This is a genomic window from Mycobacterium sp. BMJ-28, from assembly GCF_054404835.1.
Genome location: NZ_CM136783.1, coordinates 2,896,815 through 3,346,489, shown reverse-complemented (window position 1 = coordinate 3,346,489; position 449,675 = coordinate 2,896,815). Strand labels below are relative to the sequence as shown.

Below are 449,675 nucleotides of genomic sequence, written 5' to 3'. Positions count from 1 at the left end.
AGACCCGGCGCCGATACACCGCGTCCGGAATTTCTCGACGGCTTGAAGGCGCGGTTGGCGGCCGAGTCATCCGGGACGTCGGCGCCGGCACCGCCTGTCCGGTCGGCGACCCGCAGGCAGGTCATCGTCGGCACCACCGCTGCCGCCACGGCTGCCGTCGCCGCGGTTTCGGTGGACCGGTTGCTCCTGCACCCCGAGACGGCTCCGGCCACAGAGGGCGGTGACGTAGTGCCGACCGACGGGCAGTGGCGGCAGGTCGCCGATGGCGCGGACCTGTCCGAAGGCGAGGTGCGTCCCTTCGACCTGGGCTCGGTGAGCGGTTTCGTCCGCCGGACACAGGGCCGGGCGGAAGCGGTGTCCGGGGTGTGCACCCATCAAGGCTGCAAGTTGTGGTTCGATCGGCCCGCCGATCAGCTTCGTTGCCCATGCCACCTCACCGCCTTCTCACCGGCCGGACAGGTGCTCACCCATGCGCTTCCGGTCGCACCAAAGCCATTGCCGCACTTCGAGGTACGCGAGCGGGACGGAATGATCGAGGTGCTGGCACCTGCGCCGCCGAACGAACCGGCCTGAGGGTCGGCCGCGTGCAGTTGTCGTCGCAGGCCGTGGTTTAGTGATTCGGTGAGTACACGGGGTTGGCTGCTGTTCGCCGCGATGAGCGTGATCTGGGGCATTCCCTACCTACTGATCAAGATTGCGCTGGAAGGTCTCTCGGTTCCGGTGCTGGTGCTGGCCCGCACGCTCATCGGCGCGGTCATCCTGGTTCCCCTTGCGCTCTCGCGCACCAACATCCGCAGCGTCGCCGCGCATTGGAAACCGCTGCTGGCCTTTGCGTTCTTCGAGATCATCGCGGCCTGGCTGCTGTTGTCCAACGCCGAACGCCACCTCACCAGCTCGACGACCGGCTTGCTCATCGCGGCCTCACCGATCATTGCCGTGGTGTTGGACCGAGCCACCGGCGGCACCCATCGTCTCGGTGCCCTGCGGTTGACCGGGCTGACGGTCGGGCTCGCCGGTGTAGCGGTGCTGGCCGGGCCCGGCCTGTCCGGCGGGGGAGCCTGGCCCATCGCCCAGGTGCTGCTGGTGGCGTTGTGCTATGCCATCGCCCCGCTCATCGCCGCGCGGCATCTGACCGAGGTGCCATCGCTGCCGTTGACCGCGAGCTGCCTCGCCTTCGCGGCGCTGGTGTACGCCGTGCCGGCGGCACTGCAATGGCCCACAACGGTTCCCAGCACACGAGTGTTGATCGCAACTGCGCTGCTCGCTGTGGTGTGCACGGCGCTCGCCTTCATCGTGTTTTTCGCGCTGATACGTGAGGTAGGGCCCACCCGCGCGCTGGTGTTCACCTATGTCAATCCGGCGGTGGCGTTGGTGGCCGGTGTGGTCATCCTTGCCGAGCCGCTCACGGCGTTCAACGTGGCCGGCCTGGCGCTGATCCTGGCCGGCTCGGTGCTGGCCACGCGGCACTCCGACACGGAACCGACTGGCGCGGAGGGAGATTCAGCGAGATAGTAAGACCGGTTCCCGGCCGAATTGCTCATGATCGGGGCCGAGAAACCGATTCGGCAGGGCAAGTGCAAAATTCGTACGCAACGTGCGTAGATACTGGCGGCCAAGCGGACCGGTCGTGTAGGGCAGGCCAAACCGCGCACACACCAACTGAACCCGTCGGGAAATCTGCCTGTAACGATTGCTCGGGAGATCGGGAAACAGGTGGTGTTCGATCTGGTAGCAGAGGTTTCCGCTGAGGAACGCCAGCACCGGACCAGCCTGGAAGTTCGCCGTGCCCAGCATCTGCCGCAGATACCATTCGGACCTGCTCTCATCTGCAAGGACCTCGGGGGCGAATTTGCGCGCGTGGTCATCGAAATGGCCACAGCAGATCACCGCATACGCCCACATGTTGCGCAGCAAGTTGGCGGCCGCGTTCGCGGCGAGAGTGCGGCGCCACCGGTTGCGGCTCAGCGCCGGAAAGATCAGATAGTCTTTACCGGCCTGCCGAGCGATCTTACTTACCAGAGCCCTGGTGAGAGCGGACTTGCCTTGACGAGTCGCTGTGCTCTTGAGCTGACTCTCCCAGCCCTGAAGTGCGACCCCCCACTCGAACAAGACGGCCAGCACTATGTTGCGCAGCGGCTGCAACAGATTGCCCGCCCGCCACTGTTGGTCACGGGTAACCCGCATGATGCCGTATCCCAAGTCGTCGTCCATACCGATGACATTGGTGAACACGTGATGGCGGTAGTTGTGGGCGTACTGCCACTGGGCCGAGACGCCGGCCATGTCCCACTCCCAAGTACTGGAATGGATTTCGGGGTCGTTCATCCAATCCCATTGACCGTGGCAGATGTTGTGACCGAGTTCCATGTTCTCGATGCTCTTGGCCGCGGCCAGGGTGGCCGCCCCTAGCGCACATCCGCTATTCCCGCGGCTGAGCGCTATCATCACCCGGGCGGTGAGATCCAGGCACCGCTGAAACGCTATGGCCCGCTCGATGTATGCGCGGTCTTGCGCACCGCGGGAATCCTCGATTTCGTGACGGATTGCCTCCAGGGCGGCTCCCAGCGCTTCGAGGTCCGCCGGACTCAGATGGGCATACTCGGCGACGTGTGTGATAGCCATCGTCGTCACATCCGTTCGTGGTGCTGTGCGTGGTGCGGGGTCAAGTCGGTGTGCGCGACACACTGCCGGGTAGCCCGAGTCGGCCGGCCAGTCCGCTGAGCAGAATGTCGAGTCCACGGTCCAATTCGGCCAGCCCGTCGTACGAGGCCCAGGTGGGCGCAAGATCACGGATGTTGGGGAACTGGCCGATCGGCAGTCGGTGCAGCCCGAGTCGCAAGACGTGATCGGTTTCCTCGGGACGTTCGACGATCTCTTGCAGTTCGGTCAGTACGTGCCCGTAGAGGAACCCGAACAACGCCCGGTAGACATGCAATGCGTCCGCTCCGGCGAATCCCGCCCCCGCCAGCAGGGCGAGAACCTCCTCGAGGTGCCGCAGGATCCCGGGTGGGCGCATCCCGAGCGGTGTGGCCAGTGGCCGGGTAACCAGCAGGGGCACCACATTGGGATGGCTGCGCGCCAGGTCGCGAAAGTCGTGGCCGAGTTTGCGAAGTGCCGCAATCCAATCCGTGGCCGCGACATCCAGGGACAGTTGCTCGAACACCAGCTCGACGACCCCGTCCAAGACCGCCGCCTTGTTCGGAACGTGTCGATAGAGCACCATCGGGTCGCGCCCAACCGCCTCGCCGAGGCGACGCATCGACAACGCGTCGACACCTTCCCGGTCGATGATGTCCAGAGCCTTGACCAGGACGGCGGTGCGGGTGATCGGCCCGTCCTCGCCGTCCTTGGGGAGGTCCGGACCGGAAGGACCCACCGGTGGTTGGGTCATGAATGAACACCGCCCTCACATTGTGGTTGATACGCACTGACCTGCCATTACCTGACGCTACAGCATATATCTACATCGTAGACTTACAGCGTTGACAACGCCCGCCGAGAAGAGTTGACTGGACTTCTAGTGCGGATAGAGGCGTTGCCATGATCGTCATCGTTGGATTGGTCGTTCTACTCGCCGCGGTGATCGTGGGGTTCACCGGCGTGCTGACCAATTCAGGACCGGACCACCTTCTTCCTGAAAACGTCAATGTGCTCGGCTATCACGTGACCGGATCTACCGGCACACTCTTCCTGTTCGGGATGATGGTCGGAGCTATCGCCATGCTGGGATTGAGTGTCTTGCTGGCCGGAACTCGGCGCACCGCGGCACGCGGGCGAGACGCCCGGCACGAACTCGACAGATCCCGTCGCGAGACTGCGTTCTTGAATCTGGAACGCGACCAGCGGCTCGCACATGGCCAGAACGCAGCTGACGCGGATAGCACCGGACCCATCGCAACCCGGGCAAGACAGACCCTGTTCGGCCGCTGGACGGGCGGCCGACATCCGCGGGCCGACGCGCACGGCGACATGTCCAGTCGGACGTCGGCAGTGGTCACCGCCCGGCGGTCGCCGGAACACGAACAACGAAAGCAAGGAGTCCACGATGAGCGTCGGTAAAAAGATCGCCCACAAGGTCGAAGCAACAACGGGCAGCGTGAAGAAGGTCTTCGGCCGCCTCACCGGTAACACCCGACTGCGTGCGGAGGGGCGCGTCGGTCAGATCAAGGGCAACACGAAACTAGCCGCCGACAACGTCACCGACGCCTTCGGCCACTGACACCGCTGCCCACCACTCACCTCGAAATCAGGTAAACAATCATGATCGTCTTCGGAATCATCCTCATCGTTTTGGGCCTGCTGCTGCCCAGCCTTGTCCCCACATTCGCTTTCGCCCACGTCGTTCTGGTGGTCGGGGTCATCCTTCTGGTCGTCGGTCTACTGCTGATGCTCATGGGACGGACGGGGCACGCCATCGGCGGGCGTCGCCACTATTACTAGACCTGCCGCCGGGGTGAACAGATATGTGGCCACCCTGTCCGGCTAGTCAGCTAGTCAATTACCCACTGCCGCAACTGTATTCATCTTGTTCGCGGTAGGGCGAGGTCGCGTCTGACACGTACCGAACCACCGAACAACCAAATTGAAGGAGCCGATATGGCCAACACCAGCATCCTCTTGATCATCCTTGTCGCGTGTGCTGCGATTCTCCTCATCGCAGCCATCGCATGGGTGGCCAGGGACAAACGAAATGCACGTCGCCACGTCGCCGCTGAAGAGATACGGGAGGCGGCCAAGGAGGAGGCGCGCGACGTTGGCCAGCGCGAAGCCTGGGCGGACGAAACCGCGGCCCGGGCCCGTGCCGCTCAGGCCGAATCCGACGTCAAGGCAGCGCAAGCCAATGGTCTGCTACAGCGGGCCGCCGCCCACCGAAGCGACGCCTCGGACTCGCGCGAGAAGCTCGACGAGCAGTGGAAGCGCGCCGACAGTGTGGACCCTGCCGTCGACTCAGCCGAAGCGGACGCCGCCAGGCACAGGGAACACCCAGTCCGATAAGGGCCGGTACACGGCCAAGATGGGAACATAGCCATGACAGTGCAAGAGACCCGCAAGAACGCGCAGGGCTCCACCGTTCCTGCGCGCACACCACGGTTGCGACTAAAGGCCAAGGGGCCACGCAGCGGTTACGTCGACGGAGCGTGGTGGCCACACTCCGACGATCTGACCTCGGAGCTGCCAGCGCTGCTGGCAGTCCTTTCGGTGCGACTCGGCCGCGTCGACCGCGTGTTGTATGACCTGAATGCATGGGCCAGAGCGCCAAGGAAGTTCGTCTCCGGAGAGATGACGGTGCATCTTGACGGGTACCGACTTCAACCGGAAGACACCATCGAAATTATCGGACTCGATGGGGATCGGATCACGCTGCTGGTGCTTCCGCCACACACCGACGCCGACGACGCTCACACCGCGATGATGGCCGCGGCGCAATCCGCAGACGCTAGCACCGTCACGAAACTGCTTATGACCAGCGCGCACGAACGGGGCCGGCGCACAATGGCATTCAGCGCTCAGGAGCGCTGGGAATCAGAAGGCGGAACGACGACCCTGCAGGATCCAGTACAGATGCGCAGCTGAATCGATTTGGACCCAGGGGAGACGCTGAGGCGAAGCTCGACATTCGTCTGACCTAGCGCCGTGCCGTCCGACCGGCACGGCGTCACCGAGAAAAGCAAAGTTCTTTGCGTATGCTTGTGGGCATGATCGACGACGTAGCCGCGAACCGCCCTGCAGGACGGACCAGTCGGATATTGGCCGCGATCTACACGTCGGTCGGCCAACTGGTGGGGGAGGGCGCCACCAAGATCAGCTTCCCCGTCATCGCCGAACGGGCTGGGGTCAACCCGACGACGTTGTACCGACGCTGGGACGACGTCAATGCGCTCCTCGAAGAAGTCGCGGTCGCCGCTCTGACGCGGGAAGGCGAATCGGTGCCCGACACCGGATCTCTCGAGGACGATCTGATGACGTGGGCGAACGTCATTGCCTCCGACATCACCCGCCCTGAGCGGACCCGCTATCTGCGCGCGATGGTGTCAGCACGCGTGGAGATCGTGACCAGTTGCCCAGTCATGGAGACACGGCACGAGCAGGCCGCGGAGATAGTCCGCCGCGCCCGCGAACGCGGAGAGCCGACACCGACGGTCCAGCAGATCCTCGACCACGTCATCGCGCCGCTATATCACCGCGTCGCCTTCGCCTTGGAAGTCGATCACGACTACCCACCGCGGATGGTTCGCGACGTGCTGGCCATGGCGCGCTGACCGATCGCCCCGCGGCGCGGCGCCGGGACAGCCCGTATCGCACATAAGCAAAGAACTTTGCTTTTTCTTGGCGACGGCGTACCTTCAAAAGCAAAGATCATTGCTTTTTGAATGGGAGTCCCATGCTTGCCCGCACAGCCTCGCCGTTGATCTCGCGCACGTTCAGCACGCCTCGTCACACCACCCACTACCTCGAGTGCGGACAGTCCGACGGACCGTTGATGATCTTCCTCCACGGCTGGCCAAGCATCAGCCTGCTATGGCGCGCCCAGATGAACGCGTTCGCCGACGACGGTTGGCACTGTGTCGCACCCGATCTGCGCGGTTATGGCCGATCCTCCATCCCGGCCGCCAACCACGCCTACACGATCGAAGAAGTCGTCGCTGACATGGCCGAGCTTCACGACCACCTTGGCGGCGAGCCCGCGATCTGGGTTGGCCACGACTGGGGCAGCGTCGTCGCCGGCGACGTTGCCGCACACGAGCCCGACCGCAGCCGTGGCGTCGTGCTGACGTCCTTGGCTTACCACCCCGCGGGTCATGCCGTGCAGACGGTCGTCCCGCTTGTCGACCGAACGATCTATCCGGCCGATGAATATCCGGATGGCCAATGGGACTACTACCGCTATTACACAACGCATTTCGAATCAGCAGTCGCCGACCTCGATGCGGACCTGGCTGCATCGCTGGCGTCGATCTACCGACCGGGCAACCCCGCAGGAGTCGGCGAGGCGTCGCCGAACGCGGTGGTTTCCCGCAATGGCGGGCGGTTCGGCGCCGCGCATCACGCCCCGCCGACTGAACCGGACCCGGATCTCTGGCCACCAGCAGACTTCGAGGCGCTTCTGCAAGCGTTTCAGGCTCATGGCTTCGGTCCAGGCTGCGCGTGGTACCTCAACGACGACGCCAACATCGACTACGCGCGTAGGGCGCCCGACGGCGGCCGGCTGTCGCAGCCGGTGCTGTTCGTCAACGGTGACTTCGATCAGATCTGCAGCATCACCGGAAACCGTCAAGGCGACCCGATGCGCGCGGCCTGCGCCGATCTCACCGAGACATCCATGCCCGCTGGACACTGGCTGCCGCTGGAACGCAAAGAAGACCACATTTCGGCTATCCGTACCTGGCTTCAGGAGAAGAATCTCTAGTGCGGCCGCCGCCGTCCCTTCGACTCGCTCGCGGGTGGTCTCGGCGCGGCGGAGCGGAATAGTCTTGGGCGCGTTGGCCGCCCCGGTCTCGGTTGCCGTCGGTGCACCATCGGTGGCCCTGCCGTCGGTGTCCTCGGCGTTGGGCGTGTCGTTTTCGGCCACCGAGTGGATCATCTCGGTGTGGTCACTGGGCGCAGCGGTGGCGATGTCGCTGGGTGGACGCCTTGCACAACGGTGGGGACTGCGCGCCACACTGGGATTCGCCGTGGTGGCGATGGCGGCGGGATCGATCATCGCCGCCGCTGCACCGATACTCCCCGTCGTCGTGGCAGGTCGCCTGCTCGGCGGCCTCGGCGCCGGCTGCATGGTCATCTGCGTCTACGGGTGCATCGATCAGACCCAGGATCGACGAGGCCGCGTCACCGCCCTGGCGGCGGTGGCAGTATGCCAGGCCACCGCGTCGGGCAGCGGCAGCCTGATCGGCGGTCTGCTCACCGCCTGTCTCGGTTGGCGGGCATCGATGGCCATACCGGCGGTGGCGTTGGTGATGCTCGTTCCCGCACTGCGGCTCACTCCCGGTGACGCCGATCGCAACCAGCACCTGGACGCCACCGGAGCCGTCCTGCTGTCGGTGCTGGCCGCAGCGACCATCGCCCTGCTGCACAGCGCGTCGGCTGACCTGGGCACACCCGTTCTGCTCGTGATCGCCGGGGTGGCGATCTGTGCAGCAGCTGCGCTCGTACACCACGTACGCCGTCATCCAGATGGATTCGTTCCCCGCAGCGTCGTGACCGCACCGGGGCTGCTGTCGGGGGCCGTGGTGGGTCTGACACTCTTCGCCGGCTACTACGGAGTGTTGAGCACGGCGCCAGAACTGCTTGCTCGCCAACACGTCTCGCCGCTGCAGACCGGCCTGCTCCTGCTGCCCGCGGCGATGTGCGGGATCCTGACCGGGCCCGCCCTCGCCGCACTGTGGCGCCGCCGTCAACCACTGTGGCAGACCACCGCGCTACTCGGGGTGCTCACGGCGATTGCAGCCCTGCTGGCCGGGTGGCAACCGCTGCCGATCTTCGTCGCCGCCGGAGTCGCGCTGGCCACCATCGGCTTCGCCGCAGCGCAAGTCATCCTCGTGGGCCGCGTCCACGACCTGGTCGCACCCGGCGATCGTCCCGCGGCCGCAGGGTTGTTCAACTTCATGCTCTACGGCGGAAGCTCGATCGGCCCCGCCCTCGCGGGTGGCCTGTCGGTGGTGTCGATGCCGCTGGCGTTGAGCGCCGTGGCCGCGGTGGCACTGGCCGGAGCCGCCACGAGCGTCCTTACCCGACTGCGTAGCGGCGCCGACGCGCCGACAGCGACCACAGCGCCGGCGAAATCATGAGCAAAGGGAAACCCACCTCTTCCATGGTGGATGGTGTGGTTACAGGGTGGGCCGGCAGAGAAGGCCGCCTGTGTCGAGGCCGTAAAGCGTCGCCGCGTTGGTGAAGGAGAACTTCTGTCGGTCCTCGTCGGAGGCGAAGTGTCCGAGGAACGAATCGATTTCGTGTTGCGTCGGGTGTTGGAACGGGTAGTCGGTGGAGAACATCAGCCGATCAACGGAGGTCACCGACAGCACGTGATGGAGAAGCGCCGGGTTGAGCATTCCGGAAGCGGTGACGTGGACATTCGTCCGGATGTAGTCGGAGACAAGCCGTTGCAGACCGGCGACGCGGGAGAGGCCATCGGCGCGGTCGAGCCAAAAGAGCAGCATCTCGCCCCAATGGCCGAGCACGATCTGCAGTTCGGGGTGTCGGTCGAAGGTCCCACGGAGGATCAGGCGTAGTGCAGCGAGTGCGGCGTCGAGGTGCCATCCCCACCCGAAGGTGCCCAGCGCGAGATCGGTCAGGTCCCCGAGGCCGCGGTAGGACGCGTCGCGTGTGGCGTCGGAGGGGATCTGCGGGTGGATGAAGATTGGCTGATTGAGTTCTGCTGCGGCGGCGAAGAATTCGTCGTACTCGGGGTCGTCGAGGAAGCGGTCGCCGGAACGGCCGTAGACCATGGCGCCGACGTGGCCCAGGTCCTTGGCGCGCACGAGTTCGTCGACGACGTGTTTGGGGGAGGACATGGGCAGGGTCGAGAGGGCGCGGAATCGAGTCGGGTGCTTGCTGATCGCTGCGATGGCGGTGTCGTTCGCAGCGCTGCTGAGGAGCCTGGCCTGGTCGGGGGCGAGCGATTGGGTTCCGGGCGGGGTCAGGGCGAGGATCGAGATGTCGATGCCTTGGGCGTCCATCGCCGCGATCCGGCGCTCGTCGAGGTCTTCGAGACGCTGCTGGTGGTTGCCCATGTCGTTGAAGGCGAGGCTTTCGTCTGGCTTGGGCAGGCATTTCAGCGCAGCGGTGACGCCAGGGGGCATCCAGTGTTCTTCGATGGCGATCAACAAGCGGGCGCTCCTTGCCTTTCACTCATCATGCGTTGAGTCAACCGTACCCCAAGCGAACGCTTCGCTCAACGCGCATAGAGTGAAGCCATGGACGAAGGCGCCGCGGTCTCCAAGCCCACGACGAGCCGGGCGGCCCGTCGCGCATCAACGCAGGCCCGAATTCTCGAGGCGGCGCGACTGGAGTTCGGCGACCAGGGTTTCGAGGCCACCACGGTGCGAGGCATTGCCCGCCGGGCCGGCGTCGACCCGTCGTTGGTCCTGCAGCATTACGGATCCAAGTCGGCGCTATTTACCGCTGCAATCCAACTCCCGCCCGGCGAACCGGAGGAAGCCGCAGATCATCTCGTTGACGTGCTCACCGTGCGCGCCGCCGCATTGCCCCCCGAGATGCGGGCGCTCGTCCGATCGATGTTGACCGCGCCGCAGGCTTCCGAAGCGGTCCGGCTCCACCTCGACGAGCGAATCGGCAACCTGGCCGCAGGCATCGGCGGCCCGGACGCCGAGCTTCGCGCCGCCATCGTCGTCAGCAGCATCCTCGGCCTCACGGTCGCCCGGCACTTCCTCCAATTGCGCGCAGTGTCGAGCGCCTCCGACGACGACCTCGTGCGGGTGACTGGCCAACTCCTCGCCTCGGGCCTGGGAGCGGAAACCACTCGCTAGCCCTCGCAGGTGCACGGCAACTCCAGCTCAGTTGCGCTTGCATGAGATCAATCGGTCTACTAGCCTGAAGTAGATCAATCGGTCTACCCACTTGCGCCCAGCCATGCATTCCGGCGCCGCTGAGAGAGGGATGCCTTGCTGGCCAGAACGCCGGGCTCCGTCTGCCGCCTCACCCTCGACTCCCCGCCACGGGGTCAAAGAGGACGCCAGTTCACCGGACCGCACCGCTCACCCAGGCAACCTCTGCTTCCCATTCATCGAATTCGACTGTGCGCGAGCACTACTCGATCCGACGTCGCACCGTTGCGTTCCACACTGCTCAAAACGACGCCGATCGATCTCGGTTTCTGCCTTCACCCACACCAAGAACTGAGCAGCAGACTGCTGTAGCCGCCAGCTAAAAGGAGAGTTTCATCCCATGCCCATCTACCAGTGCGTCACCCGACCGGAGCTCCTGACCGCCGACAAGCGTGCCGAGATAGCCAAAGAGATCACCCGCATCCACTGCGAGACCACTGGCGCGCCAGCGGCATTCGTCAACGTGCTGTTCCTCGACGCGCCCGAGGGGCGGCTGTTCACCGCCGGGCAACCGTCTTCACACTCGGTGATCGGCGGCGACATCCGACATGGGCGCGACGTCGAGACCCGCCAAGAATTGCTGCGCGCGCTCTCTACGATGTGGACGGCCATCACCGGGCAACCCGAAGCCGAACTGATCCTGGGATTGCGCGAGGTCCCATCCGAAAATGCCATGGAAGCCGGCCTGATCTTCCCGGCACCAGGTCAGGAAGAGGCCTGGTTCAACGCCAATCACGAACGCCTCACCGAACTGGGTCTCAACTAGACCGACCACGCATCTGAGGGCGCTAGGAGACGCTTGCGGTTGTCAACTGTGGTCCGATGAGACGTTCTTTCGGTGGGTCATCTCGTCGAGTCCTGCGGTCAGGGTGACCCGCGGCCGGTAGCCGAGATCGGTGCGCGCGGCAGTGATGTCGTAGGAACGGTCCCGGGCCATGATGCTGACCAGCCAGTTGGTCAATGGCGGCGGCGTGCGCCGACGGAGCATGCGAGCGGTGGCGTCCATCATCGCTGCCACCGGTGCGGCGAGACCCGCCGGGACACTGCGGCTGCCCGACACGTCGGTTCCCTGGGTTGCCAGCAGGGGAGTGAAGAAGTCGCGGATAGGGATGGGCGTGCCGTCGGTGACGTAGTACTGCGCACCGTGGCGACCGTTGGCGAGGGCGAGCACGACGGCGTCGGCGAGGTTGTCGACGTGGACGAAGTCCGTGGTGTGACGGCCCTTGTCGATCCACATCCACTGGCCCTTGTGGACCAGCTCGGCCATTTCGTTGATCGTGGTCATGCCGGCGCCCCAAATGAACGGCGGGCGCAGGACGACCAGGGTCATCGCTGGGGTTGCGGTCTTGCGCAACGCGTTTTCAGTGGCTAGCTTGACCCGGCTGTAAGCGATGTTGGGTTTGCCGTTGTCGGTCTTCTCGTCCACGATGGCGGCGCGCTGGCTACCCGTGGACACACTGGCTGCGCTGATGAGGACGAACCGGGACACTCCGGCGGCGGCCGCAGCCGCGTGCAACGCGACCGTCGGCTCCTGGTTGTCGGCGCGGAAACCGGCGTCGGTTCCCCAGAACGCCATGCGCGCCGCGGCGTGTACGACGGCGTCGACCTCGTTCAGATTCTTCAACCATGCCGGGGGAGCCGCAGAGTCTTCGCGGCCCGAGAGGTCGGCCAAGTCACCGGGCAAGGGCTCGGCGCCCGCGTCGGCGGCCGTGCGCGCACTGGCAGCGGAGCGGGTCAAGGCGAGCACGGTGTGCCCTTGTGCGCGCAGGCTCTGGATTAGGTGTTGTCCAACGAAGCCACTGCCGCCGGTCAGGAAGACTCGCATGAAATACTCCTCGTCAGTTTGGATACATCGCCCCCAATGTATCTAGATCGATGTATTGATGTCAATGCATCGACATGGATGCATAATGCATGTCAAGATCGAGCGTGTAAGGAGTCAACGTGGCAGCAGATGGACCTGGTGGCGGCGCAGGACCCTCGGCAGAGGAACTCGCCGATGCGTTCAGCAGGGCCGGCAAGGTGCTGACTCGCAAGTTCGACGAACACCTTGGTGAAGGCGGGGTATCGACCCCGCGGTCGCGAGTGTTGGTCGAGGTCGCACGTCTGGGTCCGGTCCGCGTCACCGATGTCGCGTCAGCGGTCGGCATTGCCCAGGGCACGGCCTCGACGCTGCTCGAGGCGCTGGTCCGCGAAGGTCTTGTCACACGCTCAGAAGACCCCAGCGATCGGCGGGTGACCCGAGTGATCGCCACCCCGAAGGGGATTCAGCAATCGCAGTCGTGGCTGCGGGCCTATCGGGCCGCCGCCGACGAACTCTTCTCCGTCTTACCGCGTTCTCGCTGGCCCGACCTGATCGACATGATGTCAATCCTCAGCGGCCAGGACTAGGTCATTGCTACGCCGCAGCACCGGGCAGTAAACGTCGAGCGAATTCACGGCGGATATTGACACTGGTTGTCGCATTGACGAGTTGGGGGTTTCAGACCAGGGTTCACTTGCGCCCCAGGTCCATTGCCGTGTGGCCTTGCACAACACATTCCAGGTGGGTCAACAGCGCCGGATCGACGCGGCTTCGTGATCGGTGGCGAACGCGGCGAAAGCTCCGCGCATCGAATCACGAGTTACGTCAACTGGGTCCAGTCGATCGGGTTGACCGTTGGCAAGCAAACTGGCGATAGCGACGAAATCTCGCCGATAGGCCTTATCGTGTGCGCCGATCACAGCTAGGCGTCTAGCATCAATGACTTCCGTTCAATGAACGTGGATCCGATAAGGTGGAGCATCACCTGCGCGCCAGGCGAGTTGCCGCAGGGCCTGCCGGAAGGTTCCGATGCCGAATCAGCGAAGTGGCACGACTCGTGCGGCGCAGGCCGCCGAGACGCGACAGAGGCTTATCGACACCGCCATCGAGATGTTCTCGGACCGCCACTACGACGACGTCGCGGTGACCGACATCGCCAAGGGTGCAGGGGTAGCGCACGGCCTGTTGTTCCACTATTTCGGAAACAAGCGCGGCATCTATCTGGCCGCCATGCGCGAGGTTGCCATCCAGTTGGATGCTGCATTCATCGTTGATCCCACGCTGGCGCCGGCTGAACAGTTGCGGCACGCTTTTTCGGCACACCTGCGGTATCTCGCTACTCACCGTGGGCTGGCGCTGCGTCGCGTCCTCGGAGGTGGCAGTGGCGATCCTGAGGTCTACGAGGTGTTTCAGTCCGCACGATCGCGGGCTCTCGACGGTGCTGCCGGCGTACTCGGAATTGATCCCTCGACCCCGGCGTGGACGATGATGGGACGTGCCGCGGTGGCCGCGATCGACGAGGCCGCGGTCTACTGGCTCAACCACGAGGACCACTTCGATGTAGACACCATGGTCGAGTGCTTCATCACTATCGCCGTGTCGGCGCTCAAAGGTGCGCAAACATTGGATGCGAACCTCAATGTCGGTGCGGCTATCGACTCCCTCGAAGAGAGCAGGCCTCGGCCGAGTGCGGTGAAGAAGCGGGTTTCGGCTAAGCGGGTTCGGCGGGCCTGACCGGTTCCGATGGAGGTGCAGGGCGGGATGTCGGTCCAGCTCGCTACTGAGGATTAGCCGCGCAAGGCGGATGGCCACTTCGGCGTGCCGGCCGAACGGCGGACCGATATACGTGAATTACACTGTGCCAGTATACTTTCCAACATAACACCGCATCGGGTGTGATCGAGCTCGCCGGTGATCGCGTTCACAGGGTTTTCCATGTGATGGTTCGCTTATTGGACCGCTGCTTGGTCCCTGGGCGGGTGCCGGCGCCTCGTCGGAGGAGTTCGGCTTCCTCGGCGCCCGCACGTAATCGCTCCAACAGGTAGTCCGGGTCTGTGTTGACGCCGATAGGGTTGTCGGCGAACTCTTGGGTGTTGAAGTAGTCAGCCGTTTCCCGAGCGGTGGGAAAGTTCTCTACCTGGAATTCCAGCCGAATACCTTCGGGATCTTCATAGTACAGGCTGGTGGTCGGACCATGGTTGATCGACCAGACGGGCGTGATGTCAACGCCCTTCAATCGTTCGTAAGTCAGCAGAAGATGGCTCAGCGAGGGAAAGGTGAACGCTAGATGGTCGATTCCGTAGGTCTTGCGCCGTAGTCGGGCCAATGCGAAGACATGGCGCAGGAGCGAAGGTAGCTTCACCAGCGCGAGTCGGTGACTCTCGTGATCCCACGTGAGAAAAGCAATTCGGTTGTCTTCGTGGACGACACGGGCACCGAAGACTTGCCCGTACCAATCGATCATCTCCCTGCTGCGGGCGGACTTGACCACCCAGTGAGCGATGAACGCGGGCACCACCCGGTCGGACAACGGGTCCAGGTCGGGAGTTGACATCTTCTCGTCGGTTGCCTCGGGGGTCGACGGTTGCAGCGGGCTGGGGGTGGCGCTCATCGAGCAGTTCCTCTCTAGGCGGACGGTGCGATGATGGTGGTCCGTTGAGTACCGAGATCGATTGAGCCACTTGAGTTGCGGATCGATGCGTTGATTACATCACCAGGCTTTAGATACGGCTTGCGTTTGTTCATCCTGATGAAGGATGCCCAGAGCTTGTCTTCGGGCAGCAGTGCGGTGCCCAGCCGGCGGACCAGGGCCGGCGGCGAGGTGGCAACACACCCGTGCGGGGTACCTGTGAGCAGTAGGTCACCGGGGCTCAAGTTGCAGAACTGGGTCAGCTCCGTGAGGGTTTCGGCGGGCCGGTAGATCATATTGGCGGTGTTATCGTACTGGCGCGGTGAGCCGTTGACGTCCAGTCGCAGATCGAGGTCGTCGAGCAACGGAAACTCGTTGGGGTTGAGCACGGCAAGCACCGGTCCGGTGGGGCAGAAACCGCGGTAACTCTTTCCTTTGAGGAACTGCCCTTGTGGTAGCTGCACGTCGCGTGCAGACAGGTCGTTGGCGATGGTGACGCCGAAGATGTACTCGGGCAGGTCTTCGACCGTGATCGTGGTGGGTGTGCTGACCTGTCGGCGCATCACCAGAGCAAGTTCGATCTCATAGTCGAGCAGTGCGACGTGGGCCGGGCGGGTGACCGCCTGATGCGGCCCGGTGACGGAGGCATCCGTCTTGTCGAAGAACAAATTGAACGCCCGCTCGTCGGGATTCATACCGGATTCGATGGCGTGCTGACGGAAGTTGGCTCCCTGACACATCACGCGGCACGGCGTCGTGACTGGGGAGAGCGGTTGCACCTCCGTGTAGGGGAGGTGACCGGGCTTTGCTGCGGCGGAGTTCCAGTCCGATTCGCCATGCTCGATCAGGTCTGCCGTCCGTTCGTAGTCCCCGTCGAGGGGCGATATGGCGCCGCCGGCGAGAACGCCCCATGCGACGCGTTGGTCGTTCCGGTACCGAACGAGGTGGACGACCATGTGTTCTCCTTCGGGTTGGTGGAGCTTGCTGGCGACCTGTCGACACTTCGGCCGAAGACGCTCTGAGCGGCGTGGTCTCATATCTCGAAGATGACGCGCAAGCTTGGCAGGGGAGACTTACACCATCTGCGCGATGTTGCCCAAAGACGCATCGAGTTCGGCGACGAGGCTCTTTTCGATGCGCTTGCCCATGGGGCCGAACAGCAGTGCACCGGCGACCTCGACCTTGATGCTGGCGACGGCCTTGTTGTCATCCTCACGCTTCACCGAGAACGTCAACGACACTTTCATTCCACCGGTGCCCTTACCCTCCAAGGTGACGTGATGCGGAGGCTCGAAGGCCACGGCCGTGAAGGTAACGGTGTTGGGAATTTTCATGATCGACACCACTTCGGTGACTACAGAGCCCATCGCCAACTCGATCGGTGCATCTCCCTCCCATCGGGTGTGCAATGTGTTCCACTTCTCGAATTTGCGGGGGTCGGCTACGACGTCCCAGACATGCGCTTGCGACGCGTCGATGGTCTTCGAGGTCTCGATGCTGGCCATGGTTGTCAGAACTCCAAAAGTAGGGTCGGTAAGGAGGTTTCGTTGACGCTGGTCTACTGCTCAGAGAATCTGGGTGATGTGGTCGTCGATGCCCAATAAGGCCTTTCCGTACGTCTCCATCGACACCTGCGGGAGAATGACGGCATGGCGAGCGGCGACGTTGGAGTCGCGCCAGATCCTCTGCATGACATTGACTTCGGCGAAACTACCGGACCCGTTGGCATCGAGCAGAGTGTTGAGGGCCTCGTTCACGTTTCGCAGTGCTACCGCCGCGTCGGCGCGGATTCGGGCGCGGATGGCGATCTCCGGGAAGACGCCTTCTGTCGCGTAGCGCTGGACATCCTCGGCGGCACGGTAGGCATGCAGATGCGCGGTTTCGATCTTCATCGCCGCTTCGGCGATCAGCAATTGGAACGCAACCGAATCAGCCTGCCGCTCGAACGTCGAGTAGGCCAACGACTTGTTCGGAGCCTTTCTGATGACGAGGTCCAATGCGGCACGGGCCAATCCGAGCTGCGGGCCTACCAACACCATCACCAGCATCGGCCCGATGGCTGACCGATAGAACGCCGAGTTGGGATGATCGTCGAGGTAGGTCCCCATCATGACTGGTAGCAGCGAGCCATATCGGTGTTCGGGCACGAACACGTCCTCGGCGATGACGGTGTTGCTGCCGGATGACCGCATTCCGGCGACGTACCAAGTGTCCTCGATGCGGTAGTCGCCTCGAGGGAGGGACACCATGCCTTGATCGATGACCTCCCCATCGTCGTCGAGAAGGTACACGCCGCCGCCGGCCCAGTCGGCCTGCAGACTGGCCGAGGAATACGCCCACGTCCCGCTGACCTGGTAGCCGCCGGGGACGGCGCGGGCGGTCCCCGACGGGGCTACGACAGCGGCGATGATGGTGTCGGGGCTGCTGGCCCACATTTCGTCGGCGGCTTTGCCGCCATTCATCCCGCCCACCCAGGCATTGATGTTCGACAAGGTCGCCACCCAGGCTGCGCCTCCGTCCGACTCAGCGATGAGCGCTGACACGTCGATCATGTCGCGCAGGCTGGTCTCGAGGCCGCCGTGGCTGCGGGGGGTGGCGATCCTAAAAGCGCCCGCTGCCTTGAGCGCATCGATCGTCTCCTCTGAAACACGCCGTTGCACTTCAGATTCGGTGGCATTGGCCTTGATCAGCGGGGCGATATCCCGGATCGCGGCCTTGACGTCCTCGACGGTCTCGATGTTGCGAAGATTGAGGGTGCTCACTGCGTGTATCCCATCGATTGGTGGTGTCGGTGGACGGTGGTCCATGTCGTACGGGTGACTGTGTGGCGGGGAGGCCGGAGATGGTCTGTGCGATCGCACTGACAGCAACTTTCGCCAAATGTAGCGGCTCGTTGACTTTGAGTCAACGAAATGGGTGTGGTGCAGTAGTCGCGAAAACCTGCGGCTCGGCAGTGGGCACTTGAGCGCCGTCCAGCTTTCACGCCTCACGTCAACTCATTGACCAAAAGTCAACGAACTTGTATAGTCCTGGAACAACGAGGACAAGCAGCCGCATTCGTAGCTCGCAACCTGCCGTGGCGCAAACGATTCGGCGTTCGTCACGCGGTTCACTGGGCACGTGAGAGAAATGCTGCGACGCCACTCGTAAGGTCGAATCCGACGTCGCACACAGAATGATCAATGACCCGGCGGGACATAACAATTTGCCACTGGGATGTTCTTGCGAGTGGCCGAACATCACGGTGACGAATCAATCGGCTGGGCTAGTGGCGTTGCAGTTGGTAGTCGTCCCGCGAGTCATCCACCATCAACGAAGTCGCTTCAAGGAATGGGGCGCGGGGCAGACACGGGATGATTCGTCACTGTGACGTTTCGAGAGTGGGCCGCCCTGAAGGGGCACTGGGCCGGCGAAGGAACCTGCCGACCGTGGATGCGGGCGGGACACGACCGCTGACAAATCACGGTCGTGTGTCCGGCGTTGCGGACCGGCCGGACCGGCGGCACTGTCGGCCCGTCGTGGATTCCGCCGCCGCGCCTGTCCGATTCAGGACTGGTTGACAGTAGGAGAGCTCGCTGACCTGGGTGCTCTCAGCAGGTCGTGGACTGAGGCGTGGCTATCTACCCGCAACAAACTGAGAGTGACGGACAGAGTCCAGAAAAACATGAGAGCGCCGGGCCGCCAACTGAACGGAGAGTCGTCGGTTCGGTGCAGTCACCGTGGAAATGGTGCGTCTCTAGCTCGGTGAAACGAATACTCCGTGACTGCCGACATTGTGGCGATTACAGCTCTGCGAACAAGTCCTGACGGGTCCGCAGTACGGCGGATCGCCCCGTGTGACTACGACTTGTGTCGACAGTCCTCCGTGAAAGCTCATCTCGCCGACACGAGCACCCAGCGGCTGGCCTCAGAGTGCCCTGAACTGGGGGTGGGTGCGGTTTCGGCCAATGTCTTTGCCTGGTGGACGCAGTTGGGGAGAGACTGCGGTCACCCCAGATCTTCCGCGGTTAGCAGATCGAAATGCCCTCCGATCAGAGACTGATTCACCGCATTGACCGCCTTGGTCACATCCTTCGCGAAGAGGACCACCGCCAAGGACTGTCTCGCTCTGGAGACGCATACATAGAACAGTCGGCGAGTCCGTTCTATCGCGGAATCTCTTCCTTCGGCCTGATTGTCAACATCGGTTTGCGATAGTGGCTTTATGCCGAGGAGCTTGTCGTATGAGTACTGGTGGAACTTGCCTTCCTCGTCGTCGAGCACGACCAGAACCCTGTCGAACTCCGAGCCTTTGGTTCCGTGTTGCGTTGAGTAGGGCGATTCCTGGTTTACGTAGGTGTAGTAGCCAGCGAGTTCGTCAAATCGACACTGGGACATCGCATCCAAGACCTTCCTGGTGCTCTCGCCGAGTACCACGTCGTTGTGAGTTCCGTCCGGATACAAGTACGCGGCCAGTCGAGGGTCGAGTTCAAGCAGTTGGTGATCCCCGACGAGCCTGAGCAGCTGACCCAGGGTTGCGTCCCCGCCGGGTCGCGTGGCATCTCGGAGCTCTTCGACCGCAGATCGACACGCGGCCAATGCGGATCGGACTTGCCGTTGTTCTCGGCCGGCCGCCAACAGCGGGCTTTGGTCTTTCAGTATCGCCAAGACGAAAGCCGCCGTCGTTGTCCCGGTGTTCTGGCACAGTGGAATGATTGCGTCGCGAAATGGCGTGAGTGGCCATGCGTTACCTTCTGCGAATGCCTCTCCGAGGCTGGCGGACCCGTTGTCGCTAAACGCCGCGAACAGGGCGTCGAACCTGAGGCGGCGGGCGGCCATCCGGTGAACGATCATGAGAATTTTCGAGCCGCCGTCGGAGGCGCTACGCGTCCAGTTACCCGCGGCGCTGCGTTGGTCTAACCATTCGCGCACACGCTCGAGTGCCTCGGTACGGTTGTCGTCGGCCGGCAGCACGACGCAGAAGGCGTGTCCTTCAGATTGGGAGCTTCCGAGGCCGGTGACTTGCTGGACGGCGTCACCTTGAGCGCGAACGGCGTTGACGCAGGCCAGCACTCGCCGTGATGAGCGAAAATTCTCGGGCTTGTCGATGTTGTGCCATCCGGGTTCCAATGACACAGGCCCCACACCCTGTGGATAGATCTGCTGCATGGGGTCGCCAAAAAATCCCAGACACATCTTTCCGTCGGCTAAGGCGCAGATTTGTTTGAGGCAGTCCACGACCTCGGAGTTGGTGTCCTGGCTCTCGTCGACGAAGACAAACGGAAAGTGCTGGGCGACAAGATGTGCGAGGAGGTCGTGTTCGAGGATCATCGCGGGAACCATCTTCAGAATGTCTGTGTGGCCGAGTTGGCCCCGCGAGTAATCGCCTCCGATGCCGTAGTTCCAGCGACGCACTGTCGGGACTGCGACGAGTTGGCGTTGCCGCTTCTCCATGTCCGCAGCGATGTTCGCCTTGGTCGTCTCGCGTGTACGAGACGTGAAGTTCTCTTGCTGGTGCTCAAGGTCGGCGATTTGATCCTTGATGTGTGCGACCACCCAGGCTGCGATGTCCTTCTGGAACGGTCTAGCCAGTGACCACAGGAAACTGTGAATGGTTGACACGGAGGCCAGGGGATCGTTCCCGATTTCTTCGTGGATTTCTCGTGCAGCGACCTCGGTGTAGGTGATGCAGGCGATCTGTTGACTCTTTGCCGAGAGGGTGGGGCCACGGGTCTTGGTGACGTGCGCCAGTGCCTTGACCAGCGAGGTTGTCTTTCCTGAGCCGGCACCCGCGACGACCCGGAATCCGATTAGTCGGTCCTGATCGAGGATCGATCGCAGTTTGAGGTCGGCGTCGGTGTCTGGGGCAAGAATTCTCGCTGTCATACCGTGGCCTCGGCTTGTGTAGCACCGTTGATGGCCTGGAGCTCAAGAGGTTTGAGCTTGTCGACTAGCCAGGTGAGCCCCTCGACGATGTACGCAGGACACTCCCATTGCTGTTCCACCGCACTGATCACACCCAGCGCGAACTGAGTCTTGTCAAAATTCTTCACTCGCGTGTAGAGCGCGTCGTGTAGCTCGCTGACCGACTTACCGGTTGCTTTGTCGATCCGCAGTCCGAGATGTTTACCCTCCGCCGACTGCGTCCATTCCAGGTTCTGCAGCGCGAATGCCTCTTCCAATGTCCGGCCGGCGCGCTCTTCTGACGAACCCTGCCAGCTGACGGTCTCTTTGGTCTGGTAGGCGACGCGAATCTGCCCCGCGGCGTTTGAGGAGGTCTTTGACTGCGGATCCTTGTCGAGAAGGTCGGCGATGCTGCTCGCCTTCGGAAGCCATTGCCTCAGAGTCTGATTCGATGTCATCGCACCGTCGGTGTGCACCGGGCATGACGCTTTAGCCTTTGCACCTTCGTCTGTGTCCGCTTCGTCGATGTCGTCTTCGTCCGTGTCGGCTTGGCCAGGTGACGTCGCCTTGACGCTGTCCAGGTCGGTAATCACCAGTGCGACAAGCCCTAGGAATGCGAGCAGCTTGTCAAATTTGTGCGCGAAAGCTCCGCCAACTTCGAGAATGGTCAGGTGGCATGATTTCAATTCCGGCACGAATCGTTCGATGATCAGCGGAAGAAGCAGCCGCTCGACGTTGCCCTCGACCAACACAGCGGCGTCGGCGAAGAATAGGTCGCAATGCGTCAGCTTGATGTATTGCTGGAGGAATTCACGTGTTGTCTTCTCTTCGCATTCGTAGAACTTGGAGAGGTTCTTGACCTCGGTGAGAGGTAAGCCGGCTGATGATGTCGATCGGCAGAAGTACCGTATCGGGGTGAAGTCGCTTTCATAGATGATGTGCGGAGAATGCGTTGTGACTAGCAGCTGAGTTTGGAATTCAGGTTCGGGTTCTGGCAGTACTTGCAAGATTTTCCGGATAAACACCTGCTGAAGTTGTGCGTGGAGGTGAACCTCCGGCTCTTCGATGACGACGAGATGGATCGGCGGGCGATTTCGCTCGATATCGGTCCACCTCTGGTGGAAATCGAGCACTTCGACAACCATGTATATGAGGTTTTTGAATCCGAGGCCGTTGTACTGATCGGGCAGCATGTGCTCGCTCGGCCCTTCGCCGTTGGCTGTCACCGGAATCGAATAATGAATCTTCGCGCTGGTGCTGAGTATTCCGTAAGGGTTGAAGGAGGCCTTTACTACGAGGCGCGGATTGGCTACTCCGGGGTAGCCAATCTGACCAAGCCGGTCGAGGGTAGGTCCGAAGACGGTGGCGAAATGGTCGTTGAGCCGCGCCTCGGAGTCTGTGATGACTTCGAGCGCCTCGGGGTCGATGTCGAGTTTCTGCAGATTTCGGTCATAGAACCGGCTGAGCCGTTTGGACAGGTCTTCGCTTCTGCCACGCGAGTCTGCGTCCGTGAGGTGTCGTTGCGCACTAAGGAAATCCACTCTGATGATGGAGTCGATCAGCTTTGAGCCACCGCTGCTTTGGTTTCCGAGTGGAAACGGGGTGTAGTCCTCCCTCGGTTGCAGATCTTCGTTGCATTGGTTGGCCTCCAGCAGAAAGTATTTGATCTCGTACTCTTGCTGCAAGCGCTTGCTCAGATATTCCGACAGAGACTGCGGCCATGGGCGGAAGGATCCTTGCCTGTCTCCAGCTTCACGCTCGGCCTTTGCGCGCGCTTCGGCGTAGTTGGCGACGAGTTGTGAGCCATCGCGGACGCAGTAGACCATCCGGAGGCCGACGGGTTCGCCGTTCCAGTCGAGGTTGGGTAGGAGGTCAACAACCCTGTGCAGGTTGTCATCGTCAACATGGAACCATAGGTCAAAAATAATCTTGGGGAGCTCTGCGTCGGGATTTCCGGTCTCAGGGTTGAAAGAGTCAAACAATGCCCAGCAGTCTGCGGTGAAGTCGTAAATCTGAAATGGCGTCCGCTGCTCAGCATCGAGAAACATCTGAAACAGATGTGTGGCCGATGTCTTGCCGCTGTTGTTGGCGCCAACGAAGATCGTGCGCTCGTCCTCCAGGTACACTAGTGCGTTTTTCAACCGCCGAAAGTTCTGAACGCGAAAACACTTGATATGCATCTGATTATCTCCCCGAAGCGATCGCAGACCCTTTGACTGCAAAGCCGGACTGCAGCCTACATAGTCACGTGAACCTGTAGCGCAATTTCGGGGTGGCGATTCGATAGTGTGTGCCGTGCCGCGGGAGGCGGTGCATGATAGGTCGATGATGGGATGAGGTTCGGAAATCCTCAAGCCCGCACTTAGCCGACCTCACGTCGACGGTTGGGCAAGTCGCTGATTGTCAGCTTCTCTGGTCGTAGACCCGCCTCGAGCAGCAGATCGGTGAGAACAACACCGGCGTGACGCTGCCGCGCATCAGCGGTGTCCACTCGGGCAGGTACCTTGTGGTCGAGCCGACGGTCCGGACGGCAACCTGGCACGCGGTCGGCGTCGACATCTTCGACGGTGAGAAAGTCATCGAGCGCTCAGCTCATTTTGATGTCATGGCCCTTATGTACCAGCTCTCGGTGTCACCAGCATTCCCATTACCGCCGACGCCACACTTCCGGAATCGTCAGTTCGCTGAAGGAACCGGCTGGATCCGGCGAGGACCGGGGTTGCCGCAGCATCCTCCAGGGAGGGATCCGGGGCTGTGTTCGAGCGCGCTCGAACGCCGAAGGGAGGCGTGCGGTGGTCTCCGCCGAGACGTCACAGACGTTGTCGGGGTACGAGGGCATCATGACAGAACGCAGGGATGCGGCAATCCGATGGCGTTTGATCGTGGGGCGGGAGGAACACATCATGAGGCGAATGAGGCTCGGTTGCGCTGGGAGGGGCGGTCACACCGCACGACCGCTTGGGGGCATGCCGTCCCAGGAGGTACCCGCATGAGCCATCCCACTCCGTCGCCGCAGTCCCATGATCCCAACTGCGAGAAAGCTTCTCAACCCGGCTGCGTGTGTCCATGTCTCAGCTTGATCCATCAGTGCGATGTGCTCGATGCAATGCTGGAACCACGACTCACCAGCGCCGACGCAGCGCGTGAACTCGAGAAGATGTTCGGATCGGCGTTTTGCGACTTCGGTGACCCATCGTCCGGGCAGAACGTGCGACGCGGGAACTGGCAGCCGTGGACCACGGCACCGGCGTCCGCGCAGGAGAACACCCAGCGTGAGCAGCGGATCGTTGATGTCACGTTACGCGACGTGCTCGCAGGCGTGCATCGGGCCGCCCGGACTGGTCCCTGGCTGACGTTGGGTGATCACCTACGGGCGCGTGACGACTGGTGGACGGTCGCGGGCGCCCTTGAAACTGCGCTGACCGCGGCCGCCGCTGTCACCGATCATAGGACCCGCGGCTACTTCTGGTCATCGATGCTGGCGGCCGCGTCGGTGTGTATGAGGAACACGGCCGCGCCGACGGCGGCGCAGATCGCGGCGATCGCCGTCGCACCGCCTCGTCGGGTGCTGGCGACTGCCGACCCTCGTCCGGATGTTGGGATGTTTGGCCGTGTGCTCTATCCGCGCCAGGGCATGCCGAACGTCATTGTGGAGATGGCGGTACCTGCCGCGGTGAGTCTGGCATCCGACCAGATCGCGGCAGCATTGGCGGCGACGTCGCTGCCGCCGAACGAAGCTCGCCTGGTTCTACAGTGTGTGGGTATCACCATCTGCCCGGATTTGTGGCGGCATCCTGCGGCGGTGAAGTTCCTGCTGATTCCGGCGGTGCGGACCTTGCGCCGAGAGTACGGAGCCATTTTCAGCCTGGACGGTAATCCACGTGGGACCTTGTTGGAGGCCCTCATTCAGGCCGAACTCGGCGACAAGTGGGTCAAGTGGCGAGGGCGTGGAGGATGCTGGTGAGCGGGTGCAGGACGCCTTGGATTTGGAGCCGGGCTGCCTGCGCCACGCCGCCGTCGACGACTCGCGCGACGCTTTCGATGCGGTTGCCCGCCAGTTTGGTGTTGCTGGTCCGCGCAGCATCGGTGAGGACCCGTTGTCGATCGGCGGCCCCGCGTGATGTGCCTCGTCCCTGCGTACTACGAGTACAGAGATTCCTTACTAGTGAGGTGTCCGCGATGACAATCAGCGCAAGCCAAGCGCGGCAGCAAATGTTGGCGCTCATCAAGCAGGTCAACACCGACCACGAACCGGTACGCATCACGTCCAAAGCCGGTGATGCCGTGCTGATGTCGGCCGACGACTATGACTCGTGGCTGGAAACGGTCTACCTGCTGCGATCGCTGGAAAATGCGCGCGGGCTCATGGAAGCGGTCGCCCGGGACAAAGCTGGTCTGCTGGTATCGGGCCGATACGGCAAGTCCTTCTCCGAGCCCCCGAAGATGGCCGACGGCTCGGAGTGAGGAGGATTCACTTCGCCCGGATGCATGCAGGAGGACTTCCCGTTCGGCTGGACGTTGATCGAAGGATGGCCCGTCCTTTGATTCAATGATCGGCATCAGCTACACCGCCGATGAACGCTTGACTGTGGCTTTGTGGTGAATGGGCAACAGTTTCACGCAATGCTTGCCAGATCGAGCATTGCTAGACAAGATGGTGTAGTGGTGCGCAATGAATCCTTGGACGAGCCCGGCGTTGATGGTGTAGCGACCGTGGGCCTGGGTGCTTATTTGCGCGAGATCCGTCGGGCGTTGGGCATGACATTACGAGCGGTGGAGGCTGCCACTGATCGAGCGGTCAGCAATGGCTATCTCAGTCAGATCGAGTCTGGTGTGGTCGAGCGCCCGTCGGCGCACGTGCTTTTTCATCTCGCGAACGTCTATGGCATCAAGTACGAGGATCTGATGGCCAGAGCCGGTAACCGGTTACCTGCCTCTTCGGAAGCAACCGTCGCACGTCAGATGGTGGCCGGTGTTCCGTTGCGCGCGTTGGAAGAACTCGATGAGCAGGATCAGCAGTTGCTGCGCGAGTACCTTGCGTTTCTGCAGTCCCGGAAGAAGCACCGCACATGAGCGCGATCGTGGTGGCCTCGATGGCAGACGTGCGCAAGTACGCCCGGGGGGCATTGAGTGTAGCGGGGGCGCTCGACACGCTGCCTGTTCCGTTGGCGGACGTGGAAGCTGCCATCGGATTGAGTCCTGCCGAGAATCTCTATGAAGCCGGCGATGTCGTCCCGCAGAGGTTCGCCTCACTGCTGAACAGAATCCGATCCAACAGTGCACGTGTACTTGGAGTCCTGGGCTTCGGGCAGAACACCATCTTTCTGGATCCGGAGCTGCCTGAACATCGTCGGCGGTTCACTCATGGCCATGAACTCGGCCATCGTGCGTTGCCGTGGCATGAAGGCGCCTACGTCGATGACGATTCGACGCTTCATCCAGCGGCACGTGAAGAACTCGAGCAAGAGGCGAACGCGTTCTCCGCGCAGCTGCTTTTCGGCATCGACCGGTTCACGAACATGGCCGATTCGCGTCCACCGTCGCTAGCCGTACCGCTCGACCTCAGTACCAGATTCGCTGCATCCGGGCACGCCGCGATACGGCAGTACGTCGCCCAGTCCAATCGCGCGATGGCGTTGTTGGCGCTCGGCAAATTCAACACCCAGCGCGGCGGCCGGACCGGGTTGCCGCTCTTCGCGGCCCACTGCGTCGAGTCACAATCCTTCCGTGACCGGTTCGGTGAAGTGACCGACCTGTTTCCCAGCCACGTGACCCCCGCGGCGTTTCACTTCGTCGCAACGGCCATGGATCTCTCGAGCGGACTGGATCAGACCGAGATCGAGTTCGCGCTCGACACCCAGCGGGGCCGCACGAATTTCGTGGCGCAATGCGCCACGTTGCGACTGCGGTGGGTGTTGATTCGGCCGGTATCGCGCCTGCACATCCGCAGTCCGCAAGTTCGAGTCGTGCACTCGCACGGCTGATTTGGCGACCCGCTAACCGGGCCGAGGAGTTAACCGCCGGTGATTTCGAGGTGATCGTGGTGATCGTGGCGGCGGGGCTGACCGGAGTGCAATTGAGCGCGCGCGGCGGCGGGCAGGGTGTGCGGGCACCGGTTGGCGTGAATCGAGCCGCGCAGCTGCAAGGTTTCCTCGAAGCACAGCCTCCAATGGTTGTGCCGCCCGGTGGTCAGGGGGTGGTCTGGCGAGATCTGTTGCAGCGCAATGGCAAGCATGAGTCCTGCGGCCGCGGACAGAAAGGGCAGAGCCGCATCTGCGGAGGTTGATGCCGTACCGGTGGGGCCCGAGGAGCAGGCGAACGCGGGGGTGTCGAGGTCAGGGATCCTGCATGCCGGGCAGTCGTCCGCACGTGCGAGGTGGCGATGCAATTCCGCAGTCCAGCTGGCAGATGTGGTGGCATGCAACAAGATCGGTTCCCCGAGTGCTGCGGCGTGAGCTCGCACACCACGTTCATTGGCCAGAACGAGGGTGAGATCGGCACGTGGGGGATTGGTGGCGGCCCACTGATCGAACCAGAGCGGCTCTGAGCCGCCGGTGAGGGAGGCTGCCAGGGCGTCAGCCTTGGCCACGGGTGCGGCGGTGGGTAGACCTGCGGGCCAACCCGCCTGTGCCGCCGTCATGCACACGCACCGATTGGTGTTGGTCAAGTCAGCGTGATCACCGTCGATCACGGTCCAGGTGCCGTTGGAGCCGAGCTCGCGCACCCAATATGCCAGCCCGTGTGATACCGCACCGGCACCGATGAGGTGCACGTCGCCGACGTCGATGACACCACCAACGGTGTTCGTCGTGACACCCAGGACGGGGTGGTCGGGATCGATGGATCCTGGTTCGGCCACCGCCGCGGACGCCCGATCGACGAGGTTGAGCACCATGGGCGTCATGCGCCGGCCGTGGGTGAGGTGAAACAGTGCGGCGACCCCTACACAGGCCGCGGTTGCCGCGCCGAGGATGTCGGTGTCGGATGAGCCGCAGACGGTGGGTTGGGTGCTCAGGTGCGCTCGGCCACCAGACCAGCCCACCCACATGTGACACCGTCGGGAAACGACCGGGCCCAAGCCGAGGCCGACGACAGGTTCGGGGTGGACCGGCGTCAGATCGTTCGTGTCGCGGCGAACCCCGTTGACGATGAGTACCGCGGCAGGGTTGATCGCCAGGACAGTGCCGATGACCGCCTGTTCGATCGTGTCGGCGGCGATCAGCGCGGCGCTCTTCAATGGCGCGGGCGTCAGGTCGACGCTGATGGTCCGGTGGGTGCGCGCCACCATGTTGACCGCGGCGAGCAAGGCCAGCTGCCCGCAGCGGGTCGAGCTGATCTGCAGGGCGGTGAGCAGCACGTGGGTGTCAAGGGCGTGTTCTTGGGCACCGTACTGCCGAGTACGGCCGTCACGGGCAGCGTAGAACCGTGCGGCCTGCTCGGCGTTCACCGCCGACCCTGCGTCCCGGGCAGCGCGCAGACCGCCGTGGCGCCCACCACCCGCATCGCGTCGTCGTCAACGACGCATCTCCAGATGCCGTCTTGGTATTGGTGCAGGCCCGCGCCGCCGGCCGGGAGCAGTGGGCCATCCCCGTAGCGGGCCACCACCAGCGAGAACATGTTCTCGAACGGCATCAGGACCAGCTGGTCATCACCATCGGAATGGCGAGTGTCAGACCCGGGGTGACTGTGCACTTGGGCGATCACCCCGAGGCCCATGCCGCGGGCGGCACGGGCGGCACCGGCCACCGCGGCCTCATCGAGGAACACGTAGTCCGGCCCCGTTCGCGCGGCGGGAGTGATCATCGCCATCACCATGGAGGTGTTGGCGCACTGCCGGCCCAACCACAACACCAGCCCTTCGTGGCGCCCTGCTTGTCCTGAACTGGCCTGCAGCGCCGCCAGCGTCGGGGCCACCACCTGTTCGGCGACCAGGAGCTGCCCCCTTACGGCAGCCGTGGGTAACGGCGTGCGCCGGTGCACGTTCATGCGGCCACCCCCGGGCTCGCTGAGAGGTGCATGGCCAGCGACGACAGCATGTCGGGCAGCGTGTGCGCCTGAGTCGGGTCGCCGGTGACCGTCTTCCACGTGGTCAACTCCCAATCGCTGTGTGGTCCGCCATCGGTGCCGTAGGCCAACCGGCTCCACGGTGCGCAGATCAACTGATTGGGATGAAAGATCGACCCGTTGACCCCGGGCCGGCTGCCCGGCAAGGGAAAGGCGGCAGCGGACACCACGTCCTCAGAAGTTCGGCACGTCCATCGCGGTGGGGTGACCGGATACCCGGTGAGGTCGGCGTGGAAGGCGATCGGCACGCCGGCGACCGGGTGCTGGATGCGGGCAGTCAGCACGAGTTGGGTGTGGTCGATGTCGATGTCCCAACCGTGTCGCGCCGCCCACACCTTGATCGCGGGTTCCTCGGCCGCCAGTACTGCCCGCGCCACCTCGATCGATCCCACCACTAGACACCCCCGCCGACGTCGACGAGTTCGAGCAGCTGTTGGTTGTGCACGTGAGCGGCCGCCAAGGTGAGCGACCGGTCCAGCACTTCGTCGTCGCGGGTCTGGAAGGTGTGGTTGCCAGCCGCGTAGCCGAAGGCCTCGGCGACGGACTTCGCGGCGTCGCCCACCGTGGCTGAGCACTCGAACACGAACACCCGCTCCTCGGGGTCGCGCGGCGCGAACACCTTGATCTCGACCCAATGTTGGCCGTGGTGGCCACCGTCGTGGCCGTGCTGCCCCTGGGAAGTGTGCTTGTCGTCGTGGATCGTCACCGGATTGGTCCCTTCGTATGTTGGTCGAGGTCTGTGCCCCGGTGGGGTGCTCCACCCCACGCTTGACATACTAAGCATCGCTTCGGGCTGAGCGCAAGCGCTGCTTGAAATATCCAGCGAGGCGTGCGTCGCCGTGACGTGTAGTGCATAAATCGGGATCCGAGTGCACTAAGCGGGAACTATTTGCCCTATATTCGGGACAAACAGTGCTTTATCCGGAACAGTTCAGGTGGGCCGGCAGGAACAGGAGCGCAATGGAGCACCTATCAGAGGTGGTGAAGATACTCGACGCGGCCCTGATGCACGACCCGAGCAAAGCCGGTGCCTACGGTCAATTGCTGGCGGCCAAGCTCGAGGAGGACGGACAGGGCCGTCAAGCCCGTGCGGTCCGCTCAGTGCTGTCGAAGGTGCCCGCGTCGGGGATGAGCGCCTCCTATGTCAACGCCAAGCCCCCCGTCGACGCCGAGAACGCGCTGGCCATCGTCGACGTCACCGCCCCGGAGGACTTGCCCTCCACCGCTTTGGCGCTGCATCCCTATGTGCGCAGTCGCGTCGATGAGTTTCTCGAGCTGGTTCGCTTGCACGATCAGTGGGCCGCCGACGGCGTGGCCGGGGCCAACCGGCTGCTCATCTTCGGCCCGCCGGGGACGGGAAAGACCAGCATTGCCGCGTTGATCGCCAGGGAACTCAAGCTGCCCTTGGTGACTAGCCGCAGCGACGCCTTGATGTCCTCGTTGCTGGGTCAGACCAGCCGCAACCTTCGCAGTGTGTTCGACTACGCCGCGGCCCGGCCATGTGTGTTGTTCCTTGACGAGTTCGATGCGTTGGCCAAGTCGCGCAACGACTCCCGCGAGATCGGCGAACTGCAGCGGGTGGTGATCGCCTTGTTGCAGAACATCGACGCGCTCGATCCCTCGACGATCGTGATCGCCGCGACCAATCACTCCCAGCTTCTCGATCCGGCCGTGTGGCGGCGCTTTGAGTTCACCGTGCGGGTGGACCTGCCCGGCGACGGCGAGCGCGCCGAGATCTGGCGCGTGCACCTGGGATCCCATGTCCCCGGTGACGCGGATTTGGCCCGGCTGGTGCAGCTCTCGCAGGGACTGTCCGGTGCGGCAATCGAACTGGCCGCCAAGGACATCTGCCGGACCGCGATCAGGGACGCCACCGCGGAGGTGGCCTTGCCGGTCATGCTGCGCCGACTTGCGCGTATCCGTTGGTTCGAGTCGTACTCACGATTTCAAGACGTTGCCTCCGAGATCGCGGCGCTGCGGGCGTGGTCCCCGGAGGTGTTCACCGTGCGTGCCCTGGCCGAGATGTTCTCGGTAAGCAAGCGCCAGGTCACCAACGCGATCGCCCAGGCGCACGCCGATGCCTGACCTGGAACCGATCGTCGTACTGCCGGCACAGGTGGGGGAGTACTCCCGCAAGCCCGGAGGTGGCAGTACGCCGAAACCGCTGGTGCCCGTCGATCAGGCCTTGCGCTCGGGGTTGGTGGCCCAGTTGGCGGCCGTCAGGCAGATCGTCGCGGACGACCGGTTCGGGGTAGCTCAGGGTGCCCCGTTGGCGATCACCGTGCGCGATGAGGCGCTGGCCAAGACCCGGCGACCCTATGGGCTTCTTGCCGAAGCGGATCTGACCCCAGTCGCTGGCGAGTCCCGTGGCCAGATGATCAGCCGGGCGACACCGCAAAACACCCGTGCGCTCGCGGAGCTGATCGCCACGCGCACCAGCAATCGTGACGTGTTCGCCATTTCTACCTTCGAGTCGTTTCGCATCTTCGATCCAGTACGCGACGCCATTGCCGCCGAGGAAGCGGACTCCCCGGAACAGCTTCTGGCCCTCGCCCGCCAGACCCACCGGCCACTGCGGGTGGAGCTGTTCCCGTGGTTGTCGTCTCGGTCACCGTGGAATGACCGACAAACACTACGCGACTACTTATATGAGGTCGGCCTTCCCATTATTTCGGTGGCCGGGTCGCGCACCCGCACGGCGCTCTACCTGGAAGTCACCGAGCAGGCCAGAGCGGAAGCGCTGCACACCTTGACCGGCATCCGCAGCGCGGTGTTGGCACCCACCTACAGTGCACCTGGCCCGATCGGCCCGCAGAGCATTCGCGTGGTCGGCGGCGCCGGATCGGCGGTTCTAGCCAGCCCGGATGGCATCCAGGCCGTGGTCGGGGTGTTCGACAGTGGCGTGGAGCCTGGATCACTGGATCCCTGGATCCAGCGGCGATGGCAGTACGACGTCGGAGCCGACCGCGACACCACACACGGCACGTTCGTCGCCGGCCTGGTGGCGAACAGTCACGGATTCAACAGTGGCAGCGACGATTTCCCCCGCGATCCCGCCCTGCTGATGGATGCCCAAGTGCTCTCTGTCGGATCGATCAGCGAACATATCTTGATCGACCGCATCACCGAGGTGCTCAACCAGGCCGGCCCCACCGGACCGCGGGTGTGGAACTGCTCGTTCAACCGGCAGACTCACATGAATCCGATGGCCTACAGCATGTTTAGCCACGAACTGGATTTGTTGTCTGACACTCACGGGGTGCTGATCGTGCAATCGGCAGGAAACTACGACACCCTGCGCACGACATGGCCGCCCGACGGTTCTGCGGGGCTGGCCGACGGGATCGCCACTCCCGCCGAGGGCATCAGAAGTCTGACGGTGGGATCGGTGTCGCATCGGGGCGGCATGGCCCCACGCGGTGCACCAGCCTCCTACAGCCGGCGCGGACCCAGCTTCGGCGGTCAGCAGAAACCCGAGGTCGCCTACTGGTCCGGGGACCTGGCCACCGACCGCAGTCTTGGCGGCTTCGGCATCCAGTCGCTGGGCGCGGGTGACTTCACCCTGGAAAGCGTGGGCACCAGCTTCGCCACACCCATCGTCAGCTCGATCGCCGCCAACATCTGGACCGACCTGTTGGCAAGTGGTGCGGTGCAATCGTTGCGGCCCGAGCTGGTTAAGGCCTTGGTGGTGCACAGCGCGACGGTGGCCAACATGGCCATCGACGATGAGCACCGCCTCTACTACGGTGCTGGCGTGCCGCGCGGGGATTCGCGGGCCTTGTTCGATCAGACGCAGTCCTTCACCACCATTCATGAAGTGCAGCTGCGCACCGGCGTCAACTGGGAGAAACGGCCCTTCCCCATGCCCGCATGCTTGATCGGCCCCCACGGCAAGATGAAAGCCGCTGCGGCACTGACGGTGTCCTATGCGCCGCTGATCGATCCGGCATTCGGCGAGGAGTGCGTGCGGACCTGTGTGGAACCGTCTTTCGGGCACTACGTCGTCAAAGAGGGCGAAGAGAAATTCGAGGGGAAGATGGTTGGCAGCCACACCTGGGAGCGAAACTTGATCGACCGTGGGAAGTGGAGCCCGATCAAGACCTACCACCGCAGCTGGTCCAATATCGATGCCACCGGCGACTGGGCGCTCAAACTGCGGCTCACGGCACGAGACAGCTCCATTGAGCCGCTGAGCCAACGGGCCTATGTGATCCTCACCCTGGAAAGCCCGGATCCGACGCTGCCGGTGCACAACGACGGCCTGGCCGCCATCGCGCGGTTGCGCTACCCGCATTCCCTGGCCGTGGACGCCGGCAGGCTCCGTGTGCAGAGCTAGCCGCTCACCGTCGCCGACCACGTCGCAGTCCATCGGAATCATCGTTGGGGTGCACCGTGAACTACCGAGGGTGCGGTGATGGCCACCGAATCCCTCAACCGAGGTCTGTGGCCGCATCAACGACACGCGGTGAGCCAGATGGCGGCCTATCTGGACGCCAACGGCCATCCCTGTGATGTAGCCGCACTGGTGAGCATGCCTACCGGCACCGGTAAGACGGCGGTGATGGCGGCAATCATCGACCGCGCCAGACCCGACGGCCACTGGCTAGTGCTCGTGCCACGACGATCCTTGGCCACCCAGCTGCGTCGTGCTCTGGATCACGCGGTGTGGTCCCAGCTGGGTATATCCAGGCCGCGGCGGTTTCCCCAGATCCGTAGGCTGCCCACCTCCGGCCGGATCGACGAGCTGGCCGAGGTCAGCACTGCCACGGTGTTCATCGACACCATTCAAAAACTCGTCAAGATCGATGCCGAACTCGGCGACGACGCGGCCCGACGCGCACAGGCATTCGCCGGATTTCGGGGCGTTCTCATCGATGAGGGACACTACGAGCCCTCACCCACGTGGTCAGGGGCGGTGCGCTCTCTGAGACTGCCCGCCGTGTTGTTCACCGCCACGCCCTACCGCAATGACGAGCTGCACTTTCTCATCGACGCCGACCATCGTTACACCTACCACCATCATCAGGCCCTGGCCGACGGCCGGCTGCGCCAGCCTCGTTTTGTCACCGTCGCCGACGGCAGCACCACCCAATTCATCGACGACACCGTGGATTTCGTGGCCCGCAAACGCCTGCACGCCGCCCGGGTCATCATTCGTTGCGCGTCGCCACAGGCCATCCGCGAGTGCGTGGACCTCCTGCTCCGAGGCGGGCACACCGCGATCGGTGTCCACCACACCTTCGCTGGCAGTGGACACCACCATCTGCTCGCCGAGGTGCCGGCCCCCGGCGACGTCGGCGCCCAGTACTGGGTGCATCAGTACATGCTCGCCGAAGGGATCGATGACCCCGCTTTCCGTGTGGTGGCATTCCACGGTGCCATGAACAACGACCGCTCGGTGATCCAACAGATCGGTCGTGCGTTACGCCGCCCGACGCCCGGCCCCAAAACTGCTTGGGTGCTCTCGCGCCAAGGATGCGACGTCGCCCGGGTGTGGGAGCGGTATCTGCACTTCGACAGGTACGGTGGCACGTCCACCGCGACGGCACCGAAATTCACCCAATGTCTGCTGGAGGCCCAGCCTGCCGCCGCGTACTACGACAAGCAGTTCCGCGCGCCGGTGCAATTGCACAGCCCGCAGTTGTGGACACAGTTGGCCTACCAGCCAGCGGCCTACATCCTTCGGGTGCGGCCAGATCAGAACGTCTCACCGGCCGAACTGGCAGCCGATATCGTTGCCGAGTACGACACGATGGGCCTTGCCGTTCAGCCACCGATGTACCCCGATGCTGCGACGGTGGTCATCGGGTACGTGAACATCGCCAACTCCGACGCGCTGCTGGACGGGCTGTTTCTGGAAGGGTCGTTGGGGTTCACCGTGATACGCGTCCTGGGCCGTCGCGTCTTCGTCTTCGATACTCACAAGTTGCTGGCCAAGGCCATCCGCACACGGGTGCGCCCTGAACCGCGCGTCACGCTGTCCAAGCTGCTCGACGCTGGCACCCGCATCACCAAAGTGTCCTTGGACAACACCGATATCAGCAGGCAAGCACCGAGACGACGTACGACGAGCGCGGCATCGATCGACGACATCGCCCCAGCACTCACCGATTACGCGTTCGTGTGCAATCTCGCCGAGGGCTACACCTCACGGTCGGCGCTGGGTGCAGACACCATGCGCTACCTCGGCCTGACCCGCGCGCGAGTACGCGACGGGCGCCGGGTCCGGTTGACGTTCCACCAATTCCGCGAATGGGTCGACGAGGTGAACGCCTTACTCGACGACGCAGCAATCACCCCCACCCACACCCTGGGTCGCTATGCCGATGCCGTCGATCCTCCCGCTGAGCCCGCCCCGCGCCACGTCCTCGTCGACGTCGACCCCGGTGACTACGTGCGCCTTGACGACGCCGGCATCCTGCACTCCCTCGAACTCGACTGGCTGGCAAGTCACGTCACCGACAACCACACGACGGTCACCGTCGGCCAGCGATCGGTGGGCGTATCGCTGGAGTGGGATACCGCCGCGGCACGCTACCGCTTCGAATCACCGGCGCTGCGAGCCATGGGCTTTCGCAACAACGCCGGCGACGGTGAGGAACTCACAGCTGCGATCAACACCGAGCAACTGCTGCGTGTGGTGCCTACCTCACCTGGACGTGTGTACGTGCACGGTCAGTTCATCGCCGTGCCCGACCCTCATACCCACCGCGCCGGCCGGCGGCTGCTCGATCGCATCGTCGCGGTGCCCGCATTAAAGGATGCCCGCGAAGAGAAGGGCAAACCCGTCGACAACCGCTGGCAGACGCGAAGCGTATTCGGGGTCATCGACAAGATGGCAACGGCCGCCCGATCCGATATTCCCGAAATGTCGCGGTACTTCGAGCATCTGGACACACTGGTGTGTACCGATCTGGGCACCGAACCGTGTGATTTCATCGCCATGCAACCGGACCGCATCGCATTCATCCACGCAAAACACGGACGCGGCGCTCAGCGATCAGCCACCGTGTTCCACGACGTGGTCGCCCAGGCGATCAAGAATCTGGTATATCTGCAACCGTCTACCCAGGCTGCACCGCCCACCGGTCTTTGGAGCCGCCGCTGGCCCGCCGAGGACAGTCCTACCGGCACCGTGGACCGGCTTCGTGCTGGGTCGGCACAAAGCCCGCAAGAGATCTGGGACCATGCTCGCGCACTCCTGGAAAACGGTGACGTATACAGGGAGATATGGATCGTACTGGGTCAGGGGATGTCGATGGCCAGCGTGCGCGCCGAACTGCAATCACCGCACCCCGCCGAGGAGATGATCCAGATCTTTTGCCTGCTCCAGTCCGCCGAGAGCATCATGGCCGACTGCGGTGTTCAGCTGCGCGTCTTTTGTTCGCCGTGAGCCGGTGCGACAACGCACACGATGGTGTCGAGCTGAGTTGCGTGCTGGGCCGGGCGTGTCCACAGACCTTGGTCTGCCGTGCGGTTCGTCGATCCGGGGCCGTGTTCGGTTGACTGGCTAGATCACTGGTCGAGCACGTCATGAGACCAATGGTGACTTTAGAGCGACCGACACTGTCTGCCCCGTGGCGTTGTCCGTGTGGTGGGGGATCGGCGACGTCGTTGCACGGTCAGCGATCACATCGCAGCGCCGGGAGACTGCCGGGCAGAACAGGACGATCAGCCACGTAACCATCGATCGAGCTGATCGGCCGCGTTCGCGAGTAGCTGGGCGGCGGCGCGAGCCTGCGAGGGGGTCAAGCCATGGTCGTCGAAAACTTGCACGCTGATGACTGGGGGCTCGCCTTCGACGTCGATTCGGCCGTCTTGATACTGGATTGCGCTGGTCTGCACGGTGAGACGATGGCCGTCGAGTGCTCGTTCGTGGCCGTACACCACTCGGGATGGAAGCGGGTCGTCGATATCCCATTCGGTGTTGCCGACGGCGCCCACGGGCCGCGGCGGCCATGTCTCATCATCGGTGATCATTGGTTTCTCCTTGCATTTCTCATGGCACCGCGTGAGGAGCGGCTGAAAGGACAGAGGTACCCATGTGGTGGCAGGGGCGAGGACTACGAGCGGGGCGTGGATCGATCGCTGCGCGGGGATTCGACTTCGGCGTCTGATTCTGCGAAGTCGGCAAAGATGGCCTGACGGAACGGATCTGAAGCCCCACTCGGGTGAAGCTCCGGAATTACCTCCCGCAGGCGGCGAACGCCATCGGCGAGCAGATGGGCAGTCGCCGAATCTGCCGAGAAGGTGTGCCGGCGTAGTGACGCGATGATCTCGGTCACGGCTACCGCGTTGGGGTACCACGCGGCTACTTCGGTCGGCTGCAACGGTTTTGATTCGTCGGTAACCGCGAGGCGCGCCCAGCGCCCTCTGATGTCGGGTGCCCGTATCACGGCCGGCCATCTGGCCCAGGTGGACAGGCACACCACGGCACTGCTGAAACCGGTGCGGACGGGGCCGCGCCCATACTGCCTGATCAGACGTCGATGTCTGAAGTTGGCGGCAAGGATGTCGGGGCATAGCTGCAGCGAAAACTGTTGCTTCGCACTACATCTGAGCTCGCGGCTACCGATCCAACGATGGTGGGTGTGGCAGATGAGCTGTTCGTGGCTGGCGAACATCGTCACCACCGCCCGGCGCTGATCGGTGCGGGAGACTGCACAGTGCATGCATGCTGGGCGTATGCCGGCGTTCGCCGACACCTGTCCGCCCAGGTGTGGCCACTTCTGGAGTACGGTTTCGCCCCGCAGCTCTGGAAGTGCAGAAACGAGGCTGCGTTCGGACCGTCCCGTCAGCGCGACTAAAGCGGCGGTGAAGGACCGGCGGTGCGCCATGGTTGACAGCCATAGTGGGCGTAGCAGGTTTTGATCGGTCAGTCGCTGCAGGTAGCTGCTCAACGTCTCAGCGCTCAGCGGCGCAACCGAATGGGGCAGACGCTGGTAGGGCAGCGACTCAGACATGTGATCGTCGTGCTCGCCCTGGGCGTTTCGTCTAGGCGACATCGGGTGCTCCGGGGTCCACATCGTCGACGGCCACCGAATCGAGGAGCTTGAGTGTGACGGCCTCGACCCCGAGGTCGATGGCGTCGGTCGCTGCGTCGATGATCAAATCACTCAGGGTGGCGATCGAACCTGCGGTGCGATGGAACAGGTAGTCGGCGTTTCGTTCCAGTAGGCCCTGTTCATGCAGGGGCAACGGGAGGATCCGTTCGAATGACGCGACGAGCCGGATCCACTCAAGATGGTCTGTCTCGTTGGAGATGGAGTAGTTGGCCAGGTTGACCGCTCGTGTGCGTTTGCGCCACTGTTCGCCATTTTGACCGCTGAACAGCGGCGCGGTGTCCAGTGAGATACCCGCGAAGAGCATCGTGGCGTCGAGGTTTTCGGCGAAGGTCTTGATGTTGTCGGCGACCTCGGCTCCGGCGGCGCGGTCGGTGTTGAGGCGCTGCACGTCGTCAAGGATGACGAACTTGGTTCCCAGGCTTTTGAGCAGGCGTGCGAGGTCGACCAGGCGCTCGTCGGCGTTGCTGCCGCGAAGTTCGCGTGCACCGACGAAGTCGGCGAGCCTGACCCAGAGTTTGTTGGTCGTGGTCGCGGTGGCGATGGTGGTGTAGACCACCGGTAGATAGGACCGGTCGTTTTCCCGTCCATAAGCTTGGCGCAGTTCGGCGTCTAGGCGTTTACCGGCGGCCATGACGTCGGTGGTCTTTCCTGTCCGGGGGTCTCCGGATACCCGGATACCGGGGCGCGCAACGAATTTCTTGACCCGTGAGCGGCGCAGGAGACGCCGGGCGTGGGTCAGAATCCGGTTCAGGTCTCGGGTGGGAAAGACGCGTTCCTCGTTGAGGTAGTCGATACGGCGTTCGTTGTAGGTTGCCCTGTCGACCGGAGTGAGGGCTTTGATGTCCTCGATGCCCAGGGCGGGGCGTTGCGAGTCGGGCGTGGGTTCGTGGGTGCAGTATTCACGCCATTCTTCTCGGGTCGTCGGCGATGCCACGTGTTCACCAGCCTTCGGATAACCGCAGGGGACGCATCGGTTCCACTCGCGCGGCGGGTGCCGGCGCGGTCGTGTCACTGGTGGGCGCAGCCCCAGATCGCTCAGGTTGTGGCGTGTGGTCGGCGGGTGGGCCGCTACGGAGTTCCTGCCGGGCGAGGTTGGCGCGGCCGGCGACGGTTTCGCTACGGGTCAGAGGTCGGCGTTTGGGCTGCGCAGGGCCACCGAGCAACTGGCGGTGGATGTGTTCGGTGCGTTCCAGTACTTGCTTGTCGCTGACATTCCTACCGAGGTCAGCTTTGATGGCGTGCAGGATATCGATGCCGAAGGGGATTGTGGCGTAGTTTGCGAGCACCCAACGGCATTCGATCCAACCGTTGTCTTTGAAGATCGGCCGGTCGGATTCGTCGTAGTCCAGTGATTCATCGCGTACCCAGATCTGCAGCAGGTTAGTGGGGTCATAGCGCACCTCCCATTTGCCGTTCTGTTTCTTGTTGGGGGACTTGCGTCGTCGAAGGCGGTGAAACTGCGGTGTTTCGCTGTCGTAGACGAGGTTGAACAGGTTGATGCCGTAACGGTTGATGCGTCGGAATTGGAGCGGGTGCAGGCCGATCCATTCGTCCAAGCTCAGTGTCCGAATCGGGGTGGGCGCAGTTTGGGACAGTGCCCGGTAGATCGCGTTGGGGGAGAGCTTCATTCGTGGTGCGGTGCCGATCTGCAGGCCAGAGTGCGCACGGTTTTGATAGACGGTGATGGTCCATTCGTCCAGGAGTGCCTGAAGCAAGGGCAGCGGCCAAACGGCGTCCTTGTCAGGACGTCGTCCGCGGTGGTTGACCGAGCGTCCCTTGTATCCCGGGATCCACTTGACGAAGTCGTCGGCGATGGTTTTCAGGAGTCTTTCAACGTGTGGTTTGGCTGTCGGTGTGTAGGGGGGTGCCAGTCGGTAGTTGACACCGCGGGTTTCGGTGGCGCGGATGAAGGCGTCCGATACGAAGATCTTGCCGCGATCGACGACCAGACCGCGGACGTCGATGATTGGCTTGTTGGCCAGCGCGGCGTCCAGATCCTCTTGCGATGTCATGGTGTCGGGTAGGTAGCTGCGGGCGATCGCCATGTTGTCTTTCCACCCGGGCAGCATCTGCTGGGGAATTGCAGAGTTCGCCCAGATCTCCAACGCGTCCACTGTTTTACAGGCATTGGGTCGCAGAATCGGTGAAATGAGTGTGCCGGTGGCGACGTCGATTCCGGCGGCGAGGTCGATGGTGGCGGGCTGTCCGTCGGCCATGAGTGCCATGGCGTCCAGTGGTGTGGAATCCAACTGGACTTCTTCCCCGGGGAACAGGGCGACGATCTTGCGGAAGGCGCGGTCGGGGCTATTGGCGTGACTGCGACGTGAGGTTGCGTCGCCGGTGATGTGCTCGCCGCGGTCGAGTTTGTCGAGCAGCTCGTACATCGAGGTCTTTCCGGGCATAGGAACGTTGTCGTCGGTGAGTCGGTGTTTGGCCATTTCGATGATCTGTTTCTTTGTCGGGGTTGACTTGTCGATGAAGTGGTTCCTGACCGCATCTAGGGCTTTCTCGATGCGCTGATCGATGTGGGACAGGCGCACGTGTCCGGGCAATCCGCGCAGATCAGCGCAGCCCATGACGCCTCGCTGATTGAAACCGCGCCACTTGCGCCACATCGTCGACATGGAGACTTGATGGCCTGCGCTCATCAGCTCGCGGCGCTTGTCTGCGAGCCGGGAGGCGACCGTCGAGGTCGGATGGACTGGCTCGATGATGCCGCGGTCCCGCAGCGCCACTCCGTGCTTCACTTCGTACATGTGCGCATACCAGAACTCAGCGTCTCGCCGGCGTTGTGGTGAGGTGAGATCGAGCATGCGTTGGTCGGCCACACTCGGACTGGTGTCCTCGGGTCCGACGAACGTCTCATCGAAGATCACCACGCCAATCGGAACGGTGAGTTCGCCGCCGTCATCAAGGCATACCAGCTGTAGCGTGGTGGCATCAGAGTCACGGACTTGCCATGTGAGGCATCGGAATTCAATGATGTCACCTAGGCGGATCTCGGTCATGCCCGCACCACGGTCTTCCACGTCAGAGGATAGTTCAGATCGGCGTGAAGCTGTGCGCACCACAGCATGTGATAGAGGATGCAGACCACGGCGCCGTCGGACAGGCCGGTCAGAACGGCTGCTTTGTCGACCAATTCGGACAGGGGCAGCCCTGGTGCACCGGCTGTATGCACCAGCTCGGTGACGCGAGCCCGGCAGTGCTCCGGTGGAGCGAACCGCGGGTGATGGTATCCCGAGAGCAGTCGCAGGTTGCGTTCGACGACGGCGTCTAGCGCGGTGAACTCCTCATAGTCCCAACCTAGTTCGGTACATACCCCGCGCGTACGGGCATGCTGTACGCGGTCGTCGGCGGTCACACGTGCGGCAGGCTTGACATCGACGACGAGCACTGAACCATCGCGGCGCCGAGCGAAGAAGTCCGGTGCGTGGCGCATCGGCTTGCTTCCCTTGGGCCATAACAGCCAGAACGGATTCGAACTGACCGCCGTCGTCTCGCCGCGAAAGTCCAGCACCATGAGCGCTGTCATCTCGAATCGAGATTCGAACTGCACGTGCGACTGCGATCGCGAAAACCAGTAGCGGCCTTGGTGTGAGCGCCTGCCGCGGTAGGCCGGGAACGTACGGATGGGCGCCGATGATTCAAACCCGAGTCGCCCGATCCCGGCGTCGATCCGAGACCGCACGCGACGACCGGTGACCGGATCCTGGTACAGGATCGTGGTGTACGGCGCGTCGTTCACCGGCAATGTGGCTGGGCCGCCCGACGGTGGGCTGGTCACGAAGTGTGCGGTTTCGGCGGACCCGCTGGCCCGCGATTTCCGGCGGGTGGACGACGTGTCGGTCGAAGGGGGGTTGACATCGCGTGCAGGGCACGGTGAAATAGCCATGTGTCCTCCTGAATGGGGGAGTGGATATGAACGCGGCGGTCACGCCGCACCGAAAAGCTGGGCGGCCACCCAGCTTTTTCGGCGTCTAGGGCCAAATCGTCGATAGGCCAAACGACAGTTGAGTCGTGCGGTTGGTTGCTCCTCACCTCCATCGTGGGACTGTGCGATTTGCTGGAACCCCGGCAGATCACTTCTGCGGCCTATGCCGGCCAATCGGGTGACGCTAGTTCAGCACATGCCTGCCGCGGACCACAAGGACTTCAGCAATCTTGATCCCCAGGACGGACACCAGCACTGGTGACCTCAGCCTCATCGATTTCAGGCAGCGGCCCAGTGTGCACCACACGCTGGAGATCGTTGGGGATTAGGCCCGGACGTGTCGACGACGTCACTGAAGTAATTGGGCCACAAATACTTTGGTCTGTGACGCCACATCCGCTGTCAACGTTGCGGGAACGGACAGGACGTGTCGAGACGCACAGAAACGGCCAACGCGCCACGTGAGCGGGCTAGCGGGCGACGAGCAGGGAACCACGAGGCAGCAAACACTGCCGCTTGGATCACATTACCAGTTACTAGGTAGAACGGTAGCGCCGCGGCGAAGCAGCTGTCAATGGGTGACGGTGGGTAGCGCCGAGGAGGCCTCTAACCTGACATCGGAGTGGAAGGATTGTGGCCGTGACGAGAAACGTTCGTCAGGAGCGCGGCTTCGACGGGTCTCGCCTCAGGGCGGCCCGGGAACACCTCGGTATGACCCGCGCCGACTTGGCCCGACGCCTACAGACGGGGCAGGATGTTGTCCTGCAGTGGGAGAGCGGCGAATGTCAACCGCGACCGCGCAGCATGCCCGCGATTGCCGCAGCTGTGGGCGTTGAGGTTACCGACCTGTACCGCAGCGACGGCGGCGCCGCGACGCTGGCTGAGCGACGCGTCGCGTTAGGGCTCAATCAAGCCGATATCGCGAAAGCACTCGGGGTCACCCGGGCGACAATCTCACAGTGGGAGCGAGGATCGCGCCCTGTGCCCGCTCGACACCGCCCCGCTTATGCTGACCTGCTGGGGTTGGGTAACGATGATCCGGCATGGTGGGCGCGCAGCACCGTGGCCACGTCCAGTTCGGTGCAGCCGGTGCCCACACGCCGCCCACGCCGAACCACCCGTGGACCCGCGGCGCGAGTGGCACATCTCATCGTCATCACTGATCTGGAATTCTCCGGCGGTACGTTTCTTAGTGGTGATCACCCCACACCGTGGCGTGTGTATTCCCCGCAAGGAACAGAGGTGCACAAGACAAGCGGGCTGAGTAACGAAGAACTCCTGGAACAAGGGGCTGTGCACCTGAGTCGGCTGGGCTACCGACAGCTGTGCCTGCATCACGAGCAACGCATCGTCATCGATGACGAACCGGTCCGCGTTGTTCGTTATCAGACGAGCCCACCCAGTGAGAGCAGGCAGCATCTGGCTCGATCGTTCCTCTCACAGTTCACCCCCGAGTTCTATGTGGCAGACGTGGGTGAGGACATTGGCGAGAAGGCAAGAATCAGAAGCGAATTCGAACATCTCTTCCCCCAGTCGGTAACAGACGAGATGCTGTTCGTGGTGGCCGAACCGACCGACTGTTATGGGTGGCTTGCAGACCAGACGTTGCCATATATCCCATACACCATCGTTTCCTACCTACCCGCTGCGAAACGGCCCTTCCTTGCTGCCGTCCATCACGACCACACCAGCGTGAAGACAAACGAAGGCCTCATACCCTTTGACGGCCTGGGGATCTACCGAGACACGACGATCTCTCAAATCGCAGACAAGCTGACGCAGTATACATTACGACAACCTTGCCGCAGCAACCAATGATCGACCCCCGTTACCGCGCATCGGTATGACCGAACTGCGCCGACATTTCGGCGCAGTCATCGATGCGGTGCAACGAGGGCAGACTTTCGTCATCACCCGGCGCGGGCGCCCCGTTGCGGTGCTGGCCCCGTGGCCTGCGGACCGTCGCTAGACGGCGCGACGATGATCGCGACCGCCTTTCGCGCACTCCGGCCTCATGGGTCAGCCCGCATCGGCCGTGCGATCACGCCGTCGGCCAGCATTCCGAATTGCAGATCACGATTGCACGTCACGGCCCGTACCCGACGGCTGGGACCGCCCAGTTGCAGATAAATCGAGCCGGGAAGCGTTGCAATCAAATCGGTTCCGGTGAATCAGCTCAGCGCCTAGGTGTACGCAGCGCCACTCGTGGATAGCACGCGACAACCCCGCCATGGTCGAGGCGAGGCCGGTCAATCGGGCCATGAAAGGGGTGGCTTCGCGGCCACGTCCTCCCCAAAGGCCGCATATTTAGCCTCGGCCGGAATGGTGCAGACGCCGAACAGGGCCGCAACGTCGACCGACAGCTTTGACAACCCCTGACCAGATCTGGGGTCTGGTTGCGACTGTTGTCCGACCCGACCTGGGCGAACCGGTAGGGTTGCGCCGCTAGGCGAGGGCCGACGTTCTGGGTCGTTTCGCTGGTGCCCATGATCCTCATCTTGTGGCTGCATTGTTTCGAAACTCGTTGTAGGAGTCAAATATCCGAGTCGTGGCGATCGACTGCAGCGGTGCGGGTGAGTGTCGCGGCCCGACGCATGGCCTGCTGGTATTCGGATTCGATCCGGTCGACAATGGCGGCCACGGATTCGATGGCGCGAATCGTTTGCAGTCCCTGTCCGGCGGCCCACACGTCTTTCCAACGGGCGATTGCATTGTCTCCAGCGGTGTAGTTCTTGTGCTTCGCCAGCGGTGGTAGGTGTTCAGGGTCAAGTCCATTGGCGACCAGGCTGGGTCTCAGCCAGGAGGCTGGCGTTCCGGTGATGGCCGAGCTGATCACGAGATCGTCGGGTCCGCTGTCGACGATCATCTGTTTGTAGTCGGGCTGGGCCATGCTTTCGGCGGCGGCGAGGAATCGGGTTCCCATGTAGATCAGGTCGGCGCCTGCGGTGACTGCGCCGGCGACTCCGTGTCCGTCGCTGATCCCGCCACCGAGGATGAGCGTGCCGTGAAAGAACTCCCGGACTGCTGAGGTGAACGCGAAGGGGGAGAGGTGCCCGGTGTGGCCACCGGCGCCGGCTGACACGCATGCCAAACCATCGACGCCGACGGCGGCGGCCTTTCGTGCCAGCTTCATGTTCACCACGTCGGCGATCACGGTGCCGCCGTATCCCTTGACCACCTCCATCACTGGTCCGGGCGAGCCGAGGGCGGTGATGACGAGTTCCGGCTTGTAGGTTGCGATCAGTCGAAGGTCTTCACCGAGTCGGGCGTTGCTGCTGTGGGTGACGATGTTGGCCGCCCACGGCGCCGCAGTGCTCGATGACGGCGTCGCGAGATCGTCGGTGATCGATCCCATCCAGCGGTCGAGATCCTCGACTGTGCGGCAGTTTTGGGTGGGGAAGGAGCCGATGACTCCGGCGCGGCACGCTGCGGTAACCAGTTCTGGCCCCGATACGAGGAACATGGGGGCGGCGATCACGGGCAGCCGCAGGCGGCTTTGCAGCGGTTCGGTCACAGTGCGTCCTGAGGCTTCTCGGTGAGGCACGGCACACTCAATAATGCTGCGTCAGAGGGTGTTCGGTCGTAGGCGGCGAGTAGTAGCGTTGCTTGAGTGCGGTCGACTTTGCCCATCGCGGTCAGCGGTAGCGATACCAGGCGGTGAACCGCCTTGGGACGCTTGAAGTCAGAGAGGCGTTGGCGACTGCGCGCGAGGACTTGATCGTCGGTGACGGTGGCATCCGGCGCTACGGTGAACCCGACGACGATCCGCTGTCCCCAAAGCGAATCCGGCAGCCCGACGACAACCACGTCGGCCACCCCCTCGATGCCCGCGATTGCTTCCTCGACCTCGCGGGGGTACACGTTGTAGCCGCCGGTGATGATCATGTCCTTGTTGCGGCCGGTGAGGTAGATGTAACCGTCCAGTGAGCGGAAGCCGAGATCACCTGACCGTAACTGACCGCCGATGTGTGTCTTGGCGAGGTCTTCGCGGCCATCCGGATTGTGGTAGCCGGCGCTTACGGCAGGCCCGGAAACCACGAGTTCACCGATCGCGCCATCGGGTACGGGTCCGTGGTCATCGTGAAACTCGATGTGGACGCCGTCACAGGGTGTGCCAGCAGATGCGAGGAGCTCGGGCTTCTCGGTGATTCCGCGACGGTGAGCGGCGGCGTCGAGCACGGTCAACGGCGGGATGGCTTCGACCATTCCGTAGTACTGCACCAAATTTGGGGTGATCCGGCGGTGTGCCTGGCGGATGTGCTCGGCCGGCATCGGGGCACCGGCGTAGGCGAGCATCCGCAACCCACGCAGCGGAGCCAGGGTGTGATCATCGAAGTCAAGTAGGCGCGCGACAACAGTTGGTACCAGCGCTGTATGGGTGGCGCCGGTGGTGCTGACCGCGTCGATGATCTGCGTCGGCCGGGGATGATCCAGGAGCACCTGGCGCCCGCCTAGCTCCAGGATGGGCAAGACGAACAGGCCGCTTGTGTGGATGACGGGTCCCGCGTGCAGAAATACCGCGGGTTGGGTGGGGTCGAGAGTGGGAGCCAGGACGTGCCGACGCATCGCGTGCAGCGACGACAACCGGTTCGCGTGGGTGCGTTGTGCGCCCTTGGGCGTACCGGTCGTGCCCGACGAGTAATGCAACGCGCACAACGATTCTGGGTGGGGAGTCGGCAATGCCGGTCCGGATCCCGTTGTGGCGGTGATGAGGTCCTCAAGCGAGCATCTCCCGGAATCGGGGTGCACGCTTGCTGGGGCCGAGACGTAAGTCGGCGCTGCAGTACGACGGACCAACTCCGGGGCTCCCTCAATTCGGGGGTCGACGATCAGCGCCGCTGCTTGGCAGTCCAGCCTGATCGCGTTCCATTCGTCGGGGCCCAGACGGGGATTCAGTGCGACCCGAACCAGTCCGGCCACCGCCAGCGCAAGGTCGACTTCGATGGCGGCCACCGAATTGGGCAGCAACACCAGCACCGGGCTTCCCGGTGTCAGGGCCTGGTCGCGCAGTCCACGCGCCAACCTCTGAACGCGGTCGGCGAGATCGGCGTAGGTGAGTGCACCGTCGGCATCTTCGACGGCGATCGCCGCCCCGAAGCGGTCCGCGGCGGACGCCAGGACCTCGTTGAGTGACTTCACACCGCTCCCTTCAGGCTACACTTATTGAAGTAAACAGGGCTGGGTTCGCTATTGGCAAATTGCGCCTCGCGATCGGCAGAGAGAGGCAGGAACGGCGTCATGGCGCAATCCATCATTGAGTCCGATGACCGAACCGCCTGGATCGTTGACGCGGTGCGGACGCCGTTCGGGGCGGCGCGGGGTGCGTTGTCGGGGGTTCGTGCCGATGACCTCGCGGCCATGCCGATCACCGAACTGGTTGGCCGCCATCGTTGGTTGGATCCTGCCCACATCGACGAGGTGGTCTGGGGAAACGCCAACGGCGCGGGCGAGGATAACCGCAACATTGCTCGGATGGCAGCGCTGTTGGCTGGATTGCCGGTCACTGTGCCGGGAGTGACGGTCAACCGACTCTGCGGGTCGGGCGCCGAAGCGATGGTGTCGGCGGCACACCGCGTCGTGGCCGGCGACGCCGACGTGGTGATCGCGGGTGGCTCGGAGAGCATGAGCCGAGCACCGTTCGTTGTTCCGCCCGTGGACAGGGCTTTTCCGCGGGCGCTGGAGTTGGTGTCGACCACGGTCGGCTGGAGAATGGTCAATCCCCGCTTCCCCGCCCCTTGGGTCCAGACTCTTGGCCGCTCAGCCGAGCTGATCGCGCAGGAGAAGGGCATCGGGCGATCCCGGCAAGACGAATGGGCGCTGCGGTCCCACCACCTTTCAGGCAAGGCGTGGGCCAACGGCGACCACGACGGATTCGTGCTGGTCCGGGATGGTTTGCCCCGCGACGAGTCGATCCGCGATCCCGACTCCGAGGCGATGGCGGCCCTGCGGCCGGCGTTCTCCGACACGGGAACCGTGACGGCCGGCAATTCGTCTCCGTTAAGCGATGGTGCGGTGGCGACGCTGGTGGCCACCGCGGAGGTCGTGCGCCGCTGCGGGGTTCAGCCGCTGGGTCGTATCGTCGCCTCGGCGGTGGTCGGCGTCGAACCGCAGCGGTTCGCGCTGGCCCCGGTGTCGGCGATCGGCAAGGCACTCTCGCGCGCCGGGCTGAGTCTGACCGACGTCCATGTCCTCGAACTCAACGAGGCGTTCGCCGCGATGGTCCTGGCGTGTATCGACGAACTGCCTGGACTTTACCTCGACCGGGTGAACCCGGGAGGCGGTGCCATCGCGATGGGGCATCCGCTGGGTGGGTCGGCCGCCAGGATCGTCGTCGACTGCCTGCGTTCCCTGCGGAGGCGAGGTGGCGGCATCGGTGTCGCTGCCGCGTGTATCGGCGTAGGACAGGGGATCGCTATCGTGGTCGAGGCGTGAGGCGGCCACCGCCAGAGGCGCCGATCACCGCCGGGAGGTGGGGCAATATGGCCGTGGTCGAAGGTGTGGGCGACGGGCGTGGGTTGTCGAGCCCGATTGCGCAGACGATCGACCTACTCGGGGACCGGCTCACCATGGCCATCCTGCGTGAAGCATTCATCGCCCGCATCCGCCGGTTCAGCCAATGGATCGACCGGACCGGCGCGCCCCCAGCAGTGTTGACGTCGCGTCTCAACGCGCTGGTCGAGGCGGGGCTGATGGTGCGCGAGCCCCGGTCGGCGGGGCTGGACCGCCACGACTACTTGCTCACCGACCTCGGCGTCGCGACCTGGGAAGTCCTGGTCAGCGTCTGGTGGTGGCAGCGGGAGTGGTCACCAGACGGTGTTCTGCAGCCAGAATTGGTGCACCTGGACTGCGGTCACCGCGGACCCCCGGAACTGATGTGTCGGCATTGCAACCACACCGTCAAGGCCCGCGACGCCGACGTGGAGATGGATTCGAGCTCACTGATACTCGCCGGGCGCAGCAGCCGGCGCCGCTTGACGCGCGCAGACCCCCAGTTGCACCGAGCCGACCTGCAATTCACCGAGGTCATGGAGGCCGTAGGAGATCGATGGAGTGCCCTGGTCACCGGACTGGCGCTGTCGGGGGTGTCCAGATTCGGCGAATTCCAGTCGACTCTGAAGATCTCACCGACCACGCTCAGCGACCGCCTGATGAGACTGACTGACGTACAGATGCTGACCCGCGGCGACGATGAGCGCGAGTATGCGCTGACGCCGCGCGGCCGCGCGCTCTTTCCGATCTTCGCCTTCCAGCTGGCCTGGACGCAGCGCGCCCACCCGAGCACCACCGGACTGGGTTTGAGCCTGCGTCATCGGCTGTGCGACGCGACGTCGTTGATCCCGGCGCTGCGTTGTCGCGGATGCGACGCCGCAATGACGCGCACATCCGTGCATTTCGAGGGCCACCCGGCTTCCTGACCGGCTGCGACGTGGCTGATCCGCAGACGGCCGGTTGCAAAAGCTCCATGCAACTGATTCACTTCATTTAACGTAGTGAATTCGGCGGTGATCAACCGCGGATTCTGCAGAGTCTCGGATATCGGAGTGAACGTCCATGTTCTTTGACAATCATCGCGACCTTCTTCGCGACGCAACGGAGGCCAACCGCACTCGGGCCGCCTGGACCGGCTTCTCGCCGATCACGGCACCGGAGCCGGCGCGGGCCGAAGCGATCATCAGCTCCTATGACGGTGTGACGCTAGAGCATTGCGCACCGGCGTCTAATGCAATCTCCGCGCGCGAGGTGTCGCCGTATACCGGCAAGGCACTCAATGTGAGCTACAGTGCCCCGTCGCGGGCCCAAGCCATCGCGGCCGCCTCGACGGCGGCAAGGGCGCTTCGCGAGACCACGGCGAGCGTCCGGGTCGGAGTGGGACTGGAAGCCCTGCACCGCATCCACCAACGCGGAGACGAGGTCGCCGCGGCGACGTCACACACCACCGGCCAGAGCCTGAACATGGCGTGTACGGGCAGCGGAACGAACGCCTTGGATCGGGGCTTGGAAGCACTCGCCGTGGCGTGGTCGGCGATGACGCGCATACCGGAAAACGTGCAGTGGCAGCAGAGGTTTGGCAAGTCCGAGGTGAGGTTGCACAAACGCTACCGAACTCGCCCGCTGGGCATCGCGCTGGTCGTCGCCTGCGCATCGTTCCCGGCGTGGAACGCCTATCCAGCCATCCTGGCCAACCTCGCCACCGGCAACCCCGTCCTGGTCAAACCGCATCCGACGTCCATACTGGCGACCGCGTTGGCGATCGGCGTCCTGCGTGAGGTGCTCACCGAAGCCGGATTACCCGCCGACGCCGTGCAGCTGGTCGTCGACACCGCCTACCACCCCATCACCGCAGCGCTGGCCACCGATGCCGCGGTGCGCATCGTCGACTTCACCGGCGGCCCGACATTCGGCTCGTGGCTCGAACAGCACGCCGCCAATGCCTTGGTGTTCACCGAAACCGCTGGCGTGAACACCGTCATCGTCGATTCGGCCGAGGACCCCGCAGCGCTGATCCACACACTCGCCGGCGGGTTGTCACTGTTTTCCGGGCAGATGTGCACCACACCCCAGAACATCTACGTTCCCGATCGCGGGGTGCGTACCGCCGACGGCGCCATTGGGCGTGAAGAATTCGTCGCAGCACTAGCATCGGCGCTCGATGACCTCGGAGCTGCACCGCGGCGTGCGGCGGCCGTCTGCGGTGCTCTGCAGTCGGAGAACACTCTCCGCACCGTGGAAGCGCTCGCCTCGCGCGCCGAGGACGCAGGCACCTTGGTGCGCGGGCCGAAACCCTATGAGCACCCGAGCTATCCGCAGGCGCGCACCACCACCCCCGCGCTCATCCGAGTCGACCCACGCCGGGGTGACGACCTGCCCGACGGCGAACAGTTCGGGCCGGTCGCCTATCTCATCGACTGTGCAGACCACGCGGCTGCGGTCGATCACGCCACGACCAGCATCCGATCGCACGGAGCCATCAGCTCCTATCTCTACTGCACTGACGGCGCGATCATCGACGAGACCGCCGACGCCTACGCCGACGCCGGAGCGTCGTTGTCGGCCAACCTCGTCTCCTCGATGCCGATGCAGTACGCCGCCGCGTACAGCGACTACCACGTAACAGGGCTCAATCCGGCCGGGAACGCCACACTGACCGACGAGTCCTTCGTGGCGGGACGATTCCGGGTCATTCAGGATCGCCGCCAGGTCGAGGCATAGCCCAATGTCACAGTTTGCCCGGGGCGTCTACCTCTATGACGCGGTCCGCACGCCGAAAGCCAGAGTGCGCCGCCACGGCGGCACCCTGGCCGACGTACCCGCCTACGAACTCCTGGGTCAACTGCTCAGCGCGCTGCGACAGCGAGGACTGCCGGCGCATGTGGTCGACGACGTGCTGATCGGGACGAGTACGGCGGTGGGGGATCAGGGCGGCAACGTCGCGCGGTCGGCAGTCCTGTGGGCCGGTTGGCCTGACGAAGTGCCCGCCGGGGTCGTGGGACGACTGTGCTGTTCTGGTTTGGATGCGGTGGAGTCGGCCGCAGCTAAGGTGGCCGCCGGTGTCGCCGACGTCGTCGTAGCCGGCGGCGTCGAATCGATGTCGCGGGTCCCGATGCTGTCCGACAAGCCGACGTTCGCCTACGACGACACGCTCGGGGAACGCACCGGCTACGTCCCGATCGGTGTCTCGGCGGACCTCACGGCGGCCGAATTCGGCTTCACGCGAGCCGATCTCGATGCTGCAGCCCTACGCTCGCATCAGCGGGCACTGCTGAGCCCGCCCACCGGATCGGTCGTACCGGTCTGTGCGGGCGGGGTGACCGTACTGGCGGCGGACGAAGGCGCCCGACCGGACGTGACCGCCGCCTCACTAGCCGAGCTGCCGGTGTTATTTGGCGACGACCCGGCCTGGGACAGGGTCGCTCGACGGCTCCCCGGCAGCGCGCGGCCAAGTCCGGGGCTGCACACTGCCGCGACCGCACCGCAGCTTGCCGACGCCGCTGCCGTCGTGGTCGTGGGAAACCGCCGGGCGGCGCAAACCCTTGGTCGGGAACCGATAGCAGAAATCGTCGGCGTGGCGCAGGCCGCGGTGCGGTCCCCGTTGCTCACCGCCGCGGCGAGGGCGGCCACTCAAGCAATCAGCAACGCCGGAATCACCGCCGCCGTGCTCGACGTCGTCGAAGCCAACGAATCGTTCGCGGCCTCGGTTCTGCTGATCGCGCACGAACTCGGGCTGAACCCCGAGCTGATCAACCGAAGGGGCGGGTCGATGGCCACCGGACATCCACTCGGCGCGGGCGGCGCAGTCCTGCTCGTCAACGCCGTGGACCAGCTGGCCCAGATCGACGGGCAGTACGCGCTGGTCACCGTTCCGGCTGCGCTGGGGCTGGGCGCCGCCGTCGTCATCCGGCGGAAACGGTGAACCACCCGATCGACCCGCACACCGGCCCCAGCAAGCCGGTGGCGTACCACGACTCCACCACCCGCGCCCCCCTGCGGGGCTGCCACCCACCCGCGGTGGCGGCCAGCTACCTGCAACGCGGCTGGTGGCGTCCGGAGACGACTCTGGACCTGTTCGACCACCACGTGCGGACCCGCGCCCACACTCGCGCTGTCAGTGATCCGCCGAATCTGATGACGTTAGCCGGCATTCCCACCGAAAGTCTGACCTGGAGTGAACTCAATGCCCGCGCCGATGACATCGCGGCGAAGCTGTTCGGCGCGGGAGTTGGTCCAGGAGACGTGGTCATCGTGGTGTTGCCCAACAGCGTCGTCTTGACGGCCACTTATCTCGCGCTGTGGCGGATCGGTGCGATTGCCTCGCCCCTGCCGATGTCCTACCGGCGACGGGAGATCGGTCGTGCCGCGGCGAGCTCCGCGGCTGTCGCACTGATTACGGTCCGCGCCTTCAACGGCCGCAGGACCGCCGACGAAGCATGTTCGATCGCCGCCGAACTCATGTGTCTAACAATGGTGTTCACCTTCGGGGAGGGGTTCACCCCTGGCTGCGTGTCCCTCGATGGACCGCTGGCCGACCCCGCCGCCAGACAGGGTGTTCGATCCCTGTGCGACGAACTGCCGCGCTCGAGCAACGACTGCATCACCGTGTGCTGGACGAGCGGCACCGAAGCGACGCCCAAGGGGGTGCCCCGATGCCACGGTGACTGGCTGGCGATCGCCCAGGTGGTCCAGGACGGCATGAACGTGGGACCCCAGGACGTGATCATGTCCCTGTTCCCGATGGTCAACATGGCCGGCCTAGCGACTGGCTTGTTGCCCTGGCTGCTCGGCGGCGCTCATCTCGTTCAGCACCACCCCCTCGACGTGACGTTGCTGCTGCGCCAGATCAGGGGCTACCGGGTGACCCACGCTGCGATGGCACCGGCCGTCATGACGATGCTGACCCAACACGGCAGTCGTCCCGAATTCGACCTATCGTCGTTGCAGAAAGTGGGAGCCGGCGGTGCCCCATTGCCGGTCGAGATGGTCCGACACTGGCACAACGACCTCGGGATCGACGTCATCAACTTCTTCGGGTCCAACGAGGGTGTCTGCCTGCTCGGCACCGCCGAGGACATTCCGGATCCACAGATGCGCGCACAGTACCTGCCGAACTACGCCACCCCCGCACGGTCGTGGGTCAGCCCTGTCGCCCAACGGACCAACATCCGTCTGGTGGGTCTGGAAGCCGGCGTGCCGGTGACCGGGGTCGGCGCTCGGGGCGAGCTCCGCATCAAGGGCCCGACGATCTTCGCCGGCTACCTGGCAGGCACCGCCGACACCAGCCCCTTCGACGACGACGGATATCTGCGCAGCGGCGACGTCTTCGAGATGTGCGGCGCCGGCGGTGAATACCTGAGGTTCGTCGACCGTGCCAAGGAGATCGTCATCCGAGGCGGAATGAACATCAGCCCCGCCGAGGTGGAGGCCCTACTCATCGAGCATCCCGCCGTGGCCGATGTGGCCATCGTCGGTTACCCCGACGATGTCCTCGGTGAGAAATGCTGCGCGGTGGTCGTTGCTGCCGGCGGTCAGGCCCCAACGCTCACCCAGCTCGTCGACTACCTGCGCGAGCAACAGATCGCGTCCTTCAAGCTGCCCGAAATGTTAGTCATCGTGACCGAGCTGCGGCGCAGCCCAGTCGGCAAACTCGCCCGCCGTGAACTGCGCGACGAGATCAAGACCCGGGTGCGTTGATGGTCGCAGACGACATCGGCGCAGTGGCTGGGCCGCGCTCCACCCCGAGTGGTCACGGTGACGGACTCGTCGAGGACCTGACCGACTTGCTCGCAGGCAGGCTGCCGGGCCTGTTGGGCATGCGCATCACCCAGGCCTCCAAGGACTCAGTCATCGGCGCATTGACGATCCGTGAGGAGCTGCTCGCCCCCAACGGCTACCTGCACGCAGCGACGGTCGTGGGGCTCGCCGACACCACCTGCGGTATCGGAACGCGCCTGTCGTTGCCCACCGGCGCCTCAGGATTCACCACCATTGAGCTCAAAACGAACTATCTGGGAACAGCGCGTACCGGGGTAGTCACCGCGACGGCGCGTCCGCTACATCGCGGGCGCCGAACCCAGATCTGGGACGCAACAGTCCAGACCGCCGATGCACGCACTGTGGCGTTATTCCGTTGTACACAACTGGTTCTCTATCCCTGATATCAGGGTGCACCACCGCTGCACTCTCAACGACAGCATGGCACTCGGAAAGGACGAACACATGACCGCCCGCCTTCAACCCCCTGCCGGAGAGCCGGTCGCGGTCGCGCGTCCGCTCGACGCGACCACGGAAAACCCGTATCTGCTCGGCGTGTTCGCACCCGTGCGCGACGAGCTCACCCTCGATGACCTGCCGGTGATCGGAGAGATACCCAAAGACCTCAACGGCGTCTACTTGCGCAACGGCCCGAACCGGCAGTTCGACGCCCCTGGCCGGTACCACATGTTCGACGGCGACGGAATGATCCACGCTGCGCACTTCGAGAACGGGAAAGTGCGCTACCGCAACCGGTATGTCCAGACTCGCGCCTTCGCGCAGGAGTCGGCGCAGGGCCGGGCGCTGTGGACCGGACTGATGGAGGACCCGAAGGACAATCCGTTCGGCAACAACCACGGCCTGGGCATCAAGGACGGGGCCAACACCGACGTCATCTATCACCGCGGGCAGGTCCTCGCGACCTGGTATCTGTGCGGACAACCCTACGGCGTTGACCCATTGTCGCTGAGAACGCTGGGCGCACAAGACTTTCTGGGCACCTTCGCCGGCGACATGATGGCTCATCCGAAGGTCGATGAAGACACCGGTGAGCTGATGTGGTTCGACTACGGCCCCGACATGAACTATCTGCGCTACGGCGTCATCGGCGCCGACGGGCGACAGTCACACCTGGCCCACATCGAGCTGCCCGCGCCGCGCCTACCCCACGACATGGCGATCACCGCGAACTACTCCGTGTTGATGGATCTGCCGCTCGTCCAGGATCAGGACGCGCGCCGCGCCGGAAAATACCGCATCTTCTATGACCAGAGTCTCGTTTCGCGTTTCGCGGTGATCCCGCGCCACGGTGACGCATCTCGCGTGACATGGTTCGAGGCCAAGCCGTGCTACATCTACCACGTGGTCAACTCGTGGGAGCACGGCGAGGAGATCATCATGGACGTGTGCCGAGTCAAGAACCCGCAGCACCAAACAACTTTCGCCTCACCGCTGTCGAACATGCTGGCCTATATGCGTCTCGATGCCCAGCTTTACCGCTATCAGTTCAACCTCAGGACCGGCCAGACTATCGAGACCGAACTCGACGACGCCAACGTCGAATTCCCCAGCGTCGATGCACGAATCATGGGCAAACCGCACCGATACTCCTACAACGTGAGCCTGGGCACCGAGCCGACCCTCTTGTTCGACGGGCTCACCCGATTCGATTCCCAGACCGGTGTCACTGTCGAGCACAAGTTCGGGGCCGGGCGCTGGGGGTCCGAAGCCCCCTTCGCCCCCCGCGACGCCTCGACAGGCGAGACCGACGGCTACCTCGTCTGCTTCGTCAACGACGAAGCAAACGGGCGCGGCGAGATCGACATCTTCGACGCCAACAATGTCGACGCCGGTCCCGTGGCCCGGGTGCTGCTCCCGCAACGGGTTCCTTCGGGATTTCACGCGTGCTGGGTCCGCGCAGACCAGCTCGCTCACCCACCGGGCTAGCGCATCCAAATAGCCCGGTCGGCAACACTTCCCGACCCTCGCCGCGCGTTGGCGCCAGAGAGCTGCGCCGATATCAAGTGAAGACCACACGCGGCAGCGCCGCCACGCATTCACGCCTCGAATGAGGTCAACAGCCATCCCAAGGAGGACTTCCATGGCTCACTACAAAGCGAACGTCCGGGATCTCGAGTTCAACCTGTTCGAGATCCTCGACCTCGGCACGCTCCTAGACCAGGGCGCCTTCGGCGACCTCGATTCCGACACCGCGCACTCAATACTGGCCGAGGTCGCACATCTGTCACAGGAAGCGATCGCAGCGTCCTTCGTTGACGCCGACCGAAACCCGGTGCAATTCATCCCCGCGCAGTACACGATTACCGTCCCCGACGCGCTGCGCAAGACAGTGATCGCAATCCACGAGGCCGGCTGGTCGGGGTTAGGGGTCCCCGAGGAGCTCGGCGGCATACGCGCCCCCAAGGCGCTGATGTGGGCCACACAGGAGATGATCGGCACCGCCAATCCCTCGGCACTGTTCTTCAATATGGGTCCCCAAATGCACGCCGTGCTCCACACCGAAGGGAACGCCGACCAAAAACGTTGGGCGCAGCACGCCTTCGCCCACCATTGGGCCGGCACCATGGTGCTCACTGAACCGGATGCCGGATCAGACGTGGGGGCGGGCCGCACCAAGGCGATCGCTCAACCCGACGGCAGCTGGCACCTCGAAGGTGTCAAACGCTTCATCTCCGGTGGCGACGTCGGCGACACCGCCGAGAACATTCTGCATCTGGTGCTCGCACGCCCAGAAGGAGCCGGCCCTGGCACCAAGGGCCTGTCACTGTTCGTGGTACCCAAAGTCCTCTTCGACACTGACACTATGGAACTCGGTGAGCGCAACGGCGTGTACGCGACCGGGCTGGAGCACAAGATGGGCCTTCGCTCCTCACCGACATGCGAACTATCCTTCGGTCTCCATGACCGTCCGGCGGTCGGCTTCCTCGTCGGCGACGTCCACAATGGCATTGCGCAGATGTTCAACGTCATCGAAAACGCCCGGATGATGGTGGGCACCAAGTCCGCGGGAGCCCTCTCGGCGGGCTACCTGCAGGCTCTTGACTATGCGAAGAGTCGCATCCAGGGGGCGGACCTGACTCGGATGGCCGACAAGACAGCTCCACGGGTAAGCATCCTCCACCATCCCGATGTTCGTCGTAGCCTGATCATGCAGAAGGCCTATGCAGAAGGCTTGCGCGCCTTATACGTCTACGCTGCCGCCATGCTCGACGCGGACGTCGCGGCGCACGCCTTCGGCATCGACGCCGACACTGCCGCGCGGGTCAATGACTTGCTCCTTCCAGTCGTCAAAGGCGTCGGCTCCGAACGCGCCTACGAGATGCTGACCGAATCACTGCAGACCCTCGGCGGTTCCGGATACCTGCAGGACTACCCGATCGAGCAGTACATCCGGGACGTGAAGATCGATTCCCTCTACGAGGGAACGACAGCGATCCAGGCTCTGGACTTCTTCTTCCGCAAGATCGTTCGTGACGGTGGTGTGGCATTCGGCTACCTCACCGACCAAATCCGCTGCTTCACCGAGGATCTCGCCAAGGGTGGCCTGGAAAGCGAGAAGGCGATCTTGCGGCGTGCACTTGAGGACGTCTCGGCGATGACCGAGGCCATGGTCGCGAAACTCCATGCGGCGCAACAGCAGCCGGAGCATGTCTACAGTATTGGACTAGGTTCTGTGCGATTCCTCCTGGCTGTCGGCGATCTGATTATCGGTTGGCGTCTGCTCGCGCAAGCCCAAGTCGCGCTCATTGCGCTCGATGACGCCGACCCCAGCGCGGACAGTGCGTTCTATACGGGCAAGGTCGCCGCCGCAAGGTTTTTCGCCGCCAATGTCCTTCCCCCGCTCTCCGGTCTTCGATCGGTACTGACCAACCTTGACTACGAAGTGATGAATCTCAGCGAGACAGCATTTTAGGTGCGTATCCGCCGGGCGTCGTGCCGGGGACTGCTTGGCGGGGTCTACCGGTCGACCGCGTGCCGGATCCGACGGTGAGTCACCGAGAGAAGACGTTGTTGGATCCCGGCCCAAAAGCATAGTTACCGCGCAACATAGCGTAGCGACAGACCGAAGGCGGTGCCGCGTGAGCGCTGGACGCGGGTTACCGTAGCAGTCAGTTGATTTGGTCGGGGTCGGCGCCGAGGTGCCGTGGCGAATTCCCAAAGAATCGGCGCCAGTGTGCCCGAGCCGCCGCGTGGGCACTCCGACAACGACCCTGTCATAGCCAGCCATTGTTGAGTGACCATGACGTTGCCATCCAGTCGTGTGCAGTCAAATTTTCCGAACGCTCCAACACCGTTAGGTTGTCTCGCAGCACAAATATATTGCGTACGCTGCTCGCGACGTTTGGGATGGGCGGAGTTCGTCGTCCGCCTATCAGTAACGAACCACGATGGTCGGGATGTTTGAGCAGGTCGAGACGTTGAAGTTCTGTGTAATCCGGATGGCGCGGCTGTGCTTTGGTGTACATGTAATCGACGGCGCTGTTGGCGCTTGGTGCTGTTTCATTGCCCCACCGACGTCGGAGATTCGGGACAATCGCTGTGAGACGAGAACCGAGCGCTCTTGAGGTCCTTCAGCCTCGCGGATGATCGCCAGCCACACTCGTGCACTGACCCGCGCTCAACAAGCCGGGGAAACCCGCCGGCCAGCTCGCCGCCCGAGAACTCGAGATCCAACGCTTGCGCGACGCGTTGACCCGAGCCGATGAACTCACCCACGCCGCCGCCGACGCGCTCGAAGTAGCAGCCCTCGGCTGACCGCCAACAGAATTCGGTCGCGCTGCCAGCCAGAACGGGCGACAATGCACCTTGATGGGAAGCGAACTGGTTCTTCTCGGGGGACGATCAGGCGCGGGCAAAACGAGCGTCGGTACCGAGATGCACGCACAGTTGAGCGCAGCGAATGTTAAGCACTGCGTGATCGACGGCGACTTCCTGGATCTGGCACATCCAACACCGTGGGAACACAACCTGGCCGAACAAGACCTGGCCGCCATCTGGCACGACTACCGATCACTGGGACACCGGCGCCTGATCTACATGAACACCGTCAGCGTCCTACCAGAACAGATCCGCAAGCTCGCTGCCGCGATGGGCGACGATCCGCAGGTCTTCCCGATCTTGCTGACGAGTTCGGACGCCGCCGCCAGAAAGCGCCTCCGTCAGCGCGAAACCGGCACAGGGCTTTCGCGTCACTTCGCGTCCAGTATCGAGATGGCAACACGCCTCGACCGGGAAGTCCACACCGGCGTTAACCGACTCGACACCGACGGCCGAGCGCGGCGCAGATCGCGGCAGACATCATCGAAGTAATCGGGTGGTGCCCCGACGCGGGCTAAGGGCTTCGCCCACACCGCAGCCAAGCGCGAAACCACCCAGTTCGCACCGATGCATCGATCACCCTCGACCCGCCCACATGACGCGATGGAGCACCAAGCACGTCGACTCCGTCACGGTCGTAAAATGTCCACCAGCGACGCAGTTTTGACGAATGCACGCGCCGCAGTGGCGAGTTCGTCGTTCAAGGTAACCAGCGCGTCGGCCTGCAGCTGGGTCAGCACGATGTATTCGACTTGGTGTACGTCCGGCCAGTTCATCTTGTTGGCCAGCTGCCAAGCGTGGTCCTCCAGTGACCGGTCGCCGAGGAACCGGATCCGCAGCCCTCGGATATTGTCGAGAATCTTGCGGCCAGCGCGTTCGTCGATCTCACCGCGGCGCACCGATCCGTACACCAGGGCCAGGACCTGCGAGCGCAGCAACGTGGGTGCGGTCAGGCTGTGCTCGGGCGGGACAACGGCTTTATCGGTGGCGAGTTTGATGGCTACCGGTGCATCGATGACAAACGTGGACATCTCCATACCTGCGGAGGGCTCATCGCTGTTATTCCGGCTGACCTGCAGCCGGACCCGAACGTGATCGCCGTCGTCGATCCCCTCGGGGCGACGTAGCGCGATCTTCAGCGGGACCAGGTAGACACCGTCTCTGGGAATCAGTGAGGTGGTCACCTCGGTGGTGCCGATGCGCACCTGCGCGGGGATGACACCCCAGCCGTAGGTGAGCTCGCCATGGTGAGCGTGCAGGAACTCATCGACATGAGCGGGTGTGGCGACGAAGAAATGCGGTGCAGGCCCACGCCACTGGAACACCTCGGCCTCAAATTCCCACTCCACAGCCATCACGCTAACGCCGCAGCAGCTTCAGCGCCCGCTAACCCAGGCAGCACGGTGGCGCCGATCCGGGGTGATCGGATGCGGCCCGGCTGGCCATTGATGATCCGCGCTCCTGTCGGTCGGTATCGCTATAGTCCTGGCGCATGGGGGCTGGATCTGTGATCGAGTGGCTGTTGGATTCCGATCCGGCATTGCGTTGGCAAATTGAGCGTGATCTCGCGGGCGAACCCGCGGAGATCTGGCAAGCAACGCAGGCACGGACCGCGACCGAAGGCTTCGCAGCGCGCCTTCTCGCGCACCAGGATCCGGGTGGCCAATGGGCTGGCGGTGCGTTCTTCCCTGCAGACTTCGACTTCGCTGACCCCGAAGCTACAGATGGAGCGGGCCGGCCCTGGACAGCGACGACGTGGACGCTCAACTCACTGCGGGAGTGGGGCGTAGATGCCAACGTCCTTCGTGAGCGCCGTACCGTCGAGCTTCTCGCCGAGAACAGTCGCTGGGAGTACGAAGACCTGCCGTATTGGAGCGGCGAAGTCGACTGCTGCATCAATGCCTGGACCCTCGCCAACGGGGTGTGGCTCGGTGCGGATATCACTGGCATCGTCGACTGGTTCATCCAGCATCAGATGTCTGAGGGCGGCTGGAACTGCGAATGGGTCGAAGGCTCGACCCGATCGTCATTTCACTCGACGCTCAATTCGCTGAAGGGCTTGCTTGCCTATGACATTGCGACCGGGGGGACCGACGAGACCCGAGCTGCCCGGCGTCTCGGACAGGAGTACTTGTTGCAGCGCAGTCTTTTCCGCCGTCTCACGACGAACGAGCCGGTAGCTTCATGGGTGGGCCAATTCGCCTATCCATTCCGCTGGTCTTACAACGTCCTCAACGCAGCCGACTACTTTCGGCAGGCCGCATCGGTTGATCGCACCCAGCCGGACCCGCGCATGGCAGCTGCAATCGAAATTATCCGTGCTTCCCGGCAGTTGAACGGCACATGGCTACAGGGCGATCGTCATCCCGGGCGAGTGTGGTTTGAAGTGGACGTACCAGCCGGGCAACCATCCAAGTGGCTGACCCTTATCGGGACCCGAGTGCTGTCATGGTGGGAGTCAAAGGGCATCAGGCACCATCAAGCCACCTCGACAGCACCCGACTCTTGAGACAAGAGCTCGGATACATGGAACTCGATAAGCGTGACGCTGAGCTGCTCTTCCAGGTTCTCACCGAACGCGAGGAGAAGAACTCCGTGGCGATCGCCTCCAACGACAGCTACTCGGGCTCGACCACAACCTTCACCGACCCACGGATGTGCGCGGCGATTGTCGACCGCCTCACCTTCGGTGCCAACATCATCGAAACCGGCACCGACAGTTGCCGACTCGCCTACACCAAAGCCTGCGCCGCCGCGGCGGCAGCCAGCTGACAACGGCACAACGCATGTGGGCCCCATCGCGAGCCAGGCTGATTACCAGCATGCTGGTGACCGCCCTTGCAGTGTCCTGCGGATGCTCGGCGTCCCCACCGGAGCACGAATCGACCGGCCCCGCACGAGACGGCCGTTGCGGGATGACCGGACCCTCGCTCGCCGATCTGGCATCGCGCCGTGGCAAGGTGTTCGGCACCGCCTACCGCAGCACCTACGCAGCTGGCGACGCCTGCTATCAGGAGGTGGCAGTAAGGGAGTTCGGTTCCCTGACAACCGAAATCGGCACCATGATGAACACCGTCCAACCCGCCCCAGGGGTCTTCGACTTCACTGAAGCCGACGCCGTCGCGCAGCTGGCCGGACAAACTCACCGGGACTTTCAGATCCACTCCCTGATCTGGGATCCGCTGGACCAGCCGCAATGGCACATCGTCCCGCAGGCCGTCAAGGATCTGCCGCCCGCCCAGCGCCACCAACTCATGATCGACTCCGTCACCACTGTCATGAAGCACTACGCGGGCAAGGCCAGCGCCGTCACCGTCGTCAACGAAGCCTTCGACCAGATGGGCCAGCTGCAACCCACCACCTGGTGGGACACCACCCACAGCGACCAGTACATCTTCGACGCCTTCCGCGCCGCCCGCCTCGCCGACCCGCACGCGCTGCTGTTCTACAACGACCACAGCGCCGAAACCCACAGCGACAAATCCAACGCCGTCTACGACCTGGTGAAACGCCTGCGCGACACCACTGTCGACGTCGTCGTCGACGGCACACCGACAGCCAAACCCTTGATCGACGGGATCGGGTTTCAAGGCCACATGCTCGGCGGCAAAGACCAACAACCCTCCACCACCGACATGGCTGACAACCTGCAACGCTTCGCCGATCTCGGCCTGAGCATCCGATTCACCGAACTCGACGTCCGCATCCCCGTGGTCAACGGCGTCGCCGATCCCGCAGACCTCGACCGCCAACGCCAGGTCTACAAGACGATGACCGAACTCTGCCTCCGTCAACGCGCCTGTTCAGGCATCACGCTGTGGGGATTCACCGACAAACGATCCTGGATCACCGACTACCCCGACACTTTCTCCGGCTACGGCGCCGCCACACCGACCACCGCCGCCTACACCCGCAAACCCGCGTGGACGGGCATCCTCGACGCCCTTACCGGACCGTGACGCCCTCGCACACGGCCTCGTCCACCGAGAGCGGTCAGGGCGCCGGGGAAAGCTCTCGGCAGGGGCAGCAGTCCTGTTCGTCACGGCTTTCTGACAATCCGGTGGCAGTATTCGCTCCATTGTTCTCAGCGCGGGCATATCTCGGTATGATCTAGTTCTCGCGCCACATCACCGGATCGCACCTTTCTTTGCGGCCATAGATGACGGCGTCTCGCCCCTGATCTGAGCGGGCGTCCGAGTCACCTATCGCCCGCAACGTCCGTGAATGCGCTACGCGGTTCACACTGGCGAACGATCTGGCTGCAGCCCTGTGCCCGCTCGCTCGCGGCCCCTGACTGCTCGGAAAAATCCTTCGAAAGATCCCGAAAATCCCTCTACCCCAAGGAGTTCGACATGACCGCTGCATTAAATGCCGGCCGACCGTTCACCGGCTCGGAACGAGACCTGCTGCAGAACACCCTCCACCTGAACCGAGCCGAGATCGTGCGCGCCGTCGAGGACCTCTCCGACAATCAGGCCCGCGAGAGACTAGTTCCCTCACTGACCACCCCCATCTCACTGATTAAGCACTGCGCTGCCGCGGAACGGATCTGGTTCCAGCGGACATTGGCTGGCAGAAGCATCGAGGCGTGTGACGGCCACGCCACCGGCGGCGACGGCAGCTTCTCCGTTGCCGACGATGAAACCCTCCCCGAGGTCATCGCCGAATACCGTGCGGCGTGCGCACAATCCAACGAACTGGCTGACGGTTGCCAGCTCGACGATGTCGTTGAGCATCACATCGTCGGCCCGGTGTGTCTGCGATTCATCTATCTCGGCGTGATCGCCGAAGTTGCCCGCCACGCCGGTCGCGCCGACATCCTGGTCGAGCAGATTCGAGCGGCCACGAACCGCACACCCGCACGGCCCGGATCCTCCGCATGACCGCGGGAGGTCTCCAGACGCTGATCGCGCACGGTTGGGAACGCGCCGACCGATCAAGACCTGACACGACGACCGACTACTTCGGCGCACTGGCACAACTCTTTCCTGGCGAGCCTGAGGTTGTCTATGCGTACGCCTGCGCCCTCGACTTCGCCGGCGACGAACAGGCGGCGGCACACGCATACGAACAGTGCCCATGGGAGGAGCTCACCGAGGACGACCGGACGCGCGGACGGATCCAATACGCGGCCACACTCCGCAACCTCGGCAGAAGCGACGACGCACTGCGCGCCATCACCCCACTGCGCCAACATAATCCACACGACCCCGCCCCAGTCGTCTACGAATCATTGATCCAGGTGGACCGAGGTGATGTCCTCCAAGCTATCCAACTGCTGCTCCACCACATTCTCCAGACCACCACCGACGACAAGCTTCGCGACTACCGATGGGCGCTGCGCCGCTACATCAACGCCTTAACGCTGCCACCGCCTCGCCGCAGTTCCTTGTCACGGACATTCCTCCGAGCTCTGAGCCGACCGACTGGTCACCGCCTCGCGGTTCAACCATCCCGACGAAGACCAGCCAGGCTACGGGGCATTGCACCGAACCGAAATGACGCTCAATTTCACGATCAGCACGCACGGAACAACACACGCAACGACGCTGGAATTCACGACTAAACGACGCTGCATTTCGCGATCAATGCCAGCATGGCCGGCTACACCGTGGGGGATAACGAGATCACCCTGCTGCACATCGCAACAGCGCCAGTCGCGCGGCAGAGCGGGGTTGGACGTCGCATGCTTGGCGCGGTGCGCCGAGCCATTCCCACCACGCTTCCCCTGATCGCAGAAACCGACACTGACGGTGTCGGTTTTTACATCGCCACCGGCTTCACCGTCATCTCGTTGGGCGAAAGTACAGGGGGTGGAGAGATTCCGCGCACTCCTCGGATAACGCCCGTAAGGAGACAGAACCTCGTTTCTCTAGTTACGAGACTGAAATCGCATGAAAGTGGTTGGGACGCCCAAGGAATCGTGATGAGTGACTGAACTGGCCGGACACCGCGCCAGACCGAGTGCATCGCACTGACCCAGCTGCACGCAGACGCGCTGGCCACCGCGGACTGGAAACTCGCCGCCGCGACACGCGCATTCGGAACCGTCTCCCCGGCCGACATCTTGCGGCCGTGGGTTCCTGTTTGTATCGCCGCCTGGCTGCGGCGGCGATGGCGGAGTAGGTCATGCCGCGTTCAGGAGGATGCGGATAGCGATCTCGTCGAGGGCGACGGCGGTGTTGGCCAGCAGGACCACCGCTGCAGCGTGGCCCCGATGCAGGGCCAGCATGCTCGAGAAGCCCGCCGTGGCACCGTTGTGCCAGGTGACCGTCACCTCGCCGATCCGATCGGTGAACCACGCGTAGCCCACCCGGGTCCCGTTGCTCGCCTCCCACCGCGGATCGAGCGCGCTGTTGCCCGGCGCTTGACAGTCGAGGAGGGCTTGGGTGTAGCGCGCCATGTCAGCTGGTGTTGAACGCACCCCACCAGCCGGGGCATAGGCGTTCATCGTCCACGCCTGTTCATTCTTGCCGTTGGCGCTGTACCCGGTCGGCGCACCCGGAGGCAGATCGTCGGCGGTTAGGGGTGTGGTCGACTGAGTCATGTCAAGGCGCTCGAACAGCCGGCGGTGGAGCAATTGCGGATATCCGATGCCGGCGTCTGCGGCGAGCGCTTGTCCGAGCAGGGCAAAGCCTAGGTTCGAGTACGAGAAATCCCCACGGCCAGTGAGATTGGCGGCGCGTGCCTGCGTGAGCAATGTCGCGACGTTGGCGGTGTAGGGGTTGCGGTGCTGCAGGACCGCGAGGACGGCGCTCACGCGGTCCCTGTGGCGCGCCGCGATCCGCGGCAACCCCGACCGGTGACTGGCGAGTTCCTCCAGCGTCACGCTGGCCGCCGGGCTGCCATCGAGGTCGAGCAGGCTGCCGAGGGTCGTCTCGGGTCTTAGACCGCCGGATTCGACGGCGTGCGCGAAGAGCAGGGCCGTCATGGTTTTGGTGATCGATCCGATTTCGTAGATGGTGTCGGACTGCGCGCCGTAGTGCGCCTCGGCGAGCACGCCGCCGTTGACACGAACGACACTGACGCGGTCACCGAGCCCGCCGTCGCGCAGCAGTGGTGTCACGCACGCGATCAGATCCGGGTCGCCGTTAGCGGGCCCAAGCCCGGGTGGCGACGCACGGCCCACGCTTCGGCACCTGACCGGTCGCCACTGATACCCGTGCGCCACGCCCAAAAGTAACCGAGGAGCCTTGATATCTGGAAACGACGTGGCAGGAGTCAGGGCTCTATGCGGAACGTGTGACGTTCCCCGAACTTCGCGAAGCCCAGTCGCTGCAGGATGGGTGATGACGTGGGCGCTGCATGTACGAGCGCGAGAGTGGCACCCTTCGTGTATGCCGCGATGAGACGGTGGCGTACGAGAGTGCGATACACCCCGTGGCCGCGCATCGCTGGAACGACTGCGGCCCCCCATAGTCGGGCTACCTCGCCGACGAGAGCGAACCCGGCGGTTCCCGCTGCTTGGTCCCCGCAGTAGGCCAAAAACCATCCTGGAGTGAGTCGAGCGTAGGCGTCGTCGAAGAGGTCTGGGGTCGGCTCGGGGTAACCCCAGCCGCGCGCCGAGATACGTTCGAAATCAACGACATCGGCGAAGGTAGCCACCTCAGCGACGTCGACCCCTGGGCTGGGCGCGATGTGACTCGTCGTGGTCGGCAGGTCGCCCGCCAAGATGTCGTCTGTGGCCACCACTTCTGCGCCCCGCGCCAAGAGGTCGCTGATCATCGCCGCGGTTCCGGGATAGTCCGGCCCGATGGTTAGCTGCAACGACGAGGCACCACACCGACCAGCTGCATCGAGTGCGCCGCGGACAAAGTCGCGGCCGTCGCGGACTTCGCCATGACAGGCCACCAACGTCGCCTCAGTCCCATCGACCACATACATCTCGAAGTCACCGACAACCGCAGGTATAGCCGTCGCTGGGCGCCACGGAGATACCCACAGCCGAGACTGCTCCAATACTCGCTCGCGCGGCCAGTCTGGCCACCCCGCATGCACCCGCCCCACACCTCGAAACTAGTGCGGCAGCACCTAGGACACGCGACAGGATTTGATCGGGCTCGTTTCCGTAGTGGTGGGACGACGCCGAATGCCCAGGCCGATGTCGCGGGTGGTGTAGCGGACGGCGATGCCGGGCGGCGACGGCAGCGAGAGAGCGTGCGTTCCGCCGGTGCGGTGGCCAGCGTGCCGCCACCGGCGCGCTGGCCGCCGCACGCATCCCGGTATAGTATGTATGTAACGAAGACATGCTGAGAGGCGACAGTTATGGAGCATTTACAGGCTGATCTGGCCCAACATCAACATCCTACCGATTCGCCTACGCGGCTTGGTTCACGTCGGTGGCGGCAGGCCGCCAGCGCAGGACTGCTGGCGGTCGGACTGCTCAGCGGCTGCTCGCAGGGCGGCGCTGCGCCGCCGGGACCGCATGCGCCGGTCACCGCCGACGAGGTCCACCGGCTGCAGCAACTCGCCCAGAGCTGCCCTGCCGGCGGCGCCAAATTGACGCAGTATGTCGGGCTGGATCTCAGCGGCAGCGACCGCGACGCCACGATCGAGGCGGATCGCGACACGGCGTTACACGCCCTGGTCGAGAAGGTCGCGGTGTGCAACGGGCACGTGCACGTCGTCGGGTTCACCGGATCGGTCGCAGCGACCAAGGTGCTCTTCGACGGCGACCTGGCACCCGGGGGGCCCACCGACATGGCGCGGATCCGCAACGTCCCGCAGATGGTGGCCGATACCGTCACCGAGATAGACGCGACGCGCACCGGGGCCACCGGTGCTCTAGACCCCAACGGTTCGGACATCACCGCGCAGTACGCGCTGGCCGCTGAGGCGTTCGCCCAGCCCGCCACCGACGGGGTTGCCCGCGCCTTCCGCGTCGATTTGCTGACCGACGGCCTGCAGACGGTGGGCGTGAACCTCAACACCCCCGATCTGAGCGTGGCCACCGCCGTCGACCTGGCCAACCGGATGCCGGTGACCGCCTTGCCGGCGGGCACCGCGGTCACCCTCTCCGGGATCGGCCGCACGACGGGCACCGTGGCGTCGACGGCGTTCGTCGACGCGCTGAAGGCGTTCCACCTCACCTACTGCACCCGCAGCATCGGCTCGGCGCAGTCCTGCCGCGCCGTCACCGACTTCACCGCCTAGAACGCAGAAAGAGGTACCACCATGTCGAGTGCTTTGGCCTCCTACCCCGATGACGACGACACCGCCGCGGCGATGGAACGCGCGGAGTCCATCAGCTACCTACCCCTGGATCAGGACCCGATCGCGCGGGCGATGCCCGCCACCATCGCCGAGCCCTACCACTACCCGGAGTACGACGCACTCGCCGCCGAACAGGCCCCACTGCACGCCGCCCGCGGAGAGCAGCGCGCCCGGGCCCACCGAGTAGCCGCCAAGCGCGTCGAGGTGCAGGCCGAGGTCGACCAACTGGCCATCGATGAGCAGAAGGCGGTTCTGTCCGGCGCCAAACAGCGATGGACCAAGCTGGAGGACACCCTGGGCGGTCTGGTGCGCCGCGAAGCCAAGGCCAAGTGGTCCTACTGGCTGTGGTGGGCCTTGATAGCCCTGGGCGATGTCGCCGGCGTCAGCGGGGCGGCGATCTTCCTGGGTGAAGTACCCCTGCTGGCCGGTGCCCAGGGCGTCTCGATCGCCGTCGCCGCGCTGCTGTCGGGAATGATCGGCAGCGACGTCAAGGACGCGCGGCTGGCGCGGCGTCGCCGGGTCGATCCCGAGTCGCTGCCGGCCGACCTGCAGTGGCGGTTCACCGGCGAAGACTCCGGCGAGAAGATCGTCAAAGCCATGGTGGCCGTGAGCATCCTGATCGCTACGGTGGTGTGCGTCGGCATCTTCACCCTGCGCTACGCCACCGAAGGCACCTACGCGGCGTGGGCGTTCGCCTCCATGGCGGTCGGGATCTGCGCCGCGTCGTTCATCAACCGCTACAGCTACACCGATGAGGTCGCCGACCTCATCGACCGGGGCAAAGCCGACTACACGGGGGAGCTCAAACGGCTGCGCAAGTTGTCCAAGAGCGCTGCGCTGGCCACCCGCAACGCCGAGACCGAGCAAGCCGAATCAATCATCACCGAGCACGAGAACCTCGGCGTCGCCGGCGCCCACCGGCTCACCTCGTTCAAGTTCGGCATCAGCCGCAACAACCCCACCGTGTTCGGGCACGGCAGCCCTGCTCGGCCGCCTGCCGTCGGACTTGCGGCGATGGCACCGTTCGAACAGGAACTGCGCGACGACGACCAGGCCGGCACCCGGTGAGCATCGCGCCCGGCAAGCTGGCTGCCGCGGTGCTCACCGGTGCCGGCGGCATGGCCGGCATGCGCTCGGCGCGCACCGGCCTGAAGCTGAGCTTTCCTTCACCGGGCCGCTGCCCCGAGCAGCCGACGCTGCTGATGTGCGTGTTCGACGACTCCGGATCGATGCTGGGCGGCAACGATTCGGCCGGGTTGCGCTACGAGGAGGCTGCGCTGGCCGTGCAGGCGGTGGGCAAACGCTGCCGGTGTGGCGCCGAGCGGGTCGCGGTGCTGCACATGAACCGGCCGACCACAGCAGACCTGGATCCGACGCCGATCCAGCCGCGCCACTGGCCCGACATCGACACCGCGTTGGACATCCCCGCCGACACCGACGGCGCCAGCATGATGATCGACACCCTGCAGCGCGCCGCGTCGATCGCCGGCCAGCACACCGGACACCGCATCGTGTTGCTGGCGTTCTCCGACTTCGAGCTGTTCGAGGACCTACAGCAACTCGCCGTCGCGCTGACGGTTTTCCCGGGCAAGGCCCACGCGGTGGTGATGCGCTCCCACCCACCGGCGATCTTCGCTGAGTACGACGCGATCACCGTGACCCACGTGCCGACCGGCCAAGAGCCGGGGCTGGTCGCGCGCACCGTCTTCGACGTGCTCACCGGTCCCCGGCGACCAGATCGCGGCCGGCGATGACCAGCGCACGGGGCATCTGCGCCTTGACGGTGATGCTGATCGCCGCCGTGGGTGCCTGCAGCACCGAACCGCCTCCGGCGCCGGTGCTGACCAGTCCACCGGCGGCGACGCGGACCGAGCCAGGCGGAGCGCCAGCGGCACCGGCGGGGACCGAGGTGCCGTGGTGGCAGCAGGACCCCGGTTTGGGGGCCGTGCCCTCGATGCCGATCACCTTGTCTGGCGACGTGCTGTTCGACCCCGACTCGGCGGTGCTGAGCGCGGCGGCGAGCAGCCAGCTGCAGCCCGTGGCGGACATCCTGAACGCCCACCCCGGGGCCTGGGCGACGGTGGACGGACACACCGACGGCGGCGACGGAGGACCCGAGCACAGCGCGCTGGCCCTCTCACAGGCCCGCGCGGAGAGCGTGCGGGACTGGCTGATCGCCCACGGGGTGCCGGCCGCCCGCATCCAGGTGCGGGGTTGGGGTTCGACCCAGCCACTGCAGCCCAGTGACTCACCTGCGCACCGCGCAGCCAACCGCCGCTGCGACGTCTCGGTCACCGACACGCCGCACTGAGCCGCCAGCGCGGCGCACCCCTCGTTAGGGGCGGCAACTCCAACTGAACGCATCGGCGCGATTGGCGATGACTGGCGCGCCGCCCTGACGGGCACAGAAATTGGCCAGATCGACACCGAGGTCGGCGATGATTCCCCCGCCCGGGGCCCGAGATACCCGCTGGCAGCGCCACGAGAACGCATCCCCAGGTGCCACGACGTAGGCGCTGCCCGCTTGAAATGCGCCATCAGCGGGATACTGGTATGCGCATTGCGCGTTGGGGTCGATGGAAGAGTCAGCGCCAGCCGGCGCAACCCCGACGGTGGCAGCAGCCGCGCCGCAGATCAGCGCGACCATCGGCGCCGCCCACCGGATCAACACATCGAGCCCTCTCGCCCCTGCGGGGCGTCGATCGCCCCGCTTCAAACAGCTAAATCGTAGTGAACGACAGTTCCGTTACCGCACAAACACCGACCTAACCCACGCGCACGCCTGCGCATTCCTAAGATTGCCCGGTGACCTTGGGGGATGACGACTCGCGCCGCGACCCGTTCGCAGCGGTGCTCAGCGCAGAAAAGCTCGCCGATATCGCGCTGCACCGCCTGCAGCACCGCGCGCACACCGGCGACGCCGACGCTGGGTTCAGCGTGAGTCCTTTCGATCTGCAGCGCTTGATGGTCCGGGCCCGCAACGAAGCGCTCAACGGATGCGTGGACAGATCCGGGGGACTAAACGGCACTTGGTCGGGCTTCCGGTTGGCGGCCTTCGTGGCCTACTACCTGGTCAGCCACCACGGCGACTACTGCGCCGGAACGCTGCCGGTGCTCCGGCGTGACGAGCAGGCCGCGTTGGGCGACGTCGTGCTCACTCAGACCAACTACCTGCAGGCCTGCGCGATCGACCTCGCCGACGCGGTGATCATGCTGACCGAGGGCCTCGACGCAGTCAGCGCGCCCGCCGACCTCGTCTTCGATGACGTCACCGCCATCGCCAATTCGCTCAACCTCGTCCTGGCCCAAGGCACCGACGCGCACGCCAACGAGATGGTGCCGACACTGCAACGCCAGCTGCATTCCTTGGGCGCCACCGTCGAGAAAGGCACCAGCCGGCGGGCACGCACCGTGCGGGCCTGGTCGCGCGCATGGCGACGCTCCGTCACCTCACGACGCGCCCTGGCGGCAGCCGCCCTGATCGTCGTGCTGGTGATCGCCGCCATCGGATATTTCGGTTTCCGCCCCGCCCCGGCCACCCCACCGGCGTCAGCGCCCGAGCGCGGCGGCACCACAGCCGCCCCGGTGGTACGCGACGTGACCGAGCGCGTCGACGCCGCGACACCCGATCAGATGCGCTCAGCGGCCACCCCGTGGTCGATCACACCCCAGCCGATCATCCTGGATCCGGCCAACCGAGACCGCAGCGGTGTCACCGTCACGGTGACCCTGAGCGTGAACCCCGTCCGTGACCGCGACGTTCCCGTGTGGTTGTCGTTCGGCCGCCCGGGCGGACTGTCCTACGTGCCGGGCGAAACGAAGATGTCGAACAGCAACGGCCAGAATCAGCTCCAAGCCTCACCCGAACCCCCGCCGGGAACCGTGCCGCTGACCGCTGACAAGCTACGGATTCCCCTGTGGTTGGCCGGCGACGGCACCCCGACGGTGTTCTCAACGAAACTGATCCTCAACGAACTGCAGGGCCCCCAGCAAGTCGACATCCCTGCACCGGCAGACGCCCAACCCAGCTCGGCGACCGTCCTGCGGTGCGGCCTCAACGCGGTGCCGTTCAACGTGCTGCTTACCGGGGCCGAAAGCAACGGTCAGTGGGTCAATATCACCATCCCGCTCTACGTCCTCAAGGTCTGCATCCCGCCGCGCTAACATCCCGCCTTTGTATGTGGCGCATACATGCATCGTCGTATAGTGTCTGTGTTGGCTGGAGTGTCCGGCCGATCCGGAGGGAGAAGGCGAGATGGGTAAGAAGAAGACGGGGTCCAAGCCGGTTGTGCTGGGCGGTCCGACCGCACAGTTTGCCCGCCGCGACACCGGCCAGAAACCGGCCAAGCGGCAGACGCAGAAAGACCACGGCACCAATCGCCAAGGGGCGTCCCCGAAGCGGTAGGCAATCACCACACGCGCGGCGGCGCACCCGCAATGGCGGCGATCTGCACAAGATCGCCGCCATTGTCGTGGTCACAGTTGCCGTTTAGACACCGAGCGCACGCGCGAGGAGTCGACGAGCTGTCGGCGAAGCCGCCGGGGTGTTACCGCGACCGGTTCCCCGCGGTGGCTGCCAAGCACGGGGCATCGCGAGCAGCGCGGGACCTCTCAAGGCGAAGTCTGGGCGTGTACCGCACGGTGGGCGACCCCTAGCCCGATCGCCGTCGGAGCCGGGCTGGTCACGACGGCACGGCGCGAGTAGCCAGTTTGCCCCGCACGCCCGCCGTGGGTGTCATATTGTCTATATTACAGACGTAGTGCGGATTAATACATGCTGACAATTTGTCGGTATTAGAGTGCAGCCATATTCAGCTTGCACGGAGGACGAGGAGTGACTACTGATGAACCGACCAACCACCGCCAGGGAGCGGTGAACCATGACGTTGCGTAAGAAGACGTTCTCGGCGCGCGTGGATGCCATCGCCGCCGACAAGCTGCGGGTCATCGGCAAGGTGACCAACGCATCCGAGGCCAAATTGGTCGAAAAAGGTCTTGACATGGTCTTACTGGCCGCCGACAACAACAAGACGGCGCTGCGCCAACAATTGCTGGCTCAGTACGAAGCAGCCACCCGGCTGCTCGACTCCGATTGGGCCAACCAGGACACCGCACCTGGTGAACCGGCCGCCGCCGAGCCCACCGATGAGGTGCCCCCCGGCGACACGATGTTTCAGGGCAAGGTGGATCTAGGTGTAGCGCAGCGGCTGCAAGCCGTGGCCCGTGTGCAAGGCCGCAACGACTCCGGTCTGGTCCGACATGGCCTGAAGTTGGTGATCGACGAAGCCGACGCGAACATGCGGGTCCTGCTGAAAAAATTGGAACGGGATCACGACGCTGACGTGGCGGCATTGAAGGCGCCCGTAGGTCGTGATCCCAACCGTCGCGTGAGCCCCGCGCCGCACGTCGACCGTGCCGGCGCTGCGCGGCCGGCCCCGCCGCCGGTTCCTGCCCCGCAACCCGAGCACGCCGCCGCCACGACCGCGACCGCGACGAGCGGCACGTCATCGCCGGCAGGTGGTGTCTAATTCGCCCGAGCTGGGGATCACCACAGACGTCCGGTCGCCGGGCCGACTGATGATCAGCCTGGCGCTCCAACTGGTCCAGGGCATCGGAGTCCGAGCTGACCCGCTGCGGGTCGATGAAGAAGTCCGGCGCAAGGCGGGTTTGACCCGACACGTGGCTGTAGGGCGTGAGGTCGGTGATTCCTTCTTCGGCGAGGGCGTTTTCGACGATGGCGGTGTTACCGGGGTACTTGGGACGCGGCGCAAGAAGGTCAGCGCGGCGTCGACGACGATCGGTCGCGTGATTGTGCGACGCCGTCGTCGCCGCCGAGCAGGTTTTGCACCGCGGCAGTGTGCCGTCAGCGGGCCGACTCACATACTGCCCAACGTGGCCCGGAAGGGCTGAGCACCATGAGACCGGGGACCACACCCACACCCACACCCGCTAAGATGGCGGCAGCGACTCCCGGTAGAGGGCGAACACGCCGCGACGATCAAGATAGTCGATCATCCGTTCGTAGTGATCGTCGTGGGCCCTCCAACGTCGCACCGCACCGCCTACGGCCCTGATCCCTCCCCATGCGGCCGGCCAAGAGGCGCCAACCGATGCGTTGCTAAGGGGATGCTAGCGGGTGAGGCGCGGGGTTTGCCGGAAATCGCAGTCCTACCCTCGGGTCGAGTACTTTGGATCGCGGGAACAACAGCCCAAAAGTATGTGAACGAAAGCAATGAAACCGTTGGGAATCGCAGGTCACACGGGGTTGATGTCCTCCAGACTGCGGCGCGTGGTGCACGGCCCAGCGACCGCGATTGCTGTGAACGTGATACTCAGGGCGACCAACACCACCGTGAACATGGCCCCTGCGCCGAAGCCATCCAAGACGGGTATGAGAATGAACGGCAGTGCGCCACTGGACAATCGGGACAGGGAGTAGGTCCATCCGACGGCGGTTGCGCGGACGTCGGTGGGGAAGATTTCGGCTTGGTAGACGTGGTAGACGTTGGAGAACACGTTGCTCACCGCGGTCGTGAGGAATCCGAACGTGATGATCAGGACGGTGCTGGTCACCGTGGCGAAGAGCAGCCCGCACACGGCCATCGCGGCGATGGAGCACATCAGCAGATACTTGCGCTCGAACCGACCTAGGAGCGGAATCGCCAGGATCGATCCGACGGGGTAGCCCACGAACGAGCAGGCGGCAAACAGCAGCGACGAGGTCACGTCGTAGCCCCGGTGCACGAGGACGAGGGCGGCCATCGTTCCGAAGCCGTAGTAGCCGAACGTCTGGAAGAGATGAAAGACAGTGAGCATCGCCAGTCGCTGTCGGTAGGGCGGCGCCGCCAGCCGCGCGAACGGTTTACTGTGGCGACTCGGCTTGTCCAGCTTGCTCTTGGGGCCACCCTGCTCCATGTCCTCTTTCGACGCGGCATCGGTTGCGCGGTGGGGGGTGGCACCTAGTTGCGGTGATTCGAAGCAGGTGACCGCTGCGCGCGCCTCCTCGACGCGCCCCATGCCTGCCAACCAGCGAGGTGACTCGGGGAGTCCGCGGCGCAACAACGCCACCAGCACCGCGCCCAGAGCGCCGAGGGCGAGCAAGATCCGCCACCCGGCGATGCCGAAGACGTGGCGTTCGGTCAGACCCAACGACAAGAACCCGAGAAATGGCACCGCCAGGTAGGAGCAGGTATAGGCCCAAGCGGCGAGTCGGCCGCGGTGTGACTTCGGAAGGACGTCCGACAAGTAAGAGTCGGCCACTGGGTACTCGGCGCCGACCCCGATGCCGGCGAGGAAGCGCGCGGCGACCAGAAACCCGGGCCCGGGAGCGAACGCAGCAAGCAGCGACCACACCGAAAACCAAATCAGGTTGAACATGAAGGCGCGGCGGCGACCGAAGATGTCCGCGAGCCGACCTAGGAATGCCGCGCCGACGAACATCCCGAGAAACGACGACGCCAGCAGGACCTTGAGTTCAGTGCCGCCCAGCGAGTATTGGGTCTTGAGCGTTGCACTGATCGTGCTCGATAGGAAGATCTCGTACATCTCGAAGAACAGGCCGAGTCCAACGGCCAACACCACGCGGTAGTGAGTGCGTCCAACGGGCGCCGCGTCCAGTCGGTACCCGATCTCTAAGACCACCGAATCGGTCCGGGTCAACGGCTTGGCCATGGCAGCTCCTCTGTATATCGCCGGCGACATGCGGGGCCATCATCATCGCCACTCACAGGATGAGTTAACAATCACAATGTGAGTTCAATTACAGCACGATGCGTGGTGTGAGCGCAACCACTTTCCGCGATCAGAACCCACATGTTAACGTGATACTCATATTGTGAGTGATAGGAGTTGTTGTGAAGATCGACCACCTCGACCATCTGGTCCTGACCGTTGCCGATATCGACGTGACGGTCGACTTCTATACGCGGGTACTCGGCATGACCGAGCAGACGTTCCGTGGCAGCAGAAAGGCCCTGGTCTTCGGCCCGAGTAAGATCAATCTGCATGCGGCCGGCCGTGAATTCGAACCGAAGGCGGCCCGTCCCACACCGGGCAGCGCCGATCTGTGCTTCGTCGTGGCGGACCCGCTCAGCGACGTCGCCGCGCAGCTCGCGGCGTCTGGCGTTGCGATCGAAGAAGGTCCGATCGAACGGACCGGTGCTCACGGTCCGATCCTCAGCGTGTACGTCCGCGACCCCGACCACAATCTCATCGAACTGTCGAACTACCTCGGCGCCCAAGGGCTCCCTAGCGACTGACCATCGACTTCGACCCGCCCGCTGACGGCGTGAAGGAACTGGGCAACTACAACGCGGCACCGACAACGTCATTATCCGGGGGTAGTTCAGACGCCCACGCCCGGCACTCACGCCGAGCCGAGGCTCGCTCCGCGCGATGGTGATGCAGGAGATGCATCGACTACTCGATATCCACGGTGCCGCCACCGGGTCGCCGGCAAACCGCGACGCGTGAGACGCCCTGCCGACGATCGCCGCCGACACGCTCATCCTGCACGGCGCCGACGATCAGCTCGCGCCGTATGGCAACGCGCCCTTGATGTCTGAGCGCATTGCGCGATCGACACTGCGAACCTTCACCGGCGTCCGACACATCTACTTCAAGAGTCCCGGGCTGAAACCGGCCCTGCGTACTGGAATTCCTGCTCGCGTGACCGGGTTAGCCTGCCGGCCCAAGATAGTGGGCGCGAGGCCCCCGGGCCCGATGAGTCGGCACGTCAGACCCGGGTGGGTGCAACCGCCGAGGGCGGCGGTTGATTGGTGCGTCGACCGCTCAACATGTCGGCTGTGATCTCTTATTTACGTTGTGCTGCAACACAAATCGCAGCGGCTACACGATTCGGTGGGCAACAAACCAGACGGCACCGAGATCCTTTGTAGCATATTGTAATTCGCAGTATTAACGGGCGATAGCCGTTGCCATTTTCAAGCCGCGGGGAACTCTGCCACTGGTACAGCGAGCGAATGCGGCGGGGCGCGGTCGCCGATGTCGCCACACCGGCTCCGTCCTACGGCGCCGAAGCGCAGGACTAAGTCGGGGGAGGAAGGTCGTGGTCGATGTTGCCGGCGATTTCCTCGGCGAGGTCGAGAAGGGCTTGCGCGAGGTTCCACAGCAGAACGTGTCTGGCGTCATCGAGTGAGACTTGGTCGTCGACCTCGAAGTCCGGCTTCTCCCCTTTGGCGCGGGCGTCCTCGATGTTTTCCATCGTCTCCTTGACGGTAGCCGATCTGGAAACCGTACGACGACCGGGCATTTGGAAGTCAGATGGACGCCGCCGCTATACGGTTCGACAATCCAGCCTTAAGGGTCCTGCGACGGCGGGACGCCGCATTTCTTGCGATCGGCGGTCGCGAATCGCCCGGTGTGGGCGAATCCCCATCGGAGCGCGATGTCGGTAACCGTGGCTCCTTCGAATGGGTCGCCGTCTTGTAGGTCGCGATGAGCGCGTTCCATCCAGGTGGTCGTCATGTACGAGCGCGGAGTGCATCGGAGGTCGCGTTGGAATCCGACTTCCAGCGTCCGTATGCCCACGCCGATCTGCTTGGCGACGTCCGAGATGGAGAGTTCGCCCATGTTCTCCTCGGTCATTAGATCGACCGCTTGGCGAACGACGCGGCCGGATGGCGGAGGCGAACTGAAGATCTCGGCTGAGTGGCTGCGTCGTTACTCCCGCCGAAACCGATATTTACATAGAATCTCGAGTATTGACGGTATTGTCGATATTTTCTGATTGGTCACCTAGGTTGGCTCCGCCGCGGAGGCGAAGTGACACCATGGTTCGCCGTAGTCGCTTGTAGTCGGATGGATCTGGACTGGCTCGCCTCGGCCGCCCGCGCCGAACTGGACTGTCGAACGGTGCACCTGAGCGAGAGCTTCGACGACTTCACTGCCGCGAAACCCGTTTCGGAAACCGGACCTCCTGTCGGTGACTTCTGGCTAGGCGGGGTTTCGTTCGCGCCCTAGTGTCGAGCAGCGTGATTGAACCGCGTCTGATCGTCCCAGCTATCGGCCGGGCACGGATGCCGTCGGCCCTGGCGTCGCGAATCCGAGACCAGATCATGCTGACGTTGTTGGTCGCCCAACCGAATAGCGTGAGTGCACGGATGACGACAGACCGTCGAGCGGTCGGACGAGCTGCGATCGGAGATGCGGTCGATTTCATTGAGGCGCACCCGGCTACGGCGACACCGCACGACGCGGCCGCCGAGGCGGGGGTGAGCCTTCGTGCGCTGCAGGACAACTTCAAGGACGCCTTGGGGACGACGCCGCACGCCTACATTCTCCAGACCCGATTACGCCGCGCCAGCAACGATCTGCTGGCGGCGCGCGGGGGCTTCCTAGTCACGGTGACCGATGTCGCCCGGCGATCGGGCTTCACCAATGTGGGGCGGTTTGACGAGGAGCATTGGGGGGCCTACCAGGAGAAACCGTCGGATACGCTGCGGGCTGCGCGCGGCGAGGCGTCGTGAACGTCGACCTCGATCGGATCACCAGCGCCGGCCGCACGCCGCACGGATACACGCTGGCGATGTGGGCGGCCGGGATGTTCTGCATCAGCCGCCGCGGCCTGCCCGGCGTCGCGGACGTGTTGATGTTCACCGTGGGTGCCACCGTCGCCTTCGGCGTTCTCCGGCTGGCCGTGGTGCGTTGGGGTCTCAGCCGCACCCCGGCGGCTCCCGAGCACACGGCTGCACTCAGCTCGTTGGCATCGGTTCATATGCTGGCGTTGCCGGGTGCCGTCCTGGTCAGTTGGCTGCTCGCGGCGTTACCGGCGCCGTGGTGCTGGCTGGCCACGTCCTCGGGGGCGACTGTCGCCTTCATCGTTCTGCACGGCGGTCAGGACGTCTTGTTCCGCCGGTGGGGACCGCGAGCGGCCTGAGTCCGCTTATCCGGCGGAGTCGACCGCCTCGAGATCCTGGCCGTCCAAAAGCTGCGTCGCGGTCATGCCGATGTGGTGCACCAACTCGCGCACCGCCGCGTCGGCGTTGCGGTTGACGATCGCATCGACGATCGCCTGGTGCTCGGCGCCGACGTCCCAAGTACCGTGACCCAGTGGCACTGACCAGCGTCGATAGAGTTCAGCGGAGGCCCGCAGCGACTCCGCGATCGACACCAGGCGTGGGTTGGGGCATCCTTCCAACAGGGCATGATGGAACGTGGCGTGCGCGCTCGCCCAGGCCTCGCCGATCCGCTGGGGATCGCCGGGATCCAACTGGGCCGTGCGATGCAATCGGTGATGGGCCGCCACGACGCCCGTCTCCCGGTCGACGTCGCCGTGTTTGATCGCCTGGCGGAGCACGGTGGCCTCGATCTCGCAGCGGGCCTCGGTCAAGTGCCGCAAGTCTCGGCCGACACAGGTGTGACACGTAGTCCCTGCTGCGGCATGGACTCAACCAGGCCCTCGGCGACCAGCCGAGACACGGCTTCGCGAACCACGCCCATGCTTGCCTTGTGACGTTCCGACAGCTCACCGAACGGCAGCTTGGTGCCCGGCCGGCTCCGACCTGCGAGAATGTTTGCCGCAGTTCGACGTACTCCCGGTTGACCCTGGTCGGAGATTTGGTGGCGGCCACAGATCCAGCACATCAGAGTCGAAGATCGACAGCAATGTTGAAACAGCACAGGGTTGCCGCTAGCCATCCGCGCACCGAGCTGACGAGGGCGATCGCATCGGCGGCGGGTAGTTCGTCACGATGAATCGACTTCTCGCTCAACATGCCCGCGCCGACCAGGCGGGCACGTTCGACACCCGGAAGGCAACCGTCCGATACGGGCGGGGTGTACCAGCGGCCGGCGATCTTCACCGCGATGTTCGCGATGGTGGTCTCCGTGATGAAACCGTGCTCGTTCACCAGGACGACGTCATCAGCGGCGGGATGCCGCTCGGCGCGCGAACGGTACGCCGAGCGGTTGGTGGTCTTGTGCGACAACCAATGTGACGCGGAGTCGACAGGCACGTCGTCGACCTCCAGCAACACCGGGCGGCCCGGCGGGCGTTCCGGGGCCGGGGCCGTGGTCACCACGATCGCACCCTGCTGATCGACCTCGACGCGGACCACCGCGCCCGCCCTTCCACGCACCTCCTGGGCGAGCCGTGCGCGCAGGTCCTCGGGGTCGACCCGGATCGCGAAGTAACGGGCGGAGTCGGCGAGCCGAGCCAGATGCCCCTTCAGGTTGTGGACCGTGCCTGAGCTGGCATCGACGCGCATCGTCTCGATGAGGCTGAACGGGACGGGGCGGCGACGCAGGATCTCCTGCTTGGCGCGTACCTCGGCGTATTCGGCGGCGAACTCACTGCCCCACGTGACCCCACTGCCGACCCCGTACTCGCACACCGAGCGGGCCCGGTCGACGTGAACCGTCCGGATCGCGACACTGAACCGTGCGCGGACGGCCTCGGTGGGCGGCGCGACCCACCCGATCGCCCCGCAGTACACGCCGCGCCGGCGTTGCTCGAGTTCGGCGATGATGGACATCGTCTTACCCTTTGGCGCGCCCGTGACGGAACCGCAGGGAAAGAGCGCCTGCAACACCTCCAGCAAGCCGACGTCGGGCGCAATCCGGGCGGTGATATCGGATGTCAGCTGCCAGACCGTCGAGAACCGCTCGGGAGTCAGCAATACCGGCACCGTCACGGTGCCGGTGGTGGCGATCCTGCTGAGGTCGTTGCGCAGCAGGTCGACGATGATCAGGTTCTCGGCGCGTTCCTTGGCGCTGGACAGCAGCCGCCGCACCGCGATGTCGTCCTCCTGATTCGTGCGACCCCGCGTCGCGGTGCCCTTCATCGGACGCGTGCGGATCAGGTCGCCCACCCATTCGAAGAAGAGCTCGGGGCTTGCGCTGGCGATGACGTCGTCGCCGAGATCGAGATACGCCGAGTACTTCGCCATCTGGTTGCGGGCCAGGTCTGCGTAGAAGGACAGCGGGTCGCCGGAGAAATCGCTCGTGACCGCGGTCGTCAGATTGCACTGGTACGTATCGCCCGCCGCGATCGCCGCTCGCACCTGGTCGAAGGCGCGGCGGTAGCGCGCACGATCCCATTGGTCGCGCCAGCGGCCAATCCGATATGGCGCCGCCGACGCGATCGTCTGCGTTGTGTGCACCGGTTGCGTCGATATCCCGAACCAGACGAGCGGCAGATGCCCACCGCTAGCCTGCGCGTTGCGGGCCGCGGCCGTGGGCAGCTGCGGGTCGAGCCCGGAAGCAGCCTCGTACGAGATGTATCCGAAGGCCCAATAGCCCTGTGCGGTAGCGCTTTCAACCTCGCGAATGACGTCAATGACGTCAGCGTCGTGCGTCGCGACGAGTTCGCGGTCGAACCCGTCGAAGATGGTCGCCACACCATCGACGAGGTCGTCGAGCCGCGCCCACGGCGGGGTGCGGGCGTGACCGGGCGTTGGGTGCCCCCTCACGTCGGCATTCCCAGTCCTTCAATTGGTCGCGCACGGCCGACGCGGAGGCGTCAGCGCTGCGGCTCTGTCGTATGGCATGCGCAGATCGTATGTGCTCAACCGTCATTCACCGATACAGATATCGCACCCGGGCTATCCAGTCCCCGAAACGGCCCGCGGCCGGTCCGTTGCCTTGACCGCCCCGGGTGTGCGCGTCGGCGCAGACGGAGTGGGTTCGAGCTGTCCTTGAGACGAAAGCTCCCGTGACGACAGGAAGTCCGCGAACAGCTTGAGTGTCGGCGGCATGTCGTCTGCGAGGTAGACACAACAGTAGTCGGAAACCGGAGCGTCCTGGAGCCTGATGAACGTGACGCCGTTGGGCCGGGTCTTGGTGGCGGACTCGTGTACCACCGCCACGCCCACCCCGATCGCTACGTAGGCGAGTCCCGCGATCACGTCGTCGGCTTCGACTGCGACGCGAGGCGTGAAACCGGCTCGGCGGCACATGTCGATGACCTCGTCGGCGAAGTCGGGCCGGGTAGGCGGGAACAGCACCAGGGGCCTCTGACGCAGGTCGGCAACCTTCGCCGTCCGCCCCCACTGCGCGGCAGTGGTCGTCGGAACCGCCACGAACAGGCACTCCGTGAGCACTCGGCGGCACATGACGCCCGGCTCGTCGGTGAAGTGGCGTCCAAAGCCCACGTGTAGCAATCGATCCCGCAGGTAGTCGACCTGTTTGCGCTTCACCACCAGCTCGAAACCGACGGTGACATCGGGATGAAGGGCGAGGAACTGGCGCAGCAGTGCGGGGATCGGATCCAGGATCGCCGCGTCGTAATAGCCAACGGCGAGATGCCCGATCTCGCCTGAATTCGCGCGCCGCGCAAACTCGATGGCTCGGCTCGAGAGGGTGACGACACGGTATGCGCGCTCGAGTAGCGTGGCACCGGCTGCGGTCAGCTCGAGACCCTTGGGAGTTCTGCGGAACAACTCGGCACCGACGGTCTGCTCGAGGCGATGGATGCGGCGCGTCAGCGGCGGCTGGGACATGTGCAACCGCGCCGCCGCCCGATTGAGGTTCAGCTCCTCGGCAGCGGCGATGAAACACTCGAGCTGCCGAGGATCGAGTGCCCCGTCCATGTTCGCCTCAATTTTGCTAGCACCTGTTGCCACGCCCGCGACCTGGTGGCGCAGCGAGGATCCTACGACCACCGCCGCCTGCGCAGGGCGCAAGCGGCCGAACCCGCCGCGGCACCGCCTGCGCAGGCACCCCGTGCGTCGTCCTGGTCGGCGACCTGTAGCTGTATCGCCACGGTGAGCGCCGCGTTCGAAAAATGGACGGCGCCGGTTCGACTGATGGCTTGGCGCCGTCTGCGGGTTTGCTTACGTTATGACAACAGAATTCACCGAGACATACACAGACACCGCATAAACCGCCGCAACGCGAGAAGTCCGTTCGCCAAAAACCGCGGCAATTCAGATGCGAATCAGTGACGAGTAGCCATCAGTAAAACCGTCAAAAGGAGACCTTCGGATGACCATTCAGCCCCGTGATGAAGTGCTGGGTTCGATCAAACCGCTCATTCGGTCGGCAAATATTGAGGTCATCCCCCTGAAAGGGGCGGAGGAAAAGCTGACAGCACTGCCGGTGAGCACCACCGTCACCATCACCTGCTCGCCCAAGTTCGGGTTGGACCGGACGCTGGCGCACGTCGAGGCAGCGCGCAGGCGGGGAAGCCACGTGGTGCCCCACCTGGCCGCGCGAATGGTCGCGAGCGAAGCCGAGCTGCGCCGTTTCGTGACCCGCCTCGCCGAGATGGGAATCGACGATCTCTACGTCATCGGAGGGGATGGCGCGGAGCCCGTTGGACCCTACGCCGAAGCGTCCGACATCCTCGAGGCCCTGCAGGGCCTCGACCACACCTTCGCCCGCCTCGGGGTCGGCTGCTATCCAGAGGGACACCCTCATATCGACGACGACGCACTGGTCGACGCCTTGGTGCGCAAGCAGGAATACGCCGACTACATGGTCAGCCAGCTGTGCTTCGACTCAACCGCTCTACTCAACTGGCTCCGCACGGCTCGGGCCGCCGGAATCACCTTGCCGATACGTATCGGCCTGGCGGCCCCGATGCAAGCCCGCAAACTAGTCGAACTGTCATTGAAGATCGGCGTCGGATCCTCGGTGAAATTCCTGACCAAGCAGCACGGAATTGTCGGAAACCTACTCCTCGGCCGGTCCTATGCGCCCGAGGAATTGTTACTCGACCTGGTGGCAGAACCCGATTTCGACGAGCTGAACATCGAGGGTGTCCATTTGTTCTCGTTCAATCAGATCGAGGCCACCACCGCGTGGCTCGCCCGAAATGGCTGACGGTGTTTCGCGGCGCCGCGATCAACGTGAACGATCGATCGAGAGACTGAAGTGGCGTCACAGGTGAGTGGTGGGGTGTCGTCGATGTCAGTGTCGACACTCACCGACGTGCTGTCGAGCGATGCGCCTGCACCCGGCGGGGGCGCTGCAGCGGGCGTGATCACCGCACTGGCGGCCGCGTTGGCCGGGATGGCCGGCCGGTTCACCGTCAAGGGGCGAGACGTCGCCGATGGCGATGCCGAGAAGTTCACCGCGCTGGTCAGCCGCGCCGACGAGCGACGGATCCGGGCTCAGCACATCGCCGACGCCGACGCACGGGTGTACAGCGACTACGTCGCTGCAGCGCGCCTGCCCGCGGGCCCAGACGGGGAACCGCGGGTATCGGCGAAGGTCCAGGCGCGGGACGCCGCCATCGCCGTGCCGCTCGAGCTGGCCGAAGTCGCGAGGGAGATCGCTGAGATCGGGCTGCGCCTGGTCGAATCGGGGAACCCCCGACTGCGGTCGGATGCCTGCGCGGCAGCGCTGTTCGCTTCGGCGGCAGCCACCCTGTCGGCGATCCTGGTCGGCGAGAACCTCGCGGCCGAGGAGTTCGATGACCGTCTCGCTCAGGCCAATCAACACGCGGTTGCCGCACGCGCGGCCGCCAACGAGGCCATGGCGGCCTTCCCGTTTCTCAGATGAGGTGGTGAGTTCGTGACTGCACAGGTCATAGATGGACGCAAGATTGCCGAAGAACTGAAGGTGACTGTCGCGGGAGAAGTCTGCGCGCTGCGCGACATGGGGATCCCGTACGGACTCACCACCATCAGGGTGGGCGACGACTTCAGCTCAGCCGCGTACCAATCGCGGTTGTGCCGAATCGGCGAAGAACTCGGTGTGCCCGTTCGGAAAGTCGAACTACCCGCCACCGTCACCGAAGAGGAGCTCAAGGACGTCGTGCGGCAGGCCAACGCCGACGACTTGACGGCCGGTATCTTGATCTTGCGGCCGCTGCCGGACACGATCTCCGAAGCTGCTGTCTTCCAGACGCTTTCGCCTATCAAGGACATCGAATCGGTGCACCCGGAGAACGCGGGCCTGCTGGCGCTCGGCGTGCCACGGTACGTCCCGTCGACGGCGGCAGCGGTGTTCCACGTCCTCGACCAATGGTTGGACGGTGTCGGGGAGGACCGGGCGGACTTCTATCACCGGGCCCGCATCGTGATCGTCGGCCGGTCCAACAATGTCGGCAAACCGCTGGTGTCGCTGGCCTATGCGCGCGAAGCCGCGGTCGAGTCGGTCGATGAATGGGCCAGCCGTACCCGCCGGTTGAGTGCACACACCCGGCGTGCCGACGTCCTGATCGCCGCGGCCGGTGTGCCGGCGCTCATCGCGGCCGAACACGTCCGTGCCGGTGCCATCGTCCTCGACGTGGGGATCAACCCCAAGGTCGACGAAGACTCCGGTGTCACGCACATGGTCGGCGACGTCGACTTCGACGCGGTGATCAACCGGGCCCGTGCGGTGACACCGGTGCCTGGCGGCATCGGACCGGTGACCGATGTATGGCTCATCCGAAATGTGGCTCTGGCCGCGCAGAACAATGCCGGACACGGTGCCCATGCCGTCGGGGTAGTCGTTGGGAGCCCGAAGTGAGCACTCGAGATCTGGTGATCGGCGGCACCGATCGAAGCACCGACCACGTCTTGACGCTGGTATGCACTGATCAGCCGGGCGTCGTGCACGCAGTGTCTGGATTCCTGCTCGACCACGGCTGCAATCTGATCGAGAGTCAACAGTTCGTGGATCGCGCCGCGGGTACGTTCTTCATGCGCATCCAGTTCGAGTCGGCGGCTGAATCACCGTTCGACACGGCGGCGCTGCGGTCCGACTTCAACGCCACCGCGGCACGCTTCTCGATGAGCTGGCGACTCCTGGACGCCAACGTGCGACAGCGGGTCCTGATCCTGGTCAGCAAGTACGGGCACTGCCTCAACGATCTGTTGTTCCGGGCCAACGATGGTGGCCTCGGCATCGACGTCGTCGGCGTGGTGTCCAATCATCCCGACCTCGGCGTGCTCGCCGACAACTACGACGTGCCCTTCTACCACCTTCCGGTCAGCGCGGCGACCAAACCCGAGGCCGAACAGCAGCTCGTCGATCTGATCGAGGATCTCTCGGTCGACCTGACGGTGCTGGCGCGCTACATGCAGATCCTGTCGGCCGAGCTGTGCAAGCAGCTCGAAGGCCGAGCCATCAACATCCACCATTCGATGCTGCCGAGCTTCAAGGGCGCGCGGCCCTACCACCAGGCGTACGAGCGCGGGGTGAAACTCATTGGTGCGACGGCGCACTACGTGACGTCGGATCTGGACGAGGGCCCGATCATCGAGCAGGAAGTCCGCCGCGTCGACCACTCGATGAGTGCCGCCGACGTGACGACCTTGGGCCGCGACACCGAGTGTCTGGCGTTGTCCCGTGCCGTCCGATGGCACACCGAGAACCGGGTGCTGTTGGATGGTCGGCGGACCGTGGTGTTCCAATGAGGCTGGCGCACGGCGGTATCGAGGCCCGGGTGTCCGAACCCGGCCGGGTCACCGCTGAATTCGACCATTGCCGCTACCTCGCCGGACTCCGAAACTACGAGACGACCAGACACTCCGCGCCCCCGGCGTTCGACCGAATGCCAGTCCTGATGCGGGCGCTCGGTGACCCGCAGGATCAGCTCAACGCCATCCACATCACCGGAACCAACGGCAAGGGTTCGGTCGCCGCAATGGCTTCAGCACTACTCGTTGCATCGAGGCTTCGCGTGGGTACCTACACCAGTCCCCATCTGTTCGCGGTGAACGAGCGGATCGCCGTCGATGGGGTTCCGATCATCGACACAGAACTTGCCGGCGCGCTGCTCGAGGTCTCGTCGGCGGCCGCTGCGGCCGAGGTCTCTCCCACCTGGTTTGAGGCCATCACCGCCGCGGCGATATGGCACTTCGCTCACACCGGCGTCGACGTGGCCGTGATCGAGGTCGGGATGCTCGGCCGGTTCGACGCCACCAACGTCATCGACGCATCCGTGGCCGTGGTCACCAACGTCGAGCTCGACCACGTCGAGGTCGCCGGACCGACGCGGGAACTGATCGCCCTGGAGAAGGCCGGTATCGTCAAACCGGGCGCAACGCTGGTGCTGGGGGAGCGCGATCCCCTGCTCCTTCCGGTATTCGAACAGCAACTCCCGCGCGACATCCTCATGCTGGGACGTGATGTGCTCACCCTTGACCACGGTGAGCCGACGGGTGGCAGCGTGGCGACCATCTCGAACCGATGGGGCGTTCACGATCGCGTCGAGATCGCGATGACCGGTGCCTTCCAGGTGTCCAACGCCGCACTGGCACTCACCGCGGTGGAGGCCCACTCGGATCGTCATCTGGATGCCACTGCGGTGTCGGAGGTATTCCGTGCGGTCACCGTCGCCGGGCGATTCCAGGTGGTCAGAGGTGGGCCGACGGTGATCTTGGACTGCGCACACAACGAGGCCGCGGCACTTGCTCTGCGGCCACTGATCAAACGCGACGTGCCCCGGTCGGCGCCCACGGTCCTGCTGTGCGGACTTATCGGCAATCGAGACCCCTTCCACTTCCTGTCCAATCTTTCGGTGACGACCTTCGACCATGTCGTTGCCACCGAGCCGGAATCGCCGCGCGCACTTCTGGCTGCCGATATCGCCATCGCCGCAGAGTCATTGGGTGCCCGTGTCGTCGAGGAGCCGAAGATCGATTCGGCCCTGTCGCGGGCGCTCGACTTGGCAGGCCCGCGAGGCACGGTGCTCGTCGTGGGCTCGCACTACCTCGTCGGACCGGTCGCGGAAGCGTTGCGGAGGGCCCACCCATGAGGGTCTCCGTCGCACCGCAGGGGATCGGCGGACCGCAGTCGGCGAGCCGCACCTCCCGCGTCGGCACCCCGTTCGGGACGCCAGATCACGATCGTTGCCTGATCATGGGGATCGTCAACGTGACGCCTGATTCCTTCTCCGACGGTGGACGCTATCTCGCCCACGATGCGGCAGTGCAGCATGGTCTTTCGCTGCTCGAGGCCGGGGCCGACGTCGTCGACGTCGGCGGAGAGTCGACCCGCCCGCACGCCACGCGCACCGATGAGTCAGAAGAACTGCGCCGCGTCGTGCCAGTCATACGAGACCTTGCGCGTGCCGGCGTGGCGGTGACCGTGGACACCATGCGCAGCTCGGTCGCAGCGGCGGCGTTGGCCGCGGGCGCGGTCGGAGTGAACGATGTCAGCGGGGGGCTCGCCGACACCAACATGGCGCGGGTCATCGCCGATGCGCGCGTGCCGTACGTGGCGATGCACTGGCGTTCCCCGAGCAAGGACATGCACGACCACGCGCGCTACACCGACGTGGTGGGCGACGTGATCACCGAGCTCGGCAGGCGCCTCGAGGCGCTCGATCGTGCCGGTGTCGATCTGCACCAGGTGGTCGTCGACCCCGGAATCGGGTTCGCCAAGACTGCCGCCCACAACTGGCAGGTGCTCAACGGGCTGCGCGCCTTCGCCGTGCTGAATCGTCCACTCCTGGTCGGCGCGTCGCGGAAGTCATTTCTGCGCAAGGCAATCGAAGCGACTCACGCCGGAGTAACCACCGAATCGCTCGACGCCGCCACGGCCGCGGTATCCGCCTTGGCCGCCAGGGCCGGGGCCCATTGCGTGCGGGTCCATGACGTCACCTCGACGCGGATTGCCCTCACGAGGCCGAGCAGCTGGACCGAGCCGAGCCGACCGCCATCAGGGCGCTGAGCGGCGCAGCGTCTGCGAGGGCGGAACACCGAATCTGCGGGTGTAGCCGGCCGCGAATCTGCCGGTATGGGCGAATCCCCAGCGCTGCGCTATCTCGGTGACCGTCGCACCGGAGCGTGCGTCGGCCTCGACCAGGTCCTGGTGCGCGCGTTCCATTCGGATGCGATGGATGTAGGACCTCGGCGTGCAATGCAGCTCGCGCTGGAAGCCGACCTCCAGCGCTCGAATGCCGACTCCAACCCGCTTTGCGATATCGCCGACCGTGAGTTCGGCCATCGTGTCGGCCTCGACCATGTCGACCGCCTCGCGGACGGCACGGCGCGAGATCGGCATCTTCGGGCTCAGAATGTCGAACAGCCTGGTGTGGGGGACCCCCAGCAAGATGGTGTTCAGAGCTTGCTCGCGCAGACACCGCGACAACCTGGACGGGATGGCGTCGATTGACTCGTAGCTGTCGAAGATGCCGGTCATCAGCTCGATGACTCCACCGATCGCCTTGCGCGCGTGCGGTTCTGTGACCGCGGCCTCGAAGCGCAGCGCGCGTTCGTCGGCGTCCGGCGCCAGGTTTTGCAGCGTGGCCCGCAGTTCCGAGGTATCGGCACGCAGCGAAACCACCGCGCAGTCATCGCTCCACTCCATGTGCACGTTGTCGCCGCCCGAGAGCACCACCATCGATTCCCCCGACCGCGCGACGAAATCCTCCTTCTGATGTCGTGCGTAGATGGTCCCGTGCAACGGGGCGAGGATGGTCATGTACTCGTTTTGCGATGGCCTGTCGATGGAGACAGCGGAGCTGTAATTCATGCAGTACAGCGACACCGAGCCCAGGGTGGCGAAGCGCACCGAGGCGTTGAGGTGCGGATCGGCGCCAGCCAACTCAAGCCGATGCGGTGAGAGCAGTTTGGCGGTCTCCCTTTCGGCGACCTCGCGATCAGTGGTCAGAAACCGCGTGTAGGAGGCGAGACGTTCGAGGCCTTCGCCATCGGAACCCGACGGCTGCGGTCCGTTATAGGCCTCCGGCCGCGCCGCTGGGTGGCGAACATCGCCTCGGTTTCCGGTACTCATACGGTGGCGACTCCAGGGCAGGTGTGTGTGGTCTTCCTCACAGAGTGAGAGCACTCACTCGACACCGTCAAATACCGACTTCGATGGTGCTCGATACCCAAACCGGCAGCTCGCGGGTGCCGGCCGGCTGAAGTCGGAAACTGGATCCCGCGATTTCGTGTGTTGACTCGGTACGAAGTGGTGCACGCCATAGCGTTCTTGTGTGCGACCAAGTCACATCGTGTGTCGACCGCTCGCGCAGGCTGAACGCCTGAAATACCAACGCGGCCTAATGATTTCGTCGACACAAGAAAGGGGCGCGTGACCGGCCCCGAAACTACTCGCCGCGTCCCGCACGGGCACAAGAGGTGCCGGCGCTCGTCAGGAAACCCATTCAAATCTAGTCAATGACTGGCATTTGAGACCACCATTTCAACCTTTACCACCCAAAGGAGAGTTGTGTCCCCCGACAGCTTGGAGGCCGCGATCGCGCGGTATGGATCCGCCGCGAAGATGTTGCGCAACGCGCCGATCAGCTATTACAAGTTCCCGTACCCCGACGAGCACACCAACTGGCGTGACGAGCAGGCGGCCTGGCGGGAAACGGCCGTACTGTTCGATCAGTCGCACCACATGTCTGACATCTACTACTCGGGTCCCGACGTGATGCGACTGCTGTCCGACACCGGGATCAACAGCTTCGCCAAGTTCGGTCCTGGCAAGGCCAAGCAGTTCGTCGCGGTGAACCATGACGGCTACGTCATCGGTGACGCCATCCTCTTCGGCCTCGGCGAGAACACCGTTAGCCTCGTCGGCACGCCTGCGGCGTCGAACTGGGTGACCTACCAGGCTGAGACCGGCAATTACGATCTGGAGATCACGCCCGACCCGGCGACCCCGTTCAATCCGCACGGTCGGTTGACCTTTCGCTTTCAAATGAACGGCCCGTTGACCCGCGAGATCGTGGAGAAGGCAGCCGGCGGCTCGATCGACCGAATCAAGTTCTTCAACATCGGCCAGTTCACCATCGCGGGCTGCGAAGTCAGCGCGCTGAATCACACCATGTCTGGTGTTCCGGGCAAGGAGATGACGGGCCTGGAAATGTGGGGCCCGGTGGAGCACGGGCCGGCTGTCTACGCGGCGCTCGCCGCGGCCGGCGAGGAGTTCGGGATGAGACTGGGCGGTGCACAGTCCTATGTCAGCGCCGCGCTCGAGTCGGGCTGGATCGCACTGCCCACACCTGCTGTGTACACCGGGGACGAGCTGAAGGCCTATCGGGAGTCATTGCCGGCCTACGGCTTCGAGGCGAACGCGTCGATCGGCGGCAGCTTGGAGTCCGACGACATCGAGGACTACTACATGACGCCCTGGGACCTCGGGTACGGAAACCTGATCAAGTTCGACCACGACTTCATCGGTCGCGAGGCTCTGGAGAAGCTCGTCGACGCGCCGCACAAGCGCAAGGTGTGGCTGCGCTGGAACGACGACGACGCCGAACAGCTCATTGCCAGCAGCCTCTTCGGCCCCAGCAAGGAGCGGGCCAAGTATCTCAACCTGCCGAACTCCGTCTACGGAATCTCGCAGTACGACGAGGTCGCCATCGACGGTCGCCCGGTGGGCTTCACTGCGTGGACCGGATACACGGTCAACATCGGCTCCATCAGCGCGCTGGGCGTGATCAACGAGGCTGACGCGGTAGACGGAAACGAAGTAACGGTCACCTGGGGTGAGAAGGACGGCGGGAGCAGCAAGCCGTTCGTCGAGCGCCATTCCCAAAAGTCCGTGCGAGCCACGGTCAGCACCACACCACTTGGCCAGTAGCACCCACAACCCTTCCGACCTTGCCAACAGAAAGAGGAGATCGGCATGGCTGTTGAGAGCCTGCAGGATGCTATCGAGAAGGCCGGCAACGATCCGGTCCGCATGCTTCGCAATGCACCGGTGAGCTATTACAAGTTCCCGTACCCCGAAGAACACACCAACTGGCGTGACGAGGAAGCGGCATGGAAGGACTCCGTAGCTCTGTTCGACCAGTCCCACCACATGTTTGACGTCTACTTTAAGGGCCCCGACGTCAAGCGGTTGCTATCGGACACCGGCATCAACAACTTCACGAAGTTCGGCAAGAACAAGGCCAAGCAGTTCGTGGCCGTCAGCCCGGACGGATACTTCATCGCCGATGCGATCCTGTTCGGCTTCGAAGACGACTACGTGAGTCTGGTCGGAACGCCGGCGGCCGCCAACTGGGTGCAGTACCAGGCGGAGATCGGCAACTATGACGTCGAGATCGTCAGGGACGAGGCGACGCCATTCAATCCAGCCGGTCGTTTGACCTTCCGCTATCAACTCCAGGGACCCAACACGGGCAAGGTACTGGAAAGGGCGGTCGGTTCTCCCGTCGATCACATCAAGTTCTTCAACATCGGCGAGTTCGAGATCGACGGTGTGACGGTCAAAGCGCTGAATCACACGATGTCCGGCGTTCCCGGGCGCGAGTTGACAGGCCTGGAGATGTGGGGACCTGCCGAGCACGGTGAGAAGGTACTCAACGCATTGGTGAAGGCGGGCGCCGAATTCGGCCTCAAACGCGGTGGCGCACAGTCGTATGTCGCGGCGTGCCTGGAGTCGGCGTGGCTCGCGCTGCCCACGGCGGCGATCTACACGGGCGAGAGCATGAAGGCCTATCGGGAATGGTTGCCCGCTGTGGGGTATGAGGGCAACGCCTCGATCGGCGGAAGCTATGTCTCTGAGAACATTCAGGATTACTACGTCACCCCGTGGGATCTCGGATACGGCAATCTGATTCACTTCGACCACGACTTCATCGGCCGCGACGCGCTGCTGGCCATCAAGGACAAGCCGCACCGGCGCAAGGTCTGGTTGAAGTGGAACAACGACGACGCCGCGAAGACCATTGCGAGCAGCCTGTTCGGCGGCAGGGAGCGTGCCAAGTACCTGAACCTTCCGAATGCGGTCTACGGAATCTCGCAGTACGACAAGCTGCTGGTGAATGACCGGCTCGTCGGTCTGGCCGCATGGACTGGCTACACGGTGAACATCGGGTCCATCAGCTCGTTGGCGATGGTCGACGAGGCTGACGCCATCGACGGCCGAGAGGTGATCCTCGTCTGGGGCGAGCCCGACGGTGGTACCGCCAAGCCCTTCGTCGAACGCCATGTCCAGAAGGAGATCCGGGCGACGATCAGCTTGACCCCTCTCGTCTGACCAGATCACCACGATCGCTGGTTGGCATGGTTGTGTGAAAGGAGAACTCAATGACGGGACCGGAACTCGGCATCGACGCGGCTTGGGCTGCACTGTCGACTGCCGAGGTCTCTGATGCCTTGGACCGTCTCGGTGTCGATGGACAGTTGCCCGACGTGGGATCCCTGACGGGCTCGACACACACCTGCGGTCGAGCCTTCACCGTCGCCTACGGCAGCGCCGCACGTCCGCCAGGGACCGTGGGTGACTTTCTCGACGAGGTACCGCCCGGGCAGGTCGTCGTGATCGACAACCGTGGGCGAACCGATTGCACCGTATGGGGCGGGATCCTGACCCGCCTCGCGACTGAGCGGGGTGTCGCGGGCACCGTCATCAACGGCGTAGCCCGCGACACCGTCTCCGCGGAGGAACTCGGCTACCCGCTGTTCGCTCGCGGACGCTACATGCGAACCGGCAAGGACCGCGTTCAGGTGGACGCCGTGCAGACCTCGGTCACGATCTGCGGCGTGCGGGTGTCGCCGGGTGACGTTGTTCTCGGTGACCGAGACGGCGTCGTGGTCGTGCCCCGTACGCATGAGTCCGAGGTGTTGCGCGTGGCCCTCGAGATCAACGAGATCGAGCACCGGATCTCCGAGTTGCTGACGGCGGGTTCGACATTGGCAGATGCCCGCGCCACCACCAGATATCACCGGCTGCAACGGAGGTCCGAGCAGTGATCTCCGCTGCCGAGGTGCTGGCCGGGGTCAGTGCCGCTGAGCAACTGGCGGGGCTGTCGGCGGCCACCGTGCATGAGGCGCAGGGCCGCCGTGGCGCTCTGCCGTCGAGGCTCGCGATGCGAACCGCGCCCGAACGAACGCTGCGAGCCCCGGCGATGACGGTGTGCACACAGCCTGGCGAGAATCTCACTCTGCACCGAGCCCTCTATCAAACACCTCCTGGCTGGGCACTGTTCGTCGTCACCAACGGGAGCCTTGACTATGGCTATTGGGGTGAGGTCCTCAACACCGCGGCAATGACTCGAGGCGTCGCCGGCCTGGTCATCGACGGTGGCGTACGCGACGCGGCGCAGATGTATGGTGCCGGGTTGCCGATCTTCTCCTCACGGGTGTGCATCCGCGGGACGGCCAAGCATGGCGGCGGATCCTACGGCGAAACCGTTGTCGTGGACGATGTGATCGTGCGGTGCGGCGACGTCCTCGTCGGCGACGCTGACGGCGTCGTCGCCGTCAGGGCGGAGGAAGCGGGGACCGTCGCGGCGGCGAGTCGACTGCGCGACGAACAGGAAGCCGGATACATGTCCAGAATCCGGTCAGGCGCAAGCACTTTCGACATTTTCGGTTGGAACCCGTAGTCCGGCGACGACCAGTGGGTCGTCGCCGTCGTGAGTAGTCAAACTATAGGTAGGAACTCTGTCATGAGCGAGCAGTTGTCCGGTAAGACATCCATCCAGGTCGGTCTCATCGCGAAGGCGTTGCCCTGCGCGCCGCTGTGGGTCGCTCAGCGCGCTGACATCTTCGCAGCGAAGGGTCTCGACGTCTCCTTCAAACTCTTGGGTAGCGGAGATGCCGTGACTGACGCAATCCGCGGTGGTGAAGTGCAATTCGGTTTGACCACACCCGAAGGAGCGATCAACGACCAGGCCGGCGGTGGCAAGCAGCGGATCCTCGGCGCCTTGACGAATCAGCTGCCCTTCAAGCTGATCGGCCTTCCTCCGCACACCACGATCAGTGCACTGCGGGGTGGCCGGATCGGTGTCTCCTCCATGACGGAGGGGACCGTTCACGTGCTGCGGACAATGCTGGCCCAACACGGGCTGAAGTACCCCGACGACTACCGGATGGACGTCGTCGGGACCCACATCGACCGCTGGGAACTGCTGCAGGCCGGGGAGATCGACGCCGGCCTGCAGATCACCCCGTACGACCACATCGCGATCGAGGCCGGCTACTCCGATCTGGGATCACCCGCCGAGTACATTCCCGAGTTCGCCTTCGTCGTGATCTCCGCAGACTCGGTGTGGTGCACCGAAAACGAGAAGGTCACCACCGCCTTCGTTGACGCGCTGCGCGAAGGTGCGGCGATCATCTATGACGATCGGCCCACCGCGGTGCAGATGGTCTCCGACGAAACGGGTGTCGATCCGCGTTTGATCGGCGAGTCGCTCAACGACCTCACCGGCTTGCAGATGATGCCGCGCGATCTCAAGGTGACCCGATCGGCGCTCGCCGCCGTCGTCGACACGATGCGCGAGGAAGCCGCGGGCACCCTCGGCGACTTCGACCAGGTTGTGGACCACTCCTATCTTGATGCCTGACGTAGCTATTGAGGCAGCGTTCGTGACGTCGATCCGCAGTCCGGTGAGTATGCGATGCTCGATGAGCACGCGATGGTGGTGTCCGGGCCGGAGCACGGGGCGGCCGCATCAGAGGCCGCGGTGGTCTCGCTGGAGTGTGGGCTTGAGCAGATCGGGTTGTCCTAACGGCACGCTCCGTGATGTGTGCATCGTTGTGGTAGGTGCGTCTGATGCGGCGGCAACCGAAATGCGCGCCCCAATGGTTTCACCCGTCGACGCCAGCGACGTGAACGGTAGCGCGTGATTTCCAAACTGTTGGTGGCCAACCGCGGTGAGATAGCGATCCGGGCGTTCCGCGCCGCGTACGAGTTGAGCATCGCGACGGTTGCGGTGTACCCGTACGAGGACCGCAACTCGCCGCACCGGATGAAGGCCGACGAGTCATATCAGATCGGCGAGCCTGGCCACCCCGTGCGCTCCTATCTCTCGATCGACGAGATCATCCGCGTCGCTCGCGACGCAGGTGCCGATGCGGTGTATCCCGGCTTCGGGTTCCTCTCGGAGAACCCGGAACTCGCGTCCGCGTGCGCCGAGGCGGGCATCACCTTCGTGGGCCCTGGGGCTCACGTGCTGGAGCTGACGGGGAACAAGGCGCGCGCGATTGCGGCGGCACGGGACGCCGGCCTGCCGGTACTGGCGTCATCGGCGCCATCGGACTCGGTGGACGAGCTCGTCGCCGCGTCGGGCCAGATGAACTTTCCGCTGTTCGTGAAGGCGGTGTCGGGCGGTGGCGGCCGGGGCATGCGGCGGGTGACCGACCCCGATTCGCTGGCCGAGGCGATCGAGGCCGCCAGCCGCGAGGCGGAGTCGGCGTTCGGCGATCCGATGGTCTATCTCGAACAGGCTGTGTTGAACCCCCGTCACATCGAGGTGCAGATCCTTGCCGACGGCCAGGGCAATGTCATCCACCTGTTCGAACGGGACTGCAGCGTGCAGCGCCGCCACCAGAAGGTGATCGAACTGGCGCCCGCGCCCAATCTGGCACCGGAGCTGCGGGACAGGATGTGCGCCGACGCCATCGCGTTCGCCAGACAGATCGACTACACGTGTGCGGGCACCGTCGAATTCCTGCTCGACGAACGTGGCAACCACGTCTTCATCGAGATGAATCCGCGCATCCAGGTCGAGCACACCGTCACCGAGGAGATCACCGACGTCGACCTGGTGGCCAGTCAGCTGCGCATCGCCGCGGGGGAGACGCTGGCCGATCTGGGGTTGAGCCAGGATTCGATTCGGGTGCGCGGCGCGGCGATGCAGTGCCGAATCACCACCGAGGACCCCGCCAAGGGTTTCCGGCCCGACACCGGACGCATCACTGGTTACCGGTCGCCAGGCGGCGCGGGCATCCGGCTCGACGGGGGTACCAACCTCGGTGCGGAGATCGGGGCGCACTTCGACTCGATGCTGGTCAAGATGACGTGCCGCGGCCGGGACTTCTCGACCGCGATGACGCGCGCCAAGCGCGGGTTGGCGGAGTTTCGGATCCGTGGGGTGTCGACCAACATTCCGTTCCTGCAGGCGGTCGTCGACGACCCCGACTTCCGGGCGGGTCGGGTCACCACGTCGTTCATCGACGAGCGGCCGCAGCTACTGACCGCGCACATTCCCGCTGACCGCGGCACCAAGATGCTCAACTACCTCGCCGAAGTCACCGTCAATTCGCCCTACGGCGGCCAGGCGAGGGTGTACCCGCAGGACAAACTGCCCGACATCGACCTTGAAGACCCGGCGTCGACGCCGCCACCTGGCAGCAGGCAGCGGCTGCTCGAGCTGGGACCTGAGGGCTTCGCGGCGTGGCTGCGGGACTCGCCGGCGGTGGGCGTCACCGACACCACGTTTCGGGACGCGCACCAGTCGCTGCTCGCCACCAGGGTGCGCACTTCCGGTCTCGCGCTCATCGCGCCGTACATCGCCACGATGACCCCGGAGCTGTTGTCGATCGAATGCTGGGGTGGCGCGACTTACGATGTGGCGCTTCGGTTCCTGAAGGAAGATCCGTGGGAGCGGCTCGCGGCGTTGCGGGAAGCGGTGCCCAACATCTGTCTGCAGATGCTGCTGCGGGGCCGCAACACCGTCGGCTACACCCCCTACCCGGAACTGGTCACCTCGGCGTTCGTCGAGGAGGCCACCGCGACGGGTATCGACATCTACCGCATCTTCGACGCATTGAACAACGTCGAGTCGATGCGGCCTGCCATCGACGCGGTGCGTGAAACCGGTTCGGCGATAGCCGAAGTCGCGATGAGCTATACGGGCGACCTGTCCGATCCCGCCGAGAAGCTCTACACGCTGGACTACTACCTCAAGCTCGCCGAGCAGATCGTCGATGCCGGCGCCCACGTATTGGCCATCAAGGACATGGCAGGGTTGCTGCGCGCCCCTGCGGCAACCACGTTGGTCAGCGCGTTGCGCAGCCGGTTCGACCTGCCCGTGCACGTGCACACCCACGACACTCCCGGCGGGCAGCTGGCCACCTACACGGCGGCGTGGCAGGCCGGCGCCAGCGCAGTCGACGGCGCGGCCGCCCCACTGGCTGGGACCACCAGCCAGCCGGCCTTGAGCTCCATCGTGGCCGCCGCCGCGCACACCACGTACGACACCGGATTGTCGCTACGCGCCGTGTGCGATCTGGAGCCGTACTGGGAAGCGCTGCGAAAGGTCTACGCACCCTTCGATGTTGCGGCATCCGGTGTGGTTTCCCCGACCGGCCGGGTCTACTCCCACGAGATTCCCGGCGGCCAGCTGTCGAACCTGCGTCAACAGGCGATCGCATTCGGTTTGGGCGATCGGTTCGAGCAGATCGAGGAGGCGTACGCCGCGGCCGACCGGGTGCTCGGTCACTTGGTCAAGGTCACGCCGTCGTCGAAGGTCGTTGGCGACCTCGCGCTCGCGCTCGTCGGTGCAGGTGCCACCGCCGACGAGTTCGCCGCCGATCCGGCACGATTCGACATCCCCGACTCCGTGATCGGGTTCCTGCGCGGTGAACTGGGTGATCCACCCGGCGGCTGGCCCGAACCGCTGCGGACCAAGGCGCTCGCCGGACGTGCACCGGCCAAGCCGACCGCCGAACTCACCGCGGAGGACGAAGCGCTGCTCGCCAAGCCGGGCCCCGAACGGCAGCGCGCGTTGAACCGGCTGCTGTTCCCAGGCCCGACAAAGGAATTCGAGGCGCACCGCGAGATCTACGGCGACACCTCACGCCTGTCGGCCAACCAGTTCTGGTACGGGCTGCGCCACGGTGATGAACACCGCATCCAGATCGACCGCGGCGTCGAACTCATCATCGGCCTCGAGGCGATCTCCGAGACCGACGAACGCGGCATGCGCACCGTCATGTGCATCATCAACGGTCAACTCCGTCCGGTGGTCGTGCGCGACGAGAGTGTCGCCGTCGACATCCCAGCCGCAGAGAAGGCCGACCGGACCAACCCCGACCACGTCGCCGCACCGTTCGCCGGTGTCGTCACCGTCAACGTGGCCGCCGGTCATCGGGTCACCGCCGGCCAGGGCATCGCCACCATCGAGGCCATGAAGATGGAAGCGGCCATCACCGCACCCAAGGCGGGCACCGTCGAGCGGGTGGCCGTGTCGGCTACCGCTCAGGTCGAGGGCGGCGACTTGCTCGTGGTGGTCAGCTGACCCGCATCATTGGAGGCAAATTTCGCGGGCCGCCTGATGGCCTTGGCACTTGGCTGTCAGCGACTTAGTACGTCGGATTGGGATTGCCCGATCAACCGGTCGCAGTCGCGGGGGCAGTGAGTTGGCGGATCTGGGCGATGTCCAGTTCACGGCGCGACAACAGCCCGACGGCAATGTGGGTGTCACTTCGTGCACCCCCCGTGTCGACGCGGGAATGTATGTGTACGAACGCATGAAATGCGCCGGGTCGGTGAACGCTGAGGTGACCGCGCCGATTCGGAGTCGCCTGCATGGTCCGTCCGCTGCCTGTCTGCCGCGGAGTCGGCGGGGCTCGCGCCGCCAACCAGTATCCGGCACTGATCGACAAACGCCGTGCCCGCGTCGGTGAGCCGTACCTCGCGGGTGGTGCGGTGCAGCGGCAGTACGCTAACCGGCATTCCTCACCAACCCCGACAATTCGCAAACTGGATCGTACGGTGTCGGCTGGTGACTCGGTACGGCGTGGCTTACGCCATAGCCTCGAAGGCGCCCGAAAGCAAAATCGCGTGCCAAAGATCCGGTGGGGTCTCTAGCCCCGACCGGCGGCGGGTCATCACGATGTCGCGTCCAACGTCGAGAAAGAATCACATGACCAGTTCCCTGAATTACTCCGAGCTTCCCGAGCGGGCGCAGGAGGTACTTGCGAAATTCTTCCCCGACGAAGAGAAGATCGCCGCGCGCGTAGCCCAATTCACGGACGTGGAAGCCCGCGCGGGTGATCAGGACGGTGACCAAGAGGTGCTGGACGGAGTCACGTTCACGCACCACTTCGTCAACGCCCCCGGCGATCAGGAGACGGTGAAATTTCACTATGTCGAGGCGGGTGTCGGCGAGCCGATCGTGTTCCTGCACGGGATTCCGGACTCCTGGTATCAGTGGCATCACCAGATGGCGGCGCTGTCGATGACGAACCGCTGCATCGGAATCGATCTGAAGGGCTACGGGCAGTCGGAGAAGACGGCCGGCGACTATCGGCACAAGGGTGCGGCCGAACAATTGGTCGCCGCGCTCGACATGATCGGTGTGGACAAGTTCAACATCATCGCCCACGACCGTGGCACCATGCAGGCCGACTACATTGTGGCCAACCATCCCGATCGTGTGCTTCGGTACGGACGCGGCGAACAGCATCTCTACCACTTCCATCCTGACCTGGCGCCGCAGGGACCGATGTTCGCCGAAGCCCCGCGGACCGGGATGATGGAGGACCCGGTGCGGTTCGTGGTGTGGCTGTACACCTGGATCAGCAAGATCCAGCTACCCGATGACGAGATGCGCCGCACGATCCAGGAATTCGCGTACCCGGACATCAACCGCGCCGTGCCACGCTATTTCAATTCCTCGACATTCCGCCAGGAATGGCTTGAGCGGCGCAACCACCTGCTCGCCCAATGGAAATGCCCGGTGATGATCATGCAGGGCTACGACAGCAAGAGCCAGCCCCGGGAATTCTACGAAGACGCCCGCGACTACATCCCCAACGCAGCCGACGTCGCCGTCGAGTACATCGACGCCGGGCACTTCTGGTCCATGGAGAAGCCCGACGATGTCACCGTGCTGGTCAGGAGACTGCTCGACATGTAGTCGGCCAATACAACTGTTGCCGCGCGCTGGATTCGGGTTCTGTACCGCCGGCTGCGCAACCTGGATAGCACGTCCGCCAGGGCAACGATCCGTTGGCTTGTCCGGGTCGCCGACCCATGAGCCGCCAAGAAAAGGAGCATTCGATGAGCGTCACCAGTCCCACCACCAAGGCGCACGCCGACCTTCGGCATTCCGGTGCGCAGAAGGTGTACTTCGCCTGCTTCACCGAGCGCGGGCAGGCCAACATGGAAGACATCCAGCGAGTCATCCCCGCGCACAAGCAATGGATCGCCGAGCAAGAGGCGGCGGGGCGGATATTCATAGCCGGACCGTTTCTCACCGAGGACTTCTCCTATGCCGGTAGCGGACTCATCGTCTTTCGGGCGGAGACCTCCGAACAGGCTCGGCTTTTGGCGCAGCAGGACCCCATGCACGCCGCCGGACTTCGTACCTTCCGCATCGTGCCCTGGCAGATCAATGAGGGATCGATCCGGATCGACCTCACGTTGTCGAGCGGCGCGTTCGACTTCGCTTGAACCCACGCCAGTCGATGTGCACCACCAACAGGCGTCTGCTGGCGTTGCGACCTTCTCGCGCAGTTGATGTGAAGCGGAGATTTCAAGACCCAAGAACCGAAGATGCCGTGGTTGGCGATGATCGACTTCGCCGCGACGCACAACTTGCTTGGCTTGCGCTTGTACGTCATCGCCTCGACGCCTACCAACGGCCTCGGTTCGGTCCTGGCGAACTTGGAAGGGCACGTTGCCTACCAGACCACGCTCGAGCGTGACGGCATCATGTTCGCCGCGGGACCGTTGGCCAGCGAGGACCTGTCCGAGTGGCTCGGCGAGGGCCTGTTCATGTATCGGGCGGACTCCATCGACGCCGCCTGCAAGATCGCCGCCGCGGATCCCATGCACAGCAGCGGTGCGCGTACCTTCACCGTCCGGGAGTGGATGATGAATGAGGGGTCCTACACCGTCCAGGTGTACTACTCGGCGGGGATCCGCCCCCAGGTGCGCTAGCTTCATCACCCCGATGGGGCCGCGCACTCAGCTGGCCCACAGCAAGGGTGAGTTCGTCGAGCAGTCCTGCCACAGGTGTCAGTGCGAAAGTACCCGCGGTCCGCAACGAGCGCCAAGGTGGCGAACCGCCGCGCAACCAAGCTGAACATGGCACCACCCGCGACTGGTGGACACAGCGCGCTCATGCGACGTGGCATTGGCCGAAGTCGCGATTATGCAGACTGCGACGTGCCGTGCGGACGAAACTCGCACGGTGAGGCGGCCGCGACCGGTTTCGAACAGATTGGTTGTTGTCGGCAGCAGCCCGCCGAACGAGGCAAAACGTCAAAAGGACGCTGCCGCTTCCGCCAGATTGGTCATCTTTGGCTCAAGAACGGCGCGATCGCGGACAGCGTGGCGTCCGAAGCCGCAGGAAGGCTGAATCCACAGACGTTCCTCACCCACGACGCGTGCCCAGTCCGCGGCACGACTCTTGATCTTGGCCACGGTTTCCACCCAATAGTTCGCTTCATCAACGATGCCCGCGGCGAGCTGCATTGATTGGGGAAGATCCTTGAAGGCGTCGCGCTCGAGATACTCGCCGTAATAACATGCTTCGACGTTCGCGACGTCCACCACGCCGTCGAGTTCTTGGAAGACGGGTATCCAGGACGCGTTTCGCAGCACCGAGGAAAAGGGGCGCCCGCGATTGTTTCCGTTGCATAGATGAAGCCCCCGGATGGTTCCCGTCACACCTTCGAAGCAGCCCGCGACGATCGACGCCGCCGCAACGGGCGTGAGCTGGCCCTGGTTGACCATAATGCCCACAACGGGAGCGTCCAGCTGCACGTGCGAGCATCCTGCCTCAGCGAGGCCGCGGATCTCCCGATTGACTATTCGGATGAGGTTGGATGTCTGCTCCCGCAACTTTTCTTGCTGATCAAAGGCGGTCAGTAGTAGTTCAAATGGACTGACGACGGTCGCTTTTCGCACGCCGCCACCAAGTACGGCTTCGCGCCGATAGGCATCGACATGCCCGAGGCCGTTCGGTGCGTCGACGTCTCCGTCGATCCGGATGTGACCGAAGTCGTCGTAGTCGAATTCGTCTTCCTCCGGTGGCACGTCGACTGTGATGCCGGTCAACGCCTTCGAGAAATGCGCGATGAAGCGGTCGGCAAAGTACTCGCCACCGGTCCATTCCGCGAATCCGAAATCTCGTTGCTCGGCGATGGCTCGGGTTGCACACCGGTTTAGAACTTCGGTGCCCTTCTCGGCTGTCAGTTGCCCGGCGTGGTACTGCCGCAGCTCGTCTTGGGCATCCGCGTATGGCCACCACGATCCCACGACTGTCGTCCTAAGCGTCACTCTTCACCTCGTTCGTTGAGAATCGGATCACTGGTCAACCGGCATCTAAGACCGAGTACGACACCAGAGTGGAGACGTATCGTGCCGTCTGTGTAGTCGGGCGGGAGAACCTTATCCAGCCCATCGGGCGGCGTACTAGCCCCAATGCGCAGCGTGTCATCCATTGTCCGACGAACCATCCCATGTATCGCCGACGAGTCGACGCTGTTCGCTTGACGCTTCCCTGTCGGCGGCAAAAGACCTTGTCTAGTTTCGTGCGCGTTGTGATGCGTTTCCCCGCTGACTGTTTCGGTGTTGCAGAACGTTTCCCGATGATGGTCAATTGCCCGGGGGGACCAGCAGGTCCTGCCATGTGGATGGCTGTTGGCCATGCGCGAGATTTGACTGCGTGTAGGTCTTCCCGTCCGGCCCGATGTACGTCCCGGTGCTGGGGTCGTATTGCGCGGTGGCGATGGGCGGCGGCGTCGGTACCAGCGCTCCGGCCGCAGGCGCTCCTGGCGGTTGTTGTGGCACGGACTGGCCCGACAGTGTCGCGTTCGGGTCGCCCTTCCAGTTGTAGCCGTCGTTGAGCGGAACGTAGTTCTCGTCGCTCTCGCACAGCTTCACGGTGGGCGCTCGCTTGCCCGGCCGGGTCAGGCACGGCAGGTTGCGGGCACCGCGGACGTCGAGCGGCGAATCTTGGGGCACTCGGCAGTACATGTCTCCGGCGGGGCGATCTGGGTAGTCGACTTCACTGGGCGGGCGTACCTGTTGGGGCGGCAAGTAGCCGGTCGTGCATGGCGGCGGCAGGTTGGCGTTCAAGTTGAACGAGAGAGCCAGGCCCTTGTAGTCCTGCTTAGTGTCCCGGTTGGCGAGCGCAGCGCCCTGCAGCATCTCGACATCGGGTGGGAGCAGAACCAGGATCTGTTCGAGGCTCGGCTGGTAGGTGATCGCCACCTGGTCGAGGCTGACCATGTTGGCCAGCACGATCGGGAGGGTGGGTTGCAGCCGGTTGAACAGGTCCCGTATCTCGTCCGCCATTGCGGGACCCTTATCCAGCACGCCGTTCAACGCCGGATCCTGGGCTTGCAGCTGGTTGGTGATCTGGGCCGCGTTGGTCGCCCAGGCTTGAATCGAGTTCGACGTGTCGGTTTGGGTGTCCAGGATCGATTTGGACTGGTCGATGACCGTGGTGATCGAATCCAGATTGCGACGTGCGTCGGAGGCGAGGGTGGTCGTGCCCTTCACGATCCGCGCCAGCTCGGGGCCGAGACCGCCGACTGCGGTGTATGACTCGTCGATCACCGTCTTCAGGTCGTCGTGCGGGATGGCCTGCAGACCCGTGTTGGCGGCGGCGAGCACCGCGTTGATGTCGGGCGGCAACGTCGTGCGGTCGAGCGATACGACGTCGCCATTCTTCAGCGCAGGCCCATTGCTGCTCCGCGGAACGAGCTCGATGAACTGTTCACCGACTGCGTTCTGGCTGTGGACCTGGGCGACGAGATCGGCGGGGATCTTGGTGTCGGAGTTCAGGGAAAGGACGGCGTCAACTCCGGTGGTGCTCAAGCGGACGTCGTCGATGCGGCCGACCTCGACGCCGCGATAGGTGACATTGCCGTTCGCGTACAGGCCCCCTGATCCTGCGAGGTTGACCGTCACCTTGTAGTGCCCGGCACCGAAGAGCATCTTCGGCAGGTCTAAATAGCCGAAGGTCATCACCCCGCCGGCGATCAGCGTGACCGCGGAGAAGAAGACCAACTGCACCTTGACTCGTCTGGGCAGGTACATGTCAGGGCCCCTGGTCGTAGCGGTAGGGAGCAAGCAGTGGGTTGCCTGCGGTGTATGGGCTGGGTAGCACGCCGATTGTGCGTCCCCACTGCGTTTCCAGCTTCGTGAGATCTCCTTCGAACCGGGTTCCGGTGAAGAACGACGAGTCGAGCCGGCTCAACGTCATGTCGACGACGAGGCTGACGTTGGCGTAGTCGCCGCGGAACCACTTCGTCAGGGTGTCCTTGGCGAAGGGGAAGGTCGAGATCAGGCCCAACGAGTGGGTCAGTGCGGGCCCGGCGTTGGCCAGTGATTCCAGCACTGGACCCAAGTCCTTGAGTTCATGAACGAGTGCGTCCTTGGTCTGGTTGACCGAATCAGCTGCCAGGGCGTTGAATTTGCCGAACTGATCGACGGCGTCGATGAGCGTGTCTCGTTCGCGGTTGAGCACGGCCAACGCGTCGGGAATGGTCTCAAGGCCTTTGTCGATGACGGGTTTCTGCGCGGCGAACTGCCCGACCAATCGGTCCAGGCTGTCCGTGGCTTCGATGATGTCGTTGGTTTGATCGTTGACCCGGCCGATGAAGGTGTCCAGCTGGACGATCAGACTCCGCAGATCCCCCTCCCTGCCGGCGAACGCGGTGCTGAGCGCGGTGGTGATGTCTTGGACTTGCCCGATTCCGCCGTTGCTGAGCAGCATGGAGGCCGCCGCCAGGGTCTGCTCGGTGGACGGATAGGCCTTACCGGCCGACAGCGGGATCAAGGACCCCTGATGCAGCCTGCCTTCTGGTGCGGCATCGGTGGGTGGCGCGAGTTCGAGGTGCAGCGAGCCAAGCAGGCTGGTTTGGCCCAGTGTCACCGTGGAATTGGCGGGCAGGTTCACGTCGCCGTTGAGCCGCATCGTCACCAACGCGTGCCAGTCTTGGCGCTCGATCTTGGTGATCGTGCCGACGTTGACGTCGCCGACTCGGACCCGCGTGTTGGGCTCGATGTTGTTCACGTCGGGCATCTGCGCCCGAATGGTGAAGGCGCCCTCGCCGCTGCCCTGGGTGCCGGGCAGCGGCAGGGAGTTCAGCCCGCGCCACGAGCACCCCGACAGCCCCACCATCGTCACCAGAAGTACTGCGCCGGTTGCCCATCGGAGTCTCCTCATCACGACCCCGCGCCGTGCGGCAACATGAGGCCTGGCAGGCCTGCCGCAGGATCGGTCTGTTGCGTCGGGGGCCCGGCAGCCGGGGTAGGGGCGAGGGGCGATTCGGGGGCCAGTGCGGATTCGGCAGGCAACGGTGAAGGGGGGTCGACGGGAGCGGACGGCGTCTGCGGCGGAACGTAATCGGGACGCATCCAGTCCTCGCTATAGGTGACCTCGTTCGGGCGGGCGGCCGGCCCAACGATTGGATTGAAGCCGAGTGGCGGGAAGTTGTACTGCCGGTTCTTGACGATGGGCGCTAGGTACTGCACGCACAGCTTCGCGGACTGATCAGCACCCATCCGCGATGCGGCTTGTATTGCGCCGCAGATGAACGTGAGGGGATCGCTGAAGTTGTTGACCGCCGCGATTCCGCTCAGCGTGCCTTGAGCGGGCTGATAGAGGTTGGCGGCATTGGCCGCAACGGTGGGCAGGATATGCAGAGTCTGCTTGATGTCGTCGAGGCTTTGCGTGAGCGCGGTTGATACCGATGCCAGTTTGTCCGACGTGGTGCCGAGCGTTTCGCGATTGTCGTGCACGAAACTGCTCACATCGCCCACGACGTCGTTGAGGTCCTTTACGGCACTGGCGACTTCGCCAGGGTCGTCAGCCAGTAGCCCGGACACCGACGCGAGGTTTCCATTGAGTTGTCTGAGCAGATCTGTGCTGTCTTGCAGTGCCGACACCAGCATCGACAAGTTCTTGGTGCTGGTGAAGATGTCACCACTATGATCGCCGAGCGCTGAAAGTGTCTGTGAGAGTTTGATTATCGCGTCGCGGATCGCGGGGCCTTCGCCGCGCAGGTTGTCGGCGGTGGTGTGGATGAAGGCACCCAGGGTGCTGACCCCGCCCGGCTCGGCCGGCTGCAACGTCGCGGTGAGACGCTGCAGCTGGGCACGGACGTCGTCCCATTCCACCGGCACTGCTGTGCGTTGCTCCGGGATGACGGCGTCGTGACCCAGGGTGGGGCCACTACGGTAGGGCGGCGTCAGTTGGATGGCGCGCGCGGTCACCAGCGACGGAGACATGATGACCGCCTTGGCGTCGGCGGGTACGGGGTATTTGTCGTCGAACCAGAACGTGATCTTCACCTGAGCGGGCTGTGGCTCGATCGATTCGATCTTGCCTACGGTGACACCTCGGATGCGCACGTCGTCACCGACGAACACGCCGTTGCTGTTGTCGAAGTAGGCGACCACCTGGTTGCGGTGAGCTTTCTGGAAAGAATGGATCAGGACGTAGCCCGCACCCGCCACAGTGGCGATCAACACGGTGGCCAGCGCGATCTTTGCCAAGCGCGCGTTGATCATTGGCCGGTCTCTGGCTGCTGGATGGGTGCAGGCTCGCCGGGTGCGGGCTCGAATACCCGGCTCGGGGTTGGCGGGGTCGAGGCGTTCGGATCGGACGGTTGCTGCGCCGGGGGCCCTGGCGGTGGGCCACCAGGGGCAGGTGCGGGTAGCGGCTCGCGGTACGGGTAGCGAGAATCTCCGGGATTGCCGGTGATGGCATCGGGCAGAGTCAGATTCGGCTCTCCACCCTGGCCCGTTCGGGGGAAGGGGACCGGTAGTGCAGGTGTGCCCGGCTGGCCGGTCGGGGGGTCGGTGCGCTCGGAAGGTAGCAAGACGTTGGGGTCCAGTCCCAGGTCGGAGAATGCCGCATCGACGAACGGTTGCATGAACTGTCCCGGGATGAGGTTGGAGACGTAGGCTTTGAAGAAGGGGCCGCCGGACAGCGCCTCCCCAAAGCTCATGGCATAGGTGTTGAGGCCCTTGATGGACTGTTGGATCTGGGTCTTGCGGTTGTCGACGGTCGCCAGGACACCGTTGAGTTTCTCCAACGCGGGTTTCAGCGTCGCCCGGTTCTCGGCAATGAAGCCGCGTAGCTGTTGAGCCAGCGAGGAGATGTTGGCCGAAATGGTGTCAAGCGCGGCGCTTTGACTACGCAGGGCGGCCAGGATCGTATTGGTGTCCTTTATCAGCCGCATGATCGCGTCGGTGCGTTCAGCCAAGACCGTCGTCGCCTTGCTGGCGTTGGACAGCAAGTTGCGCAGCTCGGTGTCGCGCTGGTTGATCGTCTGGGAGAACCGCGCGACACCGTCGACGGCGAGCTTCAGTTCGGGCGGGGTGTCTTGCAATGTCAGCGAGAGGGTTTGCAGAGCACCCGAGAGCTGGTCGGTGTCCAGCCCGCTGATCGTTGCGGTGAGGTCGCCGAGGGCATCGGGGAGCTGGTACGCCGAAGTAGTGCGATCGATCGGGATCGCGCCGTCGAGGTGGCCGGCACCGCGCGGAGCGACCTCGAGGAGTTTGTTGCCGAGCAGGGTTTCGGTCTTTACGGAGGCTTCGGTCTGCTCGCCCAACCGAATGTCGTCGGCCACGGTGAATTCGATGAGGACGCCTTCGGGTTCGAGGGTGATCTTCTTTACCTGACCGGACGTGAAGCCGGCCACTTGCACGGGTGCTCCCGTCGTCAGGCCGCCGGCCTCCTCGAAGTACGCCGAGTAGCGGTTGCCGGTGGAGAGGAACGGCAGGCTGTTGTAGTTCAGCGCGCCCACCGTGACGGTTGCGACGAGGATCAGCGATATTGCTCCGATGATGATCGGGTTGCGCTCGCGGAAGGACTTCACTGTGGGGTACACCTGCCTGAGTTCTGGCCGGCGATCTTGATGTACACCGGTTGGCCACCCTTTCCATTGACTTTGAGTGCGATGTCGCACAGGTAGAAGCTGAAGAAGTCCCCGTTGAGAGCTTGGCGACCCAGTACCCGGTAGGCGTCCGGAAGCGTGTTGAGCAGGTTGTCGAAGTAGTCGTGCTCGGCGAGCACGGCAGCGGCGGTGCGGTCGGTCTGCTGGACCGTCTTTTGCAGCGGTGGCCGAGCGTGGGTCAGCAGGTCGGCGAGCGTGGCGGCGCTGGCGTTGGCGTACGCCACGGCGTTGCTGACGTCCTGGTTACGGCCGGCCAGCCCATGGACGAGTTGTGACAGTGAATCAACCGCTTCGCCGAACTTGTCGCTGCGATCGCCCAGTGATCCCAGCACCGTGTTGAGGTTGACCACGACTTGCCCGATGAGCGCGTCGCGGTCGGCCAAGGTGTTCGTCAGCGCTGCGGTCTGGGTGAGGATCGACCCGATGGTCGGCCCCTGACCCTGAAATGCCGCAATGAGCTGTCCGCTGAGCGCATTGACCTGGTCGGGGTCCAATGCTCGGAACAGCGGGCGGAACCCGCCTATCAAGGCGTCCAGGTCAAGGGCGGGCACGGTGCGGTCCAGCGGTATCGTCCCGCCGGGCGGGAGGATCTTCGTTTCCCCTGGGCCCTGTTCCAAGGCGAGGTAGCGACCGCCGATGAGATCGTCGTAGCGAACGACGGCCTTGCTGCCCGCGGTGAGAACGACCGAGTCGTCCGCGCCGAACGTCACCAGCGCTTTGGCGTCATCGGTGATGGTGATGTGCTTGACCTTGCCGACTTCGACGCCGGCGATGCGCACGAAGTTGCCGTTCTTCAAGCCGCTCACGGTTTCGAAGACCGCGTTGTAGGTCTTCTCCTCGGAGAACCGCAACTGTCCGTAGGTGGCTATCAATGCTCCTGCACCGACCCCGCACACGACGAACAGGAGCGCGAGTCGCCATAGGAGCCCTCTCAAGGAACGCACGTACTTCACCCTTCGGAGTCGTTGTGATCGGCATTGGTCCGCGCCACCGTCACGGCGGCGGGGGAGCCGCCGGATCCGTTGGCGTACTGCCGGACTGGGGCACTGCCTCAGCGGGTGGGGGTGTCTGCGGGGGCGGTGGCACCCCTGGGTACAACGGAGTGCCGTCCGGCCCGTATTGCGGGGCGCCATAGGGTGGAGCTCCGGGATAGGGAATGGGTCCAGGTGCCGGTCCGCCCGGGTAGCGGATGCTCGGTGGCGCGGGCATCCCGCGCGTCGCCGGCAAGTAGTTGACGTATCCCGGGAATCCAATACCGGGATTTGGCCGCACGTCCAGGCCCGTGCCGAATCCGGTGTCGGCGACCAGATAGCGAACTGGCCAGTTCTGGGCGACGTCGGGCAGCGATCCACATCCGGGTTTGCCCCCGGGGCCGCCCTTGGCGGCGACGGTGGGCAAGTTGTCCGGATACCTGTATGGGTCGTCACCCAGCAGGAGGGCTGCATCCATGATGAGCGACTTGCCGTTGGCGCCGCCCAGCATCTTTTCATGCTCGTCGAGGGTTTTGTTGGCTCCGACCAGGAGGCATGTCAGTTCGGGGTTGTACTTCATCAACAGATCGGTCGTCGGCTGCAACAGATTGATGGCACTGACCAAGTTGTCCTTGTTGGGGCCGATGAGGTCAATACCGCTGCGGGACATGCCGGCAACGCCAACCAGCAGCTGGTCTAGTTGGGCGGCCTGCGTCGTCACCGTGGTCGCGGTGGTACTGGCCGCGCGGACGGTGTCGAGGATATCTTGGGCCGCAGCGCCGTAGGTGTCGCTGACACCCTTGAGGGCTCGCCAGTCCTCGCGGAGGGCGTCGGTGCGCGGATTGAGCGCCAGCAGTACCTCATTGGAGTCGGTGATCGACGCGCCGATCTGCTCACCCTGTCCGCGAACCCCGGTAGCCAGAGCGGACAACACCCCGTTGAGCTTGTACGGGTCGATCTGTTTGATCAGGTCCACCAAGTTCTGGAAGACGGTGTTGACCTCGACTGAGACATTCTGGGACTGCAACACCGATCCAGCCGAAAGACGCTGCGGGCTTGGATCGTTCGGAAAGATCAGATCGACGTACTTCCCACCGAACAGTGACGTCGCACTGATACGGGCTTCGACGTTGGCCGGGATGTTGGCAATCTTGTCGGGATCGAGTTCCAGGCGAAGGCTCGCCGCGTTGGCGTTCTCCGTGATCGTCGCGACCCGGCCCACCTGAACCCCGCGCATCTTCACCTTCGCGTAGGGCTCCATCACCAAGCCGGACCGTTCCGCGGTCAGCGTGACGGGGACCGTCGGTGTAAACGCTCGATTGAACGCACCCAGGCTCAGTGCGACAAAGGCCGCCACGCTCAGCACCAGTAGCAGGGCCAACCACTCCGATGTGATCCGCGGGGTTCTCGTTCGTCCTGGCACGGCGTTATCCGGAGAGGTTGAAGTTGCCGGTCTGGCCGTAGAGGGCCAGCGTGACGAACATGATGACGAATGCCGACGCGATCAATGAGGCACGGGTGGCACGTCCCACCGCTTCACCCACCCCCGCGGGTCCCCCGCTCGCGGTGAATCCGTAATAGGTGTGTATCAACATGATCACCGTCACTTGAGCGACGGTGACGACGAAGGACCGCAATGCGTCGGCAGGGATGAAGAAGGTGTTGAAGTAGTGGGCGTAGACGCCGCTGGATTGGCCGTACAAGGCGGTGACGACGAACTGCCCGGAGGTGTACCCGAGCAGCAATGCGATGCAGAACAGGGGAACGGCGACGATCACGCCGGCTGCGACGCGGGTCGACGCCAGATATGCAATGGAACGGATGCCCATCACCTCCAGTGCGTCAATCTCCTCGTTGATCCGCATTGCGCCGAGCTGTGCAGTGGCGCCGGCGCCGATGGTGGCGGCGAACGCGATGGCTCCGGTGGACGGCGTGATCAGGCGAGTGTTCGCGAACGCCGAGGCGAAGCCAGTGAGGGCCTCGACCCCGATTTGGGAAAGCTGGTTGTAGCTTTGGGTTGCCAGCGCACCGCTGGTGGACATGGTCAGGAAGGCCACGACGGCCACCGTGCCGCCGATGACGGCAAGTGATCCCGTACCCAGACTCATCGCCGCGACCTGGCGCAGTAGCTCGGCTCTGTAGTTGATTACGACATCCGGCATCGCGCCCAGCGTCTTGCCGAAGAACCGGGCCTGATCACCCAGTCGTCGCCACCCCGACGTCGCGGTGCCCAACGCTCGGGTTGACGCGGGGAAGCGTTGGCGTGCAACCGTACTGACGCTCATGGCGTCACCTCAAAGCCAATGGCGGTTATGAGCACATTGATGACGAAGAGCAGAACAAACGAATAGACCACGGTTTGGTTGACCGCATTGCCCACGCCCGCGGGTCCGCCGCTCACCGTCGTTCCCTGATAACAGCCAATCAACCCGGCGGTCAAGCCGAAAACGGTCGCCTTGACCATCGACACCACGACGTCGGGCAGACCGGTGATCAGCGTCATCCCCGCCACGAAGGCACCCGGAGTGACGTGCTGGAAGTACACCCCGAACAAGAAACCTCCGACGAGCCCGACCATCGTCACTACCGAGTTCAGCAGCAACGCAACCACGGTGACGGCCAACACTCTGGGTGCCAGCAACGCACGAACGGGGTCCACACCCATGACGCGCAACGCGTCAAGTTCCTCGCGGATCGTCCGCGCGCCGAGGTCGGCACATATGGCGGCGGCGCCCGACCCCGCGACGACCAGAACGGTGACGAAGGGTCCAATCTGGTTGACCGCAGTCACCGACGCACCTGTGCCAGAGAGGTCCGCGGCGCCGAACTCGACGAGTAGCACGTTGAAAAGGAAGACCGCCAGAACCACGAACGGGATCGACAACATCATCGCCGGACCCAATGACACCCTAGCAACGAACCACGTCTGTTCAAGGAACTCACGCCACGCGAAGGGCCGTTTGAACACGGCAACGAAGATGTCGAGCGCCGTCGCGAAGAAATCGCCCACGCCACGCAGCGGCGCGAGCGCCGGGCTCTCGGACACACCCATCAGCAACCTCCATTGTCTTTGATGCCCAGCGGCGCTTGACCTTTAGCGGCACGCCAGCTCGTTAGTGAGCGCCGGAACCGAACTGTTGTGGCCAGACTGGATACTCCCCAAGTCGTGCTCATGAACCGTTGAGGATGCAGCAGTGGCGGAATCATGTGGCCTTACGCTCAATCCTCACTGCTGCGAAGCGCGCGTCCGTTGGATGGGCTGCACGACCACTTTCGGTGTTGAGCACGCTGATCGGAGTAGACCATCGGGTCGGAACATGCGCGGAATCCCAATGTGATTCACCCTCCCTAGTGCAGTCATGGCCTCGGCCCCCTTTGGACCTAGTGGTCGGAACACTATGACCCGGCTCACAACGCGGCTAGCCACCATTCGCACCCCGGAGGTCCATATCGCGAACTTGTGTCCCGTACCTGACTCGGTCTTCGCATGTTGGTGCCAGCGACGAACCGCAGGGTTGCTACCCGGCGATCGTCGATGCGCTCGCACCGAGGCCATCGACTGGATCAAGTTGGCGCGCCGCCGGTGAGGTCATCAGTGCTGTTCGCCTGGGCATGTGGGGTCCGATGATCGATAAGGCGGGGCCGACCGTCAGCCCGTCGTCAGCGATAAGTGGCTCGACGTGATGCGGCTTTTGGCTAGGACCGGCTGCGCGGCGTCGATAGCTTGGCAGCGCAGCGCAATCCGACATCGATGGCGAAGGGGGCGCGATGCGACCCAGCTGGCTCACCGCGGCAAGATCACTGCGCAGGCGCCCCCCAGGGGCGCGGGAGGTGCAGCCCGACCTCGACCATGACGGCGAATACACAACGCCGGTCGACGAAAATACTGAATCCGTGGACGAGCAGCTCGATGTGGTCGAGTCGACGGACAACGACGGGATAGAGCACGTCCCGCCGCGAGGCCGGTACGGGCCCCAGCTTGGCGCAGCAGTCGCGGCCAGCCTGATGATCATAATTGCACTGGGTGGACTCGTCGGCTGGTTGGGCTACCAAGCCCACGAATCCCGCCAGGCCCAGCAGCAGCGGGACCTGTTCCTCCAAGCGGGCCGTCAAGGTGCGCTGAACCTGACCACGATCAGCGATATTGATGCCGAGGCCGCCATGCAAAGGATCCTTGAGTCATCCACCGGCATCTTCCATGAACAGGTTGAGAGCAAGTCCCAGGAGTTCGTCGCGCTCGTCCACCAAGCGCAGACGAAGTCAATGGGCACCATCGCCGAGGCTGGGGTGGAATCCGAGCAAGATCAGCAGGCGCAAGTCCTCGTCGCGGTGAACGTGACAGCCTCCAATGTCGGTGTGTCCGACCAGCAGGCCAGATCCTGGCGGCTGCGGGTCACAGTGCGGCAGGTCGGTGGCGGCACCAAAGTCTCCAACGTCGAGTTCGTGCCATGAGCCAGGCTGCCCACATTCAACATCGACCGACGCAGCCGTGACCCCGCAAACCGGAGTCGTTTCGCCGATGACTACCGACGATAAGAACGACGTCCGCGAGTCTCCTACCGCAACGACCAACTCCGACGGCAATTGCACCTCCGACGCACCTCTCGCCGAACCGACGTCCGAGCGCGACTTGGTCAACCGGAGGGCCAAGTGGAAGCGCGTGGTTGCCTATCGTTTATTGCCTGCGTTGGCGTTGGTGTTGGCCATTGCCGCGAGCTATTTGAAATTCGTGGATGCCTCCGCGCGAGACTCCCCGCAGATGCGGAGCCAATCGGTGACCGCGGCCACGGAGGGCGCCATCGCCATGCTGTCCTACCGTCCCGACACCGCCGAAGAGGACCTCACCGCGGCGCAGGGTCGGCTGACGGGCAGCTTCCGCGACTCCTACATTGCGTTGACGCGCGATGTTGTCATTCCCGGCGCCAAACAGAAGCAGATCGGGGCGGAGGCGACGGTACCTGCCGCCGCGTCGGTGTCCGCGAACGAAAACAATGCCGTGGTATTGGTTTTCGTAGACCAGACGATCACAGTCGGCGACGGTGCACCTAGCAGTACCGCCTCAAGCATTCGCGTCACCCTCGATCACGTCAACGGCCGCTGGCTGATCTCCGCATTCGACCCAATCTGAGGCTGGTCAACGATGAGAAAGGCGGCGAGCGTTCGTGTGAAGGCAGTGAAGCACCGAGTCGCGATCACCGTTTTTCGTTCGGGCTGCGCGGGGCTGATCGCCGTTGCGATGCCCGGCGCAGCGAGCACCGCCCACGCCGACGCGGTGGCCCATCTGGTCAACGTGGCGGTGCGACCCGGATACAACTTTACAAATGCCGACGACGCGGCGGACTACGGACACGGTATCTGCGGCTACGTCGCACAAGACCGTGCGTATGGCGACGTCGTGGCCGGCGTCAAGTCTGACTTGGGCAACCCCGACGATTACCAGGCCTCCTATCTGATATCCCAAGCGGTGAATGAGTTGTGCCCGTCGTTGATCTGGCAGCTGAGGAACTCAGCAGCCCACTATCGCCCGTCGGCAACGTAGACATGCCGGGAAGCAAGGAGACACGTGCGTGCTGACCTTACGAGGGATACTGCCTGTGCTGATGTTGCTATGCGTCGCTGTTCCGCTGACCGCTCCCAACGCGTACGCGGACAACAAGCGGCTCAATGACAGTGTCGTCGCTGACATCTATGCCGTTCAGCACCAGAGTGGCTGCACCACCGACATAAAGATCAATCCGCAGTTGCGGCTCGCCGCTCAATGGCACGCCGTCGACGTCATCGACAACCGCAACCTCGACGGCGACATCGGATCCGACGGGTCGACGCCGCAAGACCGTGCCAACGCTGCTGGCTTCCGCGGCGCAGTCGCCGAAACCGTCGCCATCAACCCAGCATTGGCGATCAGCGGCATTGAGCTGATCAACCAGTGGTACGACAATCCCGCATACCTGGCCATCATGTCGGACTGCGCCAACACGACCATCGGCGTGTGGTCCGAGAACCGGCTCGATCGCACGGTCGTGGTGGCCGTCTTCGGCAAGTCACATTGATCCCGAGCAGAGCGGGCCGCCGCGTTCGCGCGGGCCGGATTGGCTCAGCGGCAACGTTGGCCGCTGGGTGGTCGATTTGCGTGGACCGGGCATGAATCGGATCTGCGGCGGCGACCTCGGGGTGTTCGCCACTCAGGACTTTACTGACGAATGGTTCGTATGACTCCCAATTGTTAGCTTGCCGGACAGGTTCAACGGAGCGGAGAGGTAGGGGCTTCCTTGTCGGCTCGTCAGTCCTGCCGTGGGTCGATGTCGGTGTGGATGCTGGCGAGGAAGCTGGCGATGAGTGGGTTGTGTCCGCGGCGCCACACGGCGGCTAGATCGATTGTCGTCGGGGAAGCCAGGTTAATGGTTCTCGTTGACCCATGGCTTTCGCTCCCATGGGTTGCGCTTTCGGGAACCAGTGCGATGCCCAGTCCGCATCCGACCATGGCCAGCTGACTGGTGATCGACGACGCCAGGTGTCGAGAGTGCGGGGTGAAACCGGCGGTGCGGCAACAGGCTGCCACTTGATCGTGGTAGTCCGGTGAGATGTTGCGGGGCAACCAGATCCACGGCAGCTCCGCGCTCAGTGCGAGTTCGCGCTCCAGCCCCGGTGGCAGGTCCCAGTCGGCGGGGACGACGAGGACGAAGGACTCGTGTTTGAGTACGACGCGTTCACAGTCCCGTGGAGCGGTGAGTTGGCGGATGAGGGCAACGTCGATTTCGCGGCGTTGGAGCAGGTCGGATGCGACGTGAGTGTCCACTTCGCGGACCCGGACCTCCACGTGCGGGTGCACCCGTGTGAAGGCCCGTAGAGCGGCGGGGAGTGGGTCGGTGAATGCCGTTGTCACAGCTCCGATTCGGAGTTCACCGACCTGTCCGTCTGCTGCCTGTTTGGCGGCGGTGTCCGCGGCGTGAGCGGCGGCGACCAATATCCGGCACTGGTCGAGGAACACCGCGCCTGCAGGGGTCAGGCGCACCTCGCGGGTGGTGCGGTGTAGCAGTAGGACATCGAGTCGCCGTTCCAGAGCTTTGATCGCCGCCGACAGTGGCGGTTGCGACATCTGTAGCCGGTCGGCGGCGCGCCCGAAGTTGAGTTCCTCGGCGACGGCGATGAAGTACCGGGCTTCCCGCACCTCCACCATTGATACACACCACCTATAAGTGCATGAGCCGATCGATCCTTCACAATATAGATCACACGTTGTGCAATGGCTCCATGACAGGGACCGATACGGATCTTCTAAACCGCCTGGCGCGGCTCGACTCGACCGTGATCAGCGATGCACTCGACGCATGCGGGCTATCACCAGGGACCGGGGCACTGACTGCCCAGGGCGGCTCGGCCCGCTTCGCGGGGACGACCAGAACGGTGCAACTGGGACCCGAGGTCGGTGGCGAACCGGGACCGCACATCGCAAGTGGCGCAATCGCCGAGGCCCTGCCCGGTGACGTGCTGGTGGTGGCCAACGAGGGCCGCCGCGACGTGAGCTGCTGGGGCGGTCTGCTGTCGCTGGGCAGTGTGCGCCAGGGAGTGGTCGGGGTCATCGCCGACGGCGCGTGCCGCGACGTCACCGAGGCCCGCTCCTTGGGGCTCCCCGTCTTTGCCCGTGCAGTCACGCCGCGCACCGCTCGGGGCCGCCTGCGCCAGCAGAGCGCGGGAATACCGGTCGTCATCGACGGCATCACCGTCGAGCAGGGTGATTTGGTGCTCGGCGACGACAGCGGTGTGGCGTTCATCCCGCGCCAGCGCGCAGCCGAGGTCATCGGCCGCGCCGAACAGATCCTGGCCCGAGAATCGGCGATCGCCGCCGACATCCGCTCGGGACTCCCCATCAACACCGCCATGCACGACGCGCGTCTGGCCGGCCGCGCAGAACCCGGCGCGGATGCCGCGACCGACGGCAGGACTCCAACCGAGCGCCTCGCGGTCTTATCGACCGCGGCGATCTCCGATGCTCTCGACACGCTGGCACTGCCAGGCTCGGTCCCTGGTATGACCCCGCTGCTGCCCGGACGCCGCGCATGCGGCCCGGCCTTCACGGTGGCTTATGAGCCCATCGGCACCGACGGCGGCACGGTCGGCGACTTCCTCGACGACGTCCCCGCCGGCGCGGTCATCGTCATCGACAACCAGGGGCGTTCTGACGCCACCGTGTGGGGCGGCATCATGACCCGCGCTGCCCACGCCCAGGGAGTTGCGGGCACCGTGATCAGCGGTGTCTGCCGCGACGTCGAGGAAATCGCGCACACCGGTTATCCGATGTGGAGTGCCGGACGATTCATGCGGACCGGCAAGGACCGTGTCCGACTCGCCGCCGTGCAGCAGCCGCTGTCTCTGGGCGGGGTCAGCGTTCACCCTGACGACGTCGTGTGCGGCGACGCGGACGGGATCGTCGTGGTGCCCGCCGAGCACGCCACCGCGGTCGCCGAGATCGCCGAACGAATCCACGACGCCGAGGCCGCCATCATCGGCGCGGTCGCGACGGGCTCCACGCTGGCCGCGGCGCGCTCGCGCCACGGCTATCACCGACTGCAATCGACCACCACAACCCTTGCAGGACGGCGGGAATCGTGACACACGTCGACGGCAACGAACACTCAACCGCCACGCTCTACGAGGCGGCCCAGGCAATGCTACGAACCCTTCACACCCCGGGCGCCGAGTTGTCATCCCCGCGCGCACTCGACCCGGACATCGGGGCAGCGTGGCCAGGGGCCCGGGTCAGCGGCCCGGCGTTCACCGTCCAAGGAGCCGGCGGCGACAACCTGGCGCTGCATCATGCCGTGCTGACCGCACCGGCCGGGCACGTTCTCGTCGTCGACGCCGGCGGCGCCCCGTTCGGCCACTGGGGCGAGGTGCTGGCCGTCGCCGCCCAGCAGCGCGACATCGCCGGCCTCGTCATCGACGGCGGAGTCCGCGACGTTGATGCCCTGGCAACCCTGGGGTTTCCCGTCTTCGCGCGGCACACCTCGATTCGGGGCACCCGCAAACTGTTCCGCGGAGCCCTCGGCACCCCTGTCGAGGTCGGTGGTGTGGCAGTCCATACCGGAGATCTCGTCATCGGCGACGCCGATGGGGTGATCGTGCTCCCACGCGCCCACGTCGCCGCGGTTCTCATCGAGGCTGACCGCCGCGTCACCGACGAACAGCGCATCGTTCAGGCACTACGGTCCGGGGCGACGACGCTACAGCTCTATGGGCTCGGCGACGGGGCATGACGTCATTCACGGGTTCGTCGACGACTTCTTCGACTTCGACTTCGGCGATCTGGGCGATGTCGGACATCGTTGTATTCCCGAACGGCTACACGCTGCACGGAGCCGGCCACTACCACGAAACGTAGGTCAAGTCCGACGGCGCCTGGCGGATCCAGTCGATACACCTCACCCGAACGAGGATGGAGTTCGTACCCCCACCCGCCGGCCCATAGATCCGGCTCGGAATCGCATGTAGGGCTTTCCGGGGCCGCACTACTCGGTATTGATCGATGGTTGAGTGGTACTGGCTAGAACGTCATCGGTGACGATTCTCTACGGGTCGACCGGGTCACGGCGGTGGCCGGCCGCCTAGGGTGCGGGTGATCTGTTCGGCGTAGCCGACGAGCAGGTCGATCCATTCCTCGCACTGCTGTTGTGGCATGCGCAGCGTCGGCCCGCTGATGGTCAGCGCACCGAGGATGTCTGCGGCAGAGTCGAATACGGGGGCGGATAGCCCGGAGGCGGAATCGTCGCGTTCCCCTGCGGTGATGGCGTAGCCGTCTGATCTGGTGTGTGCGATGAGGCTGCGCAAGTCGTCGGCGCTGGTGACCGTTCTGTCGGCCAATTGCTCGAGTGGTGCGCTCAACACGTGCTCGGCCAGGTCGGGGTTCCAGGCCAGCAACACCCGGGATGCGGACCCGACATGTAGCGGGATCACCTTGCCGACGTACATGTCTCGGCGTAGTGCGTGCGGGGTCTCGGCGACGGCAATGCACACCCGAAAGTTCTGCTCGACGGTGAAGAAGCACGCAGTTTCGGTGGTCTTGTCTCGGATTTCTTTGAGGACCGGATTCACCACTGCGAGGACGTCGAGGTCCTTGCGTGCGGTTGCCGCCCAATAGGACATTCGGATTCCGATGCGAATGTGGTCACCGACGCGGTCCAGCATGCCTTGGGCGGCCATGTTGCTGACCAGCCGCTGCACGGTGGAGGTGGGCAGTCCGGTCGCCTGTTGGATGTCACCGAGGGTCATCGCTGGGCGGGCGAGTGTGAACGCATTGAGGATCTCGGTGATCTTCGTCAGAACCAGCAGCGGTTGCAGCTTGCCGGAGGAATCCGCCTCGCCGTTTCCCATGTCTCCGAATCTACCGTGTTCGTCGCGTGCAGTTGGTCAAGTGATGGGCGAGATCAGGCACATCGCTGCGGCGATCGCGGTGCCTGCACGCCGCATGTCAGCAGGAGCACTCGCTACGTGAATTGCGGTGAAGTGCTGGGCGTAATCCCCGAGGTCGGGGGTCTGCGATCCGACCACAGCGAAGATCGGACGGTGTGCGCCCACACGTTCGACGATTGCGCTGATCAGTTTGCCGGATCGAGTTTGTTGGTCGAGGCGGCCCTCGCCGACGACGACCGCGGACGCTGTGTGCGCAACAGAGCCAAAGCCGTTGTGGTCGAGTACGAATTTGGCCCCTGAGCGCATCTGGGCTCCGAAAGTCGCCCACAATCCTCCGGCCAATCCTCCGGCGGCTCCCGATCCTGGTACCGACGAAGGATCGCGCGGCAACTGGCCCGCGAGGTCGATCAGCCTTCGGGTCAGCACCTCGACGTCGGCAGGGTCGGCTCCCTTCTGTGGCCCGAATACCTCTGCGGCTTCGCAGTAGGGGACTGCGACGTCGATGAGGACGGTGAGCTGAACGTCAGTGAGTCCGCCACGCGCGGTGATCGCGGTGATGGCGCCGAGCCCTCCGTCGGTGCTAGCAGACCCGCCGGCACCGACGATGATGTGGCGGGCTCCCCGGGCTACGGCGTCGGCTATCAGCAGGCCCGTCCCGTAGGTGTCGGCCTCCAGCGCGGCCCGAGGTCGGTTCGCCGCGTCGGCGCGATAGCCGCTGGCGGCGGCGACCTCGATCACCGCGGTCCCCGCTTCCGACAGTCCGTAGGTGGCGGTGGCATCCCTTCTCCACGGATCGACAGTGGGAATGGTGAGGTGCTGCAGTCCCAGCGGTTCGGTGAGAGCCGCGACGGTGCCCTCGCCTCCGTCGGCCCCGGGCATGCAGATCGGAATCGCGCCGCCGTCGCGCACTCCGTCGGCGATGGCTTCGGCGACCTGGTGGGCGGTATATGTCCCTTTGAAGCTGTCAGGCGCGATCAGGATCCTCATTGCCAGGCCTCGGGATTGATGCAGTGCGGGGGGAGGTTTCCTGCCCGGATCGCTACGGCGTTGTCGGCGCAGAGTTCGGCCATGCGGTTGCGCACCTGCACGGTCGCGCTTCCCAGATGTGGCAGCAAGACCACGTTCGGCAGGTCGGTCAGGCCGGGGCTCAGCTCTGGTTCGTGTTCGTACACGTCGAGGCCGGCGGCGGCGAGGGTGCCGTCGCGTAGCGCTGACACCAGCGCGGCTTCGTCGACCACGGGGCCACGCGCGGTGTTGATCAGGGTGGCCGTCGGTTTCATCGCCGCCATGACGTTGCGGTCGATGAGGTGGCGGGTGGTCTCGGCCAGCGGGACATGTACTGAGAGGAAGTCGCTGGTCTCGATCAGCTCCGACCAGCTGACCTGGCGGGCGGGGAGCCCGAGCGCGGCCACATCGGCTTCGTCGAGGCGTCGGCCAGCGGGCGGATGCGAGCAGAACGTGATGTCCATCCCGAAGGCGGCGGCCCGCTTTGCGGTGGCCCTTGCGATGCGGCCAAAGCCGGCGAGCCCCAGAGTGGCGCCCGAAACATCCTGTCCGAGTAGCAGTTCGGGCTTCCATCCGGTCCATTGCCCGGACCGCGTGAACTGGTCGGCCTCGACGGCGCGGCGGGCGGTGGCCAGGATGAGCAGCATCGCCAGGTCGGCGGTGGCGTCGGTGAGAACCCCGGGGGTGTTGCCTACGACGACGTGGTTGCCAGTGGCGGCGGCCACGTCGACGTTGTCGTAGCCGACGGCGTAGTTGGAGATGCCCGTTATCTTGGCCTCGGCCAGCAGGGCGGCATCGAACCGATCGCCGAGTTGGGCGACCACGACGTCGAATTCACCTGAGCTGCAGGCAGCGGCGAGTTCGGCGGGGGTGAGCGGATCGGCGGGTACGTGCACGTGTCCGGCGGCGCGCAGCGTGGACATTCCGATCTGCGGTATCGGGTAGGTCACCAGAAAGGCACGGCTATGCGCCACGGCACGTTCCCGTCGTCTCGGTGTCGCCGCCGAGGACCCAGGGGAATGCGGTGGCGGCCGAACGTGCACCTTGGGCGGTCTTGGAGCGGTTTGGTTCTCCGATTTCGGCGAGGATGTCCTCCGACAGCGCCACGACCGCTCCCAGTGTCTTCGGCGTGAGCCAGTCGGGGCGCAGCGCGAACAGCAGGTCTTCGGTGGCGGTGTTGCCGCTGGCGCCGGGGGCGAATGGGCAGCCACCGAGACCACCGAGTGAGCCGTCGACCATGGTGGCTCCCGCGCTGATCGCTGCGAGGGTATTCGCGACGCCAAGGCCCCAGGTGTCGTGACCGTGAAAGACCAAGCGCCGCTGCGACTGTGCGGTGCGGAGCGCACCGACCAGGTCGGCGACCTGCGTCGGGATGGCCTGGCCGATGGTGTCGCAGACCACGATGTGCTCGGCGCCTTCGGTGCGTGGGTCGGCGGCGATCGCGAGGACCCGTTGCGGGTCGATGATCCCTTCGAAGGGGCAGGTGAAGGCGGTGGCGAAGCACAGTTGGATCGACCCGCCGACCTCGTGCGCGATCCGAATGGCATCGGGCATCGCCGCTACGCTGGTCTCGGTGTCGCGGCCGATGTTGGCCTTGTTGTGGGAGTTTGATGCCGAGAGGCAGTACTGGAAGCGGCGTGCTCCAGCGGCCGCGGCTTTCTCGACATGGCGCGGGGTGGCCACCCAGACCCAGCACTTTTCCAGTTCGGCGGGCGTCAGTGCCGCGATGACGTCCAGGGTGTCGGCTAGCGGTGGCACCAGGTCGGGTCTGGCCATCGATCCGATCTCGATGCTCGGCATGCCGAGTGCCAGCAGTTGGCGGATGACGTCCACCTTGAGTTCGGTGGGCATCATCTTGGCGGTGAGTTGTAGGCCGTCGCGCAGTGTGACGTCGCGCAACTCCGCGTGTGGGACGTAGGGGCGAGGTTCGGTGGTGGTCATGCGAGTGCTCCGATCTGGTCGTTGGTGAGGTGGAGCAGGTTCGACAGCACCTCGTGGGTGTGCTCTCCGAGGTCTGGTCCGACGGTGCGGATGGGAAGTGACGTGCCGCCGATGACCGGGACGATGCCGGTGAAGCCGACGGATTTGGGCTCGGTCTCGCCGGTGTCGACGTCGAAGTGCTGGATCATGTTTCGCGCCTCGTATTGGGGGTCGTCGCAGATGTCGGCTGCGGTGTAGATGGGCCCGGAGGGAACGCCGGCGTCGTCGAGGATTTTCAGTGCCTCGTTGCGGTCGAGTTGGCTCGACCACTGTCCGATGGCTGCGTCGAGTTCGTCGCGGCGCTGCCACCGTCCGGCGTTGGTCTGCAGGTCGGGATCACCTGCGAGGTCGGGCCGCCCGATGGTGGTCATGTAGCGCTGGTAGATGGCGTCGCCATTGCCGGCGATGATGATGCTGTTGCCGTCGGCGCAGGGGTAGGCATTGCTGGGCGCGATGCCCTCCATCCGGCCGCCGACGCGTTCACGCTTCACTCCGTAGGCGAGGTAGTCCGGGACCAGTGATTCCATCACCGCCAGGATCGACTCGTTGAGCGCGACGTCGATGATGCGCTGGTCGAGCGGTACGGTCGTTCGTTCCCGCTGATACAGCGCCATGACCGTTCCGAAGGCGGCGTAGATGCCGGCGATCGAGTCGCCGATCGACACTCCGGTGCGTACCGGCGGGCGGTCGGGGTCACCGACCAGTTCCCGCAGGCCGCCGAATGCTTCTGCGACGGCGGCGAATCCGGGTCGCTGCGACATCGGGCCGGTCTGGCCGAACGCCGAGATGCGGGTGATTACGAGCTTCGGGTTGGCATCGTTGAGGACCGCCGGTCCGAGTCCCCACTTTTCGAGGGTCCCCGGCCGGAAGTTCTCAAGGACGACGTCGCAGTGCCGGACGAGGTCGAGCACGATGTTGCGGCCTTCCTCGGACTTGAGGTCGAGCACGATCGATTTCTTGTTGCGGTTGATCGTGCGATAGAGCATCGAGGTGTCCCCGGAGTACAGCCGCCAGTTGCGCAGTTCGTCGCCGGTGCCGGGTCGTTCGACCTTGATGACCTCGGCGCCGAAGTCGGCGAGCATGCGGCCTGCCGTCGGGGCGGCGATGTAGTTTCCGAGTTCGAGGACGCGGACGCCTTCGAGGGGACGAATATCGTTGTGATCCATGATGATTCCTTAATCTGCGTCGCGCGTCAGAACAACAGGCTGGCGGGCAGGATGAGCAGGATGGCGACCACGGAGGCCACCGACACTCCGACCGTGACGGTTTTCAACGCTCCGCGGGTGGATTGGCCGAGCAGCGACTGCAGCAACCAGAAGGTGTTACTGGTGACGTGAACTGCGAACAGCGAACCTGCGCCGGCGGCGAGCGCGACGAGCACCGGATCCAGCCCGATCAACGGTACGACGGGTGCGAGAATGCCGGCTGAGGTGATTGCGGAGATGGTGACCGATCCGACCGCGACGTGTAGCACGGCCGCAATGAGCCAGACCATCAGGAGTGGGGCGGCTGTGTTGGCGGTGAAGTATTGGCCGAGGATGTTGCCCAGGCCAGCGGCCTTGATGGTGGCGGCGAGGGAGCCGCCGACCCCGGTCAGGATGAGGATCTGCCCGCTTTCCTTGAATCCGGTGGCGAAAGCCTTGTGGATCGGGTCGGCGCCAAGGGCGTAGCGCCCGACGAAGCTGGTGCCGATGAGGCCGATCAACAATGCGATCACCGGCGAGGACAGGAACGTGACGATGGGGTTGTGGATGTCGGCGGCGTCGAGGATCGCTCCGGTGGCGATCAGCAGCAGCGACGTCAGCATCGGGGCGAACAGCAGGAGCAGCGAGGTGTGCGCACGTGTCGCCGATGGAGTCTGCACCGCCAAGCTGCCGCTGCCGGCCGCGGAGGCCGTGGCGCCTTCCGGAGAGGATGTGTTGCCATCCGCCGACGGAGCGGTGTTGTCGGTCGTCGGCCCGTCGATGAAGGGTTCCTCACCGAGAAACGGCGATTCGTCGCGCTCGGCATCCCACCAACCGTGGTTGAACAGGAACGACATGATGGCCACCGAGATCGCCACCGTGGGAATGACCAGGCAGAGACCGAACAGCAACATCTTGCCCAGCGGAACGCCGAGCAGGCCAGCCAGCGCCAACGACGCCACGCCCGGCACCATCAGCACGATGCCGCACTCGAGGGAGATGGCCATGGCCGTCGCGATCCGTGGCGTGCCGTTCTTGCCGATCCGCTTGGCGAGATCGCGGCCTAGCGGAGCGCTGATGACGAGCAGCACGTCGAGGAAGATCGACTGCAACGCGGTGGCGATGGTCAGTGATAGCGCATAGGGCATGCGCTTGGGGCCGAATATTCGTAGCAGCATTTCGACCAGTCGTTGAATTGCACCGGTCTGCTGCAGGATCGCTCCCATCAGCACGCCGAACGCGATGAGCAATCCGACGTCGGCCATGATCTCGCCGAAGCCTCCGGTGATCGCGTCGATGGTTTCCTTGACGCCGAGGCCGACGGCGAGTCCGAGATAGGCGGACCCAACCACTAGTGACACGACGGGGTTGAGCTTGAACCTGACGATCATCACCACCACGGCGAGGATCGCGACCGCGGTATTGACGACGATTGCGGTTTCTGACATGGGTGCACTCCCTTCTGAGACTGACTTCAATCCCGTGGGTCACATCACAGACGAGGTGCGGTGTGATTTACGGCTCACCCATATTATGGACATACACTCACAATATAAGCAATACCGAGTCACGCATCCGCCGCAAGTGCGCATCGACCGTCGTCATCGCGAGTCTGTAGGGAACGGCCACCAGGCGATCATGGCCGGTTCGAGCGGACGCAACCGCTGGCTGACGCAAGTCCACGTATCGAGGTCGGTGACAACAGGGCGATCGTGCTCCGCGGCATCAAGACGCTGGTCGTGAAAGCCGTTCGCTTGGTGCCGCGCCGACCCGTGCTTGATCGCCGCCCGAGGTGTCGCGAGCACAGTCAGCGATGTCGGCCTTTACGGTGATCTCTCCGGAAGACCTGTGCAGCAACAAATCGCCATAGCATGACGCCAACTCCTGCCGGCGCACTCCTGCGGAGCTTTGAGCGTTGCGCTGCGTTCGTTGGACGATGACCTCGGGTTGCCGCACGGCGGAGAAGTACCTCCGTGTCGACTCGCGGCGATCACGCCAGCTTCCACTGACACCTGATGCGCGGTCCAGCCACTGTCGCCTGGCGGAGGTGGGTGGGCCGGCCAAAGGGTGTGGGCGAGCCTTCCATCTGCTGACACATCGCCGCGACGTAACGGGATCAAGCATTAGCGTTCCGGGCCAGTGGTCTTGGAGGTGCCTTCGCGAGCGAGTGTCCGCGGTGTTCGGATCGGCGCCCGAGGCAACAACCTGACGGCAGTGAGGCAGTCTAGTGGAAGATCGCGACATCACCGAGGTCGTCGAAACATCTCGCGAGTTGGTCGGTGCCGTGCGGGATTTGATGACTGCCACCGCAGTGACCGACGTCGATACCCGAGCGATGCGCGAAGCGACGAGTTTGGTGCGGCGCGTGACGCGGATTCTTGGCGTGCGGTCACTTCCGATGGGCCGCAGGGAGAATCTCGACCCGGCGGCGATCGACCGAGTCCGTGACGGCGAGCGGTGGGAAGTGTTCACGCACAACCCGATGGGGATCCCGCTACGGATTGTGGTCGACGGCAGTGGTGCCGCAGCCGAGATCGTTCCGACGGCACTGTTCGAGGGACCGCCGAATGTCCTCCACGGCGGATTTGCGGCAGCGATGATCGACGCGTTGTTGAGCACGCTGGTTCAGGCCCAGGGAGTCCGCGCCGTGACGGCGCGGCTCGACGTGCGATTCCGGGCCGCGGCGGCGATCGGCGAAGCACTGAATCTGAGCGGCCGCATTGAATCAGTGGATGGACGAAAGATTTTAACTCGCAGTGAAATACGTCAACGTGACGTCATCATCGCGGATGCACACGCGCTCTTCATCACGGTCGACGGCGAGCCCGACTAGGTGCCCGCCGCCGCTACTGCCGGGACGTGGTCATCGGCGGAACGGCGCTGAAGTCCATTTAGTACTAGCTGCATGCCGGCACGATGGGCGTCTTCCAATTCAGTGAAGTCGCCGGCGTCGACCCAGTGGATGTACACCTGGATGCAGACCTGAACGATCAACTGTGCCGGGAGAGTGCGGATGAACCGGTCGGTACCGAGATCGTAGCGACTGGCCAGAAAGTCGGTGATCGGCCCGACGAGATCTTCGCCCCAGTCCAGCCAGCGCAACCGATACTGCGGGTCGTTCACGATCAGCGTCATGAACCTGCGGTCGATGTCCAATGCGTGACCTTCGGCTAGTCCGGTCGTGAACGCCTGCGCGAGGGTTTCCACTGGATCGGCGCCTACCGGTGACGCATCGAGGACATGCATGCTCTGGGACCCGTATTGACCGAAGAGTGGTAGCACCACGTCTTCCTTGACGGCGAAGTGCCGGTGAAAGGTGCGTGGGGCAATTCCTACGATATCGCAAATGCGATCCACGGTCGCCGAGGTATCGCCGTCGGCGATGAAGACGTCACGGGCAGCCATGGCGATGGTCAGACGGAGTTCCTCGGCGCGTCTTTCGGTGAGTGTCTGCCTGGCCGGTGTGCTCACGTGCATCCTCTCGTCCCGCGCCGTCCGTGCAACCGTACCCGCGCAGGTCACGCGGGTCGGTCTCCCATTCCTGGATGGCTCACGTGTGACCTGCTTTACATCGGCCCAAGACTGTGGCTACACTCACGTCTGGCAGATTCTGCCAGTTCGACAGATTATGACACAGCCGGTCGTTACGAGGAGGTCGTCAGTGGCAACAACGCAGATACAGGAAGCGCCGACCGCGATGATCGACCGCGTGTCCACGGTGCTCGATGTGTTCGTCGGCCAGCGGGCCCTGACCTTGGCCGAGGTGGCGCGACGGGCAGGTCTGCCCCCGTCGTCGACGCACCGGATTCTGCGCCGCCTCGTCGAATTGGGATGGGTCGAGCGATGCGGATTCGAGTACGTGCTCGGCATGCGGATGTTCGAGCTGGGCGCACATGCGAAGCGCCAGCGCGGCGTACACGAAGCGGCTGCGCCAGTGATGTCCCGACTGCAACGTGGGACCGGGTTCACCGTCTACCTCAGCTCCCTAATCGGGGCCGAGGTTCTGCACCTGGATCGCGCCGGACTGTGGCCCGAGCCGGATTCGTCGTGGGGTATCGGCGCACGTCAGCGGGCGGAGGTAGCCGCTCCTGGCCTTGCATTGCTAGCCGCATTGCCGGCCGAGGAACTGCCGGAGTTCACCTTCGAGTCGGCTCCCACCTGTTACAGCGTGCGCTCCAGGGCGCAGTTGGAGCGGGAACTCCAGCGGGTCCGCGAGCGCGGGGGAGTGGCTGTGGATTCACAGGGCTGTGCGCTCGGAGTGACGGTGGTCGCCGCGTCGATCGACGTGCTCGACGACCGGGGTCCCGTCGCGCTGTCGATCTGCGGGCCTACCAAGACATTGCGCGTCGATGCTGCGGTCGCTGCGGTTCGCAACGCGGCCGCCGACATTTGGTACACGGCGTCGGGGGCACCCCGGGCGCGTAGTCGCGGCGCGCGTCCCGCCGCCGTCGCGGTCGGCTTTCGATAAGCGTAAAAGGCATTGTGGCCCATCGCTTTACGAGATGAACACCAGGGCCAACCCAGTTCTAGATCCGTGCAGGAGTGATGGCATCAATGGAGATTTCGGAGATCCGCGCAATCGAGGCAGAAGCGCCACCTGAGCGATACGCCCGAGGTTGGCACTGCCTGGGAATTGCCGACAGATTTCGTGACGGTCGACCACACGGGGTGCAGATCTTCGGAACGAGGCTGGTGGTCTTCGCCGACAGCGGCGGAAACCTCCACGCCCTCAACGGCTATTGCCCCCACATGGGTGGTGATCTGAGCAGGGGCACCATCAAGGGTGACGACGTGGCCTGCCCATTCCATGACTGGCGGTGGTCGGGCGCGGGTCAGTGTTCCTCGGTCCCGTACGCCCGCCGCGTGCCGAGACTGGCGCGGACGCGGGCCTGGACCGTTCTCGAGCAGAACAAGCAGCTGTTCGTGTATCACGATCCGCAAGGCAACCCGGCGCCGCCAGACGTGACCATTCCACGCATCGATGCCGTCTACTCCGGTGAGTGGACCGATTGGACGTGGAACTCGGTCCTGATCGAGGGAGCCAATTGTCGGGAGATCGTCGACAACGTCGTCGACATGGCGCACTTCTTCTACGTGCATTACTCGTTCCCCACCTACTTCAAGAACATCTTCGAGGGCCATGAAGCCAGCCAGTACATGAAATCCGTTGGCCGCGACGACATCGTCCTGGGCTCCAACTACACGAAGTCATCCGACGACGATGAGCAGCGGGAAGGCCGTTCCGACGCGACGTACCACGGCCCGGCCTACATGATCGATTACCTCTGGGGCTCCAACGGCGCAACCAAGAGCGAGACGGTGCTCATCAATTGCCACTATCCGGTCACCTCGACAAGTTTCGTCCTGCAATGGGGGGTGATCGTCAAGAAACAACCCGGTCATTCCGATGACCTGACGGCCAAGATCGCGGAGGCGACGGCAAAGGGAGTCGAGGTTGGCTTCCTTCAGGATGTCGAGATCTGGAAACACAAGGCGCGCATCGACAATCCGCTCCTGGCCGAAGAGGACGGACCGGTCTATCAGTTGCGTCGGTGGTACGAGCAGTTCTACGTCGACGTCGAGGACGTCACGGTCGACATGACGGACCGCTTCGAGTTCGAGCTCGACACCGAGCAGCCGATCGAGTTCTGGCAGCGGGAGGTCGCAGAGAACCTGGCTCGGCAGGGCAACACTCCGGTCAACCCTGCTGACGCGGCACCGGCTGGGCCGGGCCAGCCGGCCGTTGCCCGCCGCTGATGGAGCCGAGCGTGTCCAATCATGCTGGTCTGCTGGCAGACTGCCGGGTCGTCGAACTGAGCAATGACATCGCGGGCCCCTACGCAGGCAAGCTGCTCGTCGATGCCGGTGCCGACGTGGTGAAGGTCGAGTCGGCCGCAGGCGATGGGTATCGCCGATGGGCGGCGTCCGGCAGTGCTCTCGGCGGCGAAGACGGCGCCATGTTCTGCTACCTCAACGCCGGGAAGCGTTCGGTGGTGGGGGATCCCACTGCACCCGAGGTTCTCGCCCTGCTCGCCGGTGCTGACCTGATGATCGAATCGCACCTCGACGATGACACGCTGGCCAGGATCCGGGCGGACGTCCCACACCTCGATGTCGTGTCGGTCTCTCCGTTCGGCCGGTCCGGGCCGTGGCGGAACCACCCATGGACCGAGTTCACCCTGCAGGCCACCGCGGGCTCGACGGGCGCGCGCGGATCCGCGAGTCGCGCCCCGGTTCACGCCGGGGGCAGGCTTGGCGAGTGGATCGCCGGGAGCTACGCCGGCGCGGCTGCCCTCGCCCTGCGTACCGCATCGCGTCGTAACGGCCCGCAGGGGAACCACCTGGATCTATCCATGCTCGAATGCCTCTGTCTGGCAATGGCTCTCTACGCGCCGCTCACCGCCAGCCTGGCAGGGGCGGCACTGACCCGGCGTAGCGTCGAGATCCCGTCAGTGGAGCGTAGCGCCGACGGGTGGGTTGGCTTCTGCACGATCACCGGGCAGATGTTTCAGGACTTCCTGCTGATGATCGATCGCGCCGACGTGATCGGCGATCCCGGCATCATCGATCCCAAACTGCGGCAGCACCGTTACCCCGAGTTCCAGAAGATCATCGAGGAATGGACTACCACTCTGCCCACCGCGACGATCGAAGAGATCGCCAGTGCGATGCGCATTCCCGTGTCTCCGCTGGGAACGCCCGAAACCGTCACGGAGAACGCGCACTTCGTTGCCCGTGGGGTGTTCACCCGCAGCGCGTGCGGGCGATTCGATCAACCGCGCCGGCCCTACCTGGTGGATGGCGATCCCGGGGCGCCGCCACGGCCCGCCCCTCGACTGGGGGAGCACACTGGCTCGGTAGACTGGATTCCGCGAAGTGATGGCCGCGCCACGCCGACAGATGACCCGTTAGCCGGGCTGCGGGTCATCGACCTCACCGGCTTCTGGGCGGGGCCGGCGGGGACGCAGGTGCTGGCGGGCTTCGGTGCCGCCGTCGTCAAGGTGGAATCGACGCAGCGCCCCGACGGCATGCGGTTCACGTCCACAAAGCCGCCGAGCTTCGAGGGCTGGTGGGAGTGGGGCGCGGTCTTCCAGGGTGCCAATGCGGGCAAACACGGCATCACCCTGGATCTGACGCGTGACGATGGTCGTGCGGCGTTGTTCCGCCTCGCGGCCGATGCGGACGTGTTGATCGAGAACTACTCGCCACGGGTGATGGACAACTTCGGTATCACCTGGGAACTGCTGCACAGCAGCAACCCGCGGCTGACCATGGTGCGGATGCCGGCCTTCGGGCTGGACGGTCCGTGGCGCGACCGCACCGGCTTCGCGCAGACCATGGAGCAGGCGTCCGGACTGGCCTGGATGACTGGCTACCCCGACGCGGCGCCGATGGTGCTGAAGGGCCCGTGTGATCCCGTGGCCGGACTGCATGCGGTCGTCGCCACCTTGGCAGCCCTTGAGCAGGCCGACCGCCGCGGATCCGGGGTATTCGTCGAGGTCCCGATGGTCGAAACGGCGCTGAACGTCGGCGCCGAGATAGTCGTCGAACGCGGCGCGTACGGGGCCGAGTTGATTCGCGACGGCAACCGGGGTCCCGTTGGGGCGCCACAGAATCTGTACCGCTGCGCCGAGACGGATTCGTGGTTGGCGCTCTCGGTGGCGACCGACGAGCAGTGGCATGCGCTGCGCGTGGTGCTCGGCGGCCCGGAGTGGGCCGCCGCCCCTGAGCTCGCTGACGCCGCAGGCCGTCGCCGCGCGCACGACGACATCGACCGGCGGCTCACCGAGTTCTGCGCGGACCGTGATGCGGCGAAGCTCGCGGACGAACTCGTGGCGCGGGGAGTCCCGGCCGCCGAAGTCATACCGCCCGCCGATGCCTTCGACAACCCTCAGCACGAGGCCAGACAGTTCACCAACTTCGTCGACCATGCCCAACTGGGTCGACATCGGCTACCCGGTCTGCCGTTTCGGCTGGCCGGTCGCGACACCCCCTGGTTCAGCCGACCCGCGCCGATGCTCGGACAACATAACGACGAGGTGCTGCGCGCGGCGGGATATACCACCGCCCAACTGGCCCAACTGCGGGTCGACGGCATAGTCGGCGAACGCCCGGACAACGTGTAGGAAATCCGAGAGATCATGAGCGCACATCCTTTTCGCGACGTCGCGATCGTTGCCGCATACAACACCCGACAGGCCCGGGTGCTCGACGGACACACCGCCTTCTCGATAACGTTGGAGGCAGCCCGGGGGGTATTGGCCGAGGCGCAGATGTTGGTCACCGAGGTCGACGCGGTGTTCAGCAAGCACGCTCCCGAGCTGATTCACGCCCTGGGCATCGGGCCGGTGTGGAACTCCAACACCAAGGGCGGCATCCCCGGTGTGCTCCTCGCCGCTAGCCTGGTAGCCACCGGCCTGGCGAGCACCGTTCTGCTCGCCGACGGTGAGGCAGGCACCTACACCGAACGCAATGCGACGGCGCCGTGGACCCGCCCGTCCAATGAATTCGTGGCACCCTTCGGTCTTTACACCGCAGTCGAATTCGCGTTGATCGCCCGAGTGCACATGCAGCGCTACGGCACGACGAGTGACCAGATGGCTGAGGTGGCCGCGACGATTCGCAACAACGGCCACGTCAACCCGGACGCCATCTACTGCGACCGTGGACCGTTCAGCCCGGCGGACGTCATCGCCTCGCGGATGATTACCGAGCCGTTCCATCTGCTCGACTGCGCGATGACGTCCGAGGGCGGATGCGGGCTGCTGATCACCACCGCCGAACGGGCCGCCGACCTTCCGGGGAGTGCCGTCTACATTCTCGGCGGTGGCCTGGACTGCCTGGGCCCGGCCTACCGGCATGCCCCAAGGTGGGACCTCACCAGCCGTAGCAGCGACATTCCCAACGGCTACGTCGGACGCCGTGCGGCCAGGAAGGCGTTCGCGATGGCCGGTCTAAGCCCGGGCGACGTCGACGTCTGCGAATTGTACGACCCATTCTCCTTCGAGATCATCCGCCAGTTCGAGGCGTTCGAGTTCTGCGCGGACGGGGAGGGCGGGGACTTCGTCACCGGCGGTCGGATTGGGCTGGACGGCGAGTTGCCGATTACCACCGACGGCGGCCTGATGTCCTACAGCCACGGTGGTGGTGTGGTGCAACTGAGTCAGCGTGTCGCCCGCGGCGTTCATCAGTTGCAGAAGCAGTGCCGCTCCGGACAGCTTGCCGATGTGCGGGTTGCCCTGTGCAGCAACGGGGGAGCAGGCGCACTCTTCACCGATGTCGTGCTGCTGGGAAGTGACCGTCCATGACCATCTTGAGGTGGCAAACCGACGGAATCCCCTTACCGGAGCCGACTGTGGTCTCACAGCCGTTCTGGGACGGCTGCGTCGCGCACGAGTTGCGGTACCAGAGGTGCAGCCTCTGCGGCCTGGCCGAGTTCGATCCGGTGTGGGCCTGCCGGGGCTGCGGCGGTGAAGAACTCGACTGGCGTCTCAGCGGTGGTCGGGGTGAGATCTACAGCCACACGGTGGTTTGGCGACCGCAGACACCGGCGTTCAGCGTGCCCTACGCGGTCGTCATCGTCACGTTTGATGAAGGCTTCTCGATGCTCACCAACCTCGTCGGCTGCCTCACCGAGGAGGTACGCATCGGGCTGAGGGTGCGCGTGCTGTTCAACGACGTCGCCGGCGCAACTCTGCCCTGCGTGGAACCAGATGCGGAGGATCCCAGTGGGAATTGAACTGATACTCGACATGGCGGTCGGCGCCCACGGTGATCGGATCGTGTTGGGGCCTCGAGACGAGGGCCTCACCTTCACCGATCTCGAGCGGGCCGCCACCGGCGGGGCAAGGGTGCTGCGAGCCGAAGGTGCAGCGAGCGTCGTGTTCGTCGGGGTGACCGGCCCCGTCTTACCAGCGCTGATGTTCGCCGCCGCGCGGGCCGGAATTCCGTTGACGCCGTTGAACTACCGCCTGTCCGCCGAGGCGTTGCGAGAATTGTGTGATCAGTTGGACCGCCCGTTCGTAGTCGCCGACCGCAAGTACGCGGAAGCGGTCGGTGCCGCCGTGGTCTCCGAGAACTGGCTGGACCTGGCGATGAGCACCGACCCCGGGGATCAGCCTTCGGTCGACGATGCCGGGCCTGCGGTGGTGCTGTTCACGAGTGGCACAACCTCTGCGGCCAAGGCCGTGTTGCTGAGGCATTCTCATCTGCTCAGCTACGTACTCGAGACCGTCGAGTTCGCGTCGGCCGACGGTGAGGACTCGATTCTGGTGAGCGTCCCGCCGTACCACGTCGCGGGGATTGGTTCGGTGCTGAGCAACCTGTACGCCGGGCGCCGGATGACGTACCTGCCGGACTTCAGCGCGCAGCGCTGGCTGGAACTGATCAGCGCGGACCGCGTGACGCACGCGATGGTGGTTCCGACCATGTTGGCCCGCATCGTGGCACACCTCGACGGTGCCCGCGCCGACGCGTCCGCGCTGCGTTCGATCGCCTACGGCGGCGCGCGCATGCCTTCGACAGTGCTGCGCGCGGCCCTTGCGGCGTTCCCCGACACCGATTTCGTCAACGCGTACGGCTTGACCGAGACCAGTTCCACCATCGCGGTATTGGGGCCGGCCGACCATCGCGCGGCGATGTCCGGAGATCCGGTGGGCCTGGCGAGACTCGGTTCGGTGGGCCGGATGGTCCCCGGCGTGGAGTGCCAGATCCGCGGCGCCGCCAACGAGCCGCTCGCGGTGGCCGAGACCGGCGAGATCTGGGTCCGGGGCGCCCAGGTGTCCGGCGAGTATCGCGGTATCGGCTCGGTGCTCGACGAGAATGGCTGGTTCCCGACGCGAGACCGTGGCCGTCTTGACGCCGACGGCTACCTGTACGTCGACGGCCGGTCCGACGACACGATCATCCGCGGCGGGGAGAACATCGCCCCGGCCGAGATCGAGGACGTCCTCGTCGAGCATCCCGCGGTCGACGAGGTGGCCGTGCTCGGCGCTCCGGACGACGAATGGGGTGAGCGGATCGTGGCGGTCGTCGTGGCCGTCCCTGGTATGCAGCCAGATCCAGAGGACCTACGGGCCTTCGTCCGCGCCCGGCTGCGATCTTCACGCACCCCCGACGACGTCGTGTTCCGGTCGGAGCTGCCCTACAACGCGACGGGCAAGCTGCTGCGCCGCGAACTGGCCCGCCAACTCAGCTGAATCAGATAGGAACCTCGATGGCAACGGATTACGCAGCACAGATGCTCGGGCTCACCGACACGGTCGCACTGGTCACGGGCGGCGCAGGCGGCATCCCGAAGGCGACCGCGATCGCGTTGGCCAAGGCCGGCGCCGACGTTGCCGTCGTCGACATCGCCGACGAGTTCACCGCGAAGACCGTCAAGGAGATCCAGGCGTTGGGCCGGCGTGCGATCGGACTGCACGCCGACGTCCGCCGGGTCGAGGACGTGACGGCGATGATCGAGGCGATCCGCCGCGAGTTGGGCCCGATCACCGTGGCCGTCAATGGTGTGGGCAGCCTCGGCGCCGCGACGCCGAAGTCGTTTCTGGACTACACCCCCGACGAATGGCGCGGCCCGATCGAACTCAACCTCACCGCGACGATGCTGAGCATGCAAGCCGAAGCGGTCGCGATGATTCAGGACGGCGTGCCCGGTCGGATCGTCAACTTCGGCTCCACCAGCGGGGTTACCGCGGCGCCATCGGTGTCGCACTACGGCTCGGCCAACGCTGGCGTCATCCACCTGACGAAGTCGGTGGCGCTGGAGCTCGCACCGTACGGCATCCGGGTCAACTGCGTGGTGCCCGGTACGCACGACATCGACCGCGCCGGGCGGGAGACGGCTACCTCCAAGCGGCCAGAGCAGGCTGAGTTCCTCCGCCGAGCCGCCGAGGCGACACCGCTCAAACAGCTGGGACTCGCCGAGCAGACCGCGGGGGTGGCCCTGTTCCTCGCCTCGAACCTTTCGTCATACGTCACCGGCCACTCCGTGATCTCCGACGGCGGCATCACGCACACGACGGCCCGCCCTCCGGTAGGGACACTCAAACCGCTGGTGCTCAATGGAATCGGGGCAGCCGGTGAGTGACTTGGAGATCATCGATTGCCACTGCCACATTCTCCGGACGGCCGACCACAGCTGCGATCTGTACAGCAACCTGTTGCGGTTCAGCGCGGCGATGGGGCTACCTGACAAGCCCGAGTTCTTCGGCACTCCCGACGAGGCGCAGCAGGTGATGGACGCGACCGGTATCGCGCACATGAACATTCTGATGTTCACGTGGTCGGGTATCTACTGGAGACAAGGCCAGAACATCCTGCCCGACGACCCCGCCCGGCGGGCCGTCGAATCCGAGGACCTCCGCCGTCGCATCGTGCGTCGCGTCAGTGACAACAACACGTGGGCGCTGGCACAGACTGAACAGAACCCGCAGTTGAGCTGCTTCATCGGGATCGACCCCGTGCTGATGGATGAGCAGACGCTCCTTACGGAGGTGGACAACGGGATCCAACGGGGGGCGCTCGGTGTCAAGCACGTGCCGATGAACCATGGCACCGAAGGCGACGACCCCCGGATGTGGCCGGTGTACGACTACTGCGCCAGCGCGAGGGTGCCCATCCTCACCCAGGCTGCCGGGTTCATGCCCGGGCGGCCCCGGAACTACGCGAAGGCACTCGACGACTTTCCCGAATTGCAGCTCGTCTTCGCACATCTCGGTCATGACCGGAGCTTTGGGCAAGGTGCCGATGGCGAGGTGCTCGAGCTTGCTCGGACATACCCCGGCGTGCACACCGACGTTTCGCTGAGACTCATCGAGGTGATCGACGGCCACGTCAGCCCCGAGCGCATGGTCGACCATCTTCGCGCCATCGGCACCGACCGGGTGTTCTTCGGCAGCAACTGGATCATCAGCGAATACCTGTGGATCCGGGCGCGGGCCGGCGCATTGCCGATCACCAGTCACGACAGGCTGGATCGCGAACTGGAGGTCCTCAAGACGTTGCCGCTCACCGACGACGAGCGCGCCGACATCGCCTCGCGAAACTTCCGTCGCATCACGGGGTTGGCGGCGTGATGACTAGGCAGTCGCACGTCGCGGTCGTCACCGGCTCCAGCCGCGGAATCGGTCGCGCCATCGCCCGACGACTGGCAGCCGACGGCATCTCCGTGGCTGTGGTGTCACGCTCGCTGCGGGCCGGCGACGGACGATTCGCCGGATCGCTGGAGGAGACCGTCGCTCAGATCGTCGCCGACGGCGGAACGGCGGTCGCGATCCCGTTCGACCTGGGCGACATCGCCGCTGAACGGCGCAGTGTGATCGATCGGGCCGTCGCCCACTTCGGTGCGCCGGTGGACATCGTGGTGAACAACGCCGCCGCCCCACGTCACTTCGACGTGCTCTTCGGCGATATGAGCCGGCAGGCGTTCCTCGAGGCGGTTGAAACCAACGTGTGGGCGGGTTGGGATCTGGCTGCCGCCGCCGTGCCCGGGATGCGGGAGCGCGGCGCCGGATGGATCCTGAACATCTCGTCCTCGCAAGCGGGTCCGCGCATCGGCCCGCCGTTCGCCGCCAACCCGACCAACGGTGCGGCGCTCTACGGCGGGACCAAGGCGTTCATCGACCGGATCACTACCGGCGCGGCGATGGACCTGTACGCCGACAACATCGCCGTCAACACGCTGGCCCCCGAGTTCCAGGTCGCCACCGACAACGCCAGGACCGTCGCCGGAGTGCGCACCGACAATTCGGAACCCGAGGAGACCATCGCCGAGGCTGCGCTGGCGCTGTGCACCGGTGACCCCGCGACATTGACGGGCCGCGTGGTGTACAACCTGTCGCTGCTGGTGGAGCTGAACCGACCGGTGCGGACTCTCGACGGGCGCGGACTGCTGGCGGGATGGCAGCCGAGCGAGATCAACCATGACCGGCTGCGGGTGCCGTACCTGCGCAGCCAAACCTCGAAAACCCCTTAGGGAGAGACCAAGCCATGCCGCTGCAGCCTTCCATGAGACTCATCTCGGTCGACGATCATCTCATCGAGCACCCTGCCGTCTGGACGGATCGGTTGCCGCAGAAGTATCTTCACCGCGGCCCACGCATCATCGATGAGCCCTCGCCGTCGGGTGGTGCGCCGATCCAGGTGTGGTACTACGAGGACAAGCGCTTTCCGGCGATCGGACTCAACGCCGTCGCCGGGAAGAAGCCCGAGGACTACGGGACCGAGCCGGTGCGCTACGCCGACATGATCCCCGGTTGCTACGACCCGAAGGCCCGGATCGTGGACATGGACCTCGACGGCGTGTGGGGGGCGGCGAACTTCCCGTCCTTCCCGCGCTTCGCCGGCGGCCTGTTCACCAAGGAGAGCACCGACTTCGACCTGGCGCACGCGTCCGTGCTGGTGTACAACGACTTCGTCATCGACGAATGGTGCGGCACGGCACCGGACCGCTTCATCCCGCTGATCATCCTGCCGCTGTGGGACACCGCACTGTGCGTCGCGGAGATCGCGCGTTGTGCGGCCAAGGGAGCCAAGGGCATAACCTTCCCCGAGAACACCGTGCCGTTGGGCCTGCCATCCATCTACACCGACCATTGGGAGTCGGTCTTCTCCGCCGCGGAGGACACGAACATGCCGTTGTGCATGCACTTCGGCTCGTCGGGCCAGCCACCCGCGACTGCGCCGGAAGCGCCCTACGCAGTGACCATCTCGCTGTACGGGACCAACTCGATGTCGGCGACCGCGCATCTGTTGTTCTCGCCGGTGTTCCACCGCCATCCCACTCTCAAGGTCGCGCTGTCCGAGGGCGGTATCGGCTGGATCCCGTACCTGCTGGAGCGCATCGACGGCACCTGGGAGCGGCACCGCTACTACCAGAACATCGTCAAGGACGTTCGCCCCTCGGACCTGTTCCGCAAACACATCTACGGCTGCTTCATCGATGACGTCGCCGGTCTCAAGGCTCGCCACGACATCGGCATCGGCAACATCACCTGGGAGTGCGACTACCCGCATTCGGATTCCCATTGGCCGCACAGCCGCCGCTACGCCGAGAAGCTGTTCGCCAACATCCCCGACGCCGAAGTCCACCAGATGGTCGAACTGAACACCCGAGAGCTGTTCAACTTTCCTGACGCTCCGCAGGTCTCGTCATGACCGGGCGCGACATCGACGCGTCGGACTGGACCGAACAGGATCTGCTGACCCGCGAGATCGCTGCGCGGCGACTGGCCGACGAGGAGATTGCCACTGCCGCGGAACTGCTGGCCTTGGGCGCGGACGCCGACGCCCATCCCGAAGCCATCGCGCTGTTGGAGAGGCGGCTGAACGCGGTGCGTGCGAGCTGGTCGATTCTGCATCCCGGTGCGTGATGCCTGCGGCCTTTCCAGTCAGTGGACAGCACGGCTTTGCGCCTTCCAGGACGGACGTAATCTTCTGTTGTTGAAGCCTTTAACGACTTCTGTTACCGCCCGATCCGAAGGTCTGACATGAGCACACCCATGAGCGCCACTGCCGCGCTCGTCGGCCTGCGTGTCGTCGAGGTCTCGCGCTCGATCGCGGGTGCGTACGCAGGAAAGCTGTTCTCCGATCTCGGCGCCGACGTGTTGATGTGTGAACCGCCGGGCGGGCACCGGCTACGTGCTCGCGGTCGTCACGACGGTGCGGACGCACCGCTGTTCGGCTTCCTGGCCGGCGGAAAGCGGTCGACCGGTCGTCGGTGGACCGACCTGGCCCCGGACGCAGACGTGGTGATCCTGGAGACCGCGGAGCGGCCCGAGCGTCGACTGCTCGACGACTTCGCGGCCGCCGGTGTCGTGGTCGTGGTGATCACACCGTGGGGGCTCACTGGCCCCTACGCCTCCGCGGATCGACCGTGGACTGACTTCACCGTGCAGGCCGAGAGTGGCTCACTGAGTAATCGTGGTGAACCCGACTCCTACCCGCTGGCTCTCGGGGGCAGCGAAAACCTTTGGGTCGCTGGATCTTTTGCGGCGACCGCTGGGTTGGGTGCCGTCGCCGCCGCTGCCGGTAGTGCGGGCGAGGTCGTCGACGTGTCCCTACTGGACGTGACCGTGTACTGCGCCACGATGTTCGCCGACGTGGCCGCAACCGTTGGCGGTGTGCCCAGTTCGCCGAAGACGTTGCGGCGTCGACTCGTGCCCTCCGTCGAACCCGCCCGCGACGGTTGGGTGGGGTTCAACTTGGCGTCGGCGCAGAACCTGGAGGACTTCCTGGTCCTCATCGACCGGCCGGACTGGCTCGGCGATCCGGAGATGACGACACCCGAGGGCCGGTATCGACGTTCGGCCGAGTTCAGTGCGGCCGTGCACGACTGGACGACTACTCGCTCGGTGGCCGAGATCGTCGAGTCCGCCTCGCTGTATCGGATTCCGTGTGCGCCGGTCCACAACGGAGCGACGATCCTCGACGATCCGCACGTCGTGGCCCGGGAGTTCTACGTGGCGGATGCCGAACGGCGTTACCGTCAGCCTGCCGTGCCGTTTCTGTTCGACGGCGAGCGGCCGCGCTCCGGGCGCCGCGTCCCGAACCAGGGCGAGGACGTCGAATTCGCCCCACGGAATCGTCCCGAGACATGTTCTGCCGCTTCGCCGTTGGCCGGAGTCCGGGTGATCGACTTCGGCAACTGGTGGGTCGGATCGCTGGTCGGCACCGTTCTGGGTTCGCTCGGCGCCGATGTCGTCAAGATCGAGTCCGTCCGTCGGGTCGATGGGGCCCGCATGCTCGGCGGCACGATCACCACCGCGGACTCCTGGTGGGAGTACGGCTGGATCAATCTGGGCACCAACCACAACAAGCGCGGCATCACTCTCGACCTGACCACGCCGCAGGGTCGCGAGTTGATCGAGCGCCTCATCGTCAACACCGACGTTCTGCTGGAGAACTACGCCCCCCGCGTCCTGGACAACGCCGGGTTCGACTGGGCTCGGGTCCGCGAGATCAATCCGAACGTCGTCATGCTTCGGATGCCGGCGTTCGGACTGTCCGGCCCTAACCGGGACATGGTCGGCTATGCCCAGACCGTCGAGCAGTACTCCGGAATGTGCTGGCGCACCGGGTATCCAGGCGGCCCGCCGGTCAATCCCAGCGGCCCCGCCGATCCCATGGCAGGATCGAACGCTGCGTTCGCCCTGCTGGCCGCCCTGCGCCATCGGGAAGCGACCGGCCGTGGAATGCTGATCGAGGCGCCACTGGTGGAGGCGGCCCTCACCATGTCCGCTGAGCAGACGGTGGAGTGGACCGCGAACGGCGTGCTGCTCGAACGCAGGGGTAACCACACCGATGGCTTTGTGCCGCAGGGTGCCTACGCGGGCTTGGGAACCGAGCAGTGGCTGGCCGTGTCGATAGCGACCGACGCGCAGTGGCGCGCGATGGCCGACTACGCGGGGATCCCCGGCTGGGACGATCCCAGCCTGTCCACCGCCGCGGGACGCCTTGCCCGCATCGATGAACTCGACGCGGCACTCGCGGACTGGACGGCTACTCGGGACGTCGCCGTGGTTGCCGAAGAGCTCGCTGGTCTCGGGGTGCCCGCCGCGCGGGCCGCCGACATGCGCTTCGCCCATGAGCATCCACAGGTCGGTGCCCACGGGTTGTTCGAGGATGTCGACCATCCGGTGCATGGTCGAATCCCGTTGCCCGTTCTGCCCTTCAGGTTCGGCGCCGTCGAACGGTGGTCACAGCAGGCTCCGCCGACGGTGGGTCAGCACAACGCCGAGGTGCTGACCAAAGACCTCGGGCTGTCCCGGGCCGACCTCGACGCACTCACCGAGCGCGGACTCATCGGTACCCGGCCGGCCGGCCTCTAGCCCGATCAAAGGAGATCATTCCCATGATTGACGACATCCCCGCGATCCGACTCATCGGCGGGTTCAGTTGGACCGAGAGTCCTCGGTGGCACGACGGCGCCCTCTACTTCTCCGATCTGTACAACCGGCGCGTCGTCACGATGGGTGTCGACGGTGCGGTGGTGACTTTCGCCAACCTATCCGGCCGTCGGGGTGTGGACGATCAGCCGGTAGTGCCGGCCGGTACCGGCTTCCTGCCGGACGGCAGGATGCTGATCAACTCGATGTTCGAGCGGGTCGTCCTGGTGACGGACGGCGCCAAGACCGAGTTGTACGCGGACCTGCGCGGCCTGGCGCAGGGGCCGATCAACGACATGGTGGTTGACTCGGCGGGACGCGCCTACGTGACTCAGCTTGGGTTCGACCTCTTCGCCGGGGAAGACCTCAAGGAGTCGCCGATCCTGGTCGTGGAGCCCGACCGCAACGTACGGACTGCGGACGAGGCCGGCCAGATGATGGGAGCCAACGGCATCGCCATCAGCGGCGATGGTGTCACGCTGGTCACTGCGGAGACGTTCGCGGACAGGATTACCGCTTTCGACGTGGCGGCAGACGGAAAGCTTTTGGGCAGAAGGACATTCGCCGAGATCGACGGATTCCCCGATGGTTTGTGCCTGGATGAGGACGGTGCCGTATGGACGGGCCTGACCGCGGCGGGTCGAGTGGTCCGAATTCTCGATGGGGGCGAAGTGGTGGCGCAGGTGGCTCCGCCACAGGCCCAGTGCGGCGTTGCAACCGCGTGTGGCCTCGGCGGTGCCGACCGCCGGACCTTGTATCTGTGCTGCGGGTTCGAGGTTATGGACGGCGACAAGTCGAGCCGCGAGGGTCAGGGCTCGATCTGGGCCGCAGACGTCGGGGTACCCGGCGGGTCAACTCGGCCATAAGCGAACGTGCAGAGGAGAAATGGGATGACTCAAGTAGATTTCACCGGCCGGACCGTCATCGTCACCGGTGCGGGCCGCGGCCTTGGGCGCGCATACGCCCAACTGCTGGCCGCCCGCGGAGCGTCGGTGGTCGTCAACGATGCCGGTGGTGCCGTCGACGGAACGACCACCGGTGACGATCCGGCGGGCGATGTCGTCGCGGCCATCACGGACGCCGGTGGGAGGGCAGTGGCGTCGACGGCGACCGTGGCCACCGCGGAAGGTGCCCAGACCATCATCGATACCGCGGTATCGGCGTACGGACGCATCGACGCCGTCATCAACAACGCCGGCATCTACTACCTCCGACCCTGGCTGGACCTGCTGGAGGACGACTTTCAGAGATTCCTGGACGTGCACTACTTCGGCAGCCTGTTGGTCAGCCGCGCCGCCTGGCCGTATCTGGTCGAGGCGGGTGCGGGTCGCATCGTGAACACCATCTCCAATGCCATGCTCGGCGCACCCGACATGGTGCACTACGGCGCGGCCAAGGGAGCGATTTTCGGGCTGACCCGCAACCTCGCCGTCGCCGGGGCGGAGCACGGCATCAACGTGAACGCCGTCGCCCCCGGTGCGGGCACCCGTCTGATGGAAGAGGCGGCGGCGGCCCTGCCGCCCGGCACGGCCGAGTACATGAAGCGGGCCATGCCACCCGAGCTCGTCGCGCCGGTGGCCGCCTACCTTGCGCACGAACGGTGCTCTGTGACAGGCGAAGTGTTCAACGTGGCGGGCGGAGCGGTGAGCCGGATGGTCGTGGCGAACACGGCGGGCATCGCCGATTCGCAGCTCACCCCCGAAGTCGTGGCGGATCGGTTCGACGAGATCATGGCGATCTGCGACGTCGAGCCGACACCGTTGATGCTCCCTACCGCGGTGGCGGAATCGTGACCGGGCCGTCGACCTCGACGCCCGAGATGGCCACCGACCCGAAATCGAACGAGGAACAGCCAATGACCAAGACCGTGGCGGAGTATCCCTTCCCGGTAGTGCCCCCGGCCGAGGCGGTGCGGGCCTACCACCGGGTCTGCGAGGACCGTCCGATGACGAAGGTCACCATGCCGATCGGCGGCGACGTGTGGGTGGTCCACCGGCACCGCGCGGCCCGACAGGTACTGGAAAGCCAGGTGTTCGTGCGCGGTCCCTTCGCCCGCGGCGAGCAAGAGATACCGTACTTCGTCCAGTTTCCCGACTTCCTCAGGGCCACCGTGCAATTCGCGGACGCGCCGCAGCACACCCGGCTGCGCAAGCTGGTCGCCAAGGCCTTCACCGCGCGCCGGGTCAACACGCTGCGCGAGGGCGCAGAGGTCATCGCCGACGAGTTGCTCGACGCGATGGCCCAGCGTGGGCCGGAGGCCAACCTGGTGGACGACTTCGCGCTACCCCTGCCGATCCGCGTCATCGGGGAGCTTCTCGGCGTCCCCCCGGCCGACCGCGACAAGTTCGCGGCGTGGAGTCAATCCACGCTGGCCACTTCTGGCATGTCGACCGACGAGATCGCGAACGCCGGGATACAGCTGTACACCTACCTCGCGACACTGGTCGGTGAGCGGCGTGCGGAACCACGCGATGACCTGATCAGTGCTCTCGCCGGGGCGCGGGAACTCGACGACTCGTTGAGCGACGACGAGATCTTGACGATGGCCATGCTGCTGATCGTGGGAGGGTTCGACAACACCGCCAACTTCATCAACCTCGGGGTGGTGGCCCTGTTGCGTCATCCCGATCAGCTCCAAACCTTGCTTGCCGACATCGACGGCGTCGTCGCGACCACGGTGGAAGAAGTGTTGCGGCACGGGTTCTTCGCGGTCGGCAACGACGTCGCGGGCATGGGCGGGCTGCCCCCACTGGTGGCGTCGGTCGATACCGAGATCGACGGCATGCCGGTGAAGAAGGGGGAGTGCGTGCTGATCGATGCGGCCGCCACCAATCACGACCCCGAGGTATTCGAGAACTCGGAACGCTTCGACGTCACCCGCAAGCCGAATCCGCACCTGACACTCAACCACGGCATGCACCATTGCCTCGGGGCGCCACTTGCCCGAATGGAGATGCAGGTCGCCATAGGCTCGCTCTTCCGCCGCTTCCCGACGCTGGCACTGGCCGGCGAACCGCAGTACGCCACCGAATACCTCACCGCCGGAATGTCGGAACTTCCGGTGACATGGTGAGCACGCGCGGCAAGGACGGCCACTGACGATGACCAGCATCACCACACTCGACGAATTCGAAGCCGCCTACTCATCGCGCTTGGGCGAGCCGATGCCACCGCGCCGCCCATGGCGCACCGTCAGTGCTGAATGGCTGAGTCGCTACGCGGACGGGGCCGGGGACTACAACCCGTTGTTCAGCGATGCCGAGTACGCCGTCGAGGGGCCGTATCACGGCCTCGTCGCCCCGCCGGCGTTCGTATTCTCCATCGACTTCGGCGCGAATGCCTCGATCTGGGGTCATATCCCAGAAGCCGACGTGTCGATGACCGACCTGACCATCCTGTACGCCGGTGCGACCATCGAGTGGTATCGGCCGGTCCTTCTCGGTGACCAGGTGCGCAGTATCGAAACCCCCACCGGCATTCGCCGCGTCACCACTCGTCAGTTGGGCGAAGCCCTGATCTGCACCGGCACGACTGAGTACTGGAATTCGCGCGGCGACCTGGTGGCGAAACTCGAGAACCAGATGCTGCGCTTCAAGAATCTCGGCGCGGGCGTCGAGTCCTCGGTGACCGAGGACGCCGATCGGCCCCGGGTCGCGCCGGACCCGCTGGTCTGGGAGCGGGACCGGCTCGGAGCGAAATTGCTCGATTGGTCGGCTCTGCACCCTGGCGATGTGATTCCGGAGCTGCCGAAGGGCACCTACACCACCACCGAGCTGTATCTGTTCAGCCACGGTGCGCTCGGTACCAAGCGGGCCCGGCACGTCGACGACGGCACCATCGACATGGGGGCCGGTGGTCGGGCGGATCCGGAGTACGCCCGCAAGACCCGTGCGCAGTCGACCACCTTCGACTACGGTCCGCAACGCATCTGCTGGCTGGCCCAGGCCGTCACCGACTGGATGGGCGACCACGGAACGCTCACCCGGCTGAAGGCAAAGCTGCTCCGGCCCAATCTCATTGGCGACACCAACACCGTCCATGGGACCGTTGTGCGGACCTACCGCGACGACGCAGACGGACTGTTCGCCGACGTCGAGCTCCGTAACGTCAATCACGATGGGGTGGTGACGGCGAGCGGTGAAGCCACTGTCACGTTGCCCGCCGCCGATGCCGTGTCCGGGCCGAGCCTGCTGTTCGCTCCGACCACCGAGGCAACTCCGGGCATTTACAACTGATGGAAGGGGAACGTTCATGCGATTGCGACCTGGACTCAAACTGAACAGCCGTGACTCCATCGCGCAGGTCATCGTCATCCGGGCACCTTCCGATGACGTCGACATCCGTTGTGGTGGCGCACCCATGGTCCTCGACTCCGAGTCCACACTGACCGACCTCGATGGACGGGGCGAAATGTTGCTGATGGGTAAGCGTTATGGCGACGCCGACGGTGCGCTGGAACTGTTGTGCACCAAACCCGGCGCCGGCCCGCTTGCGGTCGGCGACCACGAACTGTCGGTCAAGGCAGCCAGACCGCTGCCCGCATCGGATTGAGAAGGGACTTCTACCGTGAACAAATTGTGCAGAGACCTGGGGATCGAGTACCCCATCTTCGCCTTCAGCCACTGCCGCGACGTGGTGGCCGCGGTGTCGCGCGCCGGCGGTATGGGTGTACTCGGAGTGCTGGCGATGGCACCCGAGGAGATCGACGTCGAACTCCGATGGCTCAAGGAGAACTCCGGCGGGCGGCCGTACGGAGTGGACGTTGCACTGCCCGTGCAGACCGCGGACCGCGCTGCCGGAATGACGGGCAGTGAGAACATGCACGCCCGCCTCGAGGAGATGATCCCGCCCGGACACCGGCAATACGCCGAGGACGTTCTTCGTAGGTACGACGTGCCGCCCCTGCCGGAATCCGATGGCCAGCATCAGGACTGGGCGGCAGAAGGATTCACCGCGTCCGGCGGCGAGGAGCAGATCGAGGTCATCCTCAGTCACGACCACGGGCTGCTTGTCAGTGCACTGGGGCCGCCGCCGGCGTGGGTCGTCGAACGCGCGCACGAGCGTGGCGTCAAGGTCGGCGCGCTCGTGGGCAAACCGCATCAGGCGGTGCGCAACGTCGAAATCGGCGTCGACGTGGTGATTTGCCAGTCCTACGAAGCGGCCGCGCACACCGGCGAGATTGGCGCGATGGTCCTGATACCCGACGTGGTCGACGCAGTGGGCGACGTCCCGGTGCTCGCCGCCGGAGGCATCGGCTCGGGGAGGCAGATGGCCGCAGCGATGTCACTGGGCGCGCAGGGCGTGTGGACCGGGTCGATCTGGTTGGCCTGTCGCGAATCGACGGCCGAGCCGTACCGGGTGGAGCAACTGCTGAAGATGAACTCGAGCGACACGGTGCGCTCCAAATCCCAGACCGGCAAGCCGAATCGCCAGATTCGCACGCCCTGGACTGAGGCGTGGGACGACCCGAATGGTCCGGGCGCGTTGCCAATGCCCCTGCAGTACCTGCTGTATGCCGACGCGACGGCCAGGGCGCAGCGCGCGGGTGTGCACGAACTCGTCGGAGGTCCGGTGGGTCAGATCGTCAGCCGGATGACGAAGGTTCAACCGGCGGGTGAAATCGTGCTGGGCATGGTGGAGGAGTACGTCGACACGCTCCAGCGGATGAACGCACAGTACGAACGGTTGATGGGCGACTGACCGGCGACGGCAACGGTGGCCCGCGCTCTGTGCGGGCCACCATTCACGGCCGAGTGCGGGCCACCGTTCACGGCCGAGACGGAAGAATCGCCAGACTGTGGTGCCGCGCGTTGATTCCCATGAACCGCAATCGGACTGGGCTCGCGGCCCGGTACCGGCAACCACATCGCGCGACAGGAGACCCAGGGTTTCAGCGAAGAAGCCGTGAGCGCCGTCGAGATCATTGACGGGCAGCACGACGGAACGAGACCAGCGAGCCGGTGACGAACTGGTTTTCCGTAGGGCGTGTTGAGTGGCGAGTGGCCCAATGCGGGCCCGAAGTAGACTTCGGTGGCTGGGGCACGTCGCTCACGGTCACTCCTGGTAGTCGTGGGTGCCCCACCCGGCGGCTCAGATCATGGCGCGCAGCGGGCCCGCGGGCACGTCGACACCCATCTCCGTCAACGTCGACGAGTGATAGATGGTGCCCGGGGTGTGGATGGCGTGTTGCAGGCCGACGTGGGCGTCGCGCCAGAACCGTTGCATCGGGTTGGTCCTGCGGACGGCATTGCCGCCGGAGCGGGCGAAGATCTGATCCACGGCCGCGACGGCCCGCCATGCGCAGCGAATCTGATTGCGTCGCACCGTGGAACGGTCTTCGAAGGAGATCGGCTGCCCGGAGTCGGCGATGTCGTAAAGCCGCGTGATGCCCTCGATGAGTTGGGTGCGTGACGCGGCGATCTCCGCTGCGGCTTCGGAGATCGCATAGAGGACGTAGGGATCGTCCTTGATCTTCGTGCCCATGGCAGTCACCCGGCCGCGCTGGTAGGCCAGATGCGCGGCCAGCGCGCCCTCGGAGATGCCGATCACCGCAGCAGTGATGCCGAGCGGGAACATTGTCCAGAACGGCAACCTGTAGAGGGTGTCGGTGCGGCCCGCCTTCTCGGCGGCGACCTCGCCGGCGGCGACCTCTTCGGAGCTGATCGTCCGGTAGTCGGGGACGAAGGCCCCGTCCACGATGACGTCCTTGCTGCCGGTGCCACTCAGCCCGATGACGTCCCAGGTGTCCTCGACGATCGTGTAATCCTTGCGCGGCAGTACGACGTGCAGGCCCTTTGGGGGGCGGAGTGGGGTGCCGTCGGCATCACCGGTCAACGCGCCCAGAAAGATCCAGTCGCAGTGGTCGGTACCCGACGAGAAGTTCCACCGTCCGCTGAGGAGGTAGCCGCCGTCGGTGGGAACGGCGACACCTTGCGCGGCGTACGGCGAGGCGATCCAGGTGTCCGGGTTCCTACCCCAAACCTCTTGCTGCAGTTTGCGGTCCATCAGCGCCATTTCCCAGGGATGGACGCCACCGACCCCGCACACCCATCCCGTGGACCCGCATCGCCTTGCGACGGCCATCACGGCCTGCGCGAACTCGGCCGGGTGCGCCGCGTCGCCACCGAAGTCGGTAGGCTGCAGCATCCTCATCACGCCCGCTTGGCGGACTAGTTTGACACTTGTGTCGGAGAGCTTGCCGAGCCGCTCCGTCTCGTCGGCGGCGGACGCCAACTCGACGGCGATTTCCTCGATGTGAGCTAGGACGTCGTGCGCCATGACTGCCTCCGAACAGGGTTCCAACGGTTGATACCCGGCACCGGGCTGACTCCGAAGATAGGCCGTTGCGCGGAGTACGCGGAGGGAATCCCGCTCACCGGAAGAAGGCCGACCCGCCGACCTGTTGCTCGCAACCAGGAGCGGCGGAGCGGTGATCCCGGTGACTGAAAACGTCGCCGCGCGGAAGAAATTCACCGCCGTAGCATCACCCCGACCATTGATCACGACCCCGGAAGGAACAGACATGGATGGCGGTTGCCAGGACGTCGACTGGGACGTCGAATGCGACGTTCTGGTGGTGGGTTCCGGTGCGGGCGCACTCACCGGTGCGTACACGGTCGCCCGCGAAGGACTGCGAGTCGTCGTGGTCGAGGCGACCGATCGATTCGGCGGCATCTCTGCGTACTCCGGCGGCGGCATGTGGCTGCCGTGCAACCCGGTGTTGCAGCGGGCCGGCGACGACGACACCTTGGACGACGCGCTCGCCTACTTTCACGCGGTCGTGGGGGGGGGCGCAGCTCTGTGGAACTGCAGGAGGCGTTCGTGCGCGGGGGTGCTCCGTTGATCGCCTATCTGGAGCAGGATCCCGTCCTGCAGTTCCAGGTGCTGCCGTGGCCTGACTACTTCGGCTCGGCGCCGCACGCGCGCGCCGGCGGGCGGCACATCGTGCCGGTGCCGGTGCCGGCCGCCGCGCTCGGTGATCTACGGGCGCACTTGCGACCGCCACTCGCCACCGACCGGGCGGGACAGGAACCGCCCGACGAGCTCGTCGGCGGGCAGGCCCTGATCGGGCGACTGCTCATGGCCTTAGCCGGGCAGCCGAACGTGGAGATGCGCCTGACGACGTCGTGCACCCAGTTGACGGTGCACGACGGACGCGTGACCGGTGTCGAGGTGGACACCCCCGAGGGCGCCCTTCGGATCAAGGCCGAACGCGGCGTGCTGATCGCCGCCGGTGGCTTCGAGCGAAACGACCAGATGCGCAAGGCCAATGGGGTGCCCGGCTCTGGGGCTGACTCGATGTCGCCACCTGGTAACCAGGGTATCGCGACGGAAGCTGCGATGCGCATCGGCGCGGACGTCGACCTGATGTCGGAAGCATGGTGGGCGCCCGGTTTGACACACCCGGACGGTACCTCGACGTTCGCGCTGTGGTTCCGCGGCGGCATCTTCGTCAACGACCAGGCTCAGCGATTCACCAACGAATCGGCGGCGTACGACAGGTCGGCCCGAGACCTGCTGCGCGAGATGGACAGTGGCAACATCACGCTGCCCTACTGGTTGATCTACGACAGCCGTGACGGAGAGCTGCCACCACTGTTGTTCAGCGGTGTGCCAATGGCGGAGTCCGGTAAATATCGGGACGCGGCACTGTGGCATAGCGCAGACTCGCTCGACGAACTCGCGGAGCTAATCGGTGTGCCTGCGGTGAATCTGGCGGCCACGGTCAGCCGATTCAACCGATTCGCCGCGGCGGGCGTCGATGCGGACTTCGGCCGCGGGGACGAACCGTTCGACCGGTCGGTGCCGGGGAGTCCAAATCCGTTGGTGCCCATCGAACAGCCGCCCTATCGCGCCGCCGCGTTCGGGTTGTCGGACCTCGGCACCAAGGGTGGCCTGCGCACCGATGCGGTCGGCCAGGTCGTCGACATCCACGGCCGGCAGATCGAGGGCCTCTATGCGTCGGGCAATTCGATGGCTGCAGTCAGCGGTACGACCTATCCGGGCGGCGGCAACCCGATCGGCGCTTCGATGGTGTTCGCGCACCTCGCGGCGCTCGCCATGGTCGGCCGCGGGTAGTCGTAGCGGCTCACATGTGTGAGCCGCCGTCGATTCGCAGCTCGGTGCCGGTGATGAAATAGCCGTCGGGACAACCCAACAGGGCGACCGCTGCGGAGACGGCATCGGGCTGCGCGAATATCGCACCGCTGGCGAGCGGAAGCATCGGCGTCACCTTGGCGAACAGTGCCAGGTCGGCGTCGGCAGGAAGCCCGGGCCCAGTGCTGGCCTTGGACTCGCCGGATCCGTCGGTCATGCCCGACGCGATCGAACCTGGCTGTACACAGTTGAAGCGAATTCCCGCCTTGCTGAACTCCGCGGCCAATGCGTGCGTCATCGACTGGATCGCCCCCTTCGACGCCGCGTAGGCGGCCATGTAGGGATGGGCGAAACTGGCCGACGTCGAACTGAAGTTCACGACGGCCGGCTGGTCACCGAGGAGTAGCGCCGGGATCGATTGGCGGATCACCAGGAAGGTGCCGATCAGGTTGATCCTGATGACCTGTTCGAAATCGGACAGCGCGGTGTCCGCGAAATGGCCGGACCGAAGTATGCCGGCCGCGTTGACCAGGGTGTCCAGCCCGCCCAGTGACTCGACCGCCCGACCGACCCCGGCGGCGACCGACTCTTCGACGGCGACGTCCACCTCGATGGTGGTGAGGCGGTCCGCGCCGGCACCGGCCTTCGCACGCGTATCGGCCAGGCCCGTCGCGCTGACGTCGGCGGCGGCCACGGTCGCGCCCTCGTCGAGCACCCTCAGCACGGTGGCCTGCCCGATTCCGGAGCCTGCGCCGGTGATGAGTACCCGTCGGCCTGCGTATCGCTGCAGCATCGTGACTCAGTCTTCGGTGACGAAACGGCCGGCGAACTCGTGAACGCTCTTCACCACGTGGTTGAGTTCTTCCTCGGTCGTGCCGTGGCTCATCCCCAGCGACATGCCGCGAGCGAACACCTCGTCGGCGTTGGGTAGGCCGCCCTCGGGCGTCCGATACTCGACATTGCGCATCATCGGATGACGCGTGACATTCCCGCTCCATACCGTTCTGGTGTCGATGCCCACCGACTCGAGGTGCTCTTGAAGATCGGATCGAGTGAACCCGGCGTCCTCCAGGATCGTCACCGGATAGCACAGCCAGGCGGTGTGGAAGCCCGCTTGTTGACGAGGGAGCCGAAACAGCGTCGGGTACGCACCGAAGGCACCGGTGAAGGCCTCGAAGATCTCGTGTCGGCGCCGGTAGTTCTTGTCCAGCTTGCTGAGCTGGACCAAGCCGAAGGCGGCTCCCAACTCCGACGGTTCGAAGTTCCAAGGCAGCACGTCGAAGATGAAGTCGTTGTCGTAGTCGACACCGTCGAGTTCCTCGCGGAACACTCGGCCGCCGGGCTTCGAGCCGAACAGATGCGGCTCGGAGCGCCGTCCCCAACGGCGCAACATCAGACCCTTGTCGCGCAGAGGCTCGTCGTCGAGGCACACCATCCCACCATTGCCTGCGCAGGTGATGATGTGGCTCATCGCGAAACTGGTGACGGTGATGTCGGAACGGCTGCCGGTCTTGGTACCCCGCAGCGTCGTACCGATGCAGTCGCAGGAATCCTCGATCACCTTCAAGCCGTGTCGGTCAGCGATCTCGCGGATCGCATCCCAGTCCGGTGCGTTGCCCGCCAGATTCGGGAACAGCAGCGCCTTGGTCTTGTCGGTGATGAGCTCCTCGATCTTGGCGGGATCGACGTTGTAGGTATCGGGCTCGACGTCGACGAAGACCGGGACCCAACCGCCACGCACGATCGGTGATACGTCGGTCGAAAACGTCAAAGGCGAGGTGATGACCTCGGAACCCTTCGGCAGATCGAGGAGTTCCAGTGCCAGGTAGAGCGCCGAGGATCCCGAATTGCACATCAGACCAAGCTGTTTGCCGTACAGGTCGGCGACCCGCTGCTCCATCTCCGCCACGTTCTTGCCGATCTTCAGCGCAAACGGACCACCGCGAAGTACCTCCAGGCATGCGTCGATCTCCGCCTCGCCGTGGACGCTGCGGGCATAGATTACTCGGGTCACTTCGCTCTCCTTTGGTTTGCAAGGGACATCGGGCTCGCCGTCGGCGCCGGCGTAGGAAACCTGATTGTGACGGCGGTCTGGCGTAGGAAGAGACGGACTTCCACTGATTGAAAACCTGCTCGCTGCAACGGAGTCTGATGTGCGCGGATGAGCAAGTGCGACACGAAATACCTGCCGCTCGCCTTCTTCCACTGAGCGGCACACGGCCGCGCTGCCGACATCAGCCCTGGTAAACCCTTCGTAACATTCCACAGGACGCTGAAGGTCGTGCACGCCGATGTCGCAGAGATGCTCAGCTACGCCCCGTCAGCCGTTCGCCGTCGATGCCGGCGCCGAACGGACAGCGTTGACCTGCAATGGGATGGGCACGGCTCCGGCTCCCCACCGCATGAGCGTGGAGGGACCAGGGGCTGATGTCGGTTAAGGGGGTCAGACCTTGGTGGGCTCGCCGTAGATGGCGAATTGATTGTGGGCCTCGGCAGTCGAGACCCACAAGAAGGCAAAGGAGCGAGTGGTCACGTCACCGCCGCACGCATCGGCCTTGATGTGCAGATTGTCGATGAGCCGCGACCCGGCCGTCCGCGTGCAGTGGGCGACGATCGGATCGAGGCGCTGATCGTGGCGACTCTGGAGACCGCGCCCAAGGACGCGACGCACTGGTCGACTCGGTCGATGGCCGATCATCTGGGCCCGTCGCAGTCGATGGCGTCGCGAGCCTGGCGGGCCTTCGGACTCGCGCCGCACAAACACGATTCGTGGAAGTAATCGAAGGATCCGCTGTTCGTGGCCAAGATCCGCGACGTCGCGGGCTATATCTGAACCCGCCCGAGCGGGCGTTGATGCGGTGCGTGGACGAGAAGACCCGGATCCAAGCACTGGACCGCACTCAACGGACATTCCCGATGCTGCCCGGCTCTCCCGCGCGGTCCAGCCACGACTACGTCTGCCACGCAACCCCCAGCCTCTATGCCGCGCTAGACCTCGCCAGCATCGGCACGTACTGCAACCGAATCAACAACTCGCGACACTAGCGTTTAGAGTGCGGCGGCTGCGGCTCTGCCTGCGGTACGGCCGCTGAAGATGCAGCCCCCCAAGAAGGTGCCTTCCAGTGCGTTGTAGCCGTGCACGCCACCACCACCGAAGCCGGCGACCTCCCCAGCGGCATACAAGCCGTCGATGGGTTGACCGTCAGCGTCCAACGCTCGCGAGGAGAGGTCGGTTTGGATGCCGCCCAATGTCTTTCGGGTCAGGATGTGCATCTTCACTCCGATCAGCGGACCAGCGTTGGGGTCGAGGATGCGATGCGGAGCCGCCGTGCGGCCCAGCCGGTCGCCGAGGTAGCGCCGCGAGTTGCGGATGCCCTGCACCTGCGCGTCCTTGGAGAAGGGATTGGCCATCTGCAGATCGCGCGATTCGATCTGGGCGCGGATCACCGCCGGGTCGAGCAGCGCCTCGTCGGTGAGCGCGTTCATCCGCCCGACGAGCTCGTCGAGAGTGTTGGCCACGACGAAGTCCTTACCGTGCTCCTTGAATGCCTCCACCGGGCCGGGCGCCCCCTTGCCTAGGACGCGCTCCCGAAGGAATGCCTTCTTGTCCTTGTTGGTGATGTCGGGGTTCTGCTCCGAACCGGACAGGGCGAACTCCTTGCCGATCATCTTCTGGGTGAGGATGAACCAGGAGTGGTCGTATTGAGCGATGTCGGGGGTAGTGCGCAGGTAGCGCAGCGTGCCCAAGGTGTCGTAGCCCGGCAGATACGGTGCGGGCAGGCGGCGGCCCAGTGCGTCGAACCACATCGACGACGGGCCGGGCAGCACGCGGATGGCGTGCTTGGGCCAGATCGGGTTCCAGTTCTGGATGCCTTCGGTGTAATGCCACATGCGGTCCCGGTTGACCAGGCGCACACCGGCGTCGGCCGCGATGTCGAGCATCCGGCCGTCCACGTACGCAGGCACCCCGGTGATCATCGACGTCGGAGGGGTGCCCATCCGTTCGGGCCAATACCGGCGCACGATGTCGTGATTGGCTCCGATGCCGCCGGTGGTGATGATGACCGCTTGGGCGGACAGTTCGAACTCTCCGATGGCGTCGCGGTTCGACGGGGCACCACGCACCGCATCATCGGGTGCCAGCACGGTCCCGCGTACTCCGGTGGCGGTGCCGTTGGTGACGATCAGGTCGTCCACCTGGTGGCGGTGGTGGAACGTGACCAGGCCGCGCTTCTCGGCGTCCACCGCGGAGTTGACGAACGGCTCGACCACCCCGGTGCCGGTTCCCCAGGAGACGTGGAAGCGGGGCACGGAGTTGCCGTGGCCGTTGGAGCGCAGGTCCCCGCGTTCGGCCCACCCCACGGTCGGCAGGAACGAAATGCCGTGGCTGGTCAGGTAGTCGCGTTTCTCCCCAGCGGCGAACTCCACGTACGCGCGCGCCCACTTGGCCGCCCATAGATCCTCGTCGTCGAGGCGGTCGAACGCGGCACTGCCCTGCCAGTCGTTCCACGCCAGTTCGAAGGAGTCCTTGACCCCGCAGTGACGCTGTTCGGGGCTGTTGACCAGGAAGATGCCGCCAAAAGACCAGAAGGCCTGACCGCCGAGATTGGCGCGGTTCTCCTGGTCGATGACCACGACCTTCTTGCCCCGACTGGTCAGTTCGCGGGTGGCGACGAGTCCGGCGAGGCCCGCGCCGACGACGATGACGTCCGCATCCATCTGTCGTACTCCTTGAGGTGAAAGTCAACGTAACATTCGATACGCTAATGCATCTGATGCAACATCGTATTGGATTGTGGTGGAGATGACAGCGTCACCGACGCGACGAGTGCAAGGTTCCGGCCGGACTCGGACACCGTCGCCTCGGGTCACGAAGCGCCGTGCCGAAACCCGCGCCAAACTGATCATGGCGGCGTTCGGCGTGTTCGCCGCAAAGGGTTTCGGGCAGGTCCGCATCGACGACGTCTGCAACGCTGCGGGATACACGCGAGGGGCGTTCTACTCGCAGTTCGACAGCCTCGATGAGTTGTTCTTCACTCTCTACGACCAGCGAGCACAACTCATCGCCAGTCAGGTTACCGATGCTCTCACCAGTGACACCGACGCCACAGTCGAAACATTGATCGAACGTGCCTCGGCCACACTGCTTCTCGACCGTGACTGGCTGATGATCAAAACCGACTTCCTGCTGCACGCCGCGCGCCAACCCGCAGTCGCCGACCGTCTCGCCCTGCACCGCGCTCTCCTGCGGACCGCGATCGAGAATCGGCTCGATCAAGCACGCGCCGAGCTGACCCTGCCGCCAGTGATCGGCGACATCCCCAGCGCCGCCCGCGCGGTCATCGCCGCCTACGACGGAGTCACCGTCCAACTCCTCCTCGACAGTGACGTGTCGGCCGCCCGAGCCTGGCTCACCCAACTGCTCACCGTGCTGCTGTTGAGCCGGTGAGCTGCGTGAGCGGTCGAGACCTACCGAACGGCGGCGCGGCGGTCTTCAAAGTGGACGAGTCGACGTTCAACCCCCGACAGGGGCATTAGCTGAATGGATCTGACGTACGAGCACTCGAGCCGGCGCTCCGTCGTAGGATCGGATGTTCAGTGCCGCGAAGATGAACTCCGCGCGGTGCCCCGAAAGGCTCGCGGGTGGCTTGAGGTGTTCGCTGATGAGTACCCCGGCCTTGAGTAGTCGCCGGTGTACTGGCCAGTCGAAAGGCGTGGGGCGTTGGTAGGAAGGAAGATCCGGTGAGCCGAAGTCGACCGCGAGCAGCTTGACCTGGTGGTCGATCAACCATTGAGCGCCGTCCATGCTGAGACTCGGGTGCCGCAGGTAAGTGTCGGTTCCGACGTACTGTGCCCATCCCGTATCCAGTGCCACGATGTCACCGGGCAACGTCGAGGGCGAGGACCTTTCGAGGTGCTCGGCAGTGATGAATCCGCCGGGTTCGACGTCGATCTTCAGGACGACCCCTGGGCCGGTGAGGCGCTCCAGTGGAATGTCTTCGAACGCTGGACCGTCGGCGTAAAAGTGCCGAGGCGAGTCGACGTGAGTGCCGATGTGCACGATCATCGAGATCTCGCTGATGTTGATCATGTCGTCTTCGAGCCTGCGGAACTTGCTGAACGCGGGGGGCGGGAAGGGGACCATTCTCGGGATGTCGGAGTCGATGACGTGACTGGCGTCGAGCCACGGCCCGTCGCCAAGGTAGCGCTGGGTCGATGGAGCGGGCCATCCCGTCCATCCGGTGATGGGTGGTTTCGTGTAGTCGCACATGGGAATTCCTGTCGTGTGAGGGGGTGCCGGTCCGCAGGGTGATTAGCGGGACGTTTCGATTTCCCGCCGAGCGTCGTTGGACCACTGTGACCAGGAGCCTGGGTACAGGGCGGCGTCGATGCCGGTGATGGCGAGTCCCGCGATGACATGGGCGGCGGTGATACCGGAGCCGCAGTAAACCGTGGGGTGTACGGCCGGGGTGTGGCCGTGCTGCGTGACGGCGGCGCGCAACTGCTCATCTGCCAGGAACCGGCCGGATTCGTCGAGCAGCGAACTGGTCGGCAGGTTCCGTGCGCCGGGAATGTGTCCCGCGCGGGGATCGACGGGTTCGGTGTCGCCGCGGTAACGCTCTGGTGCCCGCGCGTCGAGGAGCTGGGACGCGCCAGCGGAGTGTGCAGCGCCATCGGCGTCGACGGTCGCTAGGTGGCCTGCGGCGAGGGTGACTGAACCTGGCGGGACTGTCGTCGGGCCGGATTCGGTGGGAAGTCCGCGGCGGGTCCATTCCGCCAGTCCTCCGTCGAGGATGCGGACGGTGGCAAGTCCGGCCCATCTCAACAACCACCAGGCGCGGGCGGCGGAGGTGGCGGGTCCGGCGTCGTAGATCACGACGTCGTCGCCGTCGTTGATGCCCCACCGGCGGGCCGACTCCTGCAGGTCGCCGATGTCGGGTAACGGGTGGCGTCCGTGTTCGGGCGATGGCGGTGCCGCCAGTTCGCGCTCGAGGTCGACGTAGACGCCGCCCGGGAGGTGGGCTCGACGGTGCTCTTCGCGACCGTCGGTGCGGCCCAGTGCCCAGCGGACGTCGAGTAGGACCGGGGAATTCTTGGCTACGCGGCGGTGCAGTTCGTCGGCGGTGATCAGAACTGCTGCTCGGTTGGAGTTGGACGTCATGTCGGTCTCTCGTTGGTGGTGTGGCGTGTGGTCAGTCGGTGATGACCCATTCGAAGGCATTTGCCGTTGAACGGGCGCCTTGAGCAGTCTTGGACCGGTTCGGTTCTCCGATGTCGGACAACAGTTTCTCGGTAGCGCCCACAAGCTCGGACAGCACCGCCGGGGAGAACCATTGCGGTCGGGTGGCGAACAGGAGGTCTTCGGTGGAGGTGTTGCCGCTGGCTCCAGGAGCGAAGGGGCACCCGCCCAGGCCGCCGAGCGATCCGTCGACGAGGGCGGCTCCGGCGGCGATGGCGGCCAGCGTGTTGGCCACGCCAAGTCCCCATGTGTCGTGTCCGTGGTACACCACACGACGATCGGGTGTCTCTGCGACGACGCGCGAGATCAGGCGCGACACCTGATCGGGCACGGCTTGCCCCAGTGTGTCGCAGATGACGATGTCGTCGGCGCCGTCGGTGCGCGGGTCGTTGGCGATAGCGATGACACGGTCGTCGCTGACGTATCCCTCGAACGGGCAAGTGAATGCGGTTGCGATCGTCAGCTGGATCCGGCCGCCGGCCGCCCGGGTGGCTTCGATGGCCGCCGGCATTGCGGCGATGCTGTCTTCGGTGGTGCGTCCGATATTGGCCTTGTTGTGGGAGTCGGACGCTGACAGGCAGTACTGAAAGTTGCGGGCCCCGGCTTCGATGGCTTTCTCGACGTGTCGTGGTGTTGCGACCCACAACCAGCATCGGTCGAGTTCTTCTGCGGTCAGTCCCCTTACTACGTCGAGGGAATCGGCCAGCGTGGGCACGAGGTCGGGCCGCGCGAGCGAGCCAATTTCGAGTTCTTCCACTCCCAAGCGCAGCAACAATCGCACCAGGTCGATCTTGGACTGAGTGGAGGGTGCGGCCTTCGTGAGCTGCAGGCCATCGCGAAGCGTGACATCGCGAAGTGCTGCGGCGGGGGAGTACGAGTAGGTCATGGCGTGCCTTTCGTGGCTAGTGCTGAGAAGGGGAGGGTGCGTGCAGGTTGGTGAGCACCTCCTCTGTGTGCTCACCAAGATCGGGTCCGATCCAGCGGATGGGCAGCGATCGATCCCCGATGACGGGGACGATGCCGGGGAAGTCGACGTCGACGGGTTCCTCGCCGCCGGTGTCCACCGGGAATGTCTGAATCATGTGGCGCGCTCGGTATTGCGGGTCGGCGCGGATGTCGGCCGCGGTGTAGATCGGACCTGCCGGAACGTCGGCGTTGTCGAGGACCTGCAGGGCGTTCTCGCGGGTCACACCAGCAGCCCAGTGTCCGATGGCGTCGTCGAGGTCGTCGCGGCGTGCCCACCGGCCGGCATTGGTCGACAGCGTCGGGTCGGTCGCAAGGTCGGAGCGCCCGATGGCCTCCATGCACCGCACGAAGATCGAATCCCCGTTGGCGGCAACGACAATCGAGGTGCCGTCGCCGCAAGTATAGGCATTCGACGGGGCGATGCCTTCCATCCGGCCACCGGTGCGCCGTCGCGTCACACCGTATGCGGATTGGTCGGGAATCAACGATTCCATCATCGACAGGATCGATTCGTTGAGGGCCACGTCGATGGTGCGCTCACGGACGGGGAGCGCTTCGTTGCGGCGTGATTGGCGCTGAAACAGCGCCATGACCGTGCCGAAGGCGCCGTACAGGCCAGCTATCGAGTCCCCGATGGACACGCCGACGCGAACCGGGGGGCGATCAGGGTCTCCGACTAGTTCACGTAGTCCGCCAACGGCTTCGGCGACGGCGGCAAAGCCCGGCCGACTCGACATGGGGCCACTCTGACCGAAGGCTGATATCCGCGTAATAATGAGATCAGGATTGTTCTGGGACAGGGCATCTGGTCCGATTCCCCACTTTTCGAGTGTGCCCGGGCGAAAGTTCTCGAGCACGACATCACAGGTCGCTGCCAGTGCGAGGACTTCGCGCCTGCCGTGTTCGGTTTTTAGGTCCAGAACCACCGACTTCTTGTTGCGGTTGATCGTCCGGAACAGCATCGAGGTAGTCCCCTCGTGCAATCGCCAGTTGCGGAGCTCGTCGCCGACCCCCGGGCGCTCTATCTTGATCACTTCGGCGCCGAAGTCGGCGAGGAGTCGGCCCGTGGTGGGAGCGGCGATGTAGTTGCCCAATTCCAGCACTCGAACGCCCTGCAGTGGAAGGGGCGCGGGTGGTTGGTCACTCACAGTGCGACGTCGGCGTTCCGGTCGACGCCGGCAACCGAGTGGCCGGCCGCTTTCCAGGCGGGGTATCCGCCGCTGATCTGAAAGACCGCGGGGTAGCCCCATGCCAGAAGTTTGTCGACTATCGGGCCGGAACCGCCCTCGCTGGTGCAAAAGACCACCACAGCTCGGCCCTGAGCGCGGGCATGTAAGTCCGACCCCGGCGCGAAGAGCGTGTCGACGTCCGTCTTTTCTACCGTTAGCGCCCCGGGAACGGTTCCGGCGGTCTGGCGCGTCTCGGTGCGGCGGACGTCTAGGAGAAGCGCTCCTTGGTCCACTAGTTGCTGCGCGCGTTGCGCCGAGACGGTGGCTCCGTTGCGGGCGTTAGTCATCTCTGTGGGTCCCTTCCCGAAGGTGTTGATGCACAATTGAAGTCATTTATCTAAGTGCGCCTCTCACAGCTGGCCTCGCATGATCGCGTCGTGTTCCCAGGCTCGAATCCTGACGTCTCGTACCCGTTCCAGATGGGTCTTGAGCACCGTCCCGGCGAGCTCGGCGTCGCGGGTGGCGATCGCGGCCATCACCGCGGCGTGTTCATCGTCGGTCTCATCGAGGTTCTCGTGGACTTCGATTCGCTCGGAGTTGTAGGGCGCCAACTGTGCGAGGGTGCGGGTGAGTAATTCGATGGCGGTGCGGTTTCTGCCGATGGCGACCGCCGATAGGTGCCATTGCCGGTTGAGTTCGATTTTGGTGTCGCGGTCCGTTGTCGCGTGGGCGCGGTCGAACAGCGTCTGTAGGTTGGCGATGTCGCGGGTGCGGGCACGTTCGCAGGCTGAGGTGACCGCAGTGACTTCCAAAGCGATTCGCACGTTGTAGATATCGATGATCTCCTCGATGTCGCGTTGAGGAATCTCATAGCCCCGGATGACCCGGCGCAGCAGTCCGTCGTGTTCCAGTCTGCTGAGCGCTTCACGGATCGGGGTGCGGGACATCCCGTATGGCCCGGTGAGACTGGTTTCGGTGAGGACCGCGCCCACGGGGAAGGTTCCGGAGACGATGTCGTCCTTGATCCGTCGGTACCCCGCTTCGGTGCGAGTCGTCGCATCCGACTCAACCATCAGAGATCTCCCGTCGATGTGTGTATGTAGCCGACTTCATCGTCTATCACGCGCTGACCTCGACGCGCGGGACGGCATCGAGCAGCGTCTTGGTGAAGGGATTGGAGGAGTGGCTCAATACCTGCTCGGTGGTCCCTTCGTCGACGATTCTGCCCATTTGCATGACCGACACCGTGTCTGATACTTGCTGCACGACGGCAAGGTCGTGCGTGATGAACAGGTAGGTCAGTTCGTGTTCGGCCTGCAGGTCCACTAGCAATCGCAGCACTCGGTCTTGGACGGACACATCCAGTGCCGACACCGGTTCGTCGAGGATCAACACCTGCGGTTTCAACGCGAGCGCCCGCGCAACGGCCACCCGCTGGCGCTGTCCACCGGAGAGCTCCCCCGGTCGGCTGCGTGCAGCGCGTTCGGGTAGCGCCACCTGGTCGAGTAGTTCCCGTACGCGTGCCGAGCGCTGCACTTTGGATCCGATGCCGAACGAGTCCAGCGGTTCGCGCACGATGCTTTGCACGCTGGCGCGCGGGTCCAGGGACGAGTACGGATTCTGGTAGACGAGTTGTACGCGTCGCCGCCACGCGCGCAGATCCCCGGCCGGGGGATCATGAGGGGCATGCCTGCCCAGGGATACCGTTCCCGCATCGGGGGTTTCCAGACGCGCGAGGATCCTGGCGACCGTGGACTTCCCGGAGCCAGACTCGCCCACGAGGGTATGAGTGGCGCCGCGAGCGATAGTGAACGACACATCGTCGACCGCGGCCGTGGTGCGTTGGCGAGGTCCGCGACCAGTGCGAAAAGTCTTTCGCAAGTTCGATGCCGTGACCAGCATATCGGGCTCTTCGCCCGGGGTCGCGGCAGCGACGGGCAGGCGGGGCGATAGCCGGGTGCTCAGGCCGAGTATGGGTGCGGCCGCCACCAGTTGCCGGGTGTAGGGATGTCGCGGTGCGGTCAAGATGGACGCGGCATCACCGTGCTCGACGAGTCGGCCACGTTCGAAGACCAACACCCGTGATGCTCGCTGCAACGCAATACCGAGGTCGTGGGTGATCAGCAGGACCGCGGTGCCGTGGCGTGCGGCCAGGGAATCCAGCGCATCGAGTACCCGCTTCTGAACGGTCACGTCGAGTGCGGACGTGGGCTCGTCTGCGATGACCAGCGCGGGCCGGCAGGCCAGCGCAATGGCGATGAGTACGCGTTGGCGCATTCCGCCAGAAAGCTCGTGGGGATAGCGGTTGGCCAAGCTCGCCGCGTCGGGCAGACCGACTTCATCGAGCAAGTCCACCGCGCGTTCGCGTGCCACGGACTTGGGTTGTCCATGGATCGACAGCACTTCGGCCACTTGGGCGCCGATCCGGTGCACCGGGTTCAGCGACACCGTCGGGTCTTGCGGTACCAGCGAGATCCGGCTACCGCGCAGGGCGTCGAGATCTCGTCGAGAACGGCCGAGGATCTGCTCGCCGTCGAGTCGCACTGAGCCCTCCACGGCATCCGCCGAGGCGGGAAGCAGCCCTAAGATCGTGTGTGCCAGGGTGCTTTTGCCTGATCCTGATTCGCCGACGACAGCCACGGATTCACCTGGTTCGACGGTGAATTCCACGTCATGCAGGGCGATATGCCGGTGCGAGCCTCGCCCATAGGCCACCGTCAGTCCATCGACGGACAGCAAAGCGCGCTGCGGTGGGGGATTCTCGGGATTCACCGGCGGTCCCCTTCGATGGCGTGTCCGATTCTGTTGCCCGAGACGACCACCAGGACCACAACGAGCCCGGGCAGCGTCGTCAGCCACCAGCCCGCAGCAAGGAAGTTGCGTCCTTCGGCGATCATCTGTCCCCATTCCGGTGCGGGCGGCTGAGCGCCAAACCCGAGGAAGCTCAGCGCGGCGACCGATAGGATCGCCGAACCGAATTCCAAGGCAGCGAGCGACAACACCGACCCGGCCGCGTTGGGCAGGATTCGACGGAACAACACCTTGTACCAGCGGCTCCCCAGACCCGCGGAGGCTTCGACGAACGCCCAGCTGCGCACCCGCACCACCTCTGAGCGCATGACGCGCGCAAATGTTCCCGCGGCCGCGACTCCGACGGCGATGGCGACGTTGAGTGTTCCAAACCCCAGGACCGTGACGACCATCAGCGACAGCAGCAGGCCCGGGATGGCGAGAAGGACGTCGACTCCCCGCATGACGGCAGCATCGAGCGTGCCTCCCACGTAGCCGGCGGCGAGCCCGATCATCGAGCCGGCGATCAGTGCGATCAGCACGGCGACGAGGGTGGCCTGTAGTGACAGGGACGCACCGTGGACCACCCGTGCGTAGATGTCGCGGCCGAGATTGTCTGTGCCGAACCAGTGTTCCCCGCTGGGGGGCTGGAGCCGGTTACGTGGCTCAGCGCGCAGCGGATCGCGTCGGGTGAACAACTCGGGAAGGAGAGCCCATCCGATCACGACACTGACGACCAGGATCGACACAAGTAAACCCACGTTGCCCAACACCCACCCGGACCATCCGCGATATCGCGGCTGCCGACCGTTCTCTCCGGATAGGTTGTTGCCGAGGGGTGTCGGACTGATCGCCACGCCCGCTGGCGTGACGATTGTCGGCGTTTCGGAGTCGAGGATCATGCGAGGGCCTCCCGTCGCGTCGTGGCATGTGCGGCGCTGCGCCCCACTCGAGGATCGAGAACGGGGTAGATGAGGTCGACCACTAGGCTCGAGACGACGAATGTCGCCGCGGCCAGCAGGACCAAACCCTGGACCATGGGGATGTCTTGGGCCTTGACCGCCTGTTCGGTGAGACGCCCGACGCCGACTCGGGAGAACACCGTCTCGGTGACGACCGACCCGGCGAAGAGGTGGCCAAAGACAACACCGACCAGTGTGGTGGTCGGTATAGCGGCGTTGCGCATCATATGGCCCAGGTGCACGCGAACTCTGCTGGCACCCTTGGCAATCGCTGTATCGATGTAGGGCTGAGCAGATACCTCGTCGAGCGCCTTGCTCAGCACCTGAGCAATCAAAGCGGCCGTGGGTATCGACAAGGTGATGGCCGGCAGGATGAGGTTTGCTATTCCGTCGTTGCCGATCGCAGGCAGGAGACGAAGCTGGAATGAAAATACTTGAACCAGTACAAGGCCGATCCAGAAGGTGGGCAGCGACGCCCACAGGGGTGGAACCGCACGCAAGGTCTGCCGGAGCCAGGGATTGTCTACAAAGGAGGCTAGCAGTGCTAGTCCGGCACCTACCGCGACAGCGATCACGATGGCGGCGCCGGCCAGCTGGGCAGTTTGGGGCATGGCTTCGGCAATACTGTGCGACACCGCGTCACCGGTTTGTATCGATGTACCGAAGTCGCCGCGCACTGCGCTCCACAACCGGGAAAAGTATTGTTCTATCAACGGTTTGTCGAAACCGTACTGAGCTCGAAGTTCCTGTGCACGCACCTGATCGACGGCGCCGCTGGACTCTCCCTCGGTGCGCAGCATAATTGATATCGGGTCGCTGGGCAGGAAGTACAACACGACGAACGTGACCGTGTAGGCGGCCCAGAGCACACCGATAGCCTGGGCGAAGCGCCCAACGAGGTAGGTACTCATCAGGCGGGCGCACTCAGGTCGGCCGGCAAACGTGCGCCGAGATTCTCACGCAGGGTCGTGCCGTGGTACTGCGACCGGAACCGCCCACGGTCCTGCAAGGCAGGGATGACCGAGTCGACGAACTCGCCAAGGCCGGATGGCAGCACCGAGGGTGAGAGGACGAACCCGTCACACGTGCGGCCGTCGACACGCTCGAGGAGTTGATTGACCACATCCGATGTGCTGCCGACGAGAGAGTTCTCACGTCGACGCAGCAGTTCGGTGACCACGCCGCGCGCGCTCAGTCGCCCTCGGGCGGCGATATCGCGCCACTGCTCGACGATGAGGTCCGCCGTCCTGGGGGCCTCCGCGAGGCGGGTCGCGATGCGCACGCTTGGACGGTGCTGCGGGTCTGGATCTTGGTGCGGCAGTGCAGCGTCGACGTCGACGTCGGCAAAGTCGACACCCCAGGCGTCCTCAAGGTAGGAGCGCACCAACGCCGGTGTCGCGCGAAGACTCAACTCGTATTCGGCACGTGCGTGGGCGTCGGCGGTGCTGTCTCCCAGTACGAATCGTGTGCTGGCCATCACCTTCAAGTCGTTTGGTCCGCGGCCGTGGGAGGCCAGTCGTGCCTGAATGTCGCGGTAGAAAGCGTTACCCTCCTCAAATGAGCGCCGTTCGGTGAAGATGGCGTCGGCGTACCGGGCGGCCAATGAGCGGCCTTCGTGTGAATCGCCCGATTGCACCAGGATCGGACGATCTTGCGGGCTGGGGGGCAACGCCATGGCGCCTGCGATCTCGAAATACTCTCCGCGATAGCCGATCCCGGATTTGCGGTGGCTGTCCCAGGTGGCCTGGACGCTGCGCAGATAGTCTTCGGCACGCGCATAGCGCTCATCATGGGCGACGAATTGCCCGCGGCGAAAGTTGGCGGCGATGAGTGCGTCACTGGCGGTGACGAGGTTCCATCCGGCGCGTCCGCCGCTGAGGACGTCGAGGCTCAAGACGCGTCGGGCCAGGTCAACCGGTTCGCTGTGGGTGGCGTTTCCGGTCGCGATCAACCCAATGTGATTGGTGCCCGCGGCAACCGCGGCCAGCCGGGGGATCGGGTCAGGTCGGTCGGCGACGTTGTGATCGACGATCACACCGTTGGATTCGTGAATGCGCAAACCTTCGGCGAGGAACACCGCGTCGAAGAGGCCGGATTCGGCGATTGCCGCGAAGTGGTGAAATGCGTCGACGTCGATCTGGCTTCCGGCGTCCGGATGCCCCCACAGGGTTTCCGGATTGGTGCCGGGGAAGAACGCGAACAGATGAAGCTCTGGGGTGGTGTCGGCGCTCATTGGCCTGCCCCCTGCAATGTCTGGGCGGCGTAGATGTTTGCGGGCCGGTCCAGTCCGAGGAGGCTACGCAGCGTGGCCGGGTGGGCGGGGGCGCCTGAGTGGGCGTGCCAGTCGTGGTTGAGCACTGCCTCCGTGGCTGCCGGGGACCCAGGCGTGAACAAGATGCCGGTGATGCCAGCGTGGGAACGCCAATACGCAACCACCTCGGTGATCGGGGTGCCCGGATCGGTCTCGATCTCCACGAACGTCGGCACGCCCGGGCTGTCGATGGTGTCTGCGTGGGCTGCGTCGACGATCAGGACGTCGGCTAGGAGTGAATCGGCCGCGGCGCGCTCGCCGGTCGTTCGCAGGAACGTCGGCACTCGTCCCTGTGGTGAGCGTGGCGTCACCAGGGGGCCGCGGACGCGGATCGAGGGCCCTCGGTGGTCGATCCGATGAAGTTTCGACGCATCCAGATATCGTCCGGTGGAGATGTCTCGGATCACCGCGCCGTCCTCCCACCCGTCGAACAGACGTGTCACGACGTCGACGAATTCGATGATCTCACTGTCGATCTCGGCGGGATCTGTGGTGATCGGACGGTCGAACAGTCCCGCGTGATCAGCGGCGATGGGTCGCAGGGGTAACCACCCGGTGCGGCCGTGGCTGTCGAAATCCGATGTCGCCAGTGCCTCGGCGACATCGAAGGGTTCCAGGTAGAGCGGTTGCACGGTGGCCACCAGGCCGATGCGGCGGGTGGATGCGCCGAGGAACGACGCGACGGCGATTGGATCCAGGGTCGTCGGCCGTAATCCGCCGTAGCTGTCGTCGATGACGAGGAAGTCGAGTGAGCGTTGTTCGGCGCGTTGCGCCGTCCTCACCAACGATCCGACGTCGACCCTGGTGCCTGCCGTCAGATCTGCGAGGCTGAGTCCGACCACGAACGATTCTGAGTTCGCCATCACGGCATCCCTTCGGGTGTGGACGTGGGCACTACGACTGAATCCATGTGTCGTAGAAGGTCATCCGGGCACCGCTGTCGAATCGGACGTCATGGACCCGGTCGGTGTAGGCCTTGGTCTGCACGATCTCCCAGAGCGGCGCGACATGGCCTTCGGTCAGGATCAGTGACTGCACCTGCCGTACGAGGTCGTCTCGTATGGCTGGATCCGGTTCTGCAGCTTGCGAATCCAGCAGTTTCTGGACATCTGGGTTAAGGACTTTGTTGGTGTTCTCGAACTGCGTCGAGAGGTAGAACCGGAGGATGTCTGGGTCGCCGCGCGTCCAGTTCACGTAGTACAAGTCGTATGCATTGTCGGCGACCTGCTGATCTAGTGTGGCGGAGTCGGTCTTCTCGAGTTTCACGTCGATGCCGATGTCGCGGAGTTGCTGTTGGACCAGGGTGAGGCGGTCGGTTTCGTCCTGGAAGAACGGCAGCTGCAGGGTTAGCGTCTGGCCGCCCTTCTCCCGGATGCCGTCCTTGCCGACGACCCATCCCGACTGCTCGAGCAGTTGGCGGGAAAGCTCAGGGTTGTAGGCGAACTCGTCGGAGGCGTCGACCCATCCCGGAGTGGTGCTCGACAGCACGTTGGTGGCCGGCTTGGCGACTCCCTGCAAAATCGTGTCAACGATTTCGCCGCGATTGATCCCATGTTGAACAGCGAGGCGTACATTGCGGTCACTCATGATGGGTCGTGACTCGTTCGGGGCGAGGTTGTAGGCCAGTCCAGCACCGACCGCGGACTGCAGATGGAACCCCTTTCCGCCGAAAGTGGCTTGGTCTTGGGCTTGGACGTCGTCGATGCCATCAACCTGCCCGGATGTGAGCAGTCCCGCACGTACGCCACTCTCCGGCACCACCGGGTAGACGATCGTGTCGAGATACGCCTCGCCGCTGTGTAGGGCTTGAGTGGAGGCCCAGTTGTATCCAGCCCGCTTCCGCAGAACGAATTCGCGATCAGGACTGTAGCTTTCGAGAGTGAAAGGCCCAGAACCGATGACACCCTTGGATTTGCGGTCGTCGACACTCACGGCAGTACTGGCGGGGGAGATGATGCCCAGCGAGATGGTCGAGGTTCCTTGCAGGAACTGCGCCGTGGGTTTGTCGAACACAACGGTGAAGGACCGTGGGTCGACGACGCGGGTTTCGCGATAGCCCTCCAGGTAGCCCGCTGCAAGGCTATGGGTGGCACCCAGTTTGGACACGCTGTCGAAGTTGACTTTGACAGCCTGGGAGTCAAGGGGTGTGCCGTCGCTGAAGGTGACCCCCGGCCGCAACGTGAACGTGAATTCGGTCAAATCAGCGTTCTGCTGCCAACTCTCGGCGAGCCAGGGAGTCAGCTTGCCGGTCTTGGGATCTTGATCGGTCAACGAGTCGACCAACTGACGCAGCACCGGAGGCCCGCCCTTGCTGATGTTGCGTTGCGGGTCAAGGCTATGGGAGTCGTAGCCGAGCGCGAACGTGAACGTGCCGCCTGAGACCGGCTGGCCGGATGTCGCCGCCGGTCCAGCAGAATTTCCGCATGCCGCCAGCGCAACCGCGGCCGCCGTCACCACCGCTGCAATCATCGGTATGCGTCGGTTTGGTCTCATTGTCAGCGCTCTCATTCCGTCGCCCCAGGATTCACTCCGAAACTGGGGGAACCTCATCTGATACGGCGAGCGTATACACACGTATCCGGTCGGTGAAGATTTCAAATCACCATAATTCGATGCCACAGTGGCACGCTCGAATCGTTTGAATCGCGTTGATCGCATCGATTGATGCACACGTATCCACCTGTATACGTTGAACTCCTCACGAACCGGACGAGGGGAGCATGGATACGCGCCAGCTCCGAACCCCTCTCCCGCATCGACGCTGGCCTCGCCAGCACCGCTCGACAGTCGGATGTTGCCCCAATAGACCGATGACCGAATCGAGACAAGGACGACATGAACATTCGACGCCGCGCAAATCGATGCCGCCTGGTTCTCCTGGTGGCGGTGATGCTCCTAGCCGCCGCGTGCGGAAGCAACGCACCTGCCCGAGACGATTCGGTGTCCACACCCCAGGCAGGTGGGGAGTTCACCTTCGCCACTGCCTACGACGCCAAGTCGCGTGACCCGCAGCGAAACCTGGGCAACGGCGCGCCGCAGGTGCTGCAGCACGTGTACGACTCGCTGACCGATCAGGATCCCAAAACCGGCAAGCTGACTCCCTGGCTCGCCGAGAGTTGGCAGCAGAACGCTGATTTGACCGAGTTCACGTTCACGTTGCGGCCTGGTGTCACCTTCAGCGACGGCACACCCCTTGACGCTACTGCGGTCAAGGTCAACTTCGACCGGATACCTCACCTGGGGGCGACCCACAACCTCGCGGCAGGCTACCTCGAAGGTTATCGCGAGACTCGGGTAATCGACCCACTCAAGTTCGCCGTCGTGTTCGACCACCCGACCGCGCAGTTCCTGCAGGCCACTTCGACACTGTCGCTGGCGATCATCTCGCCCCAATCCGCCTTGCAGAATACTGACGATCGCAAGTCCAAGGGCACCATAGGGTCGGGGCCCTTCGTCATCACCGACTACACACCCGATAAGAGCTACACCCTGGAGAAACGGAAGGACTACGCGTGGCCGAGTAGCCGTGCCGCGCATACGGGCCCAGCCTATCTGGACAAGATCACCGTGGTGATCGTGCCCGAAAGCGGCGTCAGAGCAGGCGTGCTGGCGTCCGGACAAGTCGACGGTGCCGACATGGTGCGCCCGCAGGATCAGGCCCAATTCGACGGCAACGGCTTCTTCCTGTCATCAACGGTCGCTCCCGGACTTGCGTATTCGTTGGCGCCCAACGAATCACGTCCGATCGTGAAAGACCAAGCGATACGCCGAGCCATCCAGTACGGAATCGACCGCAGCATCATCGTCGATACGATCCTGCAGGGCGCCGGGCAAAAGTCGACCAGCGTCCTGACCAATGAAACACCAGGCTGGATCGACCTAGCGGCAGACTTCGCCTACGACCCCGAGAAGTCCAAGACCATCCTCGACCAGGCAGGCTGGATGGTCGGGCCCGACGGCATCCGAGAAAAAGACGGCCAGAAGCTCTCCCTGTACCTCCCGTTCGATCTCGACGAGGTGGACAGACTCACCCTCGTCCAAGGTCAACTCAGAGACATCGGAATCGACTTGAAGATCGAAAAGCTCGACGGGGCAACATTTGACCAGAAAGAAACCGAGAACCTCAACGACTTCACCTACACCTACTGGAAGCGCGCCGATCCAGACATCCTCCGCTTCTACCTCGCCCACGATCTGTCCGACATGAACAAGGTCGCCAACCCCGACGTCGAGGACGTGCTCCAGCGACAGTCCGTCGAGCCCGACATCAAGGTGCGAAACGAACTCGTCGCCCAGGCCCAGAAACTGGTGATCGACGACGCCCATCTGATCCCGCTGTGGGACATCATTGAGACTCGCGCCTACTCCCAGCGTGTGCACGATCCCTCCGTCAACGCCGCCGCTCGGGTCAACTTCTACGACACCTGGATCGGGTGAGGGTGTCCCGAAGGGGGCAGAGTCGCCGAGAGTTGAAACTCTTCGCACTCCTGCAGATGACGACATCGGAGATCTTGTGGGGCGATGACGACGCCGGAAGCCAGATCGATATCGAATCGTTTCAGCGGTTCGCCGCAGACGCTGAGCGCGGCCACCTCGATGCGCTGTTTCTGGCCGAGGGTCTTCGCCTGCACGAGTCGAACTCCCGGATCGTGGACTACGACGTCTCGGACCGCCCGGACCCGGTGACACGGCTGTCGGCCCTGGCCGCAGTAACCACACATCTAGGGCTGATCGCCACCGCCAACTGCACCCACGCTGAGCCGCTCGACCTCGCCCGCCGCTTCAGCACACTCGACCTGTTGAGCTCGGGGCGAGCCGGGTGGAACGTGGTGACAGCCTCAGATCCCATCATTGGCGCTAACTTTCGCCGAGGCGACTTTCTTCCCTACCCAGATCGCTACGCCCGCGCAAACGACATGGTCGACGCCCTTACGACGATGTGGGCTTCGGCAGGCGGCGCGCCCAGCAGTGCAAGAGGTCGTTACAACGGGTCCCAGGTCGCGGTGGACATCGACTACCACCTGCCGATTGGCCCGGCGGGACCGCCGGTACTGGTGCAGTCGGGGGACTCGTTAGACGGCCGCGAGTTCGGGGCGCGCTTCGCCGATGCGATCTTCACCCGCGCCCGACCGCTCGCTGCGGCGCAGGAGTTTTACGACGACATTCAACAACGCGTCGTAGCTTCGGGCAGACCACACGGCAGCACCAAGATCATGGCAGGTACGCGCTTCGTGATCGGTGACACCGCCGAGGATGCGCGCGAGCGCGCCGAAGCGGAACTCACCCAACGCCTCACGCCGCGACTAGTGATCTCCTTCATCGAAGATATCTGGGGGCAGGACCTCTCCGATTACGACGTTGACGGTCCGCTACCGACGATCGCACCGGACCCTCTGCACCGACCGAGCGTGCGGGTCACTACGCGCGCTGCCGGAGCGGAGCGAACATCGACCGGACTTGCCGCGCAGTGGCGTGCCCGGGCCGACGCCGAGGGAAAATCCATGCGTCAGATGGTCAGGGCGCTGCTGTCACAGGACGAAAAGGGTTTAGTCGGAACCGCTTCGGAGATCGCGGAACGAATGGTCGACCTGTGCGACGCTCGTGCTGTGGACGGCTTCGTCGTCGTCCCTGCCGTCGTTCCGAGCGGGCTCGCCGAATTCGTCGATGCCGTGATCCCGCACCTTCAAGAGCGCGGCGCATTCCGCGAGGCCTACCAAGCCGACACGCTGCGCGGGCACCTCGGTGTCGGCCTGCACGACACGGTCGGCGCGCAGTGCTAGCGACCACGCAAGGCCGTGCGCACCCCGCGACCGCAGATTTCCTCAACTCCTTGGCACTGCGCTTCGCTGACGTACCCGAACTGGGCCGCTCCGATGTCGCCTCGGCGGTGTCCGCGATGACGAGGGCCGGGCTCGGGGCGTTGACCGTTCCCGAATCGTCGGGAGGACTGGGCGCCGACCTGCCCACGCTATTCGACTTCCTCGTCGACCTGGGCGCAATCGACCCCAACATCTCACATGCCGTCGGCAACCACTTCAACTTCGTCGACAGCGTTCGCCTTCATCATGATCGGCAATTGATCAAGCGTGTCGACGCAGAGGCCGTGGCAGGAAATCTCTTCACCGTATGTGCGGCCGAGTCGGGCACCACTACCGCTGGAACCTCACGGGGGGACACCGTGGTCAAGCCCGACACCGACGGCACCTACCTGCTCAGCGGCACCAAGAGCTACACGACCGGGTCGATATTCGCGCATCGACTGGCGGTACGGGCGCAAACCGTCGATGCCCGGCCACGCACTGCGCTCGTTGACGTTGCGGCGCCGGGCGTAGAGGTGCACGACGACTGGTCCGCGTTCGGCCAGCGCCATACCGGTTCCGGGACGGTGACGTTCGACAACGTACGGCTCGTGCCCGGCGACGTCGTGGACTTCAGCGTTGACGCGGTCGGCGGACTGCTGCCGTACCGGGGAGGCTTCACCCAACTCGTCCTTTTGGCCTCGGCCGCGGGGGTGGCATCGCGAATCCATTCCGACACCATCGAATTGGTCCGAAAGCGGGGCCGCAACTTTGATCACGCGTTGGACGAACGGCCCACTCACGACGCGATAGTGCAGACCGTCGTCGGCGAGTTGAGTTCAATCGCGTGGGTGTTGCGTGTCCTGGTGCGTGCGGCAGCGCAATCCTTCGCGGCCCGGCCGGACCCGACCGGCCAGATGGCCAACTACCTTGTGGGGGCGCATCGCGCATCAGCCGACATCTCCAGGGCAAAGAGCATCATCGACCGGCTTTCGAACCATGCATCGAGCCGGATGTTCGACGCCGGAAGCGCATCGTCGGTGGACCACAGTCGCGCGCTCGACCGGCATTGGAGGAATCTTCGGACACTAGCCTCGCACAATCCCAAGGAGTACCGAGAGCGCGCAATTGGAGACTTCGAACTGAACGGCACCATGTTGCCGACGAATGGATTCTTCTAAACGACGACAGTGAGTTTCGAACCTGAGCGCGTCGGCACGCGCATTCGCTGTCAGTGAGATGGCATTCAAGACTTGACGACGGAATTGTGTTCAGCTCCTTCGGGGGGCGGTCGAGCTACGAGCAACGACGATTTCCCGCGCCATCTGCCCGGTGTCGGCGATGCCGCGCCCCTCGGCCAGTGCGACGGCGATCGAGGCGAACATTCGACCATCCGCTTCCTCGTCGCGCCGAACACTCGAGAGTGAGGGCACGAAGAGCGTAGCGATCGGCGAGTCGTCGTGTCCGACAACCGATAACTGCTCCGGTACCGCGACGCCTGTGTGTAGCGCGGCGCCGGCGACGAGGGCTGCGACTTCATCGTTGTATGCCGCGACTGCGGTGACGCCCTCTTCCAGCCAGTCGCGGACGGCTGATGTCGCATCGTCCTGACTGGCCACGACGCGGATGATTGGCGGATCTAAGCCGAGTGTTTGCGCGTGCTGGAGTGCTGCTTCCGCACGTCGCCCAGCAATTTCACTTAGTCGGGGATCCGCGGTGGATGCATAGCCGATGCGTCGGTGGCCAAGCTCGTACAAGTGGTCCAGCTGGAGGCCAGGCCCGATTTCAGGGGCCAGTACGTCGTGCCCCCCGTCGGGCACGATATGGCTAATCCTCTGGGCGCGCATGCTCGCCAGCTGCTCGGGCGAGAACGGCTCGAAGCCGATGACGACGGCTGGCTCGAGGAGCTCCCAGAGTGGCCGCGAGCTGCCTTCACCTCGTGGAGTGTAGGTAACTAAGGTGTATCCGGCCGCATCGAGAACACCGTCTGCCGCTTCAATGAATCGCTGGATACTGTGCCCAACCGGCCAATCTGGAAGGACCAACAAAACGATCCGTGTGCTTCCCCGCGCCAAGGCCTGAGCGCCGGCGTGTGGACGGTAGCCGAGACGGTGCGCGGCATCGAGAACCTTGTCACGAGTCGCAGGCGAGATCGATTGCCCAGGAGTGTCGTTCAGGACGAAGCCCACTGTCGCCCGCGAGACCCCGGCTTCCCGGCCGACGTCGGCTGCGGTCGGTCGCCGTTTCGTCGCCAGCCCGTGCACATCGCTCATGTCGCTCACCTCATTCGGCTCCGAGCGTACTGCTTGCGCGCGCTAGCGTTAGCCACTGTAGTGTCGGTGTCACCACCTAGCGCGCTCTAGTAACCATGTCGGCCCGCGCAGACACCCGCGACCATGACGACGGAGGGCCCGAATGAGCGGTATGTCGCCAGCCCGTCCTGTCGAGGCTGCGCTGCCCCATGCAACCGCCGCGCCGCTCGTCACTCAAGACGGCTCGACGGCTCGAGAATTGGTCAGCGCCAAGTACATCTGGCTGATCGTCCTGGCGCAGTTCGGCACGTTCGTCGCCTTCATCACTCCGCTGGCTATCTCGCTGTCCATCAGGGTGGCCGAACTCGCCCCCGGCCACGAGGAGTATCTCGGCTTCATCACTGGCGTCGGCGCGGCCGCCGCCTTGGTTGCAGGCCCGTTGCTCGGCGTGGCTTCGGACCGTACAAGGACCCGGATCGGGCGTCGTCGACCGTTCATCATCGCTGGTCTCACGGTCGGCGTCATTTCCCTTGTCGTCATGTCGCTGGCTCCGAGCATTCTGCTGCTCGGCGCAGGGTGGGTTCTCGCGCAGCTCGGTTGGGGCCAGGCCCTGGCCAACCTGCAGTTCTCCACCGCAGACCGCCTGCCCGAAGAGCAGCGTGGCCGTGTCGCCGGATTGTCCGGCTTCGCCACACAGATTGCCCCAGTGCTCGGTGTCGGCGTCGCAGGAGCGTTCGCAGCCGACGCCGTGCTCTTGTTCGTCGTTCCCGGTGCGATAGGACTCGCATTCGTGCTGCTGTTCGTACTCTTCGTGCACGAGGAGGACACCCGCGGCGCTGTGTTCCCCGAAGAGTTGACTCCCGCCACGTTGCTGAAGAAGTTCGTCTTCGACCCGCGGCGATACCCGGACTTCTCCCTGGTCTGGCTCGGCCGCCTGCTGTTCTACTTCGGTCTGACGCTGAGCACGACGTTCACCTCGTTCGTCTTCGCTGCCAAACTGGGTCTGTCCGTGACCCAGGTGACCGATGCCCTGGTGTCCCTGTCATTGCTCGGCGTTGTTGCGACCACGGCGGGTGCGATTGGGGGTGGGTTCATGTCCGATCGATTCGAGCGGCGCCGGGCCTTCGTCCTGCTCGGCGGCGTGCTCTTCGCCTCCGGGGCGGTCGTGACGGCGTTGTCTGCTCAGCTCCTCGGGTTGGCCGCCGGTTCGCTCCTGACGTCCGTGGGCATCGGCATGTTCGCCGCCGTGGACCAAGCGCTGCTGCTCGACGTGCTGCCCGAACGCGACACCGATGCGGGCCGGTTCATGAGCATCGCCAACTTTGCGACCTTGATTTCCCAGGCAGTCGCTCCGCTCGTCGCGCCGATGTTTCTCGCCATCGGTGTTTCTGCGGCCGGCGAGAAGAACTACGTGTCGCTCTACGCGATCGGGGCTGCGGTCGTGCTCCTCTCCGGCCTCGTCGTGCTCCGTGTCCGTTCCGTCCGCTGATCGGGGGAGGTGAAATCGTGACCGGGCGCGCCAGGGGTGCCTTCGTCACACCGTCCTTTCCGACCGGCCGTGAGGGCGATCCACCGGCGTACCTGCGCCGTGACTTCACGCTTGCGGAACTCCCGCACACCGCGACGCTGCGGTTCACCGCACTCGGCGTCGCGGAACCGCACCTGAACGGCGCTGTCGTCGGCGATGAGGTTCTCACCCCCGGGTGGACGTCGTATCGGAACCGACTGGCCGTCAGTAGGTTTGACGTGGGAAGCGAGCTAGTGATCGGCGCGAACACGGTCGGGGTCATTGTGGCCGAAGGGTGGGCGCTCGGTCGTCTCGGCTGGGATGGCCGTCGCAATCACTACGCGGACCGCGTCGCCCTATTCCTCGAACTCGTGCTCGAGTACGCCGACAGAACCGAGACCGTCGTTAGCGACGCCAGGTTCCGTGCAAGTGCAGGGGCGATCACGAAAAGCAGCATCTACGACGGCGAAGAGCACGACGCCCGGCTCGAGCACATCGGCTGGGATCAAAGCGGTTTCGACAGCACGTCCTGGTCGACTGTGGAGCCGATGGCATGGCCCGAAAACACTCTGTTCGATTCGACGGCGCCACCGATTCGGCGCATCACGGAACTCGAGCCTGCGGCGATCGTGACCACGCCCTCCGGCAAGACCGTCGTCGACTTCGGACAGAATCTCGCCGGGCGGGTCCGAATTCATGTGTCCGGCGAAGCGGGCACCACCATCACACTTCGTCACGCCGAAGTGATGACCGATGGCGAGATCGACCTCGAGACGTTGCGCAGCGCGCAGGCGACCGACCGCTACACACTCGACGGCCGCGGCGCGCAGAGCTGGGAGCCACGCTTCACCTTCCACGGCTTCCGCTACGTCGAGGTCGACGGCTGGCCCGGCGAACTCAACGCGGACTCGCTGCATGCGATCGTTCTCCACACCGACATGGACCGTACCGGGTGGCTGGAGACCTCCGACCCGCTCCTGAACCAGTTGCACTCGAACGCGGTCTGGTCCATGCGAGGAAACTTCGTCGGTGTGCCCACGGACTGCCCGCAGCGAGACGAACGGCTCGGCTGGACCGGAGACATCAACGCCTTCGCGCCGGCTGCCGCGTTCCTCTACGACGTCCGAGGGGGTCTGGGCTCGTGGCTCGACGACCTCGCCGCAGAACAACGGGAACGTGGTTTCGTGCCGTGGGTCGTGCCCGATGTCTTGGCGACGCCCTCGTCTCCCACCGCGTTGTGGAGTGACGTCGCGGTGAACCTCCCGTGGGTGCTGTACACGGAATACGGCAACACTGAAAGCCTTTCTCGCGCCTACCAATCGATGACCGCGTTCGTCCGTCAGGTCGCGTCATCGCTCGACGAGCGTGGCCTGTGGAGCTCGGGGTTCCAGTTCGGCGACTGGCTCGACCCCGATGCTCCGCACAACAACCCCGCAGGCGGCAAGACCGACTCGCACCTGGTGGCCGCGGCCTATTTCTGCCGCACGACCCGGCAAATGGCCGATACCGCCCAGATATTGGAACGCTTCGAGGATGTAGCAGAATTCACCGAGCTGGCCGCTCGCGTCCGACAGGCTTTTCTGCACGAGTACGTCACCCCTAGCGGGCGAGTGGTGAACGAGACGGCCACTGCCTACGCCCTCGCGATCGTCTTCGGCCTCCTGACCCCGGATCAGCGTTGCACCGCTGGGATGCGGTTGGCTGAGATCGTGGCGCAGTCCAGATACCGCATCTCCACTGGCTTCGCTGGTACACCCTTTGTCGCAGAAGCGCTTTCGAGTACCGGCCACCTCGATGAGGCCTACCTTCTGCTGATGGAGAAGGGATGCCCATCCTTCCTCTATCCGGTGACAATGGGGGCGACCACGATCTGGGAGCGGTGGGACTCGATCCGCCCTGACGGCACGATCAACCCATCGGGGATGACGTCGCTCAATCACTACGCACTGGGCGCCGTCGTCGACTGGATGCACCGCACCATCGGTGGCCTCACCCCTACCAGTCCCGGCTACCGCACCATGCGGATCGCCCCGCAGCCCGGTGGCGGGCTGACCAGCGCAACACTGCGCCACCTCACCAGCTATGGCGAGATCACCGTCGCCTGGCAGATCAACGGGACCCGCGTGTCCCTTCGCGCGAATGTTCCGGTGGGAACAACCGCCGAGATCGCGCTTCCGTTGCATCCGGAGGGGGTCGTCCAGACCGTCGGCGACGGCGAACACAGCTGGTGCCACGAGTTACCAACGCCCTACGGGATGCGTCCCGTCTTCGACCTCGACACCCCGCTAGCGAAACTGGCCGGCGACGTCATGACTTGGCGGCTGCTGACCGAGGTCTTCGCCTCCCACCTGCCTGGGATCCCGATCGACCCAACAGCGCCGGAAGTCACGGCGATGTCACTGTCGACGCTGCTCCAGCACATCCCGGGCGTGCCCAACCAACTCACCGACGATCTGCGCGTGGCACTGTTCATAGCTTCGGGAGGAACCTACACATGACCATCCACCTATCCAATCTCACTCTCGAGCAGAAGGCCTCCCTGCTCTCCGGCAAGGATTTCTGGACGACGAAGAACCTCGACAGGGCCGGCATTCCGTCGATCGTGCTCACCGACGGGCCACACGGCGTGCGTCACCAAGCAGGCGACGCCGACCACCTCGGCATCAACGAAAGCCTGCCAGCGACGTGCTTCCCCCTCGCCGTCGCCGTCGGAAGCAGCTGGGACCGCGACATTGCGGCCCGCGTCGGAGCCGCCGTCGGCCGCGAGGGTCGCGCGTTGGGCGTCTCGGTGATCCTGGGCCCCGGCGTGAACATCAAGCGAAGCCCGCTGTGCGGCCGCAACTTCGAGTACTACTCCGAGGATCCTTACCTCTCCGGCGTGCTTGGGGCCTCGCACGTGACTGCCCTGCAGGAGACCGGTCCCGGCGCATCCGTCAAGCACTTTGCCGCCAACAACCAGGAGACCGAACGCATGCGCATCAGCGCCGACGTCGACGAGCGAACCATGAGGGAGATCTACTTCCCTGCCTTCGAAAGGGTTGTCACCCAAGCGAAACCGGCCACGGTGATGTGCTCGTACAACAAGGTCAACGGCGTCTACGCCTCCCACGATCGGTGGCTTCTCACCGACGTCCTGCGTGCCGATTGGGGCTTTGAGGGCGCCGTCATATCGGACTGGGGAGCGGTGAGCGATCGCGTGGCCGGTGTTGCGGCAGGCATGGACCTGGAGATGCCAGGCAGCGGCGGAACCACCGATCGGCAGATCGTCGACGCTGTCCGCGCTGCAACGCTCGACGAGAAACTCGTCGATCAAGCCGTCGAGCGCGTCCTGGCGCTCACCGCGCTTCCGCGCGACGCGACAGGGGATTTGGATGTCGATCAACACCACGCCCTCGCCCGTGAACTGGCCGCCGATTCCGTCGTGCTTCTCAAGAACGACAACGACGTGCTGCCCTTGGGTGGAATCACCAAGATCGCCGTCATCGGCTCCTTTGCCGCCGAACCGCGTTTCCAGGGCGGTGGCAGCTCGCATGTGAACCCGACGCGCATCGACGCCGCCCTCGATGCCATCCGCGAACAGTCCCCGACATCAGATGTAGCGGTCGAGTACTGCAAGGGTTTCACCCTCGATGCGTCCAGCGATCGGGAATCCCTGCACGGCGACGCCGTGCAGGCCGCGCGCCGAGCTCAGGTCGCGGTCGTCTTCGCCGGACTCGGAGACCGAGAGGAATCCGAAGGCTTTGACCGTGACACCCTGTCTCTCCCGGACGACCAGATCGAGCTGATCTGTGCTGTCGCGGCAGTCGCATCCCGAACCGTCGTCGTGCTCTCCAACGGCGGTGTGGTGTCACTCGAGGGTTGGCATGACGAAGCGGATGCCATCCTGGAGGGCTGGCTGCTCGGCCAGGCAGGCGGATCCGCACTGTCCGACGTGCTGTTCGGACATGTCAATCCGTCCGGGCACCTCGCCGAGACGATTCCCCTACGGCTGCAAGATAACCCGACGTGGCTCAATTTCCCCGGTGAACAGGGACATGTCCGCTACGGCGAAGGTGTGTTCGTCGGCTACCGCTACTACACCACCGCGAACGTGCCGGTGCGCTACCCGTTCGGGCATGGCCTGAGCTACACGACGTTCGCCACGACATCGCTCTCCGTCCGCGCGACCGGCGATGCGGAGGTCGACGTCGAGGTCACAGTCACCAACACCGGTAGTCGAGTCGGAAAGCACGTCGTGCAGCTGTACGTCGCAGGCGGGGACGCCCCGGTCAGACGGCCACTCCGAGAGCTGCGGGGCTTCGCGAAAGTGCAGCTGCAGCCGGGAGAGAGCACGACGGTGGCGTTCGCACTGGATCGTCGTGCGTTTGCGTACTGGGACATCGCGGTCGGCCATTGGGTCGTACCGGCAGGCACCTATTCAATCCAGGTCTGCGCCGACGCATCCACGGTGTTGCGTGAAGAGTCGATCACGCTGCCCGGCGACCCGCTGTCAGGAGCACTGAGTCTGGACTCGACGGTCGGTGACTGGTTTGCGCACCCCCTAGTGGGCCCACTGCTTGTTGAGGCCATAGCGGCCGGCATGTCGGAAGAGCAAGCGCGGCAGTCGGCTAAAAATCCGGATCAACTCAAGATGGTGGAGTCCATGCCCATGCGGCAGTTCCTCGCATTCACCAACGGCGCGATCCCAGTCGACTGCCTCGATCAGCTCATGGTCCTCAGTGCGGCGCCGATAGCTCTCGGATAGACCGTGCGTAGGCCGAGGGTCCGGATGTGCGGTGCCGCCGGGTCGATGTCTTGAATCGCTAAAGACGTTTGGGGGCCAACCGGGTGCTGACCGACCTGGGTGCAGAAGTGCTGTCCTACAAAACAATCAACCGCCACGCCCGCAAGGTCACCACCAAACGGGTACCGCGATGTTATCGCTGGCAAGTGCTTCGCCTATGCCCGTGACTGCGGTTGGGCTGAGTCTGCTGCTCTACGACGTCACCACTCTCTACTTCGAGTCCGAGAACGAAGACGACCTGCGCAAGGTCGGCTACTCCAAGGAACGCCGGGGCGACCCGCAAATCGTGGTCGATCTGTTGGTGGATCGCACCGGCTTCCTGTTGGAGATCGGCTACTACGAGGGCAATACCGCCGAGACCACCACCATCGTCCCGATCGTGACCAGCTTCTTGGAACGCCACGACCTGCAGGACACGCCGATCGTGGTGGCCGCCGATGCGGGGATGTTGTCGGCGTCGAACCTCAAGGCCCTCGACGAGCTGGGGTGCTCGTTCATCGTGGGCTCGCGGGTGACGAAGGCACCCACGGATATGGAATCCCACTTCCTTTGGCACGGTGATGTTTTCGCCGATTCGCCAGATCATCGACACCCTCACACCCAGGCACGGTCTCACCAAGGTCAACAACACTGCTCAAGAGGCTCGGGCACGGGTGATCATCGGTGACGAAAAGCAATCCAAGTCAGCATGATTCGTCACGACCAAAGGCTCCGACCGCAGCCTCGATGAGGGCAGCCTGGCCCGCGCCCAGTCCCTCGTCGGGCTCAAAGGCTACGTCACCAACGTCTCGGCCGAGACCCTCGCGGCCACTGACGTGATCGCCAAACACGACCTGTGGCACGTCGAGAAGTCCTTCCGCATGTCCAAGACCGACCTGGAGGCCCGGCCCATGTTGAACCGCGTGCGTGATGCCATCGAGGCGCACCTGACCATCGTGTTCGCCGCACTGGCCGTCTCGCACTGCATCTAACAGCGGACCGGCCTAGCCATCAGCAGGACCGTCAAGCAACTACGGCCCCCCTGCGCAGCGCCACCATCGTCATCAACGGCGCCACCCAAACCTTCCCGCCCGAAATCCCCGCCGCCCAGCGCGAAATTCTCACTCACCTCGGCTTCAACCCGGGGTACTAAGCAAAATGTCCAAACTCAGGTCGTGGTGTGGTTTTTTCTACAATCACATATGGGCGCCGCCGTCGATGCGAATCTCAGTGCCTGTGATGAACGCGCCATCGTCTGAGATGAGCATGGCAACAACACCTGCGATATTCGCGGGGCTGCCGAGTTCACCGCCGTTGAGGGCGCCGTCGAGTTTCCGCAGCAGGTATTGATCGGCGTCCGCCGGCAGCCCTTGAATGGTGGTGTTTGTGATGCCGCTAGTAATACCGCCAGGGACGATGCTCACTGCGCGCAGGCCTTCTTTGCTGTACTCCGCGGCGATCGCGTGCGTGAACGACGCGATCGCTCCCTTGGTGGCTGAGTACGCGGCCATGTAGGCGTGGGCAAAGAACGCGGAAGTGGACGCGAAGTTCACGATCACTCCGCCGGGTTTCGCGATCAGGCTAGGGAGAGTCTCGCGGGTCACCAGGAAGGTGCCGGTGAGATTCACCGCGATCAGGCTGTTCCACTGGTCCAACGGCATCTCATGCGTGTGGGCGCTGCGCAGAATCCCGGCTGCGTTGACTAAGCCGTCGATACGGCCCAGGCGCTCCCGTGCATCAGCGATGACGGACTTCACAGAATCCTCATGGGAGATGTCGACGTTGTGCACGCTCAGTCGCTCGCGTGCGCCACGGTCGATGGTGTCGGCCCAGCTGATGAGCGGGTCTGAGCTGATGTCGAGCGCGGCGACCTGGGCGCCTTCGGCGAGCAATCGCTCGGCGACTCCTCGGCCGATGCCGGACGCCGCTCCGGTGACGATGATGGCCTTGCCGTCGAGTCTGTTCATGTCGGTGTGTCTCTGCTTTCTGGTTGTGCGCCCCGATGGGAACGTCAGTGGTGAAAATGGGGTTAGTGATCGGAGTAGTACTCGAAGTTCCGGCCACACAATGGAGACCGTTTGATGTTCACGCCGGGGCCGAGGATGACGGACACACCGAACGCGCGGCCTTCCCGTCCGACCGCAGCACCGACCTGTGCGGCGAGGCCGGGATCCCAGCTGGATCCCGCCGCGACCGCCATCGGGAAGCAAGTGGACGGAAGGCTTTCGTTGATACAGAGATGGCCGCCTTCACTGTCCTGACGGCAGATACCGTGCGGGCCATCGGTGAGGACGATGGACGGGATACCGGCTTCGCGGATCTCTTTGGTGGTCCAAAATCCCGGCCCGAAGCAGCGAGGCCTTCTGTTCGAGTCAGGGCTGAGGTATCAGTGGTCATGCGTGTCTCGAATACAACCGCGACCCGCCGCCAGACCGCGCGCACAGGTCAACCGCGATGATGTCAGCACCTGCTTCGGCCATGCGCACAACGTGGGACGGGCGCTGCCCGCGGGCGGCGCCCGTGATGAAGGCGACCTTGCCCTCTAGACGACCGGTCATCAGTTGTTCTCCTGTTCGGTTCATAGAGCCGGATAGACCAACACGCCAAGGATGTTGGCGGCGACGTGCATGTCTGCGTTGCCGTCGATGACCTTCTCCAGCGGATAGGTGCGGGTAACCATGGATTCAAGATCGACCTGGCCAGCACTGGCCATTTCGAGGATCTTCGCGATGTCGGCTCGTGAGTTTCCCGACCCGTACAGGGTGCCGACGATCTGCTTCTCGGTCAGAGTGAGGTCCATCAGGTTCGCGCGGATCCCGCGTTCGAGCATCGGGTGGGTATTGGTCACCAACAGGCGGCCCCGTTTGGCGACCATCGCCCGGGTCCGGCCGATCAGCTGGCCGTCGCCGACACCCATCGCGCAGATGAACCGGTCCGCGCCGCGGTCCCAGGTCACCTCGCCGACAACACCTTTGGCTTCATCCCAATCTTCGACGCTGAGATGCGCATCTGAGCGCACCTCGGCCTGCGGCGATGTCAGAATTCGTGCAGAACGTCGCGCAGAGTCGTTCCGCTGTACTCGGTTCGCACTACGCCCGCTTCCTGCAGTGCCGGGATCAACTCGTCGGTCAGCGTGGCCGTGTGACTGGCCAGTCCGCTACCTTCGATGAGGAACCCGTCGCCGCCGACCTCGTCCATTGCGGCGATCATCTTGTTGGAGATTTCTTCAGGTGTCCCCACGAGATTGAGCCCGCTCATGCCGTTTCCGAGCCCGAGCGCCTCGCGTAGGGTCATGCCGAGACGCCCCTGCTCCTTGATGTAGGCGAGAGCGGTTGTGTGTCCTCCGGCCACCATGTCCTGGTCGGCGGGCCCGTCGAGGTCGAACGTCGAGAAGTCGATATCCATTGCGGTGGAGGCCATTACCAGGGCGTACTCGTCCGCTGATTTGGACGTGATCGGCGGCGGCGCGCTGATGTCGGTGAACTGCACAGGTGTGAGATAGACGATCTTGCAGTCATCGGGATTGCGCCCGTAGGACTTCACGCGAGCTCGTACGTCCTCGCGGAACTCCTTCATGCCGTCGATGCCGCCGGCTGCCAGGCCAACGATGATCTCCGCGTACTTCGCTGCGAAAGCGCGCCCTCGAGGCGAAGCGCCGGCCTGACAAATAACCGGCTTCACCTGGGGTGAGCGGAGGGTATTGAGGGGGCCTCTCGATTTGTGGAACTTACCCTCGAAATCAATCGTGTGGACCTTTGTGTGGTCGACGTACACGCCTGTTTTCAGGTCGGCGACGAGGGCACCTTCCTCCCAGGACTCCCAGAGTTTGATCGCAAGCTGCACATACTCATCGGCCGCGTCGTACCGCACATCGTGCGGCAGAAGGGCATCCAGTCCGAAGTTACGGGCAGCGTTGGTCTCGCTCGAGGTCACCACGTTCCAGCCCACTCGCCCTCGGCTCAGTGAGTCGACGGTAGAGAACAATCGGGCGAGCAGAAACGCCGGATAGAAGCTCGTCGACGCGGTGGCGACCACCCCGATGTGATTGGTTGCTTGCGCCATCAGCGGCAGCAACGGTATCGGGTCCAGCTTCGGGGAGTAGACCGCGTGCCTCAGGTCTGTCTCCATCGAGCTGCCGTATGTCTCGCCGACGGTCAGCGTGTCTTCGAAGAGTATGAAATCGAACTTTGCACTTTCGAGCCGCTTCGCGAGATCGATGTGGTACGAGCCGTCGGGCCAATCGGCACCGATCGTCTTGTTGGTATCGAGCGCCCACGCGGGTACGCCGAACTTCGTGAAGTATGCCAGGTGAAACTTATTGTGACCCACGGGTATCCAACTTTCAGGTAGCCAACTCTTGCGCTCTGGATAACAGCGGCTTACGCTAACACACACCCGGACGATCGTCCGGGTGTGTGAAATGACTGCTACTCGAGGCGACAGATTGGAATGTCCATGACACTCGCGTGCGCCGTTCAGGGTGAAGCTTCCTGTGGAAAGTGCTCGCGCAGTGCCATTTCGGCAGTGCGGCCATACTCGCAACTATGGATGGCAGCCACATTGGAGTGTCCATGTTTGGAGACACGCAGCGTTTGCACAGTGGACAGCTGGCACTCAAAGATCGGCGTGCGCGGATCTGCACCGCTCTCGGATGCTCCGTTCTAGCCAATGGCACTCCAGTTAGGACTGCAATGAGCACCACCATCGTTGTCAGCGACCTTCGCCATGCCTGTCGGGTGTTGGCCGACGGGGGAGCGGTCGTGTTGCAGGACAAAGCAGTCGATCCAACTCAGGCCGCAGTCGTGTTCGCAGCGGCGCGAGCGACGACACGAGTTGCGGCCTTTGCCATCCGGCATACGTCCGGCCTGCTGCGGGTGGTAGTGCCACACAGTCGCACGATCGAACTCGACATCCCCTCCATGGACTCGTCGTTCAATTCAATTGAGCACGCATGTGTAGCCGTCGACGCCTCCGAGGGCACAACCACCGGAATCTCTGCTGCGGACCGGGCGCTGACGGCGCGGGTGCTGGCGGATACATCCACTCGCGTCAGGGATCTGCTGCGGCCCGGTCATCTCGGAGTCACCGCCATCAATCCGAAAGCGCCAATGATGACGTTGTCGGCCGCCGCCATGCACCTCGTGGCGGTCGCCGGCTGCGGCGAAGCTGCAGTGATCTCGGACTTGGTCGGTGTCGCTGATCCGACTGGCCTGGCCGTCGGTAATGAAGCGTATGCCTTCGCGGCCGAGAACTCGATGCCGTGGCTGATAGCGGACAGCATTTGAGTACCCGTAGTCGGCGCCGTTGCGCGGGTGGTTCGGACATTCGCCTCGGTCAAGATCACTGGCCGACAACATATTTGGTCTGTCAAGGCGACGGCGACATTCGACGCCGCGTCGTCCGCGCTGAAGAGCAATATCCACACTGCCGAGAATCGTGAATTTCAAACGAACAGATCTAGGAGAGTCCTGAATGAGTACCACCGATATCGAGCGAGCTGTGGCGTCCGAGGTGCCGCCGTCTGTGGCACATCCGTTGGCGTCCCTGAGTGTCGCAGAGATCGATTCGATCCGTAGCATCGTTCGATCCCAACCCGGTTTTGTCGAGGGCACCCTGTTTTCCTATGTGGGTCTTGAGGAACCGTTGAAAGCCGAGGTTTTCGGCTGGGAAGCCGGGGAGGCGCCGCTGCCCGACCGTCGAGCCCGGGTGTGGCTGTTGGACCCAGCGTCGGGCGTTTCCACCGACACCATCGTCTCGCTTGGGTCGAGCAGCGTGCTCAGTACCGCGGTGATCGACGGATCCAAGGGCCAGTTACCGGTCTTGGATTTCGAAGCCATCGCCGGGTTGACGGCTCTGGCTGGCGATCCGCAGTGGGTGCAGGCCCTCGCGTCGCGTGGTTTGACCCCGGCTGACGTGCAGATCGTGCCGCTTTCAGCAGGGCACTACGGTTACTCGGACGAAGAAGGTCTCCGAGTCGTCCGCTGCCTGGCCTTCAAGCAGGACCATCCCGCCGACCACGTCTGGGCTCATCCCGTCGATGGCCTGTCGGCCTACGTCGATGTTCACAACGGCGCCGTTGTGAAAGTCATCGACAAACATCTGTACGACGTGCCTACCGAGAGCGGCAACTACGACGACCCGTTGGTACAGGGTCCGGCGCTCGAGGGCCTCAAACCGATCGAGATCACCCAGCCGGAGGGCGCCAGCTTCGTCGTGGACGGCGAGCACATCGCGTGGGGGAACTGGAAACTACGCATTGGGTTCGATGTTCGCGAAGGGCTGATCCTTCGTCAACTGACCTTTGCCGACCAGGGCGTCGACCGGCCCATCATGTATCGAGGGTCGATCAGCGAGATGGTGGTTCCCTACGGTGATCCGCGGCCGAACCGCTTTTGGCAGAACTACTTCGACTGCGGTGAGTTCCTCTACGGACGCTTCGCGAATTCGTTGTCATTGGGGTGCGACTGCGTCGGCGAAATCAAGTACTTCGATGCCGTGTTCGCCGACGAACTCGGTGCTCCCTCGGTCGTCGAGAACGGCATCTGTATGCACGAGGAGGACTACGGCACCCTGTGGAAGCACACCGACATCTTCACCGGCGCCCGCGAGGTACGTCGGTCACGCCGGCTGGTGATCTCCTTCTTTACCTCCATCGGCAACTACGACTACGGGTTCTTCTGGTACCTCTACCTGGATGGCACCATCGAATGTGAAGCCAAACTCACCGGAATCGTGTTCACCTCGGCCTACCCGGGTGACGGCGAGGATGGCAGTCCGTTCCCGTACGCCTCGCATATTGCCCCGGGCCTGGGTGCGCCGTACCACCAGCACCTGTTCTCCGCCCGCCTCGACATGACCGTCGATGGAGTCGCGAATGTGGTCAATGAGGTTGATGCGGTGCGGTTGCCGGTCTCGCCGGAAAATCCGCACGGCAACGCATTCACCAAATCGGTCACTCCGATCACGTCGGAAGCCGGGTCTGGGCGTCTGGCCGACAGCAGCAAGGGCCGCGTTTGGCAGGTCGCCTCGACTGATAAGACAACCCGACTCGGCCAGCCAACCTCGTATGTGCTGCACCCCAGCGCAGCACCGACCCTGATGGCCGACCCCGGCTCGTCGATCGCGAAGCGCGCCGGGTTCGCCACGAAGAGCCTGTTCGTCACCAAGTTCGACTCGACCGAACGCTACGCCGCGGGCGACCTGGTCAACCTCAACCCTGGTGGCGATGGCCTGCCAGCGTTCATTGCTGGCGATGAGCCACTCGTCGGCGAGGACCTAGTCCTTTGGCACACCTTCGGACCGACCCACTTCCCCCGCAACGAAGACTGGCCAATCATGCCCGTCGAACACGTCAAGTTCACCCTCAAGCCCTACAACTTCTTCGACAGGAACCCTGCACTGAACATCCCCGCACCCGAAGGAAGTGAGCACTGCTCCGCCCACACGCCGGCCCCTGGCACGACCGAACACGAGCCCCCCGTTCGCGGACCCCACGAAGAGCACCCCGCGCACGACGGGTGAGCGGCGCCTGCGCCAACAGCGCGATGATCAGGCATATGCCGTCGCGCAGCGCATTGTGACGGGGGGAGCCGACGCGCGCATTCGCTGCCACCTACCGATAACGTGCCTACGTCGGGTCCGGGCGGCACGGGCGTGAGATCGTGTGTGTGAGCGGCTATTTGAATGATCGCACCGTGTCGTTGTACAGGCCTCGGGCGATTGCCCACCCGTCTACGGGGCGAGGCTGTTCCTGCGTTGAGGACCACCGCTGTGCACCGGGCGACGCGACCACCCGGCCGTTGGCCGTCGATTCCCTCCGGTAGGGCCAGGTCCGTGCCCTTTGCTGACTGGTTAGAATGTGCCACGACGAGTTCGCTTGAGCCTTCGAAGAACGACTGATCAGCCCGGACTCCCTGGTCTGTTCGATTTCTTACCTCGATAGGAGGCGCGGGGATGGGTTACGTGCGTGAGTCGGTGCGCCGAGCCCTGACTTCAGATGCCGCGATTCGGGTGATCGGCCGAGAAGGTATCGGCGCAGCGTCGCTTCGGCGGATTGCCGAAGAGGCAGAGGTGCCCCTGTCGAGCCTGAATCATGTGTATCCGAGCAAGCAGTCGCTGTTCGAGGATGCATGGGAGCGCGTTTATGAACTTTTTCTCCGCATCGTCGACAATGTGGCTGAAAGCCGGCCGGCCGATCTCGAAGCGGCGGTCGCGTCGCTGATCCTTGCCCTCATAGACGGAATGCAGGCAGGGGCCGGCGAGGGGTCGGGCGACGGGTCCGAGCTCGTGCACACCCAGCGCGCGCAGTACGAGTTGTATCTATGGGCCGTGCGGTTACCCGAGCAAACCAAGCTCGACAACGACTACAATCAGAACAACGCGCGAATCGCGGAGTTCCTGGGTTCTTACGGTCGGAATGGAGTCGATGTCCAGTTCCTGGCTGAACTCATAACCGCTATCGCGGACGGCTTGATCTTGCAAATCTTGGCGGGAAGCTCGTCCGAAACGATCAAGAAGAGGATTGGCCCGCTGGTAGAAGGACTGATCTCTGCCTGCACCGACTAGTGCACCGTCCGCGTTTTGATCTGGTGGCGGGTGGCGCGGCCGCGTCGGACTTTGGTGATGATGCCTTCTACGGGGGAACAAATCGATCGTGCCCTTGCGCTTGTAGTCATGCGTCATCCTTCCCTCCCGGCCGGGCTTCATCGGCAGCGACGGTTGAGTACGGTCCAACGCTTGGCACTGGCGTCTTCTCATCGAAACTGAACACCACGGTTTGATCACAAGGGCCGCAGCAATCAACGTTGAGATCGTCGCCCGCGACATCGACCAACCAGCGGCCAAAGCCCCCGAGCTACTCGCCGATCACGACATCGTCGTCGCCGACCGCGACGAACGCGACACGGCGACCTGGGGGCACAGATTTACCACCACCTTCTTGATGCGTGAACCGCTCGACCTGGTCCTACGCTGAGACCACCACCTCGCCGACGCCGACTCCATCGCCCTGCACGAACTCGCGCACTGCCCATGGATCAGCGTGGAGATCGGACGCATGGGCGACGACGTCATGCGTTCCCTCGCCGTCATATCCGGCGTCCAACCACGAATAGTCCAGCGCATCAACGACTTCCGAGTCGTCGAAGAACTCGTACTGGCGGGGCGTGTCGGCATCGCCCAGCTACCCCGACACGCCCCGACAGCCCGCGAACTCATTCGCCGGCCCGTCGACGGCATCAACATCGCCCGCCGAGTCGAGGCGATAACCCGCACTGGCGCCGCCAAGCGCCCCGCGATCGCCGCAGTCGTCGACATCCTCACCCAGGTCGCACAACATGCAGCAGGACCCGAGCCAACCCCGCGATGACCTTGGCAAACGGCGCCGCCCGCTGCAGCGCCACCCACGACGACCAATCTCGCCAAGCCATACCGCGCATCGACGAACTCCCACAGGCAAGGCCGCGCGGTGGCTTCGGCAAATCCCAGCGGTTATTTGGGAATCGTGAACGTCGACTTTGCGGCGCTTACGAGGTCAGGTTCGCCCCCGAGAATCATTCGCGTTCGCCGCAAGGTGCTGTTCCAACGGTGGTCCCAATGCAGGCCCGGCATTTCCAACGGGGTGCGTTCCTGCGTGATGGTCGCAATGACATTGCACCACTACCGAATTAATCGTTGGCGACTCGGCCGATGCGGCTATGAGGGCGACGCGTCGTCGACAAGCCGCCGGCGCGGCTGGCGCCGGGAGGGCCGCGCACTATCGGCCGGACGGACTGGGCTAGATCAGTTTCTGCGGCGGCGTGCCGTCGGTGACGGAGGAGCGATTTCGGGCCGGATCGCCGCCTCGACGATCTCGATCACGGTGTTGGTGAGTTCTTCCGGGCTCTCAGGCTGCACGGTGTGCCGCCACACTCCGTGATACATCGACAGACCAATTACCGTGTCGAATATGGCGTCGGCTGACGGGCGCGCCGGGATGGCATTCTTCGCGACGGCTTGGGCGTGGGCAATCTGGAACTGCTGCCGGAGTGGATCCTCGCCTTGATGCACTACCCGGGCATATCGCGCGCTGTCTCGGTCGTAGTTCGCGATCAATCCCGGAAGCGCGGCCCGGGTGACCGGGTCGGTGAAGTAGTCGACGACCGCACGAACTAACTTGCCCAACGAGGCATGAAAGTCGCCGTCGGCGCCGAAGTCGAGCGGTGGCCCCACATATCCGAGTGCACTCTCCACCAAGTCGACCTGGGTGCTCCATCGGCGGTAGATCGTCGGAGCGCCAACTCCTGCCTCCCGCGCCACCGCCGGAATGGTGGTCGCCGCGAAACCCTTGTCCACCAACAGTTTGCGCACCGCTATGCGTACAAGCTCGTCCTTGGCCGGATCCCGGGGCCGCCCGATTCGTTCACCGCTCATCGTGTAAGTCAGGTTAACAGCACACACCTGTTGCGCAGCTCACATCCCGGTGATACGTTCTCCCGAATAACGTAATGGATGGTCAGCATTTCGGTGGACTTCCGAGCCGCGCGCAGTGCTGGCGAAAGGCGGGCTCAGGTGATCAGTTGATGACCGCACGGCCGAAGATCGATTCGTTGGACGGAGATTTCTACGGTCGTGACGGCCGAGCGAGGTGCCGGTAGATGCGAACCAATGCTCCGGTCCTTCGCAGCCACAACGACGTGGCGCCACAGGCGATTCCGAACGCGGAGAAGGTTGCACCGTTCTCCGATGCCGAGGGGACGCGGTCGAGTTCTCCGCGGTTGTGCGAACTCCGACAATACTTCCCCGAGACTTTGGCCCTTTACCCATCGTGCCCGCAACCGTGGGACCACGACGCTTCTGTAGTCGAGGAGAGAACGTGCCAATGAACACTGCGGAGACGGTAGAGGAACTCGCACCCCGCTTGACCGGAATACGTCACCTGGATGCTGATGGTCATCGCCCAGTCGATTGGCGGCGCGCTAGGTGTCTCGGTAACGGCCGACATCCTGACTGCCGGCACCGATGCCACGACCCAAGTCCCCAGCGAAGCCGCAATCGCACTCGCCTGGTTCGTCTGCGCTGGATTTAGCGCTCTGGTCGTTCTGGGCGCCCTTCTACTGGCGCTCTCAGATCATCGCAAACCGACGCTGGATTGAACCTGGGTTGACTCAGGTGTTTTGAATTCCGTTGCCGCGCCCCACGGAGGGCGAAAGTGATTATGGAGGAACAGATGTGATGATTGGTAAAAGATTGTTCGCAGTCGTCGGGGTGGTTTCGGTGGCGATGTGTCTTGGTGGACCTGCGCCGGCCGGCGCCGAGCCGATGGCGATGGCGCCACAGTTCTATGAGAAAGTCTCCCGCGATGGATGGCACCTGACAATCAGGATCGACAACGAGACCATCAACCCGGTGCCAAACCTGGCTAACGCGTCCAACTCCCGTGAGGGATTCGTCACCGCGTCGGCGACGGCCACCGCGACCGGCGGGGGGAGTCCTATCACCGACAGCCTGTTCATTCTGGGATACCAGCTCGGATGTCAGTCAGATGTGTCGGCGGGTCTGAACTTCGGCGGGACCGCCGGCATCGCCCCTTCGGCGGCGGTGGGCACTGGATTCGGGGCCCCGGATGGTGCCAGCCTCGGATTGGGCGGCGGACTTGCCGGATACGTACAGACGGTCGTGCAGCCGGGCGTCATCGTCGATCTACCCATGACCAACATGGTGCTCAACGCGGGCGGGGACTCGATGCTGGACATCGACAATCTGCACATCAAGGCCGACGCATGCGGCGGCGACGTCACCATCCGCTCCTATGCCTACTTGCGGATATCCACCGCCGAGGCACACACCCAGTTCGCCATCTACGGCGACCCCACCAAGATCTGACCCCGAGCCAGAGAGGCCACCCGACCATGACCGCACCACAGCTGTACAGAATAATCAAGGCGGGCACAATCGCCCTGGGACTGTTGGCAATTCATCCGACACGGGCCCAGGCGGATACGTCGATTCTGCCCTACCCGCCGCCCTACGTTCAGAGCACCCCGGCCATCGGGTACCCCGGCGCAAGCGACTACCGGCCCTACATGTACTTCACGCTCGGACCGCACACGAACGACACCCGCGGAGTGAAGACCGGCACGAACGCCGATCCGGCTCAAGCCGCCGTCGGGCTGCCAAACAGCAAGCTCGGAGCAAGCCCTGGCCAGCCTTATCAACTCACCGCGGCCAGCGCCCGAAACTTCATCAGCGCGGGGGTGAACCCGCCGCAGCCGTCCGCCCCCGGGGTTAGCACGGCCGGCGGTAGCCCACCAGCCGCCCTCGAAAGCGCCACAGGCGAACCGCCCAAGACTGCCGCGCTTCCCGTGGAGTCCGCCGCACCCGCCACCGACGCCTACGGCATCCCGCTGCCCGCAAGCCTTCTCGAAGGCCCGTAGGTCTAGGGCTTGCCCGGCGGCACGGTCAACGATGATCACCCACCAACGCGAGCGAATTCACGGGCACCACCTAGAAAATCGGCGCTCGTCCGCACACCCCACCCGCGGTGTCGGAGGAACCAAAGAAGTACGACCGAGAGTTCCGTGAAGGAACCGTTCGGCTCGTGCGTGAAACGGGTAGAGCCGATCGTCCAGGTTGCTCGGGATCTGGGTGTCAACGAAGGTACCTAGATCACGAGGATCTCAAGCGGTCGCGGTGAGGTCGCTGCTCGGGGCCGTGATCTGGCGGGACGACGAATCCGAGCGGGGTCACCTTCCAGACCGATCACGCAACGCCTATACCGCAAGCGATCTCATTAAGTCGTCTCGTCAGGAAAGGGATCGAAAGTGGATAAGTTCGATCGTGCATCGATAGCGCTGCCGACGTGTCGTTTTCCGCTGCGCGGGAACGGGAGATGCTGTCCTGCAGTGGGTTCCGTGATACTGTGCTGGCGCAGGCCGTAGTCGTCGTGTCCTGCTAGCCGGTTCACAACACCGTCGCCGGCGAGGCGGACGTTGCGCGAAGAGTCGACTTCGTCTCACTCATCGAGGCAATGCGTGTGGCCTTCACACACTCACACCGCGTCGATTCCCCGGTGACCGCAGGGAATCGACCAGAAATAGGAGAACCTCGTGCAAGACGATCGTCCCGCCGACCTCGAAACGCGGGTACAGACGCTGCTCGAGCGCCATCCACCGTCGGCCTGCGGTGCCCACGACTTTCTGGGAGCACGCTTCGACGCCGGGCTTGCCTGGGTGGGCGCCCGACCCGAGGACGGCGGCTGCTCAGCCGATCCCGCCCTGCAATCCTGGGTCGAGTCACGGCTCGCAGCGGCCGGTGCGCCAGAACCGTTCGCCCTCAACCCCATTGGCCTGGGCATGATCGCGCCAACCCTTTTGGCACACGGAAGCCCGGCAATTCGAGGACGCTACTTGCGTCCACTGTTCACCGCGCAGGAAATTTGGTGTCAACTCTTCAGTGAACCCTCCGCAGGCTCCGACATCGCAGGCCTTGCGACGCGCGCACGTCGCGACGGAGCCGACTGGCTGGTGGAAGGACAAAAGCTTTGGACGTCCTACGCGCAACAAGCCCGCCGTGGCCTGCTGATGGCGCGCACCGACCCCGACCAGCCCAAGCACGCGGGTCTAACAGCATTCGTCGTCGACATGCATGCGCCCGGAGTAGATGTGGTGCCCCTGCGTCAGATAACCGGTGATGCCGAGTTCAACGAGGTGTACTTCACCGATGTCGCGGTGCCCGACGGTGACCGAATCGGCGACGTCGGCCACGGCTGGCAGGTCGTGACCACCACACTGATGAACGAGCGCACCGCGCTGGGCGGCGCCATGTCCAACAGAGTGGGAGCCCCAGGCGATCGAATAATCGACGGCTATCGCGCCGCCGCTGCCCACGAACTTGGCGACCCGGTTCGTCGTGACCGCTGCATCCAACTGTGGACGGAAGCCAATGTCGTCGCACTCACCGTCGCGCGTGCCAGCCAAGCGGTGGCCACAGGCGCAGAGGGTCCGCACGGGTCGATTCTGAAACTGGCTGGTGCGGAACACAATCAACGCGCATCGGAGTTCATCCTCGACATCGGAGGCTTGACCGGCGTGGGGGCCGACACCGGCAACACGATGACGGCCGCAGCGCGCGGCTATCTGCGTGCGCGAGCCAACACCATCGAAGGCGGTACCTCGGAGATTATGCGAAACATTCTGGGCGAGCGCGTACTAGGTCTTCCCGCCGATGCTCGAGTCGACAAGAACATCCCCTGGCGCGACGTGCCTCGATGACCATCACCCCGACCAAGACGAAAGCGATCCAGCCGATGATATCCACGGAAGAGCAAACCCACCTGCGACAGAGCGTCGGTGAATTCCTGGACAAGAACAGTCCCGAATCGGAAGTCCGCCGCCTGTCGGAGAGCGCCGAAGGATTCGATCGGGCGGTCTGGCGGAAGATCGGTGGCGAACTCGGCTTGACCGGGATTCACATTCCCGAGCGATTCGGAGGTCAGGGCTACGGCTACACCGAACTTGAGGTCGTACTGCAAGAGATGGGGAAGCGCCTGTACGGCGGCCCGTTCCTGGCATCGGCAGTCTTGGGTTCTGGAGTACTGCTGAAATCTGGCAACGAGATTGCAATGGCCGAGTTCCTGCCCGGCATCGCGTGCGGGGAACTGATCGCCACGGTCGGCTTTGGAGATGCAGATATGCGCCACCGTTCGACCGAGCCCCTCGAGGCAACCGAATCCCACGGGACGCCTGTCCTTTCGGGTTCAATCGGTTTCGCCCTTGACGCCGATGTCGCTGACGTGATTTTCGTCTTCGCAACTTGGCGCGGTGTCGTTGAGCTGTTCGCCGTTCACGCCTTCGCGCCGGGCATGCAGATCACTTCCGTCCCTTGCTTGGACGCCACCCGCCGCTTCTTCGCGATCGATTTCACTGACGTCCCCGCACAGCATATTTCGACGACTCGATCAGCGGCCGATGTGCGCTCCGACGTCGTCAACCTGGCTTGCATCGCGCTGGCTGCGGAGAGCATCGGCGGAGCATCGGCGGCCCTGAACCAGGCTGTCAGCCACGCCCGCGGCCGCTTTCAGTTCGGCCGAGCGATTGGGTCGTTCCAGGCGATCAAGCACAAGTGCGCAAACATGTTGGTCGACGTCGAACTGGCCACATCAGCCGCCGAACACGCTTGTCGCTGCGTCGACGAGGAGCCTGACAACGTTGCCATGGCGGCGGCGATGGCCAAGGCCTTCGTCGGCGAGGCATACGTGAGGGTGGCCGCCGAAAACATTCAGATCCACGGAGGGATGGGTTTCACCTGGGAACACCCGGCACACCTGTACCTCAAGCGCGCTAAATGCGCACAGTTGATGTTTGGAGATCCCATACAGCAGCGGAAGACCCTTGCCGGGCTTCTCGGCATCTGAGGGTCGCGCGCGGCTCCGATGTGCGCCATCGTGAACGTCTTGCCGAGGGCGTGATGATCATGTCGACTGCCCGCTGAGGTCGAGAATCGAAATGCGCCTGGGGGATGGGGTTGCCCGGCCGGACGCACCGCGGGGATGCGTCATCATCGCGTCATCCCCGCCGCGTGTTCACGTTTCTAGTGCGGGACCAGTCCGCCGTCGGCCAAGATGACCTGCCCCGTGATGAAACTCCCGGCGTCAGAGGCCAAGAGCAAGGCTGGGCCGACCATCTCGTCGACGGATGCGATGCGACGCATCAGCGAAGCCGACTCCATCGCACCGATGAACTCCTGCGAGTTCTTCCGCACCATTTCCGTGTCAACGCTGCCGGGGGCCAACGCGTTGACCCTGATACCCCGGGCCGCATATTCTGCGGCCATCGACCGAGTGAAAGACATCAGGGCCGCCTTCGCGGCGGCGTAGATCGCAACGTTTGGCGAGAACATGAAAGCACCAGCCGAAACCACGTTGAGCACCGAGGCGTGAGATGACTGCTCTAGGTGAGGCAATGCCGACTGGACGAGGAACACAGGTCCACGAAGATTCACTGCCATCGACTTGTCGAACGCCTCAGTCGTCATGTGGCCCAGCGGCTGCGCTAGCGGGTTCGCGGCATTGTTCACAACGATGTCGACAGCACCAAAACGGTTCACCGTCTCTTCGACCAGGGCCGAGACGGACGCCACGTCGCCCAGGTGGGTCGGCACTGCGAGTGCTTGTCCGCCCAATCGCTCCAAGTGTGCAGCCGCCTGCGCGCACGCATCCGGTTTACGACTAGCGACAACGACATTGGCTCCGGCGCACACGAACCCCTCGGCGATACCGAGACCAATACCTCGACTCCCGCCTGTCACGATGGCGGTGCGTCCGGTCAGGTCGAACAGTTTCGACAGAGCAGTCTTGTTCAATTTACTCACTCCTCGTCCGATACCGGCACACCCCCGAGCGTGTCACAGCGGCGACCATTCCCAGACGCCTTTGTCACGAAATGCGGTGAACGACTTGTCGATATCACCGGTTGTCGAGCACAAGACCTGCGTTCGATTCTCGATGTCGAGTGCCTGCCGCAGACTCGGAGAGTCACACGTCTGCCACATCGTCTCCTTGGTCATCCACACCGCCAGAGGTGAGAAGGCCGCAATTTCAACCGCCTTGGCGACAGCGCCCTCGATTACCCTCGCAGAATCTTCAACGCGGTGAACCAGTCCGATCCGGTGCGCCTCGTCGGCGCCGAACACGCGGCCGGTCAGCAGAAGTTCGGCAGAACGGGAAGCCCCGACCAAGCGGGGCAAGAAGTAGCTCGTGCCCATGTCGCACGAAGAGACTCCGTGACGCATGAACACCGCGCCGAACTGGGCTTGTTCAGTGGCGATCCGAATATCGCACGCCAAGGCAAGCGCGAAACCGCCTCCGACCGCCGCACCGTTGACTGCCGCAATCACCGGTTGGCGCATCCGGTGAATCTTCTCGAACAGTGAGGCCATGAGTTCCTGCGCGCCGTACGTAGTTCCCACGACGCTGGTTGCCGACGCTGCTAGATGAGCTGCCGGTGACGTGGGAACCCCTCGATCGTCCGCATTCGCCTTGACATCGGCACCGGAACAAAATGCTGTGCCGGCACCCGTGATCACCAGGGCGCGAAAGTCTGCCCGCCCGTTGAGATCGTCAACGAGCGTGTGTAACTCAGACAGTGTCGACGCGTCGAGTGCGTTGCGTCGGCGGGGCCGGTTGATGGTGAGCACGGCGATGTCGCGGTTCTCGTCGACGTACTCCAAGGTGATCGACTCACTCATGTCCACCCTTTCGTGATTACCGATAACGTATATGATGCCGAACGTATCACAGTGAAGAATTCGCTGTACCCCACGCGCCTGGTCTGTTCGGTCGCCTGCCCGGCTCGACCCGCCGCGCTAACTATTGTGGCAGTTGTTCACTGCAGTCGAGGTCGGTATTCGACAGCGCGCCAAGCGCTACGGTGTCGACCGTTTAGGAGAATGTCGATGAGACTCGGACTGCAACTGCGCGAGTGGAATCCGGACGACGCTGACTCGGTGATCGCGGCGGAAGTGGCGGGCTTCGCCGCGGTGTTTGCGTCTGATACATCGGTTTCCGATGCTTTTACCCCGCTGGCGTGGTGGGGCAGACGAACTTCGCGCATCCAGTTGGGAACATCCTTCGCGGACATGTCTGCCCGCACGCCGACTGCGTGCGCGATGGCCGCGTTGACCCTCGACCACCTCTCAGGCGGCCGCCACGTCTTGGGCTTGGGGATATCGACCCCTGAAGTCACGGAAGGCTGGTACGGGCAGCCGTTCTCTGAGTCGCTAACACGCACTCGCCACTACGTCGACATCCTGCGGCAAGTGTGGTGGCGGGAGGCGCCGGTGGTCAGCGCCAATCCGCACTACGTTCTGCCTCTGACCGGTGAGGGCACCACGGGTTTGGGGAAACCGCTGAAACCAACCACTCATCCGCTCCGTGCCGACATACCGATCCTGCTTCGGGGCGATTGCGCGGAGCGCGTGGCGCTGGCTGCCGAGATCGCCGATGGCTGGCTGTCCGCATACTTTTGCCCGCGGTTGGCGCGTGTCTACGACGAGTGGCTCGACGAAGGTTTCGCCCGGGCGGGAGCGCGGGGAGATCGCCAGCGCTTCGAAATCTGTTCCACAACGCAGATCATCGTCACAGACGACCGCGAAGTGGTTCTCGACGCCTCCAAGCCCAGGCTGGCTCGCCTCATCGACCAGTCCCGTGCCGGCGGCGGCGAATCCTTCGCGAGCCTGTGCCGTCGGATGGACTACTCGGACGTGGTCGACGAGGTAGCGAGACTCTTCGCCGCTGGCCGCGGACAGCAGGCAGCGTGTGCGATACCCAATGAACTCGCCGCGGAGATGATGGTCGTCGGCGACGAGGCCCAGGTCGTTCAACAGTTGAGTCAATGGGAAGCCGCCGGTGTCACGCTGATGCTCACCGGAGGCGAGAACGCCGAAATCAACTCCGTTTCGAGGCTGGGAGCGATCTTGAATCCGACCTCGCAGACGGGATTCGGTCGCTGAGTTCGCATGTTCTCGGAGTTCGTCGAGCTCCGGGCTCGCAGCGCTGCCGAAACGTGTTCTATGTCCAGCGCTTTCGGTATCGCGTGCCTCACCCGTCATGGTTCGGGTGTGCGTGCGCCACCGGTGCCCTGGGCTTTGACTAGACTCGCCGAGTTCGGCCCGGGCGTTCAGCATCATGCTGCGGCTGTTTGCCTAGCAGCGAAGGCGCCGGGACGCGGGCCTGCTCGACGAAATCACATCAAGCACGACGCGGCATCGACCAGTGCCCCGACGCGCGAGGTGTGTCGGGGGTGTCCGATGTTATCGCAGACATTGTCGTTGCGATCGCAGCCGGCGCAACGTGCTAATGGTCTCCGACGGCATCCAGACCGGACTCGCTGAAACGACGGCTGGAGCAAACGCTGACACCCGTTCGCGCGGGCCAGGGCCGCAGACGAAATCCGGCCCACTCCCGCAAACCAAATTCAGACGCGTGGCACTAGTACTTCATGGTGCCGCGGTCGACGGAGATCTGCGAACCCGAGATCGTCGCCGACAAATCGCTGGCCGACCAGGCGACGACACCTGCAGTGGCTCAACGATTCTGGACGCCGACCATGGTACGCACTTCACGTCCAAGAGGCGCTGGGAGAACAGGCGGTGATGGAGCTTGCTCGATATCCTTCGACACCGTGGGCGGCCGCCCCGATAGCGCCGCCATGGAATCGTACGGGCGCGGCGCGGATGCAGGTCGGGTTGCTCAACACGAGTAGATCGCCCACCAGCGAGTTCGCGGACGCTGTGGTCGACTACATCGACACCGTCGACAACGTCGAACGCAGTCACGGCTTCCTCGGCAACATCAGTCGCACAAAGTTCGAAATACTCTGGGCAGCAGCCTAAGATCCATCAACTCGCATAGTCACGGCTCGAAGCAGACGGACATCGGCCTGCCGGAATCGCCCTCGAAATGCTGGCGGGCCGTGGCACCGAAACGTCAAGCACGTCGGCGATTTCAAATGCCGACGTCGGCAATTGAAGTCTTATGCCGCCCCGGAAACAGGCCTCGCGGACGGAAATCGGTCGCTGATGCAGGTCATGTTCTCGGAGAGCGTGAACTCGTCGCTGCAGCGCGACCGAAACCGGTTTAGCCCAGGACTTTCGGCGTCGTGTTCGTAGCGTCACGGCTCAGTTTGGCGTGCTCTGCCTCTGCGGCTCGGCGTTGACGGTCTCGGCGCGCCGTTTCAGTGCGTGGGCGGTGTCGTCGAACGCGCGCTTTACCCATCCGCCGGTTTGGGCCATGGTGTCGTGTGCGTGCTCGCCGAGGAATGCATCTGTGGAGTAGTAGCGGCAGCGGTGATTATCGATGGGCTCGATGATCTGGTCGCGTCGTGCCGCATGCGGTGACCCGGGTGTGGCGTGCAGTGCCCAGGACAGCAGACGTTCGGGGACGAACGCGCACACGTATTCGGTGCTGGGGAACGTGCCGCCTATGCCCGCGTAGTCGATGAGTACCATCTGCACCGCCGAGCCCATGGCCAGCGTCGACTTCGCGGACACGCAGAACGGATTCCACTGTGAGTAGTTGTTGAGGTCGGTTAGGACCGCCCACACCACGCCGCTGGGTGCCTCGATCTCCACCGTGACGGAGCGCACCAGCGTGTTCGGGTCGTAATTCGGGATGAGCAGTTCAGACATCCGAATCCTCTCTCGGTTGCGCGCAGGTGTGAAAACCCCACCGGCACTGCATGTATTGGATCCAGATGTATTGCTTTCGAGACCGTTCCTTTTTCCGCGTTGTCGCGAGCTGGCATGCCGTGGACAACGGGATTGCAACCTTGGCGATCCTGGGGTCATCGACCGCGGGCTCTGCGGGAGCAGGTGCGGCTGGGCTTCAACCATTGGTCGGGCTCTCGTGACGCGGCTCGGGCTCGGTGCCAGTTGGCGCTCCGATGCATCTCTTCGAGCAGACGAGCAGGATGTGGCTAAGTTCGGCGTCTTCGACCGTGCTGAGCTTCGGGTCGGCTGCGCTGGCGTAGATCCCAGCGGTGATCATCGACATGGCAACCTGGCTCGCTATGTCAGGCTCGGGGCCGAGCAGGAGTCCGGTGAAACGACGCTCGATGTTCTGGAACTCCTCATGGGTCTCGACCAGATGTTGGATGGTCGGATCGGAGTAGAACAGCGCTGAGATCGGCCGGTGTCGAATGGCAAGTTCGACCAGTCCGCTCACGGCCACGTCCCTGCGGGCTTCTGGGGTGGGCAGCATTTCGGCAATCCTGATGAGGTGCTCGATGTCGTCGTACACCGGTCGCGCTATCGCCAGGGCAATCTCGTCCTTGGACTGGAACTGGTAGTAAACCGCGCCCTTTCCGACGCCGAGGCGGTCGGCGATCATCTGCAGTGAGGTGCCACTGACGCCGTTCTTGGCGAACAACTCGAGAGCTGCGTCGAGCACCCGTTCGCGTGCGAAGCCACGGGCCGCTGCTGGCTTCGCCACGTGGCGCCTCCTGTTCATTCCGCTTACCGCCAGGTCCTCGCCGTCAGTCCGTGTGGCGTCGCATCCACTTTAACCCCAGTTGTCGTAGATGCTTGAATTACTTGTACGATCGGCTTGCTTCACTCTAACTCAGTGGTTAGTGTTGCTGAGCGGATTGGACAATCATGTCTGGCCGGGAGTTTGTCACCCGGCGTAAACTTCGTGATGAAGAGGAGATCGAGCGTGTTACGGGTGCTCAAGCAGGGATGGTTGCCCATCCTCATCGCCGTCGCGATCGTGGTCGCGGGCCTGACCGTGAACCGGATACGAGGGGTCTTCGCGTCCGAGGGCCCGTCGGTAGCGCCCATCGAGTTCGCCAACGACCCCGAGCCGTTCGATCCCAAGGACGTGACCTACGAGGTCTTCGGCCCCCCCGGGGCACGAGTCGACGTGCACTACGTCGATCTGGAGGGCAAACCGCAGAAGGTCATCGATGCGGAACTGCCGTGGCGACTCGACCTGTCGACGACTGCGCCCGCGGCATCGGTCAACATCGTCGCCCAGGGCACCACGTCGAGCCTCGGGTGTCGAATCCTCGTCGACGACGAAGTCCGTGACGAGCGAATCATCAACGCTTTCAACGCCCAGGCCTTCTGCATTGTGAAGTCGGCATGAGCGCGCATTCGGCCGACTCACCCACTGACGCGTTGCCGGTCGTCAAAAACGAGCAGGAGCAGCCGGTCGTCAAGCACGAGCAGGCGCATTTCGGCCGGATCGCACTGTGGTTCCGGCGACTGTCGATTCCGTTTCTGCTGATCTGGATCGTGCTTGCGGTGTACCTGAATGTTTCGGTGCCGCAGCTGGAGAAGGTCGGAGAGATGCGCTCGGTGTCGATGAGCCCCCAGGGTGCACCGGCGGTGGCCGCCATGCAGCGCATCGGTCAGGTCTTCGAGGAGTTCGAGTCCAACAGCTCGGTGATGATCGTGCTGGAGGGACAAGATCCGCTGGGTGAGGACTCACGGCGCTACTACGCGGATTTGATCGACCGCCTCAGCGCTGACCCCCATGTCGAACACGTCCAAGATCTGTGGAGCGACAAGCTGACCGCGCCCGGGGTGCAGAGTGGTGACGGCAAGTCCGTCTACATCCAGGTGAACCTCGTGGGCAATCAGGGCGAGGCGAAGGCCAACGAATCGGTCGCCGCGATGCGTGACCTCATCGACGGCATGCCGACCCCTGACGGTGTGCAGGCGTACGTCACGGGGTCGGCGGCGCTGTCGGCCGATCAGGAGTCGGCCGGCCACGACAGCATGCAACTGGTGGAGGCGCTGACCTTCCTCGTCATCACGGTGATGCTGCTGTTGTTCTTCCGGTCGATCATCACGACGCTGCTGATCCTGGTGATGGTCGGCGTCAGCCTGATGACGGTCCGCGGTGCGGTGGCCTTTCTCGGTTACCACGAACTGATCGGGCTCTCGACCTTCGCGACCAGCCTGTTGGTCACGTTGGCCATCGCCATCGCCGTCGACTACGCGATCTTCCTCGTCGGCCGATATCAAGAGGCCCGCGGCGCCGGCGAGGACCCAGAAACGGCCTACTACACGATGTTCGGTGGCACCGCGCACGTGATCGTTGGCTCCGGCCTCACGATCGCGGGCGCGACGTTCTGCCTGAGTTTCACCCGCATGCCGTACTTCCAGACTCTGGGCGTTCCGCTCGCGGTCGGCATGCTGGTGCTGATCCTCACCGCGATGACGTTCGGTCCCGCGATCATCACGATCGCCAGTCGGTTTGGACTCCTGGACCCGAAGCGGGCCATGCGGGTGCGCGGCTGGCGCAAGGTCGGCGCCGCCGTGGTGCGCTGGCCCGGACCGATTCTGGTGGCAGCGACCGCGGTGTCGCTCATCGGCCTGCTGGCCCTGCCCGGCTATCAGACCAGCTACAACGATCGCCACTATCTACCCGACGACATAGCTGCCAATGTGGGCTACCAGGCGGCCGACCGGCACTTCTCGCAGTCTCGGCTCAATCCCGAGATGTTGATGATCGAAACAGACCGTGATCTTCGCAACTCAGCGGACTTTCTGGTCATCGAGAAGGTCGCGAAGGCGATCTTCCAGGCTGATGGCATCGCTCGCGTTCAGTCCATCACGCGCCCGGAGGGGGATCCGTTGGAGCACTCGACGATTCCCTATGCCATCAGCCAGCAGTCCACGACTCAGGTGATCAATCAGGATTTCATGGCGGCGCGGAGTGCCGATATGTTGCTGCAGGCCGAGGACATGCAGCACACCATCGACACGATGGAGAAGATGTCCAGTCTCACCGGCCAGATGGCGGCCACCACGCACGAGATGGTGACGCAGATGAAGACCATGGTCGTCGACATCCAGAAACTGCGGGATCACATCGCCGAGTTCGACGATTTCTTCCGTCCCCTCCGTAACTATTTCTACTGGGAACCCAAGTGCTACAACATCCCGGTCTGCTGGGCGATCCGATCGGTGTTCGACACCCTTGACGGCATTGATGCGATGACCGACAACATTCAGTCGCTCGTGCCGCAGTTGGAACGGCTGGACTCGTTGATGCCTCAGCTGGTCGCGCTCATGCCCTCGATGGTCGAGACCATGAAGTCGATGAAGGCCATGATGCTCACGATGCATCAGACTCAGGCTGGCATGCAGGAGCAGCAGCGAATCATGGCTGAGAACGGTACTGCCATGGGCGACGCCTTCGACGCGGCGAAGAACGACGACTCGTTCTACCTACCGCCGGAGGCCTTGGACAACAAGGACTTCAAGAAGGCTCTGGAGCAGTTCATATCGCCTGACGGCCGTGCCACCCGGTTCATCATCACCCATGAGGGTGACCCGATGTCGGCGGACGGCATCGACAAGATCGACGGGATCAAGAATGCGGCGCTGAAGGCGCTGAAGGGCACCCCGCTGGAGGGCTCGACGATCTACGTCGGCGGGACCGCCGCCACGTTCAAGGACATGTCCGACGGCACGAGTTTAGACCTGCTGATAGCCGGAATCGCCGCAGTGGTGCTGATCTTCATCATCATGCTGATTCTGACGCGGGCCGTCGTGGCCGCCGCTGTGATCGTGGGCACGGTGGTGTTGTCGCTGGGCGCCTCGTTCGGTGTCTCGGTGCTGCTGTGGCAACACGTGCTGGGCATCGAGTTGCACTGGATGGTGCTACCGATGGCGGTGATCATCCTGTTAGCGGTGGGCGCGGACTACAACCTGCTTGTAGTCGCCCGGCTGAAGGAAGAGATCCGAGCTGGGCTCAGCACCGGGCTCATCCGGACGATGGGCGGTAGCGGCTCGGTGGTCACCGCCGCTGGCATGGTGTTCGCCTTGACGATGATGACGATGGCGGTCAGCGATCTGGTCATTCTGGCGCAGGTCGGCACCACCATCGGTCTGGGTCTGCTGTTCGACACCTTGGTGATCCGGTCGTTCATGACGCCGGCCATCGCCGCACTGCTGGGCCGCTGGTTCTGGTGGCCGCAAAGAGTGCGGACACGACCCGTTCCTCAGCCGTGGCCGCCCATTCAACAGCAGCCGCAAGAGGCTCTCGGCTCTTGAACACGAGGGGCTGCGCTCAAGCCGTGAGAAGGGACTTTTTGACGTGATGACATCCGGACGCGTACGTAGGTTACCGAGGCGGAACACACGCACTGCCCGAGCACGCACGCTCTTGGCGGTGCTGACGTTCTTGGCAGCTGTCGCCGTGGCCGCTGCAGCGGTGCTGTCGGCCGCACCAGCTTCGGCTGACACCGACACCCGGTTCGCCAACGAGCTGCACACCTACGGGATCTACGGGCAAAAGGACTACAACGCCTGGATCGCCAAACTCACCTGCAAGCGCCTACAGCGCGGCGTGGACCAGAGCGCCTACGACTCCGCGCACTTCGTGTCAACCAACATGCCGAAGACAACGTCCACCGAGCAGGCATGGCAGTTTCTCGGCGGGGCGCTGCGCAGCTACTGTCCCGAGCAGATGCCCGTCGTCGAGTCGGCAGCACGACATGGGGGAAGCGAAACACGATGACCTGCAAGAGAATCAGCATCGTCCTGCGGTCAGCGGTGGCCGCACTCACCGTTGCCGGCAGTATTGCCGCGGGTTCGGGTGTCGCGGCAGCCGACGCGACCGACGACTATCCCATTCCCAACCGAATGCTCAAGACAACCTGCACCGCCGAACAGATCATGGCTGCGGCGCGCGATGTCAAACCGATGTACTACGAGCGATACATGATCGACTACAACAACAAGTCCCCAGAGGTGCAGCGGGCCACCCGCGACCGCATCCACTGGTTCTACTCCCTGGATTACGCGGGGCGCCGGACATATTCGGAAACCACCGCCACCAACGCCTTCTACGAGCAACTTTCGTGGAACTGGCCCAACTGGGCGAAACTGTTCTTCAACAACAAGGGTGTGGCGGCCGCCACGACCGATACCTGTAACCGGTACCAGCCAGCCGACCACACTGTCTGGACTTGGTGAAATGAACCGTCTCGGGTTCGACGACACGTCCCGGCACGAGGATCAGTGAGAATGCTGCCGAACCGGAGATTGCCCATGGAATAGCTCGACCCATTCGTGCCGGGGATGCGTGAAGGCAGGACCGTAAGCGTCGAGGGCGTGCAGACCGCCGCACCACACGACACAATCGATTCCAGCCCCGTCGGGGTCGCATTGTGCGGTCTCGCCAGGAGAAGGTTCACCCGGGCGGCGTGAGCCAGGTCAGCGCCGCGAGTGTCAGTGCGTGTACACCGGTCGTGAGTGTTGGTTCGATGGTGGGGGCGAATTCGGGGGAGTGGTTGAACGGTATTGCGCGGCCGGATTTGTGCAGTTCGGTCAGCGTGTCAGCAGCGATGCCCCCGAAGAACCAGAACACGGTGGGTACCTGAATTGCCGCGCCGAATGCGCCGACGTCCTCACTGGCGGCCAGCGGTGGCAGCTCGAAGACGTTGTCGGTGCCGAAGTGGCGGGAGAATCCGCCAAGGGTGGCAGTGGTGGCGTCGGGATCGCTGATCAGGACGGGTGCGCTGATATTCCAGTCGAACGCCGGTTCGCGGGGCGCTGCGCTGGCGGCCGCCTCTGCGCGCAGAACGCGCTCGACCGCGGAGCGTAGGAGTTCGCGGGTGCCTTGAGAGTAGGTGCGGATGTTGATCCCCAGTTCTGCGGTGTCGGGGATGATGTTGTCTTTTGTGCCGGCCTGAAGTCGTCCCACGGTGAGTACGGCTTGGTCGTTGCTTAAAAGTTCGCGTGCGACAATGGTTTGCAGTCGAAGTACTGCGGCGGCGGCCATGACCACTGGGTCGACCGTGGTCTCGGGCCAGGAGGCGTGGCCACCGCGTCCGAACAGTGTCGCTTGAACCGAGTCGGTACCGGCCATCACAGGCCCGCGGCCATAGCCGATCGTTCCGGCCGGCAGTGGTCCGACGTGCTGTCCGAGGACGATTTGAGGCACGGGGAATCGCTGGAACAGTCCATCGTCGATCATCGCGGTTGCGCCGCGTGCGAGTTCCTCGGCAGGCTGGAAGACTGCGACGATGGTGCCTGACCATTGATCGCGTCCGCTAGCCAAGACGTGCATGGCTCCGACGAGGCAGGCGACGTGCATGTCGTGTCCGCAGGCGTGGGCGGCGCCCTCGACGGTACTCGTGTAGGGCAGGCCGGTCGCTTCGGTGACTGGCAAGGCATCCATGTCGGCGCGCAGCATGATTGTGGGTCCATTGCCGTTGCGCAGCACGGCGACCACGCCGGTGCCGCCCACTCCTGGGGCGATTTCAAGGCCGGCTGGTTTGAGCGCCTTGACTGTGGCTGCGGCAGTGCGATGTTCGCGCAGCGACAGCTCAGGATGGCGATGCAGATCGCGGTACAGGTCGGCGACATGCGCTGCGACTTCTGGTGTCCAGTTCCGGAGGACTTGGCTGGCCACCTCAGGCGTGACATCACGCGGCGACGAGGTTTCGGGCATTCGTTTCCTCCAAGGAGTGGCAGTGCAGTGGCGAGCGCAGTCCACCGCGCAGCGCTGCGCACGGTTGGCGCCGTTGTCGGTTCCTAACGGTTCGGTTGCTGTCGGATCATCGGGAAGTCGGGCGTGGTTTTGATCGTGTCGCGTCGATCGCTTGGGGCGAGCACGCGAACTCTCTGGCGTCCGCGGTCTGCGTGGGACCGCCTCGCTCTGGACACCGCTGTCGAGTTGGTCGGCTGCGCCCTCTGGCGTCACCGTGTTGCGAGAAGTGCCCGCCGAAACAGCAATTTGGCGGCAGGGGCCAGATCGAGAATGGATTCACCGCGCGCAATGGCACGAACGAATGCGCTGTCCAACCCTGTCACGAGCATATAGACCACGTGGGTAAGAGTATCGGCGTCAGCGATGTCCGTGGCCGATGTCCGCAGGAGTCCTACTACGAGTGAGGTGAACTGATCGACGCTGTTGAGGTGGGTGTGTACGCCTAGGGGGCCGATGGTCGGCAGTTCGGTACGAACAGCTGTGATCAACACTGGATCAGCCGCGACGAACGTGAGAAACGCATCGACTCCCTGATCGATTCTGACTCCCAAGGGCGCCGCGGGATCGACAGCAGCGGCGACGTGGCCGTTGGACAACGTGAAGATCATCTCTGCCAACGCCACCACCGCTGTGTCTTTGTCCGCGAAGCATTGATAGAAGGTCCTGCGGGACGCCCCAGCGTGACGGACCACGTCGGTGATCTGGACCTGAGCCAGCCCCTTTTCTCTGATCGAGTCGGCCAGGGCGAGTAGGAGTCGTTCCTTGGTGTCGGTGAAAGTGGAATCGGCCACTCGAAACGATGCGAGGTCGGCGATCACGTTCGTCGTGGCCTTCCGCATATCCAGACTCTAATGTGCACCGGGTGCTGACGTGAGCCTGTCACGTTCGGTCGTCGATTCGTCGCCAGCGCTGGGTTTCGCTCAGCTCGTACGCCAAGTGCAGAAGCCGAGCGTCCTGACCCTTGGGCGCCGAGAACAAGGTGCCGATGGGCAGACCGGAGGAGCTCTGCCCGGTCGGGAGCGACAGCGATGGCTCACCGGTGACGTTCTGAAACGGTGTGTACGCCACCCATGAGACGACCCGCGCCAACAGCGTCTCGAAATCGGTCGATACAGGACTTAGCTCTCCGACGGGCACAGGTGGTTTCGCCAAAGTCGGCGTCAGCAGAACATCATGTTTCGTGTAGAACCGCTGTGATCGCCGCCGGGTCATGGAGAGTCGTGCAATCACTCCCGGGGCGCCGACGAACTCCTTCGAACCTCGGTGTACGAGACCGTGGGTGAAGCCGTCGAGTTTGGAACTGTCGAACGAGTCCCCGAAACGGCGCTTACCCATACGCACGAGTGCGAACGCCGACAACGCCCAAAACGACAGGAAGTCCTCCGCGAACGAGTTATCCACGGGCACGGCGTCGATGAGCTCGACGTGGTGGCCCAGCTCCTCGAGCACCCCCGCCACCCGCAAGGTTTCATCCCGAACCTCGGGCATGCAGTCGCCGTTCAGCGATCGAGTCGCCACCGCGATCCTCAACCGGCGAGCAGCCGGGCCCGTCACATCACCGATCGGGTCGAGAAACCGCGGCCGGTGCTGTTTCTCCATCTCACGGTAGAAGGCTGCTGTATCGCGCACCGAACGCGTCAGAATGCCGTTGGACGCGATGCGAATGGGTATCCGCCGCAGATCTGTGTCAAGAGGGAGTCGGCCCCGTGAGGGTTTGAGTCCGATGAGTCCATTGCACGACGCAGGGATTCTGATGGAACCACCACCGTCGACGGCATGAGCGAACGGAACTGCTCCGCTCGCCACCAAAGCCCCTGACCCCGAAGAGGATCCACCCGCCGTGTGTCGAGTGTTCCAGGGATTGCGCACCGCGCCGAGACGAGGATGTTCGGGTGCCGGGCTGAAGCCGAACTCCGACATGCGCGTCACCCCCAACGGGATCACACCCAACGTCCGAAACTGAGCCACGAAGGCACCATCCCGTGCCGACGATCGAGGCTCCCACGCGTCGGTGCCCTGAGTCGTCGGCATGTCGGCGATCTGCACCATGTCTTTGACGAAGGTCGGAACCCCCTGGAAGAATCCTGACGACGGGCGAGCCGTCGTCGCCGAACTCACCGACTCGTACGCCTCGAAAACGACTGCGTTGAGGTGCTGTTCGACCGCGGCACATCGAGCGATCGTGGCCGCGAGCACTTCGTCCCCGGAGACCTCACCCACAGCGATGGACTGTGCGACCCCGACTGCGTCGTTGTCTCCTAGAGCGTCGTCGGCGAACGCGTTCACGGTGGTCACGAGGCAACGTTCCCGGCCGAGGCAGCGCTACGACTACCGACCGGTGTGTTCCACCGCTCCGCAGTGATTCGCTTGAGATTCGCCGGGAACTCAGCAGCGCTGACAGCGAATTCGTGCATCATCGCGCGGAACGCGTCACGACTCCCGCCGAAGGCCTCAGCCGCCAGTTCGGGTCGCGCGTTGCTCAGCCCCAAGATCGCGCCGGCGGCACCGGCATCGTGGGCAAGACCGAGCAGCGACGGCGCACCCGTATAGGTCTCGATACTCAGATCGACGACTTCGGACGTGAGCCGTTCACCGTCACCCGAGGAGTCCTTGATACCTACCACAGAAAGCCGCTGAAGAACGTCCAGGGGAATGGAGACACCTGCTTGGGGGAGCAGGTACGCGAGGACCGGCAACGATGTCGTCGCGCCTATTTTTTCGTAGTAGCCCGCAACGTCGTTCGCGCCGATGTTCAGTGGCAAGGCAATGACAGCGCTGGCCCCAGCAGACTCCATTCGTTCAGCCATACCCGCTGAACGCTTCGCATCGACCCCTCCGACATGACCGATGACCGGGACGTCGTCTCCTACCGAGCGGCGTATCGCCGCCGTGAGCTGCAGGCGTTCGTCGTCGCCGAGAAGCCAGAATTCACCAGCCGTTCCGGCCACCAGTATCGAAGCGGCCCCGTGGTCGACCAACATCGCCGCCAAATCGGCCGTCTTGTCTGTCAGCAGCGTGCCGTTGTCGTCGAAGAGTGTCACAAGGGCGACACCTGCACCGGGCGCAATCGGAGGACGCGTAGTCGCTGTGTCGTTCGTCATACCCGCGCCACCTCGATTCGTCCGTGCTTGAGGCGCGATGCGTCGGTGGGATCGCTGGTGGGAGTGGTCGCAGCGAACAATGTGCGACCGTCCTCACCTCCGATCACACATGCCAGGGTTGACTGACTCGTCTGCACCCGTTGCCGCACCTTTCCTCCCTCGTCCACACGCACGCATTCACCGCGCAGCGCGTTCGCAAGCCAGATTTGTCGACCGGGTCCGTTGGCGATCCCGTCCGGTCCCATTGGCGACGACGAATACTTGGCCAGCCAAGGCCTATCGAACAACGCCGATACGTATCGCGTCGCGGCACCCACCGGCCCGGATCGGGTGACCATGGCCCACAGCCATTGCGGAACCAACGACGCGTAGAGGTACGGCGAACCGAGGACGCCGTCCTCGTCGATCGGAATCGCGGTCAGTCGCATCGTAAGCGTCTCCGCCACAACAAGAGTCGATCCGCCATCGATGGCGACACAACCGTTGGGAAATGCCAGCGGTGCGCTGGAGTCCAGGACGGTGCCATCCGGGGCGATGTGAACCAACGCTGCCGTGGGTGGCCCAGGAGGGCCCAGGAGTGAGGCATTGGAACGGTCCCGAACGTAGCTGTGATAGTCGAAACCGAACGAGCCGACGTATGCATGCCCGTTCGCGGTGACCAGCATGTCGTTTGCGTGACCGACGACGAGGTGCCGGAGGTCGGCATGAAGGGGAGTGGAACCGTCGTCGTCGATCCGATAGACGCACTGATTCTCCATCGACACTACCAGCATCGAGCCGTCCGGCAACCAACCCAAACCGGCTGGGCGGCCGGGAATCTCGGCGACCACCGTCGATGTCGAGCTGAGTCCGTCCCACCTGTGGACCACGCCCAACGCCATGTCGCTGAAGTACAGTGCGCCGTCGTGCCATCGAAGACATTCCGGCACCCCGAACCCCTCCAACGCGATGCTTGTGCGCGTCATTCCTGGACCGTGCTCGTCGCTCGAGCGCCCTGCGTATTGATCTTGGTTTCGACGAAGCCGGAGATCAGTTCAGCCACCCGCTCGGGTTGATCCCACATGACGAGCGTGTACGCGTCGGCGACTTCTTCCACGCGGGCGTTGGGCAACATCCCTGCCAACCGATACGCCTGGGCGGGTTTCCAGAAGTGATCCTCGCTCGCCCAAATCAGGAGTACCGGCTTGGCGAACGACCACAAACGCGGCGCGTTGTCCAACAACACCTCACTCTTGAAGCTCCCCAGCACCTTCTTCGCGTCACGCATGATGTCTCGGTCGTGAAGTGCGCGGAGAACCCAGCCGTCGGTGATCTCCTTCGGGACGCGCCTCTTGACCATCCACCCGAAATTCGATGGGAGGTATCGGGCACCTTCGAGGGTCACGTGCCACATCAGGGCCTTCACCACTATGTCGGGCAGTTTCGATGCGACATGCAGGTGGAAGAACGCCTTCGGGGGAAACTGCTCGAACATGTCGCCGGGTGTGAGGATGATTCCGGCCACCCGCTCAGGTCTGCGCACCGCGATGACCTGACAGTAGACGCTCCCGGTGTCGTTGCCGACGATCGTGACGTCGGTCAGATCGAGGTGTTCGAGCAAGTCGCCGATCAAATCGACCATTCCGAAAACAGACAGGTCGGAACCTGGTGGCATCGGTATCCGATGAGACCCCAGCGGCAATTCGGGAACGACAACCCGCATCGACTTCGCCAGGTGCTCGATGATCGGATCCCACAATCGTCCGTCGACCAACGCTCCGTGCAGCAGCACGACGACCGGTCCTGATGTTCCGTAGTCGCGATATTCAATCGATCCCTGGTTCAGGGTCGCGGTCTGTACTTCGACGGGCATTCTCTTGCTCCGATCAGACAAATCGGTACCACCCCGGCACCCTCGAGCCAGGGTACTCACGAGTACCTTTCTTGGGCAAGCGGTTTGCGGATCTGTTTTGCCCCGCAGCTGTTGCGCGCTGTCAGGGTCCGGGATCTGTCGGCTCGTTCAAATCAGTTGGCTGTCCCGATGAGGGCGGCTTTGAAGGTCGCCGGATCTACGCCGCGCTACCAGGCAACGAAACAAATGCTGTTGTGAGCGACAGTCGCCACCCAGGCCGCGACCCGGTCCACAGCTTCACGCGGTGCCTGCTGAAGTTATGGCAAGGCCCGCACTCAGGAACAACATGTCGCGCGACGCCTCCCCGATCTTGCGTCGAGTCGGATGTTGAACAGTTGACTTGAACAGGTGCTCTGATATTGTCGATCCCAGAACGTTGGTCGACGATAGAGGATGCAAATGGTGAAGCTGCCTGTGGCGACTCGGCGTGAGCAGCTTGTCGTTGCTGCTGTGGCGGTGATGACGGTCGAGGGTGTCGAGGCGGCGAGTTCTCGGCGAATTGCTCGACAGGCTGGGGTGTCGGTCGGGGTGGTCAACTACTGCTTCGGAACCAAGGCGAATCTCTATCGGGCGGTCATCACTTCTGTCATCGAGGAGTTGGGGGACAGTGTCATCGCACCGATTTCGCTGGGTGATGACCTCCGAGCGTCTTTGAGTAAATCTGTAGAAGCGCTGTGGAGCACGGTGGAGGTCGCCCCTGAGCGGCATCTGCTGACGTTCGAGTTGACAACTCACTCGCTCCGGCAGCCGGCCTTGTCTGAGTTGGCGGTATGGATCTATGACACGTACAACACCGCTGCAGCGGTGTTCTTCGCTGAGGTGGCGGTCAACTGCGGGATCCGGTGGACGATGCCCATCCAGACTCTCGCGCAGATGATGATCGCGCTGAATGAAGGCGTCACGTTGGCTTGGCTTGCCAATCATGATGGGGCACAGGCACGATCGATACTCGCGGCCTTTGTCGACATGCTCGTGACTGTCGCTGTCCCAGGTGACGACGTCCTCGTCTCTGGCCAGGACCTGACTTCGCACCGTCGAACGTGAAGAGAACCAAACCGAGCGATGAACCGGACTTGGAGACACTGAATGCCGCCACCAGTGGACTTTCGGCCCCCTTCGCCGTCGTCGACCTTGACAGGTTCGACCGCAATTGCCGCGACTTAATCCGGCGCGCGGGGGGGGCTCCAATTCGTGTCGCAACGAAATCGGTAAGGGTCCGATCGCTCATCGACCGAGCGGTCAAGCACGTGGGGAATCACGGGGTCATGGCATTTACGCTCCCCGAAGCGATTTGGCTCGCAACGCACGGTGCCAACGATGTGTTGATGGGGTATCCCACCGTCGATCGACACGCATTGGCGGACCTGGCCGATGCCGAGGTCGCCAGCCGAATAACACTGATGGTCGACGATGTGGCACACCTGGATCTCATCGAGGATGCGATCGGGAGGGATCGCCCAAAGATCAAGGTCTGTATGGACATTGACGCGAGCTGGCGCCCGGTCGGCGTGCACATCGGAGCGCGCCGATCTCCCCTTCGGTCGGTGACCGACGTGAGGAGACTCGCTACAGAAATCGTTGCTCGACGGTCATGCGCTCTTCGCGGAATCATGACCTACGAGTCGCAGATCGCGGGGCTGCAGGACACCTCGCGGGCGATCCGGTGGGTAAAGAAGCGGTCGGCGCCGGTCATCGCGGCACGTCGGGCAGCGATTGTCGACATGCTCTCGCATATTGCAGACATAGAACTGGTCAATGCCGGTGGCACCGGGTCCCTGGAAATCTCGTCGTCATATCCCGAGGTCACCGAGGTAACCGCAGGCTCAGGTCTTTTCGGCCCCGGATTATTTGATGAGTATCACGGATTTCGTCCTGAGCCAGCTGCCTTGTTCGCTGTCCCTGTCGTACGGCGACCGTCCCGTCGGAGCGCCACGACCCTAGGTGGAGGATACATTGCGTCTGGGCCTTCAGGAGCCCATCGGCTACCCCGGATCTTCGGCCCGACCTCACTGTCGCTCACCAAGAGCGAGGGCGCCGGAGAGGTGCAGACTCCAGTCACTGGGCGGGGGGCACGGTCACTACTCATCGGCGATCGAGTCTGGATGCGTCACGCGAAGGCCGGCGAACTCTGTGAGCGATTCAACGAGGTGCATCTGGTAGCCGGTAGCCAGATCGTAGATGTGGTTCCCACGTACCGAGGTGAGCGAAAGGCCTTCGCGTGAGGAGGGTTTAGCGGTCAACGGTGCTGCTGGACGGGATTCGGGGTCACCGAGTAGCTGCTGGCGAGACAACGCCCTGTGCTTCAGCGATATGGCGCGACTGCACAAGCGGGGTGGGCGCGGCCGGGAAGCGACCACCATTGTCGCAATTCCCGGCCGAGCGGGCGGATTTGGCTGGGACCCAACCGGACACCTGATCTGCCTCCATGATGGCGCCTGCTTGGGCGGATTCAATCGGTGGTCGCAACACCGACTTGGTGAAGCGAGTGTAGGTGTTCGCGTGCGACAACACGATGAGCGAGGTGTGAACTCGCCACGGCCGGCGACGCAAGTGCTCCAACTTCTCCTGGCGGCGTCTCTGGGTATGCATGCCGACGAAAACGGTGCCGCACGAATACCTTCAGGCCCGCGAGGCGCCTCTGGATGGATAGAGTCACGAGTTTGCGCGATCCGGTTGACCCTATCGCGGCACCGTTCGCAGCCCGTTACGCGATTCCGTGGCGCGTTGGCGGTGCGGGTTCGTGGTGGTGAACGTTGTTGCCGCCGCTGCGTTTGGCGTGGTACATCGCGGCGTCTGCGACGGCGATGAGGTGATCGAGGTCCGGTTGGTGCATTGCGTCGAGCGGTGCGCTGGCAGTGCCGATGCTGGCGGTGACCGTAACAGGCAGGGCGGCGACTGCGGCGCAGATCCTTTGAGCTGGCCGCCTCGGATTCTCGGCTGACGACGTGTCCGCGATGAGGAATTCTTCACCGCCACTGCGTGCGATCACCGCGGTATCGCGTGTGTTGGCCCGTATCGCTTGGACCACTTGCACAAGCGCCCGATCGCCTGCGGCGTGACCGTAGTTGTCATTGATCGCCTTAAAATTATCGAGATCGACGAGCGCTACGATCAGATAGGCGTCCCCGGGGCGTCTCGCCGCAACCAATCCCAGCGCCTTTTGATGGAATGCACGCCGATTGAACAAGCCGGTCAGCGGGTCGCGGTCGGCGCGTAACAGATCGACGCCTAAGGCGCGGACCAGCCCGCGGATCGCAAACGGTGAGGCGATGCTGGCGTGTAGCACGAGAAAGAGAGCTACGGCGGCAAGTGTCACGTGTCCCGACGATGCCAACCTGATCGCCTCGAACATGGCGACCCCGGCCGCGACGGCGAAGTTGTACAGCACAAATCTGGTCCCGTGGAGGAACGCGATGTGAGCCCCGCTCGTGGCGAAGGCAATACATCCGATTAATGAGGCCAAGGGATCGGGATGTGCCAGGCACGCTAACGCGATGGAGGTGTTGCAGACTAGCCCGAACATCGCCGATTGAAGCCAGGTGGGCCACTGGCACGCCCACAACAGCCCTCCCGACACGGCACCGGTGACCGCCATCCATGTCATCGCCACCGGGAGGGACCCGTGTGGTCCGTCCGGGCTGCCTATGAGCGCCACTAAGCTCAGGGCGAACGAGGCCGAGATAAAGGCCATCATCGCGCGAACAGCAGTGCTCATGCCGCGCGCATCTAGGTAGCCGCTGAGCCAGCTATAGTGATTCGACCGCAATTGCCGCGACTTAAGCCGGCGGGCGGGGGGCTCCGATTCGTGTCGCAACCAAACCGGTAACCGGTCCCTGTGCGACTGGTTAGTTTCCACCGAATTCCGGACGCAGCACCGGGCTCAACACAGCGAGCGGGATATGAGCCTGGACGGTGCCACCGTCCAGGGACCACTGCATGACGCCGGGCGTGAAATCGAGCGGAGTGTCGTGGGCGACGGGGTAGTCCGGCATATAGAGGATGAGTTCATCGGGTGTCAGCGCCCAGGCCTTGTATCCGCCCGAATAGACCTTGTCCGGCGTCCACCGATCGGTCACGAACGGGTAGCTGCCCGGCTGGTGCGCCGGCAGTGCCTGATCGAGGGCTTGCTGGACGAACGGTTGCGCGAGCGGCGGGATCGCGGCCAGCGGATCAATGCCGGGTTTCGTCAGATCCGACAATTGCAGTTGTCGGCCGTCGGAAGTGTCGAAGGTGAATGTCCGGTAGGCGTTGTTGAAATCCGGGCCATCGGCGTGATAAGTCTCGCGGAACACCGCCGACATCGTGTCGCCCTGTCGGAAGATCTGATAGTTCGCCTCGCCGAAACTGTCGGCGACCATGTGCGCCCCGACCCGCCTCCAGCGGTCGACCAGGGTGGTCAGGTAGCCGCGAACGACGGGTCCGGCGACGGGGTCGTCCACGATCTCGGCCGGGATGGCTACCTTGATATCACGGTCCGCGTTGCGTTCCGAATGCACCGAGGTTTGGCAGTACTGGCCGTTCCATTGGCCACCCAGGTCATCGCAGAACGATACGGCCGATGCCGCAACACCCGGAGCGGTGGCCGTGGCGACCACGACCGCGGCCACCACACTGAGGGGCACCCTTACCCGCACGTCTGTTCTCCAATCATCAGGGCAGCGCGACTTGGCTTGCCCGCCATCGACCGTCGACGAACTCCATGGTCATTTTGATCCGGCTGCGGTCCATTCGTGGATCGGGCACGTTGGTATTGGAAACCGACTGGTCGACGAATAGCAGCACCACTACTTTGTTCTTGGACTCGGACTGGATCGCCGACTCCAGGACAACTCCGTGCGCTGTCGCCTTGTTGTCGATGAGCAGTTGGCGCAGCTGGGTACTGGACTGCGAATACATGTCCTTGAACTCGCCGGTGGCGCCGTCGAGAACTTGGTTGAAGTTCTCGTCGACCTTGTTGGAATCGATACTGGTCAGAATCTCGGCGTAGGTGACCGCGGCCTGTTGGGCTTGTTGGCCGGCCTGGCGGATCTCTCGTTGCTGCCACAGCTTCCAGCCCAGGACACCGGAAACGGCGAACGCCGCAATGACGAGCAGGATGAATGCGCCGGCGATGACCCGGCGGGGCCAGGATCGTTGCCGGCGCTGCTCATCGTCGACGTCGGTGTCCGATTCCTGCACATCCCCATCGATATTGCCTTCGTCGGTGTCTGCGGCGGCGTCGGATTCCACGTCAGGGGAGCCACTTTCGTCTGCCGACTCCGATGCTTCGTCGGTCGGCTCGGCCTTCTTGTCAGTCGTTACTGTCATCGTCATCTCCTGGAAACAGTGTGTCGGTCAATCAGCGGGGTGGGTCGATCGGCAGTACCGGACCGCCGTACGGGGTGGGAATCGTGAACCGGCCCTGCGGGGTGGGGTCAGTGGTTCTGCCGAGGTCCGCCCCTGGTGGCGGCCCGGCGGTGTCGTCGCCGGCCGGTCGCGGTGCGTTGCGGGCCCCGCGGACCAGCACACCGGGGTCGTCGTCGCGGCAGTAGGTGTACATGAACGGTTCGGGGTAGTCCGCGGATGACGGTGGCCGCCGCGGCGTTCCGTACTCGCAGGTATAGCGAGGGTAGATGTCTACGGTGTTCCACATCCCGTTGTCGTGCATCGTGCTGCCGATGGCGTCGAGCACCGAGGTGCGGTAAGTGGGGAAGAGTGCGTTGAGGGCGGGCACCCTCAGGTACAGCAGCTGCGAGGTGGAGGCGAGGCTACCAAGCAGTTGCACCATGGTGTCGGAGTTGTCGGTGAACAGGTTGTCGACCGACTTCAGGGCGTCCGGTGCCTGGTTGGTGAGCCGTCGGTAGCCGTCCCGCATCTTGTTGATGCCGTCGAAAGTCCCGCTGAGATTGTCGGAGGCGACGGTGATTCCAGCGTTCTTGTCAGCGACCATGGTCAGCACTGTCCGGCTGGTTCTCAGCAGGCGGGTCGTCTCAGGTAGCACCGAATCGAGCGTGGACAGCAGGAACGTACCGCCGTCGACGATGTCGGCGAGCTTCTGCGGTCCTTCGTCGGTGAGGCTCAGTTCCTTCTTGATGAGCGCGATCTTGGCGGGGTCGACCTGGGCCAGCGCCCCGTCGGAGTCGGCGAGCAACTCCGCCGGGCTTACCGGCACTGTCGCCTTACCCTGGGCGATGACGCTGCCGTCACCGAGATACGGTCCGGTGTCCGAGTCGGCGGCAAAGTCGATGTACTGCTCCCCGGCCGGGGACAATCCCGACACCCGCACCTGGCTGGACGCCGGTATCGGCACCGTCGACTTTACGTTGACCAGGGCGTTGACACCGGCGGTGGTGATGTCGAGTCGTTCCACTCGGCCGACCGGCACGCCCCGTAGTGTTACGTCCTGATTCGGCAGCAGGCCTGCGGAATTCGGCAATTCGATGATAATCCGGTAGCTCGACGCGAACGGGTTGAGTCTCAGCGCGCCGAAGAGTAGGTACCCGGTCGCGACGACCAGGGTGAGGATAAGTGCACCCGCCGATAGCCAGGACCGGCGCCGGTAGCCGGCCTGGACGATGGTGACGATGGTCCCGGCGATGGCCGGGATCATCGCGGTGCCTCAGTCGGCAGCGGCGGCGGTGGGTCCGACGGCGGTACGGGCGCAGGGCCGGGCGGTGGCCCGACGACCTCGAGTTGACCGGGATCGGTGGGGCTGGGAATGACTGGAACCTGCGGTACCTCGGGCCCCTTGCCGACCACTTTCTCCTGGAGACGCCACAGCGTGTCCTTGAGCGAGCCCACGAGTTGTCGCCAGTTGTACCGTTTCGGTCCGTGCAGCCCGGCATCGCCAGCGAAGCCGATATCCGGTATCGAACCCAGAATCAGTCGGTCCACACTCATACGCAACGAGAGGGCATTGCTAGGAGTTGATTTGATGAATGGCGGCATCATTTTGTTGAGGGCGTAGAGGCTGGCGCCCGGGGCGAGCGCGACGTCGTTCCACGCACCGGCCACTGCATTGGCGTCGGCGATGACACTGCGGCCGCTGGTATCTGTTCCGGCGATGGATGGGAACTTCTTGAGCAGTTCGGTCGTATCACCGGCCTGCCGGATGAGGTCGGCGATCTCACTGGTGTGGGCGGCGAGTGTCTCGGTGGCGGGGCGGGCCTGCGCCAGCAGGTCGCTGATCGCGTCGTCTTTGGCCTCGATCTGCTCGACGAGCCGCGATGTTTCGGTCAGTGCGGTCGAGATCTGGTCGGAGCGGGCGTTGAGTGTGCCCAGCGTGTGGTCCGTCTTGCTGATCAGGTCGCCGAAGGCTTGTCCCTGGTCCCCGGTCGCCTTGCCTATCCCGTTGATGATTTTGGTGAAGTTGCGTACCGCTCCGCCGTTGACGAGGATCGCCGCCGAGCTCAGCACGGACTCCACGGTTGCTGCCGCCCTGGTGGATTCGATGCCGATGGTGTCGCCACCTTTGAGTAGCGGTGTTCCCGGTTTGGAATCGCCGGGCGGCCGCAGCGATACGAAGACGTCCCCCAGTGGTGTCGCGGAGCGCAGTTCAGCGGTGCTGCCTCGTGGCAGTTGTACGCCGTCCATGATCCGCAGTGTCGTCACTGCCGTGTAGTTCCGTGCCGTCATCGATTCCAGCTCGCCCACATCGGCACCGGACAGTTTCACCTTGGCGTTGGCGGGCAGGTTCAGCGCGTTGGAGAACACCGCGGTCAGCGTGTATCCGCCCGAGCCGACGCCGGGAGCGGGTAGCGGAAGGCTGGCTAGTCCTTCAGTAGCGCATCCCGATACGGCAAGACAGATCGTCATGGCCAAGGGCAGTAGCCGCTTGCCGCGCATCTCCATCACTTCTGCCCCATCGCCGCGAGGCCATCCAGCATGTACGTCAACCCGAAGTCGGGGCCGAAGTCCTGCAATGTTCCTGTGCTACAGCCGAGTTGACGCAGGCCCATCAGATTGCAGACCTCTTTGACGCCCTGGGTGTCGAACAGCACCTTGTCGACAAGAAAGTGCACACGAAGTGCTCCGTTGGTCTGATCGATGCTGTTGTACAGGTTGTCCAGTGTCAGGGGGGTGAGGTCGAGGAGCTCGGCGAGATCGCGCTGACGATCCACCGTCGTCTTCAGCTCGGTACTGCCGTTGGCGACGATCTGTTTGATCTCGTCGCGATGAGTGTCGAGCACCTGGCCCATCTGCGTGATCACCTCGGTGAGCTTCTTACCGGTCGTTCCGCTGCCCAGGTTTTCATCGGCCAGGATCTGGCTGAACGCGTTGATCGTCGACCCGAAATCCCGCAGCGTCCCATCATTGGCGGCTGCCGCGCCGAAGAGCGAACTGAGGTTGCGGATGATGGTGGTCAGCTGATCTCGGGTGACGGTGCCGCGGTCAGCGCTGAGCCGCAAGGCATTCGACAGTTCACCCAGGGCATCCTTCATGTCCTGACCGTTTCCGTCGACGACTGCTGCGCTGGCATTGACTAACTCGGCTAACGGTCCGTGGCCCGCTCCGTCGCCGCGCAGCGAGCTCGACAGCTTGTCGAGAACGTCGAGGACACGGGCGAACTCGACCGGTGTCTTGGTGCGGTTCAGTCCGATGGTGTCGTGGTCCTGCATTGTCGGCCCACTGCGGTAGGGCGGGGTGAGCTCGATCTGCCGATCGGTCAGAATCGAGTTCGAGATGGTGACGGCTAGCGCGTCCGCGGGAACCGCGACGTCCTTGTCCACGGTGAACTGGACTTCGACGTATCCGCCCTTGGGCGTGATCGTGGTGACCTTACCGACCGGCATGCCGAGTACCGCGACCGTGTTCCCTTCGTACAGCCCTGCGGCACTGTCGAATTGGGCGGTCACGGTGATCGTGTTGATCTTGTCGGAGACGAAGGACCAGCCGGCGGCTGCCACCACCACGGCCAGTGCCAAACCTGCTGCCACGACGGCGCACGTCTTGTTACGGAATCGGTTCACTTGCAGTCCTTGAAGTAGGGGATCATCCCGAACTGTTGGGCCCGTCCGCTGATTGCACACATCCAAGAATCCACCAGCAGGCCGTTGCTGGCATTGAAGTCGACCGCGTTGCCGGTACCGGTCGCGTTGGTCAGACCTCGCAACGCGACCGGTCCGGTTTGCAGGGTGCTGCGCAGCAGATCGTCGTGCTTGGCCAGCATGTCGGATAGCTCGCGAATGTTGGTGAGTAGCGTCTCCAGCTCCGGACGATCGTCGACGACGATTCCGCTCAGTGTCTGAACGAGGTTGGTGAGCGCAGCCAGCATGGTGTGGAAGGAATCACGCCGTCTGACGAACTCCCCGATCAGGTCATTGCCCTGGGTGATCAGGCTGCCGATATTCGACTGCTGGCGGCGCAGCGTATTGCTGACCAGCTCTGTCGTCTTGAGCAGCGACCCGAGTTGGTCGCGCCGCTCGGCGATGATCGTCGACAGGGTCCGGGTGTTCGCCAACGCCTGCGGCAGCACCGCGGGCATTCCTTGTAACTGCTTGCCGAGGATGCCGAGCGTTTGCGCGAACTTGTCGGAGTCGACTTGTTCGAAGGTGGTGGTGACGTCGGCCAGCGCTTCCTGGAGGTCGTAGGGCACCTCGGTGTGCGTGAGGTCGAATGTGTTGTCCGGCAATGATCCCGAGCCGTCGGGCTGCAGGGCCAGATAGCGTGATCCCAGGATGGTGGTGACCATGATCGTCGCCCGGGAATCAACGCCCAGCGCAACGTCGTTGCGGACCTTGAGGCCGGCTTCCACGTGATCGCCGGCCAGTTTCATGCTGGTCACTTCGCCGACTGGGATCCCGGCGATCGTTATCGGGTTGCCCGGCTGCAGTGCCGCGGCTTGCAGAAACTGCGCGGTGTAATGCCGATATCCGAGATTGGTGACTTTGATCAGCAGCATGGCGCCGATGAGGACAGCTACGACGGCGACCGCGCCGAAGCCCAGCCACGCCTTGTGGTAACTCTCCAGAGGCCGCCTGCGGCGCTGTTGCTTGCCTGTTTGATTAGCCATTGCCCATGTTCCTGCATCTCGGCGTGTATTGCGCCCCTTTGCCGGGAGTGGCGGCGTCGACGATGATCGGCACCACGTCGTTGAGGCCAGGGAAGAAGCCATTGATGTTCATGTCGCAGGCGTACAGGCTGGCGTATGCGCCTTCATTGGTCAGGCGCGCGAAACCCTTGAGTAGCAGGGGAAGATTGGCGCCCGAGAACGCCAGCTGCGGTTCGATTCCGACGAGGTGATTGGCGAAGCCGGGCTCGCGCAGCACGAGTTCGTTGAGGGCCGGATCAACGTCGTCGGCGATGGTGGCGAGCTGGCGGACCACGTTGGAGATCGACCCCATCGACGACACCAACTCGGGGCGGCGCGCGTCGAAGGTGGCGACCGCGCCGCGGGTCTGGGCGATGATCTGGTTGAGGCTGTCGTTGTCCCGGGCGAGGTTGTCGACGACCGCATTCAGATTGGTGATCACCGTGCCGAGTTGCTGATCCTTGCCTGCGAACGTCTCGGTCAGTCGCGAGGTCTGGTCGACCAGGGCGGTGATCGATGCGTCGTCACCTTGTAGCGATGCGATGACGCCCTTGGTGAGGTTGTCTGCGTCGCTCGGGTTGAGCAAGCTGAACAGCGGCTCGTAACCGTTGAGCAGTGCGCCTACGTCGAATGACGGGACGGTGCGTTCGAGGGGGATCACGCTGCCGGCCTTGAGCGGTCCCGGCTCATTAGTGTTGCCCAGCGACAACCCGAGGTATCGCTGACCGACGACGTTCTGATATGTCACCGATGCAACGGTCGGCCCCAACAGCCGCTGATCGTTCTGCACGACGAACGACACCTTGGCGAGATCGCCTTGCAGTTCGATCTTTTCGACACGCCCGACCCGCACCCCCGCCATCCGGACGTCATCGCCTTCACGCAGACCGAATACGTCGGAGAACACCGCCGCGTAGGGCACGGTCGGTCCGCCCACGTCGCGGCGCAGCGTCACGTACACCAGCCAGGTCAACGTCACCGCCACCACCATGAACAATGCGAATCCAATCGCTGCGCCGCGGTATCTCATCGTGGCTCCTCTGCCGGAGATCGTTGCGCCACAGACACTGTCATACCGCGGGCGACCGGGCCGAGTAGCAGTTGGGTGGCCGGCGATGCCGGCTGACCAGTGATGGCACTGAGCTGCACGCGTTCCTGCTCGCTACCGACGGGGCCGACATTGCCGCCGAATGAAGCGGGGGCGGCTTCGGCCGGCAACGGCGGGTCGCCTGGTTTCGGTGCCACCGGGGCGGGAGGTGACAGTGGCACCGGCGGTGGCGGTGTGGGGATCAGGGCGGGATTGGCGGTTCCTGGCACCGGCGCCGAAGGAAACACCCCTGGGGGCAGTGGCGGATTCAGATCCACCAGGCTCGGGTTCGGATTGATCAGCGGCGGGCCAACAGCCACCAGATTCCCATCCGGGCCCAGGACGGTTCCCGGCGGCGGAGCCATGTCCTTGGGGGGCTGATAATTCTGCGGCAGCAGGACCTCGGGCAGCTCTACGCGGGTCGGCACCAGAGGCGCGGTGAAGCAGCTCGGCCCCTTCAGCCCGGCGTACTGCGGGCAGTCGGCCCGGGTGTAGGTGTGGGACGGCGTGAAGGACAGGTTCACCCGCATGTTGCTGATATCGAGGTCAGGCATCCACACCTCGTTGAAGAACTTGTCCGACAGCTGGTTCAGCTTGACGAAGGCGGGCACCCAGTGGTGGGACGTATCGGCCAGCGTGCCCATCACCGGGGTGAGTTCCCCGGTGATCTTCACCAGCTGGTCGATGTGGTTGTCCAGCGCGGCGTGAGTGATGCCAGCGGTGTGCACGCCACCATCGATCAGTGCGGTCAGCTGTGCGCGTTGTTCCACCAGAGTCTGCATTGGTTGGACCGCCTCGTGCAGGGCGTCCACCAGTTCGGGCGCCGTCTGCTGTAGTCCCCGGGTCGCGTCGATGAGTGCCGAGACGGTCGACGGGCCGGGTTCGGTTGCGACAATACCGTCGAGTTCCGTTATTAGCCTGTTTAATTGGGCACCGCTAGCCAGCAACTCGGTGCGCCGGTTCTCGGTGGCGGCATTGATCGCGGCCAGGACTCCGACTGTCTTGTCGTCGCGGCCACGTCCCATCGCGGCGAGGATGTCGCGCAGTTTGCTGATCGTGGTCTGGAACAGGACCGTCGACAGCTCGGTGTCTTCGGGGATCGTTGCACCGGACCGTATCGCCGGTCCGGGGCCGCGATCGACCAGCTGAACCGAGGACACCGCGAAGACGTTGCTGGGCACCACTCGTGCGGTCACCGATGCCGGGATCGATGCGGCATAGGCGGAATTGAGGTCGATCTCCACGTCGTTCGGCGCGCCGTCCGATCCCGGGGTGACGCCATTGACCATGCCGACCAACACACCGTGGTACTTGACGTCGGAGCGTTGCGGCAGCCCGTCGCCGACGTTGTCCAGCGCCGCGATCACCCGCACGTACGGGTCGAGTCGCCCCGTCGCCTTGATCAACAGCGCGCCCGTGACGAGTGCGGCCACCACCAACAGTGCGACGCCACATCCGAGCAACTGCCGATCCGAGGGTCCCCGGCCGTCTGGTTCAATCGAACTCGCCATCTATCCGCCGAACCTCGCTCCGGAATCGACCGTCCACATCGCCATGGTGAGCAGCATGTTGACCACGATCACGACGGTGATACTGGCCCGCATGGCATGTCCCGCAGCAACTCCCACGCCTTCAGGACCGCCCGAGGCGTAGAACCCGTAGTAACACTGAATAGTCGAGGAGATCCACACGAAGATGATGGCCTTGATGAGCGAGTAGACGATGTCTTGGCCGGACAACATCAACCCGAAGTAATGCAGGTAAGAGCCGGTTGACCCGCCGCTGATCAGATAGACCACGACCTGGGTGGTCAGGTAGCTCACGGCCAGGCATGCCACATACAGCGGAATCACTGCAATCACCGACGCCATCAAACGCGTGGTTACCAGGTATGGAATGGGGCGCACGGCCACCGCATCAAGCGCGTCGATCTCTTCTGCGATGCGCATCGACCCGAGTTGGGCGGTGAATCGGCAGCCAGCCTGCGTCGCGAAGGCGAGTGACGCCGCGATCGGCGCCAGTTCACGGGTGTTCACCAGCGAGGAGATGATGCCGGTAGCGGGACCCAACCCGAGCAGGTCGAGAAAGTTGTATCCCTCGATGCCGACCAGGGCACCCACTGTGATGCCAAGAACTATTGCTACGCCTGCGGTTCCGCCGCCCACCACCAGAGAACCGTTGCCCCAGGCGATATCGGACAGCAGCCGGACGAACTCTTTGCGATAGTGCCGCAGCGCTACGGGCACCGCGACGATGGCACGAACGAAGAACACCACCATGTGGCCGAGTCGAACGACGGGCGCGGCGGAACGTTTGTACAGCCGGAGCCATGGCGCCGCCAGCGACGGTAAATACGAGGATGCCGCCACGTCAGAGCCCTACCCGGGGGAACATCATGATGTAGAGCTGGCTGATCGCAACATTGACCACCATCAACACCAGGATGGATTCCACCACCGCCGCGTTCACCGAGTTCGCAACCCCGGTCGGGCCACCGACCGTCGAAAGCCCTTTCTGGCAAGACACGATGGCGACGATGGCGCCGAAGAGCACGGCCTTCACCAGTGCCAGGACCATGTCCTCCGTCGTGGCGAACGAGGCGAATGTCGCAACGAAGCTGCCCGGTGCGCCGTTCTGGAAGTACACATTGAACAGGTAGCTGGCCAGGAAGCCGACGAAGCACACGACGCCGGTCAGCGCGACGCCGATCATGATTGCGGCCGCGAACCTCGGAACGACGAGGCGCCGAATCGCCGACACACCCATGACTTCCATGGCGTCGATCTCTTCGCGCATCTTGCGCGAGCCCAGGTCCGCGGTGATGGCCGACCCGACCGCCGCTGCCATCAGGATTGCAGCCGTCAACGAAGCCGCCTGCCGGATCACCGCCAGTCCGCTCGCCGCACCCGCCAGAGAGGTCGCGCCGACCTGGCCGGCGAGCACTGCGAATTGAATCGACAGCGTGACACCGATCGGCAACGCCACCAGAATCGTCGGCAACACTGCCGTCCCGGCCATGAACGCGCCCTGCCGGACGAACTCCTGGCCCTGGAACCGGCCGGTTGCCAAGTCGACGACCAGATATTGGATGGTGCGGACGCCGAGGATGAACTGGTCACCGACCGTAGTGAGTGAGGCGAGCGGATGACGCCGGGCGTAGCCGACGGTCCAGTCCTCGATGGCACCGACACTGTTTTGCGGACCGCCAGGGCCTGCCGAGCGTTCACCTGCCGTGGTCATGATCTCGTCCCCGGCAACGCAATCCGGGGTCGTGAAGGGAGCGCGTCAAGGGGCCAGGCCATGTCAGCTGAACTGACTCGAGGGCGGCCGTGTCGACGAGCATCGCGGTGTGCTGACCGCCGTGGTCCAGTCAAGTGAGCTCATGAGGTGATCCGAGCGAATGGTTGAGCTTGCTCGAGTTCGAATGCGAGTTCAAGTAGGGTTCGTTCGTCTCCATGCCCGGCGGAGAAGTGAAGTCCGAGTGGGAGGCCGGTGCGTGTGGCGCCGAGTGGTAGTGATACCGCGGGCCCGCCGGACACGTTGTTCAGGGGCGTGAAGGCGGCAAAGCGTGAAAGTCGCTTGATCAGCTCGTCGAAACCCAGTGCTGGACTGAGGAAGCCGAGTTGGGGAACTGTGTGTCCCAGTACCGGGCCGAGTATGACGTCCATGTCGGTAAAGGCCGCCTCGTACTCGGCTTCTGTCTGGCGTAATCGCGCCAGGGCTGTCGGTGTACGCCAGCACCGCCGGAGAAACTGGCCTGACAGTCCCTTGGTGAATGCGTCATTCTGCGACGCGTCGAATGTGCGGCCGTGGAGGAGCTTCCCGAAGTGCTGCAGGGAGAACGCGAGAAGCCGCCAGAACTGAAGGAAGTCTTCTTCAAAAGAATCCGAGCTTGCACCAAGGGGCACCGTGGTTTCGAAGACGTGGTGTCCCAGATCGGCTAAGAGGTCAGCGGTGCGAGTGACCGACGCTTGGGTCTCGAAATCGGATGTGTGTGTGAGGAAGTCGTGGATGACTCCGATGCGCAGCCGTCGTGGCGCCGGCCCGGTGACTATGCCGACCGGTTTCAGGGTGGGAACCGGACGGTACCGTTCGATCGCGGCCAGGTAGGTGGCGGTGTCGCGGACAGTACGGGTGAGGACGCCGTTGGTCATGATGTTGAGGGGAAGTCGTGTCGCTTCCTGTGCGAGTTGATCGCGCCCGCGCGTGTACTTCAGGCCGACGAGTCCGCATGCGGCGGCGGGAATTCGGATGGATCCGCCACCATCGGTCGCGTGGGCAAAAGGCAGCGCGCCCGAGGCGACGAGGATCGCTGAACCGCCGGACGAGCCGCCGCACGAATAGTCGGTGTTCCACGGGTTGCGTCCTGGCGGGAGGTTCTCGTATTCGACGCTCGCAGTGAGCCCGAATTCGGGCATCCTGGACTTGCCCAACGGCACCGCTCCGGTGGTCAGGAACTGTTGGGTGCACGGGGCGTCTTTCGGGGCGGGTGTACTGCGGACGGCTAGCGCCCCGTAGTTGGTCGGTAGGCCGGCGAGGTCGGTGTTGTCCTTGATGATCGTCGGTACGCCCGAGAACACACCGGGACGGGGTGATCGCGCCGAGTTGCGTGCCCGATCGAAGTCGGCGTGCTCGACCGCGTTGAGGACGGCGTCCATCTCCTGTGTGCGGGTGATCGCGGCTTCGACCACCTCTGCCGCAGACACGCGACCGCTGGCGATCTCGGCCGCGACTCCGGTTGCGTCGAGGTCGGCGAGTGCGTCATCGCGGAAAGCGTGCACGCGCGTCGCTGATCGAACAGTCATTCGGCATCGTTCTCCATAGTTCGTAAGGGAGCGCCGCACGACGCCGGGTCTTGCTGAGCATGCGAACTCTTGGTAGATATTCTTATCCGATTCGAGCTCGTATCGGATACTATCTGGAATCGTGCCGGATCGGTGGGCAGTCGTCAAGACGGCCTTGAAGACCGGCTCCGAGCGAAATCGCGCAGGAGATGGTGAGGGGTCATCTCTTACGTCGAACAATCGCAACGTGCAGCTCGATCGGTCGAGGGGAAGGAATGGCTATCGGAGGATCGTTACGGAGCAGGCTTTGATCGCGCTGGACAGATTCGGGCTCACCGAGGCGCGTTCGTACGAGCCAGCCGGCCATGAGTTGCGTTGTCGGCGGACCGGATGGACGGATCGTCTACGCGGGGACATGCCCCGCGACCGAGCCGGGGAGAGGCAGATCGCCTTATCGGCGCACGTATCGAGACCTTTGAACTGACGGCAGCCGCGGTTCGGCCGACGTGAGAAAGCCGCAAACGAATTACGGCGCCCTGCCTGAGGATTTCGGTAGCTTGAGGGATTCGTGCCCGATGGTCGCGAGCTACGGCGCCCAGGTCCGGCCACTGCGGGGTGTGGCCGCCAAACTCGAGACGTTACTCACCGAGGGGGCGTTCCACACGACGTCAAGCGAGCCCTCGTCCACCGCATCCATCGCAGCGGCCGTATCTTCAATTGGCGAGCAACCTTGGTTGGACATGATGTAGGGGATACCCAATTGGGCTGCAGCTCTTCCGATGTGGATGTCGGAGTCGCTTTGTGCGAGGCCCGCCGCGCCGACGGGGGAGAACAGTATCGGCGCGGGCAACGGGCGGCCAAACAAATTCGACGCCCAGACTTCGTGTGGAGACGTCGCGAAGCATTCGCGGCACGATTGCCCAGCGGTCAAGCGCGCGTCGGTCGGAGTCCATCGTGGCGCCCTGACCTGCGCCTGCAGCGATGTAAGCCCAGGCATTCTTCGACATCGACCGTCGGGCGAGCCGCTCCAGTTCCTGGAAGTTCGTCGGGACCCGGGGGCGGCGACCGGCGAGGCCTTCGGAGTAGATCGTGTTTTGCCGGTCGACCAGTGTCGGGTCGTCGACGGGGGCGTGTCAGTAATGTTTACCCAACGCCGAACATGCGCGCAATCGCCTTCTCGACGAGCCGGGCGGATAGAAGTCGGCGGGCCAGGAAGGCAAGGCGATGATTGCTTCCGATGGCATACAACGGTTTCGGATGCGCTGACTGGATCGCCTTGAGAACGACATCGGCGACCGCCTCAGGTGTAATCCCCGTCGATTCCTTCCTATCCAGCGTGGTGATCATCGTGTGGAACCGGCGAGCATGCACCGAGTCGTCGGAGATGTACTTGGTTCGGCGATGACTGATGCCAGTGTTGATCGAGCCGGGTTCGACGGTGGTCATAAAGACTCCGAACGGTGAGAGTTCGCCGCGTGCGGCGTCCGAGAAGCCGCGCACCGCGGCTTTTGATGCTGCGTATGACGAGCGATAGGGGATAGGAAAACTCGCGATCATCGACCCGACCATCACGATCCGACCATAGCCACGTTCGCGCATGCCGGGAACGAAGCTCTGCGCGAGGGTCACCGGTCCAAGAACATTGAGCTGCATCAGTCGCGACACTGCCTCGGTCGGCAACTCCTCGAACGGCCCTGACTGGCTCTCACCCGCATTGTTCACCAGCACGTCGACACCGCCCGTCTCGGCGACGAATTCGACGATGGATGACGCGTCGGTGAGATCCAACGCGCGGTACGCCACCCCCTCAATCCGTGCGTCAGACGCGAGAGCATCGGGCTGTCGGCAGGTGCCGATCACTCGATACCCTGCGGCGATCAGATTGGCAGCGACCGCTCGGCCTATGCCTGACGACGCTCCGGTCACCACTGCGGTGTGCGGCATTGAAATATGTTCTCCTCTCGAGATCTGTACGTAGGACGGTGTGGCGACAGGGCGGCCACACGCGCCTCAAAAGATCACGGAAACGGCTCAATTGTCACCCTGGCGCAGGACAGATCGAATAGAACTAGCGGTGGTCAGAGGTGGTGACTGCGTTGACAAGAATCGGTATGAACGTCTGCTCAAGCGTCCCCGGCGGCAGTGCCTCGGGCTCGATCAAGCTCTGGGCCAGCCCGCCCTCGCGGATGGCGACGACGACCCGGACGAAGTGGTCCAGGTCGACGGTCAAGGGGCGGTTCAAGCGCTGCAGGACACCACCGAACAGCGTCTTGAGGTCAGCGCGCAGCGCCTCGTCGTGCTCGGCGAGCAGATGCGCTACTTGCCGATTGCGAATGGCGTAAAGCAGAAATTCCGCGCTGATGAGAAACCACCGCCGGTCCGGTGACTCCACCGTCGCCAGCAGTCGAACGACGCGGTCCAGCGAACGCTCCGAATCGGGAATGCCAGCGATGACCTCGCGGAATAGGTCCCGCGTCCGGGCGGCGTTCAAGTCGAACAGGGCAAGGAACAGCTCGTCCTTGCTTGCAAAATTTGAGTAGAAGGCTCCGGTGGTGTAGCCGGCGCGTTCGCAGATGTCGCCGATCGTCGCGCCGTGAAACCCGACCTCTGCGAACACCTCCATGGCGGCGTCCAACAGGCGTGCCCGCGTCTCGGGCCGACGCTTGGTTGATCCCTTGGGCACGGCGATCCCCTCAGTAGGAACTCTTGACGACCATCCCATCATACGTCACGATATGAGACAGTATCCGATATGATGATGCATCCGATACGGTATCAAATCTGAAAGTGCGAAGGAATCGAAGCATGACTGTCGCTATCAACTCGCTCCCCGCCGCAGTCACCGATGCGCTCGCCGCGTCCATCGGTCCAATGCCTGCGGGGGCACAGATTCCGTTTCCACCGTCCTTTGAGTCCATCATCGATGAGCGTCGATATCGGAAAGAGCAGCTGGCTGCGGGTTTTCGTCTCTTCGGGCGCTTCGGATTCTCGGAAGGGGTGGCCGGCCATATCACGGTTCGCGACCCCGAGAACCCAGACTGGTTTTGGGTCAACCCCTTCGGCGTGAGCTTCAGCCAGATCAAGGCGTCGGATCTGATTCTGGTCGACCACGACGGCAACGTGAAGCACGGCAATAGGCCGGTCAACCAGGCCGCTTTCGTGATTCATTCGAAGGTTCATCAGGCTCGCCCCGATGCGCTCGCTGCGGCTCACTCCCACTCCATCTACGGCAAAGCGTTCTCCAGCCTGGGGATCCCGCTGGCGCCAATCACCCAGGACGCGTGCGCCTTCTACGAAGACCACGGCGTCTACACCGATCATCGTGGTGTGGTGAACGAGATGGACGAAGGCGAACGAATCGGCATTGCCCTCGGTCAACACAAGGCAGTGATCCTGCAGAACCACGGATTGCTCACCGTAGGTCAGACCGTCGCCGAATGCATCTGGTGGTTCATCACCATGGAGCGTTCGTGCCAGGCTCAACTCCTCGCCATGGGTGCCGGCACCCCGAAGACGATCGATCACGCAGTTGCACTACAGAATCGGGCACTGACGGGTCACCCACTGGCCGGATGGTTCCAAGCACAACCACTCTGGGACCAGATCACCGCGTCCGATCCCGACCTGGTCGACTAGCTGTTGCGGGTCATGACGTTAGTGGCGCGGGGACCGAGGACGTCGGCGCTAGTTGTAGTGCCGGACGCCACGTCGAAATCTCTTAGCGGCTTCGGCCCACCGGCGGGAGGTTCTATGTTCGCCGGATTCGACAGGTTTGTCTGCGAGACCTCATGTGATAGCTGCCGCCGCTTGGCTAGCGGGTGCTGCCGAGGGAACGCGTGTCATCTGCGGATGTCTCCGCTGAGCCGCTCCCAGTTGGCGAAACCGATCTTGGCGCGGTCTTCGTCGCCGAGTTGGGCCTGCGCGAGGAAGTCTCGGGCGGCGAAGTCACGGGCGCCGTTGAACGGGTAATCCGTTGCGTGCATGATCCTATCGACGCCGAGGATGTCGATGGCCCAATTCAGGTAACGATGACTGGCGATGCCGCCGGGCGTGACGTGGACGTTGTGACGGAAGTACTCGAGCACCGGCCGGTCCAACCCCGAGTTACGGTCGAGCAGGGCGGCGCGCTCGAGGTAGAAGAGCACCACCTCACCCCAGTGCCCAACGATGACCTGAAGGTTGGGGAACCTATCGAACACACCGGCCAGAATCATCCGCAGCAGCACGATCCCGGTCTGGTAGTGCCACCCGATCGCGCCGCTGCCCAGCATGCCAAAGCCACGGTAGTACGCGTCGTCGACGGCAGTAATGGGCAGGCTCGGATGAAGGTAGAGCGGCGCCCGGTGGTATTCGGCCACCGCGAAGATGTCCCAATACGCTGGAGCGTCGAGGAAGTCGGCTCCCGAACGTGCGTGCAGCATCGCTCCGTTCAACCCGAGATGAGTCACAGCCCGCTCCAGTTCAGTAGCAGCCGCCGCTGGTGAGGGCGTGGCGAGGGCAGCCCACCCTTGGAATCGGCCGGGATGTCGGCGTACGGCGTCGGCGATGACGTCATTGGTAGGGGCTTGCAGCGCAACGGCTTCCGGAGCGGGCAAGTCTTGTAGACCCGGGGTGGTCAGGGACAGCACGGCGGTGTCGACGCCGGCGATGTCCATGGCGCGTAGGCGGTCCTCGCCGAGATCGGTCAGTGGCGCCGCGACGTCGCCGGTGACGGTCCAGCGCATCACGGGTTCGTCGAGCAGGTTCGGGTCGTGGCGTTGCCAGGCCGCGAAGACATCGTCGGTCGCCATGTGCTCCTCGAGGGCAATGGTTCTCAGGTTCATTTGGAGTCGATCGTTCCTAGTGCGGGGCGCTCCTCGGTGAACTCGGCCGCCGCGCGTATCCAGCCGTCGCGGTCGCTAGCGAGGGCGGTGCGCAGAAACGCCGTGGTGACCCGTTGTACGGCTCCGAGGCGGGCCGGATCCGCGTCGGTGGTTTCTGCCGCGTCGTAGCCCGGGATGCCGCCGAGGGAGTGTTCACCACCGAACACGGTGAGCAGTGACCGTGCGCCTGGGCTCAGGCGATATGGGTCGGTCGACCAGTCCGGTCCGCGGGTGCTCAAGGGGCTGTCGTCCGCGTCACCAGCGACGACCAGGGTCGGCGTGGTCATCTCGGCGAAATCGGGCTGCATGTAGGGGAACTGCTCGGCTGCCCACGGGGTGAGGTCGGTTCCACCCGTTCCCGCGGTGGCCAGCAGAACTCCTGCCCTGACGCGTGGGTCCGGTGACGCCCATCGAGTACCGTTGTCGAGGTTGACTACTCGGGCGCCGAGCAGAACCCCCGTGGTCTGGCCTCCGAAGGAGTGTCCGGCCGCGGCGATACGGGTCGGGTCTACTCGACCCGGCAGGTCCGGCACGGCGGAGGTGACGATGTCGAGGTGGTCGAGCACGGTGATCATGTCCTCGACGCGGAACCGTAGGAGACGTGGCCAGCGCTCATCGTCTGGAGTCAGGCCAAGAGTGCGGGAGTCGAGGTGAGTCGGTTGGACGACGACGAACCCGTGGATGGCCCAATAGTCGGATAGGGGACCGTACCCCCGCATTGACGAGCCGTAGCCGTGGGAGAACACGACGACGGGAAGGTCGGTTCCGGCTGTTGGTGCGGAGACCCGCACCTGCAGTTCCGCGCCACGGTTGGGCGCGGTTGGCAGCACGACCGGACTCACGGAGACGATACGTTCGGACATGATTCGGTGTTCCCTTCGATGGCGTGGTCTAATTACTAGAACGACTGTGCAAGGAAATGCATTCCCGCCGACTTGCAGGAGGTTCCGATGGTTGGACGCCCGGTCGATCACCAGCACCGGGCCGAGCTGCTCGACGCGGCGGTCGACTATGCAGCGGAGTGCGGGTTCTCCGAGCTGTCGTGGCGGACGGTCGCGACGGGCCTGGCGGTGTCACCGACCACGTTGGTGCATCACTTCGGTACGAAGGAGCGCCTGATCCAGGCCGTGTTGGAGCGGCTGCGCGAACGCACCGCCGTGGCAACGAGCGAGTTGGCAGGGGAGCAGCCAGACCTCGCGACGGCGGCACGCGCGATGTGGGATTGGGCGTCGAATCCACGACGGCGGGCCATCTTCACGCTGTTCTTCGCCGTGTACGGTCGCGCTCTGCAAGCGCCCACGGAGTACGCGGACTTCGTCGAGACGGCAGGTGCGGAGGTGATGGACACATTGCGCCGTGCGCAAGGCTCCGACGTCGACCCCGACCTTGCCACCCGGCGGGCCACCCTCGTCATGGCAACGGTCCGCGGCCTGCTACTCGACCTGCTGTCCACCAAGGACCAAAGCCGGGTCCGCGAGGCCGCTGAACACTTTCTCGACTCCCTCTAGAGCGGGGCCGCCGGCAGCCTAGTGTCACGCGGCGACCGCGACCGAGACGAGGTATCCGGTGACATGTCGGACGCTAACGGATGCGCAGTCCGGCCGAAGAAGTGCTGAAACCTTCCATGCGACCAGCGACCTGCGCTCTTACGTAAGCAGCGGGGTGGGTAGCGACCCCAACTCGACAAGCCAGCTGGAGTCAACGAGGTGGCGATGCAGTTCTTCCACTCGAGCCGGGATCGGCGTCTATCAACGTCAGAGGAAGTGCAATCGATTTGCCGTGGCCCAACTCGCGTAGGTCGTTGGCGGGCGGCCGGTGATGTGTTCCACGGCGGTGGTGACGACGGCGGGTTCACTCCTCTCGTATGACCACTGGCCCATCAAAAGGTCGAGGTATTCCTGCGGTAGCACTTGGCCGTACAGCGCACGAGCTTCCGGTTCGGCTATCTCGTCGATGGCTATGGGCTCTGCGATGGCGTCACTGATCAGGCCGATCTGTTGGGTCATGGTCAACGACCGTGGTCCCGTCAGGACGATCCGTTGGCCATCGAGGTCTGCTGTAGTCAGTGCTTGGACGGCGACCGCGGCGATGTCTTCATCGGCGATCGGGGCCTGCTGTGAATCGGGAAAGGGCAGCCGCACGCGCCTATCCCGGCGGATCTGTTCGGCCCAGAACCGGACCGCATTGCGCGCAAACGCTCCCGGACGCAGGCAGACATGGGCGAAACCGGCTGCGGCGATGGCGTTCTCCACGGCGAGATGTCGACCCTTGTTGTACTCGACGAAGTCTTCGCTGCGCGTCGTGTCGATGGTCGAGAGCACGACGACCTTGGATACTTCAGCCAGCGTCATCTCCGAGACGAGTTCGTCGAGCTGATCGGGTGGGGTGAAGCAGTACAGGAACACGGCGTCCGCTCCGTGGAACGCCTTTCGCATCGTGTGAGGTCGGGTGGGATCACAGCGACCACTTCGACGCCGGGCCATTGACCGTCGCGGGGACTGCGACCACCCGCCCGCAGAGTCACCCCGCTGCGGGCAAGCTGAGAGATGATGCTGCTTCCTACTCCGCCAGCCGCGCCCGTCACCAGCACTCTCATAAGAGCCTCCTCCTCGTCGTCGTCATGCCAACGACCGTACGAGCAGTCTGATATAGGCACCAATCATATCTGGTGATCTATGGTATTCATGTCATGAATTGCAGCTCGATGGACCTCAACCTCTTCGTCGTACTGCGTGCGGTACTGGAAGAGCGCAGCGCGACACGGGCCGCGGCAAAGCTGCACCTCACTCAATCGGCAGTCTCGAACGCGCTCGCGCGGCTGCGGGTGTTGCTTGGCGACCAACTCGTCGTGCGGACCGGCAGGGGCTTGGCCCCGACCCCACGCGCCCTAGCCATTCAGCCGCAACTCCAAGCCGCATTGGCCATGTTGGAGGATGTGACGCGGGACCTGACTGCGTTCGACCTGTCCACCACCACTCGCGAATGGGTCATTGCCTTCGCGGATCTATATGGCCCATTGTTGTTGCCGCCCTTGCAGGCTCGGCTACAGCGCGATGCCCCGGAAGCGTCGCTTCGGGTGATGACCCTGGATAGGATGCAGGCCACCGACGCACTGGCGGCAGGGGAGCTCGACCTCTATCTGGGCGTCTCCAGCACGCCGACGGCTTGGCGTTCGGAGCACGCATTCACCGACGACATCGTGGGCATCATGAGAGCCGATCACCGGGCCGCTCGCAGGTCGATCACGCTCGACCGCTACCTCGAGCTATCGCACGCGCACGCAAGGGTGACTCCCGAGCGTGGACGCGAAGTCGACGACGCGTTGGCGAAGCTAGGCCGGACACGTCGGGTCGTACTGACCGTGCCGCACTTCAGCTCGGTGTTCCCCGTCGTCGCAAGCGGTGACTGCGCCGCGGCCGTCCCCCGGAAATTGGCGGACTACTACGCTCGGCATCTGAGCCTGCGTGTCTTCGAAATCCCCTTGGCGCTACCGAATTACGAGGTGAAGCTTTACTGGCATGGACGCGTGGACACTGACCCCGGCGTAGCGGCACTCAAGGCAATCATCTTGGACATTCTGCGTGCTCCGTAGTCGGCAATGCCTTGAAGCGCCGCAACCGATGTCATCCTTTTTGGCGGTCCACACCGACAGGTATGCAGCCGTGCACCCAAGAACGCCAGGGCCGCCGTAGTGCAGTCGCCGAACCTGTCTCCCGAGCGCAGGTGAAACACGACCCCCAGCAGCAGAATGACCATGTCTAGCGCCGCGGCCACCATAAGAACTGGCGCCCTGCAGGATTTGATCCTGGCAGTCCACTCGCAGTGGTGACCAGTCGTCGTTAGCCGGCGTGCGTGAGTCGGTCGCGGGCCACGTCTTCGCGACAAAGGCGGAACTCGGTGCAGCAGTTAATAAGTGGATGAATTTCTACAACAATCAGAGGCGCCACTCGGTAATCGGCATGCTCAGCCCAATCGCCTACGCACAATCACTCAACGCGGCCAAGCAAACGGCATAACCCCTTGTCCACCTTTCGGGGGGAACCTCATTTACCGGCGCCGACGTACAGGGGCACCGCAGGGCTGTAGAACTCGCCGCAGCGCTGTCGTGCTGGCGTCACCGTATGGCGACGTCCGTCATGGTGTGGGGCCTCGATCCGAGCTGTTTGCGATGCCCGCCTGGAACAGAATGGTCGAAGAGGAATTCCACCGCTGAAGTACATCGTCGTCGAGGAATGATCGGCCGAGCAGACGTTCGATCGATGTGCGGAACATGATGGTCGACAAGGAGAAAATGACGATGCTTAGAGCGGCCCACTCATTGTCGAGGTCGGGCCGGACGAGGCCGCGCTGGGCCAGGCTCCTGATCTGGTGGACGGCGATTTGAACAATCCCGTCCACGAGTGCAGTGCCGGCCTCGTCACCGTCGGCGACGGTGCGCACCACATAGGACACGACGGTCGGATGGTCACGCACGGTGGTCGTTATCCGATCCCCAAACTCCTCGAAGATCAGATCTTGCGTCGGCGCGCTGGGCAGGTCTTCGTAGGCAGCACGGAAGATCTGGCTGACGTAGTCGTCGACCGCGCGCCGCACATCGTCCTTGGCCGGGTAGCGATGTTGGAGTTGACCGACAGAGATGCCCGCCTCCCGAGCGATGTCGCGCACCGAAGTCGCCGCGAATCCCCGCTCGGCGAACAACCTCAACGCCACATTTCGGATTCGCACCGAGGGCATGAGGTCTGAGGCCGGCACCAGGAACTTCTCATCCGTCACTGAACGAGTATCGCAGCAGCGGCTCAGCCGCCCACCCCGCCTCGGGCACATCCGTCCAGTTGGAAAATACAGTTGTATTTATATCAAGCCACCTGTATTGTGGATTCATGCGCGGAACCTCCAACCTCGACGACCGTGAGAATGAGACCTCCCGGGAGGTCTCGATGCACGCGCTCACCGATAGCCTGTTGCCTCCGTTTGGCGCCGGAATCGCGCGCAACCTTCTCTACACGGTCGGGTTCATGCGACTACTCGGGGAGCACGAAGCGGCGGCCGTCGTCGACCGAGCCGGCACCGGCAAGGTTCATACCGCCGGCGAGCGACGGGCCGACGAGACGGTCGCGTACTTCGACAGGTGGATGCAGTTGGGGGCCAAGAACAAGGAGGCAACGCCCTCGATGGAGCGTGTGCGCAGTATTCACAGCCATTACGCCAAGCAATACCCGATGTCGCAGCCGACCTTTGTTCACTCGATCGCCTTCTTCACGCTGCAGCTCGACCTTTTCCTACGGCGCGTGGGAGCGCGACAGTTCAACACCGCCGAGCGCAACCTTCAGGTTGCGCACTGGCGTGCCGTCGGCGAGGTTCTCGGGGTCGAGGACATGCCAGATTCGTGGGACGGGATGGAACGGGCGCTGAGCGCATACGAGAGTTCGCCGGAGTGGTTTGGCTTCACACCGCAAGCTCGCCACGCCAGTGATGCCCTCATCGGGCAGTTCAGCCAACGATGGCTGCTTCCCGGCTTCCGGTGGGTCGGACGGCCGATCCTGTGCTCCTTGCACGAGCCGCACGTGCTCGACGCGATCGGTCAGCCCCATCCACCGCCTGTTGTCGGGCGAATCGTCCGCCTGACTGTTCGGTGGATGCTGGAAATCTCTCGGCGGCTCCCCGCACCGGCACCGTTGCCGCTCTGACAGCGCATGGTTGCCTGGTGTCCAGGTTCTCGGCGCAAGTCAAGTCCCGCGCGTCACGGTGTCGTCAGGATATTGTGACGAGACACGTTGTAGCAGAACCACTCTGGAGAAATGAGCGAGATATTTATGACCGTTCTCGAAGACGTTGTCCCCGATCAGGAACGCCTGCACAGTGCGCCGCAGTCACGGTCAGTTCACATCGGCGATATCCGGGTCACCTACATATTCGACGGGTGGACGCAGCTCAATCCCACATTGTGGTTGCCGAATAGTTCCACCGAATATTGGGCAGACAATCCCCAATATCTCGACGAAGATGGCTACCTTCGAGTGGGGACGGGCGGCCTGCTCGTCGAAACGCCCGAGGGCACCGCGCTGATCGATGCCGGCGTCGGACCGCTCCAGGCACCGGCCGACCCCGCCACCCCGCTATTCGGTTCTCTCACAGGCGGTTCCTTGCTCGACAGTCTGGCAGCGGTCGGCGTAACACCTGCGCAAATCGACGTGCTGGCATTCACCCACCTGCATCTCGATCACGTCGGATGGGTCTGCGCTCCTGATCCCAGAACGGGGCACCCACCGTTCACCCGCGCCCGCGTGGTGATGACCGCCGCCGAATGGAACCACGGGACGTGCGAGGAGTACGGCCCCCTGGACGTGACGATGGCGGCACTGCAGCCTCGACTCGAACTCACCGCCGACGGCAGCGAGTTCTTTCCCGGGATCACGCTGCTGTCCGCGCCGGGCCACTCGGCCGGACACGCGGTCTACGAGATTGCCTCGAATGGACAACGCCTCATCGCTTTCGGCGATCTGTTTCATTCGCCAGTGCAGATCGAGCACCCGAATTGGTCGGCTCGCCCGGACGTCGACTCCGAGCGAGGCACGCAGAGCCGGCACGCAGTTCTCCAGCGGCTCGGCCAGGAGAACACTTTTGGATTCGGAATACACTTCTCGGACGTGACCTTCGGACGCGTCGCGGCGAGCGAGCACGGTGACCGCCGCTGGCAACCTATCGTCACCGACGTGATCGCGACGGAACGAGCACAGTGAGCAGCACAACAACCGAGAATGTCAGCCCCCGCGGGGTGCTGAACGGCGCCCTCGCTACGTTCAACAGCCCGGCGCTGCCACCGCCGGCAGGTCACTATTCACATATAGCCACCCACCGTGGCGTCGCCTACATCTCCGGCCAGCTCCCCCTGACAGCCGACGGCACTATCCTGGCCGGCGAACCGTTCGAGATTCAGGCAAGACAGGCACTGGACAACCTCGACGCCTGTCTGGTGGCCGCGGGAACCCGCCGCGAGCAACTGATTTCGGTCACGGTCTACGTCACAGACATCGGCAACTGGCCGGCATTTGACGAGCTCTACCAAGCTTGGCTCGGCTCCGCCCGGCCCACCCGAGCGGTGGCCGCTGCCAAGGAGTTGCACTACGGATCCGCTGTGGAGGTGCTCGCCGTTGCCGCTCTCGACTGAGTCCCACGGCGGCGGCCACGTCGTCCGCCGGTAGGCCAAGGCCACCGACCGGTTCCCCCCGAACTCAGCGGACACCGCTCATGACTGTGATCAATGCGTTCACCGATGACGCGCTCGGCGTCAAGGATGCCGTCGGCGTGGCCGAGGCTATTGCCGCCGGTGAAGTTTCACGAGGTGAGGTGCTGGGTGCCACGATCGCCCGATGCGAGACCGTCGACCAGCACCTCAACGCGATCGCCTTCAAAGCCTACGAAGGCCAACACCTTTCCATTGCCGGCGCTTCATCGGGAGGCTTCTTCAGCGGAGTTCCCACGTTCATCAAAGACATGGTGCAGGTCGCCGGGATGCCCACCACTCAGGGCGCCGATGCCTGGGATCCGCGCCCCGCCACTCAGGACGGGGCCTTCGTCGAACAGTTTCGGTCGCTGGGCGTCATTCCACTGGGTATGACCCGAATCTCCGAATTCGCATTCAGCGCCGCCGCCGAACACCCTCGTCTCGGCCCGGTGCGCAACCCGTGGAACACCGACTTCACCCCCGGCGGATCCTCCTCGGGAGCAGCCGCCTTGGTGGCCAGTGGCGCAGTCCCGTTCGCGCACGCAGTCGACGGCGGCGGCTCCATCAGAATCCCCGCCTCCTGCACCGGCCTCATCGGGCTCAAGCCCTCACGTGGCCGACTACCTCTGGACACCACCCTCAGACGCATTCCCATTCGCATCGCGTGCAACGGCATTCTCACCCGCACGGTACGCGACACCTCAGCCTTCTACCGTGAGATGGAGAAGCACTGCCCGGCCCCGTCGCTCAGGCCGATCGGCGACGTCACCGGCCCGGACAATCGCCGGTTGAGGGTCGCAGTCGCGACAAAGTCGGTGCTCACCGACTGCACGCCCGAAGTGCGCGACGAAACCTTGCGAGTGGCCGCGGTTCTCGAACACCTCGGGCACTACGTCGAACCCATCGACGTAGTGCCCGTGCCAGATTCGTTCGCCGAGGACTTCTTCGCCTACTATTCGCTGGCGGCATTCGTACTCGTACGGCAGGGCAGACGCCGCTTCGGACCATCATTCGACAGCTCAAAGCTCGACGCCCTTACCCACGGACTCGCCCGTCGCGGTGCGGCGAGTCTCACCAGGACGCCCGCAGTGCTCGCACGGCTGTCCATGGCCGGGCGGTTCTCCCAACGCTTCTACCAGAGGTACGACGTCCTCCTGTCACCGACGCTGGCAAAGGCTCCATTGCCAGTCGGGGAACTGGATCCGATGAATGATTTCGAAACTCAGTCCACGCGGCTCACCTCATGGGCTGCCTACACACCATTCCAAAACGTCGCAGGCGAGCCATCTCTGTCGCTGCCCACCGGACAGTCCGCCGCCGGCACCCCAATCGGCACCCTGTTGTCGGCCGCAAAGGGTCACGAAGCGCGACTGTTGCACTTGGCGTACGAGTTGGGCGAAACTCAGCCTTGGCGCACCGTCGGCACCTGCCCATAGAGCCTTGGTAAGCGCCACGCGGATACTGAAATGTACGAGCTCTCAAGCGAATCGCGACGGAGAACGACTTCCGTGGACGGCCGGGACGCCCGGAGTGCCGGTCTGACTGGCACGGTGAAACGTTCCGCCGGAGTTGGGTGTCGACGGCGACTGAATACTGACCACCGCGCGACTGGCCAGGTTTTCAACCGTCGTCAACAATGAGGAACGGTACGCGGGCTGCCATGGCCCGTCGTCAGCAGACCGAGCGAGGTGAGCCGATGGTCAGGCGGATCCCGAACGGCCCTCATCGACTGCCAGAAGCACGCGCACACCTCGCACGAGCAGCGGCCGGTCAATGTCCCGACATCGCAACAATTGGATCTTGTGATGCGCCGGGGTGGAGGTCGGGTGCCACTGGGATCCGGTTGTACTACAGGCTGTTTGATGGTCCAGGTCGATCCACCCGGTCGCAGGAGTCGGGATAATGGCCGTAGTCGTACTCACGAGGCGATACTGTTCGACGCGGTCATATCGTTCTCGGACAGGGCCAGCGCGGCGCGGGTGACGTTGTCGCGTAGGTGCGCGACAGATGAGGTCCGCGGGATCAGCAGAATGTTGGGTGAGCGCCGCAGCAGCCACGCCAGCGCGACCGCGATCGGTGTGGCGTCGAGGCGGGTGGCGACCGATCCCAGTTCGTCGGAGTGCAGCGGGGGAGAAGCCGCCGAGTGGAAAGTAGGGCACATATGCGATGCCCTGTGCGGCGAGGGAATCGATGAGCTGATCGTCGGCCCGGTGAGCGAGGTTGTAGAAATTCTGCACGCACACGATCGGCGCGATGGACTGTGCCTCGGCGATCTGCTCGGCGGTAACGGTGCTCAGCCCAAGGTGTCTGATACTGGCAATATGCGCTATTCGAAGTAGCGGAATTGCTATTCGCTCAGTTATTCAAGATGGGTAGGGAACCGGTTGTGCCGGTTGGGATCTAACAGGGTGTGGATACTGAGGAACGGCCGATCCCATCTACATCGCCCTCGGTATCAGCGAGACGTTTGCCGCGATCGACGCCCTACTCGCCGCCATGGTGCGAAACTACATCCCACTCGGTGCCGAGCTGGTGGCCACCGCAGCCACCTGGCTGGACTGCTACCCCGGCCACGACGCCGAACCCCGGCTGCGCCACTTCCTCGCCGAGATCAAAGGCGTTTCCCCGCAACAGATATCAGGCATTGACGAACCAGCCGGGGTCGTGCCGGACACAGCGCAGGACCGGTACCATCGATCCGGCTAAGCGGCCACCGCTGCCCAAGGCTCCTCCAAGGACGTGCGCCGATACGGCAACTGCAGGGCGAGTGGGTCTGCGGATGACCGAAAGCAGCGGAACGACCCATGGTGTTGGGCGCCGCCGCCCGCGACGCCGACGCGGTCTGTGACCACCTTCTGGCCATCACCGCCGGTCTGGGATACGTCACCGCAGACGGCGCCACCGAACCCCATCCGGGTCCGCGAGAGCCAGCAGTTCCGGATGCCCGTGGGGGCTCAACCCGGGTCTATGAAGCGGTTCGGTCAACTGTTGGTTCGGTAAACCGTGGGAGTGACGCCGACACGCTGTTTGAAGGTAGTGGCGAAGTGGCTCGGGGTGGAGAAGCCGACGGTGGCGCTGATCTCGGTGATGCTGGCCGTGGTCGCCGACAGAAGGGACTTTGCCCGCTCGATGCGTTGTTCGATCAGGTACTGGTGTGGCGTTGTCGCGAAAGCCGCTGAGAACGCGGACAGGAAACTGCTGGCCGTCATACTGACCGTGGCTGCGAGTTCGTCAAGATCGATGCGGCTGTCCAGCTCGGAATGCAGGTAGTCGATGACGACCTGCTGGGCGCGCTGATCGAGGTGGCGTTCGACGCCTTCGGGGCGTGTGGGTCTGGGCTGGGCGGGGTAGTGCTCGGCGATGTGCAACTGCACTGTCTGGGCCAGTGACTGACGAAACAGGGTGGCCGCGGCGCCGTCCTGCTGACTCTGACCGGCGAGACGTTCCACCAGGCGGTGCAGCAATGTGTCGTGGTAACCCACCCGTGGCGCCAGCCCGCTGTCGCCGAAAAGCGATGTGGGCACGACGATTTCACAGAAGCCGACCATGGCGCCTTGGGCCAGGGCCGCGTAGCGATGTTCGGCGGGAATGACCCACACGTCACCGACGCGGGGAAGACACCGACCTGACGGGCCGCTCTGGAACTCGATCTCCATGGAGGTGAGATTGCCGCGCCGATGGACGACGAATACGTGGTGCGGCTCTTGGAAGCACCAATCGGTGGGTGCAGTTACCGTTTCGGCGACGAAGCGGAAGTCCAGGCCCTGAAGACGCAGACCTCGCTCGGCGACGACGGCACGGTCGGTGCGCTCGCGTTGCCCGTCCCAGACCTGCACCTGACCGCCTTGCTGTGTGCTTTTCGAAAGCCACCGATTTTTCGGAGGTATCCGGATATTGCGCCACGATATCGTCCCCACGGCAAATCGACGGAAGAGAAACGATGACCGACAACACCATCACTGGCAAGAGCATCCTGATAGCGGGCGGGGCGAAGAACCTGGGCGGGCTGATTTCGCGTGACCTCGCAGCACAGGGCGCACGCGCTGTTGCCGTGCATTACAACAGCGAATCCACGCGCGCGGCCGCCGAGGAAACCGCCTCGGCCATCGAAGAGGCCGGCGCGAGCGCGCATCTGCTGCAGGCAGATCTCACCGGTGCAGCGGCGGTGAGCACGTTGTTCGCCGAAGCACACAGCGCGATGGGGTCGATCGACATAGCCATCAACACCACCGGCATGGTCATCAAGAAGCCACTGCCGGAGATCACCGAAGAGGATTACGACAAGATCTTCGCGATCAACTCCAAGACTGCCTTGTTCTTCATTCAGCAGGCGGGGGAGCACCTATCAGAACGAGGGAAGCTGGTCACGCTGGTGACCTCGCTGCTGTCGGCCTACACCGGCCTGTATTCGATCTACGCCGGGTCGAAAGCACCGGTCGAGCACTTCACCCGGGCGGCGTCCAAAGAGTTTGGGAAACGCGGGATCTCGGTCAACGCGGTGGCACCCGGCCCGATGGAGACGCCGTTCTTCTACGGCCAAGAATCCAAGGAATCCGCGGAGTACAACCAGAACGCTGCCGACCTGTCGAAGTTCACCGAAACCGGGCTCACCGACCCGAAGGACATCGTGCCGCTGGTGCGGTTCCTCGTCAGCGACGGATGGTGGATCACCGGACAGACCATCCTCGCCAACGGCGGCTATACCACCCGCTAACGATGACCAACAACGCAAACAGTTCGACCAACGCTGCGAGGGGTGCGTTGTCGTCGACACCACCAGGGGATGGTGATGATGACGTCGCGGCCCAGGAGTTCCTCGCTGCGTGACCGCAGTGATCGCGCCGAGGTCACCACGGTCGAGTTGTTCTTCGACCTGGTGTACGTCTTCGCCGTCACTCAACTCAGTCACACACTGCTGCACGACCTCACAGCCCTCAACGCCGTGCACACATTGGTGTTGTGGTTCGCGGTGTGGCTGGGTTGGCAATACACGTGCTGGGTGACGAACTGGTTCGATCCCGACACACCGGCGATCCGCTCCATGCTGTTCTGCTTGATGGCTGTCGCGCTGGTGATGGCCGCAGCGATCCCGCACGCCTTCGACAAACACGCGCTGGTGTTCGCCGCCGCATACGTGGCATTGCAGGTGGGTCGGACCGTGTTCGTCCTCCTCCGGGTGGGCAGACACCACCAACTGACCCCGAACTTCACCCGCATGCTTGCCTGGCTGCTGGTGTCGGCGGGTCTGTGGATCAGCGGCGCCCTCACCGAGGACTGGGTCCGGTTATCGCTATGGGTAGCAGCGGTATTGGTGGAATACCTATCACCGATGATCGGATTCGCGTTCCCCGTGTTGGGCAAATCATCCACCCGGGAATGGACCATCGACGGCGCCCACCTGGCGGAACGCTGCCAGCTGTTCGTGATCGTCGCGTTCGGGGAAACGATCCTCACCACCGGGGCGCAATTGTCCGATCAACCCCAGTGGAGCGCCCCGGTCCTCATCGCCGTCGCCGTGAACTTCCTCGGTGTGATCGCCGCGTGGTGGATCTACTTCGGCACCAGCAGTGCCGACGGCAGCGCCGTCATCAGCCAAGCCGATGATCCCGGACGCATCGGGGCCAAGTTCCACTACGTCCACGTCATCCTCATCGGCGGCATCATCGTCAGTGCCGTGGCCAACGATCTCGTCCTGGCCGAGCCAGCCGCCGACATGACCCCGCCCGTCATCGGCGTCGTGGTAGGCGGCCCCGCGATCTACCTGCTCGGCAGCCTGATCTACAAACACGTCGTCTACCAGAAGATCGCCTACACCCACCTCGGCGGCCTGCTCACCCTCGCGGTGCTCGCTGGCGTCGCGCCTCTCACCGACCGCCTCATGGTCGGCGGCTTGGCCCTGGCCATCCTCATCGCCGTGGCCGCAGCAGACACGATGATTCGGCGATCCCACCGCGTCCAACACGCGGCGGACTCACGGGATGGATCACCTGAGCGCCTCGGTACCACGCTGTATCGAGCTCACACCGACCACTAATCCCAACCTCGCGGCGGCGGGCGGCGCTGCCCGCAGCACGAGAGCCGCCGCATAGGAGAAGGCATCAATGAAGTTCCACCTCGCCACACTGTTGGCTGCCGCCGTCTGCGCGGGAGCCCCGGCCTGCAGCCACACCAACGGTCCACCGCCCACCACCACGGTCACCGTCAGCACCTCGACCAGCACGGCACCTGCACCGGCCCCACTCCCACCGCCAACCACCACAGCGCCGGGAGCTGACGGTTCCACCGGCAACGAATCGTCGCCGGAGTACTGCGCACGGCATGAAGACCCCGGCTGTCCGGCGGGTTCTTATATCGGCCCCAACGCCATTCCCAACCCCAACGGTGACGGGTCCTACGTGCCGTGCGATGGAACCATCTGCACCAACCCCAACCATGGTGCCGGCGCTGGCCCTCCCGACACACCTGACGCTCCCCAAGAACCAAACCCCAGCACGGAGTCGACGTGAACACCCTCGATCAGTCCGCAGCGGTGGCTGCTGTCCCCGACCCCGAGAACGGCAAGAGCGCCAGCCACCCAAGCGGACCCACCACAGACGGGCGCCATTCCGGGCAGCTGCGACTGCTCCTCGACGGCGACACCGACGACATCGAATCCCCCGACGACCGTGGCCGCACACGTCTCCATCGCGCCATACACCACGCCGCCGAACATGCCGTGGCGGCTCTGCTCAAGACCGGTTCGCAGGTCAATAGCCCCGACGAATGGGGAAACACACCCTTATGGCTGGCGATCTACCACCACCACGACGGTTCGACGATCGCCGAAACCCTCATCGCGCATCAAGCCGACCCGTCCATCGAGAACCGCCACGGCGTCAGCGCCCTGCAACTCGCCCAAGCCCTCTCGACCGACAACGCCGCCGTCGCCGAACTACCGCTGCTGACCGATACGGCCCCGACGATAGCCGGTGGCGATGACCAAGCGTGACCAGCCAGCCCGGGAGCTCCGGTGCGCCCTGCTATCCGAACTCATTGCCGCCCAGCGACCACTGACCACTGCACAGTTGCGTCGACGCGTCAACGATCGACACACCACAGAACTTGTCCTCGAGGCGATCTACCGCCATCTGTGCGTCCTTCATGACCGCGCCCAGATCCAACGCGCCGGACGAGCCGGCCGCCACACTCTATGGCTGCCCACGCCCGATCCCAGACCCGCCGACGTGTCAACCCGAACGGCATCCGCGGCCGATGGCCCCGCCGCGACGACCGGTGAGCCGTCGCGGCCACGAAGTCCCAGCAATCCCCGACAGCGAAAGACAACGATGCCCGAAACACTGAACTCGGAGGTTCGAAGGCTCATTGACGCCGCCAACCTTGGTGACACCGACGCGTTCCTCGCCGCCTTCCCCCCATACCGAGGAGTCGTCGACGATTGGGGACGAAAATTCCACGGACCCGAAGACATCCGACGCTGGAGCGATGCAGAGTTCATCGGAAAAGCCGTGACATTGAAAGTCGTCCACTTCTACTCAACCGATGACGCCGAGATCGTCGTCATCGCACAAGTCGGCGGCGACGGCTTCAACGGCCCCAGCACTTTCACCTTCCGAGTCAACGAGGACAAAGTCACCGAAATGCGCATCACCGCCTAAGGGAATTGTGTGGCGGCAGGCGGTGGAGTCGGGGAGGCCGAGATGGTGGGAGATGCTTCGGGACCGGCGTGATCACTATGGGTGGTTCAGCAGTTACCTGGAGTCGCGCGGCATGGCGTCGCTTGTGCGTACTTCGATCGCGGTGATCTCAATGTCGATGGCAGGAGCGGTGCTCGTCCTGCTCATCGGCATCGGTGGTCCGCAGGACCGGCCGGGACAGGTGATGATGTGGCTAGCTGTTGGCGGCGGGGCCGCCGGCGCGGCACTGTGGTTGTGCCGGTGGCCTTCCCGCCTGCAATCGGCTGGTTTCGCCGCGGTTACCACGGTCTCGATCACATTGGTTTGCTGGACCTACCCAGATCCATTGGCGGCGCTGCTGGGCTGTGTCGCGTTCACCATTATCGGCGCCTACGTGGCATTCTTTCATTCGACTCCGATGGTGCTCAGCATTCTCTTCGTTGCCGCCGCGGTGGCGCTCGGTCAGGCCCTCGACATGGCATCCGAGGGACGCGTCGCGCTGGCGGTGGTCGACCTGTTTCTAGTGGTGCAGGCCAACATCGCCGTGGTGCTCGCCATTCATGGTCTGATGCAGAATCTAAGGGATGACCTGACCCATGCCGACCTCGACCCACTGACCGGACTGCTGAATCGGCGTGCGTTTCGCAGGCAGGTAGTCAGCCTGATAGCGCGTTGCCACGAGGAAGGCGGCGGATACCTAGCCGTGGCAGTCCTCGATCTCGACCACTTCAAGTCCCTCAACGACACCTACGGGCACTCCGTCGGTGACAAGGCACTCCTGGCGGTCTCCGACGTGCTGCGGGATGCCGCCACGCCGACTGCCGTGATCGCGCGCAGCGGCGGCGAGGAATTCCTGATCGCCGATGTCGTCTCGTCACCAACGGCAGTGTTACGGCTTCAGAACATCAGCCAAGCGATCGCGGGATCAGACATACCCATTACAGCCAGCCTAGGTACGGTATATGCGGCGCTGGACTCACTGCCTGACCACATGAGCGATACCGCGATCAGCCAACTGATCGACATCGCCGATAGGGCGATGTACCGCGCGAAAGGCAAGGGGGGCAACCAATGCCACCATCACGGCGCCTGGCCCGGATGAAAACCGAACTTCGTCGCGTGGCAGGGGCAGGGCGTGGTGGCGGCCTGCTACTCCGAGGTACGAGGAGGCAAAGACGGCGGCCCGCCGCAGTGTGTGTGGCCCAAACCGTCGTGGTGCGGCGGACCGCCAGCTCACCGAGCGTGCGTTTGTGGAGCCCGGCGGGCCGTGGTGGAAAGCGGTTCTGTACAACCGATTTGGACTGCCGCTAGGCGACTCAAGGACATGCGGTTCGCCGGGGAGGGCAACCAGGTCGCGCTGCTGGGGGCGTACTGGCGCAGGGAGTGCGCTTGTACGCATCTGGCGTGTTCCCGGTGAATGAGTCCAACCAGTTTTAGAGTCCTGTGGCCCGATGTGGGGCTGGAAGGGACGATGAGAACATGGCTGGTCGGAAGCGGCATTCCGCGGAGGACATCGTGCGCAAGCTGCGCCGAGCTGATGAGTTGGCTGCCGAGGGCAAGACCGGTGAGGAGATCGCTGCCGAGCTCGGGGTGTCGGCGGCGACGTTGTACAACTGGCGCCGCGGCTACGGCGGCATGGACACCGACGCCGCCAAGGAACTCAAGGAGCTGCGCGAGCAGAACGGCCGACTGAAACGGCTGTTGGCTGAGGCCGAACTCGAGAAGGATGCCCTGCGCGAGGTGGCCAAGGGAAAATTCTGAGCCCGGCCGCCAAGCGCCGCGCCGTGGACATGCTCAAGGACACCTTGAGTTTGTCGGAACGGTTGGCGTGCAAAGCGGTTGGGCTTGCCCGTTCCACCTACCGCCGGCTGCCGATCGCGGCGACACCGGCCGATCCCGATGCTGATCTGCGGGCCTGGTTGCGTTCCTACGCCACCAAACACCCGTGCCACGGGTTCCGGCGGGCCTGGGCGGCGTTGCGGCACGACGAGGGCCAGGAGATCAACGTGAAGAAGGTGCACCGACTGTGGTGCCAGGAGGGGCTGCAGCGCCGTGTCCACTCGCCGCGTAAGCGGGCCGGGGTGTCCTCGGCGCCGGAGGTGATCGCCGACGCCCCGAAGGTGGTGTGGGCGATCGACTTCCAGTTCGATTCCACCACTGACGGCAAGGCCATCAAGATCGCGTCGATGGTCGACGAGCACACCCGTGAATCGCTGCTGCATCTGGTGGAGCGCTCGATCACCGCCGAATGCCTCGTTGCCGAGCTCGAGATGGTGTTCGCCGTAGCCGGCGGGCCGCCGATGGTGCTGCGGATGGACAACGGTCCTGAATTGGTTTCTCAAGCGCTGCAACGGTTCTGCGACAAAAAGGTCGGCCTGTCCTACATCCCGCCGGGTACCCCGTGGAACAACGGCTACATCGAATCGTTCAATGGACGGCTACGGAAGGAGTGCCTCAACCGCAACCATTGGAACAACTTGTTCGAGGCCCGGGTGGTGATCGGCGACTTCAAGGACGAGCACAACCACCGACACCGGCATTCGGCCCTGGGCTACCGAACACCGGCCGAGTACGCTGCGGCCTGCAGCCATGACCACTACGCCATGGCCTGCGAGATCAACTGAATCCGAACACGACAACCTGGCTCTAACTCCGGGTGGACTCAGTAACGGGGACTCGCCACATCGACTCCCAGAGTGATCATTGAACCCATCTCCTTCTCATTGAGGGATCAGGGATCGGTCGGTGGGCAAATCCCAGTTAAGGGCAATGCCACGCTCCTCTCAAGGTACGCCGGCCGGTCCTTGGCATCTGGCGGGCCGCACTACAGATAATGGCCACCAACGGCAAATAACAGGTGGAGCGAACCCGCCGGACCACTTCAGTCAAACACTGACACCGTTAACGAGAGATAGTCCCCGGCCACCCGCACTACGGTCGGATTCGTTGGAGTTTTGTGCGTCGTCGCAGCCCGGACGCCTCGGCGAGCGGGATGATTCGCCTCATGAGGGTCGCATGCGCGCCGAGTGCGCGTTGCACGCGGCCCATGACGGGCGGAAAGACGACTTCGACGGGCTTGTCGTCGATCGCGCGGAGGATTGCCCGGGCGATGGCCTCGGGAGAGGTCGGTTTCTCTGCGAATGCGAGCGCAGAGGTCTTGTCTGCCATCTCCTGTTCGAGCATCGGAGTTTGCACCGAGGGTGGGTGGATGATGCTAAATGTGACAGGGCTGTCGCGTTCCTCGATGGCGGTGCTGTGGTGGAACGAGCGCATCGCGTGTTTGGTGGCGCCGTAGGTGGCGTAGCCGCTCATCGGCATGAACGATGTCATGCTGCAGACGTTGATGACGTGGCCGTGTCCCTGGTTCCTGAAGAGGGGGAGCACGGTTTTGAGGCCGGTGATCGCGCCCATGTAGTTGACGTCGATCATCGCTTGGTGTTGGGCGATCGTGACGTCACGGACGTGGCCGGTGTGGATGATTCCGGCGTTGTTGATCAGCACGTCGAGTTGTCCGAACTGTTCCCGTGTGAGGGCGAGCGCGCGTGTCCATTGATCTGGATCACGGACGTCGAGGCCGACGGCGAGCGTCGTAGGTCCGAGTTCTGCTGTCAGCTGATTGGTTGCGGCCTGGTTGATGTCGGCGATGGCGACGCGGAAGCCGCGTGCGGTAGCCATCCGCGCGGTGGCGGCCCCGATACCGCTGGCCGCGCCGGTGACGAGAAGAACCCGACCTCGGCCTAGCGGGGTGCTTCGGTTGAGTAAATAACGCATGATCAATCCTTCTTGGCGTGGGCGAGCCCGGCGCTGATGGCATCGGCGAGTTCGTCGGTGGCGGCGCGGCATGCGCGACTCAACAGCGCACTGATGAACGGGTGAATGAGCGGCGTGTGGACTCGTAGAACTGTTGGAACACCGGCCTTTTCGAGCTCTCGTGCGTACTCAATTCCTTCGTCGCGTAGCGGGTCGAAGCCTGCGACCGCCACGTAGGCGGGCGGCAGCCCGGACAGGTCGGCGGCCAGCAAGGGCGACACCCGTGGATCCAGCGCCTGGTCGGGTTCGGTGAGGTAATGCGCTTTGTACCAGTCCATATGCCTCTCGGTGAGGAAGAATCCGTCGCCGAACTGTCGGTAGGACGGGTGTTTGGTGGACAGGTCGGTGACCGGAACGATCAACACCTGCAGGGCCGGCTTTTGTTCTTCGGTCCCTGTGGTGACTTGGGCGACGACGGCGGCCAGGTTGCCTCCGGCGCTATCGCCGGCAACCGCAATGGCGGTGGGGTCGACGCCGAGGTCCGCGGCGTGGGCTACCGCGAACCGGAACGCCGCGACGGCGTCGTCGACGCCGGCGGGGAACCGGTGCTCAGGTGCCAACTGGTAGTCGACCGACATGACGCAGACCTGGGCGTGGTTGGCGAGATACGAACAGGTCGCGTCATGGCTGTCCAGACTGCCGAGCACCCAGCCGCCGCCGTGGAAGAACACGACCATCCCCGCGGGACGCTTTCCTACGGGGCGATACAGCCTGGCTCCGATCGACCCGTGTGCCGCGGGGATCGCGATCGTTTCGATGTCGGCCGGCTCGGGCGTACCGCCGAAGATCGACGATTCCAGATCGATCGTTTCCCGACCCTTGTCAACCGGTTGGGTTGTGAAATCAGAATCGGACACCGCGTTGAGCAACCGCATCACAGTTTGGATTTCGGGATGTAGTCGTTGCCCGTCGACCTCGATCGGTAGGCCACCGATCAAACGCTGAGCGCGGACAGGAAGCTTGGTCAATCCGGCGAGGACGGGACGGATGATTCGAGTCCACGCTGGCGGGGCGGGGACTCGGTAGGCCTGCGCAGCGATTGGGACGTCGGTGTTCAAAACAAGGCTCCTTCGGTTCTGACCGGCACGACAACTGAACGATTGTTCAGAAGTGTGCGGCTAGGGCGTAGATCGGCACGACTTGGTCGTACCGGTGGGGTCGCGAAGGTCGGCGGTAAGCCGCCAGTGTTCCTACGTAAAATTTCGCTGCCGTTGGCCCGTCGTGGACGAAGATCATCCCGCCCGATGGCGAAGCGGCCGTGCCGATTTTCGGTCGCAAGGGATTGACGTCGAAACCGTTCATTGAGCAGACCATCAATTGTGTGGCCGCGTTCGGCCCACCCGACAGTCGGCAGGAACGTGATGGCGTGGCTGCTGAGGCAATCGCGTTTCTCCCCGGTGGCGAAACTCCACATAGGTGCGCGCCCACTCGGCCGCCCAATAGTTCTCGTCGTCCAGGCGGTCGAACGCGGCGCTGCCCCGCCGGTCGTTCCATGCCAGCTCGAAAGAGTTGTTCACCCCGGAATGACGCTGTTTGGGGCTATCGACCAGGAAGATGCCGCCGAAGGGCCAGAACGCCTGACCGCCGAGGTTGACATGGCCTTCCCGGTCGATGACAAGAACCTTCTTTTCCTGGTTCGTCAGTTCGTGTGTGGCGACCAGCCCGGCCAACCCTGCGCCAACGACGATGACGTCTGCATCCATGGGTGATACTCCTTGAAGGGGTGACGAAGCATCTTGATGCGGCAGTTAGCCGTTACTGTAGATACGATAATGCATCGGATGCGAACTAGTATGGGATTGGAGTGGGAATGACAGCTTCGCCGTCGGCGACGGATCTGCGCTCTCGTGCTCGCGAGGGACCGAAACAACCTCGGGTAACGAAGCGGCGCGCGGAGACCCGCGCCAAGTTGATGGAAGCAGCGTTCCGGGTCTTCGCCGAGAAGGGTTTCGGCGCGGTTCGTATCGACGACGTGTGCAAAGCGGCCGGCTACACGCGGGGAGCCTTCTACTCGCAGTTCGACAGCCTCGACGAGTTGTTCTTCACGTTGTACGACGAACGCGCGCAGCTCATTGTCGAACAGGTCGCCCAGGCGCTTCTCGCCGACACTGAGGCGGCCAGCATTGAGGTAGCAATCGAACGCGTCTCGGGCACTTTGCTTCTCGATCGTGACTGGCTATTGATCAAGACCGACTTTCTGCTGCACGCTGCTCGGCGTCCCGATGTCGCCGAACGACTCGCGGCCCACCGCGCGCAACTACGCACGGCCGTCGAACAACGACTTCGGACCGTCAGCGCCCAACTCAACCTGCCCCGGGTCATCAGCGACATTGGCGATGCTGCTCGAGCAGTGATCGCCGCCTATGACGGCGTCGCCGCCCAGCTGCTCCTCGACGGCGACGTGCCTGCGGCGCGGACCTGGCTCACTCAACTCCTCACCGTGCTTCTGAAACCCTAAGCAGCCTGGGTGCGCCCACCATGCAGCGGCGGACGAATAGCCACGGCGCGCGGAGCGCGCTTTCACGCGGAGCCCCCGCAGGTCCCCACCCTTTGGGCCACCGTCATATCCGGAACCGAAACAGGTGCCGACCGCCCCGAAAATCGGCATGCCGTAATGCGTTGGAATGAGCCATCTTTCCGATATGCGTGTAGTACGGGCGCCATGACGGTGAACGGCGACGCCTTCCAGGAGAATCGCGTAAGTGGTGCAGCTCAACATGTCACTGTGGGCCGAGTGACCTGTTCGGTGACCGTCAGACGTTCGGTACGAACTATCCGTATCGGATGGCCGGTGCCATCAACGGAATCTTCGGTAACAGCAAGGCCGAAGCGCGTTCTCGTCGGTGACGATGTATCGGATGCCGCAGAGCCTCCTGGTCGACAATCCGATCAATCGCTACCTGATCAACTCACCGCATGTTGCCCTCCCTCAAGCAGGATCCGGATGGCGGATACAGCCTCTAACGTGCAGCGCGAATCACCGGGCGCGGAGAAGGAGTCCAACTGGTTGCCGGCACCCGAGGGGCCATTTCGGTTGGTTCAGCGGCTGTATTGGCCCAAGGAGGCCGCCCTCGACGGGACGTGGCAGGCCCCAGCGCCCCAGAAGGCCGGATGATGTACCGATCTCAGAGTGCCCCGAAGACCACCATTTCTTGAAAAGGTATGAGTCGACAATCATGGAGGACGCATGTCGAGTGGAAGTAAGTCGTGGCGCCGGTGGTCGGCCGTCATCACCGCGGCAGCGCTCGCAGTGGCGCTGGCCGGGTGCGGTGGCAGCAAAGAACCGAACGCTAACAGTGGAAGCGACGCGAAGGTGTTGAGCACCGCGGAGATCCGCGATATCGCGAAGCAGGCCTACATCTACGGCTACCCGATGGTGGACAACTATCGGATCCAGTACGCGTACTTCCAGGACAAGCAGAGTTCGCAGTTCCGTGCTCCCTGGAACGTCTTGCACTCCGATGCTCACGTCGCAACCCCGGCGGACACCGCCGTGCAGACCCCCAACTCCGATACCCCATACTCGACGCTGGGTGCAGACCTCCGCGCAGAACCCATCGTCTTGACCGTGCCGGAGCTCGAGAGCAACCGGTACTACTCAGTCCAGTTCATCGACGCCTACACCTACAACATGGCCTATGTAGGCAGCCGCGCCACGGGCAACAAGTCAGGCAAGTACCTGCTAGCGGGACCAAGCTGGAAGGGCGAGAAGCCCGCCGGCATAGACGAGGTGCTGCAATCCGAAACCGATTTCGTCCTCGTGCTGTACCGAACCCAACTGTTCGGTCCCAGCGATATTGACAACGTGAAGGCGATCCAGGCCGGATACAAGGCCGAACCCCTGTCGACGTTCCTCGGTGAGCCGGCGCCTGCCGCACCGGCCGCGATCGATTTCGTGGTTCCGCAGAACCCCGACCAGCAGCGGAAGTCGCCGCAATTCTTCAACACCCTCGATTTCGTGCTGCAGTACGCACCGGTGCTGGAGTCGGAGAAGGAACTGCGTGCGAAGTTCGCCTCGATCGGCCTCGGAACCGACAAGAAATTCGACATCAGTGCGCTGCCCGCAGATCAGCAGCAGGCTTTCCAGGACGGGCTCACCGACGCCTGGAACGAGTACAACACCGTGCAGGCGAAGGTCGACAAGGGCGAGGTAACCACGGCCCAGATGTTTGGTACCCGCCAGATGGTCGGCACCAACTACCTGTACCGAATGGCTGGTGCGATCAACGGCATCTACGGCAACGACGCCGCCGAGGCGATGTATCCGATCTTCCGTCAGGACTCGGCGGGCGCGACACTGGACGGAGCGAACAAGTACGTCTACCGGTTCCCCCCCGGGCAGCTGCCGCCGGTCAAGGGGTTCTGGTCCATCACGATGTATCGGATGCCGCAGAGCCTGCTGGTTGCCAACCCGATCAACCGCTACCTAATCAATTCACCGATGCTTCCGAATCTCAAGCCGGATGTTGACGGCGGCTACACGTTCTACGTACAGCAAGAGTCCCCCGGAGCGGACAAGGAATCGAACTGGTTGCCCGCCCCCGCAGGGCCCTTCGCCCTGATCGAGCGGCTCTACTGGCCCGAGCAGGCGGCCATCAACGGAACCTGGAAGGCCCCACTGCCGCAGAAGGTCGCGTAGCAGATGACACATCGCGGCGTGTTCTCAAGAGAACCCGCTCAGCTCAGCCCAGGAACGACGTCGCCGAGCGCGAACGTGAGCGGCTGTTCGAGCTGGGCGTAGGTGCACGAGCGGGGGCCGCGGTCGGGGCGCCAGCGGTTGAATTGCGCGGTGTGGCGAAACGTTGCCCTTCCATGTGGTCGTAGCGGACCTCGACCACCCGCTCGGGTCGCAGCGACACGAACGAGAGATCCTTGCCCGGCATTCCAGCGGGAGGTTTCATTCTTGCCCGGGTGCGTTCGCCGGCTTCATGGGCGGCCCAATTCCACGGATGGCCATCGAAGGTGGCTACTAACGATTCCATTTCGGTGAACAAGTGCCGCCGCTTGGCCAACGGAAATGCGCCGATCACGCCAACCGAGGCGAGGGTGGCTGACGTATTCAGCCCAGACCTACCAGGTGATCGCTTTCCCGGCGAAGCCGCTCACCGACGGCGCTGTCTCGGGCGAGCGCGGACGGTTCCCTGACGCGGTTGTCTTCGAAGTAGTGGCCCGTAGTGTCTTCCAGAGTGGGATCGGTTGCAAGACGGGCGATGCGACTGCCGCCTTCGGCAGGCGTGATCATCGCGAAGCGCTTGACCAACGCCAGAACTGGGCGTGCGAACCGTGGTGCGCTGGCCCAGATGTCGGTGGCCACCATGCCGGGATGCAGGGCGTTCACCGTGACACCGCTACCGGAAAGTTCGCTGGCCAGACTGCGGGTGTACAGCACGTTGGCCAGCTTCGACCGGTTGTAGGCCTTCATGATGGTGTACTTCTGGCGATATCCGAGGTCCTCGAAGTCCATGGTGCCTTGGTAGTGGCCGGTCGACGCGGTCATCACGATGCGCGATGGTGCGCTCGCGATCATCAGATGCTTGAGTGTCTCGGTCAGCAGGTACCCGCCGAGGTGGTTGACGGCGAACGTCGACTCGATGTCGTCGACGGTCTCAGTGCGGTTGGCGAAGACACTTCCGGCGTTGTTGATCAGGACGTCGAGTCGGTCGTATGTCTGCGACACGGTCGTTGCCAGTGCCCGAACCGATTCCAGTGAGGCGAAGTCGCAGATGAGTGTGTCGACACGGCCCGCACCCTCGTCGGAGACGCGGGCCGCGGCGTGGGCCAATTTGTCGGGATCGCGACCTACGACGATGAGATGTGCACCGCCGGAGGCGATCTGGGCGGCGCACTCCAAGCCGATGCCGGCGGTCGCGCCCGTGATCAAGAAGGTCTTCATTCGGTGGTTCCGTGAGTGATCGGCGAGGGGCCCGGCCTGGCGGGGTCCGTCGACTTGATCATGGTCTCGGTGACTAGCCTCGGGTCCTCGGTGTGCACCCGCCGACCGATCGTCGAGCAGGACCGGCAGCCGAACTTCTGCTCTGCCTGTTCGACGAGCTGCCAGACACGACCGGCCTGCGGATCCGTGCTGGCGCCTAGGTACACGCCGGTGGCGGTGCGCACGTGCGTCGGGACGGGTGTGTTCATGGGTAGCCTCCTTTATCTGCCGACACGCTAGCCGACGCGTGCGGTGGTTTCTACGTCTGTTTTGAACTATTGACTTGAACGGGTGTTCTGAGGTTATCGTTGGCCACTTCGGTCGATGATGGGGGCGTGGATGGTGAAGCTGCCTGTGGCGACTCGGCGTGAGCAGCTTGTCGTTGCTGCTGTGGCGGTGATGACGGTCGAGGGTGTCGAGGCGGCGAGTTCTCGGCGAATTGCTCGACAGGCTGGGGTGTCGGTCGGGGTGGTCAACTACTGCTTCGGAACCAAGGCGAATCTCTATCGGGCGGTCATCACTTCTGTCATCGAGGAGTTGGGGGACAGTGTCATCGCACCGATTTCGCTGGGTGATGACCTCCGAGCGTCTTTGAGTAAATCTGTAGAAGCGCTGTGGAGCACGGTGGAGGTCGCCCCTGAGCGGCATCTGCTGACGTTCGAGTTGACAACTCACTCGCTCCGGCAGCCGGCCTTGTCTGAGTTGGCGGTATGGATCTATGACACGTACAACACCGCTGCAGCGGTGTTCTTCGCTGAGGTGGCGGTCAACTGCGGGATCCGGTGGACGATGCCCATCCAGACTCTCGCGCAGATGATGATCGCGCTGAATGAAGGCGTCACGTTGGCTTGGCTTGCCAATCATGATGGGGCACAGGCACGATCGATACTCGCGGCCTTTGTCGACATGCTCGTGACTGTCGCTGTCCCAGGTGACGACGTCCTCGTCTCTGGCCAGGACCTGACTTCGCACCGTCGAACGTGAAGAGAACCAAACCGTGAGGAGCTCCGAGCGCGCAACGGTGATGTTGGACGGATTCGGGGTCACTGAGTCGCTCCGCTGGCGAGACAACGCCTTGTACTTCAGCGACCTGGCGAGGGGAACTGTGCATCGGTGGGATGGACGCGGCCCGGAAGCGACCACCATTGTGGCGATTCCCGGCCGAGCAGGCGGATTCGGTTGGGACCCAACCGGACGCATGATCGTTGTCTCCATGGATGGCGCGTGCCTGTACCGGCTTGAAGGATCTGGCGAACTAGTTCGCTACGCAGACCTGAGCCGCCACACCCGCGGTCCTGTCAACGACATGCTCATCCTTGACGACGGGACCGCCTACGTGGGAAGTTTCGGATTCGACTACTACGCTCACATGCGGTCGCGCCCCACCTCGGCGCTGTTCGCGCCGCCTGGGCCACCATCGTCGTCGCTTGTGTTTGTCGACATCGATGGAACCCCGACGACCGCCGCTACAGGACTGTTGTTTCCCAATGGGTGCGCTCTGGTCGACAACGGCAAGACCCTCGTCGTTGCCGAAAGTCTGCGCATGAAACTGTCCACTTTTTCGATCGGACCCAACGGCCGACTAGAACCCGCCCCGCCATGGGCCTCGCTCATCGCACCCGCTTTGTGGGTGGCGCTCACCCGAAAAGGCATCGTAGGCAAGCTGACTCGATTGGTGTCCACTCTGCTGGACCACCCCGCGATCGCTCAGCGGTCATCGTCGCCAGTGTCGCCCGATGGAATTGCGGTCGACCCGAACGGCGGAATCTGGGTGGCGAACGTTCTCCGCGGGGAGTGTGTGCTGGTCGCCCGCGGCGGCGAGATACTGCGCCGCATTCGAACGAGCCAGTACGCGCTCGACTGTGAAATCGGAGGGCCCGACGGGACCACCTTGTACATCGCAACGTCACCAACTACCGACCCAACGGCAGCCGGTGCGATCTCGCAAGGCCGAATCGAACAGTTCGACATATAAGGACGAGCACGGCATTGTGCGAGTGCCCTCGGCAACGGCCTGTTGTCGGGTACCGGGAACATCGGGCACACTGCGGGCGCTGGGAGTAGCGTTCGGTGGCATAGTCGACCAGCTCCCGGTACCAGCAACTTCTCATCCGCCTCGGATCCATTATCGCAGCAGTGGATCCCTTGTCGTTGCCGTCCGCCGGACCTCCCAGTTACCACCAATACAGTTGTATTTTAAATGCTATGGCCGCATTGTCACTCTCATGGCCGAGACCTCCAACATCGACGGATGCGGCAATGACACCTCCACGGAACCTTCCATGCAGGCGAAGGTTTCAATCGGCCAAGTTTCAATTTGTTTGGCGGATGAACGCGCCAGGAGGACGCGGCGACGAAGCGCGGTGCGGAAAGACCAAGAGCAAAGTGGTTACAACGACCTCTGCGGCTCGAGGCAGATGTCTGCGGATCCGCCGTATCGTTGGTCGGCATTGCTGTGTCGACATCCCCGCCCCACCATCACTTTACCAACTGCACGGTGTGCGCCCGTCGGGACAGTGAGGACGTAGGTAGCCGAGGTCAAGTAGTTATCGGTAATTAGTTGCGTCATAAGCGCCAAACATGCAGCCTAACATGGCAATTCATTGTAAGGCACATGTGTCTGACGTTGACACTACCCTTTCTGAGCACCGCCGGGCGCACCACTAGGCGGCGTAGCCGAGCGATCGGGGGCACCGCAACGCTGCCTCCAATTCTGTTGCCGTCGTGTCAACGTAGGTGCGCCATGGCCGGTCACGCGAGAGCGGTCGGTGGCGGCCACCCCGCAACAGCGGAGGACGGCGATCGTGCCCACCGCCGACATTCCGGACTGCACTACTATCGTGCTTAGTTGTTGTGGTGCCGGCTGTTGCCGGTGACTTCGAGGTGGTGGACATGGCGCGTCAACGGTGGCTATGGTGGGTCATTGCCGGGGTGGCGGCAGCGGTCGTGGCCGGGGCGATTGCCGTCCCGACGGCGCTGGTGCCCAATTCGTTCTATGGTCGGATGACCGCGCCGCCGTGGCGGGACTATCCGGTATGGGCGCTGACCGCGGTGTTGACCGGGGTGTTGATTGCCAGTTATGTCCGTCGCCCCGCCCTGTCGCACTCGCCGGCCAAGGCCGGGATAATCGGGACCTTGGGGTCGGCGCTGGCGGTGGGGTGTCCGCTGTGCAACAAGGTGGTGGTGGCCGCGGTTGGCTTCAGTGGGGCGTTGAACGTGTGGGCGCCGGTGCAACCGGTGCTGGCGGTCGTGTCGCTGGTGGTGCTGAGCTGGGCGTTGTGGCAGCGGCGTGTGGCACTGCGTGGATGCCGAGTGCCTGAGGGTGGGCCGGTCGGCGTGTCGGTGCCCGAAACGGCCGGCTGATGATGGTCACGGATGCGAAGGTGGGGCGGTGTTGAGACGGTCGCTGCGGTGCCCGGGCGCCGGCGGTGCCCCGATGGGCTGTCGGAGTTGCCGGTGACCGCGGGTAAGCAATCACGCAGGTCAGCGTCGGGTTCTCGGGGTGTGCGGCCGCGGCCGGGGCTTGGTGAACTGGAAGCGGCGATCATGGATGTGGTGTGGCGCAGCGCCGATGCGATGCGGGTGCGCGATGTGCTCGACGCCTTCGACGAGGATCGTCGCCCGGCGTACACGACCGTGATGACGGTGATGGACAACCTGTACCGCAAAGGCTGGCTGAGCCGTGAGTTGCGGGGGCGCGCGTACTGCTACTTAGCGACCCGCAGCCGGGTACAGGCGGCCACCGATGCGGTGCGTGATCTGCTGGCCGATAGCGGCGACCCGACGGCGGCCCTGCTGCATTTCGCTCGCGGCGCCACCGAGGCCGAGTCGCAGGCCCTGACCCGCGGGTTGCGCGAGCGCGGCGGCAGCCGGTGACCGTTGTGGTGGCATGGACCCTGGTGGGCATCGGTGTCGCGATGGCCGCGCCGCGGGTGCTGCGGCGGATGGTCGCGCGCGGCTGCGATGCGGTGCTGGTGTTCGGGGCGTGGGCGATCGCCGTCGCGGTGGTGGTGATCGCGCTGGCCCTGCCCGCGGTCGCCGAGACGGTGCACCAGTGCTGGTTTGCGTTGCATGCCGGGCGCTCCGGAGAGATCGACACTGCCGCTGGGGTTTTCAGTGCGGTGGTCATCGTGGTGTCGGTGGTGCGGGCGCTGTGGCATGCGCGCCGGGCGGCCACCGACCGGACGCGTCTGCATGCCCGGCACGCGGACCTGGCGTGGCTGCTGGCGACCGATGATCGCGGCCCGGCCGGCGTGTTGTGGCTTCCCACCTCGCGGCCGTTGGCCTACAGCGTGGCCGGTGATCCGGGGTGGATCGTGATGACGACCGGCCTACGCCAGCGCCTGGACCGTGCGGCGATCACGGCAGTGCTCGCCCATGAACGTGCCCATCTGCACCGACGCCATCACGGCGTGCTCGCGGTGGCGTCGACCGTGGCGGCCGCGGTGCCGTGGCTGCCGCTGATGCGCCAGTCCCCGGATTTGGTGCGCACCCTGGTCGAACTCGACGCCGACGCGCATGCGGCCCACGTGTACGGTAGCGCGGGTCTGCGGCGTGCATTGCAGGTGCTGGGTGCGCATCCGGTGCTGCCGGCGGTGCTGGGGATGGGCGGCGGGTGTCTGCAACTGCGGATGGATCGCCTGGCCACGATGCCCGGTTCTGGCCGGGCCCCGGCAGGCCGGGGCGGATCCCTGGCCGCGGTGTGGGCGGCGGCCGTGATGCTGGTCGCGGCCGCGTTCACCGGCTTCATCGCGGTAGCGTCGCTGATCTCCTGCGCCCATGGCTGAGGCCGCCGACAGGCAGGGGCACCGGGCCGCCCCCGCCGAGCTCCGGTGACGGTCAGCCGGTCTACAGCAGCGATGGCGCTCCTGGTGACGCTGCTCATCATCGGCATCTCCGGGGTATGGACGATCCTGGCGCACCCCGGGTGTCGACCGAACTGCCCGCAGCCCGCCGCGGCCCGCGCGCTGGCGGCGCCCGTCGTGGTGGCTCCTGCGACGATCACGGTGTCCCCGCCCGACGGCTCCCGCGAGGTCGCACCGCTGGCCCCGGTCACCGTCACCGCCGGCTCGGGCACACTCGCCGACGTCGAGATGCGCAATGAGCAGGGCGCCTGTCGATGGCGTACTCACCCCCGACGCCGCGGTATGGAAACCTGCGGCGCCGCTCGGCTACGGCCGGACCTACACGCTGACCGTTACCGCGAAAGGCACCGACGGCACCATGACCACCGCGGTGTCGTCGTTTTCCACGCTGCTACCGGGCAACCAGACCAAGGCCTATCTGACCACCACCGCGACCACACTGTTGCAGGACGGCGGCCGGTACGGCATCGGCACGGTGGTGGTGGCCCACTTCGACGAGCCGATCGGCGACCGGGTGGCCGCCGAGAAACGGTTGTCGGTGCGCACCGATCCGCCCGTATCCGGTGGCTGGTACTGGGGCGATGACCAGAACGCCCACTGGCGACCCGAGCACTACTTCGCGTCCGGCACCACGGTGGCGGTGGCGGCCAACATCTACGGTGCGCAATTGGGCGAGGGCCTGTACGGCCAGGAAGACACGCACGCCCAGTTCGTCATCGGCGACGCGCACGTGTCCATCGCCGATGATGTGACCAAGCAGGTCAGCGTCTACAACAACGGCACTCTGATCCGGACCATGCCGACCTCGATGGGCATGGGCGGCAGCCAAACCATTGGGGCAACAACGATTTCGTTCTGGACCCAGCCCGGCGTCTACACGGTCATGGACAAGGCCAACCCGGTGATCATGGATTCCTCCACCTACGGACTGCCGATCAACTCCCGGCTCGGCTACAAGGAAACGATCTCCTACGCGACGCGGATCAGCACCGACGGCATCTACCTGCACCAGCTCGATGCCACCGTATGGGCGCAAGGCAACACCGACGTCTCGCACGGCTGCCTGAACCTCAACAGCGACAACGCCCAATGGTTCTACGGTTTCTCCCAGCCCGGTGATGTCGTCGAGGTCCGCAATACCGGCGGCCAGCCGCTGGCGCTGTCGCAGAACGGCGACTGGAGTGTGCCGTGGCCGAAGTGGCTGGCGGGCAGCGCATTACCGGAATAGCCGTGACCGCCGCCGCGGGGCAGCGATGCTGGGCGGCTCAGTACTCGATCAAGCGGGTGACGTACGGCATCATGCCCGCCGTGCGCACCGGGGCGATGCGGATCGGGTAGCCGCTGGAATAGGCCTCCAGCATCTGACCGTTGCCCAGGTACATCGTCTCGTGCTGACTGGCGTTGGGCCCATAGAAGATCAGGTCGCCGCGCCGGGCCTGTGAGAGAGGGACCTTGCGGCCCGCGTTGTACTGATTGCCCGAATAGTGCGGCAGTTTGATGCCGACGCCGGCGAAGGCGTACAGCATCAACCCCGAGCAGTCGAAGCCGACCGTGTTGGCGCCGTCATCGATGCCGCGGGACGGCCCGGCCGCGGTGCCCCCGCCCCACGAGTACGGCACACCGATCTGCGACATTGCCCGCCGCACCGCGTATTCGGTGGCCCGGGCACCATAGACGCGGGGGACGCGGTCATTGGTGAACCCGGGATCACTGGCAGCCTGAGCTCGGGGAACCAGCCCGAGCGAGGCCAGGAAATTGCGGCCGAGGTTCGCAGTGACCTGCGCCGAGGTGTACGAAATCTTGAGCACTGAATTGGTCACCGCGATGGGGTCGCCCGGCACATTGGCGCTGGCCACCTGAGGCAGGCCCGGATCCCACTGCCCGCCCTCGGCTGCCCCCGGCACAGGGATCGCTGGCCCGGGCTCGGCGGCGCTCATCGGCGCCGACGAAAACACCACGGCGCCTGCCGTGATGGCAACAACGGCCCGCAGAACGCGCCGAGCCATGGCCCGAGCCGCCGCCGCGCCCGACGACCGTCGTGCCGCGCGTGAACACCGCGGCCAGGCGAGGACATGACTACTAAGTGTCTTAGTAGATATCTGCATGATCACGGAACATACGCCACGGCAGCCACACTGTGAACACTCATCACCGTCTCGGCTCGGTAACGGTTCGTCGGCCGCGCCCCCAGAAATACGCCCGCGTCAGGGGCTAGTGATCGTGGTCCAGCAGGACCAGCGTGTGCGCCAAGGTGCCGTCGACGAAGTACGCCCGGCAGCTGAACGGGCCGTGAATCGTGGCCCCGAAGGTGTTCGGGGCGTCCACGGCACCGGAGATGTTCAGGACGGTGATCCGGGAGTGGTCGACCCCGCGCAGGGGGTCATCGAGCAGGGAGAACAAATCCTTGCTGTCGGGGTCGAGATCAGTGCGCGCCACCGTGGCGTTCGACAGCCTCGCCGTCGACGGTGCGGCTAGGCGGCTCAGTACCTCGGCGGTGCAGCGGTCCGGCGCTGCCTGGGCGGCTGAGGGGCGCTCCGCCGACGAGGCCAGGCCGAAACCTTGTGTCGCGGCCCCGATTACCGCTAGCGCGATCGCGATGGCGGTGAGCGCGGCCCCGATCACCGCTGATCAGGGTGGCCGCATCGGCGCACCCAAGTTCAACCCGCACAGCAGCGAACCCAGCGCGGTCAGCCACAGGGCCCCACTGGCGGTCCACGTCGATGGGGTCGCGGCGACCCATGTGGTCATGTCGGCGCGCAACGACGGGAAGTGGGTGATCTGATAGGCGAGCACCAGCGCGACCGCCCCGGCGATGAACAGCGCGCGCACGGTGTACCGGCACCAGCGGGCAGACGGACCCACATGAGGTGCGCCGGTATCGCCGCGACAAGGGCTCCGGCCGCCACTGCTGTCGTCGTCCAGCCCAGCAGCAGCAGCGTGCGGTCGACCACCCGGGTGCAGGTGTAGAAACCTGCCCAGGCAGGTTTGGCGGACACCAGGGTGTAGATGCCGATCAGCGCCGTGCCGGCGAGACATGCCCAAGCGAGCCCGAATCGCGCCGCCCGCAGCCGGGACTCTCGAATGCCCGTGCGCGGCGAATCGATGTCAGCCACGACACCCCTTCCCGCCGGTGGCGACGACCCCCGACACCCTCGACGTGTCGGCACGAACATTGTTCACCGGTGGGAGCGGGTATTGAAAAGCCCCGTGGTTCAGCAACTCTGGTCATGGTCATGGTCATGGTCATGGTCATGGTCGCGGCCGATCCGGCGGCGACCATCAACGCCTGCACTGTCTACTAAGTCTGATAGTACTATGCGGTACGTAGTGTTGTGGCCGGTGACGGCGTTGTGGTGAGGAAGGTGTCCGATGAGCCCTGGTCGTCGAATTTCCCCCGGAAGCGGTGGGCCCCGCAGTGCTGGAGCGTCGGTGTTCACGCCCGCCTACCGCCGGGAACGACGCCGCCGATTCGCCGGCTGGCTGTTCGTTGCGGCCGGGACGGTGATGGCCGTGGTACATGGCGTGACGCACCTGGGCCGACTGCAGATCGTGGGCTACCAGGACCTGCTGATCGGCTACCCGATGGCCACCCTGCTGGTCCTGGCCGGGTTCATCCTGGTCGGTATGACCAGGGTCTGATCCGGTGACCACGCCGCGTCGCAGGCAGGTGCCCGCCGGGATCGCACCTTCGGTGCATCCACCCTTGACCGATATACCCCATGGGGGTATCAATGTGGCGGTGGTGCCGTCCACCGGCGACAGGGGGCTGTGATGTCTGGACTCGTGCATGCGTTGTCGTTAGCCGGTTCGATGACCTGGGAAATCCTCTGGGCACTGATCCTGGGGTTCGCGTTGTCGGCGTGGTGCAGGCCGTGGTGCGCCGGGACGCGATCGTCGGCCTGCTCGGGCACGACTCGCCCCGCACCTTGGCCATTGCCGCGGGCCTGGGTGTGGCGTCCTCGTCGTGCTCGTATGCGGCGGTGGCACTGGCGCGCATCCTGTTCCGCAAAGGTGCGACGTTCACCGCGGCGATGGCGTTCGAGATCGCCTCCACCAATCTGGTGATCGAACTGGGTGTGATCCTGGCGCTGCTGATGGGCTGGCAGTTCACCCTGGCCGAGTTTATCGGCGGGCCGGTGATCATCGTCGGGGTCGCGTTGCTGTTCCGGATCATGCTGCGCCGCAATCTGTTACAGGATGCCGAACGACAGGCCGACAAGGGGCTGACAGGGTCGATGGAAGGCCACGCGGCCATGGACATGTCGATCAGCGGCCCGGGCAGCTTCTGGTCCCGGCTCATCTCGGCGCGGGGCCTGACCGCGGTGGCGCACGTGTTCGTGATGGAGTGGGCCGCGATCTGGCGTGATCTGGTGGCCGGTCTGCTGATCGCCGGGGCGATCGGCGCGTGGGTGCCCGCCTCGTTCTGGCAGGGCCTGTTCGCCGACGGGCATCCGCTGCTGTCGGCAGTGTGGGGACCGATCATCGGGCCGATCGTGGCAGTGGTCAGCTTCGTGTGCTCGATCGGCAACGTCCCGCTCGCGGTCGTGCTGTGGAGCGGCGGGATCAGCTTCGGCGGGGTGATCGCGTTCATCTTCGCTGATCTGCTGATCCTGCCGATCCTGAACATCTACCGGAAGTACTACGGCATCCGGATGACGATCATGATCACCGTCGCGTTCTACCTGGCGATGGTCCTGGCCGGGTATGTCGTCGAAATCCTTTTCGCCGCTACCGGTTTGATACCCGACCGGCAGATGGCACACATGCCCGACGAAGGCATCTCGTGGAACTACACCACCTGGCTCAACCTGGCGTTTCTCGCGCTCGCCGCGGTGCTGGTATGGCGGTTCATCCGCACCGGCGGGGTGGGGATGCTCGCGATGATGGGCGGCACCCCCGGCACCGACCACAGCGGTCACAGGACCCACCAGCACGGCGACAGCGCAGGCCAGCAGCAGGGCCATCACGCAGACACCGCCGGTGACGGCCACCACGGGCACGATGCGCACGATGCGCATCGCCATCACGGCACCGACCCCGATCCAGGATCGACACCATGAAGGCGATACCCCCGGTCGTCCGCTTCCCCGCACGCGTCGGGACCCAGTCACGAAGGATCGTTTGATGCCCACCCCACCAGTAGCAACCCCGCTCACCCGGCGCGCCTTTCTCAGCGCGGTCGCTGTCGCCGGGGCGGCCACCGCCGCGTGCAGCCGCTCCACCCCGGCCGCGTCGACGACCGCGCCGACGGCTGACCGCACCGCGATCGCCGCAGCCGAGGCCGCCCGCACGCACTCGGGCCGCACCGTCACCGCCACCTTGACGCCGCAGCCGGCCACCCTGGACCTGGGCGGCATCACGGCCCGGACATTTGCCTACGGCGATCAGCTGCCCGGCCCGGTGATCCGCGCGTCAGTGGGCGACGAACTCGCGGTCACCTTGTCCAACCGGCTCGACCACGACACCTCCTTGCACTGGCACGGCATCGCCCTGCGCAACGACATGGACGGCGCCGCCCCGGCGACCCCCAACATCACACCGGGCACTGACTTCACCTACCGGTTCACCGCCTCGCACCCGGGCACCTACTGGGCCCACCCGCACACCGGCCTGGACGCCGACTACGGCCTGTACCTACCGGTGATCATCGACGACCCGGCCGACCGGGGCGCCTACGACGCCGAATGGATTGTCGTTCTTGATGACTGGACCGACGGTGTCAGCAAGTCTCCGCAGCAGATCTACGACAAGCTGCGTGCCATGTCCGGATCGGGCGGCCACGACATGCCCGGCATGCCGGGCACGGGTGGACATGACCAGGGGAACATGGGTGATATGCCCGGCATGGGCGGCGGCGCGACGCCCGACATGCCAATGACCACCAGTGCGCTGCTAGGCGGCGATGCCGGCGACGTCACCTACCCGTACTACCTGATCAACGGCCGTATACCGGCCGCACCAACAGTTTTCAACGCCAAACCCGGTCAGCGCATCCGGCTGCGGATTATCAACGCCGGCGCCGACACCGCATTCCGGTTCGCGCTGGCCGGACACCGCATGACCGTCACCCACACCGACGGTTTCGCCGTCGACCCGATGGACGTCGATGCGCTGCTGCTCGGCATGGGCGAGCGCTACGACGTCCTCGTCAAAGCAGGTGACGGCGTGTTCCCGCTGGTCGCCATCCCCGAGGGCAAGAACGGCCTGGCCCGCGCCCTGCTGTCGACCGGCGCCGGAACCGCCCCGGACCCGGCGTTCCGCCCGGCGGAGATGAACCATCACGTCGGGACCGTGGCCGATTTCACCGCTGCTGCCGCCGTCGGCCTCGATACTGCCTCGAAGCCCGATGTGGCACTGACCGCGGAGCTCACCGGATCGATGATGAAATATGACTGGGGCATCAATGGGCGCTCATTCACGGACCGAGAGGCCCTGACCGTCCACCAGGGGCAGCGGGCCACCCTCACCTTCACCAACTCGACCACCATGTGGCATCCGATGCACCTGCACGGCCATACCTTCCAGGTTGGGCCCGCCGACGGCAGCCGCGGCCCGCGCAAAGATACGGTCATTGTGCTACCCAAGCAGAGGCTGACCGTCGCGCTCGTCGCGGACAATCCTGGCGAGTGGATGCTGCACTGCCACAACGCCTATCACCAAGAAGCCGGCATGATGACCACCCTGAACTACGCCAAAACATGAGCCCACGACGACCGTTGACCCGACGCAACATCTGGTCGGCAGCAGCGGTACTGATCGTCCTCATCAGTGTCGGGGCGCTGATGGTGTGGGCACTCCAGTACCGCCGGGCACAAGACGCCGACCACATCGACTGCCACGTAAACAAATGCGTGGCCCTGACATTCGACGACGGACCCACACCATTTACCGACCGACTCCTAGGCGTCCTGACTGACCGCGGCGCCAAAGCAACCTTCTTCCTGGTCGGCAACAAAGTGGCCGCCGACCCCGCAGCTGCCCGCCGAATCGCCGCGGCTGGGATGGAGATCGGCAATCACACTTGGGAACACGCCAACATGTCCACCGTCCCGACCGAGGCCATCGCTGCTCAACTATCCAAGGGCACCGACGCCATCGCCGCCGCGACCGGTGAGGCGCCGGCACTGTTACGCACCGCAGGCGGCCTGATCAACGATGCGGTGCTGGCCGAAGCCAAACGACAAGGCCTGGCCGACATCAACTGGGATGTCATCCCATTCGACTGGATCAACGACGCCGACACCGGTGCCACCCGCTGGATGATGATGACTCAAATCAAACCCGGCTCGGTCGTGCTGCTGCACGATACCTACTCCAGCACCGTCGACCTCGTCTACCAATTCCTGCCCGTACTGATCGCCAACGGCTACCACATGGTGACCGTCAGCCACCTACTCGGTACCCGAACACCAGGCAGCAGCTACGGCACACGGGTCAACGGGCCGGCCGCAAATGTGCTGCACGACATCGCACTCGACGAAATCCCGGTCCTACCCCCGACCCCCTCACCCAAACCAGCACCCAACCTGCCCATCACCGACATACCCAACCAGAACCCCGGCGGACCACCCCACTAAACGACAACACTGCCACCGCATCCACTCACCGACCGCACAAGTCACCACCAAACAGCGCTAACCCCTTACTACTGACAAGGCGGACGGCTCAGTAGCGGTCGATCTGTGGGGGTTGGGGAGCGGGGTATCCCGATGGGCCGAGGTTCTTGTCGAACGCAGTCTTCCAGGCGCCGTCCTTCTCCATCTTCTCGATCGCGTCGTTGATCTTGTTGCGTAGCTCGCTGTCGCCCTTCTTCACGCCGATCCCGTGCTTCTCCTGCGAGAAGGGCTCGCCGACGATCTTGAACGTGCCGGGAGTCTGTGCCGCGAAGCCTGCCAGGATCACGTCGTCGGTGGTGATGGCGTCGATGGCGCCGTTCTTGAGCGCTTCGATGCATGCCGAGTAGGTGTCGTACTGCTGCAGCTGTACGCCGTGGTACTTGTCCTTGATGTTCTGCGCGGGTGTAGAGCCGGCCACCGAGCACAGTTTCTTGTTGTCCTGCAGCGACTCCGGACCGGTGATGTCGGTGTTGTCCGCGAGCACTAGCAGGCTCTGCCCGGCGACGAAGTACGGTCCTGCGAAGTCAACCTTCTGCTTGCGGGCGTCGGTGATCGAGTAGGTGGCGACGATGAAGTCGACCTGGTCGTTCTGGATCAGGGTCTCGCGCTGCGGCGTGGGCGCTTCCTTCCATTCGATGTCCTCGGGGGCGTATCCGAGCTGTTTGGCCACATAGGTGGCGACGTCGATGTCAAAGCCGCTCATCGTTCCGTCCGGGTTCTTCAAAGCGATACCGGGTTCGTCGAACTTCGTCCCGATCACCACTTTGCCGCTCTCCTGGCCGCCGCCACCGCAGGCCGTGGCGGCTAGGGGCAACGCGAGCGCGAGTGTGATGGCAGCGGCGATGCGCACCCGAATATTGGGCATGGTCGATTCCTTTTCGATGAGTGTTAGCTGTGGAGGATCTCGTCGGCTGCGGCTTTGTCCTTGTCGTCAACGACCACGTGGGCGGTTCGGGAGAGATGTGTGCGGACTCGTCGCATTGCGGTGTCGGCGTCCCGGGCCACCACCGCTTCGGCTATGGCGCGGTGCTCGTCGCGCATGTGTTCCAGCTCGGCGGGGTCGTCGTACCGGTTGCGTTGGCCGAGTTGGCCGGACAGTTCGGCTTGCTGACGAACCAGGCGCTCGAGCATGAAGTTGTGACTGGCGGCGGCTACCGCGACATGGAAGGCGAGGTTGTCATCCCACGTGTTCAGGGTTTCTGCCAAGCGGGCCAGGTCGCGGGCTTCCTCGGCCGTTCGCCGTTCGCAGGCGAGCACGGCCACTTGTTCCTCGACGATGCGGCGCGCTTCGAGGACGTCGATTATAGACGCGACCTCCAAGGCACTCGGCGAGGGTGTGCCGTTGGTGAGGGCCGTCTGCCGTAGAAATCGGCCCGACCCGCGCCGCGTGGTTATCAGGCCGCGGTCCTCCAACACGGCGAAGCCCTGTCGCAGCACGCTGCGACTTACCCCCAGTTGCTCGGCGAGCACACGCTCACGGGGCAGCGCCTGGCCCGGTTCGATCCCGGACGTGGCGATGATCTGTAGGAGCCGCGACACGACGAGATCATGCAGGTTGGGCCTCTGCAGGTCGGGCATGACTGTCTCCTCGACGAGTTGGCTTGGTTTAGCGGATGGCGAGTTCGGCGTAGGGGGTGCCGGTGAGGATCCGGTCGAGCCCGAAGCGGGACAGATCGATGCTGCGGTATTTGCCGTGGACGATCAGTTCAGTCAAGGCCCGCCCCACACCGGGCGCGTGCATCAGGCCATGTCCGGAGAAGCCGGTGGCGAAGTAGAAGTTGTCCAGGTGTCCGGTCCAACGATCGATGATCATGTTGCCGTCGAACCGGTTCTGGTCGTAGAGCCCGGCCCAGGTGGACACCGGTTTCAATGCGTCGAGCACCGGGAAGCGCTGCACGAGGGCCGGCCATACCACCGACTCGAAGTACGTGGGGTCAATGGACAGGTCGTGTCCGCCTGGGTGGGAGAAGTCCACGAGTGCCGCGGTCAGCCCGGCTCCTTCAGGGCGGACTGCGAGCCCGGACGGATCCTTGATGAAGGGATATCCGGTGAAGTCTGCTGGGGTCTCGACGTAGTGGTCGAAACGGCGCATCGGTTCCACCGGCAGTTGCAGGCCGAGTTGGCCGGACAACGCAGGGCCCCACACACCAGCGGTATTGACCACGGCTGTCGCCCGTAGCCGCTCACCTGATTCCAGCTGTAGCGCTTCAACATGCTGGCCGCGCACCTCGAAGCCGACCACTTTGTCGGTGACGAAGGATGCGCCGAGGTGTCGTGCGCGTGCCCGCATGCCATGCAGAAAGGCGTGCGGATCCAGCCAGCCATCGCGTGGGGACAGAATTCCCGGGCCGAGGTCGTCAACCCGTAGGTGCGGGTACCGGTCATGGATCTGGTTGGGCTCCAACCACATCGCGTCCACACCCAAGGCCCGCTGCTGAGCGTAGTCAGTCTCGAGTTGCCGGGAGCTGGCGCTGGTGTGTGCGGCGATGAATAGATATCCGTTCGGCCGCCATCCTGTCGCGGGTGCAACGTCGGCTCCTGCCACGTCGCGCCCGGCGGGCCAGCCGTCCCAGGCCTCGATCACCTCATGGGTGTATTGCGACAGACGCACGTTCTCGGGGCGACTGAACAGCTGCCGCACACCTCCACTGGCGACGGACGTGGCCGCGAGGTGATAGCTGGGGTCCGGCTCGATGACGACAACGGACATTTCGGGAGCCGACTCGAGCAGGTGCCAAGCGGTGGCGCTCCCGATGGATCCGCCGCCAATGATTGCCACGTCGACCGTGCCCGATGGCACCTGCCCCCCGGCGCTAGGGGCAGGTGCTACGTCGACCGTGCCCACGCCGACCGCCTCAAAGGCTCCATTGGGTCACCCAATCACCCAATGTGGTCCCTGTCAAGCAAAAGTGCGGGAGCACCCCGGCGCACGCTGATCGACGGCCGGGGTGTTCGACACTGCAAGGAGTAGCGTTGGCCCGCCACAGTCGTCGAGGGCAGGTGGCCAAGGTTGCGACCATCGCAGGCTGAAAGTCCTGTCTAGCAACAGTTCTGGTTGCTGATGACTCCGTGTCGCGGACCTACGTGCGAATGAAAGCCAGCCAGCGTCTCCGGCATTGGTCCGGCGCCCCATGTCCGCACTGATCGAGGAACCGGCGGGCGGCTACGGCACGATGATCGCTCGCCCGCTCAGCTTCCCGTCGCGAAGCGCGGCACAGGCGTCTTCGACCGCGGAAAGCGGTTAGTGCTCGCCGTCATTGCGGATCTTGCCGGCCTCGGCCAGGCGGACGACATGGAGAGTGTCGGCGATCGTCCCGCCCTGGAAGGAGAATACCTCGCCGTCCCTGGCCAGAGTCCCAAACCACGGCGCGGCGAGACCGGCTCGACGGCCAGGATGCTCAGCATCGCGACGCCGGGCGTGTCGTTGCGCGGCGTCCCTCGAGAAGCCTTGCCGCGGCGCGCATGAATGCTCCGGTGCAGGGCTCGCGACGATGTGCCGAGCTGGGCAATGAGCGTGCAACGGGATGCGGGGCCAAGCTGTGCTGATTGGTCCAGCGACTGGACACAGATCAGAGATCGTCTTGAGCGAAGCCAGTGTGGGGGACTAACCCGTACAGTGGATTTCGCGCCGCGGCGGCGCGAGTCTCGGTGCCTGCAGCAGTCACGTATCTCTGCGAGGTCGTCATGGATTCGTGCCCGAGCAGCTTCATCAAGGTGTAGACGCTGACATCTGACCCAGCAAGCTCGGTTGCGTAGGTATGGCGAAGCCCGTGCACCAGTGCACCGGGAACCGGTTGGGCGTCCGGTCCGGCGTGCTTGAAAGCCCGCTTGATTCTTGATTGCAATGTGCCGCGGGTGATGCGTTCGCCATCCCGACCGACAAAAAGGGGAAATCGCGCGGGCCATCGCGATAAGGCCGCGCCAGCGACCTCGCGCTTATGGGAGCCAGGAAACCGGATTGCGCGGCTGTCGAGATAAGCCTCGATCACCGACAATAGTTCAGCCTCGATCGGCACGCTCCGATCCTTACCGCCTTTACCTTTGACGTGGATGACCGCGGCGCCGTCGTCGGTAGTGCGGACATCGCCAATATCGGCCTGGCGGAGCTCGTCGGCGCGAAGGCCTGCCAGTAGCGCGGTGAGAATGAGTGCGAGATCTCGCTCGGCCCAGTCAGTTTGGCGTCTTGAACCCAGGTCTTGCGAAAGGCTCTCCAACAAAGCTTCCACCGCGGCGCGGGGGAGAGCCTTGGGAAGTGGTTTGGCGAGCTTGGGCCGGCCGACGAGTTGCATCGGGTTGGCCGCCAGCTGCTCGCCGGTATAGAGGAAGGTGCACAACACATTCCAGGTGGACCAACAGCGGCGAATCGACGCGGCTTCGTGATCCCGAGCATAGGCGGCAAAGGCGGTGCGCATCGACCCCTTCGTTATGTCAGCTACTGCGGCGCGGGCAGGGTCACCGCCGGTGACAAGCGTCGCGATTGCAATGAAGTCCTGACGGTAGGCCTTCATGGTGTGCGCCGAAGGCTTCCGCGTCTGGCGGTCGTCGAGGAACTGATTGAACCACTCGGGGAACGGAGCACGCTCCGCCGTTTCGGAGCGCAGGTCCTTGCAAGCCAGGGACGGAGCGGGGCCGGAGCGTTTGGACACACCTCGACAGTCGCACACAAAAGATGGATAATCAATCTTATCCATATAATACTAGGATTTCGTTGTTAGGCAGCGCTTCTCGCGTGTCACAGAAGGGGGGAAGCGTCACAGTGACGAATCGACCGCATGACGTCTTACGCTCGTGACCAGCGACCGCATTCGGGATCCGAGCACGAGAGGCGAGGCTGAACCCATGAGTGAGCAGCAGGCGTCGTCGACGGGCGGCGGCGACACGCCCGCGGATACGCCGCAACACATGACGGTGGAAGATCTGCGCAGGGCGGCTGAAAACTGTCGGGACCTGCGCGATGCCGCATTGATGGCCAAGGCGTGGGACGAGCCGACGCCACCCGACGTGGAGTCGGCACCGAAGTCTTCGCGTAGGTTCGGACACCTACCGAGCATCGCCATTGCCGACACGTTCGATGATCCGCTTCCACGCACGGAAATCGCCGCGTGGGAGGGCGATTCGCACTCTTGACCCCGCGAGACCCCTTGAGGAGTCACCCCCTTGCCTCATGGTATTACGTCACAGTGACGTAATGCCATGAGGCAAGGGGGTGTCGACGTCGAGACTGTCTAGGTGCCCGAGAAGGGCGTCGCCGTCGACGTGCACGTAGACAACACCGACGGCGACGTGGGCGTCGACTTCACGCTCACGTTGCTGCCACCGCGCGGTCCAGAACCATCGCTGATCCCTCGGCCTGGAGAACACCATGATGTGATTGTCCCATTGATGGCCGGCCACCGCATCGAGGCGCATTCTCGCCACGGCAACGCTGACGCGAGTCCGGCACTGTCAGATAGTTCCGGACGCCTACGGACGCGCGGTCGGCGCGCGTCCGGCACTCTCAGGTAAACGTGGATTCGGCGGCTAATGCAACCGCGCCGACGGCAACGCGCGTTCAGGACCCCGGCCGGGCTGGGACAATGACAGTGTCCGATAGTTCCGGAAATCGGAGCGAATCCAGACAGCTCTCGCGTTTTCGCGGATCACTCTCACCATGTTCCGGATCGGACAAACTGGCCATCAGTGCGCTTTACGCGGTGACCAGCTGAGTTTTTGTACCGATAAGCCACATTATGTCAAGTAACCCAGAGCGCGTTGCATCTGATGAATCATCGTCAGTCCCCTTGCCGAGGTGCGGCGACGCCGCCGCGCATGCTCGCCGCGAGATGGGATGTGACTCCGACGCTTGACACCTGATTTCGTGCTCAGATGGCGCCGGAAACCTTCTCCTTGCAGACCTACTGAGTTACGAAGTCAGCTCCGGCGCCCGCGATGAAAAAGTGCCGAGGTGCGTTTTGGCCAGCCACCGTACTGCGCACCGGTGTGCGGACCTTGAGCGTCACACCCAGCCCGAACCCCATTACATGTGTGAGGTCGCGATTCCAGCCGGTGAACTCTAGAGGTCTGTCAGTGTGATCGCCCGATACATCCATTGAATCTTCATGCCTGACCAACGTTTTGCCGTCAAAGACATGTATCCCGGTCAGGGTGAGATCGTCGGCCACATTCACCTGATAGAGCACCTTGACTAACTTTAGCCTGCCGCTGTCCCCCATGATCACCGGTGTTGGTATCGGGATGTGGATCCAGTGGAACTCCACTACACCGAGCTCATCTGGGACGGGAATGTTGAATGTCGCGCCGAAGCCTTGGCGCAGGACGGTGACTGCGGGGTCTTCCGCAAACGCCGCATTGCCATGGACCCACGATGCGTACAGCTTCTGTGCCATGTCTTCTCGCTCCTATCTGCTGCGGATCTGTACACCCTCGACCAGTGCTGGAATGAGGGCTCGTTGGCATCGTGACGCGTTGGCGATTGCACGCATGCAGTAGTCGACTACTCCAATTTCAGGTCGTACTTCCTGCGCCAGCCACTCGGGTCTTACACGTGGCCGAGATCGTCGCCGATGTCGGCGCGCAAAGAACCCGATAAGAGTCGGCCCTTTCAGGCCCAGGGTCGAAAACGGACGCGCAATTGATGACGGCGGTTGAAGACCCGGCCAGTCGCGACGGGGTGGGTTCTAGTCAACAGAAACTACTCGTGGCAGCCCAAACCGGAGTGCCGTTCTTCTCCGTCGATCAAGGAGCGCAGCGTCATAGGGCCGAAGGCACACTTGAATTTGTCCCGCTGGAAGGTGGTGTACACGCTGGCTCCACCCAATCGAAAAACTCCGCCGAAGCCTCAGGACTAGCATTCGAGTTCGGCGGCGATCGACGGTGGTACGCCCTCGTTGGTGCAATCGAACCCGCTGCCGTATTGCACTACGCGCCAACCGCCCTCGTCGTAGTGGAACAGCGCGATGCTGGGCGGATTCGCGTTGGTGGCCCTCGTGTGAATCAGGACCTTCGCCCAATCGCCGGAGCACAGCACCTTGTAGACGTCCCAGTCATCGCGTTGCGCGGCCGACTTCAGAACATCTGCCGTCGCCGACGAGCACCTCGATGCGGATTCACTCGGGGCAACGGGCGCGACCGGTTGGCCAGGAGGCGCGGCGTCGTGCGAGACGCCCCCTCCGCACGCAGTTGCCAACGCGGTGACGGCCGCACAGAATGTCCCGTACTTGATCATTTCCATCGCACGATATTCCTTGCCCCGGCATTCCTTGCCCGGACGAGAGATCGCCGCCAGCGCCCGGTTGACGGCCGCGCCAGAAGTTCAGCGGCGACCGCTATTTTGCTCAGCGGAAATAAGGTTCGACCGTGCCACTGAGCTTGACGACCATAGGGTTTCCGCGGCGATCCTTCGCGGTAGGGACTTCAACACGCACCCAGCCCTCGGCCACGTTGTATTCGTGAACATTGGTTTTCTCGACACCATTGAAGCGAATACCCACGTCGCGTTGAAACACCTCTTCGCTATAGAACGGGCTGTGTGGATCGATGGAGAGGTGATTCGGTGGAACGTCTGTGTTCTGATCCTCGGACATGATGACCTTCGTTGCATGCTGCGTTGGGTGCTCGGATTGTTCTCAGAGAATCTACGCGACCCTGCAGTAGCGGGTTGCGCATAGGCCGCGAAGGCCTCGGCTCGCACGTCTGGGCACCCAGACTTGCAGTGGCCGGAGGCCGCACGCACGCAGAGCCGCTCCCCTGCCGCTTCTGGCGAATTCCGCACCTCGGGTCAGGAAGCTGAGACGACGGAACCGAATATGGCGGACTACCAGTGGGTGTCGCCGCAACACCTTCCATGCGGCAGGCGGCACGAAGCCGCTTCCGTTTCGCGCCGTAGGCTCACGGCGTGCAGAACGTGACCCTTGCCAGCGCCGCGTCAACAGCGACGCTGACAGTGGGGCTGGCGGCCTATGCAGCGTTGATCCTCGTCGGCATCGCGGTGGCGATCTACGACGCACGCCGGCATCGCCGGGGCCGGGCGATCGCCGCGGCGGTGATGGTCGGGGTGCTGACCCTGGGCGGGGTGGTTATCGCGATCGTCAGCAGTGTCGCGTGAAACGTCATAACGCGGCGGCGTGAACACCGGATAGTTGGCCGGCGTCCACGTTCGGCACCGGCCACAACTCCGTCCGATCCATCAAGAATCGTCGAAACCCTCTTCTAGTCGGCGAGCCGCCGATGCACTCACAGCGATCGCCTCGTGAGCCGCGGGACTGAGCCGCCGCTCGGCGAGATGGGCGATCAGGATGCGTCGCTGCGGCGGGCGCGTCGCCAGCTTGATCGAGCGCACGTCGGGTCGCGGGTTCAGCACGGCCAGCCGTGGTGCGATCGCGACACCGAGCTCGACGGCCACCATGGCCTGCACCTCGCCGTAGTCGTGGGCGAACACGCTCGTGCGCGGAGTGAATCCGCCTTGCTGGCAGAGCTTTTCAAGTGTCTGAGCCACCGGATGATCGTCGGCGCGCACCACCCATGCCTCATCCCGCAATTCGCCGATGCTGATCGCGTCCCGGTCGGCGAGGCGGTGATGCTCTGACACCAGCAACATCGTCGGGTCGTCCATCAGGTGGTGGTACGTCAAGGTCGGATCGTCGATCCTGTTCCACTCGTAGTCCCACAGCAGGGACAACTCGGTTTCGCGGCGACGCAACGCGTCGACCAACCGGGAGAACCGGCCACTGAGCACCGTCAGGGCCACTCCGGGATGCCGCGTCTTGAACTCCTTGACGACCAGGGGCAGAAGCGACGAGCCGGCGGTCGGGAAGGTGCCGATGGCCAGCACACCGGCGCGAAGTCCCCGTATCTCGGCGAGTTCGGCGTCGGCGGCCTGCAACTCGACCAGGATGCGCTCGGTGTGGCGTACGACGGCGCGTCCGGCCTCGGTCAGTACCACTCCCCGGGCATGACGCTCGAGTAGCGGCTGGGCGGCTTCCTTCTCCAGCTTCGCGATCTGCTGCGATATCGCCGACGTCGTGTAACCCAGCGCTTCGGCCGCGGCGGTGATGGACCCGTGGTTGGCAACCTCCCGCAGGGTGAACATCCGGTTCGTGTCCATCTCGGCCGTCCTAACAGACTTAAGCAAAAGTTAAATGCACTGTGTCAACTCGACATTGTCGTTAACTCCGGTCGTTCCTACTGTGATCTAGGTAATCATTCAATGGAGCGTGTGACACCGAGCACGACGCCGTTCCCGCCCCGGGGACACGGCAGCTCGCCTGGATGCGCCACTTCTCGGGAACTGAGAGCACACCATGACCTCTGTCGAAGTACTGCCCCTGATCGCGCTGGTGGCGATGTTCGTCATCGCCACCTTCTTCCCGATCAACATCGGGATCCTCGGGTTTATCGGCGCGTTCGGGGTCGGCGCCTTCATGCTCGGATACGACGACAAGGAAATCCTTGCCGCGTTCCCCAGCTCGATCGTGCTGACGATCATCGGTGTCACCTACTTCTTCGGCATGGCCAAGAAGAACGGCACGATCGACCTGCTGGTCAACGCGTGCATCCGCGCGGTCGGCGGCCGCGTCACGGTGGTGCCGTGGGTGTTCTTCTTCTGCGCCTCGGTGCTGACTGCACTGGGCACCTTCAGCCCGGCCGCGGTGGCCCTCATCTCCCCGGCCGCCATGTCGTTCGCCGCACGGACCAAGATGAGTCCGCTGGTCATGGGCATCATGACGATCAACGGCGCCCACGCCGGTGCCTTCTCCCCCATCTCGGTGTCCGGCGTGCTGGTCTGCGACATCGTCGAATCCAGCGGCCTGAACATCAACCCCTGGACCCTGTTCTTCGCCAGCTACGGCATCAACCTGCTGCTGTCGGTGCTCACCGTCGTCGGTTACGCCACCCTGGCCCGCACCCGCAACCTGGAGTTCAGCGCCACCGGTTCGGCTGTCGTCGATGAGCCCGTCGGCACCGCGGGTTCCGCGCCCACCCATCGTGGCCCCGTCGGTACCGGAGCCGGCGGCACCGGACTGCTCACCCGCCCCGTCCAAACCGCCGTGCTCGTCGATGCCGCGCCCACAGCGGTGACCCGCGTGCAGAAGCTCACCCTGGCCCTCATCGGCATCGTCCTGGTCCTTGTTCTGGTGTTCCACTTGCCGATCAGCTTCATCGCGATCGCCGCGGGTGCGATCCTGGCGTTCACCGACCTGTCCAAGCAGAACGAAGCCATCGCCGGCATCAGCTGGTCGACGGTGCTTCTGGTGGCCGGCATGGTCACCTACATCTCCGTACTCGACGAAATCGGCACCATCGACCACCTCGCCGAAATGGCGATCACCGTCGGCGCGCCGCTCCTGGTCGCGGTGGTGCTCTGCTACGTCATCGGTGTCACCTCGGCGTTCGCCTCCTCCACCGCACTGCTGACAGCGATCATCCCGATGGCACTGCCGCTGCTGCACACCGGCGCGCTGCCCATCGTGGGAGTCGTTGCCGCACTGGCGATCTCGGCCACCGTTGTCGACGTCTCCCCCTTCTCCACCAACGGCGCGCTGGTGCTGGCCAACGCGCAGGGCATCGCGCGGCCGAGGTTCTACCGCCAGCTGCTGCTCAACGCGGGCATCGTCGTCGCCGTCGCGCCTGCCCTGTGCTGGCTGATCCTGGTCGTCGTCCCCACGCTGCTCTGAAGGCCGGCGTGGCTTAAGCAACGCTTAAGCCCCGTCATCATTCTCGCGATTGTCCTTCACCCGTATCGCGGCCACAGTGGAGTCAGCTCCCCGTCCGCCGTGCAGAAAGGTCAGACCTGACATGCTCACACTTCGCGCAACCTGGATGCGGGGCGGCACCAGCAAGTGCTGGCTGTTCAACGCCGTCGACGTCGACCCGCTGATCCCCACGGCCGGGGGCATCGACGCCCTGCTCATCTCGGCGTTCGGCTCCGGGGATCCCCGCCAGCTCGACGGCGTCGGCGGTGGCAGTTCGACCACCTCGAAGGCCGCCATCGTGCGACGCTCCGCCGCCTCGGGCATCGACGTCGACTATCTCTTCGCCCAGGTCGCGATCGGTGACCGCAGAGTGGAGTGGGGCAGCAACTGCGGTAACTGCGCCACCGCGATCGGTCTGTACGCGCTGCAATCCGGGCTCGTCGCCGTCGACAACGCCGTCACCACGGTGCGGATGCGCAACCAGAACACCGGGGCCGTCCTCACCGCCGAGATCGCCACACCGGGCGGCGCCATCCCGAGCGAGGGTAACGCCGCCGTACCCGGCACCAACGCGCTGGGAGTGCCCGTGGGGCTGACCTTCACCGGGCTTTCGTCCGACACCGGCACGCTGTTGCCGACGGGCAACGCCGTCGACTTCGTCACTGCCGTAGGTCGGTCCCATGCGGGCACGATGGTAATCGCCGGCGCCCCCGCCGCACTGTTCGACGCAGCCGGCCTCGGCCTCACCGGCGCGGAGGACAACGGCGTCATCGCCGAGCACCTGCCGCTCCTGGTGGCCTTGCGGCAACAGTCCTCACTGCGAATGGGCTTGTCGAAGCCGGGTGACCCCATCGGCCACGCCATTCCCAAGGTGGGCATCGTCGGCGCGCCGCGCGACTATCGCACCACCGCAGGTGACACCGTCGGCGCCGACGATTACGACATCTCCGTACGCATGCTGTCCATGCTTGCGCCGCATCCCGCCATCGGGCTGACCTCAGCGGTCGCCGTCGCAGCGGCGTCGACCATCGCCGATGGGATCGTCGCCCGCGCGCTTCACGGTTCGACGCCAACGCTGCTGCGGCTGGGAACGCCTGCGGGCGTCCTGCACATCGACCTCACCCACGCAGCCGATGGCACGCTCGAGTCGGCCACCCTGCACCGAGCGGCCCGACGGATCGCCATCGCCGAATTGTTCGTCACGGCACCGGCGCTGGCCGCCGCCGGAGCCTGACGGACTGTGCGCAGTCGCCCGGAATCCACACCCGACCAATACTGGAACGTGTTCTAATCCGGTATATGTCCAGTTCAGCGGCGGGGCACGCTGACCCCGCGTTCGCGGAAGTGAAAACCGTATTTGAAGCAGGTTTAGCCAACGGCGACGACCTCGGCGCCGCGGTGGCCGTATTCGTCGACGGTCGCGCGGTGGTGGATCTGTGGGGAGGCATCGCCGACAGACGGACCGGGCGTCCATGGGCACACGACACGGCTTGTCCGACCTTTTCCTGCACCAAGGGTGTGACGGCGACCGCGGCCCTCATGGTCGCCCAGCAAGGCGGCCACGGTGCCGACGAACCGGTGAGCGCCTGGTGGCCGGAGTTCGCACAACACGACAAACACGAGACCACACTGAGCGACCTGCTGGCCCACCGCGCCGGATTACCCGTCTTGGAGCGCCCGGTTTCGGTGGCGCAAGCCGCGGATCCCGCGGCCATGGCCGACCTGTTGGCCCGCCAGTGCCCGCTGTGGCAGCCCGGGACCGAACATGGTTACCACGCTTTGACTTTCGGATGGCTGGTCGGCGAATTCGTGCGCCGCCACACCAGCATGACAGTCGGCGAGTTCACCCGCCGCCACTTGGGCGATCGGCTCCTCATCGGCGCTTCCGGTGCGGCGGTGCGCGAGGCGGCCCGGGTCAGTTCGCCGCCGCCCGAGCAGCGTGTCTGGAGCGCCGAGAACGCGCCGCCGATACCGGACGACACAGTCGCCGAAATGGTGGCCGCCTTCGCCGATCCAGAATCGCTGTTCATCCGGGCATCATCGAATCCCGTTGCCTCCTACAATGATCCAGAAGTGCTGGCAGCCGGCTGGCCCGCGGCCGGCCTGGTCACCACCGCTCGTGATCTGGCCACGTTCTACGGCGACCTGATCGGCGGAACACTGGTCGCCCCGGGTCTGCTACGGGAAGCGATCACAGAACGCGTACGTGGCCGCGACCGGGTGCTGCGCTTGGAAAGCGCATTCGGCCTCGGCTACATGCTGCCGTCGCAGAACTTCGTGGTGCCCGAACCTGCGAAATCGACCGTCTTCGGTCACCCAGGGGCTGGCGGCTCGGTGGGACTGGCCGATCTCGAACACAACGTCGCTTTCGCCTTCGTACCCAATCTTCGCCGCGATTGGCTGGCCGGCGATCGCCGCGCCCACCGGCTCATCGCCGCGGTGTACGACGCGCTGTGACACCGCAGCCGGCTATCCGCCGACGGAATGAAGCTCGGTCGCCGAACTTTCCTGGCTGGCCCACGCCGCCAACAGGGCCAGATTGTCAGCGGCCGGCCCTCCCGTCGGTGCGGTGTAGACATTCAACTGCAGGCCAGGTTCGGTGGGCAGATCCATGGACGCGAAATTCAAGTCGAGCAAGCCCACCACCGGATGGTGCACCCGCTTGCTCCCGTGTCCGTGCAGCTGCACGTTCCGAGATGCCCATTGCTGCCGGAATAGCTCACTGCACGTCGACAATTCGCCCACCAAGGCGATGAGCTCCTCGTCATGGGGGTTACGGCCCACTTCCATCCGCAACATCGCGGCCGCGTTTCGCGCCGCCTGGTCGTAGTCGACGAAGAACGCCGACGCCTCGCTGGGATGCAGGTACACAAACCGCGCCGTGTTGGCGGGCCGCCGTGGGTCGGCCAGCACCGGTGAAAAGAGCGCCCGACCAAGGTGATTCATGGCAAGCACGTCGTGGCGTCCGTTGCGGATCAACGCCGGCGCACCGGTGATGGCGTCGAGCACCTCTTGCAGCGCGGGACGCACCGCCGCGGCAGGTTTGGGCTGCCGTCGACCGCCGGGTGCCCCGGACTCGCGTGCGAGATGGAACAGGTGATCGCGCTCCGCGTCGTTGAGCTGTAGGGCGGCGGCCAGCGCGTCGAGCACGCCCTCTGAGGTGCCGGCCAGTGTGCCGCGCTCAATGCGTACGTAGTACTCCACCGATATCCCGGCGAGTAGCGCTACCTCCTCTCGACGCAGACCCTTGACCCGGCGTTTACCACCGTAGGCGGGCAGTCCCGCCATCGCAGGCGCGATGCGGGCGCGACGCGACCTCAGAAATTCTTGGATCTCGGTGCGCAGATCTAGCGTGGCGTCCATCCATTCACCGTAGGCCGGCGCCGCAACCGAAGGGAGGTACCGCCAATACCCTGAAACTCCGGGGTCACGCGGTCGTGGCGATCCCTCCGTCGACGGGGACGATGGTGCCCGTCAGGTATGCACCTGCCCGGCTGGCGAGGAACACGGCGACTCCCGCCATGTCGTCGTCGCGGCCGATCCGGCGCAGCGGGGCCGATGCCGCGATCGCCTCGCCGAACTCGTCGAGGGTGGCCGCCATCATCGTCGACGGGAACGGTCCAGGCGCCACCGCATTCACCGAGATGTGCTGCGGGCCCAGCTCCTTGGCGAGCACTCTGGTGAGTTGATGCAGCGCGGCCTTGCTGCTGGAGTACGAGTAGTTGGGCCGCTGCGGGATGTGGATGGCGGCGATGCTGCCGATGTTGATGATCCGCGCGGGATCGTCAGCGGTCCCAGCGCTGCGAAGCGCCGGCAGCAGCGCCTGCACCAGCCAAAACGGCGACTTCAGGTTGAGGTCGATCACGGTGTCCCAGGCTGCGTCCGGAAACGTCTCCAACGGCTCGTCCCACATTGCGCCCGCATTGTTGACCAGGATGTCGAGAGTCCCAGAATCGGCCGTGACGAGGTGCGCGAGGCGCTCACACTCCTCGTGCCGAGACAGATCGGCGGGGACCGCCCAGACGTCGCCGTATTCGGACAGTTGTTCCTGCGCCTGAGCGCACGCTTCTGCGTTGCGTGAGCTGATGACCACGCGAGCGCCCGCCTGGAGAAGCCCGCGCGCGATCATCATCCCGATACCCCTGGTGCCACCGGTGACCAGGCCTCGCTTACCGCTCAGGTCGAAAAGCTCTGTATGCGTCGCGAATTGGCTGTTTGCCACGTGTCACCTTCTTGTTGGTCGGACAACTCCTCGTTTCACGGTAGGCGATAGTCCGGACACCAAGGAGATCCCGGTAATGCGGGTACTGCCAGAGTCCCCTTGTGGCTTTGACAAGTGAAAGTGGCCCCATCAGAAACGGCTCCAGGAATATTGCGCGTGGTTACATCCGACCTTCTTGGACGGCCTGATAAACCGTCCGTACGACCGGTTGAAACCCCAGCCGGCGCGCCTGCGAGGCATCCATGTGGATGTACCACGGATTTGTCAGAGGTTTCGAGGACGGTTCCATGCTGCCTCCGACCAGCTCAACGAGCTCGTAGACCGAGGTGGGCGCATCATCGGCGATGTTGATAATCCGCCCGTCGAATGTGCCGCTCAGAGCGAGCATGGTGGCAGTCGCAATGTCGCGGTGATGGATCATGCTCATCCTCTGAGCCGGATGGAACCTGCCTTCCGCGAGCTGCGGCAAGGATTCCAGGTGTCCGTCCTGGTCTCCGTAGACGAAGCCGTACCGCATGATCGCCCAATTCAGACCGCTACAGCGCAGTTCGTTCTCCGCTGCGAGTTTGCTCGCCGGATAATCCAATTTCGGTGCCGCCGAATCGTCTTCGCGTCCGGGGCGCGCGGCGTCCTCGTCATAGATCAAGGCGGTGCTGGCCATGATGAACCGCACGTGCGGTGCGTGGGCCTGGGCTGCGGTGATGAGGTTGCGCGACCCCTCGAGGTTGCTCTTCCAGATGAGCTCGGTGTCGGTGGTTCGAAAGGTCGCCGCGAGATGGACGATGGCGTCGACGCCTCGCACCGCGCAAGCAAGCGCGTCTGGGTCGAGCAGGTCGGCCTGCACCGCCATCGCCCCGTCCGGGAGTGCTTTATCGCCGCGCACCAGAGCACGGCACTCCACGCCTTCGGCCAACAGCCGGGGAAGGAGTCGCGTTCCCACCAATCCGGTCGCGCCGGTGAGCAATACGATCATGTGGTTCCGTCCTCTCGTTTGGTGGAACTGGTGAGACGGTGGGTGGCAATGCGCAGAACGCGCGCCGCGGTAGCGAGATCGGCAGCATCCATGCCGTCGAACGCCACATCCTCGATGCGGGACAAGTCAGGCAGCTCGTTCCACAGCCGCGCCCCGGCTGACGTCAGTTGAAGTAGCTTCTGGCGCTGGTCGACGCGATCGGGTAACTGTTCGACAAATCCCTTGCGCGCCAACGTGGTCACCACAACGCTCAGCGTTGCGCGCTCCACATTGAGTGTCCGCTGAAGATCGCGCTGCAGAGTCGGTCCCTCGTGCGCCAACTGATAGAGCACATACCACTGGGTTGCGCCGATGCCGTGCGGTCGCAGCGCATCCTCCATTACTGCACGTGCTGCCATGTAGCACCGCTTGGCCCAGCGCCCCACGGATTGCTCGGTGGCGTCATCCACTTCGTTAGGCACCAAACAATCATGTTTGGCACCTAACTAAATGTCAAGGCCTCACCCGAGCCGCCGGGTGCGCCACCGCGACAGATCCGTGTCGAGCAGCGCGGGATCACGCTCGGGAAATACCTCTCCGGTGATCTCCAGATGCCGGATGCGGTGGAGGTGAAATCCGCGGATGCCTTCACGCAGCCGGCACCATCCCACGAACATCCATGAATCACCTCCGCGCAGCAGCCCCATCGCCTCCACGTCACGGATGGTGTGGGTCTCGCCGTCCTCGGAGGCATAGTCCAGCCGCATGACCCGGCGCGCGGCGATCGCCTCGGGAATCAGCGGGATCGCCGCCTCGGACGGGGGCTGGGCATCGATGACGAACATCGACGCCAACGCCTCATCGACCGGCGCGAGCTGATCCTCGCGGCTGATCGCGAGGACCTTGGCCCGCGCCCGACGCGCCGCCGCGCCATATGGCGAGTTCTCCAGCAGGCCAAGCCCCGCAAGCACCGCCAGCGACTCCGGCACCGTGAGGTTCAGCGGCGGCAGGGAGTGTTCCCGCAGGATCGAATAACCGCCCGACACCCCATGGTCGGCGTAGATCGGGACCCCCGCGAGCTGCAGGGACTGGATGTCACGCTCAATCGTGCGCTTCGAGACCTCGAACTCCTCGGAGAGCCGCGCGGCCGACAACGGCCGGCGCGATCCCCGCAGCAGATCGACCAGCGCGTACAACCGCTCGGCTCTCCTCATGGAGGTGAGTCTCCCCCGCTCTCAGGCGAGGTGCGCACGCGTCCCGGTCACCGACCACACCTCACGGATCAGCCCCTCCTCGGTGAAGTCGAAGACATCGATCCCGCCCGCAGCCACCTCCCCGTCTTGCACGTTCCACAGCATCCGCCCGTGCGAGCCATCCACGGCCCGCGTGACCTCGGTGAACACCACACCAGGATGCTGCTCGCGATACCGATCCAGGAACCGAGCGAAACTCTGTGCACCCCGTACGTCGTCGCCCGGGTTCGACCCATCGGTATCGGAGATCAGAAAATGAATCCGGAAGTCCGCACTACAGATCCGACGCGCGATCTCGCTGTCCGTGTTCCACATCTCCAACCACTTCGCGAGCGCCGCATCTGCGGCAGCCCAATCTGTTTCCACTCTGTTCGCGTTCTCAGTCATGACACCAGCATCAGACCGTGCCGCGACAACGGTATGTCGGTGTTTGTGAGCCGAGTCGAGAGGCACGACACAACGCTCGATCTGCGCATCGGCATCCCGGAAGAGTCTGCGAACTGTTCAGGACGCGCCATGACCGTCAACTCCTGCGGTCAACGGTCATCACACCGGTCGGAACGGCCGCTCGCGAACCCACGTGGTAAGTGCAACCTTGCGCCCCTTGCGAACTGGTCGTGCCACGTGTTCCATCACCGGGTCCGGCGTGCCCTCCGGTGTGAGGTTGTGCCACGCCAGTAGCCGCCCCGCCCGCGGCGCCACGGAAAGATGCAGGTGCGGAAACCACGTGTTCCCGCCTGCGGCCGGCGCATGCAAGTACAGCAGTATTGTGGTGGTGCGCTCACCGGCAGGCTCTGACCCGAACAGCCCCGCATCGTGGTGGCGCCGAAATCCTGTGCGGTAGCCGTAACGCAGCGCCTGCCACTGTTCGAGTCGCGCCACGTCGACGCCGAGCGCTCGGCACATCGAAGCCTCGATGGTGCGCAGTCGCGCTTGCAGCTCATCGGTGAACCAGAACTGCGTTGTCGATTCGCTGGTGCGTCCCGCGGTCACATGCGACTGCACCTGTCCATCCTGGGCGGCTGAAATCACCGTGCTGCGACGCCACAGAGCGTGATCCAGTTCGTCGACGATCTCACGACATTCATCGACAGTCAGAACACCGTCCCGCCACAAAATACGTTCCTGGTCAATCTCTTTGGCCAAAGTGCTCATCAGAGGACCAGCCTCGTGAGAGTAAAGTTCTCGTAGTCGTCGACTGTGCGGACGCTGCCCAGACGCAGCGTGTCGTCAACCTCGTCGCCGACGAAGAGGCGTCGCATCAGCTCCAGCGACCGTGCATGTTGCCGATGCCACTGAGGGTGATCATCCCAGTGTGGCACACGTGCGCCACGGTCGTAACTATGCCACCCGACGATGCGGTGCGGATGGTAGAGGTCATAACCGCTGGTGTAGGCCCGCACACCGGTGACGACCTCGTCGCCGAAGAAGTAGATGTGCGGGCTGAATGGGATCTCGACGTTGAAGAGCCCTGCGGTGAAAATGAAATGTAGTGAGAGAAAGTCCGCTTCCAGCGGTTCGGTGAGGGTGGTCCACAACGGGATCGGCGTGCTCGCCAATCGTGTCAGGACGCCGGAGTCCCGGCTGTACGGGATCATTCGGTACGGTCGCTTCCGCCGGGCTCCGGGTTCCCGCTGCGGATCGTACGGCGGCAAGTAGGCCGTCAGAAGGGGTTTGGCCACGCCTGCATGCCGCAACTGGCGATACATGGTGATCAGGATGTCGTCCCATCCGCGAACGAACCTGTGGTGCGAGTCGATGACCAGGGTATATGCCTCGCCGTCCCAGCGCCGCTGGGCGATTGCTCGCGCCCAGTTACAACCCTGACTGTCCTCGGCGGGAAACTCCAGGATCTCCACCCCCGGCAGTTCCCATATAGCCGGAGGCAGCGCGTCGCCGGGTGCGCGTTGCCAGACGACGCATGTCCGTAAACGTTCGGGCGCAGCCGCATTCGCGTACAGACTCTGCAACGTCTTCGGTAATTCGGCGTCTCGATATGAAGGGATTTGCACGAAAATCTTTGGAGGACAACGCATAGCACGTCAGAGCGCGTCGAGTCGTTTGTTGATGACGGTGACATCCCGGCTGATCTTGAGCAGCTGCCGCATCACCTCGTCGATCGTCGCGCTCTCCAATACCTTGCACGGATCTGGGGGTGGCTTAGGGACACCGCCGGGTAACGATCCACCGTCGGGGGTGTCGAGGGTATAGCGACGGATGATCGCGATCAGCACGTCGGGGTTCTCCCGGAGGTCGATGATCGGCCCGTGATCAGCGATCACCTGGTTGATAACTTGCTTTTCTGACGGCATGGCCGGCTCCTAGTTGGGTGCGCGCACTTCGTAGTGGTGGCGGACAGTGACATCCCCGACCTGGACGCTATTCGCGGCGAAGCCCGGGAACACAGGTAGTCGACTACGCATCGTGCCGATTGCTGCAGGTTCCGGTCGCTGTAATGCGCGAAACCGTGGATTCCACTACTACCCACATCGCCGCGCACACGCACGTGAATGTCCCCGGCGCGGCGGGCATCGCCCACTAGGCTACGCATCCAACGCCTGGAGGACCGATGCTGGAATGAGCCCCGTCGCCGACTTCGACTTCGTCATCGTGGGAGCGGGCAGTGCGGGCTGCCTGCTCGCCAACCGGCTCAGCGCCAACCCCGATCACCGTGTGCTGTTGATTGAGGCCGGCGGCAAAGACGACTGGTTCTGGATCAAGGTGCCGGTGGGCTACCTGTACACCATTGCCAACCCCCGCACCGACTGGTGCTTCACCACCGAGGCCGATCCGGGCCTGGCCGGCCGCAGCATTCACTACGCGCGGGGCCGCGTGATCGGCGGCTCGTCGTCGATCAACGCCATGATCCATATGCGCGGACAAGCCTCCGATTACGAACTGTGGGCGCAAGCCACCGGTGACGAGCGATGGCTTTGGGATGGTGCCGGCGAGACCCTGGCGATCTACAAAAAGTTGGAGGACTACTTCGGCGGAGCCGACGACTGGCACGGCGCCGGCGGTGAGATCCCCGTCGAGCGGCCGCGGGTGCGCTGGAAGATTCTGGACGCTTGGCAGGCCGCCGCGGCCCAGATGGGCATCGCCCCGATCGAGGAGTTCAACCGCGGCGACAACGCCGGCAGTGCGTACTTTCATGTCAACCAACGGCGGGGCCGCCGGTGGTCGATGGCCGATGCCTTCCTGCATCCCGTGGCCCACCGACCAAATCTCACCATCTACACCCACACGCAGGCCTTGCAGCTGCTGATCGACGACCATGTCGACGACGAGCAGCGTCGCGGGGCCTGGACCACAGCCCGGCACCGCGCCACCGGGGTGCGGCTGCGCAAAGACGGTCAGATCATCGACGTTCGGGCCCGCCGGGAGGTGATCCTGAGCGCCGGGGCGATCGGTTCGCCGCAGCTCATGCAGGTGTCGGGTCTGGGACCGGCCGGGCTGCTCACCCAGCATCAGGTGCCGGTGTCGGTCGATCTGCCCGGAGTGGGTGAAAACCTCCAAGACCATCTGCAGCTGCGAACGGTCTACCGGGTGCGGGGCGCCCACACCGTCAACACGCTGTACCGGAATTGGATCACCCGTGCAGGCATGGGACTTCAGTACGTGTTGCTGCGCTCAGGACCCATGACCATGCCGCCCTCCACGCTGGGAGCATTCGCCAAAAGCGATTCCGCGCTGGCCAGTCCCGATCTGGAATGGCACGTACAGCCCTTGTCGTTGGCCAAGTTCGGCGAACCGCTACATCCTTTCGGAGCGATCACCCCCTCGGTCTGCAATCTGCGACCCAGCTCGCGGGGTCATGTGCGGATAGCCGGCCCAGATCCGCTGAGCTACCCGAAGATCTCCTGCAACTACCTTTCCACCGACGCCGACCGTCGAGCCGCCGTGCAGGGCTTGAGGATGACCCGGCAGATCATGGCGGCGCAGCCCCTGGCCCGCTACGGCCCAGAAGAATTGCTTCCCGGCCCACAACTGGTGAGCGACGACGACCTGCAGCAGGCGGCCCGTGAGCTCGGCACCACCATCTTTCATCCGGTGGGCACCTGCGCGATGGGAGCCTTCGACTCACGCGGTCGGCCGCGGTCGGCCGCCACGGTGCTCGACACCGACTGTCGCGTGTACCGCGTCGCCGGCCTGCGAGTGGCCGATGCTTCGGCGATGCCCACCATCACGTCCGGGAACACCAACGCGCCGGTCATGCTGATCGCGGAACGCGCAGCGCGGGCGATCCTGGCATGAGCCGACAGGCCGAACCGGAATAAACTCCGTGCCCGGTGAACTTGGCTCAAGAGTCGCCCCCTCCCCGACTCAGGAGCATCCATGACCCGTCCCCTCCGCGTCGCCGTCCAGATCCAGCCCGGCGGCGCGCCCGCTTACCGCACCTGGCGCGACGCCGTCCTGGCCGCCGACGACCTCGGCGTCGACGTGATCTTCGGCTACGACCACTTTCACCGCCCGGCGATGAAGGAAATCGTCGACGGCAAGCCGGTCATGTTCGACAAGCAACCCGACGTTGCCAACTTCGAGGGTTGGACCGCGCTCGCGTCGTGGGGCGAGATCACCTCACACGCCGAGATCGGGCTTCTCGTCACCGGCGTCGGCTACCGCAACGCCGACCTGCTCGCCGACATGGCCCGCACCGTCGATCACATCAGCGGCGGCCGACTCATCTTCGGCCTCGGCGCAGGATGGTATGAAAAGGATTACACCACTTATGGTTACGACTTCGGCACCTTCGGCTCTCGCTTCGATCTGTTCGACGAGAGCTTGATCCGGATCGAGAACCGGCTCGCTGCCCTGATTCCGCCGCCCGTGCGCAAACTTCCGATCCTCATCGGCGGCACCGGGCCCAAGCGCTCGCTGCCCGCCGTTGCCCGGCACGCCGACATCTGGCACGCGTTCCAGGACCTCGATGCCTTCCGCAGGTCCAGCGACCGCGTCGACGAGCTGGCAGCGACGTTCGGCCGCAACGGCGCCGACATCGAACGTTCGACCCTGTGGGAGAACTCTGACAGCGCCGACGCCTTCCGCGCGGCAGGAGTCACGCTGTTCCAGACCGAACTCACCGCCGACAACGGTTACGACCTCACGTCACTCAAGGAGGTGCTCACCTGGCGGGACAACGGGTGAGGCGGTGGTAACCGCCCGGACACAATCGATTTGGCGGTTACCTCAGCCTTTCTTCATGCGCAGGATCAAGGCGAGCGCGTCCTGCGAGTGGACCGCTGGAGTCAGAACTTCTCGCAAGAGCAGCCCGCGGATCGCGGCGATGGCGACGGTGGCCATGCTCAACGCTTCCTGCGCCTCGCATCCTTCGCGTTCCGCCAGCGCGGCCAGCATCGTCGTGAGGTCATCGAGCGAGTCGATGAACTCGCGAAAGTCCCCCGGGCTGTATGCGGCGAGGCCTGCGACGTGAAAGAAGCCGCGGACACGCGACAGCTGCCGCGGGCGGGTGTAGGCCCGCCAGATCGCCACGACGAGGTCATCAAAGGTGCCCTGCTGGGCAGTCTTGAGCAGCGCCTCGTTGTCACGAGCTCGCTGCGCCGTGAGCATGGCCGCCAAGACACCCGACAGTGACCCGAAGTGGTACCGCAGCAGGGCGTGGCTGGTCTGGGCCTGGGTAGCAACTTCGCGCAATGACACCTCCGGCGAGGGGATGGTCCCTGCGTAGGCGTCGAGGAGCCGACCCAGGAGACGGGCGCGTGCGTCGCCCCTCCGTTCCGCGCTTGACAAGATCACCTCCGCAGTTTATCCATTGGATAACAATTATCCAATGGAAAAATGGCTGAGCCGCCGCGCCGCGCGGAACGCCGAGTTGTGAAGGACCTTCGATGAGCTCCATGTGGCAAGGCTGTCTCGCCGACACCGACTATTTCGAGATGCGTTCCAGCGGTGGGCATGACTACGGCGTCTGGGTGACCACGCCACCGGGCTACAACCGCGCCACGACCCAAGCGGCTGTCGTGTATGTGCTCGACGGGAACTGGGCTGTGGGCCTGACGGCTCCGCTCATCGTCACCCAGATGGACCCCATGCAACGCATCCAACCCTACGTTCAAGTCAGTGTCGGCTACGCGGGTGAGGAGGCACAAGACTGGGATCGGCTACGCAACAGAGACTTTGTGCCACCCGGCGAGCCCATCGCCAAGGAGCTCATCGATGCCGTGGAGATGGGATTGCAGGCGGGCGCAAGGACACGCGAGGAGGCCGACGCCTACCTCGCCGAATTGCGTGACACCCACGCCGATGTTTTCCTGAGCTTCCTGACCACGGAACTGCACCCGCGGATCGAACGCGACTACGGCACAGCCACAAGCGGTCATGGCCTGTTCGGCTACTCCTACGGAGGACTCTTCAGCCTCTACACCTGGCTCACCGGCGCCACGCTTTTCGAGAGCATCGGGGCGGGCAGCCCCGGCGTGATCGGCGAAGACAGTCAGATCTTCGCCCAGCTCCACCAGATGGGTGCGGGCCGGCGTGCCGCCAAACTCCACGTGACCTTCAACGACCGGGAGCTTCTCGGAGACCTGGCCGTCTACCAAAGCCTCGCGAAGAACACGGCCACCGTCCTTCATCGCCTCACCGCGCGTGGCGAGGCGGTCACCCGCGAGATCCTGCACGAAACGCATGTGACCGGCCTGCAGGCCTCGTTCCTCAGTTACCTCAGGACCTGCCGTTCCCTGTAGGCGCGAACATCGCTCTGCGCAAAAGCTCCTCCGACCAGTAGCCGGTCACGCGCGGTGGCGGAACAAGTCGACGACGCCGTTCGGGGCGTCGTCGCCGAAGAACCGCAGCAGATTGTGTGCACTCTGCACGGCAGTCTCTGCGCTGCGCGGAAACAGTGCGCCTTCATACAAGTTGATCGCGCGCTCGATGTCGTTGAGTTCTGCAACAAGGTGTTTGGCAAGTTCTGCGGCGTCGAACATCGCGAGATTGGCGCCTTGCCCGGTGAACGGAGACATGAGGTGTGCTGCGTCGCCGAGCAAGGTCACGCCCGGCGCCGGATTCCATCGGTGCCCCGTGGGCAGCGCGTAGATGGGACGCAGTACGGGGCTCGTCACGTTCTGCACCACCAAGTCGATCAGCGCGGGCGCCCAGCCGCTGAAACGACGAGCCAGCAGATTTCGTACGGCTGCTTCGTCCGAGGTGTTGATCGACTCAACCCAATCCTGTGGCTCGTTGACCGCGACGTATCCACTCAGCGTGCCGTCCGCGTTGTGGTGGGCCAGGATGCCCTGTCCCGGTGCGACGGCCATGAGCGTGCCGCGGCCGATGATTGCTTTGTGGCTGGGCGATAGCTGATGGCCGCTAGGTGATTGGATCGTGACGAAGCAGGTGCCGGTGTACCCGGGCGCGACACCAGAAACCGCTTGTCGCACTGTCGACCACGCGCCGTCGGCGCCCACGACCAGCCGCGCTGTGATCGAAGGGCTGTGATCGAAGAGAACCTCGGGACGGCTGTTGGCGGCGACAATCACACGGACCGCCTTGTGCCCCCAGCGGACAGTGCCGGTCGGCAGCGCGTCGATCAACATGTTCCGTAGGTCGCCGCGATCCACTTCGGGTCGAGCACCGACGGTGCTTCCCGGCCGGTCGAACAGAACCTGGCCTTGTGAATCCACGATGCGTTTCGCGTCCTCCGCAGGCCGGATGAGTGCGCGAAAAGAGTTCTCGAGGCCGGCATTCCGCAGCGCGACCTGCCCGGTGTGTTCCTCGATGTCCAGCAGACCGCCCTGCCCGCGAACTATCGGTGCGGCTTCGGCTTCGTACACCACTGCCGGCACACCGTGACGGTGCAGCGTGCGCGCGAGGACGAGGCCGCCGAGACCGGCTCCAATGATGGCGATAGACATGTGTTACTCAGCGCTCCTCTGCCGCGGCCCGACGATGAGTCGGGCTCCTTGCTGGAAGACGCTGGGCAGCTGAACGCAGGAGCAGCAACCGTGTATGCGACCGTATGCACGGCCGGTTTTCGCGATACCGCCAGGTTAAGCTGCGTGGGTACGTGCTGACAAGCCAGCCACGCCCGACCGGGGACGGAGCCGCCAGTCACTCACGGTGACAACGCTGCGGTGCGGTGCGACTCAGCTCGGAAACTCGACGGCGCCGAGAGCGACATCGAAGTTCTCCACCCCGTGACGGGCCAGGCCCATCAGGACCAGACCCGTTCCTTCCAGCCAGTGCGCCATGTTCAAGCCGCCGACGTCGAGCGGGCGCAGCCCGAGGCTCGCGATGAATTCCGATACGCCCGCCTTGGCCTGCGCATCGTCGCCGGCGAAGAACACGTCGGGCGTGCGGCCCTTCTCCAGGACATGACCGAAGACGGTGTTGAATGCCTTCACCACGCTGGCCCCGGCCGGGGCCGCCCTGGCGACTTCCTGCGCGATCGAGGTGTCGTCGGGAATAGCGAGCCCGTCGGCCTCGGAGTTGAAGGGATTGCTGATGTCGACGATGACCTTGCCCGACAAGGCGTTTCCGTACTTGGAGACAACCGGCACGACGTCGGCGTACCTCAGTGCCACGATGACGATGTCCCCGGCCGGGACGGCGCCGAAATCTGCTGTCGCGGCCCCGCCGAGGGCCTTGGCGAGGTCGGCGGCCTTGTCTCGGTCGCGGCCGATGATCTCGACGGTGTTACCGCCCGCGACGGCCCGCGCGCCGATGGCGCGGGCCATGTTCCCGGTGCCGATGATGCTGATGCTGCTCATGAGCGTCCTTACTTCGTTATTGACGGAAAAGGTGGACACCTCCACCATATGCAGATTGGTTGCTATGTCAACCAAGTGCGCAATGTGGAGGTGGCTGCCACGATGTTGCTACCGGTCCCCGGTGCGTAATTCCCAGGGCTGCATGTCAATTGCCTCCGCAAGGTTGCGCTGCAGCGCGACGCCGGCCGGCAGGGTCCGGTAGAAGATGCTCACCTCGGCGATCTTCCCGTCCGCATCGAGCAGGACGAAGAAGATGCCGTTGACCGCGGCGTTGCCGACCTGCAGCCGGAAATGTGCGGCGTGGTGAGTCTGGCCGCTGAGCACCTCCATGTAGGTATCGTCGGACGACAGCGTGTTGACCCTCTTGATGGTCGCCACGGCGGCCTCGCGACCGACGACGGGCTCATCGCCGAACGGGCCGTATAACCGCACGTCCTCGGCGAGCAGCCAGCTGAGAGTGTTCTCGTCCACGCCGCCGTGAATGCAGTCGACGAAGGACTCCAACGTCTCGCGGTGCGGAGCGAACGTGGTCATGCGGCCGCTGCCGGGAAGTAGTGGCCGTTGTCCAGATCGGCGAACAGGTTGGGCTGCAGGGGTTCCCAGGCCAGGGCCTGGCGGGTGAGCAGGCTGGTCGCCGGGAAGGATCCGGTGGCAAGATCGGTGAACATGCCGAAGTATCCCGGCAGCATCAGTGCATCCACGGGCACGCTCACGACGGGCAGGCCCAGACGGCTGCCGATGGCCCCGGCGATCTCGCGGAACGCGATGCCCTCATCCTGAACCGCGTGCCAATATCGACCCGCCGGACCCTTCTCCAACGCCAAGCGGAACAGGGAGGCGACATCGCGTGCGTGGACTGCGCACCAACGATTCGTGCCGTCTCCGGGGTAGCCGGCGAAGCCCTTCTCCTTCGCGAGCGCGATCAGCCCCGGCAGGAAGCCAGCGTTGTCGGTCGTGTCGTGCGCGATAAGCGGGAGCCGCACGACCGAGGACCGCACTCCCTGCTCGGCGAGGTCAATTACAGCCCGTTCCACGACATTACGAACACGCAGCGTGCCCTTGTCCTCATCGCTGCTAGGCAGGGCCGGGTCGTCCTCGGTGGCCGGCCGACCCAGGTTTCCCGGTGAGCCGATGCTGCCCGCCGCTACCAGCGGCTTTCCGGTCCCTTCCAGCGCCTCGCCGTAGGCGAGCATGATCGGCAGCTCAGCGGCGGCCACGGCGTCCATCCCCCCGGAAGGCAGGAGGTCCTGCCGATGGGCGACGTGGATGACGCCGTCGGCGTCCGCGGCCGCTTCTTTGAGCCCGTCGAGATCCTCGAGGTCGCCGCGACGCACAGTCGCGCCGAGCGCGGACAGGGCCACCGCGGAGGCGTCCGAACGGGCCAGGCCAGTGACCTGGTGCCCGGCGGCGAGGAGTTCGGGGATGATGTGCGAACCGGAATGGCCGGTCCCGCCTGTGACGAAAACGCGCATGCTGTACTCCTTTTGATGGTGGTTGGTGCGTGTGCACTCAGCGGAGAAAGTTCACCCGCCAGAACGGGTACCGGCCGACGAGCGTGATTTCATTGCCACCCGCGATCGCGGGTGGCCAGCGCGCCGCGTCATGTTTCCGGTGCCGATGATGCTGATGTTGCTCACGGGGCTTCCTTTCATGGATACGATGGAGAGGTTGATAAGTCCACCTTAACCCCTTTTGTAGATGCGTCAACCAATCGAGGAGACCGATGGAACCGAACTGGCTGAACGCTCGAGAAGACCGCGCCTGGCGAGCGTTCGTATACGCGCATCACCGGCTCGAGGTCCACCTGGCCCGACGCTTGCAGGAATCGGGTCTGTCCGGAGCCGACTACGAGGTCCTGGCGGTGCTCTCCGCTCTGGACAACGACCGCATGTCCGCCCGCGAGCTGGGTAACGCGCTCGGATGGGAGAAAAGCCGTCTCTCCCACCAGGTGCGGCGCATGCAGGCGGATGGGCTGATCAGCCGCGAACCCAACCCCGGCGACGCACGCAGCACCATGGTCTGCCTGCTGCCGGCCGGCCGCGCCGCCATCGAGAAGGCCGCGCCCGGGCATGTGGAGGACGTCCGCCGGAACTTCATCGACCTGATGACTCCCGCCGAACTCGACATGCTCGCCGCCCTCAACGAGCGAATTCTGCACCGCCTGACCGATGGCGACGGCTCCCCCGCCGAAGACAAACCCTCGTGATCGACCGCGCACACCGCCGGTATCACTCAATGGGCGGCCTTGGCCAGCCCGGCAAAGTCATTCGTGGCGTTGGCGACCCGCCCCGACATTAGGGTGCAGTTATGGACGCGCCAGAGCCGGCCCACGCGGCGGACGTGGGAAGGGAGATTGCCGCGTCTCTGCTGGCGAACGTGACCGGTCTGGCCGAGGACATGCACAGCTACATCGTCAACCGGATACCCGAGGTCGGCGGTGACGCCGAACTTCGCGGCCTGACTCTGGGTTCGTGCTCGTCGAATCTCGAAGCGGTGCTTTCGATGTTCCGTCATGGGATCGACGTAGGGGCTGCCGAGGCGCCGGTACTGGCACTCGAACACGCGAGAGCAATGGCATCACGAGGGCACAGCGTCGACGTGATGCTGCGGTTCTATCGGTTGGGCCACGAGTACTTCACCGAGCAGTTGTCGAACTCGCTGCCGGAGTGGATCAACGACCCCGCGCTCGCCTTGAGAACTTTCACCGATCTCGAGCGGTTCGGGTTTCAATACATCGACCGCATCTCCACTTTGGTGGCTGCGGAATACGTAGCCGAACTGGATCGACGCCAGAACCAAGCGAGAGCCGAGCGCGACGATGTCGTGCGGGCACTGCTCGCCGGCGATCGTCTCGACCTGGCCAGGGCCGAACGTGTGCTCAGCCACCGGCTCACCGGCCGACAAATCGGTTACGTGTGCTGGGCCGAGGACCGCGGCGTCGACCTCGAGGGATTCGCCAGGCACGTCGGTCGGTTTCTCGGAGCGGGTCACTCACTGGTCGTGGCCGACGGCCCACTCGCGGTATGGGGATGGGCATCGATCACCGCAGACCAGAGCGCTTCCCTCACGGACGTCTCGACGGAGTTTTCTGGCGGATGCGCGCGCGCCCACCTCGCGCTGGGCTCGACCCATCCGGGGGCTGCAGGCTTCCGCACTTCCCACCTTGAGGCGCTGCGCACGCGCCGGATCGTCGAATTGTCCGGGCGCACCGCCCCATCGATCACTGCGTTCACCGATGTCGCGTTGGTGGATGCCATCTCGCGTGACCTCGATGCAGCCAGGGCGTATGTAGTCGCCCAGCTCGGCGATCTCGCCCGAGACGACACGAAAGAGCGCAACGAGCGCGCCACACTGTTGGCCGTGCTCAATGCACAGGGAAGCCTGACGACCGCGGCGCGGACCTTGGGAGTCCACAAGAACACGGTCCTGCAAAGGGTGCGTCGTGCCGAGGAGCGCATGGGACGGCTTGCCACCGTCAGGGTTGCCGAACTGCACGCCGCCCTCCTGGTGTGCGACGTGCTGGGAGCCTCTGTTTTGCCCGAGGGCTGACCGCGACGACAGGAAAACGCGCGCCCGCGATGTGCTCGCAGCACACCACAGAGGGCTGGGAACTCCTTGTTGACCGACTCCGGCGCTTTATAAGTTGGCATCTCATTCCCAAGCGCGGACCGAGGAGCCACATGTTGACCACGAATCAACATTCCCAAACCTCGACAGCGGAAGCGCAGCATGCCTTACCCGATTCGGGCGAGCAGGTTCCGGCGCTGTCCTGGCCGATCGTTGCCATCTTCACCTTCGCGCTTTCGCTCTTCGGCGCATCGACGTGGGCGGCGCTCACCCACACTTTGCCCGCGATGGCCACCATCGCCGCAAGCGCCGCAGCGATCTTCGTCCTGTTCACGGTGTTACACGATGCGTCGCACTATTCGATCAGTTCACATCGCTGGGTCAATGTCGCGTTCGGTCGCGTCGCCATGCTCTTTGTCTCGCCAGTGATTTCGTTCAAGTCGTTCGCGTTCATCCATATCGAGCATCACCGCAACACAAACGACGGTGAGCGCGACCCCGACCACTTCGTCAGCGCCGCACCGTGGTGGCAGCTGCCGGTGCGATTCCCTGCCATGGACCTGCCCTACCTCGGTCTCCTGGCGCGTCACGTGCGCAGGCGTCCGGTCGCCGAAATCATCGAAACGATGGCCTTGATGGGCTTTACCGTGGCAATGATCGTGGCGGCTACCTTTACGGGACATCTGTGGACGCTCGCGCTGATCTATTTGATTCCCGAGCGGGTGGCGATGTTCGTGCTGGCTTGGTGGTTCGACTGGCTGCCCCACCATGACCTGGAGGACACCCAACGCGAAAACCGCTACCGCGCAACCCGTAACCGCGTCGGCTCAGAGTGGATCCTGACTCCCCTGCTGTTGTCGCAGAACTACCACCTGGTCCACCACCTGCACCCATCGATTCCCTTCTATCGCTACGTTGCGGCGTGGCGGCGCAATGAGGCCGCCTACCTCGAACGCGACTCGGCGATCAGCACCGTCTTCGGACAACAGCTCGACGCCGCACAGTACCGAGAGTGGAAGCAACTCAACGGCAAACTCGCTACGCTGCTGCCGATCCGAATGCCGCGTTCCTCCGCCGCGCGCCACCACACCCACCCGATCCCGGTCAAAAGCGTCGAGCCCCTGACGCCAGGCAGCGTCAAAGTGACCTTCGACGTTCCCGACTACCTGAAGGGCGAATTCCAGTTCCAGGCGGGTCAACACGTCACGGTCGAACACCGCGTCGGCGGGGAACGGGTGCGACGAAACTACTCGATCTGCACGTCGGCCGCATCCGGCGAACTGGCGATCGGGGTACGGCGCATCGATGGCGGGACGTTCTCGACGTTCGCGGTCGAAACACTGCGCGCCGGTGATGTCCTGGAGTTGATGACGCCCACGGGTAGTTTCGGTGCACCCCTTGATCCGCTCGCTCGGCGCGACTACGTCGCGGTCGCGGCCGGCAGCGGCATCACGCCCATTCTGTCGATCATGCGCACCACCATGGAGATCGAGACTGAGAGCCGCTTCACCCTCTTCTACGGCAACCGAACCGAAGATTCCACCATGTTCGCCGGCGAGCTCGATGAACTCGAAACCCGCTACGCCGCCCGGTTGCGTGTCTTCCACATCCGCTCAGCCGAGGCCGGCCACCCGGTCGCTCTTCGCGGCCGCATCGATCTGGCGATGGTCCAACGGTTGCTCGGCGGTGACCCCACCTCGATCGACCGGTGGTACCTTTGCGGCCCAAGCGATCTGGTCATCACCATGCGAGGGGACCTCACGGCCGTCGGGGTACCGACCGAGCGGATACAACTCGAACTGTTCCGTGGGACGGACCGGCGACGAGGCGATGATCTTCCCAAGTCCGACGTCACCATCACGCTGTCCGGCGCGGCTCACACCGTCGAACTCGCCGCGGGTGACACCGTCCTCGAATCCGCACTGAAAAACAACATCGACGCACCGTACGCCTGTCTCGGGGGCGCGTGTGGCACGTGCAAAGCCAAGATCACGATGGGAGCAGTATCGATGGAGCAGAACTTCGCGCTCAGCAGAGCCGAGGTCGAGGACGGCTTCATACTGACGTGTCAATCCCATCCCACCACCCCCACGGTCGCCGTGGACTACGACAGTTGAGTTGCGCTACCCGCCGTACGCGCCATCGCGCAGAGCGTGGACCATGCTCTGCAGGACCCGAAACGCGCACGCCTGCTCGGTCTCGGTCAGCCCGGCCAGCATCTTGACCTCGACTGACCGGACCGCCTTGGTCGCCTTCTCCAGGCTCCGTTTCCCGCGCGGCGTGAGCCGGGCGGGAAGCACCTTGCCTACGGGGGCCTCCGCCGGCCGGCTCACGTAACCGTCTCGCTCCAGAGCCTGCAGCAGGACGTTCATCGATTGCCGTGTCACGAACGCGCCCCGCGCGAGTTCGGAGTTCGACAAGCCCGGCCGCTGCGCCAGCAGCTCCAGACAGGAGTAGTGCGTCACGGTCATCCCGAGCGGCCGCAACACCTCCTCCATGGCAGCCCGCAGTGCGCTCGATGCCTCTTTGAGCAGGTAGCCCAGCGAGGTCTCCAGGTCGATGCCGTTACCGTCTTGACTCATGTCAGTATTCTGACATACTTCCCTGTGTCAGAAAACTGACATAAAAGAAGGAGCACAGTCATGCCCGCCACGGGTCCCGATTTCATCTCACTGCAAGCACGTGACCTAGACGCCTCGCAGGCGTTCTACGAGCGCTACCTCGGTCTCGTCCGTTCGCAGACTGGACCTCCGCATGCCGTCGTCTTCGAGACGAGGCCGATCACCTTCGCACTCCGCGACGTCATTCCCGGTACCGATCTCGCATCCGTTACCCAGCCGGGCGTCGGTGCCGCGATCTGGCTGCACGCCACCGATGTCCAGGCCATCCACGATGCTCTCGTCGCCGACGGGCATACCGTCGTCTCCGGCCCGGTCGACGGTCCGTTCGGTCGGACGTTCACCTTCGCAGACCCCGACGGCTACCACGTCACGCTGCACGACCGCGGCTGATCGGGACGATGCCGCTGCCCGATCAGGGATGGGTCAGCCCGGGTAAGCAGTTGACGAACAAGATGCACGGGGGCGGTGGCGGTGCCGGCGGGCCCGGGGGGTTGCCCTGGATCAGAATCGGTTTGGTGAGTGGAGCGTTCGGGTCGAAATAGAATGTATGGCAGACATTCATGTCCCAGCCGGGTATTCCGCTCATCCCGGAAGCCGGGCACCAAAGCTGACCGCATTCACCGTTGGCATTGCAGGTCGGTGGCCCCTCGGGCGGAGCACACGGTGCGACATTGGCATTCGCCGGTGAACACTGCGGGGCCGCCTGCGCGGTACTCCCGGCCAGTCCCGCGGCTGCGGCAGTCAGGCCACCGGACATGAACGCGGCGGCTGCGGCCGCGGCGACCAAAGCTCTACTCATACCTGACACGTTGCGCCGGCTGCCTTGGGGGATTCTTGGAGCGGTGACCGATATGACGTTCCGCTCAGCCGAAGGCGACGCCCGCCCGGCACAGCACATTGGCGAAAAACGTGTCCTCGCCGGTGCGCACGGCGAACGCGACGTCGCGCACCTGCCCCTTGAAGAGATCGTGATCGATCGGTTCGGGGCGCAGACCGAGCTTCCCGAGGTGGCGGTGAACGTCTGGACTGACGGTCAGCACGTCCCGGGAAACCCAGCTGTGCTCGACCACCACTTCGTCCAGCACCGCCGTCGTCACGTCGGCGAACGAGGCCTGACCGTAGCGGTAACCCAAGTCCACGCACGGTGTGGTGGGCGCGAGCGGCAGCCCGGCGTCGCAGATGACAAAGGTATCGGTGTGTCGCAGAGCGGCGATACGCCGGGCCAGCTCGGCGTGAATGATGCCGGTGCGCTTCATGACTCGAACTCCTCGATCGCATGGGTCAGTGTGGGCAGATCTGGATAGGACTCTTGGGCGCCGAGCCCACGCACCGCCAGTGAGCCCGCGACGATGCCCCACCGGCAGGCCGCGACCAACGGCTCCCCCAGACTCAGGCGCGCAACGACGACACCGACGAACGCGTCGCCGGCGCCGGTGGTGTCGACGACGCCCGACGGTATCGCCGGCAGCATGGTGGTGTGACCGGTCTCGTCGGTGACCACCGCACCCGCCGCACCACGCGTCGTGACAACCGCCCCGACCCCGCGCTGCCGGAGCTTCGCGTGGGCGGCGACGATGCCCTCGTCGTCGGCGGTGGCCGTGGTGTCGGCGACGGCGGCAAGTTCGTGCTCGTTGACGACCAGGACATCGCACCGGGCCAACAGTTGATCGGGCAGGGCCGCTGCCGGTGCCGCGTTGAGGACGAACGTACCGGCACTCCGTTCGGCGACTTCACAGACGACATCCAGGGGAATCTCCAACTGGCACACCACGATCGCAGCGTCAGCAACGATCAGCGGCAGGGCGTCAGGTGCCCAGCAGGCGTTCGCGCCAGGCACGACGATGATCGTGTTGTCTCCCTCGGCCACGGTGATCCATGCCGTGCCGGTGGGCTCCGAAGGCCACACCGCGACGTGTGTGGTATGCACCCCGTGCTCGGTCAGCCGTGCCCTGGCATTGGCGCCGTCCACGTCGTCACCGGTGCTCGCCACCATCGTCACCGACGCGCCCGCCAATGCGGCGGCGACGGCCTGATTGGCCCCCTTCCCGCCGATCGACGACGCGATCGACGTTCCCGCCACGGTCTCTCCCGGCGCGGGAAACCTTGTCGCGGTGACGACGTGATCAACATTGACAGAGCCCACCACGACGATCTGCGCCGGTTCAGGCATCGCCATCGCCTGCGACAGCGCCGGTGATGAGCCCGACCAGTTCCCCACCGGTGGTCTCGGTCATCTTGCGGTGCGCCGCCGTGCGGCCCCGTCTCAGCACCCACGCCGAATCGGCCACCCGCATCACCTGATCCATATCGTGGCTGACCAGAAGGACGGTGACGCCGTTCGCGCGCAACCGTGCGATCAGCTTCTCGACCGCCGCGGTTTCGCGCACGCCCAGAGCGGCGGTCGGCTCATCCATGATGACCAGCGTCGTGCCCCAGTTGGCTGCCCGAGCGATGGCCACACTTTGACGTTGTCCCCCCGACATGCGCCGCACGGTGGCGCGGACGTCGGGCACGTTCACGTCGAGGTCCGCGAGGATCGTCACGCTCTTGGCGATCATCTGCTTCTTGTCCAGCACCCGCAGGGGCACGACCCCGCGGGTGAGCTCCCGGTTCAGAAACAAGTTCTGCCACACCTGGAGATCCTCGATGAGCCCGAGGTCTTGGAACACCGTCTCGATACCGAGATGGCGTGCGTCGTCGGGTGATCCGAGAGTGATGGGCTCACCCCGAAAGCGAATCTCGCCCTGGTCCGGGGCATGCACCCCGGTCAGGCAACGCACCAAGGTCGACTTACCGGCGCCGTTGTCCCCGAGAAGCGCGGTGACGGTGCCCTGTGTGATGGTCAGGTCGATGCCCTGCAGCGCGCGTACGGCGTCGAAAGACTTGGTCAATCCGCGGATTTCGACCAGCGCCGGTTTACCCTCGCGTCGTTCGGTGACGTCACTCATGACGGAGGTCCTCATTTCTGGAATCGGGAGATGAACGCCGCACCGAGCACGACGGCGCCGACGGCCACCGGCTGGTAATTCTGTGAGATGCCGATCAGTGTGAAGCCGTTGATGAGGCTGGTCAGCAGTACCGCGCCGACGGCCGAACCGAGCACCGACGCACGGCCACCGAACAGACTCGAGCCGCCGAGGACGACCGCGGCGATCGAGGACAGCAGCAGATCGGTTTGCAGGCTGGGGTCCGCCCCGCCGGTGCGGGCAACCAGCAAGATCCCGGCGACACCGCAGGCCAGACCGGACAAAACGTAGGCCAGCAGCCGCGTCCGGGTGACGTGGATACCCGTCCCGCGCGCAGCGTCCAGGTTTCCGCCGGTGGCCAGCAGATGGGTGCCGGTCTTGGTCTGGAACAACAGGAACGCCGTGAGGAGGGCGACGACGATGGCGACGAGCCAGAACCATCGCACCGGGCCGATGCCGTCGAGCGCGAGGCTCTGCAACACCGGCGACGACACCGCAACGGTATTGCCTCCGGTCAGCAGCAAAGTCGCGCCGCTGACTACCGACAGCGTGCCGAGTGTGACGATGAAGTCGGTCATGTTGAGCCGGGCCACGAGCAACCCGTTGACGAGGCCGACAGCCACCCCCGCCACGAGCGCGAGCAGCATCGACACCCCGAGATTGACACCGTGCGTGCTGGCGAATCCGAGAATCGCCGCGGTCCACGGAAGGTTCGACCCCACCGACAGATCAATGCCGGCGACGGCGATGACCAACTGCTGTCCCATCGCCAGCACCATCAGGATCGACGCCGAGACCAACAGGTCGGTGAGATTGGCGACGGTCAGAAAGTTCGGTGTGGCGATGAAGAATACGACGAAGACCACGGCCAGCCCGATGGGCGCGGCGTAGCGCGCCGCACCCCCGACCGTGAACTTCGGCCGACGCACCGCCTGCGTCGGGACCAGGGTTGCGGCTGTCATCACTTCCCGCCCGTGATCGGGTTGTCGTAGGGCTTGAACGGCTGCGGGAAGGCCGAGAGCGCTTGGTCCACGTTCGACTTGTCGATGAGTTGGATCGGCGCGACGACACGCTCGGGCACCGGCTTCTTCGCGATCAGGTTCACGCACGCCTGCACAGCCAATTGCCCTTCAGCGTATGGGTATTGGCTGATCGTTCCGGACAACGTGCCGTCCTTGACCGCCTGCAGCGCCGCCGTGATGCCGTCGACGGAGATGATGGAGACCTGTCCGGATTTCCCGGCGTTCTTGACGGCTTGGGCGGCGCCGAGGCCCATGGTGTCGTTGGCGGCGAAGATGCCCGTGATGGTCGGGTGCGCGCGCAGCAGATCCTGGGTGACGGTGAGCGCCAGATTCTGGTCGTAGTCCGCAGGTTGGGTGGCGACGATCTGCAGTTTGCCCTGGGTCGAGTCGGTGAAGCCCTTCAATCGGTTGATGCCGTTCTGTTCCCCGGCGATGCCCTGCAGCACGGCGACGTCGCCATGGCCGCCCATGTCGGCCATCAACGCCTCACCAGCCTGCTGGCCGGCCGAAAGATTGTCCGAGCCGATGAACGACGCGTACGACACGCTCGCCGCCTTCGATGCATCCGTATCGATCTGCGTGTCGAGATTGAGGATGGGAATGCCCTTCTTGGCAACAGGCACCAGCGGTGTGATCACGTTGGTGGCATTGACCGGAACCACCCCGAAGCAGTTGAAGTCTTGCGCTGCGAGCGTCGAGATTTTGGTGTTCTCACCGGATGAATCCGTCTCGGAACTGCCTGCCTGCACGGTGACCTCGACGCCCTGCTTCTTGCCTTCGGCGATGGCGCCGTCACGGAGCGCCGCCCAGTACGGGTTGGTGAAATCCCGTGTGACGATCGCGATGCGCGTGCCGCTGCTCGAATTACCTTCGCTCGGTGTGCGATTGCAGCCCACGGTCGTCAATGCCAGGGTGCCGCACAGCACGGCGGCCAGGGTGACGCGGCACTGCGCCACACCGAAGGGATTGATCATCTTGCTTCCTTTCTCGACGGGGCCTCCACGGTGGAGACCACGGTGTTCAACGAAAACGTTTGTCACACCTGATGGGTGTGGTCATGTGGCCCGCCCTGTCGGCACGGGACCGCAGGAGCCGCGGCGCACCAGCTGGCACGCCGGGTGGGAATTTCGGGCCGGCTGCCCGGCCAGCAGCGCCAGCATCGCGTCGACGGCCGCGGAGGCCATCTCGACGATGGGCTGGGCGATCGCCGTCAACGGCGGGTCGAAGAGGTCGAACCAGGGGGCGTCGTCGAAACCGATCAGGGACACGTCACGGGGAACGAGCAAGCCGGCCGCGCGCAAGCCCTTGAGCGCACCGACTGCCATCAGTCCGTCGGCAGCGAAGATGGCCGTCGGCGGCTGGCGCCGGGCGAGCAACTGGGCGGCCGCCACCGCGCCGCTGTCTTGGCGAAAGTCGCCCTCGGCCACAGTGATCGACCGCCGCGGCACTCCCCTGCTGACCAATGCCCCGACCAGCAGGTCCCTTCGCTCCTGCCCCACCTGGGTCTGCAGCGGCGGCGCGATGATGCCGATTCTCCGGTGCCCGAGGCCGGTGAGGAGCTCGGCCACCTCGTCGAGTGCCACACGCGCGTCGCTGCGCACGATCGGGCATTGGGCCAGATGGCTGGTCGCCGCGTCCCTGGTCGTCAAGGCGACGGGCCGGTCGAGCAGGACCATCCGAGCGCGTGTGGCGCCGGCCTGCCGGAGACCCGGCGTCATCGCCGCAGTGGGGACGACGATCACCCCGTCCACCCGCCGTCCCGCAAGCAGGGCGGCGAGATAGTCGTCCTGTCGCTCGGCGTCTTCGTCGCTGTTGCACAGCACCAGCGAGTACTTGTGCCGGGCGGCGGCCCGCTGGATCTCCCCCGCCAGTTCGGCGAAGAACGGGTTGGCCACGTCGCTGACGATCAGCCCGATGCTCCGGGTCGAGTCCGTGCGCAGCGCTTGCGCACCGACGTGGGGCCGGTATCCCATCTCCTCGGCGATCCGCGCCACCTTTTCCCTGGTGGCCGCCGAGATGCGGGTACTCCCCGACAGCGCCAGGGACACGGTCGCCGCCGTGACTCCGGCCCTGTCGGCGACGTCCTGCATCCTGACCGCCATCGGCACCTCTCTGTTTAATCGATTAAACAGGAAGAGAGTGACACAGGTCTCATCCGTGAGTCAATAGGCCGGAAGCCACGGCAATCGCCATCAAACCGGCCGTTACATGCCGCCATCCCGCAGAGTGGAATCTGTCGCGGTGTCACGTTGTGCTCAGCGGCAACGTCTATACGGCATGAGAAGAATATTCGACCGTAGTGCGCTCTCCGGCTTGGCGGTGGTGGCCGCCGTGACCGGCGGGTGGGCCTATTTCGCACCCCGGTCCTGGTATGACACCTTCCCCGGTATGGGCATGAGTTGGCTACCCCCACTCGGTCCCTACAACGAGCACTTCTGCAAGGACACCGGAGCGATGTTCCTTGCGCTGTTCGTACTGAGTGTGGCGGCGATCGGCTGGCTCGAAAACCGGGCTGTAGTGCGGATCGTGGCGGGTGCCTGGCTGACTTTCAATGTCCTGCACTGGTGGTACCACATGACGATGCTGCACATGTACAGCGCTCGGGACGCGGTGCTCAACGCGATCTTCCTGAGTCTCATGGTCCTCGCGTCGGCGGCCCTGCTGATGCCGAGTCGGGTACCCGACTCGCGGACGCGAGATCTCAGCCGCCGCTGAAGGGCATCTACGTCGGCGCGCTCCGCTGCTGCATCTCAAGTCCGCGCATGGACAGCACCTCGGCCACAAAGTCGGACTTTGCAGCGGTGTAGCCCTCCCGATCATCTCGATATTGCTGAGCGAGAACTGATTTCACATCGGCATAGCGCGCGGAGCGCTTCATTGCCGCGCCTTGCCTGCGACCCGCGACTGCCACAGCAGCACCGCGGGAATGCCGATCAACTCCAGCAGAATTGCCGCGATGATCACCGCGTGCGGACGACCCGTCGCACGCCACGAAAGCAACCGCGCCAACCCTCCGCCGAACACGACGGCCGTCACGCCGCGGACCAGGCCGGTCTGTTGCTCGATACGCGGAATGGTGGACCAGATGATCGGCGCCGAGGCGAACCAGAAAGCGCTCACGAAGCGATACTCGCTGTCGATGGTGGGCTCCACCTGATCCCGCGCGCCCGGCAGCGCTTTCGGTCCTACCAGCATCCCGGTCAAGCCCGATAGAAACGGGATGACCGAGAGCATTCCCAATGTCACCTGCAACGCCCGGCGACCTCCGTCAGTCCTCTGATTCGATGCGTCGATATTCATCGTCTCAGTGAAGCACTACTACGCAGCGTATTCGATAGATGTGCCCGACCTTTTCCCATTGCGTCAAACAAGGTTTGGTCCATCGGGACGTTGCCGGTGCATCAGCGGCGGCGTCGATGGTCGGCAAAGGCGCCATGGACTACGTGCGGAATGAGCCTCGGTGAGGGCGGTAGTTTCCGGCCGGCATCGGGGCGTCGGAACGCATCGATCGCAAGGGCGGCAAAGCGCCGGGCCGCCGCTTCCCGGTCGGAATGCGGCGTCGATGACAGTCCTCGTCCGGCCAACAGGACGAGCACGAGGTCGTCGATGACGAAGTCGCCGCGCAGTTGGCCTGCTACTTTGGCACGCTCGGCCAGTCGCGCGAGCATCCGCAGCAGTGAATTGCGATGGGTGGCCAACGTGTCGATCTGTGGGTTCGCGGACATGAACGCATCGACGAAGCCTTGGTTGCGGCTGTTGAGGATGCAGATCCGTTCGATGACCGAACAGAATCCCCGCCACGGGTCAGCATCGGCGCACCCCTCCTCCACGATGCCTTGACACGCTCTCATTTCGTCCGCGAAGGCAGCCTCGATCAACAACTGCTTCGTCGGGAAGCGTCGATACAGGGTGGCGGGGCCCACCCCCGCCCGGCGCGCGACCTCGCGCATCGTGATGTCAATCCCCTTTTCCGAGAACAGCTGTCGTGCAACTTCGAGGACGCGATGGCGGTTGTGCTGCGCGTCGGAGCGGAGCATGTGAGGCAAACGATCGGTCATGGTTCTCACTTCGCAGAAGTGGACGGATGCGTCCACTAACGTCGCCACGGTACCGCAGACGAGATGGAGGCAACCGTGCGTGCAGTGGTGATTCAGCAGTTCGGAGATCCGAGCGGTCTGGCGGTGGTCGAGGCGCCCTCCCCGGTCCCGGCACCTGGGCAGGTCGTCATCGACACCGAAGCGATCGGAGTGGGCGGTGTCGATGCGGTGATTCGCCGCGGCACCATCACCGGGTACGGCTTCACCGAGGGCATGGTCCCCGGCAGCGAGGTCGCGGGCGTGGTGACCGCGGTCGGCGCCGGCGGCGACCAATCCTGGGTGGGCAAGCGCGTCTGGGCGTTCACCGGCACCGGTGGCGGCTACGTCGAACAGGCGGTGGCCCGCGTCGACGACATCGTCACGTTGCCGGCCGCGCTGTCGCCCACAGACGCGGTGACGCTGGGCGGCTCGGCGACGGTCGCCCACTTCGCGCTGCTGCACGCGCACTTCGCCACCGGCGAGTCGGTGCTCGTACGCGGCGCGGCGGGCAGCATCGGTATCGCCACGGTGGAACTCGCGGCGCGCGGCGGGGCGAGCGCCGTCGCGGTGACGACGTCGTCGCCAGAACGCGGCGGGCGCCTGCGCGAGCTGGGTGCCACGCACGTGCTCGATCGCGCCGGAAACGGCGAATCCACTGCGCCACAGGCCTTCGACGTGATCATCGACATCGCCGGTGGGCCGGCAGTTCCCGCGTTCCTCGACCTTCTCGCGCCGAACGGACGCCTGGTCCTGGCCGGTGTGGTGGCCGGGCTACCGCCTGCGGACTTCGGCACGCGGCTCATCGGTCTGGGCGCATTCCAGCAGTCCCGCTCGTTCGCCACGTTCAGCCTCAACACCGTCCCGCCCGACGCCACGGCCGTGGTCAGGGCCGGGCAGTTCGAGGCGGCGGTGCGCGGTGAACTGCATGCCGTCGTGCACGACGTGCTGCCCCTGGAACACGCTGCCGAAGCGCACCGTCAGATGGACTCCGGTGAAGTGTTCGGGCGGATCGTGCTCACCCCGTGATCTTTCGAGGAATCGCTCTGCTACTCAACCGAATCCTGTGATGCAGCGTCCGGCAGAATGTGCGCCATGCCGACGCCCAGCCCCGCAACCACATGGCGAGCCCTCAAGGCGGGCAACGAGCGATTCGTTCGGGGTGAGCCTGCGCACCCGGGCCAGAGCAGCGAGGACCGCGCCCGGCTGGCGCACACGCAGAAGCCCCATGTGGTGCTGTTCGGATGCTCGGACAGCCGGGTCGCCGCGGAGATCATTTTCGACCAGGGGCTGGGCGACATGTTCGTGGTGCGCACCGCCGGCCACGTCATCGATGCCGCGGTGCTGGGCTCGATCGAATACGCGATCACCGTGCTCGACGTCCCCCTCATCGTGGTACTCGGTCACGACAACTGCGGGGCGGTCAAGGCCGCGCTGGCGGCCATCGAGGACGGCACGATGCCGATCGGATACGTCCGAGAGATCGTCGACCGGGTGACTCCGTCGATCCGGCCCGGACACCTTTCGGGTGTGCGGCAGGTCGACGCGCTGGGTGCCCTGCACGTGGTGGAAACCGTCACACAACTGCGCATCCGCTCGGTCGTGATCGCACAACGCCTCTTGGCGGGCACCTTGGCCATCGCCGCCGCCACCTACCACCTCGCAGACGGCCGGTTGATGTTGCGCGAGCACCTCGGCGACATCGGCGAGGGCTGATCCGTGACCAGGCCCAGCCTTTGCTGTGCGTCGTATATGTGATTCAGAGGGAATACATAGCGGGTAATTAACCTTGCTAATCAAACTGGATGACAGCCATCCGATGTGGGCGCGATTCGCATCGATGTGGGTTCAGCGCCGCAACGGGTGGCCGGATTTCGGCGACAACAAGGGCGTGCCCAGCACGCGAAGGGAGTTGTTCGACATGAGAGCACACAAATTGATGGCCGGCATGGTGATCGCCGGTGGGTTGGCGGCGGCAGCGGTGGGCGTCGGAGCGGGTACGGCCGCGGCGGCACCCGCGTCGGCGACGGGCCCGATTCCGGCCTGGGGTCCCCCGCCGCCTCCGGGACCAGGCTGGGGACATCACGACGACCGCGGGCGCGGCTGGGGTCCGCCCGACCGTGGCTGGCGCAACGAGGGTCCGTGGGGACCGGCCGGCTGGAACGGTGGCTGGCAGCCGCCTGGTGCAGTCTGCCTAGGCGAATGGTGCATCTAGCCGCTCAGATGCACTGAGCTCGCGGCCTTGCGCGCTCGCCGTTCTGCCGCAGCGACAATGCTTTCCGTCGCTGCGGCAGAATCGGGAGCGGATTCAGCGGCCGTGGCCCCCGCCGCCGTGGCCGGCCCCGGCGTTGTAACCGGGCGAGGCCACATCGCCCTCGGTGAGCTGGAAAGGTTGCTCGAACAAGCTCGGGTTGTTCAAGGACGACACCACGTCGTTGACGGAACCCTGTGGAAGGCCCAGCGCGGCTGACGTGTTGTCCGTCGGCGGAACGCATGTCCCGTCCAGCGCGACTTCACCGTTCGAACAGTTCAAGTCGTCGGCGTAGGCGACCGCGGTCGGTACACCGAGCGCTGCGGCCGCCGACAGTGCGCCCGCGGCGAAGGAAAGTCGAACGGCCCGTGTGATTACTGCGCGCATGGCACGCCCCGCATTCTGTGTGTCGGCGAAGTCCGTCGGCGATCAGCGTAGCCCTGGGCGCCCTGGTCCGGCGGGCATCTGGGTGATTGCCCGACCACCGAGGTGACGGGAGAAGAACCGGGCCGAACCGTCGCGCTCGTATTCGGGCACCGAGTAACCGCCGCCTGAGTAGGCGTGCAAGGTCTTCTGCGTGGATGCGAACGCATCGAACAACGCGATTCCGGCGGTGCGGTTGAATTCTTCGTGGTCCCAGGGCATCCGATACTCAACCGGGACGGTGACTGCTTTCGCCGCCTCGATGAGGGCGTCGGACACGAAAACGGCACCGAAGCTCACGGCGGCGATCCGCGGTTCGACCGCCGCCAGCAGCAACCCGGTCACCACACCCAGTGTCACGCCGGCAAAACCGACCTGAGTTCCTGCGCCGAACTCGGGCAGGGCCTGTAGCGCATCCAGGGTTGCCCGCCATTCCGGCACCGCGCGTCCCGCGAGCGACATGGTGTAGTCGATGACGATCGGGGCGATCGGCTCACCCGCCGCGCGGGCCCGGTGGATCTCGTCGGCCCTGCCTTGATCGGACGGATTACGAGGCCGGTCACCGTGACCGGGCGCATCGATGGCGGCGACGGTGAAACCGTGCGTCGTCACAATGTGGATTGCACCGGCTACCAGCCCCGGTGCCTTCTTGTGCATGCCGCCGCTGTGCCCGGCCAGTAACAGCGGTGACCCGGCGGCTCCAGCGGCGGGCGACCAGAGCACGCCGGTGATGTCGTCCAGAATGAAATTGCGTTCGGTGACACCGTTCGACGATGTCTCTGAGGTGAAGTGCATGATGTGGCCTTTCGGGATTGCCTCGGTCAGGCGCTCCCGGCGACATCTGCGCCTATCGGTTGACCTTGAACACGGGTGGGAGCGCCCACATGGGTGCTGCGTTCATGGGTCTCACCTCCTCACCTGATGTCGCGGTCTTGCGCACGCTATCAACGGGAATCGAAGTGCTTCAACTGATTTTCCGGACGGTCGGCAAGGTGCGGGCAACGGAGGTGCGATAGAACTGGAATAGCCAGCCGTCACGTGAGCACCGAGAGGATCCGCATGGTCGCCATTCCCGAGGGTTACGAATCACTGCTTGACCGGCCGTTGACCGAACCGCCGGCGGATGAAGCCGACCCGGTGATCCTGGTGGTGCGCCCGACCGCCTTCGGCAAGCAGTAACCGACCGTGCTCGTCGCATTCAGCGTCAGCCCGTCCGGTGGGGACGACGACGGCAGCGTCAGCGCGGCCGTCGCCGAGGCGGTCAGGGTGGTGCGGGCATCGGGGCTGCCCAACGAGACCAACGCGATGTTCACCAACCTCGAAGGCGACTGGGACGAAGTGATGGCGGTGGTCAAACAAGCCGTCGACGCCGTCGCGGCCGTGTCGTCGCGGGTGAGTCTGGTGCTCAAGGCCGACATCCGGCCCGGCCACGTCGGTCAACTCACCGCCAAGGTGCAACGCATCGAGGACGTGCTGCGGGACTGACATGGTGCATGCATGACACAGCCCGGGTATGACGCGCTCGCCGAGCGCTACGCGGCGATGTTCCCCGGCCCCTACCAGTCGTCGATCGAGCGGCATGCGGTGTCCGCCTTCGTGGACACCGTCCACGAAGGCGGGTCGATTGTCGACGTGGGTTGCGGCGTCGGACATGTGGCCGACGACCTCGCACGCCGTGGGTTCGACGTGATCGGATGCGATCCCAGCCCGGCCATGCTCGGCATCGCCCGCGCAACGTATCCGCACCTGACCTTCGTCGACGATGACGCAGCGCTGTCGCACGTGCACGTTTCGATCGCGGCGATCATCGCGCGGTTCAGCCTGATCCATGTCCCGCCCGATCGGCTGAGCGAGATTCTCCACCTGTGGGCCGCACGTCTGCGGCCGGCAACGCCGGTACTGATCGCCGCGCAGTCATCCGATATACCCGGACCCGCAATCCCTTTCGATCACGCGGTAGCACCGGCCTGGCGCTGGCATCCCGGCGAACTCGGCCGCGTCCTCGCGGCGGCAGGGTTCGCCGAACAGTGGCGGATCGTCAATCGCCCCGGAGGTGCCCACCGCTTTCCGGCGGTGCACCTGCTTGCCGTCGCCGCCCCGTAGTCGGCCGGCCGCTGCTGAGCGCTAACCGTTCGGCGTGACTGGATGAATCGGCCGGGCGCCCGGCGATCTAGCAGAGAGACAGGACATTTAGGTCCTGTCTTCGGGCGTGGCATTCAGGAGGACAACGACATGAGCTTGGACAACATCTCTCGCCTCGGCGGCGTGGCGGCCGATGAGCTGGTTCCGTCGCGTTACGCGGTGCAGGTCGGTGATATCGACGTGCTGGTGATCAGCGATGGCGTGCTGCCGATCACGTCCTCGACATTGGCCACCAATGCCGACTCCGCCGACCTGGCGAGCTGGCTGGACGACAACTTCCTGCCGCCGGAGGTGGTCGACTGGCCGCTGAACGTGGTGGTGGTGCGCAGCGGCGACCAGACGATCCTGGTCGATGCGGGCCTCGGGTTGGAATTCCCGGACTTTCCGCGGGCCGGCCAGACGGTGCAACGCCTGGAAGCCGCCGGTGTCGACCTTGGCTCCGTGACCGATGTGGTGTTGACCCACATGCACATGGACCATGTCGGCGGCTTACTCACCAAGGGCCTCAAGGACCGGCTGCGGCCGGACCTGCGGGTGCACGCGGCCACTGCCGAGGCCGACTTCTGGGCCGCACCCGATTTCTCGCAAACCACCATGCCGCAGCCGATTCCCGACGTACTGCGCAGGGTCGCCACCCAGTTCCTGGACGAATACCGCGGTCAGCTACGGACATTCGAGCAGGAGTACGAGGTGGCACCGGGCGTGCTCATCAGCCGGACCGGCGGCCACACCCCAGGACACAGCATCGTGCGGCTGGATTCTCGAGGCGACCGGCTGACGTTCGCAGGCGATGCGGTATTTGCGCCCGGCTTCGACAACCCGGAGTGGCACAACGGTTTCGAGCATGACCCCGACGAGGCAGCTCGCGTCCGTGTCCGGCTGTTGCGGGAACTGGCGTCGACCGGTGAGTCGTTGGTGGCCACTCACCTGCCGTTCCCATCGGTCTGCCATGTGGCAGTCGCGGGCGACAACTTCCGGTGTGTGCCGGTCTCCTGGGACTACTGACCCGATTTAGATAGCCGGTTTAGCTATGCCGGCGTCCGGGTAAATGCTCGAGCATGAACGCGAAATTTTCGAAGCTCACACCAGTCCTGTTCGCCGGTGTCGCTGCAGCGGGAATCGCAGCCGCACCACTGGCTCTCGCCGAACCGGCGCCGGGTTGTTACAACCCGGACGGCACGCCATGCACTCCCTCCGCAGGCCCGCAGGGTGCCGGCGCCGAGATTCCCGGCGGCCCCGGCGCCCAGGCCGGGGCGGACGGCCACGTGTCGGCTCACGTGCCCGGTGGCCCATGGGCCGAGGCCGGCCCCGGCGGCGGGATCGCATGCGTTCCGGGCGGCCCGTGCCGGACGATCGACCTGCCGGGCTGATCCCGCCACCACGATGTCGGCGCGGGAACGTGCGCTGAGCGCGTGTTCCCGCGCCGAAATCGGTCCGTTGTCCCTTGGCACGACTCGGGCGCAGCCGATGCCAAACAGCCCGGGCCCGAGAATCACTCGATGTCGCCGACCCTGGTGACCACCTGTCCGACGCTGGCGGCCGCGACGTCGTGCGCGAGGGCCGGATCGCCATACTCCATGGGCCGGCTGACGAAGACGGTGCCCAAACCGAGCGCCGCCGCCGCCTCGAGGTCGTAGGGGTGGGCGGCCACCATCGCGGCCTGGTGCGGCGCCACCCCCAGGTACCGCAGGGCTCGTAGGTATACCTCCGGGTCTGGCTTGAACGCGCCGATCAGCTCGGCGGTGAAGATCGCGTCCATGCCGATGTCCAACCGCTTGAACAGCGTGATCATCGTGTTCATGTCGGTATTCGACAGCGTCGCGGTGATCGCGTTCCGGCGAATGTGCGCCAATCCGGAACGGACGTCGGGCCAGGGCTGCAGGCGCTGCCAACTCGACGCGACCATCTCCGCGACGGCAGGGGCCGGCTCGGCCAGCCCGTAGTCCGCACAGACCTCACCGAAACCGGCCGCGTGCCGGCATCCACCTCTGCGATCCGGTTCGTGTCGAGAAATTCGCCGACGGCGCGGCGCACCGGTTCGAAGAAGTCCATCAGCGTGCCCTGGACATCGAAAAGGTAAGCGCGGTAACGCACAGTCCGACCTTACCGGGTGAAGTTCGTTGCCAGCGGCATGAATACGTCGTCGACGATCTCGATGATGGTTTCCGGCGGTACCGCCGCCATCGTCATGAAGAGCTCATGACGAAGCAGGTCGACCGGTAGGGCGGCGATTCGGGCCGACGGTGGCGTGGCGAGCTCGCCACGGCCGATGGCCCGCTCGATGATGGTGTCCATGATGGAAGGCCCGTCCGGGACGAACCACGTGCGAAGTTCTTCCGGTGACCCCTGTGCCTCGTCGTAGTAGGCGCCCAGTCGCGCGGCGATGAGCCCGATGATGCGTGAACGCCGGTCACTGAACTCGGTGAGGATGGCCAGCAAGTCACCGCGCAGGCTGCCGGTGTCCGGTGTCGGCAGCCCATCGACCTCTCCCCTACGGCGGACCACCGCTTGCAGGAGCTCCAGGCGTGAGGGCCAGCGGCGGTACAACACCGACCGGGCGGTGGCGGATCGTTCGGCCACCGCGTCGATGGTGAAACGGTCATAGCCGGCATCGATGAGCTGATCCCAGCCCGCGTCGAGAATCGCGGACTCCAGCACCACTCCGCGCCGCCGTAGCCCGGCAGACTCTTTAGAGGACACTTGCGTATCTTATCGTATCGCGTTACGGTCGGGCCGATAAGCGACAGCCACGTATCTAATCGCAGAGCCCACAACATTGGAGGACCCGTCGTGCCCGCACGTAGCGCCCTGATCTCCGGCGCGAGCATCGCCGGACCCGCGGTCGCCTTCTGGCTGGCGCAGGCCGGTTGGCGGGTGACCGTCGTCGAGCGCGCCGAGCAACTGCGGACGAGTGGATACCCGGTCGACATCCGCGGCACCGCAGTCGAAATCGTCCGCCGGATGGGCCTTTACGAGGAAGTATCGGCGCAGCGCTATCGCCATGTGCCGATCACACTGTTGTCCCCCGGCGGGCACCGGCTGTGCACGCTGGACTACGGGCGGCTATTGAGCGACTCGGGCAGCGGCGATGTCGAGCTCACCCGCGGCGTGCTGAGCGACATCCTCTACCGCGCAAGCGCTGACCGCGTCGAGTACCTCTTCGGCGACTCCATCACCGGCCTGACCCAGACGGCCACCGGCGTGCGGGCCACCTTCGGCCACCGCGCGGCGCAGACATTCGACGTCGTGATCGGAGCAGACGGCATCCACTCCAATGTGCGCCGCCTGACTTTCGGTACCGAATCCCAATTCGTGCACCACCTCGGACCTTACGCGGCGGTGTGGGATCTGCCCGACGGATTATTCACGCCGGGAACGGGTTTCATGTATTCACATCCCGGACGTACGGTGATGGTCGAGCGTCAGGATGCCGGTGCGGCACGGGCGTTCCTGGCCTTCATGCACCCGGCGCCGGGATCGGTGCAACGCCACGAAACCGACGCCATGGTCACCGCTTTGCGTCACGCCTTCGCCGGCGACCGGTGGCGCACCGCCGAGATCATCGCCACCATGACCGGCGCCGACGACGTCTACTTCGACACCGTCAGCCAGGTCCGGATGAGGCACTGGAGCTCCGGGCGGGTCGCCCTCGTCGGTGACGCCGCCTACGCGCCGGCGTTTCTTTCCGGACAGGGCACCAGCATTGCGATCGCCGGTGCCTACATTCTCGCCGGCGAGCTCGCCAGGCACGACCAGCCGGAACAGGCGTTCGCCGAGTACGAGCGCAGACTGCGCGGCTATGTGGAGAAAAACCAGAACCTCGCGTTGCGCAGGGATTCCACGGTCATCTCGCGCACCAGCGCCGCCCTGCGACGACGCAATGTCAAACTGTGCCTGGTGCCATGGTTACACCGACTCGGACTCGCAAACCTCCTGCAAACCCGGCTCCGGTCGGCCGCCACCGACCTCTCGTTGATGCCGCACGACCTGACGCCCGTCACCGCAATCGCGGTGAGCTGACCTCAGATCCGCACGTGGTAGTTCAACGGCCATTCCTTACCGCTGATCAGAAAGTCGTGGTCGGTGAGGTGCGCGATACCGCTGACGACTTGGCGGATCGAGCGGGGGCCCGAATTCCCCAGGCCGGACACGTCGAGCACCAGATTCACCACACCGGTCTCCGGATCGATGCGCACGAACTGGTCGCCCGGCCACACCGCGGCCCACAGCTGGCCACCGACACAGTCCAGTTCATCGAGCCCGCGGACCGGTCGGCCGTCCCGGGTCACGTTGACACCACCGGTCTCGGCGAACGTCGCGGCATCCCGGAACGACACCCGGTCGGTGCCATCGCTGCTGATCAGCCGGCTGCCGTCGTAGCAAAGACCCCAACCGCCGATCGGCACCGAAACCTCGCGGATCGGCGTGAACGTGTCCTTGTCCCATTCGATCGCGACGCCGTCCCGATAGGTCAGCTGCCAGATGCGATCACCGACCACCGCGAGCCCCTCGCCGAAATACGCCGCGGGTAGATCGGCCGAGCGGATGACACGTCCCGTCGCGAGATCAACCTCGCGCAGTTGCGACTTCCCGACCTCACCGGTGGTCTCGTACAACGCGGGCCCGTCGAACTCGAGGCCCTCACTATAGGCGGCCGGGTCGTGCGGGAGAGCGGCGATGACGGTCGGCGTGATGACCGGAACGCCTTGCGCCACAGCCGGTGCCGGCACCGTCAATGCCACCGCGACGATGAGCGCGCCGGTGAGCCTCTTGATCCGCGCCTTTCCCGTTGGCATCAGCTCTCCCCACGCCCCGTTTCGTTGAGACGAGCCAAGGCGGCGACGCCTGGACCGGTCAGCTCCGACAGTGCCACGTCGCGGCCACACGCGGCCAGCAGCAGCGCCACCGCAGGCCCTTCGATTTCCGGTCCGTCGCCGACGGTGAAGTCGGCATCGCTTCCCACCAGCCGCAGACCGGTCAGTCGGGTCCGGATGCCGGACAGCCGGTTGCCCGCCAGGTAGCTCAGCGCCGCGCCGACATACTCGGTGGAGTATCCGTGCGCAAGGCCCAGCGGCCGCCGGATGTCCTCGCCGTGCACGATGATCTCGACGACCCGTGAGATGACCGGAAGCGGCGGGCTGGCAGTCGATTCCACCGATGCCCGGCACTGTGCCAGCAGCTGCGCCGGGTCCTGTTTGCGGCCGGCCGCGACTTGTCGTTGCACGATCCGGCCGGGGCGCATTCCGGCTCGAATGAGCTCTGGAACGAAGCGGCGTTTGGTCAGCACCGCGGTGGCGGACAGGTGTGCCACCACGTCGCGGACGGCCCATCCGTCGCACAGGGAGGCCACCTCCCAGGCAGCGTCGTCGAGCCGACCGAGATCATCGGCAAGTGCCTGTCGCTCGCGGTGCACGACAGCCCAGATGGCCCGGACGCCCTCATTCATGCGTACGAGCACATCACAGTCGTGCGGTGCGCGTCACAGCGGCAGTCACAGCAACGGTGGCTAGGATCCGGGTTCGACGATTCGGCACGGAAACGGAGTATGGCCAATGGACAGTGTGCGCCGGAGCTCTGCGCGTCTTGCGCTGGCGGTGACGGTGGCCGCCGCCGTGCTTCACGCGCCGGCCGGACTTGCCCGTGCCGATGACCCTCCGGTGCCTGGCGTTTCACTGACGTCCACCTCCGGTGCGCCCGTGCAGAACGGTGGTACCTACGGCATCGGCATGGTCGTGGTGGCGCATTTCGCCGCGCCGGTGGCCGATCGCGCCGCGGCCGAGCAGCAACTCACGGTGACCACCGATCCGCCGGCGCCGGGCGCCTGGCATTGGGTCAACGACACCACCGCGCATTGGCGGCCGCCGCAGTATTACGCCCCGGGGACGCTCGTCACCGTCGGGCAGGACGCGCCGGTCACCTTCACCATCGGCGCCTCGCATGTATCGATCGCGGACGACGCCACCAAACTGGTCACCGTGTATGACGGCGGAAAGCTCGTGCGGACCATGCCCACATCGATGGGGAGGGGCGGCACCGAGACCATCGGCAACACGACGCTGAGCTTCTGGACTCAACCAGGCATCTACACCGTGATGGACAAGAGCAACCCGGTAATCATGGATTCCTCCACGTACGGCCTGCCGATCAATTCCCATCTCGGTTACAAGGAGTCGATTCCCTACGCGGTGCGGGTCAGCACCGACGGCGTGTACCTGCACGAACTCGACGCCACCGTGTGGGCGCAAGGTAAGACCGACACCAGTCACGGCTGCCTGAACCTCAACCACGACAACGCTGCGTGGTTCTACAACTTTTCGGTACCCGGCGACGTCGTCGAGGTGCGCAACACCGGCGGCAAGCCGCTGCAGCTCTGGCAAAACGGTGACTGGAGTGTGCCGTGGGAGCAGTGGGCGTGATGCTCAACGCAATTCGGCGAGATTCTGCACCGATTTGCGCACATCGGATTTGAGCACCGCCGCGACAAGCGACCCGACCGGCCCGCTGAGCACGCCGCCGGACAGGTCCGCGACAAGATGGAAAACCGAACCCGGCTCGTCTTCGGCCACCGTCATGCCCAGCGAGATCTGCACGCCGCCACGACCTTTGCCACGCAGTTGAATACGGCGCGGTTCGTCGTAATCGGTGACCTGCCAATGAACGGTGTTGCGGAAGCCTTTCACCTTGATCAGCGAGGCGACCTGGGTGCCGGCCTCGATGACGTCCGGCGGCCGGCTCTGCCAGCCGGCGAAGATGGTCAGCCACTCGTCGAACCGTTGGAGGTCAGAGGCCAGTTTCCAGGCCTGCTGCGGTGTCAGGTTCGACGACACCGACACGTCGACTTTCGCCATGGTGATCCTGTCTTTCGAGGAGATACACCGCGGTGCCCCGTGGCACGGGCACGGGGCACCGGGTCCGGCAGCGTCAGCCGATGCCGACGACTTCCTGCGCGATCGCGGCGAGCCTGGTCTGAGCCGCCGATACGACGCGCTGACGATTCTTGTGGGCTTCCTCCCACGCCACAATGACCCGAATATCGCCGGGTTCGGTCAGCTCCTTGATCGCCGAAACAGCTTCCGGCACAGGCAATTCGTCGTACCCGGCGATCGGTAGCTCAGCGGGGTCGAGTGCGCCTGTCGCGCCGCGCAGCGCGTGCAGCGCATCGGCCGTCTGGCCGGCACCGTCACCCCGGGTGATGTCCTCGGCCGCGGCCAGGGCGGCATCACGCGAACCCGACAGCACCCGCCCGGCCAGTTCGCCGGCATGGGTGCCGCGGTCGATCAGCTGGTCCACATTCGGCCGGATGTTGCGGATGATCTCCACCGCGCGGTCCAGGCTGCGGGTGGTCCAGATACCCGGCAGATTCGCCAGTTTCACCGCCGCACCGGCAGCGGCCTGAAACGGCGTGCGGCGCAGTGCCGCCGGTCCGCCGAGCGCGTCCTCGGCCAGCACGGTGGTCAGCCATTCGACGGTAGCCGCGTGCGCGGTGATCAGGCGATCCGCCAGTGCCACGATGTCCGGCTGCTTCGCCGCGACCGCAAGGGCCTTGACGTAGCGGGAGCGATCCAACAGCTGATCCTCCAGCGCCAGGTCGCCGAGCAGTGCTTCGTCGAACGGTTCGGCCTGTTCGGTGAGCGCCTTCACCGCCGCAGCGGCGCGGCCCAGGAACGGGCCGATCACGTCGGGGTAGCCCCCGAGGTCGCGGATGGCCCGCTCGATCGCCGCCGCGCGGTCACGAGCGTTGGCGGCGTTCTGCGTCAACTCGCGCTCGACCGCCTCGGTGCGGGCCTGGGCGACCCGGGTTTCGGCGATTTGGATCTCGGTGTTGGTCAGGTCGAGCACTGTGCGCAACTGCGTGAGCAGTGTGGTGGTATCGGTGATGGTCATGGTTTTCGCCCCTTCGCGTTGACGGATTTGTCGGCGCAGGTGCACCTTCCACTGGGCTACCCGGCCACCGCGGTGCGATATGCGTGCGGTCGGCGTTTACCCCCATGACATACGTCACACCGGGCGGGAGTCCGTTACTCCGGCGCTACGTCGCCCCGCCCGACCTCGACCTGAAAGTGCTTGTCGCCCCATCCATCGGCGACCACGAACTGCACTCTCTTGGGCCGCCCGAACACCGTGGTGGCGACCACGGTCCCGGTGGAACCCGCCGGCACCAGCGGCACATCGATGCCTTCGATTTGTCTGCGCGCGGTGACCGAATCACCTTTTCGGCACGCCATTTTTTGCCCTCCCCCTTCGGTTTCCCCGGACCGAAATGAGAGCGGAGCGATCCCCGTTCCTGCCCCACCCCCTCTTGCATGATGGTCGATGGCTCGCCACCACCGCAAGCGGTTTCTACCCTCACCCCGTACGCTCCGCTGCCGAATACGAGAAAGGCTGGGTGTCAACAACATCGACGGCGATCCGGATGCGCCCTGACTTGCGCGGCCCGCTGATCACGAAGCCGCTGGTCACCCGGTTCCGGGGCTACCGGCAACGCCCGGGCGGTCCGGTTGTAGCGTGGCCGGGGTGAACTCTTCCCGTGTGTCTGCCTCCCTCGCGCTCGTGGCCGGCGCCACGTCCCTTGTCATGACGCTCGCTGCGTGCGGCTCTGACTCGGACAAGTCCACCCAGCCGTCCGCCAGCACGCCGTCGATCGCCCAGGTCGCGTCGTCGGTGCCGGAGGCTCCCGTCGCGGCCCCGGGTTGCCCCACGGCGGCGCCCGCCGCTGCCGGTGCACCCGAGTGGACGCTGACCGGAGCCACGGGCACCGTCGCGGTCAGCGGCTCCACCGATACCGCCGCGCCCTACGTCAAGGTGGGCGGCCCGTTCAGCGTGACCGAGACTCAGGTGCACACCCTCAAGGCCGGCGACGGAGCAGTCGTGGCGCCCACGGCGAACGTGTCGGTCTGCTACATGGGCGTCAACGGACGCGATGGCACCGTGTTCGACAGCAGCTACGAACGCGGGACCCCGGCCGACTTCCCGCTCAACGGAGTCGTTCCCGGTTTTCAGAAAGCGATCGCCGGCCAGAAGGTCGGTTCCACCGTCGCGGTCGCGATGACCTCGGCCGACGGCTATCCGAACGGGCAACCCGCGGCAGGCATCCAGCCCGGTGACACCCTCGTCTTCGCCATCAAGATCCTCGACGCGGCGGGCTAAGCCCGGCCGGCGGCGCGGGCCCGTCGAAACCCCCGCCCCGCGGCGGGCGAACAACCTGTAGCATATTGCTACAGAGTGTTTCATCCTGCTACAGGAGGTTATCGTGGCCGACATTGCCGACAAGCCGACCCGAGTGGCCGCCGACCTGTTCGACAGCGCCGCGGCGGAAGGCCGTCGGCAGAGCCGATCGGCCAAACAACAACTCGACCACTGGGCCCGCGTCGGGCGCGCGGTCTCCGCTCAGCAGACCGCCCCGCGGCGCCGCGTCGAGGCCGCCCTGGCCGGAACGTTGGCGCTGGCCGACCTGTCCCCGGAAGAAGGCGTGGTGTTCAGCGCCGAGATCACCGCCGCCATCGAGGAGAACCTGGCCCAGGCCGACTACGGCGCCACGCTGGCGTCGCGCGGTATCGCCACGGTGGCCGTCGACGACGACGGCCGGCTGATCGAATACCGCCCGGACGGCACCTCGGTGGCCCTGGGCCCCGCGTCGTGACCTGAGCGGCGGTGAAACGTCTCGACCTCGTGGTCGGCCCGAACGGGGCGGGTAAGTCCACCTTCGTCGAACTGACCCTCACGCCACTGCTGCCGGGCATCGCGTTCGTCAACGCCGACGAGATCGCCAAGCAGCGCTGGCCCCAAGACCCCGCCGCGCATTCGTATGACGCCGCGCGCATCGCCGCGGACACCCGGTCGTCGCTGATCGCCCGCGGCGACTCGTTCATCGCGGAGACCGTCTTCTCCCACCCATCCAAGCTGGATCTGATCGGCGAGGCCGCCCGTGCCGGATATGTTGTCGCACTACATGTTCTGATCATCCCGGTCGAATTGGCCGTACACCGGGTCCGGCTGCGGGTGTCGGCGGGAGGGCACAGCGTGCCCGAGGACAAGATCCGCGAGCGGCACCGACGGCTGTGGACGCTGGTGGCTCAGGCGGCCCGGCTGTCCGACAGCACCACCGTGTACGACAACTCGGGCCGTCGCGGTCCACGGGTGGTGGGACAGATCAGCGCCGGCCAGCTGATCGGGCAACCCAGCTGGCCGGACTGGGCCGCCGCGGAACTTACGCAGCAGTGGCCGCGGTGAGAATCGGCGCGGGCGCCTAGGTGTACTGACCTGAAAGGTTAGGTACGCGGGTGGCGGGTGGTTGGCCGCCGAGTGCGGTGTGGCCGCGGTGATGATTGTAGGTGTGTAACCAGCGCGGGTATTCGGCGCAGCGTTCAGCGTCGCCGGTGTAGAGCCGGGCGTAGGCCCATTCGTCGGCCAGGGTGCGGTGGAAGCGTTCGACCTTGCCGTTGGTTTGTGGTCGATACGGTCGGGTGCGGCGGTGTTCGATATCGCCGAGTGCATCCCGAAAGGCATGGGATCGGTAGCAGGAACCGTTGTCGGTCAGTACTTTCCGGACCGTAATCCCGCATTGGTTGAACCAGGTGTTAGCCCGGGTCCAGAACGCGGCGGCGGTCTCTTTGCGTTCGTCTGCCAACAGTTCGCTGTAGACCAGCCGCGAGTGCGCGTCGATGGCGGTGTGTAGGAAGTGATAGCCGCGAACCGGATGACCCGGCGAGCGGAACTGTCCTGAGCTCTTGTCGGCCTGGGAGTTGCGCCTGCCGCGGCTGCGCCCGAGTGCCCGCCAGCCCCCGCCCGCAGGGATCTTGCCGACCTTTTTGACATCCATGTGGACCAGTTCGCCTATCGCAGCCGTTTCGATGCGGCGCACGGTCCTGCCGGTCGGGCGGTCCAGCCAGCGCAGTCTGGCCACGCCATATCGGGTCAGCACTCGGTGCACGGTTGAGGGATGAATGCCGAGTAAGTAACCGATCCGGGCTGGTCCCCATCGGCGGATGACCCTGACTTTGATGATTCGGCGCTCGGTGCGGGTCGGCGTCTGGTGCGGGCTTCGGTGTGGTCGGGAACTGCGATCGGCCATGCCGGCCTGGCCCAGTTCGCGATAACGAGCAGCCCACCGTTGCGCGGTGGTGACCGCGACCTGGAACCGCTCAGCGGCACGGCGCAGCGACCACCCATCCTCAACAACACAACGAGCCAGGCGCAGACGACCGGTTTCAGACAAAGGGGCATTACGGTGGGACACGAAGACCTCCGAGTGTGGCTGGTGCGTTCCTAGACAGCTCGCACTTCACCCGGAGGTCTTCTTCATGTCACCACGCCACGCCGTCCCTAACGTCCGTGGTCAGTACACCTAGGCCACCCGGCTCACGTGTGCGGCGGATTCGCCGATCGCCGCCTCTCCGCTGCCGATCATCGTCCGCAGCAGCGCCAACTGTTCTTGCTCGCCACGCCGCGCCGCGCGATCCATCCCGCCGGGCGTGGCGAGGTCGACACAGCTGCGCACGACATTGACGGGAAGTCTCATCAGCGGATACCACGGCGGCACATACGCCGGCAGACCCAGTGCTTTCATCGCCCGCGGCCCGAGGAAAGCACTGGTCACCGACAGATGGGTGAAGCGCGCCAGCCGGCGGCGCAGACCGCTCAAGTGCTCGTAATGCCACATCAACGGATCATCGGCCATCGGTGCGGCCAACTGAGGTGTCGACTCATCCGGAGCCGAAAGCGCGGTGAGGGTGTGGAACAGGATGGCGATGGCGTCCCGGAAACTACCCGGCAGCCACTCGTCCTCGACACCGATCAGCCAGCCGACATACCGCGTCACGTGCGCGATGGCGTCCAGATCCTCGGGTGCGGTGAGAATTCCCATTCCCAGACCGCCCACCGGCGGTGCGATGAGCGCACCCACCAGGGTGGCGGCCATATCGGTCTGGTTGACCGGGACGCCCCAGTCTTCGTCGCGCCAATCGGGCATCTGCCCGACGTGCCTGCGCACGAACGCGTGAATGAGCCGTACCCGGATCGTCGACCGATAGCCGATCCCGAGCGGTTCCAGTCCGCCTTCGGAGATGACGTCGAGCGCCCATTGCATCGTCTCGGCGAACCGCTTGTTGGAGCCCTTCTCCAAGGCACCGGTGCGCAACAGCGTCTTGTTGAAACCCGAGAACTGGTAACCGCCCAGCAGCGCTACGTCCCTGGCGATGTACATGCCGTCGGCACCGCCGCGGCGCAACGCGCGCTGCCCACGCCGCAACAGCGCCGGATCGACCCAGGCCGGCAACGACTCGACCGTGGCGAAGAAGTCGCGCAATGGTTGAGGCGCGTCGGCGACGCCGTCGATGCCGTCGGCCAGGGCTTTGTCGAACAGCGGGCGGGTCTGCGCCAGGCCGGTGTCCACCATCCAGTCCAGAAGCCGGTCCATCGGTGCGTCGCCGACCATCAACCGCTCCCCCAGCCTGGCCCACTGCCGGCTCGATGGTCGGCGGATGCCGAGCGCCAGCGCGACCAGTTTGATCATTCCCGGCACGGGACGAGGCGACTCGGGATGGCGAGTCGGGATGCGCGTGGTCATGTGTGCTCCCCTTTGAGCGATTCTTTGGACTACGTCCGTAGTCAGAAGTTAGCCCGCGGGTAGAGTGCTGTCAATGAAACGCGCGGAGGTGGTGCGCGACTACGGCGGGATATCGGCGGCGGACCGGCGCGCCGAGCGTCGCCGCAAACTGGTGTCCGCCGGCCGCCAGATCTGGGGCGAAACGGGCATCCCCGACGTCACGGTGCGCGGCGTCTGCTCATCGGCGGGCCTGATCACCCGGTACTTCTACGAACAGTTCGAAACCAGGGACGCCCTGCTGTTCGCCGTCGTCGACGAGGTACGGGTCCAACTGCTCGACGCCATGGTGCTCGCCGGCGTCGGGGAAAGTGGCGATCTGCGGGACAAGCTGCGGGCCGCGCTGACCGCGTTCCTGAACATCGTCGCCGACGACCCGCACCTGCACCGCATCGTCTCCAGCGATGTCAGCGGCGTACCCGGACTGCTCGAACACCGAATGCAACTGCTCGACATGGTCGTCGCGTCGATCATCGAACAGGCCCCCTCGGTGCTGGGCGCCCGGCTACCCGATCCGGCGATTCTGCGCCGAGGCGCGTTGTTCATGGTCGGCGGCGTGAACCAGATCATTGCGGAGTGGTTGCGCGGCGCGTCCGCCACCGGCGCCGAGACGGTCGCCGATCTGGCCGCGTCCTGTGCCGACCTCTGTGTCGCCGTGGTGCGCAACACCATCGAGCAGTAGCCACCCACGCCGGCAGCGGTTGTACTGTGCTCGCCATGCGTACACGCCGCAACCCCGACGGTGACGCCCCGCTCTGGAAGCTGGCCGCGTTCGAATTGAAGTGCTTCGTCAAACGCCGGCTCGCGCCGAAGGGCACGCCGGTGCCACCGCCGGACCGGCCGTACCTCGTCGTACCGATCCTGGGCCAGTCGAACGCATTCGGCATGGGTCTGCCCCTGGATCCCGACGGTGCCGACAAGCCCGACCCGCGAGTGCACCAGTGGGCCGGCAGCGGTCCGTCGAAGAACACCGCGATCCTGGGCGTCGATCCCCTTCTGCACGAAACCCCTTCGCGGCGTGTCGGTTTCGGTGTGACCTTCGGCAAATCGCTGGCCGCGGCGACCGAACGGCCGGTCCTTCTGGTGCCCTGCGCGCGGGGTGACACCAGTTTCCACCCGAAGAACGGCTACACCTGGGACATCGCCGACACCAAGACCAGGCGCAATCTGTACCGCGAGGCGGTGGCGTCGATCGACGCGGCCCTGTCCCGATATCCCGGAAGCACCGTGGCCGTGGTGCTGTGGCATCAGGGCGAGTCCGATGTGCCGCTGCTGAGCGGCCCGGAATACCAACGCAAAGTGGACGCGTTGTTCGGCGATCTGCGCGCCCGATATGGCAGCGCGCTGCCGATCATCCTCGGCGGCATGGTGCCCGAGGAAATGGAGCACAGCGGTAAGGATTACGCGCCGATCAACGCCGTACACGAGGACACCCCGCGCCGAATCCCCCGCACCGCCTTCGTCCCCGGCCATCGGGACGCCTTCAACAGTGCCGCCGACAGGCACTACAACGCCGCCGGTCTGCGGGCCATGGGTGCCGACATGTGGCGGGCCTATCAGGGGATCGCGGCGGACGAACTCGGCGCCTACCGGCACTGAGACGTTCGACGCCAGCCCCTTTCGAACCGGGGCCAAATCTAAAAAGACGTTGTGGCTTCGGTGATAGGACTCTGGCGGTCCGGGGCATTCAATGCCACCGTGTGTCAGCATGATCCGGTGACTACCTGGCGCAACGTCGGTGCGGTCGGTATCGCGGCCGCAGCCACCGTGGTACTGCAGGGTGTGGCCATGCCCACCGCCCAGGCGGCGGGCTGCCCCGACGCCGAGGTGGTCTTCGCGCGCGGGACCACCGAGGATCCAGGTCCCGGTCCGACCGGCGCCGACTTCATCGACTCACTGCGCCAGAAATTGCCCGGCAAGACGGTCGGGGTGTACGCGGTGGACTACCCCGCCACGCTGGACTTCGCGACCGCCGTGAGCGGTATCTCCGACGCCCGGGCACGCATCATGTCGACCGCGGCAACCTGTCCGGACACCAAGATCGTGCTCGGCGGATTCTCCCAGGGCGCGGCGGTGATGGGTTTCGTCACCTCCAGTGCGGTGCCGGACGGGGTGGACCCGGCCACGGTTCCCGCGCCGATGCCGCCGGAGATCGCCAATCATGTTGCCGCAGTGACCTTGTTCGGCAAACCCTCAGCACGATTCATGCGCGCCATCAACGATCCCACCGTCAACGTCGGCCCCCAATATCTGGCCAAGACCGTCGATCTGTGCGTCGACAACGACCTGGTCTGCGACCCGGCCGGCCGGAGTTTCTCGGCGCACAACACCTACTTCGATGCCGGAATGGTGGACCAGGCGGCGGCATTCGCGGCCAACGCACTCCAAGCCAGCTGGGCCGCCACGCCGCCCGCCGCCCAGGTCCCGGCCGCACCCGTTCCGGTCACGTCACATCTGGGCGGCACACCACCGGCAGCCACCTTGACACCGGCAGCCCCGCTCGGACCGCCGCCGGGCCCCGCCGTCCCGAACGCTCCGGTGCTGTAGCCGCTTTCGCCGACACCGGCACCGGTGGCTCATGATGGATGTCATGGAGTCGACACGGGTGGATCGGTGGCTGTGGTCTGTCCGGCTGGCCAAGACGCGACCCGACGCCGCCGAAGCCTGCCGGGCCGGACACGTACGCGTCAACGACAGGACTGCCAAGCCGGCAACCGTCGTCGTCGCGGGTGACACGGTCCGCGCCCGGGTCGGCGACACCACCCGGATCGTGGAGGTCGTCCGGGTGATCCAGAAGCGGGTCGGCGCCGCCGACGCGGTGACCTGCTACCTGGATCGGACGCCACCCCCGCCACCGGCGGGCGCCCAACCGGTGGCGGTCCGTGACCGTGGCACGGGCCGGCCCACCAAGCGGGACCGGCGCATCCTGGACAAATGGCGTGCCGGGCAAATCTGACCGGCAGGTTCAGGCCGCCTGGGTCCGCTCCGTCGCCCGCCCACCCGTACCACCCGCCAGCGGAAGCACCGCCGTCCTGCGAATCTCCCAGCGGTGCAAGGCCACTCGGCACGGCTCCTCGATGAGGGCGTAACTGACCGCCGCCATCGCGACACCGAAGAGCAGGGTCAGTGCCAGCACGCCGATGAAGCCGCCCGAGGACGCCTGGCGGTCCAGCAACGGAAATACCATGCTCATGGCCGCCAGGTGCCAGATGAACAACCCGTACGACCATTCCCCCAGCCGCACCATCAACGGGCTGCCGAGCACCCGATGCGGCGCGGACTGGCGGCCCAGCACCAGCGGGGCCAGCAGTGCCCCCGCGATGACGGCACCCATCGCCGTGCGCACCACGAACTGCTCGACGCTGCCGTGCGTGCCCACTTCCGGGATGGCCAGCGGCGATGCGGAAATCAGATAAGCGGCCACCGCGACGCCCGCCATCGGCACCGGGCGCCGGGCCAACCGGTGCACCCGCCTCGGCGGCCGGCAGGTCCACTCCGCCAGCAGCATGCCGACGGCGAACCACGGGGCGTAGGCCGGGGCCCAGTTCAGCGGGTTGGCCTCGAGCGGGGCAGAGATGGGCAGGTATGCCCAGCCGAAACCGGCCGCAGCGAATGCCGCGATGGCGGGCACCCGCGCCCGGACCGGGAGCCGGCGCGCCGTCCACGCCAGCAACGGCAGCGCGAGGTAGAAGGTCACCTCCACCGACAGGCTCCACATCTGGGTCAAGCCGGCGATCAGCGTCTGCGGCACATAGACCTGGGTGAGGGTCAGATTCGCCAGCCACACGGTGCGGTCGGCGATGCGCGCTTCGGGCAGTAACGCCAGGATGACGATGACCGCGAACAGATACGCGGGCATGATCCGCACCAGCCGCGACCGCAGATACGGAACGGTGTCCGGTCGCCCGCCCATTCCGTGCGCCGCCGCGGCATGCCCGCGCCAGAGGAGGAATCCCGACAACGCGAAGAACACCGCCACGGCAAGGTCCAGGCGGATCAGCAGGCGGCCGGCGAGCCCGCCGGATTGGCCGGTCTGCACGGCCACATGGGTCACCACCACCGCGATGGCGGCCGCCGCGCGCAGGCCTTGCAACGCAGGCAGGAACGCACGCCTCCCGCCGACGGGCTCCGGCTGCGAATCACCCACAATTCAACAGTCTGCCCGACGGGCCCTACCCGTGGTGTGCAGCGATCTGAATCAGATTTCCGCAGGTGTCATCAAGCACCGCCGTCGTGACCGCACCCATGTCCACCGGTTGCTGGGTGAAGCGCACCCCGAGCTTCGACAGCCGCTCGTACTCGGCCTCGACATCGTCGACGGCGAACGACGTGAAGGGGATGCCGTCGGCGACCAGCGCCCGTTTGAACGGCCCGGCCGCCGGATGCTCATCGGGCTCCAGCACGATCTCGGTGCCCTCGGGCTCCTCCGGTGAGACCAGGGTGATCCATCGGTGCGTCCCCATCGGCAGGTCGTGCTTGCGCACGAAGCCCAGCACATCGGCGTAGAACCGCAGCGCCTTGTCCTGATCGTCGACGAGCACACTGGTCAGATTGATCCGCACGCGAATTCCTCTCGGATGACGGCAACGAAATGGTCGATATCGGCCTCGGTGGTGTCCCACGCGGTCATCCACCGCACCTCGCCGCGAGCCCGGTCCCAGTCGTAGAACCGCACCCGCTCCCGGATCCGGTCGGCCGTGGCGTTGGGCAGGGTGGCGAACACCGCATTGGCGGACGTGTCCTGGGTGAACGCCAAGCCGGCCAAGGCGCCGTCGGCGATTCCGGCTTCCAGCGCTGCCCGCAGCCGGGCCGCCATCGCGTTGGCATGGGTGGCGTTGCGGATGCCCAGTCCGCCGTCGAACAGCGCCAGCAGTTGGGCGGAAGCGAAGCGCATCTTGCTCGACAGCTGCATGGTGAACTTGCGCAGGTGGACCAGCCCGGCCGCGCGCGCCGGGTCGAGCACGACCACCGCTTCGGCACCGAGCAGGCCGTTCTTGGTACCGCCCAGGCTGAGGATGTCGACGCCGGCGTCGGTGGTGAATTCGCGCAGCGCGCTGCCCAGCGACGCGCCCGCGTTCCACAGCCGCGAGCCGTCCATGTGCACCGCCATCCCGTGCCCGTGCGCGAAATCGGCGATGCCGCGCACCTGGTCCACCGAATAGACCGTGCCCAGCTCGGTGGCCTGGGTGATGCTCACCGCCAGCGGCTGGGCGCGATGCTCGTTACCCCAGCCCCACGCCTCACGAGCGGCCAGTTCGGGAGTGAGCTTGCCGTCGGGCGTGCCGACCGTCAGCAATTTGATGCCGGTCATCCGCTCGGGGGCGCCCGCCTCGTCGGTGTTGATATGCGCCGTGGACGCCGCGATGACCGCACCCCAGCGGGGAAGCACGCTGGTCAGTGCGACGACATTGGCACCGGTGCCGTTGAAGACCGGGAACACCTCGGCGCGGGCACCGAAAGTCTCCCGGATCACCTGGTGCAGGCGCTCGGTGTACGCGTCCTCCCCGTAGGCGACCTGGTGACCGCCGTTGGCGGTATCGATGGCGGCGAGCACCTCGGGGTGCACTCCGGCGTAGTTGTCGCTCGCGAATCCGCGCCAGGCGGGGTCGTGCAGGCGGGTTACCGGCACCCCGTTACGGCGCCGGCGGGCCGGGCGGCACGATCGGCGGCACGCCGGGGTCGGCCGGTGGTGCTGGGGCACCCGGCGCGGGGTCGGTCACCCAGGCGGGCGGATTGGGATCGTTGAGCGCGACGTATCCCGGCGGCAGCGCAGGCCCGCCGCCCGACGTACCGACCGGAGCCGCAGGCAGCGCCGGCGTCGAGGACGACGGGTCCGTCAGCGAGGTGAAGCCGGGGGGCAGCTTGGGCGCGGGCCCGGCCCCGGGCGGCGGGCCCGGTAGCTGCTCGGGCGGCAACGTCAGTTCGTCGATCGGATTCTGGCTGTGGAAGGTGTGCCAGATATCGCGGAGGTAACCCAGCTGACCGGGGGTCTGGCCCTGTCCGTACTGCTGGTTGGACACCTCGGGCACGGGCGGCGGACCGGCCGGTGGTGCCGGCTGGGCACCGACCGGCTCATCGGCGATGGCGACCGGCTGGCCGGGAGCCGGCGGGCCGGGCGCCCCGGGCACAGGAGTGGGCAGCAGCGGGTCGGGCTCGGCAGCGGCCAGGCCGGCGCCCGCCAACGCGCCACCGACGATGAACCCGCCTGCGACCACGAGCTTCGCCGCGGTGGAGATCCGGTCATTCATGGATACAGGTTGTCCTCTCCTAGACACGTGCGAGCAATCCTCCCCGCCCGTCCGCTCCCGCGTCAACGCGAACGCCCAGATCCTCAGTTCTGCCGGGGCAACAATTCCCGCGCGAATCTGTCCACGAAGTCGGCAGTACCGGATGCCTCCAGCGGCCGCACCACGAACTTCGTCAGACCCGCGGCAACGTACTCATCGAGCCGCCGGTGCAGGGTCGGCCAGTCGGGCGCGACCAGCTCCGCCGGATCGAGATCGGGACGCCGGGCCCGGACTGCGGCGGCCACTGCCTCCGGCAGCTCACCCGCGCCGACCGCGAGATTGATGCCGTAGTGATCGGGTTCGATCACCCGGCCGGCCCGTTCGGCGGACTCGATGATGGCGGCCCGCGCCCGACCCGCCTCCGTCGGCGTCAGAAAACTGCCCAGCCAGCCGTCGGCCAGCGCGCCGATCCGCCGGAACGCCGCCGGAGACGCTCCGCCGACCCAGATGTCCAGCGGCACCGAAGGTTTCGGTGCGATGACAGCGCCGCGAACCCGATGGTAATCGCCGGTGAACGTCACATCGTCTTCACGCAGTACCTTCCGCAACAGCGTGAGCGCCTCGTCGAACACGGCGGCACGGCGGCCCTCGGGAACCGGGAACAGGTCCCGCTCGGCCGGTGACGCGGAGCGCAAACCGAACACCGGCAGAACCCGTTTGGGCGCCAGCGTCGCGAGCGACGTGAGCTCCTTCGCCACCAGCACGGGATTTCGGCCCGGTAGGACGGCCACCGACGTGCCGACCTTGAGCCGTTTCGTCCGGGCCAGCGCATACGTCATACCCACGACGGGATCGACGGCGCGGGAAAACACCAACTCGGAGAACCACAATGAGTCGATTCCCGCGGTTTCGAGCTGATCGACGATGGCGGGCAGTTCCGCGGGGCCGACGTCGGCTCCCAGTCCCACACCGAACCGAATCTTCATAGCCGCCTTCCGTCGATCCCCCGCAACCAACAACACCCCGCCGCGGCATTTTGTGCCGGCCCCGCACTTATACGCAGGCCCCACACAAAATGTTTATCGAGTCCAGATACCGGGCAATAGTGATGCCGTGGAGTCACGGTCGGATTTCGCGGAACAACTTCGCGCAGCCCAACTGCGCGTCACCCGGCCCCGCATCGCCGTGCTGGACGAGGTGCGCACCCATCCGCACGCCGACACCGAGACCATCTTCGTCGCGGTACGGGAGGTTCTCCCCGAGGTATCCAGGCAGACGGTGTACGACGTGCTCAACGCGTTGACCACGGTCGGTTTGCTGCGCCGCATCCAGCCATCGGGTTCGGTGGCCCGCTACGAAACCCGGGTCGGCGACAACCACCACCACGTCGTGTGCCGGCACTGCGGCACCATCGCCGATATCGACTGCGCGGTCGGCGCGGCGCCATGCCTGACCCCTTCCGACCTCGACGGTGCCTTCGAAGGCTTCCTGCTGGACGAGGCGGAGGTCATCTACTGGGGCGTATGCCCCGAGTGTTCGACGACAGTTTCCCGATCGCAACCGTGATCACAGCCCATCACCCACCCGGAAGGAAATTCTGTGTCATCCGATACCTCCGATAGCCGCCCGCCGCACTCCGACGCCGGTACCGCGAGCAACAGTGAGAGCGAAAACCCGGCCATCGCGTCGCCGAAGCCCAAGGCGCACGGGCCGCTGACGAATCAGGACTGGTGGCCCGAGCAGATCGATGTCTCGCGCCTGCACCCGCATTCGCCGTATTCCAACCCGCTGGGCGACACCTTCGATTACGCGGCGGAATTCGCCAAGCTCGACGTGGAGGCACTCAAGGCGGATCTGCTCGAGGTGATCACCACCTCACAGGACTGGTGGCCCGCCGACTACGGCAGCTATGCCGGGTTGTTCATCCGGATGAGCTGGCATGCCGCGGGCACCTACCGCATCTTCGACGGCCGTGGCGGTGGCGGCCAGGGTCTGCAGCGTTTCGCGCCGCTGAACAGTTGGCCCGACAACGCCAACCTGGACAAGGCCCGGCGCCTGCTCTGGCCCGTCAAGCAGAAGTACGGCAACAAGATCTCCTGGGCGGACCTGCTGGTACTCGCAGGCAACGTGTCGCTGGAGTCGGCCGGCTTCAAGACCTTCGGCTTCGGGTTCGGCCGGCCGGACGTGTGGGAGCCCGAGGAGGTGCTGTTCGGCGAGGAGGACACCTGGCTGGGCACCGACAAGCGGTACGGCGGCACCAACGCCGGCGACAAGCGTGAGCTGGCGCAACCGTTCGGTGCCACCACGATGGGCCTGATCTACGTGAATCCCGAAGGGCCGGAGGGCAAACCGGATCCGCTCGCGGCCGCGCACGATATCCGTGAGACGTTCGGCCGGATGGCCATGAATGACGAGGAGACCGCCGCGCTGATCGTGGGCGGCCACACCCTGGGCAAGACGCACGGCGCCGGTCCCGGCGATCTGGTGGGTCCCGAGCCTGAGGCCGCCCCGATCGAGCAGCAGGGCCTGGGCTGGAAATGCCCGTTCGGCTCCGGTAAGGCCGGCGACACGATCACCAGCGGCCTGGAAGTGGTGTGGACCCCCACCCCCACCAAGTGGAGCAACTCCTTCCTGGAGATCCTCTACGGCTACGAGTGGGAGCTGACCAAGAGCCCGGCCGGCGCGTGGCAGTTCCAGGCCAAGGACGCCGAGGCGATCATCCCAGATCCGTTCGGCGGCCCGAATCGCAAGCCGTCGTTGCTGGTCACCGATGTCTCCCTGCGGGTGGACCCGATCTACGGTGCCATCACCCGGCGCTGGCTGGACCATCCGGAGGAGCTCAACGAGGCGTTCGCGAAGGCTTGGTACAAACTGCTGCACCGCGATCTGGGGCCCATCACCCGCTACCTCGGCCCATGGGTCGCCGAGCCACAGCTGTGGCAGGACCCGGTACCCGCCGTCGAGGGGCCGCTGATCGACGACGCCGACGCCGCCACGCTGAAGAGCAAGATCCTGGACTCCGGACTTTCGGTGCCCCAGCTGGTCAAGACGGCGTGGGCATCGGCGTCGAGCTATCGCAACACCGACAAGCGTGGTGGCGCCAACGGTGCCCGGGTGCGCCTGGAACCGCAGAAGCACTGGGAGGCCAACGAGCCGGCCGAGTTACAGAAGGCGCTGCCGGTGCTGGAGCGGATCCAGCAGGACTTCAACGCCGCCGGCGGCAAGAAGGTGTCGCTGGCCGACGTCATCGTGCTGGCCGGCAACGCGGCGATCGAGAAGGCCGCCAAGGACGGCGGGGTGTCGGTCACGGTCCCGTTCACCCCGGGCCGCACCGACGCCACCCAGGAGAACACGGATGTGGAGTCGTTCGCGGTGCTGGAGCCGCGGGCCGACGGCTTCCGCAACTATGTCCGGCCCGGCGAGAAGGTTCCGCTGGAGCAACTGCTGCTGCAGCGGGCCGCCCTGCTGGGGGTGACCGGTCCGGAATTGACCGTGCTGGTCGGCGGTCTGCGGGCGCTCGGGGCGAATCACGGCGGCACCAAGCACGGGGTGTTCACCGACCGGCCCGGCACGTTGACGAACGACTTCTTCGTCAACCTGCTGGACATCGGCACCGAGTGGAAGCCCGCGGAGTCGCAGGAGAACGTCTATGAGGGCCGCGACCGCGCCACCGGTGCGTTGCGGTGGACGGCAACGGCGAATGACCTTGTCTTCGGCTCACATTCGGTGCTGCGAGCGGTGTCCGAGGTGTACGCCCAAGCCGACGGGGCGCAGCGGTTCGTGGACGACTTCGTCGCGGCCTGGGTCAAGGTGGCCGAGGCCGACCGGTTCGACATCAAGAAGTAGCGCGGTTTCGGCGCGCTCACCCGCGCCCAGTGCGGGTGAGCGCGCCGAAATCACACGCGGGCTCCGGTGACGGCGTCGAAAAGATGTTCCCGACCGGGGCGCACGTCGACGCGCAGCGGATCGCCCGGGGCGGGTGCGGTCGGCCAACTCGCCGCCGCCGACGCCTCCACCACCGCGGTGAGCCGGCGCTGCCCCGCCTTCACGATCACCACATAGCGCGGGCCGAGCAGCTCGACCAGCTCGACGCGGGCGTCACCGTCTCGATCCGGTGCCACGATCAGATCCTCGGGCCGGACGCCGAACGTGACCGGGCCCTCGATCCCCGCCGCCGTGACCGGCCATGCCAATCCGTCGGTGGTGAAGACGCCGTCGCGGACCGTGCCATCGATCAGATTGGTGCCGGGTGAGCCGATGAAGCCGGCGACGAAGGTGTTCGCCGGGGCACGGTAGAGCTCCTCAGGTGTCCCGCGCTGTGCGATCCTGCCGGCGCGCAGCACCACCAGCTGGTCGGCGATCGTCATCGCCTCCTCCTGGTCGTGTGTCACATACAGCGCGGTGATGCCGAGTTCCTGTTGCAGGCGCCGGATCTCGGAGCGCAGCTCGACCCGCAGTTTGGCGTCCAGGTTGCTCAACGGCTCATCGAAGAGAAACACCGACGGGGTGCGCACCAGCGCCCTGGCGATGGCCACCCGCTGCTGCTGACCACCGGAGAGCTGCCGAGGTTTACGCGCCAGCAGGTCCTCGATACCGACGCGGGCCGCCGCGGCGCGGGCCTGCTGCGCCGCGGCGTCCTTACCGATCCCCGCATTGCGCAGCGGGAAGGCGATGTTGCCCGCCACCGTCAGATGCGGGTACAGCGCATAGTTCTGGAACACCATGGCCACATCGCGATCCTTCGGCGCGGCCCTGGTGACATCGCGGCCATCGATGCGCACGGTGCCCCCGTCGGCCGCCTCCAGGCCCGCCGCAATGCGCAGGGTGGTCGACTTACCGCAGCCGGACGGGCCGACCAACACGGTCAGCGATCCATCGGCCAGCACCAGATCGAGTCCGTCGACGACAGCACTACCCCCGTAGCTCTTGGTGATGTTGCTCAGCTCGACGGTGGTCATTTGGTGGCCCCCGCGGCCAGGCCGCCGACCAGGAATCGCTGCGCGGCCAGCGCCAGCACGTACACCGGCAGGATCCCGAGCAGACCGGCCGCGGCCTGTTGACCGAACTGAACGTTGCGATCGCCTTGGAACAGCGACAAGCCGACGGTCAACGTCTGACTCTCCTTCGTGACAGCGAGATATACGGCGAACAGAAAATCGTTGTAGCTCAAGAAGAAAACCACCAGCAGGGCGGCGACGATCCCCGGCCACAGCAGCGGCAGCACCGCTTTGCGGAAAGCGCCGGCGACGCTCAGTCCGTCGATCACCGCTGCCTCGTCGATCTCGACGGGGATGCGACGCACGAACCCGTCGAGCAGCCACGCGGCGACGGGCACGTTGGCCACGCCGTTGACGACGACGAGCCCGAGCACGTGATTGGTCAGCCCGACGTCGCGCAGCAGAAAGAACAGCGGGATGATCGCCACCACCGGCGGGGCGCAGTAGCCGGCCAGCAGTGCGGTCAGCAGCCGCTCACCTCGTACTCGGCGTGCGGTGAAATATGCTGCGGGCGTGGCGATCAGCACGGCCAGCAGCGCAGCACCGATCGCCGAGATCCAGGAGTTCTGCAGCATCGAACCGAGCGGGATGGTGTCGAACACCGTGACGAAGTTGTGCCATGTCCACTCACTCGGCAGCAGACTGGAATTCAGCACATCGCCGGGCGGGCGCACCGACAGCGAGACCAGGTATCCGATCGGCACCAGCGCGAGGACGACGGCCGCGACCAGCGCGGCCCACGCAAACCAGCGTGCCCTCATGACTGCTCGGCCTTGACTGCGCGGGCTCGTGCCTTGGTGAGCACCGTCGCCACCGCCCCGACGACGAAGGCGAACACCAGCGTCTGGGCGGCCGCGGTACCCATGTCGAAGCTGCCTCGCAGGCCGGTCTGGTAGATGACGTAAGGCGTCAGCGTGGTGGCGAAACCCGGACCGCCCGATGTGATCACGACGATCAGATCGAACACCTTGTACCCGATCACCAACTCCAGTATCAGTACCGCCAGCGCGGTCGGTGCGATCGCGGGCCACGTCACGGTGGTGAAGGTGCGCCACGGTCCTGCGCCGTCGATACGCGCCGATTCGACCAGTTCCTGGCGCACCACGCCGAGGGCGGCGAACAGGATCAGGATTGCGAACGGGGTCCACTGCCAGACATGGATCACCAGCAGCACCACGAACGCGCCGGCTCCCGACCCCAACGGGTTGAAACCACCCAGACCGACGGCGGCGAACAGGCCGGCCAGACCGCCGCCGACGGGGGCAAGCAACAGTTTCCAGGACACCCCGATCAGCACGGGGGCGGTCACCAGCGGCAGCAACAACAACACGCCGACGGCGCCGAACCGCGGACCACGGGCGCGCAGCAGCAGCGCCAGCACCAGACCCAGGCCGGTGGTCAGGATGGTGGCGACCCCGGCGAACAACGTGGACCGCCACAGTGATGGCCCGAATGCCGGTGCGGCGAAGGCACTCTGGAAGTTGTCGGCACCGCTGAACGCACGCAGGGGATGTGCCAGCGAGGAATCGGTGACTGCCAGTCCCACCAGGTACACGGTCGGGTAGACCAGGAACAACACCAGTCCGGCGACGGCCGGCGCGGCCAGCCAGAGCGGGACGCGTCGCGTCATGTCGCGGCGCTCTCCCAGCTCTTCTGCGCGTTCTCCAGCGACTGCTCGACGGTCTGCGTGCCCGCGATGGCCAGCGCCAGTTGGTCCACCAGATCCTGCAATCGCTTCGGGGCGCCCTTCTCCTTGGGCCACACCAACGGATTTCCGTTCAGGCCCTCGCGAATGGGGACGATCGCCTTGGTCACGACCTTCGCGTAGCCGTCCGAATCGAGCACCTCGCCGCGCACCGGGTCGATTCCGGCTCCCGCGGTCGAGGACACCTTCAGATTCTGCGGTGTCGCGGTCGCCCAGTTCAGGAACGCCGCGGCCGCGTCCTGGTGTTTGGACGCGGTGGAGATGCCCAGCCCGAATCCGGCATCCAGCGCGGCGCGCGGTGTGGTGTTGGCGCCACCGACCGGCAGCGACACCGCGCCCCAGCGACCGGCGATCTTGGAGGCCGTCGGATCCTCGGCACGCAGCGCCATGTCCGTCCAGGTGTCCAGCAACGCTCCCTGCCCGGTGAGGAACGCGGTGTTGGCCTGGTCGAAACCGACCTGCAACGGTGTCGGCAGCGCCACCGGCGCGACGTCGACCAGATGCTTGAGCGCGGCCACCGAGGCGTCCGAGGTGAGCGTGGGTTTCCCAGCGCTGTCGACCAATTCGCCGCCATACCCGGTCAGCCGGTTGATGTAGGAGCAGCCGAGGATCATCGGGACCTGCTGACCGGAGACGATGGCGCCGTACGCCGCGCCGCGGGAGTCCTTGGTGATCTTCGCGGCGATGGCGTCGTAGTCGTCCCACGTCCTGGGCGGTTCGAGCTTGTGCCGCTCCAGCAATTCGGCGTTGTAGAACAGGATGTGCACGTCACCGTCGTAGGGCAAGCCGTAGCGTTTGCCGTCCAGCAGGGTGTACGGGTCGTAGATGGATCTCAGGTAGCCATCCACCCCGATCGCGGACTTGTTGCCGTTGATCCAATCGGTCAGGTCGACCAGGGCACCGGCATCCACCAGGTCCCCGAGCCCGAAATAGAAGTAATCGAACACATCGAATTCGCCTGTGCCGCTTTGCACATCGAGAATCTGCTTGCTGGTCAGCTGATCATATGGCGCCGCCGTCACCTCGAGGGTGCCACCGGTTTCCCGGTTCCATGCCGGCGCCAGCACATCGCGGAAGGAGGTCACGTGCGGCTGGTTGACCAGTAGCTTCAATGCCACGCCGGCGAACTTGCCGGTCACCGCGGTATTGGCGGCCAGGCTGTGGCCGGCGCCCGAGGATCCGCAGGCGGCCAGCGCGGGCCCGAGCAGTGCCGCTCCCCCGGCGAGTCCGAACAATTGCAGCGCACGGCGGCGCGAGAGGGCAGAAGGCATCACGTGTGGTGACAGTACGAAGAGGACCAGGGTCCGCACGAGGGAAAAACTCAGGACGATCCTGAATAGGCGCCGCAGCGTCCGGCTACGCTGACCTCCCATGCCAGACACCATCGACGCGCGCCGGCGCGGGTTGGGCTTCGCCGTGCTGGGCGGCCCGACGACGGTCATCGACGTCGCCGGGTTGCGAATAGTGATCGACCCGACCTTCGACCCCCCGGGCGAACACCGCTACCTCACCAAGACCGCCGGCCCCGCCGCAGGCGCCGAACAGCTGGGCGCGGTGGACGTGGTGCTGGTCAGCCACGACGAACATCCCGACAATCTGGACACCTCAGGGCGGGCCTTCGCGCAGAGCGTTCCCGTGTTGTTGACCCACCCGCGGGCGGCGCTGCGCCTCGGCCCGACGGCGCGCGGGTTGGAACCCTGGGAAACCGTCGACCTGCAGGGTGGGCACGGTCACGCCGTCGCCGTACAGGCGGTGCCCGCGGTGCACGGCCCGGCCGACGGGCAGCGCGACGAGCGCGGGTTCGTCAACTGTGAGGTCACCGGATTCGTGCTCAGCGGCAACGGCATTCCCACGATCTACCTCAGCGGCGACAACGCCTCGATCGGCGCGGTCCGGTCCATCCGGGAACGGGTCGGCGAGATCGACATCGCCGTGCTGTTCGCCGGTGCGGCCAGGGTCGCGGCCAAGGAGCGCAACCGCCCGCTGACGCTGACGGGCCAGCGCGCCGCGGCCGCCGCCGAGGTGTTGGGCGCCAAGGTGGTCATTCCTGCACACCTGGATGGCTGGGCTCATTTCAGCGAGGGCCTCGACGAGTTCGTGACAGCTTTCGACGAGGTGGGCCTTGGGCATCTGGTCGCGACCGCGCCGCACGGCCAATGGATCGAGCCGGACTCAGCGGCCGTGTGAGTCGAAGAACTGCCAGGACGCATCGGAGGCGTCGAACCCACGGCTGGCCAGGCCGACGGCTTGGGCGGGCAGCACCTCCGGGGCGCCGGGCCAGGTGTGGCCGCCACCGTCGACCCGCATGAACACCACTTCGCCCCCCGGTGCGCACTGCGGGAAGGTGATCCGGTCGGTTTGCGTCCCGTCACCACTGGGCGCGAGCGAATTCTGCAGGGGCGCATCGGCACACCCGTTGAGTTGGCGCCAGCGCTGCACCATGGCCGGCGCCGAGAGGATGTCACTGGCACCACCGCGGCCGACCATCGGACCGCCGTCGAACGGCACGATGGGGTCGGCGGTGCCGTAGCTGGCCAGCACGGAGACCGGACGCGCGGGCGCGCAGCTCACATTCGAGCCCAGCGTGCCGGCCACCGGGGCGATGGCGGCGAACAGATCTGCCCGGTCGCACGCCAGCCGATTTGCCATGAATGCTCCGGCCGACAACCCGGTGATGAACACCCGGCCGGGGCTGATTCCATAGTCGGACAACAGCTTTGACACCAACGCCGAGATAAATCCGACGTCGTCGACGCCTTGGCGGTCCGGCACGGAGGCGCCGCGGCCATCGGCCCAGCTCATGTCTATCCCGTCGGGATACACCACGGCGAAACCGTGTGCGTCGGCGACGGCGTCGTAGTGGGTCAGCGCGGCCTGATCACGGCCGGTCGCGCCTGCCGCGTGCAGGTTGACCACCAGCGCCGACGGGCGGGTCACCCCCGGGGGGATGTGCAACTCATATGTGCGGACCAGACCGCCGAAATCGAGTGCCGCAGGCCGCGGCGGCTCGGCCCGGGCCACCCCACCGCCCACGACGACGGCGAGGGACGTCATCGCGGCGAGTATCGAGCCGACCCCCTTCGGGTGGTCGAGCATCCGCCACAGCACTCGCACAAGGCAGTCCCACCCGGCGCCCAGAATCCCCGACACATCTCCTGTCTATCAAAATTCACAGCTTCTGGCCCGGGCTTTGCCGCCGGCCGCTGGGCTATTCGGCGCATACACCAAGACTTGAGCGTTCACGTGCTCGTTTGACACCGGCGGTTGTCGGGAACCCGGCCGTGGCGAACGATTCTTGATTTGCGAAACAACCGGCGCTCTCCGGTAGCGTCCTGAACTGCGGTTCCAGCCACCCAACCGAGGTGCGATGCCCACGGACTGCGCCATATGATCGCTGCTACCAATGGATTTCAGTTCTTCACCAGAGACGCTGGCGACGGCTGCACCGGCAGAGAAGGGTTCGCGGTTGAGTCGGTCATGGCGCCTTGTGGGTTCGTCGTACGATGAGTTCGCCGGTGGAATCAGGCTTCGCATTTCCGATATCGCCCGCCGGCTATCCAATTCCGCACTGCTGCACAGCAGAACCACGCGGAATTACCAGTCGCGCCTGGCGCGGCACCGTGCGGCGCTGCCATCGCTGGGACCCGCAGACGAAGCGGTCGCCGCGGCTCTGGCGGCCCGTCACATCGCCACCCGCCAAATCGATCTGGGCACCCACGCCCGGGCCGCCGCGCAGCGCTCCATCGACTGGTTGAGCCGCCACAACCCCGCCGAGACGGTCGGGTACCTGCCGCTGAGCCTGCTCGAAGACGACCCGTCTTTGTTCTTGTGGGGGCTGGCCGAGGAGAACCTGGATATCGCCGAGCGCCACATCGGACTCCCGGTGCGCTATCTCGGACTGGAGGTGCGCGCCGAACGGGCCGTACCCGCCGGATCGCGCCACCTGGTCCGCGACTGGCATCTCGATGTCGAGGACCGCCGGATGCTCAAGGTCATCGTGTACCTGAACGACGTCGACCAGAGCACCGGTCCGTTCGAGTTCGTCGGTCAGGCCGCCAGCGACCTGGCCCGCCAAACCCTGCGGGTACGCCCCGGGATCACTTTTCTCCCGGACGCGGATGTCACGCGGGCGGTGCCGGCATCGGACTGGCACCAGGTGACCGGGCCGGCCGGGACGGCGGTGTACGTCGACACCGCCCGTCTCCTGCACCGGATCAAGGCCCCGACCACCGGGGACCGGTACTCGGCGACCTTCGTCTACACCAGTGACCGGCCCCGCCACGCGTTGTCCCGGTTCATGCCGCCCAGGCACGTCGTACAGTCCGTGCTGGACGGCCTGACCCCCCGGCAGCGGCGCGCGCTGGCTGCGGCGCCACCGCGAACTGAACCCGGCCGTACCGATCGAACGGCTTCGGCGAAGATCGCAGGGTGACACTTCCTGCGCTGACTGTTGCGGCCCTGCTTGAGCACCGGGCGCGCCGATCCGGCGGCCACACCTATCTGGTCACGCCGACCGGCCGGCTGACCTATGCCGAAGCGGACCGGCGGTCCGCCGAGCTGGCACGTCATCTGCTTGCCGGCGGGGTCGGCAAGGGCAGCCGGGTCGGGCTGTTCTTCCCCAACGGCGTGGACTGGATCCTGTGGTGGCTGGCACTGTCCCGGATCGGGGCGCTCGTCGTGCCGATGAGCACGCTCTACACGCCCGCCGAGATCGCCAAGGTGTTGCGGCTGGCCGACATCGGGCTGCTGCTGGCACCCAATAGGATACTGGCCATCGACGTCGCCGAACGATTCGAAGCGGCGCTGCCCGGGCTGCACGAGCAGCAAGCCGGAACCCTCGCCCTGCCCGACGCGCCGTACCTGCGCAGCATCGTGCTGACCGGGGAAACCGACAGGACGTGGGCCGGCCGCTGGGATGCGCCGGCCGCCGTGCCGGCCGAGGTGCTCGCCGCCGCCGAGGCCCAGGTCTGCGCCGCCGATATGGCGGTCATGGTGCACACCTCCGGGTCCACCGCGGATCCGAAGGGGGTGCTGCACACCCACGGAACCCTGGTGCGTCAGACCTCGACCTGGCCCGCCGCGATCCGGGCGGTCACCGGGACGGCGGACCCCGCCCGGATCTTGTGCGCCATGCCGTTCTTCTGGATCGGCGGACTGCTGGCCGCCATGGGCGCCCTGCACGAACCGATCACCTTGCTCGTCATGCCCCGACTCGATGCCGAGACCGCCCTGGACCTGGTGGAGGCCGAACACGCCACCGGGGTCGTGGGCTGGCCCGCATTCACCCAGCGGCTGCGCGAACATCCATCGTTCGGCACCCGCGACCTGTCCAGCGTTCCGATGCTGCGCGACGGTCCGCTCGATATCGCAATGGTCGATGTGCCCGACGGATTTCCGGTGCACCGCACCATGTCCGAGACCGCGGGCGGCTTCGCTTTCACCGAGATCGGCATCGTCGACGAGGACGGCCGGCCGGTTTCCGACGGGGCCGTCGGCGAACTGCTGGTGCGCGGGGTCGGCGTGATGGCGGGCTACCACAAGCGGGAACGCGCCGAGGTGTTCGACGCCGACGGCTGGTATCACACCGGGGACCGGGTGTACCGCCGTACCGGCGACCCTCGACTGTTCTACGTCGGGCGGACCACCGAACTCATCAAGGTCGGCGGCGCCAACGTCTCCCCACTCGAGGTGGAGGCGGTGCTCGCGGGCCTGGACGGGGTGTCGCAGTGTGTGGTGGTCGGCATCGACCATCCCGAGCGCGGCGAACAGGTCTGTGCCGTCGTCGTACCGACCGGAGCCGGCTTCGATCTGGCCGAAGCGGACGCGCACGCGCGCGCACAGCTGTCCGCCTACAAGGTGCCGACGCGCTGGGTGGTCACCGGATCCGACCGGATCCCCACCCTGGCCAGCGGCAAGTTCGACCGGTTGACGTTGCGGGCGGCAATCATCGACGGGGCACTGGACACTTCCCGTCGCCCCGGCAGCTGACCGCACGGGTGTGACGTCAGTAAAGTCCGTCCCATGGAGTCCACGGAGCAGCGGCTGCGTGATCTCAAGCTGCTGCGCCGGGTCCGAGACCGGATGGACCGCGAGTACGCCCAACCGTTGAATGTCGAGGCACTGGCCCGCGGAGTGAACATGTCGGCGGGACACCTCTCGCGCCAGTTCAAGCTCGCCTTCGGCGAATCGCCGTACTCCTATCTGATGACCCGGCGCATCGAGCGCGCGATGGCGCTGCTGCGGCGCGGCGAGCTGACGGTGACCGAGGTCTGTTTCGCGGTCGGTTGTTCATCGCTGGGCACCTTCAGCACCCGGTTCACCGAACTGGTGGGAATGCCACCGAGTGTGTACCGGACTCAGACCACCGGAGCCACCGAAGGCCTGCCGTCCTGCCTGGAGAAGAACGTGACCAAACCGATCAGGAATCGAGAAGCCCCGGCGGTGGGCCTGCATTTAGCGTGAATCCCATGGCGAACAACGACATCACCATTCACAACACCTTCCTCCCGCATGATGACCCTGAGGAATCGCTGGCCTTCTACCGCGACACCCTGGGCTTCGAGGTCCGACTCGACGTCGGCGCGGGCAAGATGCGCTGGATCACCGTCGGGCCACCCAACCAGCCCGGTACCTCGATCGTCCTGCATCCGCCGGCCGCCGATCCCGGTACCACCGACGAGGAACGCCGCACCATCGCCGAGATGATGGCCAAGGGCACCTACGCGATCATCGTGCTGACGACCGCGGACCTGGACAGCACCTTCGAGCGGTTGCAGGCCACCGACGCCGACATCGTCGCCGAACCGACCGAACAGCCCTACGGGGTGCGTGACTGCGCCGTGCGCGACCCGGCGGGCACGATGATCCGCATCCAGGAAGTGCGCTGAGCCGATGAGCAAGGGTGCCGACAGCCATGACCGGATCCGCGTCACCGGTGCGCGGGAGAACAACCTCAAAGACGTCAGCATCGAATTGCCCAAACGCCGCCTGACGGTCTTCACCGGGGTCTCCGGTTCGGGCAAGAGCTCATTGGTTTTCGACACGATCGCCGCCGAGTCACAGCGCCTGATCAACGAGACCTACAGCGCGTTCGTGCAGGGTTTCATGCCGACGCTGGCGCGCCCGGATGTCGACGTGCTCGACGGTCTGACCACGGCGATTATCGTCGACCAACAGCGCCTGGGCGCCGATCCTCGCTCCACGGTGGGCACCGCCACCGATACCGGCGCGATGCTGCGTATCCTGTTCAGCCGGCTGGGCAAGCCCCATATCGGTTCGCCCCAAGCATTTTCGTTCAACGTCGCATCGATCAGCGGCGCCGGGGCGGTAAAGATGGAACGCGGCGGCAAGACGGTGAAGGAGCGCCGCGAGTTCAGCATCACCGGCGGCATGTGTCCCCGTTGCGAGGGCCGCGGCACGGTCAACGATATCGACCTGTCCGCGCTGTACGACGACACCAAGTCGCTCAACGAGGGTGCGCTGACCATTCCCGGCTACAGCATGGACGGCTGGTACGGGCGGATCTTCCGGGGCTGCGGCTTCTTCGACCCGGACAAGCCGATCCGCAAGTTCACCAAGAAGGAACTGGACGCCCTGCTGCACAAGGAGCCCACCAAGATTCAGGTGGACGGGATCAACCTGACCTACGCCGGACTGCTCCCGTCCATCACGAAGTCCTTCCTGGCCAAGGACGTCGACGCGATGCAGCCGCACATCCGCGCCTTCGTCGAGCGTGCGGTGACGTTCACCGTCTGCCCGGAGTGCGCCGGCACCCGGCTCTCCGCGCTGGCCAGGTCGTCGAAGATCAACGGGCACAACATCGCCGAGGTCTCGGCGATGCAGATCAGCGACCTCGCCGAATGGATCACCGGGATCGACGAACCGTCCGTCGCGCCGTTGCTCACCGCTCTGCGCGACACCCTGGCATCCTTCGTCGAGATCGGCCTCGGCTACCTGTCGCTGGACCGGTCCTCGGGCACCCTTTCCGGCGGGGAAGCCCAGCGGGTCAAGATGATTCGTCAGCTCGGTTCGTCGCTGACCGATGTCACCTACGTGTTCGACGAACCGACCGTGGGGCTGCATCCGCACGATATCGCCCGGATGAACGAGCTGCTGCTGCGGCTGCGCGACAAGGGCAACACCGTGCTGGTGGTCGAGCACAAGCCCGAGGCGATCGCGGTGGCCGACCACGTCGTCGACCTGGGCCCGGGGGCCGGCGCGGCAGGCGGCGAAGTGGTGTTCGAGGGCACCGTGGCGCAGCTGCGCAGGAGCGGCACCCTGACCGGACAACACCTCGATGACCGGGCCGCGCTGAAGGACACCGTGCGCGAGCCCAGCGGAGTCCTGGAGGTACGCGGCGCCGACACCCACAATCTGGCCGACGTGGACGTCGACATCCCGCTCGGCGTGCTGGTGGTGGTGACCGGTGTGGCCGGCTCGGGAAAGAGCTCGCTGATCCACGGGTCGGTTGGCGGCCGGGACGGTGTGGCGGCCGTCGACCAGTCCCCCATCCGCGGGTCCCGGCGCAGCAATCCGGCCACCTACACCGGACTGCTGGAGCCGATCCGAAAGGCGTTCGCCAAGGCCAACAACGTGAAACCGGCCCTGTTCAGCCCCAATTCGGACGGCGCCTGCCCGGCGTGCAAGGGCGCCGGGGTCATCTACACCGACCTGGCGATCATGGCAGGCGTGGCCACCACATGCCAGGAGTGCGAGGGCAGACGGTTCGACTCGGCGGTGCTGGAGTACACCTTCGGCGGGCGCAACATCAGCGAGGTGCTGACCATGCCGGCGACCGAAGCGCTGGAGTTCTTCGGCGAGCACAAGCTTGCCGCGGCGCACACGATCCTGCACCGGCTCGTCGATGTCGGCCTCGGCTATGTGACGCTGGGACAGCCGCTGACCACGTTGTCCGGCGGTGAACGGCAGCGCTTGAAGCTGGCCGGCCAGCTGGGTGAGAAGGCCGAGGTGTTCGTGCTCGACGAGCCGACCTCCGGACTACATCTGGCCGACGTCGAACAATTGCTGGCCTTGCTGGACCGGATCGTCGACTCGGGCAGATCCGTCATCGTCGTCGAGCATCATCAGGCGGTGATGGCGCACGCGGACTGGATCATCGACCTGGGCCCCGGTGCTGGTCATGACGGCGGGCGCGTGGTGTTCGAGGGCACGCCGCGGGCTCTGGTAGACCACCGCGGCACGCTGACCGGCGAGCATCTCGCGGCCTACGTCGGCGCCTGACATTGCCGAACTTGACACCTGTCAAGTATGGTCGGGGCATGCTTGCCCAGGACGTGCTGACAAACGTGCCCACCACCACCGCCGAAGCACTCGAGGTGTTCGACGCCGCCCCAGCCGTCGACCCGGAATTCATGCTCGGCACGTGGCGCGGCGCCGAATTGCCCACCGGGCACCCACTGGACGGCGTGCTGGCGGCGAGTGGATGGTGGGGCAAGCAATTCCTCGGCGCCGAGAAGGTGCATCCACTGCTCTTCCCCACCGGCGACGGCACCGCGCTGTGGGCGATGAACCCGCTGCTGGCCTTCGGCGGACTCGGACCGGCCACCAAAATCCCAGTGCTGAAGAATCTTTCCTTCAAACGGCCGATCACCGCGCTGCGGCCGGTGCTGCGCACATCCGGACCGAAGGCCCGGCTGCGCACCACCCGCTATCGCGGGACCGACACCGCGACGATGATCTACGACCAGCTGCCGATCAATGACGTCTTCCGCAAAGTGTCCGAGGACGAGGTGATCGGAGCGATGGACCTGCGCGGGATATCGCGGCCGTACTTCTTCCTGCTGCGCCGCGACGCGTCACTGCCCGTCCTCACCTGATTTGGCCGCCTCGACGAAATAGCCGCGGGGCACACCGGGCACATCCAGCGGCACCGCCGGGGTGAACCAGCGTTTCCACTCGTTACCGGGCACGGCGATATCGGTGACGACGGCCGACCAGCCGTGTCGCTCGGCCAGTTCACCCGGGGTGTCGGAACCGAACAGCCACGGTGAACCCTGGGCGGCCATCGACTTCAGCACTCCGGCCAGCAAGGGCGAATCCAGCATGGCCTGCCCCACCACTTCGTACAGCAGCACCGAGCCCGGCGCCGACAGCGCGTCGATACGCGCGAACAGCGACCGGACCGCGGGCTCGTCGAGATACTGCAGCAGACCCTCGATCAACCACGCCGACGGTGTGGCCGGATCGAGGCCCGACGCGGTCAGCGCGGCCGGCCAGTCGTCGGCCAGATCCACGCCCACCGCCACCCGCGCGCAGCGCGGGGTGTCACCGGCGAGCAGCCCGGCCTTCGCCTCGATCACCGCCGGCTGATCCAGTTCGTACACGGTGACGCCGTCCGGCCAGTCCAGCCGGTAGGCCCGTGCATCCATCCCGGCGGCCAGGATCACCACTTGCGGTACCGACGAGGCGGCACGCAACAACGCCCCATCCCAGAACCTGGTGCGCACCACGATCTGGACGGTCGACTGCTCGCCCGACGCGGCGATCGCCGCGTCCAGATGACGCTGCCCCGCCACGCCCGCGAGTTTCTCCGCGAACGGATCGTCGAACAGCCGATCGTCGCGACGTGATTCCCTGGCCCGGATGGCGGCTACCAGCAAGCCGGTGCCGGCCACCGCTTCTCGTGTGTTGTGCATGGCTTCATCCTCGCCCGCGCCGGACCGGATGACTTGGATATTTTTGCCCCAGTTCGACGTGCCCGGGCAACCAGGACCGGCGGTCGGCATACTGCGTCGGCGTCATCCCGGTGAACTCACGGAACTCGCGGACAAAATGCGCCTGGTCGAAGTAGCCCAGATCGGCCGCGATGTCGGCACCCCGGCGCGCGTCGCCGTCGAGGCGGCGCAAGGCACCCTGAAGGCGCCGCACCCGCTGATAGGCCTTGGGCGCCAGCCCCACCTCCGCGCGGAACCGCTCGGTCAGTCGCCGCGGTGACCACCCCACGGCCGCGCGCACCTGCGAAATACGCACGGACGGATCGGATTCCACCGATCGCAGCACCGCCATGATCTCGGCGCTCGGGCACCGTTGCGGTAACCGGTTGTGCGACAGCAGAAAAGCCTCCACCAGAGCGATCCGATCGGTCGCCGACGCGGCTTCGAGCAGTTGCTCGTGCAACTCGGCGGCCGGGCGGCCCCACACCTGCGCGAGTCCGGCACATGCATCCTCCAGCCCGGCCAGCGCGGCGCCCAGGAACCCCACCGCACCCGCGGGCTTGAAGTGCACGGTCATCACGGTCTGCGCCGCATCGATACCGGTGACATAGGAGGCGGTGCCCGCACCGGCGATGAAGGCGGGCGGCACGTCCAGCCGGGTATGCCCGTCACCGGCGTAGAAATCGACGTCCGTCCGACCGCTGACATCGATGACGACGGTCGCTGCACCGCGTGGCAATGCCCGGCTGCGATGAGGCGCACCGGCCGCGCGGTCCCAGTACCCGTAATAGTCGATGAAATCCGCCAGGGCCGGACTCGGGCGGTACAGCCGGGGACCCGTCACCGGACCAACCCTACAAAACAAGCGGTTTGTGCACGTTCACCCGCGCCGAACGCCGGTGAACGTGCACAAAGCGCGAAGAGGTCAGGCGATGACGCGCACCAGATACGGCGCCATGCTGGCCGTCCGCACCGGCGAGACCGTCACCACCGGGTTGGTGGCCTCCACCATCTGGCCGTTGCCCACGAACAGCGCCACACTCTGGGTACCGTCCGGACCGAAGAAGATCAGGTCGCCGGGCAGCGCCTGCGACGGCAGCACTTTCTGGCCCACCTTGTACTGCTCTCCGGAGGACCGGGGCAGCTTGAGCCCGACGCCGGCGAACGCGTACACGATCAGGCCGGAGGCGTCGAATCCGACGACGTTGTCGGCGGGGTCGGCCACCGGAGCGGCAGCTGTCACCGGCGGCGCCAGCCCGGGGAAGTTCAGGCCGGGCACCAGCCCAGCGCCGCCGGCGGCCACCTGCGGGGTTCCGAGCGCGGTCGCGGGGTCGGCGGCCAGCGGTGAGACTGCCTGCGGCACACCACGACTGGGGCCGTTGGCGTCACCACCGCCGTAGGTGTAGGGAACACCGCGCTGGGCCAATGCCCGCGCGATGACAAAATCGATTGCCTGCTGGTTGCGTGCGGGCCGGGTGAACGGATCCGCCGTGGCGATACCAGGGGTGGCCAGCAACACTGCCAGACCGATGAAAAAGGCACAGATGCGCTTCATCCGAACCTCGACTCTCTGCAACTCACGCGGGATTCACCGTGCGTCCGCGAAATTGACGGCCGCTGCACACATTTCTACCGGCTCTTCGGTCGGTAGCCCAAACTCAGTGCGGCACAGGGCCGATGAGATGCAATACCGTGACACAAAAGTGACCGGTCACATGAAAAAGCACCGGCCCACTGGGTGAGCCGGTGCTTTCGGAGAAGAGGGCCGGCGCCTACTTCACCGCCGCGAGCGCGGCGTCGTAGTCCGGCTCCTGGGCGATCTCGGGGACGAGTTCGGTGTACGCGATCTTGCCGTCGGCACCGATCACCACCACGGCACGACCCAGCAACCCGGCGAACGGGCCGTCAGCCAACGTGATGCCGTAGTCCTCGCCGAAGCTGTCCCGGAAGGCCGACGCGATGGTGACATTCTCGATGCCTTCGGCACCACAGAACCGCTTCTGGGCGAACGGCAGGTCCTTGGACACGTTCACCACGGTGGCTCCGCCGCCGGCGGCCCGCTCGTTGAAGGTCCGGACACTGGTGGCGCACACCGGCGTGTCCACCGACGGGAAGATGTTCAGCACTACGGTCTTGCCGTCGAACTGATCGCTGCTGACGGTACCCAGATCGGTGCCGGTCAGGGCAAAGGCGGGGGCGGCCGCTCCCACTGCGGGAAGCTCGCCGACGGTGTGGATGGGGTTTCCCTTGATGGTTATCTGTGCCATGCCGACCAGTCTGTCAAAGCCGCGGGACGACAAACAGACCAGGGCCGTGATTGGCGGCACTGGCACAATGAGACGGTGTTCGCCCTTCCCGACGCGGTGGCCGCCATGGCCGCCCGGGGGCCGCAATGGCGGACCTGGGTAGACAGCCTGCCTGCCGCCGTGACGGCGCAGTTGGATGAGTGGCGACTGACACCCGACGGCGAGCCGGCCCATGGTTTCTGCTCCTTGGTGCTGCCGGTGCGCACCGAGGAGGGCCGCGCGGCGCTGAAGTTCGCCTTCCCCGACGCCGAGTCCGAACATGAACACCTGGCCCTGCGCCGCTGGGGCGGTGCCGGCGCGGTTCGGCTGCTGCGGGCCGATCCGCACCGGCGGACCATGCTGCTGGAGCGCCTGCACGGGCGAAACCTGAACGCGATATGGGATATCGAGGCCTGCGAGGTGGTGGCCGGACTGTACAGCCGGTTACACGTCGCCGCGTTGCCGCAGTTGCGGCCGCTCACCGGATTCCTGCGGGAGTGGACGGCGGGACTGCGGACCCTGCCCCGCAGCGCGGCGGTGCCGCGCCGGCTGGTCGAGCAGGCCATCAGCCTGGGCACCGACCTGGCCGACGACCCGGCCAGCGCGGGCACGCTCATCCACGGCGACCTGCACTACGAGAACGTGTTCGCCGCCGACCGGGAGCCGTGGCTGGTGATCGATCCGAAACCGATGAGCGGTGACCCGCACTATGAGATCGCACCCATGCTGTGGAACCGGTGGGACGAGCTGGCCGGATACGTCCGCGAGGGCGTCCGGCGCCGGTTCTACACCCTGGTGGACGCGGCCGGCCTGGATGCCGACCGGGCGCGCGCCTGGGTGACCGTGCGGATGATGCACAACGCGATGTGGGAGCTGACCGAGCAGACCCGACCAGACCCACACTGGCTGACGACCTGCGTGGCGGTCGCCAAGGCGGTCCAGGACTGACCCGGCCGGGCTCAGACCCGCACCGGCAGCGACGCGATACCGCGCAGCGTCACGTTCGGCTTGTAGACCGGCTCACCGCCCAGACGGGCGTCCGGGAACCGGGACGTCACCGCCGACAACGCGATCGACGCCTCCAGCCGCACCAGCGCGGCACCCAGGCAGAAATGCGTTCCATGCCCGAAACCCAAGTGCCGGATGACTTTCCGGTCCGGGTCGAACCGATCGGGTGCTTCGTTGGCGGCCGGATCTCGATGTGCGGCGGCCAGCAACACGATCATGGTGTCACCCTTGGGCACCGTGACGTCGGGCAGCACGATGTCCTCGGCGGCGATGCGGCCCAGCAGCTGCGCCGGGGGGTCCAAGCGCAGCGTCTCCTCCACCACCGCGCCGGCCCGGTGCCGGTCGGCGGCCAGCGCGGTCCACTGCTCGCGGTGGCGCAGCATCATCAGGATGGCGGTGGTGATGAGGCTGACCGTGGACTCGTGGCCCGCGATCAGCAGCAGGTTGCAGGTCGAGATGATCTCGTCCTCGGTGAGCTGGTCCCCGGATTCCTCGACGGCGATCAGTGCCGAGATCAGGTCGTCTCCCGGATTGCTCCGGCGGCGCTGGATCAAGTCCCGGAAGTAGGACCGCAGCCACTTGCCCGCCTCGATGCGCTCGTGGAAGCCCTCGGGTTTACCGGTGGCCGCAAGGAACGGGTCCACCGTCTGACCGAGCAGCGTGGAGGCGTGGCCGAACTTCGGCTCGTCCTCGACGGGCACGCCGAGCAGCCGGCAGATCACCGCAACGGCCAGCGGGTAGGCCAGGCCGGTCATCGCATCGAATTCCCCGTTGCGTTCCGCGGTGTCGAGCAAGGCGTCCACCACCGCGGTGATCTCCGCCGCCATGGCGTTGATCACTCGGGGCGCGAAGGCCTTCACGACGAGTTTGCGCAATCGGGTGTGGTCTGGCGGGTCCAAGAACAGGAACGCCGGGGTGCGGCGCTGGTCGACCAGACCGGCAAGCCCGAACGGGCGGGGCTGTTTGCCCTCCGCGATCTGGCGCTGCGCGATGGTCGACTTGTCCCGGTCGCTGGCCGACGCCGGGTGCCGCAGCACGGCGTCGCAGTGGGCGTATGAAGTCAGCACGATGAGATTGGCTTCGGGCAGGTGCAGTGGGCCGTGCTCACGCAGCTGGCGGTACACCGGATACGGGTCTTTCCGGTTGTCAGGTGCCAGCGCTCGCGCGAGCAGCAGGTGCGGGTCCAACCCCGATTGCGGACGCGTCATTTCCTTATTCTGCAATCGCCGTGCGCAGCCGTCGCCGCCACCATTGGATTCGGGCGGGATCGGGCATGGTGTATCGGTCCAGGAGTTCGGCTGCAGGGGCGGGCGGCATGGGCGCCACCGCAAGGGTGCCGTCGACCGGAATCGACGATCGCGGGCCGACGACCAGGTCCCCGCCGAACAACAGCCGGGTACCCAGTGAGCTGGCATAGGGCAGCTCCGGCAGCGCGCCGGCCAGCGCCAGTCCAGCCGCAACCCCGATGCTGGTCAAGGCGTCGGAGGCGACCACACAGGGCAGCCCGGACAGCTCGGCGATCCGCAATGCCCGCCGCGCCCCGCCCAGCCGGCCGCACCGCAGCACGGCGATATCGGCCGCCCCGGCCAGCTCGCGCACCTCGCGCGGGTCGCCCGCGGCGGCGGCGATCGGAACGGTCACCCGCGTGCGGACCCAGGCCACCTGCGCCAAGCTCGGACACGGCGCAGCGACGAACTCGATGACCCCGGCCGCCTGCTCGAGCGCCGCGATCGCGTTCACCGCGTAGTCGGGGTCCCATCGGCCGCCGACATCGCAGCGGATCGTGCCCGCGGACCCCAGCCCGTCGCGCACGGCGGCCACCCGCGCCACATCGTCGGCCAGGGTGCCCGACGGATCGCCGACCGTGACGTCGGCGGTGTGGCAACCGGCCGCCTGCACGATCTGCCGGGCCCGTGCGGCGTCGACGGCCGGCACGGTGACCGCGACGGGGATCCGGCCTCGCACGGGGTCCGGCCAACCGATGGTGCCCGGCTCGGTGGCTGCGGTCAGCCACCGGGCCAACGCCGCATCGTCGGCGTCCGGTGGTGGGCTGAACTCCCCCCAGCCCTGCGGACCCTCGATCAGCATGCCCTCGGCCACCGCCGGCCCGCCGACCGGATCGAGCACCGGTAACCCGAAGACGGGCGCGTCGTCGAAGTCGATCAGAGTCTGCACAAGAAGGCGACGCTATCGGATCACGTACAGCGGCACGTTCATCTCCGCCGGCGTGAGCGATCCATGGTGGCCGATCAGATTCGACTGCAGCGGTTCGGCGGCTGAGCGGGTGATGGCCCGGTTGCCGTCCGCCACCACCACGACGTCGCCTATCCGCGGCGCCACCTCGGCGTGGACCGTCGGCCCGAACCAGCCGGCGCCGATCACCTCCTGCCGGGTGAGCACGGTGAAGTCGGCACCCAGCCGGTGCCGCCACGCCGCGGCGACATCGGGTCCCGCGCCCGGTTCGGTGTACACATGACGCGCCCGCGGTTCGCCGCCCAGTGCGCGAACCCCGTTCTGCAGCAGTGGTTCCCGGTCGAAATCCACCGGCGCATCGACCTGCACCATGCCGTGGTCGGCGGTGACGACAAGGGCCGCGCCTGCCGGCAGGCGCTCGGCGATGGCCCTGACCGTCAGATCGACATGGGCCAGTTCCAGCGCCCACGCCTCCGATGCCGGCCCCCGCACGTGACCGGTCATGTCCAAGTCGCCGTGGTAGGCGTAGACCAGCGCGCGGTCGCTGCCGCGCAGCGCCGTCAGCACACCGTCGACCAGGTCGCCGGAGGAGAAGTTCGGCCGGAATTCACCGCCCCGTAGGGCCGCCCGGGTCAGCCCGGACCCGGCCTGGTACATCGGAGCCACCTGAGTGACGGCCACACCGGCGGCCGCGGCTCGTTCGAACACCGTCGTCATCGGCTGAAACTGTTCGGGCACAATCTCTTTCAGCAGATCGACCTTGGGGCCCTGGCCCATCAACCGCCACTTCAGCGGGTTCATCATCCGGTCGTGACCCGGTACCGCCAACAAATAACCGACGATGCCGTGCTCGCCGGCGGGCACCCCGGTCCCCAGCGAGGCCAGACTGGCCGCGGTGGTGCTGGGAAAACCCGCGGTCAGCGTCCGGCCCGGCACACCGTCCAGGAACGGGGCCGCGTGCGGCCGGGCCGCGACCAGCTCGGCACCCATCCCGTCGACCAACAGGACCGCGACCCGGCGGACACCGTCCAGGCCCAGACCGACCCGATCCCGTTCGCCCTCGACGCCCAGCGCGCCCAGCACCGACGGGAGAAGATCGGCCAACGCGCCGTCGCCGTAGCGCGGGGTGATGAACATGGAGTCAGGGTAAGGGGCGTGGCACGGTTACCCGCCGCCACTACCATGGCCGTTGACCAAGGATTGGGAGCAACTCGATGAACAGAGGTTGGCGGTCTCGGTTGGCAGGCGGGGCGCTCCCGGGCGTCCTGGCCGCGCTGGTGACGCTGTTTCCGGGCGCACCCGGCGCAACGGCCGATCCCTGCCCCGAGGTGGACGTGACCTTCGCCCGCGGCACCACCGAGCCTCCCGGTCTCGGCGCCGTCGGGCAGGCGTTCGTCAACGAGGTACGGGCCCGCGCCGGCACCCACAGCGTCACCGACTACGCGGTCAACTACCCGGCCAGCAATGACTTTCCCACCGCCTCCGACGGGGTCATCGACGCGATGAACCACGTCAACGCGATGGCGGCGAACTGCCCGAAGACCAAGCTGGTGCTGGGCGGGAGTTCCCAGGGCGCGGCCGTGATCGGGTACGTCACCGGACCGGCGATCCCGCCCGGTTACATCGTCCCCGAGGGGCTCAACGGGCCGATGTCGGCACAGACGGCCGGACACATCGCCGCGGTGGCCCTGTTCGGCACACCATCGGACGGCGTGGTCAGCACGCTCGGCGCGCCGCCCGTGGTGATCGGCCCACTCGTCGCGGACAAGACCATCAACATCTGCCTGCCCGGCGACCTCATCTGCGCCGGTGGTGGCGGCATCAGCCTGGTGCACGGCAACTACGCGCACACCGAGGCGCCGGCGCAGGCGGCGGACTTCGTCGCCCAACGCGTCTTCTAGGTGTTCCACGACGGTGGTTCAGTACGTGGATGTCTCTCCGCCGAAGACGTGGTCGAGCAGCGTTCAATGATCATCTACGAACTGGTTGTCGGGAACGACGAGCCCGTAGTGGTCCCGCAAAGTGGTGCCGCGGTACTCCTCCCGGAACAGCCCCTTACGCTGCAAAATGGGCAGCACGTGCTCGATGAACACCTCCAGGCCGGACGGCAGCGCGGGCGCCATGATGTTGAAGCCGTCGGCCGCACCGCCCTCGAACCAGGCGACGATCGTGTCCGCCGCCTGCTCGGGCGTCCCGATGAAGGTGAAGTGCCCGCGTCCGCCGCCGAGGCGGGACAAGATGCCCCGCACGGTCAGGTTCTCGCGCTGCGCCAGTTCGATGATGAGGTCCGAGCGGCTCTGTGAACCTTCGAGTTTCGGGCGAGCCAGGATGAAGTCGGGCAACGGCTTGTCGAGCTCGAACACCGACGGATCGGTCTCGAAGTTCCAGGCCAGTTGTGACAGGCCATATTCGGGCACCCGCAGATCGTCGAACCGCTGGGCCAGCGCACGCGCCTCGGCCTCGGTCGAACCGAGGAACGGAACGATCCCGGGCAGCACGACGACGCCGTCGGGGTCACGACCGGCCGACCGTACCCGCGCCTTGATGTCGGCGTAGAAATCGGCGGCGCGGTCATAGGTCTGATGGGCGGTGAAGATGGCCTCGGCATGCCGCGCCGCGAAACTCCTGCCGTCCGCCGAGGAGCCCGCCTGCACCAGGACCGGGTACCCCTGCGGCGGGCGTTCCACGTTCAGCGGCCCGGCGACCCGGAAATGTGTTCCCCGGTGATCGATCCGGTGCAGCCGGGCCGGGTCGGCGTACCGGCCTGCCGTCTTGTCCCCCAGAATGGCGCCGTGGTCCCAGCTGTCCCACAGCGCCTTGGCGACCTGCAGGAATTCATCGGCCCTGGCGTAGCGCTGGGCATGGCTGGGGCGTTCGGCGAAGCCGAAATTCGCCGCCTCATCCGCGCCCGCGGAGGTGACGATGTTCCAACCGGCCCGTCCCCCGCTCACGTGATCGACCGAGGCCAGCCTGCGGGCCAGATTGTAGGGCTCGTTGTAGGTCGACGACACCGTGGCGACCAGACCGATCCGGCTGGTGTGCTGGGCGAGTGCGGTCAGCAGGGTCAGCGGTTCGAATTGTCCCGGCGGGCGGAACTCCCCGGTGCCGGTCAACGCGGGACCGTCGGCCAGGAAGACGGCGTCCAGTTTGGCGTCTTCGGCGATCTTGGCCAGCGAAATCCAGTGCGCCAGATCGAAATCGGCGCGCGGGTTGCTCTCCGGTAGTCGCCAGGCCGCCTCGTGGTGACCGGCTTCCATCAAGAAGGCGTTGAGATGCAACTCTCTTCTGGCCGTGGTCATGACACCTTCGTGCGGTCGAAGTCGGCCGGGAGCAGATTGTCGGTGAGTTGCGTGGCATCGACCGCCGCGGAATGCACTTGCGCGGCGGCCGGCGCTCCGGTCGCCCTGAGAATGCTCATGTGGTGTCACACTGGCTGGCCGGGTTCCATTGCGGGAGGCATCAAATCGAGCGGATTCTTTCCCGGGCACTAATCTGAGGCCATGCCCCAGGTGCTCACGGTCAACATCGCCGAACCCCAGACCAGTCCGGACGACGGCCGGCTGCTGACCGGGATCGACAAGCGCCCGACCGCCGCCGAGATCGAGGTGCGCTCCCCCGGACCCATGCAGGGCGGGCTGGGCAGCGGCCTGGTGGGCGATCTGATCGGCAACGACGCATTCCACGGCGGCGACGACCAAGCGGTGTACGCCTACGCCCGGGAGGATCTCGATGTCTGGCAGACCAGGATCGACCGCGACATCACCAACGGCGCATTCGGGGAGAACCTCACCACCACTGGTGTCGACGTGACCAACGCCGTCGTGGGTGAACGGTGGCGGATCGGCACCGGAGGCCTGTTGCTGGAGGTGTCCCGTCCGCGGATTCCCTGTCGGACGTTCGCGCTGTGGCTGGAAATCCAAGGCTGGATCAAGACGTTCACCAGCACAGCGGTGCCGGGCGCTTATCTGCGCGTGCTGGCCCCGGGAACGGTGCGGGCCGGGGACCGGATCGAGGTCGTCGAGCGGCCGGCCCATGACATCACCGTCGGTCTGGTGTTCCGGGCACTCACGCTGGAGGCGGGCTTACTGCCGTCGGTGCTGGCCGCCGACGCGTTGCCCGAGGACATCAAGAACAAGGCGCGACGCCGGGCGGAGCGGGCGAATCAGGGCGCGACGGGCAGCTGATCGCCGATCAGCGGTGCGATCCGGTCGGCCAGATAGGTGTGCCCGGCATCGGTGGGATGTACACCGTCGGGAGCGATCAGGTCGGGCCGCCCGACGAACCACCCTTCGGCGATCGGGTCGATGAATACCGCTCCCGCGGCCCGGGCGGCGGCGCCCAGGGCGTCGCGCACCTGCAGCACCTTGTCGGGCACGTCGTCGGTCGGCCACGGCGGCCCGATGACGAGCAGCTTCGCCGCGGGCGCCGTGCGCCGCGCGGAATCGAAGGCGTTCCAAGCCAATCCCGTGATGGTCAGCGGATCGACCGGTTCGTCGTTGCGGGATCCGAAGAAGACCACCAGGACATCGTCGGGCCGTACCGCGCGGGCGGTCAGGTCGCCGAAAACACTGTTGTGGTCGCCGCGCACCCCGTAGCCCGCCCTGCCTTCGGAGGCCACATCCGCCTTCACCGGCTTGCCCTGCCGGGCCAGCACCTGCCAGGCCCGCGCCGGCCAGCCCTTCCCGCCGAGGCCACCGAAGTTGGTCCCGGTGGTGTACGAATCACCGATCACCGCGATGTGGCTGACCGGGGCGTCGCGGCTCACGGTCATCACCTCGACCGGACGAGTGCTGACTTGTCCGGTCGCTACAGCCAGCGACATCACGAGCACGGCCAGGCGATACAACGAGAACCCCTCCCAAGGCGGCTGATCGATACCGCGTCAGCCTACTGGGTCACATCAGATGGTCTGCCGCGCAGTGCGATTCGTCACGCCAATACACACAGCCGACGCTCAGGCGGACAGCTTGCGGTCGTCGCGGCCCAGTGACTGGACCGCCGGCGTCGCGTCCTTCACGTCGACCATTCTGCGCATCCATCTGCGGGCCGGTTCCTCGACGAAGTGGTACAGCGCGGCCGCCGCGGCGAACGCCACCGCAAACACGCCCAGCAGCATCCATTTGCCTGCCGGGCCCACCAGGGTGAGCTCGAACTGCAGCACCGCCCAGTTCCATGCGGTGTGCACGATCTCGTGCACCATGTACAGGCTGAACGAGATCTGACCGCCGTAGGTCAGCACCCGCAGTGACAGCAGACTGGGCAGCGTCCCGGTGCCGATGGCGAGTGTCACGACCAGCGGGACGAACAACAGGTCCAGGACGCCGCCACTGTCGATGACGTCCGGAATCGGGTGCGCATCGAACCAGTAGAGCGCCCCCACTGCGGTCGCGACCAGCAGCACCCCCGCCACGCCCGCGAGGGTGCGGGTGCGATCCGACGGGTTGAGCCTGCGCACCGCCGCACAGGCGATGGCACCGGCGGTGAACTGCATGATGATCCGCGGCAGCCAGCTCCACGGGGTGTAGAAGTGGCCGGTCGCCAGCAGGAACATCACCGGCGGCACGGTCACCGCGAACGCCAGCCACAACAGCGTGCGGGCCCGGGTGGCCCGTGCCAGCCGGAAGATGATCAGCACCAGCCCGCCGAACAGCAGGTAGGCCAGCCATTCCGCGCTGATCGACCAGGCCGGGCCGTCCCAGCTCGACCCGTCGAAGAACGGCTGGAACCACAGCTGCACCAGGAACAGCTGGCGGATGTAGCTGACGGCGTTGAGGGTGCCGACGTTCTCGGACGGAACGTGTCCCACGTACAGCGTGAAGATGATCCACAGCGCCGCCAGATGCAGGGTCACCAGGTACACCGGCCACACCCGGGCCAACCGCATCCATAGGAAGTGCAGCGTTTCCCGGGTGGACCAGTTCTTCCCCATCTTGTCGATGTAGGTCCAGGTCAGCACGAAGCCGCTGAGGATGAAGAACAGATCGACGCCCTGGGCGCCGCAGTTCAGGATCGGTGCCAGCGCAGTGCTGAATGCAGGGGCAGCCTCATGGAGCAACGGCCGGAAGTGGAAGAGAACCACCCAGAGGGCGGCAAAGATGCGAAGGCCGGTGAGGGCCTTGATCTCTCCGCTGCGCACAACACTCTTTCCGTGGCCGTATCCGTTGGAAAGGGTATCAGCGCATCGGGTCAGCGGCCGCGAAGCGCACGCTGGGTGATTCCTGTCAACGACGGGTCAACCGACTCAGGGTGTCGGCGCCGGTCCCGGTGCCGGTCCCGTTCCCTGCGGCGGCGCGATGGGTGCGGCCGGCGCGTCGGGATTAGCGGCGTTGTACTGCGCCGCGTTGCGGTTGAGGCTGTCCAGATAGGCCTTGAGCTTCAGACCTTGCAGCACCGGCGGAAGTCCCGGTCCGGGCGGTGCCTGGTCGGTCAACTGCCAGGTCTGGCAGCCGGTGGTCTTGAAGGTGCCGTCCGACGCGTCGATCGGAACCACCTGGGCCTCGTGGGTGAAGGCCCGGTCGATGGTGGTGCCGGTCTGCCCGGCCGGGGCGGCGGCGATCCGGCGCCAGGAACAGGTGCCGTCCCCGACCGGACCGGCCGAGGCATAGACACCGGGTGCGATATCGACGCCGACTGTGAAGGCGCCGTCATGGTCGATGACGGTTTTGGGTGCGGCCGGCGGAGCCGGCGCCGGGGACGGTGCGGGGTCCGCCCCAGCCGGCGAAGCGCCTGCCCAGGCGATGGCGGCGAAGGCGGCGAAGGCGGCAGGCACTGCCAGCATTTTCGTCCTCATATACCTGAGGGTAGGCCCGCACCGGCGCGCCCGGGTAACCCTGAGAGGGTCCTGAGCGGTTCGGGATGGGTCTCGCACGCCGCTGCGACGCCGGTTCGGTCACCGCGGACCGCCCTGCTCTGTTGCGACGAATGCGCAGTTCAGACCTGTTGTTCCCGGTCGTGTCACCGGTTGGCGGGCAGGGGGCCGACGTTGCAAAATGTGTACGGCACGTCACTCTGTTATATGAGCTAAGCTCTCGGTTACATAAGCTAACCTGTGGCGAACATAAGACGCCTGGTGAACACGGGTGAGACAAGGCAACGGGGGAAATCGGTAATCGATGAACGTGCTCAAGCGCATCTGGATTCCACTCGTCATCGTGGTCGTGGTCGCCGTTGCCACGTTCACCGTGATGCGGGTGCGCACCTTCTTCGGCACCGGGCCCGGCTACGTGTCCACCGAGAACAGCGCCGGTGACGACACCGAGCCGTTCGACCCCAAAGTGGTCAAGTACGAGATCTGGGGCGAGCCGGGAGCGACCGCCAACATCAACTACATGGACCTCGACGCCAAGCCGCAGCGCGCCGACAACGCGCCGCTGCCCTGGACGCTGACGCTGAGCACCACCGCGCCTTCGGTGTTCCCCACCATCTCCGCACAGGGCGACGGTGACACCCTGTCCTGCCGTATCACCGTCGATGACGAGGTGAAGGACACCCGCACGGTCGACGGCGTCGGCGCCCACACGTACTGCTTGGTGAAGTCGGCATGACCGATTCGCGCACCGATCCGCCCACCGACGCGATCCCCACGGTGAAGGAACCGAACCGCTCCCTCATCCCCCGGACCATCCGGATGCTGGCGCTGCCGATCATCCTCGGCTGGATCGCCATCATGGTGGTGCTCAACGCGGTCGTTCCCCAGCTCGAAGAGGTGGGGAAACTCCGGTCGGTGTCGATGAGCCCGGACAGCGCGCCGTCCATGATCGCCATGAAGCGGGTCGGCAAGGTGTTCGACGAGTTCAAGTCGAACAGCTCGGCAATGGTGGTGCTGGAAAGCGACCATCAGCTCGACGACGCGGCCCACAAGTTCTACGACGAGATGATCCAGAAGCTGGAAGCCGACACCAAGCACGTCGAGCACATCCAGGACTTCTGGGGCGATCCGCTGACCGCGGCGGGTGCCCAGAGCGCCGACGGCAAGTCGACGTATGTGCAGGTGTACCTGGCCGGTAACCAGGGCGAGTCACTGGCCAACGAATCGGTCGAGGCCACCCAGGACATCATCGACGGCATGACGCCGCCACCGGGATTGAAGGTGTTCGTCACCGGGCCGTCCGCGCTGGCCGCCGATCAGCACATCGCCGGTGACCGGAGCATGAAGATCATCACCGCGCTGACCTTCGGCGTGATCATCGTGATGCTGCTGATCATCTACCGCTCGTTCGTCACGGTGTTCCTGGTGCTCGGCATGGTCGCGGTCGAACTCGGCATCACCCGCGGCTTCATCGCGTTCCTCGGCTACTACGACATCATCGGATTGTCGACGTTCGCGACGAACCTTCTGGTGACCCTGGCCATCGCCGCATCGACGGACTACGCGATCTTCCTGATCGGTCGCTACCAGGAAGCCCGCAGTGTGGGCGAGGACCGGGAAGCCGCGTACTACACCATGTATCACGGCACCGCGCACGTGATCCTGGGCTCCGGTCTGACCATTGCGGGCGCGACGTTCTGCCTGCACTTCACCAAGCTGCCCTACTTCGTCTCCCTCGGTATCCCGCTCGCGATCGGCATGGTGGTCGCGGTGTTCGCCGCGCTGACGCTGGGCCCCGCCGTCGTCACGGTGGCCTCCCGGTTCGGCAAGACGCTGGAACCCAAACGCGCGATGCGTACCCGCGGCTGGCGCAAGATCGGCGCGATCATCGTGCGCTGGCCCGGTCCGGTGCTGGTGGGCACCCTCGCGTTGTCCATGGTCGGGCTGTTGACCCTGCCGGGGTACCGCACCAGCTACAACGACCGCGATTACCTTCCCGCGGACATCCCCGCCAACGTCGGATACGCGGCGGCCGACCGGCATTTCAACCAGGCCCGGATGAATCCGGAGTTGCTGCTCATCGAGAGCGATCACGATCTGCGCAATTCGGCGGACTTCCTGGTGATCGACAAGATCGCCAAGGCGGTGTTCCGGGTGCCCGGTATCGGGCGGGTGCAGGCCATCACCCGGCCGCAGGGCACCCCGATCGAGCACACCTCGATCCCGTTCCAGATCAGCATGCAGGGCACTTCTCAGAAGATGAACGAGAAGTACCAGCAGGACATGATGGCCAACATGCTCAAGCAGGCCGACGATATGCAGACCACCATCGACAACATGACCAAGATGTCCAACATCACGGTGCAGATGGCGGCCACCACGCATTCGATGGTCACCAAGATGAAGAACATGACCGTCGATGTCGCCGAATTGCGGGACCACATCGCCGATTTCGATGATTTCTTCCGGCCCATCCGCAACTACCTGTACTGGGAACCGCACTGCTTCGACATCCCGTCGTGCTGGGCGATCCGGTCGATCTTCGACACCCTCGACGGCATCGACACCATGACCGACGACATCCAGAACCTGATGCCGGACATGGAACGCCTGGACACCCTGATGCCGCAGATGGTCGCGCTGATGCCGTCGATGATCGCGACGATGAAGAACATGAAGACCTACATGCTGACCATGTATCAGACCCAAAAGGGCATCCAGGATCAGATGTCGGCCATGCAGGACAACTCGTCGGCGATGGGCGAGGCCTTCGACGCGTCCAGGAACGACGACTCGTTCTATCTACCGCCGGAGACGTTCAACAACGCGGAATTCAAACGCGGCATGAAGAACTTCATCTCCCCCGACGGGCACTCGGTGCGGTTCATCATCAGCCACGACGGCGATCCGATGAGCCCCGAAGGCATCTCGCATATCGAGCCGATCAAGAACGCGGCCAAGGAAGCCATCAAGGGCACCCCACTGGAGGGCTCCAAGATCTACCTCGGCGGCACCGCATCGGTGTTCAAAGACATGTCCGACGGTTCCAAGTTCGACTTGATGATCGCCGGAATCGCGTCGCTGTGCCTGATCTTCATCATCATGCTGATCATCACCCGGGCCGTGGTCGCCGCGGCGGTGATCGTGGGCACCGTGCTGCTCTCGCTGGGCACGTCGTTCGGCCTGTCGGTGCTCATCTGGCAGCACATCATCGGGCAGCCGCTGCACTGGATGGTGCTGGCGATGTCGGTGATCATCCTGCTGGCCGTCGGCTCGGACTACAACCTGCTGCTGGTGTCGCGGTTCAAAGAGGAAATCCATGCCGGGCTGAACACCGGCATCATCCGGTCCATGGGCGGCACGGGGTCGGTGGTGACGTCTGCGGGCCTGGTGTTCGCGTTCACCATGATGTCGATGGCGGTCAGCGACCTGATCGTGATCGGGCAGGTCGGAACAACCATCGGCATGGGACTGTTGTTCGACACGTTGATCGTGCGATCTTTCATGACGCCGTCGATCGCCGCGCTGCTGGGCAAGTGGTTCTGGTGGCCGCAGCGGGTGCGCCAACGGCCATTGCCGGTGGCATGGCCGAAGCCGGCGCCGACATCGGTCGGTGCGGGCGCAACGGAATCGAGTTAAGGGGTTCAGCAGTGCAGAAGTTGAGATTGGCGACACTGGCGGCAGCGACCATCGCCACCGGGCTCACCATGGCCGCGCCGGCGCAGGCCGATCCGGCGTATGACCGGGATCCCGACACCAACTTCGCCCACGAGTTGCACACCTACGGCATCTACGGGCAGAAGGACTACAACGCCTGGATCGGCAAACTGGTCTGCAAACGCCTGACCAACAACGTCGACCACAACGCCTTCGACTCCGCCAAATTCATCGGCGCCAACCTCGACCGGCACAACAGCACCGCCCAAAACTGGCAATTCCTGGGCTCCGCACTGAACTACTACTGCCCCGACAAACGCGTCATCCTCGACCAGGTCGCCGCCGACCAACGGCACTGAACGGAGAAATCATGATCCGCAACGCACTGCGCACCGGTATCGCCGCCGCCGCCCTGGCCGGCGCCATCACCACAGGCATCGCCACCTCCGCAGTCTCTTCCGCAGACGCCACCGACGACTACCCCATCCCCAACCGCATCCTCAAAACCCCCTGCACCGCCGAACAGATCATGGCCGCCGCCCGCGACGTCGAACCCGTCTACTACGAGCGCTACATGATCGACTACAACAACAAACCCGCCGGCGACCAACAAGGCACCCAAGACCGCATCCACTGGTTCTTCTCCATGGACTACGCCGGCCGACGCCAATACTCCGAAGACACCGCCACCAACGCCTTCTACGAACAAATGTCCTGGCGCTGGCCCAACTGGGCCAAACTGTTCTTCAACAACAAAGGCGTCGCCGCCCACACCACCGACATCTGCATGAACTACCCCGCAGGAGACATGACCGTCTGGGACTGGCACTAGCCACTGGGGCGTTCAGCGCGCGCCTGCGGCGACGGCTTGTTCGGCAGGCTGGGCCGGCTCGGGCCCGCGGGTGAAGAAGGCCAGCATGGTCGCGGCCAGCACGGCGGCGCCGAACATCGCAATACCCATGGGCACCGCGCTGTGCTCGCCCGCCAAGCCGACCAGCGGCGAGACACCGGCACCCAACGCGTACTGCAGGAATCCCATTACGGCCGAACCGGTTCCGGCCGCGTAGCGAACCTCCGCGGTGGCAAGTGCCATGGCATTGGCTACGACGAAACCCATACTGGCCATGAAGGCGGCCATCGCAACGATCGTCGGCACCGGCGGCACGCCGCCGGCGGTGACGGCAAGCAGCAGCAGAGCGGTCACCACCACCATGGCGGTGACGCCGCCCAGCAGCAACCGGCGCGGAGCGATCCGGCCGACCAGTCGGGCCGACAGCGCACTCATCGCGGCCATCACCACCGCGCAGCCGCCGAAGGTCAGCGAGTACACCCGCGGCGACAACCCGACGATGTTCTGCAGCACGAACGGCGAGGCCGATATATAGGAGAACAGTGCGGTGAACACGAAGGCCAGCGCCAGCGTGTACCCGACATAGCGCCGGTTGGACAGCACCGTGCGGGCACTCGACCGCAGCGCCACCAGTCCCCCGGGCCGGCGCCGCTCGGGCGGCAGCGATTCCGGTGCGAAGAACACGGCGCCGAGCAACATCAGGGCATTCAGCACGGCCAGTACGCCGAACACGGCGCGCCAACCCAGGTCGGCGACGATGAAGCCGCCCAGCACCGGCGCGATGACCGGCGCCAGCGCACCGATGACCATCAACACTCCGAACAGCCGGGCGGCCTCCGCGCCGGCCGCCCGATCCGCCACGATGGCGCGGGCGATCACCACTCCGGCGGCGCCGGCGAAGCCCTGCACGAAGCGCAGCCCGATGAGGATCTCCGCCGAGGGGCTGTAGATGCAGAGCAGGCTGGCGGCCAGGCATACGGCGGTGCCGACCAGTAGGGGCCGCCGGCGACCGTAGCGGTCCGACAACGGTCCGATCACCAGCTGTCCGACTGCCAGTCCGATCAGCAGTGCCGTGAGGGTGAGCTGGATCGTCGGCGCAGACGTCTCGAATTGCGCGGCCATCGCGGGGAACGCCGACAGGTACATGTCGATGGACAGCGGCGTGACGGCCGACAGCAGGGCCAGCGCGGCGATCAACATCGCCGGCGGCGAGTCTGGGTTCGATGTGCTCAAGTACGCACCTCTCATTCGATCGGGAATTGCGACAATAGGTATTGCAACATATATATCGAGTCATATATAATATGTGGTGATGGAGAGCACTCCGATGGCCGATCCGCGCATCAGGGCCCTGGCCCTGGCCTTACACGAACTGTCCTGGCGGTTGACGCGGCTCGGGCCGCACCGAGCCGGCCTCGATCCCCTGCCCGCATCCGAACTCGCCGTACTGCGCGCCATCGTGGACGAACCCGGCCTGAGCGTGTCCGACGTCGCGTGCGCCGTGGCCATGCGGTCGAGCAATGTCAGCGCTGCGGTACGGGCCCTGACCGACCGCGGACTGGTCTCGAAAACGCCACACCACGATGACCGGCGAGTATCGGTATTGCACCCGACAGCCAAGGCGCGCAACGACAAGCGGGCCATTGACGATGCGCTGTCGGAGGGGATCGCAGAAGTACTAGCCGAGTTGCCGGCCGACTCGGTCGCGCACCTGCTGTCCGCAACACCCGGCATGCGCGCGTTGACGGCCGCGCTCGGCGGACCGGCGCCGCGGCGCGCTGCACAGTTGCCAGAATCGGCAGATCTCGGCGATTGATCTTAAATGCGTTGACGCACAATGGTTTTGAGCTGTGCGCCGGATAAGTTCCAGAGCAACATGATTCATCCCGACGCTGCGCGCTTCGATGAGCGACCGATGCAGTATCGGTGCCCGACAAAGCGTTTGCGAGAACCGCTCAACACGGTCCATATCGAAGTGAATTGCACGGCCCGTCAACGCAGTTCATCAGCGTTTTTGTGAGGTCAACGACGGGTATCGCGAATTGTGAAGGGAGTCACAGAATTTTGCTCCCTTACAAAAGGCTCTGTTAACGTCCGTCTGCATGTTTGCTCTTGCGTCGCTACTGGCGCTCGTCAACCAGGTTTCGGGTACGCCGTACATCCCGGGTGGTGACAGCCCGGCGGGTACGGATTGCTCGGGCCTGGCATCCTGGGTCAGCAACGCCGCGACCAACCGACCGGTCTTCGGTGACCGTTTCCACACCGGGAACGAAGAACGCGCCCTGCTGGCTCGCGGCTTCAAGTACGGAACCGCGCCGGGCGCCCTGGTGATCGGGTGGAACGGCGGTCACACCGCGGTGACGCTGCCCGATGGCACCGCGGTGTCCTCCGGTGAGGGTGGCGGTGGGGTGCGGGTCGGCGGCGGCGGTGCCTACCAGCCGCAGTTCACCCACCACATGTATCTGCCCGCGCCGGCCGATGCGGCACCGCTGGATGCCGATGCCCCGGTCGATGCGCCGCCTCCGCCGGTCGAGTTCCTGCCGCCGGCCCCTGGCGACGTTCCCCCGCCGATCGCGGTCGATTTCGTGCCGCCCGCACCTGCCGACTTCGTGCCGCCGGCGCCCGGCGACGTGCCGCCGCCGGCGCCCGCCGATCTGCCCGCGCCCGACACCATCCCGGTCTGACCCGACGCGTGCCGGAGCCGGGCTTACACGTACCGGTTCCGGCCTGCCATCGCCCCGGTGACCAACTGGACGGCGTACACCGCCAGCACCAGGCCCCACGACACCGTCCAGCCGCCCGTCATATCGTGAAGCACGCCGAACAGGAACGGGCCGACACCGGCCAGTAGGTAGCCGATCCCCTGGGCCATGCCCGACAGCCGGGCGGTGTCCGCGGCATTGCGTGATCGCAGCGCGATGACGGTCAGAGCCAGCGAGAACACGCTCATACCCAGCCCGAGCAGCACGCTCCAGAGCAGGGGTGCAACGTCCGGCGCGACGGCCAGCCCGGTCACGCCGGCGAACCCGAGCACACCGAGGCCGACGATCCAGCCGCTCTGGCTGGGCCTGCGGGCCGCCGCCGGTGCGATCACGATGCTGACCGGCACGGCCAACACCGAGATGAGCCCCAGGAGCAGTCCGGCGGCACTCTTGCTCATGCCACCGTCGATGAACACCGCGGGCAGCCAGCCCATCACCACATACGCCAGGAAGGCCTGGCACCCGAAGAACGAGGTGACGGTCCAGGCCAGCCGGCTGCTCATCAGCGACCGCCGCGGCTCGGGGGTCCGCTCGACCTGCACCACGGCGGTCCGTCCGGTACCCCGTAAGGTGGCGGCAAGCCACAGTGCCAGCGCGAGCGCGGCCAGCGCCGCCCAGGCGCCCAGCGCGGTCCGCCAGCCCGACATCGCGTCGAGCGCCGGTGTCAGCGCCGAGCCGAGCGCCCCGCCGCCCTGCAACGCCGCGGTGTAGATGCCCGTCATGACGCCGATACGAGCCGGGAAGGATCGCTTGATGACTACCGGGATGAGCACATTGATCAACGCGATACCGGCGGTCGCCACGAGCGTGCCACCGATCACCACTGCCGGGCCGTCGAGTACCCGGAGCAACAGGCCCGCGCTGAGGATCACAAGCGCGGCCGCGATGGCACGGTCGGCGCCGATCCTGGCCGCCACCCGGGGCGCGGCCAGCCCCGCGGTGGCGAAACACAGGCCGGGCAGAGTGGTGAGTACGCCCGCCCAGACAGCGGATGCACCGAACGTATCGCGCATATCGCCCAACAACGGACCCACGCTGGTGATCGCGGGGCGAAGATTGAGGGCAGTGAGGACAACGGCCACCGTCAACAGCAGCCCACCGGCGACCGGTCGCGACTCGATCGTCGCGTCGGCGTCGGGGCGGTCGATCGTGTTCGTGTGGCGGGAGTCGATCACCGGAACTAGCCTGCCATACATCCGATGATTGGATGAAAGGGATTACCTGTGCCACTCGCCACAACCCGACGAACCGGTCTGGTCGACCAGGTCATCGAACAACTGCGTGCCTCGGTGACGGCCGGCGAATACGCCGTGGGCACCAAGATCCCCACCGAGCCGGCACTGGCCGAGACCCTGGGCGTGGGACGCAACACCGTGCGTGAAGCCGTCCGGGCCCTGGCGCACGGCGGCATCCTCGAAGTCCGACAAGGTGACGGCACCTACGTGCGGGCCACCAGCGAGGTATCGGGTGCGCTGCGCCGGCTGTGTGGATCCGAACTGCGTGAGGTGCTGCAGGTCCGGCGGTGCCTGGAGGTCGAAGGTGCCCGACTCGCGGCCACCGCCCGCACCTCCGGCGATCTGGCAGAGCTCTGGCAGTTGTTGGATCGCCGCGACGAGCTGCAGCGCGACAATGCCCTGGAAGAATTTGTGCGGGCCGACGCCGAATTGCACTTCGCCGTGGTGCGCAGTTCGCACAACACGGTACTGACGGAGCTCTACCGGGGTTTGACCGAAGTGGTGCTCGCCAGCGTGGCGACCACGACCCACGAGACCGCTGCCGCCGCGCACATCAGACACCGCGGCCTGGTGCAGGCGATCGACGCAGGGGATGTCGACCGCGCCGCACAGGAAGCGGGCGGATTCCTCGACGAGCTGCTGTGCGAGCTGCCCGAGCGAACCTGACCGGCTATTCGGGGCGCAGAGCGTCGCTGTTGACGAATGTCAGCAATCCGCTGTCGAGCTGCACTGCCCAGCGCCGGGCCGGATCGGCGATGTGGCTGTCGCCGACGGACACCGCATACCCGGCCGCATCGCCGAAGTCGTCCACCACGACGCCACGCGCTTCGTCGTCGGTATCTGGGTGCACGAGCACCCGCACGTTGACGGCCAAGCCGCCGTCGCGGTCGTTGTCACCATCGTCGGTATCGGCATCCACGAGTTCCTGAGCGGTCACCGGAGTTCCCCTGTCATTCCTGGCGGCTGACGAAATGTCAGCCACGGTCCTGTGCCTTTTCCGGAATCGAAGATTGCGGCTGTTGTGAGGTTAAACGTTCGAGGCATGTGCAGCGGTTAATAGTTGAGATAGCTTATCCCCGGCCGAGTCACCATGCACCACCGATTTCCCTTCGGTTCCACACCCGATGCCCGATCCGCTCACGCGACCTGACTCCTGCGGGTCCCGATCCAGCCCTCAGAACCGGCCGAAACCCGTCCCCCCAGCGCAATCCTTGGACATTGGCTCGGCGTTTGTCAACCTGCGTCCGGAGTGCCGGGGCAATACCGCGAGGCTTCCGGAAAGACGGCCACCGTTCGATTCTCGTGCAACGACCGGCCATTGCAGCAAAAAGACGAATTGTTGTTGAGCGGGAAACTACCCACTGGTTCATCCGACAATTTCACAAATGGCAACTCGCACGAAGCGCAGCCGGCTTTTCGTGCGCTTGCAATTGTGTATCGAATGCGTGCTCGGGGCAGCACCACAACGGCGCAATCGCGGGCGGGACGCGGAAAAGACAATTTCGGCGACCTGTTGCCGGCCGGCGCCGCGCACCGCCGCTGCGCGTACTCGGTACCCTCTGTCCGGTGATCGTGCTGTTGCCTCCGTCGGAGACCAAACGAACCGGCGGCGACGGGCCGCCGCTGAACATCGACACCCTGACCTCACCCGCGCTGAGCCCATTGCGTGCCGCCCTGGTCGACGAGCTGGTGACACTGGCCGGCGATCGCGAGGCCTGCCGCCGGGCCCTGGGCATCACGGCGGCCCAGGACGGTGAAATCGACCGGAACGCAGCACTTCTCACCTCGGGAACACTTCCGGCGATCAACAGGTACACCGGAGTGCTCTACGACGCACTGGATGTCGACTCATTGCGCGGGACCGCGGCGGCGCGGGCCACGGCCCGGCTGGCGGTGGGGTCGGCATTGTTCGGCCTGCTGCGCGCCGACGACCCGATCCCCGCCTACCGCCTCTCGGCCGGGTCCAAGCTGCCCGGTCAACCCACCCTGGCGGCACGGTGGCGCCCGGCATTGGAACCCGTCCTGGCCGCGCTCGGCGACGGCGAACTGGTAGTCGACCTGCGGTCGGGATCCTATGCCGCACTGGGCCGGCTACCCGGGGCGGTCAATGTCGATGTGCTGTCGGAGAGCAGCACCGGCAAGCGCACCGTGGTGAGCCACTTCAACAAGGCGCACAAGGGCAGGCTGGCCCGGGCACTGGTGTCCAGCCGGTCCGAACCCGACGATGCCCGCAAGGTCGCGGCCATCGCACGCCGGGCCGGGATGCGCGTCGAACGGACCGGCAACGACCTGACCATCGTCATCGAGGCCTGAGCTAAACCGTTACATCACAACGTCATCACGGCCCGCGTCGGTCGCGGCCCGGGCTGGCGCGCGCTGTTAGTTTCGCGTGCATGTCGCCTTTGAAACGGGGGCTGCGCCGTCTCCTGGGACTATTGGCCGCGGCCGCGCTGCTGGCCGGGTCCGTGACCGTCACCGCGCCGCCCGCGTCGGCGTTCTCCAGCGCCGGTGGGCCGATCGAACTGCTCCAGGTGCCCTCACCGTCGATGGGCCGCAACATCCCGGTGGGGTTCCAGGGCGGCGGACCTCATGCGGTCTACCTGTTGGACGGTCTGCGGGCCCAGGACGACTTCAGCGGCTGGGATATCAACACCCCGGTCTTCGACTGGTTCTACCGTTCCGGGCTGTCACTGGTGGTCCCCGTCGGCGGCCAATCCAGCTTCTACACCGACTGGTACCAGCCCGCGAAGGGCAGCGCCGGAACCACCACCTACAAATGGGAAACCTTCCTGACCCAGGAACTACCCACCTGGCTCGCCGCAAACCGCGGCATCAGCCCCGTCGGCAATGCGGTGGTGGGGCTGTCGATGTCGGGCGGGTCCGCCCTGACCCTGGCCATCTGGCATCCCACCCAATTCATCTTCGCCGGCTCACTGTCCGGTTTCGTCAACCCCTCACTTGGCCTGTGGCCCACGCTGATCGGGGTGGCGATGCGGGACGCGGGCGGGTACCGCGCCACCGACATGTGGGGACAAAGCACCGACCCGGCCTGGCGGCGGAACGACCCGATGGTCAACGTGGCGACCCTGGCCGCCAACGGCACCGCGGTCTGGGTGTACTGCGGGAACGGCGCCCCTTCGGGTCTGGACTCCGGCTCCGACTTCGGCGGTCTGTACAGCGCCCAGTTCCTGGAGAACATCACGCTCAACACCAACAAGGACTTCCAGAAGCGCTACGTCGCGGCCGGCGGCCGCAACGGCGTGTTCAACTTCCCCGCCGACGGTACCCACAGCTGGGGTTACTGGGGATCGCAGCTGCAGGCCATGAAGCCCGATCTGCAACGGGTGCTGGGCGCCGTGCCGGCCGCCTAGGCAAACCGCGCCGGGTAGCCGGTCCCGATGGGTAGCGTCTACCGGTATGAAGCTCATCTCGCCGACCGATGCGATGTTCCTGTTGGGCGAGTCGCGCGAGCACCCGATGCACGTCGCCGGGTTGCAGCTGTACCGACCGCCCGAGGGAGCGGGTCCGGAGTTCGTCACCGGACTCTACGAGTCGATCGCCAAATGCGATGACTTCCAGCCCACCTTCCGAAAGCATCCGGCCCGGGTCTTCGGCGGAATCACCAATGTGGGTTGGGCTTTCGACGACGAGGTGGACATCGACTACCACCTGCGCAGGTCCGGTCTACCCCGGCCGGGCCGGGTGCGCGAACTTCTGGAATTGACCTCGCGCCTGCACGGCACGCTGTTGGACCGGCACCGTCCGCTCTGGGAGGCGTATCTGGTCGAGGGCCTGCACGACGGCCGGTTCGGCGTCTACACCAAGATCCACCACAGCCTGCTCGACGGGGTGTCCGCGCAACGGTTGATGGTCCGCACCCTCTCCGACGATCCCGATGACCGCGAGGTGCGGGTGCCCTGGGCGTTGTCGCCGCGCAAACGGGCCGTCGCCCCGGCGCGCCGGGGGTCGTCGTTGCTGCGGGCGGCCACCGGTACCGCCGGTGCCGTGGCCGGGCTGGGACCGTCGGCACTCACCCTGGCCCGTGCCGCCCTGATCGAGCAGCAACTGACCTTGCCGTTCGGCGCGCCCAAGACGATGTTCAACGTGCCGATCGGCGGCGCGCGCCGATGCGCGGCGCAGTCCTGGCCGCTGGCCCGCATCAGGGCGGTGAAGGACGCCGTCGACGGCGCCACCGTCAACGACGTCGTGCTGGCCATGTCGGCCGGGGCGTTACGGGCCTACCTTCAGGAGCAGCAGGCATTACCCGAAACACCTTTGGTGGCAATGGTTCCGGTGAGCCTGCGCGGCGAGCACGAGCAGGACGCGGGCGGGAACATGGTCGGGACCATCCTGTGCAACCTGGCCACCGATGTCGCCGACCCGTTACACCGGCTGGAGACCATCAGCGCCTCCATGCGCGACAACAAGCAGGTGTTCGCCGAACTGCCGAGGCTGGAAGCGCTGGCCTTGTCGGGCTTCCTGATGTCCGGTATCGCGCTGAGCATGCTCCCCGGCTTCGCCTCCACGGCGCCACCTCCGTTCAACATCGTCATCTCGAACGTGCCCGGCGCCCGGCAACCGATGTACTGGCAGGGCGCACGGCTGGACGGCAACTATCCGCTGTCGATCGCCCTGGACGGCCAGGCGCTGAACATCACGCTGACCAACAATGCCGACAACCTCGACTTCGGCTTGGTGGGTTGCCGGCGCAGCGTCCCGCACCTGCAGCGGCTGCTCACCCACCTGGAGGATTCGCTGGCCGGGCTGGAGAAGGCCGCCGAGGTCTGACCCCGCGCTGACGGGCTCCATACGCGACGCGCAGTCCATACCGGGATGGGATCGGTCGCCGCCGTAAACGCTTGTGGTGTCACAGAACTGACACCGATTGATATCGGATCGACATCCGCCAAATTGGCGACTTGTGCAAATTCTGATTCGCGATAAGTTCTGCTTGTCGCCGCCCTGAACGGAATCGGGAGTCCATGTCGCACGTCTCGAATCGCACTGCGCTCACGGCGGTGGCGACCGCCGGGCTCTACTGGTCGATGCTGATGATCAACCCTGCGGCCATCGCCGACGCGGAGTCCGCCGGCAGCCCCGGTATTCCGTGTCTGGACATGGTGGCGCAATTGGCGGCCTCCCCCGAAATCATTCCGGAGGCCCTTGGCGCGGCCGCTCCGCCGGCCGTGCCGGTGCCGGTACCACCACCGCCGGCGCCGTTGGTGCAGGCTGCGATGGTGGTGCCCGAAAGTGCGCCACCCGTACCAGCTGCACCAGAGGTGATCCCCGCGGTACCTGTCGCTGCGATCGCCGCACCCGAGGCGGCAGCCGTCCCGGCGGCTTTGCCCGCCACCGATGTGGTCGCCGTCGACGCGGCACCGGCGGCGGCCGCCGCCGTCCCGGCGGCCCTGCCCGCGGCACCTCCGTTGGCCGTACCCGCTGTGCCGCTGGCCGCCCCGCCGGTACCGCTCGCAGTCCCCATTCCGCTTGGCGCACAGCCGATACCGATGGCCGCACCGCTGATGGAAGCGGCCGCTCCGGTACCGGAAGCGGCGCCCGCCCCGGCACCCGAAGCACTCCCGATCGCCGATGCCGCAATCGTCTACGCGGCACCACCCGCACCGGTGCTCGATACGGCTTCCGCGCCGATGCTCGACGCGGCTCCCGCGCCGGTCCTCGATTCGGCGCCCGCGCCGGCAGTGCTCGAAGAGTTGCCCGCCCCACCGGTGGATGTGATGCCGCTGGAAGCCGCGGCCCCTCCGGTCGAGGCGGCTGCACTGGATACCGCCGCACTACCGGTCGACGTGGCCGTGCCGACCCCGCCGGTAGCCGCCGCGTTGCCCATCGAGACTGCGGGAAGCGTGCTTCCGATGCTCGCCTCGGCGCCGGCGATGGTCGCGGCGACTCCGCCGCCACCCATCGCTCTCCCGACGGTGCCGGGACTTCCGGTGCTGCCGACCGAACTCACACTGCCCCACGACCTGGTATGCGCGGGCACCGCGTGGTCGGCCAATTCGGACGGCACACATCACGAGCCCGGGCCTGCTCGGGCGGGCTGGGATGACGGCCGTCACGAGGACGGCTGAGGCTCAGGCGCTCGGGGCGCGGACGACCACCGGCGCGGCCGGGAAGTAGATCGCCATCTCCGACCGCGACTTGCGCAGCGCCGCAGTGCCGTAACCCTTCTTGCGATGCCCGGGGTGAATCCAGATCCGCACATCGACCTCGTGTCCGTTGAGCTCACCGAACACCAGGCCGACCTTCTCATCGCCCTCGATCGCGACGAACCAGGCCGCCTCCTCGGCGTCGACGCGAGCCAATGCCGCGGCGATCTCATCGTCCAGGCTGCCCGCGGGCGCACCGGAGCCGTCCCCGGCCGCGCGCTGGTCCTGGAGTCTCGACTCGAAGATGTCGCGGTCATCCCGGCCCGAAAACGCGCGCAGCGCCAGTGTTTCGGCCGACGAAGCCGGACGCTCGTTGAGGGTGAAGGTCAGCTGGCTGTTGAGATCGTCGAGTTCCTCGGCGATGATCCGCCGCGACTCCTTGGTGACCTGATCGAAGGACAGCCCGATGACCGCCTCACCACCGGCGTGGGTGGTTCCCAGCAAGGCCGCGATGGCGTCGACGGCCGCACCGCGGTCCTCGGCGTCGACAATGACGTCGAGTACCTCGTGGCGGCGGTCGAGCGCCTTCACCAGTGCATCGGCGATGTCACGACGGGCTGCGGCACGATCCTGATCGGTCATGCCGCCAAGACTAGTCCAGCCTCACGCCTTGGCGAGCTTCTTGTCCTCGTACAGCCGCGCCCACTCCGCGCGCGGCCTGATCGACACATCGACGTCGGTCGCGGTGGCCCGCAACGCACCGACGGTCGCCTGATTCCTCGGCGTCAGCTTGAACGGATCCCAACCGAAGAAGCGGCAGGAATTCTCCCAGGTGATCTTGTTGATGTCGGAGTCATCGGCGCCCGCGGCGTTCAATTCGGCCAGCACCTGCTCGGGCGCGTCGGGCCAGAAGCAGTCCGAGTGCGGATAGTCGCACTCCCAGGCGATGATGTCGATACCGATCTCGTGGCGCAGCTTCAGCGAGGTCTTGTCGGTGACGTAGCAGGCCAGGGAGTGTTCGCGGAAGACGTCGGAGGGCAGTTTGTCGCCGAAATCGCGGCGCAGCCACTTCTGGTTGGTGTAATGCCGGTCGCTGCGATCCAGGTAGAACGGGATCCAGCCGATACCGCCTTCGGAGAAGGCGAATTTCAGGTCCGGGTAGTTACGCATCGCGGGTCCCCACAGCAGATCCTGGGCGCACATGGCCGACACCTGGGTGGCGAGGATGATCAGGTTGTCGATCGGGGCGTTGGGCGCCATGCTGATCGCACCGAACCCGGTGCCGATGTGCAGGCACATCACCACACCCTCCTCGCTCAACGTGCGGAACACCGGACCCCAGTACTCGTCGTCGTGGTAGCTCGGAAGGCCTTCCAGGTGCGGCAGTTCCGGCATGGTGACGGCGCGACAACCCTTGGCGGCGACCCGGCGGATCTCGGCGACCATCGCCTCGGGATTCCAGGTGGGCAGCACGGCGATCGGGATGAACCGGTCCGGGTAGCTGCCGGCCCATTCGTCGATGTGCCAGTCGTTGTAGGCCGACACCATCACCAGCGTCACGTCTTCGCGGTGCATGTTGAGATGCCGGGCCGAGAAGCCGGTGAAGGTGGGGAAGCACATCGAGGCGAGGATGCCGTTGCGGTTCATGTCGCGGACGCGTTCGTGGACGTCGTATACGCCGGGCCGCATCTCGGCGAAGCCGGCGGGGTCACGGCCCCACTCCTCGGGGGGCCAGGACACCACGGCGTTGAGACCGCTGACGCCCTGCGGCCGACCCTGATACATCCACTGGTCGACGCCCTTGTCGTCGGTGACGACGATGGGGGCCTCCGCCTTGTACTTGGCCGGGACGTGGTTGAGGAACATGTCGGGTGGTTCCACCACGTGGTCGTCGATGCTCACCAGAATCAGGTCGTCGGTCTTCATATAAGAACTAGTACCCTTGAGAAGCGTGACCGTCTCTGCGCTATCGGACAGAGGTTTATCCGAATCGGCCAAACTTGACCGGCCAGTCATCGAACTGCGCCGCGGCGGCCGCGCGCCGGCAGGCAGCTACCTCTACCAGGGCGACGGACTGATCACCGGCTGGCACTCCCATGAGGTACACCAGATCGAGTACGCCCTGGCCGGGGTCGTCGAGGTGGAGACCGACAGCGCGCACTACCTGCTGCCGCCCCAGCAGGCTGCCTGGATCCCGGCCGGCCTGGAACACCAGGCGGTGATGAACCCGGACGTGAAAACCGTTGCGGTGATGTTCGATCCGGCGATGATCGCCGAACCCGGCGATCGCGCCAGGATCATCGCGGTGTCACCGCTGATCCGCGAAATGATGATCTATGCGCTGCGCTGGCCGATCGAGCGCATCACCGGGGACGCAACCTCCGACGGCTTTTTCGCCACCCTGGCTCACCTGGTCACCGAGGCGCTCGACCACGAGGCGCCGTTGAGTCTGCCCACCGCCGAACACCCGATCGTGGCGGCCGCCCTGGCCTACACCAAGGATCACCTGGACTCGGTGACCGTCGAGGACGTCAGCCGGGCGGTGGCGGTGTCGGAGCGCACCCTGCGCCGCCTGTTCGCCGACACCCTGGGCCTGTCCTGGCGGTCCTACCTGCTGCACGCTCGGATGCTGCGGGCAATGGCGCTGCTGGCCGCACCGGGCCAATCGGTTCAGGCGACGTCCTCGGCGGTCGGGTTCGACAACCTCAGCTCGTTCACCCGCAGCTTCACCCAGTTCTGCGGAGAGACGCCGTCGGCCTATCGCCGACGGGTGGCCGGGATTACGTCGTAGGAGTCCGCGCGCCGCTTTTTCATGTTTCAGACAGGTAAACGCTATAGTCAGGGCATGCGAGACAGAGCGGTCTCGGTCGAAGTCGAGACCTTGCGAGCGCGCCGGAACGGCCGTGACATCACCCGTGACGCGTTGAGCCTGCACGTCCTTGCCGTAGCGCACAGCGTGCACACCGTGCATCCGGAGTTCATTGCCGACATCGCGCTCGCCCGCATCGTGCCGGACGCCACCCAGCCCGCCGTCGAACTATGGCTGGCCGGCCTGTGGGAACGCATCGACGGCGGCTACGCCTTGCTGGATCGCGAGTTCATCGACCACATGACCGAGCACGCCGCCGGGCACCACTTCAGGTCGGTCCAATGGCGGCTGCGCCAGCGGACGATCTCGATGTGCCGGCGGTCCTGGCAGGCCCTCAACAGCGAGAGCGTCATCCCGCTGTAAGTGCTACCGCGGCGGCGCGCCGGCGGTGTCCGGATCGACCTGCACGGCATATGAGGTGATGGCGACGATCCGGTTGTGGGCGAACTCGAAGATGTCGCATCCGGCCACCGCGGTGGTCCCGTTCGGACCGCTGTACCGCGAGAACATGTCCACCGCGACCACGTCGCCGTCGCCCGCCACCATGCATCGGTCCACCTCGGTGACGGTCTCGGCCAGCCCCTCCCGGGTCTCCCGGCAGGTGCGGATCACCGCGTCCGCACCCTCCAGCACCATGAATCCGACGATTGTCCAGCGCACGTCCTTGGCCAGGTGACCGAGCGACTCCTCGAATCGGTGGGTGGAAAACGCCAGCGCGACGGCGCGTGCATCGAACTGCTCGGCCATGCGTTCCTCCTAGGACGTGATGGCTGACAACCTATCCGGTGCCGGCTTCGGAAGGTGCCGAAGGCGCGGTGTGGTGCACGGGTTGCCGACACGGGCATGGCCACCCAGGATGGCGGCCATGGATGCACGCACCGCCACCGAACTGGCCGCAGTCGACGCGATCGGGCAGGCCGTCCTGGTGGCGGCGGGTGAGCTCACGGCGACCGAACTGCTCGACGCGGCGATCCTGCGACTGGAGGCGGCCCGCCACCTCAACGCCGTGATCGCCGACCTGTTCGACAGGGGCCGCGAGCAGGCAGCCGCACTGGACGCCGCCGGGGTGCTGCGCGGCGGCGGTGCCGGACCGGTGGCGGGAGTTCCGTTCCTGCTCAAGGATCTTGGCGCGTCCCTTGCCGGTGCGCCGGAGGCGATGGGGTCGCGGGCGCTGCGCACTCATGTCGCGCAGGAGTCGGCGTGGATCGTCGAGCGTTATCTGGCCGCGGGTCTCGTGGTGTTCGGCAAGACCAACACCCCGGAATGGGGCAATCACTGCACCACCGAACCGGCGCTGTTCGGCCGCACCGTCAATCCGTGGTCTCCGGACGTGACACCGGGCGGTTCCAGCGGTGGTTCGGCTGCCGCCGTGGCCGCCGGGGTGGTGGCCGCGGCATCGGGCGGCGACGGCACCGGTTCGATCCGGGTGCCCGCATCGTGCTGCGGCCTGGTCGGCCTCAAGCCGCGGCGCGGCCGGACTTCGTTCGCCCCCGGCGCCGGACACGGTCTGGAGGGTCTGGTCAACGAGCACGTGCTCACGCGGACCGTGCGCGACAGCGCCGCTCTGCTGGATGTGGTCACCGGCGGCGCGCCCGGTGACCCGTACACCGCTCCCCTTCCCGCCCAGCCGTATCTGACCGCGATCACCCAGCCCCCGCGTGCCCAGCGCATCCTGCTCGCCACGGCCTCGCCGTTTCCCGGACCGCAGACCGAGCCCGAGGTGATCGCGGCCGTCCAGGCGGCAGGCAACCTCCTCGCCGGTCTGGGGCACGTCGTCGAATCCGGTGCGCCGTCAATCGATCCCGACGTCGTCGCCGACGCGATCGCGGTGCTGCACACGGTCAGCAACGCCCAACTACATGCCCTGGCCACCGCACATCTGGGCCGGGCACCGCTCGAGGACGAATTCGAACCGAGCACCTGGGTGATGGTGCGCGAAGGTCTGCGCACCACCGGCGTCCAGTACGCGGACGCGATCTCGGCCGTGCACGCCCAGACCCGCCGGTTCGCGGCGGGCCTGGGTGCACACGACGTACTGCTGGTACCGACCTTGCTCACCGGTCCGCCGCCGTACGCCCTGCTGAACCAGCCGCGTGGCACCACGCGGGCCTTCTTCGACGTCGAGTTCGCCACCACCGGTTGGACCGCTCTGGCCAATGTGACTGGCTGGGCGGCGATTTCGCTACCGCTCGGGACCACCTCGACTGGGCTGCCGGTCGGCGTCCAGTTGATGGCACCCGACGAGACGATCCTGTTGCAACTCGCGGCCCAACTCGAGCAGGCCGCACCCTGGGCCGGGCGGTACCCGCCGTCCGGTCAGTGACCGGACTGACGACCACCGACCGCGACGAACGCCGCGAGCGCGCCGACGGTGCACAGACGCCGCGCGCGCCGGTCTGAAACCACTGCGCTCACAGCGGAATCCACAGACCCAGGAACCAGAAACCCCAGCCGTGATGATTGTCGTCCCACACCGGGTTCACCCGCTGGCCGTTGTAGTTGAACGGCTGGTGGTCTTGGCGGCCCTGGTCCATGCCGCGGTGGCCCCAGTCGTCCTGCGGCGCACCTCCGGGTCCGCGGTCGTCGTGACCGCCGCGGTTGTCGCAGTTTGCCGGCTGCGGGCCGCACGGGCCCGGACCGGGGTCGGCCGCAGCGGTGCCCAGGCCGAGGCCCAGCATGCCGGCGAGCCCGACTCCGATCGTCAGCGCCGAGGTGCCGGCCATTCGCTTGAGATTCATCGTCAACTCCTGTTCGGCGGGCACACCGTTGGGGTCGCCCGTGCAACGAGTGTCGGAAATCGAACTTGTTTTTTGCTGTGGCGTCCGTGTGCCCCAGATATAAAACGGTCCGGCAGCTACTTCGGTCACGAGGTGGCGACACGACGGCGTGTCCGATTGACGCCGAGTCTCGGTGATGCTGACCTCGATTGGGTTCCGGCGTGGCACATGACACACTCGGCGGATGGTTCCTCCTATCGCGCGCCCGAAACTCGAGGGCAACATCGCGGTCAGCGCCGACCGCCAGATCGGGTTTGCCGAGTTCGGTGACCCCCAGGGCCGGGCCATCTTCTGGCTGCACGGCACCCCCGGAGCCCGCAGGCAGATTCCCGCCGAGGCCCGCGCCTACGCCGAGCTCGAACGTATCCGGCTGATCGGTATCGACCGCCCGGGCATCGGCTCGTCCACGCCGCACCAATACCCGAACGTGCTGGCGTTCGCCGAGGACCTGCGTGTCATCGCCGACACCCTCGGCATCGACAATTTCGCGGTCATCGGGCTGTCCGGGGGTGGGCCCTACACGCTGGCCGCCGCCGCCGCGATGCCCGAGCGGGTGATCGCCGCCGGCGTCCTGGGTGGAGTGGCACCGTATGTGGGACCGGACGCCATCAGCAGTGGACTGATGAACCTCGGGGCCCGGGTGGCCCCGGTGCTGGAAGTCGCGGGCCTGCCCATCCGGCTGGTGGCCGGCACGCTGATCAAGTTCCTCGGACCGGTGGCGTCCCCGGCGCTGGAGATCTACGCCAGGATCTCCCCGGAGGGTGACCGCAGGTTGCTCGGCCGGCCCGAGTTCAAGGCCATGTTCCTCGACGACCTGCTCAACGGCAGCCGCAAACAACTGGCGGCCCCCTTCGCCGATGTCATCGTGTTCGTCCGGGACTGGGGCTTCCGACTCGACGAAGTCAAGGTGCCGGTGCACTGGTGGCACGGCGACAAGGACCACATCGTGCCCTTCGCGCACGGCGCGCACGCGGTGGCCTTGCTGCCCGAAGCCGATATGACCGTGCTGCCCGGCGAGAGCCATCTGGGCGGCCTGGGCTGCGCCGAGGAGATCTTGCGTACGATGCTGGAGATCTGGGATCGCGACGGCCGCGGACAACACCGAAAGGATTGACACGATGGAGCTTTCGGGAGTCGGTATCTGGAGTGCCCAGCTGCGCTACAGCGACCCGGGCGAAGCCGCCGAGGCGGCCGCCGAACTCGACGAGCTGGGCTTTACGGCGTTGTGGATTCCCGATGTCGGTGGGGCGCTGTTCGACTCGGTGCGCAACCTGCTGGCCGCCACCCAGCAGACCGTGATCGCGACCGGCATCCTCAACCTGTGGCTGCACGAGCCGGCCGACGTCGCTGCCGCACATGCGCGGCTGACCGCCGAACACGGACCCCGGCTGCTGCTCGGCATCGGGGTCAGCCACGCACCGCTGATCGACTCGAAAAAGCCGGGCGCGTACCGCAAACCACTGGCCGCCACGGCCGCGTTCCTGGACGCCCTCGATGCCGCCGAACAGCCGGTGCCGGTCGAGCAGCGGGCACTGGCCGCCCTGGGCCCCAAGATGCTCGAACTCGCCGCGACCCGGGCCCGCGGCGCACATCCCTACCTGGTGACTCCGCGGCACACCGCCGGCGCACGCGAGAAGCTCGGGTCGGGGCCGCTGCTGTTGCCGGAGCAGACCGCGATTCTCACCGAGGACGCCGACGAGGCCAGGACCATCGGCACCGACTGGCTGCGTTCCTATCTGGCCATGCCCAACTACGCCAACAACCTGCTGCGGTCCGGCTTCTCGGCCGAGGACATCGCAGAGGTCAGCGACCGGTTGTTCGACGCCATCATCGTCTGGGGCGACGAGGACAAGATCCTGGCACGCATCGCCGAGCACCGCGACGCGGGTGCCGACCACGTGTGCGTGCAGGTGCTCGACAGCGATCCGGGCGCCTTCCCGCGGGAACAGTGGCGCCGGCTGGCCGCCGCCCTCACCGGATGAGCACCCTGGACATCGGCGTCTACGTCCCGCAGATGGGGATGTCGTATGCCGACGTGCTGCACCGGGCCCAGCGCTGCGAGGGGCTCGGCATCGGGTCGCTCTGGCTCTACGACCACCTGTACGGGCCGGGCCTGCCGGAGATCGACTCACTGGAGGCCTGGACGCTGGCGACCGCCCTGCTGAGCCGGACCGAACGGCTCAGAGTCGGACATTTGGTGCTGTGCAACCAATTTCGCCATCCCGCCGTGCTCGCCAAGATGGCGACCACCCTGGACGCGATCTCGGCGGGACGGCTGCAGCTGGGGCTGGGCAGCGGTTCGATCGAGGACGAGCATGTGCGCACCGGGCTGCCGTGGGGCACCTTCGCCGAACGCTCGCAGCGGCTCGGCGAATCCCTGGAGATCCTCACCCAGGCCTTCGACACCGGTCGGATCGACTTCGCCGGTGAGCACTACCGCATTCGGCAGATGCCGGTCCGGCCCGGGCCGGTGCAGCGGCCGCGCCCACCCATCGTGGTCGGTGGCGTCGGCGAAAAATACACGTTACCGCTGGTGGCCCGCTACGCCGACGTGTGGAACGTGCCGACCTACGCCCTCGGCGAACTCGAACACAAGCTGTCGGTGTTACGGGCGCTGTGCGCCGACATCGGGCGCGATCCGGCGACCATCGTGATGTCGGTGGAAGCGGTGATGGCGCTGGCACCCGACCAGGCGACGTTGCCGGAGGTCCGCGCGCAGGCCGAAAAGCGGTTCGGCGGACCGGGTTTCGGGCTGCAGGAGGGCGGCCTGATCGGTACCGCACCGATGATCGTCGAGCGGCTGACACACTGGCGCGAACTCGGCTTCGGGCAGGTGGTGTTGTTCACCCACGACCGCGCAAGCGACCGGACCCTCGAACTGCTCGCCTCGCAGGTTATCGGCGAATTCGCCGACTAATCCGAGACGCCGAGCAGTTCCCGGCGCAGCATGTGCATCGCCACGGTGGTGGCGCGCTCACGCACATCGGTGCGGTCACCTGGTAGCCGCAAGGTCCGGACCAACGGCTCCCGACCGGCGGTGGCCACACTGAAACACACGGTGCCGACCGGCTTCTCGGCGGACCCGCCACCGGGACCCGCGATGCCGGTGATCCCGACGGCGACATCGGCGCCGAACCGGTGCAGCGCACCGCGAGCCATCGCAATCGCCACCGGCTCGGATACCGCGCCGTGGGCGGCGATGAGGTCGGCGTCCACCCCGAGCATCTGCACTTTCGCCTCGTTGGAATAGGACACCACCCCACCGGCCAGATACGCCGAGGACCCGGCCCGGTCGGCCAACCGCGCGGCCAGCATGCCGGCCGTGCAGGATTCCGCGGTCGCGATGGTGTGCCCGGCCAGTAGCGCCGCGACCTGTTCGTCGATCAGCGCGCCGTCCTCGGAGAACAATTCGTGCGGGTAACGCTCCCGCAGGAAATCGACCAGGGCCCGGTAGGCCTGCGCATACTGCGGCTCGTATCGGGTGACGATCTCCAGTTCGCCGCGGCGCAGACACGTGGTGATCTCCAGGCCGGTGAATCCGGCGATCCGGGTTTCGGCTTCCCGCAAGGCCTCCGCGAGACCGGACTCCGCCAGGCCGAACATCCGCACCGTCGCCTGCCGGTACTCGGTCCGGCCGGCGATCGCGCGTTGCGCCGCTGCCGTGGCGATGGCGCGCGGCCACATCGGCTGGAGTTCGCGGGGTGGGCCGGGCAGCACGATCACCACGGGCGTGCCGTCACCCGGGCCCGGCACGACGACGCCCGGCGCGGTGCCCTCGGGATCGAGGATCTCGGCGCCGGCGGGCACCATCGCCTGTTTGCGGTTGGCCGCCAGCACCGACTCGAAATCCGTTCCGGCCGGCAACCGCGACATCAACGACCGCAGGATGGCCGCGATCTTGGCCTCCAGGTCGGTGTCGAGCACCAACTCGCGACCGCAGAACCTGGCCACCGTCGCCACCGTCAGGTCGTCGGCGGTCGGGCCGAGCCCGCCGCTGGTGACGATCAGGTCCACCCCGGCACCGGCCAGGAAACGCAGCTGGGCCTCCACATCATCGGCGCGGTCACCGCAGATGGTGATGTGCGCCAGCTCGATACCGAGTTCGAGCAGGCGGTCGGCGATCCACGGCCCGTTGAGATCCTGGATGCGACCGGTCAGGACCTCCGTGCCGGTCACCACGATCCCGGCGCGCACGCTCACCTCGTCAGCCAGCCCTGCACGGTGCCCAGGTCGCGCGAATACTGCTCCATCACATCGTCCTGGTAGCGCGAGCTGCCGCTGAGGTCGTCCCCCGCCCAGATCACCCGGACCCGCGCCGCACCGCGCAGATAGACATCGACCCGGTCCACCTCGCGCCGCGACCAGCCGTGCTCTTCGGTGAGCGCGGCGAGCTGTTCCCGTGCGTTCGCGTCTGACATCTGTCGTCCTCCTCGTACCCGGCGTGCTGGCTCAATCCTGCCCCACGGGGCGCGGTCACCCGACCGGCACCACCACTGGCGCGGTGTTGTACCCGCTGACCCGCACGAAGTTGCCTTGCGCACCGGAGGCCACGATGTGGCCTTGCAGATCGACGGTGTCCCCCGGGAAGACGGTCACATAATTGTCGGTGTACTCGATGGGCAGGATCTCGTCACCGTCGGCGGTGCCGGTGATCTCCGCACGCTCGAAGAAGGCGATCTGCTTTCCGGGGTTGTGCAGCCTGATGGCGATATCGCGGTCACCCACCCGTTTCGCGCTCACCTGCAACGGCACCTTCGGCAGATAGTTCAGCGCGGTCATATCCGCCCAGCCGGCCTGCTTCAGATCGAAGGCCGTGTCATTGGCCGGATCGCCGACATCGTCGGGCTGCTGAGATTGCCAGTACACGTTGTTCGACACCACCTTGCCTGCGCCGTCGAGCAGTTCGGCGCGGACGAAGAACACCCGCGAGTCGCGCGCCTCCCGCGGCAGCGTGAGCACGGTGTGCGCGCCACCGGAGCTGACCGCCACATCGTCGACGGTGCGGTCATCGCGCACCCGGCCCGCCAGGTCGTAGACCCGCACCCGGGCCCGCAGATCCGACACGTCGCGCGGTGTCTGGTTCACCACCTTGACCGCCGCCTCGCTGTGATTGCCGACGGCGTAGGAGTCGAACACCAGCGACAGCGGCCGCAGACCGGCCTTGGCGCCGTAGTACGCACCGCCCGGGCGCAGGTAGTAGTCGAAGATGTTGCCGAAGAACGACGGCCAGTGACCGTTGAGCATCCAGTAGATGGTCATCTTGTGGTTGGCCCACCCGTTGGCCGCGAACGCCTCAAACTGGGCGCGAGTCGATTCGTAATGGGCCAGTTGGGCTTTGCGGGTGAACTCCTCGACACTCGCCGACGGCCCGTACCGGCGCAGGATCGCAAGCCGGATGCTGCTCAGTTTCGCGTTGCCGGGATTGGATCCGGCGTGGAAGGACCAGGTGTCGTTGATCGGCCACAGCTTGTCGGGGGGAATGAACTGCTTCAGGCTGGCCAGCGGCGGGATGTGTTCGTTGTCGCCCTGTTCGGCGTTGGAGCCACGGGTGGCGCCGTACCGGCCGCTGAACCAGTAGCTGGGCGGGCGCCAGCTGTACGGGCCTGCCATGTGGATGCCGTCCCACTGCGGCGTGCCCTGGTCATCGTCGTGCCCGAAGGAGGACACGGTGTCGACCACCGCGTTCTGCCAGTGCAGATCCCGCAGCACCGCGTGGTATTGCCCGCGCAGCGGCTCCGGGGGTAGACCGTCGCTGCCATTGGCCCAGATCGCGACGGACGGGTGCGAACGCAGCATCAGCAGTTGTGATCGCAGGCTGTCCAGGGCGACCGCCCGGTCCTCGTCATCCCACTGATCCCACTTCTCCCACTGGTTGCAGCACATCCAGCCGACCATCAGCGGGATACCCAACTCGTCGGCCCGCTCGATCAGCCGCTCCCCCGGGATCTTGGACTCCAGGCGCAGCAGGTTGAGCCCCAGATCCTTGGCGTAGCCCAGGATGGCGTCCTCCCGGTCGGGGTCGTTGTCGAACAACAGGTCCGGTGTGTACACCGCGCCGCGGACCAGGAAGTCCCTGCCGTTGACGGTGAGGTAGAAGCTGCCTCCGGAGCCCAGCTCCGGGTACTGCTCGTCGGTGTCTCGATGCTGGGCGATGGTGCGCACACCGAATCGCTGGGTACTGCTGTCGGTCACCCGGTTGTATTGGCGGAACTCCAGTTTCAGGTCATACAGGTTGGGGTCGCCCATGGTGTAGGGCCACCACAGGTCGGGGTGGGAAAGAGTCAGCTCGGCGAACCGGGCCGGGTCGAAGGTGACCTCGCGGCGCTCGCCCGGCGACAGGGTCACCGGCTGCTCGACCGCCACACTCGGTTTGCCCGCTCGGCTGATGGTGGCCCGCAACGTGCCGTTGACGCGGCGGTCCGAGGAGTTGTGCACGTTGGCATACACCGCCAGGCGCGCGGAATCCGTTCTGGGCAGCGGTAGTTCGGTGTTGACGGTGGCATCGCCGATCTCGACCGCACCCGCGGTGCGCAGGTAGACGGGTTTGAAGATGCCGGCGTTGCGGTCCGGGATGAAGGAGTTGCCGTTGGCCGGGTTCTTCCCGGGCCCCTGGTAACCGAGGTATCGCCAGTTGATCCAGTCGTACCAGCTGTCCGCCAGTTCGACACCGTCCACGTCCTGCATGGCCCGTTCCGGGATCACCTTGACGGCAAGCACATTGGCGCCGTCGCGGATCCATCGGGTGACATCGAGTTCGTGTGCGGTGTACATCCCGACGATCTGGGTGCTGTCGGCGACCAAGTGCCCGTTGAGCCAGATCTCGGCACGGTAGTTGATCCCGGGAAACTCCAGTTGATAGTTGCTGTGGCCGGCCGGCGCGTCGAAGGTGGTGCGGTACCACCAGTCCTGCTGGTAGAGATCTTGGGGCACCTTGTCGGCCAGGTTGGTCCCGTAGTAGAGATCCGGATAGGTGCCGTCGCGCTGCAGCACGTCGAGCACCGTGGCGGGCATCCGGTCCACCCGGTGCCAGCCGCCGTCCTGGTATTCCGGAGTGGAGATGGTGCGGCCGTCGGCGGGCAAACCGGTTGCCGAGACCAGCTTCCAGCCCTGCGCGAGTTCGGTGGTGCCGGCGGCCGGCTCGGGCCGCGCGAAGGACGCGAAGTCGCCGGCGCCGAGCACCAGCACGATCAACAACAAGGCGACGCTGAACAGGGCAGTACGACGCGTCGGTGCCCCGATGGTGCCGCTCCCTTCGGTGTGCCCCAGTGGGTCGGCCCCCTGGCCGACACCACATTGTGCCTGCCCGCCGCGCCCGGCGGCGGCCCGGGCGGGTGGGTGAAGGCGGGGTCACATCGTCAGAACACGTTGTCCTTGTGGTTCACGTCGGTGACCAGTCCACCGTCGACGACGAACTCCGCACCGGTGGCGAACGACGACTCGTCGCTGATCAGGAACACCACGAACGCGGCAACCTCCTCGGACTGTCCGGACCGGCCCAGCGGCGCGGTGACCATGTCCTCGGGGAAGTGCTCGGTCATCGGGGTGCGGATGAATCCGGGATGCAGCGAGTTCACCCGGATCTTGTGCCTGCCCAGCTCCAGTGCCGCGGACTTGGCCAACCCGCGCACCGCCCACTTCGAGGCCACGTACGGATGCACCATCGGCGCTCCGCGCAGGCCCTCCACCGAGGACACGTTGATGATGGAGCCGCTGCCCGCGGCCTTCATCGAGGCGACGGTGGCCTGCATGCCCAGGAACGTGCCGGTGAGGTTGACGTCGATGACCTTCTGCCACTGGGCCATATCGAATTTGCCGATCTTGCCCAGCGCCACGATGCCTGCGTTGTTCACCAGGCCGGTCAGCCCGCCGAACTCCTCGTTGGCCAGTGCGACCGCGGCATCCCACTGGTCGGCCTGGGTGACGTCGAGATGGATGTAGCGCGCCGCGTCACCGATTTCCTCGGCCAGCGCCTGCCCCGGCTCATCGAGGATGTCACCGATGACGACCTTGCCGCCCTCTGCCACCAGGGCCCTGGCGTGGGCGGCGCCCATGCCCTGCGCACCGCCGCTGATCAGTACAACCTTGCCGTCCACGCGTCCCATGACGCGTGAGGCTACCGCATTCCGGGGGCGAAATTAGAACCTGTTCCAATTTGTCCGCGGACCGCTCATACTGCGATAGACCAAACACCTGGAGGAGACCCGTATGGCCATTCGCGTGGCACTCGTCGGCACCGGAAACTGCGGCCGGCTGGCCCTGATCCAGCTCATCGAGGACCCCCGATTCGACCTGGTGGCCGTCGGGGTCTCCACCGACGAGAAGGTCGGCTCCGATGCGGGCGCGCTGGCCGGGCTCGACGTGGTGACCGGGATCGTGGCGACCAAGGGAATCGACGCCGCCGTCGCGTCCCGGCCGGACTGCCTGGTGTACTGCGCGATGGGTGACACCCGTCCGGTCGAGGCGACCAGGGACGTGCGCGCGGCCCTGGCGGCCGGGATCAACGTGGTCGGCTCCGCCCCCGGTGGCCTGCAGTTCCCATGGGGCGGCGCGGTGCCCGACAACGTCATCCAGCGCGTCGAAGATGCCGCGCAGGAAGGCAATTCGACCATTTTCATCACCGGCGTGGACCCCGGGTTCGCCACCGACCTGATCCCGTTCGCGGTGGCCAGCACCTGTCAGCGCATCGAGCAGATCAAGACCATGGAGATCGCCGACTACGCGACCTATGACGGTGCCGAGGTGATGTTCGACGTGATGGGCTTCGGTAAGCCGCTGGATCAACCCGGCTTCCTGTTCTGGCCAGGCTATCTGGGCACCGCGTGGGGCACCGCGATCCGGATGCTCGCCGCGGGGATGGGCGTCGAGATCGACGAGATCACCGAGAGCTACGAACTGGCGCCGGCTCCGGAGGACATCGAGGTGGCCGCCGGGTTGATCGCCAAGGGCACGACCGCGGCGATGCGCTTCGAGATCAACGGGCTGTCCGGCGGCAAGCCGGTGGTCGTCGTCGAACATGTCACCCGGGTGCGCGAAGACCTGCGTCCGGACTGGGCCCAGCCGGCCCAGCCGGGTGGCTCCTACCGGGTGGAGATCACCGGCGAACCGTCCTACGTGGTGGACATCTGCCCGACCAGCAGCCGCGGCGACCACAACTACGCGGCGATACTCGCCGCGGCCGGCCGGATCGTCAACGCCATTCCCGACGTGGTGGCCGCGGCGCCGGGCATCCGGACCACCCTCGACCTGCCGCTCGGGACGGGCAAGGGCCTACTGCACGCACAATAGGAGGTGTGCACGATCCGATCGAAGAAATCCGTACCGCACCCGCCGGCCCGGCCGTCGGCGCATTCTTCGATCTGGACGGCACGCTGGTGCGCGGTTTCACCGCGACCGTGCACGCCGGGCACCGGCTGCGCAACGGTCAGGCCAGATTCGGCGAACTGACCGGCATCATCGAGGCGTCGGTGCGCTACAAGCTGGGCCGGATGGAATTCGAGCGGCTGCTGCAGCGCGCCGGGGGTTACCTGGCCGGTGATGCACTGGCCGAACTCGACGAGCTGGGCGAGGACCTGTTCCAGCGGCGCACCGTGTCCAGGCTGTTCCCGGTCATGCGCGAGGTGGTGGCCGCCCATCAGGAGCGTGGTCACACCGTCGTGATGAGCTCGTCGGCCATGACGCTGCACGCCGAACCGGTGGCCCGGCATCTGGGCATCACCCACGTGTTGTGCAACCACTTCGAGACCGGCGAGGACGGCCGGCTGACCGGGCGCATCGTCAAGCCCATCATCTGGGGCAGGCAGAAGGCACGGGCGGTGCTGCAGTTCAGCGTGGCGCACGGCATCGATCTGACCGACAGCTTCGGCTATTCGGACGGGACCGAGGATCTTCCGGTACTGGAGGCGGTCGGTCATCCGCGGGCGGTCAACCCCCGTCCCGGCCTCGCCGCGGCGGCCGCCGAACGGGCCTGGCCGGTGCTGCGCGTCAGTTCCGGTGAAGATCGGCGCTGGACCGCGCGGCTGCGGCGCGGCGCGCATCGATGATGGCCCGCACGGTGCGCCGGCAGCGGCCGCAGTCGGACCCCGCGCCACAGGCGACGGCCACCGCGTTGGTGGTGGCGGCGCCGGCATCGACCGCATCCGCCACCGCGTGGCTGGTGATCCCGTTGCACAGGCAGACGAACATCAGCGGGATGCACCCGGCTCGATCGCCATCATGTGCCCGAACCGCCCGATGAACACCGGCGGATAGGCGCCGACGCCCGCCTCGGTCAGCCAGGCGGCCGCGTCGTCGGAGTCGTGCAGCCAGCGGCGGGCACCCGACTCGTCGTCGACCTGTTGCAGGATCAGCACCTCCCCCGGATCGTCGAAAGCCGTGAAGCTCCAGAACCTGCGGACGCCGGCGGATCGGAACGCACCGGCGGATTCACGCACCCGCGCGCTCAGACCGGGCACGTCGGCCACCGGTGTCACCATCGACACGATGACCTGCGGGGGGCCGGCCAGCAGGTCACCGTCCAGGTCGATGCGATCGACGAGTTCACCGGCGAAGACCGCGGGCAGATCCGCCACCCCGACCGCGTCGAACCAGTCGAAGAACACCCGGGACCGCAGCACGTCGAGAACCGGTTCGTGGGCGTGGATGACGAGGATGACCAGGACGCGTTCGGGGTCGGTGGTCGAGGTGTACACCAGCACGTGGTGAGCGCCGAGCCCGGCCAGGGCGTCGGTACGGCGTTGGAGCAACGGCCAGACCTGCGCGGGATCGGGGACCCGGTAGTCCGAGACCAGCACGAGAGAACCCGACAACCAGTCCGTCATGCCTGTCCAGCACCCCTGTCTTGCGGAAACAGCGCTGTTAATGTCATTCACCCAAAACGGTAATAACATTCTCGGGCGCTGTCGAGGTCCGGAGCCGGGATCGATGCCGCCAGGGCATTGCCTTGGGCCGGGGGTCATCGCCTAAACTAGAACACGTTTCAGTTGCTTGTCCGCGCTCGTCTCACCAAGGAGAAGGCATTGCATACCGCCCTCTGTGACCAACTCGGCATCGACCTGCCGATCTTCGCCTTCACCCACTGCCGCGATGTCGTCGTCGCTGTCAGCAAGGCCGGTGGTTTCGGCGTGCTCGGTGCCGTCGGGTTCACCCCCGAGCAGCTCGAGATCGAGCTCAACTGGATCGACGAGCACATCGGCGATCACCCCTACGGCGTCGACATCGTGATCCCGAACAAGTACGAGGGCATGGATTCGAACATGTCCGCAGACGATCTCAAGACGACCCTCAACGCGCTGGTCCCGCAGGACCATCTGGACTTCGCCAAGAAGATCCTGGCCGACCACGGGGTGCCGGTCGACCACAGCGACGACGATGCGCTGCAGCTGCTGGGCTGGACCGAGGCGACCGCCACCCCGCAGGTCGAGATCGCGCTCAAGCACCCCAAGATGACGCTGATCGCCAACGCCCTTGGCACCCCGCCCAAGGACATGATCGAGCACATCCACGCCGAAGGCCGCAAGGTCGCCGCGCTGTGCGGTTCGCCGAGCCAGGCCCGCAAGCACGCCGACGCCGGCGTCGACATCATCATCGCCCAGGGCGGCGAGGCCGGCGGCCACAGCGGCGAAGTCGGCTCGATCGTGCTGTGGCCCCAGGTCGTCAAGGAGGTGGCGCCCGTCCCGGTGCTGGCCGCCGGCGGCATCGGCAGCGGACAGCAGATCGCCGCCGCCCTGGCGCTCGGCGCGCAGGGCGCTTGGACCGGTTCGCAGTGGGTGATGGTCGAGGAGTCCGAGAACACGCCCGTGCAGCACGCCGCCTACGCCAAGGCCAGCAGCCGCGACACCGTGCGCAGCCGATCGTTCACCGGCAAACCGGCCCGCATGCTGCGCAACGACTGGACCGAGGCATGGGAAAACCCGGACAACCCGAAGCCGCTCGGCATGCCGTTGCAGTACATGGTCTCGGGCATGGCCGTGGCCGCCACCCATAAGTACCCGAACGAAACCGTCGACGTGGCGTTCAACCCGATCGGCCAGGTGGTCGGCCAGTTCACCAAGGTGGAGAAGACCGCCGCCGTGATCGAACGCTGGGTCCAGGAATATCTCGACGCGACCAGCGCGCTGAACGAGATCAACGAGGCGGCCTCGGTGTGACCGCTCCTCGTGTGCGCCCGGCGTAACCGGGGCACGTCCACCAGACCGCGAATCCCGCCGGCCTCCGTTCTCCCGGACCGGCGGGATTCGTGCATTTCCGGTTCTGCGCCCGCTATGTATGATGCTCTACATAATCGATCGGCCGAAAGGACTCCGTCCATATGTCCGGCCCGCGCGACCGCATGATCGTCTCGGCAGCGCTGCTCATCCGTGAGCGCGGCGCGCACGCGACCGCCATCTCCGATGTGCTTGAGCACAGCGGCGCGCCCCGAGGCTCGGCCTACCACCACTTTCCCGGCGGCCGCAACCAGCTGCTCTGCGAGGCCGTGGACTTCGCCGCCGATCACATCGCACGCCGAATTGACTCCGCGCCAACATCATTGGATGCGCTGGATGCCGTCGTCGACGGTTTCCGGCGTCAGCTTGCCGATACCGGATTCCGGGCCGGCTGCCCGGTGGCGGCGGTGGCCGTCGAGGCCGAGAACGCCGACGTGGTGGCCCGTGCGGCCGCCGCGTTCGCCCGGTGGATCGGAATCATCGAGGGATTGCTGCGGGCCGACGGTGTCGCGGCCGACCGGGCGGCCGAACTCGCCATGCTCATCACCACAGCGATCGAGGGAGCGGTCCTGGTGGCCCGGACCGCGGGCGAGGACACCGCGCTCGATCTCGTGCATCGGCAGCTCCGCGCCCTGGTGACTGCCGCATCCGCCGAATGAAAGGCCCGACCATGACCGAATCCACCGAATGGCAGCCCAGCGCGTGCATTCTCTGCGAATGCAATTGCGGCATCGTGGTACAGGTCGAAGGTCGCTCGCTGGCCAAGATCCGGGGCGACAAGGACCATCCGGCGTCCCAGGGCTACACCTGTAACAAGGCGCTACGCCTGGACCACTACCAGAACAACCGGGCCCGGCTCACCTCCCCGATGCGCAGGCGGCCCGACGGCGGCTACGACGAGATCGATTGGGACACCGCCATTGCCGAGATCGCCGAGGGTTTCGCTCGGATACGCGACACGCACGGCGGGGACAAGATCTTCTACTACGGCGGCGGCGGACAGGGCAATCACCTCGGCGGCGCCTACAGTGGCGCGTTCCTCAAGGCACTCGGTGCGCGATACCGGTCAAATGCCCTGGCGCAGGAGAAGACCGGTGAGTTCTGGGTGGACAGTCAGCTCTACGGCGGGCACACCCGGGGCGAATTCGAGCACGCCGAGGTGTCGGTGTTCGTCGGGAAGAACCCGTGGATGTCGCAGAGCTTCCCGCGCGCCCGCACCGTGCTGCAGGATATCGCCAAGGACCCGGACCGCTCGATGATCGTGATCGACCCGGTCATCACCGACACCGCCAAGCTCGCCGATTTCCACCTGCGCGTGCGTCCCGGCACCGATGCCTGGTGCCTGGCCGCCCTGGCCGCCGTGCTGGTGCAGGAAGACCTTTGCGACGAAACGTTTCTGGCCGATCACGTCACCGGCGTCCAGCCGGTCCGCGACGCGCTGAGCGCCGTGCACATCGACGATTACGCACAGCGTTGCGGCGTGCACCCGGAGTTGCTTCGCGCCGCCGCGCGCCGGGTCGCCGCGGCGGCCAGCGTGTCGGTTTTCGAGGATCTCGGCATCCAGCAGGCGCCCAACAGCACACTGTGCTCCTACCTCAACAAGATGCTCTGGGTGCTCACCGGGAACTTCGCCAAACGCGGTGGGCAGCATCTTCATTCGTCGTTCGCGCCGTTGTTCGGGTCGGGCGGGGTCGGCCGCACCCCGGTGACCGGCGCCCCGGTCATCGCCGGGCTGGTGCCCTCCAATGTGGTGGCCCAGGAAATCCTGACCGATCATCCCGACCGGTTCCGGGCCATGATCGTCGAGAGCAGCAATCCGGCCCACTCGGTAGCCGACTCGACCGCGGTGGGCGCGGCGCTGTCCGCGCTGGAACTGCTCGTGGTGGTCGACGTGGCGATGACCGAGACCGCCCGGCTCGCGCACTATGTGCTCCCCGCGGCCAGTCAGTTCGAGAAGACCGAGGCGACGTTCTTCAATCTGGAGTTCCCGCACAACACTTTTCATCTTCGCCACCGGCTGTTGGAACCGGCCCAGGGCACCCTGCCCGAACCGGAGATCTGGGCCCGGCTGGTGCGCGCGCTCGGGGTGGTCGACGACGCCGAGCTGGCACCGCTGCGCCGGGCCGCCGCCGACGGGCTGGACGCCTACACACAGGCGTTCTTCACCGCGGTCGGGGCCAATCCCGCGCTGGGCCGGGTGCTGCCCTTCGTCCTCTACGAAACACTCGGACCGACCCTGCCCGACGGACTGGCCGGCGCCGCCGCGCTGTGGGGGCTGGCCCAGAAGACCGCGCTCACCTATCCCGACGCGGTCCGCCGGGCCGGGCACGCCGACGGCAACGCGCTGTTCACCGCGATCCTGAACAACCCGTCCGGGGTGACCTTCACCGAGCACGAGTACGCCGACGACTGGGATCTGATCAGCCATGCCGACAACAAGATCGCGCTGGCCATCCCGGAACTGCTCGACGATCTGACCGCACTGGCCACCGGACCTGCGCAACTGACCAGCCCGGAGTTCCCGATCGTGCTGTCGGCCGGCGAACGCCGCGCCTTCACGGCCAACGACATCTTCCGGGATCCGGGCTGGCGGAAGCGCGATACCGACGGCGCCCTGCGGATCAGCGTTCAGGACGCGGCTTCACTCGGGCTGGTGGACGGCGGGCGGGCCCGGATCACCACATCGGCGGGCAGCGCGGAAGCCTCGGTGGAGATCAGTGCGGCGATGCTGCCCGGGCATGCGTCGCTGCCCAACGGGTACGGCCTGGATTTCGTCGCGGCCGACGGCGCTGCGGTGACACCGGGCGTCGCCCCGAACGCGCTGACGTCGGCCGACTGGCGCGATGCCTATGCCGGGACGCCGTGGCACAAACACGTGCCGGCGCGAATCGTCGCCGCCGAACCGGTCAGGGTGTAGCCGGGGCCGGCCCGGGATCGATCACGGGTGCCGGGGCCTGCACCGGGGCCGGGGTGTCCATGCCGCGCTGCGCCAGACCCAGCACCAACGCTTCCTTTCCGCTGATCTCCTGGTTCTGTACCGCGGTCCACAGATCCCTCAGATAGCTCACCCGTGGCGATTCGGCACCTGCCATCACGCTCGGATCCATCGTGGCACCCGGCGGCAGGGCGTCGGGGCTTGGCAGGTGCGGCACCGGGGCAGCCGGTGCCTGCGCGGTGGCATCCGCCGCGGGCACGGCCGGCGGCGGCGCGTCGGCGGAATCGGCCGCCGCAGGCGCGGCCAGCGCCAGTGCCGCCAACCCGCCGGTGAGCGCGGTCAGCATTTTCGTTCTGACATCGATCGCCATCGATGGCCCCTTCCCCACTGCCGTGTCCGGACTGGTCTATGGGTAGTTCTCCCCGCGCCCGGAAATTGTTACACCTGCGCCGGGTGTGGCGGAGGGGAATGCGGTTCTGTCAGGCTCGGTCACCTTCACCGACTGCAGGACGCCACGGCGTCCGGTGGTGTAGCAATGCCACAGGGGCCCTATTACACACCGTCGTCTTGGGAGTGCATCGATGCCGATCCCGAACCTTCCGCCAGGGTTTGACTTCACCGATCCCGACATCTACGCCGAACGGCTGCCGATCGAGGAACTCGCCGAGATGCGCAAGGTCGCACCGATCTGGTGGAACGACCAACCCGCGGGCATCGGGGGTTTCGATGACGGCGGCTACTGGGTGGTCACCAAACACAGAGACGTCAAGGAGGTGTCGCGCCGCAGCGACGTGTTCTCCAGCCTGGAGAAGACGGCGTTGCCGCGATACAAGGACGGCACCGTCGCAGAGCAGATCGACTCCGGCAAGTTCGTACTGCTGAACATGGACGCCCCGCACCACACGCATCTGCGCAAGATCGTGTCGCGGGCGTTCACGCCCAAGGCGGTCGAACAGCTGCGGGCCGACCTCGCCGAACGGGCCCGCGAGATCGTGGCCGCCGCCGCGGCCGCCGGGCGCGGTGACTTCGTCGAGCAGGTGTCCTGCGAACTGCCACTACAGGCCATCGCCGGGCTGATGGGGGTGCCGCAAGAAGACCGGATGAAACTGTTCCACTGGTCCAACCAGATGGTCGGCGACATGGATCCCGAGTTCGCGAACAACGACGCCATCAGCGCCTCGGTGGAGCTCATCACCTACGGCATGCAGATGGCCGCGCAGCGCTCCGCCAGCCCCGGCGACGACCTGGTCACCAAGCTGGTACAGGCCGACGTCGAGGGTCACAAACTCTCCGACGACGAATTCGGCTTCTTCGTCATCCTGCTGGCCGTCGCCGGCAACGAGACGACGCGCAACTCGATCACCCAGGGCATGATGGCGTTCACCGACTTCCCCGATCAGTGGGAGCTGTTCAAGCGCGAGCGCCCCGGCACCGCCGCCGACGAGATCGTCCGCTGGGCCACGCCGGTCACGTCGTTCCAGCGCACCGCGCTGGAGGACACCGAGCTCGACGGCGTGTCCATCAAGAAGGGCCAACGGGTGGTGATGTTCTATCGCTCGGCCAACTTCGACGAGGACGTCTTCGAGGATCCGTACCGGTTCGACATCTTGCGCGATCCCAACCCGCACGTCGGTTTCGGCGGCACCGGCGCGCACTACTGCATCGGCGCCAACCTGGCCAGGATGACCATCGATCTGATGTTCAACGCGATCGCCGACGCCATGCCCGATCTCACTCCGCTGGCGGCGCCCGAACGGTTGCGGTCGGGCTGGCTCAACGGCATCAAGCACTGGCAGGTCGATTACACGGGATCGTCGCGAGAGCCGGTGCGGTCCTGACCGTCAGCGCGGTGAATCGGCCGGTTCGGTCGTCGAGATGAAGTCGTCGATGAGGTCGGTCACCGCGCTCGGTGCCTCCACCTGCGCGAAATGCCCGACGTCGGGCAGCACTTCGACCCGGCAGTCCGGCCTGGCCTGGAGGGCCGAGTACGCGTGATCAACCGGGATGATGTCGTCCTTCTCGCCCCAGATGGCGAGGACGGGCAGATTCGCGCGCAGGTTCAGCCGGTTCAATGCGCTGACGGACTGGCCGCGATAGTCGACCACCGACCGCAGGGTGCGAATGAACGCCTCCCGGGTCGCCCGGTCGGAGAATGACGAATAGGCATTCCAGATCTCGGCACCGCGGGGCGAGCGCAGACCCATCGAACTCAACCAGGATCTCGCCGCGTTCCCGGCGCGCAGCACCGGGGCGGGCGCGATCACCGGCATCACGAACTCCGCGCCGGGCGCGGCGAGCAACCGCAGGATCCAGCCCACATCGGGCCCCAGCCCGCCGCTGCTGATCAGCACCAGCCGCCGGCAATACTCCGGATGCTGATAGAGGAACTGCATCGCCACGCCACCGCCCAGCGAGTGGCCGACCACAGTTGCCGAGTCCACCCCGAGCTCGTCGAGCAGATCCCGCAGCCCCACCGCGAACGCACCGAGCGAATAGTCGGTGCGGGGTTTCGCGGATTGGCCGTGTCCCAGCAGATCGGGCGCGATCACGCGGTACTTCTTCGCGAGTTGAGGCAGCACCTCCCGCCATGTCTGGGCACTGCCCGCCATGCCATGGATCAGCAGCAGGACCTCGTCCCCTGTGCCGACGTCCAGCACGGCCTGTCGTACGCCATGGATTTCCACGAACTTCGGTTCGACCACTACAGCTCCCGCCTGTTCACAGCAGAGCCTACTGAGCGGTAACATCTCCTGACAATCGACGGGGTGCGTCGTGGGCCGGCCGCCGTCAATGAGATACCGGATAGTCGATGATGGACCGCCAGTAATCCTCCCCGATCTCGGCGCCCGACCGCAGCACCATGGACAGCCCGGCTGCCATCGCGATACCGAGTAGCCCGAGCCACAAACCGGCCAGCGCGATCAACACCCACAGTGCCGTCGCCAGCGCCGGCCATGGCGACACCACCGCCAACACCGGTGCGAAGAAGAATCCGGTACCGATGTACCAGGAGGACCCGGCGCGGTCGCAGCGCAGCACGAACCGGAGCCATCGGGGGATGTTCACCTCTGTCATGTCCCCAGCGTCGACCGTGCCGGTAGGTGCCGCAATTACCGCACAGGTAATGGTGCCGCACCCGGAGGTGACCGACACTGTTCGATGTGACCACCCTGGAAACCCAGAACCCGCCGTTCGGCACGTTGATGCGCACCTGGCGGCAACGGCGCAGGCTCAGCCAGCTCGACCTGGCCCTGGAAGCCGAGGTGTCGGCCCGGCACGTGAGTTTCATCGAGACCGGCCGGTCCGCGCCCAGCCGATCCATGGTGCTCAAACTCGCCGCGGCCCTGGACGTTCCGGCCCGCGAGCAGAACCAGTTGCTGCTGGCGGCCGGCCTGGCACCGATGTACTCCGAGCGTGGCCTCGACGATCCCGGGATGTCGGCCGTGCGTTCCGGTGTCGAGCGAGTACTGGCCGCCTACAACCCGTTTCCTTGCCTGGCGGTGGATCGCGGCTGGAATGTGTTGCAGGTCAACGCCGGAACAGCGGTTCTGCTCGAGGGCGTGCCGGCGCACCTGATGGAACGCCCCAACGCGCTGCGTATCTCGCTGCACCCCGACGGTCTGGCACCGCGCATCCGCAACCTGGCCCAGTGGCGACACCATGTCATCGGCCGGTTGCGCCGGGAGGCAGCGGTCAGCGGGTCGGCGGAGTCGGCGGCGCTGCTGGCCGAGATCGAGTCGTATCCGGGCGGGCAATCCGGCGCATCCGACCTGGGCGGCGTGGTGGTCCCGCTGGAACTCGACCGTGGTGACGGCGTGGTGCTGAGGTTCCTGAGCACCGTGACCACCTTCGGTACCGCGCTCGACCTGACCGCCGCAGAACTGAGCATCGAGGCGTTTCTGCCCGTCGACGACGCGACCGCCGAAGCACTGCACGGCACTGGTATTACCACTTGACCTCTGACCGCGGGCCTGTGATCATCGGAGAATGGCACTGCAGCCCATCAACCGGCGTTCGGTCTCCGGGGACGTATTCGACCAGATCATCGCCGATGTACTGAGCGGCGAGATGCAGCCCGGCGACGCCCTGCCCAGTGAACGGCGCCTGGCCGAGGTGCTCGGCGTCTCCCGGCCCGCGGTGCGCGAAGCGCTCAAACAGCTGACGGCCGCCGGCCTGGTGGAGATCCGGCAGGGCGACACCACCACGGTGCGCGACTTCCGCAAGCACGCCGGGCTGGACCTGCTCCCCCGGCTGCTGCTGCGCGGCGGCGAACTCGACCCCGCGGTGGTGCGTTCCATCCTGGAGACCCGCCTGCACAACGGCCCCAAGGTGGCCGAACTCGCCGCCGCCCGGCGGCTGCCCGAACTCGCCAGCCGGCTCGACGACGCCATCGCGGCCCTGGCCGCCGAGACCGACCCCGTCCAACGACAGCGACATGCCCTGGCGTTCTGGGATCACCTGGTCGACGGCGCCGACTCGATCGCATTCCGGCTGATGTACAACACTTTGCGCGCCACCTACGAACCGGCACTGCCGGCCCTGGCCACCCTGATGGCCGCCGAGGTCGGCCGGCCGCAGGCCTATCGCGCCATCGCCGACGCCGTCACCGCCGGCGACACCAAGGCCGCCGAGCGGACCGCACGCGAACTGCTCGAACCGGCCACCACCGCGCTGCTGGGCGCCCTGACCGCCCTGGCGGAGGCCAAACCATGACCAGCACCGACACCCGGCGTGGACTCACCTTGACCGCGGCCACCCGCGAATTCGTCCGGCACCCGTCGCCGTGGATTCTGGTGGCGACCCTGCTGGCCGCGCTGGCCGCGCGGCTCACCAACGGCGACTGGGCAATCGGTGACCTCATCGTTCCACCGCTGATGCTCGCAGTGTTCCCGTTCCTGGAGTGGACGATCCACATCGTGATCCTGCACTGGCGGCCGCGGCGGGTCGCCAGGATCACCCTCGATCCCCTGCTGGCTCGCAAGCACCGTGCACATCATGTGCAACCACGCGACATCCCACTGGTTTTCATCCCCTGGCAGTCACTGCTGTGGGTGCTGCCGCTCGCGGTGGCCACCGCGGTGCTGGTCATCCCGGCGACCGGCGCCGGGCTGGGACGCGGCCTGACCTTTCTGGTGTGGCTGTCGGTCCTCGGGCTCTGCTACGAATGGTGCCACTACCTGGTGCACACCGATTACAAGCCGAAAACCGGGCTCTATCGGTCGATTTGGCGAAACCACCGCCGGCATCATTTCAAGAATGAGCACTACTGGTTCACCGTGACCAGCAGCGGTACCGCCGACCGGCTGCTGGGCACCTACCCCGACCCGGCCACCGTCCCCACTTCACCGACCGCCAAGAACCTGCACGGCGCGGGCGGTTAGGCCTGGATGATGATCGGGTCGCCGATGCTCACGTTGTTGTAGTACCAGGACGCGTTGTCCGGGCTCAGGTTGATGCAGCCGTGGCTGACATTCGAGTTGCCCTGCGAGGCCACCGACCACGGCGCCGAGTGCACGTACACCCCGCCCCAGGTGACGCGCACGGCGTAGTTGACGGTGAGTTTGTAACCCTCCGGATCGCTGAGCGGGATCCCGATGGTGCGGGAATCCATGATCACCGGATTCTGCTTCTCCAGCGCCGTGAACGAGCCGACCGGCGTGGGGTGCTTGGGCTTGCCCATCGACGCGGGCATCTCACGGACCACCTGGCCGTCGATGCTCACGGTGAACGTGTGCGCGTCGATATCCGCGACGCCGACGACCTGGGAACCGGTCTCGAACGTCGTCTTGAACCCACCCGCCGACATCGCGATGGTGGAATGGGCCGGCCAGTAGTCGCTCGGGGTGAAGCGCACCGTCGAATCATCCAGCCAGGCAAAGGAACCCGCGGGAACTTTGGTTGCCGGGGCGAGCGAAGCGACGGGATGTGACACCGAGAAGCTGATGTTGTGTTCGGCCGCCGCCCGGTCGGCCACCGGCACCGCGAAGCTCAGGGTCACCGGGTATGCCACCCCGACCACTTCGCCAGCTTTGGGCGACACCGACACGACGCCGGTCGCCGTGCCCGCCTCCGCCGCCGCCGATATCCCGGCCGAGTTTGTCGCCAGCATGGCGATCCCAGCGATGACGAGCACATACCGAAATGCTTTGCGCAAGCTCTCAATCCTCCCTGGAAACCCAGAACGGCGATAATGGACTACATCGTAGTTCGTTCCCGGCGGGACGAATGTTAGCCAGGCCGGCGGGTCAGCCGGCCGGAGCAGGGATCACCGCGTTCGGGTAATCGTCGTCCGCTCCCGGATGCAGCCGGTCCCGGATGCGATCGAACAGGGATTTCTTCACCGGGGGCGCCGGCGGCACAACGGCCGGCGGGACGATCATCGCCGGCGGCAGCGCGGCGGCGACCGCAGGATCGGGACCCAGCTGCGGCATCGTGTCGACCGGCACCGCGACCGGGGCCTCGGTGTCCGCGTCGACCGGCGGAGCCGCGTCGGCGATATCACCGGGAGCCGCCGCAGGAACCTCGGCGCTCGCGTCGACGGGCGCTTGCGGCACCGTGACGGCCGGCGGGGCCTCGGGCGCCGGTACGGCGATCTGCACCGGGACCACGGCAGGCGCGACGGCCTCGGACAGCCGGGCCGACGCCGCCGCCGTCCGCGGGCCGGCGATGGCCTGTTCCGGCGACAGCGCCACCGCGGCCGCCACCGAGGCCGACATCACGAAGGTCACCACTCCGGCGGCCAGCACGGTGGTCAGCGCGGCGGTGGGCGACACCCGACCGGTGCCGGCGGCATGCCGCCCGGAGCCCCTGGGACGCAGCGCCATCGCCTCGAACGGCTGGTCCAAGCTGTGCGTGGAAGCCAGCGCCGCGCCGCGCGCCAGCGCGAGTTGGGCTTCCGCCGGCGCGAACACCGGAACCGACAACGCGTCCTCCAGATGCGGCAGGACGGCGCTGAAATCACCGGCCGACCCCACCACCACCAGCGCCTCGGGCTGCCAGTCGGCGCGGGTGAAGACGGTACTCAGCCAGCCGACCAGGCTGGCATCACTGTCGATACCGTGATTGATCGCCGTCTGCACCCCGCCGTGACCGGCGTGCACGATCAACGCGATCACGGTGTCGGGCTCGACGACGCACACCGCGGTCGTCCGGTAGCCGATCACCTCGGCCATCCCGAGGGCCAGCGCCTCGGTCGCTTCCGGCAGCCGGATGGGCACCACATTGCCGAATCCGGACTCGCTGAGCGAGTCCATCAGCATCGCCGCGTCCGCGCCGGCCTCGTCGCTCCACGTCACGCCGATCGACTTGAGCCGGTGACCGCGGGCCGCGGAGATCGCCTCGACCGCCGCGGTGACCTGCTCGGTGGCGGCCCGGACGTCCGTGCCGCCGTCGACCTTCAGCGCGAAGGCGTCCCCGGCGGCGGCGTCGGCCGGATCGTCCCCACCCACGACCACCAAACCAAGCGACGTGGGTGTCATCGACAATCCGAGCACCGCGTCCACATACACCCCTTCGGACCGAAACGGGCCACAGTGCAGCGCGACCGCGCCGAGGCAACGCCGTCATCGCCTCGTTATCGGGCTGAGACTACCGGTGCGGGGCACTTGCGGCCCAGCCCGAACCCCGCCGCCAGGGCTTGCCCGTTTGCCGGGGGTCACTGCGCCCGTCATCAACCGTCAATTGATGATTAGCCAGCGGAAAATTCCGTTCCTCGGCCCCGGCGAACCGCGTTGCCCGGCCGCGCCGTCGTGGCAGGGTATTCGGGATGAATGGGGTGGAACAGGTCCCGGGCACTCGGATGATTTTCGGGCACCCGATCGGGCTGACAAATCTGTTTGGCGTGGAGTTGTGGGAGCGGTTCTCGTTCTACGGAATGCTGACCATCCTCGGCTATTACCTGTACTACTCGGTGACCGACGGCGGCCTGGAACTGCCCAAGAGCACCGCCACCGGCATCGTCGGTGCCTACGGCGGGCTGGTCTATCTGTCCACGGTGCTCGGCGGCTGGATCGCCGACCGGGTGCTCGGCATGGAACGCACCGTCTTCTACGGCGGCGTCGTGGTCATGCTCGGCCACATCGCCCTGGCGGTGCTGCCGGGCCTCAGTGGTGTCGGCGCGGGCCTGGTGCTGGTCGCGCTGGGCTCCGGCGCACTGAAGGCCAACGCGTCCTCACTGCTGGGCACCTTGTACGACAAGGGCGACGCCCGGGCCGACGGCGGATTCACCTTGTTCTACCTCGGCATCAATCTCGGGGCGTTCGTCGGCCCGCTCATCACCGGGCTGCTGCAGACCCGCGTCGGCTTCCACTATGGATTCGGCGCCGCCGCGATCGGCATGGCGCTCGGCCTGGCGCAGTACGTGTTCTTCCGCCGCAACCTCGGCGGACACGGCCGTGAGGTGCCGAACCCGTTGCCGCGCAGCGCCATCGGCAAGACCGCCGGGGTCTTTGTGGCCGTCATCGTCGTCGTCGCCGTGGCCGTCGTGCTGAAACTGGTGACGCTGGCCAACCTCTCGCAGGTCACCACCGGCGTCATCGTGGTGGCGTCCATCGCCTATTTCGCCATCATGCTCACCAGCGCCAAGGTCACCGACCCGGAAAAGGTGCGGGTGCGGTCGTTCATTCCGCTGTTCATCGCCAACGCGGTGTTCTGGTCGCTGTTCCAGCAGATCTTCACGGTGCTCGCGGTGTATTCGGACGAGCGGATGAACTGGTCGATCTTCGGCTGGACGGCACCGTCGAACTGGATCGGCTCGATCGAACCCGTGTGGATCATCCTGCTCTCGCCACTGTTCGCGGTGCTGTGGACCAAACTGGGCAACCGCGCGCCGACCACCCCGCGGAAATTCAGCTACGGCGTGATCGGCATGGGCCTGGCCTTCCTCTGCTTCGTGCCGCTGGCCGGTATCGAGAAGGTGCCGGCCCTGCTGATCGCGGTCATCCTCGGCGTGTTCGCCGTCTCCGAGCTACTGCTGTCCCCGATCGGGCTGTCGGTGACCACCAAGCTGGCGCCCGAGGCGTTCCGCGCCCAGATGATGGCCCTGTACTTCTTCTCGGTCGGGCTCGGCACCTCGATGTCCGGCGTGCTGGCCAAGTACTACGACCCGGCCCGCGAAGTGGCCTACTTCGGCATCCTGGGCATCGTGGCCGTCGTGGTCGGCCTCATCGCGTTCCTGGTGTCGCCGTGGATAAGCAGGCAGATGGAAGGCGTGCACTGACAAGCCGCTCGCCCGGGAACGGGTCACGGAGGCGCTACCCGATCTGTGCGAACTCGTGACCTTGCGCCGCCCGGTTTCGGTGCTGCCGTGCGCGAGAATTGAGCAACGGAGCCGCCCGGCGAAGGAGTGCTGATGAGCGCACCACTACTTCATGACCTGACCGTCGAGTTCCCTGTGCAGGGAATCACCGCGGTGTACAACCGCGGGATCGGACACTCCACCGCGGGCTGTTCGTGCGGCTGGTCCGGCGTCCGGCGACGGTTGAAAGCCGTGGCCGCACAGGATGCTTGGACTCACTGCATCCGACAGGGGTGTGAGGTGTCAGTGCCCCTGGTGCTACTCGGCGGCTGACGGGCCGGACAGGATCGCCCGCAGCGTCGCCGGTTCGACGTTGCCGCCGGACAGAATGATCACGGTGCGCCCGGGCGGCAACGGGTGGCGCCGGTAGGCGGCCAGCGCCACCGCGCCGCTCGGCTCACTCACCAAGTGCGCTTTGAACACCAACTCCCGTACCGCTGACCGGATCTCGTCCTCCGAGACGGTGAGCACGCCGGCCAGCACCCGCTGCAGATGCGCGAAGGTCAACTCCGAGGGCTCCGATCTCAGCCCGTCGGCGATGGTCCGATTGCGGTCGGCGATCGACATCGATACCCGGTGCCCGGCCCGGAGCCCCGCCGCGGTGTCCGCGGCGAGTTCGGGCTCCACCCCGAAGATCTGGGCCTGCGGGCACAGTGCTTTGACCGCCGTGCCGATACCCGAGGCCAGCCCGCCCCCGCTGACCGGGATCAGCACATTGGCCACCTCCGGCAGGTCCTCGGCGATCTCCAGCCCGGCGGTGCCCTGTCCGGCGATGACATCGGGGTGATCGAACGGCGGCACCAGGGTGGCCCCGGTCTTCTCGACGAGTTCGGCGGCCACCACCTCCCGCTGCCCCGCACCGCAGAGCACCACCTGCGCACCGAGCGCACGGGTCTTGCGCACCTTGATGTCCGGCGTCTCCGCCGGCATGACGATATGGGCGGCGATGCCGAAACTCGCTGCCGCATAAGCCACCGCCTGGGCGTGGTTGCCACTGGAATAGGCGACCACCCCGCGCGACCGGACCGCCGCATCGATGCGCCCGACGGCATTGAGTGCGCCGCGCACCTTGAAGGCGCCGATCACCTGCAGACTCTCCGGTTTGATCCACAGCGGGTGGTCGGGGTCACCCCAGTCCGCCGGGATCAGCGGCGTGCGGACCACGGTGCCGTGCAGCCTGCGCGCCGCGTCGCGGATGTCCTCGAGCGTGACCAGGGTGGGATGACTCATCGCCGATCACGCTTCCATGCCGCCACCGCGTCGGGCAAGGTGAGCGGGTGAGTTCACCCGGCGACCAGCCGTTCTCGTTTCCGGTCGTGCCCCGCTACGCCGAAGTCGATCAGCAGGGTGTGGTGTTCAACGGGCATTACCTGACGTGGTTCGACGAGGCGTGCACGGCGTTTCTGGACCGGCTGCCGGTGCCCTACGAGGGCTTGCTCGCCGACGGGCTGGATTTCAAGGTGGTGCACAGCGAGATCGACTACCTGGCCTCGGTGCGCTGGCGTGACGGCGTACGGATCGAGGTGGTGTGCGAGCACATCGGCACCACCAGCTTCACCATCGGGTTCGGGGTGCTGTGCACCGGCGCCGGCGCGGCCGAACAGGTCGCCGTGCGCGGGCGTAACACCTATGTCGTGGTGTCGACCGGCGACTGGGCGAAACGACCCATCCCGGCCCGCTTCCGGGCGGCGCTGGCCTCTTGTGTGCCGCGCGCGGGACGCTCACAGTGAGAAGATGACCGAACAGTGGATCCAGGGGCACGTCCTGCAGCGGATCATGTTCCGCGACGGTCTGGTGCTCAACCTGGATGAATACAACGAACTCGTCATCTCCGCCCCGATGGAGCTGACGGTGCCGCCCCTCGACGGGGAACAGACCGGGGTCGAGGTGTTCTCGATCGACCCGATGGCGGTGCGCCGCGAGCAGAAGCCGCTCTTCGACTTCGCCGGGGCGGTCTGTACCCACGCCGACTGGGACGACGACGGCAGCCTGCACCTGCGGTTCTCCAGCGGGCAAGGTATCGATGTGCACTGCGACGAGCGGCACACGTCGTGGGAGCTCTACGGCAAGTACCACGGGTACGCGGCCTGCCTGCCGCACGGCCACGTCCGGGTGGTGCGGCACGACATCCCCGAGGACGCCGACGCTGCGCCGATCAGTTGAAGCCGACGCCGAAGATCGGGATCCACAACCCGAACAGCCAGACACCCCACTGCCGGAACCCGTCGTCCCACACCGGGCTCGCGTTGTAGCCCCAGTAATTGACGCTGTGCGGCAGCGGGCCGTTCCACTGCAGCGGGGGCGGCGGGCCCCAGCCCCACGGCGGCGGACCCTGGCGGTCGTCCCACCAGTCGTGGCGGTTGTTGGCCCACCACACGCCCTTGTCCCAGTGATTGTCGAATCCGGGGCCGTCACACCACGGGCGGCAGTCATTGCCGCGCCCGTCGCCGTGCCCATTACCGTGCCCGTTGCCATTGCCGGGCTGGGCCGTCGCCACCGCACCCCCGAGTGTGGCGCCGCCCAGTCCCAAGCTGCTGACGATCGCGGCACTCGCCACGATCCTGGCCAGCTTCATAGTGATCTCCCGCCATGTTGGGTCCATCTTCGTACGGAAGACGGCAAGTCGACGACAGCAGATCGAAGGCGGAGCAAGTCACTGCCGGTCGGCCGCCATTCCTACCCAAAGTATCGACCGCCACCGCGGTGGTGTTACCGCCGGGGCGCCGCGGCAGCACCGGGCCTCACGGCCGAGTCGCCGACCCGACGGCCGATGACGGCGCCGACGATGAACGACGCCACCAGCAGTCCGATGATTCCCCAGCCCAGCGCGTTCGAGGTCGCCAGTCCCTCCAGGTTGGTCAGGATCAGCACCAGGGTGACCCCCAGCCCGGCCAGGCCGAGTGCCGGTGCGATGCGCACCCGCCACTGGGAGTGGCCGCGACGGTCACGTGCGAAGAACACCAGCACCGCGACGCTGGTGGCGATCAGCAGCACCACGAAGCCGACCGTGGTGGCCGCCGCGAACCACGTGTAGAACTGCGTGATCGGATCCAGCTGGAACAGCACGGCCGCCGCGATGCTGATGGCGACGACGCCCGAGATCCACAGCGACGCCTTGTGCGGGGATCCGTGCGCGGTGTGCGCGACGCCGAGCGACTGCGGCAGCACACGGTGCTGCGAGAGCGCGAACACGTAGCGCGACGCCACGTTGTGGAACGCCAGAATGCAGGCGAACAGGCTGGTGAAATAGAGCACCGTGATGATGTCGTTGCCGGCGGTGCGGATGTAGGTCTGGGCGATGTCCGACAGGAATGTGCCACCGGAGTCCGTCGCCTTGGCAACCGCCTGGGTGTCGCCCCACGCCGAGATCAGCGCCCAACTGGTGACGGCGTAGAAAGCGCCGATGAGGATCAGCGCGGCGTAGGTGGCACGCGGAATGGTGCGTTCGGGATCCTTGGCCTCATCGCGGAAGATCGCGGTGGCCTCGAAGCCGATGTAGCTGAGCATTGCGAACAGCAGCCCGATGCCCAGCGATCCGGAGAACACCGTCGACGGGGTGACGACGCCGGCGGACAGCCCGTGGTCGCCGCCGCCGCGCACGACGATGACCAGGTCGAGGACGAGGATGATGGTGATCTCGGCCGTCAACAGCACGCCCAGCACGCGGCTGGACAACTCGATGTTGCGGTACCCCAGGAACGTGGTCACCGCGAACGCGATCGCCGCGATGACCCACCACGGGATCTCGGGTCCACCGAACAGGGTGACGACGCCACCCCCGGCCGGCCCGAGCAGGCCGTACACCCCAGCCTCCAGGGCGACGTAGCTGATCAGTGCGAGGAAGCCGAAGCCGATGCCGACCGAAAAGCCAAGGGAATGGCGGATATAGGAGAAGAAGGCACCCGCCTCCTGCACGAACGGCGTCAGCGCGGTGAAGCCGACCGCGAACAGCAGCAGGATGATCGTGGACACGATGAAGGTCGCGGGGAAGCCCGCACCGTTGCCGTTGGCGATGCCCAGCGGGAAGACACCACCGACGACGCCGAGCGGCGCGGCGGCCGCCACCACCATGAACACGATGGCGGCCACGCCCAGATTGCCGCGCAATTTTCGTTCGGCGCGCGCCGGTGCGGTGAGATCGTCGGGTACCGCGGTGATTTCGGACATGTGCGGGACCGTAAGCCGCCACCGTCGTGGCGGCCACGGCTACGGTCACCGTGCGTGAAAGGCCGTAACAAACCGACACAATCGACGGCCCGGATGCGACATTGCACAGCGCGCTGAGTTCAGTAGTCTTGCCGAACATGTCGGCGAGTTCGGTGCGGTCGTTGCCCACCAGAGGTCTGCGTCCGCTTCGGGTTGGCGCGACGCCGGTGCCGCACGCCGAGATCCTGGAGAACGTCGGCGCCGAACTGGCCGCGCACGGGATCGACCTTCAGATCACGGTCTTCGACTCGTTCGACGAACCGAACGACTGGCTGGCATCAGGCCGGTTGCACGCCAACTACTTTCAGTACCTGCCGTTCCTGGAGGAGTTCAATCGGCGCACCGGTCACGCGCTGGTGCCGGTGGTCCCGGTACACATCGAACCGTTCGGGCTGTATTCGACGCGGTTCGCCGGGATCGCCGCGGTGCCCGACTACGCCGAAGTCGCGTTGCCGTCCGACCCGGTCAACATCGACCGGTCGCTGCGGATGCTCGACCGGCTCGGCGTGATCGAATGCGGGCTCGACCCGCGGCAGCTGGCAGGCGTAGGTGACATCCGGGCCAACCCGCGAGCCCTGGTGTTCAAGGAGCTGACCAGCGCGGGGCTGCCATCGGCCCGCGAGGATTTCGATGTGGTGTTCCTGTTCGGCAATCAGGCGATGGAATCGAATGTGGACACCGCCACCGCGCTGCACTGTGACCGGGCCAACCCCGCCTACGCCGAATACCTGGTCACGGCGCCCGGCGCGGCCCAGCACCCCGATATCGCAGTGCTGGCGGCCGCCCTGAACAGCGAATCCACCCGCGATTTCATCGCTACGGCGTACGCCGGCCAAGTGGTCACCGCGTTCTAGTTCGGTTCAGCCGGAGCCAAACCCTGGCCGGACCGCCACCACACCGGTCACATTGCCGGGATGTACCAAGCCGCCGGCCCGTCACCGGCCGACGCCGGCACGGTGCGGGTGGTGCTGACGTTCGAGGTGCCCGCCGGGTTCGTCGAACTGCCGTTGCGGACCGCACAGCTGGCCGACGAGTACGGCAGGATCATTGCCAGGTCGGTGCCGGGTGTGCGGGTGCGGCCGGCCGAGATCACCGCCGCCTCGCCCGTTTCGCCAGGGCCGGCGGCGGCGCCCGGCGGTCTGGTCATCGGACGCAACGACGCGTGGGTGGACGGTGTGCCGCTGCACCTGACACGCAGGGAGTCCGGCTTGCTCCGGTATCTGGCCGAACGGGGCGGGCGGGTGGTCTCCCGTCACCAGTTGATGGTGCAGGTGTGGCGGGACCCCAAGGTGTCGGCGCGCACGGTGGACACCCATGTGCGACGGCTGCGCACCAAGCTCGGTCACTACGCCCGGGCCCTGCGAACCGTGCGGGGAACCGGATACCGTTGGGACTCAGCCGATCTGATCGAGCTGGCAGGTCACAGCGTGACGGTCACCGGCCCGACGGCATTGCACACCGACACGGTGGGGCTGCCGGCCGCCGCGCACCCGCGGCCGCTGGCCACGTAGGTCGCCCCGGGCCGGTACGGCGAGAAGAACACCTGCGCTGCGACGGGGCCTTCGCTGCTGACACACAGCGGGGCGGTGCCGGCACCGCGCAGTTCCAGGCAGGCGACCTGCAATGTGGAGTTCGACCGGTTGCACGCCGCGGCGGCCACGGCGGCGGTCACCATCGGGACACCCGACACCTGGGTCACCGACGGCCGGGACAAGGTGTACGCGCAGCCCGGTTGGTCGGGGGCGGCGGTGGCACTTCCCGCGCCGGTGAGGCACGCGCCGATCAGGACCGGCAGAAGAACAACGGCGCGACGTCTCATCAGTAGATTTTAGGTCACTGCCAGGCGTCTCGATCGACAATGAACAGCACCAGCGTGGCGGCGAGGATGCCGGCGGCCACCCAGATGGCGTGCACAGCCCAGGCGCGGCTGAGCACCGCACCGATGACCGCGCCTGCGGCGAACGCCCCGATGAGCGCGGCATAGATACCCCAGGCCCGCAGGGCACCGGGCTTGCGGTCGACCAGCCCGTCGTAACCCGCCTCGACGAATCGCATCAGGTTTCCGGTGGTGGCCACCGGCAGGTAGGCCAGGTCGCCGATGTTGCGGAACAGCCCGATCTGCACCGCCGCCAGGAACGAGATCGGCACGGTGACGTAGCTGTGCGGTACCGAGGCCGGCACGAATCCGATGATGACCAGCGCCACCACCTGCACGCCCATCGCCCACCGCAGCGGGTGCGGGAGGTGGCGTTCGGCGCGGCCGGACTTGATGTGCGCGGCCACCGCGACGCCCGCGATGAAGGCCAGGATCGGCCACACATGCGCCAGCGCGGCGGCCACCCGTTGCTGCGAGATGTCCAGCGCGAAGAAGATGACATTGCCGGTCTGCACGTTGGCGAACACATGGCCGCGGGCGTAATAGGTGTAGGCGTCCAGGAATCCGTTGGTCAGGGTGAGCAGCAGGGCGAACCACAACGTTCGGGTGCGCGCGGTGTCCTCGACACCGGCGCCGTGCCCATCGGACATGCCGTCAAACTACCCGGCGGCCGCACCCAACGCGTCGAGCATGCCTGCCGCCGAACGCGGCCAGGTGAACTGCTCGGCGCGACTGCGCGCGCTGCGCCGGCGCACCAGCTCGGGACGGCTGATCACCGTGGCGACCGCGTCGGCGATCGCCGCGGGGTCGTTGTCCGCGGTGGCGCCGCTGTCCTCGGTGAGGATCTCGGCCAGCGCCGATGTCCGCGACACCACTGCCGGGGTGCCGCAGGCCAACGCCTCCAGCGCGGCCAGCCCGAAGGTTTCGTGCGGCCCCGGTGCCAGCGCCACATCGGCGGAGGCCAGGATGCCCGCCACGGTGTCCCGGCACCCGATGTACCCGGTGAAGTCGACCGGCAACCCGGCGGCCTGGCGTTGCAACCGGGCTCGCAGCGGGCCCTCCCCCACCACCACCAGTCGGGCATCCAGGCCCGAATGTCGCAGTGCCGCAAGCGTATCGATGCTGCGGTGGGCGTGCTTTTCCACCGAGAGCCTGCCACAGTGCACCAACAGGGTCTGTTCCGGTGCCGCCCACCGGCGGCGCACCTGCGCGCTGCGCCGATTCGGGTGGAACTGCTCGAGGTCGACGCCGAGCGGGACGGTGACGACGTTGGGGGCCCCGATCCGGTCGAACTCGGCGCGGGCGAACCCGGTGGTGCACACCACGGCGTCGTAGTTCGCCGCGGTGCGGCGGTTGGCGAAGTCGGCGACACCGCGCGCCGCGTGCGGCGGAAGAAGTTGTCCGACAAGGCGATCGAGCCGCTCGTGGGAGATCATCACCGTCGCGACGCCGTGCCGCCTGCCCCACGGGCCCAGCGAGCGCAGGGTGAGCCGGTCGGACACCTCCAGCGCGTCCGGGCGCAGCTGTTCCAACAGCGTGGTCACCGGCCCCGGCAGCACCGCGCGGTAACCGCCGGTGAGCGGGATCAGCGCGGCGGGCAAGGCCAGTCGCACCACCCCGGACGGCAACACCTGCCGGTCCCGGTGCGCACCCGGGACGACCAGGTACACCTCGTGGCCGGCCGCGCAGTACTCGGCGCCGAGCCGGTCCACCGCGGTCCGCAGTCCGCCCGACCGGGGGCCATAGAAGTTCGCGACCTGGACAACTCGCATACGACCATCACATCGGCAGCCCATGTGCTGACGAACACGCGCATCCGACGCGTCCCTTAACGGGGCGTGAACGACAAACTCAGGAAAGGTACCTGGCGAACCAGTCCTGGCTGCGCTGCCACGCGTCGGCGGCGGCCGCGGCGTTGTAACGCTCCCCGGTGTCGTTGAAGAACGCGTGGTTGGCGCCCGGCTCGGTGACCAGGTCGTGGACCAGACCGGCCTTCTCCAGGGCCGCTTTGACGATGGGCTGGGTGGAGGTCACCCGGTCATCGAGAGCTCCGTAAAAGCCAAGTACGGCAGTACCTTTGGCGGCGCCGAAGTCGGGATTGTCCGGCGCCGGGCCGTAGAACGGAACGGCGGCGGCCAGCCGCGGCTCCCCCGCGGCGAGCAGTTGCCAGACCAGCCCGCCACCCATGCAGAACCCGACCGCGGCGAGTTTGGCGCCAGGTGCGCGCCGGGCCAGCTCGTCGACACCCGATTTCAGGTCGGCCACCATGTCGGCGGCCGGGATCTTGCCCAGCGCGGCGGTGGCCGCGGCGGGATCGGTGAAGCTACCGGTTCCGCCCTGCCCGGACAGCAGATCGATGGCCAGCGCCGAATATCCACTGCCCGCGAACCGGCCTGCGACCGAACGCGTCCAGTCGTTGAGTCCCTTGTTCTCGTGCACGACGAGCACCGCGCCCTTGGGATCGGCGGCCGCACTCCAGGCCGCTTCCAGCTCCCCTTGCGGACCGGTCCAATTCACCGGCTCGGTGGGCAGGGTGTGCTCCGAGCCCGGCGGCGGCTCGACCGGGGCCGGTGAGTCCGACCGGGCACCGGACGTGCCCGGGGCGGGGGCCTTGGTGCCGGCGCAGGCTGCGATCAGCGCGCTCGCCGCACCGGTTCCGATGCCGAGCAACGCCATCCTGCGCAACGCTTCGCGCCGCGACATCAGTCCGTCGACGTGGTCGGTGGCAATCTCTTCGGCGATGTAACGCTGCATCGGAGTCACCCGCGCGAGTATGCCCGTCCATCCTGCACGCCGCCGCCGCGTCCGCCACCGGTTTGCGCAAAGACCGCGTGCGCCGTCGCCGACGCGCGATACTCGGACGATGACGGCTGGGTCGCTGCGTGGCCGGGTCGCGGTGGTCGCGGGCGCGACCCGTGGTGCCGGCCGCGGTATCGCCGCCGGTCTCGGTGCGGCGGGTGCCACCGTCATCTGCACCGGCCGCAGCAGCACCGCAGGCAACGCCCAATCGGACTATGACCGTCCCGAGACGATCGAGCAGACCGCCGAACTGGTGACCAGCCTGGGCGGGACGGGCCTGGCCATCCAGGTCGACCATCTCGATCCCGGCCAGGTGCAAGCGCTGGCTCACCGCGTCCGCGCCGAGTTCGGGACGATCGACATCCTGGTCAACGACCTGTGGGGCGCGGAGGTGCTCAAGGGTCCGCCCTCGACCTGGGGCAGGCCGATGTGGGAACACGACCTCGACGATGGGCTGCGCATTCTGCGTCTCGGCATCGACACCCACTTGATCACGTCACACTGCCTGCTACCGCTGCTGGTCACCCGGCCGGGTGGACTCCTGGTCGAGATGACCGACGGGACAACCGAATACAACGCGGAGAACTACCGGTTGTCAGTGTTCTACGACCTGGCCAAGGTCGCCGTCAACCGGCTCGCCTACAGTCACGGCCACGAGCTGCAGATGGTCGGCGCCACCGCGGTGGCGGTCAGCCCGGGCTGGTTGCGCTCGGAGATGATGCTGGACGCCTACGGCGTCTCCGAGGCCGACTGGCGGCGCGCCCTGGATGTGAACCGCGACGACGGCTACCCGTGCGCTCCGCCCGGCTTCCTGCAGTCCGAATCTCCCCGTTTCGTGGGCCGGGGGGTGGCGGCGATCGCTGCCGATCCGGATCGGCAGCGGTGGAATCAGCGCTCGGTCACCTCGGCCACGCTGGCCACCGAATACGGATTCACCGATATCGACGGTCGACGCCCCGACGCCTGGGCGGTGCAATGACGGCCGACCGGCTGGCTTTGTAGACAAGTTTTGAAATCTGTTCACGATTTTCGTTGACACCCGTCCGGCCGCGCTGTTGTGATGGCGGGGTGAGCACGAACGTGACCCGCACCACTTTCGACACCGTCATCCGCGGCGGCCGCTGGTTCGACGGCACCGGCGCCCCCTCCGCGGTGCGCACCATCGGCATCCGCGCCGGCCAGGTCGTCGCGATCAGCGCCGACGAACTGGATACCACCGGGTGCCCGCAGGTGATCGACGCCGCGGGCATGTGGGTGCTGCCGGGGATGCTCGACATCCACACCCACTACGACGTGGAGATCCTGGGCGGCCCCGCGCTCGGCGAATCGCTGCGCCACGGCGTGACGACGGTGATGCTCGGCTCCTGTTCGCTGTCGACCATTCACGTCGGAGGTGAGGATGCTGGTGACCTGTTCGGCCGCGTCGAGGCCATCCCGCGCGAACACGTGATCGCCGCGGTCGACGACCACAAGACCTGGACTACCGCCGAGGGGTACGTGGATGCGCTGGAGGAGTTGCCGCTGGGCCCCAACGTGGCGGCCTTCCTCGGGCATTCGGACATCCGCACCGCAGTGATGGGCCTGGACCGGGCGACCCGCCGCGAGCAGCGGCCCACCCGCCGCGAGCAGGCCGAGATGGAACGGATGCTGGCCGAGGCACTCGATGCCGGATTCGTCGGAATGTCCTCGCAGCAACTGCTTTTCGACAAGATCGACGGCGAGGTGTGCCGGTCGCGAACCTTGCCGTCCACCTATGCCAAACCGCGCGAACTGCGCAGGCTCAAAGCCCTGCTGCGACGCACCGGCCGGGTGTTGCAGTCCGGTCCCGACATCACCAATCCGTTCGACCTGGCCTCGCAGCTGGCGCAGTCGCTCGGCCTGTTCCGCAACCCGCTCAAGACCAGCCTGCTCTCGGCGGCCGACGTGAAGTCCAATCCCTACGCCGTCAAGATCCTGGGCCCGCTGGCCCGGGCGGTGAACGCCCTCGGCGGCAACTTCCGCTGGCAGCACCTACCGGTGCCGTTCCAGGTGTACGCCGACGGAATCGACCTGGTGGTCTTCGAGGAGTTCGGCACCGGCGCCGCCGCACTGCACCTGCGCGACGAGGTGGAACGCCACGCGCTGTTGCGTGATCCCGAGTACCGCAAGCAGTTCCGCAAGGACTATGAGAGCAAGTTCGGGGTACGGGTCTGGCAGCGCGACTTCTTCGACGCCGATATCGTCGAATGCCCTGACCCTTCGGTGATCGGCCGGTCGTTCGGCGAGGTGGCCACCGATCGCGGCGTGCACCCGGTCGACGCGTTCCTGGACCTGGTGCTCGAACACGGCCGGGCGCTGCGCTGGCGCACCACCATCTCCAACCACCGGCCCGAGGTGCTCAAGAAGCTCGCCCGCGACCCGGGCATCCAGATGGGCTTCTCCGACGCCGGAGCGCACCTGCGCAACATGGCGTTCTACAACATGGGGCTGCGGCTGCTGCGGCACGTGCACGACGCCGAGAAGGCCCGCCGGCCGTTCATGACCGTCGAAGCGGCCGTGCACCGGCTGACCGGCGAACTGGCCGACTGGTACCGCCTGGATGCGGGTCATCTGCGCATCGGGGATCGCGCCGATGTGGTGATCATCGACCCGGCCCACCTGGATGCCACCCTGGAGAGCTACGCCGAGGACCCCGTCGCCCAGTACGACGGGCTGTCTCGGATGGTCAACCGCAATGAGGACACCGTGCGTGCCGTGCTGGTCGGCGGGCACACGGTGTTCGCCGCAGGCAAGCCGACCGAACTGGTGGGCAGGCAGCGCACCGGACGGTTCCTGCGAGCGGCGCACCGCGCCCCCGCGCTGCCCATCGCGAAAGACGACGCGAAAGGTGAATTATCCAGTGTCAGTTGAGGACACCGTGCTCGGAATGTGGAAGGCGCTGTCCGGGCGGGACTGGGAGTCGGTCAAGTCGTACCTGGCCGATGACTGCATCTACGCCGACATGCCGGTCGGGCCCGCGGCCTCCGCCCGCGGACCGGAGGACATCGTCAAACGCCTGAAGATCGGGCTGGATCCGCTGGCGTCCTACGTCAACCACGACGGACTGCTGGTCGCCGACGGCGGCAACGTGATGTATGAGCACTCCGAGACCTGGGAATGGCGTACCGGGGAGACGGCGGTGTTGCGCTTCGTCAGCGTGCACCACGTCGAGGATGACCGGATCACGCTGTGGAAGGACTACTGGGACATGGGTGCGCTGGTGAACTTCGCCCCGTCGACCTGGATGGACGACCTCGCCCGCTCCGACATGTCCTGGATCTACGACGCCACCGGGCAGATCTGAGACTGAACCGGACCGGCTGCGGGTACGTGCAACGGGTATGACCTCCGTAATCCGCCATCTCAGTCTCGTCATCGCGTCCGCCGCGCTGCTGCTCGGGCTCACCGCACCGACGGCCGTGGCCGACGACCGCCTGCAATTCACCGGAACGACATTATCGGGTGCCCCGTTCAACGGTGCCAGCCTGCAGGGCCGCCCGGCCGTGCTGTGGTTCTGGACCCCGTGGTGCCCGTTCTGCAACCAGGAAGCCCCCAGTGTCAGCAAGGTCGCCGCGGCCAACCCCGGCGTCACGTTCGTCGGGGTGGCCGCCCGTTCCGATGTGGCCGCCATGGCGGGCTTCGTCTCGAAGTACAACCTCGGCTTCACCAATCTCAACGATGCCGACGGGTCCATCTGGGCCCGGTTCAACGTGCCGTGGCAGCCGGCCTACCTGTTCGTCAAGCGGGACGGCACCTCGTCTTTCATCAACAACCCGACCTCGGCGATATCCGAACAGGAATTGTCCGACCGGGTCGCCGCGCTGAGCTGAGTGGACACCGATCTGGTTGCGCTGGCGTTCAGCGCCGGACTGGTCGCCGCCCTCAATCCCTGCGGTTTCGCGATGCTGCCGGCCTATCTGACACTGGTGGTCCAGCGCGACGGCGGTCCCGCCCGCGCGTTCGTCCGGGCACTCGCCGCCACGGCGGCGATGACCGTCGGCGTGGTGGCGGTCTTCGCCGGCTTCGGCGCCTTGGCCGTGTCGATCGCCTCCACCATCCAGCGTTATCTGCCCTACCTCACCGTGGTCATCGGCGTGACCCTGCTGATGCTGGGCCTGTGGCTGCTGGCGGGGCGTCGGGTCGGGGTACCCGTCGGCGCCGGTGCACGGTGGGCGCCGACGGCGCGGCTGGGATCGATGGTCGGCTACGGGGCCGGCTTCGCACTGGCATCGCTGTCCTGCACGGTGGGGCCGTTCCTGGCGGTGACCGCGGGCGCGGCCAACGCCGGGTCCGTCCGCGACGCGGCGGTGGTGTATCTCGCGTACGCGACCGGCTTTGCCGTCGTGGTCGGCGCGCTGGCCGTCTCGGTGGCCTCGGCCAGTGCCGCACTGCTGGCCCGGATGCGCCGAATCGTGCCTTATGTCAACAGGATCGGCGGGGCGCTACTCGTCCTGGTGGGTGCGTACGTGGCGTATTACGGCGTCTACGAGATCCGGTTGTTCTCCTCGGCGGCCGGCCCGGCGGACCCGGTGATCACCGCCGCCGGGCGGGTGCAGTCCGCGCTGGCCGGCTGGGTGCACCAGCATTGGCTGCTCCTGCTCCTGCTGCTGCCGACCGTCGCGGTGCTCACCGTGACAACAGCGCGATACCGGCGACGCCAAGGGCGATCACTTTGACCACCTCGAGGCCGACGTACGCATAGTGGGCGCGCGATCGCGGCGCATCCAGCCCGGCCAGTACGGCGTCGGAGCGACGGGTCAGCCGCGGCTTTACCACCAGCAGTTGCACCACCAGGGTGGCGGCGGCGGTCGCGGCCGCCGCCACGGCGGCCACCGGCCGATCGGATACCGCGAAAGCGACGGCAATGATGGCCGCGAGCACCGATTCGACGGTGTTGAGGGCCCGGAACACCAGACGGCCGATACCCAGCCCGATCGCCGGCGTGACACCGGGTGCCCGGAACTTCAACGGCGCCTCGAGGAACGAGATGGCCAGCACCATGCCGAGCCAGAGGAACACCGATGCGGCCGCGGTCGCGGCACCGCCACCCATCGGGATCAGAGGGTGATCTTGCAGCTCTGCCCGATGTCGAGGGTGCGCAACATCCGGCCCATCCCCAGCCACATTGCGCAGGACAGCGCGAGATCGGTCAGCAGTTCGTCGTCGAACTCGGCCGAACAGCGGGCCCAGAAGTCCTCGTCATCGCGCAGCGCGGTGTGGTCACGGGCGAACCGCTCGGCGAACTCGGCCGCCACCCGTTCCGCGGCGCTGTAACCCGGCCAGCTGCGCCAGTCCGCCGCATGGTCGTAGAGGTCCTCGTCGACGCCGGCGGCGATGCCGTCCGAGTCGCGGGTGTTCTGGCACACCACGCATTCGTTGTCCAGCGCGATCACCATCCGGGCCAGCTCGCGCACCCGCATCGGCAGCCGGTTCTTGGTGTACACCGCGTTGGTGAAGCCGGCCATGGCGACGCCGATATCGGGTGATTTGAGCACCCAGGCGGCGGCATCATCGTCGGCGAAATCTCCGATTCGGCTCATGGCCTCACGGTACGCCCGATCACCAGGAATTGGAACACGTTCTAGTTTACTGGTGCGCGGCGATCAGCGTGGGCCGCTCGTCGATCCACTCCCGCTGCACCAGCATCCGATGCGCGATGCGCTCCAGTGCGGCTTCGACCTGCAGCCGGTCCGGGCGCCCGTGGTAATCCGGGGACTCCGAAAGCTTTTCGACGAGCCGGCCGACGAGCGCGGCCGTCACGGCGTTCACCTGGCTGGCACCCGGCTGGGTCAGCCAGAGCCGGTCGCCGGTGCGCAACGCGTAACCGGTCTCGACGAGCCGTCCGAAGGTGGGCTCCAGCACCTCGGGAGGAACCCGCCGGTTCTCGGCGATCTCGGACAGGGTGGCCGAGCCGAAAGACTGGCTGTGCCGGTAGATCTGCACCAGCGCCCACAGCCTGGCGACGTCGAGCTCGCAGCCCCTGCTGCCGGCCAGGTTGCGCAGCCGGATCTCCGGGGAGTCCCGGAACATCCGGCCGACCGCCATCTCGAGGATGTCGTCCGGGGACTCCATGGCGGGCATGCCGAAACCGTCGCCGAGGTCGGCCGCCGATACCGCCTCGATCTCGCGCAGCGGGATCTCCTTGAGGAACAGCGACACCACGAAACCCACCGCAGCGACCGGCGCGGCGCACAGGAACACCAGACCCAGCGCACCGGCATAGGCGTCCACGATGGGCGCCGCCACCTCGACGGGCAACTCGTGCAACGCTTTCGGCGACTGCGCTGCGGCCGGCGGTGCGCCGGCCAGCAGCGCCTCCCCCACCCGCCCGGCCAGGAAGTTGGCGAACAACGACCCGAAGATGGCCGCACCGAACGAGCTGCCGATGGTCCGGAAGAAGGTCACACCGGAGGTGGCGACGCCGAGGTCGTCGAAGCGGGCGGTGTTCTGCACCACCAGCACGAGCACCTGCATGCACAAGCCGATACCGGTGCCCAGCAGGAACAGGTACACCGACTGCAGCCACACCGACGTGCCGGCGTCCATCTGGGACAGCAGTACGAAGGCGACCGACATGACCGCGGTGCCTGCGACCGGGAAGATCTTGTACCTGCCGGTGCGGCCCACGATGGCGCCGCTGCCGATCGAGGTGATGAGCATGCCCGCCACCATCGGCAGGGTGCGCAGTCCCGAGGTGGTCGCAGAGACACCGTCGACGAATTGCATGAAGGTGGGCAGGAACGTCATCGCGCCCAGCATCGCGAATCCGACGATGAACGCCAGCACGCAGCAGACGGTGAAGACCGGGCTGGCGAACAGCCTGATCGGCAGAATCGGCTCGGCGGCACGGGCTTCCACCCACACGAACGCCGCCAGGGCCGCCGCGGATCCGACGAACAAGCCGATGATGACGGGTGAGGACCACGGGTATTCGGCACCACCCCAGCTGGTCGCCAGGGTCAGACCGGCCGCGCCGATACCGACCAGCAGGATGCCCGCATAGTCGATCACGGGCTTGGCCCGGCCGGCCAGCGCCGGGATGGCCACCGTCGCCACCGCGAAGACGACGACGGCCACGGGCACGTTGATCCAGAACGCCCACCGCCAGGTCAGGTGGTCGGTGAAGAAGCCACCGAGCAGCGGCCCGATCACGGTCGTCACCCCGAACACGGCACCGAGCGCGCCCTGGTACCGGCCGCGGTCACGCAGCGGGATGACCTCGGCGATGACGGCGGTCGCGGTGACCATGATCGCGCCGCCGCCGACCCCCTGCAGGGCCCGCGCCGCGACGAGCATCGACATCGACTGCGCCAGCCCGCACAACACCGAGCCGGCGAGGAAGAAGACGATGGATGTCTGGAAGACGGTCTTGCGGCTGAACAGGTCGCCGAGCTTGCCGACGATGGCGGTGGCGATGGTCGAGGCCAGCAGATAGCTGGTCACCACCCAGGACTGGTGCCCCGCGCCACCGAGGTCGGCGACGACGGTGGGCAGGGCGGTGGCCACGATGGTCTGGTCGAGCGCCGCGAGCAGCATGCCCAGCAGGACGGCGACGAAGACGATGTTGCGTCGGCGCAGGCCGATCGCGCCCGACCCGTCGATGTCCGTCCGTACGGGTGCCTCGGTCATGGTGCCCTCCCCTGTTCACCCCGACCGAATAACTCTTAGCTTAGCTACCGAATATACGCGACCGCCGGCCGCCGACAGTACGTCGGTGGCCGGCGGTCGACCGGAGCCGGGATTACCTATTTGGGCGGACGCGCGACGCATTGCGCCGAGTACAGCGCCTCACCGAGCTTGTCCATCAGTTCCAGCTGCGTTTCCAGGTAATCGATGTGCTTCTCCTCGTCGGCCAGGATGTCCTCGAAGAGCTTGGCGGACACGGCATCCTGCTTCTCGCGGCACATGATGACGCCGGGCCGCAGCCGGGCCACCACCTCGTACTCGATCGCGAGGTCGGCCTCGAACTGCTCACGCAGCGTCTGGCCAACGCGCAGCGAGAACAACCGCTGGTAATTCGGGAGCCCGTCGAGAAGCAGAATTCGGTCGGTGATCCATTCCGCGTGGTGCATTTCTTCAATGGATTCTTCGCGCGTGTGTTGCGCTAGTTCGGAGAATCCCCAATTGTCTTGCATCTTCGAATGCAGGAAATATTGGTTGATCGCCGTGAGTTCACTGGTCAATTGCTCATTGAGCAGTTTGAGAACTTCCGGATCGCCTTGCATATCGCTCCTAAGCACCTTGAGGGCTGGTCAAGTGTTGCTATTGCCGTGCGCATCCGAATCTAGTCCAGGCCGGTCGTGGCGGCGAGTGCTTCGGCGGCGATTCCGGCCGATCCACAGCAAGTCCCGACACTCCGTAGGTGAGGCTAACCCTAGTCAGAGCAGTTTCAATGGACTGCCTGCCCTAACTAAGGCTACACTTCCCTTACTTGTGAGCGGCGCCGCCGGATGTCCGGACCGGCGCAGGGACGGAGAGGGTGCCGAATGGGCGAATATCATTTGCATTCGCTCATCCTGGCCGCCGATTATCGCGTCGCCGACCCAGAATCGATGTGGGATTCCCTGAAAGGGCGTCAGCAGTCGCTGGCGAATATCGATGCCCACCACGTCGTTCTGTACAAGTCGATCTGGGAACCCGGAAGAATTCTGGTCACCATCGGCATCTCACATCCGAATTCGGTGCGCGAGGTATTGCGCTCACCCGCGATATTCGACCTTTTCGACATCTCCGGCGTCGACGATATTCCGGCGGTCTTCGCCGGCGAGGTCGTCGAGAAGATCGACCTGTACGAACCCGACCCCGACGACGCCGACGAATCCGTCGCCGGGGTGATCGTCGGTGTGGTCACCACGGTGGACAGCGTCGAGGACCTGATGGTCAAGGTGCACGGGGCGGCCGACCGGTTCCGGCAGTCCGGTGTCCGCAAGATCTGGGTGTACCACGCATTCGACGACGGGCACGAGGTGCTCATCCTGCAGGAGATCGCCGACGAACTCAGCGCACGCCGCTGGATCGACCATCCCGACGCCGCGGCGGAGTGGATGTCGCAGGCCGGTTTCGGGGCCTACCCGTCGCTGTTCGTCGGGAAGTTCGCCCATCTCATGACGGTGGGGATCTGAGCCGATGTTCGTCTGTCTGTGTACCGGCGCCACCACCCAGGCGGTGAACGACGCGGTGGCCGCGGGGGCCACCACGTCCAAGCAGATCGCCGAGGCCTGCGGGGCTGGCTCGGACTGCGGCCGGTGCCGCCGGACGCTGCGCGCGATGCTCGCCGCGTCCCGCGAATGTCCCGTGCACGCGGCCCGGTAGGCGCGTCAGCCCCGCTTGTCCACGAACGACGCCAGCGCGTCGACATTGGCGGCCTGGCCCAGCAATTCGGCGAACAGCGCGTTCTCCCGCTCACTGGCCGCCGCGATCCCCGGCCGGATCGGTTCCAGCATGGTGTTCTTCACCGCCAGCAGACTGTTCAGCGGACGCGAGGCCAGTACGTCGGCGTGCCTGCGCGCCTCGGCCAGCAGTTCGTCGGGCTCACACACCTTGAACACCAAACCCATCCGCTGCGCCTCGGCGGCATCGATCCACTCCGAGGACAGCAGCAGCCAGGCGGCGTTCTGCCGGCCGATCAGCCGCGGCAGCAGGTACGACGAGGCCGCCTCCGGCGGCACGCCCAGGCTGGTGAACGGGCACTTCAGTCGCGCGGTGGCGGACATGAAGGCCAGATCGGCGTACCCCAGGATGGTGGCACCGATCCCCAGCCCGACACCGTTGACCGCGCAGATGAACGGTTTCGGGAAGGCCGCCAGTGCCTCGATCATGCCCCTGAAGCCGTACTTGCCGGGCTGATAATCGGGGTCGGTGACCAGCCGTTGCATCTCCACCAGGTCGTTGCCCGCGCTGAAGGCGCGGCCGGCCCCGGTCAGCAGCACGACGGACACCTCGGGGTCCTCGGCCGCGGCCAGCAGCGCCTCGGTGGTGGCGTCGTAGAGCGCCTCGCTGAACGCGTTGAGCGCCTCAGGCCGGTTCAGGGTCAGCGTGCGGACCCGGTTGTCATCCGAGATCAAAAGTGTCACGGCGACAGCGTATGCGCCGGGGCCCACAACTGATAACGACTGGTGGGCACCGTGTCGATATCGCGGTCCGCGCCGAACCTCGCGACACTGGCGGCCATCCGCCCCATCCGGTCACCCAGATCCGCGTCGTCGGCCGCCCCGAAGAACGCGTGCAGATCGGACACCGCCTCGATCGGGAACAGCTCTTCGACGATGGCGTCGATGCGCGGGGCGCCGTCGGTGAGGGCACGCACCACGGTGTTCTGGGTGTATCCGAACGTGGCCTGGGTGGCGATGGCCACCGGCGTGTGGTCGACATGCCAGCGGGTGAGCCAGGTGCCCTGGTCCAGATCGGCGGGCCTGCGCAACAGCGCGATATTGGCCAGGCCGGGGGTGCGCGCGCTCGACTGCCCGGCCGGGCCGGGCATCGGCACCGACTCGGTCACCAGATAGGCTGCCAGACAATCGCATTCGGCGGACAGCAGGTTCAGCGCCGTCGCCATGGCCGCACCGTAGTACTGCTGGGTCCAGATGCTGAGCACCGCGACGACGGGCGGGTCCAGCGTGGTGAGCGTCATCATCGAGGCCCGCACCGCGTCATCCCGGACGTTGACCGTCAATCCGGCCAAATCCAGTTCGGACAGGCCGGCGGCGACCGTGGTGCGCAACCGCTGACACCACTGCTCGTCCGCCGCGCCGCGCCGCAATGTGATCATCACCTTTTCCATCGGTCGAAAATAACAACCCGGATGACGCGAATCCCGGTTTGTCGCGGTTCCCCCGGTTGGACGCGCAAGCGTACGAGAATGACCGGATGAGCAAGGCGCGCGGCGGCGCCCTCGGGCTGACGCTGTATGAGTTCGGCGCGGTGGCGCGCAGCCTGCTCGGCGTGCTGGCGGTGGCCACCGCGGCGCTGTATCTCGATTCATCGGGGGCGGCCATCGCCGCCGGTGGCGCCGCGGCGATGGCCGGCGCCACCGCGTTACAGGACAGTCCGCGCAGCCGGATAGCGCTCGTCACCGCCGTGTCGCTGGAAATGGCACTGGCGGTGGCAGTCGGTGGATTCACCGCGGAGTGGACGCCGGTGTTCCTCGCGGTCGTCGCGGCGTGGTGCTTTCTGGCCGGCATGCAATGGGCGCTGAGCGCCAACGCCGGCATGGTCGCCGCCGGTGCCGCCGTGCTGCTCGTCACCGCGTCCCCGATCGCAGGCAGTACCGGCGCGGTGCTGACGTCGAGCGCGCTGGCCCTGCTCGGCGGGCTGGCCCAGGCGGTCCTGATCGCCGTGTGGCCGCAGCGGCGGTGGCGTGCTCAGCGCGAGGCACTGACCCGCGCCTACCGATCACTGGGGGCCGACGCCCGGCGGCTGGCCACCGAACCGGACGCCCAGGTCGACCGGCAGCCGCTGATCCGGCTGCGGGAGGCCTTCACGCTCACCGAGTCCCAGGCGCGGCGCCGGCCACCGGCCTACCGGGGCTGGTACGGACTACCGGAGCGGATCGCGGTCACTCTGAGCGCCCTCGGGCGCGACGGGACCCGCAACGAGGCCGCCGCCGACGCCTTACGGGCCGCGGCCGACCTGCTCGAGATCATTGCCCGCCGCACGCCGCGGCGCGCGATCGCACCCGCTCTGGCCAGGATGGACACCACCGCCGATGCGCTGGACGGCACGACCGCAACGGTGGCCCAACGGCTGAGCCGTCAGCTAGCGGAGGCAGTCGAACTGCGCTTCGGGCAGTTCGAACCCGAACAGGTCGCGCAGCTCCGGCGTCCCGGCCTTCCGCATTCCTGGGCGGCGGCGACCGGGCTGGTCCGGGCACAGCTGCGCTGGAGCTCCCCCATCTTCCGGCACGCCGTCCGGCTGGCGGTCGCCTGCACCGCCGGGGTGGCGATCGCCCACGCGGCCGGCGCCGAACACGGTTACTGGATCACGGTGACGGTGCTGATGGTGCTGCGCCCGGAGACCGCGCACACCTATACCCGGTGCATCGGGCGGATCACCGGTAATGCCGTCGGGGTGGTCGGCGCCTCCACCTTCACCGCGCTGCTGCACCCCGGCGGTCCCGCGGCGGCCGCACTGGCCGTGATATTCCTCGGAATTGCCTATTCGGCAACAGAATTCGGCTATGTCGCGGTCAGCGCGGCGCTGGCGGCCGCGATCATCTTCCTGCTCGACGTGAGCGGGCACGTCGACGCCGGAACCGTCGAACAACGCTGGCTGGCGACCGTCGTCGGCGGCGCGCTTGCGGTGATCGTGCACGTCGGACTGCCCGACAACGCGCTGGTCCGGCTACGTCAGCGGGCCGGCGAGCTACTGAAAACCGAGGTCGACTACGCCGCCACGGTGATCAGGGCCTTCGTGCACGAGGTCGACCATCCCGCCGAGACCTTGTCGGCCGCCTGGCAGCGCGCGGCCAGCGCCCGCACCGCGTTCGAAGCCGCCGCCGGCGCGACCAAGACCGAAGAGCCGGCGATACGGCGGTGGTTGGGCCCCTACCGTGCCTCACTGAATGCCGTCACCACCAGTTGCGCGACATTGGAAGCCACCCTGCCGGCGCACCCGTCACCCACCCTGGACCGTGAATTCATCAGTGCCATCGACGGTTACGTCAAAGCGCTGATGGGCAATCCGGCCACACCGGCCGCACCCTGGCGGGTGGACGCCGAGCAGCTGACCGCGGCCGCCGTCGCGGTGCGCGACGCCGCTGCATTACTGCGCCGGGAGCACGGCCCCGCCCGCGTGTTGGTCGCCGAGCTCGCCACCATCACCCGGATGGTGGTCGACATCGCAGCGGAAAACCCGGCGGTCAGTCCCTGGCCCACTTCGGCCGGATGAACACGCCCTCGGCCTGCACCGTCGGGCCCTGGGCGTCGGAGATCATCCCCGCCGCGAACGTCTTGACCCCTTCGGTCCGCACGATCCCGGCCTCGATGCGCAGCGCACCCAGCGGTGTCGGTCGCAGATAGCGGATGCTGATGGTGCCGGTCAGCCGTGGACTGGTGGCCGGACTGGCCGACTCACCGAGCACGTGATCGAGCAGCAGCGCGGCCACCCCGCCGTGCACATGCCCCGGCGGACCCTCATAGGCCGCGCCCAAGGTGAAATCGGCGAACACGGAGCCGTCGTCGTTGCGCTGCACCGACAGCGGCGGCGCGATCGGGTTGCGCAGCCCGACGACCGCGTTGCCCCAGGGCATCCGGTCGCCGTGCGTGGTGAACCGGACCCCGAACGGACCGTCGAGCTGCTCGGTGCGCAGCGCCGCGGTCACCGCCTGGATCTGTGCGGTGGCCGCGGCGACCACCTCCGCGGGCGCCGCCGATCGGATGGTGGCGTCGATCAGCTCGCGCACCGACTCGGTCAGCGGCCGGTAGATGGTGCGCAAGCGCTCGACGTCCTCAGCACTGAGGTCCTCGAGGGTGAAGTCCAGCATTGAAGAACTAGAACACGTTCTAGGTGTGCTGTCGAGCCCCGGGCCAGGTCCAGACGTGCAGCAATAACACGATCGACACACAGGCGTACCGCGAACGCCATCATCCTGGTGACAATCGACAGGCATGGGAACAGACGTGCACGGACCGTCGATCGGTCCGTCGATCGCCGAGATCCTCGACTCACATGCCGGCGGCACCGGTTCCCCGGTCAAGACGGCGGCCCGCGTCGCCGATGCCATCGCCGCCCGCGGTGACGACGGCACGTGGCTGTCGCGGGTGCCCCGCGACGAACTGCTGGCCGCCGCCGCCGAGATCGAGAATCGGCCCGGCGCACGGACACTTCCGCTGTACGGGGTGCCGTTCGGGGTGAAGGACAGCATCGACGTCGCCGGAGTACCCACCACACTGTCCTGCCCCGACTACGCCTATATCGCCGAACGCACCGCACCCGCCGTGCAGCGGCTGCTCGACGCGGGTGCGCTCTATGTCGGCAAGACCAATCTGGACCAGTTCGCCACCGGCCTCAACGGCACCCGCACCCCTTACACCGTGCCGCGCAGCGTATTCGGCGGCGAACTCATCTCGGGCGGGTCCAGCTCGGGATCCGCGCTGGCCGTCGCGCTGGGCCAGGTGCCGTTCGCGGTGGCCACCGACACCGCGGGCTCGGGCCGGGTACCCGCCGCCCTCAACGGCGTGGTGGGCTTCAAGCCCTCCCGTGGACTGATCAGCACCGTCGGATTGGTGCCGGCCTGCAAGTCGCTGGATTGCCTGAGCGTGATGGCGGGCTGCATCGACGACGTGGACCGGGTGTTCGACGTGATGGCCGGCCGCGACGACGCCGACGCATGGTCACGGGACCGCGGCCCGCGCCACGGCGGCGCACCCATCCGGGTCGGCCTGCCGCCGGTCGCCGAGCTGGAGTTCTTCGGGGATGACGCCATGCGCGCGGCGCATCTGGGCTTCCGGGAACAGCTGGAACGCCAGGCCGTTGTCGTCGAGGTGTCCCTTGCGCCGTTCCTGGCCGCGGGCGCGCTGTTGTACCAGGGCCCGTGGGTGGCCGAGCGCCTGGTCGAGTTCGGTGATTTCCTTGCCGCCCAACCCGATTCGATACACCCTGTGGTGCGCGACATCTTCCGCAGCGGGTTGGGCTACACCGCGGTCGACGCGTTCGCCGCGCTGCAGAAGCTACAGGATCTGAAGGCCGAAGTGGGCCGGCTGTGGCGGGGCATGGACGTCTTGGTGGTACCGACCATCGGCACCACGTTCACCGTCGAGCAGGTGCAGCACAACCCCATCGGCTGCAATACGGTTTTGGGCCACTACACACATTTCGGCAATCTGCTCGACCTGACCGGTGTCGCCGTGCCGCTCGGGGTGACCAGCGACGGCAGGCCCTTCAGCGCCATGCTGCTGGGCGCGGCGCTCAGCGACGACACCGCACTGACGTTGGCCGCCCAGATCCTCGATGAACCGAGACCCACCGCCCCCGCCGCCGTGTCAACCATCAAGGAGCAGGTATGACCAGTGTCGCGGTGCCCGCCGAGCCGTCGGTGTTCGCGCTGGTGCCGGGACGCACGGCGCTGATCGTCATCGACATGCAACGCGATTTCCTGCTGCCCGGCGGGTTCGGCGAGAGCCTGGGCAATGATGTGCACCAATTGCTGAAGGTGGTTCCGCCGCTGGCGGCGTTGATCGCCGCGGCCCGCGAGGCCGGTGTCCCGGTGATCCACACCAGGGAAGGCCACCGACCCGATCTGTCCGACTGCCCGCCGGCCAAGCTCAATCGCGGTCTGCCGTCGCAGCGCATCGGCGACCCGGGCAGATACGGGCGCATCCTCATCCGTGGCGAATACGGCCACGACATCGTCGACGAGTTGGCACCCGTCGACGGCGAGGTGGTGATCGACAAGCCCGGCAAGGGCGCGTTCTACGCCACCGAACTGCAGGACGTGCTGACCGGTGCGGGCATCACCCAGTTGCTGATCACCGGCGTCACCACCGAGGTGTGCGTGCACACCACCACCAGGGAAGCCAACGACCGGGGCTACGAATGCCTGGTGGTATCCGATTGTGTCGGTTCGTATTTCCCGGATTTTCAGCGGGTGGGGCTGGAAATGATCAAGGCCCAGGGGGGCATCTTCGGGTGGGTCGCAGATACCGCCGCGGTCATTCCCGCACTGCAGCAACTCGGCACGCACATCTCCTCACAGGTCTAGGGAGGCTCACGCCCATGTCCACCAACGTCTCCGATCCCCCGGCCGCCGACACCCCGAAGTCGGTGGTGGCCGTCCCCTGGTGGACGCGCGGGGACACCAACGCGTTCTTCGGACTGGGTTTCAACATCCTGGTCAACGTGCTCACGCTGACCGGGTTGATGATCGGGGTGATCAACGTGCCCGCCGGCGATGTGCTGGGCACCGTCCTGCCCGCACTCGGCGTGGCGCTGATCCTGGGCAACCTCTACTACACCTTCCTGGCGCGCCGGTTGGCACGCCGCGAGAATCGTTCCGACGTCACCGCGTTGCCCTACGGCCCCAGCGTGCCGCACATGTTCATCGTGGTGTTCGTGGTCATGCTGCCGGTGTATCTGAATACCAAGGACGCCACGGCGGCCTGGGCGGCCGGACTGGCGTGGGCGTTCATGATCGGCATCATCGTGATGATCGGCGCCTTCGTCGGGCCATATATCCGCACACTGACGCCGCGCGCTGCGATGCTGGGAACCCTGGCCGGCATCTCGATCACCTTCATCTCGATGCGGCCCGCGGCACAGATGTGGGAGGCGGCCTGGATCGGCCTTCCCGTGCTGGCGATCATCCTGATCGGTTTCTTCACCGATGTGAAGCTGCCGTTCGGCATCCCGGTCGGACTGGCCGCGCTGCTGGTCGGCACCGCCATCGGGTGGATCGGCGGATACATGTCCGCACCCGATGTGGGACAAGCTATTTCCGATATCGCGGTCGGGGTCCCCGATCTGCGTGTTGACCTGCTGTTCTCCGGGCTGTCGCATCTGGCGCCGCTACTGGGCACGGCGATACCGCTGGGCGTCTACAACTTCACCGAGGCGATGAGCAACGTGGAAAGCGCCGCCGCCGCCGGCGACAACTACAACCTGCGCAGTGTGCTGCTCGCCGACGGCGCGGGCGCGGTGATCGGGTCGGCGTTCGGTTCGCCCTTCCCACCCGCGGTCTACATCGGGCACCCGGGCTGGAAGGATGCCGGCGGCCGAGCCGGGTACTCGTTGGCCAGCGGTGTGGTGATCGGGATCTTCTGCTTCCTGGGCTTGTTCGGCGTGCTGGACGCATTGCTGCCGGTGCCGGCGATCGTGCCGATCCTGCTCTACATCGGTCTGCTGATCGGGGCACAAGCCTTCCAGGCGGTGCCGCGGCTGCATGCGGTCGCCGTGGTGGCGGCCCTGCTGCCCAACCTGGCGCAGTGGGCCAGCGGCCTGATCGACAACGCGCTGAACGCGGCCGGAACCTCGGCGGGCGCAGTCGGATTGGAGAAACTCAACGGCGCCGGTGTGGTCTACGAGGGCCTGCAAACCCTTGGCGAGGGTGCGGTGCTGGTGGGTCTCGTCCTCGGCACCATGGTGGCCCTCATCCTGGAGAAGAAGTTCCGGTACGCCGCCATCGCCTCGGCGGTCGGAGCCGTGCTGTCCTTCATCGGGTTGATCCATGCGCCGCAGGTGGCATGGGCGGCCAATCCCCAAGTCGCGCTGGGCTATTTGCTCTTCGGAGTCGTCTGCGCGGCGTATTCGCTGTTGCCCGGGGCCAAGGATCCGGTCACCGTCGACGAGTCCGATATCGTCGCCGGTCACTAGCGCTCAGGCGGGGACGAACGGGACCTCGGTGCCGGGCGCGAGCACGACGTAAATCCGGCGCCACGGATCGGTGTCGATGAGTTCCCACTGATGGCCCGAGCCCGTGGTGTCCTCGGCGAGCAGCACATCGCCGGGTGCCAGGGTGAACTCCTCACCGCCGCGCGTGGTGAACCGCAGTGTGCCCGCCAGCGTCACCACCAACTGGCGCACCGGCGCGGTGTGCCAGGCCAGTGATCCGCCGCCGGCGGTCTCCTCGATGGTGACGTGTGCGGCCGACATCGCCACCGACACCAAGTCGGCGTTGCGGCCCGGCGCCATGTCCAGCGCGCCCACCTCGACATGGGAGCCGCCGTCCTCGCCCGTCCACAGCCGCACGCATCTGATCATCGGCCCACGGTAGCGGTTGCGGCCGCCGCACATGGGTTCGGCTCAGGCATCTGCACAACGCTTCTCGTTGTCGTCGCCGCTGAATTATCGTGCGTGCAATGAGCACCGCCACCGAGCCGTACTACGACCTGGGTTCCTATCACCGGCCGATCGACACAGCCGAGCCGCAGGCGCAGGTCTGGTTCGACCGGGGCATGGTGTGGGCATACGCGTTCAATCACGAAGAAGCGGTGCGCTGCTTCGAACGCGCGCTCGAAGCAGACCCCGAGTTGGCCATCGCACGCTGGGCCATCGCCTACGCGGTCGGACCCAACTACAACAAGGCATGGGAGGCCTTCGATCCGGTCGATCTGGCGACCTCCCTGGCGCGGGCCCGCGCCGAACTCGCCCGCGCCGCGACCGGGCGGGCGGGCGCGCTCGAGCGGGCACTGATCGACGCGCTGGCGACGCGTTTCTGCACCGACGACCCGCATGACGGCGGCGCCCTGGAAGCCGGGCACAGCGCCTACGCCGACGCCATGGCGCAGGTGGCCGAGCGGTACCCCGACGATGTCGACGTGGCGGCGCTGGCGGCCGACGCACTGCTCAACGTGACCGCGTGGGCGTTGTGGGACAGTACAACCGGTGATCCGGCTCCCGGATCGCGGGTGCTGGCGGCCATCGCCCTGCTGGACCGGGCCCTGACCACACCGGCCGGGCGCGCGCACCCCGGGGTACTGCACCTGTACCTGCACGCGATGGAGATGTCGGCGCGCCCCGAGGACGCCCTGCCGGTGGCCGACCTGCTGCGCGATCTGGTGCCCGACGCCGGCCATCTGCAGCACATGCCCAGCCACATCGACGTGCTGTGCGGCGACTACCGCGCCTCGATACTGGCCAACCGGTCCGCGGTGCGCGCCGACCGGCAGTTCGTCCGGCGGGCGGGCCCGCTGAACTTCTACTCGCTCTACCGGGCGCACGATCTGCACTTCGTGGTGTATTCGGCGATGTTCGAAGGGCAGTCGCAGGTGGCGCTCGACGCGGCCGACGAGCTGTCCAGTCAGTTGACCCCGGACCTGCTGAGCATCCAATCCCCGCCGATGGCCGACTGGCTGGAGGCTTTCGTGCCACTGCGGGTGCATGTGCTGGTGCGATTCGGCCGCTGGGATGATCTGATCGCGACCCCTCTGCCGCAGGACCAGCAGCTGTACTGCACCACCACGGCCACCGTGCATTACGGGCGCGGCGTCGCACACGCCGCCAAGGGCCAGCTCCCGCAGGCTCGCGCCGAGCGGGCGGCGCTGGCGGCCGCGTACGCCAGGGTGCCGGACTCGCGCTATCTGTTCAACAACACCAGCCGGGACATCCTGGCCATTGCGGTGGCCATGCTGGACGGCGAGATCGCCTACCGGGAAGGCAATTTCGACGAGGCGTTCGGCCATCTCCGGACCGCGATCGCGCTCGACGACGCCCTGCCCTACGACGAGCCGTGGGGCTGGATGCAGCCGACCCGGCACGCCTACGGGGCGCTGCTACTGGAACAGGACCGCGTCGCGGAGGCGGCCGCGGTGTACGCCGCCGACCTCGGGCTGGACGCCACCCTGCGCCGATCCTGTCAGCACCCGGGCAACGTGTGGAGCCTGCACGGGTACCACGAGTGTCTGCAACGCCTGGGCCGGGATGCCGAGGCGACCATCATCGGCCAGCAGCTCGCCCTGGCCCGGGCACGCGCCGATGTCCCGGTGCTGGCGTCGTGCGCGTGCCGTCTCGATGTGGTAACGACTGCAAAAGGGTGCTGTCACTAAAGGCGCGTCTCGAGCGCGAACCCGGCCCTGGGACTAAGGTGTTGAGCAGGCAAGGGTTTCGCGCTTCGCAACGGGGCGACGGCGCGGCGACCCTCGCCGTTTGGGGGATCAGTGTCCATATCCACGTCGGCGTCCACTCACGGGTCGGACGAACGGATGACGGGCCTCGTCGACATCATCAAGTTCGCCGTTGCGGAGTCGGTGCGTTCAGCCGGTGGAACCCAGCGAGACATCGACCGCGTCGCCGTCGCGGCCGCCTACGCGGCATGGTGCTGGGGTTCCGCGTCGGCGTTCGAAACCGTCCCGCAGGTATGCCGTCAGACCTGACGCCGCACCGCCTCCGTGGCGGTGGTTCTCGCTGACCCCGCGGTCGCACTCGGGCCGCCGTGGGATCCCACCGCACGCTATCGACGACGCCGGCGCGCCCCGGTTGAGTAGGCTCCCGGTGTGGCGATCAGTGCGCAAGACCTCGAATACCTGCGCCGCTGCCTGGAACTCGCACGGACGGCGCTCGAGGACGGCGACGAGCCCTTCGGATCGGTACTGGTCGATCAGACCGGGCGGACGGTGTTCGAGGACCGCAACCGGGTCGCCGGCGGTGACGCCACCCAGCACCCGGAGTTCGCCATCGCCCGCTGGGCCGTGCACAACCTGACGCCCGACCAGCGCCGCGTGGCCACCGTCTACACCTCCGGCGAACACTGCCCGATGTGCGCGGCTGCGCACGCCTGGGTGGGACTCGGGCGCATCGTGTACGCCACGTCCTCGGCGCAGCTGAGCCGGTGGTGCGCGCAATGGGGCACCCCGCCCTCGCCGGTCGCCGCGTTGCCCATAGCCGCCGTCGCGCCCGGCGTGCGCACCGACGGACCGGCCGACGAACTCACCGAACCGATGCGCGCACTGTACGAAGCGAGGTTCCGGCCATGACCGATCCGGACTGGGTGACCCACGCGATCTGGTGGCAGCTCTACCCGCTGGGGTTCGTCGGCGCCTTCCCGGCCGACCCGCCACCGCACTCCGATGAGCACCGCCTGTTGCGCATCGTCGAATGGCTGGACCACGCCGTGGAACTGGGCTGCTCGGGTATTGCGCTGGGCCCGGTGTTCGCCTCGCGCACCCACGGCTACGACACCACCGACCACTACCGCATCGATCCCCGCCTGGGGGACGACGACGATTTCGACCGGCTGGTGCACGAGGCGCACCGGCGCGGGCTGCGGGTCCTGCTCGACGGCGTCTTCAATCATGTCGGCACCGATTTCCCGCGCTACCGGGCGGCCCTGGACGGGGGTGACGCGCACTGGTTCCGCCGCGGCAACGACGGGTTCGCGACCTTCGAGGGGCACGGCGAACTGATCGCGCTCAACCACGACCACCCCGAGGTGGTGGACTACACCGTCGGGGTCATGACGCACTGGCTGGATCGCGGCGCCGACGGCTGGCGACTGGATGCCGCCTACGCCGTACCGGACCGGTTCTGGGCGACCGTGTTGCCTGCCGTACGCGAACGCCATCCGCAGGCGTGGTTCGTCGGGGAGGTGATCCACGGCGATTACCCCGCCCAGGTGCAGGCCGCCGGTTTCGACTCGGTCACCCAGTACGAACTGTGGAAAGCGGTGTGGAGCAGCCTCAACGACGGCAATTTCCACGAGCTGGACTGGGCGCTGCAGCGGCACAACGAATTCCTGGACACCTTCGTGCCACTGACCTTCGTCGGCAACCACGACGTCACCCGGATCGCCAGCCGCTTGGATGACGCCCGCCACCTCGAACATGCCCTGGTGCTGTTGCTGACCACCGGCGGTACGCCCAGCATCTACGCCGGCGACGAATGGGGCTGGCGGGCGATCAAGGAGGAACGGGCCGGCGGCGATGACGCGGTGCGGCCCGAATTCACCTCCAAGCCAACCGAATTCAGTGACATTCAGAGACTGCACCAGTACTTGATCGGGTTGCGCCGTCGGCATCCGTGGCTGCACACCGCGCGCACCGAGGCCGTCCAGGTGGACAACACCGGGTATGTGTACCGCACCCAGGGCAGCGACGGGGAATTGACGGTGGCACTCAACGTCAGCAATGAACCGTTCCCCGTCGCATTGCCCCGGCCCGGGCGGATCACCGCCGGGTCGGGTGCCCCACCGCCGGATTTCGTTGCGGACATGGTGGTCCCGCCGCACGGTTGGGCAATCATCGAGCCGCACTGAATAAACGCCAACAACAGGCCGTCCAATGGTTCACCGGCCTAAGCTTCCGAATCGATGACGACGACAGAAAAAAGTCCGCCTGCTTTCGATTCCGGCGAGACGGCACCGGCACCGGCACCGGCACCGAAACCGACTCGCCGCCGATTGCTGTCTCGCGTCAGCATCCAATCCAAACTGTTGGTGATGTTGTTGGCGACCTCCATCCTGTCGGCCGCCGTCGTCGGATTCATCGGCTACCAATCCGGGCGGGAGTCCCTGCGCAATTCGGTTTTCGACGGGCTCACCGAGATCCGCCAGTCCCAGACCCGCCAGCTGGCCGGCCAGATCTCGGATCTGAAGAATTCCCTGGTCATCTATTCGCGCGGATCCACCGCCACCCAGGCGCTGCAGGCCTTCACCGCGGGATTCGACCAACTCGCCGCAGCGTCGATCGACCCGCAGCAGCAGCAGGCGATCACGGACTACTACGACAACCAGTTCGCCAAGGTCGAGGACAACCAGACCGGTAATGAGGTCGACGTGAGCGCACTGCTGCCGACGTCGAACGCACAGAAGTATCTGCAGGCCAACTACACCACCCCGTTCACCGACTGGGACAAGTCCATCCGGTACGACGACGCCCGCGACGGCAGTGCGTGGTCGGCCGCCAACGCCAGGTACAACGAGTTCTTCCGGGAAATCGTCACGCGCTTCGAATTCGAGGACGCGTTGTTGATCGACCCGCGCGGCAATATCGTCTACAGCGCCTACAAGGGTGTCGACCTCGGCAGCAATGTGCTGACCGGCCCCTACAAGAACGGTAACCTGACCGCCGCCTATACCAAGGCGATGGAATCCAATGCGGTCGACTACGTCGATATCACCGATTTCGGGGACTACGAACCCGCGCCGTCGCCGACGGCGTGGCTGGTTTCCCCGGTCGGCGACGCCGGGCACAGCCTCGGGGTGCTGGCCCTGCAATTCCCCATCTCCAAGATCAACCGGTTGATGACGATGGACAAGCGCTGGGAAGAGTCCGGGATGGGCAAGACCGGCGAGACCTACATCGTGGGTCCGGACGACCTGATGCGGTCGGACTCCCGGCTGTTCCTGGAGGATCCCGAGGCGTTCAAACGCGATGTGATCGACGGCGGCACCCCACCGGATGTGGCCCAGGACTCGATCCGCCAGCACGGCACCACCCTGGTGCAGCCAGTCGGTGGTGAGGCCACCCATCAGGCGTTGCGCGGCGACCGGGGCACCCTGATCACTCGGGATTATCTCGGCCACGAAACCCTGCAGGCCTACGGCCCGGTCGACGTACCCGGTCTGCACTGGGGCGTGATCGCCAAGATCGACACCGCCGAGGCCTTCGCCCCGGTGTCGGCGTTCACCCGAACCCTGGTGCTGTCCACGGCGGCCATCATCTTCGTGGTGTCCATCGCCGCCCTGCTGCTGGCCCGGCTGTTCATCCGGCCGATCAGGCGGTTGGAGGCAGGCGCCCAGCAGATCAGCTCCGGCGACTACGGGGTGACCGTCCCCGTGCAGTCAAAGGACGAATTCGGCGACCTGACAGTGGCTTTCAACGGGATGAGCCGTAACCTGGCGATCAAGGAGGATCTGCTCAACGAGCAGCGCCGGGAGAACGACCGGCTGTTGCTCTCCCTGATGCCGGAGACGGTGGTGGCCCGGTACCGCGACGGTGAGGAGACGATCGCGCAGGACCATCAGGACGTCACGGTGATCTTCGCCGATATCGCAGGCCTGGACGAGTTGTCGGAAAACCTGACCTCCGATGAGGCACTGGCGATCGTCAACCGGCTGGTACGCCAGTTCGACGCCGCCGCCGAGAGCCTCGGGGTGGAACGGATACGAACCCTGCACAACGGCTATCTGGCCAGCTGCGGGCTCAACGTCCCCCGCCTCGACAATGTCCGGCGCACGGTCGATTTCGCGATCGAGATGCAGCGCATCGTCGACCGCTACAACGGCGAGACCGGTAGCACTCTGCAATTGCGGGCCGGTATCGACACCGGAACCGTGACCAGCGGCCTGGTGGGTCGCTCCAGCGTGGCGTACGACATGTGGGGTGCGACAGTCGATCTGGCAAATCAGGTGCAGAGCGGGACGGCACAGCCAGGTGTCTACGTGACCGCACGGGTGCGTGACGCGATGAGCGAGTCGAGCTTGTTCGTGGCCGCCGGTGAGATCGCCACCCCGAGCGGCACCGAGCCGGTGTGGCGACTCACGGAGCGTCGCGCGTGACCAGTCTGCTCGACGCGTCGTGGTTCTTCTGGGCCGTCGGGGTCTCCATCGGCCTGCCGGTGACCCTGGTGATCCTGACCGAACTGCGCAACGCGCTGGCCCGCCGCGGCAGCGCGCTGACCCGCGCGGTGGGTCTGCTGCGGAATCTCATCCTGCCATTGGGCGCGCTGCTGCTGTTGCTCACCAAGGCCAACGAGGTGAACGCCGACGCGACTCCGGTACGCATCATCGCCACGGTGTTCGGCTTCGTCATCCTGATCCTGTTGCTGTCCGGATTCAACGCCACCCTGTTCCAGGGCGCCCCGGAAGGCAGTTGGCGCAAGCGGATTCCGTCGATCTTCCTCGACGTCGCACGTTTCGTGGTGATTGCCGTGGGGCTGGCGATGATTTTCTCCTATGTCTGGGGCGCCAATGTCGGCGGCCTGTTCACGGCTCTGGGCATCACATCGATCGTGCTGGGCCTGGCCTTGCAGAACTCGGTGGGCCAGATCGTGTCCGGCCTGCTGCTGTTGTTCGAGCAGCCCTTCCAGCTCGGCGACTGGCTGGACACCCCGTCGGCTCGTGGCCGGGTCATCGAAGTGAACTGGCGCGCAACGCATATCGATACCGGCAGTGGCATGCAGGTGATGCCCAACTCCATGCTGGCGGCCGCGTCATTCACCAATCAGAGCCGGCCACCAGGCGATCACGCCATCTCGGTGGTGAGCGTGTTCTCGCTCGACGACGCGCCGGACGAGGTGTGCGCCATGCTTATCCGGGTGGCGGCCAACCTCCCCCACCTGCGTCCCGGGGCGTGGCCGAAGGCCGTTGCGATGGGCGGACTGCAGTACAAGACCACCATCCCACTGCGCAGTCCCGCGGATGACGGTGGCGCCAGAGCGACCTTCCTGCGCTGGGTCTGGTACGCCGCGCGTCGTGCGGACCTGCATCTCGACGAAGCCGAGGACGATTTCGCCGCACCGGATCGGATTGCCGACGCCCTCGCGGTCGTGGGCTCCACCCTGCGCCTGCAGGAGGCCGAATTCGGCGAGGTGCTGCCTTACGTGCGGCTGACCCGCTTCGGCGCAGACGAAACCCTGCAAGCCGCGGGCACGGTGCCGTCCCGGATGACCTTCATTGTCAAGGGTCGGGTCCGGCTCACCGCGCTGCGTCCGGATGGTTCCATCGTGACCGTGCGCACCGCCGAAGCCGGTGACTTCCTCGGCCAGACGACCCTGACCCGCGAACCGGTGGCGGCCGGCGCACACGCACTGGACGAGGTCACCGTGCTGCAGATCGACCGTTCCCACGTCGAGGAGCTGGTCGCGCGGAAACCGCTGCTGCTTCAGGAGATCGGCCGTGCCATCGAGGAACGCCGGAGCGCCGTACGCGCGGCCCTGGCCGGCGTCGACTAGTCACACCGAGGTCTCGGCAGCGAGTCTCAATCGTTGCCCAACCGCGATATCGCCGCCCGCCGTGTTACACGTGTGGCATTTGGGGCGCGTGATTCACTACCGACGAAGATAAAAGCAGCGGCAATTGCTTGGATCTCTTATGAAAGGTGGGTTGGTTGCCGTTATGAAGTTCATCAGAAAGATTCGTGGAGAGTGGCTCCGTCGGGTGGCGGTGGTCGCCGCGACCGTCGCAGCACTACCCGGGCTGATCGGCTTCGCGGGGGGTTCGGCGACAGCAGGAGCATTCTCGCGGCCGGGCCTTCCCGTCGAGTACCTCGATGTGCACTCGGCATCGATGGGTCGCGATATCCGTATCCAGTTCCAGGGTGGTGGCCCGCACGCGCTGTACCTGCTCGACGGTCTGCGCGCCCAGGACGACTACAACGGCTGGGACATCAACACCCCGGCATTCGAGTGGTACTACCAGTCCGGTCTGTCCACGGTCATGCCGGTGGGCGGGCAGTCCAGCTTCTACACCGACTGGTACCAGCCGTCCAAGGGCAACGGGCAGAACTACACCTACAAGTGGGAGACGTTCCTGACCCAGGAACTGCCTGCCTACCTGGAGGCCAACAAGGGTGTGTCCCGCACCGGGAACGCCGTGGTCGGTCTGTCGATGGCCGGCAGCGCCGCCCTGACCTACGCGATCTACCACCCGGATCAGTTCATCTACGCCGGCACGCTGTCGGGCTTCCTGAACCCGTCCGAGGGCTGGTGGCCGATGCTGATCGGGCTGGCCATGAACGACGCGGGTGGCTTCAACGCCGAGAGCATGTGGGGCCCGTCGTCGGACCCGGCGTGGCGGCGTAACGACCCGATGGTCAACATCAACCAGCTGGTCGCCAACAACACCCGCATCTGGATCTACTGCGGCACCGGTACCCCGTCGGACCTCGACGCCGGCGCCGACGGTGCGAACCTGATGGCCGCCCAGTTCCTCGAAGGGTTCACGCTGCGCACCAATGTCACCTTCCGCGACCGCTACATCGCGGCCGGCGGTAACAACGGCGTGTTCAACTTCCCGGCCAACGGCACCCACACCTGGGGCTACTGGGGTCAGCAGCTGCAGATGATGAAGCCGGACATCCAGCGCGTGCTCGGAGCGCAAGCCGCCACGTAGCGCGTCAAAACCACAGGGAGCCTGCCGCAACCCCCCGAGCGGCAGGCTCCCTGCTTTTGGTTTGTCAGCGCCGCCCGTGCACCTCTGCGCCGTCCGACCGGTCGCTGCGCTGGACGAACCACCACAGCACGACACCGGCCGCCAGGATGGATCCGGCGATGCCGAGTTCGAGCAGGCCACCGTAACCGGTGATCGAGAACCCGGTCGCGCCGACCACCAGCATCACCGAGAGCAGAATCGCCAGACCGATCGACACCGGCACGAACACCCGGGGCAACCGGATAGGACGCGCGGCGTCGGGCCGGTCCTTGCGCAGCAGCGCGAAGCCGGCCACCGCCAGCACGTGGGCCAGGATGTAGCCCAGGTTGCCGGTGACGATGATGGCCAGCGGCTGCTGAAGAACCACCAGCAGAACGATGTTGAGCACCAGCATGACGTTGAGAGCGCGGACGGGCACACCGCGGCGGTTGAGCTTGCCCATCGAGCGCACGGTGATGCCCTCCTTGCCCATGTTGAACAGGACGCGCGAGGCATCGGCGACCGATGTCAGCATGACCAGCACCAGGGATGCGATGAGGCACAACACCATCACGTCGGCACCGGCGCCGGTCAACTGCGAGAAGCTCGCCACGAAGAAGGTGGACGGGTTCGCCGCGATCGCCTCTTCACCGGCGAATCCGCCGAGGGTCAGCGGAACCAGGAAGAAGACACCGAGACAGAACAGCGCCGACGCGCGGATCGCCCGAGAGGTGTCGCGCACCGGATCGCGATACTCTGAGGCGAAGGTCGCGCAGACCTCGATACCCAGTGTGGTCCAAGCCATCACGTACAGCCAGACGATCGCGGTGTGCAGGCCCGCCAACCCGTGCAGGTTCCACGTCAGGTCCATCGGCGCCCAGTCGGCGTTGAACAACGGAAAGATGATGAACACGGCGAGCGGGATCATCAGGATCGCCGCGGTCACATAGACGAACGCCATGGTGACCCGCACGCCGATGACGTTGATCCCGTACAGCACGAATATGACGATCAGTCCGATCAGGATCGGGAAGCTGAAGTGCAGCGGACCCAGATCGAAGGTCCACTGCTGTTCGGGGAACCATTGGGATTGCACCAGCAGGCCGGTGAACGAACCGTACGTCGCCAGGTTCGAGCCCCACGGCAGCCAGTACCCGACGCCGGCCAGGGGCGCGAACCAGGGCACGCGTTTCTTCCAGGCCTCTGCCGCGTAGCCCGAGATGCCGCCCGAGGCGGCAGGAAACATCGCCGCCAATTCGATGTAGATCCAGTTGACGGCCAGCGAAATCGCCATCGAGATGGCCCACAGCACGGCGGCACCCCAGCCGCCGAGCCCGGCGATCGAGGCGCCCAGGGTGGCGACCAGCGCGGCGGGCATCGTCATCGCCATCGCGAAGCCGTCGAACCAGCGCATCTTGCGCGGTAGCACCTCGTCGACCGAATGTAGTGCTGCCGCTTGCTCATTGGCTGTCATGCGTGTTCCTTCCGGTGCTGATCAAGACGGTCTGAACGAGCTGTGCGCCGCCCGCGGCGCGTGTTTGACCATGATGTGGCGGGCGACGGTGTATTCGGCGACGGCGGCCTGGCTCATGTCCTTGCCGAAACCGCTTGCCTTGACGCCACCGTGCGGCGCCTCGGAGGCGATCGGCAGGTGGTCGTTGACCCATGTCACACCGGCGTCGATCGAATGGGCGGTGCGCAGTGCGCGAGCCACATCCGAGGTCCACACCGAGGACGCCAGGCCGTACCGGCAGTCGTTGGACAGCCGGATCGCTTCTGCCTCATCGCCGAACGGCAACACCACCAGGACCGGCCCGAAGACCTCGTCCTGGACGATCTCGGCGGACTGCTCCGCTCCGGTGATCAGCGTCGGCGGATAATAGGCGCCGGGGCCTTCCGGCAGCACACCTCCGGTACGCACCGTGGCGCCGGCCTCGACGGCACGTTCGACGAAACCGTGAACCCGCGCCCGGTGCTCGACACTGATCAGCGGGCCGATGTCGGTGGACGACTCGTGCGGGTCGCCGACGCGGATGGCAGCGAAAGCCGCGACGAGGCGTTCGACCAGATCGTCGATGATCGACTCATGGGCATACACGCGGGTGGCCGCGGTGCAGTCCTGCCCCGAGTTGTAGGTCGCGCCCATCGCGATACCGTGCGCCGCATCGTCGAGGTGCGCATCCTCGAACACCAGACATGGTGCCTTGCCGCCGAGTTCGAGATGAACCCGGGCGCCGCGGACCGACGCGGTCGACATCACCTGGCGCCCGGCGCGGGTCGACCCGGTGATCGAGACGAGCTGCACGCGCTCGTCGGCGACCAGGGCCGCACCGACGGCCTGATCACCGGTCACCACTTCCAGCACCCCGGGTGGTACACCCGCCTCGATTGCGAGTTCAGCGATGTAGAGCGTGCTCGACGGGGTCGAGGGCGCCGGCTTGATGACGATGGTGTTGCCCGCGGCCAGCGCGGGCCCGATCTTCCACAGCCCCATGATCATCGGGAAGTTCCATGGTGCGATACCGACGACGGGACCCACGGGCCGGCGCACGATCATCGACGTGTAACCCTCGCTGAGCAGGCCGGCACCGGTCTCCTCCAGGGAGCGGCCCGCTCCCGCGAAGAATCGCAGATTGTCGGTGCCGAAAGGCAGCTCACCATCGCGGAAGACCGACTCCGGCTTACCCGTTTCGGCGACCTCCAGTGCGGTGAGTTCGGCGGAGTGGGCGTCGATCAGGTCGGCCCAGCGCAGCAGGACCCGCGCGCGCTCGCCGGCGGTCCGGCGCGCCCAGGCCGGGAAGGCTTCGGCCGCGGCCGTGACGGCGCGTTCGGCGTCCGGGATCGACGCCTCGGAGACGGTCGTGGTCGGCTGCCCCGACGACGGGTCGACCAGGGTACGTTCGCCTCCGGAGCCGGCGACCCGCTCACCCCGATGGAACAGCCCTGCGGTCATGCGCATACTCCTGTCAACTGTTGAAACCGACCCCGAATCGGTCCAGGGTGCGTAAAAGCAGTCCCCTGCGGCCTGTTTCGTCCTCACGGGCCAGGGCTGCACGGGTCATCTGTACCGCGGACCAGCGCAACGGCTCGGGCGGGAAAGGCACCGCGCTGCCGGTGACGGCCCGCAGGCTGGTGCGTTCGGTCTCCCGCCCGGTCAGCAGATCCAGGGCCACCCGCGCGCCGAAGCGCGTCGAGGCCACACCGAGGCCGGTGAATCCGACCGCGTACGCCAGGCGGCCGTTGAAGGCAGTTCCGAAGATCGGCGTGAACCTGCTGGTGGTGTCGATGACCCCGCCCCAGCGGTGGGTGAACACCACGTCCTCCAACTGCGGGAATGTTTCGCGAAAATGCCGTGCCAGCAGAAGGTGTGACCGGTCGCGCTGTTCGAGTTCGGGGGCGACGGCGTTGCCGTAGTGGTATATCGCGTCGTAACCACCCCACACGATCCGGTCGTCACGAGTTCGGCGGAAGTAGTGGAACTGATTGCCTGCGTCGGTGAGTCCCTGGTTCTGCGTCCAGCCGATGGACTCCAGCTGACCGGCGGTCAGCGGCGCCGTCGCCAGCACATAGTCGTAGACCGGGAGGATCCAGGACTTCAGCCGGCGCAGCAACGGCGGGTAGGCATTGGAGGCGAGCACCACGTGGGACGTGTCGACCTCGCCGTGGTTGCTGCGCACGGTCAGGTTGCCACCGGTCCGGGTGATCCCGGTGGCCGGGGACCGCTCGAAGATGACAGCGCCCAAATCCTCTGCAACCCTGCGTAATCCGAGCACCAGCGCCATCGGATCCACCAGTCCGCCGCTGCGGATGCGCAGGCCGCCGCGAAAGGCGTCCGAGTGGATGTCGGCACGCACCTGCGCACGGTCGAGGAATTCGACATCCTCGCCGTGCCGCGTGTAGCTCGACACGGCATGGTGCAGCGCCTGCACTTCGTGTGGCGTTCTGGCCAGCGTCGTCTTGCCCACCAAGCGCAGGTCGGCGTCGATACCCTTGCACTGCAACAGTTTTGCGATTTGCTCGACGTTCTCTCGGCCTTGGCGCTGCAACTCGTCGAGCTCATCGGGCCACATCGCCTCCCCGTGAGCGATGCCGTGCGTGAGCGACGCGGAGACGAAGCCGCCGTTGCGCCCCGATGCCGCCGCGCCCACCCATGCCTGTTCGAGAAGGATCACCCGGCGACCCGGGTCCGCGGAGAGGGCTTCGATCGCCGCCCACAGCCCGGTGTATCCCCCGCCCACGACCACCAGATCGGCGCTGACGCGTCCACGGAGCGGCTGCGTCCGCGGCCCGGTGCGCATGTCGTCCCACCACACCGGCCGTGGTTCGGCGTCCCGCAACTCGTCGGTCGTTCTCAAGCCCTGCTCCGTCGTCAATCGGTCCCGGCCATCGGCGATGCGGCCGACGGCAGCACGATAGTTGCATTGCCGTTCAGAGAATACAAGACCAGAAATAGCATGTCAGACGCATTACAAACGTAAAACCTGAGTTTCTATTCAAGAAAATCCCGCCGGGCGGCAACTTTTCTGGCACCGTGAGTCATGACAGACGAGTGGGAGGGGACCCAGTGGCCGTGAGCCGCACGGAACGACGCGCGAACCTGCTGCACGCCGCCCAGCGGGCGGTGATGAAACACGGGGCGGATGTTCAGCTCAATCAGGTCGCGGCGGAGGCCGGGCTCACCTCGGGCGCCGTCCTCTACCACTTCCCCGACGTGCAGACGCTGCTCGTGGAGGCCAACAGGGCAGGCATGGAACGGTTCTACGACGACCGCCTCCGCCGCATCGAGGGCGTCGCCGAACCCGACCGCCGCCTGGTACTCACCATCGAGTCCGGTCTGCCCGTCGACTCCGACGACCCAGCGGTCAAGCTGCTGTGCGAACTGGGCGGGGCCGCCGGGCGTTACCCCACCTACGCGGTTCTGCTCACCGCACTGTTCGACCGCCAGGTGGCGATGTACCAGGTCATCCTGGAATCCGGTGCCGCACAGGGTGTCTTCACACTCAGCTCACCGTCGCTGACCATCGCCCGCAACATCGTCGCACTCGAAGACGCCTACGGATATCGGATGGTGGCTCGTCATCCGAGCTTGGACGCCGACGCGTCCACCGAACTGATCCTCGATTACGCCCGGGTGTCCACCGGCCATCCCCTACTCCGCTGCCATGACCGCGAAAGGAATCAATGATGTCCCAGGCATTGACCATCATGTTCTGGCCGGAGTCCGCCTACGGACCCACCAATCAATGCATCGGCGTCGCAGCCAAACTCCGCGACCGCGGCCACACCATCGTCTTCGCCGCCGAGTCGTCCTGGGCGGGCAAGATCGCCAAGCACGGATTCATCGAGGAACTGGTGGATCTGGCCGCGCCCGTC

The 449,675-nt window shown here is 65.4% G+C and carries 444 protein-coding genes and 18 pseudogenes (2 of these 462 cut by a window edge); 240 read left to right on the top strand and 222 right to left on the bottom strand.

All coding sequences use genetic code 11. The features are described 5' to 3' along the window. Together ACXPWS_RS16625 and ACXPWS_RS16620 are read left to right on the top strand one after the other, a co-directional pair. On the top strand, positions 1–573 hold the 3' portion of the coding sequence (locus ACXPWS_RS16625) for a QcrA and Rieske domain-containing protein (RefSeq protein WP_458707718.1). It extends 123 nt beyond the left edge of the window; only the last 573 of its 696 coding nucleotides appear in the window; its start codon lies beyond the left edge, outside the window; its stop codon occupies positions 571–573. A 48-nt stretch (positions 574–621) separates the two neighbouring features. Beyond that, positions 622–1,512, top strand: a complete 891-nt coding sequence (locus ACXPWS_RS16620) for a DMT family transporter (protein WP_458707717.1) — start codon at positions 622–624, stop codon at positions 1,510–1,512. Here the strand turns inward: ACXPWS_RS16620 and ACXPWS_RS16615 are convergent. Continuing rightward, positions 1,501–2,622, bottom strand: coding sequence for a fatty acid desaturase family protein (locus ACXPWS_RS16615; RefSeq protein WP_458707716.1), 1,122 nt, complete (start codon positions 2,620–2,622; stop codon positions 1,501–1,503). The genes ACXPWS_RS16620 and ACXPWS_RS16615 overlap by 12 nt on opposite strands. Positions 2,623–2,662: 40 nt before the next feature. After that, positions 2,663–3,391 carry a TetR/AcrR family transcriptional regulator gene (locus tag ACXPWS_RS16610; RefSeq protein ID WP_458707715.1) on the bottom strand — a complete coding sequence of 243 codons (729 nt, stop codon included), beginning with the start codon at positions 3,389–3,391 and terminating at the stop codon, positions 2,663–2,665. Positions 3,392–3,540: 149 nt separating this feature from the next. Between ACXPWS_RS16610 and ACXPWS_RS16605 the strand changes: the two genes are divergently transcribed. The 8 genes from ACXPWS_RS16605 (at position 3,541) to ACXPWS_RS16570 (ending at position 8,786) form a co-directional block, all read left to right on the top strand. Beyond that, positions 3,541–4,059: a hypothetical protein gene (locus ACXPWS_RS16605; RefSeq protein ID WP_458707714.1), complete on the top strand. Its 519-nt coding sequence runs from the start codon at positions 3,541–3,543 to the stop codon at positions 4,057–4,059. After that, entirely contained in the window at positions 4,046–4,219 is a 174-nt protein-coding gene (locus tag ACXPWS_RS16600) for a CsbD family protein (protein WP_458707713.1), read from the top strand. Before ACXPWS_RS16605 ends, ACXPWS_RS16600 begins: the two co-directional genes overlap by 14 nt. Positions 4,220–4,260: 41 nt before the next feature. Further along, entirely contained in the window at positions 4,261–4,440 is a 180-nt protein-coding gene (locus ACXPWS_RS16595) for a DUF6131 family protein (RefSeq protein WP_458707712.1), read from the top strand. Positions 4,441–4,596: 156 nt separating this feature from the next. Next, positions 4,597–4,995 carry a hypothetical protein gene (locus ACXPWS_RS16590; RefSeq protein ID WP_458707711.1) on the top strand — a complete coding sequence of 133 codons (399 nt, stop codon included), beginning with the start codon at positions 4,597–4,599 and terminating at the stop codon, positions 4,993–4,995. 33 nt (positions 4,996–5,028) lie between these two features. Then, entirely contained in the window at positions 5,029–5,574 is a 546-nt protein-coding gene (locus tag ACXPWS_RS16585) for a DUF5994 family protein (RefSeq protein WP_458707710.1), read from the top strand. Positions 5,575–5,696: 122 nt separating this feature from the next. Beyond that, positions 5,697–6,260, top strand: a complete 564-nt coding sequence (locus ACXPWS_RS16580; protein ID WP_458707709.1) for a TetR/AcrR family transcriptional regulator — start codon at positions 5,697–5,699, stop codon at positions 6,258–6,260. A gap of 221 nt (positions 6,261–6,481) precedes the next feature. Further along, positions 6,482–7,408 (top strand): alpha/beta hydrolase, encoded by a 927-nt coding sequence (locus tag ACXPWS_RS16575; RefSeq protein WP_458707708.1) that lies wholly within the window; start codon positions 6,482–6,484, stop codon positions 7,406–7,408. Between the two features lie 73 nt (positions 7,409–7,481). After that, entirely contained in the window at positions 7,482–8,786 is a 1,305-nt protein-coding gene (locus tag ACXPWS_RS16570) for an MFS transporter (protein ID WP_458707707.1), read from the top strand. Between the two features lie 39 nt (positions 8,787–8,825). On the opposite strand, the gene ACXPWS_RS16565 is transcribed toward ACXPWS_RS16570, so the two are convergent. Further along, on the bottom strand, positions 8,826–9,824 hold the full coding sequence (locus ACXPWS_RS16565; protein ID WP_458707706.1) for an amidohydrolase family protein: 999 nt from the start codon (positions 9,822–9,824) through the stop codon (positions 8,826–8,828). A gap of 87 nt (positions 9,825–9,911) precedes the next feature. Between ACXPWS_RS16565 and ACXPWS_RS16560 the strand changes: the two genes are divergently transcribed. Both ACXPWS_RS16560 and ACXPWS_RS16555 read left to right on the top strand, forming a co-directional pair. Beyond that, the gene (locus tag ACXPWS_RS16560; RefSeq protein WP_458707705.1) at positions 9,912–10,484 is read left to right on the top strand and encodes a TetR/AcrR family transcriptional regulator; all 573 of its coding nucleotides are present in this window, start codon (positions 9,912–9,914) and stop codon (positions 10,482–10,484) included. A 418-nt stretch (positions 10,485–10,902) separates the two neighbouring features. Then, entirely contained in the window at positions 10,903–11,328 is a 426-nt protein-coding gene (locus ACXPWS_RS16555) for a tautomerase family protein (protein ID WP_458707704.1), read from the top strand. A gap of 42 nt (positions 11,329–11,370) precedes the next feature. Here ACXPWS_RS16555 and ACXPWS_RS16550 read toward each other — a convergent pair whose 3' ends face one another. Then, positions 11,371–12,387, bottom strand: a complete 1,017-nt coding sequence (locus ACXPWS_RS16550) for an NAD-dependent epimerase/dehydratase family protein (protein ID WP_458707703.1) — start codon at positions 12,385–12,387, stop codon at positions 11,371–11,373. A gap of 119 nt (positions 12,388–12,506) precedes the next feature. Here ACXPWS_RS16550 and ACXPWS_RS16545 point away from each other — a divergent pair, with 119 nt between their 5' ends. Both ACXPWS_RS16545 and ACXPWS_RS16540 read left to right on the top strand, forming a co-directional pair. Continuing rightward, complete coding sequence (locus ACXPWS_RS16545) at positions 12,507–12,953, top strand: MarR family winged helix-turn-helix transcriptional regulator (protein WP_458707702.1); 447 nt, start codon at positions 12,507–12,509, stop codon at positions 12,951–12,953. 442 nt (positions 12,954–13,395) lie between these two features. Continuing rightward, entirely contained in the window at positions 13,396–14,100 is a 705-nt protein-coding gene (locus ACXPWS_RS16540; protein WP_458707701.1) for a TetR/AcrR family transcriptional regulator, read from the top strand. Between the two features lie 187 nt (positions 14,101–14,287). On the opposite strand, the gene ACXPWS_RS16535 is transcribed toward ACXPWS_RS16540, so the two are convergent. The 6 genes from ACXPWS_RS16535 to ACXPWS_RS16510 all read right to left on the bottom strand — a co-directional run bounded on the left by ACXPWS_RS16535 (position 14,288) and on the right by ACXPWS_RS16510 (position 23,004). Then, positions 14,288–14,977 (bottom strand): VOC family protein, encoded by a 690-nt coding sequence (locus tag ACXPWS_RS16535; protein WP_458707700.1) that lies wholly within the window; start codon positions 14,975–14,977, stop codon positions 14,288–14,290. Positions 14,978–14,991: 14 nt separating this feature from the next. Further along, entirely contained in the window at positions 14,992–15,951 is a 960-nt protein-coding gene (locus ACXPWS_RS16530; RefSeq protein ID WP_458707699.1) for a fumarylacetoacetate hydrolase family protein, read from the bottom strand. 117 nt (positions 15,952–16,068) lie between these two features. Further along, the gene (locus ACXPWS_RS16525) at positions 16,069–16,500 is read right to left on the bottom strand and encodes a type II toxin-antitoxin system Rv0910 family toxin (protein WP_458707698.1); all 432 of its coding nucleotides are present in this window, start codon (positions 16,498–16,500) and stop codon (positions 16,069–16,071) included. Positions 16,501–16,560: 60 nt separating this feature from the next. After that, complete coding sequence (locus tag ACXPWS_RS16520; RefSeq protein ID WP_458707697.1) at positions 16,561–17,757, bottom strand: acyl-CoA dehydrogenase family protein; 1,197 nt, start codon at positions 17,755–17,757, stop codon at positions 16,561–16,563. A 1,225-nt stretch (positions 17,758–18,982) separates the two neighbouring features. Next, positions 18,983–20,860, bottom strand: coding sequence for a UvrD-helicase domain-containing protein (locus tag ACXPWS_RS16515; protein WP_458707696.1), 1,878 nt, complete (start codon positions 20,858–20,860; stop codon positions 18,983–18,985). After that, the gene (locus ACXPWS_RS16510; protein ID WP_458707695.1) at positions 20,857–23,004 is read right to left on the bottom strand and encodes an ATP-dependent nuclease; all 2,148 of its coding nucleotides are present in this window, start codon (positions 23,002–23,004) and stop codon (positions 20,857–20,859) included. The genes ACXPWS_RS16515 and ACXPWS_RS16510 overlap by 4 nt, the downstream gene beginning before the upstream one ends. Positions 23,005–23,984: 980 nt before the next feature. Here ACXPWS_RS16510 and ACXPWS_RS16505 point away from each other — a divergent pair. The 5 genes from ACXPWS_RS16505 to ACXPWS_RS16485 all read left to right on the top strand — a co-directional run bounded on the left by ACXPWS_RS16505 (position 23,985) and on the right by ACXPWS_RS16485 (position 26,862). After that, positions 23,985–24,842: a hypothetical protein gene (locus ACXPWS_RS16505; RefSeq protein WP_458707694.1), complete on the top strand. Its 858-nt coding sequence runs from the start codon at positions 23,985–23,987 to the stop codon at positions 24,840–24,842. 4 nt (positions 24,843–24,846) lie between these two features. Further along, on the top strand, positions 24,847–24,999 hold the full coding sequence (locus ACXPWS_RS16500; RefSeq protein WP_458707693.1) for a hypothetical protein: 153 nt from the start codon (positions 24,847–24,849) through the stop codon (positions 24,997–24,999). Between the two features lie 58 nt (positions 25,000–25,057). Continuing rightward, entirely contained in the window at positions 25,058–25,342 is a 285-nt protein-coding gene (locus tag ACXPWS_RS16495) for a type II toxin-antitoxin system Phd/YefM family antitoxin (RefSeq protein WP_458707692.1), read from the top strand. A gap of 201 nt (positions 25,343–25,543) precedes the next feature. After that, positions 25,544–25,951, top strand: coding sequence for a helix-turn-helix domain-containing protein (locus ACXPWS_RS16490; RefSeq protein ID WP_458707691.1), 408 nt, complete (start codon positions 25,544–25,546; stop codon positions 25,949–25,951). Next, entirely contained in the window at positions 25,948–26,862 is a 915-nt protein-coding gene (locus ACXPWS_RS16485) for an ImmA/IrrE family metallo-endopeptidase (protein ID WP_458707690.1), read from the top strand. The genes ACXPWS_RS16490 and ACXPWS_RS16485 overlap by 4 nt, the downstream gene beginning before the upstream one ends. A 29-nt stretch (positions 26,863–26,891) precedes the next feature. Here ACXPWS_RS16485 and ACXPWS_RS16480 read toward each other — a convergent pair whose 3' ends face one another. From ACXPWS_RS16480 to ACXPWS_RS16465, 4 genes are read right to left on the bottom strand one after another with little or no spacing between them, the layout of a single operon-like run. Further along, a complete protein-coding gene (locus ACXPWS_RS16480; protein WP_458707689.1) occupies positions 26,892–28,325 on the bottom strand; it encodes a hypothetical protein in 1,434 nt (477 codons plus the stop codon). Beyond that, positions 28,322–28,864: a Mov34/MPN/PAD-1 family protein gene (locus ACXPWS_RS16475; protein ID WP_458707688.1), complete on the bottom strand. Its 543-nt coding sequence runs from the start codon at positions 28,862–28,864 to the stop codon at positions 28,322–28,324. The genes ACXPWS_RS16480 and ACXPWS_RS16475 overlap by 4 nt, the downstream gene beginning before the upstream one ends. Continuing rightward, complete coding sequence (locus ACXPWS_RS16470; RefSeq protein WP_458707687.1) at positions 28,861–29,334, bottom strand: hypothetical protein; 474 nt, start codon at positions 29,332–29,334, stop codon at positions 28,861–28,863. The genes ACXPWS_RS16475 and ACXPWS_RS16470 overlap by 4 nt, the downstream gene beginning before the upstream one ends. Positions 29,335–29,336: 2 nt before the next feature. Next, positions 29,337–29,648 (bottom strand): hypothetical protein, encoded by a 312-nt coding sequence (locus tag ACXPWS_RS16465; protein WP_458707686.1) that lies wholly within the window; start codon positions 29,646–29,648, stop codon positions 29,337–29,339. A gap of 254 nt (positions 29,649–29,902) precedes the next feature. On the opposite strand from ACXPWS_RS16465, the gene ACXPWS_RS16460 reads away from it, so the two are divergent. The 3 genes from ACXPWS_RS16460 to ACXPWS_RS16450 all read left to right on the top strand — a co-directional run bounded on the left by ACXPWS_RS16460 (position 29,903) and on the right by ACXPWS_RS16450 (position 36,335). After that, positions 29,903–31,027, top strand: coding sequence for an AAA family ATPase (locus ACXPWS_RS16460; RefSeq protein WP_458707685.1), 1,125 nt, complete (start codon positions 29,903–29,905; stop codon positions 31,025–31,027). Next, entirely contained in the window at positions 31,020–33,278 is a 2,259-nt protein-coding gene (locus ACXPWS_RS16455) for a S8 family peptidase (RefSeq protein WP_458707684.1), read from the top strand. Before ACXPWS_RS16460 ends, ACXPWS_RS16455 begins: the two co-directional genes overlap by 8 nt. A gap of 78 nt (positions 33,279–33,356) precedes the next feature. After that, entirely contained in the window at positions 33,357–36,335 is a 2,979-nt protein-coding gene (locus ACXPWS_RS16450; protein ID WP_458707683.1) for a DEAD/DEAH box helicase, read from the top strand. Positions 36,336–36,613: 278 nt separating this feature from the next. Here ACXPWS_RS16450 and ACXPWS_RS16445 read toward each other — a convergent pair whose 3' ends face one another. The 5 genes from ACXPWS_RS16445 to ACXPWS_RS16425 form a co-directional block, all read right to left on the bottom strand. Continuing rightward, positions 36,614–36,922: a hypothetical protein gene (locus tag ACXPWS_RS16445; protein ID WP_458707682.1), complete on the bottom strand. Its 309-nt coding sequence runs from the start codon at positions 36,920–36,922 to the stop codon at positions 36,614–36,616. Between the two features lie 83 nt (positions 36,923–37,005). Next, positions 37,006–37,905, bottom strand: a complete 900-nt coding sequence (locus tag ACXPWS_RS16440) for a hypothetical protein (RefSeq protein WP_458707681.1) — start codon at positions 37,903–37,905, stop codon at positions 37,006–37,008. A gap of 31 nt (positions 37,906–37,936) precedes the next feature. Continuing rightward, positions 37,937–38,941, bottom strand: coding sequence for a TniB family NTP-binding protein (locus ACXPWS_RS16435; RefSeq protein WP_458707680.1), 1,005 nt, complete (start codon positions 38,939–38,941; stop codon positions 37,937–37,939). Between the two features lie 4 nt (positions 38,942–38,945). Next, positions 38,946–41,015 (bottom strand): Mu transposase C-terminal domain-containing protein, encoded by a 2,070-nt coding sequence (locus ACXPWS_RS16430; RefSeq protein WP_458707679.1) that lies wholly within the window; start codon positions 41,013–41,015, stop codon positions 38,946–38,948. After that, positions 41,012–41,902, bottom strand: coding sequence for a TnsA-like heteromeric transposase endonuclease subunit (locus tag ACXPWS_RS16425; protein ID WP_458707678.1), 891 nt, complete (start codon positions 41,900–41,902; stop codon positions 41,012–41,014). The genes ACXPWS_RS16430 and ACXPWS_RS16425 overlap by 4 nt, the downstream gene beginning before the upstream one ends. 678 nt (positions 41,903–42,580) lie before the next feature. On the opposite strand from ACXPWS_RS16425, the gene ACXPWS_RS16420 reads away from it, so the two are divergent. Then, positions 42,581–43,759: a helix-turn-helix domain-containing protein gene (locus ACXPWS_RS16420; RefSeq protein WP_458707677.1), complete on the top strand. Its 1,179-nt coding sequence runs from the start codon at positions 42,581–42,583 to the stop codon at positions 43,757–43,759. Between the two features lie 25 nt (positions 43,760–43,784). Continuing rightward, complete coding sequence (locus tag ACXPWS_RS16415; protein WP_458707676.1) at positions 43,785–43,910, top strand: type II toxin-antitoxin system Phd/YefM family antitoxin; 126 nt, start codon at positions 43,785–43,787, stop codon at positions 43,908–43,910. Between the two features lie 564 nt (positions 43,911–44,474). Here ACXPWS_RS16415 and ACXPWS_RS16410 read toward each other — a convergent pair. Then, complete coding sequence (locus ACXPWS_RS16410) at positions 44,475–45,455, bottom strand: NAD(P)H-dependent flavin oxidoreductase (RefSeq protein WP_458707675.1); 981 nt, start codon at positions 45,453–45,455, stop codon at positions 44,475–44,477. Continuing rightward, complete coding sequence (locus ACXPWS_RS16405; protein ID WP_458707674.1) at positions 45,452–47,080, bottom strand: class I adenylate-forming enzyme family protein; 1,629 nt, start codon at positions 47,078–47,080, stop codon at positions 45,452–45,454. The genes ACXPWS_RS16410 and ACXPWS_RS16405 overlap by 4 nt, the downstream gene beginning before the upstream one ends. Positions 47,081–47,179: 99 nt before the next feature. Here ACXPWS_RS16405 and ACXPWS_RS16400 point away from each other — a divergent pair, with 99 nt between their 5' ends. From ACXPWS_RS16400 to ACXPWS_RS16360, 9 genes are all read left to right on the top strand, one after another. Further along, positions 47,180–48,373: a thiolase family protein gene (locus ACXPWS_RS16400; protein ID WP_458707673.1), complete on the top strand. Its 1,194-nt coding sequence runs from the start codon at positions 47,180–47,182 to the stop codon at positions 48,371–48,373. 47 nt (positions 48,374–48,420) lie between these two features. Then, positions 48,421–49,356 carry a winged helix-turn-helix transcriptional regulator gene (locus tag ACXPWS_RS16395; protein WP_458707672.1) on the top strand — a complete coding sequence of 312 codons (936 nt, stop codon included), beginning with the start codon at positions 48,421–48,423 and terminating at the stop codon, positions 49,354–49,356. 355 nt (positions 49,357–49,711) lie between these two features. Beyond that, positions 49,712–51,151, top strand: coding sequence for an aldehyde dehydrogenase family protein (locus ACXPWS_RS16390; protein WP_458707671.1), 1,440 nt, complete (start codon positions 49,712–49,714; stop codon positions 51,149–51,151). A 4-nt stretch (positions 51,152–51,155) separates the two neighbouring features. Further along, entirely contained in the window at positions 51,156–52,352 is a 1,197-nt protein-coding gene (locus ACXPWS_RS16385) for a thiolase family protein (protein WP_458707670.1), read from the top strand. Further along, complete coding sequence (locus ACXPWS_RS16380; RefSeq protein ID WP_458707669.1) at positions 52,349–54,127, top strand: class I adenylate-forming enzyme family protein; 1,779 nt, start codon at positions 52,349–52,351, stop codon at positions 54,125–54,127. The genes ACXPWS_RS16385 and ACXPWS_RS16380 overlap by 4 nt, the downstream gene beginning before the upstream one ends. A gap of 119 nt (positions 54,128–54,246) precedes the next feature. Beyond that, complete coding sequence (locus ACXPWS_RS16375; RefSeq protein ID WP_458713565.1) at positions 54,247–54,591, top strand: PaaI family thioesterase; 345 nt, start codon at positions 54,247–54,249, stop codon at positions 54,589–54,591. A gap of 61 nt (positions 54,592–54,652) precedes the next feature. Further along, a complete protein-coding gene (locus ACXPWS_RS16370) occupies positions 54,653–56,134 on the top strand; it encodes a carotenoid oxygenase family protein (protein ID WP_458707668.1) in 1,482 nt (493 codons plus the stop codon). Between the two features lie 154 nt (positions 56,135–56,288). Then, on the top strand, positions 56,289–58,121 hold the full coding sequence (locus tag ACXPWS_RS16365) for an acyl-CoA dehydrogenase (protein WP_458707667.1): 1,833 nt from the start codon (positions 56,289–56,291) through the stop codon (positions 58,119–58,121). Between the two features lie 896 nt (positions 58,122–59,017). Further along, positions 59,018–59,518, top strand: a complete 501-nt coding sequence (locus ACXPWS_RS16360) for an ATPase (protein WP_458707666.1) — start codon at positions 59,018–59,020, stop codon at positions 59,516–59,518. Positions 59,519–59,655: 137 nt separating this feature from the next. On the opposite strand, the gene ACXPWS_RS16355 is transcribed toward ACXPWS_RS16360, so the two are convergent. Then, on the bottom strand, positions 59,656–60,381 hold the full coding sequence (locus ACXPWS_RS16355; protein WP_458707665.1) for a DUF1905 domain-containing protein: 726 nt from the start codon (positions 60,379–60,381) through the stop codon (positions 59,656–59,658). A 152-nt stretch (positions 60,382–60,533) separates the two neighbouring features. On the opposite strand from ACXPWS_RS16355, the gene ACXPWS_RS16350 reads away from it, so the two are divergent. From ACXPWS_RS16350 to ACXPWS_RS16325, 6 genes and pseudogenes are all read left to right on the top strand, one after another. Next, positions 60,534–61,535 (top strand): squalene cyclase, encoded by a 1,002-nt coding sequence (locus ACXPWS_RS16350; RefSeq protein ID WP_458707664.1) that lies wholly within the window; start codon positions 60,534–60,536, stop codon positions 61,533–61,535. 5 nt (positions 61,536–61,540) lie between these two features. Continuing rightward, positions 61,541–61,798: pseudogene (locus tag ACXPWS_RS16345) on the top strand (ATP-binding protein); the annotation flags it as partial. 50 nt (positions 61,799–61,848) lie between these two features. Then, the gene (locus ACXPWS_RS16340) at positions 61,849–62,985 is read left to right on the top strand and encodes an endo-1,4-beta-xylanase (protein WP_458707663.1); all 1,137 of its coding nucleotides are present in this window, start codon (positions 61,849–61,851) and stop codon (positions 62,983–62,985) included. A gap of 261 nt (positions 62,986–63,246) precedes the next feature. Next, positions 63,247–63,909, top strand: a complete 663-nt coding sequence (locus ACXPWS_RS16335; RefSeq protein WP_458707662.1) for a DinB family protein — start codon at positions 63,247–63,249, stop codon at positions 63,907–63,909. Further along, positions 63,906–64,592: a tetratricopeptide repeat protein gene (locus ACXPWS_RS16330; RefSeq protein ID WP_458707661.1), complete on the top strand. Its 687-nt coding sequence runs from the start codon at positions 63,906–63,908 to the stop codon at positions 64,590–64,592. The genes ACXPWS_RS16335 and ACXPWS_RS16330 overlap by 4 nt, the downstream gene beginning before the upstream one ends. Before the next feature lie 30 nt (positions 64,593–64,622). Continuing rightward, entirely contained in the window at positions 64,623–64,964 is a 342-nt protein-coding gene (locus tag ACXPWS_RS16325; protein WP_458707660.1) for a hypothetical protein, read from the top strand. Between the two features lie 189 nt (positions 64,965–65,153). On the opposite strand, the gene ACXPWS_RS16320 is transcribed toward ACXPWS_RS16325, so the two are convergent. Together ACXPWS_RS16320 and ACXPWS_RS16315 are read right to left on the bottom strand one after the other, a co-directional pair. Further along, positions 65,154–66,092: a serine hydrolase domain-containing protein gene (locus tag ACXPWS_RS16320; RefSeq protein WP_458707659.1), complete on the bottom strand. Its 939-nt coding sequence runs from the start codon at positions 66,090–66,092 to the stop codon at positions 65,154–65,156. A gap of 155 nt (positions 66,093–66,247) precedes the next feature. Next, complete coding sequence (locus ACXPWS_RS16315; protein WP_458707658.1) at positions 66,248–66,910, bottom strand: GNAT family N-acetyltransferase; 663 nt, start codon at positions 66,908–66,910, stop codon at positions 66,248–66,250. A gap of 381 nt (positions 66,911–67,291) precedes the next feature. On the opposite strand from ACXPWS_RS16315, the gene ACXPWS_RS16310 reads away from it, so the two are divergent. From ACXPWS_RS16310 to ACXPWS_RS16300, 3 genes are read left to right on the top strand one after another with little or no spacing between them, the layout of a single operon-like run. Beyond that, positions 67,292–68,179 (top strand): hypothetical protein, encoded by an 888-nt coding sequence (locus tag ACXPWS_RS16310; protein ID WP_458707657.1) that lies wholly within the window; start codon positions 67,292–67,294, stop codon positions 68,177–68,179. Between the two features lie 21 nt (positions 68,180–68,200). Then, positions 68,201–69,307 (top strand): hypothetical protein, encoded by a 1,107-nt coding sequence (locus ACXPWS_RS16305; protein ID WP_458707656.1) that lies wholly within the window; start codon positions 68,201–68,203, stop codon positions 69,305–69,307. Next, on the top strand, positions 69,304–69,993 hold the full coding sequence (locus ACXPWS_RS16300) for a hypothetical protein (protein WP_458707655.1): 690 nt from the start codon (positions 69,304–69,306) through the stop codon (positions 69,991–69,993). Before ACXPWS_RS16305 ends, ACXPWS_RS16300 begins: the two co-directional genes overlap by 4 nt. Here ACXPWS_RS16300 and ACXPWS_RS16295 read toward each other — a convergent pair. Next, positions 69,956–70,288 (bottom strand): hypothetical protein, encoded by a 333-nt coding sequence (locus tag ACXPWS_RS16295; RefSeq protein ID WP_458707654.1) that lies wholly within the window; start codon positions 70,286–70,288, stop codon positions 69,956–69,958. The genes ACXPWS_RS16300 and ACXPWS_RS16295 overlap by 38 nt on opposite strands. Between ACXPWS_RS16295 and ACXPWS_RS16290 the strand changes: the two genes are divergently transcribed. After that, positions 70,278–70,550 (top strand): OmpA family protein, encoded by a 273-nt coding sequence (locus ACXPWS_RS16290; protein WP_458707653.1) that lies wholly within the window; start codon positions 70,278–70,280, stop codon positions 70,548–70,550. The genes ACXPWS_RS16295 and ACXPWS_RS16290 overlap by 11 nt on opposite strands. A 24-nt stretch (positions 70,551–70,574) precedes the next feature. Here the strand turns inward: ACXPWS_RS16290 and ACXPWS_RS16285 are convergent, their stop codons facing one another. Then, on the bottom strand, positions 70,575–70,886 hold the full coding sequence (locus ACXPWS_RS16285) for a hypothetical protein (RefSeq protein WP_458707652.1): 312 nt from the start codon (positions 70,884–70,886) through the stop codon (positions 70,575–70,577). Positions 70,887–71,044: 158 nt separating this feature from the next. Here ACXPWS_RS16285 and ACXPWS_RS16280 point away from each other — a divergent pair, with 158 nt between their 5' ends. The 3 genes from ACXPWS_RS16280 to ACXPWS_RS16270 all read left to right on the top strand — a co-directional run bounded on the left by ACXPWS_RS16280 (position 71,045) and on the right by ACXPWS_RS16270 (position 73,767). Further along, the gene (locus ACXPWS_RS16280; RefSeq protein ID WP_458707651.1) at positions 71,045–72,403 is read left to right on the top strand and encodes a hypothetical protein; all 1,359 of its coding nucleotides are present in this window, start codon (positions 71,045–71,047) and stop codon (positions 72,401–72,403) included. A 91-nt stretch (positions 72,404–72,494) separates the two neighbouring features. Further along, complete coding sequence (locus ACXPWS_RS16275; RefSeq protein WP_458707650.1) at positions 72,495–72,644, top strand: hypothetical protein; 150 nt, start codon at positions 72,495–72,497, stop codon at positions 72,642–72,644. A 508-nt stretch (positions 72,645–73,152) separates the two neighbouring features. Further along, positions 73,153–73,767, top strand: coding sequence for a hypothetical protein (locus ACXPWS_RS16270; RefSeq protein ID WP_458707649.1), 615 nt, complete (start codon positions 73,153–73,155; stop codon positions 73,765–73,767). A 727-nt stretch (positions 73,768–74,494) separates the two neighbouring features. On the opposite strand, the gene ACXPWS_RS16265 is transcribed toward ACXPWS_RS16270, so the two are convergent. Beyond that, positions 74,495–75,910, bottom strand: a complete 1,416-nt coding sequence (locus ACXPWS_RS16265) for an MFS transporter (RefSeq protein WP_458707648.1) — start codon at positions 75,908–75,910, stop codon at positions 74,495–74,497. A gap of 182 nt (positions 75,911–76,092) precedes the next feature. Between ACXPWS_RS16265 and ACXPWS_RS16260 the strand changes: the two genes are divergently transcribed. Beyond that, positions 76,093–76,497: a VOC family protein gene (locus ACXPWS_RS16260; RefSeq protein ID WP_458707647.1), complete on the top strand. Its 405-nt coding sequence runs from the start codon at positions 76,093–76,095 to the stop codon at positions 76,495–76,497. Between the two features lie 788 nt (positions 76,498–77,285). On the opposite strand, the gene ACXPWS_RS16255 is transcribed toward ACXPWS_RS16260, so the two are convergent. Next, positions 77,286–77,462: a hypothetical protein gene (locus ACXPWS_RS16255; RefSeq protein WP_458707646.1), complete on the bottom strand. Its 177-nt coding sequence runs from the start codon at positions 77,460–77,462 to the stop codon at positions 77,286–77,288. Positions 77,463–77,557: 95 nt separating this feature from the next. Continuing rightward, positions 77,558–77,845: a helix-turn-helix transcriptional regulator gene (locus tag ACXPWS_RS16250; protein WP_458707645.1), complete on the bottom strand. Its 288-nt coding sequence runs from the start codon at positions 77,843–77,845 to the stop codon at positions 77,558–77,560. A gap of 386 nt (positions 77,846–78,231) precedes the next feature. Here ACXPWS_RS16250 and ACXPWS_RS16245 point away from each other — a divergent pair, with 386 nt between their 5' ends. Both ACXPWS_RS16245 and ACXPWS_RS16240 read left to right on the top strand, forming a co-directional pair. After that, positions 78,232–78,726 carry a helix-turn-helix domain-containing protein gene (locus ACXPWS_RS16245; protein ID WP_458707644.1) on the top strand — a complete coding sequence of 165 codons (495 nt, stop codon included), beginning with the start codon at positions 78,232–78,234 and terminating at the stop codon, positions 78,724–78,726. Next, on the top strand, positions 78,723–79,136 hold the full coding sequence (locus tag ACXPWS_RS16240) for a hypothetical protein (RefSeq protein WP_458707643.1): 414 nt from the start codon (positions 78,723–78,725) through the stop codon (positions 79,134–79,136). The genes ACXPWS_RS16245 and ACXPWS_RS16240 overlap by 4 nt, the downstream gene beginning before the upstream one ends. A 6-nt stretch (positions 79,137–79,142) precedes the next feature. On the opposite strand, the gene ACXPWS_RS16235 is transcribed toward ACXPWS_RS16240, so the two are convergent. The 4 genes from ACXPWS_RS16235 to ACXPWS_RS16220 all read right to left on the bottom strand — a co-directional run bounded on the left by ACXPWS_RS16235 (position 79,143) and on the right by ACXPWS_RS16220 (position 82,788). Further along, entirely contained in the window at positions 79,143–79,589 is a 447-nt protein-coding gene (locus ACXPWS_RS16235) for a GntR family transcriptional regulator (RefSeq protein ID WP_458707642.1), read from the bottom strand. Beyond that, positions 79,586–79,843, bottom strand: a complete 258-nt coding sequence (locus tag ACXPWS_RS16230) for a GntR family transcriptional regulator (protein WP_458713564.1) — start codon at positions 79,841–79,843, stop codon at positions 79,586–79,588. The genes ACXPWS_RS16235 and ACXPWS_RS16230 overlap by 4 nt, the downstream gene beginning before the upstream one ends. Continuing rightward, positions 79,843–81,669, bottom strand: coding sequence for an aminodeoxychorismate synthase component I (gene pabB, locus ACXPWS_RS16225; protein ID WP_458707641.1), 1,827 nt, complete (start codon positions 81,667–81,669; stop codon positions 79,843–79,845). Before pabB ends, ACXPWS_RS16230 begins: the two co-directional genes overlap by 1 nt. 132 nt (positions 81,670–81,801) lie before the next feature. Then, positions 81,802–82,788, bottom strand: coding sequence for a LysR family transcriptional regulator (locus ACXPWS_RS16220; RefSeq protein WP_458707640.1), 987 nt, complete (start codon positions 82,786–82,788; stop codon positions 81,802–81,804). A gap of 394 nt (positions 82,789–83,182) precedes the next feature. Here ACXPWS_RS16220 and ACXPWS_RS16215 point away from each other — a divergent pair, with 394 nt between their 5' ends. The 6 genes from ACXPWS_RS16215 to folP all read left to right on the top strand — a co-directional run bounded on the left by ACXPWS_RS16215 (position 83,183) and on the right by folP (position 88,807). Next, a complete protein-coding gene (locus ACXPWS_RS16215) occupies positions 83,183–84,022 on the top strand; it encodes a methylenetetrahydrofolate reductase (protein ID WP_458707639.1) in 840 nt (279 codons plus the stop codon). A gap of 84 nt (positions 84,023–84,106) precedes the next feature. After that, positions 84,107–84,703, top strand: a complete 597-nt coding sequence (locus ACXPWS_RS16210; protein ID WP_458707638.1) for a cyclodeaminase/cyclohydrolase family protein — start codon at positions 84,107–84,109, stop codon at positions 84,701–84,703. Positions 84,704–84,715: 12 nt separating this feature from the next. Then, entirely contained in the window at positions 84,716–85,657 is a 942-nt protein-coding gene (locus ACXPWS_RS16205; RefSeq protein ID WP_458707637.1) for a bifunctional 5,10-methylenetetrahydrofolate dehydrogenase/5,10-methenyltetrahydrofolate cyclohydrolase, read from the top strand. After that, on the top strand, positions 85,654–86,547 hold the full coding sequence (gene purU, locus ACXPWS_RS16200) for a formyltetrahydrofolate deformylase (RefSeq protein WP_458707636.1): 894 nt from the start codon (positions 85,654–85,656) through the stop codon (positions 86,545–86,547). Before ACXPWS_RS16205 ends, purU begins: the two co-directional genes overlap by 4 nt. Further along, positions 86,544–87,890: a bifunctional folylpolyglutamate synthase/dihydrofolate synthase gene (locus ACXPWS_RS16195; RefSeq protein WP_458707635.1), complete on the top strand. Its 1,347-nt coding sequence runs from the start codon at positions 86,544–86,546 to the stop codon at positions 87,888–87,890. Before purU ends, ACXPWS_RS16195 begins: the two co-directional genes overlap by 4 nt. A 104-nt stretch (positions 87,891–87,994) precedes the next feature. Beyond that, positions 87,995–88,807, top strand: coding sequence for a dihydropteroate synthase (gene folP / locus ACXPWS_RS16190; RefSeq protein WP_458707634.1), 813 nt, complete (start codon positions 87,995–87,997; stop codon positions 88,805–88,807). On the opposite strand, the gene ACXPWS_RS16185 is transcribed toward folP, so the two are convergent. After that, positions 88,796–89,872: a helix-turn-helix transcriptional regulator gene (locus ACXPWS_RS16185; protein WP_458707633.1), complete on the bottom strand. Its 1,077-nt coding sequence runs from the start codon at positions 89,870–89,872 to the stop codon at positions 88,796–88,798. The genes folP and ACXPWS_RS16185 overlap by 12 nt on opposite strands. Before the next feature lie 438 nt (positions 89,873–90,310). On the opposite strand from ACXPWS_RS16185, the gene ACXPWS_RS16180 reads away from it, so the two are divergent. The 9 genes from ACXPWS_RS16180 to ACXPWS_RS16140 all read left to right on the top strand — a co-directional run bounded on the left by ACXPWS_RS16180 (position 90,311) and on the right by ACXPWS_RS16140 (position 101,716). Next, complete coding sequence (locus ACXPWS_RS16180; RefSeq protein WP_458707632.1) at positions 90,311–91,672, top strand: hypothetical protein; 1,362 nt, start codon at positions 90,311–90,313, stop codon at positions 91,670–91,672. A gap of 45 nt (positions 91,673–91,717) precedes the next feature. Continuing rightward, positions 91,718–93,076, top strand: coding sequence for a hypothetical protein (locus ACXPWS_RS16175; protein WP_458707631.1), 1,359 nt, complete (start codon positions 91,718–91,720; stop codon positions 93,074–93,076). Between the two features lie 50 nt (positions 93,077–93,126). Continuing rightward, on the top strand, positions 93,127–93,792 hold the full coding sequence (locus tag ACXPWS_RS16170) for an RraA family protein (protein WP_458707630.1): 666 nt from the start codon (positions 93,127–93,129) through the stop codon (positions 93,790–93,792). A gap of 14 nt (positions 93,793–93,806) precedes the next feature. Continuing rightward, positions 93,807–94,427 carry an RraA family protein gene (locus ACXPWS_RS16165; protein ID WP_458707629.1) on the top strand — a complete coding sequence of 207 codons (621 nt, stop codon included), beginning with the start codon at positions 93,807–93,809 and terminating at the stop codon, positions 94,425–94,427. Positions 94,428–94,490: 63 nt separating this feature from the next. Continuing rightward, entirely contained in the window at positions 94,491–95,390 is a 900-nt protein-coding gene (locus tag ACXPWS_RS16160) for an ABC transporter substrate-binding protein (RefSeq protein ID WP_458707628.1), read from the top strand. A 279-nt stretch (positions 95,391–95,669) separates the two neighbouring features. Further along, positions 95,670–99,068 carry a pyruvate carboxylase gene (locus tag ACXPWS_RS16155; protein ID WP_458707627.1) on the top strand — a complete coding sequence of 1,133 codons (3,399 nt, stop codon included), beginning with the start codon at positions 95,670–95,672 and terminating at the stop codon, positions 99,066–99,068. Between the two features lie 627 nt (positions 99,069–99,695). After that, positions 99,696–100,691 carry an alpha/beta fold hydrolase gene (locus ACXPWS_RS16150; protein WP_458707626.1) on the top strand — a complete coding sequence of 332 codons (996 nt, stop codon included), beginning with the start codon at positions 99,696–99,698 and terminating at the stop codon, positions 100,689–100,691. A 143-nt stretch (positions 100,692–100,834) separates the two neighbouring features. Then, positions 100,835–101,227, top strand: coding sequence for a YciI family protein (locus tag ACXPWS_RS16145; RefSeq protein ID WP_458713369.1), 393 nt, complete (start codon positions 100,835–100,837; stop codon positions 101,225–101,227). 102 nt (positions 101,228–101,329) lie between these two features. After that, on the top strand, positions 101,330–101,716 hold the full coding sequence (locus tag ACXPWS_RS16140) for a YciI family protein (protein ID WP_458713368.1): 387 nt from the start codon (positions 101,330–101,332) through the stop codon (positions 101,714–101,716). Between the two features lie 324 nt (positions 101,717–102,040). On the opposite strand, the gene ACXPWS_RS16135 is transcribed toward ACXPWS_RS16140, so the two are convergent. From ACXPWS_RS16135 to ACXPWS_RS16095, 9 genes are all read right to left on the bottom strand, one after another. After that, a complete protein-coding gene (locus ACXPWS_RS16135) occupies positions 102,041–103,039 on the bottom strand; it encodes a hypothetical protein (protein ID WP_458713367.1) in 999 nt (332 codons plus the stop codon). Positions 103,040–103,378: 339 nt separating this feature from the next. Beyond that, on the bottom strand, positions 103,379–104,827 hold the full coding sequence (locus tag ACXPWS_RS16130) for an MCE family protein (RefSeq protein WP_458713366.1): 1,449 nt from the start codon (positions 104,825–104,827) through the stop codon (positions 103,379–103,381). A gap of 1 nt (position 104,828) precedes the next feature. Beyond that, positions 104,829–105,959, bottom strand: a complete 1,131-nt coding sequence (locus ACXPWS_RS16125; protein ID WP_458713365.1) for an MCE family protein — start codon at positions 105,957–105,959, stop codon at positions 104,829–104,831. After that, positions 105,959–107,305 (bottom strand): MCE family protein, encoded by a 1,347-nt coding sequence (locus tag ACXPWS_RS16120; protein WP_458713364.1) that lies wholly within the window; start codon positions 107,303–107,305, stop codon positions 105,959–105,961. The genes ACXPWS_RS16125 and ACXPWS_RS16120 overlap by 1 nt, the downstream gene beginning before the upstream one ends. Beyond that, complete coding sequence (locus ACXPWS_RS16115) at positions 107,302–108,618, bottom strand: MCE family protein (RefSeq protein ID WP_458713363.1); 1,317 nt, start codon at positions 108,616–108,618, stop codon at positions 107,302–107,304. The genes ACXPWS_RS16120 and ACXPWS_RS16115 overlap by 4 nt, the downstream gene beginning before the upstream one ends. After that, entirely contained in the window at positions 108,615–109,640 is a 1,026-nt protein-coding gene (locus ACXPWS_RS16110) for an MCE family protein (protein WP_458713362.1), read from the bottom strand. Before ACXPWS_RS16110 ends, ACXPWS_RS16115 begins: the two co-directional genes overlap by 4 nt. 49 nt (positions 109,641–109,689) lie before the next feature. Next, positions 109,690–111,090 (bottom strand): MCE family protein, encoded by a 1,401-nt coding sequence (locus ACXPWS_RS16105; protein ID WP_458713361.1) that lies wholly within the window; start codon positions 111,088–111,090, stop codon positions 109,690–109,692. Between the two features lie 4 nt (positions 111,091–111,094). Continuing rightward, complete coding sequence (locus ACXPWS_RS16100; RefSeq protein WP_458713360.1) at positions 111,095–111,952, bottom strand: ABC transporter permease; 858 nt, start codon at positions 111,950–111,952, stop codon at positions 111,095–111,097. Beyond that, positions 111,949–112,719: an MlaE family ABC transporter permease gene (locus ACXPWS_RS16095; protein WP_458713359.1), complete on the bottom strand. Its 771-nt coding sequence runs from the start codon at positions 112,717–112,719 to the stop codon at positions 111,949–111,951. The genes ACXPWS_RS16100 and ACXPWS_RS16095 overlap by 4 nt, the downstream gene beginning before the upstream one ends. A 779-nt stretch (positions 112,720–113,498) precedes the next feature. Here ACXPWS_RS16095 and ACXPWS_RS16090 point away from each other — a divergent pair. From ACXPWS_RS16090 to ACXPWS_RS16075, 4 genes are all read left to right on the top strand, one after another. Next, positions 113,499–114,119 (top strand): hypothetical protein, encoded by a 621-nt coding sequence (locus ACXPWS_RS16090; RefSeq protein ID WP_458713358.1) that lies wholly within the window; start codon positions 113,499–113,501, stop codon positions 114,117–114,119. A gap of 67 nt (positions 114,120–114,186) precedes the next feature. Further along, a complete protein-coding gene (locus ACXPWS_RS16085; protein ID WP_458713357.1) occupies positions 114,187–114,795 on the top strand; it encodes a hypothetical protein in 609 nt (202 codons plus the stop codon). 108 nt (positions 114,796–114,903) lie between these two features. After that, positions 114,904–115,206, top strand: coding sequence for a DUF732 domain-containing protein (locus ACXPWS_RS16080; protein ID WP_458713563.1), 303 nt, complete (start codon positions 114,904–114,906; stop codon positions 115,204–115,206). Positions 115,207–115,267: 61 nt separating this feature from the next. After that, complete coding sequence (locus ACXPWS_RS16075; RefSeq protein ID WP_458713562.1) at positions 115,268–115,717, top strand: CAP domain-containing protein; 450 nt, start codon at positions 115,268–115,270, stop codon at positions 115,715–115,717. 230 nt (positions 115,718–115,947) lie between these two features. Here the strand turns inward: ACXPWS_RS16075 and ACXPWS_RS16070 are convergent, their stop codons facing one another. Continuing rightward, positions 115,948–116,844 (bottom strand): LysR family transcriptional regulator, encoded by an 897-nt coding sequence (locus ACXPWS_RS16070; protein WP_458713356.1) that lies wholly within the window; start codon positions 116,842–116,844, stop codon positions 115,948–115,950. Between the two features lie 74 nt (positions 116,845–116,918). Here ACXPWS_RS16070 and ACXPWS_RS16065 point away from each other — a divergent pair, with 74 nt between their 5' ends. Next, complete coding sequence (locus ACXPWS_RS16065; RefSeq protein WP_458713355.1) at positions 116,919–118,277, top strand: RraA family protein; 1,359 nt, start codon at positions 116,919–116,921, stop codon at positions 118,275–118,277. Then, positions 118,274–118,921 carry an RraA family protein gene (locus ACXPWS_RS16060; RefSeq protein ID WP_458713354.1) on the top strand — a complete coding sequence of 216 codons (648 nt, stop codon included), beginning with the start codon at positions 118,274–118,276 and terminating at the stop codon, positions 118,919–118,921. Before ACXPWS_RS16065 ends, ACXPWS_RS16060 begins: the two co-directional genes overlap by 4 nt. Positions 118,922–119,249: 328 nt before the next feature. On the opposite strand, the gene ACXPWS_RS16055 is transcribed toward ACXPWS_RS16060, so the two are convergent. From ACXPWS_RS16055 to ACXPWS_RS16030, 6 genes are read right to left on the bottom strand one after another with little or no spacing between them, the layout of a single operon-like run. Continuing rightward, on the bottom strand, positions 119,250–120,035 hold the full coding sequence (locus ACXPWS_RS16055; protein WP_458713353.1) for an IclR family transcriptional regulator: 786 nt from the start codon (positions 120,033–120,035) through the stop codon (positions 119,250–119,252). A gap of 36 nt (positions 120,036–120,071) precedes the next feature. Then, a complete protein-coding gene (locus tag ACXPWS_RS16050) occupies positions 120,072–121,061 on the bottom strand; it encodes a glycerate kinase family protein (RefSeq protein WP_458713352.1) in 990 nt (329 codons plus the stop codon). Continuing rightward, positions 121,058–122,002, bottom strand: coding sequence for a 2-hydroxyacid dehydrogenase (locus tag ACXPWS_RS16045; RefSeq protein WP_458713561.1), 945 nt, complete (start codon positions 122,000–122,002; stop codon positions 121,058–121,060). The genes ACXPWS_RS16050 and ACXPWS_RS16045 overlap by 4 nt, the downstream gene beginning before the upstream one ends. A gap of 40 nt (positions 122,003–122,042) precedes the next feature. Further along, positions 122,043–123,020: a beta/alpha barrel domain-containing protein gene (locus ACXPWS_RS16040; RefSeq protein ID WP_458713351.1), complete on the bottom strand. Its 978-nt coding sequence runs from the start codon at positions 123,018–123,020 to the stop codon at positions 122,043–122,045. Continuing rightward, complete coding sequence (locus ACXPWS_RS16035; RefSeq protein ID WP_458713350.1) at positions 123,017–124,225, bottom strand: CaiB/BaiF CoA transferase family protein; 1,209 nt, start codon at positions 124,223–124,225, stop codon at positions 123,017–123,019. The genes ACXPWS_RS16040 and ACXPWS_RS16035 overlap by 4 nt, the downstream gene beginning before the upstream one ends. Positions 124,226–124,251: 26 nt before the next feature. Then, on the bottom strand, positions 124,252–125,691 hold the full coding sequence (locus tag ACXPWS_RS16030; protein ID WP_458713349.1) for a GntP family permease: 1,440 nt from the start codon (positions 125,689–125,691) through the stop codon (positions 124,252–124,254). Positions 125,692–126,470: 779 nt separating this feature from the next. Between ACXPWS_RS16030 and ACXPWS_RS16025 the strand changes: the two genes are divergently transcribed. Then, positions 126,471–127,076: a PaaI family thioesterase gene (locus ACXPWS_RS16025; protein WP_458713348.1), complete on the top strand. Its 606-nt coding sequence runs from the start codon at positions 126,471–126,473 to the stop codon at positions 127,074–127,076. On the opposite strand, the gene ACXPWS_RS16020 is transcribed toward ACXPWS_RS16025, so the two are convergent. After that, positions 127,073–127,720: a TetR/AcrR family transcriptional regulator gene (locus ACXPWS_RS16020; protein ID WP_458713560.1), complete on the bottom strand. Its 648-nt coding sequence runs from the start codon at positions 127,718–127,720 to the stop codon at positions 127,073–127,075. The two genes, ACXPWS_RS16025 and ACXPWS_RS16020, sit on opposite strands and share 4 nt — an antisense overlap. Before the next feature lie 184 nt (positions 127,721–127,904). Here ACXPWS_RS16020 and ACXPWS_RS16015 point away from each other — a divergent pair, with 184 nt between their 5' ends. The 18 genes from ACXPWS_RS16015 to ACXPWS_RS15930 all read left to right on the top strand — a co-directional run bounded on the left by ACXPWS_RS16015 (position 127,905) and on the right by ACXPWS_RS15930 (position 147,828). Continuing rightward, on the top strand, positions 127,905–128,711 hold the full coding sequence (locus ACXPWS_RS16015; RefSeq protein WP_458713347.1) for an IclR family transcriptional regulator: 807 nt from the start codon (positions 127,905–127,907) through the stop codon (positions 128,709–128,711). A gap of 77 nt (positions 128,712–128,788) precedes the next feature. Next, the gene (locus ACXPWS_RS16010; protein WP_458713346.1) at positions 128,789–130,000 is read left to right on the top strand and encodes a Rieske 2Fe-2S domain-containing protein; all 1,212 of its coding nucleotides are present in this window, start codon (positions 128,789–128,791) and stop codon (positions 129,998–130,000) included. Between the two features lie 11 nt (positions 130,001–130,011). Next, the gene (locus ACXPWS_RS16005; RefSeq protein WP_458713345.1) at positions 130,012–132,369 is read left to right on the top strand and encodes a CaiB/BaiF CoA-transferase family protein; all 2,358 of its coding nucleotides are present in this window, start codon (positions 130,012–130,014) and stop codon (positions 132,367–132,369) included. A gap of 15 nt (positions 132,370–132,384) precedes the next feature. After that, a complete protein-coding gene (locus tag ACXPWS_RS16000) occupies positions 132,385–133,551 on the top strand; it encodes a thiolase family protein (protein ID WP_458713344.1) in 1,167 nt (388 codons plus the stop codon). Then, the gene (locus tag ACXPWS_RS15995) at positions 133,548–133,982 is read left to right on the top strand and encodes a Zn-ribbon domain-containing OB-fold protein (protein ID WP_458713343.1); all 435 of its coding nucleotides are present in this window, start codon (positions 133,548–133,550) and stop codon (positions 133,980–133,982) included. The genes ACXPWS_RS16000 and ACXPWS_RS15995 overlap by 4 nt, the downstream gene beginning before the upstream one ends. Further along, positions 133,972–135,441: a class I adenylate-forming enzyme family protein gene (locus ACXPWS_RS15990; protein ID WP_458713342.1), complete on the top strand. Its 1,470-nt coding sequence runs from the start codon at positions 133,972–133,974 to the stop codon at positions 135,439–135,441. Before ACXPWS_RS15995 ends, ACXPWS_RS15990 begins: the two co-directional genes overlap by 11 nt. Before the next feature lie 17 nt (positions 135,442–135,458). Continuing rightward, entirely contained in the window at positions 135,459–136,331 is an 873-nt protein-coding gene (locus ACXPWS_RS15985) for an SDR family NAD(P)-dependent oxidoreductase (protein ID WP_458713341.1), read from the top strand. Beyond that, on the top strand, positions 136,324–137,319 hold the full coding sequence (locus ACXPWS_RS15980; protein ID WP_458713340.1) for an amidohydrolase family protein: 996 nt from the start codon (positions 136,324–136,326) through the stop codon (positions 137,317–137,319). The genes ACXPWS_RS15985 and ACXPWS_RS15980 overlap by 8 nt, the downstream gene beginning before the upstream one ends. After that, positions 137,319–138,218 carry an SDR family NAD(P)-dependent oxidoreductase gene (locus ACXPWS_RS15975; protein ID WP_458713339.1) on the top strand — a complete coding sequence of 300 codons (900 nt, stop codon included), beginning with the start codon at positions 137,319–137,321 and terminating at the stop codon, positions 138,216–138,218. The genes ACXPWS_RS15980 and ACXPWS_RS15975 overlap by 1 nt, the downstream gene beginning before the upstream one ends. A gap of 14 nt (positions 138,219–138,232) precedes the next feature. Then, positions 138,233–139,399: an amidohydrolase family protein gene (locus ACXPWS_RS15970; protein ID WP_458713338.1), complete on the top strand. Its 1,167-nt coding sequence runs from the start codon at positions 138,233–138,235 to the stop codon at positions 139,397–139,399. Then, entirely contained in the window at positions 139,396–139,614 is a 219-nt protein-coding gene (locus tag ACXPWS_RS15965; RefSeq protein ID WP_458713337.1) for a hypothetical protein, read from the top strand. Before ACXPWS_RS15970 ends, ACXPWS_RS15965 begins: the two co-directional genes overlap by 4 nt. A gap of 117 nt (positions 139,615–139,731) precedes the next feature. Next, entirely contained in the window at positions 139,732–142,071 is a 2,340-nt protein-coding gene (locus ACXPWS_RS15960; RefSeq protein WP_458713336.1) for a CaiB/BaiF CoA-transferase family protein, read from the top strand. A gap of 23 nt (positions 142,072–142,094) precedes the next feature. Next, positions 142,095–142,994, top strand: coding sequence for an SMP-30/gluconolactonase/LRE family protein (locus tag ACXPWS_RS15955; RefSeq protein ID WP_458713335.1), 900 nt, complete (start codon positions 142,095–142,097; stop codon positions 142,992–142,994). A 24-nt stretch (positions 142,995–143,018) separates the two neighbouring features. Beyond that, on the top strand, positions 143,019–143,921 hold the full coding sequence (locus ACXPWS_RS15950; RefSeq protein WP_458713334.1) for an SDR family NAD(P)-dependent oxidoreductase: 903 nt from the start codon (positions 143,019–143,021) through the stop codon (positions 143,919–143,921). After that, a complete protein-coding gene (locus ACXPWS_RS15945) occupies positions 143,918–145,201 on the top strand; it encodes a cytochrome P450 (RefSeq protein WP_458713333.1) in 1,284 nt (427 codons plus the stop codon). The genes ACXPWS_RS15950 and ACXPWS_RS15945 overlap by 4 nt, the downstream gene beginning before the upstream one ends. Before the next feature lie 28 nt (positions 145,202–145,229). Next, positions 145,230–146,363: an FAS1-like dehydratase domain-containing protein gene (locus ACXPWS_RS15940; protein WP_458713332.1), complete on the top strand. Its 1,134-nt coding sequence runs from the start codon at positions 145,230–145,232 to the stop codon at positions 146,361–146,363. Between the two features lie 16 nt (positions 146,364–146,379). After that, the gene (locus ACXPWS_RS15935; RefSeq protein WP_458713331.1) at positions 146,380–146,679 is read left to right on the top strand and encodes a hypothetical protein; all 300 of its coding nucleotides are present in this window, start codon (positions 146,380–146,382) and stop codon (positions 146,677–146,679) included. A gap of 135 nt (positions 146,680–146,814) precedes the next feature. After that, positions 146,815–147,828, top strand: a complete 1,014-nt coding sequence (locus ACXPWS_RS15930; RefSeq protein ID WP_458713330.1) for an NAD(P)H-dependent flavin oxidoreductase — start codon at positions 146,815–146,817, stop codon at positions 147,826–147,828. Positions 147,829–148,218: 390 nt separating this feature from the next. Here the strand turns inward: ACXPWS_RS15930 and ACXPWS_RS15925 are convergent, their stop codons facing one another. Then, positions 148,219–149,406 (bottom strand): acyl-CoA dehydrogenase family protein, encoded by a 1,188-nt coding sequence (locus ACXPWS_RS15925; RefSeq protein ID WP_458713329.1) that lies wholly within the window; start codon positions 149,404–149,406, stop codon positions 148,219–148,221. A gap of 244 nt (positions 149,407–149,650) precedes the next feature. On the opposite strand from ACXPWS_RS15925, the pseudogene ACXPWS_RS15920 reads away from it, so the two are divergent. Further along, positions 149,651–151,206: pseudogene (locus ACXPWS_RS15920) on the top strand (FAD-binding protein). Positions 151,207–151,216: 10 nt separating this feature from the next. On the opposite strand, the gene ACXPWS_RS15915 reads toward ACXPWS_RS15920, so the two are convergent. The 3 genes and pseudogenes from ACXPWS_RS15915 to ACXPWS_RS15905 all read right to left on the bottom strand — a co-directional run. Next, positions 151,217–152,017, bottom strand: a complete 801-nt coding sequence (locus ACXPWS_RS15915; protein ID WP_458713328.1) for an SDR family NAD(P)-dependent oxidoreductase — start codon at positions 152,015–152,017, stop codon at positions 151,217–151,219. A 6-nt stretch (positions 152,018–152,023) separates the two neighbouring features. Further along, positions 152,024–153,238: a DegT/DnrJ/EryC1/StrS family aminotransferase gene (locus ACXPWS_RS15910; protein WP_458713559.1), complete on the bottom strand. Its 1,215-nt coding sequence runs from the start codon at positions 153,236–153,238 to the stop codon at positions 152,024–152,026. Positions 153,239–153,667: 429 nt separating this feature from the next. Beyond that, positions 153,668–153,799, bottom strand: a pseudogene (locus ACXPWS_RS15905) (MspA family porin); the annotation flags it as partial. Between ACXPWS_RS15905 and ACXPWS_RS15900 the strand changes: the two are divergent. Beyond that, a pseudogene (locus ACXPWS_RS15900) lies at positions 153,791–154,227 on the top strand (transposase); the annotation flags it as partial. The pseudogenes ACXPWS_RS15905 and ACXPWS_RS15900 overlap by 9 nt on opposite strands. Before the next feature lie 45 nt (positions 154,228–154,272). On the opposite strand, the gene ACXPWS_RS15895 reads toward ACXPWS_RS15900, so the two are convergent. Then, on the bottom strand, positions 154,273–155,943 hold the full coding sequence (locus tag ACXPWS_RS15895) for an FAD-binding dehydrogenase (RefSeq protein WP_458713327.1): 1,671 nt from the start codon (positions 155,941–155,943) through the stop codon (positions 154,273–154,275). A 187-nt stretch (positions 155,944–156,130) separates the two neighbouring features. Here ACXPWS_RS15895 and ACXPWS_RS15890 point away from each other — a divergent pair, with 187 nt between their 5' ends. Continuing rightward, entirely contained in the window at positions 156,131–156,673 is a 543-nt protein-coding gene (locus ACXPWS_RS15890; protein WP_458713326.1) for a TetR/AcrR family transcriptional regulator, read from the top strand. 66 nt (positions 156,674–156,739) lie between these two features. Here ACXPWS_RS15890 and ACXPWS_RS15885 read toward each other — a convergent pair whose 3' ends face one another. The 12 genes from ACXPWS_RS15885 to ACXPWS_RS15830 form a co-directional block, all read right to left on the bottom strand. After that, positions 156,740–157,495, bottom strand: coding sequence for a cyclase family protein (locus ACXPWS_RS15885; protein WP_458713325.1), 756 nt, complete (start codon positions 157,493–157,495; stop codon positions 156,740–156,742). 42 nt (positions 157,496–157,537) lie between these two features. Continuing rightward, positions 157,538–158,386: a sulfurtransferase gene (locus tag ACXPWS_RS15880; protein WP_458713324.1), complete on the bottom strand. Its 849-nt coding sequence runs from the start codon at positions 158,384–158,386 to the stop codon at positions 157,538–157,540. 31 nt (positions 158,387–158,417) lie between these two features. Beyond that, positions 158,418–159,350 (bottom strand): beta/alpha barrel domain-containing protein, encoded by a 933-nt coding sequence (locus tag ACXPWS_RS15875; protein WP_458713323.1) that lies wholly within the window; start codon positions 159,348–159,350, stop codon positions 158,418–158,420. A gap of 16 nt (positions 159,351–159,366) precedes the next feature. Then, entirely contained in the window at positions 159,367–160,533 is a 1,167-nt protein-coding gene (locus ACXPWS_RS15870) for a CaiB/BaiF CoA transferase family protein (protein ID WP_458713322.1), read from the bottom strand. 41 nt (positions 160,534–160,574) lie between these two features. Next, positions 160,575–160,946, bottom strand: a complete 372-nt coding sequence (locus tag ACXPWS_RS15865) for a rhodanese-like domain-containing protein (protein WP_458713321.1) — start codon at positions 160,944–160,946, stop codon at positions 160,575–160,577. Positions 160,947–161,009: 63 nt separating this feature from the next. Then, positions 161,010–161,672 carry a GntR family transcriptional regulator gene (locus ACXPWS_RS15860; RefSeq protein ID WP_458713320.1) on the bottom strand — a complete coding sequence of 221 codons (663 nt, stop codon included), beginning with the start codon at positions 161,670–161,672 and terminating at the stop codon, positions 161,010–161,012. Between the two features lie 46 nt (positions 161,673–161,718). Then, positions 161,719–163,371 carry a dipeptide ABC transporter ATP-binding protein gene (locus ACXPWS_RS15855; protein WP_458713319.1) on the bottom strand — a complete coding sequence of 551 codons (1,653 nt, stop codon included), beginning with the start codon at positions 163,369–163,371 and terminating at the stop codon, positions 161,719–161,721. Beyond that, entirely contained in the window at positions 163,368–164,291 is a 924-nt protein-coding gene (locus tag ACXPWS_RS15850; RefSeq protein WP_458713318.1) for an ABC transporter permease, read from the bottom strand. The genes ACXPWS_RS15855 and ACXPWS_RS15850 overlap by 4 nt, the downstream gene beginning before the upstream one ends. Beyond that, a complete protein-coding gene (locus tag ACXPWS_RS15845) occupies positions 164,288–165,262 on the bottom strand; it encodes an ABC transporter permease (protein WP_458713317.1) in 975 nt (324 codons plus the stop codon). The genes ACXPWS_RS15850 and ACXPWS_RS15845 overlap by 4 nt, the downstream gene beginning before the upstream one ends. Then, the gene (locus ACXPWS_RS15840; RefSeq protein WP_458713316.1) at positions 165,262–166,584 is read right to left on the bottom strand and encodes an LLM class flavin-dependent oxidoreductase; all 1,323 of its coding nucleotides are present in this window, start codon (positions 166,582–166,584) and stop codon (positions 165,262–165,264) included. Before ACXPWS_RS15840 ends, ACXPWS_RS15845 begins: the two co-directional genes overlap by 1 nt. After that, positions 166,581–167,525: an LLM class flavin-dependent oxidoreductase gene (locus tag ACXPWS_RS15835; RefSeq protein ID WP_458713315.1), complete on the bottom strand. Its 945-nt coding sequence runs from the start codon at positions 167,523–167,525 to the stop codon at positions 166,581–166,583. The genes ACXPWS_RS15840 and ACXPWS_RS15835 overlap by 4 nt, the downstream gene beginning before the upstream one ends. Before the next feature lie 31 nt (positions 167,526–167,556). After that, on the bottom strand, positions 167,557–169,131 hold the full coding sequence (locus ACXPWS_RS15830; protein WP_458713314.1) for an ABC transporter substrate-binding protein: 1,575 nt from the start codon (positions 169,129–169,131) through the stop codon (positions 167,557–167,559). Between the two features lie 471 nt (positions 169,132–169,602). On the opposite strand from ACXPWS_RS15830, the gene ACXPWS_RS15825 reads away from it, so the two are divergent. Genes ACXPWS_RS15825 through ACXPWS_RS15815 form a run of 3 tightly spaced genes read left to right on the top strand, consistent with a single transcriptional unit; the run spans position 169,603 to position 173,641 of the window. Beyond that, on the top strand, positions 169,603–171,099 hold the full coding sequence (locus tag ACXPWS_RS15825; RefSeq protein ID WP_458713313.1) for an ABC transporter substrate-binding protein: 1,497 nt from the start codon (positions 169,603–169,605) through the stop codon (positions 171,097–171,099). Positions 171,100–171,155: 56 nt separating this feature from the next. Then, positions 171,156–172,442, top strand: coding sequence for an NtaA/DmoA family FMN-dependent monooxygenase (locus ACXPWS_RS15820; protein WP_458713312.1), 1,287 nt, complete (start codon positions 171,156–171,158; stop codon positions 172,440–172,442). Positions 172,443–172,492: 50 nt separating this feature from the next. After that, on the top strand, positions 172,493–173,641 hold the full coding sequence (locus ACXPWS_RS15815) for an acyl-CoA dehydrogenase family protein (RefSeq protein WP_458713311.1): 1,149 nt from the start codon (positions 172,493–172,495) through the stop codon (positions 173,639–173,641). Between the two features lie 90 nt (positions 173,642–173,731). On the opposite strand, the gene ACXPWS_RS15810 is transcribed toward ACXPWS_RS15815, so the two are convergent. Beyond that, positions 173,732–174,733, bottom strand: a complete 1,002-nt coding sequence (locus ACXPWS_RS15810) for a LacI family DNA-binding transcriptional regulator (protein ID WP_458713310.1) — start codon at positions 174,731–174,733, stop codon at positions 173,732–173,734. A gap of 142 nt (positions 174,734–174,875) precedes the next feature. Here ACXPWS_RS15810 and ACXPWS_RS15805 point away from each other — a divergent pair, with 142 nt between their 5' ends. The 4 genes and pseudogenes from ACXPWS_RS15805 to ACXPWS_RS15790 form a co-directional block, all read left to right on the top strand. Then, on the top strand, positions 174,876–176,201 hold the full coding sequence (locus ACXPWS_RS15805; protein WP_458713309.1) for an MFS transporter: 1,326 nt from the start codon (positions 174,876–174,878) through the stop codon (positions 176,199–176,201). Positions 176,202–176,218: 17 nt separating this feature from the next. Further along, entirely contained in the window at positions 176,219–178,717 is a 2,499-nt protein-coding gene (locus ACXPWS_RS15800; RefSeq protein WP_458713308.1) for an alpha-L-rhamnosidase, read from the top strand. After that, the gene (locus tag ACXPWS_RS15795) at positions 178,714–180,963 is read left to right on the top strand and encodes a glycoside hydrolase family 3 C-terminal domain-containing protein (protein WP_458713558.1); all 2,250 of its coding nucleotides are present in this window, start codon (positions 178,714–178,716) and stop codon (positions 180,961–180,963) included. Before ACXPWS_RS15800 ends, ACXPWS_RS15795 begins: the two co-directional genes overlap by 4 nt. Positions 180,964–181,028: 65 nt before the next feature. Continuing rightward, positions 181,029–182,134: pseudogene (locus tag ACXPWS_RS15790) on the top strand (IS1634 family transposase); the annotation flags it as partial. A 43-nt stretch (positions 182,135–182,177) separates the two neighbouring features. Here ACXPWS_RS15790 and ACXPWS_RS15785 read toward each other — a convergent pair. From ACXPWS_RS15785 to ACXPWS_RS15765, 5 genes and pseudogenes are all read right to left on the bottom strand, one after another. Continuing rightward, positions 182,178–182,948, bottom strand: coding sequence for an SDR family NAD(P)-dependent oxidoreductase (locus tag ACXPWS_RS15785; RefSeq protein ID WP_458713307.1), 771 nt, complete (start codon positions 182,946–182,948; stop codon positions 182,178–182,180). Positions 182,949–183,010: 62 nt separating this feature from the next. Continuing rightward, a complete protein-coding gene (locus ACXPWS_RS15780; RefSeq protein WP_458713557.1) occupies positions 183,011–183,214 on the bottom strand; it encodes a glycoside hydrolase family 3 N-terminal domain-containing protein in 204 nt (67 codons plus the stop codon). 199 nt (positions 183,215–183,413) lie between these two features. Continuing rightward, positions 183,414–183,539 (bottom strand): annotated as a pseudogene (locus ACXPWS_RS15775) (SDR family mycofactocin-dependent oxidoreductase); the annotation flags it as partial. Positions 183,540–183,559: 20 nt separating this feature from the next. Then, a complete protein-coding gene (locus ACXPWS_RS15770; protein ID WP_458713306.1) occupies positions 183,560–183,937 on the bottom strand; it encodes a hypothetical protein in 378 nt (125 codons plus the stop codon). 80 nt (positions 183,938–184,017) lie between these two features. Next, entirely contained in the window at positions 184,018–185,310 is a 1,293-nt protein-coding gene (locus ACXPWS_RS15765) for an NtaA/DmoA family FMN-dependent monooxygenase (RefSeq protein WP_458713305.1), read from the bottom strand. Positions 185,311–185,672: 362 nt separating this feature from the next. Here ACXPWS_RS15765 and ACXPWS_RS15760 point away from each other — a divergent pair, with 362 nt between their 5' ends. From ACXPWS_RS15760 to ACXPWS_RS15750, 3 genes are all read left to right on the top strand, one after another. Continuing rightward, the gene (locus ACXPWS_RS15760) at positions 185,673–186,266 is read left to right on the top strand and encodes a 3,4-dihydroxy-2-butanone-4-phosphate synthase (RefSeq protein WP_458713304.1); all 594 of its coding nucleotides are present in this window, start codon (positions 185,673–185,675) and stop codon (positions 186,264–186,266) included. Between the two features lie 187 nt (positions 186,267–186,453). Continuing rightward, positions 186,454–188,502, top strand: coding sequence for a primary-amine oxidase (locus ACXPWS_RS15755; RefSeq protein ID WP_458713303.1), 2,049 nt, complete (start codon positions 186,454–186,456; stop codon positions 188,500–188,502). Between the two features lie 432 nt (positions 188,503–188,934). Beyond that, positions 188,935–189,546, top strand: coding sequence for a TetR/AcrR family transcriptional regulator (locus ACXPWS_RS15750; RefSeq protein WP_458713302.1), 612 nt, complete (start codon positions 188,935–188,937; stop codon positions 189,544–189,546). A gap of 75 nt (positions 189,547–189,621) precedes the next feature. On the opposite strand, the pseudogene ACXPWS_RS15745 reads toward ACXPWS_RS15750, so the two are convergent. Beyond that, positions 189,622–189,814, bottom strand: a pseudogene (locus ACXPWS_RS15745) (IS630 family transposase); the annotation flags it as partial. On the opposite strand from ACXPWS_RS15745, the gene ACXPWS_RS15740 reads away from it, so the two are divergent. Together ACXPWS_RS15740 and ACXPWS_RS15735 are read left to right on the top strand one after the other, a co-directional pair. Continuing rightward, positions 189,758–189,955: a hypothetical protein gene (locus tag ACXPWS_RS15740; protein ID WP_458713796.1), complete on the top strand. Its 198-nt coding sequence runs from the start codon at positions 189,758–189,760 to the stop codon at positions 189,953–189,955. The pseudogene ACXPWS_RS15745 and the gene ACXPWS_RS15740 overlap by 57 nt on opposite strands. Before the next feature lie 27 nt (positions 189,956–189,982). Next, a complete protein-coding gene (locus tag ACXPWS_RS15735) occupies positions 189,983–190,348 on the top strand; it encodes a LysR substrate-binding domain-containing protein (protein WP_458713556.1) in 366 nt (121 codons plus the stop codon). A 413-nt stretch (positions 190,349–190,761) separates the two neighbouring features. Here ACXPWS_RS15735 and ACXPWS_RS15730 read toward each other — a convergent pair whose 3' ends face one another. Then, positions 190,762–191,391, bottom strand: a complete 630-nt coding sequence (locus ACXPWS_RS15730; RefSeq protein ID WP_458713301.1) for a TetR/AcrR family transcriptional regulator — start codon at positions 191,389–191,391, stop codon at positions 190,762–190,764. A gap of 509 nt (positions 191,392–191,900) precedes the next feature. On the opposite strand from ACXPWS_RS15730, the gene ACXPWS_RS15725 reads away from it, so the two are divergent. From ACXPWS_RS15725 to ACXPWS_RS15705, 5 genes are all read left to right on the top strand, one after another. After that, positions 191,901–192,113: a hypothetical protein gene (locus ACXPWS_RS15725; protein ID WP_458713300.1), complete on the top strand. Its 213-nt coding sequence runs from the start codon at positions 191,901–191,903 to the stop codon at positions 192,111–192,113. Between the two features lie 79 nt (positions 192,114–192,192). Beyond that, positions 192,193–192,843: an MspA family porin gene (locus ACXPWS_RS15720; protein ID WP_458713299.1), complete on the top strand. Its 651-nt coding sequence runs from the start codon at positions 192,193–192,195 to the stop codon at positions 192,841–192,843. Positions 192,844–192,869: 26 nt separating this feature from the next. Further along, a complete protein-coding gene (locus ACXPWS_RS15715; RefSeq protein WP_458713298.1) occupies positions 192,870–193,394 on the top strand; it encodes a hypothetical protein in 525 nt (174 codons plus the stop codon). Positions 193,395–194,066: 672 nt separating this feature from the next. After that, positions 194,067–195,230 carry an acyl-CoA dehydrogenase family protein gene (locus ACXPWS_RS15710; RefSeq protein ID WP_458713297.1) on the top strand — a complete coding sequence of 388 codons (1,164 nt, stop codon included), beginning with the start codon at positions 194,067–194,069 and terminating at the stop codon, positions 195,228–195,230. After that, positions 195,227–196,372 carry an acyl-CoA dehydrogenase family protein gene (locus ACXPWS_RS15705; RefSeq protein ID WP_458713296.1) on the top strand — a complete coding sequence of 382 codons (1,146 nt, stop codon included), beginning with the start codon at positions 195,227–195,229 and terminating at the stop codon, positions 196,370–196,372. The genes ACXPWS_RS15710 and ACXPWS_RS15705 overlap by 4 nt, the downstream gene beginning before the upstream one ends. A gap of 176 nt (positions 196,373–196,548) precedes the next feature. On the opposite strand, the gene ACXPWS_RS15700 is transcribed toward ACXPWS_RS15705, so the two are convergent. Beyond that, a complete protein-coding gene (locus tag ACXPWS_RS15700; RefSeq protein ID WP_458713295.1) occupies positions 196,549–197,319 on the bottom strand; it encodes an SDR family NAD(P)-dependent oxidoreductase in 771 nt (256 codons plus the stop codon). A 42-nt stretch (positions 197,320–197,361) separates the two neighbouring features. Then, positions 197,362–198,204 (bottom strand): enoyl-CoA hydratase/isomerase family protein, encoded by an 843-nt coding sequence (locus ACXPWS_RS15695; RefSeq protein ID WP_458713294.1) that lies wholly within the window; start codon positions 198,202–198,204, stop codon positions 197,362–197,364. A gap of 207 nt (positions 198,205–198,411) precedes the next feature. Here ACXPWS_RS15695 and ACXPWS_RS15690 point away from each other — a divergent pair, with 207 nt between their 5' ends. Then, positions 198,412–199,467 (top strand): LLM class F420-dependent oxidoreductase, encoded by a 1,056-nt coding sequence (locus ACXPWS_RS15690; RefSeq protein ID WP_458713293.1) that lies wholly within the window; start codon positions 198,412–198,414, stop codon positions 199,465–199,467. A gap of 1,167 nt (positions 199,468–200,634) precedes the next feature. Here ACXPWS_RS15690 and ACXPWS_RS15685 read toward each other — a convergent pair. After that, complete coding sequence (locus ACXPWS_RS15685; protein WP_458713292.1) at positions 200,635–201,144, bottom strand: SRPBCC domain-containing protein; 510 nt, start codon at positions 201,142–201,144, stop codon at positions 200,635–200,637. A 196-nt stretch (positions 201,145–201,340) separates the two neighbouring features. Then, a complete protein-coding gene (locus ACXPWS_RS15680; protein WP_458713291.1) occupies positions 201,341–201,946 on the bottom strand; it encodes a TetR/AcrR family transcriptional regulator in 606 nt (201 codons plus the stop codon). Between the two features lie 222 nt (positions 201,947–202,168). Here ACXPWS_RS15680 and ACXPWS_RS15675 point away from each other — a divergent pair, with 222 nt between their 5' ends. The 4 genes from ACXPWS_RS15675 (at position 202,169) to ACXPWS_RS15660 (ending at position 206,445) form a co-directional block, all read left to right on the top strand. Next, positions 202,169–202,600, top strand: a complete 432-nt coding sequence (locus ACXPWS_RS15675) for an MmpS family transport accessory protein (protein ID WP_458713555.1) — start codon at positions 202,169–202,171, stop codon at positions 202,598–202,600. Next, positions 202,597–205,521, top strand: a complete 2,925-nt coding sequence (locus ACXPWS_RS15670) for an MMPL/RND family transporter (protein ID WP_458713290.1) — start codon at positions 202,597–202,599, stop codon at positions 205,519–205,521. The genes ACXPWS_RS15675 and ACXPWS_RS15670 overlap by 4 nt, the downstream gene beginning before the upstream one ends. A gap of 118 nt (positions 205,522–205,639) precedes the next feature. After that, on the top strand, positions 205,640–205,987 hold the full coding sequence (locus ACXPWS_RS15665; protein WP_458713289.1) for a DUF732 domain-containing protein: 348 nt from the start codon (positions 205,640–205,642) through the stop codon (positions 205,985–205,987). Next, the gene (locus ACXPWS_RS15660) at positions 205,984–206,445 is read left to right on the top strand and encodes a DUF5078 domain-containing protein (RefSeq protein WP_458713288.1); all 462 of its coding nucleotides are present in this window, start codon (positions 205,984–205,986) and stop codon (positions 206,443–206,445) included. The genes ACXPWS_RS15665 and ACXPWS_RS15660 overlap by 4 nt, the downstream gene beginning before the upstream one ends. Positions 206,446–206,662: 217 nt before the next feature. On the opposite strand, the gene ACXPWS_RS15655 is transcribed toward ACXPWS_RS15660, so the two are convergent. The 6 genes from ACXPWS_RS15655 to ACXPWS_RS15630 all read right to left on the bottom strand — a co-directional run bounded on the left by ACXPWS_RS15655 (position 206,663) and on the right by ACXPWS_RS15630 (position 212,977). Next, a complete protein-coding gene (locus tag ACXPWS_RS15655; RefSeq protein WP_458713554.1) occupies positions 206,663–207,925 on the bottom strand; it encodes an amidohydrolase in 1,263 nt (420 codons plus the stop codon). Between the two features lie 248 nt (positions 207,926–208,173). Continuing rightward, positions 208,174–208,803 (bottom strand): TetR/AcrR family transcriptional regulator, encoded by a 630-nt coding sequence (locus ACXPWS_RS15650; protein ID WP_458713287.1) that lies wholly within the window; start codon positions 208,801–208,803, stop codon positions 208,174–208,176. A 40-nt stretch (positions 208,804–208,843) separates the two neighbouring features. Beyond that, positions 208,844–210,259: an amidase gene (locus tag ACXPWS_RS15645; RefSeq protein WP_458713286.1), complete on the bottom strand. Its 1,416-nt coding sequence runs from the start codon at positions 210,257–210,259 to the stop codon at positions 208,844–208,846. Continuing rightward, a complete protein-coding gene (locus ACXPWS_RS15640) occupies positions 210,256–211,005 on the bottom strand; it encodes a dihydrodipicolinate synthase family protein (RefSeq protein ID WP_458713285.1) in 750 nt (249 codons plus the stop codon). Before ACXPWS_RS15640 ends, ACXPWS_RS15645 begins: the two co-directional genes overlap by 4 nt. Before the next feature lie 56 nt (positions 211,006–211,061). Continuing rightward, complete coding sequence (locus ACXPWS_RS15635; protein WP_458713284.1) at positions 211,062–212,030, bottom strand: SMP-30/gluconolactonase/LRE family protein; 969 nt, start codon at positions 212,028–212,030, stop codon at positions 211,062–211,064. Then, positions 212,027–212,977 (bottom strand): alpha/beta fold hydrolase, encoded by a 951-nt coding sequence (locus ACXPWS_RS15630; protein WP_458713283.1) that lies wholly within the window; start codon positions 212,975–212,977, stop codon positions 212,027–212,029. The genes ACXPWS_RS15635 and ACXPWS_RS15630 overlap by 4 nt, the downstream gene beginning before the upstream one ends. Positions 212,978–213,358: 381 nt before the next feature. Here ACXPWS_RS15630 and ACXPWS_RS15625 point away from each other — a divergent pair, with 381 nt between their 5' ends. Both ACXPWS_RS15625 and ACXPWS_RS15620 read left to right on the top strand, forming a co-directional pair. Next, positions 213,359–214,000, top strand: a complete 642-nt coding sequence (locus ACXPWS_RS15625; protein ID WP_458713282.1) for a TetR/AcrR family transcriptional regulator — start codon at positions 213,359–213,361, stop codon at positions 213,998–214,000. Then, positions 213,997–215,178, top strand: a complete 1,182-nt coding sequence (locus tag ACXPWS_RS15620) for an amino acid deaminase/aldolase (protein WP_458713281.1) — start codon at positions 213,997–213,999, stop codon at positions 215,176–215,178. Before ACXPWS_RS15625 ends, ACXPWS_RS15620 begins: the two co-directional genes overlap by 4 nt. A gap of 482 nt (positions 215,179–215,660) precedes the next feature. Here the strand turns inward: ACXPWS_RS15620 and ACXPWS_RS15615 are convergent, their stop codons facing one another. From ACXPWS_RS15615 to ACXPWS_RS15545, 15 genes and pseudogenes are all read right to left on the bottom strand, one after another. Then, positions 215,661–216,671 carry a GGDEF domain-containing protein gene (locus tag ACXPWS_RS15615; protein WP_458713280.1) on the bottom strand — a complete coding sequence of 337 codons (1,011 nt, stop codon included), beginning with the start codon at positions 216,669–216,671 and terminating at the stop codon, positions 215,661–215,663. 130 nt (positions 216,672–216,801) lie between these two features. After that, complete coding sequence (locus ACXPWS_RS15610) at positions 216,802–217,578, bottom strand: DUF3298 domain-containing protein (RefSeq protein ID WP_458713279.1); 777 nt, start codon at positions 217,576–217,578, stop codon at positions 216,802–216,804. Positions 217,579–217,606: 28 nt separating this feature from the next. Next, entirely contained in the window at positions 217,607–218,269 is a 663-nt protein-coding gene (locus ACXPWS_RS15605; protein WP_458713278.1) for a DUF3329 domain-containing protein, read from the bottom strand. Positions 218,270–218,294: 25 nt separating this feature from the next. Continuing rightward, positions 218,295–219,545, bottom strand: a complete 1,251-nt coding sequence (locus tag ACXPWS_RS15600; RefSeq protein ID WP_458713277.1) for an MlaD family protein — start codon at positions 219,543–219,545, stop codon at positions 218,295–218,297. After that, positions 219,542–220,786: an MCE family protein gene (locus ACXPWS_RS15595; protein WP_458713276.1), complete on the bottom strand. Its 1,245-nt coding sequence runs from the start codon at positions 220,784–220,786 to the stop codon at positions 219,542–219,544. Before ACXPWS_RS15595 ends, ACXPWS_RS15600 begins: the two co-directional genes overlap by 4 nt. Then, complete coding sequence (locus ACXPWS_RS15590) at positions 220,786–221,904, bottom strand: MCE family protein (RefSeq protein WP_458713275.1); 1,119 nt, start codon at positions 221,902–221,904, stop codon at positions 220,786–220,788. The genes ACXPWS_RS15595 and ACXPWS_RS15590 overlap by 1 nt, the downstream gene beginning before the upstream one ends. After that, positions 221,901–222,947, bottom strand: a complete 1,047-nt coding sequence (locus ACXPWS_RS15585) for an MCE family protein (protein WP_458713274.1) — start codon at positions 222,945–222,947, stop codon at positions 221,901–221,903. The genes ACXPWS_RS15590 and ACXPWS_RS15585 overlap by 4 nt, the downstream gene beginning before the upstream one ends. Next, complete coding sequence (locus ACXPWS_RS15580; protein WP_458713273.1) at positions 222,940–223,995, bottom strand: MlaD family protein; 1,056 nt, start codon at positions 223,993–223,995, stop codon at positions 222,940–222,942. Before ACXPWS_RS15580 ends, ACXPWS_RS15585 begins: the two co-directional genes overlap by 8 nt. Continuing rightward, positions 223,992–225,563: an MlaD family protein gene (locus ACXPWS_RS15575; RefSeq protein ID WP_458713272.1), complete on the bottom strand. Its 1,572-nt coding sequence runs from the start codon at positions 225,561–225,563 to the stop codon at positions 223,992–223,994. The genes ACXPWS_RS15580 and ACXPWS_RS15575 overlap by 4 nt, the downstream gene beginning before the upstream one ends. After that, positions 225,564–226,421, bottom strand: a complete 858-nt coding sequence (locus tag ACXPWS_RS15570; protein WP_458713271.1) for an MlaE family ABC transporter permease — start codon at positions 226,419–226,421, stop codon at positions 225,564–225,566. It lies immediately after the preceding gene. A gap of 1 nt (position 226,422) precedes the next feature. Beyond that, on the bottom strand, positions 226,423–227,292 hold the full coding sequence (locus tag ACXPWS_RS15565; protein ID WP_458713270.1) for an MlaE family ABC transporter permease: 870 nt from the start codon (positions 227,290–227,292) through the stop codon (positions 226,423–226,425). A gap of 140 nt (positions 227,293–227,432) precedes the next feature. After that, on the bottom strand, positions 227,433–228,857 hold the full coding sequence (locus ACXPWS_RS15560; RefSeq protein ID WP_458713553.1) for an amidase: 1,425 nt from the start codon (positions 228,855–228,857) through the stop codon (positions 227,433–227,435). Between the two features lie 652 nt (positions 228,858–229,509). Then, positions 229,510–229,945, bottom strand: a pseudogene (locus ACXPWS_RS15555) (alpha-hydroxy-acid oxidizing protein); the annotation flags it as partial. Between the two features lie 34 nt (positions 229,946–229,979). After that, positions 229,980–230,780, bottom strand: a complete 801-nt coding sequence (locus ACXPWS_RS15550; protein ID WP_458713269.1) for an SDR family oxidoreductase — start codon at positions 230,778–230,780, stop codon at positions 229,980–229,982. Between the two features lie 124 nt (positions 230,781–230,904). Continuing rightward, positions 230,905–231,459 carry a TetR/AcrR family transcriptional regulator gene (locus ACXPWS_RS15545; protein ID WP_458713268.1) on the bottom strand — a complete coding sequence of 185 codons (555 nt, stop codon included), beginning with the start codon at positions 231,457–231,459 and terminating at the stop codon, positions 230,905–230,907. Between the two features lie 248 nt (positions 231,460–231,707). On the opposite strand from ACXPWS_RS15545, the gene ACXPWS_RS15540 reads away from it, so the two are divergent. Next, positions 231,708–232,472: a class II aldolase/adducin family protein gene (locus ACXPWS_RS15540; protein ID WP_458713552.1), complete on the top strand. Its 765-nt coding sequence runs from the start codon at positions 231,708–231,710 to the stop codon at positions 232,470–232,472. 203 nt (positions 232,473–232,675) lie between these two features. Here the strand turns inward: ACXPWS_RS15540 and ACXPWS_RS15535 are convergent, their stop codons facing one another. After that, positions 232,676–233,626, bottom strand: a complete 951-nt coding sequence (locus ACXPWS_RS15535) for an amidohydrolase family protein (RefSeq protein ID WP_458713267.1) — start codon at positions 233,624–233,626, stop codon at positions 232,676–232,678. 29 nt (positions 233,627–233,655) lie between these two features. After that, complete coding sequence (locus ACXPWS_RS15530) at positions 233,656–234,561, bottom strand: alpha/beta hydrolase family protein (RefSeq protein WP_458713266.1); 906 nt, start codon at positions 234,559–234,561, stop codon at positions 233,656–233,658. A gap of 87 nt (positions 234,562–234,648) precedes the next feature. Between ACXPWS_RS15530 and ACXPWS_RS15525 the strand changes: the two genes are divergently transcribed. Then, positions 234,649–235,206, top strand: a complete 558-nt coding sequence (locus tag ACXPWS_RS15525) for a TetR family transcriptional regulator (protein ID WP_458713265.1) — start codon at positions 234,649–234,651, stop codon at positions 235,204–235,206. A 246-nt stretch (positions 235,207–235,452) separates the two neighbouring features. Here the strand turns inward: ACXPWS_RS15525 and ACXPWS_RS15520 are convergent, their stop codons facing one another. Further along, positions 235,453–236,133, bottom strand: coding sequence for an NAD(P)H-binding protein (locus ACXPWS_RS15520; RefSeq protein WP_458713264.1), 681 nt, complete (start codon positions 236,131–236,133; stop codon positions 235,453–235,455). A 233-nt stretch (positions 236,134–236,366) separates the two neighbouring features. Here ACXPWS_RS15520 and ACXPWS_RS15515 point away from each other — a divergent pair, with 233 nt between their 5' ends. Continuing rightward, positions 236,367–237,290, top strand: a complete 924-nt coding sequence (locus tag ACXPWS_RS15515; protein WP_458713263.1) for a LysR family transcriptional regulator — start codon at positions 236,367–236,369, stop codon at positions 237,288–237,290. A 256-nt stretch (positions 237,291–237,546) separates the two neighbouring features. Beyond that, positions 237,547–237,714: an IS3 family transposase gene (locus tag ACXPWS_RS15510; RefSeq protein WP_458713262.1), complete on the top strand. Its 168-nt coding sequence runs from the start codon at positions 237,547–237,549 to the stop codon at positions 237,712–237,714. Between the two features lie 118 nt (positions 237,715–237,832). Here ACXPWS_RS15510 and ACXPWS_RS15505 read toward each other — a convergent pair whose 3' ends face one another. Continuing rightward, positions 237,833–238,450, bottom strand: a complete 618-nt coding sequence (locus tag ACXPWS_RS15505; protein ID WP_458713261.1) for a TetR/AcrR family transcriptional regulator — start codon at positions 238,448–238,450, stop codon at positions 237,833–237,835. A gap of 128 nt (positions 238,451–238,578) precedes the next feature. Here ACXPWS_RS15505 and ACXPWS_RS15500 point away from each other — a divergent pair, with 128 nt between their 5' ends. The 4 genes from ACXPWS_RS15500 to ACXPWS_RS15485 all read left to right on the top strand — a co-directional run bounded on the left by ACXPWS_RS15500 (position 238,579) and on the right by ACXPWS_RS15485 (position 242,359). After that, positions 238,579–239,385: an oxygenase MpaB family protein gene (locus ACXPWS_RS15500; RefSeq protein ID WP_458713260.1), complete on the top strand. Its 807-nt coding sequence runs from the start codon at positions 238,579–238,581 to the stop codon at positions 239,383–239,385. A 111-nt stretch (positions 239,386–239,496) separates the two neighbouring features. Further along, positions 239,497–240,438: an MBL fold metallo-hydrolase gene (locus ACXPWS_RS15495; RefSeq protein ID WP_458713259.1), complete on the top strand. Its 942-nt coding sequence runs from the start codon at positions 239,497–239,499 to the stop codon at positions 240,436–240,438. Then, positions 240,435–240,866: a RidA family protein gene (locus ACXPWS_RS15490; protein ID WP_458713258.1), complete on the top strand. Its 432-nt coding sequence runs from the start codon at positions 240,435–240,437 to the stop codon at positions 240,864–240,866. Before ACXPWS_RS15495 ends, ACXPWS_RS15490 begins: the two co-directional genes overlap by 4 nt. Positions 240,867–240,946: 80 nt before the next feature. Next, complete coding sequence (locus tag ACXPWS_RS15485; RefSeq protein ID WP_458713257.1) at positions 240,947–242,359, top strand: amidase; 1,413 nt, start codon at positions 240,947–240,949, stop codon at positions 242,357–242,359. A gap of 482 nt (positions 242,360–242,841) precedes the next feature. Here ACXPWS_RS15485 and ACXPWS_RS15480 read toward each other — a convergent pair whose 3' ends face one another. Both ACXPWS_RS15480 and ACXPWS_RS15475 read right to left on the bottom strand, forming a co-directional pair. Then, positions 242,842–243,084 carry an aldo/keto reductase gene (locus ACXPWS_RS15480; protein WP_458713256.1) on the bottom strand — a complete coding sequence of 81 codons (243 nt, stop codon included), beginning with the start codon at positions 243,082–243,084 and terminating at the stop codon, positions 242,842–242,844. Between the two features lie 25 nt (positions 243,085–243,109). Beyond that, positions 243,110–243,178: pseudogene (locus tag ACXPWS_RS15475) on the bottom strand (hypothetical protein); the annotation flags it as partial. A gap of 241 nt (positions 243,179–243,419) precedes the next feature. Here ACXPWS_RS15475 and ACXPWS_RS15470 point away from each other — a divergent pair. After that, a complete protein-coding gene (locus ACXPWS_RS15470; protein ID WP_458713255.1) occupies positions 243,420–243,629 on the top strand; it encodes a hypothetical protein in 210 nt (69 codons plus the stop codon). A 275-nt stretch (positions 243,630–243,904) separates the two neighbouring features. Here ACXPWS_RS15470 and ACXPWS_RS15465 read toward each other — a convergent pair whose 3' ends face one another. Then, a complete protein-coding gene (locus tag ACXPWS_RS15465) occupies positions 243,905–244,579 on the bottom strand; it encodes a helix-turn-helix transcriptional regulator (RefSeq protein ID WP_458713254.1) in 675 nt (224 codons plus the stop codon). Positions 244,580–244,600: 21 nt separating this feature from the next. Between ACXPWS_RS15465 and ACXPWS_RS15460 the strand changes: the two genes are divergently transcribed. The 3 genes from ACXPWS_RS15460 to ACXPWS_RS15450 all read left to right on the top strand — a co-directional run bounded on the left by ACXPWS_RS15460 (position 244,601) and on the right by ACXPWS_RS15450 (position 246,957). Next, a complete protein-coding gene (locus ACXPWS_RS15460) occupies positions 244,601–244,867 on the top strand; it encodes a hypothetical protein (RefSeq protein WP_458713253.1) in 267 nt (88 codons plus the stop codon). Beyond that, entirely contained in the window at positions 244,864–245,637 is a 774-nt protein-coding gene (locus tag ACXPWS_RS15455) for an SDR family oxidoreductase (protein WP_458713252.1), read from the top strand. The genes ACXPWS_RS15460 and ACXPWS_RS15455 overlap by 4 nt, the downstream gene beginning before the upstream one ends. 78 nt (positions 245,638–245,715) lie before the next feature. Then, entirely contained in the window at positions 245,716–246,957 is a 1,242-nt protein-coding gene (locus tag ACXPWS_RS15450) for a low temperature requirement protein A (protein ID WP_458713251.1), read from the top strand. Here ACXPWS_RS15450 and ACXPWS_RS15445 read toward each other — a convergent pair. Beyond that, entirely contained in the window at positions 246,907–247,206 is a 300-nt protein-coding gene (locus ACXPWS_RS15445) for a hypothetical protein (protein ID WP_458713795.1), read from the bottom strand. The two genes, ACXPWS_RS15450 and ACXPWS_RS15445, sit on opposite strands and share 51 nt — an antisense overlap. Between ACXPWS_RS15445 and ACXPWS_RS15440 the strand changes: the two are divergent. Further along, positions 247,190–247,429 (top strand): annotated as a pseudogene (locus tag ACXPWS_RS15440) (hypothetical protein); the annotation flags it as partial. The gene ACXPWS_RS15445 and the pseudogene ACXPWS_RS15440 overlap by 17 nt on opposite strands. Continuing rightward, positions 247,426–247,911, top strand: a complete 486-nt coding sequence (locus tag ACXPWS_RS15435) for an ankyrin repeat domain-containing protein (protein WP_458713250.1) — start codon at positions 247,426–247,428, stop codon at positions 247,909–247,911. The pseudogene ACXPWS_RS15440 and the gene ACXPWS_RS15435, both read left to right, overlap by 4 nt. A gap of 31 nt (positions 247,912–247,942) precedes the next feature. Here ACXPWS_RS15435 and ACXPWS_RS15430 read toward each other — a convergent pair whose 3' ends face one another. Next, positions 247,943–248,107, bottom strand: a complete 165-nt coding sequence (locus ACXPWS_RS15430) for a hypothetical protein (RefSeq protein ID WP_458713249.1) — start codon at positions 248,105–248,107, stop codon at positions 247,943–247,945. Between the two features lie 141 nt (positions 248,108–248,248). Between ACXPWS_RS15430 and ACXPWS_RS15425 the strand changes: the two genes are divergently transcribed. The 3 genes from ACXPWS_RS15425 to ACXPWS_RS15415 all read left to right on the top strand — a co-directional run bounded on the left by ACXPWS_RS15425 (position 248,249) and on the right by ACXPWS_RS15415 (position 251,220). Beyond that, positions 248,249–248,578 (top strand): nuclear transport factor 2-like protein, encoded by a 330-nt coding sequence (locus ACXPWS_RS15425; protein WP_458713248.1) that lies wholly within the window; start codon positions 248,249–248,251, stop codon positions 248,576–248,578. A 112-nt stretch (positions 248,579–248,690) separates the two neighbouring features. Beyond that, on the top strand, positions 248,691–249,698 hold the full coding sequence (locus ACXPWS_RS15420) for a GGDEF domain-containing protein (RefSeq protein WP_458713247.1): 1,008 nt from the start codon (positions 248,691–248,693) through the stop codon (positions 249,696–249,698). Between the two features lie 377 nt (positions 249,699–250,075). Beyond that, a protein-coding gene (locus tag ACXPWS_RS15415; RefSeq protein ID WP_458711422.1) for an IS3 family transposase occupies positions 250,076–251,220 on the top strand; the annotation gives its coding sequence in 2 pieces (ribosomal slippage) (positions 250,076–250,343 and positions 250,343–251,220; 1,146 coding nt in all). Positions 251,221–251,527: 307 nt separating this feature from the next. Here the strand turns inward: ACXPWS_RS15415 and ACXPWS_RS15410 are convergent. The 3 genes and pseudogenes from ACXPWS_RS15410 to ACXPWS_RS15400 form a co-directional block, all read right to left on the bottom strand. Further along, positions 251,528–252,367, bottom strand: a complete 840-nt coding sequence (locus tag ACXPWS_RS15410; protein WP_458713246.1) for an SDR family oxidoreductase — start codon at positions 252,365–252,367, stop codon at positions 251,528–251,530. Positions 252,368–252,369: 2 nt separating this feature from the next. Then, positions 252,370–253,374 carry an alpha/beta hydrolase gene (locus ACXPWS_RS15405; protein WP_458713245.1) on the bottom strand — a complete coding sequence of 335 codons (1,005 nt, stop codon included), beginning with the start codon at positions 253,372–253,374 and terminating at the stop codon, positions 252,370–252,372. A gap of 356 nt (positions 253,375–253,730) precedes the next feature. Continuing rightward, positions 253,731–254,109: pseudogene (locus ACXPWS_RS15400) on the bottom strand (FAD-binding protein); the annotation flags it as partial. Between the two features lie 107 nt (positions 254,110–254,216). Here ACXPWS_RS15400 and ACXPWS_RS15395 point away from each other — a divergent pair. From ACXPWS_RS15395 to ACXPWS_RS15385, 3 genes and pseudogenes are all read left to right on the top strand, one after another. Continuing rightward, positions 254,217–254,864, top strand: coding sequence for a TetR/AcrR family transcriptional regulator (locus tag ACXPWS_RS15395; protein WP_458713244.1), 648 nt, complete (start codon positions 254,217–254,219; stop codon positions 254,862–254,864). A 269-nt stretch (positions 254,865–255,133) separates the two neighbouring features. Then, positions 255,134–255,521: pseudogene (locus ACXPWS_RS15390) on the top strand (DUF1214 domain-containing protein); the annotation flags it as partial. A gap of 72 nt (positions 255,522–255,593) precedes the next feature. Then, positions 255,594–257,045: a DUF1254 domain-containing protein gene (locus ACXPWS_RS15385; protein ID WP_458713243.1), complete on the top strand. Its 1,452-nt coding sequence runs from the start codon at positions 255,594–255,596 to the stop codon at positions 257,043–257,045. A 38-nt stretch (positions 257,046–257,083) separates the two neighbouring features. Here the strand turns inward: ACXPWS_RS15385 and ligC are convergent. The 3 genes and pseudogenes from ligC to ACXPWS_RS15370 form a co-directional block, all read right to left on the bottom strand. Then, positions 257,084–257,451 (bottom strand): annotated as a pseudogene (gene ligC / locus ACXPWS_RS15380) (ATP-dependent DNA ligase); the annotation flags it as partial. Between the two features lie 14 nt (positions 257,452–257,465). Beyond that, positions 257,466–258,299 carry an SDR family oxidoreductase gene (locus ACXPWS_RS15375; protein ID WP_458713242.1) on the bottom strand — a complete coding sequence of 278 codons (834 nt, stop codon included), beginning with the start codon at positions 258,297–258,299 and terminating at the stop codon, positions 257,466–257,468. After that, positions 258,296–258,547: a hypothetical protein gene (locus tag ACXPWS_RS15370; RefSeq protein WP_458713241.1), complete on the bottom strand. Its 252-nt coding sequence runs from the start codon at positions 258,545–258,547 to the stop codon at positions 258,296–258,298. The genes ACXPWS_RS15375 and ACXPWS_RS15370 overlap by 4 nt, the downstream gene beginning before the upstream one ends. Positions 258,548–258,677: 130 nt before the next feature. On the opposite strand from ACXPWS_RS15370, the gene ACXPWS_RS15365 reads away from it, so the two are divergent. The 6 genes and pseudogenes from ACXPWS_RS15365 to ACXPWS_RS15340 all read left to right on the top strand — a co-directional run bounded on the left by ACXPWS_RS15365 (position 258,678) and on the right by ACXPWS_RS15340 (position 264,431). Continuing rightward, positions 258,678–259,322, top strand: a complete 645-nt coding sequence (locus tag ACXPWS_RS15365) for a TetR/AcrR family transcriptional regulator (protein WP_458713240.1) — start codon at positions 258,678–258,680, stop codon at positions 259,320–259,322. A 40-nt stretch (positions 259,323–259,362) separates the two neighbouring features. Further along, a complete protein-coding gene (locus tag ACXPWS_RS15360; RefSeq protein WP_458713551.1) occupies positions 259,363–260,313 on the top strand; it encodes an SMP-30/gluconolactonase/LRE family protein in 951 nt (316 codons plus the stop codon). A gap of 917 nt (positions 260,314–261,230) precedes the next feature. After that, positions 261,231–261,701, top strand: a complete 471-nt coding sequence (locus ACXPWS_RS15355) for a hypothetical protein (protein ID WP_458713239.1) — start codon at positions 261,231–261,233, stop codon at positions 261,699–261,701. A gap of 183 nt (positions 261,702–261,884) precedes the next feature. Continuing rightward, complete coding sequence (locus tag ACXPWS_RS15350) at positions 261,885–262,214, top strand: BlaI/MecI/CopY family transcriptional regulator (RefSeq protein WP_458713550.1); 330 nt, start codon at positions 261,885–261,887, stop codon at positions 262,212–262,214. Beyond that, a complete protein-coding gene (locus tag ACXPWS_RS15345) occupies positions 262,211–263,125 on the top strand; it encodes a M56 family metallopeptidase (protein WP_458713238.1) in 915 nt (304 codons plus the stop codon). Before ACXPWS_RS15350 ends, ACXPWS_RS15345 begins: the two co-directional genes overlap by 4 nt. Positions 263,126–263,197: 72 nt before the next feature. Next, a pseudogene (locus ACXPWS_RS15340) lies at positions 263,198–264,431 on the top strand (L,D-transpeptidase). A gap of 37 nt (positions 264,432–264,468) precedes the next feature. On the opposite strand, the pseudogene ACXPWS_RS15335 reads toward ACXPWS_RS15340, so the two are convergent. The 3 genes and pseudogenes from ACXPWS_RS15335 to ACXPWS_RS15325 form a co-directional block, all read right to left on the bottom strand. Then, a pseudogene (locus ACXPWS_RS15335) lies at positions 264,469–265,224 on the bottom strand (NlpC/P60 family protein); the annotation flags it as partial. Between the two features lie 190 nt (positions 265,225–265,414). Next, positions 265,415–265,825, bottom strand: coding sequence for a hypothetical protein (locus ACXPWS_RS15330; RefSeq protein WP_458713237.1), 411 nt, complete (start codon positions 265,823–265,825; stop codon positions 265,415–265,417). Between the two features lie 6 nt (positions 265,826–265,831). Next, the gene (locus ACXPWS_RS15325; protein ID WP_458713236.1) at positions 265,832–266,065 is read right to left on the bottom strand and encodes a hypothetical protein; all 234 of its coding nucleotides are present in this window, start codon (positions 266,063–266,065) and stop codon (positions 265,832–265,834) included. A gap of 567 nt (positions 266,066–266,632) precedes the next feature. Between ACXPWS_RS15325 and ACXPWS_RS15320 the strand changes: the two genes are divergently transcribed. The 4 genes and pseudogenes from ACXPWS_RS15320 to ACXPWS_RS15305 all read left to right on the top strand — a co-directional run bounded on the left by ACXPWS_RS15320 (position 266,633) and on the right by ACXPWS_RS15305 (position 270,780). Then, entirely contained in the window at positions 266,633–266,842 is a 210-nt protein-coding gene (locus ACXPWS_RS15320; protein ID WP_458713235.1) for a hypothetical protein, read from the top strand. Positions 266,843–266,974: 132 nt separating this feature from the next. Further along, positions 266,975–268,131, top strand: a pseudogene (locus tag ACXPWS_RS15315) (permease); the annotation flags it as partial. A 196-nt stretch (positions 268,132–268,327) separates the two neighbouring features. Beyond that, on the top strand, positions 268,328–269,905 hold the full coding sequence (locus ACXPWS_RS15310; RefSeq protein ID WP_458713234.1) for a multicopper oxidase family protein: 1,578 nt from the start codon (positions 268,328–268,330) through the stop codon (positions 269,903–269,905). After that, a complete protein-coding gene (locus tag ACXPWS_RS15305; RefSeq protein WP_458713233.1) occupies positions 269,902–270,780 on the top strand; it encodes a polysaccharide deacetylase family protein in 879 nt (292 codons plus the stop codon). Before ACXPWS_RS15310 ends, ACXPWS_RS15305 begins: the two co-directional genes overlap by 4 nt. An 88-nt stretch (positions 270,781–270,868) precedes the next feature. Here the strand turns inward: ACXPWS_RS15305 and ACXPWS_RS15300 are convergent, their stop codons facing one another. The 3 genes from ACXPWS_RS15300 to ACXPWS_RS15290 are packed head-to-tail and all read right to left on the bottom strand — an operon-like array spanning position 270,869 to position 273,598. Next, positions 270,869–271,684 (bottom strand): glutamate ABC transporter substrate-binding protein, encoded by an 816-nt coding sequence (locus ACXPWS_RS15300; RefSeq protein ID WP_458713232.1) that lies wholly within the window; start codon positions 271,682–271,684, stop codon positions 270,869–270,871. Positions 271,685–271,707: 23 nt separating this feature from the next. Further along, positions 271,708–272,397, bottom strand: coding sequence for a FadR/GntR family transcriptional regulator (locus ACXPWS_RS15295; RefSeq protein WP_458713231.1), 690 nt, complete (start codon positions 272,395–272,397; stop codon positions 271,708–271,710). 28 nt (positions 272,398–272,425) lie between these two features. After that, the gene (locus ACXPWS_RS15290) at positions 272,426–273,598 is read right to left on the bottom strand and encodes an NAD(P)/FAD-dependent oxidoreductase (protein ID WP_458713230.1); all 1,173 of its coding nucleotides are present in this window, start codon (positions 273,596–273,598) and stop codon (positions 272,426–272,428) included. Positions 273,599–274,063: 465 nt separating this feature from the next. Here ACXPWS_RS15290 and ACXPWS_RS15285 point away from each other — a divergent pair, with 465 nt between their 5' ends. Then, positions 274,064–274,285, top strand: coding sequence for a hypothetical protein (locus ACXPWS_RS15285; protein ID WP_458713229.1), 222 nt, complete (start codon positions 274,064–274,066; stop codon positions 274,283–274,285). 103 nt (positions 274,286–274,388) lie between these two features. Here the strand turns inward: ACXPWS_RS15285 and ACXPWS_RS15280 are convergent, their stop codons facing one another. Continuing rightward, positions 274,389–275,510: a tyrosine-type recombinase/integrase gene (locus tag ACXPWS_RS15280; RefSeq protein ID WP_458713228.1), complete on the bottom strand. Its 1,122-nt coding sequence runs from the start codon at positions 275,508–275,510 to the stop codon at positions 274,389–274,391. Between the two features lie 148 nt (positions 275,511–275,658). Here ACXPWS_RS15280 and ACXPWS_RS15275 point away from each other — a divergent pair, with 148 nt between their 5' ends. Next, complete coding sequence (locus tag ACXPWS_RS15275; protein WP_458713227.1) at positions 275,659–275,946, top strand: hypothetical protein; 288 nt, start codon at positions 275,659–275,661, stop codon at positions 275,944–275,946. A 48-nt stretch (positions 275,947–275,994) separates the two neighbouring features. Here ACXPWS_RS15275 and ACXPWS_RS15270 read toward each other — a convergent pair whose 3' ends face one another. The 4 genes from ACXPWS_RS15270 to ACXPWS_RS15255 all read right to left on the bottom strand — a co-directional run bounded on the left by ACXPWS_RS15270 (position 275,995) and on the right by ACXPWS_RS15255 (position 278,402). Beyond that, on the bottom strand, positions 275,995–276,228 hold the full coding sequence (locus tag ACXPWS_RS15270) for a hypothetical protein (protein ID WP_458713226.1): 234 nt from the start codon (positions 276,226–276,228) through the stop codon (positions 275,995–275,997). Between the two features lie 485 nt (positions 276,229–276,713). After that, entirely contained in the window at positions 276,714–277,205 is a 492-nt protein-coding gene (locus ACXPWS_RS15265) for a DUF6623 family protein (protein WP_458713225.1), read from the bottom strand. 458 nt (positions 277,206–277,663) lie between these two features. Then, positions 277,664–278,050, bottom strand: coding sequence for a hypothetical protein (locus ACXPWS_RS15260; RefSeq protein ID WP_458713224.1), 387 nt, complete (start codon positions 278,048–278,050; stop codon positions 277,664–277,666). A 103-nt stretch (positions 278,051–278,153) separates the two neighbouring features. Then, positions 278,154–278,402, bottom strand: a complete 249-nt coding sequence (locus ACXPWS_RS15255) for a DUF3297 family protein (RefSeq protein WP_458713223.1) — start codon at positions 278,400–278,402, stop codon at positions 278,154–278,156. Between the two features lie 311 nt (positions 278,403–278,713). On the opposite strand from ACXPWS_RS15255, the gene ACXPWS_RS15250 reads away from it, so the two are divergent. Next, positions 278,714–278,923 (top strand): hypothetical protein, encoded by a 210-nt coding sequence (locus ACXPWS_RS15250; protein WP_458713222.1) that lies wholly within the window; start codon positions 278,714–278,716, stop codon positions 278,921–278,923. Positions 278,924–279,004: 81 nt separating this feature from the next. Here the strand turns inward: ACXPWS_RS15250 and ACXPWS_RS15245 are convergent, their stop codons facing one another. After that, positions 279,005–279,922, bottom strand: a complete 918-nt coding sequence (locus ACXPWS_RS15245) for a LysR family transcriptional regulator (protein WP_458713221.1) — start codon at positions 279,920–279,922, stop codon at positions 279,005–279,007. 196 nt (positions 279,923–280,118) lie between these two features. Here ACXPWS_RS15245 and ACXPWS_RS15240 point away from each other — a divergent pair, with 196 nt between their 5' ends. The 3 genes from ACXPWS_RS15240 to ACXPWS_RS15230 all read left to right on the top strand — a co-directional run bounded on the left by ACXPWS_RS15240 (position 280,119) and on the right by ACXPWS_RS15230 (position 283,967). Then, positions 280,119–281,492 carry an SLC13 family permease gene (locus ACXPWS_RS15240; protein WP_458713220.1) on the top strand — a complete coding sequence of 458 codons (1,374 nt, stop codon included), beginning with the start codon at positions 280,119–280,121 and terminating at the stop codon, positions 281,490–281,492. 121 nt (positions 281,493–281,613) lie between these two features. Beyond that, positions 281,614–282,744: a PrpF domain-containing protein gene (locus tag ACXPWS_RS15235; RefSeq protein ID WP_458713219.1), complete on the top strand. Its 1,131-nt coding sequence runs from the start codon at positions 281,614–281,616 to the stop codon at positions 282,742–282,744. A gap of 65 nt (positions 282,745–282,809) precedes the next feature. After that, complete coding sequence (locus ACXPWS_RS15230; protein WP_458713218.1) at positions 282,810–283,967, top strand: serine hydrolase domain-containing protein; 1,158 nt, start codon at positions 282,810–282,812, stop codon at positions 283,965–283,967. Positions 283,968–283,979: 12 nt separating this feature from the next. Here ACXPWS_RS15230 and ACXPWS_RS15225 read toward each other — a convergent pair whose 3' ends face one another. The 9 genes from ACXPWS_RS15225 to ACXPWS_RS15185 form a co-directional block, all read right to left on the bottom strand. Continuing rightward, positions 283,980–284,873, bottom strand: a complete 894-nt coding sequence (locus tag ACXPWS_RS15225; RefSeq protein ID WP_458713217.1) for a helix-turn-helix domain-containing protein — start codon at positions 284,871–284,873, stop codon at positions 283,980–283,982. 64 nt (positions 284,874–284,937) lie between these two features. Next, entirely contained in the window at positions 284,938–285,732 is a 795-nt protein-coding gene (locus tag ACXPWS_RS15220) for an SDR family oxidoreductase (RefSeq protein WP_458713216.1), read from the bottom strand. A 160-nt stretch (positions 285,733–285,892) separates the two neighbouring features. Next, positions 285,893–286,705 (bottom strand): NAD-dependent epimerase/dehydratase family protein, encoded by an 813-nt coding sequence (locus tag ACXPWS_RS15215; RefSeq protein WP_458713215.1) that lies wholly within the window; start codon positions 286,703–286,705, stop codon positions 285,893–285,895. After that, on the bottom strand, positions 286,702–287,166 hold the full coding sequence (locus ACXPWS_RS15210; RefSeq protein WP_458713214.1) for a MarR family winged helix-turn-helix transcriptional regulator: 465 nt from the start codon (positions 287,164–287,166) through the stop codon (positions 286,702–286,704). Before ACXPWS_RS15210 ends, ACXPWS_RS15215 begins: the two co-directional genes overlap by 4 nt. Before the next feature lie 39 nt (positions 287,167–287,205). Continuing rightward, a complete protein-coding gene (locus tag ACXPWS_RS15205) occupies positions 287,206–287,898 on the bottom strand; it encodes a helix-turn-helix transcriptional regulator (RefSeq protein ID WP_458713213.1) in 693 nt (230 codons plus the stop codon). A gap of 21 nt (positions 287,899–287,919) precedes the next feature. After that, positions 287,920–288,324: a nuclear transport factor 2 family protein gene (locus ACXPWS_RS15200; RefSeq protein WP_458713212.1), complete on the bottom strand. Its 405-nt coding sequence runs from the start codon at positions 288,322–288,324 to the stop codon at positions 287,920–287,922. A 159-nt stretch (positions 288,325–288,483) separates the two neighbouring features. Further along, positions 288,484–289,092 carry a prolyl hydroxylase family protein gene (locus tag ACXPWS_RS15195; protein WP_458713211.1) on the bottom strand — a complete coding sequence of 203 codons (609 nt, stop codon included), beginning with the start codon at positions 289,090–289,092 and terminating at the stop codon, positions 288,484–288,486. Beyond that, a complete protein-coding gene (locus ACXPWS_RS15190) occupies positions 289,092–289,949 on the bottom strand; it encodes a GlcNAc-transferase family protein (RefSeq protein ID WP_458713210.1) in 858 nt (285 codons plus the stop codon). The genes ACXPWS_RS15195 and ACXPWS_RS15190 overlap by 1 nt, the downstream gene beginning before the upstream one ends. Positions 289,950–289,979: 30 nt before the next feature. Next, positions 289,980–290,249 carry a hypothetical protein gene (locus ACXPWS_RS15185; protein ID WP_458713209.1) on the bottom strand — a complete coding sequence of 90 codons (270 nt, stop codon included), beginning with the start codon at positions 290,247–290,249 and terminating at the stop codon, positions 289,980–289,982. Between the two features lie 265 nt (positions 290,250–290,514). Between ACXPWS_RS15185 and ACXPWS_RS15180 the strand changes: the two genes are divergently transcribed. Together ACXPWS_RS15180 and ACXPWS_RS15175 are read left to right on the top strand one after the other, a co-directional pair. Next, a complete protein-coding gene (locus tag ACXPWS_RS15180) occupies positions 290,515–292,191 on the top strand; it encodes a GMC family oxidoreductase (protein ID WP_458713208.1) in 1,677 nt (558 codons plus the stop codon). Positions 292,192–292,272: 81 nt separating this feature from the next. Beyond that, on the top strand, positions 292,273–293,082 hold the full coding sequence (locus ACXPWS_RS15175) for an LLM class F420-dependent oxidoreductase (RefSeq protein WP_458713207.1): 810 nt from the start codon (positions 292,273–292,275) through the stop codon (positions 293,080–293,082). Positions 293,083–293,124: 42 nt separating this feature from the next. Here the strand turns inward: ACXPWS_RS15175 and ACXPWS_RS15170 are convergent, their stop codons facing one another. Beyond that, entirely contained in the window at positions 293,125–293,595 is a 471-nt protein-coding gene (locus ACXPWS_RS15170; protein WP_458713206.1) for a TetR/AcrR family transcriptional regulator, read from the bottom strand. Between the two features lie 188 nt (positions 293,596–293,783). Between ACXPWS_RS15170 and ACXPWS_RS15165 the strand changes: the two genes are divergently transcribed. Continuing rightward, a complete protein-coding gene (locus ACXPWS_RS15165; RefSeq protein ID WP_458713205.1) occupies positions 293,784–294,638 on the top strand; it encodes an alpha/beta hydrolase in 855 nt (284 codons plus the stop codon). 45 nt (positions 294,639–294,683) lie between these two features. On the opposite strand, the gene ACXPWS_RS15160 is transcribed toward ACXPWS_RS15165, so the two are convergent. The 4 genes from ACXPWS_RS15160 to ACXPWS_RS15145 form a co-directional block, all read right to left on the bottom strand. Continuing rightward, the gene (locus ACXPWS_RS15160; RefSeq protein ID WP_458713204.1) at positions 294,684–295,805 is read right to left on the bottom strand and encodes an FAD-dependent oxidoreductase; all 1,122 of its coding nucleotides are present in this window, start codon (positions 295,803–295,805) and stop codon (positions 294,684–294,686) included. Between the two features lie 231 nt (positions 295,806–296,036). Next, complete coding sequence (locus ACXPWS_RS15155) at positions 296,037–296,660, bottom strand: NADPH-dependent F420 reductase (RefSeq protein ID WP_458713203.1); 624 nt, start codon at positions 296,658–296,660, stop codon at positions 296,037–296,039. Between the two features lie 108 nt (positions 296,661–296,768). Continuing rightward, positions 296,769–297,194: a hypothetical protein gene (locus ACXPWS_RS15150; RefSeq protein WP_458713202.1), complete on the bottom strand. Its 426-nt coding sequence runs from the start codon at positions 297,192–297,194 to the stop codon at positions 296,769–296,771. Further along, a complete protein-coding gene (locus ACXPWS_RS15145; RefSeq protein ID WP_458713201.1) occupies positions 297,191–298,132 on the bottom strand; it encodes an SDR family oxidoreductase in 942 nt (313 codons plus the stop codon). Before ACXPWS_RS15145 ends, ACXPWS_RS15150 begins: the two co-directional genes overlap by 4 nt. A 251-nt stretch (positions 298,133–298,383) precedes the next feature. On the opposite strand from ACXPWS_RS15145, the gene ACXPWS_RS15140 reads away from it, so the two are divergent. From ACXPWS_RS15140 to ACXPWS_RS15130, 3 genes are all read left to right on the top strand, one after another. Continuing rightward, complete coding sequence (locus ACXPWS_RS15140) at positions 298,384–298,866, top strand: MarR family winged helix-turn-helix transcriptional regulator (protein WP_458713200.1); 483 nt, start codon at positions 298,384–298,386, stop codon at positions 298,864–298,866. A gap of 101 nt (positions 298,867–298,967) precedes the next feature. Next, the gene (locus ACXPWS_RS15135; RefSeq protein WP_458713199.1) at positions 298,968–300,209 is read left to right on the top strand and encodes a PucR family transcriptional regulator; all 1,242 of its coding nucleotides are present in this window, start codon (positions 298,968–298,970) and stop codon (positions 300,207–300,209) included. Positions 300,210–300,340: 131 nt separating this feature from the next. Then, entirely contained in the window at positions 300,341–302,344 is a 2,004-nt protein-coding gene (locus ACXPWS_RS15130; protein WP_458713198.1) for a fatty acid desaturase, read from the top strand. 6 nt (positions 302,345–302,350) lie between these two features. Here the strand turns inward: ACXPWS_RS15130 and ACXPWS_RS15125 are convergent, their stop codons facing one another. Beyond that, on the bottom strand, positions 302,351–302,809 hold the full coding sequence (locus ACXPWS_RS15125; RefSeq protein WP_458713197.1) for a MarR family winged helix-turn-helix transcriptional regulator: 459 nt from the start codon (positions 302,807–302,809) through the stop codon (positions 302,351–302,353). Positions 302,810–302,869: 60 nt separating this feature from the next. Here ACXPWS_RS15125 and ACXPWS_RS15120 point away from each other — a divergent pair, with 60 nt between their 5' ends. Continuing rightward, positions 302,870–303,238: a VOC family protein gene (locus tag ACXPWS_RS15120; RefSeq protein WP_458713196.1), complete on the top strand. Its 369-nt coding sequence runs from the start codon at positions 302,870–302,872 to the stop codon at positions 303,236–303,238. 22 nt (positions 303,239–303,260) lie between these two features. On the opposite strand, the gene ACXPWS_RS15115 is transcribed toward ACXPWS_RS15120, so the two are convergent. The 7 genes from ACXPWS_RS15115 to ACXPWS_RS15085 form a co-directional block, all read right to left on the bottom strand. Then, positions 303,261–303,647 carry a hypothetical protein gene (locus ACXPWS_RS15115; RefSeq protein WP_458713195.1) on the bottom strand — a complete coding sequence of 129 codons (387 nt, stop codon included), beginning with the start codon at positions 303,645–303,647 and terminating at the stop codon, positions 303,261–303,263. A gap of 64 nt (positions 303,648–303,711) precedes the next feature. Continuing rightward, positions 303,712–304,104 (bottom strand): D-ribose pyranase, encoded by a 393-nt coding sequence (rbsD, locus tag ACXPWS_RS15110; RefSeq protein WP_458713194.1) that lies wholly within the window; start codon positions 304,102–304,104, stop codon positions 303,712–303,714. Then, entirely contained in the window at positions 304,101–305,018 is a 918-nt protein-coding gene (locus ACXPWS_RS15105; protein WP_458713193.1) for a ribokinase, read from the bottom strand. Before ACXPWS_RS15105 ends, rbsD begins: the two co-directional genes overlap by 4 nt. Then, positions 305,011–305,796 carry an ATP-binding cassette domain-containing protein gene (locus ACXPWS_RS15100; RefSeq protein ID WP_458713192.1) on the bottom strand — a complete coding sequence of 262 codons (786 nt, stop codon included), beginning with the start codon at positions 305,794–305,796 and terminating at the stop codon, positions 305,011–305,013. Before ACXPWS_RS15100 ends, ACXPWS_RS15105 begins: the two co-directional genes overlap by 8 nt. 11 nt (positions 305,797–305,807) lie before the next feature. Next, positions 305,808–306,776, bottom strand: a complete 969-nt coding sequence (locus ACXPWS_RS15095) for an ABC transporter permease (RefSeq protein WP_458713191.1) — start codon at positions 306,774–306,776, stop codon at positions 305,808–305,810. Continuing rightward, entirely contained in the window at positions 306,776–307,810 is a 1,035-nt protein-coding gene (locus ACXPWS_RS15090; protein ID WP_458713190.1) for a sugar ABC transporter substrate-binding protein, read from the bottom strand. Before ACXPWS_RS15090 ends, ACXPWS_RS15095 begins: the two co-directional genes overlap by 1 nt. A gap of 81 nt (positions 307,811–307,891) precedes the next feature. Next, complete coding sequence (locus ACXPWS_RS15085; RefSeq protein WP_458713189.1) at positions 307,892–308,938, bottom strand: LacI family DNA-binding transcriptional regulator; 1,047 nt, start codon at positions 308,936–308,938, stop codon at positions 307,892–307,894. A 175-nt stretch (positions 308,939–309,113) separates the two neighbouring features. On the opposite strand from ACXPWS_RS15085, the gene ACXPWS_RS15080 reads away from it, so the two are divergent. Next, positions 309,114–309,551 carry a hypothetical protein gene (locus tag ACXPWS_RS15080; RefSeq protein WP_458713188.1) on the top strand — a complete coding sequence of 146 codons (438 nt, stop codon included), beginning with the start codon at positions 309,114–309,116 and terminating at the stop codon, positions 309,549–309,551. A gap of 7 nt (positions 309,552–309,558) precedes the next feature. Here ACXPWS_RS15080 and ACXPWS_RS15075 read toward each other — a convergent pair whose 3' ends face one another. The 3 genes from ACXPWS_RS15075 to ACXPWS_RS15065 all read right to left on the bottom strand — a co-directional run bounded on the left by ACXPWS_RS15075 (position 309,559) and on the right by ACXPWS_RS15065 (position 310,894). Next, positions 309,559–309,714 (bottom strand): GrpB family protein, encoded by a 156-nt coding sequence (locus ACXPWS_RS15075; protein ID WP_458713187.1) that lies wholly within the window; start codon positions 309,712–309,714, stop codon positions 309,559–309,561. Then, entirely contained in the window at positions 309,711–310,136 is a 426-nt protein-coding gene (locus ACXPWS_RS15070) for a DUF4345 domain-containing protein (RefSeq protein WP_458713186.1), read from the bottom strand. The genes ACXPWS_RS15075 and ACXPWS_RS15070 overlap by 4 nt, the downstream gene beginning before the upstream one ends. A 101-nt stretch (positions 310,137–310,237) precedes the next feature. Then, positions 310,238–310,894 (bottom strand): TetR/AcrR family transcriptional regulator, encoded by a 657-nt coding sequence (locus ACXPWS_RS15065; protein ID WP_458713185.1) that lies wholly within the window; start codon positions 310,892–310,894, stop codon positions 310,238–310,240. Positions 310,895–310,969: 75 nt separating this feature from the next. Here ACXPWS_RS15065 and ACXPWS_RS15060 point away from each other — a divergent pair, with 75 nt between their 5' ends. From ACXPWS_RS15060 to ACXPWS_RS15050, 3 genes are all read left to right on the top strand, one after another. Beyond that, positions 310,970–311,938, top strand: coding sequence for a zinc-dependent alcohol dehydrogenase family protein (locus ACXPWS_RS15060; protein WP_458713184.1), 969 nt, complete (start codon positions 310,970–310,972; stop codon positions 311,936–311,938). Positions 311,939–312,004: 66 nt separating this feature from the next. After that, entirely contained in the window at positions 312,005–312,625 is a 621-nt protein-coding gene (locus tag ACXPWS_RS15055; protein WP_458713183.1) for a carbonic anhydrase, read from the top strand. A 205-nt stretch (positions 312,626–312,830) separates the two neighbouring features. Next, positions 312,831–313,124, top strand: coding sequence for a hypothetical protein (locus ACXPWS_RS15050; RefSeq protein ID WP_458713182.1), 294 nt, complete (start codon positions 312,831–312,833; stop codon positions 313,122–313,124). A gap of 93 nt (positions 313,125–313,217) precedes the next feature. Here ACXPWS_RS15050 and ACXPWS_RS15045 read toward each other — a convergent pair whose 3' ends face one another. Together ACXPWS_RS15045 and ACXPWS_RS15040 are read right to left on the bottom strand one after the other, a co-directional pair. Next, complete coding sequence (locus ACXPWS_RS15045; RefSeq protein WP_458713181.1) at positions 313,218–313,547, bottom strand: hypothetical protein; 330 nt, start codon at positions 313,545–313,547, stop codon at positions 313,218–313,220. A gap of 42 nt (positions 313,548–313,589) precedes the next feature. Beyond that, the gene (locus tag ACXPWS_RS15040; RefSeq protein ID WP_458713180.1) at positions 313,590–314,378 is read right to left on the bottom strand and encodes a dienelactone hydrolase family protein; all 789 of its coding nucleotides are present in this window, start codon (positions 314,376–314,378) and stop codon (positions 313,590–313,592) included. A 243-nt stretch (positions 314,379–314,621) separates the two neighbouring features. On the opposite strand from ACXPWS_RS15040, the gene ACXPWS_RS15035 reads away from it, so the two are divergent. The 5 genes from ACXPWS_RS15035 to ACXPWS_RS15015 all read left to right on the top strand — a co-directional run bounded on the left by ACXPWS_RS15035 (position 314,622) and on the right by ACXPWS_RS15015 (position 317,095). After that, the gene (locus tag ACXPWS_RS15035; RefSeq protein WP_458713179.1) at positions 314,622–314,762 is read left to right on the top strand and encodes a hypothetical protein; all 141 of its coding nucleotides are present in this window, start codon (positions 314,622–314,624) and stop codon (positions 314,760–314,762) included. Between the two features lie 6 nt (positions 314,763–314,768). Next, on the top strand, positions 314,769–315,068 hold the full coding sequence (locus tag ACXPWS_RS15030; RefSeq protein ID WP_458713178.1) for a thiamine-binding protein: 300 nt from the start codon (positions 314,769–314,771) through the stop codon (positions 315,066–315,068). 12 nt (positions 315,069–315,080) lie between these two features. Continuing rightward, complete coding sequence (locus tag ACXPWS_RS15025) at positions 315,081–315,686, top strand: class I SAM-dependent methyltransferase (RefSeq protein WP_458713177.1); 606 nt, start codon at positions 315,081–315,083, stop codon at positions 315,684–315,686. Positions 315,687–315,815: 129 nt separating this feature from the next. Then, the gene (locus tag ACXPWS_RS15020) at positions 315,816–316,730 is read left to right on the top strand and encodes an MBL fold metallo-hydrolase (protein WP_458713176.1); all 915 of its coding nucleotides are present in this window, start codon (positions 315,816–315,818) and stop codon (positions 316,728–316,730) included. Between the two features lie 53 nt (positions 316,731–316,783). Then, positions 316,784–317,095, top strand: coding sequence for a hypothetical protein (locus ACXPWS_RS15015; protein ID WP_458713175.1), 312 nt, complete (start codon positions 316,784–316,786; stop codon positions 317,093–317,095). Positions 317,096–317,217: 122 nt separating this feature from the next. Here ACXPWS_RS15015 and ACXPWS_RS15010 read toward each other — a convergent pair. Then, positions 317,218–317,819 (bottom strand): annotated as a pseudogene (locus ACXPWS_RS15010) (HAD-IA family hydrolase). A 9-nt stretch (positions 317,820–317,828) separates the two neighbouring features. Then, positions 317,829–318,425: a TetR/AcrR family transcriptional regulator gene (locus ACXPWS_RS15005; protein WP_458713174.1), complete on the bottom strand. Its 597-nt coding sequence runs from the start codon at positions 318,423–318,425 to the stop codon at positions 317,829–317,831. Between the two features lie 90 nt (positions 318,426–318,515). Between ACXPWS_RS15005 and ACXPWS_RS15000 the strand changes: the two genes are divergently transcribed. Beyond that, complete coding sequence (locus ACXPWS_RS15000) at positions 318,516–319,745, top strand: FAD-dependent monooxygenase (protein WP_458713173.1); 1,230 nt, start codon at positions 318,516–318,518, stop codon at positions 319,743–319,745. Between the two features lie 2 nt (positions 319,746–319,747). Here ACXPWS_RS15000 and ACXPWS_RS14995 read toward each other — a convergent pair whose 3' ends face one another. Continuing rightward, positions 319,748–320,521: a glutaminyl-peptide cyclotransferase gene (locus ACXPWS_RS14995; RefSeq protein WP_458713172.1), complete on the bottom strand. Its 774-nt coding sequence runs from the start codon at positions 320,519–320,521 to the stop codon at positions 319,748–319,750. Beyond that, positions 320,521–321,171 (bottom strand): maleylpyruvate isomerase family mycothiol-dependent enzyme, encoded by a 651-nt coding sequence (locus tag ACXPWS_RS14990; RefSeq protein ID WP_458713171.1) that lies wholly within the window; start codon positions 321,169–321,171, stop codon positions 320,521–320,523. Before ACXPWS_RS14990 ends, ACXPWS_RS14995 begins: the two co-directional genes overlap by 1 nt. A 220-nt stretch (positions 321,172–321,391) precedes the next feature. Here ACXPWS_RS14990 and ACXPWS_RS14985 point away from each other — a divergent pair. Then, positions 321,392–322,141, top strand: a pseudogene (locus tag ACXPWS_RS14985) (L,D-transpeptidase); the annotation flags it as partial. A 3-nt stretch (positions 322,142–322,144) separates the two neighbouring features. On the opposite strand, the gene ACXPWS_RS14980 reads toward ACXPWS_RS14985, so the two are convergent. From ACXPWS_RS14980 to ACXPWS_RS14970, 3 genes are all read right to left on the bottom strand, one after another. Then, complete coding sequence (locus ACXPWS_RS14980) at positions 322,145–322,573, bottom strand: type II toxin-antitoxin system Rv0910 family toxin (protein ID WP_458713170.1); 429 nt, start codon at positions 322,571–322,573, stop codon at positions 322,145–322,147. 73 nt (positions 322,574–322,646) lie between these two features. Further along, on the bottom strand, positions 322,647–323,609 hold the full coding sequence (locus ACXPWS_RS14975; protein ID WP_458713169.1) for a ferritin-like domain-containing protein: 963 nt from the start codon (positions 323,607–323,609) through the stop codon (positions 322,647–322,649). 134 nt (positions 323,610–323,743) lie between these two features. Next, positions 323,744–323,950 (bottom strand): hypothetical protein, encoded by a 207-nt coding sequence (locus ACXPWS_RS14970; RefSeq protein WP_458713168.1) that lies wholly within the window; start codon positions 323,948–323,950, stop codon positions 323,744–323,746. Between the two features lie 349 nt (positions 323,951–324,299). Here ACXPWS_RS14970 and ACXPWS_RS14965 point away from each other — a divergent pair, with 349 nt between their 5' ends. The 3 genes from ACXPWS_RS14965 (at position 324,300) to ACXPWS_RS14955 (ending at position 325,955) form a co-directional block, all read left to right on the top strand. Then, entirely contained in the window at positions 324,300–324,872 is a 573-nt protein-coding gene (locus tag ACXPWS_RS14965) for an FKBP-type peptidyl-prolyl cis-trans isomerase (RefSeq protein ID WP_458713167.1), read from the top strand. A gap of 103 nt (positions 324,873–324,975) precedes the next feature. Further along, a complete protein-coding gene (locus tag ACXPWS_RS14960) occupies positions 324,976–325,365 on the top strand; it encodes a TA system antitoxin ParD family protein (protein WP_458713166.1) in 390 nt (129 codons plus the stop codon). A gap of 11 nt (positions 325,366–325,376) precedes the next feature. After that, positions 325,377–325,955 (top strand): zeta toxin family protein, encoded by a 579-nt coding sequence (locus tag ACXPWS_RS14955; protein ID WP_458713165.1) that lies wholly within the window; start codon positions 325,377–325,379, stop codon positions 325,953–325,955. A gap of 16 nt (positions 325,956–325,971) precedes the next feature. Here ACXPWS_RS14955 and ACXPWS_RS14950 read toward each other — a convergent pair whose 3' ends face one another. Next, on the bottom strand, positions 325,972–326,961 hold the full coding sequence (locus tag ACXPWS_RS14950; RefSeq protein WP_458707879.1) for an IS481 family transposase: 990 nt from the start codon (positions 326,959–326,961) through the stop codon (positions 325,972–325,974). Positions 326,962–327,069: 108 nt separating this feature from the next. Further along, the gene (locus ACXPWS_RS14945; RefSeq protein ID WP_458713164.1) at positions 327,070–328,290 is read right to left on the bottom strand and encodes an oxygenase MpaB family protein; all 1,221 of its coding nucleotides are present in this window, start codon (positions 328,288–328,290) and stop codon (positions 327,070–327,072) included. Positions 328,291–328,363: 73 nt separating this feature from the next. Between ACXPWS_RS14945 and ACXPWS_RS14940 the strand changes: the two genes are divergently transcribed. The 4 genes from ACXPWS_RS14940 (at position 328,364) to ACXPWS_RS14925 (ending at position 331,282) form a co-directional block, all read left to right on the top strand. Next, positions 328,364–329,008, top strand: a complete 645-nt coding sequence (locus ACXPWS_RS14940; protein WP_458713163.1) for a TetR/AcrR family transcriptional regulator — start codon at positions 328,364–328,366, stop codon at positions 329,006–329,008. Between the two features lie 35 nt (positions 329,009–329,043). Continuing rightward, positions 329,044–329,925: a sialate O-acetylesterase gene (locus ACXPWS_RS14935; protein ID WP_458713162.1), complete on the top strand. Its 882-nt coding sequence runs from the start codon at positions 329,044–329,046 to the stop codon at positions 329,923–329,925. A gap of 117 nt (positions 329,926–330,042) precedes the next feature. Beyond that, a complete protein-coding gene (locus ACXPWS_RS14930) occupies positions 330,043–330,873 on the top strand; it encodes a cutinase family protein (protein ID WP_458713161.1) in 831 nt (276 codons plus the stop codon). Between the two features lie 43 nt (positions 330,874–330,916). Next, positions 330,917–331,282: an RNA-binding S4 domain-containing protein gene (locus tag ACXPWS_RS14925; protein ID WP_458713160.1), complete on the top strand. Its 366-nt coding sequence runs from the start codon at positions 330,917–330,919 to the stop codon at positions 331,280–331,282. 9 nt (positions 331,283–331,291) lie between these two features. On the opposite strand, the gene ACXPWS_RS14920 is transcribed toward ACXPWS_RS14925, so the two are convergent. The 5 genes from ACXPWS_RS14920 to ACXPWS_RS14900 all read right to left on the bottom strand — a co-directional run bounded on the left by ACXPWS_RS14920 (position 331,292) and on the right by ACXPWS_RS14900 (position 335,539). Then, a complete protein-coding gene (locus tag ACXPWS_RS14920) occupies positions 331,292–332,476 on the bottom strand; it encodes an acyltransferase family protein (protein WP_458713549.1) in 1,185 nt (394 codons plus the stop codon). A 22-nt stretch (positions 332,477–332,498) separates the two neighbouring features. Then, the gene (locus ACXPWS_RS14915; RefSeq protein WP_458713159.1) at positions 332,499–332,888 is read right to left on the bottom strand and encodes a VOC family protein; all 390 of its coding nucleotides are present in this window, start codon (positions 332,886–332,888) and stop codon (positions 332,499–332,501) included. After that, entirely contained in the window at positions 332,873–333,955 is a 1,083-nt protein-coding gene (locus ACXPWS_RS14910; RefSeq protein ID WP_458713158.1) for a threonine aldolase family protein, read from the bottom strand. Before ACXPWS_RS14910 ends, ACXPWS_RS14915 begins: the two co-directional genes overlap by 16 nt. 4 nt (positions 333,956–333,959) lie before the next feature. Further along, positions 333,960–334,574, bottom strand: coding sequence for a hypothetical protein (locus tag ACXPWS_RS14905; protein ID WP_458713157.1), 615 nt, complete (start codon positions 334,572–334,574; stop codon positions 333,960–333,962). 83 nt (positions 334,575–334,657) lie between these two features. Next, a complete protein-coding gene (locus ACXPWS_RS14900) occupies positions 334,658–335,539 on the bottom strand; it encodes a TIGR03854 family LLM class F420-dependent oxidoreductase (protein WP_458713156.1) in 882 nt (293 codons plus the stop codon). Between the two features lie 127 nt (positions 335,540–335,666). Between ACXPWS_RS14900 and ACXPWS_RS14895 the strand changes: the two genes are divergently transcribed. Together ACXPWS_RS14895 and katG are read left to right on the top strand one after the other, a co-directional pair. Beyond that, positions 335,667–336,119 (top strand): Fur family transcriptional regulator, encoded by a 453-nt coding sequence (locus tag ACXPWS_RS14895; RefSeq protein ID WP_458713155.1) that lies wholly within the window; start codon positions 335,667–335,669, stop codon positions 336,117–336,119. Positions 336,120–336,152: 33 nt separating this feature from the next. Next, positions 336,153–338,399 (top strand): catalase/peroxidase HPI, encoded by a 2,247-nt coding sequence (gene katG, locus ACXPWS_RS14890; protein ID WP_458713154.1) that lies wholly within the window; start codon positions 336,153–336,155, stop codon positions 338,397–338,399. 50 nt (positions 338,400–338,449) lie between these two features. On the opposite strand, the gene ACXPWS_RS14885 is transcribed toward katG, so the two are convergent. From ACXPWS_RS14885 to ACXPWS_RS14870, 4 genes are read right to left on the bottom strand one after another with little or no spacing between them, the layout of a single operon-like run. After that, the gene (locus ACXPWS_RS14885; protein WP_458713153.1) at positions 338,450–339,511 is read right to left on the bottom strand and encodes an ABC transporter ATP-binding protein; all 1,062 of its coding nucleotides are present in this window, start codon (positions 339,509–339,511) and stop codon (positions 338,450–338,452) included. Then, entirely contained in the window at positions 339,508–340,311 is an 804-nt protein-coding gene (locus ACXPWS_RS14880; protein ID WP_458713152.1) for a carbohydrate ABC transporter permease, read from the bottom strand. Before ACXPWS_RS14880 ends, ACXPWS_RS14885 begins: the two co-directional genes overlap by 4 nt. Next, the gene (locus ACXPWS_RS14875; RefSeq protein ID WP_458713151.1) at positions 340,308–341,180 is read right to left on the bottom strand and encodes a carbohydrate ABC transporter permease; all 873 of its coding nucleotides are present in this window, start codon (positions 341,178–341,180) and stop codon (positions 340,308–340,310) included. The genes ACXPWS_RS14880 and ACXPWS_RS14875 overlap by 4 nt, the downstream gene beginning before the upstream one ends. Next, positions 341,177–342,526: an ABC transporter substrate-binding protein gene (locus ACXPWS_RS14870; protein WP_458713548.1), complete on the bottom strand. Its 1,350-nt coding sequence runs from the start codon at positions 342,524–342,526 to the stop codon at positions 341,177–341,179. Before ACXPWS_RS14870 ends, ACXPWS_RS14875 begins: the two co-directional genes overlap by 4 nt. A 112-nt stretch (positions 342,527–342,638) precedes the next feature. Between ACXPWS_RS14870 and ACXPWS_RS14865 the strand changes: the two genes are divergently transcribed. Further along, positions 342,639–343,442, top strand: a complete 804-nt coding sequence (locus tag ACXPWS_RS14865; RefSeq protein WP_458713547.1) for an MBL fold metallo-hydrolase — start codon at positions 342,639–342,641, stop codon at positions 343,440–343,442. On the opposite strand, the gene ACXPWS_RS14860 is transcribed toward ACXPWS_RS14865, so the two are convergent. Continuing rightward, positions 343,428–344,309, bottom strand: a complete 882-nt coding sequence (locus tag ACXPWS_RS14860) for an extracellular catalytic domain type 1 short-chain-length polyhydroxyalkanoate depolymerase (protein ID WP_458713546.1) — start codon at positions 344,307–344,309, stop codon at positions 343,428–343,430. The two genes, ACXPWS_RS14865 and ACXPWS_RS14860, sit on opposite strands and share 15 nt — an antisense overlap. Positions 344,310–344,742: 433 nt before the next feature. Here ACXPWS_RS14860 and ACXPWS_RS14855 point away from each other — a divergent pair, with 433 nt between their 5' ends. Genes ACXPWS_RS14855 through ACXPWS_RS14830 form a run of 6 tightly spaced genes read left to right on the top strand, consistent with a single transcriptional unit; the run spans position 344,743 to position 351,091 of the window. Next, positions 344,743–345,687 (top strand): phytanoyl-CoA dioxygenase family protein, encoded by a 945-nt coding sequence (locus ACXPWS_RS14855; protein WP_458713150.1) that lies wholly within the window; start codon positions 344,743–344,745, stop codon positions 345,685–345,687. After that, positions 345,684–347,243, top strand: a complete 1,560-nt coding sequence (locus ACXPWS_RS14850; protein WP_458713149.1) for a class I adenylate-forming enzyme family protein — start codon at positions 345,684–345,686, stop codon at positions 347,241–347,243. The genes ACXPWS_RS14855 and ACXPWS_RS14850 overlap by 4 nt, the downstream gene beginning before the upstream one ends. A 33-nt stretch (positions 347,244–347,276) precedes the next feature. Further along, positions 347,277–347,717, top strand: coding sequence for a helix-turn-helix transcriptional regulator (locus tag ACXPWS_RS14845; protein ID WP_458713148.1), 441 nt, complete (start codon positions 347,277–347,279; stop codon positions 347,715–347,717). A gap of 5 nt (positions 347,718–347,722) precedes the next feature. After that, on the top strand, positions 347,723–348,142 hold the full coding sequence (locus ACXPWS_RS14840) for a VOC family protein (protein WP_458713147.1): 420 nt from the start codon (positions 347,723–347,725) through the stop codon (positions 348,140–348,142). A 4-nt stretch (positions 348,143–348,146) separates the two neighbouring features. Then, on the top strand, positions 348,147–350,495 hold the full coding sequence (locus ACXPWS_RS14835; RefSeq protein ID WP_458713146.1) for an ATP-binding cassette domain-containing protein: 2,349 nt from the start codon (positions 348,147–348,149) through the stop codon (positions 350,493–350,495). Positions 350,496–350,533: 38 nt separating this feature from the next. Further along, positions 350,534–351,091, top strand: a complete 558-nt coding sequence (locus ACXPWS_RS14830) for a DUF4334 domain-containing protein (protein ID WP_458713145.1) — start codon at positions 350,534–350,536, stop codon at positions 351,089–351,091. On the opposite strand, the gene ACXPWS_RS14825 is transcribed toward ACXPWS_RS14830, so the two are convergent. From ACXPWS_RS14825 to tpx, 4 genes are all read right to left on the bottom strand, one after another. Then, positions 351,071–351,910 carry an SAM-dependent methyltransferase gene (locus tag ACXPWS_RS14825; protein WP_458713144.1) on the bottom strand — a complete coding sequence of 280 codons (840 nt, stop codon included), beginning with the start codon at positions 351,908–351,910 and terminating at the stop codon, positions 351,071–351,073. The genes ACXPWS_RS14830 and ACXPWS_RS14825 overlap by 21 nt on opposite strands. Positions 351,911–351,914: 4 nt before the next feature. Continuing rightward, on the bottom strand, positions 351,915–352,772 hold the full coding sequence (locus tag ACXPWS_RS14820) for a helix-turn-helix domain-containing protein (RefSeq protein ID WP_458713143.1): 858 nt from the start codon (positions 352,770–352,772) through the stop codon (positions 351,915–351,917). An 81-nt stretch (positions 352,773–352,853) separates the two neighbouring features. Continuing rightward, positions 352,854–353,483: an NlpC/P60 family peptidoglycan-binding protein RipD gene (gene ripD / locus ACXPWS_RS14815; protein WP_458713142.1), complete on the bottom strand. Its 630-nt coding sequence runs from the start codon at positions 353,481–353,483 to the stop codon at positions 352,854–352,856. A 217-nt stretch (positions 353,484–353,700) separates the two neighbouring features. Further along, the gene (gene tpx, locus ACXPWS_RS14810) at positions 353,701–354,195 is read right to left on the bottom strand and encodes a thiol peroxidase (protein WP_458713141.1); all 495 of its coding nucleotides are present in this window, start codon (positions 354,193–354,195) and stop codon (positions 353,701–353,703) included. Positions 354,196–354,270: 75 nt separating this feature from the next. Here tpx and ACXPWS_RS14805 point away from each other — a divergent pair, with 75 nt between their 5' ends. Then, positions 354,271–355,161 (top strand): aminoglycoside phosphotransferase family protein, encoded by an 891-nt coding sequence (locus ACXPWS_RS14805; protein WP_458713140.1) that lies wholly within the window; start codon positions 354,271–354,273, stop codon positions 355,159–355,161. Between the two features lie 11 nt (positions 355,162–355,172). On the opposite strand, the gene ACXPWS_RS14800 is transcribed toward ACXPWS_RS14805, so the two are convergent. Genes ACXPWS_RS14800 through ACXPWS_RS14790 form a run of 3 tightly spaced genes read right to left on the bottom strand, consistent with a single transcriptional unit; the run spans position 355,173 to position 358,551 of the window. After that, positions 355,173–356,429 (bottom strand): cytochrome P450, encoded by a 1,257-nt coding sequence (locus tag ACXPWS_RS14800; protein WP_458713139.1) that lies wholly within the window; start codon positions 356,427–356,429, stop codon positions 355,173–355,175. A gap of 4 nt (positions 356,430–356,433) precedes the next feature. Beyond that, on the bottom strand, positions 356,434–357,396 hold the full coding sequence (locus ACXPWS_RS14795) for an enolase C-terminal domain-like protein (RefSeq protein WP_458713138.1): 963 nt from the start codon (positions 357,394–357,396) through the stop codon (positions 356,434–356,436). Positions 357,397–357,408: 12 nt separating this feature from the next. Continuing rightward, positions 357,409–358,551: an alkaline phosphatase family protein gene (locus ACXPWS_RS14790; protein ID WP_458713137.1), complete on the bottom strand. Its 1,143-nt coding sequence runs from the start codon at positions 358,549–358,551 to the stop codon at positions 357,409–357,411. Positions 358,552–358,628: 77 nt separating this feature from the next. On the opposite strand from ACXPWS_RS14790, the gene ACXPWS_RS14785 reads away from it, so the two are divergent. Next, complete coding sequence (locus ACXPWS_RS14785) at positions 358,629–359,315, top strand: cutinase family protein (RefSeq protein WP_458713136.1); 687 nt, start codon at positions 358,629–358,631, stop codon at positions 359,313–359,315. 63 nt (positions 359,316–359,378) lie between these two features. On the opposite strand, the gene ACXPWS_RS14780 is transcribed toward ACXPWS_RS14785, so the two are convergent. Together ACXPWS_RS14780 and ACXPWS_RS14775 are read right to left on the bottom strand one after the other, a co-directional pair. Further along, on the bottom strand, positions 359,379–360,713 hold the full coding sequence (locus tag ACXPWS_RS14780) for an LLM class flavin-dependent oxidoreductase (RefSeq protein ID WP_458713135.1): 1,335 nt from the start codon (positions 360,711–360,713) through the stop codon (positions 359,379–359,381). Continuing rightward, a complete protein-coding gene (locus tag ACXPWS_RS14775) occupies positions 360,710–360,832 on the bottom strand; it encodes a hypothetical protein (RefSeq protein ID WP_458713134.1) in 123 nt (40 codons plus the stop codon). Before ACXPWS_RS14775 ends, ACXPWS_RS14780 begins: the two co-directional genes overlap by 4 nt. Before the next feature lie 82 nt (positions 360,833–360,914). Between ACXPWS_RS14775 and ACXPWS_RS14770 the strand changes: the two genes are divergently transcribed. Next, the gene (locus ACXPWS_RS14770; protein WP_458713133.1) at positions 360,915–361,598 is read left to right on the top strand and encodes an MOSC domain-containing protein; all 684 of its coding nucleotides are present in this window, start codon (positions 360,915–360,917) and stop codon (positions 361,596–361,598) included. Here ACXPWS_RS14770 and ACXPWS_RS14765 read toward each other — a convergent pair. The 3 genes from ACXPWS_RS14765 to ACXPWS_RS14755 form a co-directional block, all read right to left on the bottom strand. Continuing rightward, positions 361,577–362,260 carry an Rv0518 family GDSL lipase gene (locus tag ACXPWS_RS14765; protein WP_458713132.1) on the bottom strand — a complete coding sequence of 228 codons (684 nt, stop codon included), beginning with the start codon at positions 362,258–362,260 and terminating at the stop codon, positions 361,577–361,579. The genes ACXPWS_RS14770 and ACXPWS_RS14765 overlap by 22 nt on opposite strands. Positions 362,261–362,368: 108 nt before the next feature. Further along, positions 362,369–363,550 carry an acyltransferase family protein gene (locus tag ACXPWS_RS14760; protein WP_458713131.1) on the bottom strand — a complete coding sequence of 394 codons (1,182 nt, stop codon included), beginning with the start codon at positions 363,548–363,550 and terminating at the stop codon, positions 362,369–362,371. A gap of 105 nt (positions 363,551–363,655) precedes the next feature. Next, positions 363,656–364,204 carry a hypothetical protein gene (locus tag ACXPWS_RS14755; RefSeq protein WP_458713130.1) on the bottom strand — a complete coding sequence of 183 codons (549 nt, stop codon included), beginning with the start codon at positions 364,202–364,204 and terminating at the stop codon, positions 363,656–363,658. 322 nt (positions 364,205–364,526) lie between these two features. Here ACXPWS_RS14755 and ACXPWS_RS14750 point away from each other — a divergent pair, with 322 nt between their 5' ends. Genes ACXPWS_RS14750 through ACXPWS_RS14735 form a run of 4 tightly spaced genes read left to right on the top strand, consistent with a single transcriptional unit; the run spans position 364,527 to position 368,711 of the window. Beyond that, the gene (locus ACXPWS_RS14750) at positions 364,527–364,958 is read left to right on the top strand and encodes an MmpS family transport accessory protein (protein ID WP_458713129.1); all 432 of its coding nucleotides are present in this window, start codon (positions 364,527–364,529) and stop codon (positions 364,956–364,958) included. Further along, a complete protein-coding gene (locus tag ACXPWS_RS14745) occupies positions 364,955–367,861 on the top strand; it encodes an MMPL/RND family transporter (protein WP_458713128.1) in 2,907 nt (968 codons plus the stop codon). Before ACXPWS_RS14750 ends, ACXPWS_RS14745 begins: the two co-directional genes overlap by 4 nt. A gap of 20 nt (positions 367,862–367,881) precedes the next feature. Further along, entirely contained in the window at positions 367,882–368,238 is a 357-nt protein-coding gene (locus ACXPWS_RS14740; protein WP_458713545.1) for a DUF732 domain-containing protein, read from the top strand. An 11-nt stretch (positions 368,239–368,249) separates the two neighbouring features. Further along, entirely contained in the window at positions 368,250–368,711 is a 462-nt protein-coding gene (locus ACXPWS_RS14735; RefSeq protein ID WP_458709925.1) for a DUF5078 domain-containing protein, read from the top strand. Between the two features lie 12 nt (positions 368,712–368,723). Here ACXPWS_RS14735 and ACXPWS_RS14730 read toward each other — a convergent pair whose 3' ends face one another. After that, positions 368,724–369,962 carry a multidrug effflux MFS transporter gene (locus tag ACXPWS_RS14730; RefSeq protein WP_458713127.1) on the bottom strand — a complete coding sequence of 413 codons (1,239 nt, stop codon included), beginning with the start codon at positions 369,960–369,962 and terminating at the stop codon, positions 368,724–368,726. 79 nt (positions 369,963–370,041) lie between these two features. Between ACXPWS_RS14730 and ACXPWS_RS14725 the strand changes: the two genes are divergently transcribed. Both ACXPWS_RS14725 and ACXPWS_RS14720 read left to right on the top strand, forming a co-directional pair. Then, entirely contained in the window at positions 370,042–370,545 is a 504-nt protein-coding gene (locus tag ACXPWS_RS14725) for a MarR family winged helix-turn-helix transcriptional regulator (protein WP_458713126.1), read from the top strand. Positions 370,546–370,831: 286 nt separating this feature from the next. Further along, a complete protein-coding gene (locus ACXPWS_RS14720) occupies positions 370,832–371,413 on the top strand; it encodes a peptidoglycan endopeptidase (protein WP_458713125.1) in 582 nt (193 codons plus the stop codon). Positions 371,414–371,436: 23 nt separating this feature from the next. Here ACXPWS_RS14720 and ACXPWS_RS14715 read toward each other — a convergent pair whose 3' ends face one another. Further along, entirely contained in the window at positions 371,437–372,687 is a 1,251-nt protein-coding gene (locus tag ACXPWS_RS14715) for a CynX/NimT family MFS transporter (protein WP_458713124.1), read from the bottom strand. A gap of 27 nt (positions 372,688–372,714) precedes the next feature. Between ACXPWS_RS14715 and ACXPWS_RS14710 the strand changes: the two genes are divergently transcribed. Continuing rightward, on the top strand, positions 372,715–373,392 hold the full coding sequence (locus ACXPWS_RS14710) for a FadR/GntR family transcriptional regulator (protein ID WP_458713123.1): 678 nt from the start codon (positions 372,715–372,717) through the stop codon (positions 373,390–373,392). A 4-nt stretch (positions 373,393–373,396) separates the two neighbouring features. Here ACXPWS_RS14710 and ACXPWS_RS14705 read toward each other — a convergent pair whose 3' ends face one another. Beyond that, the gene (locus tag ACXPWS_RS14705; protein ID WP_458713122.1) at positions 373,397–373,663 is read right to left on the bottom strand and encodes a hypothetical protein; all 267 of its coding nucleotides are present in this window, start codon (positions 373,661–373,663) and stop codon (positions 373,397–373,399) included. A 629-nt stretch (positions 373,664–374,292) separates the two neighbouring features. Here ACXPWS_RS14705 and yaaA point away from each other — a divergent pair. From yaaA to ACXPWS_RS14685, 4 genes are all read left to right on the top strand, one after another. Continuing rightward, on the top strand, positions 374,293–375,039 hold the full coding sequence (yaaA, locus tag ACXPWS_RS14700; RefSeq protein ID WP_458713121.1) for a peroxide stress protein YaaA: 747 nt from the start codon (positions 374,293–374,295) through the stop codon (positions 375,037–375,039). A gap of 80 nt (positions 375,040–375,119) precedes the next feature. Then, positions 375,120–376,097 carry an esterase family protein gene (locus ACXPWS_RS14695; RefSeq protein ID WP_458713120.1) on the top strand — a complete coding sequence of 326 codons (978 nt, stop codon included), beginning with the start codon at positions 375,120–375,122 and terminating at the stop codon, positions 376,095–376,097. 46 nt (positions 376,098–376,143) lie between these two features. Then, complete coding sequence (locus ACXPWS_RS14690; protein WP_458713119.1) at positions 376,144–377,514, top strand: WS/DGAT/MGAT family O-acyltransferase; 1,371 nt, start codon at positions 376,144–376,146, stop codon at positions 377,512–377,514. Between the two features lie 194 nt (positions 377,515–377,708). Continuing rightward, complete coding sequence (locus ACXPWS_RS14685; protein WP_458713118.1) at positions 377,709–378,812, top strand: hypothetical protein; 1,104 nt, start codon at positions 377,709–377,711, stop codon at positions 378,810–378,812. Positions 378,813–378,815: 3 nt separating this feature from the next. Here ACXPWS_RS14685 and ACXPWS_RS14680 read toward each other — a convergent pair whose 3' ends face one another. Both ACXPWS_RS14680 and ACXPWS_RS14675 read right to left on the bottom strand, forming a co-directional pair. Next, complete coding sequence (locus tag ACXPWS_RS14680; RefSeq protein ID WP_458713117.1) at positions 378,816–379,472, bottom strand: GNAT family N-acetyltransferase; 657 nt, start codon at positions 379,470–379,472, stop codon at positions 378,816–378,818. A 21-nt stretch (positions 379,473–379,493) separates the two neighbouring features. Further along, on the bottom strand, positions 379,494–380,756 hold the full coding sequence (locus ACXPWS_RS14675) for an amidohydrolase family protein (RefSeq protein WP_458713116.1): 1,263 nt from the start codon (positions 380,754–380,756) through the stop codon (positions 379,494–379,496). Positions 380,757–380,781: 25 nt separating this feature from the next. Between ACXPWS_RS14675 and ACXPWS_RS14670 the strand changes: the two genes are divergently transcribed. Beyond that, entirely contained in the window at positions 380,782–381,621 is an 840-nt protein-coding gene (locus ACXPWS_RS14670) for an AraC family transcriptional regulator (RefSeq protein WP_458713115.1), read from the top strand. Between the two features lie 54 nt (positions 381,622–381,675). Then, on the top strand, positions 381,676–382,062 hold the full coding sequence (locus ACXPWS_RS14665; protein ID WP_458713114.1) for a hypothetical protein: 387 nt from the start codon (positions 381,676–381,678) through the stop codon (positions 382,060–382,062). A 3-nt stretch (positions 382,063–382,065) separates the two neighbouring features. Here the strand turns inward: ACXPWS_RS14665 and ACXPWS_RS14660 are convergent, their stop codons facing one another. Beyond that, a complete protein-coding gene (locus ACXPWS_RS14660) occupies positions 382,066–382,446 on the bottom strand; it encodes a nuclear transport factor 2 family protein (protein WP_458713113.1) in 381 nt (126 codons plus the stop codon). 118 nt (positions 382,447–382,564) lie between these two features. On the opposite strand from ACXPWS_RS14660, the gene ACXPWS_RS14655 reads away from it, so the two are divergent. After that, complete coding sequence (locus ACXPWS_RS14655) at positions 382,565–384,022, top strand: amidase (protein ID WP_458713112.1); 1,458 nt, start codon at positions 382,565–382,567, stop codon at positions 384,020–384,022. A gap of 88 nt (positions 384,023–384,110) precedes the next feature. Here ACXPWS_RS14655 and ACXPWS_RS14650 read toward each other — a convergent pair whose 3' ends face one another. Then, positions 384,111–384,437, bottom strand: coding sequence for a hypothetical protein (locus ACXPWS_RS14650; RefSeq protein ID WP_458713111.1), 327 nt, complete (start codon positions 384,435–384,437; stop codon positions 384,111–384,113). Positions 384,438–384,660: 223 nt separating this feature from the next. Between ACXPWS_RS14650 and ACXPWS_RS14645 the strand changes: the two genes are divergently transcribed. The 3 genes from ACXPWS_RS14645 to ACXPWS_RS14635 are packed head-to-tail and all read left to right on the top strand — an operon-like array spanning position 384,661 to position 387,393. Continuing rightward, positions 384,661–385,590, top strand: a complete 930-nt coding sequence (locus ACXPWS_RS14645) for an alpha/beta fold hydrolase (RefSeq protein ID WP_458713110.1) — start codon at positions 384,661–384,663, stop codon at positions 385,588–385,590. Between the two features lie 4 nt (positions 385,591–385,594). After that, positions 385,595–386,458, top strand: coding sequence for an LLM class F420-dependent oxidoreductase (locus ACXPWS_RS14640; RefSeq protein ID WP_458713109.1), 864 nt, complete (start codon positions 385,595–385,597; stop codon positions 386,456–386,458). Next, a complete protein-coding gene (locus ACXPWS_RS14635) occupies positions 386,455–387,393 on the top strand; it encodes an LLM class flavin-dependent oxidoreductase (RefSeq protein WP_458713108.1) in 939 nt (312 codons plus the stop codon). Before ACXPWS_RS14640 ends, ACXPWS_RS14635 begins: the two co-directional genes overlap by 4 nt. Here the strand turns inward: ACXPWS_RS14635 and ACXPWS_RS14630 are convergent. The 4 genes from ACXPWS_RS14630 to ACXPWS_RS14615 form a co-directional block, all read right to left on the bottom strand. Next, positions 387,390–388,676 (bottom strand): competence/damage-inducible protein A, encoded by a 1,287-nt coding sequence (locus tag ACXPWS_RS14630; RefSeq protein WP_458713107.1) that lies wholly within the window; start codon positions 388,674–388,676, stop codon positions 387,390–387,392. The genes ACXPWS_RS14635 and ACXPWS_RS14630 overlap by 4 nt on opposite strands. Beyond that, positions 388,673–388,894, bottom strand: a complete 222-nt coding sequence (locus ACXPWS_RS14625) for a hypothetical protein (protein WP_458713106.1) — start codon at positions 388,892–388,894, stop codon at positions 388,673–388,675. Before ACXPWS_RS14625 ends, ACXPWS_RS14630 begins: the two co-directional genes overlap by 4 nt. Positions 388,895–388,949: 55 nt before the next feature. Continuing rightward, a complete protein-coding gene (locus ACXPWS_RS14620; protein ID WP_458713544.1) occupies positions 388,950–391,661 on the bottom strand; it encodes a glycoside hydrolase family 2 protein in 2,712 nt (903 codons plus the stop codon). A 170-nt stretch (positions 391,662–391,831) separates the two neighbouring features. Beyond that, positions 391,832–392,578, bottom strand: a complete 747-nt coding sequence (locus tag ACXPWS_RS14615) for a glucose 1-dehydrogenase (protein ID WP_458713105.1) — start codon at positions 392,576–392,578, stop codon at positions 391,832–391,834. Positions 392,579–392,681: 103 nt separating this feature from the next. Between ACXPWS_RS14615 and ACXPWS_RS14610 the strand changes: the two genes are divergently transcribed. Next, entirely contained in the window at positions 392,682–393,761 is a 1,080-nt protein-coding gene (locus tag ACXPWS_RS14610; protein WP_458713104.1) for an NAD(P)H-dependent amine dehydrogenase family protein, read from the top strand. Further along, on the top strand, positions 393,758–394,516 hold the full coding sequence (locus ACXPWS_RS14605; protein ID WP_458713543.1) for an HAD family hydrolase: 759 nt from the start codon (positions 393,758–393,760) through the stop codon (positions 394,514–394,516). Before ACXPWS_RS14610 ends, ACXPWS_RS14605 begins: the two co-directional genes overlap by 4 nt. Here ACXPWS_RS14605 and ACXPWS_RS14600 read toward each other — a convergent pair. Then, the gene (locus tag ACXPWS_RS14600) at positions 394,458–394,658 is read right to left on the bottom strand and encodes a (2Fe-2S)-binding protein (protein ID WP_458713103.1); all 201 of its coding nucleotides are present in this window, start codon (positions 394,656–394,658) and stop codon (positions 394,458–394,460) included. The two genes, ACXPWS_RS14605 and ACXPWS_RS14600, sit on opposite strands and share 59 nt — an antisense overlap. After that, on the bottom strand, positions 394,658–395,293 hold the full coding sequence (locus ACXPWS_RS14595; protein ID WP_458713102.1) for a fatty-acid--CoA ligase: 636 nt from the start codon (positions 395,291–395,293) through the stop codon (positions 394,658–394,660). The genes ACXPWS_RS14600 and ACXPWS_RS14595 overlap by 1 nt, the downstream gene beginning before the upstream one ends. A gap of 198 nt (positions 395,294–395,491) precedes the next feature. On the opposite strand from ACXPWS_RS14595, the gene ACXPWS_RS14590 reads away from it, so the two are divergent. The 3 genes from ACXPWS_RS14590 (at position 395,492) to ACXPWS_RS14580 (ending at position 399,596) form a co-directional block, all read left to right on the top strand. Then, entirely contained in the window at positions 395,492–396,622 is a 1,131-nt protein-coding gene (locus ACXPWS_RS14590) for a nitronate monooxygenase (protein WP_458713101.1), read from the top strand. Positions 396,623–396,783: 161 nt separating this feature from the next. Next, positions 396,784–397,338, top strand: coding sequence for a TetR/AcrR family transcriptional regulator (locus ACXPWS_RS14585; protein WP_458713100.1), 555 nt, complete (start codon positions 396,784–396,786; stop codon positions 397,336–397,338). An 11-nt stretch (positions 397,339–397,349) separates the two neighbouring features. Beyond that, the gene (locus ACXPWS_RS14580) at positions 397,350–399,596 is read left to right on the top strand and encodes a molybdopterin-dependent oxidoreductase (protein WP_458713099.1); all 2,247 of its coding nucleotides are present in this window, start codon (positions 397,350–397,352) and stop codon (positions 399,594–399,596) included. On the opposite strand, the gene ACXPWS_RS14575 is transcribed toward ACXPWS_RS14580, so the two are convergent. Next, complete coding sequence (locus ACXPWS_RS14575) at positions 399,586–399,984, bottom strand: hypothetical protein (RefSeq protein WP_458713098.1); 399 nt, start codon at positions 399,982–399,984, stop codon at positions 399,586–399,588. The two genes, ACXPWS_RS14580 and ACXPWS_RS14575, sit on opposite strands and share 11 nt — an antisense overlap. Positions 399,985–400,195: 211 nt before the next feature. Between ACXPWS_RS14575 and ACXPWS_RS14570 the strand changes: the two genes are divergently transcribed. Next, a complete protein-coding gene (locus ACXPWS_RS14570) occupies positions 400,196–401,452 on the top strand; it encodes a cytochrome P450 (protein ID WP_458713097.1) in 1,257 nt (418 codons plus the stop codon). Between the two features lie 3 nt (positions 401,453–401,455). Here ACXPWS_RS14570 and ACXPWS_RS14565 read toward each other — a convergent pair whose 3' ends face one another. Beyond that, positions 401,456–402,316, bottom strand: a complete 861-nt coding sequence (locus ACXPWS_RS14565; protein WP_458713096.1) for an alpha/beta fold hydrolase — start codon at positions 402,314–402,316, stop codon at positions 401,456–401,458. Between the two features lie 85 nt (positions 402,317–402,401). Further along, positions 402,402–402,689 (bottom strand): hypothetical protein, encoded by a 288-nt coding sequence (locus ACXPWS_RS14560; RefSeq protein ID WP_458713095.1) that lies wholly within the window; start codon positions 402,687–402,689, stop codon positions 402,402–402,404. Positions 402,690–402,817: 128 nt separating this feature from the next. Between ACXPWS_RS14560 and ACXPWS_RS14555 the strand changes: the two genes are divergently transcribed. From ACXPWS_RS14555 to ACXPWS_RS14545, 3 genes are read left to right on the top strand one after another with little or no spacing between them, the layout of a single operon-like run. Next, on the top strand, positions 402,818–403,570 hold the full coding sequence (locus tag ACXPWS_RS14555; RefSeq protein WP_458713542.1) for a helix-turn-helix domain-containing protein: 753 nt from the start codon (positions 402,818–402,820) through the stop codon (positions 403,568–403,570). Positions 403,571–403,601: 31 nt separating this feature from the next. After that, positions 403,602–404,327 carry a FadR/GntR family transcriptional regulator gene (locus tag ACXPWS_RS14550; RefSeq protein ID WP_458713094.1) on the top strand — a complete coding sequence of 242 codons (726 nt, stop codon included), beginning with the start codon at positions 403,602–403,604 and terminating at the stop codon, positions 404,325–404,327. After that, positions 404,324–404,995: a sterol desaturase family protein gene (locus tag ACXPWS_RS14545; RefSeq protein WP_458713093.1), complete on the top strand. Its 672-nt coding sequence runs from the start codon at positions 404,324–404,326 to the stop codon at positions 404,993–404,995. The genes ACXPWS_RS14550 and ACXPWS_RS14545 overlap by 4 nt, the downstream gene beginning before the upstream one ends. Here the strand turns inward: ACXPWS_RS14545 and ACXPWS_RS14540 are convergent. Together ACXPWS_RS14540 and ACXPWS_RS14535 are read right to left on the bottom strand one after the other, a co-directional pair. Further along, positions 404,992–405,747, bottom strand: a complete 756-nt coding sequence (locus tag ACXPWS_RS14540; protein WP_458713541.1) for a L,D-transpeptidase — start codon at positions 405,745–405,747, stop codon at positions 404,992–404,994. The two genes, ACXPWS_RS14545 and ACXPWS_RS14540, sit on opposite strands and share 4 nt — an antisense overlap. A gap of 112 nt (positions 405,748–405,859) precedes the next feature. Next, positions 405,860–407,116 carry a DUF7159 family protein gene (locus ACXPWS_RS14535; RefSeq protein WP_458713092.1) on the bottom strand — a complete coding sequence of 419 codons (1,257 nt, stop codon included), beginning with the start codon at positions 407,114–407,116 and terminating at the stop codon, positions 405,860–405,862. A 263-nt stretch (positions 407,117–407,379) separates the two neighbouring features. On the opposite strand from ACXPWS_RS14535, the gene ACXPWS_RS14530 reads away from it, so the two are divergent. After that, positions 407,380–408,831: a peptide MFS transporter gene (locus ACXPWS_RS14530; RefSeq protein WP_458713091.1), complete on the top strand. Its 1,452-nt coding sequence runs from the start codon at positions 407,380–407,382 to the stop codon at positions 408,829–408,831. A 336-nt stretch (positions 408,832–409,167) separates the two neighbouring features. Here ACXPWS_RS14530 and ACXPWS_RS14525 read toward each other — a convergent pair whose 3' ends face one another. Then, positions 409,168–410,139, bottom strand: a complete 972-nt coding sequence (locus tag ACXPWS_RS14525) for a threonine ammonia-lyase (protein ID WP_458713090.1) — start codon at positions 410,137–410,139, stop codon at positions 409,168–409,170. Positions 410,140–410,186: 47 nt separating this feature from the next. Here ACXPWS_RS14525 and ACXPWS_RS14520 point away from each other — a divergent pair, with 47 nt between their 5' ends. Both ACXPWS_RS14520 and ACXPWS_RS14515 read left to right on the top strand, forming a co-directional pair. Then, positions 410,187–410,639 (top strand): acyl-CoA thioesterase, encoded by a 453-nt coding sequence (locus tag ACXPWS_RS14520; RefSeq protein ID WP_458713089.1) that lies wholly within the window; start codon positions 410,187–410,189, stop codon positions 410,637–410,639. Between the two features lie 4 nt (positions 410,640–410,643). Next, complete coding sequence (locus ACXPWS_RS14515; RefSeq protein WP_458713088.1) at positions 410,644–411,072, top strand: DUF6188 family protein; 429 nt, start codon at positions 410,644–410,646, stop codon at positions 411,070–411,072. Here the strand turns inward: ACXPWS_RS14515 and ACXPWS_RS14510 are convergent. Both ACXPWS_RS14510 and ACXPWS_RS14505 read right to left on the bottom strand, forming a co-directional pair. Further along, a complete protein-coding gene (locus ACXPWS_RS14510) occupies positions 411,065–411,484 on the bottom strand; it encodes a hypothetical protein (protein WP_458713087.1) in 420 nt (139 codons plus the stop codon). The two genes, ACXPWS_RS14515 and ACXPWS_RS14510, sit on opposite strands and share 8 nt — an antisense overlap. Before the next feature lie 134 nt (positions 411,485–411,618). Next, on the bottom strand, positions 411,619–413,076 hold the full coding sequence (locus ACXPWS_RS14505) for an APC family permease (RefSeq protein ID WP_458713086.1): 1,458 nt from the start codon (positions 413,074–413,076) through the stop codon (positions 411,619–411,621). 137 nt (positions 413,077–413,213) lie between these two features. On the opposite strand from ACXPWS_RS14505, the gene ACXPWS_RS14500 reads away from it, so the two are divergent. Together ACXPWS_RS14500 and ACXPWS_RS14495 are read left to right on the top strand one after the other, a co-directional pair. Beyond that, a complete protein-coding gene (locus ACXPWS_RS14500; RefSeq protein WP_458713085.1) occupies positions 413,214–413,969 on the top strand; it encodes a MetQ/NlpA family ABC transporter substrate-binding protein in 756 nt (251 codons plus the stop codon). 60 nt (positions 413,970–414,029) lie between these two features. Beyond that, the gene (locus ACXPWS_RS14495) at positions 414,030–414,626 is read left to right on the top strand and encodes a winged helix-turn-helix domain-containing protein (RefSeq protein WP_458713084.1); all 597 of its coding nucleotides are present in this window, start codon (positions 414,030–414,032) and stop codon (positions 414,624–414,626) included. Here ACXPWS_RS14495 and ACXPWS_RS14490 read toward each other — a convergent pair. From ACXPWS_RS14490 to ACXPWS_RS14475, 4 genes are all read right to left on the bottom strand, one after another. Further along, complete coding sequence (locus ACXPWS_RS14490; protein ID WP_458713083.1) at positions 414,536–414,934, bottom strand: hypothetical protein; 399 nt, start codon at positions 414,932–414,934, stop codon at positions 414,536–414,538. The two genes, ACXPWS_RS14495 and ACXPWS_RS14490, sit on opposite strands and share 91 nt — an antisense overlap. A gap of 14 nt (positions 414,935–414,948) precedes the next feature. After that, entirely contained in the window at positions 414,949–415,641 is a 693-nt protein-coding gene (locus tag ACXPWS_RS14485; protein WP_458713082.1) for a YoaK family protein, read from the bottom strand. Between the two features lie 9 nt (positions 415,642–415,650). Beyond that, positions 415,651–416,763 (bottom strand): glycosyltransferase, encoded by a 1,113-nt coding sequence (locus tag ACXPWS_RS14480; RefSeq protein WP_458713081.1) that lies wholly within the window; start codon positions 416,761–416,763, stop codon positions 415,651–415,653. A gap of 79 nt (positions 416,764–416,842) precedes the next feature. After that, positions 416,843–417,754, bottom strand: a complete 912-nt coding sequence (locus ACXPWS_RS14475) for a dienelactone hydrolase family protein (protein WP_458713080.1) — start codon at positions 417,752–417,754, stop codon at positions 416,843–416,845. Positions 417,755–417,854: 100 nt separating this feature from the next. On the opposite strand from ACXPWS_RS14475, the gene ACXPWS_RS14470 reads away from it, so the two are divergent. The 5 genes from ACXPWS_RS14470 to ACXPWS_RS14450 all read left to right on the top strand — a co-directional run bounded on the left by ACXPWS_RS14470 (position 417,855) and on the right by ACXPWS_RS14450 (position 422,484). Then, on the top strand, positions 417,855–418,769 hold the full coding sequence (locus tag ACXPWS_RS14470; RefSeq protein ID WP_458713079.1) for an SDR family oxidoreductase: 915 nt from the start codon (positions 417,855–417,857) through the stop codon (positions 418,767–418,769). 101 nt (positions 418,770–418,870) lie between these two features. Next, on the top strand, positions 418,871–420,679 hold the full coding sequence (locus ACXPWS_RS14465) for an N-acyl-D-amino-acid deacylase family protein (RefSeq protein ID WP_458713540.1): 1,809 nt from the start codon (positions 418,871–418,873) through the stop codon (positions 420,677–420,679). After that, positions 420,669–421,112 (top strand): nuclear transport factor 2 family protein, encoded by a 444-nt coding sequence (locus tag ACXPWS_RS14460; protein WP_458713078.1) that lies wholly within the window; start codon positions 420,669–420,671, stop codon positions 421,110–421,112. Before ACXPWS_RS14465 ends, ACXPWS_RS14460 begins: the two co-directional genes overlap by 11 nt. A 37-nt stretch (positions 421,113–421,149) precedes the next feature. Further along, positions 421,150–421,638, top strand: a complete 489-nt coding sequence (locus ACXPWS_RS14455; RefSeq protein ID WP_458713077.1) for a protein disulfide oxidoreductase — start codon at positions 421,150–421,152, stop codon at positions 421,636–421,638. Continuing rightward, complete coding sequence (locus ACXPWS_RS14450; RefSeq protein ID WP_458713076.1) at positions 421,639–422,484, top strand: cytochrome c biogenesis CcdA family protein; 846 nt, start codon at positions 421,639–421,641, stop codon at positions 422,482–422,484. Here ACXPWS_RS14450 and ACXPWS_RS14445 read toward each other — a convergent pair. The 4 genes from ACXPWS_RS14445 to bfr all read right to left on the bottom strand — a co-directional run bounded on the left by ACXPWS_RS14445 (position 422,435) and on the right by bfr (position 426,033). Continuing rightward, positions 422,435–422,860, bottom strand: coding sequence for a hypothetical protein (locus ACXPWS_RS14445; protein ID WP_458713075.1), 426 nt, complete (start codon positions 422,858–422,860; stop codon positions 422,435–422,437). The genes ACXPWS_RS14450 and ACXPWS_RS14445 overlap by 50 nt on opposite strands. A gap of 5 nt (positions 422,861–422,865) precedes the next feature. Further along, entirely contained in the window at positions 422,866–423,348 is a 483-nt protein-coding gene (locus ACXPWS_RS14440; protein WP_458713074.1) for a carboxymuconolactone decarboxylase family protein, read from the bottom strand. 46 nt (positions 423,349–423,394) lie between these two features. Continuing rightward, the gene (locus tag ACXPWS_RS14435; protein ID WP_458713073.1) at positions 423,395–425,437 is read right to left on the bottom strand and encodes an MDR family MFS transporter; all 2,043 of its coding nucleotides are present in this window, start codon (positions 425,435–425,437) and stop codon (positions 423,395–423,397) included. A 116-nt stretch (positions 425,438–425,553) separates the two neighbouring features. Then, positions 425,554–426,033, bottom strand: coding sequence for a bacterioferritin (bfr, locus tag ACXPWS_RS14430; RefSeq protein ID WP_458713072.1), 480 nt, complete (start codon positions 426,031–426,033; stop codon positions 425,554–425,556). 261 nt (positions 426,034–426,294) lie between these two features. On the opposite strand from bfr, the gene ACXPWS_RS14425 reads away from it, so the two are divergent. Then, positions 426,295–426,930 carry a fatty-acid--CoA ligase gene (locus ACXPWS_RS14425; RefSeq protein ID WP_458713071.1) on the top strand — a complete coding sequence of 212 codons (636 nt, stop codon included), beginning with the start codon at positions 426,295–426,297 and terminating at the stop codon, positions 426,928–426,930. Between the two features lie 4 nt (positions 426,931–426,934). After that, a complete protein-coding gene (locus tag ACXPWS_RS14420; protein ID WP_458713070.1) occupies positions 426,935–427,120 on the top strand; it encodes a (2Fe-2S)-binding protein in 186 nt (61 codons plus the stop codon). Positions 427,121–427,125: 5 nt separating this feature from the next. On the opposite strand, the gene ACXPWS_RS14415 is transcribed toward ACXPWS_RS14420, so the two are convergent. Both ACXPWS_RS14415 and ACXPWS_RS14410 read right to left on the bottom strand, forming a co-directional pair. Next, the gene (locus tag ACXPWS_RS14415) at positions 427,126–427,881 is read right to left on the bottom strand and encodes an enoyl-CoA hydratase/isomerase family protein (protein WP_458713069.1); all 756 of its coding nucleotides are present in this window, start codon (positions 427,879–427,881) and stop codon (positions 427,126–427,128) included. Beyond that, positions 427,878–428,588, bottom strand: a complete 711-nt coding sequence (locus ACXPWS_RS14410; protein WP_458713068.1) for an EthD domain-containing protein — start codon at positions 428,586–428,588, stop codon at positions 427,878–427,880. Before ACXPWS_RS14410 ends, ACXPWS_RS14415 begins: the two co-directional genes overlap by 4 nt. Before the next feature lie 86 nt (positions 428,589–428,674). Between ACXPWS_RS14410 and ACXPWS_RS14405 the strand changes: the two genes are divergently transcribed. Beyond that, a complete protein-coding gene (locus tag ACXPWS_RS14405) occupies positions 428,675–430,693 on the top strand; it encodes an FUSC family protein (protein WP_458713067.1) in 2,019 nt (672 codons plus the stop codon). Here ACXPWS_RS14405 and ACXPWS_RS14400 read toward each other — a convergent pair. Continuing rightward, a complete protein-coding gene (locus tag ACXPWS_RS14400) occupies positions 430,665–431,288 on the bottom strand; it encodes a PaaI family thioesterase (RefSeq protein WP_458713066.1) in 624 nt (207 codons plus the stop codon). The two genes, ACXPWS_RS14405 and ACXPWS_RS14400, sit on opposite strands and share 29 nt — an antisense overlap. Positions 431,289–431,412: 124 nt before the next feature. Here ACXPWS_RS14400 and ACXPWS_RS14395 point away from each other — a divergent pair, with 124 nt between their 5' ends. From ACXPWS_RS14395 to ACXPWS_RS14385, 3 genes are read left to right on the top strand one after another with little or no spacing between them, the layout of a single operon-like run. Next, positions 431,413–432,810 carry an allophanate hydrolase gene (locus ACXPWS_RS14395; protein WP_458713065.1) on the top strand — a complete coding sequence of 466 codons (1,398 nt, stop codon included), beginning with the start codon at positions 431,413–431,415 and terminating at the stop codon, positions 432,808–432,810. After that, on the top strand, positions 432,807–433,505 hold the full coding sequence (locus ACXPWS_RS14390) for a cysteine hydrolase family protein (RefSeq protein WP_458713064.1): 699 nt from the start codon (positions 432,807–432,809) through the stop codon (positions 433,503–433,505). The genes ACXPWS_RS14395 and ACXPWS_RS14390 overlap by 4 nt, the downstream gene beginning before the upstream one ends. 14 nt (positions 433,506–433,519) lie before the next feature. Further along, positions 433,520–435,112 (top strand): regulator, encoded by a 1,593-nt coding sequence (locus ACXPWS_RS14385; protein ID WP_458713063.1) that lies wholly within the window; start codon positions 433,520–433,522, stop codon positions 435,110–435,112. A gap of 3 nt (positions 435,113–435,115) precedes the next feature. On the opposite strand, the gene ACXPWS_RS14380 is transcribed toward ACXPWS_RS14385, so the two are convergent. Next, positions 435,116–435,499, bottom strand: coding sequence for a cupin domain-containing protein (locus tag ACXPWS_RS14380; RefSeq protein ID WP_458713062.1), 384 nt, complete (start codon positions 435,497–435,499; stop codon positions 435,116–435,118). A 98-nt stretch (positions 435,500–435,597) separates the two neighbouring features. On the opposite strand from ACXPWS_RS14380, the gene ACXPWS_RS14375 reads away from it, so the two are divergent. From ACXPWS_RS14375 to ACXPWS_RS14345, 7 genes are all read left to right on the top strand, one after another. Further along, positions 435,598–437,283, top strand: coding sequence for a tetratricopeptide repeat protein (locus ACXPWS_RS14375; RefSeq protein ID WP_458713061.1), 1,686 nt, complete (start codon positions 435,598–435,600; stop codon positions 437,281–437,283). Between the two features lie 156 nt (positions 437,284–437,439). Continuing rightward, positions 437,440–437,610, top strand: a complete 171-nt coding sequence (locus ACXPWS_RS14370; RefSeq protein WP_458713060.1) for a hypothetical protein — start codon at positions 437,440–437,442, stop codon at positions 437,608–437,610. 120 nt (positions 437,611–437,730) lie between these two features. Next, positions 437,731–438,210, top strand: a complete 480-nt coding sequence (locus ACXPWS_RS14365) for a nucleoside deaminase (protein ID WP_458713059.1) — start codon at positions 437,731–437,733, stop codon at positions 438,208–438,210. Further along, a complete protein-coding gene (locus ACXPWS_RS14360) occupies positions 438,207–439,487 on the top strand; it encodes an alpha-amylase family glycosyl hydrolase (protein ID WP_458713058.1) in 1,281 nt (426 codons plus the stop codon). The genes ACXPWS_RS14365 and ACXPWS_RS14360 overlap by 4 nt, the downstream gene beginning before the upstream one ends. Positions 439,488–439,541: 54 nt before the next feature. After that, positions 439,542–441,731 (top strand): adenylate/guanylate cyclase domain-containing protein, encoded by a 2,190-nt coding sequence (locus ACXPWS_RS14355; protein ID WP_458713057.1) that lies wholly within the window; start codon positions 439,542–439,544, stop codon positions 441,729–441,731. After that, positions 441,728–443,125, top strand: a complete 1,398-nt coding sequence (locus ACXPWS_RS14350; protein WP_458713056.1) for a mechanosensitive ion channel domain-containing protein — start codon at positions 441,728–441,730, stop codon at positions 443,123–443,125. The genes ACXPWS_RS14355 and ACXPWS_RS14350 overlap by 4 nt, the downstream gene beginning before the upstream one ends. Before the next feature lie 163 nt (positions 443,126–443,288). Continuing rightward, positions 443,289–444,284, top strand: a complete 996-nt coding sequence (locus ACXPWS_RS14345) for an esterase family protein (protein WP_458713055.1) — start codon at positions 443,289–443,291, stop codon at positions 444,282–444,284. A gap of 64 nt (positions 444,285–444,348) precedes the next feature. Here the strand turns inward: ACXPWS_RS14345 and ACXPWS_RS14340 are convergent, their stop codons facing one another. From ACXPWS_RS14340 to ACXPWS_RS14330, 3 genes are read right to left on the bottom strand one after another with little or no spacing between them, the layout of a single operon-like run. Then, on the bottom strand, positions 444,349–445,776 hold the full coding sequence (locus ACXPWS_RS14340; RefSeq protein WP_458713054.1) for an APC family permease: 1,428 nt from the start codon (positions 445,774–445,776) through the stop codon (positions 444,349–444,351). A gap of 21 nt (positions 445,777–445,797) precedes the next feature. Then, positions 445,798–447,255, bottom strand: a complete 1,458-nt coding sequence (locus ACXPWS_RS14335) for an aminobutyraldehyde dehydrogenase (protein WP_458713053.1) — start codon at positions 447,253–447,255, stop codon at positions 445,798–445,800. A 13-nt stretch (positions 447,256–447,268) separates the two neighbouring features. Next, entirely contained in the window at positions 447,269–448,657 is a 1,389-nt protein-coding gene (locus ACXPWS_RS14330) for an NAD(P)/FAD-dependent oxidoreductase (protein ID WP_458713052.1), read from the bottom strand. 215 nt (positions 448,658–448,872) lie between these two features. Between ACXPWS_RS14330 and ACXPWS_RS14325 the strand changes: the two genes are divergently transcribed. Together ACXPWS_RS14325 and ACXPWS_RS14320 are read left to right on the top strand one after the other, a co-directional pair. Beyond that, positions 448,873–449,487: a TetR/AcrR family transcriptional regulator gene (locus ACXPWS_RS14325; protein ID WP_458713051.1), complete on the top strand. Its 615-nt coding sequence runs from the start codon at positions 448,873–448,875 to the stop codon at positions 449,485–449,487. After that, on the top strand, positions 449,487–449,675 hold the 5' end (the start) of the coding sequence (locus tag ACXPWS_RS14320; protein WP_458713050.1) for a glycosyltransferase. 1,125 nt of this gene lie beyond the right edge of the window; 189 of the gene's 1,314 nt are visible here — the first part of the coding sequence; the start codon lies at positions 449,487–449,489; its stop codon lies off the right edge, out of view. Before ACXPWS_RS14325 ends, ACXPWS_RS14320 begins: the two co-directional genes overlap by 1 nt.

Bases quoted from the DNA above. Each gene is read 5' to 3' on its own strand.
- ACXPWS_RS16050 (WP_458713352.1), bottom strand. From the start codon at position 121,061: ATGAGGATCCTGATCGCGCCTGACAGCTTCAAAGGGACATATACCGCC.
- ACXPWS_RS15690 (WP_458713293.1), top strand. From the start codon at position 198,412: ATGAGACTCGGACTGCAACTGCGCGAGTGGAATCCGGACGACGCTGAC.
- ACXPWS_RS16475 (WP_458707688.1), bottom strand. From the start codon at position 28,864: ATGAACGTGCACCGGCGCACGCCGTTACCCACGGCTGCCGTAAGGGGG.
- ACXPWS_RS15310 (WP_458713234.1), top strand. From the start codon at position 268,328: ATGCCCACCCCACCAGTAGCAACCCCGCTCACCCGGCGCGCCTTTCTC.
- ACXPWS_RS16295 (WP_458707654.1), bottom strand. From the start codon at position 70,288: ATGTCCGCCACGGGCTGCAGCTGGCTGCTCGCCGCCGCGCTCAGCACC.
- ACXPWS_RS15165 (WP_458713205.1), top strand. From the start codon at position 293,784: ATGAGCTCCATGTGGCAAGGCTGTCTCGCCGACACCGACTATTTCGAG.
- ACXPWS_RS16455 (WP_458707684.1), top strand. From the start codon at position 31,020: ATGCCTGACCTGGAACCGATCGTCGTACTGCCGGCACAGGTGGGGGAG.
- ACXPWS_RS14510 (WP_458713087.1), bottom strand. From the start codon at position 411,484: ATGAAGCTGGCCAGGATCGTGGCGAGTGCCGCGATCGTCAGCAGCTTG.
- ACXPWS_RS15550 (WP_458713269.1), bottom strand. From the start codon at position 230,780: ATGCCGCACACCGCAGTGGTGACCGGAGCGTCGTCAGGCATAGGCCGA.
- ACXPWS_RS14990 (WP_458713171.1), bottom strand. From the start codon at position 321,171: ATGAATGAGGGCGTCCGGGCCATCTGGGCTGTCGTGCACCGCGAGCGA.
- ACXPWS_RS15130 (WP_458713198.1), top strand. From the start codon at position 300,341: ATGTTGACCACGAATCAACATTCCCAAACCTCGACAGCGGAAGCGCAG.
- ACXPWS_RS15885 (WP_458713325.1), bottom strand. From the start codon at position 157,495: ATGTGCGACTACACGAAACCACCCATCACCGGATGGACGGGATGGCCC.
- ACXPWS_RS14400 (WP_458713066.1), bottom strand. From the start codon at position 431,288: ATGCTGGACTTCACCCTCGAGGACCTCAGTGCTGAGGACGTCGAGCGC.
- ACXPWS_RS15050 (WP_458713182.1), top strand. From the start codon at position 312,831: ATGAGAGCACACAAATTGATGGCCGGCATGGTGATCGCCGGTGGGTTG.
- ACXPWS_RS14880 (WP_458713152.1), bottom strand. From the start codon at position 340,311: ATGAGGGCACGCTGGTTTGCGTGGGCCGCGCTGGTCGCGGCCGTCGTC.
- ACXPWS_RS14390 (WP_458713064.1), top strand. From the start codon at position 432,807: ATGACCAGTGTCGCGGTGCCCGCCGAGCCGTCGGTGTTCGCGCTGGTG.
- ACXPWS_RS16360 (WP_458707666.1), top strand. From the start codon at position 59,018: ATGGGAAGCGAACTGGTTCTTCTCGGGGGACGATCAGGCGCGGGCAAA.
- ACXPWS_RS14755 (WP_458713130.1), bottom strand. From the start codon at position 364,204: ATGAGGACGAAAATGCTGGCAGTGCCTGCCGCCTTCGCCGCCTTCGCC.
- ACXPWS_RS14870 (WP_458713548.1), bottom strand. From the start codon at position 342,526: ATGCCTTCTGCCCTCTCGCGCCGCCGTGCGCTGCAATTGTTCGGACTC.
- ACXPWS_RS16340 (WP_458707663.1), top strand. From the start codon at position 61,849: ATGCTGGTGACCGCCCTTGCAGTGTCCTGCGGATGCTCGGCGTCCCCA.
- ACXPWS_RS14785 (WP_458713136.1), top strand. From the start codon at position 358,629: ATGAACAGAGGTTGGCGGTCTCGGTTGGCAGGCGGGGCGCTCCCGGGC.
- ACXPWS_RS15830 (WP_458713314.1), bottom strand. From the start codon at position 169,131: ATGATTGCAGCGGTGGTGACGGCGGCCGCGGTTGCGCTGGCGGCATGC.
- ACXPWS_RS15685 (WP_458713292.1), bottom strand. From the start codon at position 201,144: ATGTCTGAACTGCTCATCCCGAATTACGACCCGAACACGCTGGTGCGC.
- ripD (WP_458713142.1), bottom strand. From the start codon at position 353,483: ATGAAGCGCATCTGTGCCTTTTTCATCGGTCTGGCAGTGTTGCTGGCC.
- ACXPWS_RS14680 (WP_458713117.1), bottom strand. From the start codon at position 379,472: ATGACCGATCAGGATCGTGCCGCAGCCCGTCGTGACATCGCCGATGCA.
- ACXPWS_RS14585 (WP_458713100.1), top strand. From the start codon at position 396,784: ATGTCCGGCCCGCGCGACCGCATGATCGTCTCGGCAGCGCTGCTCATC.
- ACXPWS_RS16540 (WP_458707701.1), top strand. From the start codon at position 13,396: ATGCCGAATCAGCGAAGTGGCACGACTCGTGCGGCGCAGGCCGCCGAG.
- ACXPWS_RS16425 (WP_458707678.1), bottom strand. From the start codon at position 41,902: ATGGCTATTTCACCGTGCCCTGCACGCGATGTCAACCCCCCTTCGACC.
- ACXPWS_RS15925 (WP_458713329.1), bottom strand. From the start codon at position 149,406: ATGGCGCACGACGTCCTAGCTCACATCGAGGAAATCGCCGTCGAGTTG.
- ACXPWS_RS16045 (WP_458713561.1), bottom strand. From the start codon at position 122,002: ATGTCCACGCTGCGCGCCGCCGGACACGTGCACGTACCCGCCGATCCG.
- ACXPWS_RS16585 (WP_458707710.1), top strand. From the start codon at position 5,029: ATGACAGTGCAAGAGACCCGCAAGAACGCGCAGGGCTCCACCGTTCCT.
- ACXPWS_RS14335 (WP_458713053.1), bottom strand. From the start codon at position 447,255: ATGACCGCAGGGCTGTTCCATCGGGGTGAGCGGGTCGCCGGCTCCGGA.
- ACXPWS_RS15265 (WP_458713225.1), bottom strand. From the start codon at position 277,205: ATGGCACAGAAGCTGTACGCATCGTGGGTCCATGGCAATGCGGCGTTT.
- ACXPWS_RS15565 (WP_458713270.1), bottom strand. From the start codon at position 227,292: ATGACCACGGCAGGTGAACGCTCGGCAGGCCCTGGCGGTCCGCAAAAC.
- ACXPWS_RS15820 (WP_458713312.1), top strand. From the start codon at position 171,156: ATGACGACATCGGAGATCTTGTGGGGCGATGACGACGCCGGAAGCCAG.
- ACXPWS_RS14485 (WP_458713082.1), bottom strand. From the start codon at position 415,641: ATGTCCGATGGGCACGGCGCCGGTGTCGAGGACACCGCGCGCACCCGA.
- ACXPWS_RS14470 (WP_458713079.1), top strand. From the start codon at position 417,855: ATGACGGCTGGGTCGCTGCGTGGCCGGGTCGCGGTGGTCGCGGGCGCG.
- ACXPWS_RS16185 (WP_458707633.1), bottom strand. From the start codon at position 89,872: ATGAGTACCGGAAACCGAGGCGATGTTCGCCACCCAGCGGCGCGGCCG.
- ACXPWS_RS14420 (WP_458713070.1), top strand. From the start codon at position 426,935: ATGTTCGTCTGTCTGTGTACCGGCGCCACCACCCAGGCGGTGAACGAC.
- ACXPWS_RS16035 (WP_458713350.1), bottom strand. From the start codon at position 124,225: ATGGATCACAACGATATTCGTCCCCTCGAAGGCGTCCGCGTCCTCGAA.
- ACXPWS_RS16020 (WP_458713560.1), bottom strand. From the start codon at position 127,720: ATGCACGTGAGCACACCGGCCAGGCAGACACTCACCGAAAGACGCGCC.
- ACXPWS_RS16495 (WP_458707692.1), top strand. From the start codon at position 25,058: ATGACAATCAGCGCAAGCCAAGCGCGGCAGCAAATGTTGGCGCTCATC.
- ACXPWS_RS14395 (WP_458713065.1), top strand. From the start codon at position 431,413: ATGGGAACAGACGTGCACGGACCGTCGATCGGTCCGTCGATCGCCGAG.
- ACXPWS_RS14965 (WP_458713167.1), top strand. From the start codon at position 324,300: ATGACGCTCGCTGCGTGCGGCTCTGACTCGGACAAGTCCACCCAGCCG.
- ACXPWS_RS16065 (WP_458713355.1), top strand. From the start codon at position 116,919: ATGACAGGGACCGATACGGATCTTCTAAACCGCCTGGCGCGGCTCGAC.
- ACXPWS_RS15460 (WP_458713253.1), top strand. From the start codon at position 244,601: ATGGACGACGAATACGTGGTGCGGCTCTTGGAAGCACCAATCGGTGGG.
- ACXPWS_RS15300 (WP_458713232.1), bottom strand. From the start codon at position 271,684: ATGCCCAATATTCGGGTGCGCATCGCCGCTGCCATCACACTCGCGCTC.
- ACXPWS_RS15235 (WP_458713219.1), top strand. From the start codon at position 281,614: ATGCTCACACTTCGCGCAACCTGGATGCGGGGCGGCACCAGCAAGTGC.
- ACXPWS_RS14435 (WP_458713073.1), bottom strand. From the start codon at position 425,437: ATGACCGAGGCACCCGTACGGACGGACATCGACGGGTCGGGCGCGATC.
- ACXPWS_RS14355 (WP_458713057.1), top strand. From the start codon at position 439,542: ATGACGACGACAGAAAAAAGTCCGCCTGCTTTCGATTCCGGCGAGACG.
- ACXPWS_RS15175 (WP_458713207.1), top strand. From the start codon at position 292,273: ATGACCCGTCCCCTCCGCGTCGCCGTCCAGATCCAGCCCGGCGGCGCG.
- ACXPWS_RS15880 (WP_458713324.1), bottom strand. From the start codon at position 158,386: ATGACGTCCAACTCCAACCGAGCAGCAGTTCTGATCACCGCCGACGAA.
- ACXPWS_RS14625 (WP_458713106.1), bottom strand. From the start codon at position 388,894: ATGTCAGACGCGAACGCACGGGAACAGCTCGCCGCGCTCACCGAAGAG.
- ACXPWS_RS15055 (WP_458713183.1), top strand. From the start codon at position 312,005: ATGCCGACGCCCAGCCCCGCAACCACATGGCGAGCCCTCAAGGCGGGC.
- ACXPWS_RS15160 (WP_458713204.1), bottom strand. From the start codon at position 295,805: ATGTCTATCGCCATCATTGGAGCCGGTCTCGGCGGCCTCGTCCTCGCG.
- ACXPWS_RS14790 (WP_458713137.1), bottom strand. From the start codon at position 358,551: ATGTTCATCACCCCGCGCTACGGCGACGGCGCGTTGGCCGATCTTCTC.
- ACXPWS_RS16365 (WP_458707667.1), top strand. From the start codon at position 56,289: ATGGCTCACTACAAAGCGAACGTCCGGGATCTCGAGTTCAACCTGTTC.
- ACXPWS_RS15280 (WP_458713228.1), bottom strand. From the start codon at position 275,510: ATGGATAAGATTGATTATCCATCTTTTGTGTGCGACTGTCGAGGTGTG.
- ACXPWS_RS14745 (WP_458713128.1), top strand. From the start codon at position 364,955: ATGACCGATTCGCGCACCGATCCGCCCACCGACGCGATCCCCACGGTG.
- ACXPWS_RS14550 (WP_458713094.1), top strand. From the start codon at position 403,602: ATGGCACTGCAGCCCATCAACCGGCGTTCGGTCTCCGGGGACGTATTC.
- ACXPWS_RS16160 (WP_458707628.1), top strand. From the start codon at position 94,491: ATGAGCGAGCAGTTGTCCGGTAAGACATCCATCCAGGTCGGTCTCATC.
- ACXPWS_RS15840 (WP_458713316.1), bottom strand. From the start codon at position 166,584: ATGAGCGCCGACACCACCCCAGAGCTTCATCTGTTCGCGTTCTTCCCC.
- ACXPWS_RS16170 (WP_458707630.1), top strand. From the start codon at position 93,127: ATGACGGGACCGGAACTCGGCATCGACGCGGCTTGGGCTGCACTGTCG.
- ACXPWS_RS16460 (WP_458707685.1), top strand. From the start codon at position 29,903: ATGGAGCACCTATCAGAGGTGGTGAAGATACTCGACGCGGCCCTGATG.
- ACXPWS_RS15365 (WP_458713240.1), top strand. From the start codon at position 258,678: ATGGTGAAGCTGCCTGTGGCGACTCGGCGTGAGCAGCTTGTCGTTGCT.
- ACXPWS_RS14410 (WP_458713068.1), bottom strand. From the start codon at position 428,588: ATGGAAAAGGTGATGATCACATTGCGGCGCGGCGCGGCGGACGAGCAG.
- ACXPWS_RS15650 (WP_458713287.1), bottom strand. From the start codon at position 208,803: ATGCGGAAGGCCACGACGAACGTGATCGCCGACCTCGCATCGTTTCGA.
- ACXPWS_RS14340 (WP_458713054.1), bottom strand. From the start codon at position 445,776: ATGACAGCCAATGAGCAAGCGGCAGCACTACATTCGGTCGACGAGGTG.
- ACXPWS_RS16595 (WP_458707712.1), top strand. From the start codon at position 4,261: ATGATCGTCTTCGGAATCATCCTCATCGTTTTGGGCCTGCTGCTGCCC.
- ACXPWS_RS14975 (WP_458713169.1), bottom strand. From the start codon at position 323,609: ATGACCATCACCGATACCACCACACTGCTCACGCAGTTGCGCACAGTG.
- ACXPWS_RS14800 (WP_458713139.1), bottom strand. From the start codon at position 356,429: ATGACGCGTCCGCAATCGGGGTTGGACCCGCACCTGCTGCTCGCGCGA.
- ACXPWS_RS14835 (WP_458713146.1), top strand. From the start codon at position 348,147: ATGAGCAAGGGTGCCGACAGCCATGACCGGATCCGCGTCACCGGTGCG.
- ACXPWS_RS15125 (WP_458713197.1), bottom strand. From the start codon at position 302,809: ATGAGTCAAGACGGTAACGGCATCGACCTGGAGACCTCGCTGGGCTAC.
- ACXPWS_RS14660 (WP_458713113.1), bottom strand. From the start codon at position 382,446: ATGGCCGAGCAGTTCGATGCACGCGCCGTCGCGCTGGCGTTTTCCACC.
- ACXPWS_RS14480 (WP_458713081.1), bottom strand. From the start codon at position 416,763: ATGCGAGTTGTCCAGGTCGCGAACTTCTATGGCCCCCGGTCGGGCGGA.
- ACXPWS_RS16095 (WP_458713359.1), bottom strand. From the start codon at position 112,719: ATGGGTGTGTCCGAGAGCCCGGCGCTCGCGCCGCTGCGTGGCGTGGGC.
- ACXPWS_RS15525 (WP_458713265.1), top strand. From the start codon at position 234,649: ATGGTTGGACGCCCGGTCGATCACCAGCACCGGGCCGAGCTGCTCGAC.
- ACXPWS_RS15950 (WP_458713334.1), top strand. From the start codon at position 143,019: ATGACTCAAGTAGATTTCACCGGCCGGACCGTCATCGTCACCGGTGCG.
- ACXPWS_RS15270 (WP_458713226.1), bottom strand. From the start codon at position 276,228: ATGCGCCTCGATGCGGTGGCCGGCCATCAATGGGACAATCACATCATG.
- ACXPWS_RS16075 (WP_458713562.1), top strand. From the start codon at position 115,268: ATGTTGCTATGCGTCGCTGTTCCGCTGACCGCTCCCAACGCGTACGCG.
- ACXPWS_RS16330 (WP_458707661.1), top strand. From the start codon at position 63,906: ATGACCGCGGGAGGTCTCCAGACGCTGATCGCGCACGGTTGGGAACGC.
- ACXPWS_RS16210 (WP_458707638.1), top strand. From the start codon at position 84,107: ATGTCAGTGTCGACACTCACCGACGTGCTGTCGAGCGATGCGCCTGCA.
- ACXPWS_RS15520 (WP_458713264.1), bottom strand. From the start codon at position 236,133: ATGCGAAAGGCGTTCCACGGAGCGGACGCCGTGTTCCTGTACTGCTTC.
- ACXPWS_RS16615 (WP_458707716.1), bottom strand. From the start codon at position 2,622: ATGGCTATCACACACGTCGCCGAGTATGCCCATCTGAGTCCGGCGGAC.
- ACXPWS_RS16010 (WP_458713346.1), top strand. From the start codon at position 128,789: ATGGCATCAATGGAGATTTCGGAGATCCGCGCAATCGAGGCAGAAGCG.
- ACXPWS_RS14905 (WP_458713157.1), bottom strand. From the start codon at position 334,574: ATGAATGACCGGATCTCCACCGCGGCGAAGCTCGTGGTCGCAGGCGGG.
- ACXPWS_RS15225 (WP_458713217.1), bottom strand. From the start codon at position 284,873: ATGGACGCCACGCTAGATCTGCGCACCGAGATCCAAGAATTTCTGAGG.
- ACXPWS_RS14500 (WP_458713085.1), top strand. From the start codon at position 413,214: ATGTCGGCGAGTTCGGTGCGGTCGTTGCCCACCAGAGGTCTGCGTCCG.
- ACXPWS_RS15045 (WP_458713181.1), bottom strand. From the start codon at position 313,547: ATGCGCGCAGTAATCACACGGGCCGTTCGACTTTCCTTCGCCGCGGGC.
- ACXPWS_RS16590 (WP_458707711.1), top strand. From the start codon at position 4,597: ATGGCCAACACCAGCATCCTCTTGATCATCCTTGTCGCGTGTGCTGCG.
- ACXPWS_RS15375 (WP_458713242.1), bottom strand. From the start codon at position 258,299: ATGAAGACCTTCTTGATCACGGGCGCGACCGCCGGCATCGGCTTGGAG.
- ACXPWS_RS15120 (WP_458713196.1), top strand. From the start codon at position 302,870: ATGCCCGCCACGGGTCCCGATTTCATCTCACTGCAAGCACGTGACCTA.
- ACXPWS_RS16355 (WP_458707665.1), bottom strand. From the start codon at position 60,381: ATGGCTGTGGAGTGGGAATTTGAGGCCGAGGTGTTCCAGTGGCGTGGG.
- ACXPWS_RS15465 (WP_458713254.1), bottom strand. From the start codon at position 244,579: ATGGAGATCGAGTTCCAGAGCGGCCCGTCAGGTCGGTGTCTTCCCCGC.
- ACXPWS_RS16125 (WP_458713365.1), bottom strand. From the start codon at position 105,959: ATGAGGAGACTCCGATGGGCAACCGGCGCAGTACTTCTGGTGACGATG.
- ACXPWS_RS16150 (WP_458707626.1), top strand. From the start codon at position 99,696: ATGACCAGTTCCCTGAATTACTCCGAGCTTCCCGAGCGGGCGCAGGAG.
- ACXPWS_RS14995 (WP_458713172.1), bottom strand. From the start codon at position 320,521: ATGCCAACGGGAAAGGCGCGGATCAAGAGGCTCACCGGCGCGCTCATC.
- ACXPWS_RS15305 (WP_458713233.1), top strand. From the start codon at position 269,902: ATGAGCCCACGACGACCGTTGACCCGACGCAACATCTGGTCGGCAGCA.
- rbsD (WP_458713194.1), bottom strand. From the start codon at position 304,104: ATGAAGCGCACCGGCATCATTCACGCCGAGCTGGCCCGGCGTATCGCC.
- ACXPWS_RS15605 (WP_458713278.1), bottom strand. From the start codon at position 218,269: ATGACGATGACAGTAACGACTGACAAGAAGGCCGAGCCGACCGACGAA.
- ACXPWS_RS14640 (WP_458713109.1), top strand. From the start codon at position 385,595: ATGGAGCTTTCGGGAGTCGGTATCTGGAGTGCCCAGCTGCGCTACAGC.
- ACXPWS_RS16415 (WP_458707676.1), top strand. From the start codon at position 43,785: ATGACCGAACTGCGCCGACATTTCGGCGCAGTCATCGATGCGGTGCAA.
- ACXPWS_RS15725 (WP_458713300.1), top strand. From the start codon at position 191,901: ATGCTGATGGTCATCGCCCAGTCGATTGGCGGCGCGCTAGGTGTCTCG.
- ACXPWS_RS16515 (WP_458707696.1), bottom strand. From the start codon at position 20,860: ATGACAGCGAGAATTCTTGCCCCAGACACCGACGCCGACCTCAAACTG.
- ACXPWS_RS15720 (WP_458713299.1), top strand. From the start codon at position 192,193: ATGATTGGTAAAAGATTGTTCGCAGTCGTCGGGGTGGTTTCGGTGGCG.
- ACXPWS_RS15670 (WP_458713290.1), top strand. From the start codon at position 202,597: ATGAGCGCGCATTCGGCCGACTCACCCACTGACGCGTTGCCGGTCGTC.
- ACXPWS_RS15695 (WP_458713294.1), bottom strand. From the start codon at position 198,204: ATGAGTGAGTCGATCACCTTGGAGTACGTCGACGAGAACCGCGACATC.
- ACXPWS_RS15965 (WP_458713337.1), top strand. From the start codon at position 139,396: ATGACCGGGCGCGACATCGACGCGTCGGACTGGACCGAACAGGATCTG.
- ACXPWS_RS15580 (WP_458713273.1), bottom strand. From the start codon at position 223,995: ATGAGATACCGCGGCGCAGCGATTGGATTCGCATTGTTCATGGTGGTG.
- ACXPWS_RS16600 (WP_458707713.1), top strand. From the start codon at position 4,046: ATGAGCGTCGGTAAAAAGATCGCCCACAAGGTCGAAGCAACAACGGGC.
- ACXPWS_RS15355 (WP_458713239.1), top strand. From the start codon at position 261,231: ATGGCGCGTCAACGGTGGCTATGGTGGGTCATTGCCGGGGTGGCGGCA.
- ACXPWS_RS15015 (WP_458713175.1), top strand. From the start codon at position 316,784: ATGAACGCGAAATTTTCGAAGCTCACACCAGTCCTGTTCGCCGGTGTC.
- ACXPWS_RS15500 (WP_458713260.1), top strand. From the start codon at position 238,579: ATGCGCGGAACCTCCAACCTCGACGACCGTGAGAATGAGACCTCCCGG.
- ACXPWS_RS14845 (WP_458713148.1), top strand. From the start codon at position 347,277: ATGGAGTCCACGGAGCAGCGGCTGCGTGATCTCAAGCTGCTGCGCCGG.
- ACXPWS_RS16305 (WP_458707656.1), top strand. From the start codon at position 68,201: ATGTCGAGTGCTTTGGCCTCCTACCCCGATGACGACGACACCGCCGCG.
- ACXPWS_RS15935 (WP_458713331.1), top strand. From the start codon at position 146,380: ATGCGATTGCGACCTGGACTCAAACTGAACAGCCGTGACTCCATCGCG.
- ACXPWS_RS15420 (WP_458713247.1), top strand. From the start codon at position 248,691: ATGGCGTCGCTTGTGCGTACTTCGATCGCGGTGATCTCAATGTCGATG.
- ACXPWS_RS14635 (WP_458713108.1), top strand. From the start codon at position 386,455: ATGAGCACCCTGGACATCGGCGTCTACGTCCCGCAGATGGGGATGTCG.
- ACXPWS_RS15865 (WP_458713321.1), bottom strand. From the start codon at position 160,946: ATGACTAACGCCCGCAACGGAGCCACCGTCTCGGCGCAACGCGCGCAG.
- ACXPWS_RS15185 (WP_458713209.1), bottom strand. From the start codon at position 290,249: ATGCCGTCAGAAAAGCAAGTTATCAACCAGGTGATCGCTGATCACGGG.
- ACXPWS_RS16040 (WP_458713351.1), bottom strand. From the start codon at position 123,020: ATGACCACCACCGAACCTCGCCCCTACGTCCCACACGCGGAGTTGCGC.
- ACXPWS_RS15835 (WP_458713315.1), bottom strand. From the start codon at position 167,525: ATGGCGAACTCAGAATCGTTCGTGGTCGGACTCAGCCTCGCAGATCTG.
- ACXPWS_RS15295 (WP_458713231.1), bottom strand. From the start codon at position 272,397: ATGCCCGACCTGCAGAGGCCCAACCTGCATGATCTCGTCGTGTCGCGG.
- ACXPWS_RS14555 (WP_458713542.1), top strand. From the start codon at position 402,818: ATGCGCACCTGGCGGCAACGGCGCAGGCTCAGCCAGCTCGACCTGGCC.
- ACXPWS_RS16370 (WP_458707668.1), top strand. From the start codon at position 54,653: ATGACCGCCCGCCTTCAACCCCCTGCCGGAGAGCCGGTCGCGGTCGCG.
- ACXPWS_RS16215 (WP_458707639.1), top strand. From the start codon at position 83,183: ATGACCATTCAGCCCCGTGATGAAGTGCTGGGTTCGATCAAACCGCTC.
- ACXPWS_RS14980 (WP_458713170.1), bottom strand. From the start codon at position 322,573: ATGGCGAAAGTCGACGTGTCGGTGTCGTCGAACCTGACACCGCAGCAG.
- ACXPWS_RS15350 (WP_458713550.1), top strand. From the start codon at position 261,885: ATGGATGTGGTGTGGCGCAGCGCCGATGCGATGCGGGTGCGCGATGTG.
- ACXPWS_RS15455 (WP_458713252.1), top strand. From the start codon at position 244,864: ATGACCGACAACACCATCACTGGCAAGAGCATCCTGATAGCGGGCGGG.
- ACXPWS_RS15615 (WP_458713280.1), bottom strand. From the start codon at position 216,671: ATGAGCACTGCTGTTCGCGCGATGATGGCCTTTATCTCGGCCTCGTTC.
- ACXPWS_RS15180 (WP_458713208.1), top strand. From the start codon at position 290,515: ATGAGCCCCGTCGCCGACTTCGACTTCGTCATCGTGGGAGCGGGCAGT.
- ACXPWS_RS14685 (WP_458713118.1), top strand. From the start codon at position 377,709: ATGTCGCACGTCTCGAATCGCACTGCGCTCACGGCGGTGGCGACCGCC.
- bfr (WP_458713072.1), bottom strand. From the start codon at position 426,033: ATGCAAGGCGATCCGGAAGTTCTCAAACTGCTCAATGAGCAATTGACC.
- ACXPWS_RS14655 (WP_458713112.1), top strand. From the start codon at position 382,565: ATGGATGCACGCACCGCCACCGAACTGGCCGCAGTCGACGCGATCGGG.
- ACXPWS_RS15085 (WP_458713189.1), bottom strand. From the start codon at position 308,938: ATGGCGGTCAGGATGCAGGACGTCGCCGACAGGGCCGGAGTCACGGCG.
- ACXPWS_RS16325 (WP_458707660.1), top strand. From the start codon at position 64,623: ATGGCCGGCTACACCGTGGGGGATAACGAGATCACCCTGCTGCACATC.
- ACXPWS_RS15145 (WP_458713201.1), bottom strand. From the start codon at position 298,132: ATGCGCGTTTTCGTCACAGGCGGGACCGGCCATTCCGGTTCGCACATC.
- ACXPWS_RS15730 (WP_458713301.1), bottom strand. From the start codon at position 191,391: ATGAGCGGTGAACGAATCGGGCGGCCCCGGGATCCGGCCAAGGACGAG.
- ACXPWS_RS15100 (WP_458713192.1), bottom strand. From the start codon at position 305,796: ATGAGTGACGTCACCGAACGACGCGAGGGTAAACCGGCGCTGGTCGAA.
- ACXPWS_RS16550 (WP_458707703.1), bottom strand. From the start codon at position 12,387: ATGCGAGTCTTCCTGACCGGCGGCAGTGGCTTCGTTGGACAACACCTA.
- ACXPWS_RS14650 (WP_458713111.1), bottom strand. From the start codon at position 384,437: ATGAATCTCAAGCGAATGGCCGGCACCTCGGCGCTGACGATCGGAGTC.
- ACXPWS_RS16085 (WP_458713357.1), top strand. From the start codon at position 114,187: ATGACTACCGACGATAAGAACGACGTCCGCGAGTCTCCTACCGCAACG.
- ACXPWS_RS14495 (WP_458713084.1), top strand. From the start codon at position 414,030: ATGTACCAAGCCGCCGGCCCGTCACCGGCCGACGCCGGCACGGTGCGG.
- ACXPWS_RS15040 (WP_458713180.1), bottom strand. From the start codon at position 314,378: ATGCACTTCACCTCAGAGACATCGTCGAACGGTGTCACCGAACGCAAT.
- ACXPWS_RS14440 (WP_458713074.1), bottom strand. From the start codon at position 423,348: ATGAGCCGAATCGGAGATTTCGCCGACGATGATGCCGCCGCCTGGGTG.
- ACXPWS_RS15255 (WP_458713223.1), bottom strand. From the start codon at position 278,402: ATGTCCGAGGATCAGAACACAGACGTTCCACCGAATCACCTCTCCATC.
- ACXPWS_RS15150 (WP_458713202.1), bottom strand. From the start codon at position 297,194: ATGACCACGTTCGCTCCGCACCGCGAGACGTTGGAGTCCTTCGTCGAC.
- ACXPWS_RS16530 (WP_458707699.1), bottom strand. From the start codon at position 15,951: ATGGTCGTCCACCTCGTTCGGTACCGGAACGACCAACGCGTCGCATGG.
- ACXPWS_RS15095 (WP_458713191.1), bottom strand. From the start codon at position 306,776: ATGACAGCCGCAACCCTGGTCCCGACGCAGGCGGTGCGTCGGCCGAAG.
- ACXPWS_RS15020 (WP_458713176.1), top strand. From the start codon at position 315,816: ATGAGCTTGGACAACATCTCTCGCCTCGGCGGCGTGGCGGCCGATGAG.
- ACXPWS_RS14720 (WP_458713125.1), top strand. From the start codon at position 370,832: ATGTTTGCTCTTGCGTCGCTACTGGCGCTCGTCAACCAGGTTTCGGGT.
- ACXPWS_RS16175 (WP_458707631.1), top strand. From the start codon at position 91,718: ATGGCTGTTGAGAGCCTGCAGGATGCTATCGAGAAGGCCGGCAACGAT.
- ACXPWS_RS15985 (WP_458713341.1), top strand. From the start codon at position 135,459: ATGGCAACGGATTACGCAGCACAGATGCTCGGGCTCACCGACACGGTC.
- ACXPWS_RS15660 (WP_458713288.1), top strand. From the start codon at position 205,984: ATGACCTGCAAGAGAATCAGCATCGTCCTGCGGTCAGCGGTGGCCGCA.
- ACXPWS_RS15895 (WP_458713327.1), bottom strand. From the start codon at position 155,943: ATGGATGCGGACGTCATCGTCGTCGGCGCGGGCCTCGCCGGACTCGTC.
- ACXPWS_RS16560 (WP_458707705.1), top strand. From the start codon at position 9,912: ATGGACGAAGGCGCCGCGGTCTCCAAGCCCACGACGAGCCGGGCGGCC.
- ACXPWS_RS16120 (WP_458713364.1), bottom strand. From the start codon at position 107,305: ATGATCAACGCGCGCTTGGCAAAGATCGCGCTGGCCACCGTGTTGATC.
- ACXPWS_RS15750 (WP_458713302.1), top strand. From the start codon at position 188,935: ATGGGTTACGTGCGTGAGTCGGTGCGCCGAGCCCTGACTTCAGATGCC.
- ACXPWS_RS15215 (WP_458713215.1), bottom strand. From the start codon at position 286,705: ATGATCGTATTGCTCACCGGCGCGACCGGATTGGTGGGAACGCGACTC.
- ACXPWS_RS15705 (WP_458713296.1), top strand. From the start codon at position 195,227: ATGACCATCACCCCGACCAAGACGAAAGCGATCCAGCCGATGATATCC.
- ACXPWS_RS15970 (WP_458713338.1), top strand. From the start codon at position 138,233: ATGCCGCTGCAGCCTTCCATGAGACTCATCTCGGTCGACGATCATCTC.
- ACXPWS_RS15575 (WP_458713272.1), bottom strand. From the start codon at position 225,563: ATGGCGAGTTCGATTGAACCAGACGGCCGGGGACCCTCGGATCGGCAG.
- ACXPWS_RS15535 (WP_458713267.1), bottom strand. From the start codon at position 233,626: ATGGCGACCGACGATGTCTTCGCGGCCTGGCAACGCCACGACCCGAAC.
- ACXPWS_RS15070 (WP_458713186.1), bottom strand. From the start codon at position 310,136: ATGAATATCGACGCATCGAATCAGAGGACTGACGGAGGTCGCCGGGCG.
- ACXPWS_RS14860 (WP_458713546.1), bottom strand. From the start codon at position 344,309: ATGACGTCCCTCGCCGTCGTCGTGGGCGGTGGGGTGGCCCGGGCCGAG.
- ACXPWS_RS16445 (WP_458707682.1), bottom strand. From the start codon at position 36,922: ATGATCACCGATGATGAGACATGGCCGCCGCGGCCCGTGGGCGCCGTC.
- ACXPWS_RS15080 (WP_458713188.1), top strand. From the start codon at position 309,114: ATGAGAAGAATATTCGACCGTAGTGCGCTCTCCGGCTTGGCGGTGGTG.
- ACXPWS_RS14595 (WP_458713102.1), bottom strand. From the start codon at position 395,293: ATGACGGACTGGTTGTCGGGTTCTCTCGTGCTGGTCTCGGACTACCGG.
- ACXPWS_RS15940 (WP_458713332.1), top strand. From the start codon at position 145,230: ATGACCAGCATCACCACACTCGACGAATTCGAAGCCGCCTACTCATCG.
- ACXPWS_RS16310 (WP_458707657.1), top strand. From the start codon at position 67,292: ATGGAGCATTTACAGGCTGATCTGGCCCAACATCAACATCCTACCGAT.
- ACXPWS_RS15585 (WP_458713274.1), bottom strand. From the start codon at position 222,947: ATGGCTAATCAAACAGGCAAGCAACAGCGCCGCAGGCGGCCTCTGGAG.
- ACXPWS_RS14780 (WP_458713135.1), bottom strand. From the start codon at position 360,713: ATGACCACGGCCAGAAGAGAGTTGCATCTCAACGCCTTCTTGATGGAA.
- ACXPWS_RS16605 (WP_458707714.1), top strand. From the start codon at position 3,541: ATGATCGTCATCGTTGGATTGGTCGTTCTACTCGCCGCGGTGATCGTG.
- ACXPWS_RS15860 (WP_458713320.1), bottom strand. From the start codon at position 161,672: ATGGTTGAGTCGGATGCGACGACTCGCACCGAAGCGGGGTACCGACGG.
- ACXPWS_RS16505 (WP_458707694.1), top strand. From the start codon at position 23,985: ATGCTGGAACCACGACTCACCAGCGCCGACGCAGCGCGTGAACTCGAG.
- ACXPWS_RS16275 (WP_458707650.1), top strand. From the start codon at position 72,495: ATGGGTAAGAAGAAGACGGGGTCCAAGCCGGTTGTGCTGGGCGGTCCG.
- ACXPWS_RS14575 (WP_458713098.1), bottom strand. From the start codon at position 399,984: ATGGCGATCGATGTCAGAACGAAAATGCTGACCGCGCTCACCGGCGGG.
- ACXPWS_RS14525 (WP_458713090.1), bottom strand. From the start codon at position 410,139: ATGAGTCATCCCACCCTGGTCACGCTCGAGGACATCCGCGACGCGGCG.
- ACXPWS_RS14945 (WP_458713164.1), bottom strand. From the start codon at position 328,290: ATGACCACGCGCATCCCGACTCGCCATCCCGAGTCGCCTCGTCCCGTG.
- ACXPWS_RS15245 (WP_458713221.1), bottom strand. From the start codon at position 279,922: ATGGACACGAACCGGATGTTCACCCTGCGGGAGGTTGCCAACCACGGG.
- ACXPWS_RS14545 (WP_458713093.1), top strand. From the start codon at position 404,324: ATGACCAGCACCGACACCCGGCGTGGACTCACCTTGACCGCGGCCACC.
- ACXPWS_RS16140 (WP_458713368.1), top strand. From the start codon at position 101,330: ATGCCGTGGTTGGCGATGATCGACTTCGCCGCGACGCACAACTTGCTT.
- ACXPWS_RS16450 (WP_458707683.1), top strand. From the start codon at position 33,357: ATGGCCACCGAATCCCTCAACCGAGGTCTGTGGCCGCATCAACGACAC.
- ACXPWS_RS14445 (WP_458713075.1), bottom strand. From the start codon at position 422,860: ATGGGTGGCGGTGCCGCGACCGCGGCCGCATCGGTGTTCCTCTGGCTC.
- ACXPWS_RS15410 (WP_458713246.1), bottom strand. From the start codon at position 252,367: ATGCGTTATTTACTCAACCGAAGCACCCCGCTAGGCCGAGGTCGGGTT.
- ACXPWS_RS14600 (WP_458713103.1), bottom strand. From the start codon at position 394,658: ATGTTCGTCTGCCTGTGCAACGGGATCACCAGCCACGCGGTGGCGGAT.
- ACXPWS_RS15540 (WP_458713552.1), top strand. From the start codon at position 231,708: ATGCCTGCGGGGGCACAGATTCCGTTTCCACCGTCCTTTGAGTCCATC.
- ACXPWS_RS14375 (WP_458713061.1), top strand. From the start codon at position 435,598: ATGAGCACCGCCACCGAGCCGTACTACGACCTGGGTTCCTATCACCGG.
- ACXPWS_RS16315 (WP_458707658.1), bottom strand. From the start codon at position 66,910: ATGTATGTGGTCGATGGGACTGAGGCGACGTTGGTGGCCTGTCATGGC.
- ACXPWS_RS16400 (WP_458707673.1), top strand. From the start codon at position 47,180: ATGGCGCAATCCATCATTGAGTCCGATGACCGAACCGCCTGGATCGTT.
- ACXPWS_RS14750 (WP_458713129.1), top strand. From the start codon at position 364,527: ATGAACGTGCTCAAGCGCATCTGGATTCCACTCGTCATCGTGGTCGTG.
- ACXPWS_RS16230 (WP_458713564.1), bottom strand. From the start codon at position 79,843: ATGTGCTGGATCTGTGGCCGCCACCAAATCTCCGACCAGGGTCAACCG.
- ACXPWS_RS16430 (WP_458707679.1), bottom strand. From the start codon at position 41,015: ATGACCGAGATCCGCCTAGGTGACATCATTGAATTCCGATGCCTCACA.
- ACXPWS_RS15560 (WP_458713553.1), bottom strand. From the start codon at position 228,857: ATGACTGTTCGATCAGCGACGCGCGTGCACGCTTTCCGCGATGACGCA.
- ACXPWS_RS15995 (WP_458713343.1), top strand. From the start codon at position 133,548: ATGACCATCTTGAGGTGGCAAACCGACGGAATCCCCTTACCGGAGCCG.
- ACXPWS_RS15275 (WP_458713227.1), top strand. From the start codon at position 275,659: ATGAGTGAGCAGCAGGCGTCGTCGACGGGCGGCGGCGACACGCCCGCG.
- ACXPWS_RS15025 (WP_458713177.1), top strand. From the start codon at position 315,081: ATGACACAGCCCGGGTATGACGCGCTCGCCGAGCGCTACGCGGCGATG.
- ACXPWS_RS15140 (WP_458713200.1), top strand. From the start codon at position 298,384: ATGGAACCGAACTGGCTGAACGCTCGAGAAGACCGCGCCTGGCGAGCG.
- ACXPWS_RS16265 (WP_458707648.1), bottom strand. From the start codon at position 75,910: ATGGCCAAGCCGTTGACCCGGACCGATTCGGTGGTCTTAGAGATCGGG.
- ACXPWS_RS15395 (WP_458713244.1), top strand. From the start codon at position 254,217: ATGACAGCTTCGCCGTCGGCGACGGATCTGCGCTCTCGTGCTCGCGAG.
- ACXPWS_RS15260 (WP_458713224.1), bottom strand. From the start codon at position 278,050: ATGGAAATGATCAAGTACGGGACATTCTGTGCGGCCGTCACCGCGTTG.
- ACXPWS_RS15960 (WP_458713336.1), top strand. From the start codon at position 139,732: ATGAGCACACCCATGAGCGCCACTGCCGCGCTCGTCGGCCTGCGTGTC.
- ACXPWS_RS14715 (WP_458713124.1), bottom strand. From the start codon at position 372,687: ATGTATGGCAGGCTAGTTCCGGTGATCGACTCCCGCCACACGAACACG.
- ACXPWS_RS15135 (WP_458713199.1), top strand. From the start codon at position 298,968: ATGGACGCGCCAGAGCCGGCCCACGCGGCGGACGTGGGAAGGGAGATT.
- ACXPWS_RS16130 (WP_458713366.1), bottom strand. From the start codon at position 104,827: ATGTACCTGCCCAGACGAGTCAAGGTGCAGTTGGTCTTCTTCTCCGCG.
- ACXPWS_RS16375 (WP_458713565.1), top strand. From the start codon at position 54,247: ATGCGCATCACCCAGGCCTCCAAGGACTCAGTCATCGGCGCATTGACG.
- ACXPWS_RS15810 (WP_458713310.1), bottom strand. From the start codon at position 174,733: ATGAGCGATGTGCACGGGCTGGCGACGAAACGGCGACCGACCGCAGCC.
- ACXPWS_RS15450 (WP_458713251.1), top strand. From the start codon at position 245,716: ATGACGTCGCGGCCCAGGAGTTCCTCGCTGCGTGACCGCAGTGATCGC.
- ACXPWS_RS14690 (WP_458713119.1), top strand. From the start codon at position 376,144: ATGAAGCTCATCTCGCCGACCGATGCGATGTTCCTGTTGGGCGAGTCG.
- ACXPWS_RS15715 (WP_458713298.1), top strand. From the start codon at position 192,870: ATGACCGCACCACAGCTGTACAGAATAATCAAGGCGGGCACAATCGCC.
- ACXPWS_RS15975 (WP_458713339.1), top strand. From the start codon at position 137,319: ATGACTAGGCAGTCGCACGTCGCGGTCGTCACCGGCTCCAGCCGCGGA.
- ACXPWS_RS15105 (WP_458713193.1), bottom strand. From the start codon at position 305,018: ATGCCTGAACCGGCGCAGATCGTCGTGGTGGGCTCTGTCAATGTTGAT.
- ACXPWS_RS14830 (WP_458713145.1), top strand. From the start codon at position 350,534: ATGCTTGCCCAGGACGTGCTGACAAACGTGCCCACCACCACCGCCGAA.
- ACXPWS_RS14695 (WP_458713120.1), top strand. From the start codon at position 375,120: ATGTCGCCTTTGAAACGGGGGCTGCGCCGTCTCCTGGGACTATTGGCC.
- ACXPWS_RS15805 (WP_458713309.1), top strand. From the start codon at position 174,876: ATGAGCGGTATGTCGCCAGCCCGTCCTGTCGAGGCTGCGCTGCCCCAT.
- ACXPWS_RS15795 (WP_458713558.1), top strand. From the start codon at position 178,714: ATGACCATCCACCTATCCAATCTCACTCTCGAGCAGAAGGCCTCCCTG.
- ACXPWS_RS15595 (WP_458713276.1), bottom strand. From the start codon at position 220,786: ATGGAGATGCGCGGCAAGCGGCTACTGCCCTTGGCCATGACGATCTGT.
- ACXPWS_RS14970 (WP_458713168.1), bottom strand. From the start codon at position 323,950: ATGGCGTGCCGAAAAGGTGATTCGGTCACCGCGCGCAGACAAATCGAA.
- ACXPWS_RS14455 (WP_458713077.1), top strand. From the start codon at position 421,150: ATGACCTCCGTAATCCGCCATCTCAGTCTCGTCATCGCGTCCGCCGCG.
- ACXPWS_RS14925 (WP_458713160.1), top strand. From the start codon at position 330,917: ATGGAGTCGACACGGGTGGATCGGTGGCTGTGGTCTGTCCGGCTGGCC.
- ACXPWS_RS14570 (WP_458713097.1), top strand. From the start codon at position 400,196: ATGCCGATCCCGAACCTTCCGCCAGGGTTTGACTTCACCGATCCCGAC.
- ACXPWS_RS15785 (WP_458713307.1), bottom strand. From the start codon at position 182,948: ATGAACAGACTCGACGGCAAGGCCATCATCGTCACCGGAGCGGCGTCC.
- ACXPWS_RS16070 (WP_458713356.1), bottom strand. From the start codon at position 116,844: ATGGTGGAGGTGCGGGAAGCCCGGTACTTCATCGCCGTCGCCGAGGAA.
- ACXPWS_RS14580 (WP_458713099.1), top strand. From the start codon at position 397,350: ATGACCGAATCCACCGAATGGCAGCCCAGCGCGTGCATTCTCTGCGAA.
- tpx (WP_458713141.1), bottom strand. From the start codon at position 354,195: ATGGCACAGATAACCATCAAGGGAAACCCCATCCACACCGTCGGCGAG.
- ACXPWS_RS14885 (WP_458713153.1), bottom strand. From the start codon at position 339,511: ATGACCACCGTCGAGCTGAGCAACATCACCAAGAGCTACGGGGGTAGT.
- ACXPWS_RS15530 (WP_458713266.1), bottom strand. From the start codon at position 234,561: ATGTCCGAACGTATCGTCTCCGTGAGTCCGGTCGTGCTGCCAACCGCG.
- ACXPWS_RS15090 (WP_458713190.1), bottom strand. From the start codon at position 307,810: ATGATCAATCCCTTCGGTGTGGCGCAGTGCCGCGTCACCCTGGCCGCC.
- ACXPWS_RS14505 (WP_458713086.1), bottom strand. From the start codon at position 413,076: ATGTCCGAAATCACCGCGGTACCCGACGATCTCACCGCACCGGCGCGC.
- ACXPWS_RS14610 (WP_458713104.1), top strand. From the start codon at position 392,682: ATGGCCATTCGCGTGGCACTCGTCGGCACCGGAAACTGCGGCCGGCTG.
- ACXPWS_RS15240 (WP_458713220.1), top strand. From the start codon at position 280,119: ATGACCTCTGTCGAAGTACTGCCCCTGATCGCGCTGGTGGCGATGTTC.
- ACXPWS_RS15155 (WP_458713203.1), bottom strand. From the start codon at position 296,660: ATGAGCAGCATCAGCATCATCGGCACCGGGAACATGGCCCGCGCCATC.
- ACXPWS_RS14380 (WP_458713062.1), bottom strand. From the start codon at position 435,499: ATGATCAGATGCGTGCGGCTGTGGACGGGCGAGGACGGCGGCTCCCAT.
- ACXPWS_RS14900 (WP_458713156.1), bottom strand. From the start codon at position 335,539: ATGAAGATTCGGTTCGGTGTGGGACTGGGAGCCGACGTCGGCCCCGCG.
- ACXPWS_RS14425 (WP_458713071.1), top strand. From the start codon at position 426,295: ATGGGCGAATATCATTTGCATTCGCTCATCCTGGCCGCCGATTATCGC.
- ACXPWS_RS14665 (WP_458713114.1), top strand. From the start codon at position 381,676: ATGCGAGACAGAGCGGTCTCGGTCGAAGTCGAGACCTTGCGAGCGCGC.
- ACXPWS_RS15845 (WP_458713317.1), bottom strand. From the start codon at position 165,262: ATGAGTACCTACCTCGTTGGGCGCTTCGCCCAGGCTATCGGTGTGCTC.
- ACXPWS_RS15755 (WP_458713303.1), top strand. From the start codon at position 186,454: ATGAGTACCACCGATATCGAGCGAGCTGTGGCGTCCGAGGTGCCGCCG.
- ACXPWS_RS15195 (WP_458713211.1), bottom strand. From the start codon at position 289,092: ATGAGCACTTTGGCCAAAGAGATTGACCAGGAACGTATTTTGTGGCGG.
- ACXPWS_RS14530 (WP_458713091.1), top strand. From the start codon at position 407,380: ATGAATGGGGTGGAACAGGTCCCGGGCACTCGGATGATTTTCGGGCAC.
- ACXPWS_RS14935 (WP_458713162.1), top strand. From the start codon at position 329,044: ATGCGTACACGCCGCAACCCCGACGGTGACGCCCCGCTCTGGAAGCTG.
- ACXPWS_RS16195 (WP_458707635.1), top strand. From the start codon at position 86,544: ATGAGGCTGGCGCACGGCGGTATCGAGGCCCGGGTGTCCGAACCCGGC.
- ACXPWS_RS15360 (WP_458713551.1), top strand. From the start codon at position 259,363: ATGTTGGACGGATTCGGGGTCACTGAGTCGCTCCGCTGGCGAGACAAC.
- ACXPWS_RS14725 (WP_458713126.1), top strand. From the start codon at position 370,042: ATGGAGAGCACTCCGATGGCCGATCCGCGCATCAGGGCCCTGGCCCTG.
- ACXPWS_RS16395 (WP_458707672.1), top strand. From the start codon at position 48,421: ATGGCCGTGGTCGAAGGTGTGGGCGACGGGCGTGGGTTGTCGAGCCCG.
- ACXPWS_RS15635 (WP_458713284.1), bottom strand. From the start codon at position 212,030: ATGACGCGCACAAGCATCGCGTTGGAGGGGTTCGGGGTGCCGGAATGT.
- ACXPWS_RS14735 (WP_458709925.1), top strand. From the start codon at position 368,250: ATGATCCGCAACGCACTGCGCACCGGTATCGCCGCCGCCGCCCTGGCC.
- ACXPWS_RS14615 (WP_458713105.1), bottom strand. From the start codon at position 392,578: ATGGGACGCGTGGACGGCAAGGTTGTACTGATCAGCGGCGGTGCGCAG.
- ACXPWS_RS15115 (WP_458713195.1), bottom strand. From the start codon at position 303,647: ATGAGTAGAGCTTTGGTCGCCGCGGCCGCAGCCGCCGCGTTCATGTCC.
- ACXPWS_RS14385 (WP_458713063.1), top strand. From the start codon at position 433,520: ATGTCCACCAACGTCTCCGATCCCCCGGCCGCCGACACCCCGAAGTCG.
- ACXPWS_RS14360 (WP_458713058.1), top strand. From the start codon at position 438,207: ATGACCGATCCGGACTGGGTGACCCACGCGATCTGGTGGCAGCTCTAC.
- ACXPWS_RS16220 (WP_458707640.1), bottom strand. From the start codon at position 82,788: ATGGACGGGGCACTCGATCCTCGGCAGCTCGAGTGTTTCATCGCCGCT.
- ACXPWS_RS16250 (WP_458707645.1), bottom strand. From the start codon at position 77,845: ATGACCGAGGAGAACATGGGCGAACTCTCCATCTCGGACGTCGCCAAG.
- ACXPWS_RS16055 (WP_458713353.1), bottom strand. From the start codon at position 120,035: ATGGGAAACGGCGAGGCGGATTCCTCCGGCAAGCTGCAACCGCTGCTG.
- ACXPWS_RS15890 (WP_458713326.1), top strand. From the start codon at position 156,131: ATGGCGGCGTTCGGCGTGTTCGCCGCAAAGGGTTTCGGGCAGGTCCGC.
- ACXPWS_RS16555 (WP_458707704.1), top strand. From the start codon at position 10,903: ATGCCCATCTACCAGTGCGTCACCCGACCGGAGCTCCTGACCGCCGAC.
- ACXPWS_RS16580 (WP_458707709.1), top strand. From the start codon at position 5,697: ATGATCGACGACGTAGCCGCGAACCGCCCTGCAGGACGGACCAGTCGG.
- ACXPWS_RS16525 (WP_458707698.1), bottom strand. From the start codon at position 16,500: ATGGCCAGCATCGAGACCTCGAAGACCATCGACGCGTCGCAAGCGCAT.
- ACXPWS_RS15200 (WP_458713212.1), bottom strand. From the start codon at position 288,324: ATGACTGAGAACGCGAACAGAGTGGAAACAGATTGGGCTGCCGCAGAT.
- ACXPWS_RS15600 (WP_458713277.1), bottom strand. From the start codon at position 219,545: ATGATCCCGGCCATCGCCGGGACCATCGTCACCATCGTCCAGGCCGGC.
- ACXPWS_RS15760 (WP_458713304.1), top strand. From the start codon at position 185,673: ATGAGCACCACCATCGTTGTCAGCGACCTTCGCCATGCCTGTCGGGTG.
- ACXPWS_RS16255 (WP_458707646.1), bottom strand. From the start codon at position 77,462: ATGGAAAACATCGAGGACGCCCGCGCCAAAGGGGAGAAGCCGGACTTC.
- ACXPWS_RS14840 (WP_458713147.1), top strand. From the start codon at position 347,723: ATGGCGAACAACGACATCACCATTCACAACACCTTCCTCCCGCATGAT.
- ACXPWS_RS16030 (WP_458713349.1), bottom strand. From the start codon at position 125,691: ATGTCAGAAACCGCAATCGTCGTCAATACCGCGGTCGCGATCCTCGCC.
- ACXPWS_RS14940 (WP_458713163.1), top strand. From the start codon at position 328,364: ATGAAACGCGCGGAGGTGGTGCGCGACTACGGCGGGATATCGGCGGCG.
- ACXPWS_RS15470 (WP_458713255.1), top strand. From the start codon at position 243,420: ATGGTGCGAAACTACATCCCACTCGGTGCCGAGCTGGTGGCCACCGCA.
- ACXPWS_RS16575 (WP_458707708.1), top strand. From the start codon at position 6,482: ATGATCTTCCTCCACGGCTGGCCAAGCATCAGCCTGCTATGGCGCGCC.
- ACXPWS_RS14770 (WP_458713133.1), top strand. From the start codon at position 360,915: ATGCCCCAGGTGCTCACGGTCAACATCGCCGAACCCCAGACCAGTCCG.
- ACXPWS_RS16485 (WP_458707690.1), top strand. From the start codon at position 25,948: ATGAGCGCGATCGTGGTGGCCTCGATGGCAGACGTGCGCAAGTACGCC.
- ACXPWS_RS16145 (WP_458713369.1), top strand. From the start codon at position 100,835: ATGAGCGTCACCAGTCCCACCACCAAGGCGCACGCCGACCTTCGGCAT.
- ACXPWS_RS16610 (WP_458707715.1), bottom strand. From the start codon at position 3,391: ATGACCCAACCACCGGTGGGTCCTTCCGGTCCGGACCTCCCCAAGGAC.
- ACXPWS_RS15495 (WP_458713259.1), top strand. From the start codon at position 239,497: ATGAGCGAGATATTTATGACCGTTCTCGAAGACGTTGTCCCCGATCAG.
- ACXPWS_RS15955 (WP_458713335.1), top strand. From the start codon at position 142,095: ATGATTGACGACATCCCCGCGATCCGACTCATCGGCGGGTTCAGTTGG.
- ACXPWS_RS16385 (WP_458707670.1), top strand. From the start codon at position 51,156: ATGTCACAGTTTGCCCGGGGCGTCTACCTCTATGACGCGGTCCGCACG.
- ACXPWS_RS14875 (WP_458713151.1), bottom strand. From the start codon at position 341,180: ATGACGCGACGCGTCCCGCTCTGGCTGGCCGCGCCGGCCGTCGCCGGA.
- ACXPWS_RS15205 (WP_458713213.1), bottom strand. From the start codon at position 287,898: ATGAGGAGAGCCGAGCGGTTGTACGCGCTGGTCGATCTGCTGCGGGGA.
- ACXPWS_RS15370 (WP_458713241.1), bottom strand. From the start codon at position 258,547: ATGAACACACCCGTCCCGACGCACGTGCGCACCGCCACCGGCGTGTAC.
- ACXPWS_RS15425 (WP_458713248.1), top strand. From the start codon at position 248,249: ATGCCCGAAACACTGAACTCGGAGGTTCGAAGGCTCATTGACGCCGCC.
- ACXPWS_RS16000 (WP_458713344.1), top strand. From the start codon at position 132,385: ATGAGCGCACATCCTTTTCGCGACGTCGCGATCGTTGCCGCATACAAC.
- ACXPWS_RS15385 (WP_458713243.1), top strand. From the start codon at position 255,594: ATGTCGAGTGGAAGTAAGTCGTGGCGCCGGTGGTCGGCCGTCATCACC.
- ACXPWS_RS14405 (WP_458713067.1), top strand. From the start codon at position 428,675: ATGAGCAAGGCGCGCGGCGGCGCCCTCGGGCTGACGCTGTATGAGTTC.
- folP (WP_458707634.1), top strand. From the start codon at position 87,995: ATGGGGATCGTCAACGTGACGCCTGATTCCTTCTCCGACGGTGGACGC.
- ACXPWS_RS15065 (WP_458713185.1), bottom strand. From the start codon at position 310,894: ATGACCGATCGTTTGCCTCACATGCTCCGCTCCGACGCGCAGCACAAC.
- ACXPWS_RS14515 (WP_458713088.1), top strand. From the start codon at position 410,644: ATGACCGAACAGTGGATCCAGGGGCACGTCCTGCAGCGGATCATGTTC.
- ACXPWS_RS15875 (WP_458713323.1), bottom strand. From the start codon at position 159,350: ATGACCTACTCGTACTCCCCCGCCGCAGCACTTCGCGATGTCACGCTT.
- ACXPWS_RS16080 (WP_458713563.1), top strand. From the start codon at position 114,904: ATGCCCGGCGCAGCGAGCACCGCCCACGCCGACGCGGTGGCCCATCTG.
- ACXPWS_RS15850 (WP_458713318.1), bottom strand. From the start codon at position 164,291: ATGATCCTCGACTCCGAAACGCCGACAATCGTCACGCCAGCGGGCGTG.
- ACXPWS_RS14775 (WP_458713134.1), bottom strand. From the start codon at position 360,832: ATGAGCATTCTCAGGGCGACCGGAGCGCCGGCCGCCGCGCAAGTGCAT.
- ACXPWS_RS15545 (WP_458713268.1), bottom strand. From the start codon at position 231,459: ATGGAGGTGTTCGCAGAGGTCGGGTTTCACGGCGCGACGATCGGCGAC.
- ACXPWS_RS15075 (WP_458713187.1), bottom strand. From the start codon at position 309,714: ATGAAGCGCTCCGCGCGCTATGCCGATGTGAAATCAGTTCTCGCTCAG.
- ACXPWS_RS14825 (WP_458713144.1), bottom strand. From the start codon at position 351,910: ATGCACAACACACGAGAAGCGGTGGCCGGCACCGGCTTGCTGGTAGCC.
- ACXPWS_RS15230 (WP_458713218.1), top strand. From the start codon at position 282,810: ATGTCCAGTTCAGCGGCGGGGCACGCTGACCCCGCGTTCGCGGAAGTG.
- ACXPWS_RS14560 (WP_458713095.1), bottom strand. From the start codon at position 402,689: ATGACAGAGGTGAACATCCCCCGATGGCTCCGGTTCGTGCTGCGCTGC.
- ACXPWS_RS15915 (WP_458713328.1), bottom strand. From the start codon at position 152,017: ATGCTGCAGCGATACGCAGGCCGACGGGTACTCATCACCGGCGCAGGC.
- ACXPWS_RS16100 (WP_458713360.1), bottom strand. From the start codon at position 111,952: ATGAGCGTCAGTACGGTTGCACGCCAACGCTTCCCCGCGTCAACCCGA.
- ACXPWS_RS16440 (WP_458707681.1), bottom strand. From the start codon at position 37,905: ATGTCTGAGTCGCTGCCCTACCAGCGTCTGCCCCATTCGGTTGCGCCG.
- ACXPWS_RS14370 (WP_458713060.1), top strand. From the start codon at position 437,440: ATGACGGGCCTCGTCGACATCATCAAGTTCGCCGTTGCGGAGTCGGTG.
- ACXPWS_RS16285 (WP_458707652.1), bottom strand. From the start codon at position 70,886: ATGGTCGCGCTGATCTGCGGCGCGGCTGCTGCCACCGTCGGGGTTGCG.
- ACXPWS_RS15480 (WP_458713256.1), bottom strand. From the start codon at position 243,084: ATGTGCCCTACTTTCCACTCGGCGGCTTCTCCCCCGCTGCACTCCGAC.
- ACXPWS_RS15930 (WP_458713330.1), top strand. From the start codon at position 146,815: ATGGCACCCGAGGAGATCGACGTCGAACTCCGATGGCTCAAGGAGAAC.
- ACXPWS_RS14490 (WP_458713083.1), bottom strand. From the start codon at position 414,934: ATGAGACGTCGCGCCGTTGTTCTTCTGCCGGTCCTGATCGGCGCGTGC.
- ACXPWS_RS16535 (WP_458707700.1), bottom strand. From the start codon at position 14,977: ATGAGCGCCACCCCCAGCCCGCTGCAACCGTCGACCCCCGAGGCAACC.
- ACXPWS_RS14645 (WP_458713110.1), top strand. From the start codon at position 384,661: ATGGTTCCTCCTATCGCGCGCCCGAAACTCGAGGGCAACATCGCGGTC.
- ACXPWS_RS14345 (WP_458713055.1), top strand. From the start codon at position 443,289: ATGAAGTTCATCAGAAAGATTCGTGGAGAGTGGCTCCGTCGGGTGGCG.
- ACXPWS_RS15485 (WP_458713257.1), top strand. From the start codon at position 240,947: ATGACTGTGATCAATGCGTTCACCGATGACGCGCTCGGCGTCAAGGAT.
- ACXPWS_RS14675 (WP_458713116.1), bottom strand. From the start codon at position 380,756: ATGAAGACCGACGACCTGATTCTGGTGAGCATCGACGACCACGTGGTG.
- ACXPWS_RS15655 (WP_458713554.1), bottom strand. From the start codon at position 207,925: ATGCCCGAAACCTCGTCGCCGCGTGATGTCACGCCTGAGGTGGCCAGC.